The sequence below is a fragment of the Winogradskyella sp. genome, from assembly GCF_965228925.1.
Taxonomy (GTDB): Bacteria; Bacteroidota; Bacteroidia; order Flavobacteriales; family Flavobacteriaceae; genus Winogradskyella.
Window position 1 is genome coordinate 3,287,270 of record NZ_OZ245845.1, and the last position, 461,373, is coordinate 3,748,642.

The 461,373-nt window shown below is 36.8% G+C and carries 399 protein-coding genes, 1 other RNA gene and 1 pseudogene (1 of these 401 running past the window's edge); 184 read left to right on the top strand and 217 right to left on the bottom strand.

Going from position 1 to position 461,373, the window contains the following annotated elements; all coding sequences use genetic code 11:
* Together ACO052_RS13515 and ACO052_RS13520 are read right to left on the bottom strand one after the other, a co-directional pair.
* Positions 1-1,740, bottom strand: the 5' end (the start) of a protein-coding gene (locus tag ACO052_RS13515) for a DUF7507 domain-containing protein (protein WP_422104308.1). It extends 14,985 nt beyond the left edge of the window; the window shows 1,740 of its 16,725 coding nt (coding positions 1-1,740); it begins with the start codon at positions 1,738-1,740; its stop codon lies beyond the left edge, outside the window.
* A 49-nt stretch (positions 1,741-1,789) separates the two neighbouring features.
* On the bottom strand, positions 1,790-2,287 hold the full coding sequence (locus ACO052_RS13520; RefSeq protein ID WP_422104309.1) for a hypothetical protein: 498 nt from the start codon (positions 2,285-2,287) through the stop codon (positions 1,790-1,792).
* 353 nt (positions 2,288-2,640) lie between these two features.
* Between ACO052_RS13520 and ACO052_RS13525 the strand changes: the two genes are divergently transcribed.
* The 4 genes from ACO052_RS13525 (at position 2,641) to ACO052_RS13540 (ending at position 6,725) form a co-directional block, all read left to right on the top strand.
* The gene (locus ACO052_RS13525; RefSeq protein WP_422104310.1) at positions 2,641-3,129 is read left to right on the top strand and encodes a SixA phosphatase family protein; all 489 of its coding nucleotides are present in this window, start codon (positions 2,641-2,643) and stop codon (positions 3,127-3,129) included.
* A complete protein-coding gene (ppk1, locus tag ACO052_RS13530) occupies positions 3,126-5,180 on the top strand; it encodes a polyphosphate kinase 1 (RefSeq protein ID WP_422104311.1) in 2,055 nt (684 codons plus the stop codon). Before ACO052_RS13525 ends, ppk1 begins: the two co-directional genes overlap by 4 nt.
* Position 5,181: 1 nt before the next feature.
* A complete protein-coding gene (locus tag ACO052_RS13535; protein WP_422104312.1) occupies positions 5,182-6,087 on the top strand; it encodes an exopolyphosphatase in 906 nt (301 codons plus the stop codon).
* Positions 6,088-6,194: 107 nt separating this feature from the next.
* The gene (locus tag ACO052_RS13540) at positions 6,195-6,725 is read left to right on the top strand and encodes a porin family protein (protein ID WP_422104313.1); all 531 of its coding nucleotides are present in this window, start codon (positions 6,195-6,197) and stop codon (positions 6,723-6,725) included.
* A 50-nt stretch (positions 6,726-6,775) separates the two neighbouring features.
* On the opposite strand, the gene ACO052_RS13545 is transcribed toward ACO052_RS13540, so the two are convergent.
* From ACO052_RS13545 to ACO052_RS13575, 7 genes are all read right to left on the bottom strand, one after another.
* Positions 6,776-7,900, bottom strand: a complete 1,125-nt coding sequence (locus ACO052_RS13545; RefSeq protein WP_422104314.1) for a T9SS type A sorting domain-containing protein — start codon at positions 7,898-7,900, stop codon at positions 6,776-6,778.
* A gap of 41 nt (positions 7,901-7,941) precedes the next feature.
* Positions 7,942-8,523, bottom strand: coding sequence for a tRNA-(ms[2]io[6]A)-hydroxylase (locus tag ACO052_RS13550; RefSeq protein WP_422104315.1), 582 nt, complete (start codon positions 8,521-8,523; stop codon positions 7,942-7,944).
* Between the two features lies 1 nt (position 8,524).
* Positions 8,525-9,103 carry a hypothetical protein gene (locus tag ACO052_RS13555; protein WP_422104316.1) on the bottom strand — a complete coding sequence of 193 codons (579 nt, stop codon included), beginning with the start codon at positions 9,101-9,103 and terminating at the stop codon, positions 8,525-8,527.
* 84 nt (positions 9,104-9,187) lie between these two features.
* The gene (locus ACO052_RS13560; RefSeq protein ID WP_422104317.1) at positions 9,188-11,149 is read right to left on the bottom strand and encodes a cytochrome-c peroxidase; all 1,962 of its coding nucleotides are present in this window, start codon (positions 11,147-11,149) and stop codon (positions 9,188-9,190) included.
* A 67-nt stretch (positions 11,150-11,216) separates the two neighbouring features.
* Positions 11,217-12,989, bottom strand: coding sequence for an alkaline phosphatase PhoX (locus tag ACO052_RS13565; protein ID WP_422104318.1), 1,773 nt, complete (start codon positions 12,987-12,989; stop codon positions 11,217-11,219).
* Between the two features lie 397 nt (positions 12,990-13,386).
* Entirely contained in the window at positions 13,387-14,952 is a 1,566-nt protein-coding gene (locus ACO052_RS13570; RefSeq protein WP_422104319.1) for an FG-GAP repeat domain-containing protein, read from the bottom strand.
* A gap of 85 nt (positions 14,953-15,037) precedes the next feature.
* Positions 15,038-16,762, bottom strand: coding sequence for a DNA polymerase III subunit gamma/tau (locus tag ACO052_RS13575; RefSeq protein ID WP_422104320.1), 1,725 nt, complete (start codon positions 16,760-16,762; stop codon positions 15,038-15,040).
* A gap of 162 nt (positions 16,763-16,924) precedes the next feature.
* Here ACO052_RS13575 and rnpB point away from each other — a divergent pair.
* Positions 16,925-17,282: RNase P RNA component class A (gene rnpB, locus ACO052_RS13580), an RNA gene on the top strand.
* 51 nt (positions 17,283-17,333) lie between these two features.
* On the opposite strand, the gene ACO052_RS13585 is transcribed toward rnpB, so the two are convergent.
* From ACO052_RS13585 to ACO052_RS13605, 5 genes are all read right to left on the bottom strand, one after another.
* Positions 17,334-17,855 carry a nuclear transport factor 2 family protein gene (locus tag ACO052_RS13585; protein WP_422104321.1) on the bottom strand — a complete coding sequence of 174 codons (522 nt, stop codon included), beginning with the start codon at positions 17,853-17,855 and terminating at the stop codon, positions 17,334-17,336.
* A gap of 29 nt (positions 17,856-17,884) precedes the next feature.
* Positions 17,885-18,652, bottom strand: a complete 768-nt coding sequence (locus tag ACO052_RS13590) for a hypothetical protein (RefSeq protein ID WP_422104322.1) — start codon at positions 18,650-18,652, stop codon at positions 17,885-17,887.
* 145 nt (positions 18,653-18,797) lie between these two features.
* Positions 18,798-19,337: an RsmD family RNA methyltransferase gene (locus tag ACO052_RS13595; protein ID WP_422104323.1), complete on the bottom strand. Its 540-nt coding sequence runs from the start codon at positions 19,335-19,337 to the stop codon at positions 18,798-18,800.
* Complete coding sequence (locus tag ACO052_RS13600) at positions 19,337-20,143, bottom strand: DUF3822 family protein (RefSeq protein WP_422104324.1); 807 nt, start codon at positions 20,141-20,143, stop codon at positions 19,337-19,339. Before ACO052_RS13600 ends, ACO052_RS13595 begins: the two co-directional genes overlap by 1 nt.
* Before the next feature lie 3 nt (positions 20,144-20,146).
* Positions 20,147-20,872, bottom strand: coding sequence for a hypothetical protein (locus ACO052_RS13605; RefSeq protein WP_422104326.1), 726 nt, complete (start codon positions 20,870-20,872; stop codon positions 20,147-20,149).
* Between the two features lie 121 nt (positions 20,873-20,993).
* Between ACO052_RS13605 and ACO052_RS13610 the strand changes: the two genes are divergently transcribed.
* The 6 genes from ACO052_RS13610 to ACO052_RS13635 are packed head-to-tail and all read left to right on the top strand — an operon-like array spanning position 20,994 to position 26,195.
* The gene (locus ACO052_RS13610; RefSeq protein WP_422104327.1) at positions 20,994-22,436 is read left to right on the top strand and encodes an ATP-dependent DNA helicase; all 1,443 of its coding nucleotides are present in this window, start codon (positions 20,994-20,996) and stop codon (positions 22,434-22,436) included.
* A gap of 41 nt (positions 22,437-22,477) precedes the next feature.
* A complete protein-coding gene (kdsB, locus tag ACO052_RS13615) occupies positions 22,478-23,206 on the top strand; it encodes a 3-deoxy-manno-octulosonate cytidylyltransferase (RefSeq protein ID WP_422104328.1) in 729 nt (242 codons plus the stop codon).
* Entirely contained in the window at positions 23,197-23,898 is a 702-nt protein-coding gene (locus tag ACO052_RS13620) for an HAD family hydrolase (protein WP_422104329.1), read from the top strand. The genes kdsB and ACO052_RS13620 overlap by 10 nt, the downstream gene beginning before the upstream one ends.
* Entirely contained in the window at positions 23,898-24,515 is a 618-nt protein-coding gene (locus ACO052_RS13625) for a CatA-like O-acetyltransferase (RefSeq protein ID WP_422104330.1), read from the top strand. The genes ACO052_RS13620 and ACO052_RS13625 overlap by 1 nt, the downstream gene beginning before the upstream one ends.
* 47 nt (positions 24,516-24,562) lie before the next feature.
* Positions 24,563-25,645: an iron-containing alcohol dehydrogenase family protein gene (locus ACO052_RS13630; RefSeq protein WP_422104331.1), complete on the top strand. Its 1,083-nt coding sequence runs from the start codon at positions 24,563-24,565 to the stop codon at positions 25,643-25,645.
* Position 25,646: 1 nt separating this feature from the next.
* The gene (locus tag ACO052_RS13635) at positions 25,647-26,195 is read left to right on the top strand and encodes a 1-acyl-sn-glycerol-3-phosphate acyltransferase (RefSeq protein WP_422104332.1); all 549 of its coding nucleotides are present in this window, start codon (positions 25,647-25,649) and stop codon (positions 26,193-26,195) included.
* Here the strand turns inward: ACO052_RS13635 and ACO052_RS13640 are convergent, their stop codons facing one another.
* From ACO052_RS13640 to ACO052_RS13660, 5 genes are all read right to left on the bottom strand, one after another.
* A complete protein-coding gene (locus ACO052_RS13640; protein WP_422104333.1) occupies positions 26,196-26,609 on the bottom strand; it encodes a DUF3052 domain-containing protein in 414 nt (137 codons plus the stop codon).
* 109 nt (positions 26,610-26,718) lie between these two features.
* Positions 26,719-27,195: a nuclear transport factor 2 family protein gene (locus tag ACO052_RS13645; RefSeq protein ID WP_422104334.1), complete on the bottom strand. Its 477-nt coding sequence runs from the start codon at positions 27,193-27,195 to the stop codon at positions 26,719-26,721.
* Positions 27,196-27,349: 154 nt separating this feature from the next.
* Positions 27,350-28,318, bottom strand: coding sequence for a sodium-dependent bicarbonate transport family permease (locus tag ACO052_RS13650; RefSeq protein WP_422104335.1), 969 nt, complete (start codon positions 28,316-28,318; stop codon positions 27,350-27,352).
* 44 nt (positions 28,319-28,362) lie between these two features.
* Positions 28,363-28,674 (bottom strand): hypothetical protein, encoded by a 312-nt coding sequence (locus ACO052_RS13655; RefSeq protein WP_422104336.1) that lies wholly within the window; start codon positions 28,672-28,674, stop codon positions 28,363-28,365.
* A 25-nt stretch (positions 28,675-28,699) separates the two neighbouring features.
* Entirely contained in the window at positions 28,700-28,927 is a 228-nt protein-coding gene (locus ACO052_RS13660; protein WP_422104337.1) for a hypothetical protein, read from the bottom strand.
* Positions 28,928-29,033: 106 nt separating this feature from the next.
* Between ACO052_RS13660 and ACO052_RS13665 the strand changes: the two genes are divergently transcribed.
* Complete coding sequence (locus tag ACO052_RS13665; protein WP_422104338.1) at positions 29,034-29,957, top strand: LysR family transcriptional regulator; 924 nt, start codon at positions 29,034-29,036, stop codon at positions 29,955-29,957.
* Here the strand turns inward: ACO052_RS13665 and ACO052_RS13670 are convergent.
* Positions 29,954-31,045: a heparan-alpha-glucosaminide N-acetyltransferase domain-containing protein gene (locus ACO052_RS13670; RefSeq protein ID WP_422104339.1), complete on the bottom strand. Its 1,092-nt coding sequence runs from the start codon at positions 31,043-31,045 to the stop codon at positions 29,954-29,956. The genes ACO052_RS13665 and ACO052_RS13670 overlap by 4 nt on opposite strands.
* 305 nt (positions 31,046-31,350) lie before the next feature.
* On the opposite strand from ACO052_RS13670, the gene ACO052_RS13675 reads away from it, so the two are divergent.
* Positions 31,351-32,388 carry a hypothetical protein gene (locus ACO052_RS13675; protein ID WP_422104340.1) on the top strand — a complete coding sequence of 346 codons (1,038 nt, stop codon included), beginning with the start codon at positions 31,351-31,353 and terminating at the stop codon, positions 32,386-32,388.
* A gap of 101 nt (positions 32,389-32,489) precedes the next feature.
* On the opposite strand, the gene ACO052_RS13680 is transcribed toward ACO052_RS13675, so the two are convergent.
* The 32 genes from ACO052_RS13680 to ACO052_RS13835 all read right to left on the bottom strand — a co-directional run bounded on the left by ACO052_RS13680 (position 32,490) and on the right by ACO052_RS13835 (position 61,541).
* The gene (locus ACO052_RS13680; RefSeq protein WP_422104341.1) at positions 32,490-32,972 is read right to left on the bottom strand and encodes a GNAT family N-acetyltransferase; all 483 of its coding nucleotides are present in this window, start codon (positions 32,970-32,972) and stop codon (positions 32,490-32,492) included.
* Between the two features lie 17 nt (positions 32,973-32,989).
* Entirely contained in the window at positions 32,990-34,456 is a 1,467-nt protein-coding gene (locus tag ACO052_RS13685) for a serine hydrolase (RefSeq protein ID WP_422104342.1), read from the bottom strand.
* Between the two features lie 146 nt (positions 34,457-34,602).
* On the bottom strand, positions 34,603-35,148 hold the full coding sequence (locus ACO052_RS13690) for a VOC family protein (protein WP_422104343.1): 546 nt from the start codon (positions 35,146-35,148) through the stop codon (positions 34,603-34,605).
* Positions 35,149-35,164: 16 nt separating this feature from the next.
* Complete coding sequence (locus tag ACO052_RS13695; RefSeq protein WP_422104344.1) at positions 35,165-35,560, bottom strand: VOC family protein; 396 nt, start codon at positions 35,558-35,560, stop codon at positions 35,165-35,167.
* A gap of 31 nt (positions 35,561-35,591) precedes the next feature.
* A complete protein-coding gene (locus tag ACO052_RS13700) occupies positions 35,592-35,996 on the bottom strand; it encodes a helix-turn-helix domain-containing protein (RefSeq protein WP_422104345.1) in 405 nt (134 codons plus the stop codon).
* A gap of 68 nt (positions 35,997-36,064) precedes the next feature.
* Positions 36,065-36,928 carry a GNAT family N-acetyltransferase gene (locus ACO052_RS13705; protein ID WP_422104346.1) on the bottom strand — a complete coding sequence of 288 codons (864 nt, stop codon included), beginning with the start codon at positions 36,926-36,928 and terminating at the stop codon, positions 36,065-36,067.
* 258 nt (positions 36,929-37,186) lie between these two features.
* Positions 37,187-38,044 carry an alpha/beta hydrolase gene (locus tag ACO052_RS13710; RefSeq protein WP_422104347.1) on the bottom strand — a complete coding sequence of 286 codons (858 nt, stop codon included), beginning with the start codon at positions 38,042-38,044 and terminating at the stop codon, positions 37,187-37,189.
* Positions 38,041-38,847: an aldo/keto reductase gene (locus ACO052_RS13715; RefSeq protein WP_422104348.1), complete on the bottom strand. Its 807-nt coding sequence runs from the start codon at positions 38,845-38,847 to the stop codon at positions 38,041-38,043. The genes ACO052_RS13710 and ACO052_RS13715 overlap by 4 nt, the downstream gene beginning before the upstream one ends.
* A 62-nt stretch (positions 38,848-38,909) precedes the next feature.
* On the bottom strand, positions 38,910-40,058 hold the full coding sequence (locus tag ACO052_RS13720; protein WP_422104349.1) for an erythromycin esterase family protein: 1,149 nt from the start codon (positions 40,056-40,058) through the stop codon (positions 38,910-38,912).
* 143 nt (positions 40,059-40,201) lie between these two features.
* Positions 40,202-40,882, bottom strand: coding sequence for a DUF4253 domain-containing protein (locus tag ACO052_RS13725; protein ID WP_422104350.1), 681 nt, complete (start codon positions 40,880-40,882; stop codon positions 40,202-40,204).
* 45 nt (positions 40,883-40,927) lie between these two features.
* Positions 40,928-41,797: a DUF5694 domain-containing protein gene (locus ACO052_RS13730; protein WP_422104351.1), complete on the bottom strand. Its 870-nt coding sequence runs from the start codon at positions 41,795-41,797 to the stop codon at positions 40,928-40,930.
* A gap of 165 nt (positions 41,798-41,962) precedes the next feature.
* Positions 41,963-43,285, bottom strand: a complete 1,323-nt coding sequence (locus ACO052_RS13735) for a M16 family metallopeptidase (RefSeq protein WP_422104352.1) — start codon at positions 43,283-43,285, stop codon at positions 41,963-41,965.
* 183 nt (positions 43,286-43,468) lie between these two features.
* Positions 43,469-43,918 (bottom strand): hypothetical protein, encoded by a 450-nt coding sequence (locus ACO052_RS13740; protein ID WP_422104353.1) that lies wholly within the window; start codon positions 43,916-43,918, stop codon positions 43,469-43,471.
* Between the two features lie 86 nt (positions 43,919-44,004).
* The gene (locus tag ACO052_RS13745; protein WP_422104354.1) at positions 44,005-44,535 is read right to left on the bottom strand and encodes a Crp/Fnr family transcriptional regulator; all 531 of its coding nucleotides are present in this window, start codon (positions 44,533-44,535) and stop codon (positions 44,005-44,007) included.
* 72 nt (positions 44,536-44,607) lie between these two features.
* A complete protein-coding gene (locus ACO052_RS13750; RefSeq protein ID WP_422104355.1) occupies positions 44,608-45,333 on the bottom strand; it encodes a hypothetical protein in 726 nt (241 codons plus the stop codon).
* A 130-nt stretch (positions 45,334-45,463) separates the two neighbouring features.
* The gene (locus tag ACO052_RS13755; RefSeq protein ID WP_422104356.1) at positions 45,464-46,441 is read right to left on the bottom strand and encodes a WD40 repeat domain-containing protein; all 978 of its coding nucleotides are present in this window, start codon (positions 46,439-46,441) and stop codon (positions 45,464-45,466) included.
* A 97-nt stretch (positions 46,442-46,538) separates the two neighbouring features.
* Entirely contained in the window at positions 46,539-47,306 is a 768-nt protein-coding gene (locus tag ACO052_RS13760; protein WP_422104357.1) for a hypothetical protein, read from the bottom strand.
* A gap of 99 nt (positions 47,307-47,405) precedes the next feature.
* The gene (locus ACO052_RS13765) at positions 47,406-49,097 is read right to left on the bottom strand and encodes an alkaline phosphatase family protein (protein WP_422104358.1); all 1,692 of its coding nucleotides are present in this window, start codon (positions 49,095-49,097) and stop codon (positions 47,406-47,408) included.
* A gap of 98 nt (positions 49,098-49,195) precedes the next feature.
* Positions 49,196-50,281 carry a T9SS type A sorting domain-containing protein gene (locus ACO052_RS13770; protein ID WP_422104359.1) on the bottom strand — a complete coding sequence of 362 codons (1,086 nt, stop codon included), beginning with the start codon at positions 50,279-50,281 and terminating at the stop codon, positions 49,196-49,198.
* Between the two features lie 39 nt (positions 50,282-50,320).
* The gene (locus ACO052_RS13775; protein WP_422104360.1) at positions 50,321-51,409 is read right to left on the bottom strand and encodes a T9SS type A sorting domain-containing protein; all 1,089 of its coding nucleotides are present in this window, start codon (positions 51,407-51,409) and stop codon (positions 50,321-50,323) included.
* A gap of 67 nt (positions 51,410-51,476) precedes the next feature.
* The gene (locus ACO052_RS13780) at positions 51,477-51,938 is read right to left on the bottom strand and encodes a hypothetical protein (protein ID WP_422104361.1); all 462 of its coding nucleotides are present in this window, start codon (positions 51,936-51,938) and stop codon (positions 51,477-51,479) included.
* A gap of 8 nt (positions 51,939-51,946) precedes the next feature.
* The gene (locus ACO052_RS13785) at positions 51,947-52,723 is read right to left on the bottom strand and encodes a hypothetical protein (RefSeq protein ID WP_422104362.1); all 777 of its coding nucleotides are present in this window, start codon (positions 52,721-52,723) and stop codon (positions 51,947-51,949) included.
* Between the two features lie 68 nt (positions 52,724-52,791).
* A complete protein-coding gene (locus ACO052_RS13790; protein ID WP_422104363.1) occupies positions 52,792-53,829 on the bottom strand; it encodes a serine hydrolase domain-containing protein in 1,038 nt (345 codons plus the stop codon).
* A gap of 183 nt (positions 53,830-54,012) precedes the next feature.
* Positions 54,013-54,375, bottom strand: coding sequence for a hypothetical protein (locus ACO052_RS13795; protein WP_422104364.1), 363 nt, complete (start codon positions 54,373-54,375; stop codon positions 54,013-54,015).
* A 180-nt stretch (positions 54,376-54,555) separates the two neighbouring features.
* On the bottom strand, positions 54,556-54,987 hold the full coding sequence (locus tag ACO052_RS13800) for a hypothetical protein (protein WP_422104365.1): 432 nt from the start codon (positions 54,985-54,987) through the stop codon (positions 54,556-54,558).
* 220 nt (positions 54,988-55,207) lie between these two features.
* Positions 55,208-56,707: an alpha/beta hydrolase gene (locus ACO052_RS13805; RefSeq protein ID WP_422104366.1), complete on the bottom strand. Its 1,500-nt coding sequence runs from the start codon at positions 56,705-56,707 to the stop codon at positions 55,208-55,210.
* An 83-nt stretch (positions 56,708-56,790) separates the two neighbouring features.
* Positions 56,791-57,447 (bottom strand): helix-turn-helix domain-containing protein, encoded by a 657-nt coding sequence (locus ACO052_RS13810; protein WP_422104367.1) that lies wholly within the window; start codon positions 57,445-57,447, stop codon positions 56,791-56,793.
* A gap of 640 nt (positions 57,448-58,087) precedes the next feature.
* A complete protein-coding gene (locus ACO052_RS13815) occupies positions 58,088-58,783 on the bottom strand; it encodes a hypothetical protein (RefSeq protein ID WP_422104368.1) in 696 nt (231 codons plus the stop codon).
* 39 nt (positions 58,784-58,822) lie between these two features.
* The gene (locus ACO052_RS13820; protein ID WP_422104369.1) at positions 58,823-59,752 is read right to left on the bottom strand and encodes an alpha/beta fold hydrolase; all 930 of its coding nucleotides are present in this window, start codon (positions 59,750-59,752) and stop codon (positions 58,823-58,825) included.
* A 187-nt stretch (positions 59,753-59,939) separates the two neighbouring features.
* Complete coding sequence (locus ACO052_RS13825) at positions 59,940-60,395, bottom strand: hypothetical protein (RefSeq protein WP_422104370.1); 456 nt, start codon at positions 60,393-60,395, stop codon at positions 59,940-59,942.
* 15 nt (positions 60,396-60,410) lie between these two features.
* A complete protein-coding gene (locus ACO052_RS13830) occupies positions 60,411-60,791 on the bottom strand; it encodes a hypothetical protein (protein WP_422104371.1) in 381 nt (126 codons plus the stop codon).
* A gap of 156 nt (positions 60,792-60,947) precedes the next feature.
* Positions 60,948-61,541 carry a TetR/AcrR family transcriptional regulator gene (locus ACO052_RS13835; RefSeq protein WP_422104372.1) on the bottom strand — a complete coding sequence of 198 codons (594 nt, stop codon included), beginning with the start codon at positions 61,539-61,541 and terminating at the stop codon, positions 60,948-60,950.
* Between the two features lie 72 nt (positions 61,542-61,613).
* Between ACO052_RS13835 and ACO052_RS13840 the strand changes: the two genes are divergently transcribed.
* Positions 61,614-62,048, top strand: a complete 435-nt coding sequence (locus tag ACO052_RS13840; protein WP_422104373.1) for a cupin domain-containing protein — start codon at positions 61,614-61,616, stop codon at positions 62,046-62,048.
* 62 nt (positions 62,049-62,110) lie between these two features.
* Here the strand turns inward: ACO052_RS13840 and ACO052_RS13845 are convergent, their stop codons facing one another.
* From ACO052_RS13845 to ACO052_RS13910, 14 genes are all read right to left on the bottom strand, one after another.
* On the bottom strand, positions 62,111-62,536 hold the full coding sequence (locus ACO052_RS13845) for a hypothetical protein (RefSeq protein ID WP_422104374.1): 426 nt from the start codon (positions 62,534-62,536) through the stop codon (positions 62,111-62,113).
* A gap of 112 nt (positions 62,537-62,648) precedes the next feature.
* Complete coding sequence (locus ACO052_RS13850; RefSeq protein WP_422104375.1) at positions 62,649-63,338, bottom strand: CPBP family intramembrane glutamic endopeptidase; 690 nt, start codon at positions 63,336-63,338, stop codon at positions 62,649-62,651.
* A gap of 68 nt (positions 63,339-63,406) precedes the next feature.
* Entirely contained in the window at positions 63,407-64,522 is a 1,116-nt protein-coding gene (locus tag ACO052_RS13855) for a helix-turn-helix domain-containing protein (RefSeq protein ID WP_422104376.1), read from the bottom strand.
* Between the two features lie 200 nt (positions 64,523-64,722).
* Complete coding sequence (locus tag ACO052_RS13860; protein WP_422104377.1) at positions 64,723-65,391, bottom strand: hypothetical protein; 669 nt, start codon at positions 65,389-65,391, stop codon at positions 64,723-64,725.
* A gap of 111 nt (positions 65,392-65,502) precedes the next feature.
* A complete protein-coding gene (locus ACO052_RS13865) occupies positions 65,503-66,048 on the bottom strand; it encodes a hypothetical protein (protein ID WP_422104378.1) in 546 nt (181 codons plus the stop codon).
* Positions 66,049-66,207: 159 nt separating this feature from the next.
* The gene (locus tag ACO052_RS13870) at positions 66,208-66,795 is read right to left on the bottom strand and encodes a hypothetical protein (RefSeq protein ID WP_422104379.1); all 588 of its coding nucleotides are present in this window, start codon (positions 66,793-66,795) and stop codon (positions 66,208-66,210) included.
* 110 nt (positions 66,796-66,905) lie between these two features.
* Positions 66,906-68,036: a helix-turn-helix domain-containing protein gene (locus tag ACO052_RS13875; protein ID WP_422104380.1), complete on the bottom strand. Its 1,131-nt coding sequence runs from the start codon at positions 68,034-68,036 to the stop codon at positions 66,906-66,908.
* A 204-nt stretch (positions 68,037-68,240) separates the two neighbouring features.
* A complete protein-coding gene (locus ACO052_RS13880) occupies positions 68,241-69,476 on the bottom strand; it encodes an alpha/beta hydrolase-fold protein (protein ID WP_422104381.1) in 1,236 nt (411 codons plus the stop codon).
* A 163-nt stretch (positions 69,477-69,639) separates the two neighbouring features.
* Positions 69,640-70,701 carry a T9SS type A sorting domain-containing protein gene (locus tag ACO052_RS13885; RefSeq protein ID WP_422104382.1) on the bottom strand — a complete coding sequence of 354 codons (1,062 nt, stop codon included), beginning with the start codon at positions 70,699-70,701 and terminating at the stop codon, positions 69,640-69,642.
* Between the two features lie 163 nt (positions 70,702-70,864).
* Entirely contained in the window at positions 70,865-71,611 is a 747-nt protein-coding gene (locus tag ACO052_RS13890; RefSeq protein WP_422104383.1) for a YebC/PmpR family DNA-binding transcriptional regulator, read from the bottom strand.
* A 230-nt stretch (positions 71,612-71,841) separates the two neighbouring features.
* A complete protein-coding gene (locus tag ACO052_RS13895) occupies positions 71,842-72,129 on the bottom strand; it encodes a 4a-hydroxytetrahydrobiopterin dehydratase (protein ID WP_299521810.1) in 288 nt (95 codons plus the stop codon).
* A 54-nt stretch (positions 72,130-72,183) separates the two neighbouring features.
* Complete coding sequence (locus ACO052_RS13900; protein ID WP_422104384.1) at positions 72,184-73,014, bottom strand: sugar nucleotide-binding protein; 831 nt, start codon at positions 73,012-73,014, stop codon at positions 72,184-72,186.
* Between the two features lie 27 nt (positions 73,015-73,041).
* Entirely contained in the window at positions 73,042-74,124 is a 1,083-nt protein-coding gene (gcvT, locus tag ACO052_RS13905) for a glycine cleavage system aminomethyltransferase GcvT (RefSeq protein ID WP_422104385.1), read from the bottom strand.
* A gap of 202 nt (positions 74,125-74,326) precedes the next feature.
* Positions 74,327-74,803 carry a hypothetical protein gene (locus ACO052_RS13910; RefSeq protein ID WP_422104386.1) on the bottom strand — a complete coding sequence of 159 codons (477 nt, stop codon included), beginning with the start codon at positions 74,801-74,803 and terminating at the stop codon, positions 74,327-74,329.
* A gap of 106 nt (positions 74,804-74,909) precedes the next feature.
* Between ACO052_RS13910 and ACO052_RS13915 the strand changes: the two genes are divergently transcribed.
* Entirely contained in the window at positions 74,910-77,834 is a 2,925-nt protein-coding gene (locus ACO052_RS13915) for an FAD-binding and (Fe-S)-binding domain-containing protein (RefSeq protein ID WP_422104387.1), read from the top strand.
* On the opposite strand, the gene ACO052_RS13920 is transcribed toward ACO052_RS13915, so the two are convergent.
* Complete coding sequence (locus ACO052_RS13920) at positions 77,824-78,675, bottom strand: UDP-2,3-diacylglucosamine diphosphatase (RefSeq protein ID WP_422104388.1); 852 nt, start codon at positions 78,673-78,675, stop codon at positions 77,824-77,826. The two genes, ACO052_RS13915 and ACO052_RS13920, sit on opposite strands and share 11 nt — an antisense overlap.
* A gap of 207 nt (positions 78,676-78,882) precedes the next feature.
* Between ACO052_RS13920 and aroC the strand changes: the two genes are divergently transcribed.
* The 7 genes from aroC to ACO052_RS13955 all read left to right on the top strand — a co-directional run bounded on the left by aroC (position 78,883) and on the right by ACO052_RS13955 (position 86,041).
* Positions 78,883-79,947 carry a chorismate synthase gene (gene aroC, locus ACO052_RS13925; protein WP_422104389.1) on the top strand — a complete coding sequence of 355 codons (1,065 nt, stop codon included), beginning with the start codon at positions 78,883-78,885 and terminating at the stop codon, positions 79,945-79,947.
* Between the two features lie 208 nt (positions 79,948-80,155).
* On the top strand, positions 80,156-81,481 hold the full coding sequence (locus tag ACO052_RS13930; RefSeq protein ID WP_422104390.1) for a dicarboxylate/amino acid:cation symporter: 1,326 nt from the start codon (positions 80,156-80,158) through the stop codon (positions 81,479-81,481).
* 213 nt (positions 81,482-81,694) lie between these two features.
* Entirely contained in the window at positions 81,695-82,732 is a 1,038-nt protein-coding gene (gene gshB / locus ACO052_RS13935; protein WP_422104391.1) for a glutathione synthase, read from the top strand.
* A gap of 27 nt (positions 82,733-82,759) precedes the next feature.
* Positions 82,760-83,095 (top strand): hypothetical protein, encoded by a 336-nt coding sequence (locus tag ACO052_RS13940; protein ID WP_422104392.1) that lies wholly within the window; start codon positions 82,760-82,762, stop codon positions 83,093-83,095.
* Positions 83,095-83,925, top strand: a complete 831-nt coding sequence (locus ACO052_RS13945; RefSeq protein WP_422104393.1) for an N-formylglutamate amidohydrolase — start codon at positions 83,095-83,097, stop codon at positions 83,923-83,925. The genes ACO052_RS13940 and ACO052_RS13945 overlap by 1 nt, the downstream gene beginning before the upstream one ends.
* Positions 83,925-85,085, top strand: coding sequence for a flavohemoglobin expression-modulating QEGLA motif protein (locus tag ACO052_RS13950; RefSeq protein WP_422104394.1), 1,161 nt, complete (start codon positions 83,925-83,927; stop codon positions 85,083-85,085). The genes ACO052_RS13945 and ACO052_RS13950 overlap by 1 nt, the downstream gene beginning before the upstream one ends.
* 11 nt (positions 85,086-85,096) lie before the next feature.
* Positions 85,097-86,041, top strand: coding sequence for a hypothetical protein (locus ACO052_RS13955; RefSeq protein WP_422104395.1), 945 nt, complete (start codon positions 85,097-85,099; stop codon positions 86,039-86,041).
* A gap of 615 nt (positions 86,042-86,656) precedes the next feature.
* Here ACO052_RS13955 and ACO052_RS13960 read toward each other — a convergent pair.
* Positions 86,657-87,079 (bottom strand): thiol-disulfide oxidoreductase DCC family protein, encoded by a 423-nt coding sequence (locus ACO052_RS13960; protein WP_422104396.1) that lies wholly within the window; start codon positions 87,077-87,079, stop codon positions 86,657-86,659.
* A 60-nt stretch (positions 87,080-87,139) separates the two neighbouring features.
* Entirely contained in the window at positions 87,140-89,305 is a 2,166-nt protein-coding gene (locus ACO052_RS13965) for an endonuclease MutS2 (protein ID WP_422104397.1), read from the bottom strand.
* A gap of 103 nt (positions 89,306-89,408) precedes the next feature.
* On the opposite strand from ACO052_RS13965, the gene ACO052_RS13970 reads away from it, so the two are divergent.
* Positions 89,409-90,083 (top strand): uracil-DNA glycosylase, encoded by a 675-nt coding sequence (locus tag ACO052_RS13970; RefSeq protein ID WP_422104398.1) that lies wholly within the window; start codon positions 89,409-89,411, stop codon positions 90,081-90,083.
* Positions 90,084-90,456: 373 nt separating this feature from the next.
* Here ACO052_RS13970 and ACO052_RS13975 read toward each other — a convergent pair whose 3' ends face one another.
* Genes ACO052_RS13975 through ACO052_RS13995 form a run of 5 tightly spaced genes read right to left on the bottom strand, consistent with a single transcriptional unit; the run spans position 90,457 to position 94,428 of the window.
* A complete protein-coding gene (locus tag ACO052_RS13975) occupies positions 90,457-91,311 on the bottom strand; it encodes a substrate-binding domain-containing protein (RefSeq protein WP_422104399.1) in 855 nt (284 codons plus the stop codon).
* A 27-nt stretch (positions 91,312-91,338) separates the two neighbouring features.
* Entirely contained in the window at positions 91,339-92,211 is an 873-nt protein-coding gene (locus tag ACO052_RS13980) for a nucleoside phosphorylase (RefSeq protein ID WP_422104400.1), read from the bottom strand.
* On the bottom strand, positions 92,201-93,142 hold the full coding sequence (locus ACO052_RS13985) for a DUF1835 domain-containing protein (protein WP_422104401.1): 942 nt from the start codon (positions 93,140-93,142) through the stop codon (positions 92,201-92,203). Before ACO052_RS13985 ends, ACO052_RS13980 begins: the two co-directional genes overlap by 11 nt.
* Before the next feature lie 3 nt (positions 93,143-93,145).
* The gene (locus tag ACO052_RS13990) at positions 93,146-93,478 is read right to left on the bottom strand and encodes a translation initiation factor (protein ID WP_422104402.1); all 333 of its coding nucleotides are present in this window, start codon (positions 93,476-93,478) and stop codon (positions 93,146-93,148) included.
* Positions 93,478-94,428 carry an isopenicillin N synthase family dioxygenase gene (locus ACO052_RS13995; protein WP_422104403.1) on the bottom strand — a complete coding sequence of 317 codons (951 nt, stop codon included), beginning with the start codon at positions 94,426-94,428 and terminating at the stop codon, positions 93,478-93,480. The genes ACO052_RS13990 and ACO052_RS13995 overlap by 1 nt, the downstream gene beginning before the upstream one ends.
* Positions 94,429-94,575: 147 nt before the next feature.
* On the opposite strand from ACO052_RS13995, the gene ACO052_RS14000 reads away from it, so the two are divergent.
* The 3 genes from ACO052_RS14000 to ACO052_RS14010 all read left to right on the top strand — a co-directional run bounded on the left by ACO052_RS14000 (position 94,576) and on the right by ACO052_RS14010 (position 100,231).
* Positions 94,576-96,576 (top strand): alpha-ketoacid dehydrogenase subunit alpha/beta, encoded by a 2,001-nt coding sequence (locus tag ACO052_RS14000; protein WP_422104404.1) that lies wholly within the window; start codon positions 94,576-94,578, stop codon positions 96,574-96,576.
* Between the two features lie 211 nt (positions 96,577-96,787).
* Positions 96,788-99,100 carry a T9SS type A sorting domain-containing protein gene (locus ACO052_RS14005; protein WP_422104405.1) on the top strand — a complete coding sequence of 771 codons (2,313 nt, stop codon included), beginning with the start codon at positions 96,788-96,790 and terminating at the stop codon, positions 99,098-99,100.
* Between the two features lie 717 nt (positions 99,101-99,817).
* Entirely contained in the window at positions 99,818-100,231 is a 414-nt protein-coding gene (locus tag ACO052_RS14010) for a 3D domain-containing protein (RefSeq protein WP_422104406.1), read from the top strand.
* Here the strand turns inward: ACO052_RS14010 and ACO052_RS14015 are convergent.
* Positions 100,228-100,794 (bottom strand): ExbD/TolR family protein, encoded by a 567-nt coding sequence (locus ACO052_RS14015; RefSeq protein ID WP_422104407.1) that lies wholly within the window; start codon positions 100,792-100,794, stop codon positions 100,228-100,230. The two genes, ACO052_RS14010 and ACO052_RS14015, sit on opposite strands and share 4 nt — an antisense overlap.
* A 135-nt stretch (positions 100,795-100,929) precedes the next feature.
* Here ACO052_RS14015 and ACO052_RS14020 point away from each other — a divergent pair, with 135 nt between their 5' ends.
* Complete coding sequence (locus ACO052_RS14020) at positions 100,930-102,438, top strand: DEAD/DEAH box helicase (RefSeq protein WP_422104408.1); 1,509 nt, start codon at positions 100,930-100,932, stop codon at positions 102,436-102,438.
* Between the two features lie 97 nt (positions 102,439-102,535).
* Positions 102,536-103,273 carry a hypothetical protein gene (locus ACO052_RS14025; protein ID WP_422104409.1) on the top strand — a complete coding sequence of 246 codons (738 nt, stop codon included), beginning with the start codon at positions 102,536-102,538 and terminating at the stop codon, positions 103,271-103,273.
* On the opposite strand, the gene ACO052_RS14030 is transcribed toward ACO052_RS14025, so the two are convergent.
* Both ACO052_RS14030 and ACO052_RS14035 read right to left on the bottom strand, forming a co-directional pair.
* Complete coding sequence (locus ACO052_RS14030) at positions 103,263-103,832, bottom strand: pseudouridine synthase (RefSeq protein WP_422104410.1); 570 nt, start codon at positions 103,830-103,832, stop codon at positions 103,263-103,265. The two genes, ACO052_RS14025 and ACO052_RS14030, sit on opposite strands and share 11 nt — an antisense overlap.
* Positions 103,823-104,638 (bottom strand): DUF1853 family protein, encoded by an 816-nt coding sequence (locus tag ACO052_RS14035; RefSeq protein WP_422104411.1) that lies wholly within the window; start codon positions 104,636-104,638, stop codon positions 103,823-103,825. The genes ACO052_RS14030 and ACO052_RS14035 overlap by 10 nt, the downstream gene beginning before the upstream one ends.
* Positions 104,639-104,773: 135 nt before the next feature.
* On the opposite strand from ACO052_RS14035, the gene ACO052_RS14040 reads away from it, so the two are divergent.
* Positions 104,774-106,894 carry an elongation factor G gene (locus ACO052_RS14040; protein WP_422104412.1) on the top strand — a complete coding sequence of 707 codons (2,121 nt, stop codon included), beginning with the start codon at positions 104,774-104,776 and terminating at the stop codon, positions 106,892-106,894.
* Positions 106,895-106,906: 12 nt separating this feature from the next.
* A complete protein-coding gene (locus ACO052_RS14045; RefSeq protein WP_299525371.1) occupies positions 106,907-107,287 on the top strand; it encodes a hypothetical protein in 381 nt (126 codons plus the stop codon).
* 80 nt (positions 107,288-107,367) lie between these two features.
* On the opposite strand, the gene ACO052_RS14050 is transcribed toward ACO052_RS14045, so the two are convergent.
* Positions 107,368-108,294, bottom strand: coding sequence for a T9SS type A sorting domain-containing protein (locus ACO052_RS14050; protein WP_422104413.1), 927 nt, complete (start codon positions 108,292-108,294; stop codon positions 107,368-107,370).
* Positions 108,295-108,592: 298 nt separating this feature from the next.
* On the opposite strand from ACO052_RS14050, the gene ACO052_RS14055 reads away from it, so the two are divergent.
* Complete coding sequence (locus tag ACO052_RS14055; RefSeq protein WP_422104414.1) at positions 108,593-109,147, top strand: DUF4251 domain-containing protein; 555 nt, start codon at positions 108,593-108,595, stop codon at positions 109,145-109,147.
* Here ACO052_RS14055 and ACO052_RS14060 read toward each other — a convergent pair.
* The gene (locus ACO052_RS14060) at positions 109,144-109,746 is read right to left on the bottom strand and encodes a hypothetical protein (protein WP_422104415.1); all 603 of its coding nucleotides are present in this window, start codon (positions 109,744-109,746) and stop codon (positions 109,144-109,146) included. The genes ACO052_RS14055 and ACO052_RS14060 overlap by 4 nt on opposite strands.
* Positions 109,747-109,749: 3 nt before the next feature.
* Positions 109,750-110,322, bottom strand: a complete 573-nt coding sequence (locus tag ACO052_RS14065; protein ID WP_422104416.1) for a YceI family protein — start codon at positions 110,320-110,322, stop codon at positions 109,750-109,752.
* Between the two features lie 127 nt (positions 110,323-110,449).
* Between ACO052_RS14065 and ACO052_RS14070 the strand changes: the two genes are divergently transcribed.
* On the top strand, positions 110,450-111,301 hold the full coding sequence (locus ACO052_RS14070; RefSeq protein WP_422104417.1) for a winged helix-turn-helix domain-containing protein: 852 nt from the start codon (positions 110,450-110,452) through the stop codon (positions 111,299-111,301).
* Here the strand turns inward: ACO052_RS14070 and ACO052_RS14075 are convergent.
* The 6 genes from ACO052_RS14075 to ACO052_RS14100 form a co-directional block, all read right to left on the bottom strand.
* Complete coding sequence (locus ACO052_RS14075) at positions 111,296-112,285, bottom strand: type IX secretion system membrane protein PorP/SprF (RefSeq protein WP_422104418.1); 990 nt, start codon at positions 112,283-112,285, stop codon at positions 111,296-111,298. The genes ACO052_RS14070 and ACO052_RS14075 overlap by 6 nt on opposite strands.
* Before the next feature lie 29 nt (positions 112,286-112,314).
* Positions 112,315-120,537 carry a T9SS type B sorting domain-containing protein gene (locus ACO052_RS14080; protein ID WP_422104419.1) on the bottom strand — a complete coding sequence of 2,741 codons (8,223 nt, stop codon included), beginning with the start codon at positions 120,535-120,537 and terminating at the stop codon, positions 112,315-112,317.
* A gap of 66 nt (positions 120,538-120,603) precedes the next feature.
* Complete coding sequence (locus tag ACO052_RS14085) at positions 120,604-123,174, bottom strand: PorP/SprF family type IX secretion system membrane protein (protein WP_422104420.1); 2,571 nt, start codon at positions 123,172-123,174, stop codon at positions 120,604-120,606.
* A 1-nt stretch (position 123,175) separates the two neighbouring features.
* A complete protein-coding gene (locus ACO052_RS14090; protein ID WP_422104421.1) occupies positions 123,176-124,645 on the bottom strand; it encodes a gliding motility-associated C-terminal domain-containing protein in 1,470 nt (489 codons plus the stop codon).
* Between the two features lie 58 nt (positions 124,646-124,703).
* Positions 124,704-126,029 carry a hypothetical protein gene (locus ACO052_RS14095; protein ID WP_422104422.1) on the bottom strand — a complete coding sequence of 442 codons (1,326 nt, stop codon included), beginning with the start codon at positions 126,027-126,029 and terminating at the stop codon, positions 124,704-124,706.
* Positions 126,030-126,282: 253 nt separating this feature from the next.
* Positions 126,283-126,753 (bottom strand): hypothetical protein, encoded by a 471-nt coding sequence (locus ACO052_RS14100; protein ID WP_422104423.1) that lies wholly within the window; start codon positions 126,751-126,753, stop codon positions 126,283-126,285.
* A gap of 427 nt (positions 126,754-127,180) precedes the next feature.
* Between ACO052_RS14100 and ACO052_RS14105 the strand changes: the two genes are divergently transcribed.
* Positions 127,181-127,765 carry a hypothetical protein gene (locus tag ACO052_RS14105; RefSeq protein ID WP_422104424.1) on the top strand — a complete coding sequence of 195 codons (585 nt, stop codon included), beginning with the start codon at positions 127,181-127,183 and terminating at the stop codon, positions 127,763-127,765.
* A 71-nt stretch (positions 127,766-127,836) separates the two neighbouring features.
* Here the strand turns inward: ACO052_RS14105 and ACO052_RS14110 are convergent, their stop codons facing one another.
* On the bottom strand, positions 127,837-128,358 hold the full coding sequence (locus ACO052_RS14110; protein ID WP_422104425.1) for a 5' nucleotidase, NT5C type: 522 nt from the start codon (positions 128,356-128,358) through the stop codon (positions 127,837-127,839).
* 485 nt (positions 128,359-128,843) lie between these two features.
* On the opposite strand from ACO052_RS14110, the gene ACO052_RS14115 reads away from it, so the two are divergent.
* The 5 genes from ACO052_RS14115 to ACO052_RS14135 all read left to right on the top strand — a co-directional run bounded on the left by ACO052_RS14115 (position 128,844) and on the right by ACO052_RS14135 (position 134,025).
* The gene (locus tag ACO052_RS14115; protein WP_422104426.1) at positions 128,844-130,301 is read left to right on the top strand and encodes a transglycosylase SLT domain-containing protein; all 1,458 of its coding nucleotides are present in this window, start codon (positions 128,844-128,846) and stop codon (positions 130,299-130,301) included.
* Positions 130,302-130,343: 42 nt separating this feature from the next.
* Positions 130,344-131,222 (top strand): TolB family protein, encoded by an 879-nt coding sequence (locus ACO052_RS14120; protein WP_422104427.1) that lies wholly within the window; start codon positions 130,344-130,346, stop codon positions 131,220-131,222.
* Positions 131,223-131,282: 60 nt separating this feature from the next.
* The gene (locus ACO052_RS14125; RefSeq protein WP_422104428.1) at positions 131,283-131,960 is read left to right on the top strand and encodes an NUDIX hydrolase; all 678 of its coding nucleotides are present in this window, start codon (positions 131,283-131,285) and stop codon (positions 131,958-131,960) included.
* A 156-nt stretch (positions 131,961-132,116) separates the two neighbouring features.
* Positions 132,117-133,112: an SPFH domain-containing protein gene (locus tag ACO052_RS14130; protein WP_422104429.1), complete on the top strand. Its 996-nt coding sequence runs from the start codon at positions 132,117-132,119 to the stop codon at positions 133,110-133,112.
* Positions 133,102-134,025 carry a sugar kinase gene (locus ACO052_RS14135; protein ID WP_422104430.1) on the top strand — a complete coding sequence of 308 codons (924 nt, stop codon included), beginning with the start codon at positions 133,102-133,104 and terminating at the stop codon, positions 134,023-134,025. The genes ACO052_RS14130 and ACO052_RS14135 overlap by 11 nt, the downstream gene beginning before the upstream one ends.
* 77 nt (positions 134,026-134,102) lie before the next feature.
* On the opposite strand, the gene ACO052_RS14140 is transcribed toward ACO052_RS14135, so the two are convergent.
* Positions 134,103-136,493 (bottom strand): outer membrane beta-barrel protein, encoded by a 2,391-nt coding sequence (locus ACO052_RS14140; RefSeq protein ID WP_422104431.1) that lies wholly within the window; start codon positions 136,491-136,493, stop codon positions 134,103-134,105.
* A gap of 246 nt (positions 136,494-136,739) precedes the next feature.
* On the opposite strand from ACO052_RS14140, the gene ACO052_RS14145 reads away from it, so the two are divergent.
* From ACO052_RS14145 to ACO052_RS14200, 12 genes are all read left to right on the top strand, one after another.
* Entirely contained in the window at positions 136,740-137,780 is a 1,041-nt protein-coding gene (locus ACO052_RS14145) for a sensor histidine kinase (protein WP_422104432.1), read from the top strand.
* Positions 137,781-137,787: 7 nt separating this feature from the next.
* Entirely contained in the window at positions 137,788-138,537 is a 750-nt protein-coding gene (locus ACO052_RS14150; RefSeq protein ID WP_422104433.1) for a LytR/AlgR family response regulator transcription factor, read from the top strand.
* A 142-nt stretch (positions 138,538-138,679) separates the two neighbouring features.
* The gene (gene sigZ, locus ACO052_RS14155; protein ID WP_422104434.1) at positions 138,680-139,207 is read left to right on the top strand and encodes an RNA polymerase sigma factor SigZ; all 528 of its coding nucleotides are present in this window, start codon (positions 138,680-138,682) and stop codon (positions 139,205-139,207) included.
* Between the two features lie 65 nt (positions 139,208-139,272).
* On the top strand, positions 139,273-139,752 hold the full coding sequence (locus ACO052_RS14160; protein ID WP_422104435.1) for a hypothetical protein: 480 nt from the start codon (positions 139,273-139,275) through the stop codon (positions 139,750-139,752).
* A gap of 86 nt (positions 139,753-139,838) precedes the next feature.
* Entirely contained in the window at positions 139,839-140,852 is a 1,014-nt protein-coding gene (locus tag ACO052_RS14165) for a hypothetical protein (RefSeq protein WP_422104436.1), read from the top strand.
* A gap of 269 nt (positions 140,853-141,121) precedes the next feature.
* Positions 141,122-144,418, top strand: coding sequence for a glycosyl hydrolase (locus ACO052_RS14170; RefSeq protein ID WP_422104437.1), 3,297 nt, complete (start codon positions 141,122-141,124; stop codon positions 144,416-144,418).
* Positions 144,419-144,482: 64 nt separating this feature from the next.
* Complete coding sequence (locus tag ACO052_RS14175; RefSeq protein WP_422104438.1) at positions 144,483-147,323, top strand: prolyl oligopeptidase family serine peptidase; 2,841 nt, start codon at positions 144,483-144,485, stop codon at positions 147,321-147,323.
* Between the two features lie 265 nt (positions 147,324-147,588).
* Positions 147,589-149,286, top strand: coding sequence for a gamma-glutamyltransferase (gene ggt, locus ACO052_RS14180; RefSeq protein WP_422104439.1), 1,698 nt, complete (start codon positions 147,589-147,591; stop codon positions 149,284-149,286).
* Between the two features lie 18 nt (positions 149,287-149,304).
* The gene (locus tag ACO052_RS14185; protein WP_422104440.1) at positions 149,305-150,705 is read left to right on the top strand and encodes a YfcC family protein; all 1,401 of its coding nucleotides are present in this window, start codon (positions 149,305-149,307) and stop codon (positions 150,703-150,705) included.
* Position 150,706: 1 nt separating this feature from the next.
* Positions 150,707-151,861, top strand: coding sequence for an acetylornithine deacetylase (argE, locus tag ACO052_RS14190; RefSeq protein ID WP_422104441.1), 1,155 nt, complete (start codon positions 150,707-150,709; stop codon positions 151,859-151,861).
* Between the two features lie 38 nt (positions 151,862-151,899).
* Entirely contained in the window at positions 151,900-155,130 is a 3,231-nt protein-coding gene (locus tag ACO052_RS14195) for a VPS10 domain-containing protein (protein ID WP_422104442.1), read from the top strand.
* A 238-nt stretch (positions 155,131-155,368) separates the two neighbouring features.
* Positions 155,369-156,211 (top strand): dienelactone hydrolase family protein, encoded by an 843-nt coding sequence (locus ACO052_RS14200; RefSeq protein ID WP_422104443.1) that lies wholly within the window; start codon positions 155,369-155,371, stop codon positions 156,209-156,211.
* A gap of 2 nt (positions 156,212-156,213) precedes the next feature.
* On the opposite strand, the gene ACO052_RS14205 is transcribed toward ACO052_RS14200, so the two are convergent.
* From ACO052_RS14205 to ACO052_RS14215, 3 genes are all read right to left on the bottom strand, one after another.
* Complete coding sequence (locus tag ACO052_RS14205; protein ID WP_422104444.1) at positions 156,214-156,753, bottom strand: tyrosine-protein phosphatase; 540 nt, start codon at positions 156,751-156,753, stop codon at positions 156,214-156,216.
* A gap of 96 nt (positions 156,754-156,849) precedes the next feature.
* On the bottom strand, positions 156,850-157,548 hold the full coding sequence (locus tag ACO052_RS14210; RefSeq protein WP_422104445.1) for a LytR/AlgR family response regulator transcription factor: 699 nt from the start codon (positions 157,546-157,548) through the stop codon (positions 156,850-156,852).
* Complete coding sequence (locus ACO052_RS14215; protein ID WP_422108067.1) at positions 157,538-158,602, bottom strand: sensor histidine kinase; 1,065 nt, start codon at positions 158,600-158,602, stop codon at positions 157,538-157,540. The genes ACO052_RS14210 and ACO052_RS14215 overlap by 11 nt, the downstream gene beginning before the upstream one ends.
* Before the next feature lie 237 nt (positions 158,603-158,839).
* On the opposite strand from ACO052_RS14215, the gene ACO052_RS14220 reads away from it, so the two are divergent.
* The 10 genes from ACO052_RS14220 (at position 158,840) to ACO052_RS14265 (ending at position 170,181) form a co-directional block, all read left to right on the top strand.
* Positions 158,840-161,017 carry a DUF5916 domain-containing protein gene (locus ACO052_RS14220; protein ID WP_422104446.1) on the top strand — a complete coding sequence of 726 codons (2,178 nt, stop codon included), beginning with the start codon at positions 158,840-158,842 and terminating at the stop codon, positions 161,015-161,017.
* Between the two features lie 510 nt (positions 161,018-161,527).
* Entirely contained in the window at positions 161,528-162,067 is a 540-nt protein-coding gene (locus ACO052_RS14225) for an RNA polymerase sigma factor (RefSeq protein WP_422104447.1), read from the top strand.
* Complete coding sequence (locus ACO052_RS14230; protein ID WP_422104448.1) at positions 162,064-162,723, top strand: hypothetical protein; 660 nt, start codon at positions 162,064-162,066, stop codon at positions 162,721-162,723. The genes ACO052_RS14225 and ACO052_RS14230 overlap by 4 nt, the downstream gene beginning before the upstream one ends.
* A gap of 22 nt (positions 162,724-162,745) precedes the next feature.
* The gene (locus tag ACO052_RS14235; RefSeq protein ID WP_422104449.1) at positions 162,746-163,507 is read left to right on the top strand and encodes a hypothetical protein; all 762 of its coding nucleotides are present in this window, start codon (positions 162,746-162,748) and stop codon (positions 163,505-163,507) included.
* A gap of 234 nt (positions 163,508-163,741) precedes the next feature.
* The gene (locus ACO052_RS14240; RefSeq protein WP_422104450.1) at positions 163,742-164,317 is read left to right on the top strand and encodes a hypothetical protein; all 576 of its coding nucleotides are present in this window, start codon (positions 163,742-163,744) and stop codon (positions 164,315-164,317) included.
* A gap of 62 nt (positions 164,318-164,379) precedes the next feature.
* Complete coding sequence (locus ACO052_RS14245; protein ID WP_422104451.1) at positions 164,380-166,128, top strand: tetratricopeptide repeat-containing sensor histidine kinase; 1,749 nt, start codon at positions 164,380-164,382, stop codon at positions 166,126-166,128.
* 14 nt (positions 166,129-166,142) lie between these two features.
* The gene (locus ACO052_RS14250) at positions 166,143-166,913 is read left to right on the top strand and encodes a LytR/AlgR family response regulator transcription factor (protein ID WP_422104452.1); all 771 of its coding nucleotides are present in this window, start codon (positions 166,143-166,145) and stop codon (positions 166,911-166,913) included.
* 245 nt (positions 166,914-167,158) lie between these two features.
* Positions 167,159-168,238, top strand: coding sequence for an HBL/NHE enterotoxin family protein (locus ACO052_RS14255; protein WP_422104453.1), 1,080 nt, complete (start codon positions 167,159-167,161; stop codon positions 168,236-168,238).
* A 20-nt stretch (positions 168,239-168,258) separates the two neighbouring features.
* The gene (locus ACO052_RS14260) at positions 168,259-169,365 is read left to right on the top strand and encodes an HBL/NHE enterotoxin family protein (RefSeq protein ID WP_422104454.1); all 1,107 of its coding nucleotides are present in this window, start codon (positions 168,259-168,261) and stop codon (positions 169,363-169,365) included.
* A 6-nt stretch (positions 169,366-169,371) separates the two neighbouring features.
* The gene (locus ACO052_RS14265; RefSeq protein WP_422104455.1) at positions 169,372-170,181 is read left to right on the top strand and encodes a hypothetical protein; all 810 of its coding nucleotides are present in this window, start codon (positions 169,372-169,374) and stop codon (positions 170,179-170,181) included.
* Between the two features lie 66 nt (positions 170,182-170,247).
* Here ACO052_RS14265 and ACO052_RS14270 read toward each other — a convergent pair whose 3' ends face one another.
* Positions 170,248-171,156: a LamG-like jellyroll fold domain-containing protein gene (locus ACO052_RS14270; RefSeq protein ID WP_422104456.1), complete on the bottom strand. Its 909-nt coding sequence runs from the start codon at positions 171,154-171,156 to the stop codon at positions 170,248-170,250.
* A 294-nt stretch (positions 171,157-171,450) separates the two neighbouring features.
* Between ACO052_RS14270 and ACO052_RS14275 the strand changes: the two genes are divergently transcribed.
* The 3 genes from ACO052_RS14275 (at position 171,451) to ACO052_RS14285 (ending at position 176,502) form a co-directional block, all read left to right on the top strand.
* Positions 171,451-172,263, top strand: a complete 813-nt coding sequence (locus tag ACO052_RS14275) for a carbonic anhydrase (protein WP_422104457.1) — start codon at positions 171,451-171,453, stop codon at positions 172,261-172,263.
* Between the two features lie 67 nt (positions 172,264-172,330).
* Positions 172,331-172,948, top strand: a complete 618-nt coding sequence (locus ACO052_RS14280; RefSeq protein WP_422104458.1) for a DUF7486 family protein — start codon at positions 172,331-172,333, stop codon at positions 172,946-172,948.
* A gap of 500 nt (positions 172,949-173,448) precedes the next feature.
* Positions 173,449-176,502 carry a hypothetical protein gene (locus ACO052_RS14285; RefSeq protein ID WP_422104459.1) on the top strand — a complete coding sequence of 1,018 codons (3,054 nt, stop codon included), beginning with the start codon at positions 173,449-173,451 and terminating at the stop codon, positions 176,500-176,502.
* A gap of 57 nt (positions 176,503-176,559) precedes the next feature.
* Here the strand turns inward: ACO052_RS14285 and ACO052_RS14290 are convergent, their stop codons facing one another.
* From ACO052_RS14290 to ACO052_RS14300, 3 genes are read right to left on the bottom strand one after another with little or no spacing between them, the layout of a single operon-like run.
* Positions 176,560-177,336 (bottom strand): LytR/AlgR family response regulator transcription factor, encoded by a 777-nt coding sequence (locus ACO052_RS14290; protein WP_422104460.1) that lies wholly within the window; start codon positions 177,334-177,336, stop codon positions 176,560-176,562.
* A complete protein-coding gene (locus ACO052_RS14295; protein ID WP_422104461.1) occupies positions 177,333-178,382 on the bottom strand; it encodes a sensor histidine kinase in 1,050 nt (349 codons plus the stop codon). The genes ACO052_RS14290 and ACO052_RS14295 overlap by 4 nt, the downstream gene beginning before the upstream one ends.
* A gap of 31 nt (positions 178,383-178,413) precedes the next feature.
* A complete protein-coding gene (locus tag ACO052_RS14300; protein WP_422104462.1) occupies positions 178,414-179,880 on the bottom strand; it encodes an ankyrin repeat domain-containing protein in 1,467 nt (488 codons plus the stop codon).
* Positions 179,881-180,402: 522 nt separating this feature from the next.
* On the opposite strand from ACO052_RS14300, the gene ACO052_RS14305 reads away from it, so the two are divergent.
* From ACO052_RS14305 to ACO052_RS14330, 6 genes are all read left to right on the top strand, one after another.
* Complete coding sequence (locus ACO052_RS14305) at positions 180,403-181,032, top strand: hypothetical protein (protein WP_422104463.1); 630 nt, start codon at positions 180,403-180,405, stop codon at positions 181,030-181,032.
* Positions 181,033-181,115: 83 nt separating this feature from the next.
* A complete protein-coding gene (locus ACO052_RS14310) occupies positions 181,116-182,078 on the top strand; it encodes a hypothetical protein (protein ID WP_422104464.1) in 963 nt (320 codons plus the stop codon).
* 816 nt (positions 182,079-182,894) lie between these two features.
* Positions 182,895-183,914 carry a hypothetical protein gene (locus tag ACO052_RS14315; protein WP_422104465.1) on the top strand — a complete coding sequence of 340 codons (1,020 nt, stop codon included), beginning with the start codon at positions 182,895-182,897 and terminating at the stop codon, positions 183,912-183,914.
* 131 nt (positions 183,915-184,045) lie between these two features.
* Positions 184,046-184,252 carry a hypothetical protein gene (locus tag ACO052_RS14320; protein WP_422104466.1) on the top strand — a complete coding sequence of 69 codons (207 nt, stop codon included), beginning with the start codon at positions 184,046-184,048 and terminating at the stop codon, positions 184,250-184,252.
* A 1,057-nt stretch (positions 184,253-185,309) separates the two neighbouring features.
* Positions 185,310-186,095 (top strand): helix-turn-helix domain-containing protein, encoded by a 786-nt coding sequence (locus ACO052_RS14325; RefSeq protein WP_422104467.1) that lies wholly within the window; start codon positions 185,310-185,312, stop codon positions 186,093-186,095.
* Between the two features lie 96 nt (positions 186,096-186,191).
* Complete coding sequence (locus ACO052_RS14330; RefSeq protein ID WP_422104468.1) at positions 186,192-187,370, top strand: serine hydrolase domain-containing protein; 1,179 nt, start codon at positions 186,192-186,194, stop codon at positions 187,368-187,370.
* A gap of 187 nt (positions 187,371-187,557) precedes the next feature.
* Here ACO052_RS14330 and ACO052_RS14335 read toward each other — a convergent pair whose 3' ends face one another.
* Entirely contained in the window at positions 187,558-188,805 is a 1,248-nt protein-coding gene (locus ACO052_RS14335) for a hypothetical protein (protein WP_422104469.1), read from the bottom strand.
* Positions 188,806-188,926: 121 nt separating this feature from the next.
* On the opposite strand from ACO052_RS14335, the gene ACO052_RS14340 reads away from it, so the two are divergent.
* A complete protein-coding gene (locus tag ACO052_RS14340) occupies positions 188,927-190,039 on the top strand; it encodes a hypothetical protein (RefSeq protein WP_422104470.1) in 1,113 nt (370 codons plus the stop codon).
* A 32-nt stretch (positions 190,040-190,071) separates the two neighbouring features.
* On the top strand, positions 190,072-190,575 hold the full coding sequence (locus tag ACO052_RS14345; RefSeq protein ID WP_422104471.1) for a hypothetical protein: 504 nt from the start codon (positions 190,072-190,074) through the stop codon (positions 190,573-190,575).
* A gap of 46 nt (positions 190,576-190,621) precedes the next feature.
* On the opposite strand, the gene ACO052_RS14350 is transcribed toward ACO052_RS14345, so the two are convergent.
* Positions 190,622-192,331 (bottom strand): serine hydrolase, encoded by a 1,710-nt coding sequence (locus tag ACO052_RS14350; protein WP_422104472.1) that lies wholly within the window; start codon positions 192,329-192,331, stop codon positions 190,622-190,624.
* Positions 192,332-192,655: 324 nt separating this feature from the next.
* On the opposite strand from ACO052_RS14350, the gene ACO052_RS14355 reads away from it, so the two are divergent.
* From ACO052_RS14355 to ACO052_RS14380, 6 genes are all read left to right on the top strand, one after another.
* Positions 192,656-193,747: a sensor histidine kinase gene (locus tag ACO052_RS14355; protein WP_422104473.1), complete on the top strand. Its 1,092-nt coding sequence runs from the start codon at positions 192,656-192,658 to the stop codon at positions 193,745-193,747.
* Complete coding sequence (locus tag ACO052_RS14360) at positions 193,734-194,456, top strand: LytR/AlgR family response regulator transcription factor (RefSeq protein ID WP_422104474.1); 723 nt, start codon at positions 193,734-193,736, stop codon at positions 194,454-194,456. Before ACO052_RS14355 ends, ACO052_RS14360 begins: the two co-directional genes overlap by 14 nt.
* 423 nt (positions 194,457-194,879) lie before the next feature.
* The gene (locus tag ACO052_RS14365; RefSeq protein WP_422104475.1) at positions 194,880-195,734 is read left to right on the top strand and encodes a TIGR02391 family protein; all 855 of its coding nucleotides are present in this window, start codon (positions 194,880-194,882) and stop codon (positions 195,732-195,734) included.
* Between the two features lie 51 nt (positions 195,735-195,785).
* On the top strand, positions 195,786-199,157 hold the full coding sequence (locus ACO052_RS14370; RefSeq protein WP_422104476.1) for a hypothetical protein: 3,372 nt from the start codon (positions 195,786-195,788) through the stop codon (positions 199,155-199,157).
* 396 nt (positions 199,158-199,553) lie between these two features.
* A complete protein-coding gene (locus ACO052_RS14375; RefSeq protein WP_422104477.1) occupies positions 199,554-199,850 on the top strand; it encodes a hypothetical protein in 297 nt (98 codons plus the stop codon).
* An 88-nt stretch (positions 199,851-199,938) separates the two neighbouring features.
* A complete protein-coding gene (locus ACO052_RS14380) occupies positions 199,939-200,247 on the top strand; it encodes a hypothetical protein (RefSeq protein ID WP_422104478.1) in 309 nt (102 codons plus the stop codon).
* Between the two features lie 800 nt (positions 200,248-201,047).
* On the opposite strand, the gene ACO052_RS14385 is transcribed toward ACO052_RS14380, so the two are convergent.
* The gene (locus ACO052_RS14385) at positions 201,048-202,274 is read right to left on the bottom strand and encodes an AAA family ATPase (RefSeq protein WP_422104479.1); all 1,227 of its coding nucleotides are present in this window, start codon (positions 202,272-202,274) and stop codon (positions 201,048-201,050) included.
* Positions 202,275-202,527: 253 nt separating this feature from the next.
* On the opposite strand from ACO052_RS14385, the gene ACO052_RS14390 reads away from it, so the two are divergent.
* The 9 genes from ACO052_RS14390 (at position 202,528) to ACO052_RS14430 (ending at position 212,596) form a co-directional block, all read left to right on the top strand.
* Positions 202,528-203,556: a CBASS oligonucleotide cyclase gene (locus ACO052_RS14390; protein ID WP_422104480.1), complete on the top strand. Its 1,029-nt coding sequence runs from the start codon at positions 202,528-202,530 to the stop codon at positions 203,554-203,556.
* A 3-nt stretch (positions 203,557-203,559) separates the two neighbouring features.
* Positions 203,560-204,051: a hypothetical protein gene (locus ACO052_RS14395; RefSeq protein ID WP_422104481.1), complete on the top strand. Its 492-nt coding sequence runs from the start codon at positions 203,560-203,562 to the stop codon at positions 204,049-204,051.
* Positions 204,045-204,917, top strand: a complete 873-nt coding sequence (locus tag ACO052_RS14400; RefSeq protein ID WP_422104482.1) for an AAA family ATPase — start codon at positions 204,045-204,047, stop codon at positions 204,915-204,917. Before ACO052_RS14395 ends, ACO052_RS14400 begins: the two co-directional genes overlap by 7 nt.
* Before the next feature lies 1 nt (position 204,918).
* Positions 204,919-206,697 carry an SAVED domain-containing protein gene (locus tag ACO052_RS14405; protein WP_422104483.1) on the top strand — a complete coding sequence of 593 codons (1,779 nt, stop codon included), beginning with the start codon at positions 204,919-204,921 and terminating at the stop codon, positions 206,695-206,697.
* 244 nt (positions 206,698-206,941) lie between these two features.
* The gene (locus ACO052_RS14410; protein WP_422104484.1) at positions 206,942-207,310 is read left to right on the top strand and encodes a hypothetical protein; all 369 of its coding nucleotides are present in this window, start codon (positions 206,942-206,944) and stop codon (positions 207,308-207,310) included.
* A gap of 818 nt (positions 207,311-208,128) precedes the next feature.
* Positions 208,129-210,585 (top strand): hypothetical protein, encoded by a 2,457-nt coding sequence (locus tag ACO052_RS14415; protein WP_422104485.1) that lies wholly within the window; start codon positions 208,129-208,131, stop codon positions 210,583-210,585.
* Entirely contained in the window at positions 210,572-211,507 is a 936-nt protein-coding gene (locus ACO052_RS14420) for a hypothetical protein (RefSeq protein WP_422104486.1), read from the top strand. The genes ACO052_RS14415 and ACO052_RS14420 overlap by 14 nt, the downstream gene beginning before the upstream one ends.
* 472 nt (positions 211,508-211,979) lie before the next feature.
* Positions 211,980-212,189, top strand: a complete 210-nt coding sequence (locus tag ACO052_RS14425) for a helix-turn-helix transcriptional regulator (RefSeq protein ID WP_422108068.1) — start codon at positions 211,980-211,982, stop codon at positions 212,187-212,189.
* Positions 212,090-212,596 (top strand): hypothetical protein, encoded by a 507-nt coding sequence (locus tag ACO052_RS14430; protein WP_422108098.1) that lies wholly within the window; start codon positions 212,090-212,092, stop codon positions 212,594-212,596. Before ACO052_RS14425 ends, ACO052_RS14430 begins: the two co-directional genes overlap by 100 nt.
* Positions 212,597-213,469: 873 nt before the next feature.
* Here the strand turns inward: ACO052_RS14430 and ACO052_RS14435 are convergent.
* Entirely contained in the window at positions 213,470-214,072 is a 603-nt protein-coding gene (locus ACO052_RS14435; protein ID WP_422104487.1) for a DUF4251 domain-containing protein, read from the bottom strand.
* A 122-nt stretch (positions 214,073-214,194) separates the two neighbouring features.
* Between ACO052_RS14435 and ACO052_RS14440 the strand changes: the two genes are divergently transcribed.
* The gene (locus ACO052_RS14440) at positions 214,195-214,731 is read left to right on the top strand and encodes a hypothetical protein (RefSeq protein ID WP_422104488.1); all 537 of its coding nucleotides are present in this window, start codon (positions 214,195-214,197) and stop codon (positions 214,729-214,731) included.
* Positions 214,732-214,796: 65 nt separating this feature from the next.
* Here ACO052_RS14440 and ACO052_RS14445 read toward each other — a convergent pair whose 3' ends face one another.
* On the bottom strand, positions 214,797-215,243 hold the full coding sequence (locus ACO052_RS14445) for a DUF2452 domain-containing protein (protein WP_422104489.1): 447 nt from the start codon (positions 215,241-215,243) through the stop codon (positions 214,797-214,799).
* Positions 215,244-215,358: 115 nt separating this feature from the next.
* Here ACO052_RS14445 and ACO052_RS14450 point away from each other — a divergent pair, with 115 nt between their 5' ends.
* Complete coding sequence (locus tag ACO052_RS14450; protein ID WP_422108069.1) at positions 215,359-215,664, top strand: DUF2237 family protein; 306 nt, start codon at positions 215,359-215,361, stop codon at positions 215,662-215,664.
* A gap of 1 nt (position 215,665) precedes the next feature.
* Here the strand turns inward: ACO052_RS14450 and ACO052_RS14455 are convergent, their stop codons facing one another.
* Positions 215,666-217,312, bottom strand: coding sequence for a hypothetical protein (locus ACO052_RS14455; RefSeq protein WP_422104490.1), 1,647 nt, complete (start codon positions 217,310-217,312; stop codon positions 215,666-215,668).
* Positions 217,313-217,573: 261 nt separating this feature from the next.
* Between ACO052_RS14455 and ACO052_RS14460 the strand changes: the two genes are divergently transcribed.
* Positions 217,574-217,837 carry a hypothetical protein gene (locus tag ACO052_RS14460; RefSeq protein WP_422104491.1) on the top strand — a complete coding sequence of 88 codons (264 nt, stop codon included), beginning with the start codon at positions 217,574-217,576 and terminating at the stop codon, positions 217,835-217,837.
* A 20-nt stretch (positions 217,838-217,857) separates the two neighbouring features.
* Here the strand turns inward: ACO052_RS14460 and ACO052_RS14465 are convergent, their stop codons facing one another.
* From ACO052_RS14465 to ACO052_RS14480, 4 genes are all read right to left on the bottom strand, one after another.
* Positions 217,858-219,927: an amidohydrolase family protein gene (locus ACO052_RS14465; RefSeq protein ID WP_422104492.1), complete on the bottom strand. Its 2,070-nt coding sequence runs from the start codon at positions 219,925-219,927 to the stop codon at positions 217,858-217,860.
* 85 nt (positions 219,928-220,012) lie between these two features.
* Entirely contained in the window at positions 220,013-222,742 is a 2,730-nt protein-coding gene (locus ACO052_RS14470; protein WP_422104493.1) for an ankyrin repeat domain-containing protein, read from the bottom strand.
* The gene (locus ACO052_RS14475) at positions 222,739-223,110 is read right to left on the bottom strand and encodes a BlaI/MecI/CopY family transcriptional regulator (RefSeq protein WP_422104494.1); all 372 of its coding nucleotides are present in this window, start codon (positions 223,108-223,110) and stop codon (positions 222,739-222,741) included. Before ACO052_RS14475 ends, ACO052_RS14470 begins: the two co-directional genes overlap by 4 nt.
* 703 nt (positions 223,111-223,813) lie before the next feature.
* Positions 223,814-225,367 carry a DEAD/DEAH box helicase gene (locus tag ACO052_RS14480; RefSeq protein WP_422104495.1) on the bottom strand — a complete coding sequence of 518 codons (1,554 nt, stop codon included), beginning with the start codon at positions 225,365-225,367 and terminating at the stop codon, positions 223,814-223,816.
* 167 nt (positions 225,368-225,534) lie between these two features.
* Here ACO052_RS14480 and ACO052_RS14485 point away from each other — a divergent pair, with 167 nt between their 5' ends.
* Positions 225,535-226,422 carry a peptidoglycan DD-metalloendopeptidase family protein gene (locus ACO052_RS14485; RefSeq protein ID WP_422104496.1) on the top strand — a complete coding sequence of 296 codons (888 nt, stop codon included), beginning with the start codon at positions 225,535-225,537 and terminating at the stop codon, positions 226,420-226,422.
* On the opposite strand, the gene ACO052_RS14490 is transcribed toward ACO052_RS14485, so the two are convergent.
* Complete coding sequence (locus ACO052_RS14490) at positions 226,417-226,836, bottom strand: GyrI-like domain-containing protein (RefSeq protein ID WP_422104497.1); 420 nt, start codon at positions 226,834-226,836, stop codon at positions 226,417-226,419. The genes ACO052_RS14485 and ACO052_RS14490 overlap by 6 nt on opposite strands.
* Positions 226,837-226,908: 72 nt before the next feature.
* On the bottom strand, positions 226,909-227,364 hold the full coding sequence (locus ACO052_RS14495; RefSeq protein WP_422104498.1) for a DUF4251 domain-containing protein: 456 nt from the start codon (positions 227,362-227,364) through the stop codon (positions 226,909-226,911).
* 136 nt (positions 227,365-227,500) lie between these two features.
* Here ACO052_RS14495 and ACO052_RS14500 point away from each other — a divergent pair, with 136 nt between their 5' ends.
* Positions 227,501-227,794 carry a DUF3817 domain-containing protein gene (locus tag ACO052_RS14500; protein WP_422104499.1) on the top strand — a complete coding sequence of 98 codons (294 nt, stop codon included), beginning with the start codon at positions 227,501-227,503 and terminating at the stop codon, positions 227,792-227,794.
* Positions 227,787-229,025, top strand: a complete 1,239-nt coding sequence (locus ACO052_RS14505) for a mechanosensitive ion channel family protein (RefSeq protein WP_422104500.1) — start codon at positions 227,787-227,789, stop codon at positions 229,023-229,025. The genes ACO052_RS14500 and ACO052_RS14505 overlap by 8 nt, the downstream gene beginning before the upstream one ends.
* On the opposite strand, the gene ACO052_RS14510 is transcribed toward ACO052_RS14505, so the two are convergent.
* The 4 genes from ACO052_RS14510 to ACO052_RS14525 form a co-directional block, all read right to left on the bottom strand.
* A complete protein-coding gene (locus ACO052_RS14510; protein ID WP_422104501.1) occupies positions 229,022-230,095 on the bottom strand; it encodes a hypothetical protein in 1,074 nt (357 codons plus the stop codon). The genes ACO052_RS14505 and ACO052_RS14510 overlap by 4 nt on opposite strands.
* Entirely contained in the window at positions 230,086-231,213 is a 1,128-nt protein-coding gene (locus tag ACO052_RS14515) for a hypothetical protein (protein ID WP_422104502.1), read from the bottom strand. Before ACO052_RS14515 ends, ACO052_RS14510 begins: the two co-directional genes overlap by 10 nt.
* Positions 231,214-231,312: 99 nt before the next feature.
* Positions 231,313-231,696: an acyl-CoA thioesterase gene (locus ACO052_RS14520; RefSeq protein WP_422104503.1), complete on the bottom strand. Its 384-nt coding sequence runs from the start codon at positions 231,694-231,696 to the stop codon at positions 231,313-231,315.
* Positions 231,697-231,884: 188 nt separating this feature from the next.
* Positions 231,885-232,772, bottom strand: coding sequence for a DUF72 domain-containing protein (locus ACO052_RS14525; RefSeq protein ID WP_422104504.1), 888 nt, complete (start codon positions 232,770-232,772; stop codon positions 231,885-231,887).
* A 122-nt stretch (positions 232,773-232,894) separates the two neighbouring features.
* Between ACO052_RS14525 and ACO052_RS14530 the strand changes: the two genes are divergently transcribed.
* The 6 genes from ACO052_RS14530 to ACO052_RS14555 all read left to right on the top strand — a co-directional run bounded on the left by ACO052_RS14530 (position 232,895) and on the right by ACO052_RS14555 (position 239,634).
* Positions 232,895-233,650, top strand: a complete 756-nt coding sequence (locus ACO052_RS14530; RefSeq protein WP_422104505.1) for an outer membrane lipoprotein-sorting protein — start codon at positions 232,895-232,897, stop codon at positions 233,648-233,650.
* A 94-nt stretch (positions 233,651-233,744) separates the two neighbouring features.
* A complete protein-coding gene (locus tag ACO052_RS14535; protein ID WP_422104506.1) occupies positions 233,745-234,527 on the top strand; it encodes a LolA family protein in 783 nt (260 codons plus the stop codon).
* 77 nt (positions 234,528-234,604) lie between these two features.
* Positions 234,605-237,625 carry a WD40/YVTN/BNR-like repeat-containing protein gene (locus tag ACO052_RS14540; RefSeq protein ID WP_422104507.1) on the top strand — a complete coding sequence of 1,007 codons (3,021 nt, stop codon included), beginning with the start codon at positions 234,605-234,607 and terminating at the stop codon, positions 237,623-237,625.
* Positions 237,626-237,770: 145 nt separating this feature from the next.
* The gene (locus ACO052_RS14545) at positions 237,771-238,187 is read left to right on the top strand and encodes a glyoxalase (RefSeq protein ID WP_422104508.1); all 417 of its coding nucleotides are present in this window, start codon (positions 237,771-237,773) and stop codon (positions 238,185-238,187) included.
* A gap of 80 nt (positions 238,188-238,267) precedes the next feature.
* Positions 238,268-238,834, top strand: coding sequence for a TetR/AcrR family transcriptional regulator (locus ACO052_RS14550; protein WP_422104509.1), 567 nt, complete (start codon positions 238,268-238,270; stop codon positions 238,832-238,834).
* A gap of 50 nt (positions 238,835-238,884) precedes the next feature.
* Positions 238,885-239,634 (top strand): SDR family NAD(P)-dependent oxidoreductase, encoded by a 750-nt coding sequence (locus tag ACO052_RS14555; RefSeq protein WP_422104510.1) that lies wholly within the window; start codon positions 238,885-238,887, stop codon positions 239,632-239,634.
* A gap of 49 nt (positions 239,635-239,683) precedes the next feature.
* Here ACO052_RS14555 and ACO052_RS14560 read toward each other — a convergent pair whose 3' ends face one another.
* Positions 239,684-240,361, bottom strand: a complete 678-nt coding sequence (locus tag ACO052_RS14560) for a DUF2461 domain-containing protein (protein WP_422104511.1) — start codon at positions 240,359-240,361, stop codon at positions 239,684-239,686.
* 171 nt (positions 240,362-240,532) lie between these two features.
* Here ACO052_RS14560 and ACO052_RS14565 point away from each other — a divergent pair, with 171 nt between their 5' ends.
* Complete coding sequence (locus tag ACO052_RS14565) at positions 240,533-240,754, top strand: hypothetical protein (protein WP_422104512.1); 222 nt, start codon at positions 240,533-240,535, stop codon at positions 240,752-240,754.
* Between the two features lie 167 nt (positions 240,755-240,921).
* The gene (locus ACO052_RS14570) at positions 240,922-241,356 is read left to right on the top strand and encodes a hypothetical protein (protein ID WP_422104513.1); all 435 of its coding nucleotides are present in this window, start codon (positions 240,922-240,924) and stop codon (positions 241,354-241,356) included.
* 52 nt (positions 241,357-241,408) lie between these two features.
* Here the strand turns inward: ACO052_RS14570 and truA are convergent, their stop codons facing one another.
* The 23 genes and pseudogenes from truA to ACO052_RS14685 form a co-directional block, all read right to left on the bottom strand.
* Entirely contained in the window at positions 241,409-242,194 is a 786-nt protein-coding gene (gene truA, locus ACO052_RS14575) for a tRNA pseudouridine(38-40) synthase TruA (RefSeq protein WP_422104514.1), read from the bottom strand.
* A gap of 48 nt (positions 242,195-242,242) precedes the next feature.
* Entirely contained in the window at positions 242,243-246,592 is a 4,350-nt protein-coding gene (locus ACO052_RS14580; protein ID WP_422104515.1) for a M12 family metallo-peptidase, read from the bottom strand.
* Positions 246,593-246,799: 207 nt separating this feature from the next.
* Positions 246,800-251,152: a M12 family metallo-peptidase gene (locus tag ACO052_RS14585; protein WP_422104516.1), complete on the bottom strand. Its 4,353-nt coding sequence runs from the start codon at positions 251,150-251,152 to the stop codon at positions 246,800-246,802.
* Positions 251,153-251,298: 146 nt separating this feature from the next.
* Positions 251,299-251,898, bottom strand: coding sequence for a bifunctional phosphoribosyl-AMP cyclohydrolase/phosphoribosyl-ATP diphosphatase HisIE (hisIE, locus tag ACO052_RS14590; RefSeq protein WP_422104517.1), 600 nt, complete (start codon positions 251,896-251,898; stop codon positions 251,299-251,301).
* Entirely contained in the window at positions 251,895-252,230 is a 336-nt protein-coding gene (locus ACO052_RS14595; RefSeq protein WP_422104518.1) for a cyclic-phosphate processing receiver domain-containing protein, read from the bottom strand. Before ACO052_RS14595 ends, hisIE begins: the two co-directional genes overlap by 4 nt.
* Before the next feature lie 84 nt (positions 252,231-252,314).
* On the bottom strand, positions 252,315-253,070 hold the full coding sequence (gene hisF, locus ACO052_RS14600) for an imidazole glycerol phosphate synthase subunit HisF (protein ID WP_422104519.1): 756 nt from the start codon (positions 253,068-253,070) through the stop codon (positions 252,315-252,317).
* Positions 253,071-253,149: 79 nt separating this feature from the next.
* The gene (gene hisA, locus ACO052_RS14605) at positions 253,150-253,905 is read right to left on the bottom strand and encodes a 1-(5-phosphoribosyl)-5-[(5-phosphoribosylamino)methylideneamino]imidazole-4-carboxamide isomerase (RefSeq protein WP_422104520.1); all 756 of its coding nucleotides are present in this window, start codon (positions 253,903-253,905) and stop codon (positions 253,150-253,152) included.
* Positions 253,906-253,970: 65 nt separating this feature from the next.
* The gene (gene hisH, locus ACO052_RS14610; protein ID WP_422104521.1) at positions 253,971-254,552 is read right to left on the bottom strand and encodes an imidazole glycerol phosphate synthase subunit HisH; all 582 of its coding nucleotides are present in this window, start codon (positions 254,550-254,552) and stop codon (positions 253,971-253,973) included.
* Positions 254,553-254,630: 78 nt separating this feature from the next.
* Positions 254,631-255,767, bottom strand: a complete 1,137-nt coding sequence (gene hisB, locus ACO052_RS14615; protein ID WP_422104522.1) for a bifunctional histidinol-phosphatase/imidazoleglycerol-phosphate dehydratase HisB — start codon at positions 255,765-255,767, stop codon at positions 254,631-254,633.
* A 227-nt stretch (positions 255,768-255,994) separates the two neighbouring features.
* Positions 255,995-257,029: a histidinol-phosphate transaminase gene (gene hisC / locus ACO052_RS14620; RefSeq protein WP_422104523.1), complete on the bottom strand. Its 1,035-nt coding sequence runs from the start codon at positions 257,027-257,029 to the stop codon at positions 255,995-255,997.
* Entirely contained in the window at positions 257,026-258,312 is a 1,287-nt protein-coding gene (gene hisD, locus ACO052_RS14625) for a histidinol dehydrogenase (protein WP_422104524.1), read from the bottom strand. Before hisD ends, hisC begins: the two co-directional genes overlap by 4 nt.
* A 42-nt stretch (positions 258,313-258,354) precedes the next feature.
* Positions 258,355-259,212 (bottom strand): ATP phosphoribosyltransferase, encoded by an 858-nt coding sequence (gene hisG / locus ACO052_RS14630; protein WP_422104525.1) that lies wholly within the window; start codon positions 259,210-259,212, stop codon positions 258,355-258,357.
* Between the two features lie 297 nt (positions 259,213-259,509).
* A complete protein-coding gene (locus ACO052_RS14635) occupies positions 259,510-260,325 on the bottom strand; it encodes a prohibitin family protein (RefSeq protein ID WP_422104526.1) in 816 nt (271 codons plus the stop codon).
* 11 nt (positions 260,326-260,336) lie between these two features.
* Positions 260,337-262,370 (bottom strand): VWA domain-containing protein, encoded by a 2,034-nt coding sequence (locus ACO052_RS14640; RefSeq protein WP_422104527.1) that lies wholly within the window; start codon positions 262,368-262,370, stop codon positions 260,337-260,339.
* Between the two features lie 6 nt (positions 262,371-262,376).
* Positions 262,377-263,123, bottom strand: coding sequence for a 3-oxoacyl-[acyl-carrier-protein] reductase (fabG, locus tag ACO052_RS14645; protein ID WP_422104528.1), 747 nt, complete (start codon positions 263,121-263,123; stop codon positions 262,377-262,379).
* 152 nt (positions 263,124-263,275) lie between these two features.
* On the bottom strand, positions 263,276-264,148 hold the full coding sequence (gene sucD / locus ACO052_RS14650) for a succinate--CoA ligase subunit alpha (RefSeq protein WP_422104529.1): 873 nt from the start codon (positions 264,146-264,148) through the stop codon (positions 263,276-263,278).
* An 84-nt stretch (positions 264,149-264,232) separates the two neighbouring features.
* Positions 264,233-264,637 carry a nuclear transport factor 2 family protein gene (locus ACO052_RS14655; RefSeq protein WP_422104530.1) on the bottom strand — a complete coding sequence of 135 codons (405 nt, stop codon included), beginning with the start codon at positions 264,635-264,637 and terminating at the stop codon, positions 264,233-264,235.
* Complete coding sequence (locus ACO052_RS14660; RefSeq protein WP_422104531.1) at positions 264,638-265,573, bottom strand: UDP-3-O-(3-hydroxymyristoyl)glucosamine N-acyltransferase; 936 nt, start codon at positions 265,571-265,573, stop codon at positions 264,638-264,640.
* Between the two features lie 99 nt (positions 265,574-265,672).
* Positions 265,673-266,239: an elongation factor P gene (gene efp, locus ACO052_RS14665; RefSeq protein WP_422104532.1), complete on the bottom strand. Its 567-nt coding sequence runs from the start codon at positions 266,237-266,239 to the stop codon at positions 265,673-265,675.
* 19 nt (positions 266,240-266,258) lie between these two features.
* Positions 266,259-267,044 (bottom strand): acyl-ACP--UDP-N-acetylglucosamine O-acyltransferase, encoded by a 786-nt coding sequence (lpxA, locus tag ACO052_RS14670; RefSeq protein WP_422104533.1) that lies wholly within the window; start codon positions 267,042-267,044, stop codon positions 266,259-266,261.
* A complete protein-coding gene (locus ACO052_RS14675; protein ID WP_422104534.1) occupies positions 267,045-268,451 on the bottom strand; it encodes a bifunctional UDP-3-O-[3-hydroxymyristoyl] N-acetylglucosamine deacetylase/3-hydroxyacyl-ACP dehydratase in 1,407 nt (468 codons plus the stop codon).
* A pseudogene (gene lpxD, locus ACO052_RS14680) lies at positions 268,438-269,465 on the bottom strand (UDP-3-O-(3-hydroxymyristoyl)glucosamine N-acyltransferase). The gene ACO052_RS14675 and the pseudogene lpxD overlap by 14 nt, the downstream one beginning before the upstream one ends.
* A 49-nt stretch (positions 269,466-269,514) precedes the next feature.
* The gene (locus ACO052_RS14685) at positions 269,515-270,744 is read right to left on the bottom strand and encodes an HD domain-containing protein (RefSeq protein WP_422104535.1); all 1,230 of its coding nucleotides are present in this window, start codon (positions 270,742-270,744) and stop codon (positions 269,515-269,517) included.
* 33 nt (positions 270,745-270,777) lie between these two features.
* Here ACO052_RS14685 and ACO052_RS14690 point away from each other — a divergent pair, with 33 nt between their 5' ends.
* From ACO052_RS14690 to ACO052_RS14700, 3 genes are all read left to right on the top strand, one after another.
* A complete protein-coding gene (locus ACO052_RS14690) occupies positions 270,778-272,331 on the top strand; it encodes a PglZ domain-containing protein (RefSeq protein ID WP_422104536.1) in 1,554 nt (517 codons plus the stop codon).
* 179 nt (positions 272,332-272,510) lie between these two features.
* Positions 272,511-272,975 (top strand): tRNA (adenosine(37)-N6)-threonylcarbamoyltransferase complex ATPase subunit type 1 TsaE, encoded by a 465-nt coding sequence (gene tsaE, locus ACO052_RS14695; protein ID WP_422104537.1) that lies wholly within the window; start codon positions 272,511-272,513, stop codon positions 272,973-272,975.
* Positions 272,976-273,217: 242 nt separating this feature from the next.
* Positions 273,218-273,772, top strand: coding sequence for a hypothetical protein (locus ACO052_RS14700; protein ID WP_422104538.1), 555 nt, complete (start codon positions 273,218-273,220; stop codon positions 273,770-273,772).
* A 104-nt stretch (positions 273,773-273,876) separates the two neighbouring features.
* Here the strand turns inward: ACO052_RS14700 and ACO052_RS14705 are convergent, their stop codons facing one another.
* Together ACO052_RS14705 and ACO052_RS14710 are read right to left on the bottom strand one after the other, a co-directional pair.
* A complete protein-coding gene (locus ACO052_RS14705) occupies positions 273,877-275,181 on the bottom strand; it encodes an HlyD family secretion protein (RefSeq protein WP_422104539.1) in 1,305 nt (434 codons plus the stop codon).
* Positions 275,182-275,190: 9 nt separating this feature from the next.
* A complete protein-coding gene (locus ACO052_RS14710) occupies positions 275,191-277,377 on the bottom strand; it encodes a peptidase domain-containing ABC transporter (RefSeq protein WP_422104540.1) in 2,187 nt (728 codons plus the stop codon).
* 247 nt (positions 277,378-277,624) lie between these two features.
* Here ACO052_RS14710 and ACO052_RS14715 point away from each other — a divergent pair, with 247 nt between their 5' ends.
* The 4 genes from ACO052_RS14715 (at position 277,625) to ACO052_RS14730 (ending at position 281,857) form a co-directional block, all read left to right on the top strand.
* Positions 277,625-278,824: an alanine dehydrogenase gene (locus ACO052_RS14715; RefSeq protein WP_422104541.1), complete on the top strand. Its 1,200-nt coding sequence runs from the start codon at positions 277,625-277,627 to the stop codon at positions 278,822-278,824.
* Positions 278,825-278,836: 12 nt separating this feature from the next.
* Positions 278,837-279,214, top strand: coding sequence for a hypothetical protein (locus ACO052_RS14720; protein ID WP_422104542.1), 378 nt, complete (start codon positions 278,837-278,839; stop codon positions 279,212-279,214).
* An 82-nt stretch (positions 279,215-279,296) separates the two neighbouring features.
* On the top strand, positions 279,297-280,337 hold the full coding sequence (locus ACO052_RS14725) for an NAD-dependent epimerase (protein ID WP_422104543.1): 1,041 nt from the start codon (positions 279,297-279,299) through the stop codon (positions 280,335-280,337).
* Between the two features lie 140 nt (positions 280,338-280,477).
* On the top strand, positions 280,478-281,857 hold the full coding sequence (locus ACO052_RS14730; protein WP_422104544.1) for a nucleotide sugar dehydrogenase: 1,380 nt from the start codon (positions 280,478-280,480) through the stop codon (positions 281,855-281,857).
* Positions 281,858-281,948: 91 nt separating this feature from the next.
* Here the strand turns inward: ACO052_RS14730 and ACO052_RS14735 are convergent, their stop codons facing one another.
* Positions 281,949-287,123: an Ig-like domain-containing protein gene (locus ACO052_RS14735; RefSeq protein WP_422104545.1), complete on the bottom strand. Its 5,175-nt coding sequence runs from the start codon at positions 287,121-287,123 to the stop codon at positions 281,949-281,951.
* Positions 287,124-287,488: 365 nt separating this feature from the next.
* Between ACO052_RS14735 and asnB (ACO052_RS14740) the strand changes: the two genes are divergently transcribed.
* From asnB (ACO052_RS14740) to ACO052_RS14810, 15 genes are all read left to right on the top strand, one after another.
* Positions 287,489-289,303: an asparagine synthase (glutamine-hydrolyzing) gene (gene asnB / locus ACO052_RS14740; protein WP_422104546.1), complete on the top strand. Its 1,815-nt coding sequence runs from the start codon at positions 287,489-287,491 to the stop codon at positions 289,301-289,303.
* A gap of 278 nt (positions 289,304-289,581) precedes the next feature.
* Positions 289,582-290,571, top strand: a complete 990-nt coding sequence (locus ACO052_RS14745) for a glycosyltransferase (RefSeq protein ID WP_422104547.1) — start codon at positions 289,582-289,584, stop codon at positions 290,569-290,571.
* 29 nt (positions 290,572-290,600) lie between these two features.
* Positions 290,601-292,145, top strand: coding sequence for a hypothetical protein (locus ACO052_RS14750; RefSeq protein ID WP_422104548.1), 1,545 nt, complete (start codon positions 290,601-290,603; stop codon positions 292,143-292,145).
* A 10-nt stretch (positions 292,146-292,155) separates the two neighbouring features.
* Positions 292,156-293,253, top strand: a complete 1,098-nt coding sequence (locus tag ACO052_RS14755) for a glycosyltransferase family 4 protein (protein WP_422104549.1) — start codon at positions 292,156-292,158, stop codon at positions 293,251-293,253.
* 289 nt (positions 293,254-293,542) lie between these two features.
* A complete protein-coding gene (locus ACO052_RS14760; RefSeq protein ID WP_422104550.1) occupies positions 293,543-294,418 on the top strand; it encodes an O-antigen ligase family protein in 876 nt (291 codons plus the stop codon).
* Positions 294,390-294,971: a serine O-acetyltransferase gene (locus ACO052_RS14765; RefSeq protein WP_422104551.1), complete on the top strand. Its 582-nt coding sequence runs from the start codon at positions 294,390-294,392 to the stop codon at positions 294,969-294,971. Before ACO052_RS14760 ends, ACO052_RS14765 begins: the two co-directional genes overlap by 29 nt.
* Positions 294,972-294,980: 9 nt before the next feature.
* A complete protein-coding gene (locus ACO052_RS14770; RefSeq protein ID WP_422104552.1) occupies positions 294,981-296,060 on the top strand; it encodes a glycosyltransferase in 1,080 nt (359 codons plus the stop codon).
* 70 nt (positions 296,061-296,130) lie between these two features.
* On the top strand, positions 296,131-297,294 hold the full coding sequence (locus ACO052_RS14775) for a glycosyltransferase (RefSeq protein ID WP_422104553.1): 1,164 nt from the start codon (positions 296,131-296,133) through the stop codon (positions 297,292-297,294).
* A gap of 5 nt (positions 297,295-297,299) precedes the next feature.
* The gene (gene asnB, locus ACO052_RS14780; RefSeq protein ID WP_422104555.1) at positions 297,300-299,204 is read left to right on the top strand and encodes an asparagine synthase (glutamine-hydrolyzing); all 1,905 of its coding nucleotides are present in this window, start codon (positions 297,300-297,302) and stop codon (positions 299,202-299,204) included.
* Between the two features lie 5 nt (positions 299,205-299,209).
* A complete protein-coding gene (locus ACO052_RS14785) occupies positions 299,210-300,343 on the top strand; it encodes a glycosyltransferase family 4 protein (RefSeq protein ID WP_422104556.1) in 1,134 nt (377 codons plus the stop codon).
* Between the two features lie 135 nt (positions 300,344-300,478).
* Positions 300,479-301,108, top strand: coding sequence for a sugar transferase (locus ACO052_RS14790; RefSeq protein WP_422104557.1), 630 nt, complete (start codon positions 300,479-300,481; stop codon positions 301,106-301,108).
* Positions 301,109-301,558: 450 nt separating this feature from the next.
* The gene (locus ACO052_RS14795) at positions 301,559-302,683 is read left to right on the top strand and encodes a DegT/DnrJ/EryC1/StrS family aminotransferase (protein ID WP_422104558.1); all 1,125 of its coding nucleotides are present in this window, start codon (positions 301,559-301,561) and stop codon (positions 302,681-302,683) included.
* On the top strand, positions 302,680-304,587 hold the full coding sequence (locus ACO052_RS14800; RefSeq protein ID WP_422104559.1) for a polysaccharide biosynthesis protein: 1,908 nt from the start codon (positions 302,680-302,682) through the stop codon (positions 304,585-304,587). The genes ACO052_RS14795 and ACO052_RS14800 overlap by 4 nt, the downstream gene beginning before the upstream one ends.
* A gap of 20 nt (positions 304,588-304,607) precedes the next feature.
* The gene (locus ACO052_RS14805; protein WP_422104560.1) at positions 304,608-305,390 is read left to right on the top strand and encodes a polysaccharide biosynthesis/export family protein; all 783 of its coding nucleotides are present in this window, start codon (positions 304,608-304,610) and stop codon (positions 305,388-305,390) included.
* A 23-nt stretch (positions 305,391-305,413) separates the two neighbouring features.
* A complete protein-coding gene (locus tag ACO052_RS14810) occupies positions 305,414-307,783 on the top strand; it encodes a GumC family protein (RefSeq protein ID WP_422104561.1) in 2,370 nt (789 codons plus the stop codon).
* Between the two features lie 30 nt (positions 307,784-307,813).
* Here ACO052_RS14810 and ACO052_RS14815 read toward each other — a convergent pair whose 3' ends face one another.
* Positions 307,814-308,986, bottom strand: coding sequence for a proline dehydrogenase family protein (locus ACO052_RS14815; RefSeq protein ID WP_422104562.1), 1,173 nt, complete (start codon positions 308,984-308,986; stop codon positions 307,814-307,816).
* Positions 308,987-309,086: 100 nt separating this feature from the next.
* On the opposite strand from ACO052_RS14815, the gene aroB reads away from it, so the two are divergent.
* The gene (gene aroB / locus ACO052_RS14820) at positions 309,087-310,157 is read left to right on the top strand and encodes a 3-dehydroquinate synthase (protein ID WP_422104563.1); all 1,071 of its coding nucleotides are present in this window, start codon (positions 309,087-309,089) and stop codon (positions 310,155-310,157) included.
* On the opposite strand, the gene ACO052_RS14825 is transcribed toward aroB, so the two are convergent.
* The 3 genes from ACO052_RS14825 to ACO052_RS14835 all read right to left on the bottom strand — a co-directional run bounded on the left by ACO052_RS14825 (position 310,154) and on the right by ACO052_RS14835 (position 312,430).
* Complete coding sequence (locus ACO052_RS14825; RefSeq protein ID WP_422104564.1) at positions 310,154-310,669, bottom strand: DinB family protein; 516 nt, start codon at positions 310,667-310,669, stop codon at positions 310,154-310,156. The genes aroB and ACO052_RS14825 overlap by 4 nt on opposite strands.
* A 61-nt stretch (positions 310,670-310,730) precedes the next feature.
* Positions 310,731-311,210 (bottom strand): Lrp/AsnC family transcriptional regulator, encoded by a 480-nt coding sequence (locus ACO052_RS14830; protein ID WP_422104565.1) that lies wholly within the window; start codon positions 311,208-311,210, stop codon positions 310,731-310,733.
* A gap of 74 nt (positions 311,211-311,284) precedes the next feature.
* Positions 311,285-312,430: a M14 family zinc carboxypeptidase gene (locus ACO052_RS14835; protein WP_422104566.1), complete on the bottom strand. Its 1,146-nt coding sequence runs from the start codon at positions 312,428-312,430 to the stop codon at positions 311,285-311,287.
* Between the two features lie 305 nt (positions 312,431-312,735).
* Here ACO052_RS14835 and ACO052_RS14840 point away from each other — a divergent pair, with 305 nt between their 5' ends.
* The 3 genes from ACO052_RS14840 to ACO052_RS14850 are packed head-to-tail and all read left to right on the top strand — an operon-like array spanning position 312,736 to position 314,376.
* A complete protein-coding gene (locus ACO052_RS14840; RefSeq protein ID WP_422104567.1) occupies positions 312,736-313,152 on the top strand; it encodes a helix-turn-helix domain-containing protein in 417 nt (138 codons plus the stop codon).
* A 40-nt stretch (positions 313,153-313,192) separates the two neighbouring features.
* A complete protein-coding gene (locus ACO052_RS14845) occupies positions 313,193-313,582 on the top strand; it encodes a hypothetical protein (RefSeq protein ID WP_422104568.1) in 390 nt (129 codons plus the stop codon).
* Positions 313,583-313,587: 5 nt separating this feature from the next.
* Positions 313,588-314,376, top strand: a complete 789-nt coding sequence (locus ACO052_RS14850) for a TerC family protein (RefSeq protein WP_422104569.1) — start codon at positions 313,588-313,590, stop codon at positions 314,374-314,376.
* A gap of 11 nt (positions 314,377-314,387) precedes the next feature.
* On the opposite strand, the gene ACO052_RS14855 is transcribed toward ACO052_RS14850, so the two are convergent.
* The 5 genes from ACO052_RS14855 to ychF all read right to left on the bottom strand — a co-directional run bounded on the left by ACO052_RS14855 (position 314,388) and on the right by ychF (position 321,715).
* Entirely contained in the window at positions 314,388-315,269 is an 882-nt protein-coding gene (locus tag ACO052_RS14855; RefSeq protein WP_422104570.1) for a pirin family protein, read from the bottom strand.
* Positions 315,270-315,274: 5 nt separating this feature from the next.
* On the bottom strand, positions 315,275-317,962 hold the full coding sequence (locus ACO052_RS14860) for a DNA gyrase/topoisomerase IV subunit A (protein WP_422104571.1): 2,688 nt from the start codon (positions 317,960-317,962) through the stop codon (positions 315,275-315,277).
* On the bottom strand, positions 317,963-318,436 hold the full coding sequence (locus ACO052_RS14865) for a hypothetical protein (RefSeq protein WP_422104572.1): 474 nt from the start codon (positions 318,434-318,436) through the stop codon (positions 317,963-317,965).
* Positions 318,433-320,292: a DNA topoisomerase IV subunit B gene (locus ACO052_RS14870; protein ID WP_422104573.1), complete on the bottom strand. Its 1,860-nt coding sequence runs from the start codon at positions 320,290-320,292 to the stop codon at positions 318,433-318,435. The genes ACO052_RS14865 and ACO052_RS14870 overlap by 4 nt, the downstream gene beginning before the upstream one ends.
* Before the next feature lie 328 nt (positions 320,293-320,620).
* Positions 320,621-321,715 carry a redox-regulated ATPase YchF gene (ychF, locus tag ACO052_RS14875; protein ID WP_422104574.1) on the bottom strand — a complete coding sequence of 365 codons (1,095 nt, stop codon included), beginning with the start codon at positions 321,713-321,715 and terminating at the stop codon, positions 320,621-320,623.
* A gap of 245 nt (positions 321,716-321,960) precedes the next feature.
* Between ychF and ACO052_RS14880 the strand changes: the two genes are divergently transcribed.
* Positions 321,961-324,741, top strand: coding sequence for a TonB-dependent receptor (locus tag ACO052_RS14880; protein WP_422104575.1), 2,781 nt, complete (start codon positions 321,961-321,963; stop codon positions 324,739-324,741).
* A 307-nt stretch (positions 324,742-325,048) separates the two neighbouring features.
* Here ACO052_RS14880 and ACO052_RS14885 read toward each other — a convergent pair whose 3' ends face one another.
* The 14 genes from ACO052_RS14885 to ACO052_RS14950 form a co-directional block, all read right to left on the bottom strand.
* Positions 325,049-325,462: a hypothetical protein gene (locus ACO052_RS14885; RefSeq protein WP_422104576.1), complete on the bottom strand. Its 414-nt coding sequence runs from the start codon at positions 325,460-325,462 to the stop codon at positions 325,049-325,051.
* Positions 325,463-325,594: 132 nt separating this feature from the next.
* Positions 325,595-326,926, bottom strand: coding sequence for a serine hydrolase (locus ACO052_RS14890; protein WP_422104577.1), 1,332 nt, complete (start codon positions 326,924-326,926; stop codon positions 325,595-325,597).
* Positions 326,926-327,228: a hypothetical protein gene (locus ACO052_RS14895; RefSeq protein ID WP_422104578.1), complete on the bottom strand. Its 303-nt coding sequence runs from the start codon at positions 327,226-327,228 to the stop codon at positions 326,926-326,928. The genes ACO052_RS14890 and ACO052_RS14895 overlap by 1 nt, the downstream gene beginning before the upstream one ends.
* Positions 327,218-327,742 carry an RNA polymerase sigma factor gene (locus tag ACO052_RS14900; RefSeq protein ID WP_422104579.1) on the bottom strand — a complete coding sequence of 175 codons (525 nt, stop codon included), beginning with the start codon at positions 327,740-327,742 and terminating at the stop codon, positions 327,218-327,220. Before ACO052_RS14900 ends, ACO052_RS14895 begins: the two co-directional genes overlap by 11 nt.
* Positions 327,743-327,750: 8 nt before the next feature.
* On the bottom strand, positions 327,751-328,092 hold the full coding sequence (locus tag ACO052_RS14905; RefSeq protein ID WP_422104580.1) for a DUF6249 domain-containing protein: 342 nt from the start codon (positions 328,090-328,092) through the stop codon (positions 327,751-327,753).
* Between the two features lie 187 nt (positions 328,093-328,279).
* Complete coding sequence (locus ACO052_RS14910) at positions 328,280-328,798, bottom strand: YdcF family protein (RefSeq protein WP_422104581.1); 519 nt, start codon at positions 328,796-328,798, stop codon at positions 328,280-328,282.
* Positions 328,799-329,142: 344 nt separating this feature from the next.
* Positions 329,143-330,198: a YncE family protein gene (locus ACO052_RS14915; RefSeq protein ID WP_422104582.1), complete on the bottom strand. Its 1,056-nt coding sequence runs from the start codon at positions 330,196-330,198 to the stop codon at positions 329,143-329,145.
* 104 nt (positions 330,199-330,302) lie between these two features.
* Positions 330,303-330,491, bottom strand: coding sequence for a hypothetical protein (locus tag ACO052_RS14920; protein ID WP_422104583.1), 189 nt, complete (start codon positions 330,489-330,491; stop codon positions 330,303-330,305).
* Between the two features lie 56 nt (positions 330,492-330,547).
* A complete protein-coding gene (locus ACO052_RS14925; protein WP_422104584.1) occupies positions 330,548-332,575 on the bottom strand; it encodes a DUF3857 domain-containing protein in 2,028 nt (675 codons plus the stop codon).
* Entirely contained in the window at positions 332,541-334,382 is a 1,842-nt protein-coding gene (locus ACO052_RS14930; protein ID WP_422104585.1) for a transglutaminase-like domain-containing protein, read from the bottom strand. Before ACO052_RS14930 ends, ACO052_RS14925 begins: the two co-directional genes overlap by 35 nt.
* A gap of 143 nt (positions 334,383-334,525) precedes the next feature.
* Entirely contained in the window at positions 334,526-335,539 is a 1,014-nt protein-coding gene (locus ACO052_RS14935) for an HIT domain-containing protein (protein WP_422104586.1), read from the bottom strand.
* Positions 335,540-335,541: 2 nt separating this feature from the next.
* Positions 335,542-336,360, bottom strand: a complete 819-nt coding sequence (locus ACO052_RS14940) for a hypothetical protein (RefSeq protein WP_422104587.1) — start codon at positions 336,358-336,360, stop codon at positions 335,542-335,544.
* Complete coding sequence (locus ACO052_RS14945; RefSeq protein ID WP_422104588.1) at positions 336,357-337,595, bottom strand: methyltransferase domain-containing protein; 1,239 nt, start codon at positions 337,593-337,595, stop codon at positions 336,357-336,359. Before ACO052_RS14945 ends, ACO052_RS14940 begins: the two co-directional genes overlap by 4 nt.
* A gap of 339 nt (positions 337,596-337,934) precedes the next feature.
* Positions 337,935-338,348: a DUF1801 domain-containing protein gene (locus ACO052_RS14950; protein ID WP_422104589.1), complete on the bottom strand. Its 414-nt coding sequence runs from the start codon at positions 338,346-338,348 to the stop codon at positions 337,935-337,937.
* A gap of 111 nt (positions 338,349-338,459) precedes the next feature.
* Here ACO052_RS14950 and ACO052_RS14955 point away from each other — a divergent pair, with 111 nt between their 5' ends.
* The gene (locus tag ACO052_RS14955; protein ID WP_422104590.1) at positions 338,460-339,230 is read left to right on the top strand and encodes a TIGR02757 family protein; all 771 of its coding nucleotides are present in this window, start codon (positions 338,460-338,462) and stop codon (positions 339,228-339,230) included.
* A 497-nt stretch (positions 339,231-339,727) separates the two neighbouring features.
* Here the strand turns inward: ACO052_RS14955 and ACO052_RS14960 are convergent, their stop codons facing one another.
* A complete protein-coding gene (locus ACO052_RS14960) occupies positions 339,728-341,620 on the bottom strand; it encodes a peptidase M61 (protein WP_422104591.1) in 1,893 nt (630 codons plus the stop codon).
* A gap of 82 nt (positions 341,621-341,702) precedes the next feature.
* Between ACO052_RS14960 and ACO052_RS14965 the strand changes: the two genes are divergently transcribed.
* The 5 genes from ACO052_RS14965 to ACO052_RS14985 all read left to right on the top strand — a co-directional run bounded on the left by ACO052_RS14965 (position 341,703) and on the right by ACO052_RS14985 (position 346,940).
* A complete protein-coding gene (locus ACO052_RS14965; RefSeq protein WP_422104592.1) occupies positions 341,703-342,710 on the top strand; it encodes a glycosyltransferase family 2 protein in 1,008 nt (335 codons plus the stop codon).
* Between the two features lie 74 nt (positions 342,711-342,784).
* Positions 342,785-344,710: a BatA domain-containing protein gene (locus ACO052_RS14970; RefSeq protein ID WP_422104593.1), complete on the top strand. Its 1,926-nt coding sequence runs from the start codon at positions 342,785-342,787 to the stop codon at positions 344,708-344,710.
* A complete protein-coding gene (locus ACO052_RS14975; RefSeq protein WP_422104594.1) occupies positions 344,707-345,960 on the top strand; it encodes a dihydroorotase in 1,254 nt (417 codons plus the stop codon). The genes ACO052_RS14970 and ACO052_RS14975 overlap by 4 nt, the downstream gene beginning before the upstream one ends.
* Positions 345,960-346,292 carry a hypothetical protein gene (locus ACO052_RS14980; protein WP_422104595.1) on the top strand — a complete coding sequence of 111 codons (333 nt, stop codon included), beginning with the start codon at positions 345,960-345,962 and terminating at the stop codon, positions 346,290-346,292. The genes ACO052_RS14975 and ACO052_RS14980 overlap by 1 nt, the downstream gene beginning before the upstream one ends.
* A gap of 3 nt (positions 346,293-346,295) precedes the next feature.
* Positions 346,296-346,940 carry an alpha/beta hydrolase gene (locus tag ACO052_RS14985; protein WP_422104596.1) on the top strand — a complete coding sequence of 215 codons (645 nt, stop codon included), beginning with the start codon at positions 346,296-346,298 and terminating at the stop codon, positions 346,938-346,940.
* Here ACO052_RS14985 and ACO052_RS14990 read toward each other — a convergent pair.
* Together ACO052_RS14990 and ACO052_RS14995 are read right to left on the bottom strand one after the other, a co-directional pair.
* Entirely contained in the window at positions 346,937-347,443 is a 507-nt protein-coding gene (locus ACO052_RS14990; RefSeq protein WP_422104597.1) for a hydrolase, read from the bottom strand. The two genes, ACO052_RS14985 and ACO052_RS14990, sit on opposite strands and share 4 nt — an antisense overlap.
* A gap of 3 nt (positions 347,444-347,446) precedes the next feature.
* Positions 347,447-348,208, bottom strand: a complete 762-nt coding sequence (locus ACO052_RS14995) for an MBL fold metallo-hydrolase (RefSeq protein ID WP_422104598.1) — start codon at positions 348,206-348,208, stop codon at positions 347,447-347,449.
* A gap of 90 nt (positions 348,209-348,298) precedes the next feature.
* Here ACO052_RS14995 and ACO052_RS15000 point away from each other — a divergent pair, with 90 nt between their 5' ends.
* Complete coding sequence (locus ACO052_RS15000; RefSeq protein ID WP_422104599.1) at positions 348,299-349,750, top strand: TonB-dependent receptor; 1,452 nt, start codon at positions 348,299-348,301, stop codon at positions 349,748-349,750.
* A 72-nt stretch (positions 349,751-349,822) separates the two neighbouring features.
* On the opposite strand, the gene bcp is transcribed toward ACO052_RS15000, so the two are convergent.
* A complete protein-coding gene (gene bcp, locus ACO052_RS15005; protein WP_422104600.1) occupies positions 349,823-350,278 on the bottom strand; it encodes a thioredoxin-dependent thiol peroxidase in 456 nt (151 codons plus the stop codon).
* Between the two features lie 35 nt (positions 350,279-350,313).
* Between bcp and ACO052_RS15010 the strand changes: the two genes are divergently transcribed.
* Genes ACO052_RS15010 through ACO052_RS15020 form a run of 3 tightly spaced genes read left to right on the top strand, consistent with a single transcriptional unit; the run spans position 350,314 to position 352,091 of the window.
* Positions 350,314-350,970, top strand: coding sequence for an endonuclease III domain-containing protein (locus ACO052_RS15010; protein WP_422104601.1), 657 nt, complete (start codon positions 350,314-350,316; stop codon positions 350,968-350,970).
* A gap of 45 nt (positions 350,971-351,015) precedes the next feature.
* Positions 351,016-351,570 carry a hypothetical protein gene (locus ACO052_RS15015; protein WP_422104602.1) on the top strand — a complete coding sequence of 185 codons (555 nt, stop codon included), beginning with the start codon at positions 351,016-351,018 and terminating at the stop codon, positions 351,568-351,570.
* 11 nt (positions 351,571-351,581) lie between these two features.
* Entirely contained in the window at positions 351,582-352,091 is a 510-nt protein-coding gene (locus tag ACO052_RS15020; RefSeq protein WP_422104603.1) for a hypothetical protein, read from the top strand.
* A 26-nt stretch (positions 352,092-352,117) separates the two neighbouring features.
* Here the strand turns inward: ACO052_RS15020 and ACO052_RS15025 are convergent, their stop codons facing one another.
* Together ACO052_RS15025 and ACO052_RS15030 are read right to left on the bottom strand one after the other, a co-directional pair.
* Positions 352,118-352,261: a hypothetical protein gene (locus ACO052_RS15025; protein ID WP_422104604.1), complete on the bottom strand. Its 144-nt coding sequence runs from the start codon at positions 352,259-352,261 to the stop codon at positions 352,118-352,120.
* Positions 352,262-352,318: 57 nt separating this feature from the next.
* Entirely contained in the window at positions 352,319-352,903 is a 585-nt protein-coding gene (locus tag ACO052_RS15030) for an RNA polymerase sigma factor (protein WP_422104605.1), read from the bottom strand.
* 233 nt (positions 352,904-353,136) lie between these two features.
* Here ACO052_RS15030 and uvrA point away from each other — a divergent pair, with 233 nt between their 5' ends.
* Positions 353,137-355,926, top strand: coding sequence for an excinuclease ABC subunit UvrA (uvrA, locus tag ACO052_RS15035; protein WP_422104606.1), 2,790 nt, complete (start codon positions 353,137-353,139; stop codon positions 355,924-355,926).
* A gap of 1 nt (position 355,927) precedes the next feature.
* Positions 355,928-356,581, top strand: coding sequence for a hypothetical protein (locus ACO052_RS15040; protein WP_422104607.1), 654 nt, complete (start codon positions 355,928-355,930; stop codon positions 356,579-356,581).
* Here ACO052_RS15040 and ACO052_RS15045 read toward each other — a convergent pair.
* Positions 356,575-357,654 (bottom strand): DUF3667 domain-containing protein, encoded by a 1,080-nt coding sequence (locus ACO052_RS15045; RefSeq protein WP_422104608.1) that lies wholly within the window; start codon positions 357,652-357,654, stop codon positions 356,575-356,577. The two genes, ACO052_RS15040 and ACO052_RS15045, sit on opposite strands and share 7 nt — an antisense overlap.
* Before the next feature lie 229 nt (positions 357,655-357,883).
* Here ACO052_RS15045 and ACO052_RS15050 point away from each other — a divergent pair, with 229 nt between their 5' ends.
* On the top strand, positions 357,884-358,558 hold the full coding sequence (locus ACO052_RS15050) for a hypothetical protein (protein WP_422104609.1): 675 nt from the start codon (positions 357,884-357,886) through the stop codon (positions 358,556-358,558).
* 117 nt (positions 358,559-358,675) lie between these two features.
* On the opposite strand, the gene ACO052_RS15055 is transcribed toward ACO052_RS15050, so the two are convergent.
* Positions 358,676-360,388 (bottom strand): serine hydrolase, encoded by a 1,713-nt coding sequence (locus ACO052_RS15055; RefSeq protein ID WP_422104610.1) that lies wholly within the window; start codon positions 360,386-360,388, stop codon positions 358,676-358,678.
* Between the two features lie 157 nt (positions 360,389-360,545).
* On the opposite strand from ACO052_RS15055, the gene ACO052_RS15060 reads away from it, so the two are divergent.
* Positions 360,546-361,925, top strand: a complete 1,380-nt coding sequence (locus ACO052_RS15060) for a hypothetical protein (RefSeq protein ID WP_422104611.1) — start codon at positions 360,546-360,548, stop codon at positions 361,923-361,925.
* Between the two features lie 94 nt (positions 361,926-362,019).
* Here ACO052_RS15060 and ACO052_RS15065 read toward each other — a convergent pair whose 3' ends face one another.
* The 4 genes from ACO052_RS15065 to ACO052_RS15080 form a co-directional block, all read right to left on the bottom strand.
* Positions 362,020-363,477, bottom strand: coding sequence for a lipopolysaccharide biosynthesis protein (locus tag ACO052_RS15065; RefSeq protein ID WP_422104612.1), 1,458 nt, complete (start codon positions 363,475-363,477; stop codon positions 362,020-362,022).
* A 54-nt stretch (positions 363,478-363,531) separates the two neighbouring features.
* A complete protein-coding gene (locus ACO052_RS15070; RefSeq protein WP_422104613.1) occupies positions 363,532-364,821 on the bottom strand; it encodes a glycosyltransferase in 1,290 nt (429 codons plus the stop codon).
* Between the two features lie 31 nt (positions 364,822-364,852).
* Positions 364,853-367,303 carry a YfhO family protein gene (locus ACO052_RS15075; protein WP_422104614.1) on the bottom strand — a complete coding sequence of 817 codons (2,451 nt, stop codon included), beginning with the start codon at positions 367,301-367,303 and terminating at the stop codon, positions 364,853-364,855.
* Between the two features lie 73 nt (positions 367,304-367,376).
* Positions 367,377-367,667 (bottom strand): DUF4834 family protein, encoded by a 291-nt coding sequence (locus ACO052_RS15080; RefSeq protein WP_422104615.1) that lies wholly within the window; start codon positions 367,665-367,667, stop codon positions 367,377-367,379.
* 103 nt (positions 367,668-367,770) lie between these two features.
* On the opposite strand from ACO052_RS15080, the gene ACO052_RS15085 reads away from it, so the two are divergent.
* Positions 367,771-368,748: a transporter gene (locus tag ACO052_RS15085; RefSeq protein ID WP_422104616.1), complete on the top strand. Its 978-nt coding sequence runs from the start codon at positions 367,771-367,773 to the stop codon at positions 368,746-368,748.
* 8 nt (positions 368,749-368,756) lie between these two features.
* Complete coding sequence (locus ACO052_RS15090) at positions 368,757-369,878, top strand: GTP cyclohydrolase (protein ID WP_422104617.1); 1,122 nt, start codon at positions 368,757-368,759, stop codon at positions 369,876-369,878.
* A 48-nt stretch (positions 369,879-369,926) separates the two neighbouring features.
* Here the strand turns inward: ACO052_RS15090 and ACO052_RS15095 are convergent, their stop codons facing one another.
* The 3 genes from ACO052_RS15095 to ACO052_RS15105 all read right to left on the bottom strand — a co-directional run bounded on the left by ACO052_RS15095 (position 369,927) and on the right by ACO052_RS15105 (position 374,558).
* Positions 369,927-371,186 (bottom strand): aminotransferase class I/II-fold pyridoxal phosphate-dependent enzyme, encoded by a 1,260-nt coding sequence (locus ACO052_RS15095; protein WP_422104618.1) that lies wholly within the window; start codon positions 371,184-371,186, stop codon positions 369,927-369,929.
* Between the two features lie 203 nt (positions 371,187-371,389).
* On the bottom strand, positions 371,390-372,427 hold the full coding sequence (locus tag ACO052_RS15100) for a PLP-dependent cysteine synthase family protein (protein ID WP_422104619.1): 1,038 nt from the start codon (positions 372,425-372,427) through the stop codon (positions 371,390-371,392).
* A 70-nt stretch (positions 372,428-372,497) separates the two neighbouring features.
* Positions 372,498-374,558 (bottom strand): S9 family peptidase, encoded by a 2,061-nt coding sequence (locus tag ACO052_RS15105; RefSeq protein WP_422104620.1) that lies wholly within the window; start codon positions 374,556-374,558, stop codon positions 372,498-372,500.
* Between the two features lie 75 nt (positions 374,559-374,633).
* Here ACO052_RS15105 and ACO052_RS15110 point away from each other — a divergent pair, with 75 nt between their 5' ends.
* Complete coding sequence (locus tag ACO052_RS15110; protein ID WP_422104621.1) at positions 374,634-374,957, top strand: YbaB/EbfC family nucleoid-associated protein; 324 nt, start codon at positions 374,634-374,636, stop codon at positions 374,955-374,957.
* Positions 374,958-375,102: 145 nt separating this feature from the next.
* Here the strand turns inward: ACO052_RS15110 and ACO052_RS15115 are convergent, their stop codons facing one another.
* Positions 375,103-376,275: an ATP-grasp domain-containing protein gene (locus ACO052_RS15115; RefSeq protein ID WP_422104622.1), complete on the bottom strand. Its 1,173-nt coding sequence runs from the start codon at positions 376,273-376,275 to the stop codon at positions 375,103-375,105.
* Positions 376,276-376,630: 355 nt separating this feature from the next.
* Between ACO052_RS15115 and ACO052_RS15120 the strand changes: the two genes are divergently transcribed.
* The gene (locus tag ACO052_RS15120; RefSeq protein ID WP_422104623.1) at positions 376,631-377,794 is read left to right on the top strand and encodes a hypothetical protein; all 1,164 of its coding nucleotides are present in this window, start codon (positions 376,631-376,633) and stop codon (positions 377,792-377,794) included.
* 167 nt (positions 377,795-377,961) lie between these two features.
* On the opposite strand, the gene ACO052_RS15125 is transcribed toward ACO052_RS15120, so the two are convergent.
* A complete protein-coding gene (locus ACO052_RS15125) occupies positions 377,962-378,981 on the bottom strand; it encodes a threonine aldolase family protein (RefSeq protein ID WP_422104624.1) in 1,020 nt (339 codons plus the stop codon).
* Between the two features lie 585 nt (positions 378,982-379,566).
* Positions 379,567-381,966, bottom strand: coding sequence for a zinc-dependent metalloprotease (locus tag ACO052_RS15130; RefSeq protein ID WP_422104625.1), 2,400 nt, complete (start codon positions 381,964-381,966; stop codon positions 379,567-379,569).
* A 105-nt stretch (positions 381,967-382,071) separates the two neighbouring features.
* Here ACO052_RS15130 and prfB point away from each other — a divergent pair.
* From prfB to ACO052_RS15155, 5 genes are all read left to right on the top strand, one after another.
* A protein-coding gene (gene prfB / locus ACO052_RS15135) for a peptide chain release factor 2 (RefSeq protein WP_422104626.1) occupies positions 382,072-383,170 on the top strand; the annotation gives its coding sequence in 2 pieces (ribosomal slippage) (positions 382,072-382,134 and positions 382,136-383,170; 1,098 coding nt in all).
* Between the two features lie 142 nt (positions 383,171-383,312).
* On the top strand, positions 383,313-383,927 hold the full coding sequence (locus ACO052_RS15140; RefSeq protein WP_422104627.1) for an HAD family hydrolase: 615 nt from the start codon (positions 383,313-383,315) through the stop codon (positions 383,925-383,927).
* Between the two features lie 27 nt (positions 383,928-383,954).
* Positions 383,955-384,296, top strand: a complete 342-nt coding sequence (arsC, locus tag ACO052_RS15145) for an arsenate reductase (glutaredoxin) (protein WP_422104628.1) — start codon at positions 383,955-383,957, stop codon at positions 384,294-384,296.
* 335 nt (positions 384,297-384,631) lie between these two features.
* Positions 384,632-385,108 (top strand): hypothetical protein, encoded by a 477-nt coding sequence (locus ACO052_RS15150; RefSeq protein ID WP_422104629.1) that lies wholly within the window; start codon positions 384,632-384,634, stop codon positions 385,106-385,108.
* A gap of 420 nt (positions 385,109-385,528) precedes the next feature.
* Positions 385,529-388,009 carry a TonB-dependent receptor domain-containing protein gene (locus ACO052_RS15155; protein WP_422104630.1) on the top strand — a complete coding sequence of 827 codons (2,481 nt, stop codon included), beginning with the start codon at positions 385,529-385,531 and terminating at the stop codon, positions 388,007-388,009.
* A 189-nt stretch (positions 388,010-388,198) separates the two neighbouring features.
* Here ACO052_RS15155 and ACO052_RS15160 read toward each other — a convergent pair whose 3' ends face one another.
* The 3 genes from ACO052_RS15160 to ACO052_RS15170 form a co-directional block, all read right to left on the bottom strand.
* Positions 388,199-388,339 (bottom strand): hypothetical protein, encoded by a 141-nt coding sequence (locus ACO052_RS15160; protein ID WP_422104631.1) that lies wholly within the window; start codon positions 388,337-388,339, stop codon positions 388,199-388,201.
* Between the two features lie 193 nt (positions 388,340-388,532).
* Entirely contained in the window at positions 388,533-389,153 is a 621-nt protein-coding gene (locus tag ACO052_RS15165) for a hypothetical protein (RefSeq protein WP_422104632.1), read from the bottom strand.
* Complete coding sequence (locus ACO052_RS15170; protein ID WP_422104633.1) at positions 389,146-390,072, bottom strand: hypothetical protein; 927 nt, start codon at positions 390,070-390,072, stop codon at positions 389,146-389,148. Before ACO052_RS15170 ends, ACO052_RS15165 begins: the two co-directional genes overlap by 8 nt.
* Before the next feature lie 325 nt (positions 390,073-390,397).
* Here ACO052_RS15170 and ACO052_RS15175 point away from each other — a divergent pair, with 325 nt between their 5' ends.
* The 14 genes from ACO052_RS15175 to ACO052_RS15240 all read left to right on the top strand — a co-directional run bounded on the left by ACO052_RS15175 (position 390,398) and on the right by ACO052_RS15240 (position 398,543).
* Positions 390,398-390,565, top strand: a complete 168-nt coding sequence (locus tag ACO052_RS15175; protein ID WP_422104634.1) for a hypothetical protein — start codon at positions 390,398-390,400, stop codon at positions 390,563-390,565.
* A 28-nt stretch (positions 390,566-390,593) separates the two neighbouring features.
* Positions 390,594-392,291 carry a tetratricopeptide repeat-containing sensor histidine kinase gene (locus ACO052_RS15180; RefSeq protein ID WP_422104635.1) on the top strand — a complete coding sequence of 566 codons (1,698 nt, stop codon included), beginning with the start codon at positions 390,594-390,596 and terminating at the stop codon, positions 392,289-392,291.
* A 9-nt stretch (positions 392,292-392,300) separates the two neighbouring features.
* Complete coding sequence (locus ACO052_RS15185) at positions 392,301-392,969, top strand: response regulator (protein WP_422104636.1); 669 nt, start codon at positions 392,301-392,303, stop codon at positions 392,967-392,969.
* A gap of 238 nt (positions 392,970-393,207) precedes the next feature.
* Positions 393,208-393,345, top strand: coding sequence for a hypothetical protein (locus tag ACO052_RS15190; protein ID WP_422104637.1), 138 nt, complete (start codon positions 393,208-393,210; stop codon positions 393,343-393,345).
* A gap of 5 nt (positions 393,346-393,350) precedes the next feature.
* Complete coding sequence (locus ACO052_RS15195) at positions 393,351-393,647, top strand: hypothetical protein (RefSeq protein ID WP_422104638.1); 297 nt, start codon at positions 393,351-393,353, stop codon at positions 393,645-393,647.
* 96 nt (positions 393,648-393,743) lie between these two features.
* Positions 393,744-393,926 carry a YegP family protein gene (locus ACO052_RS15200; protein WP_422104640.1) on the top strand — a complete coding sequence of 61 codons (183 nt, stop codon included), beginning with the start codon at positions 393,744-393,746 and terminating at the stop codon, positions 393,924-393,926.
* Positions 393,927-394,020: 94 nt separating this feature from the next.
* Entirely contained in the window at positions 394,021-394,497 is a 477-nt protein-coding gene (locus ACO052_RS15205; RefSeq protein WP_422104641.1) for an SH3 domain-containing protein, read from the top strand.
* Complete coding sequence (locus ACO052_RS15210) at positions 394,498-394,746, top strand: DUF4236 domain-containing protein (RefSeq protein ID WP_422104642.1); 249 nt, start codon at positions 394,498-394,500, stop codon at positions 394,744-394,746.
* A gap of 3 nt (positions 394,747-394,749) precedes the next feature.
* Positions 394,750-395,049: an excalibur calcium-binding domain-containing protein gene (locus ACO052_RS15215; RefSeq protein WP_422104643.1), complete on the top strand. Its 300-nt coding sequence runs from the start codon at positions 394,750-394,752 to the stop codon at positions 395,047-395,049.
* A 6-nt stretch (positions 395,050-395,055) separates the two neighbouring features.
* The gene (locus tag ACO052_RS15220; protein ID WP_422104644.1) at positions 395,056-395,445 is read left to right on the top strand and encodes a hypothetical protein; all 390 of its coding nucleotides are present in this window, start codon (positions 395,056-395,058) and stop codon (positions 395,443-395,445) included.
* 10 nt (positions 395,446-395,455) lie between these two features.
* Entirely contained in the window at positions 395,456-396,724 is a 1,269-nt protein-coding gene (locus tag ACO052_RS15225) for a beta-carotene 15,15'-monooxygenase (RefSeq protein ID WP_422104645.1), read from the top strand.
* An 8-nt stretch (positions 396,725-396,732) separates the two neighbouring features.
* A complete protein-coding gene (locus tag ACO052_RS15230) occupies positions 396,733-397,674 on the top strand; it encodes a hypothetical protein (RefSeq protein WP_422104646.1) in 942 nt (313 codons plus the stop codon).
* On the top strand, positions 397,675-398,175 hold the full coding sequence (locus ACO052_RS15235; RefSeq protein WP_422104647.1) for a thermonuclease family protein: 501 nt from the start codon (positions 397,675-397,677) through the stop codon (positions 398,173-398,175).
* Positions 398,172-398,543, top strand: a complete 372-nt coding sequence (locus ACO052_RS15240) for a hypothetical protein (RefSeq protein ID WP_422104648.1) — start codon at positions 398,172-398,174, stop codon at positions 398,541-398,543. Before ACO052_RS15235 ends, ACO052_RS15240 begins: the two co-directional genes overlap by 4 nt.
* Before the next feature lie 70 nt (positions 398,544-398,613).
* On the opposite strand, the gene ACO052_RS15245 is transcribed toward ACO052_RS15240, so the two are convergent.
* Together ACO052_RS15245 and ACO052_RS15250 are read right to left on the bottom strand one after the other, a co-directional pair.
* Entirely contained in the window at positions 398,614-399,318 is a 705-nt protein-coding gene (locus ACO052_RS15245) for a hypothetical protein (RefSeq protein ID WP_422104649.1), read from the bottom strand.
* A 31-nt stretch (positions 399,319-399,349) separates the two neighbouring features.
* Positions 399,350-400,894: a hypothetical protein gene (locus tag ACO052_RS15250; protein WP_422104650.1), complete on the bottom strand. Its 1,545-nt coding sequence runs from the start codon at positions 400,892-400,894 to the stop codon at positions 399,350-399,352.
* A 358-nt stretch (positions 400,895-401,252) separates the two neighbouring features.
* Here ACO052_RS15250 and ACO052_RS15255 point away from each other — a divergent pair, with 358 nt between their 5' ends.
* On the top strand, positions 401,253-403,142 hold the full coding sequence (locus ACO052_RS15255; protein ID WP_422104651.1) for a DUF294 nucleotidyltransferase-like domain-containing protein: 1,890 nt from the start codon (positions 401,253-401,255) through the stop codon (positions 403,140-403,142).
* A gap of 1 nt (position 403,143) precedes the next feature.
* The gene (locus tag ACO052_RS15260; protein ID WP_422104652.1) at positions 403,144-403,809 is read left to right on the top strand and encodes a PolC-type DNA polymerase III; all 666 of its coding nucleotides are present in this window, start codon (positions 403,144-403,146) and stop codon (positions 403,807-403,809) included.
* A gap of 358 nt (positions 403,810-404,167) precedes the next feature.
* Here ACO052_RS15260 and ACO052_RS15265 read toward each other — a convergent pair whose 3' ends face one another.
* Both ACO052_RS15265 and aceB read right to left on the bottom strand, forming a co-directional pair.
* Positions 404,168-405,802 carry an isocitrate lyase gene (locus ACO052_RS15265; protein WP_422104653.1) on the bottom strand — a complete coding sequence of 545 codons (1,635 nt, stop codon included), beginning with the start codon at positions 405,800-405,802 and terminating at the stop codon, positions 404,168-404,170.
* A gap of 190 nt (positions 405,803-405,992) precedes the next feature.
* Entirely contained in the window at positions 405,993-407,591 is a 1,599-nt protein-coding gene (aceB, locus tag ACO052_RS15270) for a malate synthase A (protein WP_422104654.1), read from the bottom strand.
* A 120-nt stretch (positions 407,592-407,711) separates the two neighbouring features.
* Here aceB and ACO052_RS15275 point away from each other — a divergent pair, with 120 nt between their 5' ends.
* Positions 407,712-409,190 carry a helix-turn-helix domain-containing protein gene (locus ACO052_RS15275; protein ID WP_422104655.1) on the top strand — a complete coding sequence of 493 codons (1,479 nt, stop codon included), beginning with the start codon at positions 407,712-407,714 and terminating at the stop codon, positions 409,188-409,190.
* 71 nt (positions 409,191-409,261) lie between these two features.
* Here the strand turns inward: ACO052_RS15275 and acs are convergent, their stop codons facing one another.
* The 11 genes from acs to ACO052_RS15330 form a co-directional block, all read right to left on the bottom strand.
* Complete coding sequence (gene acs, locus ACO052_RS15280; protein ID WP_422104656.1) at positions 409,262-411,169, bottom strand: acetate--CoA ligase; 1,908 nt, start codon at positions 411,167-411,169, stop codon at positions 409,262-409,264.
* Positions 411,162-413,075, bottom strand: a complete 1,914-nt coding sequence (locus ACO052_RS15285) for an acetate--CoA ligase (protein ID WP_422104657.1) — start codon at positions 413,073-413,075, stop codon at positions 411,162-411,164. Before ACO052_RS15285 ends, acs begins: the two co-directional genes overlap by 8 nt.
* On the bottom strand, positions 413,072-413,299 hold the full coding sequence (locus tag ACO052_RS15290; RefSeq protein WP_422104658.1) for a hypothetical protein: 228 nt from the start codon (positions 413,297-413,299) through the stop codon (positions 413,072-413,074). The genes ACO052_RS15285 and ACO052_RS15290 overlap by 4 nt, the downstream gene beginning before the upstream one ends.
* Positions 413,300-413,364: 65 nt before the next feature.
* Positions 413,365-413,730 carry a response regulator transcription factor gene (locus ACO052_RS15295; protein WP_422104659.1) on the bottom strand — a complete coding sequence of 122 codons (366 nt, stop codon included), beginning with the start codon at positions 413,728-413,730 and terminating at the stop codon, positions 413,365-413,367.
* 20 nt (positions 413,731-413,750) lie between these two features.
* Positions 413,751-416,441, bottom strand: a complete 2,691-nt coding sequence (locus ACO052_RS15300) for an ATP-binding protein (protein ID WP_422104660.1) — start codon at positions 416,439-416,441, stop codon at positions 413,751-413,753.
* Positions 416,434-416,628, bottom strand: a complete 195-nt coding sequence (locus ACO052_RS15305; RefSeq protein WP_422104661.1) for a hypothetical protein — start codon at positions 416,626-416,628, stop codon at positions 416,434-416,436. The genes ACO052_RS15300 and ACO052_RS15305 overlap by 8 nt, the downstream gene beginning before the upstream one ends.
* A gap of 138 nt (positions 416,629-416,766) precedes the next feature.
* Positions 416,767-418,539, bottom strand: coding sequence for a sodium:solute symporter family protein (locus tag ACO052_RS15310; protein ID WP_422104662.1), 1,773 nt, complete (start codon positions 418,537-418,539; stop codon positions 416,767-416,769).
* A gap of 31 nt (positions 418,540-418,570) precedes the next feature.
* Complete coding sequence (locus ACO052_RS15315; RefSeq protein ID WP_422104663.1) at positions 418,571-418,831, bottom strand: DUF4212 domain-containing protein; 261 nt, start codon at positions 418,829-418,831, stop codon at positions 418,571-418,573.
* Positions 418,832-418,843: 12 nt separating this feature from the next.
* Positions 418,844-420,097 (bottom strand): hypothetical protein, encoded by a 1,254-nt coding sequence (locus ACO052_RS15320; protein WP_422104664.1) that lies wholly within the window; start codon positions 420,095-420,097, stop codon positions 418,844-418,846.
* Positions 420,098-420,281: 184 nt separating this feature from the next.
* On the bottom strand, positions 420,282-420,701 hold the full coding sequence (locus ACO052_RS15325) for a transposase-like zinc-binding domain-containing protein (RefSeq protein WP_422104665.1): 420 nt from the start codon (positions 420,699-420,701) through the stop codon (positions 420,282-420,284).
* A 106-nt stretch (positions 420,702-420,807) separates the two neighbouring features.
* The gene (locus ACO052_RS15330) at positions 420,808-422,184 is read right to left on the bottom strand and encodes an alanine/glycine:cation symporter family protein (protein ID WP_422104666.1); all 1,377 of its coding nucleotides are present in this window, start codon (positions 422,182-422,184) and stop codon (positions 420,808-420,810) included.
* 161 nt (positions 422,185-422,345) lie between these two features.
* Between ACO052_RS15330 and ACO052_RS15335 the strand changes: the two genes are divergently transcribed.
* The 4 genes from ACO052_RS15335 (at position 422,346) to ACO052_RS15350 (ending at position 425,859) form a co-directional block, all read left to right on the top strand.
* Positions 422,346-424,067: an RDD family protein gene (locus ACO052_RS15335; RefSeq protein ID WP_422104667.1), complete on the top strand. Its 1,722-nt coding sequence runs from the start codon at positions 422,346-422,348 to the stop codon at positions 424,065-424,067.
* A 184-nt stretch (positions 424,068-424,251) separates the two neighbouring features.
* Positions 424,252-424,623, top strand: a complete 372-nt coding sequence (locus ACO052_RS15340; RefSeq protein WP_422104668.1) for a DUF2200 domain-containing protein — start codon at positions 424,252-424,254, stop codon at positions 424,621-424,623.
* 101 nt (positions 424,624-424,724) lie between these two features.
* Positions 424,725-425,507, top strand: coding sequence for an alpha/beta hydrolase (locus ACO052_RS15345; RefSeq protein ID WP_422104669.1), 783 nt, complete (start codon positions 424,725-424,727; stop codon positions 425,505-425,507).
* 1 nt (position 425,508) lies between these two features.
* Positions 425,509-425,859, top strand: a complete 351-nt coding sequence (locus ACO052_RS15350; RefSeq protein ID WP_422104670.1) for a ribose-5-phosphate isomerase — start codon at positions 425,509-425,511, stop codon at positions 425,857-425,859.
* On the opposite strand, the gene bshA is transcribed toward ACO052_RS15350, so the two are convergent.
* From bshA to ACO052_RS15405, 11 genes are all read right to left on the bottom strand, one after another.
* The gene (gene bshA / locus ACO052_RS15355) at positions 425,852-426,991 is read right to left on the bottom strand and encodes an N-acetyl-alpha-D-glucosaminyl L-malate synthase BshA (protein WP_422104671.1); all 1,140 of its coding nucleotides are present in this window, start codon (positions 426,989-426,991) and stop codon (positions 425,852-425,854) included. The genes ACO052_RS15350 and bshA overlap by 8 nt on opposite strands.
* Before the next feature lie 101 nt (positions 426,992-427,092).
* Positions 427,093-430,050, bottom strand: a complete 2,958-nt coding sequence (locus ACO052_RS15360; RefSeq protein ID WP_422104672.1) for a glycoside hydrolase family 3 N-terminal domain-containing protein — start codon at positions 430,048-430,050, stop codon at positions 427,093-427,095.
* Between the two features lie 117 nt (positions 430,051-430,167).
* Positions 430,168-431,391, bottom strand: a complete 1,224-nt coding sequence (serB, locus tag ACO052_RS15365; RefSeq protein WP_422104673.1) for a phosphoserine phosphatase SerB — start codon at positions 431,389-431,391, stop codon at positions 430,168-430,170.
* Positions 431,392-431,528: 137 nt separating this feature from the next.
* Positions 431,529-432,014: an ABC transporter ATPase gene (locus ACO052_RS15370; RefSeq protein ID WP_422104674.1), complete on the bottom strand. Its 486-nt coding sequence runs from the start codon at positions 432,012-432,014 to the stop codon at positions 431,529-431,531.
* Between the two features lie 3 nt (positions 432,015-432,017).
* Complete coding sequence (locus ACO052_RS15375; RefSeq protein ID WP_422104675.1) at positions 432,018-432,653, bottom strand: hypothetical protein; 636 nt, start codon at positions 432,651-432,653, stop codon at positions 432,018-432,020.
* A gap of 7 nt (positions 432,654-432,660) precedes the next feature.
* On the bottom strand, positions 432,661-433,443 hold the full coding sequence (locus ACO052_RS15380) for a (Fe-S)-binding protein (RefSeq protein WP_422104676.1): 783 nt from the start codon (positions 433,441-433,443) through the stop codon (positions 432,661-432,663).
* 2 nt (positions 433,444-433,445) lie between these two features.
* Complete coding sequence (locus ACO052_RS15385; protein WP_422104677.1) at positions 433,446-434,099, bottom strand: hypothetical protein; 654 nt, start codon at positions 434,097-434,099, stop codon at positions 433,446-433,448.
* Between the two features lie 4 nt (positions 434,100-434,103).
* Positions 434,104-434,274, bottom strand: coding sequence for a hypothetical protein (locus ACO052_RS15390; protein ID WP_422104678.1), 171 nt, complete (start codon positions 434,272-434,274; stop codon positions 434,104-434,106).
* Positions 434,267-435,580: a 4Fe-4S dicluster domain-containing protein gene (locus ACO052_RS15395; RefSeq protein WP_422104679.1), complete on the bottom strand. Its 1,314-nt coding sequence runs from the start codon at positions 435,578-435,580 to the stop codon at positions 434,267-434,269. Before ACO052_RS15395 ends, ACO052_RS15390 begins: the two co-directional genes overlap by 8 nt.
* Positions 435,581-435,588: 8 nt before the next feature.
* Positions 435,589-436,530 carry an MlaD family protein gene (locus ACO052_RS15400; protein WP_422104680.1) on the bottom strand — a complete coding sequence of 314 codons (942 nt, stop codon included), beginning with the start codon at positions 436,528-436,530 and terminating at the stop codon, positions 435,589-435,591.
* Positions 436,531-436,598: 68 nt separating this feature from the next.
* The gene (locus ACO052_RS15405) at positions 436,599-437,702 is read right to left on the bottom strand and encodes an N-acetylmuramoyl-L-alanine amidase (protein ID WP_422104681.1); all 1,104 of its coding nucleotides are present in this window, start codon (positions 437,700-437,702) and stop codon (positions 436,599-436,601) included.
* Positions 437,703-437,812: 110 nt separating this feature from the next.
* Here ACO052_RS15405 and ACO052_RS15410 point away from each other — a divergent pair, with 110 nt between their 5' ends.
* Positions 437,813-440,614, top strand: a complete 2,802-nt coding sequence (locus ACO052_RS15410; protein WP_422104682.1) for a putative LPS assembly protein LptD — start codon at positions 437,813-437,815, stop codon at positions 440,612-440,614.
* 271 nt (positions 440,615-440,885) lie between these two features.
* Positions 440,886-441,266, top strand: coding sequence for a Rid family detoxifying hydrolase (locus ACO052_RS15415; RefSeq protein ID WP_422104683.1), 381 nt, complete (start codon positions 440,886-440,888; stop codon positions 441,264-441,266).
* 135 nt (positions 441,267-441,401) lie between these two features.
* Here ACO052_RS15415 and ACO052_RS15420 read toward each other — a convergent pair whose 3' ends face one another.
* From ACO052_RS15420 to ACO052_RS15430, 3 genes are all read right to left on the bottom strand, one after another.
* Positions 441,402-442,802, bottom strand: a complete 1,401-nt coding sequence (locus ACO052_RS15420; protein ID WP_422104684.1) for an aldehyde dehydrogenase — start codon at positions 442,800-442,802, stop codon at positions 441,402-441,404.
* Between the two features lie 29 nt (positions 442,803-442,831).
* Positions 442,832-443,611, bottom strand: a complete 780-nt coding sequence (locus ACO052_RS15425) for an SDR family NAD(P)-dependent oxidoreductase (protein WP_422104685.1) — start codon at positions 443,609-443,611, stop codon at positions 442,832-442,834.
* Between the two features lie 88 nt (positions 443,612-443,699).
* Complete coding sequence (locus ACO052_RS15430; RefSeq protein ID WP_422104686.1) at positions 443,700-444,260, bottom strand: Crp/Fnr family transcriptional regulator; 561 nt, start codon at positions 444,258-444,260, stop codon at positions 443,700-443,702.
* A 118-nt stretch (positions 444,261-444,378) separates the two neighbouring features.
* On the opposite strand from ACO052_RS15430, the gene ACO052_RS15435 reads away from it, so the two are divergent.
* A complete protein-coding gene (locus ACO052_RS15435) occupies positions 444,379-445,419 on the top strand; it encodes a GMP reductase (RefSeq protein WP_422108070.1) in 1,041 nt (346 codons plus the stop codon).
* A 69-nt stretch (positions 445,420-445,488) separates the two neighbouring features.
* Here the strand turns inward: ACO052_RS15435 and ACO052_RS15440 are convergent, their stop codons facing one another.
* From ACO052_RS15440 to ACO052_RS15460, 5 genes are all read right to left on the bottom strand, one after another.
* Positions 445,489-446,709, bottom strand: a complete 1,221-nt coding sequence (locus ACO052_RS15440) for a GTP-binding protein (RefSeq protein WP_422104687.1) — start codon at positions 446,707-446,709, stop codon at positions 445,489-445,491.
* Between the two features lie 29 nt (positions 446,710-446,738).
* Complete coding sequence (locus tag ACO052_RS15445) at positions 446,739-447,152, bottom strand: phosphoribosyl-AMP cyclohydrolase (protein WP_422104688.1); 414 nt, start codon at positions 447,150-447,152, stop codon at positions 446,739-446,741.
* A 94-nt stretch (positions 447,153-447,246) separates the two neighbouring features.
* Entirely contained in the window at positions 447,247-447,912 is a 666-nt protein-coding gene (locus ACO052_RS15450; protein ID WP_422104689.1) for a DUF1826 domain-containing protein, read from the bottom strand.
* A 182-nt stretch (positions 447,913-448,094) separates the two neighbouring features.
* Positions 448,095-448,862 carry a hypothetical protein gene (locus tag ACO052_RS15455; RefSeq protein ID WP_422104690.1) on the bottom strand — a complete coding sequence of 256 codons (768 nt, stop codon included), beginning with the start codon at positions 448,860-448,862 and terminating at the stop codon, positions 448,095-448,097.
* A 69-nt stretch (positions 448,863-448,931) separates the two neighbouring features.
* A complete protein-coding gene (locus tag ACO052_RS15460; RefSeq protein ID WP_422104691.1) occupies positions 448,932-449,285 on the bottom strand; it encodes a 4Fe-4S dicluster domain-containing protein in 354 nt (117 codons plus the stop codon).
* Between the two features lie 75 nt (positions 449,286-449,360).
* Here ACO052_RS15460 and ACO052_RS15465 point away from each other — a divergent pair, with 75 nt between their 5' ends.
* From ACO052_RS15465 to ACO052_RS15505, 9 genes are all read left to right on the top strand, one after another.
* Entirely contained in the window at positions 449,361-450,419 is a 1,059-nt protein-coding gene (locus ACO052_RS15465) for an acyl-CoA reductase (protein WP_422108071.1), read from the top strand.
* 114 nt (positions 450,420-450,533) lie between these two features.
* Positions 450,534-451,595 (top strand): 3-phosphoserine/phosphohydroxythreonine transaminase, encoded by a 1,062-nt coding sequence (gene serC, locus ACO052_RS15470; protein WP_422104692.1) that lies wholly within the window; start codon positions 450,534-450,536, stop codon positions 451,593-451,595.
* Positions 451,596-451,684: 89 nt separating this feature from the next.
* Positions 451,685-452,635 carry a D-2-hydroxyacid dehydrogenase gene (locus ACO052_RS15475; RefSeq protein WP_422104693.1) on the top strand — a complete coding sequence of 317 codons (951 nt, stop codon included), beginning with the start codon at positions 451,685-451,687 and terminating at the stop codon, positions 452,633-452,635.
* 110 nt (positions 452,636-452,745) lie between these two features.
* Positions 452,746-453,393, top strand: a complete 648-nt coding sequence (locus tag ACO052_RS15480; protein ID WP_422104695.1) for a DUF937 domain-containing protein — start codon at positions 452,746-452,748, stop codon at positions 453,391-453,393.
* A gap of 190 nt (positions 453,394-453,583) precedes the next feature.
* Positions 453,584-454,024, top strand: a complete 441-nt coding sequence (locus tag ACO052_RS15485) for a DUF6146 family protein (protein ID WP_422104696.1) — start codon at positions 453,584-453,586, stop codon at positions 454,022-454,024.
* A gap of 27 nt (positions 454,025-454,051) precedes the next feature.
* Positions 454,052-454,546: a DUF6787 family protein gene (locus tag ACO052_RS15490; protein ID WP_422104697.1), complete on the top strand. Its 495-nt coding sequence runs from the start codon at positions 454,052-454,054 to the stop codon at positions 454,544-454,546.
* 53 nt (positions 454,547-454,599) lie between these two features.
* On the top strand, positions 454,600-454,944 hold the full coding sequence (locus ACO052_RS15495) for a hypothetical protein (RefSeq protein WP_422104698.1): 345 nt from the start codon (positions 454,600-454,602) through the stop codon (positions 454,942-454,944).
* Between the two features lie 53 nt (positions 454,945-454,997).
* On the top strand, positions 454,998-457,433 hold the full coding sequence (locus ACO052_RS15500) for a TonB-dependent receptor (protein ID WP_422104699.1): 2,436 nt from the start codon (positions 454,998-455,000) through the stop codon (positions 457,431-457,433).
* A gap of 64 nt (positions 457,434-457,497) precedes the next feature.
* Positions 457,498-458,073, top strand: a complete 576-nt coding sequence (locus ACO052_RS15505; RefSeq protein ID WP_422104700.1) for a hypothetical protein — start codon at positions 457,498-457,500, stop codon at positions 458,071-458,073.
* A 48-nt stretch (positions 458,074-458,121) separates the two neighbouring features.
* On the opposite strand, the gene ACO052_RS15510 is transcribed toward ACO052_RS15505, so the two are convergent.
* Positions 458,122-458,388 (bottom strand): hypothetical protein, encoded by a 267-nt coding sequence (locus tag ACO052_RS15510; protein ID WP_422104701.1) that lies wholly within the window; start codon positions 458,386-458,388, stop codon positions 458,122-458,124.
* A 224-nt stretch (positions 458,389-458,612) separates the two neighbouring features.
* Between ACO052_RS15510 and ACO052_RS15515 the strand changes: the two genes are divergently transcribed.
* Complete coding sequence (locus tag ACO052_RS15515) at positions 458,613-461,123, top strand: DUF5916 domain-containing protein (protein WP_422104702.1); 2,511 nt, start codon at positions 458,613-458,615, stop codon at positions 461,121-461,123.
* Positions 461,124-461,373 lie beyond the last annotated feature (250 nt).

Consider the following 461,373-nt stretch of genomic DNA (forward strand, 5'->3'; position numbering starts at 1 on the left):
AATGTCTATGGCTCCTGTGGCGTCCCCGTTACAGAGTACGTCCGTGATGGTAGCTGTTTCTGAAAGTCCAGCTGCAGGTCCATTAATATTAATAGCAGTAGCAAAAGTAAAAGAGCATCCTATTGAGTCAGAAATTTCTACATTATAAGAACCAGAAGGGATACCAGATATATCTTCCGTATTTTCTCCATTACTCCAAACATAGGTGTAAGGGGGTGTTCCTCCTGTAACTGTAATATTAATGGCTCCAGTTGTTGCGCCAAAGCAGTCAAGATCTGTAGTAGATTCGACCGTTGCCCCCAATATTGGATCTATGATAATTGTGCTATCACTACTAACGGGATCTAGGTTACAACCAGCACCATAGGTACCATTATAAACAAGCGATGCACTAAAGTTTCCGGTAAATGGGTCAGAACCCGTATATTCAAAAGTCCCTGATAATTGATTAGCTGTTCCTACAACTGTTCCATTTAGTGAAAATTGCCATTCAAAATTATCACTGGTCGATGTACAGCCATTTTGATTTATTGTACCAGAATAGTCAATAAAGTTTGTACAGCCTTGTCTCGTTAAGGTCGTATTTAATTCTGGGCATGGAATACAGACTTGTGCATTATTAAAATTTGCAGATGCAACTTGACAGTCTGAGTTTTCATAATTAATAACACCTGTTCCCGATGGGTTAATTCCACAAGAATCTGATGTTGCTACAATGGAATATTGGAGCGTAATTGTTTCATTAAACACATGGTCTACAAACCAAGAGACTTCTTGTCCTGAGTTTGTTGCGGTACCTTTGCTCGCATTAAAACTTCCAGGAACGAAGTTAAATGCACTTCCGATTTGGTCAGTAACTAGAGCTTGCCCAGATAATTGACTTGCAGCAGGTACTAATTGACCTAAAATGGCGCTATAAATACCGCTAAGGTCTGCATTATTCTCAGTAGAAAAGGCACCAGCATTTTGAATGGCATTTAAGGTATTTAATGCTGTTGTCTGTTGCGTACCAGAAATTGCCCCGGTAAGACCAATAGTAAATACACTTTGATCAAAAACCACGCCAGATACCGTGGTAGTTTGTGCATTGACTCCTGCGGTTATGGCGTCATCTATACAATCGCTCGAAGTGTCATCAGAATCGCAATCATCACCACCAAAATCTCGTGTAGGTACACCATCCGTCAAAAGAATGATACTTCTTGAGGTTGCACAATCAAAAGTTCCATTATTAATAAGTTCATTATCGGCCGCTTGTATGGCTTGTGCAATATTTGTTGCACCTCCTGTGGTTATAGCATTAACTGTGGCAATCAAAGAAGCTTCGCCCGTACTGTCCGTAAGCCCTTGATCTAGGGTTGCAGATGCTGCGTAGGTCACAATAGCTAAACGGTTAAGACCAGTAGGGTTGTTTGCGGGATTGAAAAAGTTTTCAATAAAATCGATAGCTGCGTCTTGAGCAAAATCTATGGGCTCTGGGACAGGGCCATCATCCATACTACCTGAACGATCGATTATCAATACGACCTCTTGTGGTCTTGGTGGAGGATTACCTATAACTTCTAAGGTTATATCAAACTGATTACAACTAGCGCTATTTTCAACAGCGATTTTGTTGATAGTAATTTCTTGACCAATAGCCTGATTTATAGAAAACATGAAAAACAAAATCAAGAGAAGAGGTCTTGTTAATGTTTTAATAAAAGTAATATAAGGTACTGGTAGTTTTATAGCTTTCATTATTGATGATTTGCTCGTTAGTTTGTTCTTTAAGTGTCAATTAGTATAACTATTCGCCACTATCAAGATTTGGGACGTATACCTTTAAAATGGTATTACTAGTTTCTGTTTTGCAGTTATCACTTATGGCTTTTACATCGATACAGCTCCATCTGTCTGAAACTGTATTTTTTGCAGTACTGATTTTTACTTTAAATTGTATCGATTCTCCTGAACGGATAGAGATTTTATTGCCGCTCAAAGGTCTACCATCTTTACTTAATACTTCTATAAAAACCGGTGTATTAGACCCTTTTGATGGGTAGTGCTTGTTTGCACAATCGATTTTTAGGTCCTCGGTAACAATCGTATATGTATCGTTAGATATCGATGTGTTTGTGAGACTCAGATTAAAAACAACGCCGTCATTGATATCTAAGGATCTATAGCTTCTGTCTTTCTCTACTTTGAGATCAGATTCGCATTTTTGGGAATAACCACAAAAGGAGCCGCCTATAAATAAAAGTGCGATACAACGCAATTTGAAATATTTAGGTACATTAAACATGATTAACAAGTATTTATTCTTTATAAATAGTTTCCTAATAACTTATAATGTTATGCTGCACTTCATTTAACGTCGATAGTATGTTCAATAAACGATACTGATAATCATTAAATCTTATGCAACATTTTTGTTTTCGTTAATTGCAAAAAAATATAGAGGGAAAAAATTTTAACGTAAATGGAATCTAGAATGGACTAATATTTTCGATTTGGGGTCATTTACATTAATTTTACATAACAAAAGAACTTATAACCAAAGTTTTAAACAAACATAAGAGCTAAAGCGGCAAAATAATCGTTAAAACGGAGATATGCAACATTTTGTCGATAAAAATTGCATTTAATCGAAAAAAAATGAAATCAATTGTACTTGTAAGACATGGAAAATCGTCTTGGGAATTTGATGTTTCCGATAGGCAAAGGCCTTTAAAACAGAGAGGAATAAATGATGCTCAATTAGTTGCAAATGAATTTATTAAGTCTAATAAAATTCCAAAACACATCTTTTCGAGTCCTGCCAATAGAGCATTGTCAACTTGTAAGATTTTTACCAAAATATTTAGTTTGTCAGAAAATTCTATTTCAATTGAAGATAGTTTATATGATTTTGGTGGCGAAAATGTTTTGCGCTTTATTAAAGCCTTACCAAATACTTATGACGATATTATGATTTTTGGGCACAATTATGCATTCACATCAATTGCGAACATTTTTGGTGATAAGTTTATAGAAAATGTTCCAACCAGTGGGTTAATTAAGCTTAAATTTGACATCGCTAATTGGCAAGATTTAAAGCAAGGAACCACTGAATTGATCATTATCCCCAAGGAATTAAAGCAATGACTAAAGACAAAAATGTTTATATCAACCGCGAATTGAGTTGGTTGCAATTTAATGCGCGCGTATTACAAGAAGCGGCTGACCAGAGCGTTCCACTAATTGAGCGTTTACGGTTTTTGGGTATTTTTTCCAATAATCTAGATGAGTTTTTTAAAGTGCGCTATGCCACGGTTAAGCGTATTGACGAGGCAGGTAAAGGTGGGAAAAGTGAGCTAGGGGGTATAAAGGCTAGTGATCTTTTGGCACAGATTACAAAAATAGTCATAGATCAGCAAAGCGAAAGTCTGGAAATCTTAGATTCCATAAATAGAGAATTAGAGCGGGAAAAGATTCATATCATCAATGAAACGAAAATTGATTCTGATCAACACGATTTTATAAAAAACTATTTCTATCAAGAGATTAGCCCAGCTCTTGTGGTTATTGTTTTAAATGAAGATGTTGGCATTCCCGAACTTAAGGATAGCGCGGCTTATCTCAACGTGAAAATGTCGAGTAAAACAGGGCCAAATCGATATGCGCTTATAGAAATATCTAAAGCCATGGATCGCTTTATCGTTTTGCCGAGTAAAGACGATTCTAATTATATCATTATGGTAGATGATTTACTTAGGTATTGTTTAGATGATATATTTAACATCTTTAGTTATGATGCGATTACCGCACATATGATTAAGATCACAAGAGATGGGGAACTCGATTTTGATAGTGACTTGAGTAAGAGTTTTGTAGATAAATTATCGCGTAGTGTTAAAGGTAGAAAAAGTGGCGACCCTGTACGTTTTGTTTATGATAAAAATATAGATGATGACACCTTAATATTTCTTTTAGAGCGTATGGACATTGACTCCAAAGATAGTATCATACCTGGGGGACGTTATCACAATCGACGCGACTATATGGGGTTCCCCAGCTTAGGGAGAACCGATTTGCTTTACGAAAAAATCAAACCCTTGCCAGTAAAAGGATTAAGCTTTCATGAAAGTATATTCAAGACCATAGCCGAGAAAGATTATTTAATCTACACCCCATATCATACGTTTTCATATATCGTTAAGTTCTTGCGTGAAGCCGCCTTAGATCCAAACGTAAAAACTATTAAGATTACGATATACAGGCTTGCTCAGATTTCTCATGTTGCCAGTTCGCTCATTAATGCTGCTAAAAATGGGAAAGAGGTCACAGTGTCGATTGAACTTAGGGCTCGTTTTGATGAAGAAGCGAATATTAATTATGCCGAGCAAATGCAGGACGCTGGTGTAAACATGCTTTTTGGTGTTACAGGTTTAAAAGTACATTGTAAAATGTGCGTTATAGAAAGGAAAGAAAAGCATAAATTAGTAAGATACGGTTTTATAAGTACGGGTAATTTTAACGAATCTACAGCAAAAATATATACTGATTTTACGCTCTTAACTTCAAATTCTAAAATTCTTAAGGACGTCAATAAAGTATTTAACTTTTTTGAAGTTAATTATATGGTGAATAGATACAAACATATCATCACGTCTCCACATTATACACGAACAAAATTGTTTGCGCTTATTGACAATGAAATTGAAAATGTAAAAAAAGGGAAGCCAGCTTATATCAAATTAAAAATGAATAGTATCAGCAGTTATAAAATGGTTGATAAATTGTATGAGGCTAGTAGGGCTGGTGTAAAGATACAGATGATTGTTAGAGGTCTATGCTGTTTGGTACCTGGTGTAGTCGGGATGAGCGAGAATATTGAGGTGATTAGTATCATAGACAAATTTTTGGAGCATACCAGGCTCTATGTATTTGCTAATGACGACGATCCAAAAATATTTATTTCCTCAGCTGATTGGATGACGAGGAACATAGATAATCGTGTAGAAGTGAGTTGTCCAATTTATGATGAAGATATAAAAAAGGAATTACTGGATCTTTATGAGATTTGTTGGAACGATAATGTGAAAGCGCGCTATATTAACGAAACACAGGATAATACATATCGAAGAAATGATCAGCCTAAGGTTAGAGCGCAATTCGACACTTATAATTATTATTTAAATAAGCTTGAAGGGTAAAATGCTGAAGATACAGAAATACGCGGCTATAGATATTGGATCTAATGCAGTAAGACTACTTATATCCAATATTATTGAAGAAGACCATAAACCTGTAAAATTTAAGAAGAACTCCTTAGTGCGTGTACCCATTAGATTGGGTGCTGATGTTTTTATCAACGGGGAAATATCAGAATACAACCAACAACGTATGATAGATACCATGATGGCTTTTAGTTTGCTCATGAAATCGCATGGTGTGGCACGTTATAAGGCTTGTGCAACATCGGCTATGCGCGAAGCCAGTAATAGTGTTCCTTTGACCAAAACAGTTTTAGAAACCAGTGGAATTAATATTGATATTATTGATGGTGAAGTAGAAGCTGCTATTATTGCAGAAACCGACCTTAACACCTTTATAGACCCAAATAAAACCTATTTGTATGTCGATGTTGGAGGTGGAAGCACGGAGTTTTCTATTATTCATAACGGCGTTAAGGTCAACTCTAAATCGTTCAAAATTGGGACTGTACGACTATTGAATGATATGGTCAAAGACGACTCTTGGACCGAATTGGAGCATTGGATAAAAGAAAATACAAGTCAATATTATAAAATAGCACTTCTCGGTTCTGGTGGTAATATCAACAAGATTTTTAAAATATCTGGAGTTGATCTTGGTAAACCATTGACTTACTTTTACTTGAGCAATTACTATAAAACCCTTCAGAGTTATACTTACGAGGAACGTATTACGAGATTAGATCTTAATCAAGATAGGGCAGATGTTATTATTCCTGCGACTCGTATTTATTTATCTGCCATGAAATGGAGTGGCGCAAAAGATATCTATGTTCCCAAAATTGGTCTATCAGATGGCATTATTAAAAGTATATATTACGAAACGGTATCGAGTGTAACCGTATGATTATGACCTATAAATATAACCGTTGAACTAATTTATTACTACAAAAATCTATACATTTACCCTGAAATTAGATTTTAAACTATATTCACCGTCTCAAATTGATTATTATGAAAAAACTTTTACTGGCCTCCTTATTTGCCTGTTTTGTCACAATAGGCGTGTCTCAGGAGATAAAATATGGTGTTAGAGGTGCACTTAATATCTCTAACTTGGATTTTGACCCAGATGCCACTTTCGAAAACAAACATCGCAATGGTTTTGCCTTTGCTGGTTTTGTTGATTTTGGATTTTCTGAAGAATTAACGCTACATACGGAATTACAATGGTCTGCTGAAGGTGGAAAAGATGAAGACCTCAGAGCAGATTACATTCAAATGCCAATTATGCTTAAGTTATCAGCTTCTGAACGTTTATCTTTTGGAGCTGGACCGCAAATTGCCTTAAAGACCTGGAAAAATAGCGATGGCTTTTCGACTTTTGCTTTTTCTGGCGTAGTAGGTGCAGAGTATATGATTACCGACGAATTATTCATTGATGCACGATATTCATTTGGGCTATCAAACATCTTGGATGAGGATTTAACTGACTCAGAAGCCCGAAATCATGTGATGCAGTTTGGGTTTGGTATAAAGATTTAGAAATAAAATATATTGATAATCGAAAGGCTTTGACCAAAAGGTTGAAGCCTTTATTTTTTTATAAATTTTAATGTTGATACTACAGTATTGTTTTCACTAAAGCTAATGAAATAAATACCGGCGTCCGCGTTACTAATATCAATTGATTTCTGATTCAGACTTGCTGATGTCATGAGTTTGCCATCGACACTGTAGATACTGTAGTTAATGTCTTTTGATAATATACTTTCATCATATAGAAGGTCTATCTGATTGTCAATAGGATTTTGTCCGAGTGAAATAGTCGAAGATGTAATAGTTTGCTCATCATTAGACAATGATACATTGCCAAAAGTTAGCTTAACGCCCAAAAGATCGGTGAGAATGAGTGTTTCTCCATTGTTTACAATTTCAAACTCAAAAAAGTTAGTGCCTGGGTTATATAATGTTTGAAAGTAGATCAATTCATATACAGAAAAAGAGCAATCCAAAAGTGTTTGGCTAAAATTGCTAAAGCTAATATTATTGGCACCATTAAATGATACAAAATAGGTGCTAAAAAAGCCATTGCACTGTCCAGATCCATGGGCTTCGGGCGTAAAGGGATTCAGTGCATAAATATTATTAGTAAACATAATGTTCGGACTGTCGGTTTCAGGAATATCAATTACTGGATTTCCAGGAATGTCAATTCGATATAACCACCAAGTAGATACCAGTATACCTTGAGGTTGTTGCTTTTTATACACTAAAGAATTCCCGTTTAAATTAGTGAAGGTTAGGACTTCATCATTTATATTTCCAGAAATCACATAATTATGTATTGAACCATTACCACTGTTATCATAGTCAAATTCATCGAAAAAAAGAGTATTATATTGCGAATGCGCTTGGGTCTCACAATCAAAACTAAGGGTAGTAATTCCTGAAATCGTTATTTCATCTGAATTTATAGTGTATAAACCTTGTGAAGCCTCGCAACCATGTCCCATTGAGAACTCAAAACTATCAGATAAGGCTCCTGGTTCGTTGGTAAACTCAATGTAAAAAATGGTCATGTCATTAAAGTAATTGGGGTAAGTAACACCATCTTTAATAACAAGGTTAAGATACCAAGTTCCCAATAAATCAGATTGAGCTTGAATACTAAAACTAAATAGAACAGATAAGATAGAAATGAGGTAGAGCTTTTTCATTAAAAAATTCGATTAGTTAATGAGATTATAAGTTAGAAAAATCATCCATGAATGGTTTCCTTTTTGCCTAAATCTTTCATGATATCTGCTTCATAATCCAAGAGTTGTTGCCATTTTTTATCCACTTCTTTTCGATCTCCATAGGTTCTGGCGAAGTTTAAAAACATGGTATAATGACTTGCCTCACTAATCATGAGTTTTCTGTAGAACTTAGCCAGTTTTTTATCCGCGAGTTCTTCAGACAATAACCTAAAGCGTTCACAACTTCGTGCTTCAATAAGCGCCGCATATAAAAGCCGATGTACCAATTGTGTGGTTCTACTACCTCCTTTTGGGAAGAACTTTAAAAGCGCAATCACATATTCATCCTTACGGTCTCTTCCGAGGATCCAACCACGCTCTAAAATGAGATCATGCACCATTTTAAAGTGACTCATCTCTTCATTTACCAAATCGATCATTTCTTCAACGAGTTCTGTATATTCTGGAAAACTAACAATTAGAGAAATTGCTGTACTTGCGGCCTTCTGCTCGCAATAGGCGTGATCCGTTAAGATGTCTTCAATATTTTTTTCTACAATGTTCACCCATCTTGGGTCGGTCGGTAATTTAAGTCCTAGCATTTTAATTTACTTGTTTTCGTTTAATGTTCATCAGACCTTTTTCATTTATGGAAATAGTATGTAATGCTACTTTATCTGTATTGGGAATGGCATACATGATATCTATTTCAACATATTCAGAATTTGGTAAATCCTTATTTAATTCTATGGATTTCAATACACTGAGTTTATCAAAATCCCTTAGCTCGGATATAGGTGAATCCTTGTACTCAAGAAGTGAATTTATACGCGTCTTGTCGAAATGTGTATTAAAAATGCGTTTACCATTTTTCTCTATGAGGATATGGAACTTAAAATTCCTGTAATAGGTCTGATAGTTAATCGTATCCTTAATTTTGGTGAAAAGTACCGCATGGTCCATATCGGTATAGGTCTTAATTTTTACGCGATAGCCATTATGCAATAAGGTATCAACCTCACGTTCCATATACGATTCGGGCTGGTAGACCGGGATTTCAACCGTAACGGTTTTTTTGAAGTCTTCAATGGCTTCCTTAAGCGCTTGAGATTGTGTTTTACGGCCTTCGCAACTTGTTACGGCTAGGACCAAAAGCAATAAAATGAAAGCAAAATTTCTCATGTGATATGGATATCTCAATCAAAGATATTCTTTAAATACACAATATGAGAATTTCTAATACTTTTTAACTGTTCCTTATACCTATTAAAAGCTTCTTTTATTGATGTTGTCGTTATCGAAGTCTCTTGGTAGTTCCTTTGGCTGTTGGAACTTTTTGGTATCTGTAAGCGCTTTCATAAATGCAATAATATCTTCAATTTCCTTATCAGTAAGACCAAGCGGATCACTAGCTAATGTTTGGTGTTCTAAATCCATACCTCCACCAGCACCTCCACCTTTGTTGTAAAAGTCCATGACTTCTTCTAAGGTATCGAAAACGCCATTGTGCATATAAGGCCCTGTTAGATCTATATTTCTTATAGTGGGCGTTTTAAATGCTGCTTCATAAAATGTGGCTTTGTCTTGGGTAACCCCATTACCAACTCTCCCAAGATCATCATCTAGGGTCCAAGGTTCTTCCTTGTTTTCTGGTACTCCTAAGACTTCGGCTTCACTGTCTACAAATAAAGGCGGCAAATTTCCTGAAAACAATGGTACAAAATGACAAGTGGCACAAGCCGCTTTTCCTGCAAATAAATTAAAACCACGCTCTACGGATTCAGATAACTCTGTAATTTTATTTTGGAAAAATTTGTCGATAGGGCTGTCAAAGGTATTGAGCTTCATAACATAGGCCGCCAGAACATAATCTATATCGTTAGACCTTATTTTTCTGTTCTTAATTTCTGGGAAGGCTTTTGTAAATAAATTTTTGTAGGTGTCGCTATAATTTACTTTCTTGATAATTTCTTGGTAAGATGTATTAAACTCGTCATCACTAACTACAACATGCTCAAATTGATTTTCAAGGTTTTTCGCTCTTAAGTCATGGAAGAAGCTCATCGCATATACAGAGTAATTTAAAGTCATGGCATTTCGCTTTAAAGGGTCGCCAGTATTTGATATACTCAAAGTTTTACCATCAGTGAATGCTTTTTTTGGATCGTGACAAGTAGCACAAGACATCTCATTACTATGTGATAAAATAGGGTCATAAAACAAAAGTTTTCCTAGTTCTGCTTTAGCCTTATATGTACTGTCATTTTGAAGACTCACATAAAAAAAAGAATTTAGAAAATCAGAGTCAAATAAATTATCAGCCTTATAATTTACTGCTTGTATGAAACGTGAGACTTCATCGATAGTCTCATAATTTAAAGCCAAATGAATGTCCTTAATGGTTTTATAAGCTGGATTAATAATTTCCTTAATAAAAACAAGTCTATTAAAATTCTCAAAATCTGCATTTTTAGTCAGCTTTATACCTTTTTTAAATATTCTATTTGATTGTTTTAATAATTCAGTCCGCTTTACATTTTTTAACTCGGGCTTGTAAAGATTCATATACGTGTTGATATGATTTAGAACCACGGTAGCATCTTCTATGCCTTGTAATGTGCCGGGTGTATCAAAGCCAGTTGTCCCTAAAGTGGCCAAGCGAATCATTCCCATTCGAGCTGCCTCAAAGAACTGTCGGTCCGTAACGGCCCTAACTTCTAAAAAAGCATGAATTTTTTTTATGTTGGACTCTAGGATTTTTACCTCTTCTAAGAGTTCTTTTTTTGTCTGAGCGGTAGATAGACTTTCACTACCCATTATTTCATCAATAACCTGAAAACCATGTGGTTGTAGCACAGTAATATCCGCCACTTTTTTTTCTAGCTTTGGTAACGGCGCACCATTTATAATTTTATCATAGGCTTCTTTATCCAAATACTCAATAAAAAATTCCACTTTTTTGAATTGGTCGCGTAATGCCCGGTAAGCACTCCATAGGGTTTCGTTTGATTTTTCTTGATTAATAAAACCTTCGGTAGTGGTTCTAAAATCTACAGTAGATTTTACTAAATCGTTTAAATCATTTTTAAACTTACTATTGATATGACCGATGGCTTTAGGACTATAATTATTGAGGCTTTTGAAATTTGAATTTGACCACTGCATAAATAAAAGACATATGAAGCCAAATAATAAGCCTGTAGATATGATGTGGGTATTAATCTTCATGATAATGATGTAATGAAAAAATAAAAGCCAGATGCTATTACATCTGGCTTTTAAAAGAATTAAACTATTATTTTATGATCACTTTTCTAGTGAAGCCATCTTTTGTTTTCAATAAATAAGTACCAGTTGCTAAACCGGTGATATCGATTGAATTGACATTGCGGTATACACCAATACGCTTACCTGTAATATCATATAAGGCTAAATCGGTAGTTTCACTTAAGTATATGATACGTTCTGTAGGATTTGGATAAACACTGAATCTTCCAGAAGTATCGTCAAAATCTCTAGTTGTTAATGTTGCCAAAGCCGTTGGATCATCAAAACCAGTGATAGCAAATGTCAATGAATTATTATATGGGAATGGATTTGTATCAGCGGGGTGTTGAGAATTTACTAATACGGATTTTCCATCTAGAGTGGCACATGCTCCGGTTATTTCAGCACCTCTAGGTGTTTGTGTTAAACGGATTAAGTCATCTATACCAGGATTAGCGACATCCATGTCTAAGATGTACATTTCACACATACGATCAGTTATGCCATCTGGCGTTCTACCAAAAGAAGTCCCATTTAAATCTTCGTTAATAAGCATATAGGTTTTATCTGTTCCACCTACATTTACATATAACATATTTAGACCATCAGGATTTGAAAGGTGTTTTGCTGGATAACTAGCTAAATCAGGGCTAGAGGCGAAGTAAGGGCCACCTTCTACAAAAATAGTAACATCACCCGTTGCTGGATCAAACTCTAAGATACGTCCGTAGTAATCCCAATATGCTGGGTCATCTGGTCCAGTAGCACCTTGATCTGTGGCGCGTTGAATGTGATGCGGAGCATATACACCACCAGCTAAAGCCTCATCTTCCCAACGACTTGCAGGGTTATCTCTACCTGTTTCGGTCATGTAAACTTTACCTGTATTTTTGTCAATAGTTACCCACTCTAAACGGTTAAACATGGTTGCTCCGGCTGTAATCGCTTCATCGGTGTAGTTTAGCATTTTAGAGAAATCACTGTTATCTATTTCTACCCATGGATCACCTCCAGGATTATCGTGCTTGTATACGTAAGTAGTCCCGATCGTAAAATCGCCTGGAGTTGTAGCAACGAACTTTGTGAAAAGCCCAGGCGTTGCATCGGCACCCATGTAAACGGTTTGGTTGTCATTTGCAATAGTACCACCCTCAAAAGGTTGACGTCCCCAGTTGTATTGCTTGCGAATAGCTTTTGCACCTCTTGGATCTATCTCTACCATCCAGTTAAAATTTTGGTACTTAGAGATGGTTTGGAAGTTAGCCATTTCAAACTCCGTGTACTTAATGGTATAATCACTAATATCTCTTACACCGTTTCCACCTTGAAAAATAGCATCATTATCGGCTCTAAACCACTCTTCAGCTGTCCAGATACGACCATCTACATTAGAATTGATACCACCACAGTTCATACCGGTTTCACCGACATTTGAAAAATCGACATTAAAGAAGTCACCTGAGCGACCGTCAGTTAAAGTTTGAGGGATGACGTATAGGGAATCATCTCCGGGGTCTCTACCTAATAAAAAGGCAGTCATTCCTCCACCATCACCGATTTTATCATCGGCTAAAATCATTTCGTGATTTACAGATACCCAACCGATAGCGTTGGCATCATCAACACAATCGTCTACCGTAATTGGAGTAAAACCAATAAAGTCGTGCCATTGTTTAGCAGGTACTTCTTCATTAATACCTGTTTGAACCATATCAGAAGCTCCTACAAAAAGTACCTGATACTGAAATGGGGATGGAGGAACTACGACCTCAGTGGCTGTCCAGTTAATGTCAACTGACATTGGGAAATCGCTTTGCGAAAAGGAAACAAGTCCAAACGCACACGCAAGAAAAGCAAGTAATTTACGTTTCATTTTTAGTTTTTTTAAAAGATTAAAGGTTTTTTGGTTAAATAATCAATGACTCAAAATTACCGGCGCATTGTAAAGACAGATTAAATGCTATTTAAAATAATTGCTAACTAAACATTAAGTATGTTGTTTTTTTATTAACGAATGGAAGGAGAGTAAGTTTGTTAATTTACATTTTGATAATATGTTTTCAATTTTATCGCAAATTGAATTGGCGCAAAAGACTATTTCTACTACATTTTGGAAAGCTAAACCCTAATGCCAAAAAAAAATATCGGAAATTAAGTGTGGGGATCCATAGCTATTTAGAAACGTTATAAACAGCAAATCAATACATATTGTTGTTGAGAATGATAAATGGAATACCATCTTTTATCCATTGGTCTACATAACCTAACTTAGGAACCACTTCAAAAGCGAGCGATCCAAGAATTAAATCCTTGTCTCCATCCTTATCGTAATCGGACGTATGCATAACGACCCAGCGTCCCTTATTGACTTCAGGAAATGTAAAGTTCTCAAAGGTTGAATCACCCTTATTTTTATAGTACACAAAACTTTCTTCTGGCGTATTGACCCAATCTGGAAAGAAAGAGATTGCCGCAATATCCTTATCACCATCGCAATCAAAATCTTCGACTACGGCATTGTAGGCGCCGTTGTGATGAATAAAAAGCTCTTGCTTAAAGCTATTGTTCCCATCGTTTAGAAATATATAGATACCATGCCAAGGTTTCATTACAGGTTTATAATCGGCATTATCTCCTGCCGTAAAGATTATGTCTAAATGCCCATCGTCGTTATAGTCTATTAAGTTCATAAAGCTTCCGCCCATTGAAGGAGAGAATTTTAGAACACGGTCTCTCTTAAAGTTGGCCTTACCGTCATTGTAATAGATGTCTATGCCTTCAGCACCTTGCGCAAAAAGTGCAACGATATCTAGATGCCCGTCATTATTCATATCTTTCATATATGATTTGATAGCACCGGGTGTGGCTAATAAGACTTTTTTTGTATAGTTCCCTTGATTATTTATAAACACTGAAAGCGCACCAGTCCATTTACCAAATTCCGAGACCACAATATCCATAGTGCCATCACCATTTAAATCTCCGTAATCACTGTGTACTGGACGCTGTAATCTTGTGATAGGAACAGAGGCTTTAACACCTGGAGATTTTGGTAATGTGGCAATGAGTCCAAGAGGGGCGTCCGTAGGGGAGAAGCTGCCCATAACCGTAAGCCAAAAAGCATCCTTACCGTCATAAATACTCACGGCGCCCTCCTGTACATTTCCGGTATTCAATAATTCTAGTTGATTGGAAAAGACCGAAAAGCTTCGCGTTATAGCATCACCGAGATAGATTTGACCTGAACTTGAAAATTGCGCCATAGTTGAACTTGGCATTTGTACTTTTTGATCTGGAATGATAGTTGTGAATTGTGATAATTGTTTTGTGATTTCCTTTTTAGGTGGCACTTCTAGTTGAGCAGGGGCATTGTTTAAATAGTAGTTTTTAATTTTATCCCAAGATACACTGTCTAAGGTTCTAGAACTGGGGAATAAACCACTTGCCTTTACAATGTCTCCACCTTCATTTTTTTCGAAAAGCACTTCATATTCTTCACTTGTTTTATAAATACCATACATATACCCCATTCTCGGCAACATGTAGTTTTTCCAGGTATCCACATCCAATAATTGAGGTTCTGGATATTCGTGGCAAGACCCACAATATATCTTAGAAAGTTGTGCACCATCTAGAGCACTGATGTCGTTCGTTGTGACATCAGTTGTGTTGTCCGTATCTTGTTTGCTGTAGTTAGAATCATTTTTGCAGGACATTACAGTGCCAAGTGTAATAACAAAAAGGGAAAGATAGATTTTTTTCATGCGTCAATATCAAAAAAACGTATTGCCCTAACATTTTATGATTGTTATGATTTTGTTACGCTTCTGAAAAAAATTCTGATAGGTTCTAAAGGTCTAAACCAAACGTTTTTTTAAGTAATTCGATATTGGGGTTTTTCTCTTTTAACTTTTCATATTTTTCGAGTGGCGTAAAGGCGTATTTTTTGGCGATTTCTTCATTGACCGTAATGTTGAGATGTAAATCGAAATTTTTTAAATTCTTACGCAGATAGGATAGGAGTGGATATTGGGCACGCTCAAGCTCTATTTTATTGGTTTGGTTGGAATAGCTTAGATGAATAGCAGTATCCACCAATTTAGGTTCGGCCATATGTAGAATAGACGCTAAGATTTTCTCGCCCTTTTTATCCATAGATGTCGCATAAGCATTCCATGCCTCTGTTAAAGCCGCTTGTTCTACAGGTTCTTTTGGCAGATCTTCTTCGTCAATAATCACATCTAATTGACGGATTTGATGCTCTCTCTTTTCTTTAATGCTCTTTAAAGATAATCCTGAAGTAGATGTCTTAGCTCTATCAATGGAAATCTTTGGAACGACTATAGGTTCTGCCACTACATTTACAGACACGTTTTGCGACACCTTTTCTTTAGCTGGTGTTGGGTCCGTTGCGACAGGAGTGGTTTCGTTAGGTTTCTTAATAGGAACTGGCGTAATGCCTTTTGCCTTAAAATAAGAGGGCGGGATTATGAAATGTTTACTATTTTTTTTTTCTCCATCATAAGTGATGGAGGCTAATTGCATAAGGGTCAATTCTACTAATAAACGTTGATTTTTACTGGTTTTATACTTTAAATCACAATCATTAGCGAGCTGAATGCCCTTCATCAAAAATGCATTAGATGTTTTTAAACACTGTTCTACATATCTTTGCTTGGTCTCCTCACCAACTTCGAGCAAGTCTATTGTGGCTTGATTTTTACAAACCATTAAATCCCTAAAATGCGACGCTAAGCCGGCGATGTAATGATGTCCGTCAAAACCTTTTGACAATATTGAATTGAATTGCACTAATAGATCAGGAATCTTATTGTCGAGTATAAGTTCCGTACTCTCAAAATAAGTTTCGTAATCCAAAACATTTAAATTCTCTGTAACGGCTTGTCGTGTCAAGTTTTTTCCTGAAAAACTTACAACGCGATCAAAAATAGATAAGGCATCACGCATAGCCCCATCTGCTTTTTGGGCAATGATATGTAAGGCGTCGTCTTCTGCAGTAATACCTTGTTCCTTAGCGATGTACTTGAGATACTCCTTAGCATCCTTGACCCTTATTCTCTTAAAGTCAAAGATTTGGCAACGCGATAATATGGTTGGAATGATCTTATGTTTTTCGGTAGTGGCCAAAATAAAAATACAGTGCTTTGGCGGTTCCTCTAATGTCTTTAAAAATGCATTAAAAGCCGCTTGAGATAACATATGCACCTCATCTATGATGTACACTTTATATTTACCGACTTGTGGAGGAATCCTAACCTGATCCGTTAGGTTTCTAATATCATCAACAGAGTTATTGGAAGCGGCATCCAATTCAAAAATATTGAAGGCAAAATCCTCATCTTCATGGGTATTGCCATCACTATTAATCATTTTGGCAAGAATACGCGCGCAGGTCGTTTTACCAACACCTCGTGGACCTGTAAATAACAGTGCTTGGGCCAAGTGATTGTTTTCAATAGCGTTGAGCAACGTATTGGTAATCGCCTGTTGTCCTACAACATCCTTAAAGGTTTGCGGTCTGTATTTACGTGCTGATACTACAAAGTGTTCCATTGAAAATTGACTGAAATACAAATTTAAGAATAACCTCTAAATAGCCATTTACGGAGCTTAAAATTTAATAGGAGTTATTAACAATTTGTGTACTTTTGTCCCAGTAAATCGCCTTATCGCTCTTGTGCTGAATTTATTTCAGCACCTTATTCTTTTAGCATTGATGTTGATTGTAAAGGTACTGAAACAAGTTCAGCACTAGGGAGGAAAGTCCGAACACCACAGTGCAATATAGTGGCTAACGGCCACCAGTCGAAAGGCTAGGAAAAGTGCAACAGAAAGTATGTACAGGTAATGCTGTAGTGAAATCAGGTAAACTCTATATGGTGCAATGTCATGTAAACCAACGTCCCGATAGCTATCGGGAGAGGGCGGCACGTCCGATTGTTGGAGGGTAGACAGCTAAAGTATGCCGGTAACGGTAAACGTAGATAAATGATAAGGTAGTCTTGAGCTTGTTTTAGAAATCCTGAAACAAGTTCAGGATGAACAGAATTCGGCTTACAGATTTACGCAAACAAAAAACCTTCTGATAGCAGAAGGTTTTTTTTATTTCAAGAACATATCGACGCTAATTTTCAGCTGTTCCGGTTTCATCGGTTTCTGAACTCGCTTCCGCTTGCATTGCATTGATCGCTGCGTTCATTTCTGTACCGTCAAAATAAATATGTTCTGCTGTGATTTTACCGTTGGTAAACTGGACAGCCAAATGTACCGGGATCGATAATTTGGTACCGTTGACCAGTGTACCATTATGCTGACCCCAATAGTAGACCCAAGTTTCATCGTCTTTATCCAATACCATTTCTATAAAGTCATCATCCTTATCAAAACCATAAGAGGAAAATGCCTCGGTCATTGAAGAAAGTTCCTTTCTTCTAGCCTCTATAGTCATAGCCTCTTTGGAGTTGACAAAGATCTTAGCAGTATCAGCAAAATGACTTTGCCATTTGTCCCAATCTCCGCTCTCATAAGCGACAATCCCTGCTTCTAAGGTCTTAGTCTCATCAGACTCGGCAAAATAGCGTTGTTTATGTTCTTTACAAGAACTCATGCATAAAACTAGTACTCCCAGTATTAATAAATTTTTCATACTAATGCTTTTGGTTCATACGCTACTTCTTATTTACTCACTGTCGGCCAGTAACTTAAATCTGGTCTCAGACTACCTTCGACCTGATCGTATTTAGAGGTGAGTTTAATAACGTCCCAAAATATGGCGTCTTTTTCGTCTCCGAGAAGTTTGTCGTTCTCCTCGCCATCTTGAGCAATTTCCATTTCAGAAGCTCCAGCAATGGCTACCATGTAATAACTACTTTGACTACCAAAACCGCTGTGATATACCTCATAGCCATTCTTAATGCCTTTGGCTTTGAACATTTCTTTTACTTTGCCCATGGCGTCTTTCATAGCTTTACCGTGCTTTGGTGGATAATATAGAAAGTGGTACTCCCTTTGATTTTTCCCTTCTGTGCTATAGCCTTCTGGCATATAAGATAACTCTGATTTTAAATGAATTATTTCTGAACTGTAGGAATCGTAGCATTCATCAAACTCATTAAACAACTGCTCTATTTTTTCTTCACCGACCTTTTTTTCCATCTCTTCCATATGATTTTTGTCTAGTTCAGCCATGTTCTTTATAGGCATGGCATAAACGTAGCGCCCATCTTCAACACTTATCGTGGTCCAGTTTAGATCTTTGATATCATTTTCTTCACATAGGGTTTTAAATTTGAGTGATAGCTCTTCATATTTTGGCATCATTTCAAACTTTACGTTGTCCGTGTGCACTACAAACATGGTGGGTGGTTCTTCTTGCGAATTGGAGATGTTGATTGCCAATACAGCAATCCATAGGGTTAGCACCCCTCTTTTGAGAATTTTCATAATTGTTTGGTTTTTGTGGTTAATAGCTTAAATAACCATTTCAAAAATAGACGAGAACAGGTGTAGAAATTATGCAGAGATTGTCTGCAAGGCACATAAAGGTAATAAAAATTACAGTTTAGGAATTAACTTACGGTGCTGTTAATCAATTTCTTACAAAAAAACTAAACACGCTTCCACCATATTTTCTTGCGTCTGAAAAGTGCTCTAAATGACTCAAATCTGTATGCTTGGAATGTTCTATAATGAGCCACCCGTCATCATCCAAAAGGTCATTCTGAAATACTAACTGAGGTATTGTAGCAAACTGTTCGACTTCAAAATTATAAGGAGGATCCGCGAAGATAATAGTATGCTTTTTCGCATACTGCTCCAAGAATTTAAAAACATCACGCTTTATAGCCTGTATAGGCATATTAAAGTCCTCGGCAGTCTTATTGATAAACTGAACACATCCATAGTGATTGTCTACCGCAGTTATTTGTTCTGTGCCTCTAGAAGCGAATTCATAGCTTATATTGCCTGTTCCTGAGAACAAATCCAAAACCGTTATATCATCGAAATAATATTGATTGTTTAAGATATTGAACAAGGCCTCTTTGGCCATATCCGTTGTAGGGCGGACAGGCAAATGTTTTGGAGCTATTATTTTTCGACCTTTATAACTACCAGAGATAATGCGCATTAAAAGGAATTTAAAATCAAAAAATGGTGGTGGAAATGCTCGTTTTTAACCGCTTCCGAGCGCTTATAACTAAAATGACCTTCCATAATCTCTATATGCCTTATGTAGGTATAGAGTAGCTGATATAGCGGATCATTTTTTTCAATATTACCACTGAGATGTACCTTAGTGCTTTCCACATCTAAGGACAATTGTTCAAAAACAAACAATATGTAATAAATAAAGTCCTCTTTACTGTGATATTCGAATACATTGAATAATTGCAGTTCCCCCTTTTCTACAACTAAGACTTCTATCATAAATGGGTTGACATGTACAAACACCTCGGTTTCACTATTGGAATCTACCTTTGGTAGAATAGTCTCTATTAAAACCGTAGCGGAATGCTTATAGGTAAACTCCCCAAAGGTTTCAAAAATATAATTGTTGATATTGACGTATGGAATATAAACGTTAACACTGTGGTTAATATCTAGTTCGTCTTGAGTAATAAAGTCGGTTTTTAGGATTTTGGCATTGAATTTTAAATAATTAGCCTTTTGGTTTTCGTCGTATAAATCTTTTGGAACAAGTGTCGATAGCTCATTTTGGTGAATGACATTTACCGCCTCAAAGGTCTCAAAGAATCTGGAATTAGCGCTCAATTCGGTTTTAAGTCGATTAAGCACATCAAAAGGTGTGAGTTTATTTATGAATTCAATCGTATTGAGAAATTCAATCGTATTCGAAGACCTGTTTAAAATGCAAAAAGAAAGCCCATTCAGATTAACTTGAATGGACAGTTCTTTAATGTTATTGCTACTCAAAATTTATTCCTTAACTGAAAGGTCTTTACCCCAATTGCCACTGGTGTTGACTTCTTCCATAGAACCAATTTTTACGGTTGCTCCTTTAACACCCGCGATAGAAATAGCTTGTCTTTCTTTTTCAATGAGATATTTGTCTTCACCGTCCAAAACTAGGGCTTTATCAACACTAGCTTGAAAAACAGGAATATCATCTAATTTACCAGCCTCTAATGTAAATTTAGCTCCAGCTTTGCCCACACCAACATCGGCCATGGTCTTGTAACGCATGTCTCCTTTAAATATAGAGTCTCTTACAGTATAGTAGCTAAGCGTATCAATAAGGGTTTCGGTCTTAAATGTTTCTACTCCACCAAAAGCGCGTGTTCTCTCAACATCCAAAACTAAAGTATCGCGTCTTTGGGTAATCGGAATACTATCATTTTCAATAAAAGTGATAAGCTTATCAAAAGTACCAGCATATTCTCCATTCAATTCTTTATAAGCCAATTGGGAGTCTCTAATATCTACCAAACGGTCAATAACCACCTTATAGCGTTCCACCTTAAGTTTGTTAAATTTAATCTCGTCATAAACCGAATTAAAAGTTATGTAACCAAGAAAAATAATTAGGGCCCAAAGCAAAAGATTGATCACAGGCTTTAATTTTTTAGGAACAAATTTATCTATTAACCATACAATGGCGACGGTTAATAAAATAATAACTACAATTGCTATAATTACTTTCATATGCGGTTTTATTAATTAGGTCTCTCGCAAATCTACAATTTTTTTTTGTTCGTTAAAACTATCTAAATAAAAAATAACCAGCAATAAAGAATAATGCTATATTGCTACTTATTTATTTCTTATGATAAGCAATGCGTCTGCGTTTTATTCACTTTTGAGATCTAAGTTTCCCTTTGTACCGACATCTAAGCAAGATATGGTATTAATGCAATTGTCGCAGTTTGTTTTTGAAACCTCTTCTAATCATATCTACCTGCTCAAGGGTTACGCCGGAACGGGTAAAACGAGTATCATAGGTAATTTGGTCACTAATCTTTGGCAGACCAAGCGAAGTGCCATTTTGTTGGCACCAACAGGGCGCGCCGCCAAGGTCATTTCCAACTATTCAAAGAAGGAAGCGTTTACGATTCATAAGAAAATTTATTTTCCGAAAAAAAACAAAGGTGGTGGTGTAAAATTTGTGATGCAGCCTAACAAACACAGAAACACCATATTTATTGTCGATGAAGCCTCGATGATTCCTGATATACCATCGGATTCTAAGTTATTTGAAAATGGGTCGCTATTAGACGATCTCATGCAATATGTTTATTCTGGGCATCAGTGCAAACTTTTATTGATTGGTGATAAGGCGCAATTGCCACCAGTTAAATCGGATTTAAGTCCTGCACTAAATTCGGACCAGCTAAGTTTAAATTATAACAAAGAGGTATATAGTTTCGAATTGGATGAGGTTGTTAGACAAGAGCAAGATTCGGGAATTTTAGATAATGCCACCGAGCTAAGAGCCGTGTTAGAAGGAAATATGTATGACCACTTTAAATTTAATGTTAGTCCATACAAAGATATAGTTAGGCTCATTGATGGTCATGAAATTATGGATGCTATCAACGATGCTTATAGCAATGAAGGGTATGAAGAAACGGCTATTATCGTCCGTAGTAATAAACGCGCAAATCTTTACAATAAACAAATACGAGAACGCATTTTATTTAATGAAAGTGAGCTGTCTTCGGGAGACTATCTCATGGTAGTTAAGAACAACTACTTTTGGATTAAGCCTACTTCTGAAGCAGGTTTCATAGCCAACGGAGATATTATCGAGGTTTTGGAGATATTTAATATCAAGGAATTGTATGGATTTAAATTTGCAGAAGTCAAAGTTAAAATGGTCGATTACCCGCGAATGCGTCCTTTTGAAACCGTATTACTTTTAGATACCATACATGTAGAAAGTGCTTCATTAAGTTATGAAGAATCCAATCGATTATATCAGGAAGTAGCCAAGGATTACGCCAATGAAACATCTAACTACAAACGGTTTTTAGGTGTTAAAAACAATGCATATTTCAATGCCTTACAGGTAAAGTTCTCGTATGCCATTACATGTCACAAATCTCAAGGCGGTCAGTGGAATACCATATTTGTTGAACAACCCTATTTGCCTAATGGTATGGATAAGGATTACATACGTTGGTTATATACGGCTATGACTCGTGCAAAGGAAAAATTATACCTTATCGGTTTTAAGAACGATATGTTTATTGAAAACGACCCTTATTAAAAGAGAATACTTTATTTTTGAGTACTGAATAAAGCAGATGTATGAAGATTATATCCATGATCCCAGCACGCTATAGTGCATCGCGATTCCCTGGTAAATTAATGCAAAATTTAGCAGGTAAATCCGTTATTCTTAGAACTTACGAAGCTACTGTAGCTACAGAGCTTTTCAGTGAAGTCTATGTGGTTACGGATAGCGACATCATTTTTAAAGAAATCGTTAATAATGGAGGCAAGGCTATAATGAGTAAGAAGGAACATGAGTCTGGAAGCGATAGAATAGCCGAAGCGGTTGCCGATGTCGACTGTGACATTGTGGTTAATGTACAGGGTGACGAGCCATTTACAGAGCGCGAAAGCTTGTATAAGGTGTTAGAGGTGTTTAAGGACGATGTTGATAAAGAAATAGACTTAGCGTCACTAATGGTAGAAATAACGGATTGGGACGAAATTAATAATCCCAATACGGTCAAAGTGATTGTAGATCGGGATAATTTTGCCTTGTACTTTTCGAGAAGTCCTATTCCTTATCCCAGAGATAAGAAGGCTGGTGCACGCTATTTTAAGCACAAAGGTATTTATGCCTTCAGAAAAGAGGCTCTATTGGATTTTACAGTATTACCAATGCAGTTTATAGAGGCCACCGAAAAGATTGAATGTATTCGCTATTTGGAATATGGAAAAAAGATTAAAATGGTAGAAACCCAAATACAAGGCGTAGAGATCGATACACCAGAAGATTTAGAACGGGCAAAACAATTGTGGAAATAGATTATAGCAATATAAAAGTCATTGGTTTTGATGCCGACGATACCCTTTGGGTCAACGAAACCTATTTTAGAGAAGCCGAAGAAGAAGTAGGTCGATTATTATCGCATTATGAAACTCCGAACAAGATAGATCAGGAGTTGTTTTTAATGGAGATTAAAAATCTACCAACCTATGGTTATGGTGTCAAAGGCTTTGTGCTATCCATAATTGAGTTGGCGATAGTACTGTCTAATGGTTCGGTCTCCAACCAAATTATAGGCAAAATATTGGATATTGGTAAGGCTATGATTAATAAACCCATTGAATTATTGGATGGCGTGGAAGAGGTGCTAAAGGTATTATCCAAAGATTACAAGTTAATCGTAGCAACCAAAGGCGATTTATTAGATCAAGAACGAAAATTGGATAAATCGGGCTTGCTTCAGTATTTTCATCATATTGAAGTTTTAAGCGAAAAGCAAGAGGACAACTACAGGAAGCTTTTAAAACATTTAGATATTAAGCCGTCCGATTTTTTAATGATCGGTAATTCCCTAAAGTCAGATATCCTACCATTGATCAATATTGGCTCCAAGGCTATTCACGTTCCATTTCATACAACTTGGCAACACGAAAAAGTATCTAGCAAAGAAGCCAATGGCCAGGATTATAAGACCGTGAAACGATTAACTGATATTTTAGATTTACTATAATGAAAGTTATCGACCTAGACTCTTGGAGTAGAAAAAGGCTTTACACCCATTTTAAGGCGTTGAAAGATCCTTATTTTGGAGTCGTTATTCCTTTTGATGTCACTAAGGCCTATGAATTTTCAAAACGCAACAGCATCAGTTTTTTTGCAAAATATTTACACGATTGTATGAAAGCCATAAATGCCGTAGATAATTTCCGATATCGAATTATTGATGATAAGGTCATTGATTTTGAAGTTATTCACGCATCGGCAACCATAGCAAGAGCGGATAATACCTATGGATTTTCATTTATTGATTACAGTGATGATTTAACGGTATTTATTCAGAATTACAACGCGGAAAAAGAGCGGATTCAGAATTCAGAAGATTTATATCCTCCAGTAAATGGTCAAGATTGTATTCATTGCTCGGCAATACCTTGGTTTGAATTTGTTGGGCATAAGGAGCCTTCCTCTGGACATTCTCAATCCATACCAGAACTGGCCTTTTCGAAGGTGAAAAATGATAATGGAATGTTAGTAATGAACGTATCCGTTCATGTGAATCATGCTTTAGTAGATGGCTATCACGCCGGTCTTTTTGCAGAAAGGTTTCAATTTTATTTAAATACTTAGTTAATACCAAGTTTGTTTTTATTTTTGTCAAAGATTTTAAAGAGTAAATGATATATAAGAATTATCCAATGGTGTCCAGAGTTGTTTTTGGACGTGGAAGTTTTAATCAACTAGATGAGATTTTAGCCCCAAATCGAAAAGGGCGCAATGCGCCATTTATTTTCTATGTCGATGACGTATTTAAGGGAAATCACTGGTTAACTTCTAGAATTATGCTGTCTTATAAAGACGAAATCATTTACATTCCTACAAAAGAGGAACCAAAAACCTCTCAAATCGATCAATTGGTTGAAGATATTATCCTAAAGCACAGTGAGCTGCCATCAGGTATTATCGGTATTGGTGGTGGTATCGCCATGGATATCGCCAAAGCGGTGTCTCTAATGCTCACCAACAAAGGAGAATCTAAAGATTACCAAGGTTGGGATTTAATAAAAAATCCGGCGATTTATCATGTGGGTATTCCGACGATTTCAGGAACGGGGGCAGAGGTTTCACGAACTACAATTTTAACCGGTCCAGAACGAAAATTGGGTATTAATAGTGATTATACACCTTTTGACCAAGTGATATTGGATCCTGAACTCACCAAAGATGTGCCAAAGGATCAGTGGTTTTATACCGGAATGGACTGTTTTGTGCACTGCGTTGAATCTCTTAATGGTACCTACTTAAACTCCTTTAGCAAAACCTATGGTGAAAAGGCCTTTGAACTCTGTGAAGAGATATTTTTATCAAATTCCTTGAGTAAAAAAGAAGCTCAAGACAAGTTGATGATGGCATCTTGGCACGGCGGTATGAGCATTGCCTATTCTCAGGTTGGTGTAGCGCATGCACTCAGTTACGGGCTTAGCTTCTTACTTGGTGTGAAACATGGCATTGGAAACTGCATCGTATTTGATCATTTAGAGGACTATTATCCAGAAGGGGTGGCCATGTTTAAAAAAATGAAGGCAAAGCATGATATAGAATTGCCAAAAGGCATCTGTTCTGAGCTGGATGAAGAACAGCTTAATATTATGATCGATGTAGCCTTGAGTTTAGAGCCTCTATGGGAAAATGCACTAGGGAAGCATTGGAAATCTAAGATTACCAGAGAAAAATTACTAGCGCTTTACAAAAAAATGTAAGATGCGCTGGCTCTCTAAATTTATTTACTTTAAACTTTTAGGTTGGAAAATAGTAGGCAATACTAATTTTTCTAAGGATACGATTAAAAAAGCAGTTATTATTGCCGTTCCCCATACGAGTTGGCACGACTTTTACATCGGGATTTTACTTAGAAAGATTGTGGATATTAAGGTCAATTTCGTAGGTAAAAAAGAGCTATTTAGATGGCCTTTTGGTCTTTACTTTAAGGCGGTAGGTGGTAGGCCCATTGATAGAACACCTGGACAAAATAAAGTTGAAAACATCGTAAAGCTATTTGAAAATGAGGAAGAGTTTCGTTTAGCGCTTGCGCCAGAAGGTACACGTAAAAAAGTGGACCAATGGAAAACAGGGTTTTATTACATTGCCAAAGCGGCTAAAGTTCCTATAATCATGTTTACCTTAGACTTTAAGAACAAACAGAATAAAATCTCAGCACCCTTTTACCCTACAGACGATAAAGAGGCCGATTTTAGGTTTATGAAAGCGTTTTACAAAGGCGTTGTAGGTAAGGTCAGAGCCTATAGTTAGTTACTTTCGATCTTTTGTTCTATAAACAAATTTTAACCCACTCCAGTCGTTATCGACCGCACAAACTTTAGTGTCCACTAATCCTGCATTCAATACAATAGTCCTTACCATGTCCCGATTGATATCCGTTTTTAGTTTTGAAGCCCCTTTTGGCCAACTTATCCAAAGTATACCATTGTGCTTGATACCATTTTTTAAGTAGGCTATTGTATTCATTAAATCGGCTTCAGACGTAAAAAAGGCATGACAGAAATCTAAACTTAATGGATCAGCTGTCTGAATAATTTCCACACCTTCAGGTAAGTCACCTAATAATTGTAGATAATGTTTGGGATGTTGGTGCAGATACACCCTAAAATTCACTTTTAGGCCTAACTTTTTTGTTAATGGCGTCTTAGAATATCCTGAAGTCATTATAAATCAAATATGGCATGAGATTTGTATTATATGTTAAGCAATGAAACATAAAGTAAACTTGTAAAGTCCCTAAAAAGAAACATTGCTCAAAAAAAGCTATCCATGGCTAATGCGATAGCTTTTTTTCTTTTATATACTTTTCCAATACACGATTGGTTTGTCTATTTAGTTTTGATTTAAAGAATCCAATTCCACCGAACAGTAGTCCCTTAAACCCTAGAGCTTGTCTAGCCCATCTATGCAAGTTAAACCTATCCTTATGACTAATAATTAAGCCATCCTTAAACGCAAACTGTGCATCGATTTTATTATGTACTTTTCGTCCTGTTTTGCTGAAATTGTAGAAAGCCTCCCAATGTGCTGAGCCTTTATGGGAGTCTGCTTCTATATTTGAGGCCACAACTTTAAAGTTTTTGCCCTTCTGTGAATCGCACAACATTTGCCACATTGATTTGGCTTTATCTCCCTTTAGAACGCCAAATGCAGGGTCTTCAAACACAATATCTTCGTGATAACATGAGCACATTGTCTCTGCATCTAAATTATTAAAAGCCTCATAAAATGTGGTTATCAAGTTTTTCATAAATCATTTAATATAATCTGGACTTATAATTCCTATTGGTGGATCAGAACAATTCAATACCTGCTATAAAGGTAGTTAAATCTTTGGGTTTAAAATGTCATCATAAAAAGAAGGCTTCCTCATAAGGAAGCCTTTACATTTTAGTTTTTAATGTCTAAAAGAAACTACACATCTGTATAATACAAAGATACAGCGGCATACCTAAAGTAATATTAAATGGAAAGGTTATGGCCAGTGCCATGGGAAGGTACAAACTTGGATTGGCCTTTGGCACAGCAATTCGCATTGCCGCGGGTACGGCGATATAAGACGCACTCGCAGCAAGTATGGCAAACAATAGTCTATTTCCTTCACTTTGGGTGAACAACGAAGTTACCACCGCCACTATACTTCCATTAATAATAGGGATAATAATGGCAAATAGAAGTGCAAACCATCCTTTTTTGATAAATGCTGAAAGCTCTTTGCCGCTAGTAATTCCCATATCCAATAAGAAAACGGCCAAGAAGCCTTTAAAGATATCGGTTGTGAATGGCTTAATACCTTGTGCCTGATGCTCACTTGCCAGATATCCAATGACTAGACTCCCTAGAATGAGTAGAACACTTCCATTGGTCAAAGCATGTTTGGCTACTTTTCCCATAGATAGTTTTATGGTATTTTTATCGTAGATTGAAATTAAAAGTAAACCAATAATAATTGAGGGAGCTTCCATAAGTGCCATAACTGCTACCATATGACCGCCAAAAGTAATCTGTTCAATTTCCAAAAATGATATGGCCGTAACAAAAGTCACTGCACTTACAGAACCATAGGCAGCAGCAATGGCTCCAGCATTAGCTACATTAAATTTTCTCCTCAGAATAAAATAAGTATAGATCGGTACGGAAACTGCTAAAAAGATACCAAATAAAAGCGACCAAATTATTTCCATATTAAGGTCGCTGTGCGCTAGTTCTTGTCCTCCTTTAAAACCGATCGAAAATAGGAGATAAAGGGAAATAAATTTTGATGAATTGGGTGGGATTTCTAAATCACTCTTTAACTGAACAGCGATTATACCTAAAAAAAAGAACAGGAGTGCTGGATTCGTTAAATTATCGAATAATAAATGTAAGTCCATTACAAAAAATGATTAAACAACTCGTGTATAAATTGAGATGCTGTTTACTTAACAAAAGAGATATTTAAAGTACCATTGATTACCACGTTATAACCTTCTTTTCTGGCAATGGCAATATAATCTTTAGCTGTTTGTTTTTCGTTAAGTAACTCTTGTATACGGTTGTTTTCGTATGTCGTATCTGCATCTTCGTTACCCTCACAGATTCTTAATTTTTGAAGTTTGTGAAAGTTTACCTTTTGCTCAATGAGTACATTAACAATGTGATTCGCCTCCGAAGGGGTAAATAATCCTTCTACTAATTGTACGTCTTGCGTTGCTTTTTCCACGCTTTTTTGAGTTTTTGCATCTGACATGATAAGAATGTGCTTAAAGTTTTAATTAATTTTGGTTGGTCTCCATGAGTTTAATAATTGCTATACAAGAAATTATGAACGTACATATAGCCAAATACTCCATAAAAATATTGCCATTCATATAAGACAATGTAATTAGTACAGTTAAGACCAAAAAGATTAAGGCTACTCCAATTTTTGTTTTTCGAGTAGACTTTTTAACCTCAGAATTCCTTAGTTCTTTTAAAGTTGCATTGGGTTCTAATCTCGACATTCTAATTTTGCTATTAATTGTTAAACAAATTTTACCAATGCAAAGTTGTGACAAATATTTTATTTATTTTTATATATATTTTTTATCATACATATAAATATTATTTATGAATTACACCTTGCACCAACTACAAATCTTTTTAAAAATCACGCAATTAAAGAGTATTACGAAGGCGTCTGAAGCACTTTTTTTGAGTCAACCTGCGGTTTCCATCCAGCTAAAAAAATTTCAGGACCAGTTTTCTATCCCACTTACAGAAGTCGTTGGAAGACAGCTTTATGTCACGGATTTTGGACAGGAAATTGCCGAAGCTGCTGAGAAAATACTCAATCAGGTGCAAGCTATCAATTATAAGACCATGTCCTTTAAGGGGCAAATCGCTGGAAGACTGAAAATCTCTGTAGTATCAACAGGTAAGTATGTTATGCCTTATTTTTTGTCAGACTTTACCAATCGTAATCGGGGCGTTGATCTTATTATGGATGTAACCAATAAAAATAGTGTGATAAAAAGCCTTGAGAATAATGAAGTCGATTTTTCTCTGGTTTCAGTTATACCGGATCAATTGAATTTGAAAAGAGTGGAGCTTATGGAAAATCGATTGTATTTGGTCGGGGGAACGAAGGAGAAGTTTAACCGTAAAGTGTCTAAAAAGAAGATTTTTGAAACCTATCCGATGCTGTACAGAGAGGATGGCTCTGCAACACGTAAGGCGATGGAAGCATTTATAGCGAGTCATCATATATCGACATCCAAACGTATGGAGCTCACTTCTAATGAGGCCTTAAAACAAGCTGTTATTGCTGGTTTGGGCTACTCAATTATGCCATTGATCGGTATAAAAAATGAGCTTAAAAATGGCGATTTACAGATTATTCCATTCGATGGCTTGCCTATCATTACCAATTGGAATTTGGTTTGGCAGAAATCAAAAAACCTTTCTCCTGTTGCTTTGGCTTATTTGGACTTTTTAGAGATAGAAAAAGAACGCATTATCAAGGAAAACTTTGATTGGTACGCTGAATACTAGGAACCCTTTACACGGTCTATTAGTTTTCGGATACCATTATATACAAAAGCATTGGTTTTAACATAATGGAATGCTATAAAGCAGACTAATGTTAAAAATAATATAGCACCAATTATAGCTTGCCATGGTACAAGGGTTTTACCGATGAGTTGCTGTAAACCAATACCTGTAAAACTACCATAAATTATAATGAAATGTATAACATAGATAGACAATGTTTTTTGCCCGATCTTTAGAATTAAGGATTGTTTAATATAGGTTTCGAAAAGATAAAAAATGCCAAATAATACTAGCACATTGCCCAACCTCGTATAGAGATAATTGAAATTGGCTACGGCTTTTAAAATATGAATGTCTGACCAAAAATAGAGCTTCATAAAGAGCAGGGAAGATTTGTGAATAAGCAACATACCAATCACAAAAAAACCAACGACCGTAGCGAGCTTAAATCTGGGCCTTTCTAAATATCTATAGAATAAGGTCGAAATAAAAGCTCCGAAACACATATAACCAAACCAAGGAATAATGGTGAAAATAGAACCGTTTGCCTTGCTTAAGTAATTAGAAAAAACTAAAGGCACATTATTTAATTCCAAAGATCGATAACTTGGTTCTACCGTAAAAATGGTAATCCCAAAGATGAGCATGAGCACAGAAAACAAGAGTGTTTTTTTAAAGGTTATTCTGTAGATGACCACTATTAAGATAAGAGATAATCCAATACATTGTAGTACATCAACCACCAAAAAATAAGTTCTAAACTGGCCTGTAAGCCATTCAAAAATGGGTACACGTAGCAAATAACCAATACCAATGAGCATAAGTCCTCTGACCAAACCCTTTCGCATACGCTTTTCTGCATTTCCCTTTTGTTTGGCTTTGATTAATAAATACGAAAATATTAATCCAGAAATGGTAAAGAATGTTGGAGCCGTAATACCTCTAAAATATTTCCAACACCTATAAATTATGTTAGATTCATCCCTATAAGACACCTCTAATAGGGTATCTATAAAATGGCCCTGTAACATCATTAAAATCGCAAAGGCTCTTACAGCATCGATAAAGTAAAGACGGTTTGTGCTCAAATCATCAATCGGTTGAATAACAAATATAGGCGATAGAGAATTAATCGGATTTTAGCACCCGACTTCAAAACATCTTGATTTTTTCGCTATTGAAGTCAATTATTGATATTTAGCTTCCTTGTAGGGTGGGTAATTGATTATAAAGTTAGCATAAGGCAACCAACCATTAGATTCTAGTGTAAAGCCTTACCAAAAGACAGTTTTGTAAGTTATTTCCTCAAAACAAATCCCATTCATCGAAAAAAAAATGTAGGTAATCTGCATTTTTAGTACATTTAAACTGCCAAATCTTTAAATCATCTACCATGAAAAATTTATACCTACTTATGTTGGCAATTGTATTATTGTTTGCCTGCGAATCTGAAATGGATTCCGGACCTGAGGCACAACCGTCTTTTGCCTACAACACCAATCAACAATTTTTGGTCACGGAATCTTTTGTGATTGATTTTGAAGCGTTTAATGCCGGAGATATAGTTTCAGAGATTTTTATCGTGGATCCTTTTGAAAATGCACAAGTTTCTGGGATTACCATGGCTTTTCCGAATAGCAACGCCGCTATGATATTTGATTCTTCCAATCCTACTGGTGGAGACTTTGATATTGGCACGCCAAATGAAATGTACGGTGGGCCTGGTATAGGAAATGGTGGTGCCAGTAATGACAATGCTTTGGGTAATGTTCTTATTCTCTCAGAGGATTTGGATGCCGATGATCCTGACGATATTTTAGAAATCGGTGCGAGCTTTGTGTTTGATTTTAGTGCCAACGAAAATGTCACTTTAAATACATTCGATATTTTAGATATAGAGGAATCTAACAATCCTACAGTCGTTAACTTGTACGACATTAATAATACGGTTTTGTTTAGTGAAGAAGTGACTCCTGGTGGGGACAATTCCAAAACGACTGTCGACCTTCAGAATACATCTAATGTCGCCTTTATGGAAATTATCATGAATAGCTCTGGAGCCATCGATAATATCGCATTAGAATTACAAACTGAAGAGCCTTGTGTAGAATGTGATAGCAGTATCGTAGAACTGACGCTGAAATATATAGGCGGGCTACCAGAGGCTGATATTAGACTTGAAACACTCACGGGCGATGTCATTTTTGAAGGCAACGTTCTCTTAGACGGAGAATTCACAATAGTTGGCAATGCTACTGATGGTACGTTTAGCAGTGATTTGGTCATATTTACAAATGGTCAACAAGGCGCTTCTTTGATTACAGACTGCTCTCAAGTTATTGGTCCAGGTTATGTTTTAGATGGACTAGAAGTTACTTCTGGGACCACACAGACCGGTGGGCAGTTATGTCCTGTTCAACAATTCTTTTAAGTCAATCTTAGCATTATAATTTAAAAGGCACATTTTTATAAATGTGCCTTCTGTTTCTAGAATAAATGAATGTTTTCTAAGTACTTTTTCTATTACTGCATTCATAATAGAGGTGTTATTTCTTTTTCCATTACATATGTGTTATGATCTTTATATTCAACACTCTTCATGACTGTCCACCCATTTCTTTCGTAAAATGATTGTGCGGTAAACGTATAAAGGTAAATCTTGTTTAGGTCGATGTCCTTGGCACGCTGCTCGATAAATTCTAAGAGCCTTTGTCCAAATCCCCTGTTGCGAAATTCTACACGAGTGTATAAAAGACCAATCCAAGGTTTAAATGCTTTGAGTTCTGGATATTGATTATAAATGTTCACGTTGATACAAAGTCCGCCCGTAGCAATCAATTCGTCGTCAATAGTTAATATCGCTTGGAATATGATATCATCCTTTGATTGATTTGAGAGTCTTTTAATAGTTTTTTCGATAGGAGTATCCCACTCTTTAAAATACCAATCTGCAATTCTACAGATTGAAACTTTATCATTTGGGTCGAGTTTATCAATCTTAATTTTGGAATTCATGATCAAATTAAACAACACTAGTTATTATTCTTCAACCAATTTTCAGCCTCAACGGTATACCAATTCTTGGAAAAATTCTTGGCATTTACGATACTTTCAAAATAGTATCTGGCCTTTTCCTTATGTCCGTTTCTATCATAGAATATACCGAGATAAGTATTTACATAAGGATTTTCTGAATCTTGACGGTGTAGTTTTTCTCCAATACTTACGATTTGTTCATCAAAATCATTGAAATCTCCTAATTCCATATAATATGCAACATCTTTTAAGAATGAGAGGTTATGCAAGAGGTTTAAATCGGCATAGTCCAAATAATTGGGGTATTCTGAGAAAATACCGTGCAGTAGCTGAGCGCTCGATTGCAATTTTTCAGGATCAAATCGCGCCATAAAAGATTCGGACAAAGCTTGCGCCAATACCTTTTTTCTATAAAATTCTTTATTTGAATCATTAGTTTTGGATAACGTATCCCGTTTTTCAAACAACAGCATGTCATCAAATCCATAGATATAGTTTTTTAAGAAACTCAATACAAATAAAGACGATGTTGCATCTCCATAAATAAGTCGAGCCGGATCGCTGAGTAAATTCGTATTGGCGAGTAAAATCAGGGTGATATCTTCAGAAGGGATTTTGAAGAATAAACTGGAATAACAATCATATTGTCCATAAGCCCAAACCATTTTAATATTGTCAGCGTCTTGACTAAAAATACCATAACCATAGGGGAGATGGTCGTTAAATGCCGAGAACATGAGCTCTTTTGAGCTATTGGATATGAGCGTATTATGATCCAAAGCCGCATTAAAAACGGCCAAGTCCTCTAAATTTGACACTAGTCCTGCTGACGTCGAATAGCCATAATCTATAAATCCATCCGTAAGACCATTATCCAATACATAAGGTTTTGCTAATTTGACAGTTTGTGTGCTATCTTTAAGCAAGAATGTATTTTTAAGTTCTAAGGGTGTTATAATTTCTTCGTTCAACACCTCCTTAAAGGGTTTACCAGATGCTTCTTCGATGACTTTTGTTAATAGCCCGAATCTTGAACTGTAATAAAACGTTTTTCCGACCTGACCTTGTGAGGTGTGCGAAAGAATATGCTTTACAAGAATTGAATCCCCTAGTATAGGTTCCTTAAAATAGTCGTTAATAGGAGTGTTGAGTGAGAGTTTTTCCTGCTCCACCAGCTTCATTATTAATACTCCAGAAAATACTTTGGTGACGGAGGCAATTGGAAATAAAATACTAGAATCTAATGCAACAGGTGTATTTAAATCAGCTTTACCGAAATAGTTGCGATAAATGGTCTCCCCATCTTTTTCGATAGAAACCGCAAGGCCTGGAATTTGAAAATACGCCTTTAACTCTTGGAGTTCGGATGTAAACTGTTCTTCTCGGGGATTAGTGCGTTCTTTTTTTTCAGAACAACTAGCAATACAGAGGAGAAGGACAATAAACTTTAAAAGTAATTTCATTCGTTTTTAATTTGTATAGTGGTTTCTATTATAGTTTCTACGACTTAAATTTAACTGATACGACTTATTTTATTTCATTTAAATTTATAAAAAAAGAGGGGAGAACCCCTCTCTTTTTTATCAGTACGTTGTAGACCTCTAGTCTTTTAGTTTAAATTAAGCTGCCAAGATACGCCGAACTGGTCTTGGACAAAAGCAAATTTCTCACTGAAACCGTAATTCCCTATGGGCATCATGACTTGTCCGCCTTCAGATAATTTGGTAAACAATCGTTGGAGCTGACTTTCATCCTCACATTCTACAAAATTAGAGACCGCAGGAGTAAAGTCCCATTCGTGTATCGGAGGGCTATCACTGCACATGTACTGCCTTCCATTTAAACTAAATGTGGCCTGCATAATGGTCCCTTCTTTCCCGGGGCCTTCTTTTCCCCAACGTTTTAGAGTTATAACTTCAGAATTATCGAACAGTTCCATGTATAAATTCATGGCCTGTTCTGCATCTTCTTTCTGAAACGTTAAGAAGGTGATGATTTGTGCGTTTTTATCCATTGGATCGTTTAAATTTAATTGTTTCAAGCTATCAAGCTCAATTTTTAGGGCCTTTAGCTCTTCCTTGTTCTGGTTATTTTTAGCATCATTACAGCTAAAGGTCAATAGGGCCAGAATTAGTACGGGAATGTATGTTTTCATAGGTTTGAGATTTAGTTTAGAGTGTTTCGACAATTTGAATATTATTACCGCAAGTATCATTAAACACGGCATATTTGACAGTTCCGAAAGTCGATGGTTTTATACTGAATTCTACTCCAAGATCAACCAGTCGCTCGTATTCAGCATCAACGCTATCCACATCGAACTGCGTGTATGGAATTCCGGCTTCCATCAAGGCATCCTGAAAGACCTTGGACGGTTCAAAATGGAGTGGGGCAGGTTCTAATAAGACTTCTGGACCATCCTGTGCGTCTTTTGAAACTAAGGTCAACCACCTGTTTCCACCTTCTAATGGCGTGTCCTTCTTTTTAATAAAACCCAATTTTTTCGTATAAAATTGTAGTGCTTTTTCCTGGTCTCTAACAGGAATGCTGATGATTGTGACTTTCATATGAGTTCGGTTTTGATTAGTGGCACTAAGTTCAGGACTTCGAATTTAATTTACTTCTTGAAAGTTGCTCTTTTTGGAAAGTGCTTGGTGATTGACTCGTTCTGGTCTTGAACAAGGTGCTAAATGAGCCCACACTTTCGAATCCTACAGCAAAACAGGTTTCTGTGACCGATAGGCCTTGTTTTAAATGTGTTTTGGATTTTTCTATACGCTTGTCAATTAAGTACTGTCGCGGTGTTTGGCCATAATATTTTCTAAATAAGCGTATGAGGTGGTACTTAGAAACAAACCTCGTATGGGATAAAAAATCCAGATTCAAATCGGTATCATAATTATTGTCAATATAGTTTTTAATCCCAATAACCATTTCTATTTGCTTATCGTTTGGATAACAACTCTGTTTTAACCGTTTAATTTCTGCTTCGTAGAAGGTCATTGTTTTTGATTTAAATTATAAACCGTACTCATAAATACCTCATTATTCAATACGATCTAGTAGTCGTTTCATCCGAGCTCGAACGTCGTTATACCATATACCTTATCCATATCTATTTTAGGAAAACTTCCATAGTACATTCTCGCGCATTCAAACGTATATTTTGCCTCGTATTGCTTTACTAAATTAACCGCTTCTTTATTTATGACTGGAATATCAAGATACACGGATTCTCCAACCGCTGAATTTAAGCAAGCTTTGAACAAAGCTTCGGCAACGTTCTTATTATCAGCAAATAAAGGGCCTATTTTAAATCCAAAATTAACTTTTCGGATTACAGCATATCCCTTAAAGTCCTTATGTTCTGAAAATTTAAAAGCCCTACTATCTGGAATGTCCAGCCAGTTTTTTAAGAATGCCTTCCTTGTATAGCCAAAACATCCCAAATCATAGTCCATTAATGTATTAAAATCTTCCTTGTTTACGCTCGATATGGCTTTATCTATATCGAAGGTTTTGCCAATACACTCGTAGCGTTCATCTCTAAATGCGATGTTAAAGCCCCCTTTTTCGTAAAAAGGCTGCATGTCTACGACACCGTCCATACCAATGCTCGCCCCTTTGTTAAGTCTTTGAAGTAGAAGATCCCTTCGTAAATACCATAGTTTTTTTCCGATTCCATGACCTCGAAAATCAGGACGAACAATAAATAGTCCCATAAATCCAAATTTCTGATCATAAGAAATAACAGCACCTCCAGCGATCAACTCATTCTCAGAGTAGAAACCATAATAACCATCAGGATCGGTTGCCCAAAATACATCAAAGTCGTGTTCTCCAGGATTCCAACCTTCTGCTTTTGCCCAACCAACTAAAGTTTTCAAACCACTTTTATTGAGCTTTTTTAATTCTAAGCGCTCTAAATCTATCACCTCATATTGTGTTTTATCACATTCTATTAATTAAAATAATTAGGCCTAGTTTAATCTAACTATTTCTTCTGTCGATTTGAAGGTACTAAATTTTCCTTTATGTACAGACTCTATCGATTTTATGATGACACTTGTTATGTGAACTAAGTTACAGCACCATAATGAAGTACGAACTATAGTTATTGATGGGCCTAGTTTTCTTGTTTTTGACCCAAGTCTTTACTACCTACCTGAATCATTTTACAAATGAATATGAGTTCATTGCGTTATCATTTTTTCTAATATGAAATCTACTATAGGATTATCTTCTTCACCTAGCTTATGCACAATTTGATAGTGGTTGAGTTCAGGATATTCGTAGTATGCTATTGGAGCTTTTGATCGGTTTTCTCTATATAGACTTTTGGATTGTTCAACAAAAAAATGAGTTTCTTCAGATCCGACACTGAGCAAAACAGGACATGTTAAAATAGCTAAATCCTTATTCGAAACACTATAATAATCAACATCTTTAGCGCTGAGTTGTAAGAGCTCATTGAGGTAACTGTTTTTTATCGGCCCCAAGTCGAATATACCACTGAGACTGCATATAGCCAGAATATTTGACCTTAAATCCTCGTTCATTAAATAGGTCATTAGGGCTAAATGCCCTCCTGCCGAATGCCCACAGAGTACAAGTTTATCTGATGTGCCGTTGTAATGAAATGCCTTTTTTTGAATCCAACGAATAGATGCAGCCACGTCATTTAAAACCGTTGCCATATCTACATTAGGCATAAGGCGGTAGTTTATGACGCAGGTAGTAATTTTGTTTTTGACAAAAGGTTTGGCTACAAAACTGTAGCTACGCTTGTCCAATGCACGCCAATAACCACCATGAATAAATACCAATATAGGAGAATTGGGTACACTTGATGGAAAGATGTCTAGTGATTGCAATAGGGCATCACCATAAGTTTCATCCAAATGGCACAGAGAGTTATCCCTTATTCTTTGGGATTCATTTTCATTAATATCCAAGAAAAATTGAAAATTAGGATGCTGTGAGCGTAAGTCTAATTGGTGATTTGGCGTCATCATAGTATTTATGCTTTGTTCTAAGGCATTGTTTCTCATTCAATATGCGATAAATCTTCACCCAATCGTCTATTTTGATTAAGAGATTCAATAATCTGCATTTGCTCTGGGCTCAGTTCAAAATCATAAATATTATAATTTTCTGCGATACGTTTTGGATTTACGGATTTTGGAATGGCTGCCACTCCTCTTTGAACTAACCATCGCAAGGTAATTTGGACTGCTGATTTAGAGTGGGATTTACCTATATCGACCAATTCAGGAATCTTTAAAACCTCTCCCATCATAATAGGCCGCCATGCTTCAAGTTGAATATTATGGCTTTTAGAAAATTCTAGCAGTTCATTTTGACTTAAATGTGGATGCATTTCTACTTGATTAATTGCAGGCATGACGTTAGAGTGCTCCATTAAATCCTCTAATTGGGGAATACTAAAATTACAGACACCAATAGTCTTGGTTTTGCCATCTGTATATAAGCGCTCCAGTGCTTTGTAGGTGTCTTTGTACTTGCGCTTAACAGGCCAATGCACGAGATAGAGGTCGACATATTCGGTCTGTAGGCGCTTTAAACTTTCATCAAACGACTTTAGCGTTTTATCATAGCCTTGTTCGGTGTTCCAAACTTTAGTCGCTAAGAAAATGTCGCTTCTATCGATACCGCTTTCTAGTATACCCTTTCCAACGCCTTCTTCATTACCATATCCTGAAGCCGTATCTATTTTTCTATAGCCATTATTTAAGGCTGAGACCACTGCGTTCTCAACTTCGCCATTATTTTTGGCAAAAAGCACACCAAGCCCTAGGGATGGCATTTTTAAACCATTGTTTAGTGTAAACATATTTCTTTTTTTGAAGTAATCATTTCTTGCCCTAGCAGCAATGTTTTGTCACAACTTTAAAGTTACTTTTTTCTTTTTTCTGGTGGTGATATTTTATCTATAAAAATCAGTCCATCAAAATTTCTTGATAGTGTCATTTTGTTAGAACCACTTAAGTCAATAAATGTATCATTAATGATTATGTCTTCAAACAGCCAAGTCGAATTTTTATTCCTTTTTTCAGGAATATTAAGGAAACCTACCTTACCACTAAAATCTTTTATAACATGTTTAATGTCGAGCCCATCATTTGATATGGGTTTTAGTTTTTCCTTTGTCCCTCTGTTATTTGAAAAATTTCCACCACCTGCAAATACACCAATAGAATACATTTCAGAATCATACTTCATTTTGAGAAACTCTCCCATAACCTCTTCCTTTTTGTTAAACTTGGATATATGAAAATTGTGGGCAATAACAATTACTTTTTGATTCTTGTAGATGGTTTTCAAAAGCCAATCTATGTTTGAAAACATCATAAAGTCTCTTTCTTTCCATCTTTTACTCCAATCTCTATCCTTGACAAAATTCAAAAAATACTGCAAATACTTTATTCTATTTTCAATAGTCCTTACGACGAAATTTGAGACATCATTTAGGGCTACACGCTCTGCTTTTTTTATTGATAGTTTCAGAATTTTATAATCCTCTATTAAATTGTGTGTGGATTTTTGAACAGAATCGTAAACTGCTTGTCTATTAGTTAATTTTCTTTTCTCATTAAAAAATCTTTTTTCTAAATCACCATATTTATCGGAATCTAAGTTCAACCTGACTATTTCATCTATCAATATTTTCTCGAAAGCGCCTCCTGTTCGTTGTACATCAAATCCACTTATTGAAATGTTGTTGGACTTGATATAATCCATAAGCTCAACGAATTCATCGGTTCTCCAACCTCCAAAAAACCCATATGTCATTTCAGTAGGGCTTAATGTCTTTTTCTGTAAATTAATTTCTATTAATTCTCCAATTCCAGATTCAAAGAGTATGACGTTAAAACCTAACTCTTGGTTTAAGGATTTGATTAAATCATTCCTTGATTTAAATATCTCTTTTGAACCGTGATTTAATTCTCCGAGTAAGACTATTCTTTTGTTTTTAACCGCTTTGAGTGTGGGTTTCCAATTGCCATTAATGTAATTTGAATCAACCTCAATGGACTTAATCACTTTATTGAGATATTCTGAATCTGGGCGATTGTAGTCTTGTGCACTGATAAAAAGTACTTTTAGAGTCAAACAAATAATAAAAATAGTATGCTTTATCATTTTAGATATCTTGATTTCAGTAATGTAGGGTCACTTAACATATTTTAATCCCACCAAAACCACATGTGCTTACTTGTCTTTAAATATTCAACAAGTTCATCCATATCAGAATGTCCTTGATCAATTACATCTGGACAAAATTCGTAAATCTCCTTTCCAAGTTTTTTATAGGATTTAGGATCAGATTTTAGTTTGGCTTCAATTCTGCTTAAATCTGCAACAATAATATCAAAGTCAAACTCAGTTTGTTTTCGTCTAAACCACTCCATAACATCTTCATTAGTTAATCCATAATTTACGGGTTCAGTTCCTACAAACTTGATTAATTCCAATTGATCGGAAACAGGTGCAATTACAATATCATAATAGGTGTTAAATGAATCATCAAAATCCAGATTGGTTAAAAACAAATAGTTATTCGATTTTTTGACCTTATCAAAATGGTCATCAATAATTGTGTATGCCATCTTTTCACTTACAAACTTAAATTTTACACCCGGAACGAGCGAATCATATGGTTCAAATACTTGGTTGGAAGCATTAGAAGCTTTATACCGAATTACAGCGTTTTTTTCAACATCCTTTTTAACTGCTTTTGAAATGACCTTTATGATTTCGGAATCAATTTGTAATCCGTTTAATTCTGCTGGATCGATCGAATTTGATTTATTGTTCGAATTACAAGAACAAAGGGCAAAAATTACAAGATAGAGTAGTTTTTTCATAAGGGCAAAATGGTCTCGGTAATGATTGAATTTGACATAGCTTTTTTATCTCGGCTTAAGAAGCTCATAGCTAGAAACGACTTCAAAATCTGGATTGAACCCCAATAAAGTGTCTAGAACCCACTTGTGATTATCTCCAGCGATTATGAGAATTCGGTCTTTTCCTTGATTATCGAAAGACATAATATTAGCCATCATTCTTATATTTCTTTGATACCACCTTCCAAGCCAATCTGGTCCCATCCAACTCTCTTGAATACCGGTACGAACTTCATAGGCATGCATCCGTTGGGCATTCCACTTTTGGGCTTCTGGCGAGTTTCTTTCCATAATATTATCGTATAGACTCAAACCACTTAATTTTTCTTGATTCTCATTAAATGACTCCATTATGATATCCAAATGTCGATTTACAAAGAGGCTATCTCTAGCAGTTTCTTCTCCAAACTTTTCCCAGGTGAACCCCTCCAGCGATCCAATAAATTCAGTTTGGTTATCGAATAAGTAAACTTTTTTATGCCCCATAAGTTTAGCCAATCTAAATCCTAACTGAAAGGTTTCGTTTTCAAGGGTGTCAATGACTTGATGATCTAGAATATATTTTTGATATAAGTCTTGAAATATGGAGTCGTACTGTGGTTGTTTTTCAATCACCACTTTTGTCGGTTCAAATTCTGCAAGCCTATCAACAAGTTTTTTAATCTGTTTTTGATTCTCAGCCGATAATTCATCATAGCCTTTTTCTTGTCGAAAATGATAAGAGCCTACTACCATAACTTTGGACTTTGGGATTGAATCAAATTTTGTAAATACAGGGTTATCCGCTTTAATTTGAACAGAACTGTGTTCTTGATGATTGTTATCGCTGCACGATAAAAACAAGAGAGCAAGAATCGTTATAACTATGGATTTCATTTTTTTAATTAATATTAATAACGTTATTTAAGGTTCGTTGCTTTAGTACTAAGATAGCAAATAGGAACGATTCCAATGTTTGAAGGCGAAAGAGATGGCGCTAACGAAAAACGAAGCTTAGTAATTTCTGAGTAATTGACTAAACGCATTGTTTTGTATAGTTTTTTATAAATCATTTGCTGTAAAGGATACTTTAAAAGGTTTTTTATTAAGCCATTTTCTCGACATTCTTTTAAGCTGCTTTGCAGACAATTCTTGTTGTATTTTGAGTCTTTCAAAGTACATACTAGGATTATCTCTAAATAGTAGACCCTTACCTAACAGTTCGGTTCTGCTCCAGCCAAAGCCTAAATTTTCTTGCATGTCTTTGATATTTTCGATTTCACTTTTTTTAGCCAAATTCAAATCATGTGTAGTCATGTGTTTTTTAAGCAGATCTTTAATTTTACCTGATACGAGTTGATCTATCTTGGCACTATCGTTAGCATCCGAGAATTTTATTTCTATATAAAATTGTCCGGCAACTTTATGCATATCCGTATATGCGCCACTTTTTACAACGGATAAGGGCAGTCCGTTTTTAGATGTAAAACTATTGTTTAAATGTGCCGCAACCAGTTTTAGAGCGGCGTCATCTTTTAGCGTCCATTCTGGTATAGCCCAAGAAAAAATTACTGTATTTAAAACATCTTCTGGGTGTGGCGCTTTCATGGAAATACTCTGGTTAGATTGTAAAACAGGCTTTGAAAACTCAATAGGTCGTTTCTGTTTTGATTTAATGTTACCAAAATAGTCATAGACTAGCTGTTTTACTTTTAGGTCATCAAAATGCCCTACAACGAAAAGAATTATGTTTTCAGCATAGACCATGTTATTATAGCGCTGTCTAAAATCGTCCAAAGAAAACCCCTCATTATTTTCAATATTGCCATAGCCGTTAGCAGCATAGGGGTGACCTTTGCCAAAAGTGCCTTCATGTATCACTAAACTTCCTTTAGCACTCCACTTAGGATTTCTAGCATTTCTCTTAATCTCTGCCAGTACCCTTTTTCTTTCATACTCAACACGTCTTTCGGTAATTTTATCAGCTCCTGCCATTAATCGTCCCGAGGCTCTTTCTAAGGCCAGATCAATACCTTCGGGGATTACTTTTAGATAGAATCTGGAGAAGTCTTTCTTTACTTGTGCATTACTTCCTTTTAAATAATCATCAAAGAATTTGTTTTTGCTAATTGAATCCATCGGACTGTACGGCAATACATGTTCAAAAAAGTGTTGCAATCCGTATTGCTCTGGGCGATCCATTGAAGTTCCATTTTTTATCCAAAATTCCACTGAAACTTGATCTACATTCTGGTCTGGTTGAAAGATGACTTCTAAACCATTTGGTAAAGTGAAGTAATCATATTCTAATCGTAGGGAATCGATTTGACCATGCGTACTGAAGCATAGTGCTAGACATAAAATCGTGTAAAACTTTCGAATCATAAGGCAGTTGATTTTATTAGATAGATAAGAATGGTGCCTCAATGTTACGCTTTAGCTCAGGAAAATTAGATGCAACGATTTTGTATATGATGAGTTGCGAGTAAGGATACGAGTTACCTTCTGATGTTGAATATTGATGGCGAATTGTTATTCAATACGCTAGACATTTTGTTGCATTTTGCTTTATTCAAAAGCCTGTAAATCAGGATTTAAAAACTCAACTTTAGCTTTTTGAGAATCAAAAATGTCAAAACTGTAATGTCTATTTACCAATGCTTCGAATTGAAATACTAGTTGCGGAAACTCATTAATGAAATCGGCAAAATTGTCCGATTTGAAGTTTTGCATAAAACGGTTTACAATTCTCGTAGCGACTATAGTTAAGGTCTTATTGTATTTGCCTTTGGCTCCAATACTAGAGACAAAATTCTGAAGTTGATTTTGAATATCTCGTTCAGCCTGTTCCAATCCGAATTTATCAATATATAACCAAGCTAATCGCAAATGCGCTTCATGGTTAAATATCTTTGGATTTAAAGTACCGTTTACAAATTGTTCAATAAATTCGAAATCCGAAAGTTGATTATGAGTTGGTGTATTTTCCATCTTGTAAATGAGTTTAATGTTGGACATAAGGATTCGTTAAGAATCAATACTATTGCTAAAATGAATGTTACTAAATTTTCACATTGCAAAGTAAGGAAGCCCTATCCTCAATCTCATTTACATTTGTCGATAAATTGCTTTCGCGCTCGACTTAATTGAGTAGGTGTAATACCAAGGTAACTAGCGATGTAATAGTGTGGAATACGGTTAAGTAGGCTTGGGTATTCTTTTAAGAAGCGTTCATATTTTTCCACCGAATTTAGGTTGAGCAAAGCAACCAGCCTTGACTGTAGTTGATTGTTCAGTTTTTGAAATTGCTGGGTAATTATTTCCGTGATTTCCTTGTCCTTATTTACATTCTCCATGACTCGAGAATAATTGGCAATAGAAAGTTCACAATCTTCTAATGCTTCAACAGACATTGCCGCATTGGTTTTTGGAATATAGCTTCCGATTATCATGTCTTTTTCGTGATAAAAGTGAGTTGTGATTTCGTTGCCGTCAATGTCGTAAACAAAACCACGCATAATTCCTTTTTGTAACATTCCAATGTCTACGCAAGGCTTTCCAAATTGAAGAAATAAGTCACCTTTCTTCAAATATGAGATCCGGTGTATGGACTGATTTATTGTTTCTTTTGGCATTGGTCAGATCAATTTATAATAAAAAAATGTGCTGCACCGACGTTAAAATCGACTCAATATCCAGCTATCAATTCAGCCATTCTGAATTATAGCCGTATTTACCTGCTGATGTCTACTCGGTCGTGATAAATTCGATAAAGCTAAAAGTCCGCCAACGGCTAAAATTGCCCCACCGACAAAAGGAAATCCTGCTCCGACCAGATCTGCCATATTCGACGAAAACAAAAATGGGAGACAAAATAACATGCCGAAAATCCCTGCTATTATCGAAGCAAAAGCTCCGAATTTAGTTACTCGTTTCATATCTAACATCGGTCTTTGTTTAAGCTCTGGTTTTAATAGTTGAGCTCTCAAATCAGCAAGATTGTGTGTGGCGTATTTTTCGATTGTCCATTTAGAAATTCCAATTGATTTTTTACCTTTTTTAAAGTCTGAGTATAACATTGGCCATAACTCAGGAAGTAAAATTGCGCCAAAACATAAAATAGCAAACGAAGGCATAGAATAATTACCGTTTCCAATCATAAAGGCTTGCATTCGAATCTCATCTTCCGCTGTCATTTTATAATCGAGTAAAACGTGTTTCAAATCGTGACTTTCAAATTTAGGAACTAAAGTTAAATTACATTCATCGAGACAATCAGCTATTGCTTTTCCTAAAGTTCCGTCTTCAAGTTCTCTCAATTCAGCAACGTGATTACGGTATTTTTCCATTGGGCTAAAATATTCGATTAATGCAATTGAAAAGTCAAATGATACTTTAATAATTTTTCTCGATATGCTCTGTAAAATGTTCATCTGCTTTTATTTGGTTTAACTATAGTTAACGGTTTCGTGTATAGCTTATTGTAGGAAAAAGGAAACCATTTGTCATACCCAAAGTGAACTGTCGATGCTATTGGGATGATACATTATTAAAGACGCCTTTTTAATAGTTCAACTCTTTTAGCTTTGTTAGGTTTTTATCCCAGAATATGATTTTTCCTTGGTTGTCTGTCGCAACTAGTTTACTACCGTCTTTATTCCAATCTAGTCCCCAAAGGAGGTTTTCTGAGATGTCCTCAGCTACTAAATCACCATCTTTGTTCCAAATCCTAAGCTTTTCGCTGGTTGTTGCTAATAAATTCCCGTCAGAAGACCACTTTATATTCCTGAATTCAGCCTTACTTTCTTCAATCGATTTTTGCCTTTGGCCATCATAAGTCCAAAATTGTAATAATGGCGGATACTGATTTTCAATATCACCATAGTCGCCTGTAACAAATAACTTCCCATTAGGGTGCCAGTTTACACATAGCATTAATATATTTTCTTTTCTATCTTCAATAGTCTTTAAGCGGTCTAGTTCATAATCATACAATGTAATCTTTTCGCCAACAGTTGCAATAAGGTTTTTCCCGGGATGCCAATCTAAGTCCATAAGTCCTTTTTGATTTGTGTTTATTTTCCTTAAAAAACAACCTGTTTCATCAAATATGGTTACAAAACCGTCATTGTCGCCTACGGCTAATAAATCTCCTGTACGATTCCACCCTAAGGCTCTCGCTCCAGCGTTAGTAATGCTATCGAGCTCTACTATTTCAGTATCATTAAGATTTAGAATTGCCGATTTCGATTTTCCATCTTGTACTGAAATGGCCAACTTATCTTTAGTAGGATGCCATTTGGTTTGAGTGATGGTTCCTTTGTAAGGATAGCTCTCTAATTCTTGAAAACTGTTTGAAGACAACAACTTAAAAAAAGTATCGTTAGAACCACCCACTACAAACTGGTCTTTATGGGGATGCCAATCTACAGACCAAAAAAACCATCGCTCATTTTTTTGGGGATGCTGACTTTCTACTTTTTGGGTTTGTTTGCATCCCCAAATCATACTCATTAGTATAAATAAAAACAGTATTCTCATTGATTTTTAATTCTTTGAATGGAGTCATTTTAAAGTTAAACATTTTTTTGCTTTGCCATGAGCAACAATACACTATATGGCTTACTAACAAACATTTTTATTGCGTAAAATCAATGCCATAATAAATAATTTCATAAATGGCAAGTGACAAAATCCAATGATATTCATAATCATTAAGCTCACGATATAATCTCAATGTATTTGATATGGAAACGGGGTTTTCATCAAAGGGTTCAACTTCCAACGCATTGGAAGGACGAAAATCAAAGAAAGGATTTCTCAATAGTGTTCTCCTTTCAGAATTTTTAATTACAAAAGCTATTTGTTCCTGATTCAATTCAATGATGTAGTAGTCCTTATTACTTCGGTTTCTATTAAGTTTTCCAATTGTTTCTTGGTTATGGTCAATAATATCGTCATTAATCAATTTTCCTAAATATTTTGAATCGAAATAGATAGCGACTTCATTCTGTTTTTGAGAAAAGTATATTTCAAAGCTTTTTGATATCGCGACAATTTTAGAAGTTGTATTAAAATTTCCTCTATCTAATCTTCTAAAAGCGATTAATCTTTCACCATTTAATGAATTAATAGTACCGTTAAATCTCATGGTAAACCCCTTACTATAATTGAAATCCAAATCATTTGAAAGATTTTCTAGGTCATCTCTTCTCCAATCTATTAGTTTGCTTTTTTTGGACCGCGCTTTGGTAAGTAATTCATTTTTTTCTTTTTCAAGAATATGTTTAGGCTGATCTGCTTTAGACTTTTTTATGACATATCGTATGAGCAAGACGATTCCAACGACGGGAATGACTACAAAAACAATGGTGAGAATGGTAAATAGAATTCCGAAAACATCCATAACAAGGTATAAGCTATTTTTATTGTAAATATATTTGAAAAGGCTAAAGCGACAAAGTGAATTACGCACCAGATAAAAAATGGCGTCTATACATTGAGGTCAATCAAGTTTTAACTGTTCTTCAATAATTTTTGAAACATCAGTACTATGGCAAGGTTCACATGGCGTGTTTGAAACTAATATTCCAAACGAATCTTCGTGTTTTAAGGAATAACCATGGTCTCCCATAAATGTAGGAGTTCCAAAAATACGATCTCCTTCATCGCGATTATTTTCAAACACAAACCCAGGATTGAGCAATATATATAAATCTCCTGCATTACGGTGAAAAAGGTTAATATCCTTTAACTTATTTTTCCTGTAGATGTTATCAACTACCGGTGTTTTTGCTGGTCCATAAAGCGTTTTAAATACATTTTCTATTTTACTTAAAACAGCTGCTTTATCCTTTGGGTTGAGTTGGTCATTAACATAAATATGAGCCGAAACCTTACCCGGAACCCCTATAGCTTCCCAACCGGTTTCCTTATGGTTTGTATGAATTCCATTTTTATTCAAAAATGTATTGATATCAATGGATGTATGAATAGGAGAGAAGCCATGGCCCGAAGTGATGATTAAATCATAGCCATTTCGTCGGGCAAATTCTTCGATACGCTCAAAATCTTTGTTCATTCTATTAAAAGCAGCCTTATAGTGTTTTTGAACCGCTATTGACGAATCTCTTAAGCCCAAAAAAGCATGGCCTAGTCGATCTATTAAGGGATAGTCGATCATAATTAGATCGTAGTCTTTTTTTTGTACTGCAAAAGAAAACGCATCCATCACGTAATCCACTTCTGCATTCATTTCTTCTGTAAGTGTGGTAGCGCTTATGTTTTTTGAGGTATAAAATGGGATATTAGGCCAACCTCGAGAAGGTCCTATGCCACTATCAATTTGTTCTACAAATTCATCTGGATAGCCGCGGTTGGCATAAGACGCTCTTATGTACAAACTCAATGTATCTTTTGAAGATGGTATCCATTTTACTCGGAAGGCTCGTTTTATGTTACGGTCTTTGGCATGCTCTATCTCAGACCAAGTTCCGCTTTTTATTTTTGCAAAAAAGCCATTACTATGATTGTAGTCATCATCAAGGATAAGTTCGTTATTTTTATCCGCTTGGTTAATCTGGTAAACTAACAAAGCATCCGGATACTGTTGTAATTGAAGCTTATCTTTACCTTCCAGATTCTTGTATTTAGTTATAGAGTGGCTCTGATGTTCTTTGTCAGGGATTACATGTAAAATTTGCGGACTACCTATTTGTGACCCCTGAGCCAAACAATCAACATTAGTGTGGTGCTCATATTTACCGTGAATAGTTAATGCGCCTAAATTCAGAACTTTTTTTCCTTGTATATCCGCCTTTTCCCAGAATGTTTCTGTAGCAAAGCGTTGGGCAAAGCCACTAACAACCCTAACAGAATCGTCTTCTTTTAAACCAAATAAATGACCTATTATCCCGTGCTCGGATGGCATTGATCCTGTCTCGTATGAGGCCATATTACAAATGGTGACCGCATTAGTAATTGGATGCAGCTTTTTAATGGAACCGCTTGCTTCTTTTCGTTTAAAAAAATCGTCTGATTTTATGGAGTTCAAATGGTCTACCATGTCAGGGTAGGTGATACCCCTAGCATGGACAACAATCACTTTATCGTTTGTATCTTTAGTCTGATGGCATGACAATACCAGATGTATTAAGAGCAATAGCCCGATTTTTACTGACCAGTTTATACGTTTCATCTGGTGGTTACTATTCATAAATTATATCTTATGCTCAATGATGGTTTTGGCTATGTGGTGTGTTCAATAGGTGATAGTTATCTTAAGTTTACAATCCTTTAATTTTTAATAAATTTAATTGCGTTTATATGATCGAACTTTAAGAAATATATGCCATGGTCTAAATTCTGAATATTAATTGTCCTACGTTCAGAAATGCTCCCACTTAATACTATTTTTCCAAGAGGATTGTAGATTGTGTAGTTTTTTTCTGTTTCAATTGAACCCAAAACATAAATATAATCGTTACTGGGATTAGGATAAATTTTTAAATCAACAATGTCATAATCATGCAAACTGAGATTGTCAAAACTGTATTTAGAAATTTTGTTCAGTTGAGATTCTGCAAAATACAGTTCATTATCTTTTATCTCCAACTCTCCATTTCCAGAAATATCACCTAAGAATAAAAAACCTCCGGATGCTATTGGTGGATTTTCATTGAGATCTAAACTCGTAATCCCTAAATTATCAGCCTCTTTGATATATAGCGTATTTTCAAAGATTGCAAGTCCAGTTGGTTTTAGCATAGTGTTACCCATGAGGGTTAGCGTTGGATTAGAGGCTGTAATATCCATTTTGAAAACGCCTTTTCCATATTCCTCATCCTGAAAACTATCCCAATCTTCTCCTATGTAGAGGTCGTTGCCATCAAAAAGTAGAGAGATGGGTTGAAACAAACCTGTTGTAACCACATCAATTAAGCTTGGAGATGCTTGTGTTATATCTATTTTATAGATGCTATCTGCACCCCTATCTGCTATGTACAAATCATTATCCTTGAAGGCCAAGCTATAAGGTGTATACAAACCAGATATAACTTCAACTATATTAATGGTGTCAGCTGTTAAATCAATTTTGGAAATCTTCCCTCCATCTAAACCGCCGTAGTTTTCAGTAAAATATAAAAAATTGCCGTTTATAGCCAAGCTAGTAGACCCTGATAGACCTGCAGTAATAAGAACTTTTTCAGCATCGGGTTGTGTTACATCTATTTTATAAATGCTTTGTAGATTGCCAAAATATAAAACATCATCCTTAAAAGCTAATGATCTTGCACCAGGTGCCTCTGAAGTAACAATTGAAACTTGAGCATTTAAACTAAAGACGAAAAAAACTAAAAAAGAAAAACACTTAAATCTCATAATATACTATCAATTTGTTTAGCAAAAGGCTTCATCACTTTAATGTTTTATAAATTTAGTAGCAATACCATTATCAAATTTTAGGATGTACAGCCCATTAGTTAGATTTCGGATATCAATTTTTTCATTTACTGAGAGGAGCCCAGTAAGTATTTCCAATCCTGTACTATTGTAGATCTTAAATCTTTTTGTTTCTGTTAATCCTGAAACATTTATATATGCACTACTGGGATTTGGATAAATGTTTACAGTATCAAAACTAAAATCTTGAGAACTAAGGTTATCAAAACTGTATTTAGAAATTTTGTTCTCCATGGATTCCGCAAAATACAGTTCATTATCTTTTATCTCCAATTCTCCATTTCCAGAAAAAACGCCTAAGAATAAAAAAGGAACATTTGCTATTGGCGGATTTTCATTGAGATCTACACTAGTAATCCCCAAATTATCAGCTTCTTTGATATATAGCGTATTTTCTAATATTGCGAGTCCAGTTGGTTTTAGCATAGTGTTACCGATAAGGGTTAACGTTGGATTAGAAGCTGTAACATCCATTTTGAAAACGCCTTTTCCATATTCCTGATCCTGAAAACTATCCCAATTTTCACCTATGTAGAGGTCGTTGCCATCAAAAAGTAGAGAGATGGGTCGATGCAAACCTGTTGTAATAACATCAATTAAGCCTGGAGATGCTTGTGTTATATCTATTTTATAGATGCTATTTGCGCCTTTATCTGCTATGTACAAATCATTATCCTTGAAAGCTAAGCTATAAGGTACAAACAAGCCGGATATAACTTCAACTATACTAATGGTGTCAGCTGTTAAATCAATTTTGGAAATCTTTCCACCGTCCACGCCACCATAATTTTCAGTAAAATATAGAAAATCGCCATTTATAGCCAAGCTAGTAGATCCTGATATACCTGTAGTAACAAGAACTTTTTCAGCATCGGGTTGTACCACATCTATTTTATAAATGCTTTGTTCATTTGCAAAATATAAAACATCATCTTTAAAAGCTAATGATCGTGCACCAGGTGCCTCTGAAGTAACAACTGAAACTTGAGCATTTGTATTAAATAAAGTAAAAACTAAAAACAGTGTTACAATGTAAATTCCCTTCATTTCTATTGTTTTTGAGAATTTAAAGTTATGATTAACGCATTTTTGGACCTATGACTTTTGTCATAATTTATAATAATGAATCATAACCGCCTTTGTTGTGGGCTGATTTTTTGTTGTGGGCTGATTTTTCTTCTTTTTTATAAATGAGCCACAATACGATTCCGGCTATTAATCCTTGCAATACTAAAATTATTCCGTCATCAATGATAAACGATAGCTTATCCGTATGATTCAAAAATTCAGCGCCTACAATTAACCAGATCGAACCTATTAATCCAGAGCAAACAAGTCCAAATTTAATAGTTTTCCCTATAGAGAACCCTTTCTTATTGTGGTACATATAGAGCCAACTTGTCAATACTGCCCTGATCGTTTCACCCATTATGGCAGACCATATCTGCACATTTGTTAAATTCCTTTCGGAAGACGAATCTCCGCCCAGCCATTGCTGTTTGAAATATTGATATATACTTACCGTGATTAAAAACCCAATGGACATCAATATCGAAGATAAGATAAATTTTCTCATAGTTTTGCTTATTTCGGTATGCCTATTAAATAGGCTACTGTAAATCCAATGGTGTTCCTTTCCTTGCCATAACTCCAATTAAACTCATTTTTAGTATCAACGTCTTGAGCCATAACCATCAATTCTTTAGAACTATACAACCTCAATATAGATACAATACCATCCCAAATTGTATATATGGGAATTATCGGAATTAAATAAGTGAATAGGATTCTACTTAACTTAAATGGCTTTATGAATGGTGTGAGAATCAAAAACAAAATAGGGTGGAATAGGAGTATCCCAAGAATGGTTCCTAGGTGCTTATCACCACTATCAAAAATACAAATGGTCTTTTTGCCAATTACCATTTTGTGAAGAATAGTTTTTACGTCTTTCGGTTCAAAGTGGTGAATAGCTGAAAACATCGTTCTTACACCGGGTATAGTCTCATTGACGTCTAAAGCATCTAAGGCATCCGAATAATAGTTCACCTTATTGTTAGTTCTTAGTTGTAATTGTTTATATGCGGGAAGATTTGGATACTTGTCCGACACCATAAAACTCACATTGAATGATGGATCTATGTTCTCATGAATAAATTCTATTGGACCTCCGTTTCCTGAACACAAATCCAATATTTGGGTTTGTCCAGTTTTTTTAACAACATCTTCCAATAAAAGCACTGCAGGTTCATAGTATTTTGTAATTCGTAATATCAAGCCAAGAAAGTCTGTCCCTCCATCTCTGATGAAGCTGGGAAACCAACTGAGATCTTCAAATTCAAATAAGGATATCTTTCTCACTTGTTGTGTTTAGCTCACTTACAATAGTCCTTATAAAGAGCGTTTTCCATCTGTTCTAAAGACGCGAATTATGAGCTTTTCTGCTTTTTCAGAATTTTAACTATTCTATTATTTATGATTTCTGACAAGTTCCAATTATATAATTTAGGGTCTGTTGTACTGTAGAACTCTATAACTACTGCATCAAGGTCTTTGTAATATTTTGCAAAACTTTGGTAGCCTGGAACCCAACCTGAATGTTCATATTCATAAATGGAAGCGTATATGTCCTGTTCCCCTGATTCAAACAGCGATCCATCATTCAATGCCCTAAGGAAAGTACCCACATCTTCTGCTGTGGCCAACATATTATGTCCATCCGCCTTTAAATCAAAGGAGTATCCTACATGATAACCACTCATCACATTATCTAGGTTTACTTCATTTTGCGGACCGAAGGTGTTGCTAAGATTTAACGGTGTTAGAATTTCTTCCTGTATGAATTGAAAGTTGTCATAGCCTAGTTCGTCATCCATTATCTTATTGATTAAAAGATAGTTCGTATTACAATATTCATAGTCTTCACCTGGTTCGAAGTTGGCCGGTTTATCCAGAATCAATGCCAGACCTTCCTCATAGGTTGCTGTTGGAGCGGCCCAGAAGTTTGGGGCATCTGTAAAATTGGGAATGCCACTTCTATGCTGTATCATTAACCGCAATGTAATTTTCTCTGCGTTTTCGATGCTTTCCACAAGTTCCGGCAAGTAATCAGCTATGGTTTTATCTAGAGAAAGACGTCCATCATTTACCAATTTGGTGACAGCCACAGCATCATAGAGCTTGCTAATGCTCGCAATTTTAAACAAGGCATGAGGTTTGGCAGGTATCTCAGATTCTCGATTGTGCCAACCGGAAGCATAATATTGAGGCGGTTGACCAGCTTGATCCACATAGACAATCATTCCATCAAATCCGTGATCAATGGCTTCATCTAACTGTTCTTGCACTGTATCTGGTAGCGGTAGTATCCAAGCCTTGACCAAAAGCCATGGCACAAAGTATAGAGAGATTGCTGTGCCTAGCAATAACACTATTCTAAATAGTTGTTTGTTTCGCTTCTTTCTCATTTATCTGGGGACCATTCGCTCTTAGTAGTAAGTCTTAAGTCCTGAGTCTACAGAATATTGTAATCTGTTTATTTTAATTCATTTTAGTGGTTAATATGTTACAACGTCCTTGGCTAGGACGCCTAGGAACAGTTTGGTCGGTTAGGCCTATGCTCTATATCCGTTGTTGTTTGCAGCCACTGATTAGTTTTCAATATATCCATTTTCTAAGAACTTTTTGTAGCTCTTTTTTGTCAACTCGTTTATTCCGTTTAGCTGCTCTTCGGTTATTTCTTTTTTAAAATTGAAGCACGATTTACCCTGCATTCTTTTTTTTAAACTATCTGAAATTTCATCTAAGAGTTCAGGATTAGTGTATACAGGATAAAGATGATAGGCAACATAGCTTTTCCTAATTTGCACAGCTCCAAAAAACATGTCTTTGTTCTTAATTTTCTTGTTGGTATTTAAATAATAATAATCTGGAGTATTTTTTTTAATGTCTAAACCTTTATCAAATGAGGATAATACTTTCTTGAGTTTTTCAAAGTTCGTTTTTTCTTCCATAAGCTTAGATTTTAGTTACTTTTTCTAAAACATGTCTTTTTTAAGATTAGGCAAATAAATGTTTTACGACAGTATAGGCTATGATTTTCCGTTGTGATTTAAAGATAGCTAATAAGATTGAATCTCAAAGTGGAAATTCAGCCATAATAGGCTATATGCGTTATTATAAATCGTTTTTGCTCAGTTTTGTTTTTGTTCTTGAAGTTTTAAGTATAATTCCTCGTCAGGTAAAGGGTCTGACCAAATAAAATTTTTGCGCTTTTCTCCAGATTTAGAGTATTCAGTTAGTATGGTACTTAGTGTTTTCTTTGAGCAAACAAATCTTGAGGAAAAATGAAAAGGTTCTCCGCCGACGTGATGTTTAATCCATTCTATATCATTTTGATTTTGAATAGGTGACAGGTAAGATGACAATTCCATGACAAAGAATGCGTTGGTATCAAATTTGAAAAACATTAGTCCATCAGTATTGTCTTTCAATATGGCAGAATCTCCAGACCCATTTGACCAATGCGAATAGGGCAAATCCAAATATTTGTCTAATAATGACTCGTGCTTTAGTTCAAAATCATTACCTAATGGATCACATATTCTTGTTTTAAGGATTTTCATTTCTCAAATGTACTACAACGGTCTCATACCAGCCTTACGGCAGACAGGTAACCGCCAGTTACGGATTTTAAGTTGCTGTTTTTCAGTGAAACACTACTGATATTGGTATTTTCATGTGGATTCAAGAGCCTATACTGAGCATCTCGACAATTCTGACTAGTCCCGATAGCAGCCATCGGGACTAATCGAAATGTGCTATACACGTTGTTCTCTAATGGCTTTATTTCACCTTAAAACCATTTTTTTTCAAAAATTCTTCGGTAAGTCTACTTCTTTCTTCTGAATCCTTTTGAGTACTTCTTTCAAAATAAAAATGTCCTGCACTGGCATATGAACGCCAAGTGAAACTATTCTTGGTTTTTTGAATGGCATCCCTGAATTTTTCAAATTCAGAAAATTCCACCATATCATCATTCTCACCATGGAAGGCTAGGATGGGAGGAAGGTTGTCCTTTATAAGATAAAGGGGTGAGATCGTTTTTGTGTCGTAAGAAACGTTGTAAACATCTCTACCTGCAATGTCGTATGGGCAAGAACCTAAAATGACAGCATTTGGTTTTGAACTATATGTTGACGTCACCCCAAAATCTTCTCTGTTTTCAATCATACTTGAAACCAATGCTAAATGCGCTCCAGCAGAAAAACCATCTGCCAAAATCTTGTTTGGGTCAATGCCTAGTTCCTTCGCATTTTCACGTACCCAAGCTATAGCAGTTAGCGCATCACTTACCGAAGCTTTTACGTCTGTACCGTATACATTTCTTTTTCGATAATCGAAAGCGATTGCAACTCTTCCATCTTTTGCTGCACCTTGACAAGCTCCATAACTCCATTCAGGTAGTCCAATCGCCCAACCACCCCCATTAAAAAATAGATGGGCAGGTTTTGGTTGGGTTTTATCATGATTTTCTGGGTAGAAAATATGAGCACTAAGTGTGATATCGTTTACCGTTTTGTAAACTTTTATGTCACTGGCAGCATTCCTTCGGTCCATACCCATTTTGTAGGCATTCTTAATTTCCTTTATATACGCTTCATTTTTGACATCTTCCAAAGCTCTTGAGTAAGCGTAATCAAAAGCCTCGACACGGTAGGTCCAAATATTGGAAGTAAAATGTTCCTTAATGAAAAAATCTTTAATAGGCTGTTCAGCGTCCAACGCAACTATAGCATCATAACGCTTATCTAAACGTTTTAAAGGCACATATTCGAGATGTGAAAACTTGTATTTTCCAGCAGAAAGAATGTCAAAATAATAATTCATACATCTTTTATATTCCTTAAACTGAACTAAGGAAGGGTTATCAAAACTTCCCTTCATCACAGTTTCAAAATAGTCTTTGGAGACGTTTGCGTTTTTCTTAAAGTTAGCAAAACGATGATAGTTATTTGGATACAACAACCGATAGCGTTTGTGTTTGAATGTAGTTTCAGTCCATAAGCTATCTAATATTTTCGCATCTATTTCTTCAGAATTTCTTTTGTATTTCTTGAGTAATTTTAGCACGGTTTGCTCTAAAGAATCGATGGTTGCGTTAAAGTCGTCTAATTCTTGACTGAATATCTTTCCGCGGTTGATTGTCACATAATCATCATTTTTTTTGAGGAGTTTGTTGTGAGCCTCCGCAATTCCAATGGGAAATTTTTCAGGCTTTTCCTTACGGGATTGAAATGCATTTGACACGAAAAGAAGTGCAAGAGCAAAAAAAAGTTTATTCATAGTTATTTCTTGATTTATTCATGATGTCAAATATTGAACTTTTACAATTAATAATGGTAAAATACGAAAGGAAGATGGTCTTACTACGTGCGATGAGACTCTTTTAAAGCTACTCTTCTATACTCTGAGGGTGACATTCCTGTTTTATTTTTGAAAATTCTATAGAAGCTACTTTTTGAGCTAAAACCACAAGAAAGTCCAATGCCTGTTATAGAATGGCTTTCAACAGCATTAGATTTTAAAACGGTTTTGGCTTCCTCTACACGAAATGAGTTAATGGAATCATAGAAACTACTATTTAATACCTCACCAAAAAATGCTGATAGTTTGCGTTGTGAAACTTCCATTTTATCCGCAATCATCTTCAAATTCAAATCGGGTAATAAATATAATTTTTCCTCAGACATACATTTATAAAACTGTTGCTTCAACACCTCTTTTTCATCATCTTTTAAGTATGAGGTTTTGTTTTCTAATTCAATAGTTTTTGCAATGTGATTTTCAATTAAAAAATCAGGTAAGATAATTTTAGATTGTGTGATTCCATAGAAGCCGAGGTATGCCATAGCTACTATCAAAAAAGATATGGTGATATAAGCATCCCAAGACACATCGTATCCAAATAAAATTTCACTGGTATTTAGAATAAAGCCAACTATACGAACAAGTAGAAAGCAGATTAAAAGCTTTTCAATCCATAGAAAGTCTTTTTCTTTAATGGTTGAGTAATTCTGCTTCATAGTTTTACTCAAAACATAGAAAAGTTTTATTGAAATGCTAAAGTATACGATTCCGTACACATCTTTTATTAATGCTCTGATATGTCCATCAATGAATTTAGCATATTGAAAATCAAAAGAACTAGGCACCGTATAAAACGTAAAATAGATGATAAAAGGAACAAAATGAATTAAGTTCTTTTTTAGCAAATCCGGTTTATTGCTAAAAATTGATTTTATGTAGAGAAATATTAGCGGAGGTGTTAAAAATCGGGCGCCATCCTGAAAAAAATTGGTAATAAATTTTAAGGTCTTTAGCTCATGCAGGTGCGCATAGAAAAAAATAAGAACATTGAGAATTACAAGCCAAAAAACAATCAATATATATTGTGGTAGTTTCTTTTGTTTTAAACGGAATAAACCTATTAACGCTATGATATTCAGTAAAATACCTGTTATAAATACAAAATCTACTGCTAATTTCATTACTATTTAGTCTATTTAGTACGTACCTTTAGGGTTTTTGTAAGCAATCTTGTAATGGTAATAAATTATATAAGTTGTTGTGCTCAGTTTTCTTTTTTAAAATGGTAAATGCCATTCTTTTGTTGATTCTTCTTCTTTTTTAGGCTTAATGAACTATAGCTGTTGTTGGCAATAGTTATTTTTTTTCATAATAGATTTGATTCCCTTTGGTAACTGCAAATTCCTTACTCAATTCTAATTTAGGAAGTTCAAATATTTTGTCTTTTACCGAATGCTCTTTTATCTCTTTTAATGTCATTGTGATCGTCATCATTCCATCCATCTTTTTGACAATTTTTAAAGGTAGAGCATTCGATAGTTTTAAATATTCTGACCACATATCGTATTTGTGATTAGTGTATAATGCCGAGTCCATTTTTAAATAATCTGAATTGAAAAAGTACTCATAAGTCCCTGTTTCCCATTCTACAATAACTTTAGAACATTTTATGCTCAAAATAATTTCATCTGTTTGTTCTATTGTTATTTTTGGGCTTTTTTCTTTTAATTCAGTTTCTAAATCAATTTCAGCTTTAATTGCTGGAACTAAATCCGATGTTTTGTCTAGTGTTAAAATCTCATTCCTGTCTGATAAATAAATAACTTTAATTTTTCCTTTATTCGGTTTGCTTAAGTAGTTTCCATTTTTATAGGTAATAAGCGTTTCCTCAAAGAATTTTCCACTTTCCATCATCTTTTCTTTTGTCATTCCAAATTGTTTTGAGAATTTTTCGGCAATCTCGATGTCATTTTTATACACAAGTGTTCCCTCAAAATTTTGACTAGAAGCCAAAACAGGAATTAAAAATAAAATAAGAATGATGTTTTTCATTATGTAGGTTTTAATTATTGCCATTGTTGACCACTATAATTATTTAGAGTTTAACTTAGTTATAAATTCATCTAATGATTTAAGAACGATTTCTGGCTTTTCTAGATGGATATAGTGGCCACTTTCAATCAAAATAAATTTATTTATTGAGCTTGAATATTTTTTAAAAATCTGTCTTTGTAACTCCGTATTTGTATCATTAAACTCATCTTTAATATTATCAGCACTTAATAAATAAAGAGGTGTTTCTGTACCAATTCCATCAAACTTATGAAATTGTTCTAGAGAAATTTTCTCTGCATAAGTTTCCAAACCATAAGTTTTTATGGCTTTAGAAGTTTTATAAGTAGGATGAGGTGGATTGGGAAGTAAATAATATGGAATTCCGCTCCAGGACATATTTCGGAATGACCAATTCATCATTTTAAATGTTAATGGCCATTCATCAGGTTCATTATTATCATAACCAACATCACCTTGATAAGGATCAATAAGGTATAGTCCAAGAACATCTTTTGGATATTTCTTAGCATAATATCTAGCTATGAATCCACCAGCCGAATGACCGATCAAGATATATGGACCAGGAATATTTTCATTAGTCAAAACCGTGTTCAACTCAATAGATGCATTGTCAATTGATCTGGGTAACCCCCCCTCTTCACTAAATCCTAAGCCAGATCTATCGTACATAAATACCCGACCTCTTTCATTCAAATCTGTTGCTAAAGTAGACCATGTATGCATGGGCACTCCAAGCCCAGCTATTAAAACAAAAGTAAATTCACCTTTATCTAAATATTTGTAGTGAATTTTATTTTCTCCAATGTCCGAGAATTTACCAATTGGTTGAAATTCATCTTCAACTTTAGAATCATAGCTAGCTTGTTTAATTGTACCAATGATCAAAATTCCTAATATTAGAACGATTAAAATTCTCAGTAACCATTTAAAAATTTTCTTTATCATATTAGGTTGTTTTAATTATTGTTGTCAATAGTTTTGGCTATGATTTCGTTGTGGAATTATCCGCAGGATTATTCCGCCGAAATCCAGACGCTTGATTTATACTTTTACTTTGGTGTGGCACTAAGCCACAATGACACGAGCGCAGCGAACTGGCGTTAGCAATTATAGCCATTGTTGTAATGTGTTTTTATTCTATTAAATTTTTATGAATATCAGTTTGATAAATTTGATATTCAAAGTCGTTTTTATCAATTAGAGTATCCATTTTTTTATTAAAATCTATTTCAAAAACATTCTTGTCAGATTCTGCTACTTTGATTTCGAAACAGTCATTTAGATTAATTCCAAGTTTCTCAATTTGTCCATCAGGTAAATCCTCAATTAAGTGAAAAATGGTGTCATTTTTTTCATAATACAGATAAAGAACATCTTTTCGGCTTGCAAAATTTTTACCTTTTAATGAATGAGGTTTTAGCTTTTCAACTATTCCGTAAACTTTGAAGTTTCCGCTTTTAATTTCTTCCGCTTTATTTTCCTCTTTTTTCTTATCTACGAAAATTCCGATTGTTATAAATCCAGCAATCACAATTGAATAAATAATTATCTGTTTTAAAGAGTATTTTGGCTTTTTTTTCTTTCCCAATTATTTTATGTTGGATTAGTCTATTTTCCTAAATTTTGTTCTAAAATTAGAGATGTTAATTCCTTTCTGGTCATAATTCCTTATAACAAGTTGGGCTTTTGTCAACTTCTCAATAACATAACTACGATTTCCTAAAGTAAGAATAGAATCTTTCTTTTGGTATTTGAATTTTATTCCAGTATCGTCAATTCCAGTAAAATCAGAATTCAGTTCAATTGTAATTCCGTCACAAGAGTATTCAAATTCTTCTCCACTAAATGCATCAACACTTTCTGTAGTTCCGTCTTCAAGTTCTTTATGATAACATTCCCATTTACCAATTAGGTCATTAGAATTGTCTTTTAAATTCATACAAGAAGCTAAAAATGTTATGATGATTATTGTTAAGGTTTTCATTTTTTCAAATGCATTACAACGTGTTCGTGTATGATTTCGTTGCGGGAAATCAGTTAAGGTTTCCAAGTGAGTAATCAATACGAATTAAAAGTAGTAAATATTCTTTGAAGGAATAAAGCAGCTAATGGATTATAAAGGTTGTTGGCAATTGGCTTTTTATTTTTCGTAACAAAATAGACCTTTAAGTATTAATTTTACTCCCCATTTTAAAAGCTCAGAAGATTCACTATTATTAAGGCCACAAACATCTTTTGTAACAATAAAGGGCTCCATTCCCATAAGAATTGTTAAGAGACAAGAAAGATCTTCTTTTTCTTTAATGTTGACTGTCGTTTTGTTAAGAACTAAATCTAATGTTTTCTTTCTTCGAGCACCGCGCTTAGGAGCAGATGTACTTAAGTCTAATATCGTACTTATATACTTTCTGAATAGCTTTTCATGACTTAAAGTAAGTGTATTATAATAGTCTTGGATTTCAAGTACTCTATCCTCCAAACTAACTGCTTTAAGATTTTCAAAAATCGTTTCAGGGCTTTCAACACTTATATCCAGACCTGCTTCCGCAGCTAATATGTCAACATTTGAAAAGTACCTGTAGACGGTTGCCCGTGATATTCCAGTTCTTTTTGCAATGTCTTCGAGATTAAATTGTTGCCCTTTATTCAAAAAATATTGCGCGCTGACGAGAATTTTGCTCCGGGTTTCTAATTTCTGATTTGTTCTGCCGGTACTAACATAATCTTTACTCATGAGACAAATATCTCATAAAATTTGGATTAAAAAAAATTATCACTTATTTTTATGAGACAAATATCTCATAATATGAAAATTAATAATACAAAATGGGTTCTTGGGCATAAAATTACAACACACGATACCACTGGAGATTATGACCTCATGGTGGCAGAAACTCCACCAAGGGTACAAGGTCCACCTCCACATTTACATCAAACTTTTAAAGAGTCGTTTTTAATTGTTGAAGGTGAAATGGAGTTTTTCGTTAATGGTAAGACCATGGTTGTAAAAGCAGGAGAATCAGTTGATATACCATCACAGACATTACACACATTTTCAAATAAAAGTGACAAACCCTGTAAATGGATCAATATACATAGCCCCAAGGGATTCAGGAGTTTTTTCGAACGTGTTGGTATTCCAGCAACTGAGGAAAATGCCGTTGAAAAGTCTGTTGCACCTGAGGTTATCAATCAAGTTGTGGCTTCTGCAGCCGAATTTGATATGATTATTAAGGTCTAAGCTTATTGCCATTGTTGGGCTTAGTGTTTTTTCTATTATTTCACAATCAATTCATTTCGTTTTTAGAGTTGAATTGTTGTATTCGTTTTTAATAATTCCAAAATTTTTACTCGGTCAGTAATATCATCATAAAAAATCCAGTCCGATATTGTTCCAGCCGACTTTTTGAATCGCTTTTCCAATGCTGTTGAGTTTCTGTTAATCAAAGCATCATTAGCTAAATTATCTAGAATTTCCCCAATTAATCTGTCTGCATATTCATCATCAATTTCCGTCCAGTTTTCAATTTCAGGTATTGAAATTAATTCAACAAAACTTTCTAAGTCAGAACTTCTCCAATAGTTTCTTAGAAAGTCCACATCTATTTTTAAAGATGATAATTCATTAATGTTATCCACTGTCTTTTCAGCGGATTCTTTTCCGCTTTCAAATGCGACAATTAGTCTTTTTATTTTACTTTTCAATTCTTCCATTATCGGCTTTGACATTAAGCACAACGGTCTTTTATATACTTTGTTGTAAAGAGTGATTTTATTTTCTGTATTTTAATTTCAATGTGTTTTGTCAATAAATTAATTGTATAGCTTAAAGACTATTTCATTATGATAATACATTGATATAAATCAAGAAGAATAAAACAAAATCAGATAGAAAATGGGTAAATATTACCAATCCAGTTGATTTCTGTTTATCTGCAATAAAACTGTAAGTTATTGAAATTAGAATATAAGGTAGTATTAATGCTAACGGTAAAAAATGAACGATAGAGAACAATATTCCAATAATTAAGTAGCTTACAATTTTGGAGTATTTTCTATGTGTGGTATTCTGCATAAAACCCCTATAAGTAACTTCTTCTACAATACCTGCTGTGAGCGCCAATCCTAGTAAAAGTGGAATGGCTGTAATCGCATTATAATTTGAAAATGATTTTATAAATTCTAACTGTGGTGAGTTATTTATATCAAAAATTAAATGACTAAAATATATAGTTATTAATGTAAATACCCCTAAACCTAAACCTAGTAATATATTTTTTTTGTCTAAAATATTAAACTGAAAACTTATTTTGATGTCGTCTCTCCCAGTAAACGGGTTCCATTTATTTATAATTTTCCAGTATAAATAGAGTAAAATCAAAACTGGTATTAAACCAATTCCATACTTTGGAAAGAGTTCAAGATTAAGTTTTATGATTATTTGATTAATAGTAATAATGGGGTATAATAGAATAATGTTTAATAATAATGCTTTTAATAATGCAGGTGTCTTTTGCCAAACTTTTTTCATAATAGTATAAAATTTAATTTGAATCAAAAGTAGTGGCAGTCAAAAGTATAGGAGTCCTTTTAATATTATTAGGACGTATTTTTGTTTAAATTTCTAAAAGCACTTGGCGTTTGTCCTGTTTTATCTTTGAATATTCTATTAAAAGCAGATTTACTATTAAAGCCATTGCTATAGGCAATAATCATAATTTGTTCTTGAGATGATATGAGTTCTTTTTTTATAGCTTCAACTCTATATGTATTTATTAAATCGTAAAAATTATCAAACTCACTGTATTTAATTATTTCAGTTAATTCTATGGATTTGATATTGAGATAACTTGAAAGTTTAACTAACGAAAGTTCTTCATCCTGATAATATTGATTTGTTTCTAGAACCCTTTTTAACTCATTTAATTCATCTATAAATTGTTTTATTGGTTTGTTATCTTGTTTTGACATCCCTTTTTTAGGGATGCTAACATAGTTTTGAGATATGACATTCAGATTAAAAATAAATGAAAATAACACCTGAATTATAATCATAAAACTCAACAATAGCCTAATATTAATTATTGGATACATATAATTAACAATATAGAGTATGATAGGAATTAAGAAAAGAAAAACCCATAAACCGTGAAACTTTAAAATCCAATTGGCACTTATATTTTTTAAGTTCGAAAAGTGGTTATAAAGAATGATATTAAACTTTTTTATCTCCCTAATACTTTTACCAAAGTAAACGACTGATATCGTAATTATGACTGAGAAAAGAACAAAAACGTCTATTGAGAAAAGAGACTTATTATTACTAATATTGTCTTTTATTTTCAGAAAATGTTCTACAATTATTTCATCGGGAACAGATATATAACTAGTTATTGAAAGTAACAAACCTACTATGAATGGAAGAAAATTAAGATATGTCTGAAGCTTAAACTTAGTTGTATTTAATAAAGATCTTGAATAAAGCCATAAAACGACGCTGTCTAATAACAACAAGTTCTGATCTAACATTAATAAGATGGGAAATTTTAAAGCTATTTCAGAGTCTTTTAGCAGAAAAAAAACAAGTCTAAGGGTCCAAATTATATTAATTAAAACAGCTATTTTAGTAGATATGAGTTTAGAATTTTTCCCTTTTAACAATTGAAAAGTTGCAAAAAGACTTATTCCAATACCTACTCCAAAAATAATATTCATTCCTTATAATTGTATACAACGGTCTCGTATAACCGTCAGTTACGGGTTAATATACACAGACTTTTCGGTTTAACACGGGCTTTAGTAATTCTGAGTGGATTCGGACATGATTCCTAAGCATCTCGACAAGCTCGATACAGGCTCTGTCGAAGGGTAGGCGGATCCGCGGTAATTGCGGTCATACATTATTAGCAGCTGTATTATTTTATTTTCACTAGTTTATTATGTTTTCCTATCGATTTTCTAGAAATGTCATTTATGTATATGGTATCATTCTCAAACCGATAGACTCTTTTCAGAACCGCATAATCTTCTCCGACGAATTGGTTTAGTTTGAAGTCAATTCTTTGAGGTCTTCTTGAATCTATATAGTAGCTCAAATCTGGACTATAAATGTTGTTGTCAAAATAGATTGTATAATCTTCAATTACCTCTATTGAATCTATAATTCTTAAAGCTTCTAACCTCTCATATGCAATATCAATTTCCCCAAGATCATTTGATTCAAACTCTTGAATCGAGCTATTAAATTTTACCTTAGCCTTAATAACTTCATTATTTAGGTTTTTAAATCTCAAGAATAGTGAATCGGGTTTGTCAGTCCCATTCCAAGAGTAAGTATATCCAATATCTACACTGTCCATTTTATGGTATGACTTTCGAGAAAGTGTTATTTTATTGTTATCGATGTCATAAAAGCCTTTTTCCGATTCTGTTCCAAGAAAAGTTGGATATGAGAACTTATATGTAGAATCATCAAATAATTTTAATTCACAAGAATCACTTCCATTTATATATTCAGCTTTTTTATTGCAGCTAAAAAAGCATAATGAAAGCGCTGATATAAGTATGATAGTTTGAATTCTCAATTTAATATTCGGTTTTATTGTGGCTAACGGTTTTGGCTATGGTTTTGTTACGGAATGGTACGCAAGTATCATTCAGCCGTAATGAACTATAGCCGTTGTTAGGTGCAGTTTTTATAATTTAAGTATTGATTCGATTTTTTTAATTCCAGCATTATTTAAGCTTCCAAATTTCATATTCGGTGAAAAAGGATTTGTGAATGTCATTCCGCAATTATTTAAACAAAGCCATACCTTTCCAATTTCAGCTTCATCTTGGTCAAAAAAGCGTAAAATATATTCAGATTCTTTTAAAGTCCAGGTAGTTTCTGTCCAGTCAAAATTTTCTGGTGAATTAAAGAATTTTTGTAATTCGATTCTTTGATTTTCTGACAAACTCTTACCAGTTAGTCTACTAACAAAAGGTAAATTCTTATATATTTTGATATTTTCAACTTCAGTTCTTGGAAATTTATAGTCCTCATTTCGAAAATTCCGTTTGTAAAGTTCCTTAGGATGTTCTTCGTCTTTATTCTCATCTCCAAGACGATATTCGTTATCTATAAAAGCCATATGAGAAATGCCATTCCCATTATTATTTAGTCGGTCGTCTAGCTCAAGAAAATAGCCTGCGATAATTCCAATTAATATAAGTGTTATTATCAAAATTTTCTTTTTCATAATGGAATTTCAAATTGCACCTAACGGTCTTGTGTATGGCTCGTTGCGGAAAATCAGCTATGATTTTCCGCCGTAACCGAAAGATAGCAAATTGCAATGAATTCTACTTTAGGAATTCATCGGCAATGAGCCATACACGTTGTTGTACAACGTTGTTTTTTAAAATTGATACCCAATTCGTAAATGCAAGTTTATTGCTGCTTCTCCTTTGTCTTTTACAAATCCAGAACTTTTGGCAAAATAATGAATATAGCCAAGTCCAAGTCCAGTTTCATAGTTAAAATGATTTCCTATATTTCTTCTAATTCCCCAAGTTGGAATTATGGCCAGGTTATCTACTATTCGTGCATTATTGGCATCACCAAAATCGAGTAGTAAATTATCTGAACGAAAACTTGTTTTAAGTGAAAAGAAATTTCCACTATTGTTATCTATTCGTTTAGATTTACTTTGTCGTTTATTCAGATTATAATACCAACGTGGTTCTGCTGTAATAAAAGTGGTTAACAAAAAACCAGCGTCAGGATAAAACTCATCATTATCATAGGCATCAAAGCCTATCTCAGTTCGTAATGCAATTTGATTTGATAGTTTTAGTTCATTGTAAACCCATAGCCCTGCAAAACCTGTTTGAATTCCGAAGATCGATTTTTCAACACTAGATTTTTGTACTTGTTCAGTTGAATTTTGAGATTTTACGATTAAAGTTAGTCCTAAAAATAATAGTGTTAATACCTGTTTTTTCATTTTTTTGAGTTTATAAATTTGAACTACAAAACAATGAACTAACAATGACTTAAATTGACCAATGGAAGCGTTGGTGCGTTATTATATGTTAAAAAAGTATTGAACTATTTTTACAAAATATTTTTTTTGTATTCTGAAGGGGTAAATCCTGTTTCCTTTTTAAAGATTCGATTAAAACTGGTTCTTGATTTAAAACCACATTCAGAAGCAATTCCAAATAGACTGTAATTTTTGTAGTTCCCTAAATTTAATTTTTCTTTTACTGCTTCTACACGATACTTGTTAATTAAGTCATAAAATGTAGTATTCAAGTATTGATTTAACATTGTGGAAAGTTTTTTATCTGTTGTAGAAATCTGTTCTGCTAATTTTCCCAATGTTAAGTCTTCATCCAAATATGGTTTTTGGATTTTTATAATAAATTCAAGTTTATTTTTTAAGCTTTCAAACTCTTCTTTTTTCTCAGAAGACCATACGTTATCTGTTTTCTTATCAATTTTAGATTCAACGCTACTGTCTAGTAAAAAAGAGGGTAAGAGTACTTTGGATTGGTTTACGCCATAATACGATAAATATGAAACCAGAACAATCATGGCCAACACAGAAATAATGTCAGCATTCCAATGAAAATCACCAAAAAAAAATTCATATACTTTAACTCCTGAATCAATACCTATAATACAGATTGTTGATAAAAACATAATTCTCACCCAATTAAAGTCAAATTTCGTCAGGTTCGAATATTTATGCTCTGTTAATTTTTGATACTTTGATAGTAATCGTAATGAAAGAATTAAATATAGCATAAAGTACAAATTTTCAGTTCTTATAATGTTACGTGTAAAATTTGCATGTGTATAAGCAAGTTCGTTTATTTTGAAATTATTAAACAATATTGTTGGAATTGTAATAGCAAAAGCAAAAATAAAAGTAGGGATAAAGTGTACTAAAGCTTTCTTTACTAAACCGCCTTCTTTTAAAAATAAAGATTTTACATATAAGAGAAATAAAGGTCCTAAAGTAATTATTGTTATATCGTTTGGTAAAAAGCAAAGTTCTATTAGCCAAATAACATTATGTAATAAAGCATAAAAATATAGAGCAACAAAAAATAAAAGTAAGAAAAGTGCAATCAGTACTTTTTGAGGTAATTCTTTAGGCTTTATTCTTAATAATCGCAATAAAATTATTGCAATAATTACAATACCTCCTACTAGAAAGAAATCTAAAAATAAATTCATTGAATACAATTTAACTTTTCTTAATAATTGAAATATTCATTCTCTTCAGTTTTCTTTTAAAGAGTTTTTCCTGATGATTGTATTCTAATGTTGTACAACGGTCTGGTGTATGAGTAGTAGCGGTTTTGTATTGACCTCTGTTTTATATTTATATTTTAATTTATGACATAAGCCGATATTATTTATACACCTTGTTAGCACACGTTAAATTTGTTTCAATTTAGATTCGTAAACCTCAATATTTTTATCTCCATTTTTTGAAGCAAAATCAATAGCTTTTTTATAGTATTCTTTTGCTTTTACCTTATCTCCTTTTTTTACATAGGCATCACCTAAACTACCTAAAATAAGGGATGAGTTCTGAAATTTATCTAACCCAACAGTAAGTATTTCTATAGCCTCTTTTGGTTTTTGATATTTTAAGTAGAACTGAGCATATCTATTAAACCAAAAATCTCTTCTCTTTGATTTATAGTAATCTTCAAACTCTTGCATGAAAAAACCAAATGATTCATAGTTATCTTCGTTCATCGACTGCACTAGCAAGAAGTGTTTGGTATCCTTATGGATTTCTGTAGATAGGTTATACTTTTCTCCTCTTTTTTTGTAATGTTCTTTCAGTGCAGTAATACCTCCAAAATCGTCAAATTCCTTTAGGCTGTAAAATCGTATATATGGGTAATCCTGAAAGTATTTATTTAACCCTTCATGAATTGTTTTAGTCGGTGTTGAATGATGATTTTCTTCATCAAGAATCTTATAATGCCAACTGAGACCTTCTGGAGCATACTCCTTTAAAGTTTTACTAAGATTTTCTAAAGATGGAATTGACCATGATTCTACCGGACTTATAGAAAAGTATATAAATTCGCTAGCATTATCTCTTTGCGTCAATCTCTTCTTCAACAAATCTAGTCGAGCCGTATCTATATGAGTTGGACTTGCAATAAAATAGGCAGAGAACATACTTTGAGGTTGAGCTAGCAATTCAATAGCTAATCCTCCTGCCATTTCCCAACCAAAAAAGAGGCGCTTCGAAGAAGTTCGGTAATTTCTATCTACGTAAGGGATTAGCTCTTTATCTAAAAAATCAATAAACATTTTTGAATCATCAAAAAACAATTTTCTTCTTTTCCGATTATTTGTATTTATACCTATAACTATAAAGTCAGGTGTCTTTTCTTTCCACTTCAAAGTGTTTTGATAAAGAATGCCATTCAAAAAATATCTTTGCCCATCTAAAATGTAAAGAACAGGATAGTCTGTCTCGGTATCTTGGTAATTTTCCGGAAGATATATTGAAATTTCTCTTTTCTCTTTTAAAATATCAGAATTAACAATGTGCTTCTCTCCAAGGAAATCAGGTTTTATTTTTTGAGCATGAATATTGTCAAAAACAATTGTAAAAATTATAATAGAAAGGAAAATTATTCTCTTCATAGTTATTTCATAATGTGTGCTAACGGTCTCGGCTATGAATAGTTGCGTGGGTTAGCACGAAACTCTGCAAGTACACACCAAGCTGAAAATCCGCGCGGATTTTTAGAAGTAGGCTAGAATTAGCAATTACTTATAGTCGTTGTTAGCAAACGTTTTAATTATTTTAATCTTTTATAAATTTAACAGTATTTCCATCATCAAATTTTAAGAAGTATATACCATTTTTCAAATTTTTAATATCAATTTTTTCATTCCTAGAAATAATTCCAATCAGCATTTCCACTCCTAGAATATTGTAGATTTTGAATCTTTTTGTTTCTATTAATCCTGAAATGTTAATAAAATCAGTTGATGGATTTGGATAAACTTTAATTGAATTTATTGTCGAAAATTCGTTTGTCGATAGTGAAGAAAGATTGATTTTAGAAATCTTATCACCCGAGGCTTGAGAAAAGTACAAGTCAGTTTCATTCAATGCTAACCCATAAGGACCATCAAGACCAGTAACAACATCTACAACTGTTGGTGTGGCAATACTTATGTCAATTTTTGAAATCCTGTTTGTACCATATTGAGCAAAGTACAAGTCATCGCCATTGAGTGCTAATTCAATTGGTATACTAAGGTTAGTAACAACATCTACAACTGTTGGTGTGGCAATACTTATGTCAATTTTTGAAATCTTGTTTGCGCCAGATTGAGAAAAGTACAAGTCATCGCCATTGAATGCTAATCCAGTGGGATGATCAAGGCCAGTAATAATCTCTGTGACTGTTGGTGTGGGGGCGCTTATATCTACTTTAGAAATCTTATTTTGTAAGGATTGAGAAAAGTACAAGTCATTTCCATTAAATACCATGCAGTTAGGATAAGAAAGATTATGAACAAGATTTGATGTTGTTGTTGGTAAGGTAGCGTTTATGTTTACTTTTTGAATTTTAAAACCCAGATAATCAGAAAAATAAAGCATATCTCCTTTTAGTGCCAATGATCTTGGGAATTCTTGGCCACTATATTGATGAATAACATCTGTAGGTGTTTGCGCGATATCAGATATGTCTATTTTAAAAACCCTAGTGGTGTGAGGTTCACAAACGTACAAGTCATTGCCGTTCAATAATATTCCTTGAGGGCCTAAAAGGTCGGTAAGAACATCTATAACCTGGGCCTTTGCGTTAAAAAAACCAATAAGTAAAAATAGTGTTAATAGGCAAATTCGTTTCATTTGGTAAATAATATAGTTGTTAATAATTTGATTTAATGTTTACCAACCTTGGTATATGTAAACTTAGCATATTTATTAGCCATAACCAACACTAAAATCCTTTGGGTATTCTAAAATAAAAAAGAGGGCCAAAGCCCTCTTAAAATATGTAATAGTTAAATTTTTAATCAGTCGTTTCTTCCATAGTATGGTACACATTCTGCACGTCATCATCTTCTTCTAACTTTTCCAATAATTTTTCAACGTCTTCCATCTGTTCTGGAGCTAAGGTTTTGGTCACCTGTGGGATGCGTTCAAAACCCGAAGAAATAATCTCAATATTGTGTTCTTCTAAATACGACTGTATATTACCAAAACTTTCAAAAGGCGCGTAGATCATCACACTGGTTTGTTCGTTACCATCAGCATCTTCGTCGGTATCTTCAAAGATTTCTTCAACCCCATAATCAATCAACTCTAATTCCAGTTCTTCCAAATCCAGTCCATCACCATTTATCTTAAAGTTACAGGTATGATCAAACATAAAAACTACAGAGCCCTGAGTCCCTAAGCTACCATCGCATTTATTAAAGTAACTGCGTACATTGGCTACAGTCCGCGTATTATTATCGGTTGCCGTTTCTATAAGTACCGCAATACCGTGTTGGGCATAACCCTCAAAAAGTACTTCTTTATAGTCGCCTTGGTTTTTGTCGGATGCACGCTTTATAGCGCGCTCAATATTATCCTTGGGCATATTCACCGACTTGGCATTCTGTATAACGGCACGTAGGCGCGAGTTACTATCGGGATCTGGCCCACCTTCTTTTACCGCGATGACAATGTCTTTGCCGATACGTGTAAAGGCCTTGCTCATAGCGGACCAACGTTTCATTTTTCTGGCTTTTCTAAACTCAAAAGCTCTTCCCATAGTATTGAATTAAAAGTTATTAAATATTTAAAGTGCCTAAAGTTTTTGTTCTCCAATGGCAGAGCAAATTTAAAAAAATATAGATAGCTTAAGAGAATCAAAATTAACAAATGTCTCACCCACATTAGGGTATATGCTTAACGACCTAACATGGGTAAAACAGGCTGTAGATTGTATATTGCAATAAAACTTTCCCCGTTTGGGGAAAATGTCCGTAGGACAAAAGGGGCTTACTCTTCAGCTTCCACAATAGCCTCTATCGCTTCGGCCAAATCAAAGTCTTTTTGAGTAACACCACCGGCATCGTGCGTAGACAATGATATTCTTAAAACGTTATAAACATTACTCCAATCCGGATGGTGATTTTGTGCTTCGCACTCAAAAGCAATGCGGCTCATGGCACTAAAACAATCTTTAAAATTGTCAAATTCTAATTCAACATGTATCGCATTGTCATAATACTCCCATTCTGGAAAATGCAGTAACTTTTTTTCAATTGTAGATTCGTCTAATTTCATAAGTGTTTGGTTTAGGTACACGAAATTTAATAAAATCCTTAATGCGCTACAAGCTTATTTCTGAAGTTCTTCCAAAACTTTGTCACTTGTAATTTGAAGATGCTTGGGTAACTTATTAAACTTGGGTAAAACAGCTAAATAACGATCTTCATTGGTGGTGTAGACGTGTTTTAGCAACACTTTCTTGGTGGAGATAATCTCTAAAATATGCTTTACAAATTCATCATGATGCACCAAATCGGTACTCCCCAAATGAAAGATACCATGTTTATTTCTATTAATGATGTAGTGAATTTGCTGAGTCACTTTTTTATCCAGCGTTACATTCATAATAAGATTAGGAAAGATTTCGACCGAAGCATCTTCGGCTATCAGCTGTTTCATTTCCTGAATCCTAGGGCAATTGGTGCCAAAGACCATAGGTAATCGTAATACGGCCACTTGTGTTTTTGGTAAGCGCAAGAGCATATTTTCGATTTTGATCTTAAAATGACCATAAATGCTATGACTTAGGGTTTTATCTAATTCATAACTTGGGTATTTACTATAAGCATCAAAGGCATTGGCTGAAGATAGAAAGATGATTTTGCTTCCAAAGTCTTGGGCATATTCCGCGATATGCTGGTGGGCAATTGTCTGGGCATGAAAATCACCGCGTAAGGCCGATATAATGATGGATGGCCTAATGGCTTCAAGAATTTCGTAAACATCATCTTCCTCCACATTGTACTGAAAAAATTGTTGGTTGGTCTCAAATTCTCTTTTCGGTGTTCTGTAGGTACCGAAGGTTTTAAAATAAGGCCCTAATTCTCTATAAATGGCATTGCCAATATAACCACTGGCACCAAGGATAAGGATTCTGTGTTTGCTTATAGTCTTCTTCATGGATCCATCGACATTCTATAGCGCTGTCTAACTTTTGTAAAACGGTAATTTTACCACAGTTGCTGGTATGGCTTTCTTTCTGACTTGAATATTGATTTTACTATCGGGTTTAGAAAACACTTTAGGGACATAGCCTAAACCTATACCGACTCCTAAGCTCGGGCTCATTGTCCCGGAAGTGACATGTCCTATGGTTTTTCCACCGTGGTCTACAATGTCATAGCCATGACGTGGAATACCTCGATCATCTAATTGAAAAGCTACTAATTTGCGTTCTGGCGTACGTTCTTTTTCAGCTTGCAAAGCTTCACTGTTGGTAAACGCCTTGTTGAACTTGCAAATCCAACCCAATCCGGCTTCAATAGGAGAGGTGGTGTCATCAATATCATTTCCGTATAAGCAATACCCCATTTCTAAACGAAGCGTATCTCTTGCGGCTAAACCGATAGGCTTTATACCAAAATCGGCACCAGCTTCTAATACCTTATCCCAAATTTGTTTGACTTCAGAGTTTTTACAATAAATTTCAAAACCTCCGCTGCCCGTATAACCTGTAGCAGAAATGATAACATGTTCAATACCCGCAAAATCCCCAACCACAAAATTGTAGAAGCTAATCTGCGACAAATCATGACTGGATAAAGATTGCATGGCTTCGACCGCTTTTGGGCCTTGAATAGCCAATAAGGAATAGTCTTCACTTAAATCGCGCATGTCTGCACCAACATCATTTTTTGAAGAAATCCAATTCCAGTCTTTTTCAATATTGCTGGCATTGACTACCAACAGATAGGTCTTGTCTTTTACTTTGTAGATGATAAGATCATCTACAATACCTCCATCATCATTGGGTAAGCAACTGTATTGCGCTTTGCCCACTTCTAATTTTGAAGCATCGTTACTCGATACCTTTTGGATCAACTCCAAAGCATGAGGTCCTTCAATTAAAAATTCACCCATATGGGACACATCAAAAACACCCAGGGCATTCCTAACCGTTTCGTGCTCTATATTGACACCTTCGTATTGTACAGGCATGTTATATCCTGCAAAAGGTACCATTTTGGCCCCTAATGCTATATGTGTTTCCGTTAAGGCAGTGTTTTTCATTGAAAGCTTATTTTCATTTTAAGATGTGCAAAATTAAGTAAATTTTATGGCATAATTCAACCGCTTTTCATGTCGAGAACTATATTTTTAATTGTGCTGTTCGACTTAAGGACTTACTAAGGGTTTTATACCCAATATTTACTGTGGTTTAGCATAAAAAAACCACCTTTTTTAAGGTGGTTTGTTATGTTATAAGTTCACTTTAGAATTGATATCTAACACCCAAGGCGATATCAAAATTGAGATCATCCCTAAAGTCTCCAAAGCCGAGTTCTGGTCTAAAATCCAAAGATATTAATAACGGAATATCAAAATTATATTCTATACCTATATCACCAGCGATAAAGAAAAAAGTATCATCATCAACAGCATCATTGTCAAAGCTGTAAGATCCGACACCACCACCAGCACCAGCATACCAGTTAAAGTTGCCATCGAGTTCCCAAACCCATTGGTAAACACCAGTTAATTTAAAACCATCGAAGCCGTCACCGCTTCTCCAACCTAAATTGGCTTCGAGTCGATTATTGTCTCCAAGTGCACGTTGATAAGATATTTCGGTACCAAAACCATCATCATCACCAATTCTCAAACCTATAGCATTATCAGCTATTTCTTGAGCACTTACAAATATTAGACCTGTAAAAATTGCAACTGTTGTTAAAATTAGTTTCTTCATAATTATATCGTTTTTTATTGATTTCGTAAAACTTTACAAAAATAACGCCAAAACCAAATTTATATTAGAATTCTTTATAGATTTATCAACATATTTTTAGACATAAATGAATCAAAATAAGGCATTAGAGCAATTAAAATCAGCATTAAAAGGTGAGCTTTATTTTGATGATTTAATGCTAAAGCTCTATGCTACGGATGCTTCTGTATATAGAATGTTACCAACGGCAGTTGCCCTTCCGAAAAATGTTAACGACATCAAATGTTTGATTCGTTTTGCCAATGAAAATAAGACCTCATTAATACCCAGAACAGCAGGGACGTCCTTAGCGGGACAAGTTGTGGGCAATGGTATCGTCGTCGACGTTTCAAAATGCTTTACGAAAATCCTAGATGTTAATGAACGGGCCAAAACCGTAACCGTTCAACCGGGTGTTGTTAGGGATGAATTAAACAATTATCTCAAACCTTTTGGATTGTTTTTTGGGCCCAACACCTCGACGTCCAATCGCTGTATGATAGGCGGTATGGTGGGCAACAACTCTTCGGGAACAACATCTATTCAATATGGTGTGACCAGGGATAAAATCCTAGGCTTAAAAACTATTTTGAGTGATGGAAGTACGGTAGAATTTAAGGAGTTATCTACTGTTGAATTTAAAGAAAAGTTGAAGCTAGATACCTTAGAAGGTAACATCTATAGAACGATTTATGAAGAATTAAAATCTGAAGCTGTCCAGAAAAGGATTAAAGATAATTTTCCCAAACCACAAATTCACCGCAGGAATACAGGTTATGCCATCGATGAATTAATCGACACTGAGGTGTTCACAGAGGCGACATCCAAATTTAATATGTGCAGGCTACTTGCGGGTAGCGAAGGAACCTTAGCTTTTACCACCGAGATTACACTACAACTGGATGACTTACCACCATCTAAAAGTGCCATGGTAGCGTTGCATTTTACGAGCATAGCTAATTGTATAAAAGCGGTTAAGGCTGTTATGCAACATCATTTACACACCTGTGAAATGATGGACGATTCTATATTGAATCTTACCAAGCACAACAAGATGCAGCAAGACAATAGAGCATTTATTGAAGGAGATCCTGTAGCGATATTAATGTGCGAGCTAAAAGCCGAAACGGAAGAGGAACTCAAAGGTGATATCCACGAATTTTTAAGGACAGTGCACAACATTGGGTTGAGTTATGCAGCGCCCATTCTAAAAGGGGATGCTATTTCTAAAGCCCTAGAGTTGCGCAAAGCCGGTTTGGGATTATTGGGAAATATGATTGGCGATAAGAAAGCAGTGGCCTGTATTGAAGACACTGCAGTGGCCTTAGAGGATTTGGACAACTATATTTCTGAGTTTACCGAATTGATGAAATCCTATCATCAGAAAGCGGTTTACTATGCGCATGCTGGAGCCGGGGAGTTGCACTTACGACCTGTCTTGAATCTTAAGCAATCGGAAGATGTTAGGCAATTTAGAGCCATTACTACTGCTGTAGCAAAACTTGTAAAGAAATATCAAGGTTCTATGTCTGGAGAACATGGTGATGGTATCGTTAGAGCAGAGTTTATTCCTATGATGATAGGTGATGCCAACTACCAAATACTAAGGCGCATTAAATCGGTGTTTGATTCGAATTCAATTTTTAATCCCGGTAAAATAGTTGATGCTTTCCCTTTAGATAAAAATCTGCGCTACGAGATAGATAGAAAAGAACCAGAGATTACTACGGTTTTGGACTTTTCGGCTTCACAGGGGATACTGAGAGAGGCCGAGAAATGCAATGGCTCTGGCGATTGTAGAAAATTACCGGAATTTGGGGGAACCATGTGTCCAAGCTATCGCGCCACGCGAAATGAGAAAGATACGACTAGGGCAAGAGCAAACGCCTTAAGAGAGTTCCTAACTCATTCTGAAAAAGCCAATAAGTTTGACCATGAGGAACTCAAAGAGGTGTTCGATTTGTGCTTAAGCTGTAAGGCCTGTGCCAGTGAGTGTCCAAGTAGCGTGGATGTGGCGAATCTCAAAGCTGAGTTTCAGTACCACTATCAAAAGGCTAATGGTTTTAAATTCAAGGATAGGTTTTTTGCAAATTCTACGAAGTACAATAAAATGGCCTCACGCGCACCAGGTTTTTATAATGCTTTATTTCAAACCAAATTTGTATCTGGATTTATGAAACAGGCTCTTGGGATTCATCCGAAGCGAAGTTTTCCTTTATTTTCTAAATCTTTTTCTAAATGGGCTGAAAAGAAATCCTTTCTCGTTCGAAACCCAATAAAAGATGTTTATTTATTTATTGATGAATTTAGTAACTTCTTAGAATTTGACATCGTACTAGATATTAAACGCTTACTTTGGACTTTGGGCTATAAAGTGATTGATATCAGTCACTTAGAAAGTGGAAGAAGCTTTCTGTCTAAAGGATTTTTGGATGAGGCTAAAGCCATCGCCAATAAGAATGTAGCGTCTTTTAAAAATAATGTAGATGACGATTTCTATTTGCTTGGTATTGAACCTTCTGCCATACTCACCTTTAAGGATGAATACCCGAAATTGGCGGATGATAAAGAGGCAGCAATTGCCATTGCTAAACGTATATTTTTAATTGAAGACTTTATTCAGCAAGAAATAGCATTGGGAAATATTACCTCGAAGCAGTTTACGACTGCACCCAAGACCATTAAATTCCATGGCCATTGCCATCAAAAGGCACTGGCCAATCAAAAATCGAGTTTTGATATACTCAATTTGCCTGAGAACTACAAAGTCACCATTATTCCGAGTGGCTGTTGTGGTATGGCTGGAAGTTTCGGCTATGAAAAAGAGCATTATAATGTTAGTATGCAAATCGGTGAGCAAACTCTATTTCCAGCGATCAGGAATGCGTCAGAGGATACGATAATAGCGGCCAACGGGACAAGTTGTAGGCATCAAATCAAGGACGGTACAGGGAAAATAGCCAAGCACCCTGTTACTATTCTAAGGGAAGCATTGCTGCCTATTAATCATTGACTTTTTTCTTAGGGGGCTCAACAATAGTGATAGCAGCGATTAGATCCTTGACATCCATTTCCTTAAGTTCTTCATCGGCAAAGAAAGGTGAGAGCTTATCATTACTGTAGTTGTAAATTTTCCAGCGTTTAAATTGATACTCTAAGGCCGTAAAGTTTTCAACCCAATCTCCAGAATTTAGGTAGGTCGTTTTTCCGTGCTTATTTTCTTTCACCAACATTTTGGGTTGATGTATATGACCGCAAACCACATAATCGTATTCATTCTCTATAGCCAAGTCTGTGGCTACACTTTCAAAATCATTGATGTATTTTACCGCACTTTTTACGCTATTTTTTATCTTTTTGGACAAGGAATAGCGTTCCTTGCCCATTTTATCTAGACACCAATTAACAAATCGGTTCAAAAGAATAAGTATGTCATAACCCCAACCACCAAGTTTGGCCAGCCATTTGGCATTTTGAATAGAAATATCAAAGACATCACCATGGAAAAACCAAGCTTTCTTGCCGTCCAATTCCAAGACAAGCTTATTAACGATAGAAATATTGCCAATCTCGGTATCGGTAAACTTTCTCAGCATTTCATCATGGTTACCCGTAATGTAAATCACCTCTGTACCATTAGCTGCAAAATCCATGATTTTCTTTATGACACTTAAATGGGATTTAGGAAAGTAGCGCTTTTTAAATTGCCAAATATCAATAATATCGCCATTAAGAATAAGTTTCTTAGGTTCTATACTGTTTAAATAGGTGAGTAGTTGTTTTGCATGGCATCCGAATGTGCCAAGGTGAACGTCAGAGATGACTGCTATTTCAACTTTTCGTTTTAGATTCAAGACAAACTATTAATAACTGCAAATAACTTATTAATGTATTAATTGATTGTAATGCCATAATTAATAATCCATCAGGAAAATGTTATTATAGTGTTATTAAAGCTCCTCTGTAACATAGGCAGTTAACATTCTTGTAACATACTAAAAAAAGAGCATGTATTTTTGTTTCTGTGATATTAGATTTACTTTAGCGCAAAATATGATTTAATGGCAGGAAATTCCTTCGGAAAATTGTTTAAGCTGACTACTTTTGGAGAATCACATGGTATAGCTATTGGTGGCATTATAGATGGTTGTCCTTCTGGATTAAAACTGGATTTCGACACTATTCAGAATGAATTGGACCGACGTAGACCAGGACAATCTAAAATCGTTACACAGCGCAAAGAACCCGACGCGGTCGAATTTTTATCTGGCATTTTTGAAGGTGTTACTACGGGAACGCCCATTGGTTTTGTGATAAAGAATACCAACCAAAAGTCCAAGGATTATTCACATATTAAAGACGTATATAGACCTAGTCATGCCGATTATACCTATGATAAAAAGTATGGGGTACGGGATTATAGAGGCGGAGGAAGAAGCTCAGCTCGTGAAACTGCCTGTCGCGTGGTCGCTGGCGCCATTGCTAAACAATTGCTGAGTACAGTTCAAATCCATGCTTTCACATCTTCGGTAGGTGATATATTTATAGATAAGCCATATCAAGAATTGGATTTTTCCAAGATTGAATCGAATGTTATTCGTTGTCCGGATGAGGCTTCTGCAGAGCGCATGATTAACAAAGTAAAGGAAGTAAAAAAACAAGGCGATACCATTGGAGGTACCATAACATGTGTGTTGCAAAATGTACCTGTTGGACTTGGTGAACCTGTTTTTGATAAGTTGCACGCTGAATTGGGTAAAGCGATGCTTTCTATAAATGCTGTTAAGGGGTTTGAATACGGAAGTGGTTTTTGTGGTGCCAAAATGATGGGAAGTGAACACAATGACAAATTTAATGAAGATGGAAGCACACAAACCAATTTATCGGGAGGCGTACAAGGTGGCATTAGCAATGGTATGGATGTTTACTTTAGAGTAGCTTTTAAACCCGTAGCGACCACACTTCAGAAACAAGAAACCATAAATAGTTCTGGTGAGACTGTCGAGATGCAAGGAAAAGGGAGACACGACCCATGTGTCGTACCACGTGCTGTGCCTATTGTCGAAGCCATGGCGGCCTTGGTTTTAGCCGATTATCTGTTATTGGATAGAACTTCAAGATTATAGAATGAGTCCCGGAGATGTTTTTAGATTTGCCCTGAAATTCTTTGCCCTTAATAGCCATATTCAATATAAATTATTATGATAAAACAGGCTTGTATTTGGATATAATTTACCTAATATTGGGGATTATAGCTACAGGCAACAGAAACTGGATAAGTAAAAAATAGATTACCCCAATAATTAGTTTTTTAAAATATAAGACATAAAGCACATGAAAAAACTTGCATTGCATTGGAAGATCATTATCGGAATGGTCCTAGGTATTATTTTTGGATTTATAATGAATTCTGTTAATGGTCAGCAATTTGTAACCGATTGGATTTCGCCTTTCGGAACGATATTTATTAACCTGTTAAAGTTAATAGCTGTACCACTAATATTGGCCTCTTTGATTAAAGGTATTTCTGATTTAAAGGATATTTCAAAAATCAGAGACATGGGTTTACGTACGATTGCCATTTATATCGGTACAACCTTAGTCGCCATTATTATTGGATTATCGATAGTCAACTTTGTTAAACCGGGAACAGGCATGTCTGAAGAGACTTTGGCGAAGATAGAAATGAAGTATGAAAATGATGCAGGTGTAACTGATAAACTGGCTAAGGCTAGTGCTCAAAAGGATGCTGGTCCACTTCAGGCCTTGGTGGATATTTTCCCTAGTAATATATTTCAGGCTATGGGAGAGGCTAAAATGCTTCAAGTAATTTTCTTTGCCCTGTTCATGGGTATTTGTTTGCTACTCATTCCTGAAAAAAAGGCCAAGCCCATGATCGATATTTTCGATTCCCTTAATGAAATCATCATGAAAATGGTCGATCTCATCATGTTGTTTGCCCCTTATGCTGTTTTTGCACTAATGGCAAACGTAATTATTGCATTCGATGACACAGAAATACTGCTAAAACTGCTACAGTATGCGCTTTGCGTGGTCGGAGGTTTATTACTAATGATAGGCTTCTATTTGATATTGATAAAAGTATTCACCAAGAAATCGCCTATGTGGTTTTTGAATAAGATAAGTCCTGCGCAGTTATTGGCATTTTCTACAAGTAGTAGCGCTGCTACTTTGCCAGTAACCATGGAACGTGTCGAAGAGCATTTAGGTGTGGATAAGGAGGTTTCGGGCTTTGTATTACCTGTTGGTGCCACCGTAAACATGGATGGGACGAGCTTGTATCAAGGCATTGCTGCCGTATTCATTATGCAGGTGATTTGGCCCGAAGGACTAACCTTTACCAATCAATTGGTTATTATCCTTACGGCACTTTTAGCCTCAATTGGTAGTGCGGCCGTACCTAGTGCTGGTATGGTGATGTTGGTTATTGTTTTGGAGTCTATTGGATTTCCGGCCGAATTATTACCTATTGGTTTAGCCTTGATATTTGCAGTAGATCGTCCTTTGGATATGTGCAGAACGGTGGTTAATGTTACGGGAGATGCTACAGTATCGATGATGGTGGCAAAATCTTTAGACAAACTTCATGATGATCCAAAGCCTAAAGAATGGGATGACAATTACAACGCCGTAAAGTAAGCAGAGAACCAATTTTCATAGATTGAAAATTGTGTGAATCGCTTATGCTGAGCCAGTCGAAGTATCTCAGAGAACCAATTTTCAATGCCTGAAAATTGTGTAAATTGTTTATTCCAGGAGAATCTTAAGACCTGACAGCGGGTATGTGTTTTTTTATCAAAAAGGATTACTTATTTTTACTATTAAGTTTTAATCAACCAAAAATATATTGAGATGAATGTTTGCTTTATAATGTATCCTTGGGAAAACATTGACCCAGAAAACGATACGAGTTTGGCATTAATAAAAGAATGTGCTAAACGCGGTCATGGTGTGGCTATGTGTACACCCGCTAATCTTACGATAAGAGATAGTGTTACTAATGCGTTTTGTAATGTCATAGGGCGAATGGATAAAGTGCCATCGACTTTAAAATCGTTTTACAATAAAGTAAAGTTAAGAGAAGAAATGCTGCCATTAGCTGGTTTTGATGCTATCTTCTTTAGAGCAAATCCGCCATTGGATCCTTTGATGCTTAACTTCTTGGATTCAGTAAAAGATGATGTGTTTATTATTAATTCCCTACAGGGTATGCGAGAAGCCAATAACAAGCTTTATACAGCGGCTTTTGGCGATGCGCATAGCAATATTATACCAAATACCCATGTCTCAAAAAATAAGAAATACTTAATCCAACAGATAAAGGAGTCAAAGTCAGACAAAATGATCATAAAGCCCTTGAACGGTTTTGGTGGTTCTGGAGTTATCTTAATAGAAAAGTCAGCAATGAGTAATATTAATTCTTTATTGGATTTCTACATTACCAATTCTGATGGGACATCTAATTACGTGATTCTTCAAGACTATATTGTAGGCGCAGACCAAGGGGATGTTAGAATATTGCTATTAAATGGGGAACCGGTGGGCGCCATGAGACGCGTACCAGGTTCTGATGACCATCGATCCAATGTTACGGCTGGCGGTAGTGTTCAGAAGCATACCTTGACCAAAGCTGAAAAAGCACTGTGTAAACAGATTGGTCCGAAATTGGTAAAAGACGGTTTGTACTTTGTTGGCATTGATGTTATTGGTGGAAAATTAGTTGAGGTTAATGTAATGTCTCCTGGCGGAATTACATATATCAATAAAGTTTACAAGGCGAAAACGAGGGTCGAAGAAAAAGTAATTGACTTTTTAGAAAGTAAGGTCATGGATCAATTGCAAGCCTTTGATCGACGTACACGTTTGCGGAAAACAGTAGATGAAGCCTAACTATAAATATATTTCTTCGCATAATAAATGAAAACAATTGATTGGACTAGGGATGAACTCGTTGCGTATATTTTACTATTTGCGGCGCATTCCGATTTTAAAGAAGATAATCGCGAACGCGATGTGATTATCTCTAAAGTAGATATGAATACCTTTCAGGAAATTCACGATGAATTCGATAGAGATAACGACTATCAAGGCATTCAGAAAATAATGACAAGCCTGCGTCAACATAATTATGACAAGGACGACGTAGAAATCCTCCTTGCTGATATAAAAACTCTATTCTTTTCCGATGGAGAATTTAATGTTAACGAACGCAACATGCTAAAGGCATTAGAACGCTTATTTAAATCTTTATAATGCAACGACTTCCAATTGAATCGATAATTTCTAAAATCGAAAACGAAGATATTTTCCACGCCGTTTCAGAGGATTATTCGTTTACATTAAAAATTGAGGACTATGCGCCTTATGTTTGTGGTGCCGTACACGATGGACATCAGTTCAGAAAGGACTTGTGGGACAACTGTTTGCACAGCGCATACGAACGTTGGTATGAGGAAGATCCCGAAACGAAACATATGGTAATCTCGCATCCCATTCTCATTGCAGGGTGTGACTCGCGATTTGAATACGATCTTAACCGTGATCCTGAAAATGCTGTTTTTGATACAGCTTGGGGAAAACAGCTCTGGAAAAACCCATTACCAGAAGTGGAGAAGGAGAAGAGCCTTCAAAAACATTCCAATTTTTATAAAGTTGTACATGCTTTAATGTCCAAACTAGAAAATAAATTTGGGGTTTGTGTCGTATACGATATGCATAGTTATAATTGGCAACGTTGGGACCGGGAAGTTCCTACTTGGAATTTAGGGACATCTAATATAGATAACGACCGTTTTGGAAATGAGGTCGAGTCTTGGAGACAAATGTTAGCCAGTATTGAATTACCAAACCAAATTAAACAGACAGCCAAGATTAATGATACCTTTCAGGGTAATGGATATTTCTTAAAATATATTACCCGGAATTTTAAAAATACCTTAGTTTTGGCGACCGAAATTGCAAAGGTGTATTGTGATGAGTATAAACAAGTTATTTATCCAGAAGTTGTAGCAGCTGTCGAGCAACAACTACAATCGCTTTTGCCTAAGCATGCAAATGAATTTTACAACAGGCAAAACCATTAATGGCGCAAATTAGAACAACGGAAGAGTTTCAGGACCTATTTGATATTGATGCCAATCTCAATCGATTGGTAAAGAATATCGAACTCCTCAATTATATTAACCCACTTAACATAGCGGCAGAAAAGAAGAAGTTTTTTTCATCCAAATACAATTATGAGCCGGAGTTTAAGTATCCAAAGATGCGTTTTAATGGCTATAAGTTGCACCGCTTATTTTTCTCGCAACGTCTGGAGCGTATTGAAGACGACGATATACGACAACTATATGAGGATATTATTTATGAGTATTCTGGGTTGATTGAGTGTATAGAAACCATTGGTCAAGGCCGTAGATTTTACTTCAATAGTTTAAAGAGTTTTGGGACGCCAACAGAGAAAGATATTGAGAATGCGAAGTTTATTCTGCGTTTTGATGATTCGGAGTTTGATGAGGAAATGCTACCCATGTATAACTCTACTGAAGCTCAAGACTATTTTGAAGAGTTTTCAAAACGCTATGATTTTAAGTACCATATAAAAATTTCTAATAATCTTTCAGCAGCGGCCATGGTCTTGAATAATACCCAAACTCTGGTGCTTAGAAAGAGCCATAAATACAGTTTAAATCAGCTTAAGGTCTTAACCAATCATGAGATTGGTGTACACATGGTGACCACATTTAATGGTTTAGATCAACCGCTTAAGATTTTTTCTAATGGTTTTCCTAATAATGTGGAAACCCAAGAAGGTTTGGCCGTGTACTCTGAGTTTATGAGTGGCTGCCTAACTATTGAGCGTTTAAAGGAACTAGCGTTTAGAGTTATCGCTGTAGATAGCTTAAACAAAGGCTATAGTTTTTCAGATACCTTTCATCTATTACATAACCAACACAAACTAAATAGGGATAAAGCATTTGCCATTACACTTCGAGTCCATCGTGGAGGAGGTTTTACCAAAGATCATTTATACCTTAAGGGAATTAGAAATATCTATAAATATGCTAAAGCTGGAAATGACTTAGGTATTTTGTTAACAGGAAAGGTAAGTCAAGAGTACATCCCTACTATGGAAAAACTTACAGGATTGGGATTGGCCGTAAAACCTAAATACATTACCGATTCTTATAAAGTCAATAATAATTCCAATCCGAATTTAGATTTTATTTTGAGTAGTTTGAAGTAAAAAGCGCTATTATGGTTATCAGGTGTATTTTGACCTTCTTCTTTTTTTGCGGTTTGAGTCACGCACAGGATCTTTCTGGTTTATGGGTACACGATATAAATGGAACAGATCCTGTTGGTTTTAATCAGATTTACGCCATCATATATTTAGATGAAGATGATTCAGGTAACGTTAAGGGTTACACCTATGATTATCACGCTGGCAGCACCTGTAGTTTTTATTTAGAAGGCGACTATGACCCAGAAAAAAATCGATTGATAGTAGCGAACACAAAGAAAATTAATAAAGCACTATTGCATGCACGGGGTAGGTATAAATTGTCTTATGAAGTCAGTGAAGATGAAGAGTTTTTAATTGGACGAGCCAGACAAAAAGGCATTCATGGTTTTGTATTGTCCTTTGGTGGCCTATTTAGCGTACCGCTTAAGTATAGAAAAATCAAGTCAGGGAACTTTGAAGACATTAAAGGTTACGATAAGCTAAAACCATACATAGATACTTTAGAGGTGAATTCTAAAAAGGAACTTAAAGTAGACCTTCCTTTAGAAGAAACAACAATTGACGACATTAAAGAGACACGAGAAGTCATAGAATTCACTAAAGAAAAAGAAAATAGAAAAAATGAGCTAATCAGCTCTCATAAGGTGACATCGAGAAAAATCACCATGGAGATTTTTGACAATAGTCGGCAAGATGGAGACCGCATAAGTATTTATATCAACGACCGTCTCTTTACCTACAATTTGGAAGTTACCTTAGATCCAAAAACAATTGAACTTATGCTGCCCGAAGATCAGAACGTCCATAAGGTTTCATTTGTGGCTAATAATGTCGGTAGGGTTCCACCCAATACAGCAAAAATAAAATACAAGGTAGATGGCATCTCTTATGAGCTGGTATTGTTTACAAACTTAAATCTGAATAAATATTTAGAATTTGTCATTGATAAGGAATAGTATCAGCAAAAAGCAGGACTGGTAAGCATCTCGATTTTATTTTAAGACGTTTAAAAAAAACCTTAAAGCTAAATGTTCTGTCTATCAATAACAATGACACTATAAAAGAGTTAGACTTGATCTTTTACAGAATTCGACTGTGTCCCAACTAACGGAAGCTAGGGTCGAACTAACACCATTTCACTTTAAGGTTTATTCAATTACTAAGCTTAAAAACCATTAACAAAAAAATAAGCTTCTATTCGAAGTTATTCTAGATCTGAATATTGAGAAACCTATATTGAGTGTGTGAGCTTTTTTAGGCCGTAATCTAGGTCTTTGAATGAGTTAGAAGCAAATACATGTGTCCTTCGCAGATTTAATGGAGTAGAACTACTAATGGACATCTTGTAGATAATATTTGCACTTTTAACAGTTAAAACAATTATAATGGGCGTATATCGAGTTTTTTCTTCAAGCCTATAGAGATGTACTATTTTTGATATAACAAAATTTGTGCTATTAACTAATTCGTTATATCTCTCATAGCGAATACAATTTTGTAAAGATTAAATTAGTTTTAAGTAAGTTGTTAATTTAGAAAAGCCTATTAGAATAGTAACTAAGAGGCTTTTTTTATGCCATGAATTTTGCTTGAAGTTCTGGTGTTGGAATCATACAGCTATCTTTTTTCCCAAACCATTTGTAACGGTTTCTGGCTATAATATCATAAATCCAATTTCTCAGCACTGTAGGAACAATAAAAAATATTGACATGAGATGCGTGGGGAAGCCGAGTGACTTGGCTACACGCAAAGCTGCAGAAGACTTGTGATAAATTCTACGTTCTTTAGGGTTGTAGAGTATGATAGAATCGGTTTCTTCAGTATCAATATTGAAGGCTTTGATGATGTCCTGCCCAACCTCACTTTGTAATGGTGCGAATAAAAACCTATTGTTTTTGTCTCTTCTAATGACAAATAACACGCTACTATTGCAGAGGTTACATACACCATCAAATAGGATAAGCTGCTTATCTTTAGGTATACTATCTATCATTATGCAAAGATAAGGCTTCAAAATGTTCTAAGGAAACTATTAACACCGCGTTAGGAATCGCTATTTTTTAGCTTCTACGAGTTCGAGTAAGTCGAGATTGACGTTTGTAGTAAAGATGCCATAGTTAACCGTAGCTTTACCTTTTTCGATGTCATCTATACTGCCAACGGCTTTTCCATCGTGCATTCTAACACGGTCCCCAATTTTTAAAATAGGTTTTGGCGGTTCTACAACCACTTCTTTAGCTTTAGCCGCTTTTTTCTTTTTCCGTATGAGCGCTACCTTTTTTTCGGCTTCTTGCTTGATCTGTTTTTCTTGGGCTTTCTCTGCACGCTTTTGCTTTGCCGATACTTTTTTTCGTTTGGCATTTTCGATTTGAACCAATCGAAAGAGCTCTGCCATTAATTCCCGTTTACGCTTATTCTCAAAATACTTTTCTGCCAAATCATTTACTTTCTGTCCCAGGTATATCAGGCGTTGGTTGCTATCGTATAATTCCTGAAAGCTCTCTAGTTTTTTTTGAATTTTAGCATTGGTCTCTTCGAGTCTTTCAGCCTCAGAAAGGGTTTTCTTTTCATTTGCTTTTAAAGCCCGTTCTGTCCGTTCTAACTTGCTTCGTTCCTTTTGAAGTTTAGCTATAGTAGCATCGAAACGCACCTTTCCACGCTCAATCTTTTTCTTTGACTTATTGATAAGGCTATAGGGAATACCATTTTTCTGGGCAACCTCAAACGTAAACGAACTACCAGCCTGACCAGTCACCAATTTGTACATGGGCTCTAGGCTTCGCTCGTTAAACAACATATTCGCATTTTGCATATGCGGTAATTCATTGGCCAAAAGCTTTAAATTAGAGTAGTGCGTCGTTATAATTCCGAAGGCTTTTCGGTCGTAAAAGACCTCCAGAAATGTCTCTGCCAATGCCCCGCCAAGTTCAGGATCGCTACCAGTACCGAATTCATCAATGAGAAAAAGAGTCTTGTTGTTGACCTTCTTTAAAAAGTAATTCATTTGTTTTAGACGATAACTGTAGGTACTCAAATGATTTTCTATAGATTGATTATCGCCAATATCACTTACTACAGAATCAAATAAGCACACCGTACTACGTTCATGAACAGGAATTAGCATAGCACTTTGAAGCATTACCTGCAATAACCCCACGGTTTTAAGCGTGATACTTTTGCCACCGGCATTTGGACCAGAAATCACGATGATTCTGTTGGTATTGCTCAGTTCTATTGTTTGTGGAAACGTTATTTCACCGTTCTCTTTATTGGTTAACAAAAGCAGTGGATGATAGGCATCCCTGAGATACAAATGACGTTCATTGCTTATGTCTGGTAAAATGGCATTAATGCATCTAGCGTATTTTGTCTTTGCCGAAATAACATCAATTTTTGTTAGAAACGCTTGATAGTCGTTTAACAACGGAAGAAAAAGACGCAAGTAATCCGTTAGTTCTTTAAGAATTTTAATGATTTCTTCCTTTTCTTCGTACTGTAGATTATTGAGTTCTCTTGTATATTGTAAGGTAGTCTCAGGTTCAATGTAGACAATGCTTCCCGTTTTGCTGCCTCCCATGATAGCCCCTTTTACTTTTCTGCGATACATCGCTTTCACAGCGAGAACACGTCTGTTGTCAACCACAGATTCTCGGATATCGTCTAGATAATCCAACCCATGGTATCGGTTTAATGCAGAAGAAAAACTACTGTTGATTTTGCCTTTTAACTTGCTGATGCTTTGGCGTAACTCTGCGAGCTGCGGGGACGCATCATCTTTTATATCACCAAAACGATCAACGACAATGTCGACTTGTTCTATAATGGCTGATGTGACTTCTATATGCTGACTGTATTGCTGTAATTTTGGGTAATACTCATTAAACTTTTCTAAAAACCTTACGATAGCATTGGTAGTTAATGAAATGCTGACAAGTTTCTGTAAACTAGAAACTTCAAGATAGGTATTTTCGATATCAAGAAGCTTCAGTTCTTTTGATATGGTTTCAAAACCATGATTGGGGATTCTATTATCATTATCGAAAGATGAGAGATATTCATTCACGTAATCTAATTCGCGAATAAGCTGAGCCTCACTAGCAATAGGAAGAATAGCCATTGTGGCCTTTTTTCCCAAAGCAGTGATGGTATGTTCGCTAATTTGTTCTAAAACTCTAAAAAACTCTAAGTCTTTCAGGGTTTTTTCATGAATTCGTATCATTTAGTCTTTAAATTATAGAGTTGCAAATTTAGGTTAAATGTTGTGATATGCCTAACGTCTTTAATTAGCTCGCTTATCCTTATTTTTGAATAAAATTATAGTCATGAACGTCGATATTCATCCAAGTTGGAAATCCCATTTACAATCAGAGTTTGACAAGCCTTATTTTAAGGAACTGGTCGACTTTGTAAAAGCCGAATATAGAACCCATAAATGTTTTCCTAAAGGTTCTGAAATCTTTAATGCCTTTAACCAATGTACTTTTGATGATGTCAAAGTTGTGATCATCGGACAAGATCCTTATCACGGTATTGGACAAGCCAATGGCCTATGTTTCTCCGTTAATGACGGTGTTCCGCACCCACCTTCTTTAATAAATATCTTTAGGGAAATTGAACAAGACCTAGGTATTGCCTATCCAAAGACCGGTAATTTAATGCCCTGGGCAGCGCAAGGTGTTCTTTTGTTAAATGCTACACTTACAGTGCGGGCACATCAGGCAGGTAGTCATCAAAACAAGGGTTGGGAACAATTTACCAATGCCGTGATTCATCGTATAAGTGAGCGAAAAAAAAATATCGTGTTTTTACTTTGGGGCGGATTTGCAAAAAAGAAAAAACAACTGATAAATACATCGCTTAACAATGTATTAGAAACAGGACATCCATCACCACTCAGTGCCAATAGAGGCTACTGGTTTGGAAACAAACACTTCAGTAAGACTAACTCCCTGTTGCAGCAAGCGGGTTTGCCGGCAATTGATTGGAAACTAGAGTAGGCGTAGGCTTCTCTGTTTGAATAATACGTGGTTTTTTATTTTCTGTTTTCTTAGTCGTTTTATTACAACTAAATATCAATAGTAGAAAATTAACAGCCACAAGGAAAGATAGAATCAGAGTAATGGTAAGAATCATATTCGTCTTTTTCTAATGTTTAATAGCAATGATTTGGTCAGGACAAAAGTAACTAAAAATTTGAAATACTGAAAGTTATGAACAGAAAGTGTAAGATTTAACTTTAAATTTTTTAAAGAAAATCGATGACTTTTATCGATATTTACTTATGTTTCAGCGATTTACAGAAGTTAGAAAAATAATGAGAAATTATCGAAAAAAAGAGGTGTTAACATCTTATTTTAACAAAATAATACGCTAAAGCCTATAGATTAAGTCTGAATAATCGACTTGCCTTGGGATAATATCGAGTTGCAAAAGTTGCTTCTGAACACTAATAATCGTCTCCTCATCCATTAAATCTTGCGACCATTCTGTTAACGAAAGCCATTCTTGTACATCCCCTAACTCTTGTTCGTAACGGTTGGCTATGGTTTTATCTATACTCGGAATAGATTTAAATTCTGAGGTCGTCTGATTAATAATGTCTAAAATGGTCTTTAAGTCATCTTCGTTATGTTCAATAAACTCGTTTCGAACAGCGATGACAAAACAGGGCCAAGGCGATGGGCAGTCCCCAATTCTTCTAAAAATACCATCGTCAACCAAAGGCTTAGTTGTAAACTTCTCCCACATAAAATAGTCGGCATCGCCATTTGTTAAGCCTTCAATGGCACCATTTAAATTCCTTATTACCTCAAACTGAAGATCGGTTTCTAGATTCCATTTATTATTCTTCGCATTGATGTACGCCATTAAGTGGGATCCTGAACCGTAGCGACTAATAGCTGCTTTTGTTCCTTTAACATCTTCTATAGTCTTAAATCTAGAAGCGTTAGCGACATGAATCCCCCAAATCAAAGGAGATTTGACAAATGTCTGGACAATCTTTGATGGGTTACCCTCAATAATATCCTTAATGATACCTTCAGTGAGAATTACGGCTATATCAATTTCGCCAGAACGCAAACCTTTACACATGGCGCCAGTGCCACCAAAATAATCGTGCCATCTAAGATTGATATCCTTGGCTTTGTATTCTCCATTTTTTAGAGTTAAATACCATGCTAAATTAAAATGCTCTGGAACACCACCTATGTTTACTTTTCTCATCCCATCTGAATTAATATCAGAACCATTCTAAATATTTACAATACGTTCTAAGGTGTATAAGATTAATTCCTCAACCGTCTTTTTTGGATCTTTGCTGAAGTCGCCCGTAGCTCTATTTGCTATGATGGCATTTAATGAAAGGGCTTCGTGACCTAATAATTTTGACAAGCCATAAATAACCGAAGTTTCCATTTCAAAATTTGTAATTCTGAAATCCTTATAATTAAAACTGTCAAGTTTTGAATTTAAATCAGCGTCATGTAAAGGCAATCGCAAAACCCGACCTTGAGGCCCATAAAAGCCACCAGCTGTACCTGTCATTCCTTTAAATATAGTATCACTTTCAAAATATTTCTCCAAGTATTTACTGTTGTTTATAATGATTGGTCGTGCCTTGTTTGTATCCCAATGGGTATGCTTGATAAACGCATCTTCAATTTCGGGATTACTTATACCTTCAATTTGGTAAAAATGAAGCATCCCGTTGACATCTAAACCGTGGGTGCTCATTAAAAAGGCGTCTACAGGAATATCGGATTGAAGTGAGCCAGAAGTACCAATTCTAATAATATTGAGACTGGTTAATTCTGTTTTAGGTCGACGCGTCTTTAGATCGATATTTACTAAAGCATCAAGTTCATTTAGGACTATATCTATATTGTCAGGGCCAATACCAGTTGAGATCACCGTAATCCTTCTGTCCTTATAGTAGCCGGTTTGTGTTTTAAATTCCCGTTTTTGTGTGCTAAACTCAATACTTTCGAAATGTTTGGTAATCTTTTCGACGCGATCCTGATCCCCAACAAAGATGATCGTGTCCGAAATATTATCGGGTTTTAAATTAAGATGATATACACTACCATCTGGATTTAATATGAGCTCTGAGTTTTTAATTGACATGAAGCACTGTCTTTATAAGTTTGTTTTGCTCCACACTAAATTGAAACTCTAAGCGTTCAACACCACCATAGACCATGGCATTGTTAATCTCTGAAGCAAAGTTGTACTTTCTCAGTAAGGCTTCATGGCCCTTGCGATTAAGCTTGAGGCTGGTCTCATCTTCATCAAAAAAGATACTCAATTTTTCTATAAGCCTACTGTGTTGTGTATCACCAAAACCATAATAACCCTGATAGTTAAGGCTATACCCTAAAAGATGATGTTTGGATTTTATGTCATTATCCCGTACAAGCCTAAGAATATTATCCTCAAGGACACTTAGACCACTCTTTTGATGTGGAAAGCGTTTAAGATGAGCCTTTAAACAATTGCTCATATACTTAAAGCTAGATTCCGTAACAATATAAGGTTTAAGAATATTATGATCCTTACCACAATAGGTACGCCACAAGGTGATGGCCAGCTCTTTATCCTTATTGGTGAGGAAAACACGTTTATTATAATGGTCTGTAAGTTGCTCTGGTGTTAGTTCTCCTAAACCTTTGAGATTTTTTTCTCCCTCAACACGTCCACTACAAATTAAATAAAGTGGTTTGTCAATCTCTTTCTGATGTAATAAATTGATAACACCCAATAGGTTGATGTGACAAAACAGATCGTATTCGAACCAAAGGTGGATTTCAGAGTATTTTTCGACATCATCCAGTTTGGAAAGCTCGTTTTTGAGCTCTTCCGTGTCTACCTCAATATCATAGTGGTCTTTAAGAAACTGACTTCTAATTTTAAAAAACTCGTCCGATGCTATAGCGGGAATCGTAGGACCCTCGCAAAGCATTTCTTGCCATGTTAGGATATCATCCTCAAAATCTAGTTCCCTTAAATATGCTGTTAATGCATTACCGTTGGTAATGTGAAGAATTTGTTTTGTCATAAGTTAACCTCCAACACGTTTTACGTTGAATCCTTTTTCCTTTAAAATTGTCATTATTTTATCGCGGTAATCCCCTTGAATAATAATCTTATCGTCTTTAAAACTACCACCAACACTGAGTGTTGTCTTTAACTCTTTGGCTAGTGTTTTAAAATCATCCGTAGCACCGGTATAGCCCTCTAATATAGTAATGGGTTTGCCTTTCCGTTTTTCGTATTTACACAATATAGGAGCATCTTGAAGCCATACATTGCTTTTGGTATCTTTAGAATCGTCAACAGATTCATCAGAAATATGGTCAGGGAATAATTTCTTTAACTGATCTTGTAAATCCATTATTTTTTAATTAATCCAAGTTCAACCAAGCGCTGATTTAAGAATTCCCCCGCAGTAATATCTTCAAATAACTTTGGATGTTCCTCGTCTATACAACTGTCTAAAACATCCAATTTCATTTCACTGATAGGATGCATAAAGAAGGGAATAGAATAACGCGATGTACCCCAAAGTTCGCGGGGTGGATTAACGACACGATGTATTGTGGATTTTAACTTGTTGTTAGTGTGTCTCGATAACATATCTCCAACATTGATCATTAACTCATCTGGTTCGGCTATAGCATCTAGCCATTCTCCATCGTGACGTTGTACCTGTAAACCTCGACCTTGTGCACCCATCAAGAGTGTAATGAGATTGATGTCTCCATGAGCCGCCGCTCTTACGGCGTTTTTTGGCTCTTCAATAATTGGAGGGTAGTGTATAGGCCTTAAAATAGAATTACCGTTATGAATATAATCATCAAAATAGGTTTCTTCTAAATCTAGGTGCAATGCCAAGGCACGCAACACATATTTCGCTGTTTTTTCTAACATCTGGTAAGTCTCCTTACCAATCTTATTGAATTCTGGTAGTTCCTTGACCTCTACATTATCTGGATACTCTTTTTTACGTGCTTCGTCATCTTCGACATATTGACCAAAATGCCAAAATTCCTTAAGATCACCTTCTTTTTTTCCTTTAGCACTTTCCTTACCAAAAGCCACGTAGCCACGTTGCCCTCCAATACCCGGAATTTCATAACTTTCCTTAGTTTCTAATGGTAAATTGAAGAAATTTTTCACTTCGCTGTAGAGTTTATCTACGAGTTCATCATTTAAAAAATGCCCCTTCAGAGCCACAAAACCAATATCTTGATAGGCCTTTCCGATTTCGTCTATAAATTTTTGCTTTCGTTTTGGGTCATCAGACAAAAAATCTTTTAGATCGACACTTGGTATTCTATCCATGGGAAGTATGCTTTAAATTTTTATCAATATACAAATCTAACGAAAATACAGCTAAAAAATTGAATTCAAATTGGCTACATTTTGCAGGTCAATTCTTTAATATTGATGCATTTTATTTACATTTGGAGCATTACACAAAAAGAACTTATGCCTACCATAACGAAAAGTAATATTGACTACGACAAGCGTAATTTGAGTGATAAAGTATTGCTAAAGCTTTATTACAATATGTTACGGCCTCGTTTAATCGAGGAAAAAATGCTGATTTTGTTGCGGCAAGGAAAAATTTCTAAATGGTTTTCTGGTATTGGTCAAGAGGCCATTTCGGTTGGCCTAACAATGGCACTTAAGCCAAGTGAGTATATTTTACCAATGCATAGAAATCTCGGAGTTTTTACAACCCGAGAGATACCTCTGCATCGTCTCTTTTGCCAATGGCAAGGAAAAGCTAGTGGTTTTACCAAAGGAAGGGATCGCTCATTTCATTTTGGCACGCAAGACTATAAGATTGTCGGTATGATATCACATTTAGGGCCGCAGCTTGGGGTTGCTGATGGTATAGCTTTAGCGAATTTACTTAAAAAGAATGGACAAGTCACCGCTGTTTTTACAGGTGAAGGTGGGACAAGCGAAGGTGATTTTCACGAAGCCTTAAACGTAGCATCCGTTTGGCAACTGCCTGTTATATTCTGCATCGAAAACAATGGTTACGGACTTTCGACACCAACGAATGAACAATACCGTTGCAAGCATTTAGCGGATAGAGGCAAAGGCTATGGTATAGAATCGTTTATATTGGATGGCAATAACATTATCGAGACCTATTCTAAGGTTAAAAAACTAGCTGAAAGCGTTAGAAAGCGACCGAGACCATTATTAATTGAATTTAAAACCTTCAGGCGCAGAGGACATGAAGAAGCAAGTGGCACTAAGTATGTGCCAAAAGAACTTATGGCAGAGTGGGAAGCCAAAGATCCCATAGAAAACTTTAGGAGCTATTTGTTTAGTCAAAAAATCTTGTCTGCAGAAATTGACGAGACATATACTTCTGAAATTAAAGCGGAGATCGATGCTGCCTTAGAATCTGCTTATGCTGAAGAGGCTATTATTCCTAATGAAACTAATGAATTAAATGATGTCTATAAATCATTTGATTATGAAAAGATTAAGCCGAATAAAAAAACAAAAGAATTACGATTGGTAGATGCCATATCCGAGGGTTTAAGACAATCCATGGAAGCGCATAAAGACCTCGTTATTATGGGGCAGGATATTGCAGAATATGGTGGTGTTTTTAAAATTACGGAAGGCTTTGTAGAACACTTTGGTAAAGATAGAGTGCGGAATACGCCGATTTGCGAATCAGCAATAGTTGAGGCTGGTATGGGCTTATCGATCGCAGGTATGAAAGCCATAGTAGAAATGCAGTTTTCTGATTTCGTAACTTCTGGGTTTAACCCCATCGTCAATTATCTGGCAAAGTCCTACTACCGTTGGGCACAAAATGCTGATGTTGTAGTGAGAATGCCATGTGGGGCAGGTGTAGCCGCAGGACCTTTTCATTCACAAACCAACGAAGCCTGGTTTACAAAGACCCCTGGTTTAAAAGTGGTTTACCCTGCATTTCCTTATGATGCCAAAGGATTACTGGCAACGGCTATTAATGACCCTAATCCTGTTTTATTTTTTGAACACAAAGCGCTTTACAGAAGCATTAGACAAGACGTGCCTACGGATTACTATACCTTGCCATTTGGTAAAGCATCACTTCTTAAGAAAGGGGAGGCAATTTCTGTAATTACTTATGGTGCTGGCGTACATTGGGCTTTAGAAGTCCTTGAAAAAAATCCTGAGATTTCGGCCGATTTAATAGATCTAAGAACGCTACAACCTTTGGACAAGGACAAGATCATAAAGTCCGTCAAAAAAACAGGCAAGGCTATTATTTTACAAGAAGATTCGCTTTTTGGCGGTATAGCCAGCGATATTTCCGCAACACTTATGGAGGAGTGTTTTGAATTTTTGGATGCCCCTGTTAAACGCGTGGGTAGCCTTGAAACTCCTATTCCTTTTGCTTCAAAATTAGAAGCGCAATATTTGGCAAAAGGGAGATTTGAGCACGCACTAAAAGCACTTCTTGAATTCTAATTTTTAAATCATTTTGATCGAAGCCAGCTCCAATGCTGGCTTTTTTTATGGAAAAGTTGGTCCATTAAATACATGATCTAATGGGCTTACAAATAAAACTATTTTGTCGTATAAAAATGCGCTTTATCGATTTAATGTTAAATCTCAACACTTTTTATGAAGACCTCGTCATATAATCTTAATTTTAGTGACAATTAACAAAACTCTAAGTATGAAAATTAAACTACTTCTCTCGCTTTTAATGACTTCACTACTGTCTTTTGCACAAGTCATTCCAGAGCATGTAAAACCGCCAAGTTGGGGTATCACCAATTTGGATGCTATGAAACCGACTAAGCTTCCGGCTTTTAACCTAAAAGCACTACAGGACGAGGACAAGGTCAATGACAATGATAAATCCAAACCATGGCGTTTTGGCTATGAAATTTATGTGGATGATAATTTTAATGAAGTCGGCCAGTGGACCACTTTGCCCAATGGGGATCGTATTTGGCGAATGACATACAAGTCCGAGGGTGCCTATTCTTTAAACTTTATGTTTGATGTATTTTGGATTCCAGAAGGCGCAAAACTGTATGTGTATAACAATGAAAAGAATGATTTACTAAGACCTTTTACGCACCACAATAATAATCCTGAGGAAGTTTTGGGTACATGGCTAGTTAATGGTGATCAAGCTTGGATTGAATATTACGAACCAGCAAATGTTGTAGGACAAGCTAGAATCACTTTAGGTTCAGTTGTTCACGGCTATCGTACAGCAGAGATGTATCAAAAGGCTCTTGGGGATTCTGGTGACTGTAATCAGGATGTAGATTGCGATATTACACCTCCCGGTGCTGATCCATTTCAAATCAACACAAGAAAAGAAGAAGTGAAAAGTGCATCTGCAATGTTACTTTCAGGTGGATTTTCATTTTGTTCAGGGACTTTGATTAACAATACCAATAATGATGGTACGCCATACTTTTTAACCGCTAATCATTGCGGTGGGGGTGAAGCTTCTTGGGCTTTTAGATTTAATTGGAGAAGTCCCGTAACATCTTGCGGTACCACTGCAAATAGTCCTAACGGTTCGTTTGACCAAACCGTAAGTGGATCAACGTTTAGAGCCGCAAGTTCGGAGTCAGATATGAAATTAGTAGAAATTACCGATCCAACTTTTTTCAATAATAATCCTGATGTTGTATGGGCAGGTTGGAATAGATCTACTTCTCAAGTACCTCAGATTGTTTTTGGTGTCCACCATCCGAGTGGTGATATCCAAAAAACATGTAGAGACGATCAAGGCGCTGTTCGAACGGCTACTCCTTTTAATGGTAATCCTACAACGGAGATGTGGCTTGTTACAGATTGGGAACTTGGAGTTACAGAAGGCGGTTCATCTGGATCTGGCTTATTTAACGAAAACGGTCATTTAATTGGTATGCTCTCTGGTGGTTCTGCCGCCTGTTCAGGAACAAACGATAATGGCGGTGTTGATGTTTATGGTCGCTTTGGTGTGGCATGGGACTTTGGTGGCTCGGCATCATCTAGACTAAGAGACTGGCTCGATCCTGGAAACACGGGCGCGACAACCGTAGATATATTTCCAGCGATTCAAATCTTCGACAATGACGCGTCTGTAAATGGCGGCGCAAGTCTCGAGGCAGAATTGTGTAACGCTGATTTTACACCACAAATCACCGTAATTAATCGCGGTAGTCTCACTTTGACATCTGCTACGGTAACCTATAGTTTTGACTCAGGGGCTGATACGGTGGTCAACTGGACAGGTTCCCTTTTAACTGGTGAAGAGGCAGTCGTAGCAACGCCTATCTACGGTAATCTTTCAGTTGGGAATCACGTGTTGAATATTTCGGTAGCCAACCCTAATGGTGTGGCCGATGAAAATACTGCAAATGATAATTTTGTTCATAGTTTTAATGTGTCATCAGATTTCGCAACGAATACCGTTATTTTTAATTTGAGTACAGATGATTTTGCCAATGAAACGACTTGGCAACTTACAGACAGTAATGGTAGCGTCGTAGATAGCGGCCCTACGTTTCCTTACTCCGATTTTACGACATATCAAGAAACCATAACAATTCCCACATTTGATGAATGCTACACCTTCACTATTTTTGATAGTGAAGATGATGGTATTTGTTGTGGTTTTGGTCTAGGTTCCTACGATCTCCAAGATGAAGATGGTAATGTTATAATATCCGGAGGTGATTTTGGAAGTTCTGAATCCGTACAATTTAGAGCCTTAGATCCTTTAAGTATTGATGAATTTGGACTGGAAAGTTTAATTGATGTTTATCCTAATCCCGTAGAAAATAATTTAAATATCGTATTAAAACTCGATGAAGAGGTCACCTACGACATAGTGAACACTTTGGGACAGTCGGTTCTTAAAGGTGTACTTAATTCAAATACGAGACATTCTATCGATATGTCCCAACAACAAACGGGAGTCTATTTTATAAAGATGAGAACATCTGATCAAAGTATGACCAAGAAAATCATAAAAAAATAAAAGAAGATATTCCTAATTTTATAAAATCGGTTATATAATCCTATATAACCGATTTTTTTATCCATAAAAAAGACCAACACATTTTATTGTATTGGTCTCTTCATTTCAGCCTAATTGGGTGATTAATCCAATTCATAATTTAATAGTTTCTAAGTCATCATCTAAGCTATGCGATGTATTGACAATTTTTGATAAAGTTCTCATGATTGTTTGATTATTTGATTGATGATTGATTCTGCGTTATACTATCTATAACGTCTTTTACTGTTCCAAGCGTAGCTTTTTGTATCTGCTCCTGTACTCGTTAATTGATTGTTGTTTAAAGTTCTCATAATGTTTTGTTTTTTTGATTGATGATTGATGTTGCGTTATACTATCTATAACGTCTTTTGCTGTTCCAAGCGTAGCTTTTTGTATCTGCTCCTGTGCTCGTTAATTGATTGTTGTTTAAAGTTCTCATAATGTTTTGTTTTTTTGATTGATGATTAATGATTGATGTTGCGTTATATTATCTGTAACGTCTTTTACTGTTCCAAGCGTAGCTTTTTGTATCTGCTCCTGTATTGGTTAATTGATTGTTGTTTAAAGTTCTCATAATGTTTTTCGTTTTTTAATTGATTACACCTTATAGACGACCAAAAAAATAAAATGTTACAGTACTTTGTATAACATAGTAATGATTTAACACTTTTTAACTTTAAGACGTATATTTAAGCTATGAAAACGAAAGTCCTTCAGTTTCTTATCATTGTCCTTATACTAGTTAGTTGTAAACGGAATGCAGAAGCACCATGTATTTCAAAATCATTTGAGGTCACCGCTACGGCTTATAATTCGTTAGCATATCAAACAAATTCCAATCCAAGTATTACAGCTTTTGGTGATAGTCTAAAACCTGGGCATAGGTATATTGCCGTATCTAGGGATTTATTGGATTCGGGGTTAGTACACAATACCAAAGTTAAGATAGAAGGCTTCGATAGTTTATATATAGTTAAAGATAAAATGAACAGACGTTGGAGAAAACGTATAGACATTTACATGGGACTGGACGTCAAAAAAGCTAAGCAATGGGGCAAAAAAAGTGTCCATATAGAATATTGTGTTCCAATAAAAACTTCAAATGACTAATCGCGTTTTACCATGACCTCCGATACTATAAAAGGATAAGCCTTTTTTACAGTTCTAAATTCTTCATCAGTAATCTGATTGGGTGTTTTGTTGAATTTAGTTTTAATGTATCGCTTCCTTAAGTCATAAAACGCTTTTGTAATTTCGTCTTGTACAGCAATAAACAAATGATATTTAGTCAAGGCATCCTGACTTAATGAAATTATGGCATCTTTAGGATGATCTGAGGATTCGGTTAGTCCTTCACCATGACAATAACTGCATTTTGAAGTCCCATTATTATCTATAAAAGCTTTTACGATATCTTCAACCTCTTCGAGTTTAACGACTTTATCCTCTATAAAAATTTCCTGTTTGTGGTTTAAACTAATCCTTAGGAGGTTGCGCTCGGGGACATCTTTAATACAATCATCAATATTAAGGCACTCGCCTGGTAGTTGCCTCAAGATGCCTTTGTCTGCAGAAATTGTAGTAGTTACCAAAAAGAAAATAAGTAGTAAAAAGGCAATGTCTGCCATGGATCCTGCGTTGACCGTCGCAGAATGTCTTTGAAATCTTCTCATAATGTAAATATTTAAAATGTTAATAAATTCTTAATCACAAGAACAGTACCAATCTTGTTAAAGGTTATTAACAATTCATACAAAAAACCCTTACAATATGCTATTTTTGCAAAATTAACGTCCGAGAATATTTATATGTCAACAGACACCATTAAAGAGGCAACAACAGAAAAAAGGCTTTACGATTATCAAATTAAAGATCTGTATCGCATTTTTGATGTCATGCAAGAGGAATCGAATGATTTTAACCTTTTGTATCAGTTGCCAACAGGAGGTGGTAAGACCGTTATTTTTTCCGAGATTGTTCGGCGATACATAGAAAAGCATAAGAAAAAAGTTGTTATTCTTACCCATAGAATTGAGCTGTGTAAGCAGACGTCTAATGTACTTTCAGGTTTTAAGGTAGAGAATAAAGTCATTAATAGCAAGGTTAAAACCTTACCGGATCAAGACGATTATCAATGCTTTGTCGCTATGGTAGAGACCTTAAACAATCGTCTTTCGGATAAAGATTTTGAGCTTAAAAATGTTGGATTGGTCATAATAGACGAAGCACATTACAATTCCTTCAGAAAGTTGTTTAAGTTTTTTGAGCATTGCTTTATTCTTGGGGTTACTGCTACACCTCTAAGTAGCAATATAAAACTACCTATGAAGGATAATTATGACCAGCTCATTGTTGGTGATGATATTTCCACACTGATTAAAAATGGCTTTTTGGCTAGTGCCGATTTATACCACTATGATGTAGGACTTACCTCATTAAAAATTGGTATCAATGGCGATTACACTGTGAAATCCTCAGAGGCTTTGTATACCAACAGCCTCATGCAAACAAAATTGCTTTCGGCTTATGAAGAACTGGCTAAAGGCAAAAAGACGCTTATCTTTAATAACGGTATATATACATCTAAGGAGGTGTATTATACCTTTAAGAAAGCAGGTTACAATGTTCAGCATCTCGATAATACGGCCAGTAAACAAGAACGTAAGGACATCTTAAAATGGTTTAAGCATACCCCTGATGCCGTTTTGACTTCAGTAAGTATTTTAACAACGGGCTTTGATGAACCTTCTGTTGAATCCATTATTCTCAATAGAGCGACCCGCTCTTTGACCTTGTACTTTCAAATGATTGGTCGTGGTAGTCGTATATATAAAAACCGAACCACCTTTCAAGTCATCGATTTAGGCAATAATGTAGCGCGTTTTGGACCTTGGTCACAGCCCGTGGATTGGCAGCATATATTTAAATATCCGGACCTGTATCTAGAGAATATTATAGACGATGAAGATTTAGAACGAGATTTCGTTTATGTGATGCCAGACACACTTCGAGAAAAATTTAAAAACTCTGAATCTTTAGAGTTTGATGTAAAAGCAGAATATAAAGATGTCATTGGATCCGGTAAAAAATCCTTTACGGTTATTGAACGTTCTATAGCACAGCATTCTAAGATTTGCATTGAAAACAGTGAGGATGTCTATGATGCTAGGGCTTTGGCAAAATTACTCCAAGATGAGATAGCCTATCGCATTAAACAGTACAGTTACTGTATTATGAATAGCACACAAAACTATAAAGATTGGTTATTTGACGAATACAATCGTAAATTACGTATTAGTTTTAACGGTAAGTTTTAACGTTTTTTTGTAAGGAATTCCATTTTTTAGCGTTTATTTTGAAGTAGGTACGGTTTTTGTGCTGTAAATAATAAAACAAAGCGCATCTTATAATACATTGAAAACTTTAAAGTCCATATTGCTCATTATCTTTATGTTAAGTGGTTCCTTGATGTTTTCTCAGGTGACTGACAAAGAGAAAAAATCTATTCGTATTCCTGCCGAGCCATCTAAGACTAAAAAGGACTCCATGCCTTTAAAAATAAAAGTCGCGCCAAAGTTTGATAAAAAAGAGGACAAGGCCAGCGGTAAGTCTGAAGAAAAAAAGAAGTACATTATAAAGGAGTCGGAAAAACCATTTTCTATGATTGAAGAAGATGGTTTAAGAAGTTCATCTGAAATCTATGAAAAACGCTGGAGCAAGGATTTGCAAAAAGGGGGAGTGATAAAAACCATGTCCGATCAATTTCTCGGTGAGCATCGCGTCGATACTAAGTTTGTTAATATTATTTGTCGCGACCATGAATATCCTGATGGCGACCGTGTGAGGATTTATGTTAATGGGATCACCGTGCAGCCAAATCTGCTATTGCGAAGTGATTACAGACGTGTTGATATTGACTTAGACCAAGGAAAAAATACGATTGAAATTGAGGCGCTGAATCAGGGAGATTCGGGTCCAAATACAGCAGAATTTATTGTCTATGATGATAAGGGAAAGGTGATTTCTTCAAAAGAATGGAACTTACTTACGGGAGTAAAAGCTATTATTGTTTTCCAAAATGAAAAGGTCGTCATTAAAGAAAAATCCCCCGACGATAAAGTCGATGAAAACGACGAGGCTTCTAATAATTAAATTCTAGTACGTCTCCAGGTTTCATATCTTCTAACTTATAGTTCCCCACACGCACCCTTACCAAACGCAATGTGGGAAATCCAACACTTGCCGTCATCTTTCTTACCTGTCTAAATTTACCTTCGTTTAGCGTTATACTAAGCCAAGATGTTGGCCCATGTCTTTCATCTCTGACTGGACGATTAAAAATATGTGATGTATCCTTTAGTAATCGCACTTTACACGACTTAGTTGTATAGGCTTGCCCATTAACCGAGATAGAGACACCACGACCTAATGCCGTAATCGCCGCTTCACTAATGACACCATCAACCATAACGTGATATTCTTTTTCAACTTTAGAACTAGTGATATAGTTACTGAATTTACCATCGGTGGTCAATAGAAGTAAACCTTCCGATTTTTCATCCAAACGTCCAACGGCCATAATACCGCTAGGAAAATCGTACAATCCATTCAACAGCTTTTTGTTTTTTCTTCTGTTCTGGTTATTTACAAACTGGCTTAAATAGCCGTAGGGTTTGTATATTTTATAATACCGATGTTGATCTACCACCATGTTATAAAGCATTTTTGTAAATCCTTATGTTGATCCTTAATCCAACAAAGCGGCGATTGCTTGCGATCCATGTACGATGCGATTGCGGATTGTGCCTGCTCATAGTCCAACCAATCCACGTCTAACTTAGGTCGACACAACCAATCTAATTTATTGACCAGATGAAACTTAAAAGTACTTAATTGATGTAGAGCGTTAAAACTCAAACACCAACCTTTGATGCATTCTTTATTCAAAGGTGCGATGTCAATAGACCTTTGTTGATAGGGTAAGAATAGTTGTGCTTTGAAGCATACGAACTGATCAAAATCTTCTGGTTTTAAACCTTTATTTTCTAACATCTTTGCGCTTTCATAATGATAGAGCAGCGGAAGTTGTTTCTCTTTTAGTTTATGAATCTTATAAATAAAACTGTCTTTTCGGTTGGGCCCGATCCAACGTTCCAAATCATTGGTATAGGTCTTGGTCGTATCATACAAATAGAATTTATAGGCAATTTCTAGATGAATGGGTTGTTTATTTTTTAGTAATAAAAGATCGAGCTCACCAATCGTTTGTTTTTCTTGTTTAATTTGAAGGTTCTCTTCAAGAATGTCTGCATGGGATTGCTCCCGAATTTGAAAACTTGTATAGACCTCTATCCATTTACCTAAGCGCAAAGCTTTATGCTGAGATGTAGGAATGAATACTTTAGAGGTGTTATCGATACGCCATTGTTTCAATCCAATAATCGTATCACTTTTCCATAATAATGGGGTGTTTTGAAAGCCTTCAAACATCGCTTTATGATTTATTTCATTTTCCAAGTCTCCCAAATTTTTAAGGTAATGAATCTCAAAAATATTGAAAACCTAACTTAGGTCATGTTTTATCCCTTAAAATATGATTATCTTTAAGGATACAATTTTCACGGAGTTCTAATTTCCAAAATCAAAATGTTTATGAAAGTATTCGATAATAAACACATCAAAAATGTGGCGTTTGTTGGTGCGCATCGCTCAGGCAAAACCACATTATCTGAGACCATGCTGTTCGAAGCTGGTTTAATAAATAGAAGAGGTAGTGTAGAGCAACAAAATACCGTTTCCGATTACCATGAATTTGAGCACCGTAGAGGTGCTTCTGTTTTTGCGACCCCTTTACATACCGAATGGCGTAACTATAAAATCAATATTATTGATACCCCAGGTTTAGATGATTTTATTGGTGAAATAATGTCCTCCATTAGAGTAGCAGATACCATTGTTACAGTCATTAACGCTAAGCACGGTGCTGATATTGGTACTGAAATCATTTGGAATTATGTAGATAAGTACCATAAACCCACACTTTTTGTTATTAATAAGATTGATAGCGAAAAAGCCAATTATGAAATGAGCGTTAACAGTCTAAAAGAATTGGTAGGAAACAACGCCGTATTGGTTCAGTATCCTATAAAACTAGGCGGGGCACAGTGCATTATTGATGTTTTGAAAATGAAGTGCTATAAGTTTGGACCAGAAGGTGGTAAGCCTGAAAAATTACCGATTCCTGAAGATCAGTTAGACTATGCCAATCAACTTCATAACGAACTTGTTGAAAAGGCTGCTGAGAACGATGAAGAACTTATGGAACTTTATTTTGATAAAGGGACCTTAAATGAGGTAGAACTTCGAAAGGGAATTAAGTTAGGAATGCTTAACCACGATTTCTTTCCTGTATTTTGTGTGTCAGCATTAAAGGATATGGGTTCGGGTCGTTTAATGGGCTTTATCGATAATGTAGCACCTGCGGCAGCTGACCTAAAACCCGAACAAACTTTAGAAGGTGACCTCATAAGACCAGAACCAGAGGCAGATACATCCTTATTCGTATTTAAAACCATATATCAGCCGAGTTTGGGTCAAGTGACATTTTTCAAAGTAAAATCCGGTGAAGTTCATGTAAACGACAAATTGTACAACACACGTACAGGAGAATGTGAAACTTTAAACCAGCTATACATTATGGATGGAAAGGAAAAACATTCGGTCCAAAAATTAACAACTGGTGACATCGGAGCCACAACCAAATTAAAATATACTGAGACTAATGATACTTTGGCCACTTCAGCTGAAGGAGGAACCATCAGGCCCATAAGATTCCCGCAACCGCGATTAGTGAAGGCTGTTTTTGCGGATAGCCCTAGCGAAGAAGAAAAGCTAAGTGAGGCCCTAAAGCGCATTCACAGTCAAGATTTAACAGTGGATTTGAGCTACAATAGTGAAACACATCAAACTCTGGTAGGTACCCAAGGTGAATTGCATCTTTCTACCCTGACATGGCTTTTGGAAAACATTTATGATGTAAAAGCGAGATTTGAATCGCCTTTAATCTCTTATCGAGAGACGATTCAACGCAGTGCGACGGCCAATTACAGACATAAAAAACAGAGTGGAGGAGCAGGTCAGTTCGGTCAAGTGCATTTAAAGATAGAGCCTTATTATGAAGGTATGCCAGAACCTGAAGGGTTTTCCTTAAGAGGAAAAGAAGTGGTTGATTTACCTTGGGATGGTAAGTTGGTCTTCTATAATTGTATAGTTGGAGGTGTTATCGATCAACGTTATTTACCTTCAGTTATGAAAGGTGTTCTCGAAGTCATGGAATCAGGACCATTAACAAAGTCCTACATACGAGATGTTAGAGTCATGGTCTATGATGGTAAGATGCACTCGGTAGACTCTAACGACATATCGTTTAAGATTGCAGGATCCTACGCCTTTAAAGAAGCATTTCTTAACGCCAATCCAAAATTACTCGAGCCTATAGAGCAAATGGAACTTCGTGCGCCAGAGCTCATGGTAGGAAGTGTAATGACTGAATTGCAAAGTAGAAGAGCAGTAATTCAAGGCATCGAGACCGAAGCGCACTATCAGATACTAAAATGTACCATTCCGTCAGCGGAACTTTCTGATTTTTCAACACAGCTTCGTTCGCTCACACAAGGACGTGCGACTTATACCACAAGTTTTAAGGGCTACAATGCAGTACCGAGTCACATTCAAAAAGAATTAGTAAAGAAACAAGAATTAATAACCACATAAAACCATCGAGATATGCAAACTAAATTAATGTATTTAAGCGATTTAAGGTTCAATATAGACACATGGAAACGTGAATTAAGATTTCATTTTAACGAAATGGACACCTTTGAAGAAAAGTTAGAGGAAATTGTTCAACGCGAACGAGACCCTATGAATTTGATAAAACTGGAAGTTTTTCAAAATCGTATCATGATCGAAAAAGATGCTATTTCTAAATTATTGCATCGCTGCAGAAATAAGATTGCCAATATTAATAATGTCGATTTTAATGAAAATATAGATGGCCGTCTTCAAAACGAGCAACGCACTTTAAAAGAAGATATGAGAACTTATATCAAGTTGCATTACGACCTTAAAGAAGAAATGATGGACTACTTTTTAGAAGTACTCTAGGTTTTGCGCTAACTAACTCAATCAAAAATAAAAGCCATGGTTATAGAATCATGGCTTTTATGTTTTATGTGGTCATCCTACTATCGCAATATGAGTTTTTCAACGCGTTTTCCATGTCCTGTACTATTCAATTCTAAAATACAGACCCCAGAAACTAAATTGGAAATATCGATAGCTTGCCTCAAGGACGTCATGTCGAGTGCCTGATTTATTAGCATTTTACCACTCATATTATATAATTTTAAGCGAGTAGCGTGGGGGAGTTGTCCACTAATGATAATCGTATGGTCCATAGGATTGGTAGTTATGTCTAGCTGGTCCATTGGAGAATTAGAAACACTTAGGGCATTGCCTCCAAACCATAAATAAAACCGACCAGCGCCTGACATATCATTATCTGCTATGATTTGATAATTGTTATTGTTCAACAATGTAAAGCTGTTGTTTTCTTTATCTTCTAAGTAGACATCGATTGATTCTGGTAAATCGGTCTCGACAATACTAAAGGTAAGCTCTTGCCCTTGACTTGCATTCATACCCAATGAAATAACCACATTATCAATGGCTGTTTCAGAGAGCGATTGTATTGCAAAAGGCAGACCACCAGTAATATCTTCGACTAAAAATGAATACAATGAGAAATCTGGAGCAATACCATTAAATACAAGTGCATCATAACCAGGATCTAAGCCTAGGGTTGCATTCTCATTAAAATAAACATCGGTACTAAAAGCCTCATCACTATTACTGGCCATAAGCTTTAAATGGCCATGATGTGGACTAGCGGTCATAGAAGAACTTTGACCGTTTATCGTTTGGGTATCGAATGCTGAGAACTGAACCATGTTAACTTTTGATTCTGGCAGATCTAAATCTGAAAAATCAGGTACATAACTTAGGAGCAAAACTGATGATGTCGTAACAAGAATACTCCTAATGTTAAACGAATTGGGTATACAAATACTTAATATACTCCCAATTGTTTTTTTGGAAATAAGGGGTTTCATAATGTATTGGTTAATAGCGAGTAAATAAATTAATAGCAATATTCAATGTATAACAACTTAAGATGTGTATAGGCAATTAATCGACAAGCACATATTAAATTCGTTGAAGTTATCAGTCAGATTTCTAGGACTTTAGATAATTAAAAAAAAGTTGGATAAAACGCTTTATTACATCAGAAAACAACTACAGGTTTAACAGGTAGATGACCTATAATAGAGGACGTTATGGTCGTTTAAAACCGAAGAATTAACACATTTTTGGTAGCTCTAGTCCTCACAAAATTGTATCTTTAGAATTATGAAGACGAGAATATTAATAAGTGTTTTATGTTTTGTCGTATTGAGTTGTGCAGGATCTAAATCTGAAGCTGAGCTCGCTGAGAAACAAAAATCCTATGAGCAATTAAAGTCTTTGGTAGCATCGGGTACCTATCAATTTAACGCCGAAGTGCTGTATCCGCAAGAAACGCAAGATGTGGCCAATACGGCCAATGCTTTACTTGGTAACTTTGGAAATGAAGGGTCGTATGTAGGCCTAAAACCAGGGTATTTCCTTAAGATTCAGAATGATTCGGCCATGGCCAAATTGCCTTATATTGGTGAAATCAGACGCGTGAATTCATACGGAAAGAGCGACAATGCTGGTATCATATTTAACAGCCCTATTAAGGACTATGCTGCAGAAAGTACAAAGCGCATGGGCATGCAGGTAAAATTAGAAACCAAGGATGTATTAGAATCCTATGATGTCATTATTAAATTGTATTCAAATCACACGGCTGATGTGACGATTAACAGTTCTAACCGCTCAATAATTCGTTATAAAGGGGTCATTGTACCCGTTGCGGATTAATCCTTATGGCCCTTGGTACAATAACCTTTTACCAATTGTACAGTATTTAATTTTTCCCAAACAGCATCATCAAACGTTTTGGTTGCGATTCTAAATAACAAGATGTACTTGCCCTGATCCTTGCAGTAAAAGGTTTCGACCTTGGCATAAAGGGAAATTACTTCTTTGGTAAAAAATGCATCATAGACGTTCATCTGTCCTTTGAAGATTGGTAATGCAGTGCTATTTACATTTGTTTCAAAATCCACTTCAGAATTTGGTATGGTCATATCCTTATTCTTATTAACTACCGTCATTAAACCATCATAATAGCTGGTCATATAGCTTTCTAATTGGTCAGCTGTTGGAATCTTTTCCAGGTTGATATTCCAAACAAAAGCATAAGCAAAAAACTCGGGGCTTTCAGGATCTTTCCAGTTTTGGGCAAACCGTATGTCCTCATAGCCCTCGTAATCGATACTTGGAGCAAAACTCAATGGAAACTTGATTAACTCTTTTGTCCAAGTACTATCAGCTTCTAGGAGCTCTAAATGCTTATGGTCTTGAGTAAAACAAGTTATCGAATAGAGTAGTGCTATGAGTACAAATTGGTGTTTCATTTTTTATAGACTTAATGTGACCTCAAAACCAATACCATCAGAAATGGCGCCATCTCTTAGTTTGCTGTTATAGTCCACTCCCCAACGTTGCCTGTCGATCTTGAATTTTGTGGTCATTTGTTGTTTGGTATAATTGACCGCGGCCTGAAAATTTATTGGCAAGGTAACTCCTTTAATGGTAAGATCTGCATCAATTTTCATATTTGTGCTGTCATGGTAGTCAACATTGGTAATGACCAATTTGGCGGTTGGGAAATTTTCCACTTCAAAAAAGTCTTCATTTTTAAGATGATCCACTAAGCTTGTATTGCCTTCTTCATCTTCAATATCTAAACATATAATTGAATTCATATCAATAATAAATTCGCCACCAGTAATACGATCCTTGGTTTTTATAAAATAACCTTCAGAAATGCCAATGGTGCCATGATGACCGCCAAAGTAGAAGGAATATTCACCAAACCATTTAAGCTCACTCTTAGTTGTATTGATGGGTAACTTTTCTTGAGCGCTAACCTTAGTAGTTGAAGTCATTAAAATAATGAAGAATGCAATAATAAACGTTAATTTTTTCATGATATAATATTTGATTTAATGATGGGTTAAAACTAGAAGCATCTCGTCGATAGAATGTCAAAAAAGTGTAAAAGAAGTGTCAAAGCCTTGCAAAATTTAATAGAAATAGCAGTTATTTGTAAACCAGATGAAGTATCGTATTGGCATTAGATTTTTAGTGGCTACAATGTTTGTAGCCTTGGTATCCTGTAATCCTGTACAAGATGATTTTTCCAAGCAGGTGAAAATTGCATTGCGTGATGCCGGTAATAAGCTCTTACTGAGTCAGAATGATTCTACCTCATTAATTTTACCCGTTAAAAAATTACATTTCAATAAATTTCAGTTGGCATTCAATACACCTTTGACTTTTGAGCCCGAAGTTTTAGTTGCACACTTGGAAAAAAGCCTAAGGGCATCAAAACTTCCTGAACATTATATCGTGGAAGTTATTCAGTGTGCAGATCTTGAAGTCTCTTATAGCTATCAGATGAGTGCCGTTTTAGAAAGTACCATTATTCCTTGTAACGGTCGCTATTTGCCAAAAGCCTGTTATCTTATAGAAGTCGATTTTTTTAAAAAGGTGAAGCCCAATTCTGAGCACGCTTTTACCATTGGTCTGTTAGTGGCTTTATTACTGGTGACTATAGCGCTATTATGGATTCGGAAAACCTATATAAAACCATCCACACAAGCGCCTAATAACTATGAAGCCATTGGAAGTTTTAGATTCTACCCAGAGCAGAATAAATTGATTAAGGAAGCAGAAGAAATTGCCCTATCCAAAAAGGAATGCGAACTCTTGGCGCTTTTTGTGGAACGACCCAATGAGGTGATTAAGCGTGACGAACTTACCAAAAAGGTATGGGAAGATAATGGGGTTTTTGTAGGTCGGAGTTTAGATACCTATATCTCGAAGCTCAGAAAAAAACTAAAATCCGACACATCAATCAAATTGACCAACGTCCATGGTGTTGGGTATAAACTCGAACTTCTATAGCCTATAATAACTCTGACTCGTTCCTTTGGTACATGGACAGTTACTCGCGCTTTGTAAGAGGTTTAACCCAATGGTAACCACGTGGGTTCCCGTGTTAAAGCCCGATAAATCGTTAAAGGTCAACTGGTAGGAATAGGCAAAATAGAGTTTATTATGCAGTATACCTGCCATGGGGCCAAGATTTAAAGGGTTTAAAAACTGATCATTCAAAAAGCGGTAAGAGGCGCCTATCCAATAATAATCGCCGTTTCTATTAAACTTTCTGTACTTAAAATTGAAGTCCGTCGCTGAACGGTTGTCACTATCAAAAAACTGAAAGAATACCGATGGCTCAAATTCCACATTCTTATTGTGCTCAGAGTTAAATACATAGCCGGTATACAATTGATAATTCAATAATAAACGTGGCTCTATACCTCCCGTAAAATCATCGATATCTTTGGATACTAAATTATTGGCATTAAAACTTAAGTAGAATTTATTCCATCGATATAATATACCGGCATCGAAGTTATTGTTGTTAACGGCTCTATCCCCATTGATGGCAGGATCGAGAATCGGAATTTCGTAAGTCGTATTAAAGTTTTCAATATCAATCCTGAAATTATTGATATTATAAGATAAACCGAGCGACAGGTACTGCTTGGATTTCCAGTCTAGAATTAAATGATGCGCAAAGGACAGTTTAAGTCCTTTTTGGCGCGTGTTACCATTTTTATCATTATAGGCTGAAAATCCGATACCCGAACGGTTAGAAATTCTAAAATCGGCATATATGGATTGATTGTCGGGGGCGTTTTTAATGCCCACCCATTGCGTCAATCCATTGGCCCTAATTTTTAGATTATCTCCAATACCGGCGTAGGTCGGCGAAATGACAAAATCATTGTCGGCTAAGTATTGCGTCCAAACCGGTAAGTTTAACTCTTGACTAAAGCCTCGAGCCACAGTTAGAAATAATAGGTATAGTAAAATTCTCTTCATCTTAGTAGGTTTCATTCAATAGATTTAGTTTATCTGTATAGGGTAAAGTGACCGACAAACTCTCGATCTACATTAGGGTCATTTGTTTTAACAACAAACCAATAATCTCCTGTCGGCAATTCATGGCCGTTATAACGTCCATCCCAAACCTCGCCTACGCGATATGTCGCTATTTTACGTCCATAGCGATCAAAAATGTCGAAGGTTAAATTAGGGAAGTTTGCGATACATCCAGGCGCCCAAGTATCATATTCTCCATCGCCATTTGGTGTAAACCAATTAGGGATGCAGATATCTACAAATTCAAGCTCTATTTGCGCCTCAGCAAAACAGCCATTGCTATCCGTAACCATAATGGTATAGACACCCGTTTCAGTAATTATAAAGTTGTTTTGACTGCCGTAATCTTCGCCATTCATTGTGAAGGTATAATCACCGGTACCTCCCTCAGCACTGGCGATAATCTCATTGAGTTCGCCTTCAGATAATGCCAAGGTTACAGGATCATAGGCATCGATATCAAAGACATCCGTGTCTACAATACAACCGTTCGTATGCCTTACACTGATATAGTGATCCGTTCCAACAGGAACATTGGTAAATACATTACTTAGCTGATAAGGTCCTCCGTTTAACGCGTAATCTAAATCCGCTAAATCAACAGTAGACTCATCAACGGTGACCGTAACGACGTTGCTTTGTATGTTGTCTTCACAAATGGCTTCAATAAGTACTTCTGGATTGATACTTACCGATTCTGGGAAGGTGATATTCCATTCAGATTCACAACCTTCGGCATCTCTTATATATACAATATGGTCACCACCCTCAAGATTGGTGAATTCGAATTCTGTTTGTGTTGGACCACCAGTAGTGTAGGGGCCATCATAATTATCTAAGCTTACACTATAAGGCAGATTTCCACCAGAAATATCAATACTGAATTCTCCATTGGCATCGCCTTCACATAGCTCAGGGAAGAAAGAATCACCTATAATTGTAATGATAACAGGCTCAGGATCTAGAATGGTAAAATCGAAGGTTAAGTAACACCCGAGTTGATCTTGAACAATAAGGGTATAATCACCAGCTGCTAAGTTTTCGAACACATTAGTGTCAAAGAATTGATTCAACTGTGGTGAAATGGCATATTGGATGGTTCCTGTGCCACCAGTCGCTGTTACTTCGACAAAGCCATTGTCATTACCAGCACAGGTAACATCGTTAACAGCTATTGTAGCCTCCAATTGTGTACTAGGTTGCGTAATGGTTATTGGAGCCGTAGTAGTCTCACAATCTCCACTTTCTACCATAACCATATAATCACCAGCTACCAATCCTGTAAAGTGTCCTGGCGTATTTTGTATGGCACCAATAGGATTACCTAAGCCATCTTGTAGGGTGTAAACATAATCCCCTAATCCACCTTGGGCGGTGGCTATAATTGATCCAGTATCGTCACCTGCACAATTAATAGATGGATTAGTAGATTCTAGATCTATAACTAACTCTGGTAGTGGATCAATTGTAATTTCGTTTGAGACGTTAGAAACACAACCATTCGCATCCCTTACATAGTACATGTAGGTCCCTTCAGGAACAGAGAATGTCATTGACGTACTAAAACTGCCTAATACGTTCGCAAAGGTATCTGTAGTACTGTACTCATAAGGCCCTGTGCCTCCTGAAGCACTTAAAGTCAATGTGGATTCTACAAAACAGGTTTGGACTGATGTTCTCACCAAGTCAACATCGAGCGGTGTAGGATTAGCAATCACAATATCCAATGAGGTCATTTCACAATCAAAACCATCAGTTATGATGATATTGTAAGTTCCTGCGCCCAAATCTGTGAATACATTTGAGGTTTGTGGGCCAGAAGAGCTCACTACTGGCGATAATGTATTTAAGGTATAGACATAATTACTGCCTTGTCCACCAGATACCATATCTACCGTAATACTAGCGTTTTGATCACCGAAACAATCTAAAATACTGGCACTTGGTGTGAATGTGGCCGTAATCGGATCTGGCTCTTCTAGGGTTATGGTTTCTGAAACGATACAACCTTCGGCATCTCTTACCGAAACCGTATAGGTTCCAGCGGATAGATCTGAGAATACGTTATTCGTCGAATATGGCACATTAGCATCGCCCGTTAATTCATACTCGTAATTTCCCCAACCACCATCTGCAATGGCTGTTATGGTCCCTTGGCTATTATCACAGGTCACATTAGACGTCTCTGACAAACTTACAGTTAAGGTTTCTTGAGGAGACGTGATGACGATGGTACCCGTATTGGAACAAAATGGAACATCTAATTGTGTAATAGTAACAGTGAATGTTCCTGCTTGCATACCGGTAACCGTTAATGGGTTGGTAGCAGTATTGGCGTTTATAACTCCAGTCACCGAAGCTCCTAAAGTATCAAAAACCTCATAGGTATAGGCCCCAGAGAAATTAGTAACATCAATATCAAAGGAACCGGTATTGTCCCCAAAACATGTGACACTTGAAGAACTTAGATTAAATAATGGAAGTATCGCTTCAGGTACTAAAATTGTCGTTTCACTTGTACAAGACAATACGGTATCCGTTATGGTTATTGTATAAAGTCCAGAAGGCACCCCAGTAAACGTATTTCCTGTTAAACTCACCGAAGCAGGATTAGGCGATATACTATAGGCATAAGTACCAGATCCACCAGAACCTGTAACAGTGATTTCACCATCATCATTATTACAGGATGGTAATGCTGTCGGTTCTGCTGTGATAGCTATAGGCTCGTCAATATCTATTGAAATTAAATTACCACAACCGTTGGCATCTTGTATTTCAATAGTATGTGTGCCTGCAAATAGATTTGAAATTGTAAATGGAGCTGTTTGTACTTGAAACGCCCCGCCGTCAATACTATAACTGTATGGAGCTGTACTTGGAGTGTCTAAAGTAATATCTATCTCATAATTTCCATCCGTAATCTCACAGGTATTGTTGACAGTACCTGAAATAACAGGTGAATCATCCATATCTACTACAGTCACAGGACTACTGACAATACAACCGAAGGCATCCAATACATGAATATAGTAACTACCCGCATCGACATTAAATGTATTCGCAGCATCCCAACCAGCATCAGTAGCTAACGGAGCCGCTGGTGTCGTAGTCATTTGATAGGTATACGGAGCAGTTCCATTTTGACCTATAGCACTGATGACTCCTGAATTTGGATTACAATTTGCATTTTGGTCAACAGACACCGTTAGATCGAGTTGAACAGGGGATTCTAAAATTTCAAAGATTTGAGAAGCCGATTCACAACCATTGAACGAACCTGTTCCATTTTCTGTAAATACGATATAATATTGCCCAGGAGTTAAGGTTCCAGGCGTCGGTGTTGTTACGGTCTCTGGCACACCAAATGTTACAGGTAAATTTGTTGGGCCATCGACTAACTGATTATCAAAGGCGGAATAAATTGAATAGTCTACGGAATTTGTGGTACTATCAAAATTATCTATGGTAAAGGTAACACTACCATCGGCAGCTCCTAAACAGGTAACATTATTTGGAGCAACTGTTGATGTCAATGTAGACGCTGGATCAATAGCGAAGTCAGCAGACTTCACAAAATAACAATCCGTCGTCATATCGTGTACGACAAAGGTATACACAACCCCAGGTATGAGATTGGTGAACGTTCTGGTGTTTCCTCCGGGTGTGTCTGGTGGGAAATATGTGGAGGTATATGGGATTGTGTTGAACTCTAAAATCCCAAATTCATAACTTCCACTGCCAACGGCAGATATAGCCGTCACTTCTGCCACACCACCGGTCGTACAATCAGGAACAGCGATGTTAACATTAATGTCTAAATCGGATGGAGGAGAGGCCATAACAATTTGTTGTGATAAACTACAACCATTGGCATCTACAACATTGATGGTATAGACCCCAAAATTGATAATATTGAAGGTGTGATCTTCATTTGAAGTCGCTGTATAAGGATTGCCAGCAATGACATCACCGAAATTATTCGATATAAAATAGGTAAAAGGCGCTGTACCTCCAGTCACATTTTCAACAGTTATAGAACCTAATGAGGATCCACCTGGATTGGCACAAGTAATATCTACTTTACTTAAATCAAAGCCGATAGGATCAGGTTCGTTAAGAGTTATCGTTTCAGTCGTGCTACAAGAATTGGCATCCGTAATAGTTATGGTATAAGTCCCTGCCGGTAAACCTGAGGTTTGTGTCCCATAATTTGTTCCTGTCGTATCATTGTTGACATTGATCGTAAAAGGTGGAGTTCCCACAGTGGGATCAATAGTGATATCTATAGCACCATTGGCATCGCCATTACAAAGAATAGGCTGACTTTCTACAACAGCACTGAATGCCGGTGGCGTAATAGGATTCACCGTAATTATGGATGATTCCGCAGTACAGCCGTTGGCATCTGTAATTTGGAATTGATACGTCCCTGCTGTAGATGTGTTATATGTAAATGTCGTGCCTGTCGATCCCAAAGATGTATAAGCGGCACCATTGATAGAAACTTCGTAAGTATAAGGCGCTGTACCAGTAATAGTACCTGTAAACTCGGCATCGGGAGTTGCAGTACAATCCAAGCCTTCAGTTAATACAACATTGACCGTAGGAGTAGGGATTGGGTCGATTGTATAAGACTCACTGTAGGTACAATCGTTTTCATCCCTGACCTGGAATGTATAGGTACCCGGAGCCAATCCTGTAAATACGTTCGATGCTTGATACGGCGTAGCTGCAGCAGCAGGCGCAATAATTTGATACTCTAAACTCCCATTACCGCCAATGACATTAGATACAGTAACATCACTAGTCAAGGCAGGACACGACACGGGCGTATTGGTAAACTCCATGTCTGTTGGTGGATCTAAGGCACCAATCACAATCGTATTCGTTACTGCTGTACATATGTTAGTATCTCTGATCGTTATGGTATAAGTTCCTTGGGTTAAGCCCGTAAATACATTACTTGTTTGAAAGTTGACACCGTCGATACTGTATTCATAAGGTGGATCACCACCAGTAACTCCAGTAACTGTAATGGTTCCAGTAGCATTACAGGTCAAAGGCGCTGATAATTCAGCTGTACCGGAAATGGCTATATTTTCAATAATGGTTACGGTTTGTGGATCCGTGGTACATACTGAAGGCCCTGACGTATATTCTAATACAATCTCGTAATCACCAGCTACTAAACCTGTAAACACATTAGAATTTGAGAAACTTGTCCCGCCATTAATACTATAGGCAATACTATTTCCATTAGGGTTAGTCACATTTATAGTAATCGTTCCCGTATCACCAGTGCCACCACATAAAATGTCGGTTGTACTGACATTGAACTCTGGCGCAGGAATATCATCGACACTAATAGTAGTTGTGGCCGTACAGTTATTGGCATCCACTACCAAGATATCGAAAGTACCAGGCGCAGTTACTGTTATTTGAGGTACCGTCTGAAAATCTGTAGAACCATTTATAAAATAGAAGTAGGGTGGGGTTCCGCCCTCTGGATAAATCGTTATTTCACCATCCGTACAGCTTAGAGGTGTTGTCAAAGCTGCCGTAACCGTAAGTAAAGGCGGTTCTACTATAGTCACATCTTCAGAATACAAACAACCATTTTCAGTTTCAACCGTGGCGGTATAGGTTCCCGGGTTGAGATTATCGAAAAGATAGTTGTTCTCTAAGATAGGACCAACCGTGTTAACTACTGTTCCATTTTCACTTAAGGTAAAGGTATATTGGGGGTCCACATCATTTGCGGCTAGTTGAATGCTACCTTTCTCACCATGGCATAAGGGTTGGGATATGGTAGAGGTCACTGTAAAATCCCTGTCTCTTATCAACACATCCGGAACCGAAAAAATACATGGGTTTGTTGGAGCACCAACTTGTCTTACATAAACAGAATAAGTACCGGGAACAGTTACAGTAAACACATTACTTGTTTGAAAATTGACACCGTCAATACTGAATTCATAGCCTGAAGGCACATCGTTAACTGTAATACTACCATTGGTTGTACAAATGATATCTGTAGACACCACTGTTGGTACTAATAAGTTTTGATAAACATTAAAATAGAATTGGTTAAAGCAACCACCCGGATAATTAATCGTTAAGCGGAATTGTCCAGCAGCATTAGCTAAAAAATCTGGTCCAGTGGCAACTTCGTTCCAAGTACACGAAGGGTCTTCATTGGCACAATCTGGATCGGAAACAGCAGCACAACTTGATTCGTCCAATTGTTCCCAAATAATTGATGTCGAATTTGAGAGATTGGTTTCTATAAACCGCGAATCATCAGCGCCACACAAAAATATGTTTGGAAGAAGTTTTCCGTCATTAGGACAGACAACCACTTCATCGGCATAAGGAATTACTGGATTTTCTACATCTCCTCCGAAGAGTTCAACTTCGTAGACTTGCTCAATAGATTGACAAGGTGCAATCGCATTGTTGAATGAGTAATAAGTTCCTGTAGACGTTACTGTAATCGTTTGTGTATTACCAATTACAGGTGTTCCGGTTGGACTGGTAGACCAAGTGTAGGAATCATAACCATTAGCCGCTGTTAACTCCACACTATCGCCACATAAAATGACTTCTTCTATGAATTCACAGTCAAGATCGGCTAAAAAATTAGTGGCCTGTGGAGATACTAGACATCCCGTGTTCGTATTTAAACTTGGATCATCCGTAATTTGGAATGTAGGGTTGAAGAACCCGTTATAGGTTGCAAAGGCCTGGTTGTTGATAATATTGGAACAGGCATCAGCAAGATCACTACAATTATCGACGACTTGCACCTCTATCCGGATTTCGTAGCGCGGATCATCTTCCTCTACAAGCGAATTGTCAACATTTAAGATGAGTTCTCGAGTTACAGGATCATAACTGGCCACTGTTACCCCTGGTGGTAAAACCAAGTCGGTTGGGTGGTTATAAATTATATTAATAGGAAGTATATCCCGTATCTGAAAATTTGTCGCATTATCATTACCTATATTTTGGAAACCTATAACATAGTTTAATGGAGCACCAAGGCCTACCAATTGACCGCCAATATCATTACCGGCATCGTCTTCAACAGTTTTTGTCAATACAATATCTGGCTCAATAATTTCAACAGCAAATGCAAAGAAATAGGGGAAATAGGTATCCCCACTGGTTTCTAACCGAATGGTTCCAGACGTTGCATCGTTTGCAATGACTGAATTCCCTGGGTTTGGGATGGCAATGGTTCCAGTATCGAAACCTAAGGTATTTGTACTGTTTGGTACACGATTGGTTACAGGTGTAGCGTCTAATCGGGTTACCGAACTATTGAAAAAGTTAGCAACTGGACGATCGGTTGTGGACAAACTCACCCCGTTTAAACGTAAGCGATCTCCTAAAATCGGACTATCACCTTCGAGCGTAGCAAATGCGAAATTCGCTCGCACTGGAGCAGGTGCAGGGACGGTTCTAAAGCCATCAACTGGAATATCCAAATTTGGATTTCCACCTGGAACACTAATCGCACTAAAACCATCAAAACTTGTAATGGATTTCCCTGGTAAGGTAGGATCTTCATAAACGATGAATAAAGACCATCCCGCAGATTGACCGGTTCCATTATAAGGATCAAAGTTTGCGGTTTCCCCCAAGCCCGACGATACATTGGCCACCGTATACGTCCCTAAATCCGCGCCAGAACCAAAGCTTGTTACAAAATTTGTGACATCTGCGAAACAGGCGTAGGAAAAACTGTCTCCACCGTCTATAGTCGTTCCATTAGCATCAAAAATTAAGGTTCCCGTAACATCAAGATAGCCTCCAGAGGGACCTTTAAGTTTTACTTCTGTTATAGGTTCATTACCTGGATTTACGGCTCCCCAATACAAGCCGGCATAAATAATCCTGTAACAATTAGGATTTGGAATCTCCAAATCCGCACTAGAAGAACTAAATGTGGACGGGTCGCCATCAATATCGATATATTGCATATCCACATTGTGGTTATAGACTGTCCCATCATTAAAAGGATCGTTATTTGGCCCAAGGATATTATTCCCAATTAAAACGATATCTCCCTTTAAATCTTGATTGAACCTTGGTGTAAATGGCACATAATTCTGTGCCAAAGCGGTTACGCTAAAGCACATTGTGATCAATGCCATTAATGCTTTTGAAAAAGTAGGTTTTTTCATGATACTTGGTTTTACTTCCTCATCATTTCTAGGGGGCATTGAAATGACGAAGAATGGCTTAACTTATTAATTTTCTATTTTCACGAGGGACATTTTTATGTTATACGGTCTATCTCCTTTAGCTTCCATAGCCTTATTAGCAGCTCGGACGCTATCAAACTTACTGTAGTAAATGTAATATTTACTAGTATTCACATCATAGAAGAAATCTACATTAGCCCGACCTGAGGCCACCACCTTGGTCAAGAATTGATTTCTCTTACTTACATCGCTATGTACAGCAATAATCAGATAGTAACCGTTTTCTGTATTGCTTACATTTTTAAGAATTTTAATATTTTCTCCTTGCTCTTCACCAAAGTCAAAATCTTCTGAAGTATAAGGTCTTTCTGGCGGTTTTGTGGTGCGCTTTATATTTTGCAGCATGGCCCGGTCTTGCGCATATCTATCCGCTTCGTTATCATAGGCAGCACGCTTAATACGTCTTCTCTTCTCAAATTCTGTCGCTATTCTAATGGTCTCTAATCTTGCATCTAATTGATCTCTAAGTGCAATGGCTTCTGCCTGCTGATTTGAAATATTCTCTATTTTCTTTCTGAATAAAACGGTGACTTCATCTAACTCCGTGGTCTTGTAGCGTTCTTCGTAAAGTGTCTTTAATGAATCTATTTTTTCACTTTGGGATTTAATGACTTGCTCTAGATCAGTTTTAATAGCTGCTAGTTTATTGTTCTCTGCAGTAACACTTTTAAAGGGCTTAGGTTGCACCGCAATACCTTGATCACTAAGATCATTTTCCTCTTTTAAATCTTTAAGATCTTCATCTTTAATGTCGACAATACTTTCAAATTCTTCTAAGAGTCGCTTTTGTTTTCTAGTTGATGTTTCTGTCTCTTTTGTTAATGCCACTATAGTTTTGCCAATGTCATCCTTCGGATCAGCTACAAATTCTTCATTGGTATCTTCTTCGGTCTTTTGATCGGTAACTTCTTGGGCACGAGCTTCAGCCTCGGCTTGTTCCTTGGCTTTTTGTTCAGCTAACAATTGTGCTTTAGCTTCTGCCTCTTCTTTCGCTTTTTGCTCAGCGTCTTCTTTGGCCTGTTGTTCGGCTAATAATCGGGCCCTTTCTGCAGCTTCCTCTCTGGCTTTTTGTTCAGCTTGTTGTTTCGCGAGTGCTTCAGCCTCAGCCTGTTCTTTCGCCTTTTGCGCTGCTAATAACTGTGCTTTAGCTTCAGCCTCTTCCTTCGCTTTTTGCTCAGCGTCTTCTTTGGCTTTTTGTTCAGCTAATAATCGTGCCTTTTCTGCAGCTTCTTCTCTGGCTTTCTGTTCAGCTTGTTGTTTGGCCAATGCTTCAGCCTCAGCCTGTTCCTTAGCCTTTTGCTCAGCTAATAATTGGGCTCGTGCTTCGGCCTCTTCTTTTGCTTTAGCTTCAGCCTCTTCCTTAGCTTTTTGCTCCGCCAATGCTTTGGCTTTTTTGGCTTCTGCCTCTCGTTTTGCACGTTCCTCAGCTAATTGCTTCGCTTTTTCTTCGGCTTCCGCAATAGCATTTGCTTCTGCATCTTTCTCAGCTTTTTCTTGAGCATCTTGATTGCGTTTTGCTTGGGCTCTTCGCTCTGCTGCACGTTCTCTAATACCTGCTAATTCTTCTTCGGTGGCTTCAACAATTGGTTTTTTTCGTTTTCTTGTAAACAAACCGCTGACTTCTTCATCACCGCTATAGTCAAAGCGCTTTTTGGAAATAAATCTATAGGCGACTGTGATTTCATGTGATGGCCCAAATTCCACAAGTTCACCGATGGCCTTTTCAATATTGTATTCTAGGGCTATGTTTTTTGTAATATTCAATCCCAGACCACCTGAGACTCCGAATAGACTATTATAACCCGCCTGAAACCAAATGCCTTTCGGAACATTAAGTGATGCTATTCCGGAAATTATGGTTTCATCTTGTCTGAACTCCGACATTAAGATTCCCGAAAATTTAGTATCCTCAAAGAAACCACGACCATTAAAATACCCTGTGTGCATAACATGTGCTTGTATGCCTTGTCTTGGATCATCTTCGATCATGGCTGAGGTTTCAAAATTATAGAGCACAAGATTGTTAATAGAAATACCAAAGTCTAATAACTTTGTACCATAATTGATACCGGGATTAACCGTTAATAAGAAGTTTTCAGGCACATTTTGTAGCGAAGGGTCGTCGAAATTGGTCACAATATTGGACGTGTTGACACCACTACTATAAGCACCAACATTAAGACCGAAGGTGAGGTTGCTATCGGTGTTAAGCTTGATGTTGTAGGCAAAGTTCAGTAGACCACCAAATGTGGTTAAAACTCCATAATTTTGCTGATAGGCTGCAATACCAGCTCCAATATTTTCAGCAAAACGCCCAGAATAACTTCCAATGATGGTTTCTGGCGCATTGTCAAATTGTATCCATTCGCGCTTATTATTAAAACTGATGTATTTGTTTTGTTCTCTAACAAAAGTAAAGGTAGGATTTATGGCATAGCGATTAAACACCAAAGAGTTCCGTATCGGCAAATCAAAGGACACGACCCCATCATCTTGCTGACAGAACATCAGCAATGAAGAACACAATAATATGATGATGAGTAGAGGTGCTTTCATACTACTTCACTAAAGTTATTGATCCCTTTTTTACTTCGCCTTCAACTGTAGTAATGATGTAATAAAACAGCTGATTAACACTTCCTAGATTTAAATCGTCCTCAGGCCAATTGTTTTGATAATCAATGGTCTCAAAAACCACTTTTCCTTGTTCGTTGAGAATGATCACTTCAGTATTGGTGCCACTCGTATACTGTAATGGCAATACCCAAGTATCATTAATCAAATCGCCATTAGGGCTAATAACATTTGGAATATTAGGTACATCCGGGAATGGATCTAAACCTTGCTCAATCGTAAACTGATAGATGACAGAACCACTACAACCTGATGTCTCCGTGATAACAACTTCATAATCACCAAATGCTGTTGCTTCGAGTGTGTTTTCAGTTTCCCCTATGAGCAGTTCATCGTCTAAGTACCAATCAAATACAGGGCTAACGGCATCATTGGTTACAGTGACGGTAAGTGTTTCTCCATCAATCAAATAGTTAATCTCGTCGACATTGATTTCACTTTCAAAAAGTTCACTTTCTAATTCTATGGAACCTGAAGCTGAACATTCCCCAAGATCTACTTGGACTGAAAACGTACCCGACTCATTGGTTTGGTACATTTGGCTTGTTGCATTAGGGATTTCTATACCATCTTTAAACCATTGATAGCTATTACCACCAATGGTACTCAATGTGGTTAAACCTTGTTCTGGACAATAGGGGTTTCCTAAACTAGATGCAATAGTGGCATCGGCTTCTCCTGAAGCACTGGCTTCACTTATTGTCACTCTATTTGAGAAGGAATTAGATGTACAAGTTCCATAATTCGTTTCTACGAAAAAGGTGCCTTCTTCACTAACGGAAAGGCTAGGGCCCTGAGCAACAAAAACGGCAGTCGTTTCACTGGTTTCCTTATACCAATTGAATGTTAAAGATGGGTAATTCAATGGCGAATCATTATTTCCGGTGCCAGGGTTGTCTATGGTTAAAAGATAACTACCTCCCGTACAATAAGCTCCGGTAGAAACAAGATTATTAATAGTAAATGGAGAGTCTTGTAGTTTGTAGTAAGCAGCAAAATTCTCTGATGCAGTACTCGTGGCCACAGGAGAGGTACTTTTAACTCGAATCTTATAATTTTCGCCAGATGCAGTATCTGGTATTGGGAAATCCACTGTGGCAGGAGATGTCGTTATCCATCCAGGCGAAGCGGTATAGACCACAACGGGATCAGAAAAATCTCCATCTGCATCAGATAGTTCTATGAAGAACTGATTGGATACATCTAATGCTGATTCTGGTGAGAATACAAATGTAGCACTGAATGAATTAAAATCGTCGTTAGCGCATGCTTGGCTAAAACCTAGCGTAGGTTGACCAATAACCAATTGTGAATAGGCTTGTTCTTGAAAAAGAAAAGCCAAAACAAGGAAAAACGTAATAAGCGGCTTATTTAGTTTGTTCGATTGGGGCATGGTTCTAAGCTGTAATTTTTTAACCTATAGGCTCTTGGGGTATTTTTGTTAAAATTTATTAGTCATCGTCATCATCGTCGTCGTCAATGAAATCATTGGATGCGATAATCCTATTTACTTGTAACCTGAAATCAGGATTTCTACTACTCTTTACGTCTATGAAAGTTTCAGCATCAGAACCTTTCGCATAGAGGTTATCGAAAGCTCTGCTACCATACCAACTTTCCAAATCGTCGTTATTGGTATATCCCTTTCTGAAAATATTACCTTTACAGTTATTGAAATATGTTCTTGTAAATTGTATCTTTTCAAGGTTTTCGTTATTTAACTTGATCATATCATCTAAGATGACCGCAGGGTAGAATCCAGATAGCACACTTTTATTAATGGCGAAGGAGGCATCTGCACCGATGTAAATGGCTTCTTGCACTAGACCCATTTCCATATCCGATTTTATATCATCAGAAACATTTAGCAAGGTCAAATTTTCGGCATTTACAAAGGTCTGTCTTTTAGAAGTATCGGCTTCTTCCTTATTGTCATAGGATTTTACAACCAGAGTGCGCGATCCATTTGCACTAGAAATATATGGTGATCTCACAGCAAGAGAGTTGATCAACTGACACTGCGTCCCATAGTTAAACTCATAGTCATTACTCTTAGATCTGTAAGACACCAGTTTTTCTAAGATGACAGATCCACCAAGGATATTGAATGAATTGCCGGCACTGTAACTAACCATGACGTTTTCAACAATAGTTTTATTGCCGACTCCAGCCAAAGTCAATGCATTCAGGTAGCCATATTTTTTGGTTCGCTTACCAGCAAACTCAATTCTTACATATTTTAGAACACCTGAGTTACTTTCGATATTAAAGCCGCCATAAGCGATATTCTCGGTCGATGATGGACGCAAACCATAGTTTAAAGATGCTAATTCCCCATAAGTATTTAATGGGGCATCGCCTAAAATGAATATACCTCCCCAGTCACCTGGCTTTTTGTTATCTCTACTCGATGTAAAAACTATAGGGTCAGTTTCTGTACCTTTAGCGATTATTCTGGCATCTTTACTAATAATTAATGAGGCTTTAGAATCAAAATCCCCAATGATTTTAGTACCTGGCTCTATCGTTAAGGTTGCACTATCTGTAACAAAAACATCGCCTAGAAGCAGATAGACATCCCGCTTAAGTAATTTGGTATCTTTTGTAATCTTCCCGCTCAAGATTTGAGTAGGCTCACCATAATCAGGTTGACTAGGTTTAAACTCCGTCCATGAATCCAGCCAATTATTATAGCCAATAATTCCTTTCTCCTGCTGTGCAAAACAACTGCTTAACACTAATAGAAAAATAAGCGCGGTTTGTATAAAATTTTTCATAGTAGTTAAATTCGTTCGTAAGATTTTATAGGGTTTCAACTAATAGCTTCAAACATAGGAATAAATCCTATGAAATACAAGAAAATATCGATGAAATACACAATTTTAAAAGATGGTTATTAATTTTCCTACAAATTGATTAAAATTTAAGAGAAAATAAGATCGGATAATGATTAATAGATTGCTAATCAATACCTTGAAAACAAAAAAAACCTCGCCAAAAAAGCGAGGTTCAAAACATAAATTTTATAGATTAATCTTCTTTGAAATCGTTATATGTATGAAGCGATTTTAAGGTGGACTCATAGAATAATATGGCCGCTATCAAATCATTTGTATCTGAATACGGTAGTATTTTGGTTTGAAACTCAACGGTACTTTCGAAATAATCATCCGAAGCTTCAATATTATCTTCTAAAGCTTTTCTGTTTTCCTTAGTTTCTGGAATACCTAAAGATTTCATGGTAACACCTGGCTTGGTAGCAAAGGCGATGTTTGGTAAGATATTTACAATAACTTCTATGCGCTCTATATATAAGGTCAATAATTCGCCTTTAGACATGTCATCTAACTGCTCACGACTGTGATATTTTGAAATATTGACTTTACCACTAATGATACTTAGTGAATTATCACTTTTCTTTTTAGATGTACCATTTTGAGCATTGCCAATTCCCATGACAAGGAAAAATAAGGCGCTCAGTAAAGTAAGTTTTGCTTTCATATTTATAGTATTGATTTGGACTAATGGAGACAAAACTATACAAAATTATAAGAAAAACAACAAAATTTCACCTTTTTTCGCAATTTTTTTTAACCCTTAAAATGCATAAATATCGGATAAACTACGTATTTACTGGATAAAATGCGCATTTTACCGATAAAATACTTTTTGGTTTTTTTGGGCATTTCACGTTTATCTTAGGTCATAAAATTGATGATTTTAACTCTTTTTTTCCTACAATTCTATCTACATTAGATATCTGGTCTCTGTTTTTTAATCGCGATTTGCGATCCTTACAATGGGTGTATTTCATCGTTATTTTTTGCATGCTTCTCCATTTCATCGCAAAATTTGAACATTGATGTGATTTTTAAGGCTTTAGGAATTTTTTACAAGACTTTTGGTGTAACCCAAATCCTTATTACCCATGAAAAATCTTATCATCGCGTTTTGTTTGATATGTTTCTACAGTGCGATTAATCCGCTAACTGCACAAAACAGTCCCATTTACGATCGAGTAGAAGACCAATTGAATCATACAGATACCATTCCAGATTTTAGATCTAAAGCTAATAAGCTAAAGTTAACGGGAGTTATTTACCAGAGTGATGGCGTTACACCAGCAAAGGATGTTATTATCTATATTGAACAACCCAATGAAGATGGTGATTTTGATTTGAGACGCGCAGGAGACCAACGCTATGTGTTTCACAGAAGTTGGGTAAAAACTGATGCTGATGGGAGATATACATTCTACACCTTTGTACCTGGCGGCGACAGACGTTATAACCAAATGCAACAGATATTTCCGATTATAAAGGAAGAAGCAAAACCAGAACAACAGTTAGAATCTTTATTATTTGATAACGATCCTTTACTCACAAAACGCTGCAGAAAACAATTGGCCAGAAAAGGAAATCAGGGACGAATTCTACAAACCAAAAAAGAAAACGGTATGCTTGTGGCTTACAAAGATATTGTATTGCCAGAACATATTGAATCGACAAAGTAAGTCAACATACACTGTTAATTATCCGAAAAGGCCCTGATTTATTCAGGGTTTTTTATTTGGGATAACAGCTGCTATAATAGACGTTCTGCGATGTCTAACCAACTATAAACTCTAGTATAATTGGTTTCGTGTTGGTTGTGTGGTGAATCAAATAGAAAAGTATCACCATTAAAATGCTTCAGATTATAACTGCGATCATCAATTAATAAATCGCCATGTAAGATGTGCTTGTGACCACACATAATACGATGTTGCCAAGTAATAAATGGAAAGTATTGATCTAGCCATACACTTTTTTCCTTCAATGAATTCGGAAATTGAGTAGCGGCTGTAGCAATGTAAACATTGTACTTTTGACAAAGGACCTCCATTACCTGCTGACTATCTTTCTTCGGCTCTAAATCTGCGAAAAAACCTAACTGGCTGGCATGTTCACGTATACTTTTTTGGTGTTGCTCCGGCACGTTTTGCCAAACTTCACCAGAAACAATCTCTGCTAGGGATAATTGTTGTTGATAATCTTTATTGTATAATTCGATGTGCTTTTCGTAGGTACAAGCTAGCACGTCATCCATGTCGACAAAAATGGTCATAGTTATTTTTTTGCAAAGCAAAAGCATTTATAATCATCAATCAAGAGTTTGCTGAAAACTTTATACAGATTTAATATTCCTGACATATTCAATTATTTTTTCAGGAGATTTTAAACGTTTGTTGTTACATATATAGGTGCCTATTATAAGATAAAGGTTTAATTATAGCACCTGTAAGTGATTCCTTTAGTTAAGTTTTTAGGTTGATTTAGTTAGTGGAAACCCTGATTGGAAACGATCAGGGTTTTTTATTGGGATACATCAAGTAATTTGAGTTAAAATAGCAAACTAATAGGTTAAAATCGTGATTTAATAAATCGATTTAAGTGCGTAAATTGGACCAAGCATTGCATGAAACATAAAGTAATTGATTGTCCATAATCGCTAAAAAGAAACATGCAATGCTTTATCCTTTATAAGCCATAAAACGTGTGGCATAGCACTATTTTTTCTTCATTTCTCAAATATTCCTATATTTAGATGACGTGAAGACGACGCTGAAACCATATCTACTTGTACTAATTGCCCTAACAATTAGCTCTTGTCGACAGCAGAATACAGCGCCATTAGATGTAGATCCCGACTATAATCCTATTGTAGCTAATTCTGTGGACCGCGATTTAGAGGACATCAAAAAAGATGGCGTTTTAAGGGCTTTAGTGGTCTATAGTAGTACCAGCTATTTCCTTTATAAAGGACAGGCCATGGGCTTTGAATACGAGCTCCTCAATATATTAGCCGATCATCTCAATTTAGAGCTCGATCTGGTAATTTCCAATGATCTAGACTCGGAATTCGAAGTCCTTAACAGAGGTGATGTTGACCTCATTGCGCATGGCATGACCATTACCAATCAGCGCAAATGGGAAGTGGATTTTACAGAACACCTATACCTTACAAAGCAAGTCCTCGTACAGCGCAAGCCCGATAATTATCGTCAGATGTCTTGGAGTACACTACAAAAACATCTCATCCATGATGCTATAGAATTAATAGACGATACGGTTTCCATAAGGAAAAATTCGGCATACTACGAACGTATCTTAAGTTTATCCAATGAGATAGGAGGGGAGATTATCGTTGACACATTGGATAGTAAGCTCACCACACCTGAAATAATAGATATGGTGGCAGAGGGTAAGATTAAATATACCGTTGCTGACGAAAATTTAGCTAAAATAAATGCGTCTAACCAACCCATATTAAATATCGATGTGCCGATTTCTTTTTCCCAGCGCATAGCATGGGTCACTAGAACTAAATCCGTAAAGTTCAGGGAAGTGGTTGATAATTGGATCAAAGAAGAGAAAAAGAAAACGGCATATAAAGTCATCTATAACAAATACTTTAAAAACAAACGGTCATTTAATAGACGTATTAAAAGTGATTATTACAGCCTGAAAAACAATCAGATTAGCCAATACGATGCGCATATTAAAACCCATGCAGAACGCATAGGTATGGATTGGCGACTATTAGCTTCACAGGTCTATCAAGAATCGCGATTTGATCCAAGTGCACAATCTTGGGCAGGCGCAAAAGGTTTGATGCAAGTCATGCCGGCTACAGCAGAGTCTTTAGGGATTAAAGATATTTCCGATCCTTTAGAGAGCTTGCGTGGAGGAACAAATTATTTGTATCAAATGTACAGCTACTTTGATCATATTGAAGATGAACACAACCGGATAAAATTTGCTTTAGCCTCATATAACTGTGGTTATGGACATGTACTAGATGCCCAACGACTTGCTGAGGCAAATGACTTAAACCCCCATATCTGGACCGGCCATGTGGACCAAATGATAAAAGCACTGAGCCTACCAAAACATTATAATCAACCTTTTATTAAATACGGCTATGTAAGAGGTTCAGAACCTGTAGCTTACGTGGAACAAATTTTTGAGCGTTACAATCACTATAATCAATTTATAAGTTTAGAATAGTTCATCTTTGCACTATATTTGAAGGATCAGCGTTTAAAACTTATGAAACTCAGTAGCTACATTCTTTTGATTTTGTTTTTTTCCATTAGTGGAAATGGAATAGATAAGGACCTCAAATACCTTAAACAAACCCCTCCATCCGTAGTTCCAGAAAAATTTGCCCCCGGTATTATTTCGACAGCAGATGAATATGAGTTTGGTTCGGTATTCAATAAAGAGGCCACTGAATTCTTCTACGGTGTTGCGATTAATGGAAAAGAAGAAATTCGCTATACAAAATTAGTTGGAAATAACTGGACAACTCCAAAAACCATTTTTGTGCATGAGCGCTATGGGTATAATGATCCCTTTCTATCCAACGATGAAAACCGATTGTATTTTATATCCGTGCGTGCTTTAGACGGTAAAGGAGAGTCCAAAGATTATGATATTTGGTACGCTGAAAGAACGCCCAATGGATGGTCAGAACCTATTAATGCAGGACCGAACATCAATACGGTAGCCGACGAATACTACATATCGTTTACGAATGACGGTACCATGTACTTTGCATCGAGCCGAGCCGATAATAATTTTGATATTTACGCTTCTCCCATGGAGCAGAATGAATTTCAAAAAGCAAAACGCCTTAGTGAAGCCATAAATACGCCCCATTATGAGGCTGATGTATTTATTGATCCTAATGAATCGTATATCATTTTTTGTGCAAATCGACCAGAAGGTTTAGGCCGTGGTGATCTCTACATTAGTTTTAAAAATGACGATGGTACCTGGACCAAATCAGTAAATATGGGGAATACCATAAATACAGAAGGTCATGAATTGTGCCCGTTCGTCTCTAAGGACGGTAAATACTTCTTCTACACCAGTAACCAGGATATATATTGGGTGCATACCGACATCCTAAAAACATATCGATGATTTGATCTTATTGCATTAACTTAAGTTTAATTACTTATATTTGTGTAATTACTACACATAATGAGTCAGCAATTAATTAAATTATCTGTAGATGCGGTTGTATTTGGCTATGAGGCAGGGGACATATCTGTCTTATTGATTAAAAGAAAATACGACCCCTATAAAGGCCAATGGGCTATTCCGGGTGGTTTTGTTTTAAATGATGAATCTCTTGAAGAGGCGGTTGAGCGCGAACTACACGAAGAGACTGGGGTAAAAATTAATTATTTAGAACAGCTATACACCTTTGGAAAGACTGAGCGCGATCCCCGAGGTAGGGTAGTGTCTGTGGCTTATTTTGGTCTTATACGTCCCAACGCCTTCAAGATCCATGCGTCGACGGATGCCGAACAAGCACAATGGTTTAATATTAAGGCATTGCCTGAACTTGCTTTTGATCATAAGGACATCTTGGATATGGCCATTCAACGGTTACAAGGAAAAATTACCTATGAACCTATTGGCTTTGAGCTCTTGGATAAGAAATTCCCCTTTTCGGACTTAGAAAAACTCTATACAACACTACTCGGCAGACCTATTGACCGGCGTAATTTTAGAAAAAAGATTGTCGGTCTCAATGTTCTCGACGAGCTCGATGAAAAAGTCTCAAAAGGCTCTGGGCGACCAGCCAATCTATTTCAGTTTAACCAAAAGCGTTACTTCCAGCTTAAGAAAGAGGGGATTATCTTCGAAATATAATACTCTGTAAATCAGTGTTATAATTTATTTGTGTAAAAATAACACAAATAATTCTAGGTTCTGAACTTATTTCATTTTATATTTGTGTTATAATTACGCAAATAACATTTAAATCTTCATATTATGTTTGGAATAAATTACATCAAATTTGACTCAATGAATTACGTGATTCATTATCAAAACGGCAAAATTAGAAAAGAGGGTAGAGGTTTGGCATTTTTTTATTTCGCACCAAACTCATCTATAGTATCCATACCCATGCAGAGTAATGATTTTCAATTTGTGTTTAATGAAACCACAAAAGATTATCAAGAAGTCACCTTACAAGGGCAAGTCACCTATAAGATTACCAATCCGAAGCAATTGGCTGAAACCTTGGATTTTACGGTAAACCGCAACAAACAATATCTAAAAAGTGATTATGAAAAAATACAACAACGTATCATCAATGAAGCCCAAACAGCCAGTTCTTCAATTATTCAGCGTTTAAATCTTAAAGAGGCTCTAAGACAATTGGAGGAGATTGAAAACGAAATCTTTTCTAATGTACAGCAGTCCACAACCATTGCCATGCTTGGTTTGGAAATTTTGAGTGTCAATGTCTTAGGCGTAACGCCAGATCCTAAAATGGCGAGAGCTTTAGAAGCCAAGACTAGGGAGGCTCTGCAGAAAGAAGCGGATCAGGCCATATACGAGCGTCGAAATTTTGCAGTAGAACAAGAACGCATCATTAAGGAAAGTGAATTAAACACGGAAATCGCTGTTGAGGAGAAACAAAAGCAAATTGTTGAAAAGAAAATGGAAACTGATGTGGTAAAGCAAGAGAACGAACAGAAGCTTAAGGAAATGGAAATGGCCTCTAATATTTCACTCGAAGAGCAAAAGAAAACACTTATTGATATTCAGGTCAATAATGAGAAAAAAGAAGCCGATGTCAAAGAATATATGCTCAATGCCACTTTGAAACCTTACCAAAACCTAGATTGGAAAACGCTGATGGCTTTAACCAATAATGGCAATGACCCAAGCAACAATATCGCTCTAGGTTTTAGGGAACTGGCCGAGAATGCCGATAAAATAGGAAACTTAAACATTTCACCTGAATTGTTAGAAGCGCTACTCAATCGCAAGACCGTAAGCCATGAATTTTGAGAGCATTATTATCATAAGGGATAAAACGAGGCTTGAGCAACTTATAGAACGGTTTAACTCTAAAGCTCAAGCCAAGTTTTATATTGAAAGTTCTGGTGGCGACTTCAACCATTTAGAGGAAGAGCACCAACAGTTTTACGCATCTCTAGAGATTCTAAAAACCTCCGTGCCTAAAGGCCTGAAACTAAAAATCATTCAGCGTTCGTTTTTGCCTACTTATATATTCACAGAAATGGATATTATTGTTGTTATTGGTCAAGACGGTTTGGTCGCTAATACCGCCAAGTATGTCAACGGCCTGCCTATTGTTGGCATCAATCCTGATATGGAGCGTTACGATGGCATCTTGCTAAAGCATCGACCAGAAGCTTTTAGCGGCCTTATGAAGCAGATGATGAATGGCCCCTTTGATACGGTTCAAGTCACCATGGCCAAAGCCACCTTAAATGATGGCCAAAGTTTATTGGCTTTTAACGATTTTTATATTGGTGCGGATTCACATGTATCGTCGCGCTATAAGATTAGCTTTGACAATCGCGAAGAGCAGCAATCTTCCAGTGGTATTATTGTTTCCACTGGTGCAGGTTCCACAGGCTGGTTGAGTTCAGTGTTTAATATGGCAAATAATATCAATATCCATCACCATCGCAATCCAGACCTTTACAGTAACATCCTAGAATGGAATGCCGATCAGCTTATTTTTGTGGTCAGAGAGCCTTTTTTGAGCAAAATGTCACAAACAACTATTGGTTATGGTATCATTACCAAAGAAGCGCCATTAACCATAGAATCCCAGATGCCAACTAAGGGTATTATTTTTAGCGACGGTATTGAAGCAGACTATTTAAACTTTAATTCCGGTAGTACGGTGGAAATTAGTATTGCCAATGAAAAAGCAAATTTGGTGGTTTGAATTTACAGGATATGAAATCATATATTAAGCCCATTTCAAGATGCTACAATAGATCATAACTTTCAACTATACCATTGTCAATTCACACGGTCTAAGACATCATTCGCTCCAGAACTCCTAGACTCCTTAACTTGGCGACCACCAAAGTTATAGGTATAGGACAGTCGTAATATACTGCCTTCAAGTTCATAATTCCAGTCGTAAAAAATCCCGCGATCAGGCAAATCATTGATAGGATTCCAGAACGAACCCGAATTAAATATATCCGTCCAAGACAATCCCAATGTAGCATTTTTAAACTTCTTCTGAATACCGAAATTCAGTGCAGCGCGTTCAGGATAGTATATCGTACCTTGATAGGTCTTGGAATCCCAACTCCCACTAAGTTCTAACGACCAATTTTTAGGTAACTGAAAAGCCTGTGACACATCAATGTTAAAGAAGGGATTACTTTCTGTAACTCTGATATCCTGAATATCAATTTCATCTCTTCTCCAATACCCACCAAAGCTGTACTGAGAACTCCAAAAATTGGTAAACTTTATGGGAAACCCTAAATTAAGTCCAAGCTGTTTTCTATCCTCAATATTATCAGATATTAAGAGTAATAAATTTTCTTCCTGATTGAGCACAGGTATGGCAAATGCAAGCGGATTACTATCGTCAAAATAGCTCAGTGACATAAAGAACGATTTATAATTATAGGTTGCTTCCAAAGTGCGATTAATATTGGGTAAAACCTGAGCGTCTCCTGTTAAAACGGTGTAAGGATTAAAAAAGAAAAACGCAGGAGCATAGACCTGAAAACCAACTCGTGCAATACGCTCACGGTAGTTTAGGGTGAGATTACTATGTTCAGAAAAATTATGGGTAAAGCTCAAGGACGGAAAAACTCTTGATATTTTTCGATTCACTTCATCCCTCATTGACAAGAGTTCAAAACTAGAATATTCGTAACGCAAACCTGCAATAAATGTAGATTTCTCTCCCAATTTACCATCTAAAGACAGATAGCCCGCATAGATCCTCTCATCTACGTCGATAGCGTCAGTCAACAAGTTATCTGATACCGCCATACCACTGTCGTCAATATAAGCAGTTTTGTTTTGAATGGTCGAATGTGTAAGCTTGACTCCTAACTCAAAGTTGATATCTTTATCGGTATTGCCCTTGTAATCTAATCGTGCCACATTAAATCGTAAAGGGGTTTCCCGTGTGGTACTAAAGCTTAGTTCGCTATCCAATTCGCCTTCTAAATCAAAGTTCTGTAATCTGTAAGTTGAAGGATTATTAATGTCAAAACTCAAGTAATCATAGTCGGCAGACAGTAAATGTCCATTTTTGAGCTTCTGCTCAAGATGTGCACTAAGATGGTATTGGTTGGTGGTATTGGTTTCACTGCTTCTTAGAAAATCATTACGGATCGGTGAAATATCACCCGTATAGTTTGTTGTCGTTTCTGCTTCCAATTCCCAACGGCGACGTGCAAAAGATCCGAAAACATCTATGGAAGTAGTATCGTTAAAATCATAGGCCAGACCAATTTTACCATCATAATTGCCCAAGAAGGCGGGGCGCTTACTTTCTTGGTTAGAACGCAACTCTCCAGCATTAAACTGAACAGCAGAATTAATATCTGAATTTTGGTTGGTATAATTATGGGAAAGCGAACCATTGGCATAGACATTTAAGTTGCCTGATTTATAATTAAACGTTGCTGACCCACCATATTTACCGCGTTCCCCATAGCCACCAAATGTATTTAGATTACCTGTAACACCATCCGTTTCGAAATTCTTGGTGACGATGTTTATAACGCCTCCGGTACCGTCTGCGTCGTAGCTTGCGGGAGGGCTATTTATCAATTCTACCGAAGTGATATTGGCAGCAGGAATTGATTCTAAATACTGCATTAACTCACTTCCATTAAGCCTGGTTCGCTCACCATTAATAAAAACCATTACATTTTCACGACCCAAAAGGACGATATTGCCATTGACGCGATCTAAGCCTACTGAAGGTGATTTTTCAATCAGTTCAAGGGCATTCCCGCCAGCTGCGGTGGGTAAACTTGCAACATTAACCACTGTACGGTCAGCTTTCCGAACATATGGAGCTTTCTTACCAATTACCGTCACCTCTTCTAGAGCTTCAGAACTTTCAACCATCGTAATGACCCCTAGGTTAAGATGATCATTCAGTGTAATAGCTTGCTTATAGTCTTTAAAACCCATAGACGAAATCGTTAGGACGTAGTTCCCAGCATCTATAGCTTCTAAGGTGAATTCACCATCACTATTTGAAATCTCGCCTTTTTGAAAAGATCCTGCTTCTGAAAGCAAAATGACATTAGCGAATGGTAAAACTCCATTTTGTTCATCTTGGATTGTACCCTGAATATTGTACTGAGCGAAAAGGTTCATACTGTTTATAATGAAAACCAACAGTAGTAATGTGCGATGTATCATAACTTAAATTTTAGATTGTTTTTGATTGACCACACAAACATAATTTGCTGATAAACAGTAAAGTGACAAAAAGGACGAATGCTGGTAAATACGTTACGTAAAGAAGAAACTCTTAAAAAAGGCTTAAAAACGAACACCCATCATTCATTTAACCTTTGGTTTGGTCATTCGTCCTTTTTCCTTTAGCATTCGTCATAAAGGATTGTAGTTGTATCATGAACTTCTTATTTTTAAAAGATGAATGTTTTGAAAAAATACGATTCATGGTCTTGGGAGCGCATTAGTCGCCATGTACTATATTGGCTATTGTGGGCTATATTTTTTGTATTTGTGAATATAGTGACACAACCCGAATTTAAACTTTGGCAATGGGCGGCCTTCGAAGGACTTGTGCTACCTGTAAAAATTGTCTCTTCTTATACCATTGCTTATGGTCTTATGCCGCGTTTCTTATACCGAAAACATTATTGGCAATTTTTTAGTTCTGCCTTCTTAAGTGTAATGGTCTTTGGAATGCTTTTATATTTGGTGAGTTCTTATGTGGTTAATCCCTATATTTTAGATGGAACGGATCCTTACCCTATAAGTAAATTTGTTTACAAAGGTTTAGAATTAGTTTATATTGCGGCATTGGTTTTAGGCATTAAATTTTTTCAAAATTATGTATACGAACAACAACGCAATCAGATACTTGCGGAACAAAAGGTACAAGCAGAGCTAAAGTATCTGAAGAATCAGATGCAGCCTCATTTTTTGTTCAATACTCTAAATAACATTTATGGTATGGTCTTATCTAATGACAAAAGTGCTGCAGACTATATTGTAAAGCTTTCAGAATTATTGAGCTATATGCTCTATGACAGTGATACCAAAACCATTGAACTTTCTAAGGAAATAGAAATGTTAGATAGTTTTATTGAGTTAGAACGCTTGCGTTACCACCGCAAACTAGACTTTAGCTATTCAAAAGGAAAACTGACACCTTATCTTAAAATCGCTCCGCTTTTATTAATCCCATTTGTAGAAAATGCGTTTAAACATGGTCCTGCCAAAGAAGAAGGAGCGTCTCTTATAACTATAAACGTAGACACTCAAAACAGCATACTTTACTTTTCGGTTGAGAATTCATATTCCCATCAGGATAATGACCCAAGTATTCAGTCGGGTATAGGTTTAGAGAATATTAAGAAGCGCTTAGATATTTTGTATCCAGACCGACATACTTTAAATATTGAAAAGGACACGACGTTCAAAATATCATTAATGATAGAGTTAGACCATAGCTGAGATTATTATGCAAAAACCCATTAAATGTATTATTGTTGATGACGAAGAAATGGCGACTAAGGTCATTGAAACTCACTTGTCTCATATCCCTGATTTTGAAATTTTAGGGATTTATCACAGTGCCGTGGAAGCTTTTTTGGCTTTAGACCAGTTGCAAGTAGATGTACTGTTCTTGGATATTCAAATGCCTAAAATAACGGGTATCGACATGATAAAAATGCTTAAAACGAAGCCCCTTGTGGTTTTGACAACGGCACATCGTGAATTTGCTTTAGAAGGTTTTGAGTTAGATGTTGTGGATTATTTACTGAAACCCATTGGACTCAATCGCTTTTTGCAGACCGTAAGTCGTATTAAAAAGCAACTGCAGCTTCCAGAATTAAACAATGGTAATCACAATCAGCCCGACGTATTGCAACAATTAGAGGAAACAACAGACCCAGATCAAGATTACATTTTTGTAAAGACCAACAGAGCCTATCAAAAAATAGATTTCGAAACCATTTTACATATTGAAGCTATCAAAAACCATATAAAAATTGTCACAACGATAGAGACGCATATCAGTTTAATGGCCTTATCAAAATTTGAAGTCTTGCTACCAGAACAATTTCTTAGAGTCCATCGCTCCTTTATTATAAATACCGCTGCCATTTTAAAATTCGATAGTTATTCCATAAAAAATGCTCATGGCGATATCCCCATAGGTAGAACCTATAAAGATGAGGTCACAGAAAAATTAAGACAACTACTTTAGTCCAGAAATCTGCATGCGTACTATTCGATGACGGAATAAAAATAAAATGTGTCTAGATCATTTTCCAACTAAAAAAGAAATGATGCATCATTTTTAAGTTTTACCGTCTTATTAAAATAGTACTATTTCGTAAATTTATCATATGATGAAGGATACCGTTGAGAATTTTTACAACCCGCTTTTCGGCTATATCAATAAGCGTATTAATAATGCATTAGATGCCGAAGACCTACTTCAGGATGTGTTTTTTAAGTTATCGCAATCCGATTTAGATAAGATTGTGAATTTAAAAAGTTGGGTTTATGCTATAACAAAAAACGCGATTATAGATTATTACAGAAAAAAGAAGTTAGAGTTAAATGCTTTAGAAGAACAGTTTGCAGAAGAGACGGCCGTTACGGATTCAACAATTTATGAATTAAGCCAATGCATTAGACCGTTCATAGAACAGTTACCGGAGGATTATGCCTTGTTACTTAGACTTCATGAGCTAGAGGGTGTCTCTCAAAAGGACATAGCACAGCAACTGGATATGAATTACGTTACAGTGCGTTCTAAAATACAACGTGGACGGTTAAAGTTAAAGGACTTGTTCGCAAACTGTTGTAACATCGAAAGAGGTGGGAGAGGAAGTATTATTTGTTATTCCAACAATTCTAAATGTTGTTGATTTTTTTGCATCATTTTTTGACCATTGCGTCTTAGTGGGTGAATATTATTTTAAAACCCATGTTTATGACGTCAAATCCTAAAGCCTTACAACCACTATTGTTAGGTGTAATGGCTATCCTCTTTAGTTGGTCGGTCGATGCACAATCCAGCAATAATCAACAAGAAAACTGTAAAGAAAACAATTCAAAAAGCGAAACCTCGACATCAGGATGTGCCCCTTCGAGTTGCAGAGGTGCCCAAACCAAATTTGGGGAAGCAAAGGTTATTTCAGACCTAAGAAACCACCTTGTCTCCCTTAAGGCAAAAATGGAAACATCCACATCACCAAAATTTGAAGCACGTTCTTATGACATCCATAATATTGTCGGTGAATCTGATGAAGAAAGCTTAAAAATCATAATTAGAGAGCTAAAAGTTATAGAAACAGAAGTCGCTCACAAAACAGACTTTGAACCCCTAAAATTTGCACTTCCAGAGAACAAAGCAAAACAGATATCATATATAGAAGATCGGTTAAAGACTATTGAAGTATTTCTCCAATAAGCTGTTTTCTGTAAAAATGCATAGAGCGCAGTCAAAAACACTTCAGGCATGACTACGCTTTACAACTTACACCATACCCTTTTTAAATGAAGCTAAGACGACTTATAAGCCTATCGATTGCCCTAAGTTTTACAATAGTATTTACAACAGGGGTATGGTCTTATTTTAAGGATTATTCAAGACCTATCGCTACTTTACATACCGTTTTTGGTTTTATCTTTTCGATTGGGATTTTCGTGCATTTAAAGAATAATTTCCGTTCACTAAAAGTCTATGCAAAAAAAGGTATAAGTCTTATCATCACTTCAATTGCATTAGCGATCTTCTTAGGGGCCTTTTATCAACTACGACCGTTCAGCACCTTAATGGATTCAGGAGCTCGACTAAAAGCTTCTGCAGATCAAATAGTGCATGCATCTCGATATCATTTAATAGAAATGAATACCTCTAACGCCACGAAGTTAAGTATTGATGTATTACGCGCCGAACACTATTGGCATCCTCAAATGGCGATTTGGATAGAAGATGAGCACGGTAATTATGTAGAAACACTTTTTGTTTCTAAGGCTACGGCAAAAGGTCTATTTTTTGGAGGACGGAATAAAACCAATTTTAAAGATTTTGATGCGGATAAAGAAACCTCCGGTAGTTACAGACGTGTCAATGCCTTACCGGTATGGTCGCATAAAAGAAATGTTAGTTATGCCGATGGATTATTTGTTCCCCCAAGTGATGATCCTTTACCAGATGCCATAACGGGGGCCACCATAACTGATAATTTTATCTTCAACACTTCTACAAAGCCGTTAAATCGATTTAAGCTCAAATTAGAAATCAACGTAGCTTTTGATGATAATGCCTACTATTCCGAATACGATTTTCCTAATGATACGGTCTATCATAATGGGACAGGACAACTGGGCCAACCATCTATTGTTTTTAGTTGCACTATTGATATGCACGATGAAAAACAGTATTACTTAATGGAATTAATAGGTCATGGTCATCATTCTGGACAAAATGGAACTATCTACAAGGATTTGTCCAAACTAACTACAGCCAAACACATCATAGAACGCATTGTGGTTGGAGTAAAATAACATCGCATTAGTTGCCATAATTGGTAGCATAAACCCAACGATAAAAAGCATCATATCGGTAAACTGTTAATCAACTACGGTTCAAAATTTAAATTATTTTATAATACTCTTAGTAATTTGTTGTTTCAAAAAGGGCTATATTTAGAAGCTCTGAATTTTACCATATTAATCCATCAGCTTGTATTTAAAATATATTAGGATAACCTTATGGATTATGGTACTGACTAATTAAAATAATAACGATAAACCAACCATCAGATTTCTACATTATGAAAAAATTCCCGTTAGTTGTTCTGGGCCTATTGCTCAGTTTCAACTTAGTTTGTGATGCCCAAAAAAAATCTAAAAAAGACAAAGAAGAAAAAACACCTTTAGAAACCTTAAATATCTCAGGTCTCAAATGGCGTAATGTAGGACCAGCCTTAACCTCTGGCCGTATTTCCGATTTTGCGTTTAATCCTAACAATCCTTTTGAGTATTATGTCGCAACCTCTTCAGGTGGCGTATGGAAAACCGTAAACTCTGGTGTGACCTATGAGCCAATTTTCGATTCACAAGGCTCATATTCTATTGGCTGTGTGACTATGGATCCCAATAATCATAATGTGATTTGGGTGGGGACTGGCGAAAATAATAACCAACGCTCGGTGGCTTACGGGGATGGTATCTACAAATCTCTAGATGGAGGAAAGTCATGGAAGCATATGGGGCTTAAAAACTCAGAGCATATAGGAAAAATTATAGTACACCCAGAAAATTCAGATATTGTTTATGTGGCGGCTATTGGTCCATTATGGAGCAAAGGAGGCGACAGAGGGCTTTATAAAACTGAAGATGGTGGTAAAACTTGGAATTCCATTATTGAAGTTGACGAACATACCGGAGTCAATGATGTAGTGATGGACCCCAGAGATTCTAATGTACTTTATGCTTCGACATTGCAAAGACGACGCCATGTATTTACCTATGTTGGTGGGGGACCAGGGTCTGCAATGCATAAAAGTGTTGATGGTGGCAAAACCTGGACAAAAATCAATAAGGGCTTACCAAGTGAGGAATTAGGGCGTATAGGTTTAGCCATATCGCCTGCCAATCCAGAAATCATCTATGCCATTGTAGAAGCCGCTAACGGAAAAGGAGGCTTTTTTGCTTCGACAAATAGAGGAGCAAGCTGGGAAAAAAGAAGCTCTCATGTCACCAGCGGAAATTACTATCAAGAAATTATTGCAGACCCCGTCGATGAGCACACGGTATATTCCATGAACACCTGGATGTCGGTAACCCATGATGGCGGAAAGAATTTTGATTTAGTTGGTGAAGATACCAAACATGTCGATAATCACTGTATATGGATCAATCCTCACAATAATAAACATTGGGTCGTTGGTTGTGACGGTGGTATTTACGAAACCTTCGATGCTGCCAAAACCTGGGATTTTAAAAAGAATTTGCCAGTCACCCAATTTTATAAAGTGGCTGTAGACAACGACTATCCATTCTATAATATTTATGGTGGAACTCAGGACAACTTTAGTTTGGGTGGTCCTTCTCGCGTATTGACCAATCACGGCATTCGAAATTCCGAATGGTTTATTACCAATGGAGGTGATGGTTTTGAGTCGCAAATAGATCCCAATAATCCCAACATAGTCTATGCACAATCGCAGTATGGTGGACTCGTCCGTTTTGATAAAAAGAGTGGTGAAACCGTGGGGATTAAACCCATAGCTCGAAAAGGGGAAAACAACTATCGTTTCAATTGGGATGCTCCTTTAGTCGTGAGCAGACATGTCCCAGGACGCTTATATTTCTGTGCGGAAAAGGTATTTAGATCAGACGACTATGGTAATAGTTGGGCGGTGATTAGCGATGACCTTTCACAACAAATTAATAGAAATACCTTGAAAGTCTATGATCGTGTGGTAAGTATTGATGCGGTCATGAAAAATGGATCAACATCACTTTATGGAAGTATCGTCGCCTTTTCTGAGTCACCATTAAATAGGAATCTATTAGCCGCTGGTACTGATGATGGACTCATTCACATTTCAGACGATGGAGGTCAAACCTGGAAGAAGATATCTGACATTCCTGGCGCACCAAATCAATCCTATGTCAACAGTGTGTATCTGTCAAAACACGATGAAAATGTGATTTATGCGGCCTTTAATCATCATAAGTATGGAGATTTTAAGCCTTATGTATTCAAGTCCTCAAATAAAGGACAAAGTTGGACTGCTATTCAGTCTAATCTTCCAGAACGCGGTAGTGTTTATGCCATTGAAGAAGACCACGTTGATAATAAGCTGATTTTTGTGGGTACAGAATTTGGTGTTTTCTTTTCGCCTAATCAAGGTGAAAACTGGAAACAACTAAAAAATGGACTACCTACTATTGCAGTGAGGGATATTGCCATTCAAGAACGTGAACATGATTTGGTACTTGGAACTTTTGGCCGTGGCTTTTATGTGATGGATGATTATTCAGTGTTGAGAACTGTAGACAATTCAGAACCAAAGGATGAAGCTAAAATTTATCCTATTCGCACGGCTTTAATGTGGGAACAAAGTAGTCCATTGGGATTACCAGGTAAATCCTTTCAAGGGGATAATTTCTACACGGCCACTAATCTTGGTCCGGAGGCGGTTATCACTTATTATTATAATTCTGATTATAAGTCCTTGAAAGATAAACGTCAAAAGAATGAAAAGGAACTCATAAAGGAAGGTAAAGACACACCTTATCCTAACTATGATAATCTAAAAGCTGAAACCAATGACAGTAAGCCAGAATTAGTATTCACTATTAAGGATGCAAATGGAAAGGTCGTAAAGAAGGAGTTTAAAGCTGCCAAAAAGGGGATTCAGCGTTTTCATTGGAATTTAAGATATACACTCCAAAACCCAATCAATCTCAATAAACCATCATTCTATAATCCATTTAGTGGTAATGATGAGGGGACTTTGGTAGCACCGGGCAACTATACAGTTGAAATGGGATTACTAGAAGATGGTAATATGACCTCACTCTCCAGCCCAGTAAGTTTTGAAGTTAAGGCACTGAATAATGTTGAAATGCCAGCAGAAGATCGAACAGAGAAGGTAGCTTTTCAAAAAGCCGTGTCTAAGCTGCAGGCGGATATGGGTATTGTTCAAAGACTTATGTCAGAATCTCGCAATAAACTCAAATATATGAAAGCAGCGATTAAGCGTGCCGAACAACCAATGGGTACATCATCGGCCAGCGTTAAGGCTATTGAGGATCAACTAGATGAGGTGCAATTAGCTATGTATGGGGACCCTGTTAAACGTCGCTTAGATATAGACCAACCACCATCACCAGCAAGCCGATTAGGATCTATTGGTTGGCAACAAAAATATTCTACAGCAACGCCTACGCAAACGCATCGTGATAGTTATGCCATTGCCAAAGATGAGATTGCAATTATTAAATCTAAAATGGAGCGCATTTTTAACCAAGACTTAAAGACCTTGGAACAAAAACTATTGGACGCTGGTGCACCATATACTCCGGGACGTGGATATGAAATGAGTGGAAAGAATTAAGTAGATACTAACAGAACGTATTTTTAATCGGCGAATTCCATCTGCCTAAAAAACCTATGAAGAGATGAACATAAAAACTAAAACGATAGACCCTATGAGAATCTTAACGCTTCTATGTTTCCTGTCAGTAATAACAACTGGCTTTGCTCAAAAAAAAGTGATGCAGAATGACGATAAGGCTTTATGGAATCGCATTCGAAATGTGAAAATCTCAAATTCAGGAGACCATTTACTTTACGACTTGGAAAAAGGTGAAAAAGATCAGACTATCCAACTTTTGGATATAAAAGGTGATAAAGTCATGTCTTATCCAAGAAGTAAAGGTGGACAGTTTTCTCATGATTCTAAGTATGCCGTATTTGCAGTTAACGCATGGAAGGATTCTATTAGAGAAATGAAAAGACGAAAGGTTAAGAAGAAGAATTTACCTAAGGATACCTTGATGATCTATGATATTAATGGAAAATCATTGAAAAAGATTCCTAATGTGAAATCCTATAAGATGCCAGAAAAATGGTCAGGAATAGTGGCTTATATGCTAGAAGCACCAAAGCCTGCAAAAAAGGATACAGCAAAGGCCAAAGTAAAGGACACTTCAAAAGTCAAAAAGAAGAAACCAAAAAAGGTATCAAAGGATAATGGTTTTCATTTGGTAATTAGGCAGCTAGCGACCGGAATAGAGGACACTTTAAAATTTGTGCATTCCTATAAATTAGCAAAAGAAGGACGCCATCTCGTTTATACAACTTCGGGAATCGTGGATAGTCTTGGAGGGGGAGTCTATCACTATGATGTGGATAAATCACAAAAAACACTTTTACTTTCTAATCACCATAAGACCAAATATCCACAATTGGGCATCTCAGAATCTGGTAAGCGTATCAGTTTTATAGTCGATGCAGACTCTACGAAAAGTCTTATAAAAAAGCCAGAGCTTTATGCTTGGAATCAAGGTGAATCCGAAGCGAAGTTGATTGTAAACTCTGAAGATAATGCTTCAAAATTGTTGGTCTCCGGTGATGAAGCTTTGCGGTTTTCTAAAAATGAAGAGCGCTTATTCTTTGGTTTAAGAACGACTCCAATAGTACAAGATACCACCTTACTCGATGAGGAAATTGTTAATGTTGAAGTATGGACTTACGATGAACCCAGATTATATACTGTTCAAGAGATTGATACAAAGAACGACAGGAAAAAGGCGTATTTGTCATTATGGGATTTCAAGACAAATAAAATGATTCAGGTGGCAGACCCTGATTATGATATGGTCAGCTATGGTGATGAAGGGAATAGTAATTATGCCATTATTGGAGACCGAACACCTTACCAACTTCAGTCTCAGTGGACCATCCAGTTTCCAGCGGATTTACAACGCGTTGACCTTAATACGGGAGAACGAACCGCTATAGCCAAAAAGATTTACGGCGGTATGTCTATGAGTCCGAAAGGAAAATACCTCTATGGCTACAGCCGTAAAGACAGTACTTGGTTTACTTATGATCTTAAGACCTTGAAATATACAGCACTAACAAAAGGACGACAATTTTACAACGAATTACACGACTACCCAGATGATCCTTATAGCTATGGCTCAGCAGGATGGACAGAAAATGACGAGAAATTCTTGATCTACGACCGTTTTGATATTTGGGCTTTTGATCCTGAGACAGGAGCATCTAAAAATCTTACTAATGGAAGAGCCTCTCAAATGCGCTATCGTTATTTAAAAACAGATAATGAAGAACGGTCGATTTCAAACTCTAAGGCTTGGCTACTAAGCGCCTTTAATGAAGCCAACAAATATGGAGGCTTTGCAAATTATAACCCCAAAAAAGAAAGCTTAAAAACGCTTATTGAAGGCCCTTATGTCTATGAGCGTCCTTGGTTAGCACAAAACGACAAGAAAAAGCGCTTAGTATTTACACGACAGTCCTTTACAGAATTCCCCAATTTATGGACTTCGGATATTAGCTTTAAATCACCAAAACAAATTACAGATGCCAATCCTCAGCAAAGTGACTACAATTGGGGAACAGCCGAAATGGTAGAATGGGTGTCTTTAGATGGTAAACCCTTAAAAGGCATGCTTATCAAACCCGAAAATTTCGATCCCAATAAAAAATATCCTATGATCGTTAATTTCTACGAGAAAAGTTCAAATGGCTTGTATCGTCATCGCCCACCTTCTTATGGTCGTAGTACTATTAGCTATCCATTCTATGCAAGTCGCGGCTATGTGATTTTTAATCCAGATGTGCATTATCGTGATGGTTATCCTGGTGAAAGTGCTTTTAATTGTGTAATTCCCGGAATTACGATGCTAATAGATAAAGGCTTTATAGATAAAGACAATATCGGTGTACAGGGCCATAGTTGGGGTGGTTATCAAATCGCTTATTTGGTCACTAAAACAGATATTTTTAAGGCTGCGGAGTCCGGTGCACCCGTGCCAAACATGATTAGTGCTTATGGTGGTATTCGTTGGTGGACAGGATTAAGCCGTCAATTTCAGTATGAACATACCCAAAGTCGTATCGGCGGCACACCTTGGGAATATCCACAGCGCTATATCGAAAACTCACCGATTTTCAATATCGACAAGATCAATACCCCATTATTAATTATGCATAATGATGCCGATGGTCATGTCCCTTGGTATCAAGGCATCGAATTTTTTGTGAGCTTAAGGCGCTTAGGAAAACCCTCCTGGTTCTTAAATTATAATGATGAACCGCATTGGCCCTTAAAGTGGCAAAATCGTATTGATTTTAATATTAGAATGTCACAATTCTTTGATTATTATCTTAAGGGAGCGCCCAAACCGGTTTGGATGGAACGTGGAGTTCCTGCTATGGAAAAAGGTATTAATCAAGGTTATGAATACATCGATAGTAATAAGGATTAATGTTTTGTCCTTTGAGTATTACATTTTATTATTGACAGAAAACTGTCAGTTCGAGTGTTTTCCTCCTGATAGTCCCGATAGTTATCGGGATTTGGAGGGAAAAGTATCGAGAACCAAGTTTTTTATACCTAAAATTCGATTCTCGATACATTCTAACGTTTACGGTTGAAACAGTCAAATCGACTGTTTTTTATTCAAAATAATTAACCCGTTATTTTTTATAATTAAAATTTTAAAAAAGAAAATTGCAATGCATATGATTAAAATGAAAAAGCTATTCCATTTTGTCTTACTTGTCTCCTTAATGGCAATTAGTGGAAACGCCCAAGATCGCATTACAGGAGAAGCTTTTGCGACACGTTCTGAAGTTTTGGGACAAAACGGTATGGTGGCCACGAGTCATCCATTAGCCACGCAAATTGGGCTTGATGTCCTTAAAAATGGCGGCAATGCCATAGATGCTGCGATTGCGGCCAATGCAGCTTTAGGTCTTATGGAACCTACAGGTTGCGGTATTGGGGGTGATCTCTTTGCAATCGTTTGGGATGCAAAGACTCAGAAATTGTACGGCCTTAATGCCAGTGGTCGTTCACCTAAAGATTTAACCTTAGCCTATTTTGAGGAAAAAGGCATGTCTAAGATTCCATCCTTAGGGCCATTACCAGTAAGCGTACCAGGTGCTGTTGATGGATGGTTCGAATTGCACAAGAAGTTTGGCTCGAAGCCCATGACAGAAATTTTAGCTCCAGCCATAGATTATGCCGAGAAAGGCTTTCCATTAACGGAGTTGATTGCTTGGTATCTGCAACGCAGTGTGCCTTATTTTCAATCGCAAGGCTATCCCAATATCGAAGACACTTATATCACTCAGAATGGTGGAACCTTACCTAAGGAAGGTGAAATCTACAAGAACCCCTATTTAGCCGATACTTATCGAAAAATCGCAGAAGGAGGCCGAGATGCGTATTATAAAGGTGAAATCGCTAAGACGATCACTAATTTTATAAAAGAACAAGGTGGGTTTCTATCCACTAAGGATTTAGCAGCACACAAATCAGAATGGGTAGAACCAGTATCTATTAACTATCGTGGCTATGATGTTTGGGAATTACCCCCAAATGGTCAAGGTATTGCGGCACTACAGATGTTGCAAATACTAAAGGGTTATGACTTTTCAAATATTGAGTTTGGTAGTGTAGAACATCTACACCTGTTTACAGAAGCTAAGAAATTAGCCTTCGAAGACCGTGCAAAATACTACGCGGATATGGATTTCTTTGATGTTCCTGTTGATGAACTACTTTCAGATGCTTATGCAGATAAAAGACGAGCGCAAATTGGTGAGCGCGCTGGACGCTATTCAGCGGGTGAAATCTCAGCTGGAGAAACCATTTACATGACTGCAGCCGATAAAGATGGTAATATGATTTCATTAATTCAAAGTAATTACCGAGGTATGGGTTCTGCAATGGTTCCACCAAAATTAGGGTTCATGCTACAGGATCGTGGGGAGCTGTTTAGCCTAAAGCGTGGTCAGGCTAACACTTATGAACCTGGAAAGCGTCCTTTTCATACCATCATACCAGCCTTTATTACAAAAGATGGAAAGCCTTTTGTGAGTTTTGGTGTTATGGGTGGTGATTTCCAACCAATGGGACATACACAAATTGTAATGAATCTTGTCGACTTTGGGATGAATTTACAAGAAGCTGGTGATGCACCGCGATGGGATCATACTGGTGGTGCTAGTCCAATGGGACGGACCACTACCAATACGGGAACCATACGCACAGAATCTGGGATTTCCTATGAAACCATTAGAGGATTAATAGACAAAGGACATCGCATGGGAACCGCTAGAGGTATTTACGGGGGTTACCAAGCCATTATGTGGGATGATAAGAATGAAGTGTATCACGGTGCTTCAGAAAGTCGAAAGGATGGACAAGCCGCAGGATACTAATCTATAGCTGTTGACTCTATGCACCAAAACATAAAAGGCAAAGGTCTTTTAGATCGCATACCCCATGCCATAACGTTATTATTTGTCATTATAGTCCTTATGACACTTTTGACTTACATGATTCCCGCAGGGACTTATGAAAGAGTTATTTTGGATGGTCGCCATGTGGTAGTGCCAGATTCTTATAAAGTCGTTTCTTCTACACCCGTGGGATTTTTGGATATGTTCAAAGCGATTCCATTAGGATTTAAAGCAGCTTCAGAAATCATTTTTATCGTTCTTGCAGGCGCCATAATGTTTGAGTTTATGGAAACCTCTAGAGCCATTGAAAATTCAGTAGGGACACTTGTTAAAACCTTAGGTTTAAAACACAAATACAGCATCATCATAATTATGACCTTTGTATATGGTCTATTAGGTGTCACTGTGGGTTATGAAAATAATATCGCTTTAGTTCCTATAGCTGCCGTTTTAAGTATTGCTTTAAATGGAGATTTAATTCTTGCAGCAGGTATTTCAGTTGGAGCCATGACGATAGGTTTTGGCTTATCTCCTATAAATCCTTACACCATAGGCACGGGGCATAAAATTGCCGAGTTGCCTATTTTTTCTGGAGCTTTATTGCGAAGCTGTCTTTGTTTTACAGCACTCAGTGTCATGGCCTTTTATAATGTGAAATACTTTAGAAGAATTACTAACCATCCAGAAAGAGGTTTAGGTCAAGGATTAGAAACAAGTAATTTGGCACTGTCTAAGCCAATTGAGGATTATCACCTTAGTACGAGTAATTGGTTAGTGCTTTCTATTTTTATCATTGGACTCGTTGTTATCGTTTATGGTGTTTTTAATTTAAATTGGTTTATCAATGAACTTTCGGCTGTATTTTTAATGATCGCACTACTTTGTGGCTTGGTGACTAGAGTAAGTGCCACTACCATGAGTAATACATTACTAAAAGCCGTTAGTGTTGCAGCACCTGGTGCTTTTATGGTGGGCTTTGCTACTACTATAAAGGTAATAATGGAAATGGGTAATATCGGGGATACCATATCTTATCAGCTCTCAAATATGTTGCAAGGTCTCCCGCTTTATTTGTCTGCGATAGGCATGTCCATATCGCAAACGGTCATTAATTTTTTCATTCCATCTGGTAGTGGGCAGGCATTGGCGACATTGCCTGTTATGTTGCCTTTGGGTCAGTCCTTAGGGCTCACACAACAAACCACTATTTTGGCGTTTCAGATTGGTGATGGACTGTCTAACTTGATCAATCCTACATTGGGTGGTCTAATTGCCATGCTAAGTATGTGTCGCGTTCCTTTAGACCGATGGATTCGTTTTATATTCCCAGTATTTATAAGTTTACTTTGTTTATCTTTCTTGGCACTTGTAATTGCTGTAGCCTCAAACTATAATTAATATGACTGTAGAAAACATTCTTAAAACATTAGTAGCATTTCCAGTACTTGGTGGTGAGAGCAATTTAAACATCATAACATGGATAAAGACTTATATCGAATCCTATGGTGTCACCGTGCATCTATTATACAATGACGAAAAGACCAAGGCCTCTTTGCATTGTAGGATCGGTCCGGAGGCCGATGACGGAGTCATTCTTTCAGGACATACGGATGTCGTTCCTGTAGAAGGCCAAGAATGGCACACGGATCCTTTTACACTCACCGATAAAGGCGATGGTAAATTGTATGGAAGAGGAGCTTGTGATATGAAAGGATTTGTCGCCTGCTGCCTAGCGGCACTTCCAGATATGGTAAAAGCCCATTTAAAGCGACCCATATATTTTGGTTTTACTTATGATGAAGAAATTGGCTGTTTGGCTGGTCCTGAATTGGCAAAAACGTTTAATGACTATTATAAGGAAACCCCAAAGTATGCTATTATTGGCGAACCCTCATTATTAGAACCTATTGTCGGGCAGAAAGGTATTTACATTCTAGAAACTTATGTCAATGGATCTGCTGGACATAGCAGTAGAATAAAGCAAGAGGTAAGCGCCATTCATGAAGCGATGCGATTAATACTTTGGTTAGAAAACAAAATGAATGCGCTTATCGCCGAGAAACGTTTCGATGATCGTTTTCAACCACCTCATACAACCATACATATTGGACAGGTCGATGGAGGTATTGCACCAAACGTTATTGCCGATAAGGCTAAGTTTTATTGGGATTTACGAACTATTCCAATGGATAGTGTGGACCAAATAGTCTCAGAGTTTAATGCCTATTGTAGAGCGCGCGAATCTGAATTACGACAAGTTTTTCCTGATTTTTCAATTACCACAATAGAGAATCATCCTCCGGTACCGCATTTGGATACTAAAGAAGATGATGACGTCGTAGATTTTATCAAAAGAGTTTCGGGAAATTCCAAATTAAACACGGTTGCCTTTGCCTCAGAAGTAGGCCAATATGCCAATGAAGGGTTTCAATCGGTCATATGTGGGCCGGGATCTATTGTACAGGCACATCGCCCAGATGAATATATTGAAAAAGTACAATTAAAGGAAGGTGTGGGCATGCTAAAAAAACTTATTTATGAATTATCTTTATAACATAAAATCACATTTACACAACTAACAACTAAATTGCTATGAAGTCATTTTTTAAACTTGGTCTTTTGACCATTATTTTATTTGTTTTCGCTGTACCAACACTTAATGGTCAGGACATTAATGACAAAACCTTTTCAGGTCTTAAATTACGGAATATAGGTCCGGCGTTTACTTCAGGACGAATAGCGGATATTGCCATGCATCCAGATAATGAAAATGTTTGGTACGTCGCTGTTGGATCTGGAGGTGTATGGAAAACCACCAATTCAGGAACCACATGGAAACCCATTTTTGATGGGCAGACGTCGTATTCTATCGGTGCCATAACTATCGATCCTAATAACCCTCATACCGTTTGGGTGGGCACTGGGGAAAATGTAGGTGGTCGACATGTTGGATTTGGCGATGGTGTCTATGTCAGTCATGACAATGGTGCTTCTTGGAAAAATAAGGGGCTAAAGCAATCAGAGCACATCTCAAAAATTATTGTGCATCCTTCAGATTCTAATGTCATTTGGGTGGTGTCACAAGGACCGCTATGGACTTCAGGTGGTGAACGTGGTATTTATAAGTCGACTGATGGTGGAACGACTTGGAAACGGACTTTAGGTGATGATGAGTGGGTAGGTGCTACGGACATGCTTATCGATCCTCGAAATCCTGATGTGCTATATGCGGCAACTTGGCAACGTCATCGTACTGTAGCAGGTTATTTAGGTGGCGGGCCAGGCTCTGGAATTCATAAAAGTACAGATGGAGGCGAAACATGGACAAAGTTAAAGAAGGGCATCCCTAGTTCTAATTTAGGTAAAATAGGTCTAGCGATTTCTCCTTTTAATCCAGATGTTATTTATGCGGCGATTGAACTAGATCGGAGAAAGGGAGGCGTCTTTATGTCAACAAATAGAGGAGCTTCGTGGAAAAAGCAGTCTGATGCCGTATCTGGTGGAACAGGACCACATTACTATCAAGAACTGTATGCATCACCACATCATGAAGGTAAATTGTTTTTAATGAACAATTATGTTCAGATTTCTGATGATCATGGTAAAACCTTCTACACCATGAACGAAAAAAATAAACATGTCGATAGCCATGCCATGGCATTTAAGGCATCGGATCCCAACTATGTATTGTTTGGAACTGATGGTGGTTTATATGAAAGTTTTGATTTAACTAAAAGCTGGAAATATATTAGAAATCTGCCAATTACACAGTATTTTAAGTTGGCAGTTGATGATTCAGCACCGTTCTATAAAATCTATGGAGGTACACAAGACAATGGCTCTCATGGTGGCCCATCACAAACTTTATATTCTGATGGCATTACTAATTCTGACTGGTGGAAAACCTTGGGTGCTGATGGCCATCAATCTGCTATTGAACCAGGAAATCCAGATATTACCTATGGAGAATTTCAACAGGGAGCTCTGTGGCGTATCGATCAAACCACTAAAGAAACTGTATTTATTCAACCGCAAGCCCGTGAAGGTGATCCCTTTGAGCGTTTTAATTGGGATGCCCCCATTTTAGTGAGTCCACACGATCCAAAGCGCTTATATTTTGCTTCGCAGCGTGTTTGGCGTTCAGATAATAGGGGAGACGATTGGACTCCTATTTCTACAGACCTCACCTTAAATCAAGATCGTATGACCATTCCGTATTATGGAAAACAACAAAGTTGGGACAATGCTTGGGATGTTTATGCCATGTCCAATTATAATACGATTACGTCATTAGCGGAATCCCCAAAACAAGAAGGATTGATTTATGCCGGGACCGATGATGGTATTATTCAAACCACTGAGGATGGTGGAAATACATGGAGAAAATTTACTTTAAGCACCATCAAAGGATTGGATCATGTCCCATTTGTCAATGATGTACGTGCTGATTTATTTGACGCCAATGTGGTGTATGCCGCTGTGGATAATCATAAATATGGGGATTATAAGCCCTATATCTTGAAAAGTACGGATAAAGGCAAAAGCTGGACTATCATTAATGGAGATTTACCAGAGCGCCTGTTAATCTGGCGATTGGTACAAGATCATATCGACAAAAACCTAATGTTTGCGGCAACAGAATACGGCATTTATTTTACGTATAACGGCGGTAAAAATTGGGTAGAATTAAGCGGTGGTGTGCCAACGATTTCTTTTAGGGATATTACTATGCAACGACGAGAAAATGATCTGGTAGCTGCGTCTTTTGGTAGAGGCTTCTTTGTATTGGACGATATCACGCCATTGCGTAATTTCGATGCTTCTATCTTAGCCAATGAAGCCACGTTATTTCCGACCAAAGATGCTTATTGGTATCGACAGGCGAGTAGAGTAGGGAGTCAGGGTGATGCTGAGTACAAAGCACCTAATGCCCCTTTTGGAGCACGATTTACCTATTACCTGTCCGATAAAGTAAAATCTTTAAAAGATGAGCGCAAGAAGCGAGAGAAAACCAATACGGATTTTCCAGGATGGGAAGCTTTGGAAAAAGAGACCAATCAAGATGGGCCATTGATTTTGTTCATCATAAAAGACGATAAGGGCCGTATTGTAAATACCGTTAAAGGCACTAATAAAAAAGGATTCAATCGCGTGAATTGGAGATTAAACTATCCCAACAAACGTGGTGAACGATTGTCACAAAAAGGGGACGGTATTGGCACTGGTAATGTAATGGTGACACCTGGGACCTACACAGCAACCTTGGTTAAACGTGTCGATGGAGTTACGACCATACTTCAAGGACCTCAAGAATTCAATGTGGTTCCGATGTATGACGGTGCTTTACCAAGAAAATCTTATGATGAAATGAATCAGTTTAGAGAGGCTGTATTCACCTTTCAACAAGACCTTACTGCTACCAATATGATGTTGAATCAGCAACTGCAAAAAGTGGCAGCTATGAAACGTGCGGCTAATAAAACTACAGCACCTAATGACGGACTTTTACGCGACATTAATGCAGCAAGACTACAATTATTAGCGATTCAGAAAGCGTTACGTGGTGATCCTGTGAAAGGTGAAATAGGTGAAAATTCTAATCCAACCGCAAATGATGGAAATGGTTTATCATGGCGTGCTTTTGGAAACACCTATGGACCAACGGGAACACATAAAGACCTTTTAGAGCGCGTTAAAAGCCAACTAAAAGAGGTGAAAGTACAATTGAAGGCAGTGTCCGAAACCACACTACCAGGTATTGAAAGACGCCTAAAAGCTGCTGGCGCACCATGGATAGAAGGGCAAGGTCTTATCGATAATTGATAGGACATATAAAAGCTATCTGAAAAGTATAGAAATCTGTCATTCTGAAATCAAAGATTCAACGTAGTTAATTGATTTCAGAATCTCATTGATTTGATTTTCATTAGGTTTTAGAATCTGAAATACTGAAATGAATTCAGCACCAGCAAGTTCAGATTGACAGAACCATGACTTTTCAGATAGCTTTTTTTATAGTCTTACAATTAGTACCTTTATCTTGACTAAAACGAATACAACCATGCAACGATTCACGATGATTATCGCAACCTTAACACTTATATTTAGTGTTTCTTGTAAAGAACATAACAAACAAAATTCTGAGGCAGAATCTGAAGTCGCACCTTTAGCTATTAAAGTTAAAGGCACTGAGGTGACCTACGCGACGGATTCTACCCAACTCAAAGGTTATATCGCCTATGATGAGAATGCGAAGGTAAAGCGCCCAGCAGTATTGATTGTTCACGAGTGGTGGGGCCATAACGATTATGTACGAGAACGTGCAGATATGCTTGCCAATTTGGGGTATACGGCAATGGCTGTAGATATGTATGGTGATGGGAAATTGGCTGATCATCCAGATGACGCTGGAAAGTTTGCATCTAGTGTTTTTAGAAATTTACCTGAAGGCAAGGCGCGTTTCAATGCGGCCGTCGAATTGTTAAAAGCACACGAATCGGTTGATGCTGATAGACTTGCGGCAATTGGTTATTGTTTTGGTGGCAGTGTCGCCTTAACTATGGCTAATAGTGGAGCAGATTTAGATGCTGTAGCTGCGTTTCATAGTGGCGTTACTCTGCCGGTTATGCCAAATGACAAATTAAAGGCACGTGTATTAATTTGTAATGGTGCTGATGATCCTTTTGTGAGCCCAGAGTCGGTAGCTGTGTTTACCAAGGCCATGGATTCTATAGGCGCTAAATATGAATATATTTCTTATCCAGGGGTAAAGCACAGTTTTACATCCAAAGCTGCAGATGCCAATGGGGAAAAATTTAAAATGCCTTTAGCTTATGACGCAGAGGCTGATGAAAAATCTTGGAATAGTCTTCAGCAATTGCTCAAAACCGCTTTTAGCGAGTAATTCTAAATCCCTAATTCAGTTTTAATTTGCTCTATATTCAAATCATTGAGTAGCTCCATTAAATTGGGGTACCAGTTTTCATGATACCCGAATTCAGGTTGTCTTAATTCGTTAATAGCAGCTTCTTTCGTCCAATCTTGAAAAATGATCCGATAGGCAGCAGTAATAACTCCTGTGCGATCAGAACCATGCCAACAGTGAATTAAAACAGGTTTTTCGGCATCTCTTATCACCTTTAAAGCATTAATAATATCCTCTTGATCAACCGTTTTGGATTTTAGTCTTATATGTTCCAATACCAAATTAGTGTGTTTGGCCTTTCGGTTATCGTCTTTTAATCGTCTTAGGTTTAGAATGGTTTTAACACCTATAGCTTCGAGTTCCGTGAACCCCTTTTTACTGGGCTGTTCAGAACGATAAACACTGTCTGATACTTTATACAAGCGCTTAAAATGTTTAGAAGTAATAGCTTTAGCATTGTTCTCTTGAGCCACAGGATGAATAGCGAAGAACAATAGAATAACAGCGCAATATTTATACATAATGATACTTTAATCGTATTTGATTATAAAAATACGGAACTCAAGAAGAAAATTAATAACGTGCTGGCTGGGTTTTGCTTATGTGCAGTCCACTATTTACCTCTTAAGATAGGCCTCTACCTGTTTTCTATAACTTTCCCCAATAGGGATCTCAACGGTTCCCAGCTCGACATCTTGAGCCGTGTAAGCCGTTACTTTATCGCTGTTGACAATATAACTGCGGTGGGTGCGCACAAAACGCTCATCCAATAACTCAAAAAATGCAGTGATGCTATGTTTAATGGTATGATTTTCTGCCGTGGTATGAATTTTAATATAGTCTTTTAGGCTAGTGATATACAATAGGTCATCAAAGTATAACTTGACCTGTTTTCGGTCTTTACGGATAAACATAAATTCCTCCTTTGCTATCGGGATGGCTAGAGATCGTTCATTTGAAGACTGAAGATTTTCAAACTTTTCGATGGCTTTAAAAAAACGGCCAAACGTAATGGGTTTGAGTAAATAATCAATAGCATCGAGTTCAAAGCCCTCTACAGCATAATCGCGATAGGCCGTAGTAAAAATCACCTTGGGCTTTTGAAGGAGGTTTCTAAAGAAATCCACACCCTTTAACACCGGCATTTCTATATCCAAGAACAATAAGTCTATAACGGTTTCCTTCAACACTTTGTTAGCTGCAATAGCACTTTCGCATGTGGCCACTAACTCAAAATTTTCGAGCTGAGACAAATGATTAGCGAGCAGTCGTCGCGCCAGTTCCTCATCGTCAACTATAAGGCATTTATAGATCATAAGCTGGTATATTTAATTGTACGTTATAAGCATCGGTTGAATCGTTGATCTTAAGCTCATGAGCTTTAGGGTAGAGTAGATGTAATTGCTTGGTAATATTATCCAGTCCTAAGGCATCATTATCTTGATCTGCATGACCAATAATCGCAGCTGGTTTGGTATTTGTAATAGAAAAAGAAATCTGCTCATCGTCCGTATTTAAAACGATTTTTATTTTGGCAACCTCTAGTTCTTGACTCACCCCATGCTTAAATGCATTTTCAATAAAGGTCAATAGAATAAGGGGCGCAATTTTCGTATTGGCGCCATCATTTTTTTCAAAGCTAATGTCGACTCGCTTTCCATATCTAATTTTTTCCAAAGCCAAATAATTATCAATTAAAGCGATTTCTTTATCCAGTGATACATAATTAGCCTTACAGCGATATAGCATATAATCCAGCATTTCCGATAGTCGCTCAATAACTTCGGGGGTTTTATCCGAACGCTCAATGGCCAGCGCATATAAATTATTAAGTGTATTGAATAAAAAATGCGGGTTTAATTGGTTTTTCAATGCGCTTAACTCTGCAAAACGTTTTTGCTCGCGTAGGTGCAATATATCCTGTTGGTTTTTATACAGGCGATAGGTAAAAAGTAATGCAGCAGGTGTTAGGAACTTGACGGTTTTGCTAAAAAAATAGCTCGGGTCAAGCAATTGTTTAACCAAAGATAATTGCGCATGGTTTTTGGCGATATCATTATAGGTGTCGAAATAGGTCACATCAAAATAATATTTTCTAAGAGCCACATAGCCTATAAAAACAGTAATTAACGCTATAAACAAACTTATTACAAAAAGCACATAAGCTTTCTTGTTTAGTAATTTAGGAATAAGCACATCCAGTAACAGATAGGCCAAAATAATCTGCGGTATCATCAAGGTAATAGTACTCTCAACAAGGTGTCGATAATCTCTAAAAAACACCATATTGGAGGTGATGATGAAATAGGCGAAAACAAACAACCAAAAAAGGAAGTGCTGTACGCTTCGAGAATTCATAAGTGTCTTCATCAATTTAAAAACGTTTATGCTATGAGACCTACTGTCTAATCGTCAAAAATAAGGTTTCTTAGTAGGACACACGTCGATTTTCGCTGAAACCAGCTTTAACAGCGTCTCAATAGCTTTTTTTAGTCTATGAAACCACTGTTTAGGGTTTTGTAGGCACTCAATCAGCATTGGTCTATTTTTCAAAATAGGGGTGTTTTCTAATCATAGGTTTGCTTCAAATTTTTAAAACCTATGACAATGACATTACGATTACAACAGTTTTTGATTTGGTGTTTTTTGACAATAACTGTCTGGTCTCAAGAATCGCTTCAAATTGCATTCGTTGATCAAAATATTAAGGTCGATGGTAAGCTTAATGAAGCCGTTTGGGACGATTTACCCACTTATACGAACTTTCACAATTACCTCCCCAATGATGTTGGTCTGGCCACCAATCAGACGGTATTGAGGCTTTTTCACAATGGGGAATTTATATTCATTTCAGCTGTTTACAACGACTCGACACCTAAGGTGCAATTAAGCTCCTTAAAGCGCGACGACATCGGTAACACGGTAGCGGAAAGCGAAACCTTTGTATTTATTATGGACACTCAATTACAGCAGCAAAGTGCCTATTATTTTGCTGTAAATATGGGTGGTGCACAAGTGGATGGTCTAGTAGAGCGTATCAACGAAGGATTCAGTTTAAGTTCTAATTGGAACACTGTATGGAAGGCGGCTACCCATGTTAATGGGACGAAGAAGCAATTTGAGATGGCTATTCCATTAAAAAATCTAAGTTTTAATCAAAACAATAACGCCATTGCCATACAGACTTATGTGCGTGATATTAAAAACAACTCCTGGACCATCCTTACCGATCTCAGTCGTAACTATCGTTTGTTTGACCTTCGGTTTTTTCAATCTTTTGCCATTGACCATTTGCCCAAAACTACTGCTGCGCGTTTTGCAGTGGTACCCTCAATCACCTTAAACAACAATAATGATCTCATTTCGGATGATCAAGAAACCAGTGTCATTCCCAGTCTCGATCTTCAATATAACCTTAATTCGTCCTTAAAATTAGACGCTACGATCAATCCTGATTTCTCACAAATCGATGTTGATCAGCAAGTCACCAACTTGACGCGATTTTCAGTCTTCTTTCCTGAGCAGCGCAACTTCTTTCTCGAAAATGCCGATTTGTTTTCCAATCTTGGTCCAGATGCTGTTAATCCCTTCTATTCCCGGCGTATTGGACAAGAGACTGCTATGCAATTTGGCTTAAAACTATCTGGTAATATCTCGCAAAAAACACGATTAGGCATACTCAATGCGCAAACCGAAGCTGAGGACAACCTATCTTCGCAAAACTATACCGTGCTCGTAGGTGAGCAACAATTGAGCAATCGGTTTGCAGCCACGGGCTTTTTTGTCAATCGCCAAGCCACTGATGGTTTTGAGCTCATCAATAACTATAATCGCGTAACAGGCATTAATATCAACTACAAATCCCAAAACCGAAAATGGATAGGTATTACCAATGTGGCCAAAAGTTTTACTTCTGATAGTTCAGGAAAGGACAGCTTTGTTAATGCTGGACTATTTTACAATGTACGTGGCGCCGAATGGGGGACATCCTTGCGGCACGTGCAACGCAACTATATTGCTGATGTCGGTTTTACCCCACGTTTATTAAACTTTGATGCCGATCAAGGCCTTATCATTCGAGAGGGTTATACCGAGAGTAGCGTTTATGGCGTACTCACCAAATTCCCAGAAGCATCAGAAAGTATAAACTCCTATCGTTATTTGAATGTTTCCAATAATAATTACTGGGATGAGAAAGGGCAATTACAGCAATCCACATCATTCTATAATACAGCCTTATTTTTTAAGCAGCTTTCAGCCGTATATGTCAACCTTTATTATGATTATATCAATTTAAAATATGCTTTCGATCCCTTGGGTAACGGGAATTCTCTGTTACCCGATGCTTATAATTTTTTCAGAGCACGTGTAGGTTATAATTCGGCTCGTAATCGGCGTTTCGTATATCGTGGATTTGTTCAATATGGTCAATTTTACAGTGGTTTAAATACAACCATGAGTCTTACCGCAAACTACCGTTTATTGCCTTACGCCAATCTGTTGATGCGTTATCAACTAGACATGATCGACTTGAATGAATTAGGGCAACAAACTTTTCATTTGGCCCAGTTTACAGGTGAGGTGTTTTTTACCAATCGACTCAACTGGACGACTTATGTGCAATACAGTACACAGAATGATAATTTAAATGTCAATAGTCGTCTACAATGGGAATACAAACCACTCTCTTATATCTTCTTGGTGGTAACCGATAACTTGAATGAACAATTAGCACGTACCAACTGGGGTGTAGCACTTAAGGTGAACTACCGATTTGATTTTTAAAAATTTAGCGAGGTGACTTTGGGCGTAAAACAGATTATAAATACCTTTTATGTCCTATATTGAGTAATAGAATCGACGCCATGCGACAACTTCTCTAAACAGGATCTAATTATGACTAGGTATCTGTTTTATATTTTGGTGTTTTTGCCCTTTAACATGGCTGCATACGATATGTGACGTGACAGTCTGGAACAACTTCTAAGGCAGACATAGCGGGTACTACGGGTGACTTATAATAATATACTATACCGCTTTCTAGAGCGTCTTTCTTACTTTGAAGTCTTAGGTGATTCTATCTGTATCTTAGCGGCTCGTAACAATTCTCGTTTGGCTTTGATCGAACAAGGGCGCTATGAAGACTATAGTCAGAGCGTATTGCGGATAATTTGTGTTTCGTTAATATCTATGACTATATTTTACACAATGAATTGACTATTGAAGTAAAAATTCAATAATTAATTAATACTCAAATGACGAAATGAAAGTGACACTACTCAGTATATAGAATATATGATCGAAGTCAAAGACGAAATATTACTCGATAGGTTAAAAAATGGTGATGTCGATAGCCTTGGTACTTTATATGAGCGTTATAAGGAACGCTTATTCAATTATTTTTTAAGAAGTACGGGTAATTATGAAATTAGTAATGATTTATTAATGGAGACTTTCGAAAGAGTTTACAAGTATCGTGGCAGCTATAAAACACAAAGAAAAGTTCGTCCTTGGCTATTTCAAATTGCTACAAACCTGCTTAAGGATAGCTATAAAAAGTCAACGAAATTTATGCCAATAGATGAGCGAATTTCAAACTTAAAAGTGGTCAAAGCGGATGAGCCCACTGATGTAGCCTATAGAAACAAGCAATTGGAAAAGGCACTGTTACGGTTAAAACCTAAGCAAAGACAGATCGTAAATATGTATTATTTATTAGAGATGAGTTATGAAGACATAGCTATCATAGAAAGTATTTCTATAAATAGTGTTCGGATAAAAGTATGTAGAGCACTTAAAAAATTAAAGGAACTATTGAAAGATTCAGAATTATGAAAAACGATGACATCGATAAAAATATCATGGATTATGTTGATGGAGCTTCTGTAGAAATAAAAGATGAGCATTCTCAGAAGGAAGCTGAGCAACTTAAACAGATCATCAAGGATTTAAAAGCATGGCCCTTAGAGTCTGTTAATGTACGAACAGATGCTAGACTATATACTTTTATTGACCATAAAAATAGATTGATAAAATCCATTTTATCCTTAAAACACTGGCTGCCATTTACTATCGCAGCAGCAAGCATTGTCGTTTTATTTTTGGTTTTTTCTAATAATAGGGGCTTTGAGCATGATTATGGACTTCTAAATTCTAATCCTGAAAAATTGAGCTTCATTTATGATTTAAACGATCAACAATTGGGCAGTAAAGACATTGAATGGCTTAAATCTGAATTGAGTAAGGACATTAGTCCAAATATAAAAGTGACTATTGTAGACCTTTTAGTCAATTACCAATCTAAACTAGATAATGAATTTTACAAAAATTTACAATATGAGTCCATCCCATCAGTACAAATGGCCCTTTTAAACTCACTTGAGTCTTCTAACCATATCAATTTTAAAACTGATTTGTTCAAGTTTTCCCAAAGAAGTGACTTGGACCATATGGTAAGGCAAAAAGTAAATCATATCCTATCAAATCAATAACAAAATCAAAAAACGAATCATTATGAGAACCATTAAATGTATTGCATTAGCCATTTTATTTATCTGCTGTATAAAAAGCTACAGCCAAAAAAACCTTTCTGAATATAAAGATATTGAAGGTGTTTTTATTAAATCCCATTGGGGAGACATTAAGATTAATGGAACAAACTCGAAAGAAGAGTTTAATATTACGGCAAGATATACCGATACATCTAAGAAGCCGAAGACTATTGAAGATCTAACCCAATACTTAACGTTTGAGGTCGTTAAAAAGAAATTGTTTATACAAGCTAGGGTACCACAAGGCTTTGAATCTATAGATTTAAACCTCAATTTACCCAAGACGCTATTTCTGGAAATCGAACTATTAAGAGGTGGCAATATCTTTGCCTCTGGCCTTAAAAACGGTGTCGAAATCAATAGCTTAAATGGGTCGATAAAACTAGAGCAGATCGGCAAATATGCTCTTGTTAATGCTGCTAATGGGGAAATCGATGCCAGCTTTTCTCATATCGATAAAAATTATCCGATTTCCTTGGTCACGATGAATGGCGGCCTAAAAATAACCTTACCATACAATGCAGAACGTGATATAAGGCTTATATCCCGAAAGAATGGTTACATCGTATCCGATTTTAATCTTGATGCTGACAAGGAAATCATCAATCTTAACGTTAAGAAGTATTCAAAACAACCCATTATTAATACGGCAAAAATCAATGGAGGTGGGGCTTTACTTTTTCTGTCCACCGAAAATGGTCCCATTGAACTTAATAAACTCTGACTTAATGTTGAAGAGAAGTATTAAAATACCATCATGCATTACTGACTATGGTGAATGCATGGGATGTATTGTTGAGTGAATTACAAAAGGCTGATTGAACCATTATAAACTAAATTTAGTATATTTAGTCATTCCCTATAATTAATAGCTAATAATAGTACTGTTTTTAAAGCAGTCATTCCTAAAATTGATAAGCACAAAAGTCTTATTTATAAAAGCTATTAACCAATTATTATGCACATTAAAATTAAACTCAAGCAAGATGGCCCCATAATCGCACCCATTAAGTTTAGCATTCTCTTAGAAGAACTCAAAGATGCTTTAGAGCATTGTTATTTGCAGTTAGGCACACCCTACAACCCTATTGAGATAGATAACTTTGTATCTGTAGGTAAGAATGCCTTTTCCCTAATTGATAGAAAGACCAAAATTTCTATTAGTCTTAAGACCAATTCTGATGATGATTTATCAAACATTATGGATTATAGATTGGTATGTTGCAAAGTTATTAATGTAGATAAGGCATTTATCAATGAGAATAATTTACTCCACAACTTTTGGAGACGACTTTTTAAATACAAAAAAAAGCATGTCTACAGTGCACCAGATGGCACCTTATATATTGCTCCCAACAAGAACGAAAAGTGTGTGATTTCTACAAGAAATTCGGTACATGAAGCCAATGTGTCCTACAGTATATTAATTGCACTAAAATTGAAGTTCAATAATGAAAAACCAAGGCGATTTTATCTAATTCTAGATCCTTTGGTTAAAATTAGCTCTAATCAGGGGACAAATCCACCCATCTGATGGAGTTTAAATTTTTAACTGCTAATAATGTAAAAAGCAAAATATTCTTATGTTTTTTTTGTTTGCTCATAATTAATTATTCTTTTTCACAGAACGATTCCAAAATTGAAAAACTCAAAAAACGTTTAGAGCAAGATAATATTTCGAAGAGTGAAAAATCCAAAGCCTTAAGTGCTCTATCTTACAATCATTCTAATATAGACTCATCTTTGTTCTTTGCAGAACAAGCATTGGCTATTGCCAGAGAAATAAATGATGCTAATTTGCAGGCTGATGCTTTACAAGAAATAAGCCATGTTGAGTACAGATTAGGTAATAATTCTAAATCTTTAGATGCATCTTTAAGAGCTCTTCGGATATACGACTCTTTAGGATTGACTGAACTTAAAGCTGCAATTTATGGGCAATTAGCAAATAATTCTTTAACAGATAAAGACTACAATTCAGCCATTACCTATCTAAAAAATGCTGAACATATTTATACCATTTCAGATAAACGCGGCAATCTTATTTTAACTCAACTCAATTTAGGTGAAGCCTATCGTTTGGAGGGCCAATTAGATAGCGCAGCAATCTACTTTAAAGAAACCCTGGAAAAAAATAAAACCAAGAACAACAATATTGTACAGGGCTATTCGCTTGGCAATTTGGGAATGGTCCTTCGTGCTCAGGAAAGTTTCGACGTTGCAGAGTGGCATCTTGTAGAAGCCATTGCTATTTTAGAACCTCTTGGTGATGCCTATTCTACGTCTGTATATTTGACTGAATTGGGGCGAATTTATTGGAAAACATCCCAATGGAATCTTGCAGAGGCTAAGCTGCTAAGTGCTTACCATATGGCCAATGAGGCTGGACTTAAGGAGCAGATACGCGATTTCAGCAGAACGCTCACAGACTTCTATAAAGAGCGACAACAATACGACAAGGCTTTAGACTATTTAGAGATTAACCGTATCTATCAAGATAGCTTGGTAAATAAGGCTTCTATACAACAAATAGAACAGCTTAAAGCCAATTACGAAATCGGCAAGCGGGAATCCGAAATTAGTCTGCTCAATACCGTAACAACCAACCAGAGAAACCAAATGATTTTATTAGGCATTGGAGTGCTCTTTATAAGTGTTTTGGCGCTTATGCTTTTTAGGGGCAATAGAGCGATAAAGAAGGTTAACGAGCGTATTGCCAATCAGAATATAATCATAGAAAAGCGCGAGCAGGAAAAAGCCCTCTTATTAAAAGAACTGAATCATCGTGTAAAAAATAATTTACAGATGATATCGAGCCTTTTGAGTTTACAAAGCCATGAATTGAGTGGTCATCCAGCTCAAGAGGCGTTGTTGGCTGGAAAGCATAGAGTAGAGGCTCTATCATTGGTGCATCGAAAACTGTATCAAGAAGGAGCAGAAACCAAAATTGCTCTTAAGGAATATATCGAAGAGTTGGTACTTGGTCTATTTTATGGCTATAATGTTCCATTTAAGCCCAAACTAAGCATTGATAATTCTAGCATTTCAATAGATAAAGCCATTCCATTGGCCTTAATCATCAATGAGATCGTCGTAAATTCCTTAAAGTACGCCTATGCCGATATTAAAGCACCTAGCTTAGAAATAACAGTAAAAGAAGTAGCGCAGCATCAATTAGAATTGGACATTAGCGATAATGGTATTGGGTTTACCGAAAAAGAAGGGGACAAAAAGAATTCTTTTGGTCTAAAATTAATTCATTCCTTGATCGGTCAGTTAGATGGTCATATCGAACGATTAAAAACAAATGGCACGCATTGGAAAATTAAACTTGGCCATATTTAAATGTGAAAGCATCCATGATGAATACAGACAATAAAGTAAAATTACTCGTCGTAGAAGATGAAATCCTTCTGGCTAATGATATTGCCAATAAGCTTCAAGATAACAACTACGAAGTCATTGGTATTGCCGATACAGCAAAAAAGGCTTTGGGCATTTTAGAACGTCACGATGACATTGATATGGTCCTCATAGATATTATACTTAAAGGAGAATTTGATGGTATTGAACTTGCGCGGTTCATCAATGACAAACACCAAATTCCATTTATGTTTCTCACCTCACATGCCGATCAGTATATTTTTGAGCGTGCTAAGAGTGTTAAGCCACATGCCTATTTATTAAAACCCTTTAACGCACGTCAAGTCTGTATCGCTGTAGAGCTAGCTCTGAAGAATTTTTCGAATAAAGATTCACAGGATGATATTCACCAGAACAAAGATTTTGAGCCCTACGATAACCAAGTCCTCAGTATTAATGACAGTCTTTTTCTAAAGAAAAACCAACATTTTGAACGGGTGCCTTTACGAGAAATTCTTTTTCTAAAAGCCGATAGTAATTATTGCAGTGTCTATACCAAAACGGACCGCTTTATTTATTCTGTAGGCCTTAATAAAATTGAAGAGCAACTACCTACCCAACGTTTTATGAGGGTTCATCGTAGTTATGTTGTCAATATTAATTCCGTAGTTGGTTTTGAAGGTAATTTACTATTCATTCACAACGAAAAGATTCCTGTGAGCAAGGCGCATAAAGGAGATGTCTTCAAACACTTTAAGACCATTTAAAGCAAGTCTCATCACATTCAATGCACAACCCAAATACCTTTAATCAAATTTAAGGGCTATTCGCATAAGTTATCCGTCCATCCACGCATCTATTTTCATTTTAACGTCTGGTTTTAACAAGTTTGTTTCATCGTGAGAACAGACACTATGCACTTTTAGGTGATTTGTCCTTTACGAAATCCCTCTAAAGAACTCTGCAATGGTACATTCCAATTTTGGAGCAAAACTTTTAAAATTTTTAAATTATGATGAAAAAAGATCCGACGTTAAACCCTGCAAAAGGTCAGGTGTCACAGGGAATGGTACTACAAGCGTACTGCAACAGCGTCCTTATTCAGCAACCCGTTAATTTCGCAGGTTTTGACAATCTCGAAAAGTTTCAGAAAGACATTAATGCTGGGCTAACAACCGCTAAAGGACATGCCAACAATTACCTCAACATTATTCAGCCCAAGATTGTTACTAATATCAGCAACATTAGTAATTATTATTCAACGTTTAATGCAGTTCCAGTGGCGCTTCCTCCAGGCAGTTCAGTCGATGCATGGCTAAATGCCTTAAGAGCCTTAAAGACAGAAACCACAAATTATGCAACACTTAGCCATAGTGTAGTAAACGATTTATCTACATTAAACTCTCAGTTAGGAGATGATGCCGCGTCTTTCTCATCTACGGTTAGCAATTTAAATGCTGCAGTGAATGGTGACAACGGTGTTTTAGATCAAATTAACTCTGATTTAAGCACAGTAGATAAACAGATTGCAGGGGCCATTGCTGGTACTGCGCTTAGTGGTCTTGCCATTGTTGGTGGTGTGTTTATGATTGCAGTTGGAGCCATTGCAGATTTTGTTACTGCTGGTACCACTACGCCATTGATTGTCGGCGGAATAGCTGTATTGGCCATTGGTATAGGTGGCGAAGTTGCTTCAGCCGTAACACTCAAAAATCTATACAAGGAAAAAGCGGATATGCTTCAAAGGAGATCAACATTGACAGCCGAAGTCAATCTAGCGCTCGGTGTGAGTAGTGCCTATAACCAACTTAAGGGAGAAGCTCAAAACGCAATGACTGCAGCATCGCAAATGAAAAATGCATGGGGAAGTCTAGGTAGCGACTTAGACAATATGGCTCATAATCTTCAAAATGGTATTACCAACGCCGATGATTTAAGAACACTGTGGTTAGCTGCAGCTAATAACACGGTTCCAACTATTATGACTGATATCAATACGATTAAGGCACAAATGGCTGGTGTAAGTGTGAAAAATGCCAATGGCGATATAGGGAAATTCATTGTACAACAGGCCGAGCGAGCAGCTGCTTAATTCATCTAAAACTTATTATTATGAATGATTTAATTAATAAACCGCTTATTAAAAGTAAATCCTTAAAAAAGCTTCAGACCGGTTTAAAACAACAGATATCCGAAGGTTTACTTATTCAAGGGTATTGCAATAGTGTTCAGATGCAACCACCTGTAGATTTCTCTATGGATGCTAAGCTAAAAGATATTCAGACAACGATCAACGACAGTTTGGATAAAGGAAAAACGCACGCCAATACTTATTTGACTACAATACAGCCCACAATAATTGCTGCTGTAGCGAATTTAGATAACTACTTTTCTATTTATGATGGCGTTGCAGTCTCGCTTCCTCCTGGTTCTACAGATGAACAATGGATACAGTCACTGACTGCTGTAAAGCAAGTTTCGGAAAGGAATAGAAGAGATGCTATCATAATCAAAAGCAAAATGGAAAACTTTAGTAAAAATGTGAGTAGCGATGCAGCCAATTTTAAGTTGGTGGTGAGCAAACTGAATGATTTGGTCAATGGTGATAATGGTGAATTAGAGCGTATCACATCAGAGCTATCGAGCTTAGATCATGAAATTGCTGGTGCTATTACCTCCACTGGTTTTGAAGGCCTAGCCATACTCGGAGGTGTTGTTATGATTGTTGTGGGTGCCGTGGCTGATTTTGTTACTGCCGGAACCAATCCAGAGCTTGTCATTGGAGGAGTGGTTGCTGTAGTTGCTGGAGTAGGAGCAGGAGCTGGAAGTATCGTTGTTTTAGCCAATGCCTATAAAAAGAAAGCCGAATTATTGCAAGAAGAGTCCTCGTTAAAAGACGAAGTCAAACTTGTAGCTGGAATGAGTGGTGCTTACACACAGCTTAGTAAACAAATAGCAAGCGCTGTTGTTGCTGCCAACGCCATGGAAGCCGCCTGGCAAATTATAAGTGATGATTTAGATAGTCTTATTAACGATTTGCAAGATGGCATTTTAAGTAGTGACGATGTAAGAAAGATGTTTTTAACCGAAGCCAATACAGATATTAAAATTCTTCAGGGCGAGATACAGGTTATTAAACAACAAATGGCAGGTGTAAAAACAAAAACATTACCGCAGCGCGAAACGATTAGAGAATTTATTAAACAACATTTAAACTAAAACATTATGGAATCAAATACATCAAATTTATTGTCCCAATTAATAAGCAATTTGGGCAATCTCATCAAGCAATTGGTAGCCATTATACATTTGCCTCCAGCTTGTGTAACTATTCAAAAGTCTGCCGAGAATCTGATACAATCAGATATTGAAAAACTAAAATCCATACAATCGCAGACTTTGGGATTTGCCAAACCCGCTGTTGACGAACTTAATACAGCGTTGACCAAACTAAAATCAGGTGATAACGCTGGTGCGTTGACCATAGTCAATAAAGTCGATTCTGATGCGAAGACTTTGGACAATGGGATCTCCAATTCTGTGAATCAAATTATGGCGACAAAGTCTCAAATTCTGAATTTGTCATCACAATTGAGTAGCAATGAAAATGCATTAAAAAACAAAATGGTCGGACTTAAGAGCCAGGCAGATGATGCCAAAAAACAGGCCGACTATTATACCAAACGAAAGTACTATTTTTTGGCACTGGGACCATTTGGACTTGTTGGTCTAGGAATTGCGATAGGGATGATCGCATCATGGACTAAAAAGGCTAATAACTTTAATGCCCAAGTGAGTCAGTTAGAAGTACAAATAAATACCATTAAGCAGTTAGTAGGCAATATAGATACGCTGATTAATACCTTTACAAAAGGCATCACTCAGGTTTCCAATATTAAGAATGCTGTAGGGTTTTTACAAAGTAACTTACAGAATGTCATAAACGATTTAAACAGCGCCAATGGACAAAATGCCATTTTAATGACAACAACGGCATTACATGAATGTCAGTCATTAGAATCTGACGCTTCGTAACCCTTTTGTTTAACTACTTAAAAGAGCAAAATTATTTCGAATGATTTTGCTCTTTTTCATTCCATATTATTCTAAAAGCGTCTGCACACCTTTATCAAGACTATTGAGCGCTTTAATCTCTGTCTCCGTCAATGCTCTATTGAAAATAGACAACTCATCCATAAGGCCTATATAACCAAGGCCTAGGTAAATATTAGATAGGGGATAATCCCAGGTAAAAGGCGTATCTATATGGCTACGCGTCCCTTGGTGTTCTCCATTTAAGTATAGCGAGGCCTCTCCATTTTCGGTATTAAGCCCTGATAGGTTAATCAAAACATGGGTCCAACTGTCTCTGGAGAAAGGCGGGTTTTTCACTCCGGTTAGGCGCGCATTAAAAATGGGATTCTCGTTGTCAGGACCTTCAGGGTTAGGGTTCCAAACGTCCCGATCACCGATGACACCCAATCTAAAATCACGTGGATTTTCTTTGGTAAAATCCACCCAAATACCGGCATCGTTATAACCTACATCGGTGATTTGTATGGGGTCGCAGTAGCCCGGTTCCAAGTCCGTCGCAGGATCGAGACGCAACCAAAACGAAATGGAAGCGCTCCAATTCTCTGTATTATAGACGATGTTCTTTTCACTAGAATAGTAAATATAACCTGGGCTACGCTTGGTAAATACCAGCCCAGCATCATATTTCCCTTTACCATCTGCTCTTTGAATATCCGGTTTGTGTAAGCCTACCTTGGCCGAATCTCGTGCTTGCCTGTTAGGTACCGTATACATGCGGCCATCACCTAGGGCGAAATCTGCATCTACAGAAGTATCAAAGGAAGCATAGAAGGTTAGAGCCTTTTTTAAGATCGCAGTGGTGGTATCTACGGTCTCAACCTCTTCGGTTTTCTCCTTTTGTTTGCAAGAATAGAGCAGGGTGGAAATAAAAAGTATAAAAAGGATAGTCGAAGTGTGGAATAGTCTGCGATGCATAGCTTGGATTTAAGAATTCGTATATCGAGGCCTAAAGATAGGAATTATATGGGCGATTATGCGAATTATATAAATTGTACTATGAACTTCCTGATTCAAGTTTACATTGAACACTTCGGCTATACCCAAGTCTATGATTTTAAGCTTTATCTACGTATCAGCTCTTATATTATCAGTATTAGCACGTATTTTTTGAAAACAAAAAAGCCACGATATTAGCCTTCTAGTGAGTGGGTTTGATAGGCATAATTCGCTCAATTATTTTAAAGTAAATTAATCATAATATTTCAAGGCATGAAGACTAAAATCGACATCTTATCAACCAAAAACCTTATGGTCTTGCTATTGTCACTTTCTATAGTTATAACCTCTTGTAATGATGACAATACATCAGATGTAGAATGTTTTGACGATTTTAACTATGACGATACAACAGATGAGGGGCCAGCAAGCTGGTTTAATTATTGTACCGATGATGGTACTATTAATGAGTGTGGCAGTACTACCAGACAATCTCCAATTGACATCTCTGGGGTAGTCAACGATCCAACATTACAATCTTTGTCGACGCTCTATGCGAATTCAATTACGGAAATCATAAATAATGGACACACCCTACAATTTAACTATAATGGAACGGGTACTGTAAACTTTCAGGGGAGCGACTACAGCCTGCAACAGTTTCACTTTCACGCTAATAGTGAGCATACTATTGAAGGTAGTCATAAGCCTCTGGAAGTACATTTGGTGCACAAAAATGATTCTGGACATCTAATGGTCTTAGGTATTTTCTTTGAAATTGGTGCTGAGAGTACCTTTTTAGCACAGTTTATAGATAACTTACCAGAAGAAATCAACGAGACGTATTTGGATTTTGATTTGAGCTACAATGCATCGGGTTTACTGCCTGCTAACTTGAGTTATTATCATTATAAAGGATCACTAACAACGCCTCCATGTTCAGAAATTGTGGAATGGGTTGTGATGAAGAATGCTTTAGAGATGTCTCAAACTCAAATGGACCAATTTTCAGGGATTTTACATCACAATTTTAGACCTGTACAACCTTTAGCTGGCAGGGTTATAGGTGCTTATGATGTGAACTAAGAAGGTGATTTTTGTCATAGTTATCCTTAGTACTTATTGATATCTTGAGGTATTAAAATCATATCTTATGAAACGCTTCAACACACTTCTAAACCCTTCAATTATCTTATCATTAGCACTTATCTTAGTATTTGGTTTGGCCTACGGACATGCACAGGAATTAGACATTGATAAAAGTGAAACCCACAAACCTGAAACTGAATTACCATTAGATGTCCTTTGGGATGTCAAAGCCTATATGCCAGAAGCCAAACTCATAAAAATAAAAGCCGTTGATGACGATGGAACTTTGCACGCCGTTAAGGCCTTACAAAGTTATGGAGACACAAGTGTTCTCGATGTCAAATGCTTATATAGAGACGAGATCTTACCTGTAAAACTCGTTGTAAGCCCTGATGACAAATCCCACGCACTAAAAGCCATAAAAAAGGATGGGACCGCACTAGATGTCAAAGCCATAACGGATGAAGGCGAACAGTTTATTATTAAAGGTATGACCCGTATCGGCAATGTAGTGACGATAAGAGTCATGGGTAGCAATGGTAATACTTACAAGATTTTTGCCATATCACCAGAAGGTCATGTCAATGACGTCAAAGGCATTAAAATGATGTCGTCTAAAGAAGAAACTGTTGTTAATGGAGTATCGATTTATGCTCATGTAAAGGCATTAACCCAGATTTAAAGTATTTAAATACTGTCCAATTTATAGCTTAAAAGCGATTATCAAAATAGACATATTGAATACGTCAATACCTATTGACTAACATGTGGTCGTGCAAATGAAAATAGTTGTTTTTTACGATTATTTAACTTGTACGTTTAATTTCTCGTGCAATTTTTAGTATTTTTATATAGTCACTTTATGATGAGTGATAATTCCCACCCTTAATTTTGAATTAATAGCACCTCAATGCAATTAAATTTACCGCTCATCAGGTATTTTTGATTCTATTTATATTGATAATTTAGTCACTGTAGGTATTTCATATACGGGCCGAAGCGTTGCTGTGAATATAGTATGGAGTTCTCGTATTCATTGTTTTTTATGACTATAATCATTAAAAAATCACGTTATTCCAGGGGGTTAGTACTGGGATTTGCAATGTGTTCTATGGAGAATACTTATGGATAAAAACCGTAAATTGAATTAAAGCGAAATAAGAACAAAACAAAATAAAGCATATGGAATTGTTGTTTCAGAAAAACAAGGATTTATTTGAAGATCAGTTAAACCTTGGCGTAAAAATATCTTCAGATATAGAGAAAAAAGACCTTGAGGCTATTGTAAAGAATAAGCCTCTTTCAGATGTAGATTTACCAATCATTCTTGCTGATGGTGATGTTACGGCCAAAACAGGAGATGACCTTAAGTTTAAAGATGTACCTAATGTAAATATATCCGCTGGGGTAGAAGGAAACCTACGATTAGCCATTTATGACACAACTAAAGAAACAATAGATGATTTAAAAAGTGATGATTTAGATATCGAATTACCAGAACTTGATGCTAACGAATGTTATGGTGTGTTCTCCTATGGCTACACCATCAATGGTAATGTAAAAGGCGATTGGCCACTCGGTTCTGTGCAGTTATCGGCTAGCTCGGATGGGGGCAAATCTAAACGTGCTTCAGTGATCGTGACCCTGAAGAAAAGTTTAGGTGTAAAAAAATCACTGTTGCATATTATTGGTCAATTGCGGTCTCCAAAACAGGTTAATTCTGCTAGAGATCTTGCGCCAGGGACGTTTTTAGTGATGGATAGAGAGGGACACCTCGAAACTAATTTTAAGGCAAAAGTAGGCTTTGATTTCGATTGGTTGTACGAATCGCAAAACCCTAATTTATCAGGAACCATAGGGTTAAAAACAAAACTAGGTGGTTTCTTTGGTGTAGGCTTTAATCTAGCAGGTCATTATAACCTAACAGTAAGCAGACCTAACAGAAATAGAGTGATCCATTTAAAGTTGGATAAAAGAAGGTTGAACGGTTGGAATTTTGCGGCTGGTATTGATGCCTCTGTACAAGGCGATCTACCAGATGACTTTTCTATAGACGATCTTTTAAAAGCCACTATAGGTGTCCATCATTTACAGGCACTTCAAGATATTCGAAGCTGGTTAGATCCAAATAATTTAGATCAAAAATTACATGGTATTACTGATGATTTATTACAGAAAATCACTGAAACCAATACTTTTAACAAGGCTAAAACCATCTTAGAAGACCTATTTGAAAAATGGGATGCTGTAGGTGAAGATGGTGGTAGTGCTTTATTTAATGTTATTGAACAGTACACCTCAGTTGATCTTGTAGAAATTCAAAACGAGTTTAAAGAACTAGCCAATACTGATGTAACAAAGTTCCTAAATGAAAAACTACAGAAAATAGGATTTTTAAATACACCATTTGGTGAAGTATTAAGTGATATTATACCTTTTGATGACTTGTTTGAAATTGTTGCCGACCAAAAACTTGTGAAGCAATTACAAGAGAAAGCTGAGAAAATCGCTGAACTATTAGATTTAGAAGCTTTTATCAAGAAGCTGCATAAAAACATTTCTGAAGAATTATCGCTCGATCGCATACGAAAAGCAGCGTCTGGTGATTTAAGTGAACTTGGTGATTGGCTCAAGGAAAAATTAGAAAGACTAACAGACAATCATATCGTAGATGAATTGGAAAAGATCAATACTTTCATTACAAACTTTAGACTCAATGGGGCCAAAGTCTTTGAGAAAGTTAAGGAAGCATTAGAACGTGAATATCAACTATCATTTGCTTTTGCGTATCAGAAAGAACAGGAGTCAACAGCACTTATTAATGCCAAATTCAACTTTACAGAGAACCCCAAGCTCGGGAAAATCTTAGATGATGTTCTTGATGGTGATTACAGCGAACTTTTAACAAACTCCGAAGTTAAAGGGATCTTTTTAGAAAATGGTGTGTTAACGCATAAGATTAAAAAGCAAAAGACACTGTCTTTAGTTATCCTTGGTGCTAAGCGTAATTTCACACGTATCAACCAGTCTATTGCCAAAGGCACGTTTATCGATGAAAGTGATGGACGATTAATTATGTACGAACTGAATTCAACAGATACCAGACGTCGTAATAACCGATTAATTCAACTTGCACTTACCGGAAGTTTCCTAGGCAATAAGAAAAATCCAGCCTTTGGTATAGAAGAAGAATCGTTAAAGCTATCCTTTAATTTCAGAGTTCAAAACAAAAGACTGAAGACCCTTGATTTAGAAGAGATTGTAGAGCCATTCATTGCTACTAATTTGGCACAGCCTTTTAAAGATACTAGGCAGTTAACCACAAGTCAATGGTTAGAGCAGTTAGATGATTTTACCGAGCATCGTTTAGGAAACGGTAGGCGAGTGTTTGGTAAGACCTTAATTAACATGGTACTCAAGATTCCTTCAGAAATCGGGAATGCTTGGTTAGATGCACCAACAAACAGAAAGCATTCTATTTACCTTGATTTGTCGGAAGCTGTTCAGCTGCGTATGCGAGAATTAGCAAGAATATTTGTATTTGAAAACAATAATCTATTAAACCATAGGAAACATAATATCCCTCGAGAAAATTTATTAGCCATGTTGTTGTACATGTCCATGCCAACGGTGCGCAAACGGCGGTATAACTTTAATCACATCGTTAAGAAAACATCGGATTTTGCGGCTAAGCTCAATGGTAATATTATGAGGTTGGAAGATAAGCTAAGATTAGATCCAGATGAAGAGATGAGCAACTTGGCAGATAAGTTTAAAAACCGTCAAGCTATCGTTTCTGAGATTGCAGATGGTATTGAAAGAAATTCCAAATTCCAGAGGTATATGAAAATTATCGTCGCTAATGAAAGTGAAATTATACGAGACTTAATCGAATTTGCAACGGAAATGCCCAGTGTTAAAAAGCTGCTTAAAAAAGATCCAGAAAAAGGATTAGCAGAATTGGCAAAATATGGTAGCAAACTCACTAAAAAAGTTTCGAATTTCAATTTCGAGTTAATTGGTGAAAATAGTGATAATTCAAGATTTATAGGTCCTGAATTGTTTATTACGGCTTCAAAAATTTTAAAACCGAGACTTAATTTTAAAACGCATGGTTACCTTGAACTCATCGTCTTAAAAAATAATCACAGTTTTGAAATGGAAACCTATTTAGACGGTGAAAGACCAAAACTAGAAGATATCCTAATATCACAGCTCATTGCTAATTTGGGCTAGTTAAAATAAAACTAAAACATTAATAGGAGAGTAGTCGCATTATATGGAATTCGTTCATTAACATTTAATCCATTTTTTAAATAGAGGAACTTTGAGCTTGCTTATAATAACTTCAGAACTATTTTCTGGGACTAAGACAAGCTTTAGTTTTCTTTTATCAAGGGAATTGGCAAATTTTACCGATTGCTTAGAAATGATGAATTGTCTATTTGCCCTAAAAAAATCGTTAGGATTTAATTGATTTTCTAGTTGGTCTAAACGCTTAGATACCTTGTATGTTTTGTTGCTGGTTGTTTTACAATAAACCAATTGGTTTTCTAAATAGAAATAAGCAATATCATCTACAGCTAATGGGATGAGTTGATGTCTGTAATTCACTAAAATTGAGCTCTTATAGGCACCTGTCTTTGCGGACTTTTTAATCTCTTTTATGGTCTCAATTAACCTTAAATTGTTGTTTATAATAACCTTATCACGCGTGTAAAGATTCTTATATTTTAGTATGGCTTTTTCTAAATCTGATTTTTTTATAGGTTTTAATAAATAATCAATACTATTATATTTAAAAGCCTTAAGGGCATATTCATCAAATGCAGTGGTAAAAATAATAGGAAAATTAAGTGTTGTTTTTTCCAAGATTTCAAAAGAACTACCATCAGCTATTTTAATATCAAAAAAAGCTATATCTGGAGGGCTATTCTCCTTGAACCATCTAATACTCCCTTTTACAGTTTCTAATACCGTTAATATCTTAATTTCGGGATTTACTTCAAATAGTAAATCAGATAAGTTATGCGCTACGCTGCTCTCGTCTTCTATGATAACAACATTCATTTTAAAAGCGGAAGTTTAACTAAAAATACATCTTGTTTTTTCTCAATATAAATTTCTTTATTTGCTAGAAGTTTATAGCGATTATTTAAGTTCATTAAACCGATGCCAAAGCTTTCAACGTCTTCTTTTTCATTTAAGTTATTTTCAACATAAATATGACTATCGCTATTATACACTTTAATATTTAAAGGACGTTCAGAAGTAATGACGTTGTGTTGAAGTGCATTTTCTATTAATAATTGAATAGACATTGGTGGTATTTTGTCCTTATAAGTTGTTTCCGATACATGTAATGTAATTATTAACTTGTTCCCTAGTCGTTTTTGTAACAAATCCGAATAGGACTCAATAAAATCTAATTCTTCTTTAATGGTTACTAAATCCGTTTTCGAAGACGATAATGAATAGCGATAGGTACTTGATATATCATCAATAAATTCTAGACTTGCTTCTTTAGTATCTTTCCTAACAATAGAACTTAAGGTGCTTAAGGTATTAAAGAAAAAATGTGGACTTATCTGTTCTTTTAATACAGCCAATTCAGCCGTAGATTTTTCTTCTTTAAGTTGTATTACATTCATCTCCATTTCCCTGGCCTTTTCCATTCGTAACAACATATAAGGCGCCACGATTGCGATGCAAAGTACTAAGGCGTGATTGATGAGATAGTCTTTCAAATAAAACCAATTGAAAACCAAGTTAGGATGCGTTTTTACAACATGTTTAAAAATAAACATGTCTGCTGCAATAAAAACCACAAGTAAGATTAAGTTGCTTACTATGATTAGCGCGATATTATTTTTATTAAAAAAACGTTCCTTCCAAGAATAATTAAAAAATGAAAAAACTACGAGCATCAAAAGTTCGCTGGCAACACCAACGAAACCTATTCTAATGGTAAAGTAATACTGTTCTAAATTTTCTGGCGTTGGGTCTTTGGTGGTATGCAGTTTATGGAAGTGATTAAACAATCCTATATTGGCAAGGATAGTAATGAGTATTGCAGCAATTACAATATGCCATATATAACCAGTCTTATGTCTCACACCATTACTATTTGTGAGTAATTTAAAAAAATTAGTGGTTATCCTTTAATTTATCTATGCAATTTGTAGAAACCCAATAAATGCTCGCCCCTCTGTTAAAGAATAAAAATTTACCATCTGGCGATAAGCGCGGTGCAAATTCTATGGTGTCTGTATTGATCAGTCTGCCCATATTTATGGCCTTTTTCCAGTTGCCATTGCTATCCTTAAAACTGATATACAAATCCACAGAACCAAAACCATTTTCTCTATTGGATGAAAAGATAATATAACTTTCATCGGGAGCAATAACAGGATCGTAATCTCTACGCTCCGAGTTGACCAAAGGCCCTAAATCTATAGGCTCTGAAAAAACCCCATCTTTAAAATTAGAATAGACAATATTGCTTGAGCGGCTTGGTCCGGTAGAAAAATAAAGAAGACCACTATTAGAAAGTGTAGGGAACCAATCATCCTGATCTTGACTATTCACTTTTTGGCCTAAGTACAGGGGCTCGCTCCAAGAATCTCTAGTACGTTTAAGCATCCACAAATCACTATTATGGCGTGTAGAATCCCCTTCTTTAATAGGTCTGTTTGTACAATAATACAAGGTGTTATTGTCCTTTGATAGATAGGGATCAATTTCTCTAAAATCTCCATCAATAGCTGTTGGTTTAGGCTGTGACCAAATCCCATTAATTTGTTTGGTTTCAAATATAGTTCCTCCGTGATAGCGCCAAGATTCAACTGTATAATAGAGTTCATTTCCATCCGAAGAAAATGTTGGGCTATGTACAAAATTCTCTGTGGAGATAAAACTTTTGGCAAAGACCAATGGAATGCTATCGGGTAGCTTTTGGCCTAAATAGGCACCTTTTAATCCGTATTTAGGTACATTTTTCAGGTCTGCCCCTTTGGTGATCAGAAATTCCGCTATTTCTGGATTGTTTTCTCTAATAGCTAGTGCCAGTGGTGTATTGCCGTAGTCGTTTTTAATTTCAATAATGGTGGTTTTGTCAATGAGCTTTTTCAAAACCTCTAAACTGTTATTGAGTACAGCTTTATGGAGTAGGGAAGTACCCAAATTAACATCGGCATTGGCATTTAAAAGAAGGTCTACTAATTCTATGTTATCAGACTGCACAGCGTTGTATAAGGGCGTAAGATTATCTCTATTTACGGTATTGACCTTAGCATCTTTTGCAATTAGGGCTTTGGTCATTTTTACATTGCGCCTAAGTACGGCATACATTAATGGGGTGTCACCAAATTTGTTGGTATGATTAATATCAATGTTTTTTTCTATGAGGTAGTCGAAAACGACTTCGTTAGCACAATAGGTTGCAAAATGGAGCAAGTTAGATTGATTTTTACTTATCGTATTAATATCTGTGCTTTGTAGTAAAGAATCCAAGGTAGTTACGTTACCGTTGCAAGCTGTTTCAAAAATGGTCTTAGACTGTGAAAAGGATAGCTGAATAATAAGGGTAACCAAAATTAGAGTTAATGTTTTCATCTTTTAGATCGTATTAATCGGTTCAGGAATTAAAACTAGAAGAATAGATCCTTGATAAGCAGAAAGAATTTTATGAAGTGGACAAAATTTATGCTTAAGTGGCCTTTTTCAATGGTTTTAATATGTAATCATCTAGCGTATGCTGAACTTGTTTAGCGCATCTTGAGCTTTATTCTCTGGATACCTGTTTTAAATTTAAGAGCTTATGAATGCTTGGCATTTGGATAAAAGTGAAAGTTCTTTCTACTGTTTCTTTAGGATGTTAATGAAATTGCTTTTCGGTTCATGAACACATATTTAATAAAATATAATTGTGAGTGAGTAAATGTGTGGAATGGCGTTAAAATATTTTTATTATAATTTATATAATCTCTTGACTTTTAATGATTAATCCCCCTTAATAATTAATTAGTATTTGTAGACTCCAAAATTACCTAATATTGGGTATGGTTACCTTTTGTTTATTCCCATAATATTGTACGAACCTTAATTATTATCTAAAACTATCCAAAAAAACGAAACATGAAACTTCTAAAAAACCATTGGTGGGTGTTGTTGGCATTCATATCCATTACTCTTATTTTTTTCCTTGCACCAACCTATGCAGGAAAAATACCAGCTTTAGAACCAAATGAAGAAGCGTTAGATATTCTCACCAAGGTGACAGTGAAATTAATTCTCGTCGGCGCTCTTTTAGATCAATTTATAGCTGTCTTTTTCCCTCAAGACGAAACGGATAAAGAAGAAAGGGTACAGGCTCAAAATACGTTGTCTATTGCAAAGGATGAAGAAAAACTTATACGCAAAGAGATGCTAAACTTACAGTTACAAGGTTCATTAGCTTCATTTCAGAAATTAAACTCACAGCTAGTATCTTTTAGGAATATAAAGCAAGCTGCAAAAGACAAAATCGTAACAACAGATTCCAATAGGTCATCTTATGTTAGAAGAGTGGCCTTTGTAATTGGATTGATCATTGCCATGACGGGAGTCACCATTCTCAGAGATTTTTTCGATATGTCTAATAATGCACCCAATCACAAGATTTTGTCGTACATAGATATCATTTTTACTTCGGCAGTTTTATCTGGTGGAACTTCTGGTATTAATCAATTAATAAGAGTATTAAAGGACTCGTGGAAACAAGCTTAATAGTTCTTTCTTAGAAAAAAAATAGGTATAGATAACAACTTAGTTAATAAGTGAAATTATGTAACTCATAAACTTTTATCAAGATGCAAAAATCAACTATTCTCAGATTAGTTTTGCTGATTTTACTATATAGATTTGATGCTTCAGCGCAAAATTCTGTTATCCATGAAGCATCAGGCGTAGCAAGACTAAATGACACACTTTACATAGTAAGTGACAATACCAATGGTGAGTATTATAAGTATTCATTAAGAGGGTTAGGGTCTTCTATTCGACTAGTTCTAGATGATACCACTAAACTTAAAAAAGAAAACTTAGAATTCGGAAAACTTGAATTGGATTTGGAGAGCATTGCAATTCTAGGAAACAAAGTTGCAGTAGTATCTGAAAGAAATAGATCTTTACTACTAAAAAATAGTGTTTTGAAAACGTATCCCGAGACATTCACGGAATTTGCAAATAGAGGAATTGAAGGTTTAGCTATAAAGACAATTGATCAGAGTAAAGGTAACTATGAGATCGCAGCAATTTGGGAAGGAGGATATCCTAATAAAGAGGATATATCGATAGGACTCGGTTGTTATGACTTTAACAAATCAATGTCGCCTTATATAATCATTGATGTTATAAAATCGAATAAGATGACCAAATCAACAAGAATTATTGAGTTAAAAATGGATGAGATAAACAAAGATATTGATGAGAAAAGTAAAGATTATATAGAACCTTTTGCCAATAGGTTAAGAGCGCCCGATTTGGTTTGGTATAAAGATGGGTTCATTGTTTTACTTAGCTCTGAAACAGGTTTACCAGAAAAAGCGGATAAAAAATTTAAATACAAGTTTTTACAGAGGTTTGATATTTATGGCAATCCAATAGGAGAACCACTAGATTTGAAGAATGAATTGGATAAAGATATTAACTTAAATTGGGAAGGCTTAGGGTGGTTTGTTCAAGATAAGAGTTTAATATTAATCAATGATTTAAAAAAGAAAAACGATGAGAAAAATATAAAAACAATTGTGCGTATCGTTAAAATACCTTAAGGCTAAAAGAATTGAAATAAGTGCTTCAAGGTAAAACAAAATCTAAAAGCTATCTGAATCTCTCGAATTTATTGTGAAACTTAATCCTTGTGGAGATACAAGCCCAAATCTCATAGGTCCAAGTTTATTGACTATGGAATCAATTAATTCTGAATAGGATTAATATGACCAAGTATTAGTTCATATACCGAAGATAATAATAAGGCTTCCGTGTGGACACGACAAATAAAATAAATCTCATGATTCGGTCTCTATCTCCTGTTCCTAGATAATCTATCTTTACTAGCCGCTCGAAAGCTCCATATTAGTATAAGAATATTCCCTTTAAAAGTAGCTATGTAAATCAATTATCGCTATTTCTGTCTATATATTTATTTGCTATCCTATAGCTTATTTAGGTGTCTATAAAGGGGTTTGTCAATCTTTTTGGGTAATGAACCAGTCAGCACTTTGATAGAGCGGTTTCATAAAAAATACTTCAAAGAGTTTCTTTAAAAAGTAATTACACACTCCTTACCAGTCAGAACAAACAATACCGTCGTTAAAGAAGTGAAGCGTAGTAGGTGTATAAATAAATCATAAAACTAAAAAAAAATACCCGTTACCGGGTATTGATTTTAGTACTAGATATGTGTTCCTTGACCATTATTTGATGCAGCATCGCGGCAAATTCTCTTTAGGCAGAAAACTCAATGGCTACGCTGTATCAATAACACTATAAGTTTGCAAATCGGTGACGATTCCCAAACATTAATGTTTAACCGTTATGGAATACTGATTCTCGGATTGGACGACATAACAAAAAACCAAAACGTTATGATTAATCAAACCTTAGACGAAAGTCTATTGAAAATGGCAGAAGTGCAAAGTAAGCACGAAGATGAAATATTAGGGCTTCCTCAGGTAGTTGGAATGGCCTTAGGTAACAAAGTAAAAGGAGGTGTGGAAACTGAAGAACCAGTTCTTTCTGTGTTAGTGACCCACAAATTAGATAAGAGTCTGTTGTCCAGGAAAGACATGGTGAACAAAACTATTGATGGCATTAAAACCGATGTAGTAGAAGTAGGAGAACTCTTTGCCGGAAATGCTCTAGCTAAATTACAAAGAACCGAGACCGACACGGAAGTAGACATCCATGCCAGTGGATTCAGCCCCATGCTAAACAATCGGATTCGTCCAGCCAAAGGCGGTTACAGCGTTGGTCATTATAAGATTACTGCAGGTACAATAGGTACCTGTTGTTATGACCTTAATACGCTTCCTGGCAGACCAAGAAGTTATTACATACTTAGCAACAACCACGTTCTGGCGAATAGCAACAATGCCCGAATCGGGGATCCGATTTTACAGCCTGGACCTTATGACGGAGGCAAGTACCCTAGGGACGTTATTGCTCGGTTAAGTAGGTTTATCCCAATCAAATTCATTGACGGTAACAACGCCCCTTGTAACTATGTGGATGCAGCAATCGCAGAAGGTAATTTTAAAGATCTGAACAGAGAAATTTACTGGGGCGGTCATGTAAAACGACTTTATGCGGCACCTAAAGTAGGTGATATTGTTCAAAAGACAGGACGCACTACCGGATTCACCACAGGTAGGGTGACTAACATTAATGCCACTGTTAATGTGAATTTCGGAGGTGGTAAAATAGCAAAGTTCTGCCGTCAGATTATTACGACTAATATGAGCACTGGCGGTGATTCTGGTAGTCTCGTTACAGACCGCAATGAAGGCGCCGTAGGCTTATTGTTTGCCGGTTCATCAACCCGAACCATTATAAATAATATAAGCTATGTGCAGTCCCTACTAAAGGTACGAGTGACGGAAATTTGAGTTCCAAATAATCTATGGATAATTAAAGTAGGGTTCAGAATGTACTTTAGCTGGCTTCTGAAGCTTACTTTTTTGTCAACATTTTGTATTTTTATAAGTCATCAGCACGTTTGCAAAAAGAATCGAGTATTATGAAAATCGAAGACGCTTTAATAGAAATTGAATCCTGGCTGTTTCTTGATGGTATTGATGGTGTTGCTCAGGGTGAATACGAATCACAGCCATGCATCACGATATTTCTTTCCAATCCTGAGGCAAGATGTATTATTCCCTCCGAATATAAAGGTTATAAGATTGTCATCGATGAAACTGATCAATTTGGAATACAATCACTTTAGATTACTAAAACAGTGCTGAAAATTCTATTGTCCAATATAGTTCGCTACTAAAGATTTTCTGGAAAAATTTAAAGTGGAACTATCACATTTATGATTTTCCAAGAAATTATGGAGCGCTATAGTAGCAATATTATAATAACAAAATCCCCTACTGTTAAATGAGATAAAATAGAGGAGCATAAAGCAGAAAATGATTCAATATTTGACGTGCAAGTAGTTATACTAAACACATAGTCACCCTGAAGAACAAGATGCTCCTCCTATGATGTTTGAACGCTTAAAGGAACTAGAAAGTGAATTATAAATATGATAAGTAAAATTGACTAAGTATCAATTTTATTTATCTGCGAGATGATGCGGCTGATAAATGCACATAATCTATTTGTCTCTCAACATAATCATGATCAATATTAACTATTCAATTGTAATAAGTGCTAGATAGAGTATCATTAACTTATGAGCGTATTCAATACCGCCTTCGTCGCTAATACGCTACATTAATAATTATTCTATAATGTTCTACGTTATGCCTATGCCACACTTGTTTCGGTATAACTTGAGCTCTGGATAAAAGCTCAAAGCCTTTCTACTGTTTCTTGAAAAAATTTTGTCCTCAAAGTTTCTTTAAAAAGATAATGAAATACTCTTTTTCTGTTAGGGTAGAGTAATGGTGACAATGTATATGCAATGACATTTAATCTAAAAAGCTTACATTAGATTTTCATTGTTCAAAGTTAAAATGGTATCCTTTGATTGGTCTTCTTTAATTTTATTTAGCGGTATCGTTAATGCTATTATTGCAATAGTTTTTTTAATTAAAAATAGTAATCAGTTTAAGCATAAATATGTATTATGGGTTAATGGGTTTTTGCTTTGTATTATTTTAATTCTATTTGAACGGATCATTCGGTTCTCAAATTTAGAAAGTAATTACCCCAAATTATTGTTTATTACTAGCCCTTTATTTTTCTTTATTCTTCCTTTAGTATATGTTTTTCAAAATCAGTTAAATGGTACATCCAAGTATTGGTATGTACATTTTATTTTTCCGATACTAATGCTTTTACTGTTTATTCCTACCATCCTAATGGATGACAATGATAAATTGCGCATGTATAATGAGGAGGGCATAAGTGATCCTATTTGGTTAGTACTCTTGTATCTTTTATTTGCTATTTATTATTCTATCAAAACGTTTATTGCTAATAAAAAACATAAAGCCCATTTGTTGAATATATCTGCCAATAATGATATTGAGTTACAACTATTTTCTAATAAACTGGTTTTTTTAGCGAGCTTATGCATCGTTAGTATTCCTATTTCATTGTTGATTCAATACATAGATTACAATATGAAAGCTGTGGATAAATTCTTATTCATTATTTTTTCCTTTATTCCACATTTTATACTGATTTCTAGATTCAATATTAGAAGCTTCGAAAATACCAACGACATAAAAATTGAAGAAAAGCAAGCGGGCCTTATTGACTATGAAAATTTAAATACGTCTAGAGCTGAGCTAACTGTTTTTATGGTCGAGCATAAACCTTACTTAAGTCAAGACTTAGATTTACAAACATTGGCTAATTTGGTCAATTGGAATCGATCAAAACTATCAATGGTCATCAACAAAGGCTTTGATAAAAACTTCTATGATTTCATTAATGAGTATCGACTCAATGCTGTTGTCGAAAAATTGAATAATGGTGCCTACAAAGCGTATTCATTAGATTATATTGTAAGTGAGTGTGGCTTTAAAAGTTATGTGTCATTTTACAGGGTTTTCAAAAGAATAAAGAAAAAGTCACCAAAGGAATATTTAAAGCAGTTAAAAAGTCTATAAATATATTACACGGTATCTTGTGTAATGTTCAAAATTCTTTAAAGATTACTAATGACAATAGATTTGTGTTTTAAAAAGCGTAAAACACAAAAGCATATGCGTTCACTTATTTTAAGTTTATTTCTAGTTGTCAATTCAAATAGTATTTTTTCTCAACAGGTTGATCCAAACATCTTAAATGAGATTAAAACAAAAGCAAAGGAGACCCACTCTGATGCAGTAATCATAATCAAAAATGGCGAAACCATATATGAGGATTATTTTGGGAAAGAGGAGAAGCCCATATATATTGCTTCAGCAGGAAAATCTTTAGTTAATCTTGCTATTGGTAAACTTATAGACAACAAGCAATTAGACTCATTAGACCAACCGGTTTACACTTTATTTCCTGAATGGAAGCAAGGACAGAAAAAGGATATCACCATTCGTATGCTATTAAATCATACCTCTGGCATTCAAAATTATCAAAATGCCAGTATTGAATTAGAACCAGCGCCTAATTACAAAGTAAAAAACGTAATTGATTTGGCTCTTGCGGCCGAACTTTCTGATACCCCAGGAGAAAAGTTTGATTATAATAATAAGGCAGTTGCTTTATTAGGAGGCATCGTTGAAAACGCATCAGGAAAACGTTTTGACCATTTTTTTGTAGATGAATTCTATAAACCAATGGACATTGCCAATTATAATTGGGTAAGGGATGAAGACGGAAATCCGACAACACATGGTGCATTTTACATTAAAGCATCAGACTTTATAAAATTTGGAGAACTGCTCTTAAATAAAGGAATTTACCAAGGCAAACAGTTAATTAGCCAATCGTGGATTGAAGAATCCTTGAAACAAGGCCAAAAATTCGACCCAAGATTTGGATTGCTTTGGTGGAGAAAACCTGCTTTTGAAAAGCGCATTATAGATGATGGCGTTTGGAAAACTTGGAAAGATGCTAATGTCAGTAAAGCTTTTCTTAAAAAAATCAGGCCCCTAAAAAATAAACTCTATGAAGCCAAACATGACTACTTCAAGGATTTACGACAATTGTTTGGTGAACATTGGAGCAAAACCTTAAATGAAAATTTAGGCAGAAATTTAATGTCGAGCAAAAGCATTTATAGTAATGACATTGTTGCGTATTATGCCGATGGATTCAGAGGTAATTATTTGGTCATTATACCAGAAAAAAATATGGTCGCCGTAAGATGTGCAGATCATGAAGGCTTTAATTACCAAACTGATTTTTTTAGCGATTTTATGAATTTGGTAATTCAGCTATAACCCAATTACCAAACCGAAGTGTTAGAAGTTTCTTTAAAATGTAATGAAACCGCTTTGAGATTCACGAATCCTTAACTTAAAATAAATTGTTTGAGAAAACACGCTTTGCACGAAACGACGATAAGAGAAGAGTGTAAGGTGCGTGGAATGACATCTATGCAATATTTTTAATCATAAATACGATTAGTTATTGCAGAATAACAGTATTACGCTCTAAGTCTGTTATTTTAAAGCTATCAATTTCACCAGCACCTAAAAAGCGATATCTAACACCGACAAATGTTCCAATTGATGCATTATATTTGCCTTCATATATTGATTTCCCTTCAATAGATACAGAGACATTTTTGTTTTTTATAAGGATGTCAATTGTTTTCTTTTCATTTAGATCTACTCCAAATGCAGATAAATCATGTTTTTTTCCGCTGTAAAAAACATCATTTAGTAAAAGCCCCAAATCAGAAACGCAACCTAATTGAGAAAAAGGTATAACAAGTGCACCCTCAGTCCCTAAAATGACGATTTTTAAGCTCTGACAAACAGCCCATTTGTCATTGATAACAGCCCCTAAAGATTGTGAAACTTTAATATTGTCACCAGAAACAGAAGCAAAATCATCTACGTAATGGAATGAGGATTGCAATGGGCTTTTACTATTTGATATTTCATCTAGAACAGTTCTAGAAAACCTCATACTATTATTAATTAGCAATTCATCACCTAAGTATTTTGGTATAGGCTCGTAATCAATAGTTCCCATCCAACCTTCAGATTTAATGAATAAACTATGTTGTTTTACAGGCTCACCATCAACTAAAAGCGTGGCGTTAAAATGCCCTGGGAAATAATATATGCCTGTAGCTTGTTTTTGATTTGGTTCAATTTTTATAGTCTTGGTAATATCCCAAAATTGCTGAATGTAAATACTATCAGAAGAAATCCCATTTAAATCAAAATTGAAAATCACAGAGTTTGGCAAACCTTTGGTGACAGGTTCGCTTGAAAATACCACGCCTTTAAACAAATCTGTATTGGACTTCATTTTTGAATTTCCTAGCATTGAAAACAAGGAAATAAAACCGAAAGCTAAAATGATAGATGTAATCAAAATTACAGACTTGTTGGCAATGACAGTTTTCTCAAACCATGATTGTTTCTTCTTGGTACTATTCTTAAAATGTCGCCAATTCTGAAAACCTACAAATTGAGACAAGGTGTTCAACGTACTAATACTAGGTTTACTCGTGTATTTAACTTTTCCCCAAACACGCTTTAAAGTTGTTTTGCTTAATAGGACATTGGTTTCTTGATATATTTTTTCACTCAACTCTGCAAAAACATCATTATGCCAATCCTCGGCATTACCCCATTGCAATTTCTCTTCAATGAGTTTAATGCAGCGCTGTACCTCCTTATATTCTGGATGTAAATTCATTTACCACAAAATTCTTTAAAAAAAAGTTCATGCACAACATTGAATGAACTTGAACCAATTTGTTTTATACGATTGATCGATAGTTTTAATATTTGAAAGCCATTTAACTAAACACATTCAAATGATGAGAAAGCTATTTTTTTTAATGATTTTACCGCTATGTATTGCACATATTCATGCTCAAAATAGTATTCCTCTAGATACAACGCATTGGCATATACAAGCTAAATCTTATGATTTCGTTACATATAAAGGTAAAAATGCTGTTCTCATAGAACAAGGTGTTTTGGTCTTAAAAGACAAAAAGTTCTCTAATGGAACTATTGAATTTGATATGTTTCTACCAGAAGGTAGAACTTATCCCGGTGTTTTCTTTAGAACCGATGATCAATTCTTAAACGGTGAACAGTGGTTTGTAAGGACGCATTTGTCGGGACTTGAAGATTGTAATCAAGCAGCACCAGTTACCAATGGCATAACACCGTTTCAATTTTATTTTGGACCAAAATACTCATTCGCTTATGATTATAAATACGATGATTGGACTCATGTAAAAGTAGTTGTTAATGATGATAAAGCCCAGGTGTTTTTAGATTATTCTGAAGAACCAAATCTATCATGGAAACTATTTCATGATGCAAAATCCGGAGGGCTACTCATACGAGGAAGTAGGCTACCGATACATATTGCAGATATAAAGATAGATGAGAATAACTATCAATTAAAAAACTTTAAGTCTATAGACAATAAGCCAATAGAAGGCATTATTGAAACTTGGCAAATCTCCGATAAGTTTAAAGAATCAGAGTTAGATACGCTTAGCAACATCAAAAGTATTATGGCGCAACGAATTTGGGTCCATACGATTAATGCTGAGGAAGGTGTAGCAGCCAATATTTCAAGAAAAGTCATTAGGTACGATGATAAGCCAAAATTAAATACTGTATTTGCTAAGTTGACAATTCAATCAGAAGCGGAACAAACTAAATTCTTTGACTTTGGTTATAGTGATAGAGTAGTGGTTGTCTTAAACGGAAAACCAATTTACAAGGGAACCAATAAGTGGAGAACAAGAGATTACAGATATCTAGGTACCATTGGTTTATTTGATGGCGTATATCTAAATCTTAAACAAGGAGAAAATGAGTTACTATTGGCTGTTTCAGAGGATTTTGGTGGATGGTTAGTCACTGGTAAGTTTAAAAATAATGACGGAATAAAAATTATTGATTAGCTTTAAAAAAACAAAGTTAAAACATAAAGAAGATGATAAAATACAAGTTTATTATAGCCCTTTTTGTAATGTCTAATAGTTATGCTCAATACGAAAAGGATGTGACTACAATAGACCATATTGGTAAAGCTTATTATGAAATAGTATCAGGACCAATTGGAGAAAAAAGAAACTTTGACAGACTCAGAAATTTATTTCATCCCAAAGCTACTTTGATCTATTCATACTGGTCTGAAGAAAATCAAGAAAATAAGCTAATGCATATGGATATAGAATCCTATATTGAAAAATTAGATTATTTAGATAAAAAAGGGTTTTATGAAGAAGAATTATATGCTTCATCTGATTCTTATGGAGCTATTGTACAATCTATCAGTACCTATAAGTTTTGGATGGAAGATAAAACTGCTGAAGGTAAAGGGTTAACGAGTTATCAATACTTCTGGGACGGCAAGCGTTATTGGATTTTATCGATGTTTTGGATGATGGAATCTGAGGCCTATAAAATTCCAAAAAAATTCCTCAATAAAAATTAAAAACCTCAAATAACCGAGGCCTTTAAATTATAAATACTGAATTCAGTTATTGACTTAATAGAAAGGCCATTAAGTTTTTATCAAACGTCTCTTTGTGTTCAGAATTGGTGAAAAACACGTAGCCAACCTTCTGTTCTATATTGAACATATAGCGACAGGTATGGCTTAAATTATCACCACCATGAGAATAATTAGTTCCATAAGCAGAGGGCTCAACCACAATCCCTAATCCATAATTGTAACTGGGTTCGTTGTATTCTTTATCAGCAGGAGCAATCGATTGTATCTTTAATAGCTCTTCATAACTTTTTTTTGATAAAATTTTATGAGTCATAATGGCAATTAAAAAATTAGCATAGGCCACAGGATCTGTTTGTAAGCTACCTGCAGCTATGAAATCTGGATTTTTTGCATTAATAGCATACCCACTATTCAATTTACCCTTAAAATGCCCGTTAGCCCTGTGTTTTTGTATATAATCATTCCAAATAAAACTGCTATGTTCCATATGTAAAGGGTCAAAAATTTCTTTTTTTATCAAAGCTTGTAATTCATTCTTTTTTATGCCTTTTAGATGTGCTATAACTAGTGCTAGATACTTGAAACCCTCACCTGAATATCGAAATTTAGTTCCTGGTTCAAAGTATAATTTAAGTTTATTTTTTGGGTCGTAATAGCCATCATCATTAATAAACCTCCAGTTTGGGAAGCCACTAGTATGCGATAACACCATTCTAGCAGTAATTAATTTATAACGTTCATCATAGGCAATATCAGGATACGCCATATACCTATACAAAGGCGTATCTAAATCCAGAAGACCATCATCTACCATTTTCATAGTAAAAAAACTGAATACGGTTTTAGACATAGAACCTGCATCAAACATTGTAGTCATATCTAGTTTTTCTTGAGTTTCAATATTTTTTACTCCAAACAGATCGTGATAGACTATTTGTTCATCATTGATAAATGCCATAGCAAGTCCTGGCATATGTAATGAATCCATTTGATGTTTGATAAAAGCATCCAATTTAGATGTTGAAATAAGATGTCCATTAAAGGATCGGATAGGGCTTTGATGTAATGCCTTATCGCTGTTTAATGTGCCTGCTTTCCAACGTTTAAACTGCTTATTTAATAAGCTTACAGCGGGTTGCTCACCTTTTTCTATGCCTTGAATGGCAAGTTTTAAAATAGCGCCATCTTTAGGTTCGTAAACCATTATAAAGGCGGATCTTGCATATTGGGTTCCGCATCGTTTATCGCCACCAGCTTTTTCACCAGCTTTAAGAGCTATTATTAGTCGATCGGCTAAAGACTTGTCTCTATTTAAATTAAAGGCTTTGTAAGCATTTGCAACAACTTGTTCGTTTAGGAGTATATTACCCATAACGGCAAAATCATCTCCTATTTTTGATCCGCTCCAATCACTTATGTTTTGTCCTGAATACACAAGAGGGGCATTATTATCATTCAATAAAACTACCCCATATTGCTGTTGTTCAGGGTTAAACGCTTTACTACGCATAGCATTGAGAATGTCTTGCAAAGACGCATCAGATTCCATTAAGTCCACACCTTTCATACGTGCAAAATAATTACTTGCAGCCTGAACAACAATAGCCCCTTTTCCTGGTACTATTGAAGCAATTCCTGAAACATCAAAAGTACAAGAAGCTCCTACAATACCAATTTCTCCTGTCTTTCTATCTACAGCTATAATAGACCAAGTAGCATAAGATGGCATAGACATTAACAGTGTTAATAATGAAGCACATACGAAGTGCCTTAATCTCGTTTTCTGATGATAGAACATTTTTTAATGTTTTTAATTTATAAAACCATTTGTCATACAAATGAACCCATTATAAATAGACGCACAAAATAAATTTCCATAGACGCAATAAATCGTTGATAAACGTTATGGGTTCGTATGTTTTAAACACTATTTTATGGTGATAGTGTATGTGGGAAGAATAGTGCATATAACGTATTGTAATAGCATTTATACCTCATATACGACGTTCTTGTACTTTTTCTTTTCCTGTTAAAAAGTATTTTGTTGCTTTGTTGGAGAATGGCGAATAATGTAAAAGTTCATAAAAGTAATATTACAATCTCTCTCTATTGGAAAGTCCAATTAATTGTTTGGAGTTTAGGTTCTGTTTATTGGGCTTATGTCGTATATACACGAGATAATTATGGTGTTTTTTACACACTATTAAGTTATGTGATAGATGTTTTTATCGGAATATTTTTAACGCATATGTACCGTACATTTATTGTAAGGTCTAATAAAAGCAACATAGAACTGAAGAAGCTATTATTAAGAATTATTCCTTCTATCATTATTTTGGCCATTTTTTTTATGTTTTTTGCAAATTTGAAATGGTATTATTATTGGGCTGTAATTCAAGGCAAAGATCTTGATTTATTAACACAGCTTTTTTATTGGGATCCAGTGCTAATTACAGGGCTAAGATCGATGTCTATTTGGGTATTAGCCTATCATTTATATCATTATTATATTAGTCAAATAACAGTTGCCAAAGCAAATGCGCAACTTTCCGTCATTGCTAAACAAGCACAGTTAGATAATTTATCCGCTCAATTAAATCCACATTTCTTATTCAATTCTTTAAATTCAATCAAATCCTTAGTTATAGAAAATCCAAGTGTCGCAAGAAGAGCGATTGATTTGTTATCGGACTTATTACGTTTTTCACTTTATAAAAAAGACAAGGATTTAGTCACCATAGAACAAGAACTTTCTTTAGTAAAAGATTACATAGAATTAGAAAAATTACGTTTCGAAGAGCGCTTGCAATTAAAAGTAGTTATGAAAGATGCTTTAAAACGTATAGAAATACCCGCTTTAAGTATTCAATTACTAGTTGAAAACGCTATTAAACATGGTATTGATTTAAGAATTAGTGGAGGCGTAGTGCTGCTAACCATTAAAGAGCTTGGAAATACTATTATTATTAAAGTAGAGAACCCTGGAACCATTAAAGCAAACAAAAACTCAGGATTAGGATTAAAAAATTTAAAAAAGCGTTTAGAAATTCAATACAAAGGAAAAGCGAATTTCAGCTTAAAAGAAACAGGTAAAGAACGTGTTTTAGCTGAAATTACAATTCCAAAAACTATAGAAAATGAAACTGTATAAAACGATTATAATTGATGATGAGCGTTTGGCGAGAGAAGAAGTAAAGCGTGCGTTAAGTAATTTCAAAGAGTTTGAGGTTATTGGAGAAGCAAGTTATGTAGATGAAGCCGTTTCACTGATTGAAGCGTTAAAACCAGACTTGATTTTTTTAGATATTCATATGCCAGAAAAATCTGGTTTCGATTTGTTAGAAGAATTAACAAAAGTACCACAGGTTGTTTTTACCACAGCCTACGATCAATATGCAGTAAAAGCATTTGAATTAAATGCATTAGATTATTTGGTAAAACCTTTACGTGAAGAACGTTTTGCTAAAACCATAGAAAAAGTTAAGCAAGACATCATAGAGCATACTGAAGTAGCATCAGTTGTATTACCAATGAATCAAAAAATATTTATAAGGGAAGGCGAGAAATGTCATTTCATTCCACTAACAGATATTCATTTTATTGAATCCTTAGAAAACTATGCGCGCCTACATTTTGGGCAAGAAAAAGCGATGATCAAGCGTTCTTTAAATATGTTGGCAGAGAAATTAGACCCAAAAATCTTTTTCCGTGTTAATCGAAGTCAAATCATTAATCTGCACTACATCAAAGAGATTCATCCCTACTTCAATAATAAATTGAAAATTATATTAACTACCGGAGAAAAGGTAGAAGTATCTAGCAGACAATCCGTAAAATTTAAGAATTGGAATAGCTTATGAAAACGGAAAACCTCTATTTTAATTTAGGAGTTCATGAAATCGCAGATGCGACGCAGTCAATCTTCGCATTTGGATACGGCCGAATGAAAAAGGTCTAGTAGACCTTTAGAAGTAGGAGCGAGGTGGAGCGTGACTACGGTTTCTGAAAAAATTTTATTCCCAAAAGTTTCTTTACAATGTTAATGAAATCGAAGCATGAAGATTAGGCGAAAGCCAAATCAACTTCATTCAAGATTCGCGAGCACTTATTTATCAAATAAGTGTGATGCGAGTAAACACTCTTTTTAGTAGGGAAGAGGAGTGTGGGCAAAATGCGTGTAGAATGGGATAATATATCCTAATTTTCAATTTATTACGAACTCTGTAAGTAATTGCTTATTCGTTTTCCTATTTTTGAATATAGAGAAAAAAATAATCATTTATATGGCTAAGAAACGTTTATCTAGTAAGAAAAAAACAAGTATTTCTTCAACAAGTAAGGCGATTCGTACTATTACGGCATCAGATCGAGGGCATATTGCTGATCTAGCCGAAATTTTATATAGTTTCTTACCTCTATCTACACATAACAACAAAACCCAGACATTTTTTTCAATTTTTAAGGAAAGTAAAATCCACACTTATATTCCTCAAAAAACGAGTAAAAAGGAGGCTATGGAGAAGGCTTTGGTGAAATTATTTCGTTATCATAAGAAATTACCCTATACTATTTTTCGTAAAATAGTAATCGCCTCCTTAAAATACCGTAGATATAAAAGAAACCCTCTAAAACGCGAAGAATTAAACCAATTAGATGCGCTATTACAACAACTCGACCTTAATATTAGTGATGAGCTAGCTGCTATTGAATTAGATCAAATTCCTTTACTAATCATAATTCCACCAAGTGAGTTGGTAAAACGACTGGAAAACCATCCACTATGTGAACATATCAAATCGGAACCACTAGAGTTATTCAAAAATGGACATTTTAATGAATCAGTTCGGAAAGCTAGCGAAAAGTACGAAGTAGAAATACAAAAGCGTACCAGCTTATCAGATATTGGTAAAAGTTTAATGGGGAAAGCTTTTAATTTGAATGCACCGATTATTCAGTTGAATAGTCTCACTACAGAAAATGAAAAAGGGATTCAAGAAGGGTATCAATTTTTAACAATGGGTATGATACGTGCAATGCGTAACATTTTTAGTCATGGAGATGAAAACCAACGAACACCTGAAGAGGCGTATGAAATGTTATTATTTATCAATTGGTTATTTCGGCAATTACCAGTATAGTTCATGAAAGAAATTCTCGATAAGTATTGCGCCCATGATAAAGGGTTGTTCTTGCTAAACCTTCCCACTGGTTTTGGGAAGACCTATGAGGTATTGCAGTATTTGTTAAGGCATCAGGATGAGGGTCGGCTATTCTACTTTGTCACTAACCTAAAAAAGAACCTCCCGCATGAAGAATTGAGAGGTTTTTTCAGGGAACAAGGATTTGAAAATGAGTTTGATAAAAAGGTAATCTTCATTGATGGCACCTCAGAAAAAGTCATTGATAATATTGTCAAAGTAGAGTTACCAGACGATGTCAAAAGGTGGGACGAGACCAAGGTACTTAAAAAGAAGGCCACACTAGTGAGCAACTATAGAAAAAGTAAGCGGAAAAGCCAGCAACAAACTGAGGCCAACAAAATAGTAACTGAGGAAATTCGCGTCGAACTTGAACCGGCTTTCAGATCAAAGCTGATTAACTATATCGAACGAAGGGTTAGCTTTCAGGGGAAATACGCTTCACCTCGGGCGAAATTGGGATGGATTGAAAGAGAAGCACCATGGATTATAGAGCTATATCCTTCGGTAATGTCAATAAAGAAGAAGATCTTCTTTCTAAGCGTAGACAAGTTCTTTGCTAAAAACGTCACACTTATTCAGCCATCCTATTACTTTCATGATCACAAAACCATAGAAAATGCCCTAGTATTTCTAGATGAATTTGACGCCTCCAAAGCTCCCTTGCTCAATTCCATCATTGAAAGTGGTCTTCGCAGAAGAATCAATTTGGTCGCTTTATTTCAGCAGCTCTATACAACTTTCACTACACTACAGTTTCCAGCAAATTTGCGGCAAGAATCCAAATCTAGAAGACAATCGCTGACCAAAGATCAGAATAAACGCCTAATCAGTGATATCATTGATCACTTGGGCCAAAAAGCGGATGAATTAGCTGTCCAATTCCGTCTGGAAGCCCCTTTCAAAACGGTTGATCCTGACAACAAAAGAAACTTCATATTTCACGATTTCCAGTATCAGACAATCATCAGAGAAGGTGCCAAATACATACGCCTTGAGTACGATGAAGCCAACCAGACAAACAACATATATTTTGAGCCGCGCGAAGGGAAGAAGGGGCAAAGCCTCCTGACGATGTTGGCTAAACTGAGGGCTTACTTACAGTTCTTCTCTAAAGGAGTTTGGATCATCGCGATGAACTACTGTGAACTCAAAGACGAGCAAGGCTCACAAGATTTCCCGCTTGAGAGTGCGTTAAAAACTGTTCTTGACCTTTTTAATCTGAGTACGCTTCAAGTCAATTACATATTGGAGATCATTGCTAATCATGAATCAAAGGCGGAGTCAGATGGTCTGCCTAAGTCCAATTATCTTCGAGAACACAGCTTTTACATGAATGGCTTTCGATACTACGATTTCGTAGATGGAGATACTCATGACCTCACATCGCGAATTTATATGTGCTCTTTTGACTTAACCCCTGAAAAACTTATTCTCAAGCTTGCGCAGAAAGCAAATGTAATTGGAATATCAGCCACAGCAACAATTGACACACCAATAGGTAACTATGATCTAGACTTCATTTCTCAGCGACTTGGAGATAACTATCGCAGTGTTAATGATGATGAGTATAATTCGCTAAAAAACCGCTTTTTAGAACTGACAAAAGGCTATGACCAGCTTTCAATTAAAGCACAATTGGTTCAGTGCAATGAAGACCTAGAAACAGCTATGGAAATTTTCGAGGATCAATCATTTGGAAATCAGCTGTTAGAAGAGTTAGGTGTAAATAACAAGAGTAACCACTTTTTCATTCGTAGGTACTTTAGAATAGCCAGAGCATACAAGTACTTCTTGCTAAATGAAGAAATCAAGTCATTCCTCTATCTGGGAAACGCTCTTCCAAAATCCTATTATGGAGATGGGTTTAGAAAGGATATACTCGAGAAGATGTTCGCTTTTATTCTTTCAAAGTGTGGAAAGCAAGACATATTTAAGGCGAATGAAAAGCCCTTTGTGGTCATAGACAGTGATCAATTTGACGAGAAAAAGGCTGGGTTTATCAATGACCTCACTGAAGGTAAAAAGAGGTTTATTGTTTCCACGTATCAGACTTTAGGTGCAGGTCAGAACCTGCAGTACCCAGCGCCTCAAAACCTCCAAACCATTCGAACGAATGAAAGAGATAGGCACACGCTTGAAAAGGATATTGATGCGATTTATTGCGAAAGACCAACCCATCTACTTGTCAATAAGTATGACAAGAGCATTACAGAAAAGGATTTGGTCAAGAACATTTTTGAAGTAGAGTTTCTTTCGGAAGCAGGTGAAATATCACAAGACCAGATGTGGCATGAAATCAGGGCAGGCTTCCAATTGGTTTCTGGCCGGGAACGGCAAAAAAGCAACCAGGATTTAAGAGAAAATAATCTCTATTCTAAAAACAGCTTTGCTCAGCATATTAGCAAAGTGATTATACAAGCCATTGGACGTATTTCAAGAACCAACCAGAAAAGTCCCGTCATTCATGTGATGGCCCACAACAAGCTAAATGGTCTGTTAAGAAAAGGGCATGATGGAAGGCAAATTTACCTGCATGAATATGAAGCCCTCTTGGATTGCTGTGATGAGCCAAAAGACTGTAATTATGAAGAAGCGTTCTACAACAAGGCTGGCAGAAACAACAAACGTGCGTATCACTTGATTCGCTCCATGCTCAATAAAGAATTTGAAGAGAATAACAGAGAATATTGGCAGCAACTTAGGGAATTTGTCCTAAAGAACCCACGGACAGAGCACCTCTCAGAAATACCTTTGCCTTTTCATCCTTATTATTTTGAATTACCGCCTGAAACAAAGACCTATTCATACAATGAGACAAATAGAACTTTTGAAAGCACAGATGATTATATAAAGGGTGTCTCAGACTACAATTGCCGCTTGAGTTCACTGATGCAGAATCATGAGTTAAAGACCTTCTTTAAAAGTACTGGTTATGCCACTCAATTTGGCGAGGGTAAGTATATCTTGACTCCGTGCGCTTATCAAAGCATCTACAAAGGTATGTTGGGAGAAACAGCAGGCAAGTTCATTTTGGAGAAATATGCCTACATGGACCTATACCATCTGGATTTGGAAGAGTATGAGTTATTCGATTTTAAAACCTCCGAAGGTGTATATGTTGATTTCAAGCATTGGCGTATCAACTCCCATGTCGATCCTGATGAAGAGTATAGAATAATTCATGAGAAAATCCAGAAAACTGGTGCTCAGAAAGTGATTATTGTAAATATTTTAGGATCAAGCATTTACAAACCTAAAAAACAGGGTAGAATTCTTGAAATCCCTTACCTCATTGATGAAAGCACCAACGAAGTGGATATCTCAATTATCAGAGACATTCAGGACTTCGTAACCTCCTAAAAAACTGAGACATTTGTCCTATAATGTACTTGCGTGGCGCCTGCACTGAGCGCAGTCGAAGTGTAACTTAGCTTAGGGTAAAAGCGAAAGTTGTTACTACAGTTTCTGAAAAAATTTATTTTCAGAAAGTTTCTTTACAATCTTAATGGAACACTCTTTTTGCTGAAAAGGGCAGAGGAGTGGTGGCAAAATGTGTGTGGCATGGTATTAAAAAACAGAAAACTCAAGATTTTTCTATAATAGACTTTCATTATCAATACCCTTATTAATATACTCCAAACTATTGGCAGCTTACTCTTTTGCCCCCGTAAAATACCTTTTAATGGGTATTCCTTGTAGAGGGATATGATAATAGATTTACCATCATAACTAATTATTAATTAAAAGAATCATACTATGGCAAAATCTAATAAGAAATTATGCATTGGTGTAAAAACAATTGTAGATAATGGAAAAAGGATAATTACATTCAGATGCTTTTCTGACGGAGTTATAGAAAAGCATGACCATGAGGTACCTAAATGGGTCGCAATAGGAAACGGTAAAGGTGCAGCAATTCCTAGCGGAGAATGCATTGGCTTTTCAATTCATATGTCTGATGATAACAAACCATTTATAGCCGTCCGTTGGTTCAAAAATGGAAATGTACAAATAGCTTATCCTGGTCCTAGGGAAGTTTGGCAATCTTTATAACCGTATCACGATTTAAAGAACTTAAAACTGAGCTTAAACTTACGCATTGAAAACCTAATAAATTATATATAATTAAAAAATATCAATTATGAAAAACACAATTAAACTATCAGTTGTTTTGGTTGCATTTTTACTATTCAGTGCAGCGAATAAGCAAAAAGAAGTCCACTCAAAAAAATTCATTTTAACTACTAAAGTCATCAACTTCAAAACAAAGTCCATAAACGGTAAGCAATATTGGTTTTGGAGTGATGATGCAGGTAAAATTTGTAGTAACAAAAGAAAATGGAAATATAAAGTTAGGAGTGGTGATTCATATGTTCAGAGGAATAAATGTTCGTCCGGAGCAAGAATATACGAAATAACCTATTCAGGTATGCCAACTAGAATAAAATAGTTTAGTTGATTAAAGATCATTTCAATATCAAGTTAAAATGGGTTAATGATTTTGAATTTAATTAAATTGGATATTAGTAGACCCCTGTTAACAGGGGTCTACATATAACATGTGCATAGATTATTTAAAATCGATTATCCAGTGGATGATTGGTTTTAAATACATTACTTTTAAATAATTTATGCTCTTGTGGCATTCTTTGAGAATCTCGTGAAATTTTTTAACCAATACATTTTCATAACTAAAAGCCAGGCTTTTTTTATGCGTTGGCCAAGTGTTGGCAAACGACGTATAAAATAAATTGTTATAGAACAATTTGATTTTGGGAGCGGATATTTTACAAGTGTAAATAAAATTGATTGAAATGATATGGCTTGAAAATTATAACACACAATATAATCACCAACAATATATAACGGCTACGCAGCTTATGAATCTGGTATAACTTTAAATCGCTCAACATAATCATGGCCGTTATAGCACCAATACCAATTACTCGTTTATTTTTCTGACCACGATGATTACTTATAGGAATAATGCGTATTCAAGAATTAATCATCCACTGGATAATTAATTTTGAATAGTATGTTGAATACCGCTTGCAGCGCTATTACGCTTGGGTATCAAATTGTCCTATAATGTACTAGCGTTATGTAAACATGGGCTTTGGTTAAAAGCCCATGTTAATTATTACTTTTCTTTATTTTTTTCTTCTCAAATGTTTCTATACTTAGTTAATGAAACACTCTTTTTCTGAAAGGGTAGAGGAGTGGAAGAAAATGTGTGTGGAATGAGAATACTTACTCAAACAGGTTTAATTGACTATTAATTTCTAATTTAACAGGTACACCATCATATTTTCCAGAAAGATAATCTTTCTCAAAAGATGCGTCTTTTCGTATTTTTTTATCGTTTAATGTTTCAAAAAGAGTTTGCCCATATTCATCTTTCTCAAAGATTAATATCTGATCTCTCCTGAATAATTTTGAACTGGAATTAATATAATGAGAGTTGTGGGAAGCTAATAATAATTGTGCTTTCTTATTCTCAGAAGAATTAAATAATTTAATAATTGCCTTACCTAATAAAGGGTGTAACCTCGCATCAAATTCATCAATTATTAAAGTTTTTCCATTAATTATGGCATCAATAATTGGGCCTGCTAACGAGAACAATTTTCTTGTACCCAAAGATTCGTTTTTCATTAAGTTAAAATAGGTAATTTCCTTAGCATCATAATTTTTGTCGTAAATGGTATGTTCAGTAAAGATCGCGATGTTTTCTTTATTGCTTTCAAGAACCATTTTATGTAGTTCTTTTGGTAAACCGCTTTTCTCCAGCATTTCTTGTGTTAATTCTATACTCTCAGTTTTAACTTCTTTAAAACCTAAATTTGCTCCTTTAATAAAATTATTAACAATTATATTATACTTAGGATCATTCAATAATTTTATTGTAAAATCTATTGTATTACTATCATTTGTCCCTGAGATATATTTTATATTGGCTATATTCTTAATGATATCTACGGCCATTTTAATATTTAATTGAGCACATAGTGATAGAAATAAGGTATTCTCCCTTGTATTGTTAATGAAATTTTCGCTTGTACTATCATATTTCTTGCCTACTACTATTGATTGTAGTTCTCTTTCAAATAGTAAGTATTCTTTATTTTTTGTACTAAAATAAAGCCATTCTTTATGCACAATTTGAGTGTCAACCTCAAAACCATATCGATATTTTGCCCCATCAAATACTACCTCAAGTTCAAAATGACTAGGTTCATTTAATGTTTCAGTAGAAAGTCTAAAAGGTTCAATATCTATATGCTCATCTACTTGTGAATCTTTTGAAGAGTTTTTAATGAATTTTTTTGTGAATTTGATGGCTTTAAACAAATTACTCTTTCCGCTAGAGTTGGCTCCATAGGCTACAACACTTTTTAATAGATTAACACTAGAGGTAGAAGTAGATAAAATATTATCATTTCTGAGCTCGGTTAATGAGCTGACATTTAAGTCCATAGTCACTTTCTCTTTGAAAGAAAGGTAATTTCCGACCGTGAATTTTACGAGCATATTATGATTATTAATTACGGAATTTCGTAAAAATAGTAAAAATATGAGAAATATTCTCAAATATATTGAAATTAATTTGCGAGACAAATTTATATTTTGTATATTTGCGAGGAATAATCTCATAAACAATATATTTTATTTGAAAGATGATGAAAAATAATTATAGCTATGAGAAAAAAACGATAAAAGCATACAAATTATGAGTGAATTAACTACACGTTCGGTATTACATAAAAGAATAACAACTTTTGTTGATTGGATAAAACCTGAATTATCGAAACGTGAAGAAATTAAGGAGAGGGCTAATAAGGTTCGTGAGAAGATTAAAAATAAGGCAGAATCCGATAAGTACAATTTAGTTGTCGTATCTACACCTAATGCAGGGTCATTCACAACGAAAACAGGTTTAAGAAGGCATTTTAGAGGTGATGCTGAGGTAGAAGGGCTAGATGTAGACTTACCATTCGTCATACAAGATAATCAAGATGGCTACGCGTTATTTAATTTACTAGAAGTTTTTCATAGAATTGTTGATGATTGTTTTCCTAGTGATAATGTTAAAATTGAGAGAACTAAAAGTTCCATTAAAATTAAGTTTCCTGATAAAGTGAATTTGGATATAGTACCAATGCTAGAAGGCGATAATATTGATGAGCAAATAATAATAAGATCTACTGGTGAAAAAATACATACATCAGTAAAAAAGCATGTAGATTTTATAAAGAAAAGAACAAATGCAAGCAATAATGAAGCCGGGAGAGTTAAATACAATGAATGCCTACGATTGTTTAAATGGTGGCGAGACACACAGGCAAATGACTCTTATTGGTTAGGTGGAGATGATAGTCCAGCAAGTTTCTTGATAAATTTGTTAACTGCAAAAGCTTTTGATGAATTATCTGTTAGAAAAACATATGCTGAAACGCTATCAAATTGGTTTGGATATTTGGCCCATTTAGTTAAAAACAAAGAGCCAATTCTGTTTAGTGATTATAATAATCCTACAAGAGATTATTACATATGGTCAGTTATTGATCCTGTAAATCCTGATAATAACATCGTAAAAAATTGGAGCTCTTCTAAAATTGATGAACTGGCTGGTTGGCTTGAAAATGGAAGAGATAACTGGAATAGAATTATAGGTTACGATTTAGAGGGTGAAGACACTAAATCAATAGAAGAATTAATTAAAATATTTGGTAATTCATTTAAAAATCATTCAGAATAAAATATGAGTACAAGTTATACAAGATCGGAATCATCAACATACACAGAGGCTAGAGCAAGATATGTTATGAATAAAGTCCAGGAAGATTTATTAGGCTTAATGAGTAGAGATCTAATCAGTTTGGACAGAGTAAAAAGTATTAAAAGCGATGTTCTTTATTTATTAAATAAGGAAGCTTTAAAATATTTTCAATTACAATTTAAAACACCTGATGGAGAAGAAGTTGGTGGATTGCACTATGAAGTAAATGCTAATGGTCAAATATATTCTGATGAAGACTCTGGGAGAATAAATTATTGGATGCTATCAAGTGACATCAAAGTAAACTTATTAGTTCAGTTGGACAGAGATAGTAAAAACATAGCTGAAGTTGATAGGCAATTAGAAGATTGGGGTTGGGGAACTGGCTCTGCTTTAACAGGAACTCGCGAAGTATTAAAATCATATTCTAAAGATGGATATGGTGTAACACAAAGTAAAATTGGAGCATGGTAAATTTGTTTAATGTTGAGCATCCAAACAAGGTAGCAGAAAAACAATATGCCGAACTTATTGGAATCGATGAAAACAAATCAAATTTGCTTTCTTCGCTAAGCTTGTTATTGGATAATAATAAAATTAAGGATTGGCAGTCTAAACACCATAAAAAGGATATTGCAATTGTTAACCAAATATATTCTGGGACTCCATTGGTAATTTTGTCTGGTGATGTTGGTTGTGGTAAAACCGCATTAGCTCAATCTATTGCAACTCCTTTATCTATTAAATTGGATAAAAAAATCATTGTATTTGAGACACCATCCAACATAAGGGGAAGTGGTTTAGTAGGGGAGATTTCAAACAGAATTACTGAAGCATTCGAGCAAGCAAAGAGAAAACTTGGAAAAGATGATTCAGGTATATTGATTATTGACGAAGCGGATGATATAGCAACTAGCAGGTCTCAAAATCAGGCTCATCATGAAGATAGAGCTGGTCTTAATGTACTTATTAAGCAGATTGACCTAATTAGGAAAGAGAATGTTAATCTAGCAGTAATCTTGATTACCAATAGACTAGATGCTCTTGATCCAGCAGTTAGAAGGCGAACATCTTTACATCTAATTTTTGAGCGTCCTACAGGAGAAAAAGTGAATGAAGTCATTGAATATATACTTAAGGATATAGATTATGACCAAGTTATATTTGACGATATTGTTAAATATATCCAGAGTCAAGAAATACCATATAGCTTTTCTGATTTGATACATAGAGTAGCAAAACAGGCAATTTATAAAGCAATTGAGATTGATAAACCTTTTACAATAGACTTGTTCAAAACTACATTAGAAACTACAATACCATCCCCATTAATAGATTAATATGAAAGAAACTTTAATAATTATTGCTCATTCTGGGTTAGAAAAAAAAATAACTAGAGAAGAATGTGAAAAGGCCTTGCCAGAGGGAAGCCCATCACATCGAGTATTTATTGATTTTGATATTTGTGTTTCCAAACTAGGTGATTTATACGATCTTCCGTTTGAACAACTAGCACTTGAACAACAACGAAGATTTAAAGCAGAGTTAGAACCTATTTTAATGAAATATCCTAATGCTACAGTTGCATATTTTGGTCTTGTAGCGATACCACTAGCTGTGCATTTAGGCTATTTATGTAGCAATACGAATAAATACCAATTATATCAAAGTCATCACGGAACAAATGAGTGGTATTTAGAAACGGAGGCAATTGAGGATTATAATTTTGAAATTTCAGATTTAGATTTACCAACAAAAGTGGAAAAGGGTGTAGGAGATGTATTTATTCGTGTTAGTACTTCATATAGAATTGAGCCACAGCACACATATGAAGTGTTGACTAACCCAACCAATGAATTTGATTTGTTGTTGTCGAATCCAAATGTTGATGGGATTACAAGTGTTGAGAATATGGATAATGTCATGGATAGTTTTCAAAAGATTTTATCAGCATATGCTAATTATTTACCTGATAAAGATAAAATTCACTTGTTTTGTTCATCAACAACAGCAGTTGCATTTGGAGTTGGCACACTAATAAACCCAAATGTATTCCCTTATATTCAAACTTATCAATATAGTAAAGAAGAAAGTCCAAAATATCGTGAAGCTATATTAATAACAAAGCGTTCAGATGATGCTGTTGCATATTCTGATGAAGATAGAAAAAAAGCGTACGAAGTTAGAATTGCATGGAATGAACAATTAAAAACAGGAATAAAATCATTTATTACTACAAATGAGGGTGTTTATTCAGATTGGTTCGACCACATAACACAAAAGAGCGTAGATTTGAAAGGTTTGGCAATTGGTTTATGGGAAAAACTACCTGAACTTGCTGAAACGTCACTTAAAAATGACACTTTTGACCTTAAGGCTACAGATATAAATGATGGTTTTTCATATGATTCTAAAGATTTGGTTTGGAAGATCGATGACGGTATGTTTGTGAGTTTAGAAAAGCGAATTTCTAAAATACCTGGTGCTGACATTCTTCAGGCTGGTAGATTATTTCTTTTTCATGAAGGTCTTCATTTTTGCTCAAGTGGACACAACTTAATTGGTTTAGTAGCCGAAGGGATAGGTCAATTTCCGAAAGTTATCGAAGAAGCCGATTATCAAGCTGATGTTTATGCTCTTCTTTACGACTATAAATATAGTCAAACTCAAGATTCCGAATTAGTAGATGGAAATCTAAAAAAATTCTTTTCTAGAGCAATTGAAACTGCCACCGAAACGATGTGGTCTTTTGTTGATAATGGTACTGAACTTACGGAAATCCAAATAAGATCAATGAATCGCTTTTTAAATTGGTATTGGCAGTCCGTTCGGATTGAAAGTTTAGATGGGAGAGGTACCTTGGCTGAAATAATTGAAATTTTATTTGATAAACCTATTATTGAAGTTGCAGGACCGCCACCGTTTATTCTTAATGAGAGAAGAGTTGCTATTAAGTTAAATAGCGCAGCTACTCAAAGATTTGAGCTAGCGATTTTTCATAATAATAAAATTATTCGTACCTCGCCGACTGGGATTAAGAGTATTATAGAAGGCTTTAGAGAATTAAACGGGGAGAAAATTAAAGATGGATTAAAAAGTTTCTTGGTGAGCATTAGTTAAAACGACCTCATAAAATTTTGGCTAAAACAATAGGTGAGTGGAGCGTAAGATTTTAGGGAGCTAGCAATGTATTTTCTTAAGAATAGTCATTTTTAATAGGACCTTATACTAATCTTAAGAAGTTTAGAAGTTTCCTAAAATGTAGCGTAGCGAGCTGTAATTGTTTCCAAAATTATATGCAGTCTTGTTTTTTTTGTTTTTTTTTTAACAAGAAAAAAAGATCTAACATAAATAAATTAAAACAATGGTAGTAAGAGGTGATATTCTAGAAGCAAGTAATCGTAATTACGATACAGGATTACATTATATAATTTTTTATGCAGGAAAAGATTTGAGACATTTTTTAGGAGTAATGCTAACGAGTTCAAATGATTATGAAGAGAATATATCAATGCATGAAAGTTATTTCGAAAAAAAAGATTTAGATAACAGAGATTATAAAATTCAATACCAAAACTCACATATAGTACCTGCTAAATTGATGAAGTTGGAATCTTGGGGTCCGTTTGAAATAGTAGGGAAATTGACACCTGAAGGTGTAGGTTTTATAGAGAGTCATATAGACCATTTGGATGAAATGCTATGGGAGGAATATCTAACTTCTAGAGGATGAATTCTATTTTACATAATATTGATAGTACTAATTAAAAAGGCTCTATAGGAATTGAGAATATAATAAGTGCTAAGAATTTTGCCTTTTCAAAATTTTAGCTCTTATGGCAAGTCTCTGAGAATCGCTTAGAAAAAAATATATAGCACAAATATCCAAATACCTCAAAATTTTAATAACATCTAAAAGCCAGGCTTTTTTGTGCGCTGGCCAAGCGATGGCAAATTGTGTTTAAAATAAATTACAAGAGTAATTTGATTTTATAAAAACAATCGAGCGTTTGGATAGCGGACATTTTACATAACGTCTAATTATAGGACAAATGAGAAAAACGCCGTGCGCAGCACACCGATTTTTAGTTTAATGCCCGAGTTACGATCATTCTTTAGTAACGTGATGTTCCTGGGATATTTTACATAATGTCATTATAGCCTGCCCGAATGAATTCGTTCAGGCGGGCTTACAAATGGCGAAACCGTTAAAAATCAAAACTGAGACATTTGTACTATAATGTACTTGCGTTATGTAACTTAGCTTAGGGTAAAAGCGAAAGTTCTTTCTACTGTTTCTTTAAAAAAATTTTATCCCTCAAGTTTCTTTAAAAAGGTAATGGAACACTCTTTTTGCCAAGAGGGTAGAGGAGTGGAGCAAAATGTGTGTGGAATGGAAATATGGAAAAGTGTTAATAATATATAATAAAAAACTTTAATAGAGAAGTAGTAAAAGTCTAAATATCAATAGATTTACAAATATAAATATTAGTAAAATTGAAAAGTCACAAAATATATGATTATAAATTATTTTGGAAAATTAAGCAGTACTTGAAGAGTATAAGACTAAAGCTTAATATTCTAAAGTTTAAAGCAAGAAAAAAGTATTTATTTGAAAAAGAAAAATTATCTGTTAGAAGAGTTTTCCTTTATGAAATTTTGATAAATATTTTTGTCGCTTTCATAGTTGTTTTTTCATTATACATAATAGAGTATATAGCAAGTTCTCTTTATAAAAACCTGTACCAAGATTTACCAAATTGGTTAATTGAAATTGTAGAATTAATACCTAAACCAATTTACCCAGAAAGTCAAGACCCAGTTAATGGTTACGTGTCCCTTTTAGCTAGTATAGCAGGAGTTTTATTAGCACTTTTTTATCCAATTTTAGCTACCATAGCCAGCTCTGGTTACGCAAAAGTGAATTCTAGTATTAGAAATCTGTTGTTCTTAGAACCTATTACACAGAATTATTTAAGAAGACTAGCCTTTCTGACGGCTTTTTCAGTATACGTATTGTTGTTTGCAACGTTCGGTTATTATCCTGGTAACTTAATTCTTATTTATCTATCAATTCTAGGATTAATTAGTCTATTTAACTTATTAAAAATAGGAGCAGGTGTATATAGCCTTTTTGAACCAGAGACATTAGCTAATATTGCTAATAAACAAATAGTAGAAAATATTAACAATGTGACAATAAAAAGCCCTTATTGGAATAAGATAAATTTTCAAGATTTTTTCAGAAGGCAAGTTGAAAAAGATTTGGAAATATTAAGATTATTGAATTCTATTAGTATAGAAGGGTTGCCAATTAATAAAAAATCATTTTTAACTACTGTCAATCAAACTTTAGGACTTTTGGAATATTATTTATCCAAAAAGAACAACATTCCACTTACTAGCAGTTGGTTTAAAAAGAAAAGAACTCATCAATCTTATTTTGAGACTGATATGAGCACCAGAGAATTGGCTATTGGAACTAGAACTTACGTTTTTCCAAAGCAGGTTTTAAATAACTTTTGGTTTGAAGAACAGATTTTTAGAATTTATAGTGAAATAGGTAAAAAAGTTACTTCACTAGATGATCCTAAAGTTCGTTACGAGTATTTAAATAAATCTGTTCGAGCACTCCAATATTTTGGTTACTCCATGGAGTTTGATTTAGCAAATAAATTATTGTCTGAAAATTTAAAAATTACTAAAGAATCATTGATTCATAATGATAAAAACACCTATGAGAACTCAAATGAAAATTTAATTTTGATTGAAACAATGATTTCTTCTAGTGTCAGAAATTTTCACATTAGTTTTTTTGAAAGTGTTGAACACTTAAACAAGGAAGTTTTTAATCAAGAGATATCCAAAATAAAGTGGGATGATAAATCTTCTTTATATAAATTAAAACTGCCATACCAGCTAAATTCTTTTTTTGAGGACTATTTTAAATTTATAAAAAATGAAAAAATAGTTGAAGCCAAACAGATTACACCAATTTGGTATATCATCCAACACTTAACCGCTGAGTATTTACTCATATTAGAAAAACACTTTAATAACACAATTGATCAGATTGAAAAGTTTATTTTGCCTCTAATAAACTCTTGTAAAGAAAACAATAATCATTTAGCTGTTTCTTTTGCATGTCACTGTTCGTTGGAACTTATTGATAAGCTGAAATTTCGCATTCCTCGCATAGAACATATTATGGTAGGGTTTGATTCAAATAACAAACATATTGGAAGACACAAATGGACTAAAATTGATACGGAAAAAGCTTTAAAAAAATTAAATAGATTTAATGACCTATTTGTGTATGATATTGCTTCAAGTATGAGCAAAATCTGTTCATTAAAATGGAATGAAAATAACCCAGATATTTTTGCCCACTCTTTTACAATTATATCTAATGAAATAAATGAATGTTATTTGAGTGCTGATTTAGATAAATTTAAAAAAATATTTCCAAATTTTCTTGAAAGTGCTCTATCATCATTCTTTAGTCTTTACCTTCGATATCAAAACAAATATTATAATGATTTAGAAATTATCTATCAAGTACATATTGAATTAATACAGCTTTCAGGGCTCGGATATATATATACAGAATTACTCGAAACTTCTTTTTGGGAAGAAATCATCAAAGCTTGGGATGAAATAGAGCTTAACAAAAATCATATAGAATTAATTATGTCTTCCTATAATTTTTATAAAAATGATAAACATGGAACAGGTATTAATTTTACTGATAATTTCAATCGACAAAAAAAACTAAGACAACTTATTGAAAATAAAGATATAGATGTAAAAAAATATAACGACACTATCATTAGACGATACGTAAGTAATGATATATATATAGATAAAGAGTATGAAGATATCTTTTTAGAATTATATTTATTTACTTTCATAGATGCACGAGAGAGTGTCATGGCTATTGATGAAGGACGAAGATCAGTTTTTTTTGATATTAACAGAATAATAGAGAAAAAATATGGGAAAGTTTGAAGAAGGACAGTTATCTCTTGACTATGATGTACCTAGAAATGATAATTTTTTAAGGCATAATACATTTATGTTTATTGAGGATTTATCTATTTCCAAATATTCAATTAAGGATGAATATTTATCTATTTCTTTAGAGACAAATTTAGAAGAAGAAATTACCAACTTTTTAGCAAATAATGTAACAACATTTCGATTTAGGAATAATTATTGGTCAAGGAGATCCAACTTTAATGATGAATTACTAGAATTAATAGAAACAATTTCAAATCAACTTATCAATAAAGGATTTTGTGTTTTCGAAAAAGTATATGAAAGAGAAAAATTAGTTAGGTTAAAAGTTGTAATGGGAGAATACAAAATCAAAAGAAACAATATAATTCAAATTATACCTGATGATGTAGCTGCAAAAATTAAATCTAACACAAAAGTATTTATACCAAAAGAAAAATGCTTTGTACTTGAATTCCCAAAAAGACTTTGTTCTAGCAAAGAGTATTTAAATATCCTTAAGAAAATGGTAGAAATTGATGGTAAAGACCCAATGCTATCGATATTAAATCCATCTAATTTAAGCAAAGTAAGTGGTTATGATGCAATGAAACATAGATACAAATTGGACTTAACTCTAAGACAATTAACTAAAAAATTATCATGGCATCATAGAGAGCAATTCTCTTCTAGAGATAAATTTTCAGATTATTATTCTACTTTAAGAAGCCTTAAATTTAGAAGAACTAAAATCATTTTACTAAATCATATTTTCGATTTTATCGAATTAATTATTGAAGAAATTTTTGATAAAACCACTTTAGATATAAGCTATAATAAAACCCTGGAAGATATTGACAAAATAATCAAAGATTATGAAAAAGGAATATTTACAAATGATCTTCATTTAAAGATTATCAAAGAGTTTATGTAGTAATTTCGGCCTCATAAAATTTTACTCAAAACAATAGGAGAGTAGTGATAGTGGGAAATAGAAAGCTTAATTAGATTTCTTTCGTCTGTGATTTGTTGGATAGAGTTTTATCTTCTTCTTAAAATCCTCGATTTCATCTTTCAGTTTTTTATTAGCATTTTCAAGAAGTTCATTTTGATGTTTCATGATTCTTAAAAGATCATGTACAGCGTTCAAATTATCTAACTGTGTATAAACAATCTGTTCTAAATCAGCTTTAGTATATTTAGGATATGGCATAAAATTTGAAATAAAGTTATTAACAATAAAAATTTAACTATAAATTATATTTATATAATTTTAACTTAAATAAAGTTAATTCAAACTTATAATTAAAATTTTAAAAATGCAAGTTTTGATTACTAAAATTTAATTTCAACTTATATTTTAACAAGTATATGTTATATATTTAATGTGGAATTCATCAATTAATATGGCCGTAGAAAGGATAAATAGAATAAAAGAGGTATTAGTCATTCAAGGCAAATCGCAAGTTTGGCTTGCCGAAGAATTGGGAAAAAGTACGACTTCAGTAACTGCATTTTGCAACAACAAATCGCAACCACATCTAAAAGATCTGAAAAAGATAGCAAAAATCTTAGATGTAGATATAAGAGAGCTATTGGTTCCCACCAAAAAATGAGTGCTTTAGATTTCCTAAAATCCGAATTAAAAAGCCATCAATTAGAATTAATTGCCAAAACCGATGGGAGAGAAGGAGTAGATTTTTTAATAAGAGACTACCAAATATACTTACAACCACTAGATTTAGATACTGTAAGACAAAGCATTAAAATTATAAAGGAAGATTTAGGAGAGCCCAATGATGACTTGTTTATCACTTTAGTTTTAATCATAGAAAAACAAGCAAGAGTTGTGTATTTAATTCCATCTAAGGAATTACAAGAATCTGATAATAATTTCTTTGTTAATAACGAAGTAAGTTTAATACCCAGTTTATCGAATTGGGAAATTAAAATAACAAGCAAATCCATTGAAGAGCTAGAAAAGTATGCTTTAAACAATATGATTGACAAACTAAAAGTTTAGTCTATAACATTATGTCAAATAGAACCCGCGTCTTTACCCGGATGGAGCGTCGGCAAAACGGCCTCATATAATTTTGGTCAAAACAATAGGTGAGTGTAGCGGCCATATTTTAGGGCGAGAGTTCTAAATAATCTTAGTTTTCCAATGCTTAAAGCCTGTTCTAATGAGTTTTAGCGAGTTCTAAGCTTTCCTAAAATATAGCGTAACGAGCCGTTAATTGTTTCCAAAATTATATGCAGCCTTGATTTTTTTGTTTCTTTTTTTATCAAGAAAAAAAGATAATAATCAAACCTTTAGAAGTTCCAAACTCATAATTTCTATTTTACATAATATTAGAAGTACTTATAAAAGAAAACTTCAATAGGAGTTCTGCATAGAACAAGTGTATAGAAATTTTAAAGCGTGGATTTGCGCCAGGGAAAATTTTATACTCTTGTGGCAAGCCTGCGAGAATCTCGTAAAATTTTTTTTAACGTATATTTCCGTATACGAGAATTATAAATAGGAATCCAAAACGAAGCTTTTATTATGCGCTGGCAAGCGTTGGCAAATGGCGTGTAAAATAAATTGTTATTGAACAATTTGATTTTATGAAAGCCATCGAGCGCTTGGGAGCGGATATTTTACATAACGGCAAATTATGGGACAAATGGCTCGCAAAATGTTTCTTAGAAAGCAAAAGCCAAAAAGACGAATGTTTAATGACCCCCAGACAAAAGTAACTTTCAGAGGACGTAACATTCTGGGGTATTTTACATAATGTCATTATAGCTTACAAATGGCGAAACCGCTAAAAATCAAAACTGAGACATTTGTACTATAATTTACATTATGTAAAATAGTATATATAGGCAATTAGAAAGAACTCTAACCCTAAGGACGTGCCGCTTCTACAGGCTTTAACTCCCCTTTATAGCGAATCAGATTTTTTAAAGTCGATGTAATAAAGACATCTACAGATTTATTCGGATAGATCGTCAGCTGTACATTATAGCTTTCTGTGGTTTCGTATTTGTCCTTAATATGATACTTAATCTCCAAAGCATTTTTCTTTTCGTGCTTGGTCATACTGTAGTCTTCCGGTTCACCATCGAACTCTATACCTTGATTATCGCCATTATAATGTCCAGCCACTAAACGCTGCTCACCAAAAAATGGTAAACTGCCTTTAGTACTCGCATTACTGACTTCGATAAAATGACCATCAGCACTCACATCAATACGATTGGCACTATTACCGGTTCTCTGAATTAAAAGATCATTCAATACCTGATTGGTCGCCGCCGTATTAAAAGGAAATATAGTGTTGATATCAACTCGAAAGGCTTTAGCATTCAACTGCGTTTCTAATGCTGCCAATGCTGCCGATTCCTCGGCTGTAGTCATGCTATCCGCAGATTTACAGCTTGTATTCAGTACTAAGCCACTTAACAACAATACTACTACTAATGTCGATATGCTGGTTTTTATTCTCATAACTGTTTTAAATATAGGAATTTAAGATGATATATGCTAGAATATTAACAGTCCATTACCATTTTCTATGATGACATTTTAAACACACTACGATGTTTTCAAAAATCACAATACTTCAACATATGAAAAAATTAGTCCTTATCCTTCTCGCTATTTGCTTCATCATGGCCTGTTCTTCAAACGATGACGATAGCAATCCACAGCAACAGCAAATGCCTACGGATATAGGCGAATATTCGCTAGTCCTTAATGGTGCTGGTTTTACTGAACAGCGTGTAGAATTATTTAATGATACCATCAACTTTGTAGGCCCTGGATCCCTATTTGCTGCCAGCGATGATTTTGGCAATGCCCTTGGCGTCGTCCTTGTACCGTCATCCTCCGAAGAAATTTCAAATCCTATCGAAGCCTATCCCGATAACCCTAATCACCCTTCGGGTTTTGAAGCTAATACCGCCTCCTTTTTTATCGGTAATGATGCCTATCGTTCCGAAAATGGCACTTTCGTAGTCGAAGCCTTCGAGTTTGATGGCAATACCTGTGCCGTTTGGCGTGGCAATCTCAATATCAACTTTACCCTAGATGGTCAAGGCGGCGATGTCCTTAATGTTACAGGCACTTTCGAAGTGTTTTCAGAAGGCTGTAGTACGGATAATTAAATAAGACATATGCAATTAGTTAGTTGGAAAGTCTTGGCGTATCATTTATGCGCTAGGACTTTTTTCTATTTTGGCAACTCTACTCCTATCCTATCGGCTACCTGTTCCCATAAATAATCAGTGGTCAATCGAAAACTACCTAAATAGCTAAAATCACAACTGTCGGGATCGATAATCGATAAAAAAGGTTCTTCTTTAGCATTATTATACAAATGATAGATTTCACCAATCAAAGGCTCAAAACTAAATTTGGCATTAGTCACCAGTTCGTTGTATTCTAAAACCTTTAGCAATTCCTCATACTCCGCTTTAATGGCCTCGTATTTGGCTCTTAAGTGCTTATTGGCTTTATAAATTTGAGAGCTTTTCCAGCTGCCATTATTAGGTAATTTAATCTGTGGCGCCCCTACATTGGTGGCATAAGGCCTAAACGCGGCATCATAGCGCTGTTGGTCTTCATCAAACACCACTAAATCGGGCTTCTTCTCGGTATTGTGGGCTTTCTTTTTCATAACTAAATACGCTACAAAAATACGTATTTTTGCAGTGCTAGTATCTTAAAGTCCTTTTAAAGTGAATGCGCGCAATGTCTATGGTGACCCTTTAATCCCGTGTTGTACCGATCCCATGACCGGTTATTTTAGGGATGGCTTCTGTCGTACCATGCCTCAGGATACCGGAACCCATGTGGTTTGCGCAGAGGTCACGGCAGATTTTTTAGCCTATACCAAATCGCACGGCAATGACTTAACCACCGCCATACCACAATGGCAATTTCCAGGCCTCCGCCCTGGCGACAAATGGTGTTTGTGTATTTCTAGGTGGCTGGAAGCCGAAAAAGCGGGAGTCGCACCAAAAATAGACCTCAAAGCCACAAATATTAAAGCCTTGGACTATACCAATTTGGAACTTTTGGAGCGCTATGCCCTTTAACTTATTGCTTCTTTAGTGTTGCAATCCTATTTCTGGCAGTTCGGGCCAGCATACTTTTGGGTTCTAAGTCTATGATCTTCTGAAACGACGTCATAGCCTTTTCATTTTGCTTCAGCTCCATTTGTAGGTTCCCTAGACTAAACCAGGTGCCTACGGACTCGGGATAGAGCTCGGCCATGAGTTCAAAAATAAACAGTGCCCCTTCCCTATTGCCCTGGTTTAACACACGATTGCCGGCCTTACTGACCTCTTCCTTAAAGTCATAATACCTGTACCTCGGGTCTTTGGCAATTTTAGTGGCATCGATTTTAAGAGTTGCAAAGTCACCCACCATAAACAATTGGGTTAAATGTTGCATTGGATCCAAAATAAAACCATCATCCTTATAAGCCATGGCAGCTTCCAATACAGGATCGGCATTGCTGATATACTCCTTATAGCTCATTTCTACGGCAATATGTGGCACCGTCGCATCTTTGTTTTCCCACTGTGGTTTGTCTTGCCACCAGACGTGGGATAGATAGACTTTAATACCACTTTTGGGCAATTGTACGGGTCTGCTGTCCCCATAAAAATTCAGGTTTTCAGCAGTAGGCTCACCCACTAAAATAGCTTCGGTATAAGTGGTAATCTCATTCGTTAAATTTTGGCAAGCTGAAAAGGTGTCGCGTCCAATAATAAAGAAAAACTCCCCCTTGGTATTGATATGTGGTCTTGCCATAAGTCCCTTGATCAAATTCAAATTATTGAAATTATTCCCGCCACCATTGAGGCGTACATCGTAGATTAACTTATCGACGGTATTGTTATCAATAAAATCAAATAAGCGTTTGTAAAAATCCTCAAGTGTTTCGGACTCATGATTAAAGACAGAACTCTGTCTTACATAAAGTACCTTTTCGTTTTCCAAATACTCAAAATAATAGTACTTAGAATCCAAGTGCTTAAGATATAATGGTGTTTCAGAGATTTCTCTTGCCGTTAACCAGTTTTCTGTGGGTAAGGTAAAATTGAAAACCTTTGGTTTAGCGTCCCTTGAAATGGTCGGGAAATCGTAGCTAAAACGCTGTCCCTCTTTTTCGAGCGTCCATATCACCGTCTCGCTCAGTTTCGGAATCACACCTTGGGCATGCAATACCTCTGGCGATAATAAAAAGCGTAAACCATAAGCCTTAAAGTACTGATCGTTTTCCACAGGTACTACAGGACGAATGAGTTCTAAGGCTTTAGCGATAGGGGTCTCCCCTATGCTCACTACCTTGGCTCCCAATACGGCTTCATGAGCTTTATGAACGCCTTCTATGTATAAACCATCATTAAATTGGTAGAGATTGATAGGAAATATTCCAGCTTTGGAAACATAACTATAAGGAATTTGGGTGTGTCCATATTGAAACATGGAAACTAAACGGGATAGTCCGACTCTTATCTGGTGTTCTTGTAGCTCTGGAATGGTCTTATAAAAAGTGTCCACAGCAGCATCAAAGTCTTTCTGTGTGACTTTTTTAAATAAAAAGGCATAGTCGCGATGAATCGTCTCTTGTAAAAATTTCACATCGTTTTGCCAATCACTTGCAGGTAATTGATTCTGGCCAAAGCCCTTTAAAACAAGGAGGTAACAAAGGACGTATTGTATTATTTTAATCATGATACACGAATTTTATAGTCTAAAGATCATAAAACTTCGGGAGGCCAGCTATTCAAAGTTACCGAACCGTTATAATTAGGATATGAAATGTAAAATACGATGGTAATGACACTTTGTGTTGTTCATCGATATCGCGATTGAAATTGTTCAGTTCGTCGGACTAAGGCCACCATTTATCAATTAAATTCAGTTTCGAAGTCAGAGCTTGCGTAATTTTATACAACGATATTCCCTCAATCTATCATTTTAAACCTGTGTATTATGGATAAGAATTTAGCTTTATTCAACCAGATTAATAGTCTATCCTACTGGTTACTAAAAGAAAGTCATTACAAAAGTACGGTTACGCTAGATGCGACGGACGATAGCTTTTTTATCTCTGTTAAAAATGGCATAGAGTCCATCTACAAGCATCATATTGAGGATTTTAGCAAGAAAGACGAGAAGTATTTGAATTTCGAACTGTCCTCCATTGCGCACCATTTGCTCCACATTAAGCGATCTATAACAAGTCGATCGGCATAACATTGCGATGTAGATGCATACTATAAGTTTTCCAGAACGCCTTTAGCGTTACGGTTATCAGGATCCAGTTCCAAGGATTTTTCATAGTTTTTCTTGGCCAAAACTTTGTCACCTGCCTCTAAATAGGCCTCTCCCAAACTGTCATAAACATTGGACGATTCCGGGAAGGCTTCCACATTCATTTTAAAAATCGCCAGGGCTTTTTCTACCTCACCTAAACTACTGAGGTACAAATAACCAAGCCCATTCATTTCACCTTCATCTAGAATAAAATCATCACGGTCTTTTATAGCCTTAAATTGCAATTCTGCAGCCATTATCCCTTGATCTTCCATGGTCAAAAACACATTTAGCCCCACATATTGTGCTTCTTTAGGATAATTAGTGTTCCAAAAATTCATAAAACCCTTTAGCAATGGGATATCGCCTCGTCGCACTAGACCATAAGCCATATTGGTTAGATCTACACTGTCGTAGTCCACAGTTTTATCCGGAAAGGCAGTCTTAAACCATTGATAAACCTCCATAGCTTCCTGTATCTTATCACCACGGGCCAATTGCTTAATGACATGCCTAAGCCCTGCAATATCTAAAGGCTTAAACTCAGTTTTATTAGTCTTAGCAGCATTAAAAAATTGACGGCCCGCATCCATACCGTCTTCTGCGATGATATCTTGAAGTAAGAAGGCTATGGATTTTTTACGGTCGAGAACAACCCCATCTTTAATCACCGTTTTTGAAGCCAGTACATTGGAGGCATCTTCAAATGGATTGGCATCAAAAAGCAACAAATCAGCCTTCTTCCCTACTTCGATAGTACCATAGTCCTCATCGAGTTGCATAGCCTCATACCCATTGATCGTTGCTATTTCCAAGGCTTCGGCCATACTAAACTGACCACTATTGACCAATAATTGAAGTTCTGATAAAAAAGCACGGCCTCCATTTCGGCAATCCGTTCCTATTCTCAGTTTTACACCTTTATCATAGGCTATTTTAAGATATTCCATCATGGTGTTATAGGCCTCATCGCGTATTTTAAGCTGTGTTTCATTATAGCGTACCATAGGCATCGTGCGAATGGGATAATATTCAAAAGAGCTAAAAAAATCGGATTGGCCCGCCGATGCCGCCACCACATTCAAAGCGGTGCTTAGGGTGGCTCCTTCCCTAGCCATGCGATCAAACAAAGTCATAAGCTTAGCTTCCAATTCGGGATGGGCCTTTATATAGCCGAAAAAGAAGACCATTTGTGCCGCAAATTCATCGATACTTCCGCTCATTCTAATACCATAATCTGCATTCATCTGTTTCCAATGTATGTCGTAATTCAAGATGCTAGGCGTCAAGGTGAATATGTGTTCAAAATTCTTCACGCCTAAGTCCATGGCCTCACCAATAGTCATCACATTATTATCCACGTGTGTATTCACAATGATACCCTGAAGCTTCGCCTCTTCTGCCATGGCTTTATAATCAGGTTTACGGAGCTTGCTATAAAATTTCATGTATTTTAGACCACGCTTCGCATAATCACGCACTTTCTGCCGACCATCTTCTGGGTTCTTCACTTCGATATGATGTGCGGGTTGACGTCGATCATCATCCGAAACTATGGACCCACCGCAGATATAAACATTGGGGTAATCGGGTTTTGGATTGTTTTGCCAGCCTAAAGTCACATCGATCCATTCCTCGGGTTGTCCCATTTCGATGACTGTGGTGACACCGTGATTCAAATAGTGATACCTCGTCATATCCCGAAGCATTTTAAGACCGTTATCAGCCGCATAGTCTTCCGGTGTGCCAGAACTGGTGCCATAATTACCTATCAGATGCACATGGGTATCTATAAAGCTCGGTGTTAATAGTCGCTCGTTACCTTCGATAGTTCTAGAAGCCCTGAAGGTTTGCTCGACATCTATGATGGCAGCAATAGTATCTGCATTAATTAAAACAGTCTTGTTTCTAAGGACGCTCTTGGTCTTAGTATCGAATATGTGCACGTTAGCAAGGGCCAAATCATAGCCGCTTGGATCACAGCTCAAGACCATAAGGCCTATGAGTGTAGCCAATAAAATATGTTTCATAAGATGTCGTTTAAAATAATGCTGTCCCAAAAATGGTTGAAGACAGCATTATTGAAGGTAATTGATTGATGAAATGAATTAAAGATTAATTGTTGGAGTCCGTAGGCTTTGCCCCTTTGGATTTTAAATAATCTACAATATCCTGGTGGCCGTTTTGAGAAGCAGCAGATAATGCAGAACCTTGACCATCACTATAAAGATTAACATCTGCCCCTTTTTCTACAAGCAGTTTTACGGTTTCCATCAAACCATTCCTTGCAGCGGCATTTAGTGCTGAACCCTGACCATCATTTTGAAGGTTGATATCCGCCCCTTGGTTTAGTAGATATAGAATGACATCATTGTGACCATTTCTAGCAGCAGCATTTAAAGCAGAGCCTTGACCGTCATTTTGCAAGTTGACATCCGCGCCTTTATTTAAGAGTAGTTTTACCGTATCAATAAGCCCATTTCGCGCTGCGGCATTTAGAGCAGATCCTTGTCCATTGGTTTGCGCATTGATATCCGCACCTTGAGATAACAACTGCTTTATAATGTCATTATTGCCATTTTGTGCGGCAGATACTAAAGGCGGACCATGACTATCTGTTCCTTTATTGAGATCGGCACCTTGATTTATAAGGTATTTTAAAGCTGCTTCATATCCGTTTCTTGAGGCCGCGTTAATGGCAGTGCCTTGATTAGGGCTGTATTTGTTAATATCCGCTCCCTTTTCAATTAAAAGCTTGATGGTCTCCAAATGACCATTGTTTGAAGCTGCAATGAGCGGTGTTCCTTGATTAGGGGCTATTTTGTCGATTTCGGCTCCCTTAGCTATTAAATAGACCACCGTTTCGCGATGCCCATTATTTGAAGCCGCAATTAATGGCGTCCCTTGGTTTGGTGATATTTTATTGATCTCCGCACCTTTGGTCAAAAGATACTTTACATTTTCTAGCCTTCCATTGTTTGAAGCAGCAATGAGCGCATTCCCTTGATTCGGTGAAATAAAGTTGATATCCATACCTTGCTCTACCAAAAATTTAACAGCCTTTACATTACTAGAATTAGCCGCGGCTATAAGAGCATTGCCCTGATTTGGGGAATAGTGATTGATATCCACTCCTTGCGCAACCAAATATTTCATAACATTAAGATGACCATCTCTAGATGCTGCAATTAGGGCATTGCCTTGGTTTGGAAAACTACGGCTAACATCTGCCCCCTTAGAAACAAAAAACTTAACAAGTTCTAAACGACCGTAGGAAGCAGCTTCGATTAAAGGTGTACCATCACCTTGTACTACTAATTTAACGTCAGCACCATTGGCCACCAATACTTTGGCAATCTCAAGATTCCCTGTTCTAGCCACGGCGAATAGTGGCGATTTAGCTTTTTGATAGCGCCAGTAATTTCCATCGTTTGCCGAAGTATCGTAGCCCGGATTGGGGTCAATACAATTCACATCGGCCGTGGCTACGAGTGCTTTGACTTTAGCAATATCATTAGCTCTTATGGCTTCTAATAGCACCTTACATTCTGGATTGGCATCTGCGCTAAGCACACTTTGAATATGGTCGATGTTTTCGCTGGTCTCACCATTTTCATCGGTCAGTACCAAATTACCTCTCGTGTCCACTTCTAATTCTGCACCAGCTTCTAGCTGACGCTTCACAGAAGATAGCGTATTTTTCCCTGTATTTTCTATATAGGCGACGCATGCAGGATCGAGATGAATTAGCATGTCCTTAAGCTTGTCGATATCCTTTTCTTCCAAAGCCTTTTTAAAGGCCTCGCAATCTGAAAAATAGTTGGGTTCGGTTACAAGATCATCGAGTTCCGGCCCATCAAAATTGGACGGTTCTGCGGCATAAGAGACATAAGGCTTGTTTAAAGCTAATAGTAAAACGAAAAATAGAGGCATTGTAAATGCGTACTTCCAGTAACTGTGCGGGTTTGATTTTTTAGTGTTCATTTTTAATATGCGTTGTTTGATTAATGACTGATTGTAATTCGTGGTAATGGCCAATGGCTTACCGTAGGTTGCTATTTTGAGCAAATTCATTTGATAGTCATCTTTTTCGGTGTGATGAGTCCCTATTAACAGACTATCCGTTTGATATTCGATATTTTTTTCTACCTCTCGTCTAAATAGCCAGGCAAAAGGATTAAACCATAATAAGATCACGGCTATCTCAGAGAGCAAAAGGTCGATACTGTGCCATTTTTTGACATGGATTTTTTCATGTGCTATGATTTGTTCATAAATATCGAACTCATATTGCTCGGGATTGATAAATATATAGTTGAAGAACGAGCAGGGTTCTTTTATATGTGTGGAATTAATGATTATGGCATCGGTATCCTTAATACGGTCCTGACTGCGGTATATTTTGAAAATAAGGTTCAAAATCTGTGCAATTAAATTTATGGACAGCACAATTACTCCAAAACCATAAATAATGAGCAACCAATCGCTGATGCTACGTTCCTTAGACATCACGGAACCTGTACCACTAACCGTTTGTTCTTCTGAAGTATCAATTACCGTTTCGGAGTCTTCCAAGTTTAGTGTTTGTGTATCTGAAGGTGTTTGGATGGGTTGACTATTTACCATGCTAGTGGCTGTGTCATTTGGCGCTATGATATTGGTAAGAATACCTTGATTTTGTATGAGTTTTGGCAACACTATAAATGGTAAAGCGAATGTCAAGGCAAGCCCAATTATAAGATAAAGCCTATTAGTAGCATAGAAGCTCTCCTTTTCAATGACCAATTTGTAAAACGCAATGACTACGGCTATAACAATAGACGTTTTTAATAAAAGTAGTATCATGAGGTCTTCCCTTTATTTGATCTAATGACTTTGATTAATTCTTCGATTTCTTTTTCGGATAAGTGCTCTTCTTTAGCAAAGTAGGCCATCATTTTTGGGAAAGAGTTACCAAAAAACTTTTGTTTGATATGGCTAAGGTTACTATCGCGGTAATCCTCAAATTCTGCCACAGGACTGTACTGATGGGTGTTACCTATTTTTTCAGACTTAAGTACACCTTTTTTGACTAATATTTTTACAATGGTAGCCACAGAATTATAATGAGGTTTTGGTTCTGGTAAGCGTTCTATAATTTCTCGGATAAAGGCCTTTTTTAAATCCCATACGATTTGCATGATTTGGTCTTCTCGTTTTGTTAGTTTTTCCATGGATTTCTGTTTATAGAATTCAAAACTACTAAAAAATTAGTAGTAATACTAAAAAATTAGTAGTTATTTTAAATTTTTTATCCTAACGAAATTTCTAGAAAACTTTCAAGATGTTGAATATCAAAATTTTAAGCCTAATAAAAAGGAACACTAATGAGCTTAGAAAATAGAGTTATTAAGCATTAAATAACATTCCTCTTGTGAATAACCATGAATTTCTTCAAACTTTTCATATTGATAGTCATTTCGAATATTTCGACTCTAACTTACCCTGAGCCAAGTCGAAGGGCTCAAGACAGGCTAAAGAGAGAAATCTTTAGATTCAGCGCAGCTAAACCAAAGGTTCAGCGTAGCTAAATCTCAATACTCTAGATGTGATAAGATTCCTCTTCGTACCTCATTCGGCATGACAAATCAACTTTAGCTCCTAACTATATAATAGAGATTACCAAGATCAAAACTATTGGATCTTATAGCGCTTAGTCTTCACGAGGATAACCATGAATTTCTCCAAACTTTTCATATTGATAGTCATTTTGAATCTTTCGACTGTCGCTCAAGACAGGCTAAAGAGAGAAATCACATCATAAATTCAAAAATAATGAGATTCCTCTTCGTACCTCATTTGGAATGACAAATCAACACTAAACTGCAACTATATAATAGAAATTACTAAGATTAAAACTACAGGATCTTATAGTGCCTACTCCTCTGGCGGATAACCATGAATTTCTTCAAACTTTTCGTCAAAGTTTGTTCTTAAATAAGAATTCAATTTTTTCTGATAGTCGTCTTTTAGCCATTTTAAAAAGTTACCCGTACTTTTACTGATACATTTGGCGTAGATTTCGATACGCTGATTAATATCGTCTTTAAGTAGCTTGGCCAAGGCTAAAGCGTCATAGACATCTTCACTATTTTCAATACAAATCTTAGCATGTTGTGCTATCGATCGCTCTAGCACAACTTTTGAGGATTCGCCAGCATCTACAGCATCTTTATAGGTTTGTCTAATATCGAAATAGGTATCCTCGGACTTTGAGAACTCTTCTTTTATCTCATCGGGAAGTTCATGCTTAAAGTTGGCCTCTATAGACTCATCGCTCTTAATGCGATCCGTAAACCAATTCGGGGATTTAAAAATCAATTGCCAGTCCAAATCAGCACCCCAAGGTCCAAACCTGTAGAGGTTGTTCCCAAGATCGATAACCGTAAACTTCGACTTATTGTTTAGAATACGAGAGCCGCGTCCTATCATTTGGTAATATAAGGTCAAGGACTTTGTAGCTCTATTTAGAAGAATAGTGTCAATCGTAGGCTCATCAAAGCCAGTCGTTAAAATACTTACCGAGGTTAATATGGCATTGGGAGTTTCGTGAAACCAGTCCAGAATTTGTCGGCGCTGCTTTTTGGTGGCCGTATTATCCAAATGCATTATAGGTAAACCAGCTTGCCTAAAGGCATAATAGATACTGATTGATGTATTGATCCCATTATTAAAAATCAAGGTCTTCTTCCCTAGCGCATGTTTCTTATAAGCGTCTATGGTTTTTTGTAGCATCGCTGGACTGGTATACAAATCCTCTGAGGATTTAACTGTATAATCACCATTAGAGCCCACTTCTAAAGAGGTGAGTCCCATATCGTAGGCATAGGTTTCGCAGCGGGCCAAAAATTCGTTTTCAATGAGGTTTTCTATGGTCTCACCGGCGATGAGCTCGTTATAGTTATCTTTCATGGGAAGCTCTTTATTAGAACTCAAAGGTGTGGCTGTAACACCAAGGATAAAGGACTTTTCGAAAAACTTAAAAAGTTTAGTAAACGAGTTATAATGCGCCTCATCAATAATGACCAAACCGACATCCGAGATATCCAGCTTATCGTCATTCAAACGGTTGTTAAGGGTTTCGACCATGGCTACAAAGCACGAATAATTTGCCTGATCATCAAGATTGGCCTTACTATCCACCACTTTATTGGTCACCCCAAAACTGGTGAGCATTTCCGAAGTTTGTCTGCAAAGCTCAATACGGTGTGTCATAACCAAGACTTTCTTATCGTGGTTTTTAAGGTACTGACGTACCATTTCCGAAAAAATAACCGTTTTTCCTCCGCCTGTTGGTAATTGATATAGCAAATGATAATCCTCAGGGGCATTATCGAATTTATCAAAGATCTGACGAATAGCACCTTGCTGATAGTCGTATAATTCTTTACCGGTTTTCTTTTCTTGAATGGCTTGGTTATTTTGAGACATTGTAACTAGTATAAAATTGAAAGTTGCAAAATTAAGCTATTTAAAGCGATGTTAAAGCGATTTGTAGTTAACAATATTTATTTTAATTTCGCGTTCATTCAATCAAACAGTTAATTGAATTAATGAGAATCCTAACCCTCTGTCTCGCTTGTTTAATGTTTTGCTGTATGGCGTTCGCGCAGAACGATAGTGTATCCAGCACCATAAAAATCAAACTTCCAACCACATTTAAGAAAGCGGCACTAGTTAACGAAGTCGAAATTCCGGTCCAGACCCATAAGGATAGTACTGCTGAGAAAAGCATTGATATTAAGGCTGCCTATTGGGATACTACCGTTTATAATCCTTATAAAAATGTGGTGTCCGAATTCCCTTTGAATATTAAGTTCGAAGATAGTACTTACGCTTCTCCGGTCTCACATAAAAAGGTGATCACATCGCGATTTGGTTGGCGATGGGGACGACCACATAAAGGTATTGATATTGATTTGGTCACGGGCGATTCGGTCGTAGCAATGCTCGATGGTATCGTACGCTTTGCAAGATACAGTCGTGGTCATGGCAGAACAGTAGTGGTTCGGCACTATAATGGTTTGGAAACGACCTACGCTCATCTTTCACGTATTGGCGTAAAAGCTAATGATACAATAGCGAAGGGCCAATATTTGGGTAAAGGAGGCAATACCGGAAATTCTAGGGGCAGTCACTTACATTTGGTAACAAGTTATATGGGAGAATCCATTCACCCGGAATATCTCTTTAAATTCGATGCGACCAATTCCATGCGGTCCCAAGATATTTGGGTCACACGAAAATGGACCAGAGCAAGCTACCATAACTCTAGACGCCTATCAAAGCTAGCTCTATATGAATCAAAGGAACAAGCTCTAGCGAGTTTAGAAAAGCAACGTAAAGTCTACGTGGTGCGCAAAGGCGACACCTTATCTCGTATATCTAGACGAAATAATACGACAATCACCGCCATTTGTAGGACCAATAAAATAAAACGGAATTCTACACTTAGAATAGGTCAGAAATTAATTCTGGAATTATAAAGTTCTAATAGGTACGTAAAAGTCCTCTTCAGAATCCGGACTCCCATTTTTATAGAGCGCGCCCATGACTTGAAAATGTGGTCGATTCGCTATAGCATAACCTGAGGAAGGTAGCCATTCATTCATAATATCGCGATACGTGGCACCAGCATCCATACCCTTATGACGAAATACGGCATAGAGACCTCCAGGAATGGTCAACGAATGCATCTGCTCTGGAACCGTTTCCACATCCGAAACTTCTACACAGGCCCAAATAGTGAATGGTTGTTCAGCATCGTTTGGGTTCTCATAGTTTTGTATGGCCACCAATTCTTCATTAACGACATTAGTAATATCTCGTCTTCTGGGCATAAACCGTTTCCAAAGCGCAACAATATGTCCATATTCATGACGACGCATCTGACTCTTCATACCAATGAATGTCTTAGCCTCAATGGAAAGTATTGTTTTGGGATGCACTAAAATAAAGCCTTTGAAATGTGATTATTTGGTAATGACTCCTCTGTAGGTGGCAAGTTTTGAATTATTGGCACTTAAATCTAAAAAGGCATTGCCATTAGGTTTAATAGTGATTGTGATATGGTACATCCCCGTCTTAAATTGTATGGTAATCTGCTGCTCGCCATCATTAAACTGGGTCGAATAATCCTCTAATTTATCTTTAAATCCATAGATCTTATTGGCACTATCAAAAGTAGCGAGCAATCCTTTAACTTCAGAGGTGTTGATTCTTATCGTATTTAAATCTCCTGGAACTTCTTTACGTTTACCGTCATTAAAAACCCAGTCCGCCACAAACTTAAAATTTTGTGTTTCTACCAAAGCTTTATGACCAAGATAAATGGCTTCTGCCCTATCCTTTTTGATTTGCTCTTGTCCAAAACTTTGTGAAGGTAAAGCTATATAAATCAGAAGTGTTAGTAGAATTAACTTTTTCATATGTTCTATTTTGGGTCTAAGATAGTATTTATTCTTTCAAAATAATAACGAACTAAAGATTTTAGGCATTTCTTAAAACCTCCTAAAAATCATGGTTATTCTTTCATTCTAGAGTATTTTTGCAAAAAATTTTAATATGTCAAAATCAGTGACTGCATTTAGAATAATTGCTTTTTTAGAAGGGGTTTCTTATATTCTTTTGTTATTTATAGCGACACCGATCAAATATTTTGGTAATGACCCGCAATACGTGAAACTATTGGGCATGCCCCATGGTCTATTATTCATAGCTTATATTGTTATGGCCATCCTTATAAGTAAGGCTATGAAATGGTCGGATAGAACCTTATGGATTGTGCTCGTTGCGGCCATCATTCCTTTTGGAACGTTTTATATTGACAAAACTTATTTAAAGAATGCACATGGATAATATAAGACACTATATATACGACGTGTTGGTTGAAAACGGTATAAGCGAAGCGACGGCTAAATATCTCAATATGCTTATTCTGCTTATAGGCCTATTGCTCATTGCCTTAATCGTAGATTACATCACCAAACGCTTACTTCGAAAATTCTCTTCTAGTATCGCCAAACGCACCAAAACCGATTTTGATGATATCCTCATCAAAAACAAGCTGCCAAGGAATATCGCACATATTATTCCACTTATGATTCTTATTGAATTTGTGCCCGATGTGTTTGCCGATTTTGATTATGTTGAAAATATTATCGAAAAAACACTCAAAGTAATTGCGATACTACTCACACTGCGTATCGTAAAGAGCTTTTTGTATTCTGTGCGCGACTATCTTAAAACCTTACCACGTTACAAGGACAAACCTTTATATAGCTATATTCAAGTCTTTATGATATTTCTTTGGCTGTTAGCGATTTTCTCGATGTTCGCCATAGTAACCAATATCACATTCTGGAAATTTTTTACAAGTCTTGGGGCGGCCTCAGCTATTATTCTACTCGTATTTCGGGATAGTATCCTTGGTTTTGTAGCGAGCATACAAGTGACTGTAAATGACATGGTAAGAATTGGGGACTGGATTACTTTCGAAAAATATGGTGCCGATGGAGATGTCATCGAAATCACTTTGGCGACAGTAAAAGTTCAGAATTGGGATAAGACCATAACCACCATCCCGACTTATGCCCTCATTTCAGATTCCTTTAAAAATTGGCGAGGCATGATGAACTCCGGTGGGCGACGTATTAAACGTTCCGTCATCATTAAAACCTCCACCATTAAGTTTCTTACAGATGCCGATATAGAACGTTTTAAGAAGATTGAATTAGTTTCGGATTATATTGGCCGAGCCTCTGAAGAAATCAAGAAGCATAACACTGAAGAAGGGGTTGATAAATCGGTTTTAATCAATGGCCGTAACCTTACCAATTTTGGGGTGTTTAGAAAGTACCTTCAAACCTATATGGACAATCACTCGGCAATTAATAAGAACATGACCTTGATGGTAAGACAACTAGAACCTACACCTCAAGGGATCCCTATGGAAATTTATGCCTTTAGCAGTGATATTCGTTGGCAAAATTATGAGTTTATTATGGGCGATATCTTTGATCATGTGCTAGCTTCGGTAAAGTTCTTTGATCTGGAGATTTATGAGTTAGCCGTTGCTAATTCTGATTAGTCGATAGTGAATGAAAGGGTTTTAACCTCTAAAGTATCCCTAGCACTCCCCTTTAATACATCATGATCAAATAGGTGATTGAGATTGTTTCCAGCTAAATCTTCTAGTTGAGAATCCACATAGATCATATAGTTTTCTGATTTGAATGGTTGTTCGGGATAGAATTCAAGTATCTGTTCATTTTGAGCTAATTCAAATATCCCTGATACGGTTTTGCCTTCCACATTTTTAATATTGAATGACTCTTTCGCCAAGATGGCATCAAGAGGTTCATGAAAATGGATGATTAGCCGATCTGTTTGAGCTTCTAATTTCCATGTTTTTATATTAGGTTGTTTTGAATCTCTATCAACTACGAAAAAAAGCTTTTCATAAGAGGTTGCCAGTGGTATACCTTGACTGTCTTTCCAGCCAGAACTAATAACAAGCTTGTATGTATGTCCTTTGAGAATAGGTAACCCCTTTTCCTTATTGGGAATGAGGTCTGTTTTAATACGCCCAGGATCCAACCATAAAGTCAAACGCGTATGTTCTTTATTCCATAGCTCGGTGCTTAATTCGAGAAAGACATCAACCTCTTTTCTTTGGGTCTCGTTAATAACCTTAATATAATCTAAAGCACTCCCAACCTGCTGCATAGGTTTTGAAAATTGAATATACATTTTGAGCAAATTCTCCGGAACAGTATCTACCGTTGGATAGATAGCTACCAATTCAGGAGGTGATATGACCATTTTAGGCCTGATGGTGAATGTATCAATAATACGATCATCTTCAATAAGTACATAGGTCTTGCCAGGAGTGAACGGAACAACAGGCCTAAAACTATAACTAGTGCCTTCTGAAGATGAACTACCCAAAACTGGAGTGTCTCTATTACCCTCTAAAAAGATTTGTACATCACTTGACTCTTGGCTTGGTGTATAATTGATCTCGGTGGCTTTGCCGTCCACATAAACTACATCGACTTCAGAAGTGGAAGATTGATGGCACACAAAGTATAAAAAAGCAAAAAAGATCAGTTGAAGACCGATCTTTTTTATACTAAAATGTTTTGGTTTTACATCCATTTGGTCGGACGACTTCGTAAGACAAGATCTCCGCTAGATGTGCGCTGCAAATAAACTACATTACTGTCATCAAGGTTATCCATTTGAAGCACATTAACCATCGGAAGATTATCGTAGGCCACACCTTTAGCAACACCAAACTCCTTCACTGGTTCTGTCATGGAATCTTTGAAATTGGCAATAGTTTCATATTTAAAGCGCATAACAGGGCGATTGGTATTAGCCATTAAAAAGTATTGCTTTCCGTCTTTCTTGTAGGTAATCATATCTAATGGGGAATTTCCTCCCCCTAGTTCGGCAACAGTACGTCCTTTGATATGTTTTCCACCGCTTAATTCATCCATGGGAAACAGTACTAAAGGTGTACACGTATAACTCGCCATGAGATAGTCTTTATTATCAAGAGTTATCACATCGAAAGTTTTTATCGGTGCAAAAGTTTCATACTGTCCATGAGCCGCATGCCAAATCTCTAATGACGCATAGTCCTGATCATTCGTAAACGGGAATGAAAAGCTTCTGAAGGTGGACTTAAATTCTTTATTAGACAATCCAGATATCAGAACTTTCCCATCGTGATAGCGTAAATCTGCAATAGCCCAAACGCGTTGAGAACGACCTCTACGGTCTTTGGCATCAACAGCTATGGCATTTTTTAACGCAACTTTAGAATGACTGACATTATTTAAGGCCACATGCTCCAAATCTTCTCCACTTAAACGCAATAGCACAGGTGTGCCATCGGTTACATTGATAGAAAAATAGACATGCTTTGATACTGGGTTAACAGCCATGTCGGTAATCCGAATATTGTCTGTAGTTGTTCCGAGCGATGCTGCTATTTTTTCATCAAATCCGCTTAGATTAATTCTATCAGGAGTCTTTCCTGCCGTGACATCTTTAGTATCTACTGCATAAATAGCGGCATTTTTAGAATCTCCGATAAATAAAATTCCTTCAGGTCCAAAACTCAAAGCATTTATTGATGCTATACCTGGGTCTCCAACAGTAAAGTTTGCTGTCAAAGGGTTCGTTGTGCTAGCCGAATTTTCACTAACTGCCGAAATGGTGAAGAATGCTGTTATGCATATAGCTACACCTAGAATAAATGTTTTCATTTGTGATTAGTTGTTAGTATCCTCCTAAAATTAAAGGTTTCTTTAAGTCCAAACGAGCATCAATTTGCCAATTAACTCTATTTTAACAGCATAAAGCACTTATAATCTGTCTCTAACAAATTCGACTTTGGTTTTTCCATGGGGCTTTGGCTTCCCATCTGGCCCTAAGTTTACCATAGTAATATTGTCAACGGTAAGAATTGTTTCTCTAGTCATTTTATTTCTGGCTTCACATTTCATAGTGATGGAGGTTCTTCCGAATTTAGTGACCTCTATACCAATTTCTACAATATCACCTTGCTTGGCTGAAGACATAAAATTAATCTCTGACATAAACTTGGTCACAATCTTTGAATTTTCGAGCTGTATAATTGTGTAAAGCGCAGCTTCTTCATCGATCCAAGCCAATAGTTCACCACCGAATAATGTTCCGTTGGGATTTAAGTCTTCGGGTTTTACCCATTTGCGTGTGTGGAATCTCATTTGATTATCTAGTCTTTTTATGAGCATGTCACTTCGAGTGTTGCACCTGTGGCGTGATGTACTTCGACAGGTGTCACACTGAGCTTGTCGAAGTACTCAGCAGAGCTATCGAGAAGTCTTTAAAATTATAAAGTTCTCGATACGATTTTCTTACCAGAAAATCACTCGAACTAACAACTCCTTATGCGTTATAATAATTTCTGTTGTTGATCCTCATTCGGAATCTTTAAATCCGTGCCTAATTCAGCATTTAATTGTTTTATTAAATAGGCCGAAAGTAAAGGCGATTCCTTTTCAATATTCTGGTGTACAAAGAAATTGATGTGTTCAATACCATTATCTTTCCAATGTTTTAAACGTGCCACCCAATCATCCAAACGCGTATAATCACTGTCGTGATTGGCACCCACATAGCGTATAAAAGCTCTAGAATTGGTAAGGCGCATGTGCATAATATCGCGTCGTCCTGCACTATCTACAATAATATTCGAAATATTATTGTCCTCTAAAAGCTGGTACAAATCTTTGGCTATGGCTTCGTCATTATACCAACCTGTATGTCTAAACTCAACAGCTAGTGGAATTTCCTTAGGCCAACCTTCAATAAAATTAATGACACGGTCAAAATCCTTCGGAGCAAAGTTATTATGCATCTGTAAGAAGAGACAACCTAATTTTTCTTTAAGATTTACGGCGCTGTAAAGATAGTTGTCAACTACAGGACCAACATCATCATTCAAACGCTTCCAATGGCTAATTTCTTGGTTGAGCTTTGGAAAGAATTTAAAATTAGATGGTGTCTTGTCATACCATTTCACAAATTGCTCAGGAGGGAAAATCCTATAGAACGTCGCATTGAGCTCAATGGAATTAAACTGACGTGAATAGTACTCCAATTCGTCCTTGGTACCTCTTGGATAAAACCCTTTGAGATCGGCTCTATTCCATTTGGCACAGCCTACAAAAACAGTGGGAGATGCTGATGGATTCTTCTGTAATACCTTCAATGTATCAGGGTGGTCCGCTGGTAATGTAAAATCTATAGTTTCTGGATGATCAACACTTCCGAATTTCATAATAAATGGTAATTTTATCAAAAGTACAGTTTCATTCATTAATCTTAATCATAAAAAACAGAGAAATCTTGTAACAATTCACTAATTTGTTAGTCAAACGTTTATCAAAAACCAGATATCATATGAAAACTTCACTAAAACTAGTTGCTGCCCTTATTTTTTGTTTAACCATCAACCTTCCCCAAGCACAGACGGCTGATGAGATTGTCACCAATTACATAGAAAACATTGGAGGTCATGACGCCTGGGATTCTGTTGAGAATATGAAGATTACGGGAGTTGCTAATCAGCAAGGTACAGATTACCCATTTGTTGCCACGTATATGAAAGATGGCCGTTATGTTATAGATGTTGATTTACAAGGGAATTCTTTTATTGTAGAAGCTTTTGACGGTGAGAATTCTTGGGCTATGAATTTTCAAACCCAAAAGGCTGAAGCCGCTGATAGTGAAACCTCAACAAACACAAAAAATGGAGCTAAAGATGAAATCGTCAGTCCATTCTTTAATTATTCCGACAAAGGCTATAAGGTTGAATTGTTAGGCAAAGACACCTGGGAAGGTTCTGAGGTTTATAAGGTAAAACTTACCATGACGCCAGTTTTAGTAGACGGCAAAGAAGAAGAAAATACCGAACTGTTTTATTTCGATACGGAAAATTATGTGCCTATTGCCTCGGAGTCTAAAGTAACTTCTGGCCCGGCTAAAGGTGCCACAGCACAAACCCTATATAGTGATTATCAAGAAGTTGATGGCAAATATCTTGCCTTCACCATGACTAATAAATTTAATGGTAATGTGGGCTTAGTGATGAATGTACAGTCCGTAGAATTTAATGCTGATGTTGACGAGAACATTTTTAAAATGCCTGAGGATTAAGGTGTTAATGTTTATTAAAACAACGTATTATTGACGCCTTAGTTTAGTAATTTCACAACGAGCTTAACAACAACTTAATAACACATACTAAAACATGAGAACTTTTAAATTATTAATGCTGGCGTTTACATTCGCTATTACGGCTTCTGTTCAGGCCCAAACTGCTGAAGAAATTGTTGCCAATTACTTTGAAAATACGGGCGGAATTGATGCCTGGAGAAAGATTGAGGGCATGAAAATGTTCGCAAAAGTGAATCAAGGTGGTATGGAAATACCTTTGGAAATAGTTCAACTTAAAAACGGTAAGCAAATGACCAAAATCATCTTTCAAGGTAAAGAACTTAAACAAGCCGTATTTGATGGGGAAACCTTATGGAACACAAATTTTCAGACGCAGAAAGCAGAAAAAAGTGACGCTGAGTCCACTGCGAATATGAAATTGAATATGAATGACTTCCCCGATCCTTTATTAGATTACAAGGATAAAGGTTATACCCTAGAATATTTAGGGAAGGAAGATTTTGGCGGTACAGAAACCTTTAAATTAAAGTTAACTAAAGAGCCTATTATGGTCGATGGTAAACAAGAAGATGATGTATCCTTTTATTTCTTTGATACTGAAAATTATGTACCTCTAGCCGTTCAGTCAGAAATAAAACAAGGTCCTTCTAAAGGAATGATGTCCGAAACCACATTTAGCGATTACCAAGAGGCTGGTGATATTTACATACCTTATACCATTGCGAATGGATTAAAGGGACAACCAAATCCCGGTATTACCTTAGACAAAATCGAAATCAACCCTACAGTTGACGACAAAGAGTTTGAATTCCCAGAAGATGCAACTACCGACACTAAGGAAGAAAACAAAAACTAAAATTTAATTCCTCAAGAAAATTGCTTCTTGAGGAATTTTTATATCTAATCAACTAAATTCAAAAAACGAGTCAAAAAATGAAAAAGCTATTTAATGTATTGGTATTGATCTGGTGCGTAGTGCCTGTCATTTCAGCACAGGACAACACAGTTAAAGCAGAGAGCTACTTTGGGGATTTACGAGCCCGGCATATTGGTCCGGCTTTAATGAGCGGACGTATTAACGATATGGAAGCACATCCCACAAACCCGAGAATAATTTATGCAGGTACCGCCGGTGGTGGTGTCTGGAAATCAAATGATGCTGGTACAACCTTCAATCCTATTTTCGATGAGTACTGCCAATCCATAGGAGCTGTAGAAATCGACCCTAATGACCCAGATAAGACAATTTATGTTGGTACAGGCGAGACTTGGCCTAGAAATAGTGTTTCTATTGGTGATGGGCTATACAAATCGACAGATGGTGGAAGCACTTGGAACAAAATGGGCTTTGAGAACTCTGAGCGTATTGCGAATATCATAGTAAATCCTAAAAACTCAAAAGAGATTTACGTTGGTGTGTTAGGTGCACTTTGGTCCGATTCAGAAGAACGCGGGGTTTACAAGACCACTGATGGCGGAACGACTTGGAACAAAATTCTTTATGTCGATGCTATGACGGGGTGCGCTGATATGACTATGGATCCTAAAGACCCAAATATACTATATGTGTCTATGTGGGAATTTCGACGTACAGGATGGTCATTTAACTCTGGAGGTGATAAAAGTGCACTTTACAAATCAACAGATGGTGGCGCCACATGGAATAAAATTCACAATGGTTTCCCTGAAGGAAAACTAGGACGATTGGCAATCGCTGTTGCGCCTTCAGACTCTAATGTGCTCTACACGGTTATTGAGGCGGAAGAAAACAGTAAGAAAGGACTTTACAGAAGTGATGATGCTGGTGCTTCATGGAAACAATTGAATAACGATTTTGGTATTACCGTACGTCCATTCTACTTTTCAAGAATTACGGTCGATCCTAGGAATCCCGATGTGGTTGTGAAAGGAGGCTTATCAGGATCTATCTCTCGTGATGGTGGTAAAACCTTTAAAAATCTTGGTAATATGCACAGTGATATTCACGATGTCATTTTTGATATCAACAACTCTGATATCATATATTCAGGAACCGATGGTGGTGTATATAGAAGCTGGAATGGCGGTACCACTTTCGAAATTGTTGAAAACCTTCCCCTATCGCAGTTTTATCATATTAGTGTAGATGACGCGGAACCGTACAACGTATATGGCGGCTTACAAGATAACGGTTCTTGGTATGGGCCATCTCGAGCAGGTGGTGGCGTTAAAGCTAAGGATTGGAATTCTATAGGCGGTGGTGATGGTTTTAGAGTTCTAAAACATCCCACAAAAAGCATCATATATTCAGAGATGCAAGGCGCAGAGAATGTTTGGCGTTATGATGCCGATCGTAAGCTTGTAAAGACCATTCAACCATTACCTGCTGAAGGCTATGCAAAATTGCGTTTTAACTGGAATGCGCCCATGGCCGTGAGTAAACATCAACCAGACCGTTTTTATATGGGAAGCCAATATCTACATAAGTCAGAGGATATGGGTGATACCTGGGAAATCATTTCTCCAGACTTAACGACTAATGATCCCGCAAAACAAAATCAGGAAGATTCTGGAGGTTTGTCTATGGACAATTCTGGTGCAGAAAATCACACGACTATTTTCACTATAACTGAGTCCCCATTGGATGAAAACATCATTTGGGTTGGTACCGATGATGGTAACGTGCAAGTGACGACCGATGGTGGAAAGACCTGGACCAATACCACTCCTAATATTCAAGGCTTACCAGCGAATACTTGGGTATATCATATAGAGGCCAGTGTTCATGGTAAAGGAACGGCCTATGCTGTTTTTGATGGTCATACCAAGGGAGATATGAAGCCCTACGCTTACAAAACGACCGATTATGGCAAAACCTGGACCAATATTATTTCGGATGACGTTGAAATCTTCGTCAGAAACATTCAAGAAGATTATGAGAACGAGAATCTTTTGTATCTCGGGACCGAGTTCGGACTGTACATTACCTTAGACGGAGGGCAAAGTTGGAGTAAGTTCAAAAATAATATGCCTTCGGTGGCTATCCATTTTATAGACCTTCAGGCACAAACAAACGATCTTGTTTTGGGAACCCATGGTCGAGGTGTCATTATAATCGATGATATTTCTCCGCTACGCGAGATTAATGCCGATGTTTTAAAGAAAAAGCTACATTTTTTTGAAAGTGAGCCCTTTGTTATGAATGACAATAGCGGTTCGTTTGGTAATGGGTTTGGGGCAGAAACGCAGTTTGTAGGATCAAATGGTCCCTCTGGCGCATTGATTAAATACTTGCTTCCAAAGCGTCATACCTTTGGCAAAATGACTATGGAAATCCAGGACATGGAAGGTAACAAAATTGTATCTATGTCGCCTGGCAAGGCCAAAGGGATAAATATCGTCAATTGGAACTACACTATAAAAAATCCAAAAGTCGCTAAAGGAAAGACATTTAGTTTTGGTGGATTTACCTCTCCACGGGTTGCTGCAGGACAGTATAAGGCTGTTATTAAAAAGGGCAAAGATACCTTTGAACATGTATTTGAAGTTGAAAATGATACCGACACGGGCTTGAGTGAAGAGGCTATTGCCTTAAAGCATAAAACCACCATGAAAATGTATGACATGACACAGGAATTAGCATACATGGTTTATGAATTAGATGCCCTATATGAGGCGACAAAAGGTAAAAAGAAGAAAGTTGCCACTGCATTAGATAATCTTAAGAAAACCTTAGTCGTCACAACTGGTGATAACTATGTAGGTTCAGCAGAGCCTCAACTGCGTGAGAAGATGGCAGATCTGTATTCAAAAATAGCGGGGAGCTACGATAAGCCCTCTAATGCTGAATTGGAAAGTCTTAAGCTTATTGTGAAACGTTTTGATAAAGCGAAAGCAGATTTTGCAAAGCTGAAGAAAAAAGCCAAAGCAGATGATCTACAGCTAAAAACCTTTGAAGAATTTATTAGTAAATAAATGCGTTACCGTACAATAACTCAGGCCAGCTTATTAAAGTTGGCCTTTTTTGTTAATAACACCGTTAACAACATAATTGAGCAGGTCCATTATCCTTTGGGTTAATAGTTAAATTTAATTCCAAATTAATCCTAAATACTTAACCATGACAACCCGTTCTGAGCATCTACTGGCAATTAGACCTGTTATTACTTCGGCTAAAATTTATGATTCTATGAGTTCTGACGAGCTATTTCAGAACAAGACCTTGCGTCCTATTATAAAAATGCAGCACGATTTATTTATCGCTGTATTCAGGAACTACATTAACAAACACAAAAATGTGTTCTATGAACTGAGTTTATCCAAACAATTGGCCTATATCGACAATGCCATCCATAAGGATATGAAATTTAGAAACTCCATAAAAGGGATGATTATTGGCCAATTTACAACAGAAGAGTACGCAATTTACATTCAAAATTCATCGGCTTTAAACAAGCGCATGATGCATATTGTAAAAGAACGCCTAATAGACAGTATCCAAGTCTTTATTGATCCACAGTTTTTAGCGGCGATTTAATGCTATCCATAATTTTATGAAAATTTTAATAGTTCAGGAGATATTTTTATTTTAATTTTGAAACGTTCATTTCAAATAAAATGCCAAGAGTAGAAATTTTTAATCGTGATGAGGTTCTTGAAAAAGCGGTACAGCTTTTTCACAGCAAGGGCTATAATGGCACGTCGATGCAAGATCTTGTAGATGCTACGGGATTAAATAGATCGAGCATATACAATTCTTTTGGTAGTAAAATGGAACTATATCAAGAGAGCTTGCGCGTGTATAAAAAGCATGCAAACATGTATGTCCAAAAGGTTTTGATTCACAATTCAGAGCCTTTAGAAACGATTCGTAAGATCTTTGCTACCAGTCCAGAAGATAAAGCCAATGGCTGTTTTTTAGGAAATTGTACCACTGAAATGGCCAATCAGGATCGCGAGATCAAGGATTTTTTAAAAAACAATTTAAATGCGATGCACGATCTTTTTGAAGCCCTTGTGTCCAAAGGACAAGCTACAGGTTCGATTAACACTGATAAAAGTGCAAAAGCCTATGCGGCCTATTTGTTTACCGCTTTACAAGGCTTGCGCATCACTGGGATTTTATTAAATGAACAAAAAGAGTTTGAAAGTATTGTAGATACCATACTTTCTGTATTAGATTAATATTTTTTTAACCAATTTTGGAACGAACGTTTCAAATAAAAATCAAAACAATGAGTAAATTAGAAAACAAAGTCGCTGTAATTACAGGTGCCAATAGTGGTATTGGTCTAGCGACCGCAAAATTGTATTTAAAGGAAGGGGCTAAAGTCGTATTGTCAGGACGTAGAAAAGAAGCTTTAGATGAAGTGTCTAAAGACCTGGAAGGTGATTTTATCACCCTCGTAGCCGATGTTTCAAAAGATGAGGACAATAAGTATCTCATTGAAGAAGCCACGAAACATTATGGAAAGATAGATATTCTTTTCCTAAACGCGGGTATCGCTCCGGTCTCACCAGCTACGGATGTAACCGCGGACCACTATAATGAAATTTTCGATATCAATGTCAAGGGCCCCATTTTAGCCACCAAAGAGGCTTTACCGCATATTAATGACGGTGGCACTATTTTGTTCACCAATTCTATTGTACACCAAAAAGGTTTTGACGGTTTGGGGGTCTATTCGGCAAGTAAAGGTGCTTTAAGAGCTTATGCCAGAGTATTGACTTCTGAGCTAAAGTCTAGAGGTATTAGAGTGAACTCCATAGCTCCTGGACCAATTTTCACTCCTTTATATGGTAAAATGGGCTTGCCTCAAGATGTTGTGGAAGAAATGGGTAAAGGTTTCGCTGCATCAGTACCGCTGGGTCGATTCGGTACCCCAGAAGAAATTGCCAATGCGGCCTTGTTCTTAGCTTCTGAAGATGCTGCTTACATAAACGGCATCGAATTAGAAGTCGATGGAGGCTTGAGTCAGATTTAATGCCCCATAAAAATTCATGAAAGACCGGACATAACGTCCGGTTTTTTCTTTACAGTAAAGACTCTCCATTAAGATTTGTCGTCAGTACATCACTCATATAATCAAAATATGGGCGTATATGTTTAAAAGCCTCGTCGACATTGTTGAGAAAATCATCGGCCAATACCTCTTTATCACTGTACTTCTTGATAAAAATAAACTGTTTTTTACGAATTAAATCTATAGCCGGATGCGCTTTGTCAAAGCCTTTGGGTGCCGTTTTCAATTCATCCCCGACAAAATCTCCCCAGGTGTCCTTAAATATTTTATCCTTAAGTATCGCTCTCATTTCACTGTCATCCATTTCAAACTCCTTTCTAATTCTAAAGAGATCTTCTTTGTTGGGTTCCCAAAAGCCAGTAGCAATAAACGACTCGTCATTGGGTTGGATATGCAGGTAATACCCACCCCTTAATTCTGGTTTTTTTCTAGCAAATGAACCGCCAAAATGCGTTTTATAAGGTAGTTTGTTTTTCGAGAAGCGCACGTCTCTATAGATTCTAAAGATCTTTATCTTTTCAATTTGGTCGTGCGCATTCATAAGTTCACCAAGGTGATTGTATGCGCTTTTAACTTTTGCTTCAATGGCTTTAAACTCAGGCTTATGCTCATTAAACCAATCTCTATTATTATTTTTTGAAAGTGTTTTGAAAAACGTGAGGGTTTCTTTTGGGATGGTTGGATTCATGATGTCATTATTTGTCATAAATGTATAAAAATCATGGCTTCATTTTTGTTAAAAAGCGTTAATCCTGATATTGTTAAAAATTCTGTTTAGAATAGTTACAAATAAACTTGTGTGTTGACGGAATTTTCAGTATAATGCAATACTTTTTAAAACATATACACTAATTTATTTATGGGTAGACCAGCAACAAGACCAACAAAGCTTAAAGATGGTTTCTATATTGAAATCAGAAACAAAGGTTCAAAATCAGGTGTTAAACTGTACAGTGGCACCAAATTACAGATGCATCGTGCCATTAAAATGTACGAGCGCTCTAAAGAAGTTCTTATTTTAGGCGAGTCTGTAAATGGAAAATTTATTGATAAGGAACCTAAGCTACATGTTGTAGAATAACTATAATATCATAGTATATAAAAGGGTGGAAATTTAGGTTTTCACCCTTTTTTATTCGCCTTAAATTACTTTATAAAACAGCACTCTATGAAATTTTTTATACATTGTTAGCTAAAATAGAAGGAATAAACCTGCTATAAACTAACTAAACTAAATCAATTTTTATTATGACAACATCAGCTAACAAGCCCCCAATTTGGTTCTGGATTGTGAGTGTAATTGGTCTTATCTGGAATAGCCTAGGCGTACACGGTTATTTAAGTCAAGCTTACAAAACCAGTGCGTATACAGATGCTTACAGCTCTGAACAACTTGCGACTATGGATAGCTTACCGGCTTGGTACACAGCCTTATTTGCTATAGCGGTTTTCTCTGGCGCCATAGGGTGCTTATTACTATTACTTAGAAAAAAATTCTCGAAACTACTTTTAACCCTATCCTTTTTGGCAGCCACAATACAAATGGTCTACTTCTTATTTATCGCCGATCTCAAAGGTGTAGACTTTAGCGACAATAAAATAATGGCATATATCATTATTGTATTTGCTGCATTTTTAGTATGGTTTGCCAAAAATGCCAATACCAAAGGTTGGATCAATTAAAATATAACCAACCAATCTTGAAAAGGAATTAGTAATTGCTAGTTCCTTTTTTTTATTCAAAATCTAAGGCATGTAAAATTAGGCCAGAAGCTGGTGCAATATAGTCCATAACTTCCTCATTATGCTCTTGTAGGCTTTCCTTTAAATAATCTAGTGTCACCTCTCCCCTTCCCAATTTAATGAGACATCCCATCATTAAACGTATTTGATTTCTCATAAACCCTTTACCTTTAATTTTAAAAACATAGGACTCCCGAGGAAAGAAATTGGCTTGGTAGATGGTATTGTCGACAATTTCTGAAGAAATTATGGTTCTCACATACTCACCATGATTAGTAGCCTTATAGCAATATGCTCTAAAATTATGAGTGCCTTCAAAGTACTTCGCTCCTTCTTTCATCAATTCGACATTTAGAGGCTCAAGAATGGTGGTTAATATAGGCGCACAAAACGGATGATTCTTTTGGCCTTGAGAAAATACATAGTGGTATTCCTTTAACTTTGAATCTTGAATGACATTAAAATCCTTATCGACCTCTTTTATGGATAAGGCCCTAATATCTTGTGGTAAGTTATGATTAAATAGGGCCAAAAAACCATTAAAATCGGTAATGGGGTCGTTCTTAATAAACAATTCTAAAGCAGCTTCATTGGCAGAAACCATGGCATCCGTGCGGCCAGCACCCAAGGTTTTAAACGAGGTATCACCCAATACATATTTTAAGGTTCTATCGATCATGAGATGAATCGTCTTCACATCAGGTTGTTTCTGCCAGCCATGAAAACGATAGCCCAAATACTGTATTTTTATGAGATAGTAATAACGCTTTTCGAACATTAGCGCAAGAACGCTATTTTATTTATGAAACAAAAATCAAACTATGAGTTATCGAATAATTAGCTTTTGGGTTTTGGTTCCATTGTCATTTATGACTTCAACAACATAGACCCCAGATTGGATATTTCCAACATAGATTGAATTCGTAGTGACCATAGTGTTCAGCATAAGATTTAACACAAGTCTACCTTGGATATCATATAACTTCGCTGTGGTTTCACTATTTAAATAGCCTTTAATAACTAGAGTTCTTGGATCTGCAATTGTAAATATTTGCAGGTCATTTAAGGTGTTATCATCTGTAGATAAGGTCTGATTGGTAAATCGAATGTAGAAACGCCCAATACCGTTTAAATCAGAATTGGGTGTAAATATATAGTCGCTCGTGTTCAGTAAGGTAAATGTGTTGGCCTCCGTATCTTCTAAATACACATTGATAGATTCAGGAACCGTGGATATATCGTCAAGACCAATAGTCAATTGTGTTGTCGCCGTAGCGTATATCCCAATAGGAATAACCACATCATTTAAATCCTCGTAAGCTAAGGACTGAATAGCCATATCGATGCCCATATTATCCTCGACTAAATTTGAGAAAATTGAAAAGGTTCCCGCCTGTCCTTGAAAAGAGCCTGCATCATAACCCACGTCCAAACCTCTTGTTGTTCCTTCTATAAAATAAATTTGTGTTGACGCAGCGTTGCTATCACTTATCAGTTGCAGCTGACATAATGCGGTATTCACAGAAGATCGTCCTGAAATAAAATCATCAGCGTTACCTGTGCGCCGCATAGCCGTTGTAAAATCTACTAAGCCGCCGCTTGTTTTGGATTTTACAAAAAAGCCTTGCCCCGGTGTAATCAATTCCGTGACGCTACCATCGTCAATCGTGGCCTGGTTCCATACCGTCCAACCATTGGAAGCATCTCCATCATAGCCATAAATTGCCTGAAATTCGGTCTGTGTATCGAACTCAGAGCTGTTGGCTTGAAAAAAGGTGTCAAAATCGAGATAAGAAGGATATGGATTGCCCATTAAGTTCCATGCGTTTCCAGCGGCTGCATCAGAAATAGGGATATTAAGAATGTCCGTAGAAGCAGCGAGCCCTGTAAACATCAAAGTACTGCCATCGGTCGTAGCAGCTCTGTAGCCCATACCTTGACTAATCACCGTTGCAGCGTTGGTGACACTATCGTAATTTTCATAAGCCCCACTTACAGTATTATAGGGTGCAAAGGCATGTGTTGAGCCCGAAGCTGCCAAATTGGTATTGGCCGCATCAAACGCACCGAATGTTTGCCCAGAGAATGGGGTGGCGATTAAATCATTGGTTCCGGTAGGTCCCACCTGAGCGGTATATCTATGATAATTTATAGTTCCAGAAATAGACCCATCCAAAATTAAACTAGAATAGGACGAAGAGGTGGATTGTAGATTCAAAGCATTGGCGGTCAAGGTAACGCCCCCATCAATAGTGACACTGGCCCCTGCACTTACTGTAAATGTATCGCAGGCTAAATTGCTCGATAAGGTAAAATCACCGGTTTGAATTTCTATTTGATCCCTACTATCGAGCACACCAACAGGGTTTGATGGCAACCATGCACCTGCATTATATGTATATACGATTGGCGTATAGGTTATCGTGACACTTACTGTATTAGAACTTAAGGCGCCACAAAAAGCTGTACTGGAAATATCGGATTGAAGACTTGAAAAGGCACCACCGACATAACCACTGGTAGCGCTCCCTGAGAGATAAGACAGTCCATAAACCGTATAGTTTCCTGCCAAAAATGTTCCGCTATTAGAGAGGTCTGAAGTTGCACTAAAAGCTACAATATTTCCGGAACTATCATTAACAATAACATAAGTATATGAATAACCTGTGATCTCTAAAGCACTGACATTATAAAGCGTCTCAGAAAAACTTATATCGTAATTTCCGGGATTTGGAGAGTTGGTACTAAAGCCTGATGTCAACAATATATATCCTGAGCCACTTGATAATGATTCAGTGAAACTGGTACCTAAGTCTACTGTTGCACCATTGAAATTGGCATTGGAATTTAACCAGTTATCACAGACACTACTTGGATTATAGCTTCCTTGGAACAAGTTTGTTATATTGTTGTAAACTTGAATAGTATTAGTAAATGTTACGTTAGCATTTGAGGCCGCAACAAGCTCAATGGCTTCATAATATGGACTATTCCCAAAGGAAATACATGTACCACCGCTGTTATTTTCTACAGTAAGATTAGTGTTGGGATCACTGGCATCTAAGGTGCCAGAAACAGAATTTACGGGTAAACCGGCCATAAGGCCAAGATTCAAACTGGCATCTCCCTCAGGCGCCGTAACGGCATCGCTATTGACAATGGTTCCCCCAACAGCACCACAACTAGAAGCCACTAGTATATCGACATCATTAATATCGAAAAATATATTTGTCCCACCTGTACATACAATTCTTATTCGTCCAGAAGATGTATTCATATTCGGTACTGTAATATCATGAGACCCATCGTTTGCAACCCCACTGGCAAGTGTCGTTGGGAAAGTATTTCCTCCATCTGAAGAAAATAAAATATCTATATTGGGACAGGTGTAGGTAGGACTATCCGTATTGGCCACATCCCAGGTAATCGTTTCAGTTGCACCAGCAAGCCATGCTGTGGAAGTATTTTGGGATGTAATTTGGAATGGCCCATCAGAACCCACGGTTAATGTAATTTGATCACAGGCCACACCGCCACCGCCAATTTCATTATCCCTAACTGTTAATCGCCAGGTTAAGTTACGAGCAACGGTCGGTAAGACTTCTCCGGTACCCGTCGTGACATTCCCTGCCAAAACTGATGATAACTGCGGTACGGTGCGTTCACTACTTGTGGAAGGTGGAAAACTTCTGAATAATGGTGCCGTTGTACTCGCAGCGGTATCATCAGGTGCATCTGAGCCCGAATAGTCTGTATCATATTGTTCCCAAGTATAGGTCAAACTTCCTGTACCGTCCGCATCAGACCCTGATCCGTTCAATACAAAAGGCGTACTATGTGGTATGACCAAGCCATTAATACTATTAGCATTGGCATCAGAACTTGGCATATTATTTCCTGTTGCGGTAATAGTGGCACAATCGGACCAACCACTAACCGTAAATGTCCCACAAGCCACACCACTTACAAGTAAACCAGAATTTTCATAATCTATCATACTTTGCAAACTGGCTACACCAAAATAGTCTGTACGATCGGCAAAAAAATCACCGGCATCACAGCCCGCACCAGTACTCATAATTGTAGACCCTTCTCCCGGTTCATAACGACTACAGGCGTTATTGGAATTACAGCCATAATTGGTATGTCTATTACTAAATTGATGACCAAATTCGTGTACCATTACCGTAATGTTGGTTGGTATATCATTAGGCAGGTAGGTATAACCTCTGGCTTTTAATGAGGTACAAACCACGCCTAGCCCTGCTCTACCACCAAAGCTACAACTACCGCCACAAGTAATTTCATGAAACCCATGACCAACATCCCAAGAACTAGCAGTGACATTGGCATTGATATAAACTTCTGTTTCATTAATGGATGTAATGGTATCCGTAGGATCGGTGTAAGGGTCTGTTGCAGGATTATTATTGAGCAAATACTCAACAATCGTAAAGCTTGTAGCCACTTCGGTTTCATAAACGGTATTCACCTGTGTTACTCTGTTAAGCAGTGCCGCTTCCACGAGTGGATCGGTCCCCCCATTTAAGGCATAAAATTCCCCAGAGCAAGTCACCACCAACTCATAGGTGCGCAGATTATCCCCGATCTGAAAACAGGAATCAATACGATTAGCCGATGGTGTGAGACGCCCGGATTCTGGTGCGTCATCCGATTCACAATGAAATCCATCATTATCATCCAATATATCGTGATCAAAATAGGTGATGTATCTATGGTCATCACTATACCTATTTATTTTCTCAATAATTGAGATACCCTTAGCGCCTTTCATAACGGCATAAAACCCTGCCGGTGTGATATTAAATCTAACTGAGGTCGTTGGATCATCTATCCCCTGTGCAACATAACTTTTAAATTCTGGTCTAGCGGCTGACAGTTGGGGCGATAGTATTGGGGATTCCACAACCCTAAAGCGTTCACTGCTACCATTTGGTATGGGTAACTCCAAAATAGTCGTCGATCTTCTATTTTGGACAACCGTTCCTTTCATAGCAACATTTGTTAAGGTATTTCTCAATTGGGAGACATCAATTTCGACTTCGCTATAATTGGCTAAATGTTCAGAGTATTTCGCTGGAACCTGAGCAATTAAATTAAAAGACATTAGGGAAAAGCACGATAAGACTAAAATCAAATAACGGAGATTATTCATTTGACTGGTTTTTAATTAGTAGGTAAAGCACCACACTATAAAATCAGACTAAATGACTTCTGAAATTTTGGGGCACTAGATATTATGATTAATTAAAAATACAATTTAATTACTACAAACGCCCAAATATCATAAATTTTGATTTAACGCTGTCTTTGCACAAGGGTCTTAAGGACACTATTTATCTGTTAGGTCAAAAACTATAAGCTATCGAATAATTAGCTTTTGGGTTTTGGTCCCATCAGCATTTACGACCTCTACAACATAGACTCCAGATTGGATATTTCCAACATAGATTGAATTGGTAGTGACCATAGTGTTCAGCATACGATTTAACACAAGTCTGCCTTGAATATCATATAACTTCGCTGTGGTTTCACTATTTAAATAGCCTTTAATAACAAGAGTTCTTGGATCTGCAATCGTAAATATTTGCAGGTCATTTAAGGTATTGTCATCTGTAGATAATGTCTGATTGGTAAATCGAATATAAAAACGCCCAATGCCAGTTAAGTTAGAATTGGGTGTAAAGATATAGTCATTCGTGTTCAATAAGGTAAACGTGTTCGCCTCCGTATCTTCTAAATACATATTGATAGATTCAGGAACCGTGGATATATCATCAAGACCAATGGTTAATTGTGTTGTCGCCGTAGCGTAAATCCCAATGGGAATAACCACATCATTTAAATCCTGGTAGGCTAAGGATTGAATGGCCATATCGATGCCCATATTATCCTCGACTAAATTTGAGAAAATTGAAAAGGTTCCCGCCTGTCCTTGAAAAGAGCCTGCATCGTAACCCACATCCAAACCTCTTGTTGTTCCTTCTATAAAATAGATTTGTGTTGACGCAGCGTTGCTATCGCTTATCAGTTGCAGCTGACATAATGCGGTATTCACAGAAGATCGTCCCGAGATAAAGTCATCAGCATTGCCTGTGCGTCGCATAGCCGTTGTAAAATCTACTAAGCCGCCACCTGTTTTGGATTTTACAAAAAAGCCTTGGCCCGGTGTAATCAACTCCGTGACGCTACCATCGTCAATCGTGGCCTGGTTCCATACCGTCCAACCATTAGAAGCATCCCCATCATAGCCATAAATCGCCTGAAATTCGGTCTGCGTATCGAATTCAGAGCTGTTGGCTTGAAAAAAGGTATTGAAATCGAGATAAGAAGGATATGGATTGCCCATTAAGTTCCATGCATTTCCGGCGGCTGCATCAGAAATAGGGATATTGAGAATGTCCGTAGAAGCAGCGAGTCCTGTAAACATCAAGGTACTGCCATCAGTCGTAGCAGCTCTGTAGCCCATACCTTGACCAATCACCGTTGCAGCGTTGGTGACACTGTCGTAATTTTCATAAGCCCCACTTACAGTGTTATAGGGTGCAAAGGCATGTGTTGAGCCCGAAGCTGCCAAATTGGTATTGGCGGTATCGAATGCACCGAATGTTTGTCCAGAAAATGGGGTGGCGATTAAATCATTGGTGCCGATAGGTCCCACCTGAGCGGTATATCTATGATAATTAATGGTTCCAGAAATAGACCCATCCAAAATTAAACTAGAATAGGACGACGAGGTCGATTGTAGATTCAAAGCATTGGCGGTCAAGGTAACGCCACCATCAATAGTGACACTGGCCCCTGCACTTACTGTAAATGTATCGCAGGCCAAATTGCTCGATAAGGTAAAATCACCGGTTTGAATTTCGATTTGATCCCTACTATCGACTACACCAACAGGATTTGATGGCGACCATACACCCGAATTATAAGTGTAAACCGTCGGAGTATAAGTGATATTGACGGTAACCGTGTTAGAACTGAAAGCACCACAAAATGTAGCATTAGAAATATTAGTTTGTAGGCTTGCAAACGCATGTCCAATATAGCCACTGGTGACATCAGTTGCTAAGTGTGATAACCCATAAACCGTATAGTTTCCTGCCAGAAAATTTGATGCATTGGATAAGTCTGGGTTTGAATTAAAAGCTACTATATTTCCTGAACCATTATCAACTATAACATAAGTATATGAGTATCCTGCAATATTCTCAGCTGCTGAATAGTAGAGTGGTTCCGAAAAACTTACTTCATAACTCCCAGGATTTGGTGAATTCGTAAAAAACCCAGATGCCAACAAAATATATTTTGCGCCTGCAGTCAATGTTTCAGTAAAAGGCGCATTTGTCTCTACGGAGGACGGTGGAACAAAATTCCTACTAGAATTCAACCAATTATCACAAACACTACTTGAATTATAACTGCCTTCAAATAAATTAGTCACACTCTGATAACTTTGATCCGTAGTTGTAAATGTTACATTAGAACTAGATATGGCAATTAGTTCGACAGTTTCGTAATAAGGACTATTAGCGCCAAAAAAGATACATGTTCCACTGCCATTATTCTCGACAGAGAGCGCGGTGTTTCCATCGCTAAAGTCTATTGTTCCAGAAACAGAATTGACGGGTAAGGCAGCCACGAGTCCAAGATTCAAACTGGCATCGCCTTCTGGAGCCGTAACGGCATCACTATTTGTAATGATTCCACCAACAGCATTACAATTAGACGTCACCGATATATCCATATCATTAATATCGAAAAAAATATTTGATCCACCTGTACATACAATTTTTATTCGTCCAGAAGTCGTATCCATACTCGGTACCGTAATGTCATAAGAGCCGTCGTTTGCAACTCCGCTGGCAAGTGTAATTGGAAACGTATTTCCTCCATCTGAAGAAAATAAGATATCAATATTGGGACAAGTATAGGCCGGGCTATTGGTATTAGCTACATCCCATGTAATCGTTTTAGTCCTACCAGGCATCCATTCGGTCGTTGAGTTTTGCGATGAGATTTTAAAAGGTCCATCGTTGCCGACAGTTAACGAAATTTGGTCACAGGCCACTCCTCCTCCCCCTGCTTCATTATCTCTTACTGTCAATCTCCAAGTTAAATTACGGGCTACCGTCGGTAGTGTTTCTCCGGTTCCGGTCGTTACATTTCCTGACAGGATTGATGATAGTTGCGGCACGGTTCGTTCACTACTTATGGAAGGCGGAAAACTTCTAAATAATGGTGCCGTAGTACTGGCACCGGTATCATCCGGTGCATCTGAGCCCGAATAGTCTGTATCGTATTGTTCCCAAGTATAGGTCAAACTTCCTGTACCGTCAGCATCAGAGCCTGATCCTTTCAATACAAAAGGTGTGCTATGTGGTATGACCAAGCCATTAATGTTATTAGCATTGGCATCAGAACTTGGCATACTATTTCCTGTTGGTATAAGTGTTGCACAATCGGACCAACCATTAGCAATGCCCGTCCCACAACCAATTCCAGTAACCGACAATCCTGAACCCATAAAATCTATCATATTTTGCAAACTGGCCACGCCAAAATAATCCGTACGATCCACAAAAAAATCACCCGCGTCACAACCTGCACCTGTACTCATTATAGTAGACCCAGCCCCTGGCTCATAACGAACACAAGCGTTATTAGAGTTACAACCGTAATTGGTATGTCTACAACTAAATTGATGTCCGAATTCATGCAGTACTAGCCAAAGACTTGAGGGTAAATCATTTGGTAGGTAGGTATAGCCATTAGCTTTATCCGGAGTACAAACTACACTTAGTCCTGCTCTACCTGCATAAGTACAACCACTGCAGGGAATTTCATGAAACCCGTGTCCAATATCCCAAGAACTAACGGTTACATTAGCATTAATATAGTTGTATGTAGCGCCTAGGGAATCAACTGTATTTGTAGGGTCAGCATAAGGATCCGTGGCTGGATTATTATTTAGCAAATACTCGACAATCGTAAAGCTTGTAGCAACTTCAGTTTCAAAAGCTATATTGATTTGTGCCATTCTATTTAAAAGTGCGGCTTCCACTAAAGAATCCGTTCCCCCATTTAGAGCGTAAAATTCTCCTGAACAAGTCAATACTAATTCATAGATACGAAGGTTATCTCCAATTTGAAAGCATGAGTCAAGCCGATCGGTTGACAGTATGTGACTTCTCGATTCTGTCGTGTCATTTGATTCGCAATGAAATCCGTCACTATTATCTAAAATATCATGATCATAATAGGTGATGTACCTATTGTCATCACTATACCTATTTATTTTCTCAATAATTGAGATACCCTTAGCGCCTTTCATAACGGCATAAAACCCTGCCGGTGTGATGTTAAACCTAACCGAGGTCGTTGGATCATCTATTCCCTGTGCAACATAACTTTTAAATTCTGGTCTAGCGGCTGACAGTTGGGATGATAATATTGGCGACTCTACAACCCTAAAACGTCCGTTGCTATCATCAGGTATAGGCAACTTCAAAATAGTCGTTGATTTGTGATTTTGGGCAAGCGTTCCTTTCATCGGAACATCTGATAAGGCAGTTTTTAGCAGGGATAAATCAATTTCAACTTCGCGATAACTTGCTAAGTTTTCAGAAAATTTAACAGGAACTTGTGCTTCTAGTGAAACAGAAATTTGGCAAAGGCACAATAGGATTAGCACCCCATAACGTAGGTAATTCATTTTGTTTGATTTCAATTAGTAGTTGAGGTACCATGGGGTAAAATCAAACAGGATTAACTGATAAAGAAACGGTGCCTATATTTCTTATTATGTGCTAAAATTACAATATAAATATTATAACTGGCAATAAAAATCCATATTTTAGTCTAGCGTTGTCTTTGAACAAGAACCTTAAGTACATCGTCTAATCTATAACCTTTTGCCTGTAAAAGCATTAAATAGTGGAATAATAAGTCCGCACTTTCGTTTAAAAATAAGTCATTATTACTGTCTTTGGCTTCAATGACCAATTCCACAGCTTCTTCACCAACTTTTTGGGCTATTTTGTTAATCCCCTTGGCGAATAAGGAGGCCACATAGGATTTTTCGGTATCTGCATTTTCTATTCTAGAGGCGATAACATCCTCTAATTGAGATAAAAAACCATAGGTTTGGGTATTGTCCTCATTCCAACAAGTGTCTGAACCTGTATGGCAGGTAGGTCCAGCAGGCTTCACTTGAATCAATAAGGAATCGTTATCACAATCTAATTTTATATCTACTAGATTTAAGACATTGCCACTTTCCTCCCCTTTTGTCCAAAGTCTATTTTTACTACGACTAAAAAAAGTAACAAGGCCAGTGTCTTGCGTCTTATCGAAGGCCTCTTGGTTCATATAGCCCAGCATTAATATGTTCTTTGTTATGGCATCTTGAATAATTGCCGGTACTAAACCATCGCTATTTTTATTAAAGTCAATATTCATATTTTATTTAAAAATTTTATATAATTGTCTAAAAGCCCTCGTATTTGATTCGCTGCTACTGGATTAGCTGAATGCACTTTATAGTTCAAATGACTTAGATCCAGTCCTGAATCATATACTAACCATTTTGCAGCAGCATAACCATCAGGAGCTACATGACCTTCTGAGTCCAATCCTAAATCGTTGTCAAAACTTATAAATTCAGGCAAACCATTGGTCTTTATATAATTCACAAACTCATCAAAAGTTCTGACGATATCAAAGTCTTTTTCTTCTGATTTGTTATAAACCATGTCTACAGTTCTGATATCGTCTAAAAATAATTTTTTCACTTTTACTTTTTTGTCATTTCAACAGAGCGTAGTGATTAGAAATCCCATAAGGTATGAGATTCTTCACTTCGTTCAGAATGACAGTTATATTCTAACTGCAATCCCCTCGTTTTTCAGTTTTCGTTTTAAATCCATAATCGCTATTTCACCAAAGTGAAACACGCTGGCGGCCAAGGCTGCATCCGCCTTACCATCTTTAAAGGTATCCACAAAATGCTGTATGGTTCCTGCTCCACCCGAAGCAATGATTGGGATATTGACCAATGTTGATAACTTAGCCAAAGCGTCATTGGCAAAGCCCGATTTGGTACCGTCGTGATTCATTGAGGTAAACAGAATTTCACCAGCACCGCGCTGTTCAATCTCCTGTGCCCAGTCAAATAGTTTCAGGTCGGTGGGAATCGTCCCTCCGGCCAAATGCACGTACCACTCCCCTTCTATTTGTTTGGCATCAATTGCTACAACAATACATTGGCTACCAAACTTATCAGATAGCTCGTTAATCAATTCTGGTCGTTTTACCGCTGACGAATTAATGGAAACCTTATCTGCACCACAATGCAATAAATCATCCACATCGGCAATTGATGAAATGCCTCCGCCAACCGTAAATGGGATATTTACCTGTTCGGCCACTTTCAACACCATATCGTGCATAGTACGACGTCTTTCTTGTGTGGCACTGATATCGAGAAATACCAATTCGTCCGCACCTAATTCAGCATATTGCTTCGCCAATACCACAGGATCACCGGCATCACGTAAATCCACAAAATTGACACCTTTTACGGTGCGGCCATCTTTAATATCTAAACAAGGTACAATTCGTTTTGTTAGCATAATTCGTATGCATCATTGTGCATGGTGAAGCAATCTTTCAAATAAAAAAGGGATTTCCACGCTACGCTCGCAATGACAGTTAATGATTTAATATAAAATTCTCTATTTCTTTTAAACTTATTTTATTTTCGTAAATAGCCTTACCGACAATAACACCTTCACATCCTAAGTCTTTTAATTGCGGTAATTCATTATACGTTGAAATGCCCCCAGAGGCAATCAGTTTAACTTTTTTTGTTATTCTAGAATCATCTGTTATGATAGTACCCTGATTAAGAATACGTTCATAAAGCTCAAAAGAGGGACCCTGCAACATCCCATCTTTTGAAATGTCTGTGCATATGACATAATCCACTCCTTTTTTCATATAATCCTTTATAAACGGAATAACTTCTATATCACTTTCTTCTTGCCAACCTGAAATGGCTATTTTTTCATTTATGCAATCTGCACCGAGAATGATTTTGTGCGAACCATAGGTGGTTAGCCAATTCTCAAATACCTTTGGTTGCTTCACAGCAATACTGCCGCCCGTAATTTGCTCTGCGCCACACTCAAATGCAATGCGCAGATCCTCATCGGATTTAAGCCCACCACCAAAATCAATGTTTAAATTGGTTTTAGTCGCAATAGCTTCCAGTACTTTATAATTGACAATATGACTTGCCTTAGCACCATCTAAATCCACTACGTGTAAATACTGTATACCGGCATCCTCAAATGCTTTGGCAACTTCCACTGGATTTTCGTTATAGACTTTTTTGCTGCTATAATCGCCTTTGGTAAGACGAACACATTGTCCATTTATAATATCTATTGCTGGTATGATTCTCATTTTTTACGCTTTTGGCCTTTGGCTATTAGCTATATGCTAACAGCTAAAAGCATTAAAATTTATAGTCATAACTTTAAAAAATTACTTAAAAGTAGCTCTCCTGTCTTTCCACTCTTTTCAGGATGGAACTGTACGCCAAAGAAATTATCGTTTTCTAAAGCCGAGGCATACTCCACTTCATAATCTGTAGTTGCTATGGCTTCTTTACAGTTTTCGGCATAATAACTATGTACTAAATACATATAATCACCTTCGCTTATGCCTTTGAACAAATCCGATTTCAAGTGCTTTACAGTATTCCAGCCCATTTGGGGGACTTTAACAGCCTTAGAAAACCGTTTCACATCCACATTAAAAATACCTAAACCCTCAGTGTCGCCTTCTTCGGTATAATTACACATTAATTGCATCCCCAAACAAATACCTAAAACAGGTTGCCTTAATTGAGGAATGATTTTATCTAAACCGCTTTCTTTGAGCTTTTTCATTGCCGAACTGGCCTCACCTACTCCAGGGAAAATGACCTTATCTGCTTTTATAAGTTCCTCCGGATTGTTAGTTAAAACCGCTTCATAGCCCAAGCGTTGAAATGCGAATTGGATGCTTTTAATATTTCCTGCGCCGTAGTTTACAATTTTTAAATTCATATTTCATGTTGAGGGCAAAACACCCCTAAAGCCCCCTCAAGGGGGCAATTCAATTTATTTATGTTTGACGTCTTTCTTTTACAGCATACCTTTAGTTGAAGGTAAAATCATTTTCTCTATATCTTGCTTCACCGCCATTTTAATCGCCTTAGCAAAGGCCTTAAAAATGGCTTCTATCTTATGGTGCTCATTAACACCTTCAACTTTGATATTAAGGTTGCACTTGGCCCCATCCGTGAAGGACTTAAAAAAGTGATAAAACATCTCAGTAGGCATTTTACCAATCATTTCACGCTTAAATTCGGCTTCCCAAACCAACCAGTTTCTTCCTCCAAAATCAATGGCCACCTGTGCTAAGCAGTCATCCATAGGTAAACAAAAACCATAGCGCTCTATACCTAATTTATTCCCTAATGTTTTAGCAAACACCTCTCCTAAGGCAATGGCCGTATCTTCAATCGTATGGTGTTCATCTACTTCTAAATCACCCTCAACTTTGATATTTAAATCCATTTGGCCATGACGTGCAATTTGATCCAGCATATGATCAAAAAAAGCGATGTCGGTATCGATTTTGCTTTGTCCTGTGCCATCCAAGTTAAGTTCAATTTTAATCTTGGTTTCATTGGTGTTACGTTCTATCGACCCTATGCGTTCTGTGATTTTCAAAAATCGATAAATGGCTTCCCAATCGTTAGTCTCTAAAGCAATAAATGCCTGCAGTTCATTTTCGGTTACCGTTACTTCATCCGTACCTAAATGTGTATGATCATTTATATAAATCCCTTTGGCACCTAAGTTTTTAGCCAATTCCATATCAGTGAGTCGGTCACCAATCACGTACGAATTTGCCAAGTCGTAATCTTCGGAAAAATATTTGGTCAGCAATCCCGTATTAGGCTTGCGTGTTGGTGCATTGTCCTTGGCAAAAGTTCTGTCTATAAACTGCTCCTCAAATACAACACCTTCTTGTTCAAACGATTTGATGATAAAGTTATGAACTGGCCAAAAGGTATCTTCGGGATACACCTCAGTGCCTAAACCATCTTGATTGGTAATCATGACGATTTCAAAATTTAGTTCTTGGGCAATTTTGCTTAAATATTGAAACACTTTTGGATAGAACTCCAACTTTTCAAAGGCATCGATTTGTTCATCAGCTGGTTCTTTGATTAATGTTCCATCCCTATCTATAAATAATACAGGTTTTTTCATGGTTTTTTGTCATTCCTGCGTCCACGTTCGCCATAGCTATAGCGGAGGCGCTAGGCAGGAATCTATTTTAATTTTTAATCTATTGGATTCCGCGTTTGATGCAGAATGACAATCTGGTATTTTTTACGTAAGTCAGTTCGAGTGATTTTCTTTAGAAAATTGTATCGAGAACTCATTGTATCTCGATACATCACGCCAATGGCGTAACATTCGATGTGACATTACGATTATAACTCATTTAATACTTTTATTAATTCCCTATTCTCTTCCAATGTTCCCACTGTGAAGCGTAAACAATTTTCACAAAGTGGTTGGGTGGTTCTATTCCTTACCACAATACCTTTAGCAATTAACTCTGAATAACGCTTATTGGCATCATCTACCTTTGCTAAAACAAAATTTGCATCCGAGGGATACACTTTGTCAATGAAGGGAATAGATTCTAATGCTTGTAGCAACAATTGTCTTTGCTCCAAAATAGCTGATACTTCTTTTTCAACGTCCTCGGTTCGGTCTAATCGCTCCAAAGCCTTATCTTGTGTTAATTGATTCACATTATAAGGGGGTTTGATTTTGTTTAATATTGAAATAATAAACTCTGAAGCATAACAAATCCCTAATCGAATCCCAGCTAATCCATAGGCCTTAGACAAGGTTTGCGTTACAATTAAATTTGGAAATTCACCCAAGCGACTAATCCAGCTTTCTTGCTTGGAAAAATCGATATAGGCTTCATCGATTACGACAATGCCTTTAAATTGTTTGATTAATGCCTCAACTTTTTCCGAATCAAAACTATTGGCTGTCGGATTATTTGGAGAACAAATGAAAAGCAATTTAGAATTTGCGTTTTGTTGAGATAAAATCTGCTCTACTTTAGGTTGAAATGCCATATTCAAGTTCACTGAAATAATATCCACAGCATTTAAATCTGCCAAAACCGAATACATGCCATAGGTTGGTGGTAAAGTCATGATGTTATCGATATTTGGTTCGCAAAATGCTCTAAAAATCAAATCTAAAACTTCATCGCTGCCATTACCCAACAAAATTTGCGATGTGGATACGCCCTTTAATCCTGCCAATCGTTCTTTCACTTTTGACTGTTGTGGGTCTGGATAACGATTAACGTGGGTTTGAAAAGGATTCTCATTAGCATCAATAAACACCATATCTGCCGAAGCATCCTTGTACTCATCGCGGGCTGATGAATAGGCTTTAATGGTTCTAATATTTTCCCTTAAAAGATTTTCTATATTCATGATTCCAAATCCTTTAGCCTTAAAGTCACCGCTTTCTTATGTGCCTGAAGCCCTTCTGCTTCTGCCATCAGCTCGATAGCTGGGCCTATAGTTTTAATGCCTTCTTTTGATATTTTTTGAAAGGTCATACTCTTCTGAAAGCTATCGAGGTTCACCCCTGAATAGGCTTTAGAATAGCCGTTAGTTGGTAACGTATGATTAGTACCAGACGCATAATCACCTGCACTTTCTGGTGTATAATTACCAATAAATACAGAGCCAGCATTGCCTATATTTTCCACAAAATAATCATTGTCTATTGTGGCTACTATAAAATGCTCAGGACCATAGGCGTCAATTAAACTTAGTGCCGTTTCAAAATCATTAACAACAATAGTCTTGGAGTTTTTAATCGCATCAGAAGCCATGTCTTTTCTTGGAAGTTCCTTTAATTGAGAGGCCACTTCCTTATTAACACTTTCCGCTAAATCTATAGACGTTGTTACCAATATCACCTGACTGTCGGACCCATGCTCTGCCTGACTTAATAAATCTGAAGCAACATAAGTTGGATTAGCAGAGGCATCTGCCATAACCAATAATTCACTTGGGCCAGCGGGCATATCTATGGCCACACCGTACTTTGTTGCAATTTGCTTGGCTACAGTTACAAACTGATTCCCAGGGCCAAATATTTTATAAACCTGAGGTATACTTTCCGTACCAAATGTCAGTCCAGCTATAGCCTGTATACCCCCAACTTTTACAATTTTTGTAACACCACATAATTGAGCGGTGTAGAGAATCTCTTTGGCTATTGTTCCATTTTTATTTGGAGGTGAGCACAGCACAATCTCTTTACAACCTGCAATTTTTGCCGGAACGGCTAACATCAAAACAGTAGAAAATAATGGTGCCGTTCCACCTGGAATGTAAAGCCCTACTTTTTGGATTGGGCGTTTTTCTTGCCAACATTCCACACCTTCCATCGTATTCAAATGAACTTTTTCCGTTTGTTGCGCTTCATGAAAACGCTCTATGTTAGATTTTGCCAATTGTATAGCGGCTTTTAACTCCCCAGAAATGCCATTTACGGCGTCTTCAATCTCGGACTTTGATACGAGCATTGTATCGAGTGATACCCTATCAAATTTTAAGGTATAGCTATGAATAGCCGCATCACCATGGGTTTTAACATCGTAAAATACCTGATTAACCGTATCTTCAATGGCAGCTACGGTCTTCGTAGGTCGTTTTAATAGGGTCGACCATTCTGATTGGTCCGGATTGATATAGGTTTTCATTTTAAACTATCGAATCTATTGAGTTTTCTTCTGCTTCTATAATTATAATACCATATTTTCTATTGGACATACCAATATACCTTCTGCTCCATTGGCCTTGAGTTCATCTATGACGTCCCAAAAATCATTCTTATTGATCACTGAGTGCAAGGAACTCCAACCTTCTTTGGCCAATGGTAAAATGGTAGGACTATTCATTCCTGGAAGAATCTTGCAAATTCTATCGAGTTGATCATTTGGTGCATTAAGCAATATATACTTGTTTTCTCGGCCTCTTAAAACCGACTTTAATCGAAACTGAATCTTATCAATAAGGGCTTGATTCTGTTCTGAAATTTTTGGTGATGTGGCCAATACAGCTTCTGACTTTAAAAGCACTTCAATTTCTTTTAGGCCATTTTTGAATAAGGTACTTCCACTTGATACGATATCGCAGATACCATCTGCTAAACCTATATTAGGTGCTATCTCAACAGAACCGTTTATAATGTGTAGTTGGGCAGAAATATTGGATTTATCCAAAAATTGATTCACGGTATTGGGATAGGATGTAGCAATGCGCTTACCTTCTAAATCCTTTAAACTTTTAGCATTGGAAGATTTCGGTACTGCAATAGATACGCGGCATTTAGAGAAGCCCAGTTTCTCTACAATCGTAATATCTCGCCCCTTCTCAATCAATACATTTTCCCCTATAATAGCCGCATCGACCACTCCATCTTTTAGATATTGTGGGATATCGCCATTTCTGAGATAAAACACTTCTAAAGGAAAATTTCTGGCCGAAGCTTTTAGTTGGTCCTTTCCATTGTCAATCGAAATGCCTATTTGCTTCAGAATCTTTAGTGAGTCCTCATTGAGGCGCCCTGACTTTTGAACTGCAATCTTTAGTGTACTCATTTTATGCTGAATTTACTTGTGCTGAATTTATTTCAGCATTTCAGTATCTTTTTAATTATTCAGATCCCAACTTTCGTTGGGACTATTTTCTATCACTTAACAAAGCGATAGAAAATGAAAAACCCATTTGATTATCTCAAACGGGTTTCATTAATATGTTGAAATTAATCAATACATTTTCACCTCGCTTGAGCGATTACCTGAAAATGATGATGTAATTGATTGTTTAACATTTAATTTTTGTTCAAACAAAGTTTTGTAAAATTATTTTACAATTCCAAGTCTTTATCAATTTTTTTATTGATTACCCAAAATAATAGGCATTCCGCTTTCCCCAGAACCAATAATAACGACCTTACTATTTGGTGATTCTGCCAATTTATTGGTGGCCTCTATACCTTTATCTTGCAAAATCTTATCGGTTAATGAAGCACTTAAAATTCTATTGGCATCTGCCTTACCTTGTGCTTCTATTCGCTGACGTTCTGCTTCTTTTTGAGCAGTAACCAGTCTAAACTCGTATTCCAAAGATTCTTGCTCTTGTTTTAATTTACGCTCAATAGCTTCTTTGATGGTCGGTGGAAGTGTCACATCCCTTACTAGGATTTCATCAAGAACAATATACTGTTCGTCCACAATCTTTTTAGTCTCTTCGAAAATTTCATTTTGAATCGCATCTCTTTTACTAGAATACAACTGCTCTGGTGTATATCGCCCTACAACACTACGTGCTGCAGATCTAATTGTAGGAAGGATAATTCTATTGAGATAATTCTCCCCGATTTCCTGGTGCAATTTTCCTAAATCACCATAGGCAGGCTTGTACCATGCCGAAGCATCCAATTGAATATCCAAACCATTTGACGACAAGACCTTCATTTTTTCAAAAATCTCCTGACGACGCACTTCATAAACATAAACCTTATTCCATGGGGCTACTATATGAAACCCTTCACCTAAAGGCGGCTCATCGGTCACTACACCTCCGCCGAAAGTCTTATACAATACTCCTGCTTGACCCGATCCGATGGTTACAGCAGACTTTGCAATAACTATGACCAAAAAGATTATTCCGACTAAAATAGGCAACCCTATTTTTGGTAATTTATCCATTTTATTTTCTTTTAAATTAAACCATTATACTTTCTTATAAACCATTCTGCAAATAAGCTCAACGCTATGATGGCGAGCAGATATTTCCAGTCTATCAAAGGTACGACATTTTTACTGCTTTTTTGTATGGTGGCATAGCGATTGTCAGTTAACAAATCCGAAATCAAGGCCTCATAATCTGAACTGAAAAACGTTTTCCCAGAACTGCTATTTGCTAAAAAGCGAAGCTTATCTATATCTGCATTTAAGAATTGTTGTTCCACATTGTATTCTAGAACCTTAAAGCTGCCAGATGCAGTGATCGATTCGGTATTGTGTCTTATGGTAAAGTCATAGGAACCAGACCTGATACCGCTTAGATCAACACTGTAATTACCATTATTTAACAACAGTGGCACTTCCCTAACACTATCATCATCTTTGTTTTTAAGAATGATAGTCAATGCGGCCGAATCATCAAATTCAAAATTCTTATTAAAATATTGTGCTGAAATAATCACATCATCATTGCCATTGTAAAATGATTTGTAGTCAATATTAAGACGCTTTCTTTTCTTATTTGAGCTCAAGTATTGCACCAGTTTTCCGATAAAATTGTCAAAATCATTAAAACTTTCTGAGTCTAAATAGGATTGGGCTCGCCATCTCCAAATACCTTCACCTAATAGCAAAGCATGTTTCATATTTTCAAATTCATAGGTTGCCAACATGGCATCTCCGGTGTTAATACCGTTGACCGTTCGATATAGAATGACATCGGTAGGCACTAAAAATTCTATGCCACCAAACTCAGACTTTAGCGGTGGGTAATCTTCAAAGGTGAGATTGTCAATAATAAAAGCACTATAATTTCTATTTAGTTCTGGTTGAAAATCTTCTGTTTGATTGGTGACAGTGGCGAATAATTTAAGATGGGTATTGTTTAAAAACAATAGGTCGGTCGTTTCACCCGTAATGATGAATGTATTTAAATTTTGCTTCTTAATTTCTTGCAGGGCTTGCGTAAAGCTATTGTTCGGTTGATACAGTATAACCAATTGAAAGTCATTGATTTTAGACAGGTAGTCTTGCGGCTTTAAGACAGAAACACTCCGTTGTTCGTTGCTTTCTATGGCCTTTTTTAAAGCCCCCAAATCTGGGTGTAGACGTTCTGATACGAGAGCGATATTTGTTTTTTGATCGATGATTTCGACTCCAAAGTTCTTAGAATTATTGACTGTATTTTTCTCATTTGAAAGTGGCACTAACTCTACGCGATAGGTTTTTACACCAACACTATTGGCGCCCAAAGTTGTCGTCACAATCTCTGAGGTCTTGGACGCATCGAACTGAATAGCCTGCCTGTAGATTACCGAGTTGCCCGACCAAATCTTGAGTTCTGTACTTACAGCATCAGTACCATTATAATTGGCAATAACTTCAACGGGAAAGCGATTCTTTAAATAGGCATAACGATTGACATTGAGTTGCTTTATACTCAAATCTGCATAAACTGTGGAATCGCCTAGAATAACAGGGTAAATGGGCTGTTTTACTGATTTGGAGCTATAACTATAGTCGGCTCCATAGGTTTGATTCCCATCGGTCAATAGTAGTATTGGTGCCGTTGTATTAGCATGAACTTCACCAAACTGCTTTAAAGCTAATGAAATATTGGACTGACGATCTTCAAAGTTTAAGCTGTCTAAACTATTCACCGACTTCCCAAAACTATAGTTCTGAATATCAAAACGTTTATTTAGCTCCGAATTCGAATTTATAGCCTGCTGTAAGGAAATCGCAGTACTGTCTTGACCTAAATAAGTTACGGATTCGGAATTGTCTACCGCTACGACTAAAGTCGGTTTTTCGTCATAGTAGGTTTTGGATTCAAACTTTGGATTGATCAGCAACAACAATATTCCAAAAATGGCTAGGGTTCTTAAAACTATGAGACCATAACGAAGCTTAGACTTTAACTTCGATTTATATACATACTGAAACAGCGCTAATAAAAGCGCTGCTATACCAGCAATAATTATATAAACAATCGTTTGTGTTTGCATTAATTTCTAAGTCAACATACCGCCATCGACATTCAAGGTTTGCCCAGTGACATAAGCACTCATATCACTTGCTAAAAAGACGCAGGCATTGGCAATATCTTCTGGTGTACCACCGCGTTTTAAAGGAATAGCTGCTCTCCATCCTTTTACCGTATCTTCGTCCAATTTTGCAGTCATCTCCGTCTCAATAAAGCCTGGAGCAATCACGTTGCTTCTAATATTTCTAGATCCCAATTCTAAAGCGACCGACTTAGAAAACCCTATGATACCCGCCTTTGAAGCCGCATAGTTGGTTTGACCTGCATTACCTTTAACGCCTACAACAGAACTCATATTAATAATAGATCCTTTGCGTTGTTTTAGCATGGTACGCTGTACGGCTTTGGTCATATTGAACACCGATTTTAGATTCACTTCGATCACTTTGTCAAAATCGGCTTCACCCATGCGCATTAAGAGGTTGTCTTTTGTGATACCTGCATTATTGACAAGGATATCTATGGCACCAAATTCCTTTACGACATCTTCAGCGAGTTTCTGAGCCTCTTCAAAACTTGCCGCATTGCTCTGATAACCAATGGCTCTGACACCTAGTTCATTTAAATCCTGCTCCAAAGCTTTAGCCGCATCCACTGAAGAACTGTATGTAAATGCCACATTGGCCCCTTGTTGCGCAAAAACTTCAGCAATACCCTTGCCTATACCACGAGTAGCTCCAGTAATTATAGCTGTTTTTCCTTCTAATAATTTCATAATATATGTGTTGGTTTAGTTAGATTAACAATTATAGTCTTCAATCAAATATAGCAAATACAAGTTGCAAGAAAATAAAAAACCTCACAACATTTTGTAAGGTTTTTAACAGTAATTTGAAGAAATCTTAGAAACCTTTCTTCAATATAGAATTAGCCTAAAACTTCCGCAACTTTCTTGCCTATTTCGGCGGGAGAATCCACCACGTGAATACCACATGCGCTCATAATCTTCTTTTTCGCCTGCGCTGTATCATCACTACCACCTACAATGGCCCCGGCATGTCCCATAGTACGCCCTGCAGGAGCTGTTTCACCAGCAATGAATCCTACGATTGGTTTGTTGCTTCCGCTCTCTTTATACCAATGGGCAGCATCCGCTTCTAATTGTCCGCCAATTTCACCGATCATCACTACAGCTTCAGTTTCAGGATCGTTAATTAATAATTCAACAGCTTCTTTAGTGGTTGTGCCGATTATAGGGTCACCACCAATACCTATGGCCGTTGTAATACCCAAGCCTTGTTTTACCACTTGATCTGCAGCCTCATAAGTCAAAGTTCCTGATTTAGACACGATCCCTACTTTTCCTGATTTGAAAACGAAACCTGGCATAATACCCACCTTGGCCTCCCCTGGAGTAATAACTCCTGGACAATTAGGACCAACTAAACGGCAATCTCTATCTTTTATATAATCTGCCGCCTTAATCATATCGGCAACAGGTATGCCCTCCGTAATGGTAATAATCACTTTAATACCCGCATCAGCAGCTTCCATAATGGCATCAGCAGCAAACGCTGGTGGAACAAAAATGATGGTAGTATCTGCACCTACTTTTTCCACAGCTTCGGCAACAGTGTTAAAAACGGGTTTTTCGAGATGTGTTTGTCCTCCTTTGCCTGGGGTCACACCTCCGACAACATTAGTTCCATATTCGATCATCTGACCGGCGTGGAATGTACCTTCGCTTCCTGTAAAACCTTGAACAATAATTTTAGAATTCTTATTGACTAAAACGCTCATGTGATAGTATTGTTTTTAATTTTTATAAAATTTTAGTGCAAAAATAAGGGTTTTGAAACGTATATACGAGCCCTTTTTAATTATTTATTTTTTGGAGTAAGAGGCCATACTTTTGGCATCACTTTCATCAGCTTGCTGACTTATTTCGTAGCCCCTAAATAGCTTATTATCTTTAACTTCCCAAATAGTAGAAAAATGGCCTAAAACCATTTCGTTTCTTGAATCTTCTATGGTAGAACCATATAAGGTGTGTCTGGTAACAACACTGGCATTGGATGCTATGAGATGTGTAAATTCGAATCTGAGACTATCGAATGCTTTTCTGGTTTCAACGAAAAAGTCTTCGAGGGAATCATAATTCAACAATTTAAATCCTTGACTATTAGTCCAGTGTAATTCACAATCCTTGTGAAAGAACTTTGAAACGACATTGGAATCATTGGCTAAATCGGAAGCGTAGAATGATGTAACGAGTTCTAAGGGCGACATTTATAAGTCTTTTAATTTTTCGAGGATTTCAGGTATTTTTCTTATCGCTGCTATTTCTTTGTATTTAGACCTAAAATCATCAGCAGGGATACCAAAATAGTGCTTTCCGCCTTCCAAAGATTTACTAACGCCTGCTTTTGCAGATATGATTGTCTTGGCTCCAATGGTAATGCCACTAGTAATTCCGACCTGTCCCCAAATGGTAACTTCATCTTCTACAATGACACAACCCGCAATACCTACTTGCGATGCAATCAGACACTTTTTACCAATCACGGTATCATGACCTATTTGTACTTGGTTATCTATCTTGGTGCCTTCTTTTATCGTGGTATCTCCGGTAACGCCTTTGTCTATGGTACAAGCTGCTCCAATATCGACATAGTCTTCAATAATTACGCGCCCTCCAGAAAGTAATGGATCAAAACCTTCTGGTCGTTTTTTATAATAAAAAGCGCTACCGCCTAGAACCGTACCTGCGTGAATAGTGACATGATCACCAATAACGGCATCATCATAAATGCTAACATTAGAATGTATCACACAGTGTTTACCAATGGTGACATTATTACCAATAAAACAATTGGGTTGGATGATGGTACCTTCTCCAATTTTAGCATCCGCAGCGATTGATACATTAGAGGATTTAAAGGGCCGAAAATGCATCGTCAGCTTATTAAAATCTCTAAAAGGGTCATCTGAAATCAATAAGGCTTTTCCTTCCGGGCAATCGACATCTTTATTAATCAATACAATGGTAGCAGCGGACTGCAATGCCTTATCATAGTATTTTGGATGATCCACAAAAACAATATCACCAGGTTCTACGACATGAATTTCATTCATCCCAAGCACTGTAAAATCATCTGGTCCGACATAGGTCGTACCGATCAATTCCGCGATGTCCTTTAATGTATGTGGTTTTGGAAATTTCATAGATTCTTACCAAAGTTTATCTTGAGCCCTTCGACTACGCTCAGGGTAAACTGAAGTGGAAAGGCAGGAATAACAACTCCTGCTCAATTTACTTAAGTGTTACTCTTTGATTCTTTCTTTGTAGGTCCCTTTTTCAGTTTCAATTTTAATTTTATCCCCTTCGTTAATAAACAAAGGCACATTTACCGTAGCTCCTGTTTCTACAGTTGCTGGTTTGGTCGCATTAGTTGCGGTATTGCCCTTAACTCCTGGTTCGGTATGCGTTACTTCTAAAATAACACTTGCAGGCATATCAACTGACAATGGCATATTGTCTTCTGAGTTAATCTGAATGGTCACAATTTCACCCTCCTTCATTAAATCTGGTCGATCTAAAGCGCCTTCCGTCAATTGAATTTGTGTATAATCGGCCTCATTCATAAAATGATAATACTCACCATCATTATACAAATATTGAAACTTATGGGTCTCAACTCTAACATCGTCAATTTTATGCCCCGCAGAAAAGGTATTATCAATCACTTTTCCTGTCGTGACGCTCTTCAATTTTGTTCTTACAAAAGCAGGGCCTTTTCCAGGCTTCACATGAAGAAACTCAATGATTTTATATATATCGTGATTATATCTAATACACAGTCCGTTGCGTATATCTGATGTATTTGCCATTATATTCTATTATTTAGTATTAATTTGATTTGAAATAGCCTTTCATAATACCGCGATGCGAGTTCTTGATAAATTGAAGAATTTCATCGCGTTCTGGGGTGGCTTCCATTTCAGCTTCAATAATCTCTGAAGCTTGAGTATTATTGTAATTTTTCTGATAAAGAATTCTATAAATATCCTGTATCTCACGAATTTTATCGGTGGTAAATCCACGGCGTCTTAAGCCAACGGAATTAATACCCACATACGACAGCGGTTCGCGTGCTGCTTTAACGTAAGGCGGGACATCTTTACGCACTAGCGAACCTCCTGTAACAAAGGCGTGGTTGCCTACTGAACAAAACTGATGCACGGCTGTCATACCTGCTAAAACGACATAGTCCCCAACAGTAATATGCCCTGCTAGTGTACTATTGTTCGAAAAGATACAATTATCACCAACAATACAGTCGTGTGCTATATGGCAATAGGCCATGATGAGGCAGTTATTGCCAATAACGGTTTTCATCTTATCTGAAGTTCCACGGTTAATGGTTACACATTCTCTTATGGTAACGTTATCACCGATTTCTACTGTGGTTTCTTCATCGTTATATTTTAAGTCTTGGGGCACAGCAGAAATGACTGCTCCTGGAAAAATATTGCAGTTTTTACCAATTCGTGCACCTTCCATAATGGTGACGTTGCTCCCTATCCAAGTGCCTTCCCCGATTTTCACATTATTGTGAATAGTTGTAAAAGGCTCTATAACGACATTTTTAGCAATTTTTGCTCCGGGATGTACGTATGCTAAAGGTTGGTTCATTTACTTTACTTTTGAAATTTGTGCCATTAATTCTGCCTCTGCGCATAATTTCCCATTCGCATAAGCATAGCCTTGCATATGACAAATTCCTCTTCTTATCGGTGTAATCAATGTACATTTAAATATTAGGGTATCACCAGGCACAACTTTTTGCTTGAATTTTACATTATCGATCTTCATGAAAAAGGTCAAATAGTTTTCGGGATCTGGAACGGTACTTAATACTAAGATTCCGCCTGTTTGCGCCATGGCTTCTACGATTAAAACGCCAGGCATAACGGGTGCCCCTGGAAAATGCCCTCTAAAAAACTCTTCGTTCATAGTGACATTCTTCATCCCAATCACATAATTATCGGTCAACTCATAAACCTTATCCAAAAGTAAAAATGGCTGTCTATGCGGCAACATATTCATAATCTGGTTCACATCCATAAGTGGAGGCGCATTCAAATCGATCTGTGGGACGTTATTTCGTCTTTCGTTCTTTATGATCTTAGACATTTTCTTTGCAAACTGCGTGTTTACAAAATGCCCAGGCTTATTGGCAATAACCTTACCTCTAATTCGGGTACCTATTAAGGCTAAATCACCTACGACATCCAATAATTTATGACGCGCAGCCTCATTGGGATGATGTAAGGTTAAATTGTCCAGAATACCATTTGGTTTTACAGCTATATCATCCTTTTTAAAGGCTTTTCTCAATCTGTCCATGGTCTCAGGGGACAATTCTTTATCCACATAAACAATCGCATTATTGAGATCTCCTCCTTTGATCAGTCCATGCTCGAGAAGCATTTCAATTTCATGTAAGAAGCTAAAGGTTCTTGCATCGGCAATCTCGGTTTTGAATTCCGAAACCGCATTCATGGTAGCATTTTGGGTACCGAGAACTTTAGTCCCAAAGTCGACCATAGTCGTAATTTTATAGGATTCAGACGGCATCAAAATAATCTCGCTACCCGTATTTTCATCGGCATAAGACACTACTTCTTTAACTACATACTCTTCCCTAAAGGCGTTCTGGTCTACAATCCCGGCTTTTTCAAGCGCTTCAACAAAAAACTTTGAAGACCCATCCATAATTGGGGGCTCCGATGCATTGAGTTCTATAATCGCATTATCAATATCTAGACCAACCAAGGCCGCCAATACATGCTCGCAGGTTTGAATCGTGACACCATTTTTCTCTAGGCAAGTACCTCTTTGCGTGTTAGTGACATAATTAGAATCCGCTTCAATTTTAGGATGTCCTTCTAAATCAACCCGTTCAAACAAAAATCCTGAATTTTCGGCACCTGGTTTAAATACCAAGGTTACATTAGCACCAGTATGGAGTCCTACGCCAGTTAGCGTCACCTCTTTTTCAATGGTCTTTTGTTTTATTTCCGTTTTAATTATTGCCATCTACTTTTTTTTCAATTTCACTAATATTTTTCATGATCTTAGGCAGGTTTTTAAAGTACACATAGGATTTGTTATAATCGCCATATGCCAAAGCTGGTGACCTTGTAACACCTCATTATCTTTTACATGTCTGCCTATACCAGATTGTGCTTGTATCTTTACGTTGTTGCCTATAGTGATATGTCCAACGATACCGACTTGCCCACCTATTTGGCAATTCTCACCTATTTTGGTAGAACCTGCAATACCTGCTTGCGCCGCAATAACCGTATTCTTCCCAATCTCCACATTATGGGCAATCTGTATCTGATTGTCCAGCTTAACACCTCGTCGTATAATGGTTGAGCCCAGTGTTGCCCTATCGATAGTAGTGCCAGCTCCAATGTCTACAAAATCCTCTATAATCACATTTCCTATTTGAGGCACTTTGGAATATTCGCCGTTTTCATTTGGCTTAAAACCAAAACCATCAGCACCAATGATAGCACCAGAATTGATGACACAATTAGTTCCGACCACACAATCTGAATAAATTTTTCCACCTGAAAACACGATGGTATTGTCGCCAATAACTACATTATCACCAATATAGGAGTTGGGGAAAATCTTTACATTATGACCTATACTCACATTATCACCCACATAAGTGAAAGCTCCTATATATATATTGTCACCGATTTTGGCTGAATCGGATACAAAACTAGGCTGTTCTATACCTGATTTATTAAGCTTAATCTGGTTGTAATATTCTAATAATTTTGTGAATGCACCATAAGCGTCATCTACCTTTATCAAGGTGGTCTCTAAAGTTTCTTCGGGCTCAAAATCCGTATTGACGATAGTTATTGAAGCCTTAGTTGTATATATATAAGGTTTGTATTTAGGATTCGCCAAAAAAGTCAACGACCCTTCTGTACCTTCTTCAATTTTTGCAAGTTTTGAAACTTGTGCATTTGGATCACCAACGACTGTACCTTCTAAAATACCCGCGATTTGTTCTGCTGTAAATTCCAATTAATTGATTTTAAAAAATGTTGGTTTCCGCAAAAATAGAAAAAATGTATTACATTTTCTTTTTGGGATAGCACATATAATACTTCGTTACCGGTTTGCTCAAGGCTTTAAGGTTTAATTGATCCGAAGCCTTTACGATATCCTTTATTTTGCCCGATTTTAATAGAATATTGATATGTTGTTTTTTATGTTGATACGCCACATTGGTGATTTCGCCATTGAAGACAAAATAATCCGCCTCTTCTTTTGAAATCGAATAGTTTTCCATAAGTGCATTGGTATGGGCAATCAAGTCTGACGTCTTAATGGGTTTATTCTTTATTTTAATTCTAAGCAAATCTCTATTAATGATCATTTCACAGAGGTTGCTCAATACAAAATCCTCATGGTATTGCCATTCTTTCATCGCAGCCACGATATCATAATCATCGAGTTTTGCGAAAATCAAAAGGGTCTCCGACCCAAAACTTTTAGGACTAACCTCTGAACTCAAAAAATATGACAGGGCTTCACTGCATTGTAGTTTTAATCCCTGTTGTACAAGGGCTTTAGCTCTCTTGAGTATTCTCGTCAATAGCTGCTCGGCTACAACACCAGTTTTATGTAAATAAACCTGCCAGTACATAAAACGTCTTGCTACCAAAAATTTCTCAACGCTGTAGATTCCTTTTTCTTCAACAACCAGTTGATCATCCACCACATTAAGCATTGTGATTAAACGTTCACTGTTTATATTGCCCTCAGCCACTCCCGTATAAAAGCTATCCCGCTTTAGATAGTCTGCTCGATCCATGTCTAGTTGACTAGAAATAAGCTGACACATAAATTTTCGCGGGTATTCGCCTTTAAAAATCGAAATAGCCAACGTTAAACTTCCGTTAAACTCCTCATTGAGCACTTCCATAAAACGAAGGGAAATGTCTTCGTGCGACACGTCATTGACCAAGCTATGTTCCATCGCATGAGAAAAAGGACCATGACCAATATCGTGCAATAAAATCGCTATGAGCAGTCCGTTTTCTTCTTCTTCAGAAATGCTAATAGCCTTAAAACGAAGCACATTGATCGCTTTTTGCATTAAATGCATACTACCCAAAGCATGATGAAAACGCGTGTGATGTGCCCCTGGGTAGACCAAATACGACAAGCCCATTTGACTTATACGACGCAGTCGCTGAAAATATTTATGCTGAATAAGATCGAAAATTAACGAATTGGGAATCGTAATAAATCCGTAAATTGGATCGTTAAATATTTTAAGTTTATTGCTCGACTTCAATTAGAAAATTCATTAATTAGAAAACAAATATACATGAACAACATAAATATTCTCTGGGTAGATGACGAAATTGATTTATTAAAGCCCCATATCCTTTTTTTAAAACAAAAGCAATATGAGGTCACAACCTGCCAAAGCGGTACTGAAGCCTTGGAGATTATTAATGATACCAATTTTGATATCGTTTTCTTAGATGAGAATATGCCCGGTCTCACTGGCTTGGAAACCCTTAACGAAATTAAGGAGCGCCGTGCCAATCTTCCTATTGTTATGATTACCAAAAGTGAAGAGGAATATATTATGGAAGAAGCCATCGGGAGCAAAATTGCCGATTACCTTATTAAACCTGTCAACCCCAATCAAATTCTATTAAGCTTAAAAAAAAATTTAGACCATTCTCGTTTGATATCAGAGAAGACAACCTCTAACTACCAACAAGAGTTTAGAAAAATTGCTATGGACTTGTCTATGGTGAATTCTTATGAAGAATGGATAGACCTCTATCAAAAATTAATTTATTGGGAGCTACAACTAGAAGATATTGAAGATGTGGGTATGACTGATATCCTAGAATCCCAGAAAACAGAGGCCAATTTACAATTCGGAAAATTTATTGAGAAAAACTATGAGGATTGGTTTCAGCCCAATGCCGATGCCCCTGTAATGTCGCATACTTTATTTAAAGATAAGGTGGTGCCCGAACTTAGTGACAAGCAACCCACGCTTATGGTGGTTATTGATAATCTGCGCTACGACCAATGGAGAGCTTTTGAACCCATTGTAAACAATTACTATAAAAAGGCATCTGAGCTATCCTTTTTTAGTATTCTACCCACTGCTACCCAATATGCGCGAAATGCCATTTTTTCTGGTTTAATGCCTGCTGATATGGAAAAGCTATATCCTCAATATTGGAAAAACGATATTGATGAAGGCGGTAAAAATTTACATGAGGATGATTTTCTAAGGGAACAGATGAAGCGATTGGGCCTTAATCATATTAAATACGAATATCATAAGATAACGAATTTAAAGTCGGGCAAAAAGTTGGTTGAAAACTTTAGAACACTGAAGGACAATGATCTCACTGTTGTCGTCTATAATTTTGTGGATATGCTCTCTCACGCCAAAACCGAAATGGAGGTGGTTAAAGAATTAGCTTCAAATGACAAAGCCTATCGGTCTTTAACGCAGAGTTGGTTTAAAAACTCACCCTTGCTCGAAATGATTCAACGCTCGCAACAGCTTGGATTTAAATTGATTTTAACTACGGATCATGGGACAATAAATGTGAAAGCGCCAACCAAGGTCATTGGTGATCGAGACACCAGCCTTAATTTGCGATACAAAACCGGTCGTAGTCTCACCTATCAAGATAAGGATGTGATAGCGGTGAAGAACCCTAAATCGATTCACCTACCAGCCCTGACCATGAGTAGTTCCTTTATTTTTGCAAAAGGGGACTTATTTTTAGCATATCCAAATAACTTTAACCACTATGTGAGCTATTACAGAAATACCTATCAACATGGCGGTGTGTCTTTAGAGGAAATGATCATTCCTTTTGTGGTTTTAGATCCGAAATGACAGTAAGTTAATAAGCTGTCACACTGAGCTTGTCGAAGTGTAGCTTCAGGGTAACAAACGTTTCATTTTCAAGAACAGAAACATCTTTTAAAAGCATAAAAATCCGATGAAATGCACTTTTTTCTAGGTTTTTCCATTTTTTATTCCTAATATTGTAACCCATTTTACAATAGGTAAGCGTGAACATTATAGAGTTTACATACGATTTAAAGACTATTGATGCCATAGCAGCAACAGTTTTGGAGCATTTAGATTCTAAGGTTCTCTTATTTAGAGGCCATATGGGAGCTGGTAAGACCACCTTTATCAATGCTTTGTTAAAGGCCATGAATAGTGAGGATATGGCTACTAGCCCTACCTTTTCTATTGTAAACGAATATCAAATACCAAACGATAAGGTCTATCATTTTGACTTTTATCGCATAGACTCTTTAGATGAGGCCTATAATTTTGGTGTGGAAGACTACTTTAACAGCGAGCATTGGTTATTTATAGAATGGCCAGACCGCGTTGAAGCTTTGCTTCCAGAAGATGCACAATCCATTACCATTACGAGTATGGATGATACGATTAGATCCCTCAAATTGACTATAGATAACAAACTTTTAACCGAACATAACGCTATGACAGAACCGAAATTTTAAACAAAATTTCATTGACATTCCAACGACAGAGTACCAGAGTTACGGAAAAACCGTAACGGCAAACTCAAAATTTCTCGGATTTTAACATCGATTGATTTCTACAAGCTGTGCATGCACAATATCTTTGTAGTAATTAATTAATTAAATCCCTTAAATTATGAAAGCTAAAAAATTAGTACTAGCCATCGCCATCTTCGGCGGAATGTTATTCACTGTTCAAGCCACTAACATTATTGACTTAGATGGACAAACAACAACTCAAGTTAAAAAAGATAAGCTTAAAAGGCCTTGCCACGGATAAGAGCCATTATAATCGTAAAATTATTTTAGGGAGTATCATTGCGACTATCATTGCAGGTACTCCTTTTGTATTTTATCTCCATGAGTATGTCCCTGATACCAAAGAGTGGGAAACAATATTTGGAAGTTATAACAGTCAATTTTATGAGAGTGCCAATGTGGCTATGTGGGTTTTGTCTATGAAGATAATTCCTTTACTTCTTACTTTGATATGGTTTTTTACTTGTAGACATTGGTGGTATCACGCCTTATTAGTGCCAATTATTATGTTCTCCTTCCAAATTGTAAGTGCAATCAATGCTGACACCAACCCTCTTGATGAATTACATATTCTTTATTTGCTTCCTATAATGGCAATAGTATTTCCATCAATCTATTTAATTAGAGCCAAAATGTTTAATAAAATTAATGATCATGACAAAACCATGGAAGAATTAGAAGAAGAGTTTATGATCAAGCCTAAAACCTTTTGGGGTGTTATAAAGCAGTATTTTTAAACTATAACAACATAAGATAAAAAAAGGGGTTCATATTACATATGTACCCTTTTTCATTTCTAATACCCTGAGCTTTATAATTAGCAGTTTGTTACAAACTACAATTAACGATCCAATACACTCTTAAACTGATAGAAAAAACGTTCGATCAATCTGAGATCTTCGGTAATTATTTCTGCGGCTCCGCGCATCTCCTGCTTAAACTCGATGGTCTTATTATAGGAGGTCATCATGTTGTTAGGCAAACTAACATCCACAATATAAAAACCGTCACTATTAGGTACTATAGAAATATGTTCTATTATACCATTAAGTACTCCAAATTCAGTCTCAGGGTAATTCTCCAATTTTATATTGACCTTTTGGCCTTTTTTAATTTTACCAGAATTTTGGGATGGTGTTGTGAGTTTTCCAATAAACGATGAGTTCTTTGTTGGGATCACAATAAAGATCAAATCCCCTTGATTGACCGCTTGATTAACCGCCCAATAGTTTAAAAAGGACACCTTACCCTCTATATTAGATTTTAATACAAACCGATTTTCCCAATCCTTAATGGCATTTTTTAACTGGTTGAAGGATTGAAAAACGTTTCTTAATAGTACCTTCTCTTCCTTTACACGGTTAATCTCAATATCTCTAGAATTCCTGTAAGTATTGTTAATCGTTTCTTTTAATTGGGAAATTGAATTTTCAAAATTCTTATAGTTACGCTCAAATTGGGCATACTCAATCTCCTTGTTTTCGTATTCTTGGGCAGAGATAACCCCTTTATTAAATAGTGCTTTTTGCCTGTTTAAATCCGCTAATTTATAATTGAGCTCGTTTTTGTTGATGTCCCTTTGCGCTATTAGACTAGTCAAGCGATTATTGAGTTCGGTGATCGAATACTTAGTAGCTAAAGCTTGATTCGTAAATGGTTCTAATTGCTTATTTAAAACATACTGAATGTAATTATTTTCAAACAACGCATACTGCGATTCAATATCACCTAAAAATAGTAGCTCCAAACTGTCTATTGGAAAACTAAAGGTTTTTCTATTAAATGTAATCGTATCGATGACGGACTTAAGCTTAAAGACGTCTTCGTAGTTAGCAGTATTCTCCAAAATGGCTAAAGGACTATTAGCCGAAACAAGGTCATTGTTGTTCACAAATATCTCCTGAATTTTTCCACTAATTTTTGCATATTCTTTATGTGGTGGGGTGTTCGTCGTTATTAAAGCTTCCGAGATGATAATATCTGGATACTTTACAAACCAAGATACCGCTAGGACCATGATTATTAAGGCTAAAAAAACAAGATTCCCCCAACGAATCATCCAATGTGGAGGATCCGACAGTATCTCCTGTACTTCTTCGCTCCTTAACGTAATCTCCTCGATATGATCATTTTTAACTTCTGGCATAATTCATCCTTATTTTCCGAGTTCCAATTGATTCTTAACAAGACCGTAGTAACTCCCTTTTAATGTAATCAAGGATTTATGATCACCTATTTCAACAATGTTTCCTTGATCTAAAACAACGATTTGATGTGCATTTTTTACAGTGCTTAAGCGATGTGCAATAACCACTACCGTTTTATTCGTAAAGAATGTATCTAATTGATCCATGATTACTTTTTCGTTATTGGCATCCAAAGCCGAGGTGGCCTCGTCAAAAAACAAGAAATCTGGATCCTTGTAAACGGCCCTAGCAATCAATAAGCGTTGTTTTTGACCTGTGCTAATCCCAGAGCCCTCCATACCTATTTTAGTATTGTAAGACAATGGTAAGGCTTCAATAAATTCTTTAATATTGGCGACCTCTACGGCATGTGCTAATTTCTTTTTGTCCACAAAATCCTCACCTACCGCAATATTATTGGCTATGGTATCATTAAAGATGTAGCCCTCTTGCATCACCACACCAAACTTATCCCGCCAAGCTTTTTGAGAGATATTATTGAAATTATAATTGGCCAAGCTAATGTCACCTTTGTTGGGACTGTAGAACTTTAGAAGCAACTTCATTAAGGTCGTTTTACCACTGCCACTTACTCCAACTATAGCCGTGATCTTATTCGCTGGAATCTTTAGATTTAAATCTTTCAATACCATTTGGTCCGAACCGATATATCTAAATGAGACATTTGACAACTCAATATCGGCATCGGTCGGGATATCAAAAATCTTATCTTCATCCTTCTGCTCTTCATCATCTTTATTATGGATTTCGGATAGTCGCTCCAAGGAAATTTTGGCGTCCTGCACTTCTCTAATAAAATTAATAAGTTGTGAAATTGGGGAATTCAATTGACCCACAATATAACTAACGGCCAACATCATACCCAAGGTAATATCTCCATCGATGACCAGCTTTGCAGATAAGATGGTGATAAAGATATTCTTAACCTCGTTGATAAAGCTAGATCCTACACTTTGGTATTGTTCTAGGGCCAGACCTTCAATGGCCACTTTAAATAAGCGTACCTGGGAGAACTCCCAACCCCAACGCTTTTGCTTTTCGGCATTGTGCAACTTAATTTCTTGCATGCCATTGATGAGCTCAATTACTTTACTTTGCTCTTGACTTATTTGTGAAAACCGCTTGTAGTCAATATCCTTTCGTTTTTTAAGAAAAATGATGATCCACAAAAAGTACAAAAAACTACCTATAACGAACACTCCTAAAAGAAGAAAATTATAATAGGCCAATACTAAACTAAACACCACAAGATTGACCATGGAAAAGAGAACGCTGAGCGAGGAAGTCGTCAATATACGCTCAATTCTTTGATGGTCGTTGATACGTTGCAAAATATCACCTGTCATACGAGTATCAAAAAAGGCAATGGGTAGATTCATGAGTTTAATAAAGAAATCTGACACCAACGAAATATTAATTCTTGTACTTAAGTGCAGTAATATCCAACTTCTTATGACCTCTATAGACGTTCGTCCTATAAATAATGCCAATTGCGCAAAGAGTATCAAATACACAAAATTGATGTCTTGGTTTTTAATACCGACGTCTACAACACTCTGTGTCAAAAAAGGAAAAATAAGCTGTAACAAACTTCCGGCAAGCAGACCTATGGCTAACTGCCAAATAAAAGCTTTGTACTTAAAGATATATTTAAACAAAAAGGAAAAGCCAAAATCCTTTTGTTCCTTCTCAAAATCGGATTTGTAAAATTTGGCGGTGGGTTCTAGCATTAATGCTATCCCTTCTTGTGTATTGGCATTAGCATTTTTACCAATCCAAGATTCCAAAAACTCCTTTTGGTTATAGGTGATTAAACCATGTGCCGGATCCGAAACAAAAAAGGTGTCTTTCTTTATTTTATATAGTACCACAAAATGGTCATTATTCCAATGCAAAATGCACGGTAAGGGGGCTTCTCTAAGCCCTTCTAAATCGACTTTAATTCCTAGACTTCTAAAGCCAATTTTTTCTGCGGCATCACTAAGACCAAGCAGACTACTCCCCTGCCTTGTGGTCTCGCTTATGTTTCTGAGCGTTTGTATGGAAAGTGTTCGTTTATAGTACTTTGCAATGATTTTTAGGCAAGTCGGCCCACAATCTTTATAATCTGCTTGTTTGTAAAATGGAAACTTCATATGGTACTGTAAATATAACGTAAAAGTGACTTGCAAACCATTTTTTTGAGCCATCAATGCCAACTCTTTTTCGTTATGTTTCGAATAAGCTATGAGCTGATTAAAAAAATAGAAAAAAATCAGCCTTAATTTAAGCAAATTCTTACATAAACATAAGGTTTTTATTCGTAATTTAACATTGAGATAATGTGAGTTTAAATAGCCCTATTTTATTATCTTGCATTTAATATGTCAACCCACTAACTTAATGAGCAAATCTTTATCACCATTTACCAAAGCCCAATTATTACCGCAAGAAGAAACTTTGGAGATCCTTAAGCAAAAAGGAGAGCTTTTTATTGGTATTCCTAAGGAAACCCACTTTCAGGAAAAACGGGTCTGCTTAACACCCGATGCGGTCTCTGCGCTTACGGCTAATGGTCATCGCGTTTTACTAGAGTCTGGTGCTGGTGAAGGAGCCAATTTTAAGGATAATGATTATAGCGAAGCCGGTGCCGAAGTTACGAAAGACTCAGCCAAGGTCTACTCCTGCCCTATTATTCTTAAGGTCGAACCACCATCTTTAGATGAGATATCACTTATTAATCCACAGACGATATTAATTTCTGCGCTTCAGATTAAAACCCAGAGTAAGTCTTATTTTGAAGCCTTAGCAAAAAAACGAGTTACGGCTTTAGCCTTCGAATATATCAAAGATGAAGATGGCGCATATCCTGCGGTTCGGTCGCTTAGTGAAATTGCGGGTACGGCATCCATTTTAATTGCTTCAGAGCTCCTTTCTAATGTTAATGGTGGTAATGGACTAATGATGGGAAATATCAACGGTGTGCCACCAACTGAAGTACTTATTTTAGGCGCAGGGACCGTAGGTGAGTTCGCAGCACGCTCGGCAATTGGCCTTGGTGCAAACGTTAAAATATTCGATAGCTCTATTACCAAATTGAGATGTATCCAGAATAATCTAGGACGTACCATATACACCTCAACAATGCAACCTAAAAACTTATTGAAGGCTCTAAAACGTTGTGATGTCGCTATTGGCGCCGTACGAGGCACCAACCGCTCGCCTATAGTTGTTACAGAAACTATGGTAGAGCATATGAAAGTTGGCTCGGTTGTTATCGATGTCAGTATAGATATGGGCGGCTGCTTTGAAACGAGTGAAGTAACAACTCATGATCATCCCACTTTCGATTATAAAGGCGTGACACATTATTGTGTCCCTAATATTCCTGCAAGATACTCTAGAAGTGCTTCTGTATCGATTAGCAACATCTTTACACCTTATCTGCTAGAAATTGGAGAACACGGTGGGTTAGAAAATGCGCTGCGATTTGATAGAGGATTGAAAAATGGGTTGTATTTTTACCACGGTATTCTAACCAACAAATCCGTTGCCGAATGGTTTGGGTTAGATTATAATGATGCCAACTTACTGATATTTTAATTCGATTAAACGATGAAGTTTACCCAACGCTTGGCTTATTACCTTAGTGGTTTTGCCATCGGTCTTGTTATTCTAATGTTTTTTTTAAACGGCAAAGACGCCTCATGCGATTATGGACCAAATGCCAGAACCGTTAAGAATATTAGCTCCAAGCCTATTGCTTATTCGGACGATGCCAGAGATTTCGTTGCTAACAATGCGATGGACTCATTGACCATCGTTAACTTGATTAAGTATGGTAGGGTTGATTTTACGAGAAGCAATACGACATTAGATTCTTGTAAAATATATCATATCGACAATAGTTACAAACAACGCGATATGGAACTTACTGTCGAAAATTGCGATTCAATAGCTAAAATATTAGATATGAGTTATGTTAACGAATAAAATCACAATTTCATAGTATAAATATCTATTGTCAATATTTAAATTTTAATCTTTGATTTCTAAACTTAAATCTACTTTATAAATGAAAATACTTGTAACCGGTGCAGCAGGCTTTATTGGCTTTTTCACGTCCAGAGTACTACTCGAAAAAGGACATGACGTTGTGGGGCTAGACAACATCAATGATTATTATGATGTAAATCTTAAATTTTCAAGACTGAAAGAATTAGGAATTGACAGAAATGATGCTGAAAATTTCAATGCGATGTGTAAAAGTACTAAGGGTAATTTCTCTTTTGTTAGAATGCATCTTGAAGATCGTGAAGCACTACCCCAACTTTTTGAAGCGGAGCAATTTGATGTGGTTTGTAATTTAGCCGCTCAAGCCGGAGTGCGATACAGTCTTGAAAATCCAGAAACGTATATCGATTCTAACTTAGTAGGGTTTTTAAATATTCTCGAATGTTGTAGACATAACTCTATTAAGCATTTGGTTTATGCCAGTAGTTCTAGTGTATATGGTTTAAATAAAAAAATACCTTTTTCTACAGCTGATAACGTAGACCATCCTATAAGTCTTTATGCAGCTACAAAAAAGAGTAATGAGCTAATGGCCCATACTTATAGTCATCTATTTACTATTCCTACCACCGGATTACGGTTCTTTACCGTCTATGGTCCTTGGGGTAGACCAGATATGGCCATGTTCTTGTTTACGGATGCCATAGTAAATGATAGGCCAATCAAAGTCTTTAACCACGGTAAAATGGAGCGCGATTTTACCTATATCGATGATATTGTTGAAGGCGTTGTTAGGATTATAGAAAAGCCTGTAAATGACAGAAGTGAAAGTAAAGAGCTCTACAAAGTCTATAATATAGGTAATAACAACTCTGTGAAACTTTTGGATTTTATTAAGGAGATAGAAATTAATTTAGATAAAACTGCTGACAAAAATATGATGCCTATTCAACCTGGTGATGTAGAACGTACCTGGGCAGATGTAGATCAGCTTATTACCGACTATGATTATAGCCCCAATACATCTATTAAAAAAGGGGTGAAATCATTTGTAAAATGGTACAAAGATTATTACAAGGAAAGTATAGAATTACAACGATAGATTTTGCTAATCTCTAAACTAAAGTGAGGTTTATCGTTAAAACAGGTCGTTGATATAATAATTTAGAAGAAACCAAATAGTTCTTACAAATTTGTGTCCTTTAATAAGGATTAAAACCCAAGTCAAATAAACTTAAAACTATGAAGATAAATAAGATATGTTGCATTGGTGCTGGTTATGTTGGTGGTCCAACAATGGCAGTCATCGCAAAGAAAAATCCTAATATTGAAGTTACTATCGTCGATATCAATGCTGAGCGTATTGCTGCTTGGAATGATGAAGACGTTTCTAAACTACCAATCTACGAGCCCGGTCTGGCCGAAATCGTGGCCGAAACCAGAGGTAAAAACCTTTTCTTTTCCACTGAAATAGACGAAGCGATTAAAGCGTCCGAAATGATTTTTATTTCGGTAAACACGCCTACCAAAACCTATGGTAAAGGTAAAGGCATGGCTGCAGACCTTAAGTATGTAGAATTGTGTGCAAGAAATATTGCGGAAGTGGCTACAACAGATAAAATCGTAGTAGAAAAATCTACATTACCTGTAAGAACGGCTCAAGCCATTAAAAGTATTCTTCACAATACTGGTAATGGTGTAAACTACAGCATATTATCTAATCCTGAGTTTTTAGCAGAAGGTACAGCCATTCAAGATCTATTACACCCCGACCGTGTATTAATCGGTGGTGAATCAGAAGAGGCCATCGAAAGCTTAGCTAATATTTATGGGAGTTGGGTACCGCAAGACCGAATATTAAGAACAAATGTCTGGTCTTCTGAGTTATCAAAATTGACTGCAAATGCATTTTTAGCTCAGCGTATTTCTTCTATAAACGCCATCTCAGAATTATGCGAAAAAACTGAGGCTAATGTTACTGAAGTTGCTAGAGCCATAGGTATGGATTCAAGAATTGGCCCTAAGTTCCTAAATGCGTCCATCGGCTTTGGTGGATCTTGTTTTCAAAAAGATATTTTGAATTTAGTTTATATCGCGAGAAGTTACGGTCTTAATGCTGTTGCTGATTACTGGGAGCAGGTCATCATTCTCAATGATCACCAGAAAAGAAGATTCTCCGACAATCTAATTAGCACATTATACAATACGGTATCTGGTAAGAAAATTGCAATGTTGGGTTGGGCATTTAAGAAAGATACAAATGATACTCGCGAGTCCGCTGCCATATATGTAGCAGACCACTTGCTAAGTGAACAAGCTCATATTGCAGTATATGATCCAAAAGTATCAGAATCGAGAATTCAAGCCGATTTAAATTATCTCAATACTCGAACTGAGGATGAAAATAAAGCTTTAGTTACCGCCTATACCGACCCATACGAAGCGGTTAAGGATGCACATGCCGTTGCCATTATGACGGAATGGGATGAGTTTAAAACTTATGACTGGGAAAAGATATTTGCCAGAATGAAAAAACCAGCATTTATTTTCGATGGAAGAAATATTCTAGATAAATCAGAAATGAATAAAATTGGTTTTGAATATTCTTCTATAGGAAAATAATCAGCCTTATATATAGGTTAAAAAAACGGCACTAAAGCTTATCTATTAAGACTTTTAGTGCCGTTTTCAACTACTATAAAATCAACTCGTCTTATTTCACCATTATCTTTTTGGAAATTTCCTGTCTTACATCCACTAGCTTCAAGTAGTACATGCCAGGATGTAGTTCACTTACATTGATACGTCTTGTACCAACCGTACCAAGATTTTCATTAGAGATAATATCAGAATAAATTAGTTTCCCTGTGATATCGTATAAGTAAATTCTTGAAAGTGCTATTGAGCCCGCTAGTCTTACATTTACAATATCTGAACTGGGGTTAGGATATACACTAAACTCAAAATCTAGTGGTTCAAAGTCTCCAGGATCACCAGGATCAATATCCTCTACACAGTTGTCATCCACATAAACGGTTACCGAATCCTCGTCGAAATCCAAGGCATTAAAGACGGTTACCGTATACTCCGTAGTTTCATTTGGTGATACTTGTATGGATTGCGTCTCTTCACCTGTACTCCAAAAATACTCATCGCCTCCAGACGCTGTTAAAGTAACTACTTCTCCTAAGCATATATCTACATCTTCGCCTGCATTGGCAATAACTTCTGGTATCACATTAACGGTCACCTGTTTTTCGTCATAACAATCTCCGATGTATCCTCTCACTTCATAAGTTGTTGTCTGAGATGGACTAACCGCAATATTGGGTTGGGTAGCCCCATTATCCCATTCGTAAGTATTGGCACCTGTAGCTGATAAGGTTACAAAATCACCACTCATTATATCCACACTTTCCCCATTTAAAATAACCACATCTGGATTGGGGTCTACATAAATGGTGACCTCATCAGTGGCTTCTTGGGTCCCTTGGGTTACTGTCACCGTATAGGTCGTCGTTGATAATGGGCTTACGACTATGCTTTGTGTTGTTTCGCCAGTACTCCATAAATAACTATCTCCTGCTGTAGCCGTTAAAACAATTTCATAAGTGTCATCTTCGCATACATGCTCATCACTACCCGCGGATACGACGAATGGTTCTTCGACTGTAATGGTAACTTGTGCTTCCGCTGAGCAGTTCCCAATGGTACCTGTAACCGTATAGATGGTGGTCACACTTGGACTAACGACTATACTGCTTGTTGTTTCACCCGTATTCCAAAGATAAGTATCGGCTCCATCTACAGCTAAGGTGATGGAATCCCCTTCGATAATGGTTGTATTCTCATTTAAAGTAAGTTGTGGGCTTGGTGTGACACTTACAGTAACGGTGTCTGAATCCGTATTACCATAATCGTCCCCAACGGTCACTGAATAAGTTGTCGTATTGGATGGTGATACTACGATTTGTGCTGTTGTTTCACCTGTATTCCATACATAGGTTGTACCACCTGTAGCGGTTAAAGTCACACTTTCGCCACTACATATAGAGACATCCTCGCCTGCATCGGCAATAACTTCTGGTATAACCGTCACTGTAACTTCTTCTAGATCTTCGCAAATACCGTTTGATGATACGACCGTATAGGTGGTTGTTACACTTGGACTTACAGTAATGCTTGCGCTGGTTTCACCAGTATTCCATAAGTAGTTATTACCACCACTGGCTGTAAGCGTGGTCGACTCGCCTTCAAATATTATAATATCATCGCTAACACTTATATCTGGGGTCTCAATAACTGTCACCGTAACACTGTCCTCATCAGTATAGCCATAGTCGTCTTCAACAGTGACTGTATAGGTTGTGGTTACAGATGGAGAGACCACGAGTTGCGCTGTAGTATCGCCTGTGTTCCACAAATAGGTTGAACCTCCAGTAGCGTTCAAAGTCGTACTTTCACCACTACAAATCGTAACGTCTTCACCTGCATCTGCAACAACTTCTGGTATAATTGTAACCGTAACTTGCTCTATATCTGCACAGCCACCTACTGCGGTCGAAACCACGGTATATGTGGTAGTCGCTGTTGGTGTTACTGTTATTGAAGCTGTGGTATCACCAGTACTCCATAAATAATTATCTCCTCCACTTGCACTGAGCGTTACTGTTTCTCCTTCTAGAATAGCGACATCATCGCTCACTGTAATATCTGGAGTTTCGTTCACCGTAATGGTGACACTATCTGAATCTGTATAACCGTAGTCATCTTCTACAGTGACTGTATAAGTTGTAGTAACTGTAGGTGCTACTATAATTTCCGCTGTTGTATCACCGGTGTCCCAAAGGTAAGTTACGCCTCCAGTAGCTGTTAATGTCACATTTTCTCCGGCACAAATAGTTACATCGTTCCCCGCATCGGCAACCACTTCTGGAATAACTGTAACTGTTACCTCTTCAGTACTCGAACAACCGTTTGTGCTTATAGAAGTCACTGTATACGTTGTGGTTACTAATGGTGAAACCGTAATAAATGGTGTTGTTTCACCTGTACTCCACAGATAGTTGTCACTACCCGTGACTCCTAATGTGGTCGAACCGCCCTCTACAAGAACTACATCATCACTAACGGTAATATTTGGTATCTCGTTAACAAAGACTGTAACACTATCAGTGCTAGAGCAATTGTTTGTGCTGACCTCAACGGTATAAATAGTCTCTGTGGTAGGACTGACTTGGATAGCTTCGGTAGTTTCACCTGTACTCCACAAATAGTCTGTACCGCCACTTGCCGTTAAAGTTACTGTTTCTCCTTCGCATATATCTTGATCTTCACCGGCATCAGCTACTGGGATGGGGTTCACTGTGACGACGACGCTGTCTTCATCAAAGTTACCATCATTATCAAATACCGTTACTGTATAGGTTGTTGTCGTTGTTGGGCTGACTTCAATCGAAGCGGTGGTTTCGCCTGTATCCCATAAAAAGTTGGGCCCACCAGAAGCAGTCAGTGTTACGGTCTCTCCCTCGCAAATATCTTGGTCTGGACCAGCATTGGCAACGGGCAAAGTGCTGAAAAAAAAAGTGAGTGAAAAATTGTCTACGGCAACAATATCGCCCGAAGCGCCATTATTACTGTAATAGGTAACGGTAAAATTATAGGTGCCCGCTTCTACAATATAAGGTTCAAAATCTAGGCCTACATGTCCATTTGGTAGCCCTGCGTATAGCGGGTCACTTTCTACCCAAATACCACTGGTCGGTCCTGTCCATACAACTTCAACGCTCTCTACTCCTGGATTGACATCTCCTCCTTCGGGTATGCTTCTAAAATTAATCCCACTACTTTCATTTCCTAAATTAATCGAATCATCACCAACAATATCATGAATAATTATATCCGTATCCGCATTATAAAGCTGATAGGTACCATAGAAATCATCAACAACGGTAATTGTTGAACTATCGGAAAACCCACCATCATTGGCCGTAAACGTAATTATGGCGGAACCTTCACTAACTGATGATACCAAGCCATCGTTGCTCACTACGGCAACGGTTTCATCGCTACTTGTCCATGTACCAGAGGTATCTGTTGTATTAACAGGTGCAAAATCGATATTCAATTGATAATTTTCCCCTAAATCCATGGTCACTGCATCGGGCGTAACGGCTACAGACTCTAGTGGGATAACAATATTGGTCACCGTTATTATCGATGTATCCGTAAAACCACCATCTGAAGTCGTAAATGTAATGGTTGCCGTACCTGCAGCAACAGGTGTGACCACACCACCATTGTTGACCGTGGCTATAGATGCATCACTGGTGCTCCAAATTCCATTTTGATTAGTAGCATTGTCGGGTAGTACCTCAGCTATCAATTGTACAGTTTCAGGAATATTTATGGTTGCAGTTGGAGGTGTGACTTCGACTCCGGTGACCTCAACAGAAGGAATTCCATTGGTATCCACTTGATTCAGAAAGTCCTCTAAATCTGTATAGCCATTTCCATTTGAGTCGACAGTTCCATCATTATTTAAAGTACTAAAAGTTGCTAGTTCCCATTCATCTGCCATACCATCTAAATCAGTATCATAATCAGTGGGTCTTGATGAAGTGGTTAAAACGGCGACTGGATAAGGTTCGGCTAAATTTTCTGTTCTTATATCTTGATTCATATTATCGAGCCATTCCGTATCAAACTGGTCTCTATTTATAGAAAGACTACCATCTGAATTAAGACTTTTGAATGCTCCTGAATTATTTGGTACAGCTATTTTAGCCTCGTCTGCTGTAATCATTGGAAAAGATGCACCTAATATTGGAAATGGCTGACTGGCTCTAAAATTGTCAGTAAGTTGAATTCCTCGATCTATATCTCCATAAGGTGTACCAGAAACCGGTAAAAACCACTTCCAGCTTAAATAATTGTCGGCATTCATTTCTGCTAAGGTACTTGTAACCGTAAAGTTTGGCGGATCATTTCGTTCCCCTTGAACCGAAACAAGTCTATTGCCAGAAGAATAAATACTTGGCGTGGCACCATTAGAATAACTATGATGATTTAAAATTTTATCGTGTATTGGTGTACTGTAGTCGTAATAATTATTCATTTGGTTTAATTGATAACTTCCGTTACCACGTACCAACCTTTTTTCCATATTCCAGACAACGTTATTGATGATATCTATTCTACCATCCATAGCTACATTAGGGAATCTATGAGATATATTGTAAAATGTATTTTCGATGTAACTCATTTGATCGGCTCTCTCCATGAAATTATTAGAGCCATCCCCAACGATTCCACCACCACTTGTGCTTTCAGCAAAAAAGCAGTTTTGTACGGTGACATTATTAGTATCTATCGTGGAATCCGTAATAACACTAAAGGCCTCATCCTGTCCGAAACTAAAACTACAATGATCAACTATTGTATTGGTTGCATAATATAGATTAAAGGCATCACCATTATAGGTACCGCCTCTAAAACGCAAGTATCTAACAATTATATTATTACCCTTAAGAACAACGGTTTCGCCGATAAAAGTAATACCTTGGCCTGGCGCTGTTTGACCAGCGATAGTAACATTATTAATTGTAGCATCAATTCCACTAGTTAAATTAATAACTCCACTAACATCAAAGACGATAGTTCTATTATCTCCAAGTGCATCGCGAAAACTACCTGGGCCACTATCATTTAAATTGGTAACATGTACGACAGCACCTCCTCTACCACCAATAGAGAAAGCTCCAGCACCTTTTGCAGTTGGAAAGGCTAGCTGAGCATAAGCATTAAAAGACAGTGAGGTTGCAAGAAATATATAAAATAAAATTATGCTTTTACGAGCATAGTTTAGTAGGTTAAATCGTGCTATCATAAGTTTCGAATCCTTTATTCGATTAATTTGGGGTCTACAATAAAAAAAAAATAAATTACAATTTAAGTTTAAAGACAATATAATTCGTTAATTAGCAATTTTTTGTAAGTATTTACGTAACACCTAGAATAAATCATCGATAAACTACACTTTGTACGTTTAAAAAGTCCATCTGGATTACGAAAATTTCATGTTTAACATAACAGAGAATATACTTACCAAGAGCACAAATCATAGCCTTTATTTTTATCCTAAAACTATGGATTTGTCATAATCACGGAAGAAGTATACCCTTTGAACGACTTTTAAAAAAAAAGTCATCCTATTTTGTTAAAAATTCTTTTTTTTACAAAAACCTAAAATATATGTGTGGCATATATCTAACGAACATCCCTTTTGATAAAGAAGAGGTCAAAGACAAACTTGAATCTATCGCTTACAGAGGCCCGGATTTTATGGGCATCGAAGTTATCAATAAGCTCACCCTAGGTCACCTTCGCCTATCCATATTAGATCTCGACCCCAGATCAAATCAACCGATGCACTACGAAGATCTTTCGATTGTATTTAATGGAGAGATATACAATTATAAAGATGTAAAACGTGATCTTATAGCATTAGGCTATGATTTTAAAACCGAAAGTGACACCGAAGTACTGTTAATTGGCTTTAAACATTGGGGGAAATCCGTTCTGGATAGAATCAATGGAATGTTCGCTTTTTCTATCTATAATTCGAAGGAAAATACTGTGTTTTCAGCCAGAGACCGTTTAGGGGTAAAACCTTTTTACTATTTCTGGGATGGTCATGATATAGAAATCTCTAGTCAGATAAGACCAATGCTGAAAGGAAAAGAGATCAACGAAGAAGCCATATCGATGTACCTCGATTGTATGTTTATACCTAGTCCATACACCATTGTCAATGACGTCTATAAACTTCCACCTGGCAATTATATGGAGTTGGACTTAAACACAAAAACACTTACTATCCAGGACTATTGGAATCTGCAAGATGCGAAGATCAGGGACATATCTTATGAAGATGCCAAAGAAGAGCTAAGGGCCCTTTTACTAGATGCCGTTAAGATAAGATTGCAGTCGGACGTGCCTATAGGTTCTTTTCTTTCGGGTGGAATCGACTCTGCGCTAGTATCGAGTATGGCTACTGAAGTCTCCCCTACCCAAATCAAAACCTTTTCCATTGGTTTTGATGATCCTAATTACGATGAAAGTAAGATTGCCGAACAGTATGCCAAAATCATTAATTCGCATCATACCACAACGATTTGTAGCCCAAAGGATATCTTAAATTTAATTCCAAAACTCACTAAGGTCTACGACGAACCTTTTGCCGATAGTTCTGCATTACCTTCATTATTGCTAAATAAGGTGACAAAAAATTATGTGACCGTGGCATTGTCGGGTGATGGTGGTGATGAGAGTTTTATAGGCTATACGTTTTTTGACTCTCTCATCAGGAACAAAAAAATAATGGATATCCCATATCCTATCAGAAAATTCCTGTCGCATCCTATCCTACTAAAATTATTTGGATTGAACTCTCACAGAGTTAGAAATGCCTTAAACACTAAAACCAAAAACGATTTCATCGAAAACATTTTTTCTAGAAAAGGATTCCTTCTTAAAAAGAAAAATCAAAGTTGGATGAAATACTATCAAGACTACAAAACATGGTCAAATAGTTTTCTTCAGAAAGCAGCAGATTTAAACATAAAGCTTTGGCTAGAGAATGACAGCAATGTTAAAGTAGATAGAGCTAGTATGGCCTATTCTGTTGAAGTGCGTAGCCCATTTCTCGATTACCGAGTCGTAGAGTTTGCCAGAACCTTGCCTATGGAGTATAGATATGATAAAGGAAAAATGAAGAAAATATTAAGGGATCTATTAAAAGAATATATACCAGAAGAGGTTTTTAATCAGCCCAAGAAAGGATTTGCTGTACCCATTGGCAACTGGATGCGGAATGAATTAAGGGACGCATTTTTGTCGGCCCTCAATGATGAATTTCTAAATAAAGTTCCAAACCTAAATGTCAAAAAATTTAAGGAAATTCTGGATGAACACATGAGCGGCAAAGCCGATCATACCCCCAATGTTTGGAAACTATTTGTTCTTAGTAAATGGTATGAAGAATTTGAAAGTATTAACAGAACATAATTGAAGCGCAACATAGAGCTTTCCTATTCCCTTTAATCCAAATCATTGTCAAAAATGGTCGTTAATCTTGAAAATTAATGACTTAATATAATTAAATACCATTTTTAATATTTTATCTTCATATTTGTTTCAAACTTAAAAAACCCTTAAACAACCCCAAATCACTTCATGTATAAGATCAATACGTTACATCTTTTCAGTAGATTTCAATGTCTACTAGTATCGTATATGATTACATCAGATTTTGGGATGGTATAGCATAAACTTAATTCTTTACAATGGAACCTAAAGTAAGTATTATTGTTCCCGTTTTTAATGTCGAAAATTTCTTAGAAAGATGTATAGATAGTATCCTCAATCAATCCCACGGTCATATAGAGTTGATTTTAGTAAATGATGCCTCTACGGATGGCTCTAAGGCTATATGCGATCGCTATAAAGAAAAGCATCGCAACATCAAGGTGATACATAGAGCCGAAAGTGGTGGATCTGCCAGTAAAGCAAGAAATGATGGTCTTAATGCAGCAACAGGTAGCTATATAGCCTTTGTTGATAGTGATGATTGGATACATCCAGAAATGGTAGAGACCTTATTGAAGGTACTAACAGAAAACAATACTAAGGTTGCCGAATGTGACATTCATGAAACCGATCATTATGAAATCATTCCTTTAAGTGCAGATCTCAACCAGTTCACGACTGTTGAAGGTAGACTTGAAGCATTCAAAAGAATAATAGATAATCAAAGATTTTCTGTTTGCGTCAGACTTTATGAATACAATGTATTAAAAGACATTAGATTTCCAGAAAACGTTATTTCTGAAGACGTTTATTTCACACTAGAACTAATAAAAGGCCTGGAGAATTTGGTTAGAATTAACCTGCCGCTATACTATTATTATATGACACCCAATAGTGTCACTCGAAAAGCCTATAGTTTAAAATATTTCGATTCGCTGAACTCAGGGTTACATTTGCAAAAATATGTACAGGAGAATGAACATGACCCAGAATTATTAGAAGCCACGCAAATTCATATCCTAAAAAAGCTGCTCTACCATTATAAGATGCTTAATTACTATCCTAGTATTGATCCAGATTATGTGCATAGAAAAAGAATAAAAAAGTTGATCAACAAGAATTATTTTAAACACAAGAAGCATGAGACTTACTTAAAATATGCTCACTTTTTGTCTATTAAATCGTTCGAAGCTTTGATTAATTTAAATAGGGTTAAGCATAAACTTCTAAAAACAAAGGAATTTTAAAAAAGAATTAGTTATTTGTCCCTTAAGTTATGTCTAGAGTTTCTAAATCTTTAAAAAATGCTAAGGTTGGTGCCTTTTTTTTTGTTGCATCAATTTTTGTACAATTCTTTACTAGAAAGATCTTTTTAGATGCTCTTGGCGATGAATTTATTGGGCTTACGTCTACCCTGCGCAGTATTCTAGGGTTTTTAAATTTGGCAGAATTAGGTATTGGAACAGCGATTGGTTATGCGCTATATAAACCAATTTTTGACAAAAACCAAGATGAGATTAATCGGATAATTGCCCTGCTCGGTATACTTTACAAGAGAATAGGCCTTTTTATACTTGGAGCGGGCGTACTGGTCGCTTTGTTCTTCCCATATTTCTTTGAGGATACCCAATTTTCAATCGGTCTTATTTATTTTGTGTTTTTCTCCTTCTTGTCTTCAACCTTATTGACCTATTTTGTCAATTATCATATGACCTTGCTAGAGGCAGATCAGAAAGGTTATGTGGTACAAGTCTATTTTCAAACGCTCAATATTGTAAGGCTTTTTATTCAGGCTGCCATCGCCTATTATCTTCAAGATTTTTACCTATGGATTTTTATGGAAGTTGTCTTTTCGATATTCCTGAGTATTGTTTTAAGATATAAGATTAAGCAACATTATCCATGGTTAATTATTAAAGCCAATGAGAAAGCGGATATCATTAAAAGGTATCCTGATGTTATAAAAAAAACCAAACAGCTTTTTATTCATAAAATGGGATCGTTTGTAAAAGACGGGACCGATAACATATTGGTATATGCCCTAGTAAGTTTAGAAAGTGTTGCATTCTTCGGAAACTACCAATTGATTTTTATGAAGCTCATCGGTTTAATAAAAATTACATTTTCTGGTATTGGAGCTGGTGTTGGGAATTTAGTCGCAGAAAACAACAAATCTCAAATTAACAAAGTGTTTTGGGAAATGATGGGCCTTCAATTTTTTATAGGTGGCTTTTTTAGCTTGGCCATTTATTATCTCATTAGTCCATTTATTATGTTGTGGATTGGTGACAAATATATTTTGGATGACATGATCATTTATTTAATGATAGGTAACTTTTTTATCAGTGTCATTAGATCGCCAGTTCAATATTTTCAAAATGCCTATGGCTTGTTCTCTGATGTTTGGGCACCATTTACTGAAATCATTTTAAATCTTGTCGTATCGATTATATTTGGTAAACTCTACGGTATTGCTGGCATCATGCTAGGTACTTTTTCTAGCTTAGCCGTCATAGTTTTACTATGGAAACCTTATTTTGTATACAAAAGAGGGTTTGAAAAAAGTATATGGGAATACTGGAAAGGTTTTTTATTATTGAGCGTTGTGCTCATAGTGTCATCCACATTAATCCATTTTATTGCTAGTAATTATTTAACTGTAAATGTTTCTAGCTTTTTAGGTTGGAGTTTTAGTGCAGTTAAAATAAGTGCTTTAATCATCATTATTTACGGTTCGCTTTTGTATCTTTTTTCAGTTGGATTCAGAAATATTTGCCTTAGATTCAAAGCATTGATTTTTTCAAAAATTGGAATGAAGTAATATTTAATTAATGGAGAATAAGAAATTAGCTTTTGTCATTGGTTCCCTTTCATCTGGGGGCGCCGAACGTGTCATATCAAATCTTAGCAATGAGCTTGTCAATAGATTTGATATTCTCATAATTACATTTACTAAATCAAAACCATTTTATCCGTTAGATGAGAGAATTAAAGTAATGGCCTGTAGAGATACTAATGACATACCTACGTCTATGTTTCAATCATTAAAACTAAATTACTTACTGGTTAGAAACGTTTATAGCATATTTAAGAAGGAAAAAGTCGATATCGCCATAGGCTTTATAACTTCAGCAAACATAATTACGACCATAGCAGCAAAACTATATAAAATTCCTTGTGTAATAAGCGAACGCAATAATCCATTGGTTGAAGAAGTGCCGAGATTTTGGGCCATATTAAGAACATGGGTCTATCCAATGTGCGATGCTCTTGTTTTACAAACCAATGGCATTAAAAACATCTATAAGAAGAAATTAAAAGCTCATAAAATCACCATTCTTCCCAACCCTTTGTCGACTGAACTGGCAGAAAAAAGAGATGTTTCAGTAGAAAAAGAGAAATTGATTCTAACTGTTGGCAGACTCGATATAAACAAATGTCATGAAGATTTAATCAAAGCTTATAAAGCATTAAACATTAAAGATTGGAAAGTAAAAATAATTGGGGATGGCAATAGAAAACAAGAACTATTGGCGCTAATTGATACCTACGATTTATCAAATAACATTAAAATAATATCTAAAGTTAAGGACATGGAACGCTATTATAATAGGGCAAGTATTTTTGTTTTAACATCTAGAACCGAAGGTTTTCCCAATGCTTTGTTGGAAGCTATGTATTTTGGAGTACCGTCTATTTCCTATAATTGTAATTTTGGACCATCTGACCTAATTAACGATGGAATCGACGGTTTTCTAACATCCATACATGATGTTGAGGCCCTAAAAGAAAAGCTTTTAGTACTCATGACCGATAAAGAACTAAGAGCAAAGTTTTCTTTAAAAGCAAAAGCATCTACTGAACGATTTAAAAGTGAATTCGTTGTTTCGAAATGGGAAAATTTGATTAAGGATCTAATCCATAATTAAATGTCCTATTTTTAAATAATTATCTCAGAAGGATATGATAATTTTAAGATACATAACATTCTCGCTCATAATACTAAACGTTCCAGCAATAGTTTTAGTTAAATACAACCCCTTTCTAGGGAGCTTATTGAGCTACGTATCAATTTTGTTGTTAACGGTCTATTACTTCCTTTCGGAGAAAACAGGATGGAACTGGAGAATGATAGTCATTGCATTATCGTACTTCGTTATTAGCGGTTTTCAATTCGATGGATTAACGCGAGATTTCATAATGGACTTTATTAAATATATGATTTTCTTAATATGTTGTTATGAACTCACCAAAAAGGTAACCAACCTCGAATTATTCCTATTTATACTCTTTGGTGCTCTCACCATTGGTTATGACGCGATTTTTGTACCTACAGATTTTGGAAGGTATTCTGGTTTTTATATAAATCCGAATGTCGCAGGGTTTATGTGCATTTATGGCTATTCGCTCGTTTATAGTCTTAAAAACTCGTCACTAAAACTATTTGGTCAGTTTGTGTTTACTTTAATGGGGCTATTGACATTTTCGCGTACATTTATTGTTATTTGGCTAATGCTTAATTTGATATCACTTCGTATTAGCATTAAAAACATTAGAATATTTGGTGTTGGTTTCTTAATTTTTAGTGTCCTAATAATTATTGATGAGACCGTTGGGTTAAACAATCCGCGTTTCGACCAATTAATGGGTATCGTAAAAAATGAGCAAGTTTCAGTAGAGGAAATAAATGAAGATAATCGGGCAGATACATGGGCGGAATTCTATGATGCCATTTTTCAAAAGCCGATATTCGGTTACGGCTATGGCAAATTTTCTGGTAAATTAGGAGCTAAAGGAACTCATAATACTTATCTGATGATTGTTGGTGAAGCTGGTATTATTCCATTTTTCCTTTTTCTTGCTTACATAAGTTATTTGTTTTATTGGAGCATTTATTATTTCAAAGAAAAACCCAATCTAATAATGCAAACCATTGCCCTCGCCATGTTTTTATTAGCAAATCACAACTTTTTTACGTTTTATTTTGTTTCTTTTACAGCAATGTGGATTCAATATCAAATTTACGCTTCGAAACAAGCACTAGTTTTAGATAACGAACAAAATTATGATACAGTCGAAAAAAGATTATCTTGATTATTTGGCCCAAGACAAAGTTGCTTTAGGAGTCAAAGGCCATTCATTAGAACAAAAGATAATAGGTTACATTTCGCCTAATCCTATTTGGACCTTTCAAAAAAGACTGCGTAAGTTAGAATACTACAGTAATTGCAAAAACAAGGGTTTATTTAAAATCTATGTGTATTATTTAAGATTCTTATTTAAAAAGACATCGGTCAAGTTGGGGTTTTCAATTCCGATTAACGTTTTCGGACCGGGTCTTGCCATCATACATTATGGAACAATTGTGGTTAACATTGCGACCAAAGTCGGTAAAAACTGCAGAATGCATGCGGGCGTCAATATTGGAGCCTCGGGTGGTAGTAAAAAAGCCCCCGTCATTGGTAATAATGTTTATATCGGTCCCGGAGCCAAAATTTATGGGGATATCCAAATTGCTGATAATTGTGCCATTGGTGCCAACGCCGTAGTTAATAAAACGTTCTTGGAATCATCCAAATCAATCGCTGGGGTTCCGGCAAAAGTCATTGGTGACGTCGACATAACATCTATTATTACTCATATTTAAACCTTTAAAATGAAAAAAATAAAGATTGCTTTTGTTTTACCCACTTTACACGCAGGTGGTGCAGAGCGGGTAATGTCATTCTTATCGGAAAACCTCGATAAGTCAAAATTCAATTGTAGTCTTGTGGTTGTCGGACATGAAAAGAATAGCAAGTACAACATTAATAATATTCCCGTTTATTTTTTAAATAAAGATAGAGTAGCTACTTCCATACCATCATTAATTAGAGTTTTAAAAAAACTTAAGCCAGATATTGCGATCAGCTCTATTTCTCATATAAATTCAGTTATGGGTATGATTTCTTTCATATTCCCAAAGACCATATTTATCGGTCGAGAAGCGAACGTATTAAGTGTAGTTAAAGACTACAAAGGCCAATCCAAACGGTTGGGCAATCTCATTTCCCCTAGTAAAAGTTATAAGCTCCTCGATTTAATTATTTGTCAATCAAAAGACATGTACCATGATATGCATCATAATTTTAAGGTGCCGAAGCGTAAACTTAGGGTTATAAATAACCCTATAACTGACAAATTTCAGTTAAAAGCGCATTACGAAAGGGATGACAATGAACTTAAATTTATTACGGTCGCTGCGCTTAAAAAACAAAAAGGACACGAACGTATATTAAGAGTATTGGCCAAATTGAATTTACCATTTCAATACACCATTGTTGGTAATGGCAGTGAAAAAGACCCATTGTTCAAATTAATTGAACAGCTCGGTCTTCATAGTAAAATACACCATGTCCCGTATACCAGTGAAGTGCCTAAATATCTTGCTGAACATGATTTTTTTCTACAAGGTTCTTATGTTGAGGGTTTCCCAAACGCTTTAATCGAGAGTTGTGCTGTCGGAACCCCAGTTTTGGCTTTTGATGCCCCTGGTGGATTAAACGAAATCATAGAGCCCGAAATTAACGGTCTTGTTGCTGAAAATGAAGACGAATATCTTGAAAATATCATTAAAGCTTCTCAAAAAATTGAATGGAACCCTGATGTTATTAGAACATCTGTCTATAAAAAATTTAATAGCGAAAAGATTCTAAAAGCCTACGAAGATCTTTTTATAGAAGTCCTAAAAAAATAGCCCTATTTTCGTTTAAACATTAAAAACTTACCATTATCGAGAAAATAGGTATAGTATATTAATAGTTGCTATGTTTGACACTAATATGCCCCTAAATCAGAAAAATATTGCAATTCTAAGCATATCACTTACGAGCGGAGGAGCAGAAAAAGTGATCAGCTTACTTCTAAAGGAACTACGGAACGATTATAAGGTCACTTTGGTTTTGTTTCATGGCGTTTTACACTTTCCTGTTCCCGAAGGTGTTGAGGTTTTTGCTATGAGCGATAAATCACAGAATAGACCTTTCTATAAAAAGTTCTTTGATCTCATACGCTTTATTTTCATCTATTATCGTTTTATTAAAAAGCGTAACATTGAGATTTCCATTTCATTTTTAGCATTTCCAAACTTAATTAATGGCGTCGTTGCGAGTTTCAATAAAAATGTAAAGACCATTATTAGTGAAAGAGGATTTCCTTCAGATAATGTAACCAGTAAACTGTCATTTTATATTTCTAAGATCTTCTACCCTATCCTATATAATAAGTGCGATAAGCTATTTTCAAACTCCGTTTATATCAATAATGATCTAAAGGATAATTTTGGTGTTAAAATTCCGATGGAAGTCATTTATAACCCTATTGAATTACCTGATAAAACCATAAATCCAGAGCGTTTAAATACACAGACCAATAAGCTGAAACTTATAACAGCAGGCACTATTAACAAGAGAAAAAATCATATCATGGTGGTAAGAGCTATTAACGCATCTGAGCTAGATTATGATTTTTCCATTCTTGGCGATGGCGACTTAAGATCCTATTTAACTGAAGAAATAGCTAAGTTTAAATTAGAAGACCAAGTCTCCTTAAAAGGAAAAGTCAAAAATGTGAACGACTACCTCATAGCAAATGAATGTTTTGTTCTATCGTCTTTTACGGAGGGCTTCCCTAACGCATTAATTGAAGCTATGGCCGTAGGTTTACCTTGTGTCTCAACAAATTGCCTGTCTGGGCCTTTAGAGCTTTTAAATGAAAATGAGGCTGTTGATATTAAAAATGGCGAATTTTGTATTGGTAAATATGGTTTACTGGTTAACAACGATGACCACATCGGATTAAGTAAGGCTTTAGATTATTATCATGCAAATCCGGAAGAAAGGGAACGCTTTGGTCGCCTAAGCTTAGAGCGCGCAAAAGCTTATGAGCTGACATCAATTTACAGCCAATTCAATCAATTTATTAAAAGTTAAAACCTATGTGCGGAATTAACGGACTTATAGATAAATCTAAGATGAGCGAAGCTAAAATGTCTTCTACGCTCAATGCTATGAACGACCTTATTTTACACAGGGGTCCGGATGAAGATGGTGTTTTCGCAGAGCAGAACGACAATTGCTCAGTCGGAATGGGTATGAGACGTCTTTCTATTATCGATTTATCTTCTGGAACACAGCCCATATTCTCTGATGATAAGCAGATTGTTATCGTCTTTAACGGAGAAATCTATAACTATAAATCTATAAAATCCAGATTAGAATCCGAAGGTGTCACTTTCCATACATCGAGTGATACCGAAGTGATTTTAAAAGCCTATGAAAAATATGGAGTTACGTCCTTTCAGTGGTTAGATGGTATGTACGGATTTAGTATTTATGATAAGAAAATAAACAAAGTCTTCATCGCGCGCGATTTCTTTGGTGAAAAGCCCTTATACTATACACATACCGAAAAAGAATTTATCTGGGCTTCAGAATTAAAATCCATAATCAAGACCATAGATTTTACGCCTAAGATCTCGAAAAAAGGATTGAATCTCTATTTTAGATTAACCTATATTCCAGCGCCTCATAGCATTTATGAAGGTATCCATAAATTGGAAGCCAATCATTATATCGCCTATGACTTGGCGTCTCATACCACTAATATTCATGAAATTAATGTCGAGCCAAAGCCAAAGACCATAAGCATGTCCTTTGAGGATGCTAAAGCGAAAACAAAAGAAATGGTCTATAACACTGTGGATAGCAGATCTATTGCCGATGTGGGCTTAGGCACATTTTTGTCTGGTGGTGTAGATTCATCCATTATCTCGCTTTGTCTTTCACAGACCACTGATAAAAAGATAGATACGTTCTCCATAGGCTTCAAAAAAGCGTCCTATGACGAAACGGACAAATCTCGAGTCGTGGCAGACATGATAAACAGTAATCACCATGAGTTCATCATCGATGAAGATGATTTAAAGAATAATATCCACGATATCTTGGTTAATTTTGATGAACCATTCTCAGATAGTGCAGCCTTACCCACGCACCTATTGTCGGAAAAAACACGAGAACATGTGACCGTAGCACTAACAGGTGATGGTGGTGACGAAGTATTTGGTGGTTATAACAAGTATTATATCGGCAAAATGAACAAGCGATATACGAGCGTGGTTCCTAAAGGCATACATAAAACCATCTTAAAACTGAGTCAAAAATTATTGGTAGATAAGGATGATACCAGAGGCAAGAAATTTCGAATCAATAGATTGCTTAATGCCATAAATTACAATGGCGACTTCTATTGGGATATTATTTCTTTGGCTAACACAAACAAGCAGCTTGCCGAAATCATGTTATCCGAATACTATGACGATGATATTTTTAAACAGTATAAGGCCATTTTAGGCAAGGAAAAAATAGAAAGTCTTACAGATTTTAGACTAGTAGATAAAATATGCAGCTTAGAAGGTGGTATGTTGGCGAAGGTAGATCGTACAAGTATGATGACGTCTTTAGAATGCCGAGCACCTTTTTTAAATAGAGAATTATGGGAGTTTACAAACACATTACCAGAAAGCTATTTAATGAAAGGTTGGAACAAAAAATACATTCTAAAAGAAGCATTTAAGGATCAATTTCCAGATGAATTCTTATACAAAAGCAAAAGCGGATTTGGCAGCCCTACAGGGGATTGGTTAAGACAGAGCTTGCGACAAGAGCTTGAGAGTTATATAGAGCCCAATATGCTAAAAGCCCAAGGTATATTTAATGTTGAAGTGATTACCAAACTGGTGAAGGACCATTTGGATAGCAAAAAAGACAGTACGTTCAGGGTTTGGTCGTATTACTGCTTCCAAAAGTGGTATACCTATAATTTCCTTAAGCAAAATTAAAAACGATGGACAAAAAACGCATCTTATTAATAGCATCTTATGATGGATCTTTAATTAGGTTTAGAGGGGATTTTATAAAAAGCCTGCTCAATGCTAATTTTGATGTTTTTGCTGCAGCACCAAACTTTGCGAAACAAAACCGTGCGCAAATTTCTGAAATGGGCGCTACACCCATTGAGTTTAATTTGCAACGTACCGGTTTAAACCCGCTAAAAGATATAGCGTCCATCAAGGCGTTAAAGCGCATTATTAAAAACCATAAGATCGATTTGGTTTTCCCGTATACCGTAAAACCTGTAATCTATGGTTCTATGGCGGCTAATAGCTGTAAAGTTCCTGTAATATCGCTTATTACGGGATTAGGATATACATTTACAGGAGGCTCTAGCAAAGCAAAACTTCTTCAGAAGTTTAATGAGACCCTGTATAAATTATCAATTCGAAAAAATAAAGTTATCGTCTTTCAAAATAAAGATGATCATCAATTATTATTAGAGCGAAAGGTCATTTCTAAAGCACAAAAGGTAGATTTTGTCAGTGGTTCTGGTGTTAACTTAAAAGAATTTTCATTCAAGGAAAAGAATCCAACGGATAAGGTTAGTTTTCTTTTTATTGCCAGATTGATTAAAGAGAAAGGTGTGGCACTCTATCTGGAAGCATCTAAAATTTTAAAGGAAAAATATCCTAAAGCCGAATTCCATCTTATCGGTGCACCCGAAACTTCACCTTCGGCTATCACTGAAGAAGAACTCAACGATTTGCACGATAAAGGCATCATTATCTTTCACGGCAAACAAAACAATATAGAACAGCATTTGCACAAAACCGATGTATTTGTATTACCGAGTTATTATAGGGAGGGTTTACCTAGGACAACACTAGAAGCCTGTGCCTGTGGTAATCCTATTATCACCACGGATTCTGTGGGTTGTAGAGAGTCTGTTAAAGAAGGTGTTAATGGATTTTTAATTGAACCGAGGAATTTAGAAGCCTTGGTAAAACCCATGGAATATTTTATCACCAACCCAAAGAAAGTAAGGGAGATGGGATTAAATAGCAGGAAGTATGCAGAAGAACGTTTTGATGTCAATATTATTAATCAGGATTTAATAACTATTATAAAACAAGAGCTTTATTAACGATATTGCTTTTTTGATAAACTACTGAAAATGAACAATCCCAAAAAAAATTGATTTAAATTTATGGAGCCTCAGACGGATTGATTTTAAGATAAGCAAAAGACCATAGGCCTAAATTTATAAATACCTACAGCCATGAAAAATTTATATAAAATCCTAAAACGATTGGCAGATTTTTTAGCCTGCCTTATTGGTTTGATTATAATTTCTCCACTACTACTTACATTGATTGTAATTCTAGTAATCCTTAATAATGGGAAGCCTTTCTTTTATCAGCCAAGAGCAGGTTTAAAAGGCAAGCCCTTTACCATTATTAAGCTAAAGACTATGACCGATAAGACCGATGCAAATGGGGAATTACTCCCAGTGGCAGAACGCATTACTAAAATCGGAAGCTTTTGTAGAAAGTATTCTTTAGACGAGCTCCCACAATTGATCAATGTTATAAAAGGTGATATGAGCCTTATCGGACCAAGACCTCTTTTAATTAAATATTTGGAGTTGTATAATGAAGAGCAGATCAAACGACAAGATGTGCTTCCAGGTATTACAGGCTGGGCCCAGGTTAATGGCAGAAATGCCATAAGTTGGGAACAAAAATTTGATTTCGATGTCTATTATGTAAAGCATCAATCCCTCTTACTAGATCTAAAAATTCTCTTCAAAACCGTTGAAAAAGTCATAGGTTCTAAGGATATCAATAACTCTGAAGAGGTGGATATGCCCGCGTTCACGGGTTCAAAAAAGGAACCCTCTCGAGCTTAAATGCTGGCAACTACCTTAAATCAATCGTTTTATTTGAAGGGTAATGCATATTAAGACCATTATCAGTTGATCTTATAGTTTTCAATCTATTGTATTTAGAGTCGCAATAGCCTTTAGAATATTGTCATTAATGTCTTAGTGACCCTTTGATACCATAAACAATTTTGAAGATTTAAAACCAATGGCAGAAGATGAGAAGCGCACAAATATTTGTGAGCACTTTTTATCAATTAGTATCAACTAAAAAGTCAATTTACACTATATATAATCTACGATTGCAATTTAATAATAGGACGAGTTGACAACGTAAATATTTGCCTTTTATCGTCTTTATTTGTTGAGTCTCACATTATTGATGCATCTTTAAATCGATTTAATAATCATGTCCCAAATCCCTCTATGGCATGAAGTTGAACAAGTAATGTCTATCCATTACTTAACAATTGACTTATGAAACCTAAAATATGGTTGTCTTCTCCGCACATGTGTGGTTTAGAACAGACTTACATAAAAGAAGCTTTCGATACCAATTGGGTTGCCCCTTTAGGCCCCAATGTAAATGGTTTTGAAAATGACTTACAGCAATATCTTAATCAAGACAGGCATGTAGCAGCTTTAGCTTCAGGCACATCTGCACTTCATTTAAGTCTCATTTTACTTGGTGTCAGCCAAGGAGATGAAGTGATATGTCAAAGCAAAACCTTTTCTGCTTCAGCAAATCCGATTGTCTATCAAGGTGCAACACCAGTTTTTGTGGATAGCGAAAAGGATACCTGGAACATGTGCCCTACGCTCCTTGAAGAGGCCATAAAAAGTAGAATGTCCGATGGAAAAACACCAAAGGCCATCATTGCTGTTCACCTCTATGGTATGCCTTATAAAGTGGAAGAGATTCATTCTATAGCTCAAAAGTACAATATACCTGTTATAGAAGACAGTGCAGAATCTTTAGGAAGCCACTACAAAGGTCAAAACTGCGGTACCTTTGGCGATTTGGCTATATTGTCATTTAACGGCAATAAAATCATAACCACCTCAGGTGGTGGTGCTCTGGTTACAAAAACTATAGAGGACAAAGAAAAAGCCGTGTTCTTATCGACACAAGCCAGAGATAAAGCACCTCATTATGAACATTCGCATATCGGATATAATTATAGAATGTCAAATATCGTCGCTGGTATTGGAAGAGGACAAATGACCATTTTAGATAGTCACGTGGCAAAGCGCCGCTCCAATCACGAGTTGTATTCTAAGACCTTTAAGGATAATGAATACATGACCTTTCTAAAAGAACCTGAGGGTCACTTTTCTAACCGTTGGTTGTCCTGTGTCCTTCTGGATTCCAAAAAAACCCGCGAAGGTTTAAGATTAGCGATGGAAAAAGAGAATATCGAATCCAGACCCCTATGGAAACCTATGCATCAACAGCCCGTATTTAAGGACGCTCCCAGTTTTCTTAATGGCGTTTCAGATGATTTGTTTGACAGGGGATTATGTTTGCCTAGTGGTTCTAATCTTAGCAATCAAGACCTGGATAGAGTCATTTCTTCCATAAATATGTATTTTGCAGTATGATTGTTAAGTTTTTAAATAAAATATCTAAGCGATACGCTTCAAAATGGTTGGTATTACTATTCGATGTTTCGATAGTCGTTACTACCTTCTTTTTGGCCTATCTCATCAGATATAATTTTCAAATAGATTTTGACTTTTCAATCCTAATAAGGCAAATACCTTATGTAGCACTTGTAGCAGCGATTAGTCTAATCGCAGTAGGCTCTTATAAAGGCGTTGTAAGATTTACGGGATTCAAAGACATTGTCAATGTTATCATAGGCACCAATATATTAGCTACCATTCTTATATGTTGTACCTTCTTGAGTAGAAAATTTATGGATGAAGAAAGTATCCTTGACATTTCGGGATCAATCATCTATATCCATTTATTATTGAACATTCTATTTTTAATAGGTGCTAAACTGTTTATAAAATCGCTTTATAATCATATCACCCAAGATGTTCAAACAACGGCTAATGTGTTGATTTTCGGGGCTGGAAGTTCTGGAATGCTAACCTATGACGCTATTTTGAATGATACCAAGAATGGATTTGAGGTTGTTGGTTTTATTGATGATGATGAGCGAAAGATTGGTAAAAAGATCAACCTAATTAAGGTATATAGCCTTACCTCTATTGATAAGGATTTTATAGAAAAAAATGATGTTGAAGATGTTATCATCTCCATACAAAATATAGATCCTTCACGATTACTTCAAATTACCGGAAGTTTATTTTCTCTAGGACTTAAGGTAAAAATAGTGCCTCCTGTTCAAAGTTGGATCGATGGGGATTTAAGTGTTGGCCAGATCAAAGAAGTAAAGATTGAAGACCTATTGGGACGAGATCCAATCAATATTAAAAATCCAGATTTAGAAGATCAATACGATAATAAAGTCATTTTAATCACAGGAGCTGCTGGGTCTATTGGTAGTGAAATCTGCAGAAAAGTTAGTCTATACAACTATAAAAAATTAATCCTTGTTGACAACGCAGAGTCTGCATTATACGACATACAGCAAGAGTTTAAACAACTTGGGCTTTCAAGCATAGATGCCATTGTAGCCGATGTGAGAAATAAGACTAGGATTGACCAAATTTTTAACCAGTATAAACCAAAGATTGTTTTTCATGCTGCGGCGTATAAGCATGTTCCTTTAATGGAAAATAACCCTTTTGAAGCGGTTAGTGTTAATATTGGCGGTACCAAAAATGTTGCGGACGTTGCCGTAAAGCACAGCGTCGACAAATTTGTCTTAATATCTACTGATAAAGCCGTCAACCCTACCAATGTCATGGGTGCAACAAAGCGCATCGCTGAGCTTTATGTCACCTGTCTAAAAGGAAAAGGGCACACCAAGTTTATTACAACAAGATTTGGTAATGTATTGGGATCTAATGGTTCTGTTATTCCGTTATTTAAAAAACAAATAGAAAAGGGTGGCCCATTAACGGTGACCCATAAGGAAATCACCCGTTATTTTATGACAATTCCAGAGGCCTGTCAACTGGTTTTGGAAGCTGCGGCTATGGGCAATGGAGGCGAAATATTTGTCTTTGATATGGGTGAACCTATTAAGATATTTAACCTAGCAAAGAATATGATCATCCTTTCAGGACTGCGTTATCCTGAAGATATTAATATTAAGATCACTGGTCTTAGACCAGGCGAAAAGATATACGAAGAGCTTCTAGCTGATGGTGAAAACACAAAGAAGACCTATCATGAAAAAATTATGATTGCAAAATCGAGATTTGTGGATATCACTGAAGTAGAAAAGGGAATCAATAAGCTAACATCTATAAACTCATTGACGCAACCCTTAGAAATCGACTCGTCAATTAAATCTTTAATTCCCGAGTATGTTTCCAATAATTCGACCTATGAAGTATTGGATACAAAGAACAATCCGAACTTATAAACATAACCTATAAACATCTTATGAAAACTCGCCACTTTTTAATTCTATTTTTAGCAATTGTTACGTTGACTTCTTGTGGATCAAGAAAGAATATTGTTTATTTTCAAGATGAGCCGATAAGTGATATTATTACCTCTGAACCAAAGCAACTTATCTATAAACCAGATGATATTTTAACAATCAATGTATCTGCTTTAGACCCAGAAACCGTAGTACCATTTAATTTAACGCTGGTTGCTGGTGGTTTGAATAATAATCCGCTAAATGCACAAGGTGGCTTACAACAACAGACCTATTTAATCGATTATGATGGTAACATAGAGTTTCCTGTCCTAGGGACTTTAAAGGTCGCGGGTTTAACAAGGACGGAGCTTACGGATATGCTTACACAAAAGATTTCAGAATACGCCAAAAACCCTATTGTCAATGTAAGATTAGCAAACTTTACGGTGACCATTCTAGGTGAAGTTAGAAACCCTGGAACATTTACCATACAAGACGAAAGAATTACGGTTTTGGAAGCCTTAGGTCTCGCCGATGACTTAACTATTTTTGGAAAGCGAAAAAATGTGCTGTTGATAAGAGAAGTTGATGGAAAGAAAAAATTTGCAAAAATCGATTTAACCTCAATCAATAGTGTCAATTCACCCGTTTATTATTTGCAACAAAATGACGTGATCTATGTTGAGCCTAACACGGCTAAAATAAGAGCTTCAACATTCAATCAAAATAATTCTATTCTAATTTCTGCAATTGGAACCTTGACTACCATTGTAGCGGTATTTTTGGCTAACAGTAATTAAAATAGTTTTTTTATTTTCACTTCATGGAATCTAAACCCATTTCAGTAACCGCAGATATAAAACAAAAGCTAGAATTATTTCTCTCCTATTGGAGGTGGATTTTGCTTTGTATCATATTGGCCATAGCGCTAGGCTTTGCCCATTTAAGGTATGCCACCTATCAATATAAGGCATCTGCTACGATTCAGATTCAAGAAGAAAAACAAGCGGCCAAGCTTCCGAGTATCGAAGATATTGGAAGTGACGGGCTATTCTCTGGTGGTTCTGATAAAATCAAGGACGAGATTCAAATTATCAATTCCCGTACGTTATTGGCCAATATTATAAAAACATTAAAGCTGAATGTCCGGGTTTTTGAACAAGGGAAAATAAAGGAAAAAGAACTTTATGTAAATCCACCTATTAGTATAAGTTTTTTTGAAAGTGACTCTGTAATAAATAATATCAACGCTAATATATTCATCAAAGTAAAGTCGGATACAGAATTTGTTTTGTTCCAAGATGATGGGAAATCGATTATTGATGACAGAGATGAAACTGAAGGAACCGTATATGCCTTCGGTGATAAAATTGACTCAGATTACGGTGGCTTTGTCTTGGTACCCAATGTTGGTATTCATGCACCGAAAATAGGAAGTAATATCAAGATTAAAATAAGTCGTGTTTCTAGTCTGGTTAGTTATTACCGAGCTAGTCTACAAGCAACTACCCAAAAAGGTTCTAGTGTCATAGGGCTTACCCTGAACGAAACTGTTGCCCAAAAGGCAGTAGACTTTTTAGATCAGTTAATTTTAGAATACAACAATGATGTCCTAAGAGATAAAGAAGACGTGGTTAAAGTAACCTCCGATTTTATCAATAAACGTCTTGAACAAGTACAACAAGAACTTGGTGAGGTCGAATCTAATGTAGAACAAATTCAACAGCAAAACAGCCTTGCGGATTTGGGGTCTCAAACCAACTTAAATTTAAAAGCAAAAAAACAGCTCGAGCAAGACATTGCATCAACGGCTACCAATATACAAATGATCTCTTATTTGCAAGAAGAATTGAATGATGAGAATAAGATCAGTGATATGTTACCTGCAAATATTGGTATTGGAGATGGCAATACAGCGCTCATCATTCAGCGTCATAACGATTTGGTGGCAAAAAGAGATCAGTTACTTAAAACAAGTACCGAAAAAAATCCGGTTGTTGTTCAACTAAACAATCAGATTAATGCCCTTAAAACTAATCTCGAAAGTTCATTGAGCAGCATGAAAAAAACATCTGAGCTCACTTTGGACAACTTGAATTCAGAAAATGACCGAATCAGTGGACAACTCTATGTAGCGCCCACGAAAGCAAGAATGTTTAGAGGGGTGCGAAGACAACAAGACATAAAAGAATCGCTGTATTTATATTTGTTAGAGAAACGCGAAGAAACCGCAATTAGGTTAGGTATGTATACCGCTAATGCGAAAGTTATAGACCATGCTTATTCGTCATATAAACCCGTTTCACCCAACAGAACAATTACGTATCTAGGTTCATTTATATTAGGGCTTCTAATCCCGATTGGTATTATTTATATTACGGATTTGTTAGATTCAAAATTGTATACTAAAGACGATCTGGTTAGTATTTTGGATGTGCCCTATCTCGGTGATATCCCTAAGTCACCTAAAAAAACAAAGCTTGTTAAAAAGTCTGACTATTCCCCTATGGCCGAAGCGTTCAGGATTGTTAGGTCCAATATAGATTTTATGCTCAAGGGCGTTAGTGGGAAAGCCAAGAAATTATTCATTACGTCGACCAAAGCGCAGGAAGGAAAATCGCACACCAGTACTAATCTGGCCATGTCAATATCCTATTCTAGCAAGTCCGTACTGCTTATAGAGATGGATATTAGAGTCCCAAAGATTTTAGACTATCTCTACATAAAGGAGAAGCCAAAAAAAGGACTATCCGATTACATTGCAGATAAATCTATAAAGCCTCAAGATATTGTTGTAAAGCATCCTGACAATAGCTTTTTGGATATTATTCCATCGGGTACCATACCACCAAACCCTTCTGAATTACTAATGAGCGATAGGGTTGCCGAGTTGTTTAAGTTTTATGAAAACAAATACGATTACATTATTGCAGACACCTCTGCTGTTGGTTTAGTGAGCGATACTTTGCTAATATCAAAGTATGCAGACATGTTTGTTTATGTCGTGAGCGCCGATGGTGTAGATAAAAGACGCTTGGTAAGTGTTATAAAGCCACTCTATGATAAAGACAGGCTTCCGAATATAACAATGCTCCTCAATGGCGTTAAACCTGGTAAGAAAGGTTATGGTTATGGCTATGGTTATGGCACCAATCCAAATCGGAAAAAGAAATGGTACAAATTCTCAAAATAGAGATTTGAGATCGACCTTTTGGATGTACTATTATAGTTTGCGCCTTTTCTTTTCTGCTTTCAGTAACTCTAATTCCCGATTAGTCTGACCGGCAACCGACGTATTTTCTTCGGCTCTTCTAATTAAATAGGGCATCACGTCCTTTACCGGACCAAAAGGAATGTATTTGGCAACATTATATCCTAAAGCCGCAAGATTATAGCTGATATGGTCACTCATCCCATATAATTGACCAAACCAAACACTGTTATTATTCTTGTGGATACCTATTTTTTCCATAAGTTCCATAGCCAGATAGCAACTGTCTTCATTATGGGTGCCAACAAACAGGGAAATATCATCCGTATGCTCCAATATATAAGTGAGTGCATTATTGAAATTATCGTCCGTTGCCTTTTTATTTTCACAAATTGGAGAAGAATATCCTTTTTCCTCAGCTCTTTGACGCTCTTTTTCCATGTAAGCTCCGCGAACAATCTTCATGCCTACTTTAAACCCTGATGTCTTAGCACGCTCATGAAGTGCCTTAAGGTACTCTAAGCGATCCCAACGATAACACTGAAGCGTATTATACACTATGGCCTTATCTGTGTTGTAGCCGCGCATCATTTGCTCGACCAAATCGTCTGCTGCATCTTGCATCCAACTTTCTTCGCCATCAATCAGCACTTCTACATCTTTTTCCTTTGCCAATTTGCAAACGGCATCAAATCGTTCCACTACCCTATTCCATTCCTCTTGCTCCACTTCTGTAAAATCAAGGCCTTCCGTCTTTTTTTGATAGAGCGCAAAGCGACCAAAGCCCGTCGGTTTAAAAACCACGATAGGCATGGCATCCTTTTCATCGCAAAAATGAATAATCTTCAATATTTTTTCTAAGGCATTATCAAACTGCTGCTCTGTTTCTTTTCCCTCAACCGAATAATCTAAAACAGAACTTACACCTTTTAAATAGAGCTTATCTATGACCGGGAGACAATCTTCTTCATTAACACCTCCGCAAAAATGATCGAATACCGTAGAACGTATTAATCCTTCAACTGGTAAATTGGCTTTAAGAGCGAAATTGGTGGCCGCTGTACCTATGCGCACCAATGGCTGGGAAGAAATCATTTTAAACAGAAAATAAGCACGTTCCAATTCAGAATCGGATTTCAGTGCAAAAGCGATGTCCGTGTTTTCAAAGAGAGAGCGGTTGATCATAGATTATGAAACTAGTGATTGCAAATATATTTAATCCGCGGCTTACTTTTTTCTCAAAAAGGGAGTATTTTCACGGCATCAATTTAGGAACTTTTTTAAAATGACGTCCATAACCACTAAAAATGCCATAGTTCACTTTAATGACAAGGTATATTCAGAACTCAATGCATACATAAAGGCTTCCAACCCTTCTAAGATATTTGTATTGGTCGATACCAATACCCACGACTATTGTTTGCCACACTTTTTGTCGCGCTTAGAGTCTGGAGATATTGTAGTCGAAGTCATGGAAATGCCAGAAGGCGAAGATCACAAAACCATAGATATATGCACAGGGGTTTGGGAAGCCTTATCAGAATACCATGCCGACCGTAAAAGCTTGCTTATTAATCTAGGCGGCGGTGTTGTCACCGACCTTGGGGGCTTCGTTGCTAGTACCTATATGCGAGGTATCGATTATATCAATGTTCCCACGTCGTTGTTGGCTATGGTCGACGCTTCTGTCGGCGGAAAAACAGGAGTTGATCTTGGAGTCTTAAAGAATCAAATTGGTGTTATTAGTGAAGGCAGCATGGTTTTAATCGATACGTCTTATCTTGAAACACTACCGCCAAACCAGATGGTTTCGGGTTATGCCGAAATGCTAAAACATGGATTGATCTACGACAAGACCTATTGGGAACGTCTGGTCGACCTGGAGAACTTAAGCAGCACTGTTTTAGATGGATTGATTTATGATTCAGTGGTCATAAAGAACAAGGTCGTGTCAGAAGATATTACCGAACAAGGTTTGAGAAAAATCTTGAATTTTGGGCATACACTTGGCCATGCTATAGAAAGTTACTTTTTGGGCAATGCAGACAAAACCCCTCTATTACATGGGGAAGCTATCGCCATCGGAATGCTATTAGAGGCTTATCTTTCTGTTAAACTCACTGGTTTAACTATGACCGAGTTTGAAGCCATAAAAAGCGGAATACTCAAAACATTTTCAAAAGTTGAGATTAGCGAAAATGATCAAAAAGTTATCATGAACTTACTCGTACATGATAAAAAGACGAGTCATGGAACAGTGAAGTTTGTTCTCTTAGAAGCTATTGGTCAACCAAAAATCAACTGCGAAGTGAGCAATGAATTGATCTTAGAAGCTTTTAAAGATTATAACTCCTAAAGGTAGCGTTCTTTGATAACCGCCATGTGATGATTCTCATGACCGGATATGATATAGCCTAAGGCTCTTACCGATATAGCCGAACCGCTTGCCTCTCCAATACGGAGTAATACCTCTTCTTCAAAACTACCAAAGAGCGCAATGGTACTGCTTCTAACCGCCTTATATTCCTCGATAAGGCTTTTGAAAGATCTATTGGCCGCATGAGCATTAGCCACATAAATATCCTGATCAAAACCAGCCAACGGTGTTTTATCTCCTCTGGCAATTCGCAACGCTCTGTAAGCAAAAACACGTTCGGCATCAATAATGTGGAGCAGCAGGTCCTTAATGGTCCACTTGCCATCTGCATAGGCATAATTGTGTTTTTCCTCTGGAATTTCAGATAGAAATATCATCCCCTTTTTAAGGTTAATAGCTAGACCTTCTACAATGTTGGCACTAGTGGCTTTGTCGATATAAGATTTGTAATACTGATGGTATTCTGCGGTATTTAAGTGATTAGATGTCATAGAATTAGAATAAAAAAGCCCTTAGCATACTTACTAAGGGCCTTAATTTATAGCATATGAATTAAAGCTCATTAAATATGGTATGCATTAATCGTTTTTTATCATTAATGCTTTCTTCTAAAGATATCATAGTCTCAGTTCTGTAAACGCCATCTATATCATCTAACATAAAGATGATATCCTTGGCATGCATGGTATCTCTGGCACGTATCTTACAAAAAATATTAAACTTTCCAGTGGTTATATGTGCCACCGTAACATAAGGTATGCTTTCTATACGCTCTAATACAAACTTTGTTTGTGATGTATTTTGTAGAAAAACGCCAACATAAGCAATAAATGAATAGCCTAATTTTTTGTAATCTAAAGTTAGAGAAGATCCTTTGATGATTCCTGCTTCTTCCATTTTCTTAACACGTACGTGAACAGTACCTGCAGAAATCAATAATTTTTTTGCAATATCCGTAAAGGGAATACGTGTATTGTCTATAAGCATGTCTAGGATTTGGTGGTCAACTTCGTCTAATTTGAACTTCGCCATAATTGTATAATCTTTAAACTTTATGCAAAAATAAAGGATTTTCGTTATCAATTACGCATAATTTGAGAGTTTTTTTAAGGTTTTAGTACGATTTTTTCATTATTTATCAATACGAAATCGTTTTCGTTAGTAACTTTTATCTCCAAATTATCTCCACGTTTTACAATTTGCCCCTTAGCATCAATTTCTTTGTGCCCAAAAAAATCATCTAATTTTGAAATGGCCTCAACAGTAGGAACAAAATCAATTTTTCCATCATTAAGTCGTTCCACATATTGAATACCTAAGTCGACCAAATCCTGAGAATGATCCGAAATGCGCGCATTTCGTATGATGATATCATAAAATTGCTTACCGTTTTCCGATATTTCAAAATACCCTTCATAATCTATAGGTCCCATAGCGCTGGAAATAAGGTCTAGGCCCTTAAGAATGGCTATAAATACCAAACGCCTCACCTCTTCCCTATTATAATCATTAGGAAAATGACCTGCTTCATACAAAAGTGTTGGTACGCCAGAGCTTTGAAAAGTGTCGCCTACGCAATCGAGATTAAAACCATCATCATATCGTGCCACAGCATTGGGTATCTCTTGCTGTAAAATTTTGTTGATTTCAGAAATGAGGTGCATAGCCACTTTTCTATTGTGCGTCAAGCTCCGTTCAGAATCTTGTGCAGGTGAAAGAAATGATAATACGGAGGACATAGCGGTATGGCCTACGTTGTAAATGGTACGCTGACCGTGTAAATTAAAGCAATAATGAGGCTTAAAATCGTTAAAAACAGCGCTTAGCACCTGGCTTTCGGGTTGAGAGCGCCTCTGGGCGTCCCTATTTAAATCAACGCTATTGGCATTTAAGCGTGTATAGCGTTCAGCCCCATCCGGATTGAGTATTGGAATAGCCACTATTGTACAAGATTCTAGAATATGATTGGATATAGTATGACCCGTTAAAAACAGATTAAAACAGTCGAACAAGGCTTTTGTTGTGGTAGATTCATTGCCATGCATTTGCGACCATAAGAGTACTTTCTGTGGCCCAGTTCCGAACCGCAAACCGTAAATAGGTCTTTTTTCAACCGAATATCCAATAGTGGAAATATAGTCTCCAGGAATATTTTTAAAGCAATTTTCTATATGTGAATTTGTGATATATCTACCCGACAAAGCATCCGATTTTACATTCGGAAAAATGCGATTTAAAAATTCTAGAGTCATGGAGTGAACTGATTTGTTTACAAAAGTAACAATAAGAATATTTACAAATGTAAACACGTCAACTTCAACAAATAGTTACAATGATAAACACATTTGTTTCCATAAGTATACAAAATAGCTAGGAAAGTTGCTGAAAATAATACGTATCTCTATTTTAATTATTAAATATCATATTATCAGTATTTTAAATATTTAATATTAAATCAAAAGTTCAATAATTTTAAACTATATTTTACCTATTTTGCTCTTAGCAATATATTATTATTTACTTTTGTAACGTTATTAATAGGGATAATTCGTTTACAATGATAAACTCCGTAAATTTCACAAAACGACTACAAAAAATAATCGATTTTTACGATGAAACGGCCTCTAGCTTTGCCGCAAAAGTTGGTGTGCAACGCTCCAGTATTTCACATATTCTATCGGGCAGAAACAAGCCGAGTTTAGACTTTGTTATGAAAGTGCTTCACTCCTATCCTGAAGTAGATTTATATTGGTTGCTCAATGGCAAGGGCGAATTTCCAAAAACAAGTTTAGATCTATTTGAAACATCCACTTCGCAAACTTCCGATGTCAGAGATGCGATTTCGGAACAACCTGCCCTATCTTCTAACCCTGATCCTACAGCGCACGAAAAGGCCCCATTCGAGAAGGATTCTGAAATTGAAAAAATTGTCATCTTCTATAAAAACGGAACTTTTAAAAGTTACAAGCCCTAAATTTTCGATTTACTCGACTATCTTTGCACAAAGTGTAAGGATGAAGAATGTTATTTTACTCTGTGTTTTCGCTGTCTTAACAGGCTGCTATGAGGTTGAGCGCAATTGCAATGACTTTAGAACAGGTGAGTTTGAGTTTAATTATACCATTGATGGCATAGAGAAAACGGGACGATTTGTAAGAACCGAAACTTTAAACATCGATTACTATGAAGGTAAAGTAGATACCTCCTCAATACGCTGGATTAATGATTGCGAGTTTATCCTTAAAAAATTGAATCCAAAAACCAATTCAGAAAAGGATGCTATTCACATGAAAATCTTATCAACAGACGGCAACGCTTCTTATACCTTCGAGTACAAACTTGCCGTAAAAATACCTAACAGACCCTTGCAGGTAGAAAAAGGAGTCGCCTATAAGATGAATTAGAACCTATGTTGGACTTTTTATTATCCTCAGATGCTATACTGGCATTGCTTACATTGACATTCCTAGAGATTATATTAGGCATCGACAATATCGTTTTTATATCGATCGCTGCTAATAAGCTACCAGAACACCAACGTGGCAAGGCCACTAACATCGGTCTGGTTTTGGCCATGGTACAGCGGGTTGCCTTATTATTCTTTGTGTCTTTCCTTATTGGTCTGAGCGAACCTTTCTATACTTACGAATCCGACTGGCTATCGGTAGCACTGAGTTGGCAAGCTATTATCCTTTTTACAGGTGGTTTGTTTCTGATTTACAAAAGTACCTCTGAGATTAGAGAAAAAGTTGAACATCCCGGTCATGATGAGGCCAATCTAAAATCAAAGGCGATTACATCGTTATCCCATGCGATTACCCAGATTTTGATCATAGATTTTATTTTCTCGGTTGATTCCATTTTAACGGCAGTCGGGATGACCAATGGTTTGCATCCCAATACGAATTACACCTTAATCTTAATGATTATTGCCGTAGTTATTTCAATAATCGTCATGATAGGCTTTGCCAACCCTATTCGCAAATTCATTGATCGCCATCCGAGTATGCAAATATTGGGCTTGGCCTTCTTAATCTTAATCGGGTTTATGCTGATTACCGAAGCCGCCCACCTGTCGCATACCGCGTTTTTTGGCAAATCCGTAGGCGCCGTACCCAAAGGGTACCTCTATTTCGCCATTGCATTTTCGTTGTTTGTTGAATTTCTTAATTTTAAAACGAGCAAGAAGAAAAGTTAAACCGATTGTTCTTAACGTCTCGGTTCAGGAATGGGAATATAAGTATCATCATTTGGCACTTTAGGGAACGCCTTTTCTTGCCAACGCAGCTTCGCCTCTTGTAGTTTTTCCTTACTGCTCGACACAAAGTTCCACAGCAGATAGTGCTCCTCCTCCAATGGCAAACCCCCAAACAATAAAAGTCGCGTACCTTTATCTAAGCATATACTACACTGGGCATCCGTTTTACTGATTAACATTTGTCCAGCTTCTACCTTGTGATCTTTTTCAGTAATTTCTCCTTCTACAATAACAAAAGCGACTTCACCATGAAGTTGGTTGGCCAAATCTAGGGTCGTCTCCTTTTCCGCATAAATATCTACCATAAAAAGTGGTGAATACCCCTGCAATGGTGAAGATTTCCCAAAAGCATTGCCTGCCACGAGTTTTAAGCTTAAATCACCATCGCTCCATTCTGGTATTTCAGTCTTATCAAAAAATTTGAAATTTGGCTTAATAGCTTCCTTGTCCCTTGGTAATGCCACCCAAATTTGATAACCGTGCATTTCGAATTTTTCCGAAGTTCTGCGAAATTGTGGCGTGCGTTCAGTATGTGTAACGCCATGCCCTGCGGTCATAAACCCTACATCTCCCGGTGTGATGAGTTGCACACTACCTATGCTATCGCGATGTTCTATCTCGCCCTTAAATAAATAAGTCAAGGTACTCAGCCCAATATGCGGATGCTGATCAACATCCATATACTTCCCATCGCCAAGAACTGCAGGACCTATATGGTCTATAAATGTAAAAGGGCCTACTTGACGCTTCTTACGAAATGGCAACAAACGACCGACCATAAACTGGCCTAAGTCCGCTTGACGCTCATTAACGAGAAGTTTATTATTCGCCATATCAATTAGAACAGTGTGACCTGACCCTTATCGTCTATCTCTAAGTCGTCGTCATCGTCATGGTCGTCATTAGTTGTCGGACTATCATTGGATACTTCTGGTTGGTCTGTGTTTTTATTCACATCCAAGGCTACAGAAACCGTTTCCTCGTCGACCACTTCCAAGTCGTCCGCATGGACTTCTTCTGGTGCCTCAAAAGGCAAGGGGTCTAATAAATTAATTTGATTTATTTTTTCTCTAGTTAATTGATTTCCAAGTGCATTAATCCCTTTTACTGCAATAAACTCTTCAAGATTTATTTCCATATTAGGCCTGCGGTCTTTTCCTCGTTCTTTAGTGAATTCTACTTCGGCTATAGGCCGCCAATCCGTTGAAACAATCTCCAACTGCGAATTGGGATGGCTAGAAATAAAGGATTCCTCTTTTCCTTCGTTTTCTATTAAAAATCGCTTCACATAATAACGCTCTTTTTCACCGTCATAATAGATGGCAGAAATCGGTTTCTTTGGCACCCACTTCTCAAGCCTAATCATATCACTATCGAAATGCGTGGTCAACTCCGGAATAAGTGTTTTTACTATTCCAGATTGCGTTATGACCAATAAGCGGTCTTCTCCTCTAAATTCACCAATAAGTTCGCCGCGCTCATCGACATTAAGACGCTGAACCGCATCATCAAACCATATTTTTCGGGGTTTTAAGGTAGATACACCTTTTTCTTTAAGCTCTATGCGCTTCACAGAATACTTAGTGACCAAATTACCTTTAGAGGTTCTTCCTTTAATAAGGATATCGGCAAAATTTAAATCCCATTTCAATTTCTTAATACTGCCTACCTGACGGAGTAAAACTGTAACCACTTCTGCTTCCCCGTTTGGATTAGCCGAAAAATACCAGACTACAGAACCTTTGTTGTCATTGGTGAGATCATACTCTCTATCCCTAGTAATACTGGTTACCGCAAAGCGTTTCACATAAGAAGGGCCACCTCTGCCATCACGATAAATCAAATTGTAAATTGTGCGCTTATCCTTCTTCTTAAATACGGCAACATGTATGATATTCTTACCGACAAAAGTCTTAGAATCGACTTTGGTAACCATCATCTTTCCTTCTTTGGTAAATACAATGATATCATCAATATCACTACAGTCACACACATATTCGTCGCGTCGCAACGACGTCCCAATAAAGCCTTCTTCTCTATTGACATATAGCTTGGTATTCCTTATCACCACCTTAGTCGCATCGACGTCATCAAAGACGCGCAATTCGGTTTTTCGTTCCTTGCCTTCGCCATAATCCTTTTTTAATCGCTCAAAATAAGCTATGGCATAGTCAATAAGATTTGCTAAATGGTGCTTTACTTCAGCGATTTGCTCTTCTAAAGCATCGATTTTTTGCTGTGCCTTATCGATATCGAATTTAGAAATACGCTTAATTCTAATTTCCGTCAGGCGAACAATATCGTCTTCAGTAACCTCGCGCTTCAAATGCTTTACATGTGGCTTAAGTCCTTTGTCTATAGCACTTATAACACCTTCCCAAGTTTCCTCTTCTTCAATATCGCGATAAATCCTATTCTCGATAAATATGCGCTCTAGAGACGCGAAATGCCATTGCTCTTCATACTCACCCAGTTTAATTTCGAGCTCTTGCTTTAATAACTGAACGGTATTATCTGTAGAACGACGCAGCATCTCAGAAACGCCCACAAAAAACGGTTTGTTATCCTCAATGACACAACCTAAAGGCGATATTGAAGTCTCACAGTTAGTAAATGCGTAAAGCGCATCGATCGTTTTATCAGGCGATAATCCTGAAGGCAAATGGATTAAGATTTCAACTTCCGCCGCCGTATTATCCTCTATGCGTTTAATCTTTATTTTGCCTTTATCATTGGCTTTTAGAATGGAATCTATCAAAGACGATGTTGTTGTCCCGAACGGAATTTCGGTAATGGCCAAAGTATTCTTATCGCGTTGGGAAATTTTGGCCCTTACTCTAACTTTTCCACCACGCATACCGTCGTTATAATTGGATATATCAGCAATCCCAGCAGTTGGAAAGTCAGGTAGTAAAGTAAAACGTTTACCTTTTAAATGCTTGACGGAAGCCTCGATAAGCTCAATAAAATTATGCGGCAATATTTTAGTAGAAAGCCCTACCGCTATACCTTCTCCGCCCTGTGCCAAAAGCAATGGGAACATCACTGGCAAGTTAATGGGCTCTTTACGTCTGCCATCATAGGAGGCCTGCCATTCGGTAATTTTCGGATTGTAAACCACATCCAAAGCGAACTTAGACAATCGTGCTTCAATGTAACGCGAAGCCGCTGCCCTATCACCGGTAAGGATATTTCCCCAGTTTCCTTGGGTGTCGATCAATAAATCCTTTTGGCCTATTTGCACCATGGCATCAGCAATACTGGCGTCACCATGTGGATGGTATTGCATGGTATGACCTACAATATTGGCCACCTTGTTATAGCGCCCATCATCTAAGTCTTTCATAGAATGCATAATACGGCGCTGCACCGGTTTAAAACCATCCTCTATAGCGGGCACCGCACGTTCTAGGATAACATAAGATGCGTAATCCAAGAACCAATCTTTATACATGCCGGTAACCTTAGTAATCGTTTCCTGGTTACCACTATTCTCGTTTAACAATTCGTCATGTTCTTCTGCCATCTATCCTTGTTTAAGCTTTCTGTTTGCTTTTATTGTTTTACTTAATGATTGTTTTACGTATTTCAACTTTTTTGATTTAAGCAGTGTTACGTTAAACTGTTCTTTTACTTTGCTTCCATCATAGGCCTTTATTAAAATCACTATGGATTTATAGAGGATGTAATTATTGATTTCGAATCCAATAAGATCTTGTCTTGCAAATTCAACTTTCTTCTCCCTGTAGTTGATGTACTCCGTTAAAAGAAGGCCTTTATTCAGTATCGTAATTTTAGCACCATCACTATCATATTCAAAATAACCTGCCACGGAATGAAATAATACTAATACGACAAAAAGCCCCAAGATTATAAAGAAGGTGTAGTCGACTAAAAACTCTAAAGATTTAGATAAGACAATCATCAGTATGCCAAAAGTTATCAATAGAACATAGATAGACACCACCGTATTCTTTACATTCCGATTGTCTGTTCTCATAGACTGTCTTCAACGATATCGAGTTCGACCTTCAGATTTTCAATAATAAATTCTTGTCGTGATGGCGTATTTTTACCCATGTAGAACGACAAGAGCTCTTCAATCGACATATCCTTATCCAACATCACAGGGTCCAAACGCATATCATCACCAATGAAATGCTTGAATTCATCTGGCGAAATCTCACCTAAACCCTTAAACCGCGTAATTTCGGGCTTTGGTTTCAATTTTTCTATGGCATTTTTACGCTCTTCTTCCGAATAACAGTAAATGGTCTCTTTTTTATTTCTGACCCTAAACAAAGGGGTCTGTAAAATATACAAATGCCCTTCTTTAATCACTTCTGGAAAGAATTGTAAAAAGAAGGTAATCAATAACAAACGAATGTGCATACCATCCACATCGGCATCCGTGGCAATCACAATATTGTTATAGCGTAAATCTTCAATGGATTCTTCAATATTTAAAGCTGCTTGCAACAGATTGAACTCTTCATTTTCATAAACAATCTTCTTACTTAAGCCATAGGAATTTAAAGGTTTTCCCTTAAGACTAAACACGGCTTGGGTGTTCACATCCCTTGATTTTGTAATACTTCCAGATGCTGAATCTCCCTCTGTAATAAACAAGGTCGTCTCTAAACTGCGTTCATTTTTGGTATCCCCGAAATGAACACGACAGTCCCGCAATTTCTTATTGTGCAAACTGGCTTTCTTGGCGCGTTCTTTGGCCAATTTTCTTATGCCCGACAATTCTTTGCGTTCACGCTCAGCCTGCAAAATTTTACGTTGCAGTTTCTCGGCGGTATCCTGATTTTTATGGAGATAATTATCTAAATACCGTTTTACAAAATCATTGATATAGGTTCTCACTGTGGGTAAATCCCCTCCCATGTCTGTCGATCCCAATTTGGTTTTGGTCTGACTCTCAAAAACGGGTTCCATCACCTTAATGGCAATGGCGGATACTATCGATTTTCTAATGTCGGAAGCATCATAGGTTTTGCCGTAAAACTCTCTTATGGTTTTTACCAAAGCCTCTCTAAATGCGGCTAAATGCGTTCCTCCTTGGGTGGTGTTCTGGCCATTGACAAAGGAATGGTATTCTTCACTGTATTGGCTCTTACTGTGCGTAATGGCCACTTCAATATCATCTCCCCTTAAATGAATAATCGGATATAATAAATCTGTTTCATTAATGTTTTCGGACAGTAAATCTTTTAATCCGTTTTCGCTAAAGTATTTTTCACCATTAAACACTATGGTTAATCCCGGATTGAGATATACATAGTTTTTTAGCATTTTCACCACATACTCATTGCGATACTTATAGTTTTTAAAAATGCTATCGTCTGGAACAAAAGTAACCTTGGTCCCTTTTCGTCGTGAAGTATCATCTAAAAATTCTTCATCTTTTAGTTCTCCTAGTTCAAACTCCGCGGAAGCCGATTTACCATCTCTAGTGGATTCTACTCTAAAATACGTAGATAAGGCATTGACGGCTTTTGTACCCACTCCATTGAGACCAACCGACTTTTTAAAGGCCTTGGTATCGTACTTTCCACCGGTATTCATCTTAGAGACCACATCAACCACCTTGCCCAATGGAATACCTCGACCGTAATCGCGTACAATAACGCGTTCCCCTTGTATAGAGATTTCTATGGTTTTACCAGCACCCATCACAAACTCATCGATCGAGTTGTCGAGTACTTCCTTGAGAAGGATATAGATACCATCATCTGGAGAAGAGCCATCTCCTAACTTACCGATATACATACCTGGCCGCATTCGGATATGCTCTTTCCAATCGAGTGAACGTATGTTTTCTTCAGTATAGTTAGACTGTTCTGCCATAAAAAATTAAGAAAAGTTAGATGAAGGGCTAATATAATATTATACGTTAAAAAATGAAATACGGTTCCCCTAAAGTAATTAACAATAAAAAGCCAAAGTTGTTGAGAACATTGGCTTTTAAAAACTATCAACGGGTAATAGTCTGATTTTTTGATTGATGATTGTTAGATTTCAACTAGGAGACATCTTTTAAAATGTTTTATCCTATTGATTTACTACAAATGTAATGACTAAACGTAGAACGAATAGTTAACGAAAGTTAACTAGTGTTAACCGAATCTTTTGGGCATATACTTCTTGAAATGCTTAGGAGTGGTCGCAGTAAATGTTACACATTAAACAAGAAATGCATCACATCACCATTCTTAACGATGTAGTTCTTGCCTTCGACACGCATTTTTCCAGCTTCTTTAACTTTAGTTTCACTACCATAAGCCACATAATCATCATAAGCAATCACCTCTGCTCTAATAAAGCCTTTTTCAAAATCGGTATGAATGACTCCAGCCGCCTGCGGCGCCGTAGCTCCAATTGTTACAGTCCAAGCGCGGACTTCTTTGGGCCCTGCTGTGAAATAGGTCTGTTGCTTTAATAGTTGGTAGGCGGCTCTGATTAATTTTGCTGAACCTGGTTCTTCCAGACCTATATCCTCTAAAAACATCTGGCGTTCTTCATAATCCTCCAACTCATTAATATCGGCTTCTGTGCCGACAGCCAAAACCAAAACTTCTGCATTTTCATCCTTTACGGCTTCCATCACCTGCTCTACATAAGCATTACCCGTGGTGGCAGCACCTTCATCCACGTTGCAGACGTACATGACGGATTTATCGGTTATAAACTGCAAGGGTTTAACGTATTCCGTGTAATCCTCATCCGAAAATTCTAAAGCACGTACTGAGGTTCCCGACTCTAATCCTGATTTTATTTTTAGTAAAACAGCTTCCTCGGCTTGGGCTTCTTTATTGCCAGTCTTTGCGGCACGCTTTACTTTATCTAACTTCTTCTCTGTGGTTTCCAAATCCTTCAACTGCAACTCCATATCTATGGTTTCCTTATCCCTTATCGGATCTACGGAACCATCGACATGAACAATATTATCGTTATCGAAACAGCGAAGTACATGCAAAATGGCATCAGTTTCCCTAATATTGGCCAAGAACTGGTTGCCCAAACCCTCGCCTTTACTAGCTCCTTTGACCAAACCGGCGATGTCCACGATTTCTACAGTAGCCGGAATCACTTTCTCTGGACTTACTAATTCCTCGAGTTTGGCCAACCTTGGATCTGGCACATTAACCACACCAATATTGGGTTCTATGGTACAAAACGGAAAGTTGGCGCTCTGCGCCTTGGCATTAGATAAACAATTAAATAAGGTTGATTTTCCGACGTTTGGTAATCCTACAATTCCAGCTTTCATAATATTCCCCACAACCGTGGGAATCTTTTTTAATTAGACTCTAAATTTCAGTGTGCAAAAATAAACGATTTATTTGGTTTACGAGTTTTTAAAGTCTACTAACGCTAAAAGTCAGTTTAATTTATTATGTTTGTTTAAACTTGAAAAAGTTTACTTACCCTTATAGTCACTCATATAAATATCCAACTAATCAATAGTTGAGAAGTTTTTAAGAGTATTAAAACACCAAATCTACTTATAAAACCATGACTTATAGGGAAAAACTATTCGTTTTATTTACATTACTAAGTTTTGCTTCTTTTTCACAAATTAAAATTCGAGGTGCAGTGCGCGCCGAAAGTGAAACTCCTTTAGCTGGTGCCACAATAATTGAAAAAGGGACTGATAATGCCACCGTTACAGATTCTAGCGGTACTTTTACCATGGAAGTTTCATCCGAAAATGCTATAATTATTATTAGTTATAACGGATTTGAGAGTAAGGAAGTCCAAGTAGGAAATATCAGAGATTTCAAAATTATTCTAAATGAGTCTATTGCTTTGAGCACGGTTATCCTAGTAGGTAGTAGAACACCTGCTAGAAGTAATACTCGTACTCCATTACCTGTAGATGTGATTACCCCTAAAGATATCATTAGTACAGGACAAAGTAATTTTGACCAAGTTTTACAATATAAAGTGCCTTCATTTAATGCGGTTAATATTCCCGTGTCCGATGCTGTTTCCTTATTAGATCCCTATGAGATAAGAAATTTAGGGCCAAGTAGAACTTTAATTTTAGTAAATGGGAAAAGGAAAAATCTGAGTTCATTGGTTTATACGTACGGAATTGCCTCGAGAGGAGAAACTGGAGCTGACCTGTCCGTTATTCCTATAGACGCTATTAAAAGGGTGGAGATTTTAAGGGATGGTGCTTCGGCCCATTATGGATCCGATGCCATAGCGGGTGTGGTTAATGTAATTTTAAAAGATGATGATGAGGGATATGTGACCACACGAGCTGGAGTTACTTCAGAAGGAGATGGAGAGTCTATAGGGCTTAGTCTACACAATGGTGAAACGTTTAAAGGAGGAAAAGGATTTATAAATTATACCTTAGATGTCTCTCAGACAGACTTTGCAAATAGACCTGGCCAAGTTAACGCTTTAGGGGAATCCATAGATTTTAATGCAGATTTAAGCGATGTTGAAGATTTTTTAAATAGGCATCCTGATGCAAAAAACATTAATAGCACACCAAAAAACATTACCGTAAAATTCTTGCTGAATGGGGAATATGAGCTAAATAAAAATAACCAGCTGTACTTCAATGCTGCTTATTTGTTTAAAAACTCTAACAGTTTTGCAAACTATAGAACACCCTATTGGAGAACTATTGAGCAATACCCTTATTTATCTGACTTTTTTCCTGCTCCAAATACAGCAAATAATTATGATGGTTATGTTCCTACATTTGATGGTATCTTAAAGGACTACAATGCAACACTTGGGTTTTACAGCACTAAGAATGATTGGAATTATGATATGAGTATAACACTCGGTGGTAATTCACAGCGCTATACGGTTAGAAATTCTCATAACGGAAATTCTGTGTTATCGCCTATTACATGGGATGATATGAATCAGGATAATATCATTGATCCGGGGGAACTCATAGGTGGAGAAGAGTTATATAGAGAAAATAGTCCCATAAATTTTGATGTGGGAGGAACGGATTTCATGCATGTGGTGGCCAATATGGATATTTCTAAACAAATAAATGACAACATTGGAATTGCCTTTGGTACAGAATTTAGATCTGAAAACTATGAAATTATTGCAGGTGAATTGGCTTCATATGATGGAGGAGGTTCGGATTCTTTTGCAGGAAGTAGGCCTGAAGATTCCAAAAACTTTAATCGTTATAATTGGGGTGGTTATTTTGACTTAAGCTACGATATTGATGAAAAACTTTTAGCAAATGCCACAGTAAGAGCAGAGAATTATTCGGATTTTGGGAATGCCTTTGTATGGAAATTAAGTTCTAGGTATATTCTCAATGACAATTATACCATAAGAGGATCTATTTCTACAGGATTTAGGGCGCCTACACTTCATCAGATATATTCACAAAAGCTTCAATATAGTTTTGTTGCTGGTCAGGGTATTCAAATTACAGGTTTAATAAATAATATTTCCCCAGATGCTCGAAGACTAGGGATACCACAATTAGATGCAGAAAGATCAACAAATTTAACTTTTGGGTTAGGTGCAAGACTATCAAAAAACCTAAATCTCACTTTGGATTATTACAATATAGCGATAAGGGATCGTGTTGTTTTGAGCTATGAAGTCTTTGGAACTGATAGTGGGAATACGGATTTGGATGTTTTTCTTAATGAAAGAAACCTAAAAGCCATAAGCTTTTTTATCAATGGTTTGGATACAAGAACCAATGGTTTGGATTTGGTATTGAGCTATAAACATAAAAACTTAGGAGGAGGAGATCTTTATCTTAATTTTTCAGGAAATTATATGCTAGAAAATAAACAGGTCGGTACAACCAAGAATCCACAAATAATTGAAGATGCGGGACAAAGCGTCGTAAACAGAACCCAAGAGTCCGTATTGTTTACATCTAGACCCAAAACAAAATGGATTTTGAACAATCGTTATGAAATAAAAAACTTTGATATTATCTTAAACAATACCTATTTCGGAAAAGCGACGTTTATGCAACAGGGACTGGATGAAAATTTAAGGACAGAATTTATTCCCCAGATCATGACCGATTTAGGATTTGGGTATCAACTGTCCGAAAAAATTAGACTAAATTTTAATATAAATAATCTATTTAATATTAGACCAAGATGGAAGTTTGTGGCGGAAAATGCCGCTGGTGAGAGCATTTTAGCGGACGAAAATCTAAGTCTAAACCAAAGAAATCTAATCACCTTTAATCAGCGTTATAATACGACGACATACGATGGATTCCATTTTAGTCAAACTGGAACAATGTTTAATGCCGCTCTTCAGTTTAAACTTTAGCAAAAACTGACTGGGATATGATCGCTCATATCAACAGAATAGCCTATTTTTGAAGCAAAATCGATTTTTTACTTGTAGCAGTGCAACAATTCTCGCTTTCATAATATTTCGCGTGCCTGCGTGTCGCCAAAACTTTAGTGGAGGCACAAGCTTTTCGACCGCAATAGTTTTAGCTACTAAGGCGAAGTCGGCTGGCAGAGGCGCAAAGTGGGAATCTTTTTAATTAAACTTAATTCCTTTCTTTTTAAAGACTGCAGATATAATTAGTCTGTGGAATAGTTGCGATTAAACAGTATTTAACTAATATCTAAAGATCATAAACCACAAAATGCCAATTGGTTCTTACTGGCGTTATGGTGTAGCTGCTTGAGATCGTTTGTATTCTATCTGCCCAAATAATAACCTCAAAACCTCTAATCGTTTGATAGCGTGATGCTATGCTCGTAATAACATAATCAGGCCCATCTTCCCCATAATTTTCTGCGGTGAGTTGTATAATATAATTATTATCACATACTAAGCCTTCTGGAAGTGTAACGGTATAGCCTATATCATCTCGCGTTCCATAAATCTCACCCTCGTAAATTACTGTTGAGATACTTATACCCGGTGTTGCTTTTAATATACTGCCATCTGCAGCTATTTTACCCATTGCTATTGGTTTTCCTTTTCGTCTTCTCTTCTTTTTCTTTTTAGATTTTAGCTTTTTTACTTTCTTCATAACTACGATTTAAAATTGATGTGTAAGATTCTAACCATTAAATGTAGAGGTTTTAAAGGGTATAATCAATACGTAGAACTACGTAATTTTTAGGTCTTGATTAAATGTTAGACGTTGATGCCAAACTCAGTTTTATTTCTTCTGTTCCAATTGTTTTAACCGTTCAATGACTTGTTGGTCTTGAGGATTTATTTCCAAGCTTTTTTTGTAGTTTTTAATGGCCTCTTCTTTTAGTCCAGCCTGTAATTGGAAGTCCGCCAAGAACGCATATGGGTATGGTTCATTAGCGTAGGCTTGTACAATTAATTTCATTACTTCGATAGCTTTGCCCATTTCGCCTTGTCCAGCAAACTGCTCAGCATAGCGAAAGGTATTCTTATCAATGATGTTATTGTTTAAACGAGTAAGTTGCTTGCTAGCTTCGGTAAACCCTTTCAACTTATAAGTCTTAATAACTTCTTCAGTATTTAAAAATTTTTCTATTTCAGGTGTAATGCCGAAGAATTCCTTTTGGATATTGGTTCTCATTTGTGCCCAACCGTCCAATGGATTTCTGTTGGTCATAGTCACAATGATAAGCGGCTCTCCCATTACCATGCTTAACTCACCTGCAATACCTGGCGCACCTCCGTTATGTCCGTAAATATAATTTTCATTAAATTGTTTTAATGTCATGCCATAGCCATAGCCATGTCCCAAATAATCGGTTGTCATGGCCGTCAAAGTTTTTTTACCTAGGAGTTTGTGTTTCTGTAAGGCTAGTGCAAATTTGTATAGATCACTAACAGTAGAAAGGCCTCCGCCTGCTGAGCCTATAAGTGGTCCAGTATTATTCATTCCAGAAGGTTTGAAAATATGCTCTTCTAAATACATATGGTATTTTTCACCTGTGATTTCCTCTATAATCAGTCCAAGCACAATGTAACCGGCATTGCTGTAACGCATTTGTTCTCCAGGGACAAAGTTGATGGGGTCATTGACGAAATAAGGCAAAAAATCACTGAGGCTTTTGATGTTTTCTTGGTTCTCAAAAAAAGCTGGGCCAAAGTAGTCACCCATACCTGATGTATGTGTTAATAGATGTTTGACCTTTATTTTTTTGGCACCCTCATTAGGATAATCTGGTAGAAGTTCACCAATGGTTTGTTCAAGTGAAAGTTTACCTTGTTCTACTAACTGCATAGTTGCTGTGGCGGTAAACATTTTGCCCATTGAAGCCAAGCCGTACTGTGTGTTAATTTCATTTGGTTCATTTAATTGGTTTTTTCCATAGGCATTTTGGAACAGAATCTTTTCTCCTTCAGCAATAAGGACGGAACCATGGTAATTTTCACCTAAAGCTGTACTATCAAATAAATTCCTTACCGCATCTACTTTATCAGTATATCCAGATTGGGCAATCGTTTCAGTTTTGCAAGCAGTTAAACTTGCAAAGCAAACCATTATAACAATTAATTTCTTCATTATTTATGATTTTTAAGTGCGTATATTTTATTGAATACGATTAGAAAAAGTGGGATTGCGCAAATGATACTTCCAATCATAATAACATTTGCATTTTGTTTGGACTCATGAGTTAGGTAAAAAAACAGAGCAAAAACAGAGGTGAACAAAAACCAATGCATTATTGCGTCTTCTTCAAACAGGATTTTAAATTGTTTTCTTCTTGTTACATGCAGCTTTTGAATGATTTCACTATTGAAATCTTCATTTTCTGGGCTTTCAAGATCATCCTTTAAAATCCGCTTTATCATATCATTTTCCATTTGTATTGTATTTTTTATTATACATTCCTCTTAGTTTCGTTCTTGCCCTATACAAAATCACTTTAATATTGGACCTGCTAAAAGATGTTATTTGACTTATTTCTTTAATGCTTTTTTCTTTTAAATAGAAAAGCGAAATGATTGTAAACTCATTTGGTTTCAAATAACTTAAAAGCTCTTCAACTCTAATATGGTCTTCTTTCATTTCTGCTTGGGCTTCTAAACTGACAAACTTTGGAATGTATTCAACTGTTTGATTTTTAGATTTGAGCGCTTTAAGACATTCATTATAGACAATCTTATAAAGCCAAGTAGAAAACTTTGATTCACTTCTGAATTTTTTGATAGAATTCAAAACAATGATAAAGGCATTCTGTGTGACATCTTCAGCATCTTCTTTATTTTTCAGATACTTAAACGCAATAGAATAAGCTACAGTCTTGTGCCTTTCTATCAATTTGTTCAAGGCGAGGGCATCACCTTTTTTTGCCCTTTGAATCAATTCCTTTGACATTAGTTGGTCTATTGGTCTCTAATCAAACCATAAAACACTAATGCACCAATACCAAAGAAAAGAAGTAACATTGTGGAATAAGACACCCACGGATCGAGAGACATATAGCTCTGAAGAAGGTGTCCTACGAGAATTCCTAAAGACATCGTAATCGAAATAATACCCTTGCCCAAATGGTTGATCTTCATCTGTTCCAGAGAATCGAAATTCACGATACTCTCCCCTTTTTTTATCAATTCCATTTTTTGGCGGTATTGCGTCCATAAATAGAAAACCACTACTATCGCAACGACCAAAAATATGGGACCAATGGGAATATCCGACAGTAAATGAGACAATGTTGTGACCATGATTCAGATTTTAAAATTTATTCTTTAGAGAGAAAAAATCTTAAAAAGGTTACATTTTTAGAAAAATTATCAGATATACCTATTATTAATAATGAAAATACAAAACCTACTCGTGTTGTAATGTTAATCCCAAAAGAGAAGTTGTACATAGCATATTAAATTAGAAACGCTCTAATTTTAAAGGCTGTCACAGGTCACCTTTTATCTTGTAACGAATAATTCGTAAGAGTTCAGAAGGCATCAGTACGATTCGGAAAAAGGCAATATGCAGTGGAAACAGATCAAAGGTGGGGTGAACGACAATGTTCAGTTTGTTTTCAAAATGGGTTATTGTTTTCTTAAATGTTAGGTGTTTTCTTAGGATTCCATCAAATTGATAGACTAAATGAAGCTTTTGCACACCTTTAAGTCCTTCAATTATTTTTAATGTGTTGATCGCATTTTCTTTGGTGTTCCCAGATTCTTTCTCATGAATAATGTGGTCATGTTTAACATTTAGATCGATTACTCTTGCGATTTGTTTCTCGACAGGGATTGGAGTAATTGCTTTTTCCAATAATTTCTTCAGACCATAAGATCCTTGTGTCTCAGGGTCTCTGTTTGCCCCTGTGACAATAATAGGGCATTGATGTTTTTTATGTAGCCTAGCGGCTTTAACATAAATGCTTATTGAATAGCCTTCGTCCGGTACGACAATGATTTCCATTGACTTTTGTAGTTTTTTTCTGAATACTCTGACTGAGAATTTTCATTAAAGTCCCGGGGTAAATGAACTACAAGTAACTTTCGTAATTGGCGTATTAAAACACTGACATAATAGCAATGACATCTGGCTAACTACTCCATAGTCATTTTGGTATTTTGCCTAAAATAAACCATTCATCAAAAACGCAGATTATCGGTATACCGTAATCGCCTTTATGATAGGATCATAGTTGCTAAAATGAGAGTTTTTATTATTAAATGGAGGTAAGTTATAACAAAACGTAGCCTAAAGATACTAAAAAAGTAACGTGCTCAATGCTTGCGAAACTTTTAATCTGAAAGTCCTTATTCGTTCAATGATTTTAAAAACACAAAACCATTGGGCTTATAAACTTGAGCAAATTGGTGAACACTATAATCATTTAAATTAATTACACTCATGTGATTGTCTAAAGCATTTGAGACCAAGGCTTGGTTACCATTTGGTGCAATACGCACATAAATTGGCGCTTTACCTGTGCTTAGTCGTTGTTTGATGTCTCCTGTTTCCATATCTATAACCAAAACCAAATTGTCATAAGGACATGGGGCGAACAAAAGACGTCCATCAGGACCTAAACAAGAGTAAATAATTTGTTTGACACCTAGATTGGCAATGTGTTTTTGGATACTCATATCTTTGGTACTAATCCTATAAATTTCATCATGACAACTCAAAATTAAGCTTTGCTGATTTGGTGTAAAAGTCATTCCCCGTACTGGTGTTGTCGTAGGAAAATGACCTAATTCCTCACCTGTAGTGGCATTGTATTTATAAACGCCGTTAGTACCAGCATGTGACCAAATGATATTACCGGAGGAAGAAAACTCAAAATTGTGTACCCCTTTAGCTAATGGAAAAGTACGTTTTATTCGACCTTTTTGTGTATCATACACAAGCATGGAATCCCCATATTCTAAGTTGACAAATAGCTCTTTTTTAGCTGGGGGCCTCAATTTAAGCCCATGCGGCCCTTTACATGTATCATTTACCGTTCCATGAGTTCTATAGGTTGGCCAATACTTAACATTTGAAAAATCCTTTAAATCAATGACGGACAAGCTAGTACCCGGAATGCCAATGGTGTAATCATAATCTTCAACACCAAAGTTACTTACATATACCTTTTCATTAAAGCTGTCGAGTTCAATTTCATGTGGATTATAACCTACTTTGGCACTGTCTATCAAATGACCCTTACTATCAAATAATTTTACTTGGTTTCGGCCTTGCTCAACAACTACAACCCGAAAGGACGTATCTGTCGATTCTTGCCCTTTTTTAGAACCAACATTTTCACAGCTAAGAATTATCAATCCTAAAAGTAGATTTGTCAAGACGTATTTAAGTACTGTTTTCATAAGTATTAAGAATGTAAGTATGGTGGGGCAATTGCGTTAACTAGATTAAAGATAGAAATTATTCATAAATTTAATCACATCGAGGTCTAAGTCATTCCTAACTATCAGCTCGAATTGTCATTATTGTTTTTACGCATTTCTGTCATTATTAAACCAATAGAAACACCAATAGCAACCCCTATAGGTAACCAAAGTCCTATTTTATCGGTAGCAACACCAATAGCTGTACCCATACCAATACCAATGGCAATGCCTAAAGGTAACTTACTGTTATTTTTAGAGGATTTACTCACGGTTTTTATTTGGTAAGTCTATATATTACAATCAGACATTTAGAATATACCAAATACTATGTTCGTTTTAATTTAACCACCACACGCTTGTTTTTCACATTTTTTACTTGTTCATTTTGAAACCTTAATGTGTCAAGTTGATCATTAGGGATCAAATCCTTTAAGACTTTATAATTGGACTGAATGTTAAGCTGATTGCCTTGACTCTTTTTTACTTCAAAAAAATACTCGCCAAAATCACTTTTAAAATCTATACCACTATTTTCTATACCCAAGACTTCAATATCACAAGGAAATTGTAAATTGAATATATAAAAGTCAGAATAACTATAGTCTAAGTAATAACTAAGTTTTGAATCATCGGGACTGTTCTCGAGCTGATTATGTTGTATCAATTTATCAATAGAGACATTGACGAGACTATCGTTAATAAAGGTGATGGCATTATTTATAGTCCCTTCAGCACTCATGGCATAGGCAAATGGTTTGTTATAACTCTGTACTCTACTTGTTACAGTATCTATCTGCAAGGTATTATCGTCTCCCTCATACTCCCACAGTGCATCGTAAAAGCGACTCATGTCTTCATTCCGATTAAGCATATCGAAAAAGGCCCTTAACTCTGTAGACGCTCCCCCAGAAACTTTAAATCGATATCTAAAAGAGGTTTTCTTTTCTTCAATATCTACTTTCGCAAAAACCGTTTGATTAATGTAATTGTAATTAGAGTTCATTTTAGGTAAATTAACCACTTCCATTTTAACAGAATCTACCTGCGCCAATTTAAGATCTCTATCTATAAACCTGTCCCTTTTTCTACGCTTTTTATCTTTCGAAAACGGTTTAACCAAAATAGCATCTGTAGCATATAGTGTTGTTGGGATTTCATCGATGAGGTATTTATAAAACTCTTCATGAGGATATAAGAACTTAATATGCCCTTTTTCATTTTCGAAAGCAAAGAATATATGATCAAATTCACCCTTTCTAATAAAATGGGTGTCTATAGGGCCAAGACGCCTTTCCCTGCCAAACACGGCCCAATAATCAATATCCAAATCCTCCAATAGTTGTCGATAAAACCTTCTAATACTCAAAGGATCAAATCTTTTTTCTTTTAAAAAATACCCACTGGATTTTATGAGTTCATCTTCTCGAACAGGTCCCATGTCACAGGTGTTTAGCACTTCTTCGTACAGCAAGTTAAACTTATAGTACTTGGAACTATCCTTGGCTGTTCCGATAACCTTACGTTTCCATCTTTTATAATATGACGACCTTTCATAATCCAGAGCTATGGGCTGAGTAAGGAAATTAAACTCCTGATTGTAAACATCTTTCCATGTTCTTAATTCATTATCCCTATTCTCTAGGGCATAGTATATGTATGGTTTTTCGCAGGGCAGACAATTATACTCATTCTGTATAATTCCCTTTATACTATCCATCGAAAATTGCAAATAGACCATAGAATCATTGGCGATAACTTTTGGCTCGGGAAAATTATTATATGATTTGTAACGCACCACCAATTCTTGACCCGTTTTTACTGTGTATTGTGAATTAAAACTAGGTAAGTCAGAATATAAGTCAACATAGTCTAATAATTCTAGTTCCCTTAAACTTTCGTAATAAACATAATCTGTTTCGATAGTATCGCCAGGCTCCACTGCCGGAATGGGATAACTTATAGCACCAAATTTTTTATCTTTTGAACTTCGTTTAAAGACCAAATTAGAATCTAACTCAATGACAGTGCCATCCGCCTTTAAAGTCCTTATTTTAATGCTTTCTAAATGATTGCTCAAATACTCATTTAAGTTTAAAAAGGCATAATCTTCAACTCCCTTCGCTGTATTCACCACCAATTTGTTATTCACATTTACATAGCGTTTATAATCCAGCCAATTTTTAGAGTACGTCACATCAATGTAAGAATGTAAATAATAGGCATCTGCATTTTTGCAAAGTGTTAAAAACGGATCTTCCTTGTTCCTCCCTGGGGTACTAATACTATAAAGAAGTACGCTGATGCATATAAGGACTAAGCTAGCCCTTCTGTTTTTTGAAAACAATAGGTTCATTAATAATATGCTTAAATGATTTTAATATATCATTAGTTGTAATGATATTTTTTTTATCTATAAATATATGATCAAAAACAAAATCATAATTACACTCAATTTCCAAGTCTGATATTGCTCTAGCAATAACATGCAAGGCTACTCCCTCACCTTCATGATTATGCTCAACAGTTTTAAAATTGTCTATAGGCGTCTTCATTCTAATTCTCGCACGCACCTTTTTAGAAAAGGGATACCTTAAATACGTGCCTTCTATCAATGTTTCTCTACTTTCAGTCTCCATAAGTCTTGGTAAAAAATCGATAAATAAATACTGATTTGGACCATCACCAAAAGTCTTACCATTAATAGAAATATTACCTTTGAAATTAAGTTCTTTTGACTGGTTATCGACCACTAAATCTGATATAGACTGATTCCCAAGCACTTCTTCAAAATAGGTGTTTCCAAATTTGTTAAACCATTCTTGATGCTCACTTTTGAGAATTCGTCTCAAATAATTACTCGATATCCCTTTGTAACTAACATTAAAGTCACCTGATATAACATTCACATTGGCATCCAATTCTAAATTTAACTCATAATAAATTTCATTTTGATGAGGGCCAAACGGTTTTACCTTATGAAAAACACCTCCATCAGAATTCACAATTAGGATGGTACGATCTTGCAAGCTTTGCACAGGTGTTCCCTCCACATGAATAGAGTCCGTAGGATCCAATAATACTTTTTTTTCATTGACATAGGCCACACATATCACATGATTGGCGGAACTCAGTGACGGAAAATCGCAATCACTAATATGATCGAAAGTAGCGGCTAGGGCAATATCAGATTCAATACCTTTATACCTTAAGGCCTCAGACAAAAAATTAGAAAGATCCTTACAATCCCCTTGTTTGTTCAAATAAACCTCATCTGTATGTGAAGGAATAAAGGCTCCCATACCAATTTCAATGGCTACGTATTTGAAATTCTCTCTTACATAGTCATAGAGTATACTAATAATTTTTGATGGATCATTAATATTAGTGGTGAGCTGATCTATTTTTTGCTTGACAGAGGTATTCAGTCCTTTTTTTGGAATTGTGTTATTAAAGTACCAATCGTTCATGTATTGAGTAGGCCGATTTTTGTATGCGCTTGGCACTACCAATGTTCGCATTAATGGTACTTTCATATTTTTAAAAATTCCGAAAAACTGCAGCGGATCCGGTTCTACTTTTTTTGGTATAACCTTAATATTCCATACGGCATTATTCCCAATTTTTGTAGAGTCTATTTGATAAAACGCTAGTGAATCTCTATCAATCGTATTATGAGTCAGGTCAAACGTGCTTGGCACTTCTATTCGATATCGTAAGGTGTCTATTTGGTCATAAGAAAAGAACGGTAACTTTGCGAAATACATTAATTCTTTACAGGACACTAAATAGCTAAGCTTTATCTCTTTTTCGGCAGGAATCAAAATAGATTTTATCTTCTTGCTTGTTATATAATCTAACTCTACATCCTCCTCCTTAATATGCTTTAGCGGTAGATTCTTCAAACGTCTTCCCTTGATTTCAGAGAGTTGAATACCCGATATTTCTTCTAATTCGGTATCATAAAAAATTGGATATACACGAGGGATATCACTTTTATTGAATACGATCGATACTTTGTTTACAAAAGAAGAGTCCTGTATAACCTTAATGCTTTCAGATCGTGATTTTAAATGAATATTTTGGGCTAATCCTACTGAACAGAAAAAAGAAGCTAAACATAAAGCTAATACTTTAAAGATATTATTTATGGTATGGGACAAATTATAGAAAGCTATTATTAGTACACTGCAATATAATTTTTTAATTAATAATTATTCTATCTAATCTAAGTTTTATCTGAAGATACTGGGTTCATTGTGTTACTTAATCATTAACTACTTATGCCTATATCACTTTGCCTATTCTATATCTTTCTCGGTGGATTACCAATTAATCTAATATTTGATTTTACGCTTTTTGTAACTACCGTTCCTGCTCCAATATAAGATTTTTCCCCTATTGTAATACCCCCAATTATGATAGCGTTATTACCAATAACTGTTTTCGACTCTATGATTGGTGCAGATTCTTTTATACCGGCCATATTATTTTTGTAACTATGCACCAACTGCCCATGAGAAGTTACAAAATCTCGAATTATACTATGATTACATATAAAACCATAAAGCCTGCAGTTATTACCGATTAGCACATTTGTATTAATTTGAGTATTAGACAAAACATAAGTATTATTGCCTATTTTACAATTTTCCCTCACCACTACGTTATGGCCACAATCGAAGTTATTGCCAATATTAGTGTTACTATATATTACGGTTCCGGATCTAATTATTGAATTTGAACCTATTTGAGTTTTCGTCTTATTATAACTTTTATCTTTTTTATAATTTATTTGACCAATAATTACATTGTCCTCTATAATTGTGTTAGCTCCTATAAATACGTCACCTATTAATGTTGCTTTTGTTGAAATATTAGCTGTGTCATCAATTGGCCTAGAGCTTTTCAATTTATTCGCAACATTTTTCATTTCTAATTTGGAATTCTCAATTAGTTTATAAAAAAGCTCTTGAGATAAAACATTGTTTGATTTTATGGTGTCATTTCTAAATCTAGGAATTATATGGACATGTAAATGTTCTACAGTTTGTCCTGCTTCTTCTCCATGATTTAAAACCAAATTATAATCATTTATAATTATTTTTTTTTCTATTAGTCTTTTAATCGCAGTTTTTATACAAAACATTAAATCAGATAATTCTGTATTGCTTAAATCAGTTATTGACGAAACATGTTTTTTGGGAATCACAAGACTCTGTCCTTCATGGATTCTATGTTTTGAAATAAAAGCTATTGAATGAGCTGTTTCAATATAACTTCTGACTGTAAGATCTTGATTACAAAAAGGACAATTCACTATTAGTAACTGTAGTTATATGATTCATGAAAATTCCTCTCTCCAATCCAATCTAATAATTCAATTTTGGATTCTCCAATTACCCTTCCATTATTATCAAGCTTAATGGAGCCTTTAATTATTAGTCCAAATTTTTTGTCATTGTTTAAGGATTTAATGACTTTTTTTATTGTAACATTTGGAATTTTTGTTAGGGCTTCTGCAGCAAATAGCACGCCAAATGTACTATATCCAGAAATAATCATTAGCAATCCTCCATTGTCTCTCTTTTCACATATGATGCAACCAAAATCACTAATTTGAGAAAAGTTTTCATTCGTAGTACAGTTATACTCGTAAAGAGTTTCTTTATTGACAGAACTTCTTTTCTCAATCAACCCCTTTTTCGAACTACTAAAATATAAAGGAGAGCCTATGTCACCTATCAAATACTCAGTGGTTTTATTCCATTTTGGACCACCAATTGATACAATAATATCATTATTGCTATTTTTATATGGTTTATAATCCGAATACCAATTAGGTTTAATATTTGACCAAATGGAAAATTTTGAATATATCTCTAAGATTGCATTAGTATCACCATACTCGAAACTTGTAGAAGGTAATTCCTCTAAAATTGGTGATGTATAGCTTACTGAATTGTGTGTATTCCCATAGCACAAGATCAGAGGCGCACTTTTTTTAATAGACAAAAAACTAAGGAATTTATCTTGTCTTTTAAATTTATTTCTAAAATAAAAGTATAATGAAGTTAAAGTGACCCAAATAACTGCGGAAATTAAATTATATATTATTGAGTTGATTTCAACATTGTTCATATTTTTTTAGCTTTAATTATTGTATAATGGATGTAGCCTTTAGTATTTAATTTACAATCCATCTTCAGTTTTTCTAAGCCTTCGGCAAAAGAGGATTCAGGTATTTTGTGCAAAGCAGAAAAGACCTTGTGTTTACAGGCTAAATAAAACTTCTCATCAACAAGATATTCCTCACGTATATTATAAATAGTGACATCTTTAAGATTTGATTTTAACATAGAGTTATTCAAGCTATTGATTGTTGGTGTAATATTTGTTTCAATATTTACTGTTTCAGGAAAATAAAAACCAAATGTATTTTTTGAATAATCATCTTTAGAATGAGTTGCTGTGTATATAGCACCTTCCGTTTTTAATAATCTATAAACATTATCAAAGAACTTCTGAATATCGTCTACGCAATGAATAAAATTGATATTATAAACAAACTTCATCGAAGCATCCTTAAAGGGAATTTCAGTATTGACATCTTCATTTTTGACAATAAAGTTGAATTTACTTTTCGCGGAATTAAGCATTTTTTCATTAGAATCCATGCCAATTACTTTTCCGTCTTTATTTCTTGAAATGTTATCTGTATAGTTTCCAGTACCGCAACCTACTTCCAGAATATCCCCATCTATTTGAATATTGGATATCTCTTCATTTATATCACTTATCAACTTCTTAAATGTATATCTATATTTATCATAATAAGCCGCAACTTTACTGTATATATTGGAATCAAGTCTAGAGCCTTTACTGGACTTTCTAAAATTAATCAGCAGTTCCATTTCACGCTTTTCCGTTTTCATTAAATTTTCCATCTCTGATTTTGTCCCATTATATTCATCGCAAACAAATTCTAGGTTGTAATCATCATATATATGATTAAAGATATATTTAACTCGTTCTTCATGAAATTTTGATGTAACTATAAATATAGTTTTTGGTCGATACTCTTTAATAGTTTTATATGATAAATGAGCATCTTCAATGGTATCTTTACTAGATATTTTGGCTAGTATGAGATTTTCATCCCCTCCAATGGATTTTAAATATTTATTTGCATAATAATAGTATGGTTTATCTGTATTATTAAAATGACTTCCAAAACCCCCAGTTAAAATAATCTTAGCATTTTCAAGTGTTTTTGATAGTTCATAACCAACTTTTAATCTTCCTTTACCAATTGGAGATACTTCGCCAAAATCATCATTTGTAGAACCTAAAATTATTATTATTTCGTCAACCATTTAAAATTGAAGTATTACCAAATCTAATTAAACATAAATGTACTGATAAGTATTATTTAATTGAATTTATGATTCAATACTGAAACAAGTTCGGTACATATAGGCATAGTCAATTTAATAAAAAAAATACATTCTCAGGTGCATTCTTCTTAAGAATATTTGTACCTTAAAGATTTAGAATTTTTCTAAACGCAATATCGAGCGTAGAGATTATAAATGGGCAATTCAGAGGACGGCAGCTCTAATGACTGTTATTATTAGTTCAACAAGGTTTACTACTTAGAGATTCTCCTTAGCCATTAAAATGAGTCTATTTGCTTTATACTTTGTTACATTACCTTAGTTCCAAGTCACATTCTCACTTTTGGTAATCAATTGCCTCAACACCTCTAAATCGATATCTGCTAGTTTATTCACATACAAACAGCCCTTTCCCCATTTACATTTACCTAACCTAGAGGTCAGTTCCTTTTCTGTGCTGATATCAAAAGTCAAGTAAATGGTCATTTTAGCTTTTCGCGGAGCAAAGCCCACATTAAACCATTCAAATTCCTCTTTGCCATTTTTACGCTTGTATTTGTATTTGCCAAAACCGATGATAAAGTAATCACCCCAGATTTTGGGCTCATGCCCTGTAATCTCAGACATTATCTTAATTAAGGTTTTACTATCCTCTCGTTTAGTGTCGTTTTCGATACGGTCTATATACTCAGAGACACTCTTATCGGTTTCTTGGGTGGCTAGTCCCGCCATGATGTTTGATTTATATTTTCTTAAAGATAGAACTTTATAATGAGGTTGAGATATTTGAGGTCATAGCTATAAACCTATTAACTGTATTTTTGCACTAAAATTCATTAAACATTGAAACTTAAGACCACAGAACTTAAAAGCTTTTTAAACGAAAAGGTCGCCCTTTATAATCATCCCAAGTTTATTGAGAGCGATCCCATACAGGTACCACATCGATTTTCGAAAAAGGAAGATATCGAGATCGCTGGTTTTCTCACGGCGACCATCGCTTGGGGCAATCGGAAGAGCATCATTAACAATGCCAACCGTATGATGGAACTACTCGACCACTCCCCTTTTGAGTTTGTGACACAACACCAAAAATCCGATTTGGAACGCTTACAATCCTTTGTACATCGTACGTTTAATGGTCAAGATTTTGTACAGTTTATCAAAAGTCTACAACATATTTATAAGGTTCATGGTGGACTGGAAATACTGTTTGCTAAGCATGTGGAGACCACATCCCTACAACAAAGTATCCATGAATTTAAAACCGTATTTTTTGAGATGCCACATTTAGAACGAACCAAAAAACATGTGAGTGATCCTTTAAAAAATTCGGCAGCTAAGCGTATTAATATGTATTTGCGTTGGATGGTGCGCCGTGATAATGCCGGAGTGGATTTTGGCATTTGGAGAAGCCTTAGCCCTTCTCAGTTGAGTTGCCCACTGGATGTACATTCTGGTAATGTGGCTCGCAAACTAGGTCTTTTAAGACGTCAGCAAAATGATGGTAAAGCACTAATTGAATTAGACCACAACCTAAGGCAACTCGACCCTAAGGATCCTGTAAAATATGACTTTGCCCTATTTGGTTTAGGCGTTTTTGAAGGTTTCTGATTTTTATATTTTCTGTTATAACTTTCGTTATCAATATGAGGTTATTTTTATTTTATTATGGGTGAAATCATTGGCGAGTTAATTGTCTTTACGTTTTTAAACTTTATAGGAGGTTCCATACGGTGGTTTTTTGCAACATTATGGAAACTGGTTTTTAACAAACCTAAACGACCGTTCAAAGACTATATTTACGATTCCGATAATGACTCATTAACATACGATGGTGCACATGGTTGCTTTAACATAGTCCTAGGAATAGCCTTCGTCGTTTTGATAGTCATCATAATTTCTAATATTTAAAAAGGCTCCCAGATGGAAGCCCATAAATTATGTGATGTCTCACATAAAGTTCGACATGACAACATTTGTCATTTCGAGTGAAACGAGAAATCACATAATTCTTTTTATGCTGCTAATGTGATGTCTTACAACTTGTATTGAGCATACTTTAGTCAATAGTCAGTTAGCAAGCAGATCACCGAAATTTTAGAAAGGCACTAACCTTTTAACCAAGCGTCTCTAACCGCTTGTTGCGCTTCACTTGCATTTTCATCTTCCACTAAAGTTTCACTTTTAGCAGTGGCCTTTTCTAGTGTACCACTTAAAGTCATGGCTTCTCCATTACGCTCTATGTCCAAGCTATAGTCTTGCCCTGGTTGCCATCCAAACATACCTCCTATGACTTGCTGAGCGTTTTGTAAGCTCAATTCGGCTCCATTGACTTTTTTTATCACATCACCAGCTTGCACACCTTGCGATGCCCAGAACGAGTTCTTTAAAGCCATTGGGGAAAAGAAAATCGTCCCTTTTTCTTGGTCGGCGTCAAAAATAATATTCTGCCCGCCAGCAAAAATATAATTAGTCGGCACTTCAGATTGCCCCATAGTCAATCCAACAATTTCAAAAAATTCATTGTAGTTGATCGGTACATCGCCTTCAACATGGGTCTTTAAAAACTCCCCTACACTCGGATAGGTCATGGCTGTAATCTCTGCGATAAGATTATCATCTACGAAGGGTTTCTCTCGCCCATATTTGGCCGATAATTCTTTCATTAGAGATAGCATGCTTCGATTTCCGCCACTCTCTTTGCGCATTAAAATATCGAGACACATATTAATCAGTGCACCTTTCATATACACGTTATAGTAATTAGAGGCATAGGGCTCTTTCAATACATTCTCACTCATAACGGTGAAACTCATAGCATCGTCTAAGTTTTGGGACGTGCCAATTTTAGTCATAATCGTATTGTAAAAATCCGCAGGCTCTACCAATCCTTGATAAACTTGAAAGTGCTGCGCAAAATATTCAGTCGTACCTTCATACATCCATAAATGTTTCGAAAACGTTGGTTTATAGTAGTCAAAGTAGTGTACATCTTCTGAGTGAACAGACAATGGTGTTACAATATGAAAGAATTCGTGCGCAACCACATCTATAATGGCACTCGCCAAACCTTCCTTACTCGAAGATTCTGGTAAAACAACAACAGTCGATGTATGGTGCTCTAGGGCTCCCATGCCTTTTGGTGCCGTATCGGAGCCGTCAGACAGATATAAATAAATATCATAACGCGCCGTACTGTTAATATCTCCTAAATAGGCCTTTTGGGCTTGCATCATTTTATAAACGGTCTCCTTTTGGCTTGCGGCCGTATGGACCTTATTTGGTGAATATACGCTTAAAACTATTTTAATATCGCCTACCATGAATTCTTCCACATCGAGTTCCCCATACATCATAGGATTGTCAGTGATGTCAAAATAACGCTCCCCAAAATACTTACTTCTCACAGACTTGCCGTCTGGACTAGATTCGGTGCCTCGATCTGGCAAGGCCGAAGTTCTAACAAACGTCGCAGGCGATATGACATCTAAGGCATATTGATTGCTTTTCAAAGAATCAAAATATCCTATAAAGCCATGAAGGTTTAGTACATAGTTATCTTCTTCAATATTCGTACCTGCAGGAGAAAACGGATTTTCACCACCAATACCACCACTCGATTCTATATCGAAGGTATCATTGACGTAATAAGTGAGCTTATCTAATTTTGTAGCATCAGAAATGGTCCATGAATTGGTGTCAATTTTTACGACTTCTAATGCATTGCCATCATAGTCCAATGCTTTTAAATCATCGACATACTTTCCAAAATCACTCACCGAATAGGTCCCTTGTACCACTCTTGGCAATCTATAGGTTACTGTTTCTGAAGTAATACGACCTGGATCAATGGTCACTGGCACCTTGTCGTCAACCACTGCCGTTAAATCTAAAGTCGTCTGTATGGGATTGTTTACTGCTAAATCATCAACCTTTGGCCTTGCTGAACCGCAGCCCATTAAAATTGCACACAAGCCAAGAATGGCTACATAATTCTTCATTCTAATTTTATTTTCGTTAGGAGACGCACAAAACTACAATCTGTTACCGCTTTAACTCTAAAGGTTTTGTTAAATTCGTAGCATGCCACAGCCTGTAGTCAGCATCTTAGTACCGTTTAAAAACACAGAAGCCTTTATAACCGACTGTATGAGGTCAATCCTTAGTCAGACCTACAACCATTGGGAAGCTATTTTTATAGATGATCATTCTAATGATTTATCCGTTTCTATTGTTGAAAAATTCTCCAAAAACGACCATCGCATCAAATGCTTTAAAAATGAAGGAACTGGCATTATCGAAGCCTTAAGGACGGCTTTTAAGCATTCAACTGGTGATTACATTACACGAATGGATAGTGATGATATAATGACACCAAATCGTCTTGAAGTCATGCTCAGTAATCTCTTAAAACACGGTAAACAGCATTTAGCAATTGGCCAAGTGAAATACTTTAGAGACGATGGCATTAGCGATGGTTATGCACGTTACCAGCGTTGGATTAACCAACTCACGGAGAACGGAAGCAACTATTCAGAGATCTATAAAGAGTGTGTCGTTCCCTCTCCATGCTGGATGTTGCATCGCGACGATTTTATAGCTTGCGAAGGTTTTGAGCCCAATCGCTATCCCGAGGATTACGATTTGACCTTTAGATTTTATAGAGCTGGTTATACCTGTATCCCATGTAACAAAGTACTACTCCATTGGCGCGATTATAGCACGCGAACTTCTAGAACCCACGAGCATTACGCCATTAACTACTTTCTGGACATAAAAGTTCATTATTTTTTAGAGTTGGATTACGACAGTCATAGGCCCTTAACAATTTGGGGAGCTGGTCATAAAGGTAAAACAGTAGCAAAATTATTGATTGACGAGCAAATTCCATTTTATTGGATTTGTGATAATCCTAAGAAAATTGGTAAAGACATCTATGGTCAAAAGCTCTTAAATTTTAATTACCTGCAGCAACTCCATCTTCCACAAACCATTGTAACCGTTGCCAATGACAATGAGCAAAAAGACATTGTGGCCTACTTTGAACAACAGAAAATGCTCTCCATGACCGATTATTTTTTCTTTTGTTAAAATTCTCAAAAGCACAATACCTTTATCTTTTTTCATTTTCTATATTTGAATTCTAATAATCCTATAGCACAGGAATGCAGTTTAAACATCCCGAATTACTTTACGCTTTATTTTTACTGGTCGTTCCTATCCTTATTCATTTATTTCAATTGCGTCGTTTCCAGAAGGTGCAGTTTACCAACGTTAAATTTCTAAAAGCCGTAAAGTTGCAAACACGTAAGAGTTCGCAATTAAAGAAATGGCTTACCTTGACAGCGCGCTTATTGCTTTTGACTTGCGCTATCATTGCGTTTGCACAACCCTTTATTCCGAATACTGATGACTTTAACGACACTCAGGAGACCGTGATCTACTTGGATAACTCCTACAGTATGCAGGCGAAAGGTAGAAATGGAACCCTATTAAATGAGGCTATACAAGACATCATAAACACCTTGCCTGAAGACGAGCCCATAAGTCTATTTACTAATGACCAAACCTTTAGGAATACAACGGTCAAAGCCTTAAAAAATGACCTGATTCAATTAGGGCACTCATCGGCACAACTCAATTATGATGCCTTATACTTAAAGGGTAAGCAATTGTTTTCTAATAACCTTACTTCAAATAAGAATTTAGTCTTGGTGTCTGACTTTCAACAAAAAGCAAATCCCATCTCCTTTGAAGTTGACAGTACGATAAACATAAAATTAGTCCAGCCAAAGTCGACGGTATTAAGCAATGTAAGCATTGATAGTGTATATATTTCTAATACCTCGGCCGAGACATTAGACCTCAGTGTAAAGCTTTCCAATCAGGGAGAAGCTCTAGAAAATGTAACAGTCTCCCTGTTCAACGATGATGCCTTATTAGCGAAGAGTGCCGTCGATATCGATGGTGAAGCTGAAACGCTTTTTACCATTTCTAATACTATGGTCGTCAATGGTCGATTAGTGGTTGAAGATTTAGGCTTACAGTACGATAATACCTTTTATTTTAATATAAACTCCAAACCGAAGATCAAGGTTTTGGTCATCAATGAATCCGCAGAAGATCGTTTCTTAAATCGCATTTATACCGATGATGAATTCGCCTACCAATCTTATGATCTTAATGCGCTTAACTTTAACCTCATTCCTGATCAAAATTTAATCATTCTGAATGAGATAGAGATTATTTCTGAAGCGCTAAGAACGGCTTTAAACACTTATATAGAAGATGGCGGGTCTATATTAATTATTCCATCAAGTGGCATCAATTTGACTTCTTATAATCAATTATTTAAAGATCAAAACATACCCTTGTTTCAAACGCTTAATAACAATGAAAAGCGAATTACAACGATTAACTATAACCATCCACTTTTGGCCAATGCCTTTTATTCGAAAGTGACTAATTTCCAGTATCCCAAAGTAGACCAAGCTTATCAGTTATCTTCTAATTCTAACAATGTCTTGTCTTATAACGATGGTAGCAGTTTTTTGGTAGGTAATTCTGGCGTATATGTTTTTTCCTCAGCGCTAAATGAAGCGAATTCCAACTTCAAGAATTCGCCTTTAATCGTACCTGTACTATATAATATGGGAAAACAAAGTCTCAAATTACCTCAACTCTATTATACCATTGGCCAACCTAATACAATTGCCATTAACGCCGTATTAGGGCAGGATGATATTTTGACTTTGAGCTCAGGCGAGACTTCGGTGATTCCACTTCAAAAAACGTATAGTAAAACCGTAATTTTAGAGACAGAGGATTATCCTAATACCGCAGGCATACTTAATGTCAAAAACAAAGCACAAACGTTGCAGAATTTAAGCTTTAATTATGGCCGAAATGAAAGTAAGCTCAACTACTATGATTTGCAGACTATTGGCGATGTAACGTTTAACAATAGCTTGGCGTCCACTATCGACGCTATAAAAAGTAGTGCAAGTATTAATGCACTATGGAAATGGTTTGTTATTTTTGCCTTAGTATTTTTAATCATAGAAATACTTCTACTAAAATATCTTAAATGAACGTATTAGTAAAATCTGCTACTATTGTTGATCCCAAAAGTGATTTTCACAACGAAACGGTAGATATTTTAATTGAAAAGGGGCGTATCTCTAAGATATCTAAGCGTATTTCCAACCCCAACAATTACAGAGAAATAAAGTGTGACAATCTTCATATATCACAGGGTTGGTTCGACAGTAGTGTATCTTTTGGAGAACCTGGCTATGAAGAACGGGAAACCATTGACAATGGTTTAAAAACAGCGGCACAATCTGGATTTACAGCTGTTGCCTTAAATGCGAATTCGAACCCTGTTATAGACAGTTATGCAGATATTACCTTTGTGAAGTCTAAGGCGCAAGGTAAAGCGACTAGCCTCTATCCTATTGGCGCTTTAACAAAGTCTAGTAATAGTACGGATTTAGCGGAACTTTATGATATGAAAAATGCGGGTGCCATAGCATTTTACGATTATCAAAAGCCTATTGCCAATCCTAACCTTCTTAAAATTGCATTGCAATACGCGAGTAATTTTGAAGGCTTGGTGTACTCGTTTCCACAAGAATCAAAAATTTCGGGTTTAGGAGTGGCCAACGAACATATCAATAGTACCCGATTGGGATTAAAAGGAAATCCAGCTTTGGCAGAAGCGCTTCAAGTGTCCAGAGATTTATTCTTATTGGAATATACCGAAGGTAAACTGCACATACCGACTATTTCCACGGCAAAATCCGTAGAATTAATCAGAGCGGCAAAAGCTAGAAAGCTCGATGTGACTTGCAGCGTCGCCATACATAATTTGGTGCTTACAGATGATTGCTTAGACGGCTTCGACACCAGGTATAAGGTGTTACCGCCTTTGCGTACACAAAATGATTGTGACGCCCTTATTGAAGGGCTCAAAGACGGTACGATCGACATGATTACTACAGATCACAATCCTATTGATATTGAAGACAAAAAGGTTGAATTCGATTATGCTAAATATGGTACTATTGGTTTGGAATCGGCCTTTGGAGCCTTGCAAACAGTGTTTACAACTAAGAAAACCATCCATCTCCTAACACAGGGAAAATCTAGATTTGGAATCAGCAGCTCAGCCATTAGTGTTGGAGCGCTTGCCGATTTGAGTCTATTTAATCCTGATGCAACCTATCAATTTGATAAATCGAATATTACGTCAAGATCCAAAAACTCGGCATTTTTAGGCCTGGAGCTCAAAGGAAAAGTATACGGGGTCATTGCCAATAACAAAATTGTTTTAAAATAATGGATCAAAATACAATTAACGAAGGAAAAACATTAGGATTTGTAGCCTATTTGACCTTGTTTGGTACGTTAATCGCCTTCTATATGAATCAAGAACATAAGAATTCTTTTACCTCTTTTCATGTAAGGCAAGCCCTTGGCTTAGGTTTACTTTACATTACAATTGCTTTTTTAATCAGTAGTTTTGACGATATGAATATTAGCATGGCCTTCTGGGTGTTCTTCTCCGTCTTATATCTTTATGGATTGTTTGGAGCTATTACTGGAAAAACGTATAAAATTCCTTTGCTCGGTAACCTCTTTCAGAACTTGTTTAAATCCATAGGTCAATAATTTATGACTGACTTACATTATATTACTAGACCTTCATCCTTAGAAGAAAATGCACCATTACTTATTATGTGCCATGGCTATGGTAGTGATGAAAACGATTTGTTTTCATTTGCATCAGAATTACCTGAGGAACTATTCATTATTTCACTAAGGGCACCTTATGCCATGCATCCATTTGGCAATGCTTGGTATGCTATAAATTTTGATGCCGAAAATGGAAAATGGAGCGATAACGAACAGGCCAGAGCTTCCGTGGACTTAATTTCGACGTTTATTGATTATGCCTGTGAAGCTTATCCTGTCAATGCTGATAATGTGACCCTTTTGGGATTTAGCCAAGGTACTATTTTGAGCTATGCGGTGGCTTTAAATTATCCTTTAAAGGTAAAGAATATTGTGGCCTTAAGTGGTTATATCAATGAAGCTATTCTTCCAGACAGCATAAAAAATGAGGCTGTTTCCCATTTAAACTTCTTTTGTTCCCATGGTACGGTAGATCAGCTTATTCCCGTGGAGTGGGCTCGAAAAACATCAAGCTTTTTAGAGACTTTGGGTATCAACCATGTCTATAAAGAATATCCGGTAGGACATGGTGTAGCCCCACAGAACTTTTATGATTTTAAGGAGTGGCTAAACCACTATATCTAGCCTAATTTAGGGTACATAAAGTATTCTACCAGTTTATATTTTAGGTCGTTGTTTTCATCGATGTTATAAGTCACAAATATCTCCCCCCAATGCTCTCCGTCCGTAAAATTGGCCAATATCCACCTATGGTTAACAATTCTAATTTTATTAATAAGTAGTTTAGAATTGGTCATCGACACGAAAGGAACAATGGGATGGTCTTCGCCTTCATAATTATTCATATCATACAAACCTTCCGTAATTGCAGCGATTAATTCATCCACATTATAACCTTGAGCAATAAAATAATCTAGGGCATTATCATTGCGGTCTATATTAAAATAATTGAGGTCAAAATTCTGCTCCTCCAAGTCGACAATAGCCTTTTCTTGGGTTTCTATCTTAGCCTTATATGTTTTGATATCCTTTTCGTACTTGTCAATGATATTTTTGGAATTGACATATTGAAAAATAATGATCAATGTCGAAAAAATAAACAGATACATAAAAACTCTACTTTTCATAGCTTAAATAGTGATTTGTAAATTATCATATGCCAAAAAAACGTTCTTTGGCAACTTTTGTTGTACGTCATCATGAAACCCAAGATGATGACTGATATGGGTTAAGTAAGCGCGTTTGGGTTTAATTTTACGAATAAAGTCTAAGGCTTCTTCAAGATTAAAGTGCGATATATGCGGCTCTTCGCGTAATGCATTAACCACCAAAACCTCAAGGTTCTGAAGCTTTTTCACTTCAACATCCGGAACCGTTTTCATATCCGTCAGATAGGCGAAATCCTTAAATCGAAACCCGAATACCTGAAGCTTATAATGCAAGCCGTCAACAGGAATAACTTCGAGGTTCCCTAATGTAAATGGTTCATTCTTAATTTCGTGCTTAATAACACTCGGTACGCCAGGATATTTGGCTTCGGTGGTAAAAATATAATCGAAACGCCTTTCCAAAGCTTTAAAAACACGTTTGTGGGCATAAAGATCGATATCTCCCTGTCTAAAGAAAAACGGGCGAATATCATCTAAGCCCATAGTATGATCCGCATGCTCATGGGTAAACACCACGCCATCTATTTTCTCAACTTTAGCGCTTAGCATCTGCTGCCTAAAATCTGGACCGCAATCAACAACATAGCAATAATCGTCCCATTCTACCAAGACAGAAACACGCAGTCGTTTATCCTTTGGATTATCACTTAAGCAAACGGGATGTTTACTCCCAATTATGGGTATGCCTTGTGACGTTCCGGTCCCTAAAAACGTTATTTTCAAAGGTGTTAAGTTTATAACAAAAATAAGCTTATTTTTTTGTTTGCTGTACTAAATTAATACCTTTGTAGCAACGATGAAATCCCAACAACCATGGAAGAAATAACGTATAAGGGGGACTACCAAATTGAAAATATTCCTTCACTTAAAGACAAGGCCCTACGTATTAATCTCAATAAAGATATCTATGGAACTTTTGCTGAAATAGGCGCTGGACAAGAGACCGTACGCCAGTTTTTTAGAGCTGGAGGAGCTTCAGGAACCATTGCAAAAACCATGTCTGCTTATGATAAAGATTTTAGCGATTCAATTTATGGTATCGAGGACGACAAGCGTTATGTCACCGAAGCGAGACTTCGAAAAATGCTTAACCACGAGGTAGGTCTTATCGAAAAACGTATAACAAGAGAAAAACATCCCACAAAGCTCTTCTTCTCCTACGCCAACACCGTTACAACTATCGATTTTGCGAAGAAATATAAAGGACACGGTTGGGTTGGTATTAAATATCAGGTGGCTCCAGACCAAGAGTACAACGATATTGTATTACATATTCGTTTTAAGGAAAATGACGCGCGATTACAGCAAGAGACTTTAGGAAAACTAGGAACCAACTTGATTTATGGTGCCTTTTACAAATACAATCAACCTAGAAAATTATTGCGCTATTTGTATGACCATTTAGATAAGGATCAATTAGAAATAGATACCATTAACTTTTCTGGTCCTGTGTTTAAAGACATAGATAACCGCTTGATGAGTTTGCAGCTGGTGAAAAATAACATGACGGATGCCGTTATGTTTGCACCAGATGGTAATAATGTATTACCGGCACGCGTCCTTTATAAAAAGAATATACTGGCACTAAGGGGTAGTTTTAGACCCGTAACCAAAGTCAATATGGACATGTATGAGAAATCCTATGAAATGTTCATTAAAGAGAATAAGGTTGATAAAGCAAAAACACAGGTGATTTTCGAAATTACCTTGTCTAACTTACGTGCCGAAGGAGAAATTGACGAACAGGATTTTATGGATCGCGCCAAATTATTGTGTTCCTTAGGACAAACCGTTTTAATTTCCAATTTTCAAGAATATTATAAGCTTGTTGAGTATTTTTCCCAATACACAAGAAGTAGAATGGGATTGACGCTTGGTGTAAACAACTTGGTGGACATATTTGATGAAAAGTACTATCGCCATTTAAGTGGTGGCATTCTTGAAGCCTTTGGTAAGTTATTCTACAAGGACTTACGCGTTTACCTTTACCCTATGCAAAATGAAGATGGTAGCCTTACAAACAGCGAGAATCTTAAAGTACATCCCCGTATGAAGGAACTTTACAAATTCTTTAAATACAATGGGAAAGTTGTTGATATTACGGATTTTGACACCTCTAACTTATCCGTATTCTCAAGAACGGTATTAAAAATGATTGCCAATGGTGAAGAAGGCTGGGAAGAAATGTTACCCGAAGGTGTGGCAAAACTCATAAAAGAGAAAAGCTTATTTGGATGTGAAACCGAAGAAGTGGTTCACAAGTAAATAAACATACATAAACAATAAAAAAGACCTACTTAAAAAACAGTAGGTCTTTTTTTATATCTAATTTTATAGTTAATCTGCTAAAATCTGAGCCGTATGATCCTTAGTTTTAACTTTGGTAATCACATCTTCTAGAACCCCATTTTCGTCAATAACGAATGTTGTTCTATGAATACCATCATACTCTTTGCCCATAAACTTCTTAGGTCCCCAAACGCCAAAAGCTTCAATGACCGCTTTGTCTTCGTCGGCCAGTAAAGGATACTGAAATCCGTATTTATTCTTAAAATTCGATTGACGTTTTGCACTATCGGCACTCACACCTAAAATCTCGTAGCCCTGCGCTTGAAAACGCTCATAATTATCATTTAAATTACAGGCTTCGGCCGTACATCCTGGCGTACTGGCCTTAGGATAAAAGAAAACCACGAGTTTCTTTCCCTTGTAATCCGATAGTGAAATGGTATGTCCTTGTTCATCTTTTGCCGAAAAATCTGGTGCGTTATCACCTATTTTTAAATGCGTCATATTGCTTAAATTTGTTTTTTGTAAAAATACGATGAATGACAAAGCAAGAAAAGGTACAATTTGTTATAAATACGTTAAATCAATTGTACCCCGAAATTCCAATCCCACTAGATCATAAGGATCCTTATACATTATTGATCGCAGTACTGATGTCTGCGCAAAGTACTGATGTTAGAGTCAACCAAATCACACCATTATTGTTTGAACGCGCTAATAATCCTTACGATATGGTGAAACTAAGTGTTGAGGAGATTAGGGACATTATCAAACCCGTTGGCTTGTCACCAATGAAAAGCAAGGGTATCCACGGATTATCCCATATCCTTATTGATAAATATGACGGACAGGTGCCACAGACTTACGAGGAATTAGAAGCTTTACCAGCGGTAGGACATAAAACAGCAGCGGTTGTTTTGTCCCAAGCATTTGGAATTCCAGCATTCCCTGTAGATACGCATATTCACCGCTTAATGTATCGATGGAACCTAAGTAATGGTAAAAATGTGGTACAGACCGAAAAAGATGCCAAGCGCCTTTTTCCAAAAGAACTTTGGAATGATTTACATCTTCAAATTATATGGTACGGTAGAGAATACTCTCCAGCTCGTGGTTGGGATTTGGACAAGGATATCATCACAAAAACCATTGGTCGAAAATCCGTAATAGACGACTATTTCAAAAAGAAAAAATAATAGCATTGGTACAATTATTGATGACCTATTCAAAACCATCAATTAATGAAAAAGCCAATCGCTCTTCTTTGCCTAATAACCGTTTTAACGTCATGTATTCCCATAAAAGTAGCTCCTAAATTCAAAAACAAGGATTATAGAGTTATGAAAGCCAAAAAGTTTCAACGTAAGCTACCAAAGGAGACTGCTTTTATTTTCAAAGACCCTAAGGATGCTGACGAATTTTACAACTATTTAAATACAAAGCTTAATCTAAATCATAATGACGTAGGCTTTAACTCTCCGTTTATAATTGATGGAGAAACATTTCATCTCTCGTATAACGAAGTGAATAAAGAGGATAAAAACTTAAATATTGGCCTTAAAGCCGTTGATCTAGTACTGGATGAAAAAGTTGGTGTTACTGCATTTGATGATAACTATGTTAGCCGAAAAGGCCATTGGTATATCGTCATTACGGTCTATGATGAGCACCTAAAGAATTGTCTATTAGATAAGCATCCTATGAAATCGCAAATTATTCAGTATTTGAAAGATTTAAAACAAGAGTACTTGGCGACATACAATTATGAGGAGCTATTATTTGCTAAAAAATCCTAAATAATTATTCAATGAAGAAACATGTGATAAGCATTTTATTGGGAATAACCATAACAGCCTGCATTCCTGTAAGCTTTGCGCCCGATTTTAATAAAAAGGGCTACAAGGTCAAAGAAGCCCAACGGTTTAAGCGCAAACTTCCAGAGCAACAGGCCTTTATTTTTGAAGATACTAAAGAGGCTGATGCCTTTTACGACTTTATAAATACAAAATTTGAGCTAAATGATTTAGACGTAGATTTCGAAGTGCCTTTTAGAATTGAAGGACAACTTTACTATCTTTCATTTTATGAGGTAGAGAAATCAACCACTGCCATAGATTTGTTTAACATAACGGATGAATTGGTACATGAAGTGGGAACTTGGTATATTGTCATTACTGTTATAGACAACGACTCCAAAGATGGTTTAAAAGCATCACATCCTAAACATCAATTGATTCTACAGTATTTAAAGGATTTAAGACAAGAGTACCTCGACGTAAAGGAAAAAGAAGTACCGTCCAAAATAAAAAAATCCTGATTGTCGCATCAGGATTTTTTTCCAACTTAATTTAGAAGTGCTTCAAACTTCAATTTATTATAATTTATAACACTTAAAGCCTTAGAGTATTTCAAAAGGAACCTTACGGTTTCATCTTTTGGTTTTAGGTTATCATTTTTTGGGGTAGCATTAGAGTAAATTTTTGCCATATTCGTTGATTAGTGTTTGTTATATGACAATAACGTACTTTAAAATGCATTATTGTATCAATTTGTTAAAATAATATTATTTTGTTCTATCACCTTGCGCATATTGATAAGCGCGTAGCGCATTCTCCCAAGGGCCGTATTAATACTCACTCCTGTGCGCTCCGAAATTTCCTTAAAGCTCATATCTTGGTACATACGCATTAAAAGCACCTGCTTCTGATCCTCAGGAAGCTCTTCAATAACACGTCTCACATCAGATTCTACCTGATCTTTAATCATACTCTTTTCGGCATTGAGACTAGAATCGCTCAAAACAGAAAAAATACTAAACTCACCAGCGTTATCAAACTTAGGCATTCGGCTATTTTTTCTAAAGTGATCAATGACCAAATTGTGGGCAATACGCATAACCCAAGGCAAAAATTTGCCTTCTTCGTTATACTTTCCGAGCTTTAAGGTTCTAATCACTTTAATAAAAGTATCCTGGAATACATCTTCTGTGATATCCCTATCATACACCTTAGAATAAATAAAACTGTAAATCTTTTGCTTGTGACGTTCTATCAAAACCGATAGCGCACTTTCGTCTCCTCTAATGTAGTTGCTGACCAACTCTGCGTCTTGGATAAGTTCTCTTTTCATAATATTACTCTTAGTAGTAAGAAGCGGACTTCTTAGCAAGGGGTTAAATTTTACAAAGTAATATTATGCGATACGCAGTAGTTTTTTAAATGATTATGTGGTAAATATAACAACAATCATTCCGAAAATGCAAAAAAAACTACCAAATTTTAACATTTAATCTGGTATTCCTGCATTTTATCAGCTTAAATAGATAACGTATCTTTGCAAAATTATACACGCAAATAGCCTATATGAACGCCAATATTACAGACGTCAATCCTAAAAAAAATATCATCATCAAAGGTGCAAAATTGCACAACCTAAAGAATGTTGATGCTGTTATTCCCCGAAATAAATTGGTCGTTGTGACCGGATTATCGGGCTCAGGGAAGTCTAGTTTGGCTTTCGATACCTTATATGCTGAAGGCCAGAGACGTTATGTAGAAAGTCTATCGAGCTATGCCCGTCAATTCTTAGGACGGCTCAACAAACCTAAGGTCGATTATATAAAAGGTATTGCACCAGCTATCGCCATAGAACAAAAGGTCAACTCTACGAACCCACGTTCAACAGTGGGGACCACGACCGAAATTTATGACTATTTAAAACTGTTATTTGCGCGTATAGGCAAAACCTACTCACCCATTTCCGGTGATGAAGTTAAGAAGCATACAGTTACAGACGTTATTGATTACATTTCAAAATTTGAAGAAGGTTCTAAACTTTTATTGTTATCCCCGATTATTCTAGAAGAAGGTAGAACCGTAGAAAACAAATTGCAAACCCTGCAACAACAAGGTTATGCCAGAATAAAGTACAACAATGAGGTCTTAAGGATTGACGATGCTTTAAAGCACAATATAACATCTGACAAAAATTTGTTTTTAGTCGTTGACAGAATTGTTTATAAAGATGATGAAGATTTCCTTAATCGCTTGGCCGATGCCATAGAAACGGCATTTTTTGAAGGTGTCGGAAGTTGTATTATCGAAGCGATAGCAGATCAAAAACAAACCACTTTCAATAATAAGTTCGAGTTAGATGGCATGACCTTCCTAGAGCCCAATGCCCATTTATTCAGTTTTAATAATCCTTATGGAGCATGTCCAAAGTGCGAGGGCTATGGAGATGTGATTGGTATTGATGAAGATCTGGTGGTACCAAATACGGCACTTTCAGTCTACGAAAATGCGATTTTTCCTTGGAGAGGGGAAAGTATGAGCTGGTACAGGGACCAATTAGTTAACAATTCACACAAATTCGATTTCCCCATCCATAAACCTTATTTTGAATTAAGTGATGCACATAAAGCACTTATTTGGTCGGGAAATGAGTATTTTGAAGGTCTCGATAGTTTTTTTGCAGAACTGGAGTCCAAAGCCTATAAAATCCAAAATCGTGTTATGCTCTCCCGCTATCGTGGGAAAACCAAATGCAACGTTTGTAAAGGCAAGCGACTTCGTAAAGAAGCTGATTATGTAAAAATAAATGGGTTTGCAATTACCGATTTAGTCGATTTACCGCTTAAAGAACTCTCGGAATTCTTTAAGAATTTAGAGTTAAACACCTATGATTCTAAAATTGCAAAACGCTTACTCCTTGAAATCAATTCGCGCTTAGAATTCTTATCTAATGTCGGTTTAGATTATTTAACACTCAATAGACGTTCCAATACATTATCGGGTGGCGAAAGTCAACGTATTAATTTGGCGACTTCCTTAGGCAGCAGTCTTGTTGGATCTATGTACATCTTAGACGAACCCAGTATTGGCCTGCACCCCAAAGATACAGAACGACTGATTAAAGTCTTGAAGTCCTTACGCGACCTTGGCAATACAGTTATTGTCGTTGAACACGATGAGGACATTATGAAAGCCGCTGATGAAATCATTGACATTGGTCCAGAAGCCGGTACCTTTGGCGGTGAGATTGTAGCTACTGGCGAATTTAGAGATATTCTGGTATCCGATACGTTAACAGCAAAATATTTAAACGGTCAATTAGAAATCAAAGTTCCTGAAAAGCGAAGAACATCAAAATACCATATCGATATCATTGGTGCCCGTGAAAATAACTTGAAGAATATTGATGTGACGTTTCCGCTCGAAATGCTTACGGTAGTGACAGGAGTATCAGGTAGTGGAAAAAGCACTTTGGTGAAAAAAGTATTGTTCCCGGCCATTCAAAAGAAACTCACCGGATTTAGTGATAAAGCTGGACAGTTTACCGAAATGAAGGGGAATTTCAGCAATATACAGCACGTGGAGTTTGTAGATCAAAATCCTATTGGGCGATCTTCGCGTTCAAATCCTGTGACCTATGTTAAGGCTTATGACGATATAAGAGCCTTGTTTGCCGCTCAAAAGCTCAGTAAAATCCGAAACTATCAGGCTAAGCATTTTAGCTTTAACGTGGATGGCGGCCGCTGCGATACCTGTAAGGGAGAAGGTGTGGTAACCATTGAGATGCAATTTATGGCCGATGTGCACTTGACCTGTGATACCTGTGGCGGAAAACGCTTTAAAAAAGAAATTCTTGAAGTTCAGTTTGAAGGTAAAAATATTGATGATATCCTTAATATGACCATAGACGACGCCATTGCGTTCTTCACGAATCATAAGCAGACTAAAATTCAAAACAAACTGCAACCTTTACAGGATGTTGGCCTGGGCTATGTTACTTTAGGGCAGTCCTCTTCTACCCTATCTGGAGGTGAGGCACAGCGTATTAAATTGGCCACTTTTTTAGGTAAAGGTAGTAAAAGTGATAATGCGCTTTTTATATTTGATGAACCGACGACTGGCCTGCATTTTCACGATATCCAAAAGTTGTTAAAATCCTTTCAAGCCTTAATAGCCAAGGGACATTCTATTCTTGTTATTGAGCATAATATCGATTTAATCAAGTGTGCCGATTATATTATTGATTTGGGGCCTGAAGGTGGAAAACATGGTGGTCATCTAGTAGCGGTTGGTACTCCTGAGCAAATCGCGTCTAATACTGATTCGGTAACTGGAAAATACCTTCAAGACAAATTATAATATGGACTTACCCAAAGGTTTTCATCGAGAAGTTATTGAGTCTAAGGAAAGTCAACCACAAAATATCAGCAATATCAATGACATTGTTTCGACTGAGCCTCTAAATCCGGGCGGAGCCAGTTTTAGAACTAACGTACTTATACAGGAATCTAGCCATAAATTGGTTTACAAGCCATATATAGGTGTGGCTTTATTCTGTTTTATTTTTCTTGCTATTGGTATAGGAGTTTTGTTTGTTGGCATATATCCATTTGATGGTGATTCTAAGAATATTAAGTGGTTAGTCGTTCTGGTGGGGTTGATTTTTACAACGGTTGGCAGTCTTATGTTTTATAATTTCTATAAGCCTAGAGTTTTTGATAAACGATTAGGCATTTATTATAGCGCTTATAACTTTAAAAGTGATAAAATTGAGCAGCATAAAACTGACAATTACATTTCATTAAAGCGTATTATTGCCGTTCAAATCATTGGTGAAAACATAAAGGGTGATGACGGTCACTACAAAAGCTTTGAACTCAACTTAGTACTAGACGATAAGTCGAGAAAGAATGTCATCGACCACGGTAACTTAAAATCCATAATTGACGACGCGCATGTGTTAAGTGATTTCCTCGATGTTCCTATTTGGCATGCAAAATCTCCTAATCAATAAAGCAAGAATGCCAAAAATGCCAGAATCGAAAACGACATTGGTATGACGAACAGCAAGAAGGAAAATGAGATAATGCCACTTTTTATCCAAGACAGAAACCAATTTTGTCTGTAAAACTTGATGAGCGCCACTAAGAAATAAAAATACGTCGATAGGGCGACCAACCAATCGATCCAGTCGGGAATATCGTATACAAATCTGTTGACCGCAAACAAAATACTGAAAACGGTAAATAAATAAGAAAAGAAGTAAAAACTAAACACCAAGTGATGGGCATATTTTCCTTTGTTGAAATAAAAAATCTTCAGTATAAATGCAAAAAGCGGTAATAGAAAAAACATAGAAATAGGGATACTGTCAAAAAATGCCTGGACGATACCCCCAGCACCTCTGCCCTTGGTCAGTTTCAGTGCGTTCTCAAAAATACGCCGTTCAAAAAAACCGGGATTGTCAGACATGCCCATTTCCTTCAAAATAATATCTTCATCGGCATCAGCAGCTATTAAGGAGTCCACTTTTTTCTTATTAAAGTCCCATGTAATATTATCATTACTATTCTTTTCCTTCATATTGGCCTTTATGATAGAATCCGTTAACTTAAAATCCTCATCATTTAGTCCGAGTAATTTCTTGTTTTGTTCTAGCGGTTTCATCATTTTTTCAAGCTGAATAGAATCCAAAACTTTATCAACGCTATCTTTTTCTATCTCAACAGCATCAGCATCAACTACTTTTTGATTAATCTCATTCGCCTTGCTCACTAAATCTCTTGTGCTAAAGGAAATAATGAAAAAGAAAATCACAGAAACAAACAAATACATTTGAGCCGGATGCAGATAGAGTAAACGCTTGCCCTCCAAGAATCTTGCAGCCAGATAACCTGGCCTAAACATCAAGGGTAAAAAGCTCTTTAAGAAACGTGCATCAAACGAAAAATAATTACTAATGGTATTGTAGAACAGAACACCAATGGTTAAATCATCGTCTGTTTTTTGTCCACAATGCGGACAAAACTTAAACCCTTTTTCATAGGGTTGCTCACAGTTTTGGCAAATCTCTTGGTTAGTGTTCATAAAGCAAAGTTAGTCTCGACTAAAAATAATCAATTTTACGATATACCCCTTCAATTTTTAGAATACCAAACTCAATAATTGTTACAGGCACTTTTTAAAATACCACCTAAATAGTTGCTAATAAGTCATTTAAAAATATTGGCACGTTAATTGGTTTGACCAGACTATAGCGTAAACCTAAAAGTCCTAAACGAGTTAGTGACTAGGTAAATCTAAAAACCTATAAATTATGAAAAAGCAAGTACTTTTTTTGGCTATGGTGTTATTGGGAATGACATCTAGCACCGCAACAACAGCAGGAGATGCTGTTTTAAATAGGGAAGATTTAAAGCACATGCGTTATCGTTTTGCACAACCAATTCTGTTTGTAGAACGTGGTATTGAGTTTTTGATTTTTCCTGATGGCAGCTTCGATTTTAATACGGAAGCTTTTGTGACCCCACCAAATAATGACGATTATTATTACAAACGCAATCGCCGTGGTCCAAACCGTGCTTTTGGAGCACCAGGCACCTGGTATGATGCAGGAAACCGCGGTACTCTAGTACGACATGATCAATTAGGTCGTGTAAGACGTATCGGAAATGTCTTTATCAACTACGACCGACAAGGACGGATAAAACGTGCTGGGTCCGTATATATGACCTATAGAAGAGGCCAATTAAGACAGGTCGGTGGATTACGTATTCTTTACAATAGATATGGCGATATTATTGGCACCAGAGGTTATGTTAACTTTAGTAATCAAGATTGTGGTCTTTGGGACAACGAAGGCTATACAACGGGCTATTTTAATGGTAATGATTATTATGATGATTGGGATTCTAATTGGGAAAGTGATGACGATTACTACTACTATAGAAAAAATGGAACAGTGAAAAAACAAAGGAAAATAAGATCCTAAGATTTTGATCGCTTGGTATGACCATTAAAACATGTTTAATGGTTTAAAGAAACCCTGAATATTTCCCCAAACATTCAGGGTTTCATAATTTTATAGAGGACTTCTTCGCAGTTTTGGTTATTTAATCTTGGGCGCATTATGATCACCATTTTGATGCAGGGTTAAGGCATGCACTTCACCTTTGTCGTTTTTGTGGAATGTAATCTGAGCATCCACAAGGGTATTGTAGAACTTGTTTTCGGACATGGCGAATGCTTCGAGCTTTCCCTGACCAGTGGCTTGAACGAACAAGCGATGGTCTTCTCTGCTAATGGTCAATGTGAAATTTGGTTGAAGTTCATAAACACCGACATACTGATCCAATATTTCAGGGGCTACATCAATAGCTTCGGTCATTTTGCTAGTGTCCACTCCGATGCGCTTAAGTACATTGATGGCATTGGTGTTACTTCGGTCCAGTTCATAGGACTTTTTATAATTCTTTACGGCCTGAATGGTATCGCCACTAGCTAATTGCACCTCACCCAAGCTGTCATAAGGGTTGGAGGCCTTCGGATTTTTTTCGACATTAAACTCAAATATCGCCAAGGTCGTCTCAAAATCCCCATCCCCAAAATAGGCATAGCCTAGTGCATTAATGCCATACTCATCGATTTCATACTTCTCTGAATCCGCTAGAAGCAGTTCATTAGCTTTTATAATGGCGGTCTTAGCATCATATGCATCGAGAAGCTTAGATAGTTTGGTTGAAATAGGAACTCTGGGCAAATCATAAGGCGCGTTGGCTAAAATAGCGTCCAATGCTCTTCGAATAGGTGTTAGATTGCTCTGGTTACCGTGATTAGTAAGAATGATATAACCGCTATTATCATATAAATTACGCCTTAAAAAAGTACGGTATCCCGCCAGTCCTCCAGAATGTTGCACCGACTTTTTGCCATCTTGCTCATCTATTCCCCAACCAAATCCATACTGCGTATAGTCTCCATTGTTCAACTTTGCTGGTGTGAAAGCCTCATTTAAGGTCGCTTTTGAAACTAAGGTTTCGGTATATAAAGCTTGGTCCCATAAATGTAAATCATGGATTGTCGAGAACATACCACCGGCACCTGTTGTGAAAATTGTATAGTCGTCTAAGTCACCCTCGGCGTTATAGCCCACTGCCCTATCCTTAATTGTGGGGTTGGATTCATCATAAACTAAAGTGTTCTTCATACCCAAAGGTTCAAAAATATGAGCTTTCATAAACTCATGAAATGGTTGGTCCGCAACCTTAGCCACAATCATAGCTAATAATACATAACCGCCATTACTGTAGCTAAAGCGTTCCCCTGGCTCAAAATCCAAAGGCTGCTTTACCAATAAATTATAAACGTCTTTGTTAGTCAATCCTGGTTTATAAGCGCCTAGTCTATAATGATCTGGGATACCCGAGGTATGGGTCATTAAATGTCTTATGGTTACCGTATTGGCGTATTCAGGGAACTCAGGGAAATATTGTGATAATGGATCGTCATAAGACAACTTGTTCTGCTCTTTTAATAACATTACCGCCATTGTGGTGAACTGTTTGGATACAGAAGCCAAATACACCATTGTGGTTGTATTTAATTTTCGCTTGTTGTTCTTATCTGCATATCCCAAGGCGTTAGCATAAATTTCCTTTCCGTCTTGCGTTACTAATATGGTGCCATTAAAGATGTCATAGTCATAACTGTGTTGCATGAGTTTATCTATGGCGTCTCGCTTCTTGGAACTAGTCTCAGTCTGTGCAAGAACTGTTGGTACTAAAAGAAAAGTGATGCATACGATTGAAAAAAAAGATTTCATGATTACGGCTATTTTTGATTAATGATTTACAGGTATTGGGATCTTTAAAGTTACAACATTTAATTAATAGTCTTCTGAAGTGCATTTTATCTGAAAATTACGTTTTGGCACGCTGTTTGTTTTATAGTAAATGAGTTTAATTTTAAAACCCTTAACTATGAAACGGATTCTATTTTTATTTGCAAGTTTAGTGGCATTTTCCACAACGGCATTCGCAACTAATTCAACCACCACAGCAAACGAAGCAGAAGCTTCTATCAATACTTTTGTGAACGGTTATGGAAATTCTTTCATATTCGTTGAAAATGGTATTGAGTTCTCGGTTTACCGTGATGGGCAATTCGATTTCTACATCCCACAATATGGACCAGATCTTAGTGTTGGTATTGACACTCCTGGTTTTACATTGAGCTTCAACGGCGGTTTTAATTATAACCCTTATGTACAGTACGATAGTTTTGGTGCTATTATTCAAATTGAAAACACACCGATATACTATGACTTTTACGGTAGGGTGAACCAGATCGGAAATATCTTTATCACTTACAACAGTTTTAATAGAATTAACCGCATTGGTGGGCTAAATGTATACTATAGAAACAATGTGTTTTGGAGATATGATGGCTTCATCAATACCTTCAACAGGGCCTATATTTGGAGACCTTGGCATAGATTCTATGCGGTACCTGCTGTAAACTTCTGTGTGGTTAACGTTAACCCTTATAGACAGTTTTACAGCCCCGTAAGACATATATGGTACAGACCTTATAGAAATAATGTGAGATTCTTTAATGTGAACTACGGAAGACGTGGACATACACAAATTGCGAGAAGAAACAACAGTAATAGTTATGTACAAACACCTAGAAACAGAAGAGAACGTACCATACAGAGAACGGTGACCCGTAGAAATGCTGAAATTACAAGAACGCGTACGACACGTTTAGCCGAGAATACTAGGACGCGTGCAGCTAATACTGCAACAACACGCTCTAATAGAAGTACATCACGCAATGAGGTAGGTACATCACGATCGGCTACGAGAAGTAATAACTCGAGTACCAGAGCACGTTCTAATAGAAGTACCTCTCGTAACGAGGTCGGTACGTCGCGATCTTCAACAAGAAGCAACAACTCAAGTACAAGAACACGTTCTAATACGAGAGCAACGTCATCAAATACTAGAAACAATAGTGATAGTAGAACGATGAGAACAACACGATCTACGAGTAAGGTTTCTTCTCCTAACAGGTCGACACGTTCAAACAATGCATCACGGTCTAGAACGACGCGCGATAATGTGACCAGAACACAGCGCTCTGTGTCTAACAAAGTAGAGCGATCAAGAAATACTTCGGTGCGAAAACCAAAAGCAACTCAGTCTCGTACATATAGTAGAAGTAGTTCGCAAAACAATAAACAGCGTAGTACTGTTCAGAGTAAAAGAAAGTCTTCCTCGGTCTCGACCAGGTCTAAATCAAGTAGAAGCAACAACCAAAGTTCTACAAGATCTAGCTCAAGACGTAGCAGAGGATAAGAAATAAAACATAATTTTTTTGGTTGGTTAGTAGAAATCCCGTATGATGTATGCCTCAGAGCACCTTACGGGATTTCTCATTATTCTAAAGTACCTAAAACCCTAGGTACTTTTTTATTTGTAAGGACACATCTTCTGAAATGTTAAGCTTATAGACCAAAGCGAAATAGACAGCGCCTATCAGTACAGATTTTAATCCTATATTCACGATGGGATGAAAGGAAAAATCCCAGAAATACAAGAGGGCCGAAAGTAAAATTAAGAGCAGTACCAATTTTACAGAAGCTCTGGAAAATGGCTGCATATGCAATTTATAGTTTACAAATATCAATTTAATCGTATTGTAAATGGCCACCGCCAAAAACGTAGCAAAAGCTGAACCTTCAATACCGTAAATAGGAATAAAAACAAGATTTAAAACAATTGCGATTATGGCCAATACAACACCAAATAGCAAAACCATACTGTAATAATCACTGTTGAATAAGATGGCATTATTATTTCCTAAACTATTATCAAAAAGCTTGGCGATACTCACTATAAGTACAACGAATAAACCACCCGTGAATTCTTCGGGCAGTATTTCATATAACTGATTTATGTTCAAAACAATAAGTAAGAAAATAAAGCCACTAATGACCAAAAGGCTGATAGAACTTCGCTTGTAAAGATCTTTTAAGGCCGGTACATCGCCGTCATTTAAATATTTGGCTGTTAGTGGCATCATAATCTGGTGCATAGCACGTTGTGGCACCGCTATAACCGTAGCAATAAAAATAGCGACACTGTAATAGGCGACTTGTTCGATATGTTCTAGCAGTAGGCCTATCATAAATTTATCGATATCGAGAATCAACATGGCCACAGAACCTGCAATAATCATAAGTCCAGCATACTTTAAAATGGATGGCAAACCTTCTATTTTCTGAAACTTTAAGCTTGGAAATCGTATAGAATAAGCATAAAGTTTCATGATGAGGGTTCTTAGCACATAGACTCCTACAAGCGCTAAAATAAATTGGTCTACACTTAACCATTTAAGATGGACCATAAATAGCAAAAGCATAATGCAAACACGATGAAATATCTCTTTCATGAGGTTACCAAAAACCGTTCGCAGTTGTACTTTAGACCAGGAATAAAAAATTTCGAAATAGGCCATGGCCACAGCTAATACAAAGATATGCCATACATAATCCCTAGCGATGGTGTTTTCTTTAGAAAGCCATCCAGCAATGCCTTCATAGGATACAAAACCGATAAGCATTGTGGGGATAATAAATACCAAGGGTAAAAACAGCATGAGCGTCAAAAAACTGTCAACACGCGTCCTAGTCTTAAAAGATGAATAAAATTTAATAATGGCGTTATGTACACCAAATGCCATAAACGGCATCATAATATTAGCGGCCGACAATAAGAAGGCTACTAAGCCATAATAGTCATCCGTTAAAAAATTGGTATACAGAAAAAGTGTGTTGATGGCACCAATACCGAAGCCGACATAAGTGCTTATTGTATTTTTAAAAGATTGGTTTAATACAATACCCATAGTAATGCAAAATACAACTATTAAATATCAAATTCCAAAATCTTAAAAAAGGGATTAAACACTTCTAATGACTTCACTCAAATCCTTTGTCAGCGCTTTTCTGCTATAAGGTTGCAAACCAATGGCGTTCACTTTTAAGCTATTATTACTATAGGCATTAAAATAGTTCAAAACCTGAGTTTTAAGTGCTTCTTTTTGACTGTAATTAAAATAAGTACCTGTATTCGTAGTGCTAATGATCCGTTCAATATCAGAATCCTCTGGACCTATGGCCAGTATCGGGGTTTCAGAAATCAAATATTCAAATAGTTTACCTGGAATAATGGCTTTGGTATCCTCAGAATCGATTTCAATTAGCAATAAAACTTGAGATTGCATCTGAAATCTAATGGCTGATTCATGGCTCACATAACCTACAAGATTAAGATGTGGTTTTAAACCATGAGCAGTTATCGCATCCAAGACATCATCACTCACCACACCGATTAAATTAAGTTGGAAAGCTTTTGAAAAAGCTTCATTGTCTCTAATTAACTCTGAAAGCACTTGCCATAGAATCTCGGGGTTGCGTTCAGATAGTAAAGAGCCAATATGGGCCAAAGTAAATTTTTCATCCTTCTGACCTGCTCTAACCCCATGCGTATCATAGCCATTTGTAATCACCGTAATGGGCTGTTGCGTTTTAGTCAAAAATTCATTTTTGGTATGATGGCTTGTCACAATAATTTGATCTGCGGCATTTAGAACCTGCGCTTCTAGAGCTTTGTGTTTCGCCTCAGACGATTTACTGAGTTTTAAAGCCTTATGATAACCTATGGTGGTCCAAGGATCCCTAAAATCCGCTATCCAATTGATTTGAAGATGCTTTTTTAACTGAAGACCAATCAAATGCATACTATGTGGTGGTCCAGTAGTGATTATGGTATCAATAGTATGTTCTTTGCAATAATTAGAAAGAAATCTAACCGAAGGTTTGATCCAAAGCTTACGCGCATCGGGAATAAAAAAATTACCACGGATATAAAGCATAAGTTTTTCGGCTAAAGACTGTTTCTTCTCCTTTGGAATCACCCCAGAACTTATGGTTTTTGAACTTTTCTTTGAGAGCAGACGGGCTAAGCCATAAGGTTCCTTTATAGGCTGTTTTAGAATGGTGATCTGCTCAGGAATTTCGCTGAGCAAGCTGTTATCTATAATAGGATAGTTGGCATTTTCTGGACAATACACAATGGGCTCTACATCAAAGTCTGGTAAATACTTCACAAACTTTAACCAGCGTTGCACCCCTGGCCCACCCGCTGGAGGCCAGTAATAACAGATTATTAATACTTTTTTTTCACTCATTTCTGTCATTCCTGCAAGGGCAGGAATCCATTCAACTTTCTTTTTTCTTAAAGGAATAGAATACTCCCAAAATCAATAAAATCCCAAAAACGGCTGAACTGGCCAAAGCAATACTACTCCCTGTAGCGACGACCTTTGGTTCAAACTTAAATTCAATGGTATGATTACCCTTTGGCACTGGTATACCGCGTATAGCATAGTTAACGCGAATATGAGGTGCTAATTCCCCATCGATATAGGCATTCCATCCGTTCTCATAATAAATCTCAGAAAATACGGCAAAGCCATCATTTGGATTACTAGAAGCATACTTTAAATAATTGGGTTGAAACGTTTTGAGCTGTATAGAAGCTGTAGAATCCACCTCATACGATACGACTTCAGCGCGACTACTAAAGTTGGACATCGTCGTTACCGCTTTGGTTTTTGTATCCAAGCTGTCTAGAATTTTTATTTCCGAATTGGCATCAAATAATTGTTTTAACTCACTCACAAACCAAGCATTACCATTGGCATCTGGATTTTCATAAGGAAATATTTGACCTTGATCTTCCGCAATGATATACTTCGTATTCAGCATATTTAGTACGTTCATATTGTTGTCATAAATATGAAAATCCATCAAGTCATTATAACGTCCCAATTTAGCTGCATGGTATCCAAATAGTGAATTGTGAAAATAGGCTGCTCTACCTGGTCGACGTTGCCCATCGGAAGACATATCTAAAACCCTAAAATGCCCTTTATCCTTCAAAATATTTTTATCAGCCGCATTAGGTTGATACGGTTTATCCACTTGTATGGCCGAAACAAAGTCGTCGTTATTCACATAGTCCTTATTAATAGTGACTAAATCAAATACAATCAATATTCCAAAAAGGACAACCGCTAAGTTTTCGGATAATTTTTTCTTAAGGAAGGCATATATAATACCCGCAGAAAGTAGAACCAAAATTAAGGTTCTGATGGTATCGGAAGTGAACAGCGCTTTTCGATCTTCTATGATCGCGTCCACCAAAACTTCTGGAATCCCTGCATCCCTAAAACTCTCAAAATCAAAAAACGTCGATTTCAACGCTAAAAGGATCAAGCATAACCCGGCTGTAATAGCAACAGTATACTTCAAAGCTTTTAATTTTTCGTCATCTTTTAGGAAATTACTAAATAAGCGCACCAAAGCAAAAATACCTAGCACAGGGATACATAGTTCTAATATAACCTGAATAGAACTTACGGCCCTAAACTTATCGTATAACGGTACAAAATCTATGAAGAAATTTGTTATAGGGTTGCTATCGGGACTAGGGTCAGAAACAAAAAACCAATTTTTACCTAACGATAGTATCCATGACAATAATACCCCACCTAATAACCACCACTTTAACCGACCCTTTACCAAAAACAAGCCTAGTACAAAAAGAAAAATAACAACAGCACCAACATAAGCTGGTGCCTCAACGATGGTTTGATTGCCCCAATACATCGGTGCATTTTTGGAAACTTCTAATGCTTCTATGGGAGAGGCACCCATTGTCACATAAGTTTTATAAATATTGGAATCCTTGCCCACATCTTCAGAATTGCCACCTCCCATAAATTTTGGGATAAACAAATTAAAGGTCTCGGCCAATCCATAGCTATACTCCGTAATATACGCCCTGCTCAATCCATCCGTAGCTTCCTTTTCCGAACCATCCGGATTGATGGTCAATTCACTTTTGCCACGCGTGCTTTCCTTGGCATATTCTTGCGTCGCCATGATGTTGGTAGCATTAAGCCCAACAGCGAGTATGGCCGCAAGGGATAATAATCCAACAGATTTAAAATAATGCGGTAGTAGCTTTTTCCTGTAGGCATCGACCAAGTAGGCAATGCCCAATACAATAACAAGAAACAGCAGATAATAGGTCATCTGAAAATGGTTCGCTACAATCTCTAACCCCAGGGCAACAACCGTTAATAAAAATCCGAGGATATACTTTTTCCTAAAGGTGAGTATAATGCCCGCCAAAACCATGGGCATATAAGCAATAGCATGGGCCTTGGCATTATGCCCTACACCGAGAATAATAATCAGATAGGTAGAAAACCCGAACGCCAGAGCACCGAGTCCCGCCAGTCTAAAATCGACCTTTAAGGCCAATAATAGGATATAAAAACTAAGGAAATACAAGAACAGATAATCGGCCGGTCTTGGTAAAAAACGTAAGCTTAAATCCAGTTTTTTAATATAGTTGTGCGGATATTTTGCGCCCAATTGATAGGTGGGCATACCTCCAAAAGCACTGTTGGTCCAGTAGGTTTCTTCGCCTGTGGTCTTTGCAAACTCTTTTTGCTGCTGGGCCATGCCAATATAGTGCATGATATCGCTCTGGAATATTTTTTTGCCTTGTAATACTGGGCTAAAATAAGCTAAAGACAGTACCACAAAACCAACTAATACAAGGATATGTGGCAACAAACGTTTAAGGGAAAATGACATGAAAATGGCTATATTATTGATTCGGAAAAGTAGTCAATTTTTAACAAAATTCTGGAATATACCACGACTTATATCAATCAATCTCTTCGTAATCGATATATTCCCCTACCTTGTCATTAGAGCTTTTTTGTTGTTGCGGCATCTTGTCTATAACCGTCTCGCCTTCCTTTCTTTTTTGTGCTTCACGTTGCTGGGCTTGGTTCTGAAAACCTCCAAATTGTTGCCCGAAGCGTTCTTCCGCTTTCTTGGCGACAAAGCGCATAAGAAATGGTGCAAAAAGTCTAGCCAATATTTTTAAGCCAAACCAAATCAGTAGAATAATTAATAATGTGCGTAATAATCCCATTACAGAAGCTTCTTGCATATATCAAAGTAATAATCAAAAATACAATTATACTTGTTTATAATCCGTTATAAATACTTAAAAAAAGTATAAAATATCTATATTTGAATTTAAACCAAAGGAAATGCAAAGACTCCAATCTATTTTTACCCTTCTCATCATTTTAACCTATTCCACCGTTTATGCCCAATACACCGAGGTGATCAACTCTAATCGTCCTGGGCTCTCGGAAAGTGCGTTTTCGGTAGGTACCAATGTGGTACAATTCGAAGCTGGCGCCTTTACGGTTAAGGAAGAACACACGCCTTTAAACTATGAGGTTTCAGGTTTTGGCTTGGATTTTGCCGTGCGTTATGGCTTGTTATTTGAGCAATTAGAAGTGCAATTAGATGGTGTATATCAGAATGACACTCAAACCTTTAATAGTGGTGCGGTTCCTTTTGAAGACAAGCGCGCTAATTTTAGAAACCTCACCCTTGGAGCCAAGTACTTGGTTTACGACCCTTACAAAAATGCGGAGGAAGCCAAACCTAATTTATACAGTTATCACGCCAACAGAAAGTTTCAATGGAAATCCCTAATCCCGGCAGTTGCGGTTTATGTAGGGGCGAATTTTGATACCGAAAATAATCCTTACACGGCACCAGATGTTGAAGGTATAAGTCCTAAAGTAATGATCGCTACCCAAAATAACTTTAATGGCGGCTGGGTTTTCGTCATGAACTTGATAAAAGATAGAATTGGATCCGATTTTTCGGACTTCCAATATATTTTCACACTAACTCATTCGTTTACCCAACAATGGGTGGTCTTTGGTGAAGCCCAAGGTATCAGTAGTGATTTTTATGCAGATAATATCTTTAGGCTTGGTGGCGCCTACCTTTGGAGTAAGGACTTTCAGCTCGATGCTAATATTGCTTTTAATACAAAAGACACCCCTTCTGTTTTTAATATTGCATTTGGAGCTTCTTACCGTTTGGATTTTCACAAGGACAAAAAAATCGATAATGGCAATTCTGCTAAAGAAGAAGGCAAGCGTAAAAAGAGACGAAACAAAAACAAGAAGAAAAAGGCTGACGATTTCGATCCCGATGGAATATAGATTACTGCATGATTACAATTAAAGAAGTTACATCTAAAAAAGGCCTCAAAGCATTTGTAAAGTTTCCATTTGCGCTTTATGATGGATCAAAATACTGGGTACCTCCTATTATTGACCAGGAATTAAAGACTTTCGACAAAGACAAAAACCCCGTTTTTCACGACGCGGAGGCCAAGTTTTTTTTAGCCTACAGGGATGGTGAAATAGTTGGGCGAATTGCCGCTATCATCAATTGGATAGAGGTTAAACAACAAGGCATTAAGAAAATGCGTTTTGGTTGGTTTGATTTTGAAGACGATAATGAGGTATCGAAGGCTTTACTAGATAAAATCACTGAAATTGGCAAGAAAGAAGGCTTAGAGTTTATTGAAGGCCCTGTGGGATTTTCCAATTTAGATAAAGTGGGCGTCATGACCGAAGGTTTTGATCATATCGGTACTATGATTACCTGGTATAATTACCCTTATTACCAAGAACACTACAAGGCCTATGGCTTAGAACTATCCAAAGAATATGTCGAAAGCAAGTTCTCCTTCAGCGATATAAAACCTGAAACATTTACAAAAATTCAGGATCTTATTAAGCGTCGATACAAATTAGAGGCGCTAGATTTTAAGTCCTCTAAAGAGATCATGGTCTATGCCGATGAAATGTTTGATGTTTTTGAAACATCCCATGCCAAGTTATCTTCATTTGTAGCGATTAATCCTGAACAAAAGGCTTATTTTAAGAAGAAGTTTTTGCCCTTTTTAAATCCTGAATATGTAAAGTTCGTTGTCGATAATACGAATAAATTAATCGCATTTGCTATTGTAACGCCCTCTTATGCAGAGGCCTTACAAAAAATGAACGGCAAGCTCTTTCCTTTTGGTTTCAGGCACATTATAAAGGCCAAAAAGCATTCTAAATCGGTGACTTTTTATTTAATCGGAATTTTACCCGAATACCAGAATAAAGGTGTTACAGCCATTATATTTAATGAGTTTTACAAGGAGTTCGCCAAAAAAGGCGTGCAAGAATGTATCAGAGGCCCTGAACTCGCAGATAATACAGCCATCCATCAGATATGGAAACACTTTAACCCACAGGTTCATAAAAGACGCTGTACGATGAGTAAACCTATTGCATAAAAAAAGCCCGAACATTGTTCAGGCTTTATATATGTTGTAAAACAGTTATTATTCTCCCATCGCTGCAATTAAGGCTGCAGACATTCTTCGATACGTCCCGTTTTGTAATCGGTCCCTAATCGCATCAAAGGCATCTAAGGTGGCCTTCACATCTTCTAAAGTATGTGTCGCCGTAGGAATCATTCGCAGTAAAATCAAGCCTTTAGGTATCACCGGATAAACCACTATGGAACAGAAGATTCCATGATTTTCACGAAGGTCTTTAACTAGGGCCATAGCCTCTGGAATACTTCCCTTAAGATATACCGGAGTCACACAACTTTGTGTTGTACCAATATCGAAACCGCGCTCCTTTAATCCAGATTGTAAGGCGTCAACTATAGTCCAAAGGTTTTTCTTCAGTTCTGGCATTGTACGCAACATTTCCAAACGCTTAAGCGCTCCAACGGTCAATTGCATCTGTAAAGACTTTGCGAACATTTGAGAACGCAAGTTGTACTTTAAATAGTCGATAATCTCTTGATCTCCAGCAATAAAAGCCCCTGTACTGGCCATGGATTTCGCAAATGTAGCAAAGTACACATCTATGCCGTCTTGTACACCTTGCTCCTCTCCTGCACCGGCACCAGTAGCACCCAAGGTTCCAAAACCATGGGCATCATCGACTAAAAATCTAAAATTATATTTCTTTTTTAGGTCTACAATTTCTTTTAAACGGCCCTGTTCACCACGCATACCAAATACCCCTTCAGATATGACTAATATACCTCCTCCGGTTTGCTCAGCCATCTTAGTCGCACGCTCAAGGTTTTTTTCCAAGCTGGCAACATCATTATGCTTATAAGTAAAACGTTTACCCATATGCAGTCGTACCCCATCTATAATACATGCATGGGCATCGACATCATAAACAATAATATCGTCTTTAGCGACAAGCGCATCTATGGTAGACATAATACCCTGATAGCCAAAATTTAAAAGATAAGCCGCTTCTTTACTCACAAACTCGGCCAACTCATTCTGTAATTGCTCGTGCAAATCCGTATGCCCAGACATCATACGTGCGCCCATCGGGTAAGCGGAGCCATAGGCTGCGGCAGCTTCTGCATCAACTTTCCGCACTTCGGGATGATTCGCTAGACCTAAATAGTCATTAATACTCCAGGTAATCACCTCTTTGCCTTGGAATTTCATTCTATTAGAAATCTCACCTTCCAACTTTGGGAAAACAAAATAGCCCTCTGCTTGGGATGCCCATTTTCCTAAAGGTCCTTTATCTCTGTAAATCTTTTCAAATAAATCCTTCATACCTTGCGTTTGCCATTAATCCTCAAATCTATAACAATAAATTGAACAGATTCTTTTTAGTTTTATTTTAGTTTTGCTAGTGTGTGCAAAAGTAGTTAATTCTGTGATTTCTGCATAATAATATTTTCCCCAACTATTCACTTACTTTTAAACATAAAAAAGCCTACCACATAAGCAGTAGGCTCCACAGTTAGTTAGTTCTATTATTTTATGTATTCAATGGTTGTAGATACCTCATTTTGACTATCGAAAAAGCCTTGGTCAGCCATCCATTTATCGCTGTAAACCTTACTCATATATCGCGAACCATGATCTGGGAATATCACGACCACCTTGTCTGTAGGTTTAAACTCCCCTTCTTCATTGAGTTGCTTTAAAGCTTGCATGGCCGCACCACTTGTATAACCGACAAAGAGGCCCTCAGTATTGGAAATTTCTCGTGCCGTATGCGCACTTTCTTCATCTGTCACCTTTACAAAAGTGTCGATAAGATCAAAATCCGTAGCTGTTGGAATCAAGTTCTTACCCAAACCTTCAATACGGTATGGATAAATCTCTTTATCGTCAAATTCTCGGGTTTCGTGATACTTCTTCAACACGGATCCATAAGCATCCACACCTATAATCTTCACATCTGGATTTTGCTCCTTTAGAAACTTGGCGACCCCTGAAATAGTTCCACCTGTACCACTACAAGCTACCAAATGAGTGATCCCACCGTTAGTTTGGTCCCAAATCTCTGGGCCCGTTGTGTGATAATGTGCATCAATATTTAATTGGTTAAAATACTGATTGATATATATAGAGCCTTTTATTTCTTCGTGAAGTCGCTTCGCTACCTGATAGTAAGATCTTGGATCATCGGCATTGACATGCGCCGGACAAACATAAACTTTTGCCCCCATCGACTTTAACATGTCAATTTTATCCGCAGACGATTTAGAACTTACAGCTAAAATACATTCATATCCTTTAATGATACTAACCATAGCAATACTAAAACCCGTATTACCCGAAGTCGTCTCAATAATGGTATCACCTGGAGTTAAAATCCCTTGGCGCTCAGCTTCTTCTATGATGTGTAATGCAATTCTATCTTTGGAAGAATGACCTGGATTAAATGCCTCTACTTTAGCATAAAAATCACCGTCGTAGCCTGCGGTCATCCTATTGAGTTTGATAAGTGGAGTACTACCAATGAGTTGCAGTACGTTATCAAATACATTTTTGTTGTTGTCCATAAATGCTATTTAATCAAGTGCGAAAAAAAACACACTCTAAAACCTCGCAAAACTAATACTTTTTTTTTAATTAGCTCAAAATACCTTCTAAATCTAAAAGAAAAGCAAATTCCTCTGCATCTTCCTTTAGACTTTCAAAACGGCCCGATGCCCCACCATGCCCTGCATCCATATTTGTCTTTAAATATAATTGGTTAGAATCGGTCTTCAATTCCCTGAGTTTAGCCACCCATTTTGCTGGTTCCCAATATTGTACTTGAGAATCGTGTAAGCCCGCTGTCACCAATATATTGGGATATCCTTTTGGCCCAATATTGTCGTACGGTGAATAGGACTTCATATACTCATAATAAGATTTGTCGTTAGGATTGCCCCACTCATCATATTCCCCTGTAGTTAATGGAATGGAATCGTCGAGCATTGTGGTGACCACATCGACAAAAGGAACCGCCGCAATAACTCCATTGTAAAGTTCAGGCGCTTCATTGATGACAGCACCAATCAACAAACCACCAGCACTCCCTCCCATGGCATAAAGGTGCATAGCCGAGGTATATTTCTCACTAATTAAATGCTTAGAGCAAGCGATAAAATCTTTAAAGGTATTTTGCTTATGGAGCAATTTGCCATCTTCATACCATTGACGACCCAAATATTCACCTCCCCGAACATGTGCAATGACATAGATAAAACCGCGATCCAACAAACTCAAGCGGATTGATGAGAAGTAAGGGTCTACGGTTGAACCGTAACTCCCATAGGCATATTGCAATAAGGGGTTGTTGCCATCTTGTTCAATTCCCTTTTTGTACACTAAACTCATCGGGATTTTTGTACCATCCTCAGCAGTGGCCCAAATACGTTCCGATATATAATTGTCTTTATTGAAATGGCCACCCAATACCTCTTGTTCTTTAAGTACCACTTTCTTTTGAGTCCGCATATTGAATTCTATCACGGACGCCGGCGTGGTCAGGGAATTGTAAGCGTATCTCAACAGCTCCGTATCAAAATCAACATTGGTACTTGTAAATGCGGTATAGGTTTCATTGTTAAAGGGCAAATAGTAGTCCTCGGTACCATCCCATCGTTTAATCCGCAAGCGATTAAGCCCATTATGGCGCTCACTGATGACCAGATACTCTTTAAAAATATCAATATTTTCAAGGAGTACATCATCCCTATGCGGAATGACATCTTCCCAATTTGTAAAAGCCCTCTCATTTTCAAGACACTTCATCAGCTTAAAATTGGTGGCCTTATCTTTATTGGTCAAGATATAGAAGTGCTCCTTATAATGCGCCATACTGTATTCTAGTCCCCTAACACGTGGTTGGAATACTTCGAATTGTGCTTCTGGTGTATCGGCATTGAGAATGTGATACTCGTTAGTTAAGGTACTGTAACACGCGATGATAAGGTATTTTCTGGATTTGGATTTATAAACCGTAGTTCCGAACGTGTCATCGGCCTCTTCAAACATTAACACATCCTCTTTTTTTCCGAGTTGGTGCTTGTAGATCTGATAAGCCCTAAGGGTGACCTCATCTTTCTTGGTATAGAACAATGTTTTATTATCATTGGCCCAACTTGAAGAGCCTGTGGTATTTTCGATTTCATCAGACCATAAGTCTTGGGTTTTTATGTCCTTGACTCGAATGGTATATTGTCGCCTTCCAGTTATATCGACTCCAAAGGATACCAACTTGTTATCGGGACTAATACTAATACCGACCAATTTAAAATAGGGTTGTCCTTCGGCCATGGCATTACAATCAAACAACAACTCTTCGGTCTGGTCTAAAGTGCCTTTTTTTCGCGTGTAAATGGGATAATCCTTTCCTTTTTCAAATCTGGTAATGTACCAATAACCATTGTATTTATATGGAACAGAACTATCATCTTCCTTTATTCTTGCTTTCATTTCTTCAAACAAATCGTTCTGAAAGTCCTTGGTATGAGCCATTTGTAAATCGCAATAGGCATTCTCAGCATTGAGATAAGCAATGACTTCCGAATCCTCTCTATCATTCATCCAGAAATAATTATCAATACGCACATCGCCATGCTTTTCTAAGGTATAAGCCTTTTTTTTGGCTGATGGTGGTGTATTACTCGAAGTCCCTGTCATGTGTTTTAAGAAAAAATGATTTAAAAAGAGGCGCAATTTAGTAATTTTGTACGGTAATTTTTAAACGACAAAGATATGTTTGGAGACATGATGGGTATGATGAGCAAGTTAAAAGAGGCTCAGAAAAAAGTTGAAGCGACCAAAGAACGCTTAAATTCTGTTTTGATTGACGAAAACAGTAATGACGAAAAATTAAAAGTCACGATTACAGCAAACAGAACGATTAAGTCTATTACTATAGATGACGAACTCTTAGAGGATAAAGACATGCTCGAAGATTATTTAATCTTAACGCTTAACAAAGCTATTGAAAAAGCCACAAGTGTTAATGAAGCTGAAATAGCAGCAGTTGCCAAGGAAGGTATGCCCAATATTCCAGGAATGGATATGTTCAAATAAGAGCAATGGTGTTTTGTAAATACCTTATGCGATTCTAAGCTTTAATTGTAGATAATCTGAGTAGGATTTGAGCAATATTCTTTGATTCTGCTGTAACCTGTTTCATATTATTTGCATACTGAGCTACAGTATCTTATGCCAATCACTATAGCAGGGCCTTTCTTTTTTGTCGCCTTAAACTTATGATGTTATTGGTTCTCCAAAAAAACTTGCATACAAGTACCAAAGGATCCTTGATGGCGAAAAGTAAGGGTGTGTTATGCTTTAAATAACCCGTTTTAAATATAAAAACAGGTGTTTTCTTTAGACGCTTTATTAATGCGTTAAGATGTAAGAAGGTCATTTCTTTCGCTTCTCGAAACTCAATCTTTTTGCCTAATGATAATAAGCAGTATAAATAGGGGAAATTAACGCCTGCTAAAGCAGAGGCCTCTGTATTTAGCCAAAATTTTGTGTTGATTTCTATAACTTTAAATTGTCTATCCTTGTAATCGTAGCGAAAATCGATATTTGCAACACCTGACCATTCTAAACTTTTCATGAGCTTCTTCAAAGTTAAAAGTAAAGACTTCTCATTAACGAAGCTGAATTCAAATTGAGGCGTAACTTTACCTTCTTCACTTGTAGCGGCCTTTTGCATGGTGTAGGCCAGAACTTCACCCTCTGAGCACAAAACATTGCAACTCATGTCATAACCTCTAATGTATTCCTGAAACAATATCTTACTATCTCCATATACTTTCATATAATCATCAATTGCCCTTTCATTTTCCAATAATTTTACGCCTTGACCACCTTCAAAACCTACCACAGGTTTGGCGATAATAGGAAAGTCTAAGTCTATTGAATTAGGTTTATGGAGGTGATCAGAAACAAAACTCTTGGGGGCAGGTAAATCATGAGACTCAAGATGTGTATAAAGCCGATCTTTATGCCTAGCTGTTAAAAAATTGGAAAGATTAGGCAAGGGACAAAGCTTTGCTTTATGTTTTAGATACTCTGCATTCCTAATAATCCTTTCCGCACCATCATCAAAAATTGGCATAATGATATCTATATTAAAGTCCTCTACGGTTTGATTAATATGATTTATCCAATTTTCGTCTGTTGTCTCTGGGTAAAACAGAAATTTTTTAACATATCTCGAAGACTTAAGGCAATTATTTCGTTTAGAATATTTAAAAAAGATCTGTCTATGCGACGACATGACATAAATCCGCACGTGCCGTATGAGTGAAAAACTGTATACGACATTGTACAACAGTGTAGATTCACCATCAGGTATTAAAACAGAAATGTTTTTGAGATTAGATTTCAATTTAAAATAAGCTATTAGATAGTTTGAGCATAATCTTTATTTTCAGATAATTATACCATAATACATCTGAAAGCGCCAAAATTAGTCATTAAAATACAAATGAAAAGTTTCATCGACTAATTGAAACATTATAAGGTTATTCTGACGAAAAACTTACTTGCTTATCCCATGAAAAAGCTAGGGTAAGTAAAGATTCGACTAGGATGTCTGTGATATGAAATTACATCGGTGAAATTTGAGTTTCATCTATTTAACTAATAAAATGAATCTTTTGTCAATTTTATTCTGTGTTAATTAATTTAACAAATACTTTCGTAGTTATTATTAAATAAGTGCTATTAACCTAATTTTAATTATGAAACATTTTACAAAACTAACCTTGTTTTGTTTTTTATTGATTCTTGCTGGGTGTCAGAATGAATCTACCGAAGAAACAATACAACAAGAAGAAAGTCAAGGCGCCGATTTACGATTTGAAAACGGCGAGGTCGTATCCGACGGATTACTCGAAAAAGATGAATTACTTTTTAACGAGAACAGTGAACAGCTAGTTCAAGCTTTTGCAAAAACATCAAACTCTGATGATTGCGTAGCAGATTTGCTACACACAGGCTTTGATACCACTGTAAACGTTGAAGTTGTCAACAAACCAGGAACTAATGCTTATTTCGATATCTCCATAGATGGTGGCGATGTGATTCAAGCTTATTGTTCTGACAGATTACCTAGTCTTAATGAAGACGATGATTTCTTAGATTTTACAGTAGTTTCTAGCTACGATGCCACTGTTTTACCTGGTGGTGCATTTGAGGGCGTTTATGCAAATCCTCAAAACTTCGATAAAGTCAACTGGATATTAAATAATATTGAGACTGACGGAGCACCTTACACTTATGGCCATGTACAATATGCTATTTGGACACTTATTGAAGATCCTTTCATTAACGATTTTACGGATTTCTTAACACCTAACCCAGGAGATTGGGATATTGATGCTGATAATGCTTTAGGTGATGAAATCGTTGCTGCTGCAATAGCCAATGGTGAAGGATATACACCTGGATGTGGTGATAAGTTAGGATTACTCCTTATTCCTGAAGATTTTGAAAATAAACAAGCCTTATTAATCGTTAAACACATACCTGAGGGTGAAGAAGAGTGTGAGGATTGCTATGGTAAAGTCAACCATATCACATTTAAGTGGGATTGGCATCATGACTACAGAGTGCGTTTGTATCAGCGTTATGAGAATACGCATTATGCAGTTAAGATATATGATAATGTTGTACAGCCACACGAAGAAATCTCTGTAAACGGAGCAAATCATAATGGTACATTTGGCAAGTGGATTTACGTCTATGTTGGTCACTGTTACTACACCAAATTCAGAACAGATTGTCATTTGAAAATTGGACCAGGTTACAAACGTGGTGTCATAGAAGTTGTAGGCGGAACAAGCACACATGGTGGTGAACTATGTGAATACGAACCTCCACATCACTGGTGCTGGTGGTGGTAGTTAAACACCCCGCATAAAATAAATTCAACCCCTAACACTAACATATTACATATATAGTGCTTAGTGCAATAATATAAAAGTAAAGGAGACCAATGGTCTCCTTTTTACTTTTATAAATTGAAATTACCATAAAACACGGGCTTTTCTATTAAAATAAACCCTCGGTCTTATATCTCCTTTAAAGTCTTGAGTAAGCTCGTGTGCATATCATCCGAATAGTCGAGATGCGTTACAATTCGTAATTTGTTGCTCCCCATACCAATAATATGAATATCCTTCGCGCTTAAGGTATTTAAAAAGACCGTTTCATCAATAGCATCCTCCAATTCAAAGATGATAATATTGGTTTCTATGGGTTCTACTTTCTTTACAAATGCTAATTGCGCTAAGACCTTTCCTATGTCTGCAGCCTTGGCATGATCGTCCTTAAGACGTTCTACATGATGATCTAATGCATATAAGCCCGCTGCTGCCAAATACCCCACCTGTCGCATACCACCACCGAGAATTTTCCGAACCCGTATCGCCTTTTGCATCAATGCCTTGTCTCCAATAAGTACCGATCCAATAGGACAACCTAAACCTTTACTTAAACACACAGAAATGGTGTCGAAAAGCGCGCCGTACTGTTTTGGACTCTCCCCTTTAAGGACTAAGGCATTCCAAAGTCTAGCGCCATCTAAATGGTAGCCTAAATGATGCTGATCCGCTACGGCTCTAATAAGCTTCAACTCCTCAAAATCCCAACAGGCACCACCACCCTTGTTGGTTGTATTTTCAATGGCGATTAAGGAGGTTAAGGGACTGTGATAAAAATCTGGAGGATTAATGGACGCTTCAGCCTGAGCTGCCGTAAACATTCCTCTATGGCCGTCAATGAGCTTACAAGATATCCCACTGTTAAAGGAGGCACCGCCTCCTTCGTAATTATAGATATGAGCGTACTTATCGCAAATGACCTGTTCCCCGGGATTGGTATGTAGCTTTAAAGCGGCTTGATTGGCCATACTCCCCGTTGGAAAAAACAGCGCCTCATCCTTTCCGAACATCTCAGCCAATCGCGCTTCTAAAGCATTCACGGAAGGATCTTCCTTATAAACGTCATCACCTACTGCTGCTGAAAGCATCGCCTCCAGCATACCCTCGGTGGGTTTGGTGACCGTATCACTTCGTAAGTCTATTGTCATTGCCTTTCTATTTTAGAGCCTAAATATATTGAATGATTGGCAACTATAGAATGTATTGCTGGCAAAATCCCATGTGAGATATAGACAGAAAAAAAGCATCTCTTAAAGAGATGCTTTCAAATGCTATTAAGCTAGTTTATAAATTCTTCACAGAAAGTTAGCTATATGGAACGCAAATATATGCTTAATAATCCTAGTCTAAATTAACATATGTTAATTAGCTATAGTTGTTTTGACGAGAAATCTTTAGATTCAGCATAGCTAAACCGTAAGGTTCAGCGCAGCTAAATCTCAGGATAATGAGATTCCTCCTCATGCTTCGTTCGTAATGACAAGGTTCTTATATTTTATTAACTAATTGATAATTAAGTGTGTATATTTATAAATATATCGAACTCATGCTATTTTAATCAAAAAGAATTCTCCGATGCTTGCATCGGGGTTTCCGTTGAAATTGTCATTCCCGTGAAAACGGGAATCTAAATAACAGAATTTTGTTTTTTTGATCCTTAAGACCAAAATGAAACCAGCGAAATACCCCTGTAGCTTGCCCTGGGGATAGTTGGTTTCAAGAAATTCTTTTATTTAGTCGATATAGCTACAGCTACTATGGCCTATAGGTGAACCATCAGGAATCTTGGGCGATGCCGGTATCTTAAATTTTTCGGGATGTTCGTAAAATGCCTTAATCATCATCTGGTACTGAAGACTATAGGCATCGGTCTTTGTCATCATTTTTGAAAGCTCCATAATAGCCTTGTTCGCTATGGCCTTGGTTTGAAAATAGCTCTCTTCATTGATGGCCAAATTCATCAAATATTTTAAAACATTGGCATTGACCTGATGTTGAATATCTGATAAATACCCATCGGCTTCTTTATTTTCGAAGGATACTTTTAATAGGGCTTCAATAAGCGTTTCCAAGCTCAACTGTTTTGCATCCAAGCCCTTTTGCAATACCAATCGATTGGCGCGCTGGGGATGCAATAAAAAGCGTAGGGTCATATCACTAGCCGTATTCGCCGCACTTAAGGGGTCGAAAGCCACACCGGTTTTGCCCTTAAAGGACTCTCTGCTACGACCATAGCCATAAGCCCTTGGTGGAAACAGCGCTAACTTATTTTTTGGAATAGCCAAGGTCTCCGCATCAAGTGTCTTTAAGATGGCATCAAGTGCTTTTTGTTGTTCTTTTAACACGATAGGTCTTGTCGTCACCTGCCCATCCCCTTTTACGGCATAATTATAATCCAATCCGCCAATCACTTTGGTAGCCGCTTCTACCTGATAACGATGAAAAAAATACAAAGGCACAAACACGTCCTCTAAAACCGAATAGGGCTCATAGCTTCTCATATTATCTTTAGAAAAATTCTGAATCGCTTTTTGTCTTACCGTTAAAACCTTATCCAATTCCTCTGCAGCATCACTCCCATTATCCCATAAATGCGCTAAAGCGTGTGCCCCACCTGCAGCTCGGGCATCAGCATCCGAAATAAACCGTAGACCTTTATCCTGAGCTTGCTTTAAAATACGGTTTAAAGCCGCTTTTTCATCGGTTTTTTTATCAAATTCAGAATAGCTGTAGGCCACCGTCACCTTATCCCAATCTCCAATACCCGTCGCATAAGCCTTGCTGAGATCGATCTTGCCCTTGGTCAGTTCAATTTGTGGATGCGGATAATCCATTACTGAAGCTCTAGTATTGGTACTGGCAGCAAAATTATGGACAAACCCTAGGGTATGTCCCACTTCGTGAGCGCTCAACTGGCGAATCCTGGCCAATGCCATCTCTAACATGGGTTGGTAATTATTATCGTCTTTGGCAAAAGGGATATTCATTAAGGCTTGGGCAATCATAAAATCCTGACGTATGCGCAAACTGCCTAAACTGACATGCCCTTTAATGATTTCACCCGTTCTAGGATCCACCACACTACCACCATAGCTCCAACCGCGCGTAGAACGGTGTACCCACTGAATGACGTTGTAACGACAATCCATAGGATCTGCATCTTCGGGCAATAATTTTACCTGAAAGGCATCCTTAAAGCCAATGGCCTCAAAGGCTTCGTTCCACCAACCCGCACCATCGAGCAAAGCCGAACGGACCGGCTCTGGAGTCCCGGGATCCAAATAATAGATAATAGGTGCCTTGGCCTCACTGCGCTTTTGCTTAGGATTTTTCTTTTCCAAACGATGTCGAATAATAAAGCGTTTCCTGATAGGCTCCTGAATCGGGGTCGCATAATCCATATAAGACATGGAAATAGCACCGCTACGCGGATCAAAAACGCGTGGCTGATAATTATCATCAGGTAGTTCTACAAACGAATGATGCTGAATTACGGTCACCAACGAAGCTGTTGGACTCACCGTCCGTAAATTTCTGCCTGTAGGCTGTCCCTTAAAGGTCAGTAGCGCTTCGAACTCCACATTTTGTGGAAAGGCTTTAGTGCGTTCCAAAGCCAAAGCACTTTTAGAAGCATCGATTTTATAAGTGCCCTCTTTCCTACCCTTTAGACGATTAGACACCCCATGGGCATCTTGCATCAAAAATGGAGTCAGGTCAATGATATATTCATCCTTATCTTGAGATAAAATCTTAAACCCAAATAATACGGACTTAGCAAAGGCTTGCTCTATACTCTTCTTTTCTAGGGTATTTTCGGTATTCGCTCTATAGTTTAAGTTGGGCTGAACCAATAACAATTTGTTTCCCGCTTTCTGAAAATAAACCACGCGCTCATTACCCAACTGCCCACGATCCAATCCAATATCATTGCTACCTACACCCGAAGCCAAGGAATTGACGTAAAGAAATTCACTGTTGAGACGTTCGACTTTAAGGTAAATCTTGTCGGTGGACGCCTCGTAATAAAAGTCGAAATAACCCTCATAGGATTTCAAATTTTTCTTGCCTAATATTTGGGCATTAACCTGAAAACTGATAACTAAAAATAACGTGAGGAGCGCTAGTTTATTCATGTTCAAAAAATTGAATCATAAAACTACGGAATTTCTAAAAAACCGATTCAAAGTTATGGTGGCTTTCAGACGAGGACTTATATTTGCAGAAATACAATAAATTTTATGATAACATCTGATCAACTAAAAGATCTTAATTCCCGTCTAGACGCACTTAGACAGTATCTTTGACTTAGATGCCAAACTTATAGAAATCGCTAACGAAGAAGAGCAGACCTTCGATCCCAATTTTTGGAATGACTCTAAAAAAGCGGAACAGGTCATGCGATCCATTCGAGAAAAAAAGAGCTGGGTCAATGATTTTGACACAGCTAAAACCCTGTTTGAAGATTTAGAAGTCCTCTACGAATTCTTCAAAGAAGGAGAAGCCCCTATGGAAAATGTGGAAGCGCGTTTTGACAAGGCAGTGAATGCGATCGAAAAGCTGGAATTTAAAAACATGCTTTCGGAAGAAGGAGACAGCTTAAGTGCGGTCTTACAGATTACCGCAGGTGCAGGTGGTACTGAGTCTTGCGATTGGGCCAGCATGTTGATGCGTATGTATTTGATGTATGCCGAGAAAAGCGGTTTTAAAGTCAAAGAGCTCAACCATCAGGAAGGCGATGTTGCCGGTATAAAGACGGTTACCCTAGAAATTGAAGGCGATTACGCCTTTGGCTGGCTTAAGGGAGAAAACGGCGTACACCGCTTGGTGCGTATATCCCCTTTTGATAGCAATGCCAAACGCCATACCAGTTTTGCTTCGGTCTATGTCTATCCTTTGGTGGACGATTCCATTGAAATCGACATCAATCCCGCCGATATCGAAATCACCACAGCGCGTTCAAGTGGTGCTGGTGGTCAGAACGTGAATAAGGTCGAGACTAAAGTCCAATTGGTCCATAAACCCACGGGCATACAAATCCAATGTTCAGAAACACGATCGCAGCACGATAATCGCGCAAGAGCCCTTCAGATGCTGAAGTCACAATTGTATGAGATAGAACTGCAAAAGCAAATGGCTCAACGTGACGATATTGAAGCCAATAAAATGAAGATTGAATGGGGAAGCCAGATCCGAAACTATGTGATGCAACCCTATAAATTGGTAAAAGACGTACGTACGGCCCATGAAACTGGCAATGTAGATGCGGTGATGGATGGCGATATCGAACCCTTTTTAAAGGCTTATTTGATGATGATGGGGCAACGGGTTGAGGATTGACGTTAGGAGTTAGGAGTTAGGAGTTAGGAGTTAATGTAGTAAACATAATTGAAGATTAAGGAACTTAAATTATTAAAAACAAACAGCTAAGAGCTAATGGCCAAAACCCAAGAGCCAAAGCCCAAAAGCTAATAAAGAAAAAATGAAGATAAACACAATCATATTTGACCTGGGAGGCGTTTTAATCGACTGGAATCCCGAATACGTATACCTAGATGTGTTTGAAGGTGACCGCGAAAAGATGCAATGGTTTTTCGATCATGTGTGTACTTCGGATTGGAACGAAAATCAAGATGCTGGCTATCCCATGCAAAAAGCAACTGAGGAACGCATTGCTTTATTTCCAGAACATGAGGAGCTAATTCGCATGTTCTATGGCCGTTGGGTAGAGATGCTTGGTGGTGCTATTGAGGATACAGTGACCATTTTAAAACGGTTTATTGATCATCCTGATTATAAAGTGGTGGCCTTGACCAATTGGAGCCATGAGACCTTTCCTATTGCCCTTGATACATTTGAGTTTTTGCATTGGTTTGAAGGCATTATTGTTTCAGGGGAAGAAAAAACCAGAAAGCCTTTTAAGGATATTTATGAGATTACCTTAAAGCGTTTTGATATTACGGCAGAACAAGCCATATTTATTGATGATAACCTCAGAAATATAGAGGCCGCAGAAACTTTGGGCATTAATGGCATACATTTTGAATCCCCAAAACAATTGATCGAGCAATTGAAAACATATTCTATAACAATTTAAAAGACATCATTTGATCCGGAACTAGCTATGATAAGTATTTACCACAATCCAAGATGCCGCAAGTCTAGAGAAGGCTTAGCCCTTTTAGAAGGAACAGGCCAAGCTTTTGAAGTCATCAAATATTTGGACGATCCGTTGTCTAAAGCCGATTTAGAGGCTATTATCGCTAAATTAGGCCTAAAGCCTATTGAACTGGTCCGTAAAAATGAAGCCATTTGGAAGTCGGACTATAAAGGCCAAACTCTTTCGGATGAAGCGATTATTGAAGCTATGGTAACACATCCTAAGCTTATTGAACGACCCATTGTGGTCAACGGTAGTAAAGCCGTTATTGGTCGGCCAAAGGAATTGATATTAAATATTATTTAATTAATGATAGAACAAAACAGGTTAAAATAAAACATAAAAGCATGTCATTCCGAGTCCCGATAGCTATCGGGATTGTTCCGTCGAAATGACTCAGATTGTCATGTCGAACCCCTACTGAAATCAAAATACTATTTTGATTGAAAGTATCTTGTGAAGCAAGTGAGACATCACATTATATAGTGTTTTACAGAACAAAACAATGTTATTTAGCGGTGCTGAACCTGAGATTTCTCGTCACTCGTTCCTCGCTCTGTCGAAATGACAAAATTTTTTAAGTTTACAGCAACTAACAGCAATACAAAGACAAATAAGAATTTCAACAAAAATAAGAACTCATGAAAAAGCTCATCTTAATCGCACTAGCCCTTCTTTTAGGCTTTAGCAGTTATGCCCAAAGACGGGATAGAATGGGTAACCCTATTGTCCCCAGAGAACCCACGGAAGAAGAAATCGCCAAATACCAGCGCTTAATTGAAGAGCGCAAAGACGAATACATTGCCAATTTTATCACGACTTTAGAGGCTGACGATTTTCAGAAAGAGATCATCAAGCAATACCTCAATTCGTATTTCGATAAAAAAGAAGAGCTCTTAAAAGTGAGGTATGAGCGCTCTTTTGATCGCCAACAGGCCATGAAAAAGTTGGATGATACCCATTTTAAGGAATTGGAAGAGCTGATCTCTAAGAACGACATGACAAAGATCAAGGAGATGATCAAAGGAGATTTTGACGAAAAGGAAGTCAAGAAGAAGAAAAAGAAGAAAAAGAAAAAGAAGAAAAAAAAGAAGGACGAAGAGGAAAATGAGGGCTAAAACTCAAATACCAAAATCCCAAATTCCAATACCCAATGGCTAATGGCTAATGGCTAAATATCAAAGCCCAAATCTCAAGTACCAGGTCCCAAATGCCAAAAGCCAATGGCCAAATCCTAAAATCCAAATTCCAAGAGCTAATGGCTAAGAGCTAAAAGCCAATGGCCAAATTCCAAAACCCTATGGCTAACAGTTAAGAGCTAATGGCTAACAGGCAATACCCAAATCCCATCACCCAATACCCACTGCCCACTGAACACTGTCTACTGCTTACTGTTTACTGAACACCGCCCACTGAACACTGAACACTGTCTACTGCTTACTGAACACTGAGTTCTCTTTAACATAAGATTAACCATAATCGCCGCAAGTAAACCTATTTTTGCGCATCAAAACCTGAAACATAACCATTAACCTGTGATGCGATTAGTTCTATATACCTTTTGTGTACTGTTCTTAAATACGATGGCAACCTTTGCCCAAAAAGAGGTAAAAGTAGAAGGCAAAGTGGTCGAAGAAGGTTCTAATTATCCACTCGAATATGCCACCATTACCTTTAAAACCGTTGCTGACAATAAAGTGGTGACCGGTGGTATCACGGACCAGAACGGCCAGTTTAGCATCCCAGTTCCTGTAGGTACCTATAATATTGCCGTCGAATACATTTCGTATAAGGCCAAAACCTACGACAATAAGGCCATCACTAAGGCGATTAACCTGGGCACCGTAAGTTTAGCCCTCGATATAGAATCACTAGACGAAGTGGAAATCATCGCCGAAACCACCACCGTAGATATCAAACTCGATAAAAAAATCTATAATGTCGGGAAAGACCTAACCGTTCGTGGTGGTACTGTGAGTGATGTCTTGGATAATGTTCCCTCGGTATCCGTTGATGTGGAAGGAAATGTAGCGCTGCGTGGTAATGATGATGTTCGTATATTAATCAATGGTAAACCTTCGGGTTTGGTCGGTCTTAATTCTACCGATGCCTTACGTCAATTACCTGCTGAAGCCATAGAACGTGTGGAAGTGATTACCTCACCATCCGCACGCTATGATGCCGAAGGCTCCGCTGGAATTTTAAATATCATTCTAAGACGCAGTAAACTTCAAGGTTTAAACGGGGCGATTACCGTGAATGGGGGTTATCCGACACAAGCAGGTATTTCTGGAAATATCAATTACAGAACGGGTGATGTCAATATCTTTAATACCACGAATTACAATTACAGAGAAGCGCCCGGTAATGCCTTTAACGATACTGAATTTTTTGATCCTGAACCAGGGAATACGGCCTTTAGTATCGAGGACCGTGAGTTTGACCGTACACGAAAAGGCTATAGTACCAATACGGGCATTGAGTGGTATGTCAATGAGAGCAGTTCTATCACGGTGGCTTTTGTATATCGCGACAGTGATAATGAAAGTATCACCACCAATGACATTGATCGTTTTGATAGTAATCGTGATCTGATTAGCCGTACGTTTCGCCAGGATAATGAACTTGAGGATGACAGAACGGTACAATATTCCTTGAGTTACGACAAGCAGTTTAATGAAAACAGTCAGCATAAATTGACCTTCGATTTTCAATACGAGGATAGTCGTGAGTTAGAGCAATCCATCATTGGCCAAGATGGTTTTATTGCCGAATTTGTGGAAACAGACGAAAACCAAAACCGTATCCTCTTACAAGCCGACTATGTGGAACCTATTGGGGAGAGCGGCCAATTTGAAGTAGGCTATCGCGGGGAGTTTTTTGATCTGTTGACGGCCTATTTGGTGGAATCGAGTTTTGACCAAGGCAATACTTTTGAGGTGAATACCGACCTTAGCAATACCCTGGATTTTAAACAACAGGTTAATGCCTTTTATACCCAATACGGGAATAAGATTGGTGAGAAATTTTCCTTCTTGCTAGGCCTGCGTTATGAAGGCACGCGCATTACTATTGACCAGATTACCAGTGGTGACTTTGACAAAAAGGAGTACCATCAGTTATTCCCAACGGTGAACCTGGCCTTTGAACTCTCAGAAGATGAGAACATCACTTTGGGTTATAACCGACGCGTCAGACGACCACGCTCTCGTTTTATCAACCCATTCCCTTCAAGAAGTTCGGCCACTAACCTATTTCAGGGGAATCCTGATTTAGATCCTAGTACCTCTGGTCAGTTTGATTTGGGTTACTTTAAAAAGTTTGGTAAGGTAAGCTTAAACGGTTCGGTCTATTATCAACGCTCTAAGGAAGCCTTTAATTTTGTGGCTTTGGAAACCGATAATTTCTACATTTTTGAGACCAACCAAACCATCAATGTTAATGACCCCAATTTTGATGAGCTCAACGAGCAGTTCGATTTGGTACCTGTCATCCGACGCACACCGATTAACTTAGCTACCAACGATCGTATAGGAGCCGAATTCACCTTGACCTACAGACCTAATAAAAAATGGAACCTCAACGGGAACTTTAATCTGTTTAACTCCAGTACCCGTGGGGATTTTGAAGGGCAGAACTTTGATGCCGATAACCTGAGTTGGTTTATACGCTTAAATAATAAATACACCTTACCAGGTGAGATCGATTGGCAGACACGCTTGTTCTACCGTGGTCCAAGTGAAACGGCCCAAAGTCGCAATCAGGGGATATTCTCTATGGATTTGGCCTTTAGTAAGGACTTGTTTAAAGATAAGGCCTCTATTGCGGTTAATGTACGGGATGTCTTTAATACGCGAATCCGTCGTTCCGATAACTTTACGGACACCTTCGACAACTATAGCGAATTCCAATGGCGAGTCCGTTCTTTTAATGTGGCCTTTACCTACCGCTTTAACCAACAAAAGAAACGCGATCGTAATGGTCGTGGTAATGGTGAAGATTTTGATTTTGAGGGCTAATCTGCAAGTGTCATTGCGAGCAGCTCGTCCATCTAATCGACCCTACTGTCATTGCGAGCGGTTCGTCCATCGACCGCGTGTCGCCTAAAGCTTTAGCGGTGGCACAAGCTTTGCCTACTTCGCCGAAGTAATCTGCTACGAAGGCTGAAAGCGAAGATGGAAGCGCGGCAATCTGCTGTCATCAAAACCTCAAATAAACAAAAACGGTTCCTCGTCCTTAGAGGTCTTCTTCACTTGCTTAGGGGTATCAACCGACTTTAAAGCCGTATTTTGAAACAACTTCTTAAGTAGCCCTTGCCATTTGTCCTGTAGATAATACATTGTTTTCATAACGTTATTCTTTTTATACAAGAAATACGTATGTGATAGTGGGTTTAGACTTCCCTAGGACTTATAAATCAAAGATTTAGCATGGATTTAACATTCGTGAGCTGGACCTTAGGATGAATTGCAGTTTTAATGTATGATTTGGTGGTGAGGGTTTTGGTTTTGAGGTGTGACACTATTCTTATGGAACAGCTACTTAATGCCTTCCGCAAAGCGGCTTTAACTTATCTGCCATCATTTTCTCAATAATATTTAAATAAATTGGGTTGTCTAAACCCTCAAACTCAACAACATTTAATGTGATTTCGAAATCCAAACCGCGCGCATAATGTACCAATTGTAGGCCTTGCGTTGATGTCACTTTATAATAACCTAAATGTTGGTTTATTCTACCAACAATGTTAGTTGGTATTTTAGGTTTCAAAGCTCCTCGCCTTATCCCAACGTAGAGAACATTACTATTTTCGTTTTTGTTTGTTGCGGGCACTACTCTATTATGCTTAATTCCTTTTTCTCTTCTATAGTTGTTAAGTAAAATGTTTAATGCATTAGCTTTATCATTAGATTCTAGTTCAAACCAATACAAACAATGGTTCTTTTTTAAATCTAACTCTTCAAAAAAGTATCTAAAATCAGAATCTGTGTTTGGGCTATACCAATCTTGATCATTGATATCTTTACCATACTGAAATGGTTTCAAGATTTTGGTGTTGAATGTCTTTGAATAACAGCTGGCCATTTTATTAGTTATTATTCTACCTACAATTGACTTAAAACAATATTCTATTTTATTTATTTCTCTTTCAATATTATTCATTATTACATAAATATTTATTGATCATATAATCTGTTATTGGTTTGAGTGTCTTACCAGTTTCAGGGTGCAAGCCATAATCGGTAAAGAATTGAAGTTCTTTTTTGATGTTCTTGCCATACCAAACTCTAACACTTCCATCCTTATTAAAGAATTCATACTTACAATCAGGGTTTATTTTTTTAAATTTTTCTATACGTTCTTCTTTATACAATTTGAGTTGACTAATACTATACTTCTCTAAATCAAACTTTACTTCAACATAATGGTCCTCCTGCCAAATCATCCAACGTTGACTATTAAACGATGGAATTATGATAAGTATACCAGCTATTAAAATTGTGATTAACAATATTTTCAAACTATTTTTTCTGATATAGATAATTATTCTATTATACCTATTTTGAGGAATTTCATTAGGTTCAGATAGTTTCTTGTCATTTTCATACCCTATATCTTCTACTTTTGATTTATCTCCACCCAAATCAATAGGTAAAATGACAATAGTATCGTCATCGTCATTTTCACCTTTTGAATCTAGTTCCTCTTCTATTTCTTCTTTTTCAACTATATATTTATTATATGGCCTAGGCTTAAAATCAATCATCAGGGCAATTAATTCTAGAGCATCTGATGATTGAATTGAACCCTCTCTCTTTTTTAAAAAATTACAAATAGGCCTCAACTTTTCTAGGTCATATTTCTTAATAACATTTCTTAAACTATCATCTTCATTTGGACCAAAAAAGTTCTTAAGAATTGATCTGTCTGATGTGCTCAAATCGCTATCGAAAAGATTCAAACATACCTTACGAACATTATTTGGGGTTAGCTTGTGTAAATTCCCAGTAAGTTTACCAGATTTATTATCAATTAAATACTTCTCTTTAATCTCATTTTCGTACGTGACACTGTTTTTCATTTTTAAGCTTTTTTCGGTTGATTAAAGAATAACTCGGAATGTTCGGAATATTCGGATTCTCTTTAAAAACAAGCTCTAACCTCTATATACATTTGTCTCAGAATCAATTCTAGTTATGCTTTGCTAACATAACTAATGTACAAAATTGATTGTTACGGAATACCGTAATGTAGTAGCTATATAGTCGGCCTGGGGAGCTTCAATAAGCTATTACAATACATTTTCCCACTTCCCAATTGAAACGGATGTATAACCCAAAAGGGTTGCACAAAACTCATCTGAAACAACTTCGGACAGCAACCCTTTTACCAAAATTTTAGAGATTATGAAAAAGCTGATATATTTATTGGGAGTACTTTTCATTGCGGTAAACGTTAGTTCATGTAATCCAGAGAGTCTAATCGATAATAACGAGCTTCAGGGCTGCTGCGACCAAGAAGGTGACTTACAACCGCCGCCTCCACCTCCACCGCCACCAGGTAATGGTGGTTAATAACAGATTTTGTTGTTATTTTAGAGGAATGAAACTTAAAGCATCATTCCTCTTTTTTTCCCTTTTAGTATGGTTTAGCCATTTTAGTGCTAAATCACAACAAGAGGGCATTGATAGCACCTCTTATTACAAAGAATTAATAGGATCACCTAAAAATAGTGAGGATCTTATCAGTGCATTTTCTTTTTTTAAAAATCAATTAATAAACTATCAGAAAATCAATCATCCATTAGGAGAGGTATACGCCTTAATTTCTATTGCCCAAGCACAGAAGAAAATTGGTTTTTTAAACGATAGTGAAAAGTCTGCTATTGAAGCCCTAGAAATTTTAGATAAAACGGAGCCTGATGATTATTACACCCTCAAGTATAGTAACACGCTTTATAATCATTTAGGAAAAATATATAGGGAATTAGACAACTATGCAAAAGCGCACCAATATTATAATACTGCATTAGATAAAATTGAAAAAATAGAGTATCGCATAACCATTTTAAACAATATAGGATATGTTTACCATGAACAAGAAAAATACAGGTTAGCAATTGACTATTATCAGAAAGCATATGAGGCTAGTATAAAAATTTCAGATACCATACAAGAAGCGAGGGCACTTGATAATATGGGTTTTTCCCAATCCAAGATTAACGATGCAGACGCTCTAAAAAATCTTGAGTCTGGATTGCGGCTCAGAAAATTGATGAACTATGACGATGGTGTTTTTACCAGTTATATGAACCTTGGCCATTATTATTTGGATAGAAACAATCAATCTAAGGCCGCTTACTATATTTCTAAAGCTGATCAAATTGTAGTTCAATCAAATAAAATTCCTCAAAAAATTGACTTATATGAGTTAAAATTTCGTTGGGGCGACTTTACGAATTATTCCGAGTATCGACTAATTTCTGACAGTATAGCAAATTTTGAAAGAAAAAGTAAGAACACATATGCTGCATTAAAATATGAAAAAGATAAGGAGATTAAACGCGCAAATGAAAACGAGTTAAAATTTAAGAATAGTAGACTTAACGAAGAAATTGAAAAATCTAAACGGATTACTTACCAAGGACTAGCAGTTCTAATTCTAATGCTAACAGTTTTTGTTATAATCAAAATGCTGGATAAGCATAAAAAAGATAAAATCAAGGCAGCTTATCGACAAGAAGCCGAATTATCAAAAAAAGTTCATGACGAATTGGCAAATGACATGTCCGACCTTATGAGTTTTGTAGAAAATGACATCGAAGTTACAACAACTCAAAAATCATTGCTTTTAGACAACATCGAAGATATCTATTTACGTACAAGGGATATTTCTACCGAAACAGCAAGTATCGATTTAATCGATTTCCCTGATAGTCTATCTAACCTACTTTTACAACATAATAAAGCAGGCACCAAAATTGTCATAAATGATATTAACACTATAAATTGGAAGAAAGTACCAGATTATAAAAAAATGGTGATTTACAGGTGCTTGCAAGAACTCATGGTGAATATGAAAAAGCATAGCCGGGCAAAATTAGTAAGCGTTGTATTTAAAGAAAAAAAAGCTAGAAAAGAGATTCGTTATGTGGATGACGGCATAGGCTTTTCTACTAAAGTCACTAAATTCAATGGTTTGGCAAATGTGGAATCCCGTATAAAAGGTATAGGAGGAAGTTTTAATTTCACAACTTCAGAAGGAAATGGTTTTAAGGCCATTCTAAAGTTTAACAGTTAAATACTTCTTATGTTTCAAAACGTTATAATAGCCGAAGACCAAAATTCGATCAATAAAGGTGTAGAACAAACACTGATTGAACTGGGTATTTCTAATGTCATAACATCACAATATTGTGACGATGCGCTTCTAAAAATAAAGGGAGCCTTACACACCAAGCAACCCTTCGGGCTTTTAATAACAGATTTGTCTTTTAAAGAGAATCATCGCGAAAGGGAGCTTACGTCAGGCGAACAGCTTATAGAATCTGTAAGGGCCATCCAACCAGATATAAAAATCATTGTATTTTCCGTAGAACATCGTATAGGTAAAATAAAAACCCTTATTGAAACCTATCATATAAATGCCTATGTTGAAAAAGGACGCGAAGAGTTAAATGACCTAAAAAAAGCAATCTATTCAGTTTTAGAGGATAAAAGCTATTACTCTAACAATGTTGAACAACTACTTCGTAATATTGATGATATATCCCAGACGGATCAATATGACAAATTCTTATTACAGCTATTGGCAAAAGGCTTAAAAAGGGATCAAATCGCCGATTACTTTAAAGAAAAAGACTTCCCTGCACGCAGCCTTAGTAGTATTGAAAAGCGGATTAATAAGCTTAAAGTCCTTTTTGATGCGCATACCTCAGAACAACTGGTCGCTATTGCTATCGATAGGGGTTTAATCTAATACATTTCCTAAATATTTTTTTGCCTTGTGGTATTCCGTAAGGAATACTTGACCTGTAGTTTTAGGTTTGGGTATTATTAACATTAAAATTTAAAACCATGAGTAATAATCCTAACAAACCTCCTATTCAACCAGACAGAATACCTCACAAGCCTTCTATTCCAGATAGACCAGTACCAGGAACACCTTCAATACCAAACAAACCAAAAATTCCAATAATAAAATAACATTTTCAATTATGGCAAAACAAAGAAAAACAAGTAAAAAAGCAGCCTCAGCAGCCTCCAGAGTATTAAAGGATAAGAGAACGAGCAAGGATAGTAAAAAAGCAGCTGGAAGCGCTCTATCTCAGAGAGCGCCTAAAAAGAAAAAGTAATCAAAATGAGGAAAAGTATCAAAATAATTTCAGCATTAATTATAACAGCAATACTACTGTATTTTCTATTTGGTGGAGGTCTTGAAGAAAAAGCTAGAAATGAGCTTGACAAAATTGAGCTTCAAGTTGCATTGGATGCAGAAAAACAATATGAAATAGCTAAAAACAGTGGTTCTGATATGGACGCATACGTACAAGCTGGCTTTGTTGCGGCAGCATATTTAGAAGCAAATGATGAAGTTAATTACAGGAAATGGAAAAAAATAGAGACCCAATTAGCTAGAAAACTTGAGCTAGAATAAAAAAATCAAAGAAAGCAAAACCTTACGGAATTCTGTAAGGTTTTGTCTTTTCTTCATTTTATGTTAGAGTAATTATTAATCTTAAAACCTAGAATCATGGGGCAAGCAAAATTTATCATTAAAAAAAGAAGTAACGGAGAATATATGTTCAACTTAAAAGCTGGTAACGGTGAGACAATTGCCACAAGCGAGGGCTATACTACTAAGCAGGGATGTAAAAACGGCATTCAATCTGTCAAGGATAATGCTCCTTATGCTGAAGTTGAAGATTTGACCTAGAGGAAGCACATAGTCTATTAATTAACAGCCTTACGGAATCCCGTAAGGTTTTAGTTTTTAATGGGTTTAAGTTTGAAGCATAAAACGACAAGTTATGAAGATATTTTTATTTGTAATTCTATTTAATATAAGTTATGCTAGTTGTCATAGTCAATCCAACAAATCTGAAATAGTTGCCTCATGTTGCTTAGAAGGTCGTGGGTGCAAAGGTTCGGCATATTGTACAGCTTGCAAAAACTGTACAGGATGTAAACATTGTGCAAAAAATGGCGGTACTTGTGGAGTATGTAGCTCAGGCAATACCAAAAAGAGAACATCAAGCAGAAAACCAAAATCTTATAAGTCATCAACGAACTCAAAAGTTATTTATAAAAAGGGGGATATTTTGTACGTCTCATCTAGTTCATTAAATCTTCGAGAAGGGCCTAGTACAAAATTCAAAATCATTGAGAAGTTAAATAAATACTCAAAGGTTGAATTATTAAAAATTAAAGGCTCTTGGCTAAAAGTTAAGGTTGTGGCTTCTAATTCTATTGGATATGTATATGCCAAATACCTAAACATAAATTAAATGGGCTTCAGATTTCAAAAAAGGATAAAACTTGGTAAAGGCTTAGGTATTAACATTAGTAAATCTGGTATTAAACCTAGCTATAGAACTAAAAAAGGATCTTTAAGCTCAAAAGGGTACTCTATTCGAACAGGTATTCCAGGCCTTTCCTATAGAAAAGCCTTCTCTAAATCATCTAAAAGTGGTTGTACTGTTTTGATTCTCATACTTACGAGCATTCCAATAATAATATTATTAATCAAAATTTAAGCTATGGGCTATCGAAAAGGCTATTATAAAAAGGATGGTACTTATGTACAAGGACATTATGTGAATTCCAGAAGTAAGAAGTTTTATGATAAAAAGAGTAAAGGTGGATGTCTAGGAACATTACTGCTAATTGCACTATTGATTTCTATTTCTTGCTCTGATGATTCTAATTGTGAAAGTAAAACTTGTTCAGATTTCTCAACGCAATCTGAGGCACAATCTGCTTATAACAGTGACCCTAATTGCTATGAAAATTTAGATGCGGACAATGATGGCATTGCCTGTGAAAACTTACCAAACTAAATAATAATGATATCTACAGAATTAAAAAGTCACTTTCTTAGGCTTTATCAAATGGCTTTTGCCGATGATAATTTTCATGAACTAGAATTAAAGATGCTTTATGATTTTGCAAAACAACGTGGAATAACAGAAGAGCAGCTAAACAAAATTTTATTGAACCCAACTTTTGGCATCTCAAATATTCCAAGTACAGTAATTGAAAAGATAACTTATTTGTATGAATTGTGCTTATTAATATGGGTCGATGGCATGGTAGATAATAATGAAAGTACAGTTTTAAAAAAATATATTCGTCTATTTGGTTTTGAAGATGAAAATGTAGATGAATTAGCCTCGTATTTATTAGCCGAAGCTAAGCAAGGAAAACCTATTGAGACTATACTTAATCAACTTTAAAACACTACTAATGCTAAAAAAATTAAAGGAACTTGCAACACTAAAAGAAGATCTGCCTAAAACAGAAAAAAGTCTAAGTGAAGAGACTCCCATGCATGAACGGAAAAGAACATATAGAGATGCCGGCTATAAAGATAGCGAGGATAATCATGGAAATCCAACAGCATTAAAAATTCATTTAGATGCAGTTTATGCCAAATTTCAAAATGAAGAAAAGGAGAATAAAAAAAAGCAAGAAGCTCTTAATGAACCTTATAGAAAAGAAAAAGCCGAAAAAGAAACTTTAATAAAAACGTCAAATGTTTTACTGGAAAACCTAAAAGAAAAAAAAGAAGCTAGAGTAAAGAAAATCGAAGTTATTAAGTATGAAATAGCAGATTTGCCAAATAATCCTGAAAAGTACGGCATAGAAGCTAAAAAAGGCGCATCTGTAAAATTTTGGATTGGTTTAGGATTATTACTTCCTATAACCGTATATCTATTAACCTTTTATATTTCTACCTCATACTCTGCATTTTTTAAACAGTTCGAAATTGGAGCTAGTAGAATTAATGCAGTTCTTGCCCCTGAAGCATTTACTAGAGCTTGGAGTGAAAGTGTTCTTGAAGGCCTATTTGTCACCTTTATCCCATTCGTATTTATGGGCTTAGGATACCTTATACATATGTTCGGAGAGAAAAAGAGTGGGACAAACTTCTTCAAAACAATTATACTTTTTTTTATCACATTTGTTTTTGATGCCATACTAGCCTATCAAATTGAAGAGAAGCTTTACAATTTAAATAAAACACTTAATAGTCCGAATTTTGACTTATCAATAGCTTTTCAGAAAATAGAATTTTGGGGAATCATCTTTGCTGGTTTTATAGTCTATATCATCTGGGGCTTAGTTTTCGATTTTATTATGAAAGAACATAAAGAAAGGGATAAAATTAAGCTTGCAATAACTGAGCGAAAATCTAAGCTAGAAATAGAACAAAATGCTTTTGATGAACATGAAGCTGCTATGCATCAGTTAGAAGAAGACATCGTTAAATATCAAGGTAATATTAATGAACTCAATCGTTTAATTGACGCTGTAATTATCCCTGTTAAAGAGTATAATTTGTTTGCTTCCGAATACATGCAAGGCTGGATTACGGCTATAAGTAGTCTAGTCGGAAAAAAAGAAAGAAAGCAAGAATTAATTAAAAATAGTTCTACTATTTATGAATCTCACTTGGAGGAAGTTGGTTCTTCAGGACAGTTTCAAAATAAACTATATGTAGCAAATTATTAAACATTAGTATGATGAAAAAAAGATTACTTATAGTCTTAACAATATTTAGTTCTGCAATAGCTTTCTTAAGTTGTAAACAGGATAATGACAATGAAAAAGTTATCGAAAATGAGATAAATAATAACAGTTATGATTGTCCCGAATATTTAATGAATAATAAGCAAAATAACTTAAATATAAGTTTGCTATTGGACTTGTCAGATAGAATAAACCCTATTAAATATCCATCAACACCATCATATTTCGAGAGAGATTTAGGTTATATTGAAAGTATATCATTAGCTTTTTCAAACCATGTTTTGAGCAAAAAATCCATACTTATAAAAGATAAGATTCAAGTATTTTTAGAGCCCAATCCGAATGACGAGGCAATTAACCAAAAGATTAGCCTGCTTAAACGAGATCTTACAAGAGATAATGCAACTAGAGAAAATATAAAAAATGTTCTTCCACTTTATAAAAAAACGGCGGGTGACATATATAATTTGGCAATTAAAGACAATAATTTCATTGGCTCGGATATTTGGCGTTTTTTCAAGGATAAAGCAAAACATTATGCGGTAGAAGATTGTTATCGTAATATTTTGATTATTATAACAGATGGTTATTTATACCATAAGGATACAAAGCTTATTGAAAATGGTAAAACAAGTTACATAACACCACAATATCTTAGAAGGATTAAATTGACAAAGAGTAATTTTAAAGATTTAATGAATGAAAAGAATTATGGTTTTATACAAACAAGACAAGATTTAAGTGATTTAGAAGTTTTAGTTTTAGGAATACAAAACCACGACAAAAAAAATCCTTATGGAAAAGAAGTTATTGAAGAATATTGGTCACAATGGCTTAAATCAATGGACATTAAAAGGTTTGAAATACATAGTACTGATTTACCAACTCATATGAGTAAAATAATTGATACTTTTATAAAAACAAGAAACTAAATGTTTAAATTATTATGGTTCGTTTTACTTCTAAGTGTTAATGCTAACATTAATTTATTTTCCCCGAAAAAACAAATCATTACTGGTAAAGTCGTAGCTATAACGGATGGTGATACTTTTAAAATTTTAACTAAAGATTCTACATTGATAAAAGTACGTCTCGCCAATATCGATTGCCCTGAGCGCAAACAACCCTTTTCCAAAAAAGCCAAAAAATTTGTATCTGATGCTATTTTTAGTAAGGCAGTAAAATTGAACGTATTAAAAAAAGACCGATACAGGCGATATATCAGTAATGTCATTTATGATGATTCATTGAGCCTTTGTCATGAACTTATTAAAAATGGTTTGGCATGGCACTACAGAAAGTACTCTAAGGATAGTATGCTTCAAGCTCTGGAAGATCAGGCTAGAAAAAGCAAAATAGGCTTATGGCAAGATCAAAATGCGATAGCACCTTGGGAATGGCGTGATTTACAAAAGAAAAAAACTAAAGGATGAAAGCGTTTAAAACCTTAGTACTATTTGTAACATTTGCCATAAGCTATGGTGTTTCTGCTCAAACTGTCTATACGACTAAAACCGGTGAAAAATATCATAAGAGTAATTGCCACTACCTTAAATACTCAAAAAAAGCTATTAAACTAGATAAAGCTAAAGCATTAGGATATACGGCTTGTAAAGTTTGCAAACCTACTGCTAGTAATACCAAAGAAACTTCTAATTCACTAACATCAAAAAAGAAAACAAAGGACAAATCTGTAACTACCAAAAAGGTTACTGCTACCCAATGCACAGGTGAAACCAAATCAGGTAAACGATGTAAGCGGAAGACCAAAAATGCAAATGGAAGATGTTATCAACATTGATTAACAGCAATTAGAGATAACAAAAGCCCCTATAAAATCAAGGGTTTATTAAAGTATTTATAGTCTCATCTTAGGTCTTAGGCCCAAACATCATTTTGGTCATGGTCTTAACATCGTCAATAGCTTTTCCTTTGACCAACCAGGAAATTCCAAAGGGAATCACTGCCGTAGTTTCAAAAATAAAGACATAGTAATCCTTAAGCGGGAAGTCAACCTTTAAATGTTCCAGGATAATAAACACAATAATCAATCCTACAGAAATAAATACCGCATTACCGCACCATTTGTATAAGCCATGATTACCATCGTCAGAACCGCGTGTAAACTTATAGCGCGACATCCAGCCCATACATAAAATAAAAATCCCTGCGGCGACTAAGTGTACCGCGTTGGCTGTTTTATCCACATGGCCAAATAAGGGCTCTAAAGGGGTACCGCATAAGGCCTCTATAGCGTCGCTACCACTGGCATAACAGGCCGTAGGCACCATTACCACCACCAAGGCAGCCAAACCGCCTAAATTGGTTAGAAAATCATCACTTATCCTTTCTGTAGTGTCATCAATTTTATAGCCTTTGTAGGACAACAAAAAGAGTCCAAAAGCCGATAGGATGATAATAAAAATTAAGGAGGACAAGGTATCGTAATAATAATGGCTAATGGAGGCCAAAAGTTCCCCTTTAGCTATGGGTAAGGCTACCGGTAAGCATAAGCCCAAAGTGCCAATGAGCTTACGGATACGGTAATCGGAGTGTTGGAGATTTGTGGTTTGCATTTGGTAATTGGTTTAAATGACAAATTCAGACTTAATTTTCTACTCTATTGGCTAAATTATAAGATATGGATATAAAAAATGAGCCTTTAAATACTTTTTCGGTAACATCGCTTAAAGATACTTCAGTGGTATCATAGGTGTTATCTACCTCAAACTGGCCTTTTTTGAGTCGATCTACATTCATAAAGACAACACCCGTATTGAGCATTATCTTTTGTTCTTTACCCAAAACAAAGGATATACCACCATAAAAACTTAAGTTAACATCATCTATGCTTTGAAAGCCTGCGCCAACACCAAACAATCCACCCCATGACATATTTTTTCCAGATCTTCTATAATAATGCATCATTGCAGCAACACCGGGATTCAATATATTATTATTGTCACGTTCTTTTAAGATGCCCATATTCTCTGTATCAGTAGACTCAAAGAAATATTTTTCATCTAACGCTCCATCACCAAAAGCAAAAGTTGGACCGACACTAAAATCTACTTTTAGCCCTCCTTTAACTGGAACGTCAAAACTATAAGTAATCGGGTTTTTATAAGATCCAAGCTCATGAGTTCTAGTTGGTGTAATAGTTACTTCAAAATTTACTAAATCGCCATTGGCTTGAATAGGCGGCGCTTTGGCTATAAAGTTATTCTTATTCTTTAGTTCGCCATATAAATAGTCCACCTGACTGAAAGCAATTAAGGCTTTACTTTTATCTAAAGCTGCATAAGCTTCATTGTTCTTTTTATATGTATTGTCTAATTGAATTACTTGTTCAGCTCCGAGTTTTGGTTTTAATTCTTCCATTTCTGCCTTAAGTTGTTTTAAACTAGAAGCTAAGTTATTGAAGTCGAAATTTGGATTTTTAGGTTTTAGGCTCGAATCATCTTCAAGATCTTTTTGCATCTGAAGATATGATACATTCCTAGTCGCAAGATTAATTAACTTCACTCGCACTACCTTTAAAGTATATATTTCATCTAATAAATTGCTTAGCTCATCAGAAAAGTCATCCATTTTCTTTAATAAATCATCTACTTCGGATTTTAAGTCCAGCTGTTGCATAGTAAATTCCTTTAAAGCCTCTGCCTCCTGTTCTTTGGATTTGGTCGATCTTCCACGTTTAGCCAAATCATTAATATCTTGTTGCATTTTAAACGCTTTCTTATTATTCTTATTAATGCTGGTCTCAAGTGTTTTACTAAAAACTGAGAGGTTGGCTTTCATGGAACTAGTGGCATCTGCAGCTTCTTGCGCAGCGTCATCTGCAGCTTCTTGTTCGGTGGTTTGCTCTAATTCTTCACCCGATAAACGAAAAAGTCGTTGTAATTCTGTTGGTACTGGTGTATCTAAAGAGATACTATTGCCTACAATAGTAACTTGGTATAAGAATTTGTTAACATTATCTATTTGAAATGAATAAAATTTACCATAATCAATTGGATTTAACAATTTACTATTATTTGAGGTAGTATTCATTGTTTGAAAATCTATAATAATTTCTTCGTTATCATTATTTTGAGAATGTAAAATGAAGGAAAAAAGAATAATTGCGAGGGTAACAAATTTTGTTTTCATGGTGTTTCAAGTTGATTATTAGTTGATAGTCAAAACTAACGGCAAGGACCTTGGTAAACCATACCCGATATAGGGTATATTGCGATTGGTAGAATACTTCTCGATACATCCTGACGGTAAACGTCAGGACACTCGAAGTGACAGATAAAGTCATGTCGAACCCTGTGTGAGACATCGCATCAGCTTTATTTAGAGAAAATATGATTATGTGATTTAGCTGTACTCAATATGAGATTTCTCAATCGCTTTGCTCATTTCGAAATGACAAATATTAGCATTTGAGGATAACTATACCATTTTAGCAATAAACATGAGCTTTCTCATGTATTCGCCTTTAATTTTTAGCTAAATTGTCATCATGAATACCATAGCTGCACGGATTTACGATTACCTTAAAGCCTTTCCTCCCTTTAATGTGCTTAATCGTGAGCAACTCATGGCCGTATCCCAGGCCGTGGATGTCATCTACTTGGAGAATGGGCAATCCCTGTTCGATATCGGACAACCCGTAGCCAATCATTTTTATGTCGTACGCGATGGGGCCATCGGTTTGTTTAGAGCTAATGATACCTTGGTGGATGAATGTGATGAAGGCGATATTTTTGGGCTTCGTGCTCTACTTCGTAAAGGTGACTATAAGCTTAAAGCCAAAGCCATAGAGGAAAGTATTGTCTATAGTATTTCCTCTGAACTGCTGGAAACCTATATCACTACCAATACCAAAGCCAGCCAGTTTCTCATGGCCAGTTTTGCCTCTAATACCAGAGCTCAAAGTAAAGATGATGATGATTTTATGGAAGCCCTCAACCGTTCTTCGGAATATACCTATCTGCAAACCGCAGACTATTCCAAGAATCCTGTAACCTGTAATCTCAACACCACCGTTAAAGAAGCGGCTCAAATCATGACCGAAAAACATGTGGGCTCTATTGTGATTGTTGAAGACACCCAACCTATTGGCATCATTACCGATAAAGACTTGCGCACAAAAATCGCTACAGGTCAATACAACATCTCCGATAAGGTCTCCTCCATTATGTCGTCGCCAGTCATCACCTATCCTGAGACCATCACAGTCGCTGAAGCACAAATTGCCATGCTCAAGCATCGTATCACCCACTTATGTATTACCAAAGATGGTACGGATCAGTCCGCTTTGACAGGTATCTTGTCCGAGCACGATATTATTGTCTTACGCGAAAACAATGCCTCTGCTCTCATCAAGGAAATCAAGCGTAGTCATTCGGTCGAACAACTCAAAGGGATTCGAGAACGCACCGAACAACTCCTGAAGCGCTATCTAGAGCAAGACATTCCTATCGACTTTATGTCACGCCTCATTTCGGCGATTAATGACGCCATTACCCAAAGTATTATTGGGTTTGCTCTGACTAAAATGGGTGAAGCTCCCCCAAGCCCATTTGCCTGGTTGGCTATCGGAAGTCAAGGACGGCAAGAGCAACTCCTTATGACCGATCAAGACAATGCCCTCGTTTTTAAGGATGTTCCTAAAGCCGATTATGATAGCACCAAAACTTATTTCTTGGAGCTATCCGATCACATCAACAAGGCCCTTGAAATTGTTGGTTTTGAATTATGTCCAGCACAAATGATGGGTAATAATCCCAAATGGTGCAATTCGGTGCCAGAATGGTCCCAACAGTTTAAACGTTGGATCACCACGCCCGATCAGGATAACTTGATGCTCTGCACCATATTCTTTGATTATGAATATGTCTATGGGGATAAGGAATTGGTGCGTCAACTCTCAGAGCATATCTTCCAACATATAGAAGCCCATGATATTTTCCTTACCTATTTGGGAAGGAACGCCTTGCAAAACCCACCGCCGTTAAGCTTTTTTAGACAGTTCCTTGTCGAGGCCGATGGAGCACATAAAGACCAGTTTGATATTAAGGCCAGAGCCATGATGCCCTTGGTGGATGCGGCGCGATTGTTGATCTTATCGCATAACATCAAATCCGTCAATAATACCATTGAACGCTATGAAAAACTGGTAGAGCTCGAACCACAAAATAAGGATACCTATAACTTCTGTATCGAAGCCTATAAAAACCTCTTGCGCTTTCGGACCAAACAGGGCTTGTCCAATAGCGATTCTGGGCGTTTTATCGATTTGGAATCCCTAAGCAAAGGGAATCGCTTACGTCTTAAACGTAGCTTTAAAGCCGTAAAAGCGGTTCAGGAATTGATAAAAACCCGTTTTAACCTTTCTCATCTACTTTAATATGAATTGGTTTCAGCGTAAATCCTACCCAGACTATTGGAATACCTATTTGGACTACTTTTCCAAAGAGCAAGTCCAAGATCCTAAGGTTATTCGTTTTGTGGTATTCGATACCGAGACGACAGGCTTGGATATCAAGACCGATCGTGTGTTATCCATCGGTTGTGTGGCTATAGAAGGACTTCAAATTAAAGTGTCCGACCAACTGGAATCCTACCTCATACAAGAGCAGTTTAATGCGGATACGGTAAAAATCCATGGCTTACTTAAAGCAGGGAAACTGACCAAAATAGAAGAATCTGAAGCCCTTGTACAATTTCTAGACTATGTGCAAAATGCGGTTTTGGTGGCGCATCATGCCGCTTTTGATGTGGCGATGATGAATGGGCTATTGCAACGTCAGGGCCTGCCAAAACTTAAGAATAAGGTACTGGATACGGGTCATCTCTTTCAAAAGACAAGGTTGGATCCCAGTGGAATGCATTTCGGCTTGGATGAATTGGCGGAACGCTTTAAGATTCCCTTGCATGATCGGCACACGGCTTCTGGTGATGCTTATATAACCGCGCTGTTGTTTCTAAAGCTTGTGGCTAAATTAAGGTTAATACATCCGAATTTAAGCTTACGTGATTTGGAGCGGCCTTCGAGGCGTATTGGGTTATTGTAGATTTTGGAATCATTTTTTCTTGATAAAAACGCCGAAGACCTCTCGATAGTTCTACTGAGCACTTCGGTACTTCGACTGCCTGTCCGCCGTACAAGACTTTGGAAGGCGCGGCGCTTCGACAAGCTCAGCGTGACACTTGTCGAGGTACATCCCGACGCTTACACTTCGACTCCGCTCAGTGCCCACAGTCGGGACACTCGGAGTGACAACTATTTGTAGTTTCGAAATTACTATTACTATTGTTTTTAGAATAAATCTGATCTGTTTTTACAAAAAAACACACCCAAATTGGATGTGTTTTCCCCTAACTAAATTAATAAACAAACAGAGATTATTTAGAAATTTTACTTTAATCACATTAAGCAACCACGCTTAAGGTCTTCTTTGGTTTTGTTTTCGTTTCAGGTGCGGTATCAAACTGGTTCGATGTATTTTTAGCACCTCCAGCTTTTAAGGCTTTATCGCCCGCAAAGAAAGTCTTATGGTCATCTCCTAAATCAGAGCCTGCCATACGTTGATGCTTCACACAGGCTACATTTTTACGTATTTCTTGGCGCTGCACGCCTCTTACATAAGCTAACATGCCTTCCGCCCCGAAGTAGCCTTCGGTAAGATCGTTCATATGTAAGGCTGTCGTATGATAGGTCGGTAAGGTAATCAAGTGGTGGAAAATACCCGCTTCACGCGCACCGTCCAATTGGAAAGTTCTGATTTTTTCATCAGCTCTATAGCTCAACTCGGTATTGTCATATTCGATGGCCATTAAATTGTTGCGATCATAAGCCGTCATGTTTTCACCTTCCAATACCATTTCTTCATAGACTTGGTTACGGAAATTCAAGGTCCAGTTGAAAGACGGCGAATTGTTATAGACCAATTTGGCATTAGGCATAACGGCCTTAACACGGTTCATCATATGGGCAATTTGCTTAACGTTTGGTGTTGGAGTTTCAATCCAAAGTAAATCCGCTCCATTTTGAAGGCTAGTGATACAATCGAGTACAACACGATCAATATTTGAGCCTTCTTTAAATTTGTATAACCCATTAGGTAATCGCTTTGGACGCATGAGTTGACCATCACGCTTTAATAAGACATCGTCTTCTTTGGCTTCGTCAATAGTGATGTTTTCGGCATCAATAAAGGCCAAGTATTGTGACGCTAAATCGCCCGGCTCCTTACTCACCGGTAGTTTTTGAGTCAAGCCAGCACCTTCAGAATCGGTACGTGCGACGATAATCCCATCGTCAACACCTAATTCTAAAAAGGCGTAACGCACCGCATTGAGCTTCGCAATAAAATCTTCGTGTGGTACGGTGACCTTTCCATCCTGATGACCACATTGCTTAGCATCGGACACTTGATTCTCAATCTGGATGGCACAGGCTCCTGCTTGAATCATCTTTTTGGCCAAGAGGTAAGTCGCCTCTTCATTTCCGAATCCTGCATCGATATCCGCAATAATCGGCACAACATGGGTTTCAAAATTATCAATCTGAGCTTGTACATCTTCGCCTTGCTCTAGACGTCTAAATAAATCATTCAACTCAATAGCATCGGCCTGACGCAAAAACTCATAGATTTCAGCAATTAATGCTGGCACCGCTGTTTTTTCGTGCATGGACTGATCTGGTAAGGGTCCAAACTCTGAACGCAGAGCGGCGACCATCCAACCTGATAAGTACAAATAGCGCTTGCTTGTGGTTTTATGATGCTTCTTTACCGCAATCATTTTTTGCTGTGCCACAAAACCGTGCCAGCATCCTAAAGATTGGGTATACTTGGATGCATCTGCATCGTATTCCGCCATATCTTTTCGCATAAGGGTTGCCGTATATTTGGCAATGTCCAATCCGGTTTTAAAGCGATTTTGTGTGGCCATTCGTGCCGCATTTTGCGGACTAATAGCCGTCCAGGGGTTTCCAAATTTTGCTTTGAGGTCCTTTACGGTCTGTAAAGCTGAGGCATAGTTCGGTTGTGGTAAATTTTTCATAATTTTGAATGTATTAATGATATTAATTAGATTTAATATGAATCCCGTGTAATGTTGCCGCATTAGCGGGATTTTTTTGGTTTTATTATTGTGGTCAGTTCGAGTGCTCACGCTTAGCGTGAGTGTATCGAGAACTATTCACTTCTCGATAGTTCTACTGAGCACTTCGACAAGCTCAGTGTGACATCTACTATAATTGTCTGTAAGCCGACAGCGTTAGAAACTCTTCAAACTCATCTGCTATGACTAAACGCTTAAACAAGGTAATGGCATCACAGAACTTAGTATCCTTAATTTGAGCTTCCCCGACTTCCCGGATGATTTTTTCAACCTCGTCATCGAAGATCGCGTCAAATAATTCTTGATTGAAAACACGTCCATCTTCCAAGACGGCTTCATTCTTTAACCATTGCCATACCTGCGTTCTGGAGATTTCCGCAGTCGCCGCGTCTTCCATAAGATTGTACAGGGCTACAGCGCCATAGCCTCTTAACCAAGCTTCCATGTATAGAATGCCGACGTTGATGTTCTTTCTAATACCCGCTTCAGTAATACTGCCTTTTGGTAATGCTACCAAATCCGCTTCGGTCACCTTAATATCTTCGCGCTTTCTAAAGATTTGATTGGGCGTCGGCATGTATTTGTCGAATTCTTTCATGGCGACTTCCACTAATGCTGGATGTGCTACCCATGTGCCATCATGCCCGTTTTTGGCTTCGCGCTCTTTATCTAAACGTACTTTTTCTAGGGCCTCTTCATTGGCTTTGGGATTATTCTTGATTGGGATTTGTGCAGCCATACCTCCCATGGCATGGATACCACGTTTATGACAGACTTGGATTACTAAGTTAGAATAGGCGGCCATAAACGGAGTCGTCATAGTCACCTGATCTCTATTAGACACCATAAAGCCCTCATGGTTTCTAAACTTCTTGATGTAAGAGAAGATATAGTCCCAGCGGCCACAGTTTAGGCCGACAATATGATCTCTTAATTCGTATATAAACTCGTTAAGCTGAAAACTTGCCGTGATGGTTTCAATCAATAAAGTCGCCTTGAAGGTACCCTGAGGCACACCGAGATAGGCCTGAGCGTATTCGAATACGGCATTCCACCAACGCGCTTCGAGGTAATGCTCTAGCTTCGGTAAATAAAAGTAAGGTGCTGTGCCGTTCTCCATCAATATTTTGGTATTATGGAATACATACAATCCAAAATCAAAAAGGCTTCCAGAGACTTCTTCGCCATCGACCAAAACATGGCGCTCATTGAGGTGCAAGCCTCTTGGTCTTACCAAGAGTACAGCTGTTTCCGTGTTCAATTTGTAATGTTTACCGCGTTTTTCATCAATCAACGCAATGGTTTTATTATTGGCATCCAATAGATTTTGCTGCCCTTTAATAGTGTTGGCCCAACTCGGGGCATTACTGTCTTCAAAATCGGCCATAAAGGTTTTTGCACCAGAGTTAAGAGCATTAATGACCATTTTTCGATCGACTGGACCTGTAATTTCTACACGTCTGTCCATTAAATCCTCTGGAATGACATCTACAGACCACTCACCTTCCCTAATTGCTTGTGTTTCTTTTGGAAATTCGGGATAATGGCCCTTATCAAAATAAGCTTGTTGTCCTTTTCGCTTATCCAATAACTCCAATCGTTGTTTATTAAACTTTCTGTGTAACTGTCTAATAAACAAAAGCGCATCCTCAGTTAAGATATTGGGGTAATACTGATTAACCTCTTTGGCGAAGGTCACTTGGTCCGGTGTTGCGATAATAAATTCCATATTAATTTGATTTTGATGAGACAATGTTACGACAAGTTTTTGAAAAAAACAAGCGAACGTTCGCTAAATTTTATTTTTCGCTAAAAATTAAAGTTCGCAAATAATTATATATTTGTATTTATGGAACAGGATTACATCAAACTTATATTCGGATTAAAACTCAAGCAAATCCGCACAGAACGAGGGCTTTCGCTCTTTGGCCTTTCTAAACTTTCGGGACTTTCCAAATCCTATCTCAACGAAATTGAAAAAGGAAAAAAATATCCGAAACCTGATAAGATTGCCGCCTTATCCGAACATTTAGAAGTAGGTTATGATGATTTGGTATCTTTAAAATTGGATAAAAACCTCGCCCCTATTGGCGAGATCTTACAGTCTAAATTGTTGAAGGAAATTCCATTAGAGCTATTCGGCATTCAGGAAAGTACGCTTATTGACATCATCTCTAATGCTCCCGTAAAAGTTACAGCCTTTATCAGTACCATTATTGAAATTGCCAGGAATTACAACTTTAGCAGGGAAAACTTCTTTTTGGCCTCTGTACGATCGTTTCAAGAGGCCAATAGCAATTATTTTGAAGACTTAGAGGAAGCCGTTTTGAAATTTGCCAAGACCTATCAGGTAGACCTTTCGAAAAAAATCAACTCTCAAGAATTGGAAGATATTTTAGTTGAAGAATATGGCTACAATATCAATAACGATGAATTGGAGGCGCATAGCGAGCTTGACAACCTCAGATCTATCTATGTCCCCAAAACGAAAACACTCCTGATTACCAAAAGTATAGATGATGCGCAACGCGCCTTTATCTATGCTAAAGAATTGGCTTATAATTTTTTAAATATTGAGGAACGGCTTTATACCTTTTCATGGATCAAATTCGATAATTTTGATGAAGTCTTGAACAATTTCTATGCGTCCTATTTCGCAGGCGCCTTAATTATTCCCAGGGAAAGTTTGGTGGAGCACCTCAAACATTTGTTTGCCCAAAAACGATTCAATACCAAGGAATTTCAGTCTTTACTATCGAAGTATAACGCCTCCCCAGAGAGTGTTTACCAACGATTAACCAACATTCTCCCTAAGGATTTTAAAATCAAGAATCTTTTCTTTTTAAGATTTTCACACAAACAAGGCACTGATGATTTTTCGCTAAACAAAGAACTGCATTTAGCCAAGCATCAGTCGCCTAGGGCTAGTGAAACCAACGAACATTATTGCAGACGTTGGGCGTCCATCAAGGTATTGAATGCCATTAGTGACAAGCAATCTGATCATGAATTCGACATTCAAATCTCTGATTATGCCACAGAGAAAAAACAGTATCTGGTATTAGCCTCAGCGACCAAAGACCCTTTTAGGAACAACCGTTACAGAAGTGTGTCTATTGGTATTGAAGTCAGCACACCTCTACAACGTAAAGCCAATTTCCTAAACCATAGAGGATTAAAAACCGTTCACGTCGGTGTGACTTGTGAACGTTGTGCTATTGTGAATTGCGAAGTCCGAAAAGCGGATCCCATTTTTCTTGAAAAACGGAAAAAGGAAAGCGATACTGAGAAGGTGGTCAATACCATTCGACAGAAATACAGCCAATAAGCATAAAAAAATCCTAAATCCAAATGCACACATTTTTTGGAATTTAGGATTTTAGTATTGGAGCTTAAACCTTACAGCACATTATCCATAATCTCCTGAACGACTTCAGGATTGAGTAAAGTACTGGTATCTCCAAGATTGCCCGTATCTTTAGAAGCAATTTTTCTTAAAATTCGTCGCATAATTTTACCAGATCGTGTTTTTGGCAATCCGGACGTAAATTGAATCTTATCCAATTTGGCGATCGGACCAATACGATCAGTGATTAATTGGTTGATCTCCTTACGCACATTATCCTGTTGCCTTGTTTCCCCTGTATCTTTCAAGGTGATATAGCCATACAAGGCATTTCCTTTAACATCATGCGGGAATCCAACAATAGCCGATTCAGCGACCGCATTATGCTCATTAATGGCATCCTCAATGGGTGCTGTTCCTAAATTATGGCCAGAAACGATAATCACATCATCCACACGACCCGTAATTCTGTAGTAACCTACTTCATCCCGTAGGGCGCCATCACCTGTAAAATACTTGTTTTCATAGGCCGAAAAATAGGTGTCTTTGTAGCGTTGGTGATTGCCCCAAATGGTACGTGCCATAGATGGCCAAGGGAATTTAATACACAATCGGCCATCGACCTGATTGCCCTTTATTTCCTCGTTATTTTCGTCCATCAAAGCTGGCTGAATGCCTATAAACGGTAAGGTGGCATAGGTGGGTTTTGTTGGCGTTGAAAAAGGAATTGGTGTAATCATAATACCGCCTGTTTCCGTTTGCCACCAAGTATCCACGATTGGGCTTTTCTTCTTACCAATATTGTCATTATACCAATGCCAAGCTTCTTCATTAATGGGTTCTCCTACAGAACCTAAAACTTTTAGAGAGGATAAATCGTACTTCTCTACAAGCTCTGTACCATGCTTGGCCAAGGCTCTAATCGCTGTTGGTGCGGTGTAGAACTGATTGACTTTATGCTTTTCTACAATATCCCAAAAGCGCCCAAAATCCGGATAACTTGGGACTCCTTCAAACATGACTGTAGTTGCGCCATTACACAATGGTCCATAAACGATATAGCTATGACCTGTTATCCAACCAATATCGGCCGTACACCAATAGACATCTTCTTCGCGATATTGGAACACGTTTTTAAAGGTATAAGCGGTATATACCATATAACCTCCTGTGGTATGCAGCATGCCTTTTGGCATACCTGTAGACCCCGAGGTATATAAAATAAATAGTGGATCTTCAGCATCCATGACTTCGGCCGTATATTCGCGATAGGCGTCCTCCAATAAAGGTTGTAACCACTCATCGCGTCCTTCTTTCATACTGATATCCGAATTGATACGCTTTGCCACCAATACGGATTCCACACCTGGACAATCCTCTAGAGCTTCGTCCACAATACCTTTTAAATCAATAGTCTTGGCCCCACGATATGAGCCATCGGAACAGATGACCATTTTTGCATCGCAATCGTTAATTCTGGTCGATAAGGCCGTGGCAGAAAATCCTGCAAACACCACCGAATGAATTGCCCCAATACGTGCACAGGCGAGTACCGCAACGGCTAACTCTGGAATCATGGGTAAGTAAATACAAACACGGTCTCCCTTTTTGATGCCTTTATCATGCAATACATTGGCGAATTTACAAACACGATCGTACAACTGCCTGTAAGTGATATGTTCTGCTGGTTCGTTAGGGTCATTGGGCTCGAATAAAATAGCCGTTTTACTCCCCCTAGTATGCAAATGTCGATCGAGGCAGTTCTCGGTAATATTGAGCTTAGCCCCTTCGAACCATTTGATCTCTGGTTTTGAAAAGTCCCAACTTAAGACCTTGTTCCATTTTTTGCGCCATTCAAAATGCTCTTCGGCAATTTCCTCCCAAAAGGATTCTGGGTTAGAGGTTGATTTTCTATAAACCTGAAAGTACTCTTCAAAGTTTTTTATATGATAATTACTCATGGTTGATTATGTTTTTATGTATTCCTATTTGATTTTTCTTATATACGGATTCAATTTCTGAAATTATTGTGACATCATCAATAGTTGATGGCACATTATATTCTAAGTCATCAGAAATATTCCTCAATAATTTACGAAGAATTTTTCCGGATCGTGTCTTAGGCAAGCGTTTGACGACAAAGACATCCTTAAATGAGGCAACCGCGCCTATCTCGTGACGTACCTCTTGTATGATTTCTTTGGAAATCGTGTTTTCCTCTTGTACCTCACCTGATTTCAGGACCACTAAGCCCAATGGTTTCTGCCCTTTTAAATCACAGTGTACGCCAAACACAGCACACTCCGCAACGGCTTTATGCGATGCGACTATTTCTTCCATCTCGGCCGTTGATAAGCGATGACCGGCCACATTGATAATATCATCGACACGACCTGTAATAAAGACATAACCATCTTCGTCCTTATAGCCTCCATCACCTGAAAAATAATAGCCTGGGAATTTATTGAGATACCCCGATTTGAAACGCTCTGGGTTCCCCCAAAGGTTTAATAAAGTTCCCGGAGGTAAAGGCAGCTTTACGGCCACATAACCTTCGACGCTTGAGGCGGTTTCCTTACCCTCTTCGTTTAAAATCTGAATGTCATAGCCACAAACAGGAAGCGATGCTGAGCCGGGCTTTACCTCCATAAGCTCTACACCGACCATGTTCGCCAACATAGGCCAACCACTCTCGGTCTGCCACCAGTGATCAATCACCGGAATATTGAGCTGTTGCTCTGTCCAACGTAAGGTGGCCACATCGCAGCGCTCACCGGCTAAAAATTGATATTTCAAGCCACTGAGATCGTATTTTTTTATGTACGTACCATCAGGATCTTCTTTCTTAATGGCTCTTATAGCAGTTGGTGCCGTGAACATGACCTTAACGTTGTGCTCACTAATAACGCGCCAAAAGGTCGAGGCATCAGGTGTCTTAATGGGTTTGCCTTCAAATAAAACCGTGGTGTTTCTATTCAACAAAGGCCCATAGACGATATAACTGTGACCAACTACCCAACCCACATCACTGGCTGCCCAATATACATCGCCTTCTTCTACTCCGTACACATGTTTCATGGAGAACTTAAGTGCCGTGGCATACCCACCTGAATCCCTAATGATACCTTTAGGTTTTCCTGTGGTTCCTGAGGTGTACAAGATGTAAAGCGGATGATTGGAGGCGACCGCTACGGGTTCGATAGCCACGGATTTGGACACCAATTCTTCATAGTCGATATCATAGGATTTGTAAGGAATATCTACTCCCAATCTTCTATCAAAAACAACAACATGCTCTGGTTTGTGCTCGGCAAGCGCAATGGCCTCATCTACAAATGGCTTATAGGGAATAATGCGCTCTATCTCAATCCCGTTAGAGGCTGTGATGATGGCTTTTGGTTGGCAATCATCTATTCTTATGGCCAGTTCATGGGGTGCAAATCCACCAAAAACTACCGAATGAATAACCCCTAATCGCGCACAGGCCAGCATGGCATACAAGGCTTGAGGAATCATAGGCATATAAATGACACAGGTATCTCCTTTTTGCAAACCCAGTGTTTCTAAACCGCCTGCTAATTTGGCCACTTCTTCATGCAACTGATTGAAGCTTATCGCGGTTTTAGTATTAGTTACCGGCGAATCGTATATAATCGCATTCTGTTGACCAAAGCCGTCTTCAATATGCTTGTCAATGCAGAGGTAACTCACATTTAATGTGCCATCCTTAAACCATTGCGGATAGTCGTAATCATCGGTTCCGAGAATCTCACTCGGTTTGCGATACCAAGCCAATTGTTCAGCCTGTGCTTTCCAGAATTCGGAAGGTTGTGTAATGCTCTTGTTGTAAATATCTTGATAGGTCATGACTTACTTCTTTTAGAATTAAATAACCCAAACCAATTAGGATTCAACACTTTGAGCTTTATCAAAGCCCAAATAATAACCACAAAGCAAATGCCCATAATCAAGGACTCAAAAGGCCCTGTGGCAGTTTCACTTTCTAATTTAAAACGGAGATATAACGTCACTATAACGTAAAAACTGATAATAATATCAGACGCTAAAGCACTAATTCGAAGTCGTTTCATTTTATTTTACTTTAATTAAACATAGGTTTGTTTGCACACAAAACCAACATTCATTAAAGTAGAAACTATGAGGCTATGAGCTCATTGATTTCTGAAACTATTTTTTTTACTGAAAACGGCTTTGTCAAATATTTATCAGCTCCTAGTTTTAAGCCTTTTTCAATATCGGAAGCTTTATTTTTTGCTGTTAAAAACACCACTTTGGTGTGCTTTAACTGATTATTATCTTTAATTGCCTTAAGTGTTTGATATCCATCAACTTTAGGCATCATTATATCCAACATAATTACATCGGGAATCACGCGTTCTAAAATCTCCAATGCCTCACTCCCATCCCTGGCAATAAACACTTCAAAATCATGCTTTTTGAAGGTGTATTCCAATGTCATCACTATGTTGGGTTCATCGTCTACGATGACTATCTTTTTCATGATTTTAATTATCTTACAATTTACTTAAAAGGTAGCTTAAAACCAAAGGTTACGCCACTTTTTTGATTATTTTTTGCCCAAATATTTCCATTGTGGTTATCTACAATTTGTTTGCAGATGGCCAGACCTAGTCCGCTACCTTCAGGTTTTTGAATATTTTGGTTTTTTGATTGGTAAAATTTATCGAAAATATAAGGCATATCCTGATCTGGAATGCCCTTGCCATTGTCTTTAATCGTGACTTCCAAAAAGCCTTTATCATATTTATAATCGACTACAACTTTACCTTTTTTGGCATCACAAAACTTAATGGCGTTCGATATAAGATTGGTTAAGACCTGTACAATACGATCCTCGTCATACTCGGCATGAATAGCACTCATATTAGAGTGAATGAGCTTCACCCGCTTTTTATCAGCGATGTGATAAAGGCTATCCATTGTCTTTTGAATGGTATGTCTAATATTATGTTTCTGAATATTGAGTTGTGTTCGCCCTTTGGATAGTTTTTCAAAATCCAAAATGTTATGAATTAAGCGAGACAATCGGTCACTGTCTTGTAGCATATTCTTCAGAAATTGGGCCTTAATTTCTGAAGGCATATCGTCTTCATCATCCATCAATAATTCCGTGGTTGCTCTTATACCTGTTATGGGTGTTTTTAATTCATGGGCCACCGTATCCAAAAATTCATCTTTTTGTTTATCCTTTTCTAAAAGTTCTTCGTTGGCTTCTTTTAATTGATTGGTGAGTTTCGTTAACTCGTTCGACTTTTCGCGTAGTAGTTTATTCCGCGCTATGGTTTCCTTAGACTCTTCAAGGATCTTTAAAACTTCAACCAAACTTACCTCATCCTCTTTCACGACGCTAGATATCAATATTTTTGCTGAAGCACTACCAATACTTCCAGTCAACAATTTTTCAGAAAAATTAATCAACCGCGCATCTGCCATTTGGGTATCTAAGGGTAAATCATATTTTCTAAAAAATAAGTTCAGGGCACGTTCCGTTCGGGGTTCGCCCAGAAACTTAATGAGTACCTTTTTTATTTCGGCGACATAAGCTTCCCCTTTCCAAACCAATGCGCCATCCTGCAAGTCCGTATAGTTTCTGCTGTCCACATACATTTCCGCATAGTTGCGTTCACGATAGTTACCTTTGGTCAAAACCGAAAATGTCACATAGCAAAATAAATTAACCAGCATACTCCAAAAAAACGCATGTGCCGGTGGACTTAAAAAATCGATACCAAATAAGGCGTGTGGTTTTAAGGCTTCAATACCTTTAAGGCCATGCTGAACGAGATCATCAGATCCGGTCAAGGCTTGAATGCCAAAAGGTAAAATCAAGGTGTAAAAAACTACGGTAAGCCCAGCAATAATACCAATGATGGTCGCTTTAGACGAGCCTCTGTTCCAAAACAATCCGATAAAAAATGATGGCGCCAATTGCGCAATAATGACAAAGGCCATTAATCCTATGGAATACAAAGACAGTTCAAACGAAAAATTGACATAAAAGGCATAAGCGACGATGATAATTGAAAAAATAGAAATGCGTCTTATGTTCTTTATATAGCGTGCATTGCGCTCTGGATGACTCTTTACAAAATAATCCAAAAACCCATAAGGAATCACCAGGTTATTACTGACCATAGTCGATAAGGCCAAAGTCGCTACAACCACCATGGAGATTACAGCGGAAAATCCACCTAAAAAAACCAAAACCGATAAGACCGTATTCCCATTTTGGAGGGGTAATAGTAAGGCATAATACTCCGCCTGATCGGCGTTGCCTATGGTTAGATTACCAGCCCAAGCAATAAAGATCACGAAAAGATTGAAGAGTAAGAGGTATAATGGAAACATCCAAATGGCACCTTTAAGGTGCTTTTCCCTAACATTTTCTACCACTGCGACCTGAAACTGGCGTGGCAATAAAAATATAGCCATAAAGGATAACATAATCGTATACAACCAATTGAAACCATTTTCAAAACCATTTATACTTGTCAATGCTTCGAAATTTTCTGCTTTTGACATTCTGGTGTAGATATCTTCGGTTCCATCAAATAAGACATAGGTCACATAAATCCCAACGAATAGGAAGAATGCGAGTTTAATAATAGACTCAAAAGCCACGGACATGACAATGCCTTTATGTTTCTCGGAGGCATCAGTGGTTTGGGTACCAAAAAAGGTGGCGAATACTGCCAATAGTAAGGCAATATAAAATGTTGAATCATCATATACCGAGGTGGACACATAGCTCGTATCGTCTGAAAGAATCTGGAACGTTTCGGAAACAGCTTTTAGCTGAAGGGAAATATACGGCACGATGGCCAGAAGACATACAATCGTTACGAGCGCCCCTAAAAATCGATGGTTGCCATAACGCAAGGAAATAAAATCGGCGATTGAACTGATCTTATGCTGCTTTGAAATTCTTATAATTTTTCTGAGTAGGATAATCCATAGCGGAGCTGCAATCACGGGCCCCAGATATATAGGTAAAAAATTGACACCCGAATTGGCCGCAATACCGATACTCCCGTAATAGGTCCAAGCCGTACAATATACCGCTAAAGACAGGGTATAAACTATAGCATTATTGACCCATTTACTTTTAGAATTTTTTTCGGCGATAAAGGCTATGAGAAACAAAGCCAATAAATAGAAAATAATAATTGTAAATAAAACGTAATTACTCATAATGACGCTTTAATACTAAGTAAGAGACCACAATGACAACGAGCCAGATACTAAAAATAGAAACATAAAAGGTGGGAATTCCAAAGACATGTCCACCATTATTAAACACCAATAGAAAAGGCACATTTAAAATAATGAATGCTGTAATTGCCAATATCACTAATTTTTGCTCGTGTCTTTTTTTCAACGTATGGCGATTTTAGATTTTGAATTTAATAAAAGATATTTAAATACATCCTGAGATTCAAAAGCAAGTTTAGAACTAACGTAAAAAACAGTGTTGTTATCAACAACACTGTTTTTACTAACTAATAAAACTTGTCAACTAGTGACTATGTGCTTCGCCAGCACCAGAGGGTATCCTAATGTTTTCGACTATGTCCTGAACATGTTGTGGTGGTGGTGCAGTCATACGCGACACAACTACCGAAACAACAACATTTACAAGCATAGCGATGGTTCCGAAGCCTTCAGGCGAGGTTCCAAACCACCATTCTTCCTTAGGTCTTGCGTCAAATGTTCCTATTAGACCTGTTTTATAAACTATCATGTAGAACAACATCAATGTAATTCCGACGATCATACCTGCAATCGCCCCTTGTTTATTCATTCGCTTATCAAAAATTCCGAGAATAATAGCCGGGAAGAATGAAGCAGCCGCTAGACCGAAGGCCAATGCAACCACTGCAGCGACAAATCCAGGTGGTTTGATTCCAGCAAGTCCAGCAATTACTACAGCAAAAATAATCGAACCACGTGCCCAAGCTAATTCACCCTTATCCGATAGATTAGGTTTGAATTGCTTTTTCACTAAATCGTGCGAAATTGATGTTGAAATGACCAGCAACAATCCTGCAGCGGTTGATAATGCTGCAGCCAATCCACCGGCAGCAACTAAAGCCACCACCCAGTTGGGTAGGTTAGCAATCTCAGGATTAGCCAATACCATGATATCACGGTCTACATAAAGTTCATTTGAAGAATCATTAGCGTTAGAAATCATACGCTCCCCATAAGTTCCTCTTTCATCAATGAATTTAGGTTTTCCATCTGTAGCTGCACCAGCAACATACTGGATTTTACCATCACCATTTTTATCCGTCCAGGCTAATAAGCCCGTATCTTCCCAATTTTTAAACCATTCAGGGATTTCTGCATATGACTTATCAGTAACTGTTTCAATTAAGTTAGTTCTAGCAAAGACAGCAATAGCTGGAGCCGTTGTATAAAGAATCGCAATGAACAATAAAGCCAAACCTGCTGACTTACGGGCATCCTTCACCTTGGGTACCGTAAAGAAACGGACAATAACATGCGGTAATCCGGCCGTACCCACCATCAAGGCCAAAGTAATGGCAAAGACATCCCAAGTGGATTTACTACCATCGGTGTATTCATTGAATCCCAATTGGGTATGCAGTGCATCCAATTTTTCCAGAAGGAATTGTCCTCCTTCAACTTTCCCTCCCATACCTATTTGAGGAATTGGATTTCCTGTCATCTGATACGATATAAAAAATGCAGGCACCATAAATGCGAAGATCAATACACAGTATTGCGCCACCTGGGTATAGGTAATACCTTTCATTCCACCGAGAAATGCAAAGACCAGAACAATGATCATACCTATAACTACACCCCATTCGATTTCAACTTGTAAAAATTGTGAGAAGACGATTCCAACACCACGCATTTGTCCGGCTACATAAGTAAATGACACTAACAATGCACAAATGACAGCAACCGTCCTTGCGGTGTTGGAATAGTAGCGATCCCCAATAAAATCGGGAACGGTAAACTTTCCGAATTTCCTCAGATAAGGCGCTAATAACAAAGCTAATAATACATAGCCGCCGGTCCAGCCCATAAGATAAACCGAGCCATCGTAGCCAGCAAAGGAAATGATTCCCGCCATCGAAATAAAGGATGCCGCACTCATCCAATCGGCCGCTGTAGCCATACCATTTGCCAATGGGGAAACACCTCCACCAGCAACGTAAAAATCTTTTGTCGAGCCTGCTCTGGCCCAAATTGCAATTCCGAAATATAGTGCGAATGTGATCCCAACTAATATCCATGTCCAAGTTTGTACACTCATAATATTTTAATTTTTTGGTTATTAGTTAAGACTACTCGTCGTAACCGTATTTTTTATCTAGTTTATTCATAAGGCGGACGTAAACGAATATTAAGATGACGAATACGTAGATGGATCCTTGCTGTGCAAACCAGAAGCCTAGTTTAAACCCACCAAGTCTAATTTCATTTAAGGCATCTTTAAAGAGGATGCCACAACCATAGGATACAACGAACCAAATGGCCAATAGTATGGAAAGGTATTTTACGTTCTCCTTCCAATATGCTGTTGCGTGTTTTTGTTTATCTGACATAATGCTATTAGTTTATAAGAATATATGTGTTTGAATGGCGAAGACGTTTCTATTTTCTGCGCCCATAGCGCCACTTTTACCTGTCAAAAATTCTGCAGTAATCTTGGCGAAATGACCGTTGATAAAATAGTTTAAGCCTACACCAAATTCGTTGCCATTATCTGGCGTAAAATCCAGAGATTGTGTATTGTATTTCACATAAGGCATCAGCTTAGCATTTCGAAATAAAAGGCCCACTTGGCCATGAACAATAGAACCAGAAGAAGGAACCAAGGAGCCACCTGGAGCACCTGCGGTATCACCATAATTATAGTTGTAATAAGCACCTAAAGCACTTATGGCCAACTTATCATTTAAGGGCGCGTCATAAAAAACATCAAAAGCGGCATGGAAAACATCCTCTCTATTCTCGAGGTCATTAACCGCTAAGGCATCTGGGTGGTAGTGGAAACCAGCCCCAATGCTCAGTACTTTCTTTTTCCCCAAGTAGGTACCTACGAAATAAGGCAGCTTATCAGATTCCTTATCAAACAGGTCGTACTTAAAATAGCCTGCATAGTTCCATGTTCCTATGCCTACACTATTATCTACTTGAAATGTCGGTGTAGGACCTAATTCACCAATATTATTTCTGGCATTATTTGCGGAAACGCGATATCCAAATTTTCCCAGTGAACCTTTGGCATAAATCCCTAAATGACGTGCGAATTGGTCGCTGGTCGTAATATTGGACCAAGGGAACAGTCTCGCGTCGGAGACCGAAACACCGCCTTGACCGCCCGGATTATCTAAGGTCATCATGTTAAGTGTACTTTGATTGGTCAATCTTGAAATACCATTCCAATAATGCAAACCTGATCCGATATGTAATTTTCCAGGCTCTACGGCAAATTCAGCCCAAGCATCGTGTAAAAACAGTAAACTGCGTTGATTATTAGATTGTGAATTGGGATTTGCCGTGAGATTCCCAGCTCCCAAACTATTCAAACCAAAATGCGTTAGAATTAAAAATCGTGGTGAAATCTGGGCATAGGCCAAGACCCTTGACCTTCTGATAGAGAACTTTGGTCCCTTTTGTTCTGATCCAGCTTGAAGCCACATTTGGTGCCACAAGATAAACCGGATGTACTTACTACCATCATCATTTAATTTTACCTGTAATGGTTTGTAAGTATGATCCGGTTCGGAATCTTCTTGTTGTCCCCAACCCGCAAATGGTATAAAAAACAGTGCCAGTAGAAACAAAATCAAACTTGTTTTTTTCATAAATTGTAGTGATTTAGTTAGTTATACATTGGTTTTGTGTGCACTACTAAGCTCATAAAAACAAATCCTAAAAAAAAAGTTAATATAGTTTTTTGGTAATTACATATAGATTTTGACTAAAACATGGATAAAATTAGTCTTAATTTGACTTAAACAAAATTTACCTAAGGACCATTAGATATGGTTAGTCCCTAAAGCGTTCCCATTTGATGAGCATAAATTTATCCCCAAGTTCTGTGACTAGGGTACCTGCCCCGGAAAGATTTTCGGAATTGGAAAAAAACCGCGAGAGCTCCTCGGCATTCAATATTTTATAGGTAGGATGGTATTTGGAGTTGTAAGGGCGCTTGATATTGAACTTTTTTACCCAATTCATGACACTGACATGGGAAATCCCTAAGATACGTTCAATTTCACGGTAGGTCAATCCTTCCAAGTAGAGCTGTAGCGCCTTATTTACATAATAGTCATCAATCTTCTTCCCTAATTTGTTCACCGTAAAATAGTAATTACAAGCCTTACACTTATAGCGTTGTCTGTTGTTAACGATACCACTCTTTACATAATGATCGGAACCACAATTTGGACAAAGATTAGTTTTCATAATATGTATATATTAATTTAGCATAAATATATTAATTTAGCAAGATATATACAAATGCTTAGATTTTGTTACAATCCCAATTAAAGTCCTTAAACAAAAGTTAGGGTTAATCCTGCTTTTTTAGCTTGTTGATATAGCGCTTTGTTTCGACAATAACCTTTGGCGCTAATAGTATGGTAGCAAGCATAGTCGGTATCGCCATAAAGGCAAATACACCGTCAATGAAGTTGATCATAGCTTCAAAAGGCGTTGTAGCCGCTAAGACGATGCTGATGATATAAAAATAATTGTAGTAATGCTTTTTATCGGCACCTATTAAAAAGGACATACATTTTTTACCGTAATAGGCATAACTAAACAATGAAGAGACACTGAAAAAGAACACACAGACCATCAAAAGATACTGTCCGTAGGGCAATGCATCCTTAAACGCTGCAGCCGTTAGACTCACCCCATTATCTGATGTGCTTTGCCAAACACCGGTGACCAAAATGGCCAAGGCTGTTAGGGTACAGACAATCAAGGTGTCAATCACGGGACCTAACATGGCCACTAATCCTTCCCGAACGGGCTCGTCGGTTTTTGCGGCGCCATGTGCCATTGGTGCCGTTCCCAAACCGGCTTCGTTAGAAAAGGCACCGCGTTTGATACCATGCAGAATCAATGCGCCCAAGACCCCACCTAAAAAGGGTTGGTCAGCCGGAAAGTAATTCGCTGCAAAAGCATCCGTGACAATCAACGCCAAATATTTAGGTACTTCCGTATAGTTAATTGCGAGAATAAGAAGTACCAACACAAAATACAATACCACCATAGAAGGTACCATTTTAGAGGCCCAAATGCTAATGCGCTGAATCCCACCAAGTATGACTATACTCGTTAGGATGACTAAGACTATAGCAATGGTAAGGTTGGTATTAAAGGTCACTTCCACACCATTGGGAATTAAGATAATATCATTGATAGCTTGTGTCAATTGGTTGACATTCACTACCGGAAGGGCGCCCAACATCCCAAAAACACTAAATAAAACGGCCAAAAACTTCCAGTGCTTACCCAAACCTTCCCTGATAAAGTACATGGGGCCACCTTGCAATTCCCCTTTGCTGTCCTTACCCCTATACAATATGGCCAAGGTCGAGGTGAAAAACTTGGTACTCATACCTACAATGGCACTGACCCACATCCAAAACATGGCACCCGGTCCTCCTACCGCAATGGCCAAAGCCACACCGGCAATATTTCCCATGCCTATGGTAGACGACAAGGCTGTACTTAAAGCCTTAAAATGTGAAATCTGTCCCGGATCATTTGGATCATCATATTTTCCTCTGAGAATACTAATGGCATGTCCTAGATAACGAAAGGGTAAAAATTGGGAGCGAATCATCAAATACAAACCACCGCCTATTAATAAAATCAATAAGGGTAAGCCCCAAGCCAAGGATGAAAAGGCCGCTGTTAAATCCTCTAGTGTTTTCATGAGGCTTAAAAGTAATGAATCCTTGGCAGTGTTAATAATGAATTGATTTTCAAAAATTAAAAAACTAACTTCGCTTTCCTATATAAAAGCTTAAAAGCGTTTTGCTCAGGCCATCTTATAACAACATCAAACTTCTACCAAGGAGAAAATCATTTATTTAAATGAAAAAATTATTGAACCGCATTCCACTCAAAACTATATTCTGGTTTTATTCTATAACAAGTTTATATAGCATTAGTTGGGTTTACTTTTTTAGACCTACGCGAGCTAATTATGAGCACTTCATCTCGTATGTATCAAGCGCTTTTAATATTTACAACTTCAATCTTAATTCTGCAGTCTATTTTTTGAGGGATATACGAATCATCAGTTTTGATCTTTATGCCAATTCTTTTTTGCATATAGAAGCCATGTTTCCGCTTCTTATGCTAGCAGCGTCCTTAATTTTTTTCTTCAGTAAATTTAAAGACAGCCGAATGTTGCGTTATCTATTGTCTGTAGCCATTGCACTGATGCTTATGGGTTTTATAAATGGTTTTGTTTACAGACTATTTATGTTCGACAAATTTCCTTTGTCTAGCCTACTGCTCTTTCTATTATTTCGAGTTATAGATGTATTCATAATTTTATGTCATTACCATGTTATAACCAGATTAAATTCTGAAGACGAATTGAGATATACCTCAATTTCAGAAGGTGATGAAACACTAGTTTTAGCAAGTCGTGGGCAGCGTTTTATGAATTACTTTATAGATTGTTTCCCCAGAGTTTTAATTAGTCTCATCTTAGCTTCTTTTATGATGACCCTTGCTAGGTTGGAAATTCTTAGCGGCAACTTAGAAAGTTCTTTCGCAGAATATGCATTCCGCTATTTACTGCTTTTCATTGGTATAATAATCGTCTATTTTCTTCTAGAGCGTCTCTTTTTAAGAAGTCCAGCAAAGTTTATCACCAATACTCAGGTCATTGTAAAAAAAGGAAATAACAAAACATCTAGCATCGTAAAGCGAACTTTAACCCGGTTGATACCTGTAATTGATCTATTTTCTTTTGCTTTCTCAGAAAAAGGAGATGGCCTTCATGATGAATGGTCTGATACTTTGGTCGTAAAGAATAAACCTAAAGGTATCGCCTATGGTTGGTATTTTGTCATCTTTCCATTAGTCATGTTTTTACCCTTTACGCCGTCTATTATAAAAAATCAGATCAAGCTAATGAGATATAGGGAGGTGACTGCGACCTATGAAGAAAACAAAAAGAACAGACGTTTAGATCATCAACAACTAACCTATTTCGTTAAAGGTGAATTTTTTGAAATAGATAAAGGTTATAGGTCTTCTTATGGGTATTTATATATTGTTGATAGTACAGATACAAATAACATATATGCTTCGAAATTAATTGAAAAAAGAGAATTTGAAAAGTTTAACCCAGAAGTATACGGCTTGAACGATTATTATCGTGACTATAAAGACGAGCTTGAAAAAATAGTTTTCGATAAAAATAACCTAAAGAACCCGCTTAAGTTAACCAACCCAAAGCATATCTCGGTATCTGATGTATACTTACGGAAACATTCTTTGAGTTATAGCTATGGCAGCCCAGAGGAGTCTGTTGATAGCTACCGTTTGGAAATTGAAACTAATTACCGTTCTTCTTATTCAATTAAGGCATTTAAAACTATAGAAGGTGACTTAGTCTTGAAAAAAGATACCTCTTCTCCTAACAGTGTTAATTTAAAAATTGATACGGAAAAGAAAAAACTAGAAAACAAAGCCTATATAGTTGAAGTAACACTAATGAACCGAACATCAAACAATACTGCAAAATACCATATAAAGTTCACCAAGTATGGCGTATTGGATTTTTATGAGGTACAATAATGAAGTTAATAAATTAGCATGATTATTCTGTATCGTATCGAGCTTTGAAAACATGAAAAAATCAAATTAGCTTATGAGTACTGAACGGGCTTAGTGTCGCCAATTATAAGGTATTTGTATCCCTCATAGTGTTAAAAACAAGACTACTTAAAAATCACTATCTTGCATAAAAGCTAAATCAAAAATGAGTAAATCCGACACCAGCCATCACGACGAACGCATTGCAAATATGAGTTTTGCATCCGTATACCCGCATTACGTGACCAAAGTAGAGAAGAAAAGTAGAACTAAAGAAGAATTGCATCAAGTCATTGAATGGTTAACGGGTTATGATGACAAGAAGCTCAACGAAATTATCGATGCAAAAACTAACTTTGAAACCTTCTTCAAGAAAGCAACGCTAAACCCTAACGCTCACCTCATAAAAGGTGTGATTTGTGGTTACAGGGTTGAGGACATCACCAATCCCACAACGCAAAACGTGAGATACTTAGACAAGCTTGTGGATGAGTTGGCCAAAGGTCGAAAGATGGAAAAGATTTTAAGATCTGAATAAACATCTAATGCAAAGGGTTTGTTAATTAAAGGTCTTCTTAGTCATAATTAGCATAACTTACATCTAGTTATCACCGTAAGTTGTTTTTAAGTTCTCGAATTATGAAAAAATCACTGACCTTCGCCGTTTTCGCTTTACTCCTATTGGCTTCATGTAAAAACGAGGTCACCGATACTAAAGTGGCTTCTAAAACAGAGCCCTCGACCGAAATTCACTTTTATACCAGTGATAGCATTAAAGTCTATGGTGATTTATATCAAAAGGATACATCAGCTCCTACCCTTTTAATCTTTCATCAAGGCGGTTCCAATACTAGAGCCGAGTACAAATCCATCATACCGGTGTTAGAACAAAAAGGCTTCAATATCTTAACTATTGATCAGCGCGTAGGTGGTCAGTACTATTATGGCGGCTATAATAGAACTGTCGCCGAAATCCCCAATAATCAGTACCACTATTGCGATGCCTATCCGGATATGTTAGCCGCTATGGATTATCTTAAAGCTTCTAATTTTACTGGTAAAGTCATTCTTTGGGGAAGTAGCTATAGTGCTACTCTAGCGCTAAAACTTGCTCAAGAGAATTTAGATAAAGTCTCAGGCATTTTAATTTTTTCTCCGGCTTCGGGTCAAGCTATGAAAGACTGTCAACCAGACGCCTATTTACAGTCCTTAGACATCCCTTTACTCTTAATGAAACCGGCGTCTGAAATGCAAAGCGAGCGTTCTCAAAATCAGATGCAACTAGCCAAAGAACATGGCCATGACACCTATATCGCTGAAAATGGCGTGCATGGCTCTTCAATGCTAGACGAAGATCGAATTAAAGGGAGTTCAGCTGACACTTGGAATGTCGTCAATACCTTTTTATCCCAGTTCGAGTAAAATGCCCAAAACCCTGTATCGCATTTACGTTGTGGAATTGTCTAAACGCGTTTACACTGAAAACGCCAAATTCCGCGCCGCTAATCCGCAATTTAATGGTGTTCTAGAATGTCTTTATGTCGGCATGACGAGTAAGACTCCTAAAGAGCGGTTTCAACAGCACAAAACAGGCTATAGAAATAAAAAGGGCTATAAAATATCGGCAAATATTGTAGAAAAATATGGCATCTACCTTCGCCCCAGTTTATACAACCATATTGATCCCTTCTTATCTCGACAAGAGGCTTTGATTGCTGAACGGGAAATAGCACTGGAATTGCGACGATCGGGCTATGCCGTTTGGTTTAATTAGCGACCAAAAACTTGTCTAAAGTTTCCTCATAGATCGCTTCATACTTTGGTACGATATGATGAATGTCAAAGTTTTTGGACTGCGCCTTGGCATTGGCTTTAAACCTATTTAAGGTATTAGGATCTTTTAAAATCTTTACAGCATTAGACGACATGTCTTTTACAGCGTTGACATCACTTAAGTATCCTGAATAGCCATCGACATTAACTTCTGGCAATCCACCCGTATTTGTTGAAATTACAGGTACACCACTCGCCATAGCTTCTAATGCCGCCAAACCAAAACTCTCAGTTCTAGAAGGCAGTAAGAACAGGTCACTGAAACAAAGAATTCTATCGATTTCAAAACTGTTGCCAAAGAAAACCACTTTATCACTGATTCCTAATTCTTCCGTTAATAATTCCGCTCCTTCTTTTTCAGGTCCTTCGCCAACGAGCATTAGTCGAGCTGGTAGTTCCTTCTGAATGTTGTAAAAGATTTTAATGACATCAGGAATTTGTTTCACTTCCCTCATATTACTGATATGTGTAATAATACGTTCGTTATCCTCGGCCATCATACCGCGCTGGCAATCTGTAAAATTATGCTCGTGCTTATCCAGATCAATAAAATTTGGAACGACATGAATATCTTTTTTAATATCGAACAATCGCAAGGTGTCATTCTTTAAGCTTTCAGAGACCGAAGTCACCGCATCGGATTTATTAATACTAAAGGTCACCGCGGGTTTGTAAAATGGATGACTACCCACCAAAGTAATATCCGTTCCATGCAAGGTCGTGACAATAGGAACGAGAATACCTTCATCTAAAAGCATTTGCTGCGCCATATAAGCCGCATAAGCGTGAGGAATCGCATAATGGACATGCAATAGCTGAATACCGTGCAATTTCACCATATCTACCAACTTGCTCGATAAGGCCAATTCATAGGGTTGATAATGAAACAATGGGTATTCTGGCACATGAACTTCATGAAAATGCACATTGTTACTCAATAACTCCAGTCTTACGGGTTGACTATAGGTAATAAAATGAATTTCATGGCCTCTTTTGGACAATTCTAATCCTAATTCAGTAGCTACTACTCCACTACCTCCAAAGGTTGGATAGCAAACAATTCCTATTTTCATTCAAGTATGGTTGTTACTAGTTTGAGAAGCTAAAGTTAGATTTTTTATGTGTTTAACACTCAACTTTAAGATTTTTTAACTTAAGCGCCTTTAGGCCTGAATCACTCAATAATGGCTTCGTAAATGAGACGCTGGATTTCCGTTCTAATGTTTTCCCTGAGTAAGAGATTTTTACCAGCTTCTGGATAGGTTCTATTCGCTAAAAACACATAGACGATCTCTTCCTCTGGATCTGCCCAGGCATAGGTGCCTGTAAATCCTGAATGCCCAAAACTTGTCATGGATATACAACCGCAAGTCGGACCTTCGTCTCCTAATTGTGGTTTGTCAAAACCTATGCCTCTACGGTTATCTTTCTCGCAATAATAACAAGTATTGAACTTATCGATGGTTTTTGATTTTATATAGCGCTTGCCTCCATAAAACCCGCTTTGTAAATACATCTGCATAATTTTAGCGACATCATTGGCATTGCTAAATACACCGGCATGTCCACCAATACCACCTTGCATAGCCGCACCCATATCGTGCACATAACCATGAACTTTGTTATAACGGTAATAGTTATCGACTTCTGTAGGAACGATATCCTTTAAACTAAAGACATTCCTTGGGTTATATGTGGTGTAATTAGCGCCTAATGACCTATAATATCTATCCTGGGTGATTTCGTGCAAGGACTTATCATAAAACCCCTCTAAGTATTCCTTAAGAATGTAATATGGCAAATCGCTATAGCGGTAACGCAGTCTCGACAACAATTCACTTTCTTTAATAATCTCTTGAATAGAATCTTTGTAATCATTTCGCATAAAGAGCGAATTGGTAACTTCAACATCAAACGCTTTTGAGCGTTTGGTTCTGTAATATTTTGGATCTGGCTTTTTGGTAACAGAATCTAGTGTCGCATAATAAAACGGAATCCATGGTTTTAATTGCGCATAGTGGGATAGCATTTTCTTTATGGTGATGTCCTTTTTATTTGTGTTTTTGTACTCAGCCATTAAACGCCCCAATTTGGCGTCTAAGGATACCGAACCTTGGCCTTCCAGTTCCATTAATATCGGTAAGGTTGCCAAGATTTTTGTCAAAGAGGCAACATCGTAGACATCATCAAAATCGACTTTGTTCTTTTTTTCATAGGTGTGATATCCAAAGTTTTTATTGTAAATCACTTTGCCTTTTCTAGCCACTAAAAGCTGTATGCCTGGTGTCATCCTGTTATTTACAGCATAGTTGGCCACCGAATCGATGCGACTTAACAATTCAGAGTCCATCCCAACCCGTTCTGGAAGACCGTAACTTAAATTGGATATGGAGTTATAGGTTTCGCCAGAGCCTACAGGGAAAAATTCACCAGCACTTACGGGTAGTTTCCCCAATGCACTGATGGACCCAAAAATAAGTTGTGCTGATTTCTCTTGAGCTATTTTACTATTCTGATAGCTCATTACAATGCCTTCTATATTCTCTATGGAACGTAAATCATTTAAGGCATAAGGTCTTGCAAAAACATCTAAAATTACGGTATTGGTTCTTGCAATTTCATAGAGCCATGCCAGTTCTTTTTCCTTAAACTTATAGCCTTTCCAAGGATTATCGTTAGACTTGTGAAAACCAATAATCACGGTATTGTAATTCTGTAGTTTTGAAATAAGGCCATCTAGCTTATCGGCCTTAATATGATGCACTTTCGTATATTTCTTTAATTCATGGTAAAAGGTAGATCCAGAAGCATCACCTAGAGTGACATAGGCTATATTCTTAGTTTCCAAATCCCGCAAGGGCAACAATGAATTCTTATTCTCAAGTACGGTAATCGCATTCTCCATAAGGGCTTCGTAAAGCACGTCGTCCTTAATTCTGTTGAGATCTTTATCGAGATTATAAAGTCCCACTGGAGCATACTTATGTAGGCCGACCTTATACTTTGCCATCAATATTTTCTTCACGGAATGCGAAAGCCGCTCTTCTGTAATGATCTCTGCCTTATAGGCTTCTATGAATTTCGCAATTCCTTTTTTGGGATCTTCCGACATGAGCATCACGTCATTTCCGGCCAAAAATGCCATAAGGTCTATTTCGCCACCCTTTTCTAGCGTTTTTGGGGTCAAACCATCTACACCTTTTTCAACATAATCCGCCGCACCTTTCATGGTAAGGGCATCCGTAAAAATAAGCCCTTTAAAACCTAGTGAATCCTTTAAGATGTCGGTGACTATATGTTTAGATAATGACGAAGGAAATCCGCGTCTTTTTTCTAAACTCGGAACGTTAAGATGCGCCACCATTACACTCGATAATCCTTCTTTTATCAATTTCCTATAAGGATACAGCTCTACAGAATCAATTCTTTTTTCACTAAATGATACCGTTGGAAGTGTTTTGTGTGAATCGTCCTCGGTATCGCCATGGCCCGGAAAATGCTTGGCATTTGCCAAGACACCTGCACTTTGCATGCCTTTCATAAAGGCCAATCCTTTTGCTGTTACATTATCCCTATCCTCTCCAAAAGAGCGATTACCAATAATGGGGTTTTTAGGGTTAGTATTGATATCGACTACTGGTGCAAAATTAAAGTGCACGCCCAATCGCTTGCAATGCTCACCGATTTGTCGCCCGGTTTGTTCTACAAGTGTATTATCTGTAATAGCGCCAAGGGTCATGTTCCATGGAAAGGCATAGGTAGAGTCCAAACGCATACTCAGCCCCCATTCGGCGTCCATACCAATTAACAGCGGAAGTTTAGACGCCGCTTGTAATTGATTGTTAAGCCGGGCTTGTCGGTAAGGCCCTCCTTTGGAATAGATAATACCGCCGATACCTTCATTTTTGATGAGATCAACAACCTCTTCATTCACTTTATCGCTATTTTCGGACATCACCTGTACCATAAAGAGTTGCCCTATACGTTCTTCCACGGACATGGCATTATAAATACTATCGACCCATTTTTGTTGGGCCATAACATCTTGGGTATATAAAGGATGATTGTCTTCCGTTTGGGCGAAAGTCATTTGAACAAGAACAAATAATAGAATAAGGGACGGGTAACGCATGAACACTCTTTTTTCGTAATAGACTAATTAACGAATACCGTGCCAAAATAGCATAATTAATAAGAAGTAAAAAGACTTTAGGATACTTTTATAAACCGTGTAATTAACAGTCGATTACTACTTCATCAAGTCGATATGACGATCATGGTAACCTAGGAGATACAGCACGCCATCTAAACCGATACTCGATATCGAGTTTTGTGCATTATCCTTAACTTTTGGTTTGGCATGAAATGCAATTCCCAATCCAGCTAAATTGAGCATCTGTAGGTCATTAGCACCATCCCCGACCGCAATGGTTTGACCGATGTCAATACCCATATTATCAGCGAGTCGTTTAAGGTATTCTGCTTTTTTGTGACCATCTACAATATCACCAATATAGCCTCCTGTTAATCGACCATTCTTGATTTCTAGCTGATTGGCATAGACAAAATCGATATCTAACTTTTCTTGCAGGTAATGACCAAAATAGGTGAAACCACCGGATAGAATAGCGGTCTTATAACCGTAGTAGTGTAAGGTATCTATTAAACGCTTAGCCCCTTTTGTAATCGGAAGTTTTTCGGCCACCTCCTGTAGAACACTTTCACTTAAGCCTTCTAGGAGTTTCATACGTTTTCTAAAGCTTTCATTAAAATCGATTTCGCCTTGCATGGCTGACTCGGTAATCGCTTTAACGGCTTCACCAACGCCTGCGCGTTCTGCAAGTTCATCGATGACTTCGGTTTGGATTAATGTCGAATCCATATCAAAACAAACCAATCTGCGATTTCGTCTAAACATGGTATCCTCCTGAAAGGCAATATCCACGTCTAACTCCTTTGAAATATCCATAAATCGCGTCGTAAACTCGGATTTATCAGCTAATTTTCCTCGTATCGACAATTGAATTGACGCTCTAGGATATTCTTGTGTCTTCACTAACGAGGTTCTTCCCGTCAATCGCTTTATAGAATCAATATTCAGGCCTTTCTCCGAAATCACCTTAGTGACTTCAGAAATTTGCTCGGCCGCCAGTTTTTCGCCCAGGATCGTAATGATATAGCGATCTTTACCTTGCATGCTCACCCAATGTTCATAATCCTCTAGGGAAATTGGTGTAAACTTTGCAGTTATGCCAAGTTCATAGGCCTTAAACAACAGATCTTTTAATACTGCCGCGGATTTTTTGCCCGATTTAATCTCGAACATCATCCCTAGGGATAAGGTATCGTGAATGTTAGCCTGACCTATGTCTAAAATCTTGGCGTCGTATTCGGCCAATACACTCGTAAGACCCGATGTTAATCCTGGCTTATCCTGCCCTGAAATGTTTAATAAAAATATATCTGTAGCCATCTTAGTCTAAGAAGTCCTATTATATCTTAATACTTGGCGGTAAAAATGATTATTCTATTTGAGAAATAAAAATAATTTCACATGCGAATACCACAATAATTCTGGGGAATTCATGAAAATTCTTCAATAGCGAATTCTTATTTAATAAATCGACTATGCCAACTCTCGCTTGCAGGCACTTCCCAGTTGTCTCTAAATTCTGCAATATTGCTGACCAGATTATTAAATACGATGGTCTTTTTTGAAACAGATCTGTTCTTCGCCATTGTTTTAAAATCGACCAATGGCTTGTAAGCGATAAATTCCCCCTGTTTGAAAGAAACATTCATTTTATCCATTAAATCGACATTGTAGCTCTTTTCTAGGTCTTGAATAAAATGCACGGAAGCATCAATGGAGCATCCGGTTGCCGTATTTAAGTTCTGGTTTAAGGCGATAACAATAAAGCGCTTATAGACGATTTTATACCCCGCTTGCAAATCCTTTCCATGGGCTGTCCAGGCTTCGATAAACGTTTCAATCTTGGATTTTATTTCCAAAATTTCTTCTTCAGAAAACGAACGATTGGCTTGGTATATCCAAACCCTTGATTCTTCTGGTAAAGCTTCAAAATTAACCAGCATAACTTAGAGGGCTTCTAACTTGGTAATTACTTTCTTGGTGACATATTGCTTTTCACTTAAATCGAAAAGCTCTACTTGCTTAAAAGTGACGGTAAATGATTTACCGTAATTTGATCGTTTAAGTAGATCGTAACCTTCAAACTCTTCGGTTATTAAAAACGTATGGCTCTTATCGTAATCATCCTTAACATTAATATAGGAAATAACATCGTTATTCATACTTATGAGCTCCACTTCTATGGTAAGCCCTTCAGCATTGCCGGAACCGTCAAGTCCAACATCATATTCGTCATTCACAATTTCTACCAATTCTTCTGAAGAGAAAATGGAAAGGAAATCTTCTGCACACATGCTTGCCATTACAAAGCCTACGTCTTCACCTATTTGCTCAATATCATTTAGTGTTTTTTTACGATAGTATTTAGATTTCGATTTATGCTCATTAAAACTTTCTAAAAGACATAGCCCTAAAGCCATTTCTTTGTCTTCCTTTTTATCAGATTTACTGATCTTCTTCTTGGCAATGCATTCACAGGTGTCTTCAGCCATTAACTCTGTGGCTTCCTCTTTTGATTTATTCTGGGCAACACCATTAAAACAATACAATGACACTAAAAGTAATAGTAGGTTTTTCTTCATTCTCATTTTATGAATTTGAAATTAGTTCAGCTATATCGAGCACTTTAATACGATCCTCTTTTTCGTTGAATTTTATACCATCGCTCATCATGGTATTGCAATAAGGACACCCAGTAGCAATAATATCTGGCTTCGTTTCCAGAGCATCTTGCGTTCTGAGAATATTGATATCCATATCTCCTTTTTCAGGTTCCTTAAACATTTGTGCCCCACCTGCCCCACAGCATAAGGCTGTACTTTTATGGCGCTTCATTTCCACAAGTTTGGCATTGGTTTGCTTAAGCACTTCTCGTGGGGCGTCGTACTCATTATTAGCACGACCCAAATAACAGGGGTCATGGAAAGTAATACGCTTCCCCTTATAGGTTTTACCCTCTAAGCCTAAGCGCCCAGAACTTATAAGTTCTTGAATGTACTGTGTATGATGCACAATATCATAATTGCCCCCTAGACTTGGGTATTCATTTTTGATACAGTTAAACGAATGTGGATCACAGGTGACGATGCGTTTTACCTCATAAGCATTGAGCACTTCAATATTCATCATGGCTTGCATTTGAAACAAAAACTCATTGCCTGCACGCTTTGCCAAATCCCCTGTATTACTCTCTTCTGTTCCTAAAACGGCAAAGTCTACATTCGCTTTATTTAGTATTTTGACAAAGGCCTTGGTAATTTTTTTTGCCCTGTCGTCATAACTCCCAGCAGAACCCACCCAGAATAAAATCTCGGGTTGCTTTCCTTCTGCCATATATTCGGCCATAGTAGGCACTTTAAGTTCTTCGCTCATAGTCACTCTTTTTTCTTGTGCGCTATCATTAGATCTTGATAGTATGATTTTGCCTTTTCCAGTACTGGTGCAGATAAAATTTGAAAAAACATCGGTGAATCCGGATCATAGTTGATCATCGCCCATTTATTATTTGTAGATTCATCATTTATCATGATGGTCATGCTATTTGGCATATTTAAACTTATCGTGCTGTCAGAAACGAACTCCGCTTCCATCCCCTGTAGTTTCATCATTTGCACCATACTGTTTTTGGTGTCTTCATCAAACTCCTGATTTTTGAAAGTCATAGACATATGCAACGCATAACTCACAAATGCAAAGTCCGAATTATTTTCTTCGTCCTTAAAGACGTCAGAAATTTTGTATTCAGGATGCTGCTCCGGAATATCTATTGACATCTCTTCATTACCTTCGAGCATGGACTTTAGGACTGTGACCATGGTTTCCTTGGGAACAATTTCAAACAATTTTGGATGCGTGATATCTATTAGTGCATCATAATTCTTGTTATTGGTATGCTCAAACATCACCTTAGTTAAACTATCAAGTTCCTGCCGCTTTGTTCCTGTGTCCTGAGCATAACTGTTTAAGGTCAGACAAAAAATGAGTATTGCTGAACATCTTAGTAGCACTTTTGAAAATTTTGTTTTCATAGACCTATTTCTTCTTTTTTTTAAACAATCCCATCATTAAACCAATACCACCACCGATCAATCCTCCTCCAAGTAAGTGTCTCTGCTCAACATCATGCAATAGTACTAAAACCATAGTACCAGAAACAACCAAGACAATTCCCAAAATAAGCAAGATGATTTGCCTTTTATTCATCCTTCCAGTTTAAACGGTCCATTTGGTTATATGGCCACGGCGCCCCATTGTTTTCGATATTGGTCATCATGTTATTGAGCTCCATTGGCGCTGCGCTCTGCTCCATCACAAGATAACGTCGCATATCTAAAATAATCGATAAGGGATTGATACTTACAGGACATTCTTCAACACAGGCATTACAAGTGGTACAGGCCCAAAGCTCTTCGTGCGTGATGTAGTCGCCTAATAATTGTTTGCCATCATCCTTAAACTCACCCTTATTGGCATCGATATTCTTCCCAACCTCTTCTAAACGGTCGCGTGTGTCCATCATAATTTTACGAGGCGACAACTTCTTTCCTGTTAGATTTGCAGGACAGGCCGATGTACAACGGCCGCACTCCGTACAAGTATATGCATTGAGTAATTGGATTTGATTTAAATCCATCACATCACTGGCTCCAAACTTTTCTGGCACCTCGTCCTCTGCACCTTCTGGTGCTGCTGCAAACGGATCGGCATTAGGATCCATCATCAATTTGACTTCATTGGTAACAGCATCAAGATTGTCGAACTTCCCTTTGGGCTCAACACTCCCGTAATAGGTATTTGGAAAGGCCAAAATGATATGTAAATGCTTTGAAAAATACAGGTAGTTGAGGAACACTAAAATCCCAATGATGTGCAACCACCAGGCTGTGCGCTCAATGGCATGAAGGGTTCCTTCAGGCATACCTTCAAACCAAGGGGCTATGAATTGTGAAATGATATTGCCATGTCCCATAGCTTGAAAAGGCGTGTCCGTCGCATTCATAACCAAGAACAAGCACATTAAAACGACTTCGAAATACAGAATAATATTACCGTCATTTTTTGGCCAACCCTTCATCTCGGAGCTCAAAAAACGCTTGAGCTTAATGACATTTCGACGTAACCAAAATGCTATTACGGAAACCAGTACTAACACCGCCAATATCTCAAAAGCACCAATTAAAAAGCCATAAACAGATTCTGGTAGTACTTTTAAACCAATGCGATGTGTTCCAAAAATACCATCAATGATAATCTCTAAAACCTCTATATTAATGATAATAAAACCAACATAAACAATCACATGAAGCAAACCTGCAATTGGTCGCTTTACCATTTTGCTTTGCCCAAGGGCAATGCGTGCCATATTCTTCCAGCGCTCCTTTTTGTGGTCACTGGCATCTATAGCTTTCCCAAGTTTAATATTGCGAATAAGTTTTCTAACATTTCTTGTGAAATAACCGATTCCTAAAACAAGGACAATAGCAAAAAGTATATTTGGTATGTATTCCATAGGGTTGATTAATTCTTTTGGTCTTCAGTTGGTGGCTGGTATGGAATTTCCTTTTTCGATAAAATACGTCTATATCTTGCAGGGTGCAGCTTAATATCCAAGAGCAATAATTCCATTTCCTTCGACGCGGCTTCAAGGTTATTGTACAAGCTGTCGTCATTTAATAGCTTACCAATAGTGCCTTCGCTATTATCAATACTCGCCATAATGTCTTGTATGCCTGTAAGCGTTTTGTTAAGGTTGTCGACTGTTTTTGTCAAGTCAACCTGCTTTAACTCTGCTGATAATTCGCTTAGATCCTTGCTCGTTTTTTCAAAATTTTCCAGAATCGTGGCAATTTTTGCATCATTATCCTTTAACACTCCTTGAATGGAATAGGACAAATTCTTAAACGCCTTCAAGGTACCATTCAATTCGGCTATGGTACTTTTTATCCCTTCTTCCGATTCGTCAACGACTAATTTATTAAGATTAGTCATTAAGGTATCCGCAGAGCGAATGGTACTATCTAAATCTGAGCTAATTCCTGTAAAATTACTTTTTAAAGAGGTGATTAGTCCCGGTTTAACTTCTGAAGCGATAAAATCACCCGGCTTAGCAATATCACCATCATTAACATTAATAATGGCGAGGGCATTGCCCCCCATGATTCCCGTTTCGTATAAACGAATCACACTATTTTTGGAGAATTTAAGTTTAGGGCTTACCGAGAAGGATACACGTGTTTTCCCGGTTTCAAAATCATACCTAATATCTTCGACCTTACCAACCTTATTTCCTTTAACGGTGACCGAAGATGAAGCACTAAGTGCATTGTAGTCGAATTCGGTATAGTAGATATTGGTGTTCGAAAATAAATCCTCTCCTTTTAAATAGGAAAACAGATATATAAAAAGGGCAATACCAGATAATACTAATACTGCGGTTTTAACTTCTCTAGATATTTTCAATGGGTTGCGATTTGATGAAAAACAAAATTAAGTATAAATTTATTAATAATGTTTCTAATTAGTGCTACTTATCGAAGCTTCGACATGTCGATTCGCTTTCCGTCTTTATAAGCAACCACGAAGCTTGAGGCATACCCTTTTAATTTGGCCTCCTCCTGAAGTTGTCGTGCTTCGTTAAGATCTGAAGTATTGCCATAATAGTATTTATAAAGCGATCCTACTTTTTCCTTACTCAGTTCGGATAAGCCATTAAAGTTATAGGATTTTGGCTCTAAATCTCTAGAACTCGCCGCAATCTGCACCTTAAAAGTGATGTCTTCATAAACCAAGGATACATCTTCTACAGTTTCGACTGTTGGGGTATCTGTACCCAAAATACTATGCCCTACATTTTGATCTATTTCTGTCTTATACGACAAAATAGCCTCCTTTAGGGCAGTGGCCATTTTACTTTGTCCTGCTTTAGAATTTAAAAACTTCCCTTCTCTTTTATTGCTAATAAAGCCGAGTTCTACCAATACGCTAGGCATGTATGTGTTTCTAATCACCAAAAGACTATGCTGCTTTAGGCCACGACTTTTTCGTTTAGCCTTATTAATAAAATTGTCTTCTATTTTACGAGCCAGTATAACACTTTGCTCCACATAAACCTCTTGCTCTATGGTTAATGCAATCTCAGATTCGGGTGAACTAGGATCGAAACCCGCATAGTTTTCTTCGTAGTTATCCTCTAAGAAAATGACTTCATTTTCGCGTTTAGCGAATTCAAAATTGCGCGCTGAATTATTCTCTCCTAGCACCCATGTTTCTGTCCCATAAGGATTTGGATTGTTTACGGAATTACAATGAACAGACACGAATAAATCCGCATCGGCTTTATTGGCGATATCGGCACGTTTCCAAAGCTCAATGAATTTGTCCGTTTTACGGGTATAAATGACTTTTACATCATCTGTTTTCTCAAGCATCTTCCCCAAGGCCAAAACGACATCTAAGGCAATTTCCTTTTCTTTATAACCATTCTTTGCTGCACCAGAATCTTTACCTCCATGCCCTGCATCTATAACCACTACAAATTGCTCCTCTTGTGCTTGCAAACCTGTAAAGCATGTTAAAGAAGTGATAAAAGTAAGAACTATTGATACTATTATATATTTTCGTCTCGTTTGCATATTTAATTTAACGGTTGCTGAACTCGTATTATTACATGCCATAGCAAGCCGTACTGTATTTTTTAACTTTAGAACTTTAATGTGATAATCACAAAAAAATATCTGTACTTTTGGCGTTTCAAAAACCGAGCCATACTTTTACAAAAATACATCTAAAAGGATTGCGTACAAATAGCCTACACATACTTTTTACCTTGAGTTTTACAGTGTTTATTAACACTTTTAGCTTTGCACAAGAATTACCAAAACCCAATACAAGTATTCCGCCTAAGCAAAAAGCAGATACCACAATTGTAGCAAAAGACACGGCTAAGGTGGCTATTGATTCGCTATTAAATCAACCTGTAAATACCAAACAAGTCGATTCTACCCAACAAGATTCTGTAAAGGAAGAGGGCTTTCTAAAAGATATCGTGACCTATAAGGCCAAGGATTATGTAGCTATTAACCAAAAAAAGTCAGAGATTCGACTTTATAATGAAGCGCAGGTACTCTACGAAGATATGGAGATTACCTCTGGCGTTATTGTCATAGACTACAGCAAAAACTTGGTCTATGCCGGACGAATTAAGGATTCTACAGGCTATTCACAAAAACCGGTTTTTACGCAGGGTGCCAATGTCATAGAACCCGACTCTATAATTTTCAATACCAATTCGAAAAAGGCCATCATTTTTAATTCGGTGACCGAACAAAGCGGCGGTACTGTCATTGCAGAACGTACCAAACGCGAAAATGATTCGGTGTATTTTATATCGAGAGGGAAATTTACCACCTCTGAAAATCTTGAGGATCCGGAATATTATATCCTCATGAACCGGGCTAAAATTGTTCCTAACAAAAAGATTGTGACGGGCATGAGTCAAATGTATATTTATAATGTCCCTACACCTATTGCCATTCCTTTTGCCTATTTCCCAATGTCCAAAAAACAAACCTCGGGTATTATTTTCCCATCCTTTGGTGAAGACACGGGTAATGATAGGGGCTATTTTTTGCAAAATGGTGGTTACTATTTGGCCATAAGCGATTATGTGGATTTAGCGATTCTAGGCGACTACTATACCAATGGTAGTTATGGCTTGCGGTTAGAGAGCAATTATGCTGTGCGCTATAAATACCGCGGCAATTTTGGGTTTCGCTATGAAAATCTATTGAATAGCGAACGTGGTTTTCCCGATTTTAGTCAAAGTACGATTTACAATATTAGGTGGTCTCATAGCCAAGATTCAAAAGCTAATCCCAGCTCTCGATTTTCGGCTTCGATCAACTTGGGTAGTAGTCAGTTTTTCCGACAGTCCATTAACCAAGTTAATCTAGCAAATACACTGACAAACACACTAGCATCTTCAGTATCGTATTCCAAAACCTTTCAGGGTGAACCACAGGTCAACTTGAGTTTAACGGCCACACATAACCAGAATACAAATACAGAGGCTATCAATTTGACCTTACCAACCATGCAGGCCTCTATGACCAGAGTATTTCCATTTGCACCCAAATCTGGTGTGAAGAAAGGGGCTATTCACAATGTCAACTTTCAAGTCAATACCCGAGGCGAATATCGCATCAGTACGGTGGACTCTTTATTCGGAAAATCTGAAATGTTCGATGATGCTATTGCCGGCATGCGACACTCCATTCCTGTGACCACCAACTTTAAGCTCTTTAACCATTTTAGTGCGAGTGTCAATGCTAATTTTGAAGAAACTTGGACTTTAAAAACCATCCGACGGACTAATATTTTTGAGGGAGAAACGTCAGAGCCTATCGATATCAATGGTTTTGACCGCTTTTTGACCTATAATTTTGGGGCGAGTTTAGGGACCACCCTATACGGTATGTACGACTTCAAAAAAGAAGGTAAAGATCCCAAGATACAGGCTATAAGGCATGTTATGCGACCCTCCATTAGTTACAGTATTAGCCCAGCATTTGACCAATATTACGAAACCTATGATGTCATCGATGCAGATGGTACCACGACCGACCAAGTGGAATATACACGTTTTGAAAACTCATTATTTGGCGCTCCTGGCAATCGTTTTTCCAGTAACGTCGGTCTTAATATTGGAAATAATTTTGAAGCTAAAGTACGTTCTAAGGATTCTACCGAAACAGAACCCAAAAAGATCTTTTTACTTAATAACCTCAATTTCTCCACGGCGTATGACCTTGCTGCCGATTCGTTAAATTGGAGTCCTGTTAGAATCACTGGTAATACACAGATTTTAAATAAAAAGATGAATATTAACTTTGGTATGACCTTAAATCCCTATGCCTTAGACAGTAACAATAACGTTATTAATACTTTTAATGTTGATAACGGCGGTAGTTTATTCCGTCTCACCTCAGCAAACCTCAATATCAGCTATTCCTTAAATAACGATACTTTCTCCGGTAAGGAAACAGACGAAGAAACGGATCAGGAAGCCGAACGGCGTGCAGCTACTGCTAATGCTAGGACCGATGATTTATTTGGGGTCTCTCAGGATTTTGCCGACCAGCGGCTATCAGATAGGGCTAAGGACAAAGACAAGGAAGAGCCAGAAGACAATACGTTTTATAATTATAAAATGCCTTGGAGTTTACGGCTAGCTTATGCTGCCAATTATACCAATACGCGTAGGCAAGATCAGATTACATCCAACTCCTTGATGTTTTCTGGGGATGTGGAAATATCGCCGCGCTGGTCTATTGGGGTCTCTTCAGGTTATGATTTCCTCAATCAAGGGTTTACCTTTACCCAATTGCGCTTTGAACGTGATTTGTTGAGTTGGCGTATGAACTTTACTTGGGTGCCAATTGGAGTCAATACCTCTTGGAATTTCTTCATCGGTATTAAGTCTAATCTGTTGAAAGACTTAAAGTACGATCAGCGTCGTCAGCCAGACCGTCAATTGGGGAACTAGTAGGAATCAAACCTGATTCTCGATAGTTCTGCTGAGCCTGCCGAAGTAATAATTTTACACTTTTTAAGTGTAAAATTCACTCGAACTGACCATATGCATTTGTTTTAAAGAACCTATATATATTTCAAAGAGCATCATTTCGATAGAATCTGTATCGAGTCTGTCGAAATGCCCAGAACAGGTTAAAGTTTTTCAGTATTCTATTCTGAAAAATCACTTGAATTACCGACTTTTGGGTACATTATCCATATTCAAATAACTACGCACAACTATGAAACAGATCATCAACACACCGAACGCCCCCGCTCCTATTGGTCCTTACAACCAAGCCGTTTTAATTGGGAATACGCTTTATACTTCTGGACAAATTGCCTTAGATCCAGAAACTATGGAACTGGTTACAGAATATATTGAAGCTGAAACCAAACAAGTCATGGAAAACATGAAAGCAGTCCTAGCGGCAGCTGATATGACTTTTGAAAACGTCGTAAAGACGTCAATTTTTATTAGTAACATGAAGCATTTTTCCAGAATCAATAATGTTTATGGCGAATACTTCGATGAAGCCACTGCTCCTGCCAGAGAAACGGTTGAAGTAGCCAATCTGCCTAAGTTTGTGAATGTAGAGATTAGTATGGTTGCAATTAAATAGTAGTTCTTTTACTGGGTTCACTTATGGGCCTTGCAAACTATATCATCTCATCGAAGATATTATTTAGTTTGATAAAAAACGGTTTGAGGAATTGCTCAAACCGTTACTATTTTTGCATCTTATTAGACATTGTATTTAACCTAATGCTTTAATGACTTTTAGTTGTTTTTCGCTATATCCATAGTATTTAAGATTTGTTTCAATAACTGTTGGTTTATCAAGAACACCTTTAAAATGCGAAAAACACTCAAAACTATATTTTCCATGATAGCGTCCCATTCCGCTATTACCTACACCTCCAAATGGGATATTAGGATTGGTAACTTGCATGACACAATCATTGATGCCACCACTTCCAAAAGGAATTTCGTTTAAAAAGCGTTCTTTTATTAGGTTACTATCTGAAAATAAATATGCTGCCAACGGTTTTTCGATACTTTTAATTATTTCGAACGCTTCGTCCATAGTTTCATACTCAATAACAGGAAGTATTGGACCAAAAATTTCCTCTTGCATCACGGCATCATCAAGACTTACGTTATTTAAGATTGTAGGGTTAATCCGTCTGTCTTCTTTATTGTATGTGCCACCATAGTGCACTTTATCAGGGTTAATTAAGCTGACAACTCTATCAAAATTGCGTTCGTTAATAATTTGTACGAAATTATTGTTCGCTTCAGAAAAATTGGCTTTCTCAATTTCAGCTACAGCCAAATTCAAAAATTCATCCTTTACATCTTTATGCACAAGGGCATAGTCTGGCGCAATACAAAGCTGGCCTGAATTTACAAACTTTGACCAAATCATACGCTTTACTCCTGTTTTTAAAGCGGCATCCTTATGGAATATCACCGGATTTTTTCCACCTAATTCCAAGGTCACATTTGTTAAGTGTTCTGCAGCTGCTCTATTCACTATTTTACCAACCATTGGACTACCTGTAAAAAATATCTTATCGTAGCGTTGCTTAAGCAGTGCCGTAGTTTCTGGAATAGCGCCTTCAACGACGTGTAAGTAATTTGGATCGAAATTTTCATTAATGATTTTCGCCATTATTTTACTGGTTTCCACGGGAAGTTCGCTGGGCTTTAAAATCGTGGTGTTTCCTGCTGCCATTGAACCTACAAGTGGTGTAAGGGATAAGTTATACGGAAAATTCCAAGCCCCTATAACCAATGTTACTCCTAAAGGTTCGGGTACCAAATAACTCTTTGCAGGGAAATTGAGTAAATTGGTCTTAACACGTTTGTGTTGCATCCATTTTTTCAGGTTCTTAATTGAAATATTGATTTCATCAATTAGTGGGAAAAATTCTGTGAGCTGATTTTCGTATTTGGACTTTCCGAAGTCTTTAAAAATGGCTTCGTGCATTTGATCTTCATACTCAAGTAATAAAGTTTTTAGTTTCTTTAACTGCGCTAATCTAAATTCTGCGGATCGCGTTGCATTGCTTTTAAAATAAGTGCGTTGGTTCGCCACGAGTTGTTGTACTTGCTCTTCGAAAGTGATTTCTGGGTTTTCTATTGTTGCATTCATGATTTCTGATGTTTTTAAATGATCTATAATTAGTGTTCCACGGATTGTTTTTTCATTCTTTTGATTAAGGATTCAGAGGATAGGAAGGGGATGAATTTTAATTCCATGCGTTGATCCCAGCCTAGACCGGCGATAACCTCTACTTCGCCTTGCTCCATAGCCTTGTATCCCTCTAAAGCAACTTCTGCTGCACTAGCAGGTTTTTTATAGATGGCTGTTTTGTTCATTCCAGAGTGGTCGCCAAAAGCAGTCTTCGTCGCTCCGGGTAATAAGGCAGTAGATGAAACGCCCGTTTCACTCAATTCGCCGTATAATGATCTATTGAACGATGTAACATAGGCCTTTGTTGCAAAATACACGGCCTGGTATGGCCCGGGAACTAAACTTACTGTTGAGGAAACATTTAATATGCTTCCTGAATCTCTTGCTATGAAATCTGGTAAAAACGCTCGTGTTAATGCTGTTAAGGCAATAACGTTGACTTGTATCATGGCCAAGTCAATGGCCCAGTCTCTTTCGTGAAATGCACCCACACCGCCAAAACCTGCATTGTTAATGAGGTAGTCTACTTGAATATTATGAACTAAAACTTCATGGTGAATTTCATGTGCGGCAGACAATTGTGTAAGATTTTTTTCTATGGTATACACTTCGATACCATAGGCTTTTTCCAATTCGCTTTTTAGGGTTTTTAATCCTTCAGCGTTCATATCCACGGCCACAATGTCGCCGCCTTTTTTAGCGTGTATTTTAGAAAATTCTTTTCCTATTCCGCTTGCTGCTCCTGTAATTAATGCTACTTTTTTCATCGTGATAAAATTTATGATTAAAATGATATCACAAAATTATAGAGCATTAAAGTGCTTAAATTTACCCTATGGTAAAAAACGAAAAAGCCTAAATATTTTTTCTGACTCTGCTTAAACTTTGCGGTGTAATTCCTAAAAAAGAGGCGATATGAGACAGTTTTGCTTTTTGAAAAATTAGAGGATGTTCTCTCATGAGCTTTAGATACCTGTCTTCGGCAGTTTCTGTATGAATACTCATAATTCTACGACTTAAGACCATTGCAAATTCGGCTAATAAGTGCCGGTATGCCTTTTGGGTAGACTTGGATTGCGACATAATCTTGTCTAATTGCTCATTGCTTATTAATAATAGCTCGGTATCCTCTAGTGCTTCGAAATAAAGAATGTTTTTTTCTTTTTTAAAAAAGCTAAAAGGTGAGGTGACCATAGAATCTTCTGCCGAAAACCAATGCGTCACTTCATTACCTTCAACATCTAAATAATACAGGCGAACAAATCCCTTTAAGATATAGTAGAAGTAATCGCATCGTTGCCCCTCTTCTAAAAACAGTTCCCCTTTTTTTTGGGTGCTGGTCGTTAAACCGAGTTTGAGATTGATATTCCACTCAAACAAGTCTTCTGCTTTTATGTATGTATTGGATTTAATCATTAAAGCGCGTTTATTTTTTAACCAGTTGTTAATAAATTTCATGTAATATACTCATACTTTTTGTATGGCTTCTTTTTAAGAACTCCTATTTTTGAGTATCACCAAAGTCTATTTAGAGATGCGTATAGAAAATGATTTAAAGTTAGGGTTTAAAGATGTTATGATTCGTCCAAAACGATCCACCTTAAAAAGTCGATCGGAAGTCACTTTAGAACGCAATTTTAGGTTCTTGAATAGCAAAACTTCTTGGCAAGGCGTCCCTATTATGGCCGCTAATATGGATACTGTTGGCACCTTTGAAATGGCCCTTGCCCTTGCGGAACATAAGCTCTTTACGGCGATACACAAACACTATACTTTAGAGCAATGGCGTGTGTTTTTAAACCAAGCACCAAGCGGCATTGAAAACCATATAGCGATTAGTACCGGCACCAGTATAGAGGATTCTAATAAGCTCGAAGCCGTTCTTAAAGCCCACCCTATTTTAAAATTCATCTGTATTGATGTCGCCAATGGCTATTCGGAGTATTTTGCTGAATTTGTACAGGCAACACGCGAGGCCTACCCTGATAAGGTTATTATCGCAGGGAATGTGGTCACTGGTGAAATGGTTGAGCAATTGCTTTTATCAGGCGCAGATATTGTCAAAGTCGGTATTGGGCCTGGTAGTGTTTGTACCACACGTGTCAAAACTGGTGTTGGCTATCCACAATTATCGGCCATCATAGAATGTGCGGATGCCGCGCATGGCCTCGGTGGACAGATTATTAGTGATGGCGGTTGTGCTACGCCAGGCGATATTGCCAAGGCTTTTGGAGCTGGGGCTGATTTCGTGATGCTCGGCGGTATGTTGGCAGGTCATACCGAAAGTGGTGGTGATTTAATTACCAAAAATGGTGAGCGCTACAAACAGTTTTACGGTATGAGCTCCACAACGGCGATGGAAAAGCATGTCGGTGGTGTTGCTGATTATAGGGCCAGTGAAGGCAAAACGGTCGAAGTACCCTATCGCGGTGCTGTTAAAGAAACACTCCAGGATATTTTAGGAGGACTGCGAAGTACCTGTACCTATGTTGGTGCGCGACGACTAAAAGAGCTGACCAAACGCACGACGTTTATACGTGTGGCTGAACAGGAAAATCAGGTGTATAGTTCTTAGACAGAAAAAAGCATTCGAATCCTACTTCATGCTGCTTTTATACTTTCTTGTCATTAGTATGTCCATATACTATGAATTATATATTCTTTGGATAGACGACCATCGATCTTCGTAACCGAGTTTCCATTGAAACGTTGCTAATTCTTCCTCAGTGGATAAACAAGCATTAAGATCGGATATAATTTTTTCTTTATCCATGTTCTGTCCTATAAATACAATTTCATTTTTTCTATCGCCAAAGGTTTTGTCCCATCGTTCTTCAATGATGTCTTGGTTTTCCATATACATGGGATATTGTATGCGCTTTTTAATTGGCATACTGCTCCACCATACTCCGGCACTATGTGCTTTTAAAGATCCCCCAGCCTGACCCCATATCATGGCTTGATCTGGGCGAGACGCCAACCAGAATAGTCCTTTACTTCTAATAACGGTATTTGGAAATTGTTCCGCAAAGCTTAGAAAGCGTTCTGGGTCTAAAGGCTTTCGTGACTTAAACACAAAAGAGGATATACCGTATTCCTCAGTTTCGGGAGTATGCTCATCCTTTTGAAGTTCCTCAAGCCAACCAGCACTTTGTTGCGCTTCATCAAAGTCAAAAAGTCCAGTGTTAAGAATGGCTTCTGGGGCGACCTGGCTGTAAGTCGATTCGATAATTCGCGCAGAAGGATTTAATGTGCGAATAGCGCCTTTTAAGGTTTTGAGACGTTCGGCAGTGACTAAATCCGCTTTGTTTAAAATAATGACATTGGCAAACTCCACTTGATCGGTTAACAGATCCGCGATAGTACGATAGTCTCCATCCATATCCGTAAGTTGTCTGTCCATTAAGCGCTCTGGACTTCCAAAATCATTAAAGAAATTGAAAGCGTCTACAACAGTTACCATTGTATCAATATAACTAAAGCGAGAGAGGTCAATACCGTTGTCTTCATCCACAAAAGTAAAGGTCTGAGCCACAGGCACGGGCTCGCTTATGCCTGTACTTTCAATCAGCAAATAATCGAAGCGATTTTCTTTTGCCAAACGCTCCACTTCGACCATTAAATCTTCACGCAGGGTACAGCAAATACAACCATTGCTCATTTCTACCAATTTCTCTTCTGTGCGCGATAAGGTATTTTCGTTTTTCACTAATTCGGCATCAACATTGACTTCGCTCATATCATTGACGATAACGGCAACTTTTAAGCCTTCTTTATTGTGTAACACATGGTTAAGTAAGGTGGTCTTTCCTGCTCCAAGAAAACCACTTAGAACCGTGACGGGAAGTTTTTTTTCTGTAATCATAGCTATGGTTTAGCGAATTATAATTTTTGTTATTGCATGTTTTTAATGAATTTAAGGCGCTGATGTTCTAGATCAATTTCTCTGTAAAAACAGGCCTTGCGATGTTTACCTTGGGCATCATAGGTATGGCATACACCTTCACCTAGGAGTGTCACCTGATATACGAGGGCATCTTGGTCACAGTCGATTAAAATTTTATCGACCTTAAGCATATCCTCGGAGGTTTCGCCTTTTGTCCATAGGGCATTGCGTGAGGTACTCCAAAAAGTGGCCATCTTTGTTTTTAAGGTTTTTGACAAGGCCTCTTTATTGACGGAAGCAAGCATGAGAAGTTGACCTGTAGCAGTTTCTTGAACTGCTACCGGGAGAATTCCTTGACGTTTGGCAAACTGAGGATTTAGTTCTAATCCTTCTTCTAATTCAATTAGTGCTTCTGATATCATTATCGTAAGTCTTTAATGTCATATATTTTGCAGTGATGACCTATAGTTTTTCCGATCATCTCATATTTATGCATGTGTTTTAAAAATTTAAAGCTTAAATCATATCGATTCGGAGCAGTAATCGTTTTTCACTTCGTTCTTCAATGGTTGGACTACGATGTACGGCTCCATTCTTCATTTTTTTTGAATATTTAGCGCCCTTTAGAACGACTACGGAACCTGTTTTGGCTTGTTTTATGCGGTTCTGATCAATGACAATGCATGCATTGCTACCATAAGCTTCCAATGCTTCTCGATCAATATTATCTTCTGTAAGCCATAAGGTACCGGGACCACTATAGGTGCAAAGCATCCGTAACACATTAAAGTCCATATGGAATTTTCTGCACATATTGGTGTCTATGGTGGCCAAAAACAATCGAAAACGTTTGGCCTTCGTTATGGCTTTGAAGTGCTGTAAGAGGTTTTGAATGTCTTGCATCATCAGTATGTTTTCATCACCTTTAATTTGAATCGTCAATTCCTTCAAAATGACATCTAATGTCCCGCGCGAGTCGAATGTAATATCGCATTTCACTAGGCTGCTGATCTCTTTTTTTAAGGGATAAATATCTCTGTTGTAAACCGTTATATTCACATGCTTTTGGTGAATATCTTCCAGTATTTTAGGCCTTGTCCCTTCTACCCAATTTTGAGCTGTTTCAGAACTGAAATCTTGGAATCGTTTCTTGGTGCCAATAAGGCTTTGTAATGAAATCATCGCTACTTGGTTTTGCGTCATCCTTATAAAATGGACCCATGGCACATTGTTAAGGCTAGTCTATTGCAAATCTAAGTATTTATTTCTTATTGCAACTTAGTTGCAATAATTTTATAAGATGATAATTATATAGATGGGCAAAAGCAGTTATGCATTACTAAAGCCAATAAAACCTATTGCTATTACTTTGTAGTGTGAATTTTAATCAAAATAGTCTTACAGATGGTGTCTTTATTTTGCATTATCGTTCGTGACGCCGGAAATCCATCGGCATCAAATTTAGTTTTGGTCTCGTAAAAATCTTGACCATCATTATAAAACTGCTTTAAGCTTGTTTCATAAAGTGTGCTATCATGCCATGCATATGCTTTTAGCATGACTTCATAATCAAATTCGTCGTTTGGAGCGTTTTTGGCTTCGCTATGTCTTTTGATCAATTGTCCCTCTGAATTATAGAAATACCTGACTTCTTGAGAATAATCTTCATCTATATTGTGGGTTGACGATTTAGCTATAATCCGTTCGTTTTCTAAGGTGTAAATATGGGTATAGGAATCATTATAAGTCCCCGTTTCAGTTACGGTAATGGTATTGGCACCTCTTTTGTAACTGAAACTGTAATTTGTCTCATAATCCGTAAAAACGGAACTATTTTTTAATATGCCTAAGGAATCGTACTGATAGTCATTATCGCAGCACATAAAGCTCTTATGTCTCAGGTTTATGGTATTGTTACCTCGGGGCACATAACGATTTACTGTATCGTTCACATTAGCACTTGAATATCTTCCGTAGGTGACGATTTCAAACACTGAATCTATTTCCATTTCAATCATTAAAAACGGAATATTATCGACATTATTTATTTTTAAAGCTTGTAGTGACGTTGGTTGTTCTTCAGCACAAGAGAACAAACCCAAAACGATTAATAAGACTAAGCCATGTTTCATTATCATTAAAACAAAAAATCCTAAGACTTATTGCTTAGGATTATTATTCATTACTAATTAAACATTTACTCAATCATCCGGATGCATAAAACGTTGTTTGCCTAACAACTCCTCTTCGGTTTCTACAATATCCTCATCCGGCACACAGCAATCTACAGGACAGACTGCTGCACATTGCGGCTCCTCATGGAAGCCCATGCATTCCGTACATTTATCTGGTGCTATGTAATACACCTCATCACTAATAGGTTCTTGGGTTTCATCGGCATCGACTTCCTTGCCGTTTGGTAAGACCACTTTTCCTTTTAGGCTTGTCCCATCTGAATACCTCCAATCATCAGCACCTTCGTAAATGGCTGTATTTGGGCATTCTGGCTCACAAGCACCACAATTAATACATTCGTCTGTAATTATGATAGCCATCGTAATTTTTCTTTTTTATTGCGTAATTTTGCACTTGCAAAAATAAAGCCTAAAGCGCTTTTTACCAAATACATGATGGATTTACAACAAAGAATTAACGCTTTCGCAAAATTGGGCGCTTTTTTGAGTCAATTTTCTAATAATGGCATTCAAAAAAAGGATGCTATCGAAGCCAATGACCTATTCTTTGACGGATTTAAACATCAAATAAAGCTCGCCAAGGAACACAATGGCTGGTTTACCGAAACTAATGTCTTATTTAGTATAGCATCTTGGGCCCATGCACTAACTAAGGTCAATTTAGAGCAGTGGGTAGCGCCATATCAATTTAGTATCATAGCACCTAGAACCATTGGCATTATCATGGCAGGTAATATTCCGTTGGTAGGCTTCCACGATTTTCTGTCCGTGCTTATATCTGGACATAAGGTATTGGTGAAGCAATCTTCTAACGACAAGCACCTGCTCCCCTTTTTGGCCAAGTATTTGGAAGTTGTAGAACCTGACTTTAAAGGCAAGATCACCTTTACAGCAGACAAGCTAGCGCATTTTGATGCGGTCATCGCCACTGGAAGTGATAATACCGCGCGTTATTTTGAGTACTACTTTAAAAATCATCCATCAATCATAAGAAAGAACCGAAATTCAGTTGCGATTCTTACGGGTAATGAGACTAAAACACAGCTTGAAGCGCTTTCTGATGACATTTTTAGATACTATGGCTTAGGCTGCAGAAACGTCTCTAAGCTCTTTGTACCGAAAGCATATAACTTTGATGCGTTCTTTAATGCCATTTACCAATGGCATCCCGTGATCCACGATTCCAAATACGCTAATAACTACGACTATAATAAAGCCGTCTATTTAATGAGTGAATTTGATATGTTGGAAAATGGCTTTTTAATGCTCAAGGAAGATCAGAGTTACGCCTCACCTATTGCTACCATATTCTATGAGCATTATGACACTATCACAGATTTAGAGAAAAAACTAACTGAAGACAAGGACCATATACAATGTGTTGTGGCTAACGGATTTTCGGAGGTCGAAATCCCCTTCGGCGAAACGCAAAATCCACAACTTTGGGATTATGCAGATAATGTTGATACTGTTGAATTCCTGTTAAAAATTTGATTCAAAAATTATCAATTTATTAATGTTTTATACCCAATTAATTAGCACCTTTGTAGCTGTTTAAAAAATGACGTTCAGGGTTAATACGACGACTCTGAAATAAATTCAGATAAAATGAAAAAACATAATTTTAGTGCTGGACCATGCGTACTACCAAAATCGGTCATGGAGAAAGCTGCCGAAGCCGTAGTGAACTATGATGACGGTTTGTCTCTTATCGAGATTTCACACCGTAGTAAACCTTTTGTAGATATTATGGAAAATGCAAGATCTTTGGCCTTAGAGCTATTAGGTCTCGAAGGTAAAGGCTATAAAGCTTTGTTCCTACAAGGTGGTGCAAGTACACAGTTCTTAATGGTAGCACTCAATCTCTTGGAAAAAAGAGCAGGCTATTTAAATACTGGGACGTGGAGCGATAAGGCGATAAAAGAAGCTAAAATTTACGATGATATTTATGAGGTCGCCTCTTCTAAGAGTGCTAACTTCAATTATATCCCAAAGGGTTATGAAATCCCTGACGATTACGACTATTTCCACTGCACCTCTAACAATACCATCTTTGGAACGCAGATGAAGAGTTTCCCCAACTCCCCGATTCCTATGGTATGCGATATGAGTAGTGATATCTTTTCGCGTCAGTTGGATTTTTCGCAATTCGATCTTATTTATGCCGGAGCTCAAAAGAACATGGGCCCTGCAGGTACGACACTTGTGGTTGTTAAAGAGGATATTTTAGGAAAAGTATCACGTAAGATTCCATCCATGATGGATTATAAAGTACATATCGGCAAAGGTAGTATGTTTAATACACCTCCTGTATTTGCGGTTTATGTCTCTATGTTGACCATGCAATGGCTAAAAGACAAAGGTGGTATCAAAGCGATTGAGGAAGAAAATGAAAAGAAAGCACGTTTAATCTATTCGGAGGTTGACTTAAACCCACTTTTTAAAGGCTATGCCGTCAAAGAGGATCGCTCATATATGAATGCGACCTTCACCTTAGAAAACGAAAACCTTAAAGAAACCTTTGATGCTATGTGGAAAGAAGCAGGTATCAATGGTTTAAATGGACATAGAAGTGTTGGTGGCTATAGAGCCTCCATGTACAATGCCTTGTCCTTAGACAGTGTGAAGGTACTTGTCGAAGTGATGAGTGACTTAGAGAGTAAAGCATAATCATAAAATTGGTGACTGAGGCTCTCGAAGTCACCTAAAAAATTAATTAATTGTGGCTTCGAGAGCCTCAGCCACCATACCGATAAAAAATGAAAGTATTAGCAAACGACGGCGTGTCTCAAAGCGGTATTGACGCTTTAGAAGCTGCAGGATATGAAGTAATCACTACCAATGTAGCACAAGAACAACTTCAAAATTATATCAACGATAAGGACGTTACGGTACTTCTCGTAAGAAGTGCTACCAAAGTTAGAAAAGATATTATCGACAATTGTCCAGGCCTTAAAGTCATTGGTCGTGGTGGTGTCGGTATGGATAATATCGATGTGGACTACGCTAGAGAAAAAGGATTGCATGTCATTAATACTCCTGCCGCGTCATCCCATTCTGTTGCAGAATTGGTATTTGGTCATTTTTATGGCCTAGCACGTTTTTTACATAAGTCTAATCGCGATATGCCTCTAGAAGGGGATGCCAACTTTAAAGGCCTAAAGAAAGCCTTCGCCAAAGGTACCGAATTAAAAGGCAAAACATTAGGCGTTATAGGCTTTGGTCGTATTGGACAAGCAACTGCTAAAATAGGTATTGGTGCCGGTATGAAGGTTGTGGCCTACGATCCATTTATGGAAAAAGCCCATCTTGAATTGGAATTCTTTGATGGTCAGAAAGTGAACTTCGACATTGAAACCATTTCTAAAGAAGACGTTTTAAAACAAGCTGATTTCTTAACCTTGCACGTGCCTGCTCAAAAAGACTATGTCATCGATGAAAAAGAGTTTAGTCAAATGAAGGATGGTGTTATTTTGGCTAATGCTGCTCGAGGTGGCGTTGTTAATGAAGTCGCATTAGTTAAAGCCATTGAAAGTGGTAAGGTAGCCAGAGCTGCACTTGATGTATTTGAAAAAGAACCTCAGCCAGAAGTACAGTTATTAATGAATTCAGAATTGTCATTAACGCCTCATACCGGTGCAGCTACTAACGAGGCTCAGGACAGAATTGGTCTTGAACTTGCGGATCAAATCATCAGTATTCTGGGATAAATTAGTGTCCAAATGTGACCAAATTTAAAATAATGAGTCCTACATATGTTAGGACTTTTTTTGTACCTTATTAGACTAAATTTTATTAACCATAACACATATAAAAAACAATGGACGGAATCTTAGATTTATTGAATAGCGACTTAGGAAAAACAATTATTAGTGGTGTTTCCGGATCTACAGGAACAGATCAGAGCAAAACTAGTAACGTATTAACAATGGCATTACCTGTACTAATGAAAGCTATGGAGCGCAATGCTTCTACACCAGAAGGTGCGCAAGGCCTTATGGGCGCCTTAAGTAGTAAGCACGATGGTAGTATTTTAGATAACCTTAGTGGTTTATTCGGTGGTGGTGTTGATGAGGCCGTTACGACTGATGGCGATAAGATTCTTGGACATGTATTGGGTAACAGACGTCAAGGCGTTGAGCAAGTTATTGGTCAAAAGTCTGGTTTAGACAGCGGATCTGTTGCTAACATTCTTAAAATTGCAGCACCTATACTTATGGGTATGTTAGGTAAACAATCGCGCCAAAATAATGTCAGTTCTCAAAATGATCTCACAGGCTTATTGGGCGGTTTACTCGGTGGTGCAAGTCAGAGTGGTCCAGTGACGAGAGAACAAACCTTTTTAGAGCAAGTACTAGACTCGGATGGCGATGGTAGTGTTATTGATGATGTGGCAGGTATGGTGTTAGGCGGTAGCAAGAAAAAAGGCGGTCTCGGTGGCCTTCTTGGAGGCTTATTTGGAAAATAGATGCATTTAATATCAAAGGCAAAGCAGCTCTGAGAGCTGCTTTTTTTATTCCATTTAACGCTCTAAAATGACATCCTTACGCATTGATAGGTCATCATTACATAATTATAGACCTTGGATACTTTTTTTTGTGTTGCTTTGTGGCTAGAATGAAATTAAGACCATAAAATTTTTAATATCTTTAGTCATTATGAATAAAATTATTCCCATAGTCCTAGTGCTTGGTTTGTTGATAGCAAGTTGTAAATCCTATAATACGGATCAAATCATTGATCATGGTGAGAAAAATGCTTTGGTAGAAAATGACACGGTTTTTATTAACAGTGACGAAAGCGATTATGAAATCATTATCATCGAACCTGGTTTTAATCAATGGTTAATTGGCACGGCAAGACCTAGGGGATTTTATTCCCAAAGCTGGTTAGAAAACCGGAATGCACTCTTGGTTCAAGCCTGGAATATTAGAAACCTACAACCACAGAACTACGATCCAAACCTCTATCTATTGCCAATAGATTATGACACGCGTACCGATTATGGCTATGAGATCAACTACAAATTATACAATTATTTCATATACTTTCAATTAAAATATAAACAGCGATTGACCTCTTTTGTTCCTAGAATTTAGCGTAACTTTGCAGCTCTAAGAAATGAGATGAAAAAGTTTAAAGAAGCTTGGGAAATACAACATAATTGGCAGCTATTATTTCCGCTGTTAGGCCTTGTAGGCCTGGGCTACTCGGCATACAAATTATCCCATGTATTATTCCAAAAATTTGGCACAGTGATAAGCCTCATTTTAGCAGTGGTTTTTTTCTTCAGTTTGTTGTGGGTGACCCTTAAACTGTTTAAGTGGCTCGAAAAACGTTGGATTCTGCAATATCGGTGGGAAATGATTCGTGTATTCATCGTATTTGCCATCACAGGTTCTGCTTCTATGTATATAGGACGACCCATCATGTCCTGGATTGGCATTACTAAAGACAACTTGCATCCACTGATCTATTGGGTCTTATTTGTTATTATCGGTCTTATTTTTTATCAAATTCTTTTAGTGACTTTTGGTTGGTTATTTGGTCAGCACAAATTTTTCTGGGAATTTGAAAAGAAAATGTTAAGAAGATTTAGTCTAATTAAAGGTAAAAATTAAGATTTCGTTAACATCTTTAGTTTAGGAATATATATAGGTTTGCTCAAGATTGCATGAAGAAGGTTTATTTAAAGATTATCACTCTGTTTTTTTTAACAGTATTACTAACCAGTAATATTCTAAATCTTCATGTCCTTTTTAATCACGATGAGCATTACTCCGTTAATTTTTGTGAGCATCACGAAAATGAAGATGAAGAAGACACCTCATGCGACTTATGCCTCTTAGTTCTAAACCTAAATAGTTTAGACTACAACAATAGCCTAGAGTTTTCATACGAAAGCCATATACAAATCACTAACAATTTCGGAAAAGACCTCTTGGTCCATAAAAAACTCTATTACGGCCGACTCTTTTCTGAGCACAATAGAAATAAAGCACCTCCTCACTTTATTTAATACCTCAAAACATTAGTAAATAGATCAGTCATCAAGATATTATAAATAAGTAAATGAAGAATATCTTTCTCATCTTATTTATACTAATAACTAGTTTTGGCTACACTCAAACATGTAATAGCGTCTTACGTGGAACAATCTCAGATTTCCATGACAACAGTACATTAGAAAACGCCACCATAAAACTTGTTGGTACAAATAAGATTGCCATATCAGATAAACAGGGAAAATTTAAGTTCGAAAATTTATGTGATAAAACCTATCAAATAGAAGTGTCTCACGTCGCTTGTGAAACAAAAACGGTAACGGTCGACGTCCGTGGAGATGCTTATCACGTAATTAAACTAGAACATCACTTAGAAGAACTTGATGAGGTCAATGTGATAGGAAAAGAAAAAAAGGAAACAGCAACTGCTCAAGAGACCGTATTGAAAAGGGATGTTATAGAGCAATATGGCAATCTTTCGTTGGGCGATGCACTTAAAGAAGTACCAGGAGTATCGTCGATAAATACAGGAAACGCCATAGTAAAACCGGTAATTAATGGATTACATAGTAGTCGAATTATGATAATGAATAATGGTGTAAGACTGCAAGATCAAGAATGGGGTATTGAGCATGCCCCAAATATTGACATCAACAGTGCTAATCAAATTTCTGTCATTAAGGGCTCAGGCACTTTGGCTTATGGAGGAGATGCTATAGGTGGCGTTATTATAGTAAACCCTGCAAGGCCTATCTTAAATGATACGCTACACGGAAAAACGGCAATAACCGGCCAAACTAATGGTACTGGTATCACAGTCAATACCAGCTTAAATAAAGGTTTTCAAAATGGATGGTTTGCTAATGTTCAGGGATCTATAAGACGAATCGGCGATTTAGAAGCTCCCGATTACTATTTGACCAATACAGGTGTGAAGTCTGATGCTTTTACCGTAAATACTGGTAAAAGAACTTTTGAATCTGGTTTTGAGCTTTTTTACAGTTATATCGATAGTGAAATTGGTATTTTAAGATCCGCTCATATTGGTAATATCAAAGACTTGGCGAACGCCATCAATGCACCGGAACCTCTTTTTACCAACGACTTGGGTTACGATATCATTGAACCTAAACAAGAAGTAACGCATCACCTCTTTAAGGCTTCATATTATAAACGCTTTAAAAATTTCGGAAAAGTTGATGTACAATATGACTACCAAAACAATCAGCGTTTTGAATTTGATATACGCAGAGGAGGTCGAAGTGGCATACCTGCCATAGATCTTAAACTGCAAACACATACCATATCGGCCAATGCCAAAATGGATAAGAATTTAGAACGAAAATACAATTTTGGCCTTTTAGGTCGGTATCAAAATAATTTTGCAAACCCTGATACTGGCGTAAGACGTTTAATACCGGATTATGACAAATACGACTTTGGTATTTATGTCAACACGGAGTGGATCATTAACGATGATTTAATTGCCGATGCTGGTTTGCGCTATGACTTTAGTAGAATAGATGCTTTAAAATTCTATAGAACCTCAGCTTGGATGGATCGTGGATATGATGAAAATTTTCAAGATCTCATCATTGGTTCCGTGGTGAGCGGTGACGTTGTTGATGGTATTGCCCCTAATGCCTCGCAATATTTGACTAACCCCATATTTGATTATCATAACATCTCTGCTGCTGCGGGTATGAAATATGAATTCAACGCAAATCAATGGATGGCTTTAGGTTATAATTTGGCCAGTCGTGCACCAAACGCTTCTGAATTGTTTAGTGATGGTTTACACCATTCGGCCGCGAGAATAGAAATTGGGGATCTTCGTATTGATAGCGAACGTTCACATCGTATTTCGGCAACTTATGGTTATACCGCATCAAGATTTAATGTTCAAGCAGAGTCCTACTATAATCACATCAACAATTTTATCTACTTAATTCCAGGGCCAGATGGTATCATCCCATTAATTAGGGGACCATTTCCTGTTTGGGAATATATACAAACCGACGCCACACTTTTTGGTATAGATCTTAGTGCAGATTATCAAATAACACAACAGTGGCGAGCCAATCACAAATCATCATTTATTAAAGGGTACGATGTAAGAGCTGATTTACCGTTAATAGATATTCCACCATTTATGACTTCAAACGGTATTACCTATAGCAATTCTAAATGGTGTAATTTTAGTGCTAATCTACAGTCGGAATGGGCTTTTGAACAAAATGAATTTCCAGACGAGTTTAATTACACAGTCCCTATAGCGGACGAAGACGATATCTTTGTAGACCTTGGTCCACCTCCGGCATATCATTTAATGCATTTTCAAAGTGAAATCACTCTACCTATATTCAAACAATCCAGTTTGAATATACGGTTGAGCGTCGACAATATTTTTAATACCAACTACAGAAATTACTTAAACCGTCTACGTTTCTTTGCAGACGACATGGGAAGAAACATAAGGCTACAATTACAATTAAATTACTAAGCAATTAATACTTTAAATTTTAAATACGAAAACGATGAAAACTAATTTTTTAAATCTTAACACAATGAAAACAACTAAATTTTTCTTAAGTGCCTTTTTAGGCTTAGCACTTTTAGCATCATGTTCAGATGATGACGATGGTACACCACCAGTTGAAGAAGAAGAAGCAATTACCACTTTGATTCTTACCTTCACAGATGCAGACGATCCAACAGATACTGTTGTATTAACTTGGGTTGACGCGAATCTTGATGAAGTTATTGATGCTGGAGAACAAATGGTGGTAGGCGAATTTGATACTGATGACGTTTATAACGCTTCTATCGAATTATTCAATTTAGATGAAGATTTTCTGGATGAAGATATCTTAGCCAACCAAGCTAGTATCGATGCGCACTTTTTTGTTTATGCTACCAACCTAGATTTTACAATGGCAAGAGCTGCTGATGATAATGTAAGATCGGATGGTAATAGACTTGGTGTAAACACGGTATGGACTTCTGGCTCAACAGCAGGAACAGGAACTATTACTATTCAACTTTTCCACGAGTCTCCAGGTGTTGATGATGATGGCGGTTTCGGATCTGCAACAGGGACTGATACGGATATTGATATCACATTTAACGTTGAAATCAACTAAGTCATAAATAAACCCAAATAAAAAAAGCACTCATTAAGAGTGCTTTTTTTATGCCTTGCTTATTGCCTTTTCCGAACTTAAAACATAAGTATATAGCCACATTAGGGTAAATGTGGGTATGACATCCAAAAATGGTAAAGCTTCTTCAATAAAGGCGATAACCGCTGCTATTTTTCCTTCTCTTCCCTTATACAATTTCGTCATCAAATACGCCGATAGTGGCGCCCAAATAAAATCAAAGGGCGGAAAAATTAATGACACATAGCCCAAGCCATCTAAAAGTAGTCCTAAGGCCAGTTTTTTATAGATATTCATGTAAAATTTAAGTGTTTATTTGTGAATTAAATAGCAATAAGTATTCCAAAATGTATTGTCTGTCAGTTCGTTCTAAGAATTCATTAACATCCATTAGACCTTTTTAACGTTTAATTAAGAGCAGTGCTTCTTATGAGAATGTAGATTTGCACAGCTAAAGTGCAACAATCATTTTATTATTTTATCCTTATTACAAAAGTTTAAGTTTTCATCAACCATCCACTATGAACCTGCGTTCTTTATTCTTCTTACTTAGCTTTTGTTATACCTTTATTTCTCCTGCTCAAAACGATTCTATTCCGCTTTCTACCAAAAAAATTCTCAATATTGAGCGCACGGATCAAAAACCAAAAATAGACGGTATCCTCGATGAAGCGATTTGGCAAAATGCCGATGTCGCAACTGATTTTATTCAATTTCGACCAGAAATTGGCAATGCACTTCCAGAGGACAAGCACACCGAAGTCAAAATGACCTATGACGATAAGGCCATTTATGTAGCGGCCTATCTCTACGATGATCCTGAATTAATCATGAAGCAATTGGTCAACCGAGATAATTTTGGGCAGACTGATTTCTTTGCCGTGGTCATCAATCCAAATAATGATGCCCAAAACGATACCCAATTTTTCGTATTCAGTTCTGGTCAACAAGCGGATGCTATTGCCAATCCAAGTATCGGAGAGGATTTTAGTTGGAATGCTGTTTGGCAGAGTGCTGTAAAGATCAATGATGATGGCTGGAGTTTAGAAATAGAGATTCCCTATAGAACCTTGCGCTTTGCCGAAGAAGAAAATCCCATTTGGGGCTTACAGTTTCATAGACAATTTAGACGGGATAGAGCTCAGTATACCTGGAATCCTATCGATCCTACCAAAGGCAATATCGGTTTATACCACGGTGAACTCCACGGGCTCAGTGGACTCCAACCTCCTACCCGACTCATTTTCTATCCCTTTAGTACTGGAATTCTCGATAGTTTTGATGGTGAAACAGAAACCACGTTACGATTAGGGATGGATGTTAAATATGGGATTACGGATAATTTTACACTCGATGCTACCTTGATCCCCGATTTTAGCCAAGCTGGTTTTGATAATCTGGTACTCAATCTAGGTCCTTTTGAGCAAACCTTTGCCGAGCAGCGGCAGTTCTTTACAGAAGGGGTGGATTTATTTTCTAAAGGTGGCTTGTTCTTTTCTAGACGTGTGGGTAGTGCTCCAACGGGCGAATTAGATCTTGCCGATAATGAGGAAGCAGACGTCCCTAATGAAGTTAAGGTGTTAAATGCTGTAAAGGTGTCCGGTAGAACAAAAGATGGTTGGGGACTTGGTCTTTTTAATGCCATTACCGAAACTACGGAAGCGACGATTACAAATACAGAAACTGGTGAAACCCGAACAGAAGTGGTTGAGCCCTTCGCTAATTACAATATTTTAGTCGTCGACAAGCAGTTTGGTGGCAACTCAGCCATAAGCCTTATCAATACCAATGTCATGCGTGAAGGGGAATTTAGAGATGGTAATGTGACCGCTCTGGTTGCCAATCTGGTGAATAAAAAGAACACCTATCGTTTTGACACGGCTATTAGAATGAGTAATGTCAACTATCAAAACGATCCCTCTGAAACTGGGTTTAATACATTTATGTTTGTTGGTAAAGTCGCTGGAAATTTTAGATATAGTTTCGACCATCGTTTTGCGGACACCAAGTATGAAATCAATGATTTGGGTCTCAATTTCAGAAATAACCGGAATGATTTTGGGATGGATTTCTCATACCAGACTTTTGAACCTTCTGGGAAATTAAATAGTTATCGTTTTAACTTTTTTACAAATTACAGAAGACTTGTAGACCCCAATACATTCTCGCGTTTCAATTTTGGTGGTGGTTATCGCGCCTTTACCAGAAAACTGGACGCTTATGGTTTTCGTTTAAATATAGAACCTGGTAAGCAATACGACTTTTTCGAATCTCGGGATGGACGACCTTTTATTTTTGAAAACTTTGTAAGCACTGGTGGTTGGATCTCTACAAACTATAACCGCGTTTTTGCCATTGACGCCAGAGCTAACATTGCTACGCTATTTGAAGATGGGCGTGATTTGTTTACTTACAATTTTAATATAGAACCTCGAGTCAGAGTCTCTGATAAACTCTTATTGGTCTATGGGCTCTTTTTTAATTTCAGGAATGGTGATCGTGGCTATGCCACAGAGATTGATGATCAGCCTATTCTAGGAGAACGCAACCGACAAATCGTTACCAATACACTTTCTGGCAACTACACCTTTAACCCTTTTCATAGTTTGGGTCTTACCTTCAGGCATTATTGGGATACCGTCAATTACGACAACGAATTGTTTACACTACTGGATAATGGACGTCTAACTACTGCTGAAGGCTATACAGTTGATGGTATTGAAGATAGTCCAAATATTAACTTTAGTACCTGGAATATCGATTTAAGCTATTCTTGGCAGTTTGCACCTGGTAGTTTTTTAACGGCATTGTATAGAAACCAGATTTTTAGCAGTGATGAGAATGCTGAGGATGGCTTCTCCGAGAGTTTGGATTTGCTATTCCGCCAACCGATGCAGAATATTTTTTCGTTGCGCATTCAATACTTTATAGATTTTAATGACGTCAAGTCGATGTTTAAAAAGAAAACCAAAAATCAAGAGGGACAAGCCAGTAGGGAGCATATGACAGGGGCGTTTCATACTTTGCCATAGGTTTGGTGCCACTTCGAGTGTTTCATTCTTTGCATGAAACGTATCGAGAAGTCGTTCATGATTAGAATTTTCTTGCCTACCTGTTCAACCCACCTTTAAAGTCTCGTGCAGAGGACTGGAAAACAGGTAAAGTTGAAGTGCACTACGCCAAAAGCGTGACACTCTAACTAACTATAATTTGTTAATGACTATTTATTTCATGCCACTTCTCGACACAAAATTCATCCTGAATTTCACTCGAAGTGACGTT

Coding starts and splice junctions, on each gene's coding strand:
- ACO052_RS13520 (WP_422104309.1), bottom strand. CDS start 2,287: ATGTTTAATGTACCTAAATATTTCAAATTGCGTTGTATCGCACTTTTA.
- ACO052_RS13525 (WP_422104310.1), top strand. CDS start 2,641: ATGAAATCAATTGTACTTGTAAGACATGGAAAATCGTCTTGGGAATTT.
- ppk1 (WP_422104311.1), top strand. CDS start 3,126: ATGACTAAAGACAAAAATGTTTATATCAACCGCGAATTGAGTTGGTTG.
- ACO052_RS13535 (WP_422104312.1), top strand. CDS start 5,182: ATGCTGAAGATACAGAAATACGCGGCTATAGATATTGGATCTAATGCA.
- ACO052_RS13540 (WP_422104313.1), top strand. CDS start 6,195: ATGAAAAAACTTTTACTGGCCTCCTTATTTGCCTGTTTTGTCACAATA.
- ACO052_RS13545 (WP_422104314.1), bottom strand. CDS start 7,900: ATGAAAAAGCTCTACCTCATTTCTATCTTATCTGTTCTATTTAGTTTT.
- ACO052_RS13550 (WP_422104315.1), bottom strand. CDS start 8,523: ATGCTAGGACTTAAATTACCGACCGACCCAAGATGGGTGAACATTGTA.
- ACO052_RS13555 (WP_422104316.1), bottom strand. CDS start 9,103: ATGAGAAATTTTGCTTTCATTTTATTGCTTTTGGTCCTAGCCGTAACA.
- ACO052_RS13560 (WP_422104317.1), bottom strand. CDS start 11,149: ATGAAGATTAATACCCACATCATATCTACAGGCTTATTATTTGGCTTC.
- ACO052_RS13565 (WP_422104318.1), bottom strand. CDS start 12,989: ATGTCAGTTGACATTAACTGGACAGCCACTGAGGTCGTAGTTCCTCCA.
- ACO052_RS13570 (WP_422104319.1), bottom strand. CDS start 14,952: ATGAAAAAAATCTATCTTTCCCTTTTTGTTATTACACTTGGCACTGTA.
- ACO052_RS13575 (WP_422104320.1), bottom strand. CDS start 16,762: ATGGAACACTTTGTAGTATCAGCACGTAAATACAGACCGCAAACCTTT.
- ACO052_RS13585 (WP_422104321.1), bottom strand. CDS start 17,855: ATGAAAAATTTATTAATACTGGGAGTACTAGTTTTATGCATGAGTTCT.
- ACO052_RS13590 (WP_422104322.1), bottom strand. CDS start 18,652: ATGAAAATTCTCAAAAGAGGGGTGCTAACCCTATGGATTGCTGTATTG.
- ACO052_RS13595 (WP_422104323.1), bottom strand. CDS start 19,337: ATGCGCATTATCTCTGGTAGTTATAAAGGTCGAAAAATAATAGCTCCA.
- ACO052_RS13605 (WP_422104326.1), bottom strand. CDS start 20,872: ATGAAAGTAATTATAGCAATTGTAGTTATTATTTTATTAACCGTCGCC.
- ACO052_RS13610 (WP_422104327.1), top strand. CDS start 20,994: ATGATAAGCAATGCGTCTGCGTTTTATTCACTTTTGAGATCTAAGTTT.
- kdsB (WP_422104328.1), top strand. CDS start 22,478: ATGAAGATTATATCCATGATCCCAGCACGCTATAGTGCATCGCGATTC.
- ACO052_RS13625 (WP_422104330.1), top strand. CDS start 23,898: ATGAAAGTTATCGACCTAGACTCTTGGAGTAGAAAAAGGCTTTACACC.
- ACO052_RS13630 (WP_422104331.1), top strand. CDS start 24,563: ATGATATATAAGAATTATCCAATGGTGTCCAGAGTTGTTTTTGGACGT.
- ACO052_RS13635 (WP_422104332.1), top strand. CDS start 25,647: ATGCGCTGGCTCTCTAAATTTATTTACTTTAAACTTTTAGGTTGGAAA.
- ACO052_RS13640 (WP_422104333.1), bottom strand. CDS start 26,609: ATGACTTCAGGATATTCTAAGACGCCATTAACAAAAAAGTTAGGCCTA.
- ACO052_RS13645 (WP_422104334.1), bottom strand. CDS start 27,195: ATGAAAAACTTGATAACCACATTTTATGAGGCTTTTAATAATTTAGAT.
- ACO052_RS13650 (WP_422104335.1), bottom strand. CDS start 28,318: ATGGACTTACATTTATTATTCGATAATTTAACGAATCCAGCACTCCTG.
- ACO052_RS13655 (WP_422104336.1), bottom strand. CDS start 28,674: ATGTCAGATGCAAAAACTCAAAAAAGCGTGGAAAAAGCAACGCAAGAC.
- ACO052_RS13660 (WP_422104337.1), bottom strand. CDS start 28,927: ATGTCGAGATTAGAACCCAATGCAACTTTAAAAGAACTAAGGAATTCT.
- ACO052_RS13665 (WP_422104338.1), top strand. CDS start 29,034: ATGAATTACACCTTGCACCAACTACAAATCTTTTTAAAAATCACGCAA.
- ACO052_RS13675 (WP_422104340.1), top strand. CDS start 31,351: ATGAAAAATTTATACCTACTTATGTTGGCAATTGTATTATTGTTTGCC.
- ACO052_RS13680 (WP_422104341.1), bottom strand. CDS start 32,972: ATGAATTCCAAAATTAAGATTGATAAACTCGACCCAAATGATAAAGTT.
- ACO052_RS13685 (WP_422104342.1), bottom strand. CDS start 34,456: ATGAAATTACTTTTAAAGTTTATTGTCCTTCTCCTCTGTATTGCTAGT.
- ACO052_RS13690 (WP_422104343.1), bottom strand. CDS start 35,148: ATGAAAACATACATTCCCGTACTAATTCTGGCCCTATTGACCTTTAGC.
- ACO052_RS13695 (WP_422104344.1), bottom strand. CDS start 35,560: ATGAAAGTCACAATCATCAGCATTCCTGTTAGAGACCAGGAAAAAGCA.
- ACO052_RS13700 (WP_422104345.1), bottom strand. CDS start 35,996: ATGACCTTCTACGAAGCAGAAATTAAACGGTTAAAACAGAGTTGTTAT.
- ACO052_RS13710 (WP_422104347.1), bottom strand. CDS start 38,044: ATGAGAAACAATGCCTTAGAACAAAGCATAAATACTATGATGACGCCA.
- ACO052_RS13715 (WP_422104348.1), bottom strand. CDS start 38,847: ATGTTTACACTAAACAATGGTTTAAAAATGCCATCCCTAGGGCTTGGT.
- ACO052_RS13725 (WP_422104350.1), bottom strand. CDS start 40,882: ATGAAAAAACTACTCTATCTTGTAATTTTTGCCCTTTGTTCTTGTAAT.
- ACO052_RS13730 (WP_422104351.1), bottom strand. CDS start 41,797: ATGAAATCCATAGTTATAACGATTCTTGCTCTCTTGTTTTTATCGTGC.
- ACO052_RS13735 (WP_422104352.1), bottom strand. CDS start 43,285: ATGATTCGAAAGTTTTACACGATTTTATGTCTAGCACTATGCTTCAGT.
- ACO052_RS13740 (WP_422104353.1), bottom strand. CDS start 43,918: ATGTCCAACATTAAACTCATTTACAAGATGGAAAATACACCAACTCAT.
- ACO052_RS13745 (WP_422104354.1), bottom strand. CDS start 44,535: ATGCCAAAAGAAACAATAAATCAGTCCATACACCGGATCTCATATTTG.
- ACO052_RS13750 (WP_422104355.1), bottom strand. CDS start 45,333: ATGAACATTTTACAGAGCATATCGAGAAAAATTATTAAAGTATCATTT.
- ACO052_RS13755 (WP_422104356.1), bottom strand. CDS start 46,441: ATGAGAATACTGTTTTTATTTATACTAATGAGTATGATTTGGGGATGC.
- ACO052_RS13760 (WP_422104357.1), bottom strand. CDS start 47,306: ATGGATGTTTTCGGAATTCTATTTACCATTCTCACCATTGTTTTTGTA.
- ACO052_RS13765 (WP_422104358.1), bottom strand. CDS start 49,097: ATGAAACGTATAAACTGGTCAGTAAAAATCGGGCTATTGCTCTTAATA.
- ACO052_RS13770 (WP_422104359.1), bottom strand. CDS start 50,281: ATGAGATTTAAGTGTTTTTCTTTTTTAGTTTTTTTCGTCTTTAGTTTA.
- ACO052_RS13775 (WP_422104360.1), bottom strand. CDS start 51,409: ATGAAGGGAATTTACATTGTAACACTGTTTTTAGTTTTTACTTTATTT.
- ACO052_RS13780 (WP_422104361.1), bottom strand. CDS start 51,938: ATGAGAAAATTTATCTTATCTTCGATATTGATGTCCATTGGGTTTTTA.
- ACO052_RS13790 (WP_422104363.1), bottom strand. CDS start 53,829: ATGAGAAAGAAGCGAAACAAACAACTATTTAGAATAGTGTTATTGCTA.
- ACO052_RS13795 (WP_422104364.1), bottom strand. CDS start 54,375: ATGGAAGAAAAAACGAACTTTGAAAAACTCAAGAAAGTATTATCCTCA.
- ACO052_RS13800 (WP_422104365.1), bottom strand. CDS start 54,987: ATGAAAATCCTTAAAACAAGAATATGTGATCCATTAGGTAATGATTTT.
- ACO052_RS13805 (WP_422104366.1), bottom strand. CDS start 56,707: ATGAATAAACTTTTTTTTGCTCTTGCACTTCTTTTCGTGTCAAATGCA.
- ACO052_RS13810 (WP_422104367.1), bottom strand. CDS start 57,447: ATGAAGCAGAATTACTCAACCATTAAAGAAAAAGACTTTCTATGGATT.
- ACO052_RS13815 (WP_422104368.1), bottom strand. CDS start 58,783: ATGAAAAACATCATTCTTATTTTATTTTTAATTCCTGTTTTGGCTTCT.
- ACO052_RS13820 (WP_422104369.1), bottom strand. CDS start 59,752: ATGATAAAGAAAATTTTTAAATGGTTACTGAGAATTTTAATCGTTCTA.
- ACO052_RS13830 (WP_422104371.1), bottom strand. CDS start 60,791: ATGAAAACCTTAACAATAATCATCATAACATTTTTAGCTTCTTGTATG.
- ACO052_RS13835 (WP_422104372.1), bottom strand. CDS start 61,541: ATGAGTAAAGATTATGTTAGTACCGGCAGAACAAATCAGAAATTAGAA.
- ACO052_RS13840 (WP_422104373.1), top strand. CDS start 61,614: ATGAAAATTAATAATACAAAATGGGTTCTTGGGCATAAAATTACAACA.
- ACO052_RS13845 (WP_422104374.1), bottom strand. CDS start 62,536: ATGTCAAAGCCGATAATGGAAGAATTGAAAAGTAAAATAAAAAGACTA.
- ACO052_RS13850 (WP_422104375.1), bottom strand. CDS start 63,338: ATGAAAAAAGTTTGGCAAAAGACACCTGCATTATTAAAAGCATTATTA.
- ACO052_RS13855 (WP_422104376.1), bottom strand. CDS start 64,522: ATGAATATTATTTTTGGAGTAGGTATTGGAATAAGTCTTTTTGCAACT.
- ACO052_RS13865 (WP_422104378.1), bottom strand. CDS start 66,048: ATGAAAAAGAAAATTTTGATAATAACACTTATATTAATTGGAATTATC.
- ACO052_RS13870 (WP_422104379.1), bottom strand. CDS start 66,795: ATGAAAAAACAGGTATTAACACTATTATTTTTAGGACTAACTTTAATC.
- ACO052_RS13875 (WP_422104380.1), bottom strand. CDS start 68,036: ATGAATTTATTTTTAGATTTCTTTCTAGTAGGAGGTATTGTAATTATT.
- ACO052_RS13880 (WP_422104381.1), bottom strand. CDS start 69,476: ATGAAGAGAATAATTTTCCTTTCTATTATAATTTTTACAATTGTTTTT.
- ACO052_RS13885 (WP_422104382.1), bottom strand. CDS start 70,701: ATGAAACGAATTTGCCTATTAACACTATTTTTACTTATTGGTTTTTTT.
- ACO052_RS13890 (WP_422104383.1), bottom strand. CDS start 71,611: ATGGGAAGAGCTTTTGAGTTTAGAAAAGCCAGAAAAATGAAACGTTGG.
- ACO052_RS13895 (WP_299521810.1), bottom strand. CDS start 72,129: ATGAAATTAGACGAATCTACAATTGAAAAAAAGTTACTGCATTTTCCA.
- ACO052_RS13900 (WP_422104384.1), bottom strand. CDS start 73,014: ATGAAGAAGACTATAAGCAAACACAGAATCCTTATCCTTGGTGCCAGT.
- gcvT (WP_422104385.1), bottom strand. CDS start 74,124: ATGAAAAACACTGCCTTAACGGAAACACATATAGCATTAGGGGCCAAA.
- ACO052_RS13910 (WP_422104386.1), bottom strand. CDS start 74,803: ATGAAGAAACTAATTTTAACAACAGTTGCAATTTTTACAGGTCTAATA.
- ACO052_RS13915 (WP_422104387.1), top strand. CDS start 74,910: ATGAATCAAAATAAGGCATTAGAGCAATTAAAATCAGCATTAAAAGGT.
- aroC (WP_422104389.1), top strand. CDS start 78,883: ATGGCAGGAAATTCCTTCGGAAAATTGTTTAAGCTGACTACTTTTGGA.
- ACO052_RS13930 (WP_422104390.1), top strand. CDS start 80,156: ATGAAAAAACTTGCATTGCATTGGAAGATCATTATCGGAATGGTCCTA.
- gshB (WP_422104391.1), top strand. CDS start 81,695: ATGAATGTTTGCTTTATAATGTATCCTTGGGAAAACATTGACCCAGAA.
- ACO052_RS13940 (WP_422104392.1), top strand. CDS start 82,760: ATGAAAACAATTGATTGGACTAGGGATGAACTCGTTGCGTATATTTTA.
- ACO052_RS13945 (WP_422104393.1), top strand. CDS start 83,095: ATGCAACGACTTCCAATTGAATCGATAATTTCTAAAATCGAAAACGAA.
- ACO052_RS13950 (WP_422104394.1), top strand. CDS start 83,925: ATGGCGCAAATTAGAACAACGGAAGAGTTTCAGGACCTATTTGATATT.
- ACO052_RS13955 (WP_422104395.1), top strand. CDS start 85,097: ATGGTTATCAGGTGTATTTTGACCTTCTTCTTTTTTTGCGGTTTGAGT.
- ACO052_RS13960 (WP_422104396.1), bottom strand. CDS start 87,079: ATGATAGATAGTATACCTAAAGATAAGCAGCTTATCCTATTTGATGGT.
- ACO052_RS13965 (WP_422104397.1), bottom strand. CDS start 89,305: ATGATACGAATTCATGAAAAAACCCTGAAAGACTTAGAGTTTTTTAGA.
- ACO052_RS13970 (WP_422104398.1), top strand. CDS start 89,409: ATGAACGTCGATATTCATCCAAGTTGGAAATCCCATTTACAATCAGAG.
- ACO052_RS13975 (WP_422104399.1), bottom strand. CDS start 91,311: ATGAGAAAAGTAAACATAGGTGGTGTTCCAGAGCATTTTAATTTAGCA.
- ACO052_RS13980 (WP_422104400.1), bottom strand. CDS start 92,211: ATGTCAATTAAAAACTCAGAGCTCATATTAAATCCAGATGGTAGTGTA.
- ACO052_RS13985 (WP_422104401.1), bottom strand. CDS start 93,142: ATGACAAAACAAATTCTTCACATTACCAACGGTAATGCATTAACAGCA.
- ACO052_RS13990 (WP_422104402.1), bottom strand. CDS start 93,478: ATGGATTTACAAGATCAGTTAAAGAAATTATTCCCTGACCATATTTCT.
- ACO052_RS13995 (WP_422104403.1), bottom strand. CDS start 94,428: ATGGATAGAATACCAAGTGTCGATCTAAAAGATTTTTTGTCTGATGAC.
- ACO052_RS14000 (WP_422104404.1), top strand. CDS start 94,576: ATGCCTACCATAACGAAAAGTAATATTGACTACGACAAGCGTAATTTG.
- ACO052_RS14005 (WP_422104405.1), top strand. CDS start 96,788: ATGAAAATTAAACTACTTCTCTCGCTTTTAATGACTTCACTACTGTCT.
- ACO052_RS14010 (WP_422104406.1), top strand. CDS start 99,818: ATGAAAACGAAAGTCCTTCAGTTTCTTATCATTGTCCTTATACTAGTT.
- ACO052_RS14015 (WP_422104407.1), bottom strand. CDS start 100,794: ATGAGAAGATTTCAAAGACATTCTGCGACGGTCAACGCAGGATCCATG.
- ACO052_RS14020 (WP_422104408.1), top strand. CDS start 100,930: ATGTCAACAGACACCATTAAAGAGGCAACAACAGAAAAAAGGCTTTAC.
- ACO052_RS14030 (WP_422104410.1), bottom strand. CDS start 103,832: ATGGTGGTAGATCAACATCGGTATTATAAAATATACAAACCCTACGGC.
- ACO052_RS14040 (WP_422104412.1), top strand. CDS start 104,774: ATGAAAGTATTCGATAATAAACACATCAAAAATGTGGCGTTTGTTGGT.
- ACO052_RS14045 (WP_299525371.1), top strand. CDS start 106,907: ATGCAAACTAAATTAATGTATTTAAGCGATTTAAGGTTCAATATAGAC.
- ACO052_RS14050 (WP_422104413.1), bottom strand. CDS start 108,294: ATGAAACCCCTTATTTCCAAAAAAACAATTGGGAGTATATTAAGTATT.
- ACO052_RS14055 (WP_422104414.1), top strand. CDS start 108,593: ATGAAGACGAGAATATTAATAAGTGTTTTATGTTTTGTCGTATTGAGT.
- ACO052_RS14060 (WP_422104415.1), bottom strand. CDS start 109,746: ATGAAACACCAATTTGTACTCATAGCACTACTCTATTCGATAACTTGT.
- ACO052_RS14065 (WP_422104416.1), bottom strand. CDS start 110,322: ATGAAAAAATTAACGTTTATTATTGCATTCTTCATTATTTTAATGACT.
- ACO052_RS14070 (WP_422104417.1), top strand. CDS start 110,450: ATGAAGTATCGTATTGGCATTAGATTTTTAGTGGCTACAATGTTTGTA.
- ACO052_RS14075 (WP_422104418.1), bottom strand. CDS start 112,285: ATGAAGAGAATTTTACTATACCTATTATTTCTAACTGTGGCTCGAGGC.
- ACO052_RS14080 (WP_422104419.1), bottom strand. CDS start 120,537: ATGAAAAAACCTACTTTTTCAAAAGCATTAATGGCATTGATCACAATG.
- ACO052_RS14085 (WP_422104420.1), bottom strand. CDS start 123,174: ATGAAAGCACCTCTACTCATCATCATATTATTGTGTTCTTCATTGCTG.
- ACO052_RS14090 (WP_422104421.1), bottom strand. CDS start 124,645: ATGCCCCAATCGAACAAACTAAATAAGCCGCTTATTACGTTTTTCCTT.
- ACO052_RS14095 (WP_422104422.1), bottom strand. CDS start 126,029: ATGAAAAATTTTATACAAACCGCGCTTATTTTTCTATTAGTGTTAAGC.
- ACO052_RS14100 (WP_422104423.1), bottom strand. CDS start 126,753: ATGAAAGCAAAACTTACTTTACTGAGCGCCTTATTTTTCCTTGTCATG.
- ACO052_RS14105 (WP_422104424.1), top strand. CDS start 127,181: ATGAAAAATCTTATCATCGCGTTTTGTTTGATATGTTTCTACAGTGCG.
- ACO052_RS14110 (WP_422104425.1), bottom strand. CDS start 128,358: ATGACCATTTTTGTCGACATGGATGACGTGCTAGCTTGTACCTACGAA.
- ACO052_RS14120 (WP_422104427.1), top strand. CDS start 130,344: ATGAAACTCAGTAGCTACATTCTTTTGATTTTGTTTTTTTCCATTAGT.
- ACO052_RS14125 (WP_422104428.1), top strand. CDS start 131,283: ATGAGTCAGCAATTAATTAAATTATCTGTAGATGCGGTTGTATTTGGC.
- ACO052_RS14130 (WP_422104429.1), top strand. CDS start 132,117: ATGAATTACGTGATTCATTATCAAAACGGCAAAATTAGAAAAGAGGGT.
- ACO052_RS14135 (WP_422104430.1), top strand. CDS start 133,102: ATGAATTTTGAGAGCATTATTATCATAAGGGATAAAACGAGGCTTGAG.
- ACO052_RS14140 (WP_422104431.1), bottom strand. CDS start 136,493: ATGATACATCGCACATTACTACTGTTGGTTTTCATTATAAACAGTATG.
- ACO052_RS14150 (WP_422104433.1), top strand. CDS start 137,788: ATGCAAAAACCCATTAAATGTATTATTGTTGATGACGAAGAAATGGCG.
- sigZ (WP_422104434.1), top strand. CDS start 138,680: ATGATGAAGGATACCGTTGAGAATTTTTACAACCCGCTTTTCGGCTAT.
- ACO052_RS14160 (WP_422104435.1), top strand. CDS start 139,273: ATGACGTCAAATCCTAAAGCCTTACAACCACTATTGTTAGGTGTAATG.
- ACO052_RS14165 (WP_422104436.1), top strand. CDS start 139,839: ATGAAGCTAAGACGACTTATAAGCCTATCGATTGCCCTAAGTTTTACA.
- ACO052_RS14170 (WP_422104437.1), top strand. CDS start 141,122: ATGAAAAAATTCCCGTTAGTTGTTCTGGGCCTATTGCTCAGTTTCAAC.
- ACO052_RS14175 (WP_422104438.1), top strand. CDS start 144,483: ATGAACATAAAAACTAAAACGATAGACCCTATGAGAATCTTAACGCTT.
- ggt (WP_422104439.1), top strand. CDS start 147,589: ATGAAAAAGCTATTCCATTTTGTCTTACTTGTCTCCTTAATGGCAATT.
- ACO052_RS14185 (WP_422104440.1), top strand. CDS start 149,305: ATGCACCAAAACATAAAAGGCAAAGGTCTTTTAGATCGCATACCCCAT.
- argE (WP_422104441.1), top strand. CDS start 150,707: ATGACTGTAGAAAACATTCTTAAAACATTAGTAGCATTTCCAGTACTT.
- ACO052_RS14195 (WP_422104442.1), top strand. CDS start 151,900: ATGAAGTCATTTTTTAAACTTGGTCTTTTGACCATTATTTTATTTGTT.
- ACO052_RS14200 (WP_422104443.1), top strand. CDS start 155,369: ATGCAACGATTCACGATGATTATCGCAACCTTAACACTTATATTTAGT.
- ACO052_RS14205 (WP_422104444.1), bottom strand. CDS start 156,753: ATGTATAAATATTGCGCTGTTATTCTATTGTTCTTCGCTATTCATCCT.
- ACO052_RS14210 (WP_422104445.1), bottom strand. CDS start 157,548: ATGATCTATAAATGCCTTATAGTTGACGATGAGGAACTGGCGCGACGA.
- ACO052_RS14215 (WP_422108067.1), bottom strand. CDS start 158,602: ATGAAGACACTTATGAATTCTCGAAGCGTACAGCACTTCCTTTTTTGG.
- ACO052_RS14220 (WP_422104446.1), top strand. CDS start 158,840: ATGACATTACGATTACAACAGTTTTTGATTTGGTGTTTTTTGACAATA.
- ACO052_RS14225 (WP_422104447.1), top strand. CDS start 161,528: ATGATCGAAGTCAAAGACGAAATATTACTCGATAGGTTAAAAAATGGT.
- ACO052_RS14230 (WP_422104448.1), top strand. CDS start 162,064: ATGAAAAACGATGACATCGATAAAAATATCATGGATTATGTTGATGGA.
- ACO052_RS14235 (WP_422104449.1), top strand. CDS start 162,746: ATGAGAACCATTAAATGTATTGCATTAGCCATTTTATTTATCTGCTGT.
- ACO052_RS14240 (WP_422104450.1), top strand. CDS start 163,742: ATGCACATTAAAATTAAACTCAAGCAAGATGGCCCCATAATCGCACCC.
- ACO052_RS14250 (WP_422104452.1), top strand. CDS start 166,143: ATGATGAATACAGACAATAAAGTAAAATTACTCGTCGTAGAAGATGAA.
- ACO052_RS14255 (WP_422104453.1), top strand. CDS start 167,159: ATGATGAAAAAAGATCCGACGTTAAACCCTGCAAAAGGTCAGGTGTCA.
- ACO052_RS14260 (WP_422104454.1), top strand. CDS start 168,259: ATGAATGATTTAATTAATAAACCGCTTATTAAAAGTAAATCCTTAAAA.
- ACO052_RS14265 (WP_422104455.1), top strand. CDS start 169,372: ATGGAATCAAATACATCAAATTTATTGTCCCAATTAATAAGCAATTTG.
- ACO052_RS14270 (WP_422104456.1), bottom strand. CDS start 171,156: ATGCATCGCAGACTATTCCACACTTCGACTATCCTTTTTATACTTTTT.
- ACO052_RS14275 (WP_422104457.1), top strand. CDS start 171,451: ATGAAGACTAAAATCGACATCTTATCAACCAAAAACCTTATGGTCTTG.
- ACO052_RS14280 (WP_422104458.1), top strand. CDS start 172,331: ATGAAACGCTTCAACACACTTCTAAACCCTTCAATTATCTTATCATTA.
- ACO052_RS14285 (WP_422104459.1), top strand. CDS start 173,449: ATGGAATTGTTGTTTCAGAAAAACAAGGATTTATTTGAAGATCAGTTA.
- ACO052_RS14290 (WP_422104460.1), bottom strand. CDS start 177,336: ATGAATGTTGTTATCATAGAAGACGAGAGCAGCGTAGCGCATAACTTA.
- ACO052_RS14300 (WP_422104462.1), bottom strand. CDS start 179,880: ATGAAAACATTAACTCTAATTTTGGTTACCCTTATTATTCAGCTATCC.
- ACO052_RS14305 (WP_422104463.1), top strand. CDS start 180,403: ATGAAACTTCTAAAAAACCATTGGTGGGTGTTGTTGGCATTCATATCC.
- ACO052_RS14310 (WP_422104464.1), top strand. CDS start 181,116: ATGCAAAAATCAACTATTCTCAGATTAGTTTTGCTGATTTTACTATAT.
- ACO052_RS14315 (WP_422104465.1), top strand. CDS start 182,895: ATGATTAATCAAACCTTAGACGAAAGTCTATTGAAAATGGCAGAAGTG.
- ACO052_RS14320 (WP_422104466.1), top strand. CDS start 184,046: ATGAAAATCGAAGACGCTTTAATAGAAATTGAATCCTGGCTGTTTCTT.
- ACO052_RS14325 (WP_422104467.1), top strand. CDS start 185,310: ATGCTTTTACTGTTTATTCCTACCATCCTAATGGATGACAATGATAAA.
- ACO052_RS14330 (WP_422104468.1), top strand. CDS start 186,192: ATGCGTTCACTTATTTTAAGTTTATTTCTAGTTGTCAATTCAAATAGT.
- ACO052_RS14335 (WP_422104469.1), bottom strand. CDS start 188,805: ATGAATTTACATCCAGAATATAAGGAGGTACAGCGCTGCATTAAACTC.
- ACO052_RS14340 (WP_422104470.1), top strand. CDS start 188,927: ATGATGAGAAAGCTATTTTTTTTAATGATTTTACCGCTATGTATTGCA.
- ACO052_RS14345 (WP_422104471.1), top strand. CDS start 190,072: ATGATAAAATACAAGTTTATTATAGCCCTTTTTGTAATGTCTAATAGT.
- ACO052_RS14350 (WP_422104472.1), bottom strand. CDS start 192,331: ATGTCTATGCCATCTTATGCTACTTGGTCTATTATAGCTGTAGATAGA.
- ACO052_RS14355 (WP_422104473.1), top strand. CDS start 192,656: ATGGCGAATAATGTAAAAGTTCATAAAAGTAATATTACAATCTCTCTC.
- ACO052_RS14360 (WP_422104474.1), top strand. CDS start 193,734: ATGAAACTGTATAAAACGATTATAATTGATGATGAGCGTTTGGCGAGA.
- ACO052_RS14365 (WP_422104475.1), top strand. CDS start 194,880: ATGGCTAAGAAACGTTTATCTAGTAAGAAAAAAACAAGTATTTCTTCA.
- ACO052_RS14375 (WP_422104477.1), top strand. CDS start 199,554: ATGGCAAAATCTAATAAGAAATTATGCATTGGTGTAAAAACAATTGTA.
- ACO052_RS14380 (WP_422104478.1), top strand. CDS start 199,939: ATGAAAAACACAATTAAACTATCAGTTGTTTTGGTTGCATTTTTACTA.
- ACO052_RS14385 (WP_422104479.1), bottom strand. CDS start 202,274: ATGGACTTAAATGTCAGCTCATTAACCGAGCTCAGAAATGATAATATT.
- ACO052_RS14390 (WP_422104480.1), top strand. CDS start 202,528: ATGAGTGAATTAACTACACGTTCGGTATTACATAAAAGAATAACAACT.
- ACO052_RS14395 (WP_422104481.1), top strand. CDS start 203,560: ATGAGTACAAGTTATACAAGATCGGAATCATCAACATACACAGAGGCT.
- ACO052_RS14400 (WP_422104482.1), top strand. CDS start 204,045: ATGGTAAATTTGTTTAATGTTGAGCATCCAAACAAGGTAGCAGAAAAA.
- ACO052_RS14405 (WP_422104483.1), top strand. CDS start 204,919: ATGAAAGAAACTTTAATAATTATTGCTCATTCTGGGTTAGAAAAAAAA.
- ACO052_RS14410 (WP_422104484.1), top strand. CDS start 206,942: ATGGTAGTAAGAGGTGATATTCTAGAAGCAAGTAATCGTAATTACGAT.
- ACO052_RS14420 (WP_422104486.1), top strand. CDS start 210,572: ATGGGAAAGTTTGAAGAAGGACAGTTATCTCTTGACTATGATGTACCT.
- ACO052_RS14425 (WP_422108068.1), top strand. CDS start 211,980: ATGGCCGTAGAAAGGATAAATAGAATAAAAGAGGTATTAGTCATTCAA.
- ACO052_RS14435 (WP_422104487.1), bottom strand. CDS start 214,072: ATGAGAATAAAAACCAGCATATCGACATTAGTAGTAGTATTGTTGTTA.
- ACO052_RS14440 (WP_422104488.1), top strand. CDS start 214,195: ATGAAAAAATTAGTCCTTATCCTTCTCGCTATTTGCTTCATCATGGCC.
- ACO052_RS14445 (WP_422104489.1), bottom strand. CDS start 215,243: ATGAAAAAGAAAGCCCACAATACCGAGAAGAAGCCCGATTTAGTGGTG.
- ACO052_RS14450 (WP_422108069.1), top strand. CDS start 215,359: ATGACCGGTTATTTTAGGGATGGCTTCTGTCGTACCATGCCTCAGGAT.
- ACO052_RS14455 (WP_422104490.1), bottom strand. CDS start 217,312: ATGATTAAAATAATACAATACGTCCTTTGTTACCTCCTTGTTTTAAAG.
- ACO052_RS14460 (WP_422104491.1), top strand. CDS start 217,574: ATGGATAAGAATTTAGCTTTATTCAACCAGATTAATAGTCTATCCTAC.
- ACO052_RS14465 (WP_422104492.1), bottom strand. CDS start 219,927: ATGAAACATATTTTATTGGCTACACTCATAGGCCTTATGGTCTTGAGC.
- ACO052_RS14470 (WP_422104493.1), bottom strand. CDS start 222,742: ATGATACTACTTTTATTAAAAACGTCTATTGTTATAGCCGTAGTCATT.
- ACO052_RS14475 (WP_422104494.1), bottom strand. CDS start 223,110: ATGGAAAAACTAACAAAACGAGAAGACCAAATCATGCAAATCGTATGG.
- ACO052_RS14480 (WP_422104495.1), bottom strand. CDS start 225,367: ATGTCTCAAAATAACCAAGCCATTCAAGAAAAGAAAACCGGTAAAGAA.
- ACO052_RS14485 (WP_422104496.1), top strand. CDS start 225,535: ATGGCGTTCGCGCAGAACGATAGTGTATCCAGCACCATAAAAATCAAA.
- ACO052_RS14490 (WP_422104497.1), bottom strand. CDS start 226,836: ATGAAGAGTCAGATGCGTCGTCATGAATATGGACATATTGTTGCGCTT.
- ACO052_RS14495 (WP_422104498.1), bottom strand. CDS start 227,364: ATGAAAAAGTTAATTCTACTAACACTTCTGATTTATATAGCTTTACCT.
- ACO052_RS14500 (WP_422104499.1), top strand. CDS start 227,501: ATGTCAAAATCAGTGACTGCATTTAGAATAATTGCTTTTTTAGAAGGG.
- ACO052_RS14505 (WP_422104500.1), top strand. CDS start 227,787: ATGGATAATATAAGACACTATATATACGACGTGTTGGTTGAAAACGGT.
- ACO052_RS14510 (WP_422104501.1), bottom strand. CDS start 230,095: ATGGATGTAAAACCAAAACATTTTAGTATAAAAAAGATCGGTCTTCAA.
- ACO052_RS14515 (WP_422104502.1), bottom strand. CDS start 231,213: ATGAAAACATTTATTCTAGGTGTAGCTATATGCATAACAGCATTCTTC.
- ACO052_RS14520 (WP_422104503.1), bottom strand. CDS start 231,696: ATGAGATTCCACACACGCAAATGGGTAAAACCCGAAGACTTAAATCCC.
- ACO052_RS14525 (WP_422104504.1), bottom strand. CDS start 232,772: ATGAAATTCGGAAGTGTTGATCATCCAGAAACTATAGATTTTACATTA.
- ACO052_RS14530 (WP_422104505.1), top strand. CDS start 232,895: ATGAAAACTTCACTAAAACTAGTTGCTGCCCTTATTTTTTGTTTAACC.
- ACO052_RS14535 (WP_422104506.1), top strand. CDS start 233,745: ATGAGAACTTTTAAATTATTAATGCTGGCGTTTACATTCGCTATTACG.
- ACO052_RS14540 (WP_422104507.1), top strand. CDS start 234,605: ATGAAAAAGCTATTTAATGTATTGGTATTGATCTGGTGCGTAGTGCCT.
- ACO052_RS14545 (WP_422104508.1), top strand. CDS start 237,771: ATGACAACCCGTTCTGAGCATCTACTGGCAATTAGACCTGTTATTACT.
- ACO052_RS14550 (WP_422104509.1), top strand. CDS start 238,268: ATGCCAAGAGTAGAAATTTTTAATCGTGATGAGGTTCTTGAAAAAGCG.
- ACO052_RS14555 (WP_422104510.1), top strand. CDS start 238,885: ATGAGTAAATTAGAAAACAAAGTCGCTGTAATTACAGGTGCCAATAGT.
- ACO052_RS14560 (WP_422104511.1), bottom strand. CDS start 240,361: ATGAATCCAACCATCCCAAAAGAAACCCTCACGTTTTTCAAAACACTT.
- ACO052_RS14565 (WP_422104512.1), top strand. CDS start 240,533: ATGGGTAGACCAGCAACAAGACCAACAAAGCTTAAAGATGGTTTCTAT.
- ACO052_RS14570 (WP_422104513.1), top strand. CDS start 240,922: ATGACAACATCAGCTAACAAGCCCCCAATTTGGTTCTGGATTGTGAGT.
- truA (WP_422104514.1), bottom strand. CDS start 242,194: ATGTTCGAAAAGCGTTATTACTATCTCATAAAAATACAGTATTTGGGC.
- ACO052_RS14580 (WP_422104515.1), bottom strand. CDS start 246,592: ATGAATAATCTCCGTTATTTGATTTTAGTCTTATCGTGCTTTTCCCTA.
- ACO052_RS14585 (WP_422104516.1), bottom strand. CDS start 251,152: ATGAATTACCTACGTTATGGGGTGCTAATCCTATTGTGCCTTTGCCAA.
- hisIE (WP_422104517.1), bottom strand. CDS start 251,898: ATGAATATTGACTTTAATAAAAATAGCGATGGTTTAGTACCGGCAATT.
- hisF (WP_422104519.1), bottom strand. CDS start 253,070: ATGCTAACAAAACGAATTGTACCTTGTTTAGATATTAAAGATGGCCGC.
- hisA (WP_422104520.1), bottom strand. CDS start 253,905: ATGAGAATCATACCAGCAATAGATATTATAAATGGACAATGTGTTCGT.
- hisH (WP_422104521.1), bottom strand. CDS start 254,552: ATGAATTTAAAAATTGTAAACTACGGCGCAGGAAATATTAAAAGCATC.
- hisB (WP_422104522.1), bottom strand. CDS start 255,767: ATGAAAAAACCTGTATTATTTATAGATAGGGATGGAACATTAATCAAA.
- hisC (WP_422104523.1), bottom strand. CDS start 257,029: ATGAATATAGAAAATCTTTTAAGGGAAAATATTAGAACCATTAAAGCC.
- hisD (WP_422104524.1), bottom strand. CDS start 258,312: ATGAAAACCTATATCAATCCGGACCAATCAGAATGGTCGACCCTATTA.
- hisG (WP_422104525.1), bottom strand. CDS start 259,212: ATGAGTACACTAAAGATTGCAGTTCAAAAGTCAGGGCGCCTCAATGAG.
- ACO052_RS14635 (WP_422104526.1), bottom strand. CDS start 260,325: ATGGATAAATTACCAAAAATAGGGTTGCCTATTTTAGTCGGAATAATC.
- ACO052_RS14640 (WP_422104527.1), bottom strand. CDS start 262,370: ATGCAAACACAAACGATTGTTTATATAATTATTGCTGGTATAGCAGCG.
- fabG (WP_422104528.1), bottom strand. CDS start 263,123: ATGAAATTATTAGAAGGAAAAACAGCTATAATTACTGGAGCTACTCGT.
- sucD (WP_422104529.1), bottom strand. CDS start 264,148: ATGAGCGTTTTAGTCAATAAGAATTCTAAAATTATTGTTCAAGGTTTT.
- ACO052_RS14655 (WP_422104530.1), bottom strand. CDS start 264,637: ATGTCGCCCTTAGAACTCGTTACATCATTCTACGCTTCCGATTTAGCC.
- ACO052_RS14660 (WP_422104531.1), bottom strand. CDS start 265,573: ATGAAATTTCCAAAACCACATACATTAAAGGACATCGCGGAATTGATC.
- efp (WP_422104532.1), bottom strand. CDS start 266,239: ATGGCAAATACATCAGATATACGCAACGGACTGTGTATTAGATATAAT.
- lpxA (WP_422104533.1), bottom strand. CDS start 267,044: ATGAACCAACCTTTAGCATACGTACATCCCGGAGCAAAAATTGCTAAA.
- ACO052_RS14675 (WP_422104534.1), bottom strand. CDS start 268,451: ATGGCAATAATTAAAACGGAAATAAAACAAAAGACCATTGAAAAAGAG.
- ACO052_RS14690 (WP_422104536.1), top strand. CDS start 270,778: ATGAACAACATAAATATTCTCTGGGTAGATGACGAAATTGATTTATTA.
- ACO052_RS14700 (WP_422104538.1), top strand. CDS start 273,218: ATGGACAAACAACAACTCAAGTTAAAAAAGATAAGCTTAAAAGGCCTT.
- ACO052_RS14705 (WP_422104539.1), bottom strand. CDS start 275,181: ATGCCAGAAGTTAAAAATGATCATATCGAGGAGATTACGTTAAGGAGC.
- ACO052_RS14710 (WP_422104540.1), bottom strand. CDS start 277,377: ATGAAGTTTCCATTTTACAAACAAGCAGATTATAAAGATTGTGGGCCG.
- ACO052_RS14715 (WP_422104541.1), top strand. CDS start 277,625: ATGAGCAAATCTTTATCACCATTTACCAAAGCCCAATTATTACCGCAA.
- ACO052_RS14720 (WP_422104542.1), top strand. CDS start 278,837: ATGAAGTTTACCCAACGCTTGGCTTATTACCTTAGTGGTTTTGCCATC.
- ACO052_RS14725 (WP_422104543.1), top strand. CDS start 279,297: ATGAAAATACTTGTAACCGGTGCAGCAGGCTTTATTGGCTTTTTCACG.
- ACO052_RS14730 (WP_422104544.1), top strand. CDS start 280,478: ATGAAGATAAATAAGATATGTTGCATTGGTGCTGGTTATGTTGGTGGT.
- ACO052_RS14735 (WP_422104545.1), bottom strand. CDS start 287,123: ATGATAGCACGATTTAACCTACTAAACTATGCTCGTAAAAGCATAATT.
- asnB (WP_422104546.1), top strand. CDS start 287,489: ATGTGTGGCATATATCTAACGAACATCCCTTTTGATAAAGAAGAGGTC.
- ACO052_RS14745 (WP_422104547.1), top strand. CDS start 289,582: ATGGAACCTAAAGTAAGTATTATTGTTCCCGTTTTTAATGTCGAAAAT.
- ACO052_RS14750 (WP_422104548.1), top strand. CDS start 290,601: ATGTCTAGAGTTTCTAAATCTTTAAAAAATGCTAAGGTTGGTGCCTTT.
- ACO052_RS14755 (WP_422104549.1), top strand. CDS start 292,156: ATGGAGAATAAGAAATTAGCTTTTGTCATTGGTTCCCTTTCATCTGGG.
- ACO052_RS14760 (WP_422104550.1), top strand. CDS start 293,543: ATGATTTTCTTAATATGTTGTTATGAACTCACCAAAAAGGTAACCAAC.
- ACO052_RS14765 (WP_422104551.1), top strand. CDS start 294,390: ATGATACAGTCGAAAAAAGATTATCTTGATTATTTGGCCCAAGACAAA.
- ACO052_RS14770 (WP_422104552.1), top strand. CDS start 294,981: ATGAAAAAAATAAAGATTGCTTTTGTTTTACCCACTTTACACGCAGGT.
- ACO052_RS14775 (WP_422104553.1), top strand. CDS start 296,131: ATGTTTGACACTAATATGCCCCTAAATCAGAAAAATATTGCAATTCTA.
- asnB (WP_422104555.1), top strand. CDS start 297,300: ATGTGCGGAATTAACGGACTTATAGATAAATCTAAGATGAGCGAAGCT.
- ACO052_RS14785 (WP_422104556.1), top strand. CDS start 299,210: ATGGACAAAAAACGCATCTTATTAATAGCATCTTATGATGGATCTTTA.
- ACO052_RS14790 (WP_422104557.1), top strand. CDS start 300,479: ATGAAAAATTTATATAAAATCCTAAAACGATTGGCAGATTTTTTAGCC.
- ACO052_RS14795 (WP_422104558.1), top strand. CDS start 301,559: ATGAAACCTAAAATATGGTTGTCTTCTCCGCACATGTGTGGTTTAGAA.
- ACO052_RS14800 (WP_422104559.1), top strand. CDS start 302,680: ATGATTGTTAAGTTTTTAAATAAAATATCTAAGCGATACGCTTCAAAA.
- ACO052_RS14805 (WP_422104560.1), top strand. CDS start 304,608: ATGAAAACTCGCCACTTTTTAATTCTATTTTTAGCAATTGTTACGTTG.
- ACO052_RS14810 (WP_422104561.1), top strand. CDS start 305,414: ATGGAATCTAAACCCATTTCAGTAACCGCAGATATAAAACAAAAGCTA.
- ACO052_RS14815 (WP_422104562.1), bottom strand. CDS start 308,986: ATGATCAACCGCTCTCTCTTTGAAAACACGGACATCGCTTTTGCACTG.
- aroB (WP_422104563.1), top strand. CDS start 309,087: ATGACGTCCATAACCACTAAAAATGCCATAGTTCACTTTAATGACAAG.
- ACO052_RS14825 (WP_422104564.1), bottom strand. CDS start 310,669: ATGACATCTAATCACTTAAATACCGCAGAATACCATCAGTATTACAAA.
- ACO052_RS14830 (WP_422104565.1), bottom strand. CDS start 311,210: ATGGCGAAGTTCAAATTAGACGAAGTTGACCACCAAATCCTAGACATG.
- ACO052_RS14835 (WP_422104566.1), bottom strand. CDS start 312,430: ATGACTCTAGAATTTTTAAATCGCATTTTTCCGAATGTAAAATCGGAT.
- ACO052_RS14840 (WP_422104567.1), top strand. CDS start 312,736: ATGATAAACTCCGTAAATTTCACAAAACGACTACAAAAAATAATCGAT.
- ACO052_RS14845 (WP_422104568.1), top strand. CDS start 313,193: ATGAAGAATGTTATTTTACTCTGTGTTTTCGCTGTCTTAACAGGCTGC.
- ACO052_RS14850 (WP_422104569.1), top strand. CDS start 313,588: ATGTTGGACTTTTTATTATCCTCAGATGCTATACTGGCATTGCTTACA.
- ACO052_RS14855 (WP_422104570.1), bottom strand. CDS start 315,269: ATGGCGAATAATAAACTTCTCGTTAATGAGCGTCAAGCGGACTTAGGC.
- ACO052_RS14860 (WP_422104571.1), bottom strand. CDS start 317,962: ATGGCAGAAGAACATGACGAATTGTTAAACGAGAATAGTGGTAACCAG.
- ACO052_RS14865 (WP_422104572.1), bottom strand. CDS start 318,436: ATGAGAACAGACAATCGGAATGTAAAGAATACGGTGGTGTCTATCTAT.
- ACO052_RS14870 (WP_422104573.1), bottom strand. CDS start 320,292: ATGGCAGAACAGTCTAACTATACTGAAGAAAACATACGTTCACTCGAT.
- ychF (WP_422104574.1), bottom strand. CDS start 321,715: ATGAAAGCTGGAATTGTAGGATTACCAAACGTCGGAAAATCAACCTTA.
- ACO052_RS14880 (WP_422104575.1), top strand. CDS start 321,961: ATGACTTATAGGGAAAAACTATTCGTTTTATTTACATTACTAAGTTTT.
- ACO052_RS14885 (WP_422104576.1), bottom strand. CDS start 325,462: ATGAAGAAAGTAAAAAAGCTAAAATCTAAAAAGAAAAAGAAGAGAAGA.
- ACO052_RS14890 (WP_422104577.1), bottom strand. CDS start 326,926: ATGAAGAAATTAATTGTTATAATGGTTTGCTTTGCAAGTTTAACTGCT.
- ACO052_RS14895 (WP_422104578.1), bottom strand. CDS start 327,228: ATGGAAAATGATATGATAAAGCGGATTTTAAAGGATGATCTTGAAAGC.
- ACO052_RS14900 (WP_422104579.1), bottom strand. CDS start 327,742: ATGTCAAAGGAATTGATTCAAAGGGCAAAAAAAGGTGATGCCCTCGCC.
- ACO052_RS14905 (WP_422104580.1), bottom strand. CDS start 328,092: ATGGTCACAACATTGTCTCATTTACTGTCGGATATTCCCATTGGTCCC.
- ACO052_RS14910 (WP_422104581.1), bottom strand. CDS start 328,798: ATGGAAATCATTGTCGTACCGGACGAAGGCTATTCAATAAGCATTTAT.
- ACO052_RS14915 (WP_422104582.1), bottom strand. CDS start 330,198: ATGAAAACAGTACTTAAATACGTCTTGACAAATCTACTTTTAGGATTG.
- ACO052_RS14925 (WP_422104584.1), bottom strand. CDS start 332,575: ATGAACCTATTGTTTTCAAAAAACAGAAGGGCTAGCTTAGTCCTTATA.
- ACO052_RS14940 (WP_422104587.1), bottom strand. CDS start 336,360: ATGAACAATGTTGAAATCAACTCAATAATATATAATTTAATTTCCGCA.
- ACO052_RS14945 (WP_422104588.1), bottom strand. CDS start 337,595: ATGGTTGACGAAATAATAATAATTTTAGGTTCTACAAATGATGATTTT.
- ACO052_RS14950 (WP_422104589.1), bottom strand. CDS start 338,348: ATGGCGGGACTAGCCACCCAAGAAACCGATAAGAGTGTCTCTGAGTAT.
- ACO052_RS14960 (WP_422104591.1), bottom strand. CDS start 341,620: ATGAAGAATTATGTAGCCATTCTTGGCTTGTGTGCAATTTTAATGGGC.
- ACO052_RS14965 (WP_422104592.1), top strand. CDS start 341,703: ATGCCACAGCCTGTAGTCAGCATCTTAGTACCGTTTAAAAACACAGAA.
- ACO052_RS14970 (WP_422104593.1), top strand. CDS start 342,785: ATGCAGTTTAAACATCCCGAATTACTTTACGCTTTATTTTTACTGGTC.
- ACO052_RS14975 (WP_422104594.1), top strand. CDS start 344,707: ATGAACGTATTAGTAAAATCTGCTACTATTGTTGATCCCAAAAGTGAT.
- ACO052_RS14980 (WP_422104595.1), top strand. CDS start 345,960: ATGGATCAAAATACAATTAACGAAGGAAAAACATTAGGATTTGTAGCC.
- ACO052_RS14985 (WP_422104596.1), top strand. CDS start 346,296: ATGACTGACTTACATTATATTACTAGACCTTCATCCTTAGAAGAAAAT.
- ACO052_RS14990 (WP_422104597.1), bottom strand. CDS start 347,443: ATGAAAAGTAGAGTTTTTATGTATCTGTTTATTTTTTCGACATTGATC.
- ACO052_RS15000 (WP_422104599.1), top strand. CDS start 348,299: ATGGAAGAAATAACGTATAAGGGGGACTACCAAATTGAAAATATTCCT.
- bcp (WP_422104600.1), bottom strand. CDS start 350,278: ATGACGCATTTAAAAATAGGTGATAACGCACCAGATTTTTCGGCAAAA.
- ACO052_RS15010 (WP_422104601.1), top strand. CDS start 350,314: ATGACAAAGCAAGAAAAGGTACAATTTGTTATAAATACGTTAAATCAA.
- ACO052_RS15015 (WP_422104602.1), top strand. CDS start 351,016: ATGAAAAAGCCAATCGCTCTTCTTTGCCTAATAACCGTTTTAACGTCA.
- ACO052_RS15020 (WP_422104603.1), top strand. CDS start 351,582: ATGAAGAAACATGTGATAAGCATTTTATTGGGAATAACCATAACAGCC.
- ACO052_RS15025 (WP_422104604.1), bottom strand. CDS start 352,261: ATGGCAAAAATTTACTCTAATGCTACCCCAAAAAATGATAACCTAAAA.
- ACO052_RS15030 (WP_422104605.1), bottom strand. CDS start 352,903: ATGAAAAGAGAACTTATCCAAGACGCAGAGTTGGTCAGCAACTACATT.
- uvrA (WP_422104606.1), top strand. CDS start 353,137: ATGAACGCCAATATTACAGACGTCAATCCTAAAAAAAATATCATCATC.
- ACO052_RS15040 (WP_422104607.1), top strand. CDS start 355,928: ATGGACTTACCCAAAGGTTTTCATCGAGAAGTTATTGAGTCTAAGGAA.
- ACO052_RS15045 (WP_422104608.1), bottom strand. CDS start 357,654: ATGAACACTAACCAAGAGATTTGCCAAAACTGTGAGCAACCCTATGAA.
- ACO052_RS15050 (WP_422104609.1), top strand. CDS start 357,884: ATGAAAAAGCAAGTACTTTTTTTGGCTATGGTGTTATTGGGAATGACA.
- ACO052_RS15055 (WP_422104610.1), bottom strand. CDS start 360,388: ATGAAATCTTTTTTTTCAATCGTATGCATCACTTTTCTTTTAGTACCA.
- ACO052_RS15060 (WP_422104611.1), top strand. CDS start 360,546: ATGAAACGGATTCTATTTTTATTTGCAAGTTTAGTGGCATTTTCCACA.
- ACO052_RS15065 (WP_422104612.1), bottom strand. CDS start 363,477: ATGGGTATTGTATTAAACCAATCTTTTAAAAATACAATAAGCACTTAT.
- ACO052_RS15070 (WP_422104613.1), bottom strand. CDS start 364,821: ATGAGTGAAAAAAAAGTATTAATAATCTGTTATTACTGGCCTCCAGCG.
- ACO052_RS15075 (WP_422104614.1), bottom strand. CDS start 367,303: ATGTCATTTTCCCTTAAACGTTTGTTGCCACATATCCTTGTATTAGTT.
- ACO052_RS15080 (WP_422104615.1), bottom strand. CDS start 367,667: ATGCAAGAAGCTTCTGTAATGGGATTATTACGCACATTATTAATTATT.
- ACO052_RS15085 (WP_422104616.1), top strand. CDS start 367,771: ATGCAAAGACTCCAATCTATTTTTACCCTTCTCATCATTTTAACCTAT.
- ACO052_RS15090 (WP_422104617.1), top strand. CDS start 368,757: ATGATTACAATTAAAGAAGTTACATCTAAAAAAGGCCTCAAAGCATTT.
- ACO052_RS15095 (WP_422104618.1), bottom strand. CDS start 371,186: ATGAAGGATTTATTTGAAAAGATTTACAGAGATAAAGGACCTTTAGGA.
- ACO052_RS15100 (WP_422104619.1), bottom strand. CDS start 372,427: ATGGACAACAACAAAAATGTATTTGATAACGTACTGCAACTCATTGGT.
- ACO052_RS15105 (WP_422104620.1), bottom strand. CDS start 374,558: ATGACAGGGACTTCGAGTAATACACCACCATCAGCCAAAAAAAAGGCT.
- ACO052_RS15110 (WP_422104621.1), top strand. CDS start 374,634: ATGTTTGGAGACATGATGGGTATGATGAGCAAGTTAAAAGAGGCTCAG.
- ACO052_RS15120 (WP_422104623.1), top strand. CDS start 376,631: ATGAAACATTTTACAAAACTAACCTTGTTTTGTTTTTTATTGATTCTT.
- ACO052_RS15125 (WP_422104624.1), bottom strand. CDS start 378,981: ATGACAATAGACTTACGAAGTGATACGGTCACCAAACCCACCGAGGGT.
- ACO052_RS15130 (WP_422104625.1), bottom strand. CDS start 381,966: ATGAATAAACTAGCGCTCCTCACGTTATTTTTAGTTATCAGTTTTCAG.
- ACO052_RS15140 (WP_422104627.1), top strand. CDS start 383,313: ATGAAGATAAACACAATCATATTTGACCTGGGAGGCGTTTTAATCGAC.
- arsC (WP_422104628.1), top strand. CDS start 383,955: ATGATAAGTATTTACCACAATCCAAGATGCCGCAAGTCTAGAGAAGGC.
- ACO052_RS15150 (WP_422104629.1), top strand. CDS start 384,632: ATGAAAAAGCTCATCTTAATCGCACTAGCCCTTCTTTTAGGCTTTAGC.
- ACO052_RS15155 (WP_422104630.1), top strand. CDS start 385,529: ATGCGATTAGTTCTATATACCTTTTGTGTACTGTTCTTAAATACGATG.
- ACO052_RS15160 (WP_422104631.1), bottom strand. CDS start 388,339: ATGAAAACAATGTATTATCTACAGGACAAATGGCAAGGGCTACTTAAG.
- ACO052_RS15165 (WP_422104632.1), bottom strand. CDS start 389,153: ATGAATAATATTGAAAGAGAAATAAATAAAATAGAATATTGTTTTAAG.
- ACO052_RS15170 (WP_422104633.1), bottom strand. CDS start 390,072: ATGAAAAACAGTGTCACGTACGAAAATGAGATTAAAGAGAAGTATTTA.
- ACO052_RS15175 (WP_422104634.1), top strand. CDS start 390,398: ATGAAAAAGCTGATATATTTATTGGGAGTACTTTTCATTGCGGTAAAC.
- ACO052_RS15180 (WP_422104635.1), top strand. CDS start 390,594: ATGAAACTTAAAGCATCATTCCTCTTTTTTTCCCTTTTAGTATGGTTT.
- ACO052_RS15185 (WP_422104636.1), top strand. CDS start 392,301: ATGTTTCAAAACGTTATAATAGCCGAAGACCAAAATTCGATCAATAAA.
- ACO052_RS15190 (WP_422104637.1), top strand. CDS start 393,208: ATGGCAAAACAAAGAAAAACAAGTAAAAAAGCAGCCTCAGCAGCCTCC.
- ACO052_RS15195 (WP_422104638.1), top strand. CDS start 393,351: ATGAGGAAAAGTATCAAAATAATTTCAGCATTAATTATAACAGCAATA.
- ACO052_RS15200 (WP_422104640.1), top strand. CDS start 393,744: ATGGGGCAAGCAAAATTTATCATTAAAAAAAGAAGTAACGGAGAATAT.
- ACO052_RS15205 (WP_422104641.1), top strand. CDS start 394,021: ATGAAGATATTTTTATTTGTAATTCTATTTAATATAAGTTATGCTAGT.
- ACO052_RS15210 (WP_422104642.1), top strand. CDS start 394,498: ATGGGCTTCAGATTTCAAAAAAGGATAAAACTTGGTAAAGGCTTAGGT.
- ACO052_RS15215 (WP_422104643.1), top strand. CDS start 394,750: ATGGGCTATCGAAAAGGCTATTATAAAAAGGATGGTACTTATGTACAA.
- ACO052_RS15220 (WP_422104644.1), top strand. CDS start 395,056: ATGATATCTACAGAATTAAAAAGTCACTTTCTTAGGCTTTATCAAATG.
- ACO052_RS15225 (WP_422104645.1), top strand. CDS start 395,456: ATGCTAAAAAAATTAAAGGAACTTGCAACACTAAAAGAAGATCTGCCT.
- ACO052_RS15230 (WP_422104646.1), top strand. CDS start 396,733: ATGATGAAAAAAAGATTACTTATAGTCTTAACAATATTTAGTTCTGCA.
- ACO052_RS15235 (WP_422104647.1), top strand. CDS start 397,675: ATGTTTAAATTATTATGGTTCGTTTTACTTCTAAGTGTTAATGCTAAC.
- ACO052_RS15240 (WP_422104648.1), top strand. CDS start 398,172: ATGAAAGCGTTTAAAACCTTAGTACTATTTGTAACATTTGCCATAAGC.
- ACO052_RS15245 (WP_422104649.1), bottom strand. CDS start 399,318: ATGCAAACCACAAATCTCCAACACTCCGATTACCGTATCCGTAAGCTC.
- ACO052_RS15250 (WP_422104650.1), bottom strand. CDS start 400,894: ATGAAAACAAAATTTGTTACCCTCGCAATTATTCTTTTTTCCTTCATT.
- ACO052_RS15255 (WP_422104651.1), top strand. CDS start 401,253: ATGAATACCATAGCTGCACGGATTTACGATTACCTTAAAGCCTTTCCT.
- ACO052_RS15260 (WP_422104652.1), top strand. CDS start 403,144: ATGAATTGGTTTCAGCGTAAATCCTACCCAGACTATTGGAATACCTAT.
- ACO052_RS15265 (WP_422104653.1), bottom strand. CDS start 405,802: ATGAAAAATTTACCACAACCGAACTATGCCTCAGCTTTACAGACCGTA.
- aceB (WP_422104654.1), bottom strand. CDS start 407,591: ATGGAATTTATTATCGCAACACCGGACCAAGTGACCTTCGCCAAAGAG.
- ACO052_RS15275 (WP_422104655.1), top strand. CDS start 407,712: ATGGAACAGGATTACATCAAACTTATATTCGGATTAAAACTCAAGCAA.
- acs (WP_422104656.1), bottom strand. CDS start 411,169: ATGAGTAATTATCATATAAAAAACTTTGAAGAGTACTTTCAGGTTTAT.
- ACO052_RS15285 (WP_422104657.1), bottom strand. CDS start 413,075: ATGACCTATCAAGATATTTACAACAAGAGCATTACACAACCTTCCGAA.
- ACO052_RS15290 (WP_422104658.1), bottom strand. CDS start 413,299: ATGAAACGACTTCGAATTAGTGCTTTAGCGTCTGATATTATTATCAGT.
- ACO052_RS15295 (WP_422104659.1), bottom strand. CDS start 413,730: ATGAAAAAGATAGTCATCGTAGACGATGAACCCAACATAGTGATGACA.
- ACO052_RS15300 (WP_422104660.1), bottom strand. CDS start 416,441: ATGAGTAATTACGTTTTATTTACAATTATTATTTTCTATTTATTGGCT.
- ACO052_RS15310 (WP_422104662.1), bottom strand. CDS start 418,539: ATGAGTGTACAAACTTGGACATGGATATTAGTTGGGATCACATTCGCA.
- ACO052_RS15315 (WP_422104663.1), bottom strand. CDS start 418,831: ATGTCAGATAAACAAAAACACGCAACAGCATATTGGAAGGAGAACGTA.
- ACO052_RS15320 (WP_422104664.1), bottom strand. CDS start 420,097: ATGAAAAAAACAAGTTTGATTTTGTTTCTACTGGCACTGTTTTTTATA.
- ACO052_RS15325 (WP_422104665.1), bottom strand. CDS start 420,701: ATGAAAACTAATCTTTGTCCAAATTGTGGTTCCGATCATTATGTAAAG.
- ACO052_RS15330 (WP_422104666.1), bottom strand. CDS start 422,184: ATGAAAACACTAGAGGATTTAACAGCGGCCTTTTCATCCTTGGCTTGG.
- ACO052_RS15335 (WP_422104667.1), top strand. CDS start 422,346: ATGAAAAAATTATTGAACCGCATTCCACTCAAAACTATATTCTGGTTT.
- ACO052_RS15340 (WP_422104668.1), top strand. CDS start 424,252: ATGAGTAAATCCGACACCAGCCATCACGACGAACGCATTGCAAATATG.
- ACO052_RS15345 (WP_422104669.1), top strand. CDS start 424,725: ATGAAAAAATCACTGACCTTCGCCGTTTTCGCTTTACTCCTATTGGCT.
- ACO052_RS15350 (WP_422104670.1), top strand. CDS start 425,509: ATGCCCAAAACCCTGTATCGCATTTACGTTGTGGAATTGTCTAAACGC.
- bshA (WP_422104671.1), bottom strand. CDS start 426,991: ATGAAAATAGGAATTGTTTGCTATCCAACCTTTGGAGGTAGTGGAGTA.
- ACO052_RS15360 (WP_422104672.1), bottom strand. CDS start 430,050: ATGCGTTACCCGTCCCTTATTCTATTATTTGTTCTTGTTCAAATGACT.
- serB (WP_422104673.1), bottom strand. CDS start 431,391: ATGGCTACAGATATATTTTTATTAAACATTTCAGGGCAGGATAAGCCA.
- ACO052_RS15370 (WP_422104674.1), bottom strand. CDS start 432,014: ATGCTGGTTAATTTTGAAGCTTTACCAGAAGAATCAAGGGTTTGGATA.
- ACO052_RS15375 (WP_422104675.1), bottom strand. CDS start 432,653: ATGAAGAAAAACCTACTATTACTTTTAGTGTCATTGTATTGTTTTAAT.
- ACO052_RS15380 (WP_422104676.1), bottom strand. CDS start 433,443: ATGAGCGAAGAACTTAAAGTGCCTACTATGGCCGAATATATGGCAGAA.
- ACO052_RS15385 (WP_422104677.1), bottom strand. CDS start 434,099: ATGAAAACAAAATTTTCAAAAGTGCTACTAAGATGTTCAGCAATACTC.
- ACO052_RS15390 (WP_422104678.1), bottom strand. CDS start 434,274: ATGAATAAAAGGCAAATCATCTTGCTTATTTTGGGAATTGTCTTGGTT.
- ACO052_RS15395 (WP_422104679.1), bottom strand. CDS start 435,580: ATGGAATACATACCAAATATACTTTTTGCTATTGTCCTTGTTTTAGGA.
- ACO052_RS15405 (WP_422104681.1), bottom strand. CDS start 437,702: ATGCAAACGAGACGAAAATATATAATAGTATCAATAGTTCTTACTTTT.
- ACO052_RS15415 (WP_422104683.1), top strand. CDS start 440,886: ATGAAACAGATCATCAACACACCGAACGCCCCCGCTCCTATTGGTCCT.
- ACO052_RS15420 (WP_422104684.1), bottom strand. CDS start 442,802: ATGAATGCAACAATAGAAAACCCAGAAATCACTTTCGAAGAGCAAGTA.
- ACO052_RS15425 (WP_422104685.1), bottom strand. CDS start 443,611: ATGAAAAAAGTAGCATTAATTACAGGAGCAGCAAGCGGAATAGGAAAA.
- ACO052_RS15430 (WP_422104686.1), bottom strand. CDS start 444,260: ATGATTAAATCCAATACATACATAAAAGCAGAAGACTTGTTTGAGTGG.
- ACO052_RS15435 (WP_422108070.1), top strand. CDS start 444,379: ATGCGTATAGAAAATGATTTAAAGTTAGGGTTTAAAGATGTTATGATT.
- ACO052_RS15440 (WP_422104687.1), bottom strand. CDS start 446,709: ATGATTACAGAAAAAAAACTTCCCGTCACGGTTCTAAGTGGTTTTCTT.
- ACO052_RS15445 (WP_422104688.1), bottom strand. CDS start 447,152: ATGATATCAGAAGCACTAATTGAATTAGAAGAAGGATTAGAACTAAAT.
- ACO052_RS15450 (WP_422104689.1), bottom strand. CDS start 447,912: ATGATTTCATTACAAAGCCTTATTGGCACCAAGAAACGATTCCAAGAT.
- ACO052_RS15455 (WP_422104690.1), bottom strand. CDS start 448,862: ATGAAACATGGCTTAGTCTTATTAATCGTTTTGGGTTTGTTCTCTTGT.
- ACO052_RS15460 (WP_422104691.1), bottom strand. CDS start 449,285: ATGGCTATCATAATTACAGACGAATGTATTAATTGTGGTGCTTGTGAG.
- ACO052_RS15465 (WP_422108071.1), top strand. CDS start 449,361: ATGGATTTACAACAAAGAATTAACGCTTTCGCAAAATTGGGCGCTTTT.
- serC (WP_422104692.1), top strand. CDS start 450,534: ATGAAAAAACATAATTTTAGTGCTGGACCATGCGTACTACCAAAATCG.
- ACO052_RS15475 (WP_422104693.1), top strand. CDS start 451,685: ATGAAAGTATTAGCAAACGACGGCGTGTCTCAAAGCGGTATTGACGCT.
- ACO052_RS15480 (WP_422104695.1), top strand. CDS start 452,746: ATGGACGGAATCTTAGATTTATTGAATAGCGACTTAGGAAAAACAATT.
- ACO052_RS15485 (WP_422104696.1), top strand. CDS start 453,584: ATGAATAAAATTATTCCCATAGTCCTAGTGCTTGGTTTGTTGATAGCA.
- ACO052_RS15490 (WP_422104697.1), top strand. CDS start 454,052: ATGAAAAAGTTTAAAGAAGCTTGGGAAATACAACATAATTGGCAGCTA.
- ACO052_RS15495 (WP_422104698.1), top strand. CDS start 454,600: ATGAAGAAGGTTTATTTAAAGATTATCACTCTGTTTTTTTTAACAGTA.
- ACO052_RS15500 (WP_422104699.1), top strand. CDS start 454,998: ATGAAGAATATCTTTCTCATCTTATTTATACTAATAACTAGTTTTGGC.
- ACO052_RS15505 (WP_422104700.1), top strand. CDS start 457,498: ATGAAAACAACTAAATTTTTCTTAAGTGCCTTTTTAGGCTTAGCACTT.
- ACO052_RS15510 (WP_422104701.1), bottom strand. CDS start 458,388: ATGAATATCTATAAAAAACTGGCCTTAGGACTACTTTTAGATGGCTTG.
- ACO052_RS15515 (WP_422104702.1), top strand. CDS start 458,613: ATGAACCTGCGTTCTTTATTCTTCTTACTTAGCTTTTGTTATACCTTT.